Genomic DNA, 455523 nt, shown 5'->3' with positions numbered 1-455523 from the left:
ATCACCAACCATGTAGATCTCGTAGTCGCCTTCGAGCATCGCGCACAGTGCGAAGGTGGTGTTGCAAACCTCCGTCCACAGGCCGGCGACGACGACCTTCTTGCGGCCGTTGGCGGCCAGCGCGTCGCGCACCTTCTGGTCGTCCCACGAGTTCATCGAGGTGCGCTCCAGCGTCTTCTGGTCCGGGAACACGTCGAGCAGTTCGGGATAGGTGAAGCCCGAGAACGACTCGCTCTCGACGGTGGTGATCGTCGTCGGGATATTGAAGATCTTTGCCGCCTTGGCCAGGCCAACGACGTTGTTTTTCATCGCCTGGCGGTCCATCGACTGCACGCCGAAGGCCATTTGCGGCTGATGATCGATGAAGATCAGCTGGCTGTTCTGCGGGGTCAGCACTTCGAGCTTGGGATTGGTCATGATTCTCTCCTGAAGTTGGATTGGCAGGATCGTGCAGGCATGGCCCAGCACAGGCGACAGACGGCCGATCCCCGGTCGGGTGCTGCGTTATCGGTCACGCCGGCGGCGTGGCCGTGATGCGCGGGAGTGTGGCCGATCTCTGCGTAAGTCCCCGAACGAAGGTTAAAGCCGCATGGAGCTCATCGCCATTGTCTATTCGTATTAGTCAGCTGTTGCCGGGGCGTATGGACATGGCGGACATGATGGACATGGGGGGCTTCTGCCGGCCAAGCTCCGTTCTGCGCCGCGTCTGCGGCCAGGAATACCTGCTGCCGGGGCCAGCGCAAGGCTAGGCGCAGGGGCAGGGGGCGTCTATTGTCCTTTGGTATGAGGCGATCATACCGGCGAGTCCGCGCAGAATTTTGGGCAATGCAATGCCACCTCGATGCGGAGGTGATAGTGGGAGAGGGCGAAGATCAGCCGCGTTGCGGCGGTGCATCCGCGAGTGCCTGTGAGGTTTGCTTCCAGCCCGACACCGTCATGCCAAAGTGTTTTCGGAACCAGAAAGCGAAAGCGCTGGGGCTTGAGAAGCCGAGCAGATCGGCGAGTTCGGCGAGAGAGCGATCGCTGTCGAGGATCTGGCGGGAGGCAAGTTCAGCTCGCACCGCCTGGAGCAGTGACAAGAAGCTCGTGCCTTCTGCAACGAGCCGGCGATGCAAAGTTCGGCGATCCACGCCAAGGTGCTTTGCCACCTGGTCCGACGTACACCTGCCCCCGGGCAACATGGCAACCACGACCTGCCGAACGGTGTGCGTCGCACTCTCATCGGATCCAGACAAGGCCTGGTCGAGAAAGCGACGGACATATGGCGTCATACGGTAGTCATTGGCCGGCATGGGCGCCGCGAGGTCCTTTGCGGCGCAGACGATGCCATTGAAACTCGCATTGAACTCAACCACCGAGCCGAACAGCGCTTTGTGACACGTGGCACCGCGCGGTTGACGATGCTCGAAACAGACGCTTCGGGGCCGCCAGGTTGGCCCCAATAGTTCCTGGATGGTGCGGTATAGCACGCCCACGGCCATTTCAATGGACTGACGCACCGGGTACTTGCCGGTGGCCAGGATCTCTTCGCGAATCAATACAGCGTCGCCAAAGTCTTCGATATTAGTCAGCAGCGCCGCATTGATCAGGCGCATATAGCGGCAGAGGTTGTCCAGCGCCTGCCGGGCATTTGGCGCTTCGCGCATCACAAAGCTGATCGGGCCCAGGTTGGCCAGCCGCCGGTCCATGGCCAGCTGCAAGCCGAAGTCTTCCACGCCTGCCATCGATGCGCTGTCCTCAAGCAACTGGCGCACCGCCATGGAAGTGACCGGCATGTCGGGATCGAGAAGGCTCCGGGGATTCAACCCCACCTTGCGCAGCATCGCGTCAGGGTTGAGTCCGTGGTGGCGCGCCAGCTCCGTGTAGCCGGTAAGACTGGCGCTTCGGATCAAGGGCGTGTAGCCGCGCATGGGTGTGTCCCAATTTAGACATCGAATGTCCCAAATAATACATCACATTTGGTCTTGCAGAGATAGTCTTCTGATGTGGATCGGATTTGGATCGGATGTGGATTTGATCCCCCGATGTCCGGCGGCGCGAGACCAATGGCGCACAGCGTGGCGTCGGTCTTCACGTCGGACTTCATGCGCAGACGCCGGCTGTTGGCAGACCCGAGTTCCAGCACAACCTGAAATCGAATTCCATCATGACAACCTCCACTGTGCTCATCGTCCCCGGCCTGCGTGACCAGGTTGCCGACCATTGGCAGACATTGCTGGCCGAGCGGCTGCCCAGTGCCCGCACGGTGCCGCCAATGGGGCGCGAAAACCTGGACTGCTATCGCCGCGTCGCGGCAATCGAGCAGGCGGTGGCAGGCATTGGCGGCCCTGTACTGCTGGTTGCCCACAGCGGGGGCTGCATCATGCTTGCCCACTGGGCCCTGACAACCGCACACGCGGCACGCATCAAGGGCGCATTGCTGGCGTGCCCGCCTGACTTTGAACGCCCCATGCCGGAAGGCTACCCGACACTGTCCGCGATCTACTCCAGCGGCTGGCTCCCGGTACCACGCCAGCGGCTTCCGTTTCCCAGCCTGGTCGCTACCAGCCAGAACGATCCGCTGGGCGAGCTGCCAAGGGTGATCGAACTCGCGCGGGCCTGGGGCAGTGACACGGTGGACCTGGGCAAGGTCGGTCATCTGAACCCGGCATCTGGCTATGGGCCCTGGCCGATGGCCTCGCAGTTGATCGAACGGCTTGACGCGGGGCGGCTCTCGAGCAGCGCCGAGCCCACGTTGCACCACTGACTGGGCAAGCATTGGCGGCAGCTCTCAACGCAAGAGCTGCCCCACCAGCGCTACGCGCCATGCTCACCGCGACCGCGAGTCCCGCAAGACCACGGGCCCGTACGTGGCGGTGATATGAAAAAAAACGAAGGAGACAAACCATGCAGATTGAACCGTTGACGTGCGCCATAGGTGCCGAGCTCGTGAACGTGAACCTGGCAGACGCCGTGCACGACGACGGGCTGTTCGCCGAGATCAGGGCCGCGCTGCTCAAGCACAAGGTGCTGTTCCTGCGCGACCAGGACATCACGCGCGCTGAGCATGTGGGCTTCGCGCGCCGCTTCGGCGAGCTCGAGGACCACCCCGTGGTCGGCAGCGACCCGGACCACCCCGGCCTGGTGCGCATCTACAAGTCGCCGGAGGTCCCCAACGACCGTTACGAGAACGGCTGGCACTGCGACGCTACCTGGCGCGAGACGCCGCCAATGGGCTGCGTGCTGCGCTGCGTGGAATGCCCGCCGGTGGGCGGCGACACCATGTGGGCCAACATGGCACTGGCCTACGAGAAGCTGCCCGACCAGGTCAAGATCCAGATCGCTGGCCTGCGTGCGCGACACAGCATCGAAGCCACGTTCGGCGCGGCCATGCCGACCGAGAAACGCCTGGCACTCAAGGCCCAGTACCCGGATGCCGAACATCCCGTGGTGCGCACCCATCCCGAGACCGGCGAGAAGGTGCTGTTCGTCAACGGCTTCGCCACCCATTTCACGAATTTCCACAGGCCGGCCAACGTGCGCTACGGCCAGGATTTCACCCAAGGCGGCTCGGCGCTGCTGCAGTACCTGATCAGCCAGGCCTTGATCCCCGAGTACCAGGTGCGCTGGCGCTGGAAGCCGAACAGCATCGCCATCTGGGACAACCGCTCGACGCAGCACTACGCCGTGATGGACTACGCACCCTGCCATCGCAAGATGGAGCGCGCCGGCATTATCGGCGACAAGGTGTTCTGACTTGGTGTTCTGACCCTCACTCCCGCCAACCCTATCCCCTTAATTCTTACCCCCAGGAGACACGCCATGAACTTCCTCGACGGACACCTGTTCCCCGAAAACCAGCAGCCGCTCGTCATCACGGCCGCGCCCTATGCGCCGTCCTATGTCCCCTCCGACTTTCCCGAGGACATCCCGGTGACGATGGAGGCGCAGATCCAGAAGGCGGTGGACTGCTACAACGCGGGTGCCACGGTGCTGCACCTGCACGTACGCGAACTCGATGGGCGCGGCTCCAAGCGTTTGTCCAAATTCAACGAACTGGTCGCCGGCGTGCGCAAGGCCGTGCCCGAGATGATCATCCAGGTAGGTGGTTCGATCTCTTTCGCGCCAGAGACCGATGGCGCTGCCGCCAAGTGGCTCTCCGATGACACGCGCCACATGCTGGCCGATCTCGACCCCAAGCCCGACCAGGTCACAGTGACCGTGAACACCTCGCAGATGAATGTGCTGGAGCACTTCGACTACGAAGACCTGCGCGGCACGTCGATGGAAGATCCGGCTACCTTTCAGGCATACAAGGAAATGACGGTGCCCTCGCAGCCCGGCTGGGTCGAGGAGCACATCCGCCGCCTGTCGGCTGCTGGCATCCAAAGCGCATTCCAGTGCTACAACATCAACAGCTTCGAGTCGGTCGAGCGCTTGATGCGCAGGGGCATCTACAAAGGCCCGCTGGTCATGAACTGGGTGGCCATCAGCGGCGGCATGGACGCGCCCAACATCTACAACATGGCCAACATCGTGCGCGCCGTGCCCGATGGCGCAGTGCTGACGGTGGAAAGCTCCGTGCTCAACGTGCTGCCGATCAACATGATGGGTATCGCCATGGGCTTGCATGTGCGCTGCGGCATCGAGGACAACCTCTGGAACCAGCAGCGCTCCAAGAAGTTCAGCACGGTCCAGCAGATCGAGCAACTGGTGCGCATTTCACGCGAGTTCGGCCGCCCGATCGCCACCGCGCGGCAGGCGCGCGAGATTTCCAAGATCGGCGTGTTCTACGACACGGTGGAGGAGTCCCTGGCGGCCAACGGCTTCGCGCCCAACCGCGTCGGCCGCCAGCAGGGCCATCTGCGCAAGGTCGCCTGAGCGCCGCCACGCCCTGGTTCAAAACGGCAAGGAGACCCATGATGAAGCAAGCCTCCAAGTCCGGCCAGTGTGCGGCGCTTCTCGGGGTCGCCTTCGCCCTGTGCATGTCGGCGCCGCTGGCCCGCCCACGAACCCCGTCGCCGGGCTGTCAGTGACCAACTGAGTCGGCGGCGCGGGACCCCACAGAACAGACAAAGGAAGATAAGCATGTCAAAAGCCATTCGCTTCTACGAAACCGGCGGCCCTGAAGTGCTGAAGTTCGAGGACGTCGAGGTCGGCGAGCCCGGCCCCGGCGAGGCTCGCGTGCGCCACAGCTACATCGCGCTGAATTTCATCGATATCTATTTCCGCACCGGCCGCTACCCGCTGGCGCTGCCCAACGGGCTGGGCTCCGACGCGGTCGGGGTCGTCGAGGCCGTGGGTTCCGGCGTGACGGACATCCGCGTGGGTGACCGCGTCGGCTACCTGATCGGGCCGCAGGGCGCTTATTCCCAGGTGCGCGTGATGCCGGCCGCGGTGCTGATCCCGCTGCCCGATGGCATCTCCGAGCGCACCGCCGCCACGCTCATGATGAAGGGCATGACGGCGCAATACCTGTTCCGTCAGGTCTACCCGCTGCAGGGTGGCGAGACCATCCTCTACCACGCGGCTGCGGGTGGCGTGGGGCTGATCGCCTGCCAGTGGGCGCGGGCGATGGGCGTCACCATGATCGGAACCGTGAGTACCGACGAGAAGGCCGCGATCGCCAAGGCCAACGGCTGTGCGCACACCATCGTGACCTCGCGCGAGAACATCGTGCAGCGCGTCAAGGAGATCACCGACGGCAAGGGTGTTCCGGTGGTCTATGACTCGGTGGGCAAGGACACGCTGGAAGCCTCGCTGGACTGCCTGCAGCCGCGCGGTTCGCTGATCAGCAACGGCACCTCGTCGGGCGCGGTGATCGTCGACTCCCAGATGCTGGCCGTGAAGGGATCGATCTGGTTCACGCGGCCGGCCATGATGCACTATATCCAGCCGCGCGCGCACATGCTGGAGATGGCCAAGGAATTGTTCGAGCACGTGTTGGCCGGCCGCATCGCTAGCGAACCCCAGCAGACCTTTGCCCTGGCCGATGCCGCCGACGCGCATCTGGCGCTCGAGTCGCGCAAGACAGTAGGTTCCACCGTCCTGGTGCCCTGACAGGGCATTGTCACGTTGCCCAAGCACACGCGGCACGCATCAAGGGCGCATTGCTGGCGTGTCCGCCTGACTGTGAACGCACCATGCCGGAAGGCAGCCGGCACTGCAAGCATCAGAGGTGGCTCTCAATGCAAGAGCCAACCCATTCTGGAGACACGCATGAACCCGCACACCCCGCATTCCGGACCCGATGATCGCGACGACTATCTGGTCAGCCGCCCCCGAGCCTGGTTTGCCTTTGGCATGACCTTTGCGCTGATGCTGTTCGACTACATTGACCGGCAGGTCATTGTCTCGTTGTTTCCCCACTTGAAGGAAGCGTGGAGCTTGTCGGACAAGCAGCTTGGCGCACTGGTGTCGATCATCTCGATCGTTGTCGCACTGGGCGGCCTGCCCGTGGCCCTTCTGGCCGATCGGATGAGCCGAGTCAAGAGTGTCGCCGTGATGGCAACGGTATGGAGCGTAGCGACCATCTCATGCATGTTCACTCGCAACTACAGTCAGCTATTTGCCGCGCGCGCCATGGTAGGTGTTGGCGAAAGCGGCTATGGTTCCGTCGGTGCGGCGCTGATTGCCAGCTTGTTCCCCAAGCGCATGCGCTCCATGTTGCTGGGGGCGTTCTTTGCCGCCGGCTCCATTGGAGCTGTCCTCGGCGTCATGCTGGGCGGCGTGATCGCCCAGCGCTGGGGCTGGCAGGCCGCGTTCGGCGTGGTGGGCTTCCCGGGGCTGGCAATCGCGCTGCTGTACCTGTTCGTGCCTGACTACAAGACCGTGGGGCTGACGTCCCGGCTGAACAAGGCAAAGGAGTCACCATGGAACTTCATCAGGCACGTCGCAAGCGCGTTGTCTGACTCGCGTACGGTCTGGTGGACCTGCATCGGCGCAGCGTTTCAGCTCATCGTGGTGTCTACCGTCTGGGCCTGGCTCCCCAGCTATTTCAACCGGTTCCACGGTGCAGCCCCGGATGTTGCCGCCAAAGAAGCGGCGCTGATCGTCTTGTGCGGCGCGCTGGGGGCCTTCGTGTGGGGTCTCGTGGTGGACAGGGCGGCTGTACGCCGGCCACGCAACAAGCCTCTCGCCGTGGCCTTCCTGTGCGTGGCGACCCTGCTGGTTTTTGTTGCGGCCTTTACCGTTACGATGCCAGCCAGCCAACAGTTCCTGCTAATCGCGTGCGGCGGCTTCCTGATGACGTGCACGGTAGGGCCGGCGGCGGGTATTGTGCTCGACGTCGTTCACCCGGGCGTGCGTTCCACCGGCGCCGCACTACTGTCGCTCTTTCAGAACATGTTTGGCCTTGCGGTTGGGCCTTTCGTCGGGGGGGCGATTTCAGACGCCCTTGGCCTGCAGACGGCCCTTGCGGTGATGCCGGCATTCGGCTTGGTCGCCGCCGCATGCTTCCTTTTGGCGGCGCGCCAGTATGAATCGGATCTGCATCGGGCCGACATTCGCCTGCGGACTTACGACGAAGTACCGCTCGCATCGGCATCAGCCTGATTCGCGCCTCCTGTTCGGCCCCGCCCGGAGCACCTGTCGATTCGGGTGGCTCAACGCGTCGAGCCGATCGCCCCGGTCGCGAGCGCCAGCGTGGCGGCGGCGGCCAGCGCGCCGCTATACGCATCGGTCGACGCGTTCCATGCCAGCAGCAACTGGGTCTGCGCCAGGTTGGCATCGGTTACCGATCCCACGCCCTTGCTATATGCAGCAAAGGCCGCGTTGTAGGTGACCTGGGCGGCGTCGGCCAGCGCCTTGGCCGCGTCATACGCCGCCAGGCTCGATTCGAGCGCGCTCTGGCTGACCACCACTTGCCGCACCGATTCCTCCTTGGCGCGCGTCAGCCGGGCCGATGCGCTGTCGACGTCATTGCGCGACTGCGCGACCACCGCCGAGCGCACCCCGCCGTCGTAAATGGGCACGGTAACGCCAAGGAATACGCTGGCGCCGTAGCGATAGCCGTTGAGGTTCAGCGTCGGCGGCTGCTGGCCGATTGGCGGAATCGCCGAGATGGACGATCCACCCGACGCATATGACGTGTAAGCGGACAGGAACACCTTGGGCAGGAACGCCGCCTCGGCCGCCTTGACCTTGGCCTGGCTGGCACGCTCGGCCGCGTAGGCGCTCAGCACGTCGGGCCGCTGCGCAATCGCGCTTTCGACGATCTGCTCGATCGAGCCGCGCAAGGCCGGCGACAAGGGGCGCACGGGCATTTCGGCGATGCGTGGTTTCGACAACGGTGAAATACCAATGGCCGTGAGCAGGGCCAGATACGCGTCGGTCTCGGCTCCCTGCGCTTGCACCATCGCAAGGTTGGTCTGCGCACGGTTCTGGGTGGCCTGCGCCACCTCCACGACCGTGCCGATGCCGCGCTGGTAGCGGGCCTTGGCGGCCGCGAGCACGGCTTCGGCGTTGGTCATGGCCTGCTGCACCGTGCCGCCGCGCGACCGGGCAGCCTGATAGCGGTAGAACGCCACGCTGACATCGTGCACGATGCGCTGGTGAACGGCCGTGAACGCAATATTGACGGCAATCGAAGTCTGCTCCGCGGCATCGACAATCCCCGCGCGTTCACCGAAATCGAACAGCAGCCATTGCAGCGACAGCACCGACACCGCGCCGTGGACGGACGTGTTCGTGCCGGCCGATCCCAGGGGCGTGCTGGTGGAAAGATGCCCGTTCTGGTAGCCGCCCATGGCCGCGGCCGAGATGTGCGGCAGGTAGCTGGCCTTGGCGATGCCCGCGGCCAGCGCCGCATTGCGTGCGTCGTTCCACGCGATGCGCGTCAGCGGGTTGGCGGACTCGGCCATGTCGATCAGTTCCGGCAGCGAGTACGCGTGCGCCGGATCGAGCGCGGGCGGCGGTGCGATCGATGCCAGCGCCGAATTGGCGGGCAGCGTGTAGTCGGAAGGCCTTGGCGCGGAGGCGGCCCTGGCCGCGGCGCCGGGCACGATCTCTCCGGATGCCGTGGTGGCGGGCTGCCACGGCCGATCAGCTTGCGCAGGCGCGAGATTCAGCGACGACGTGGCACAACCGGCCAGCGTGGCGGCCATCAGCGATAGCGGAATCACCAGCGAATCACGTTTGCGCATGGATTGGGGAAGGGTGGGCCGTCTGCGCGGCGTCGGCTACGGAGGCGGTCAGGCGTTTGTCGATGAGAGCCAGCAAGGCGTTGCGGGCCGGGCCGTTGTGACCGGCGGCGTCAGTGGCCTCAGTGGCCTCAGTGGCCTGGGTGGCGTGAGTGGCGGTGGTGGTGTCAGTGGGCTGCACTGGCTGCGGCGCCGTATCGTGGGCCCGCAGCGTGCGAAGCCGCTGCGCGAGGTCGGGGTCGCCCGGGAACCGCTCGGCGAACAGGAACGCCGGACCGGCAATTGCGTCGAGCGAGCGCAGGCGCCGCTGGCGGTCGTCGACCCACTCGGGCGCCGGGCCTACGGACGCAGGCTCGTAGTGCGCGAGGATCAGGTCCTGCGCAATATCGCCCTGCAAGGCCAGCGCGATTGCGGCATGCCCGCGCCGGTCGTCGGGCCGCCTGGCATGCGCCAGTTGCTGCCACTGCTCGGCCAGCCGGCCCAGCGCCGCTTCGATGCGCGCGGTAATGCTGACCGGCCAGACGCGCGTGAACACCAGGTAGACCATCAGGTTGCCGAGCATGATGCCGATGACCCGGTCACGCGCGATGGTCAGGTCAAAGCCTGGGCCGGCGCCCTGGATGACACACAGGTAGAACGCGAACGCGACCTGGAAGCCTGCGTAGGCGATGCGCGCTGAGCCTTGCGCAACCCAGGCCGATATCCACGTGCCCGCGAAGACGAGCAACATGAGTCCGCCCACCGACGACAGCGAAGGCACGACATACACGAGGGCGGCCGTGCCGATGGCAGCGCCAGCCAGGCAGCCGGCCAGCCGCAGCGAGAGCTTCTCCACCGTCTCCGCGGCGGTCCCGAGCGACACGAGGTAACACGTGATGAAGCAGGTATGAATGCCCGGCCAGTTGAGCTGCTGATAGAGCAGGTAGCAGAACATGGCCGCGCCGGTGGTCTTGAGCGCGTAGTGGATGTGGCCGCGATTGCTAAAGGCATCTGCGTCGAGGAAGCCGCCGCGGCTGGTTGCGGGCGTCGGGGCTGTCGCGGTGTCCGCCGTCGTGTCCGTGTCCGTGTCCGACGCTGGGGGCTCGGCAAAGCCGTTGATGGCCGTGTGCAGCTCCCTGGCAACCGCCGCCTGCGCCGGCGCAAGCTGGCTGGCGTCCGGTGGGCTCAGCCCGATTTCCACCGGATAGCCACCCGCATCGAGCATGCGCGCCATCGCGCCAAGCGTGTCGGCGATCGGATCGGCAACCGGGGCGGGCAGGGGAGCGCCCGGCTGCCGGCGGGCGACATCGACCGCCAGCAGGATCGCCATGGTTGACGCCGCGGCATGGCGCAGCGCGGCTACGTCGCTGGCATTGGCCGAGCCTTCGATCTTTGCCAGCTTGAGCCAGCCCGCCACCGGCTGAACGCCAGTGTGCAGCGCTGCCTGCAGCGCGGCGCCGTCCGGTGCTGGATCGCGCAGGCAGGCTGCCGCCACGCGCAGGCAATGGGCCAGTTGGTCGCAGGCCAGCCGGCGCGGCGACGCCCCCAGCACCAGGTTGACCGCCACGTTCACGCCGATCGGAATCGCCACCATCAGCCAGGCATAGAGCAGGGCGCGCGTGGCGATCTCACCGCCGGGCACCAGGCCGAGCTCGTCGAGCCCGAACCCGATGATCATGGCGATGATGGCGCCCACCGGGCGCAGCTTGCTGGCCGAGGTCAGGAAGAGCAGGGCGGCCGACAGCACGGCCATGCAAGCCACCCGGCTCATTGGATCATCGACACTGAAATCGGCCAGCAGCATCACGAGTCCGATGATGATGCTGACCAGCACCAGCGCCGCCACGCTCATCACGATACTGGTAACGCGATCCGCCCGGTTGATGAAAAAGACGACATAGGCGGAGATGGCCGCCTCCGGCGTGCCATAGATGCTGGTGACGAGCACCGTCAACATGCAAGCCACGGCAATGCGCGTGGTGGCCGTTGCGCGGCCCGGAAACGGTGCCAGCAGGGCGCCGAGACCGGCCAGCCCGAGACGCCACTTGTCAGCGGCAGGCAGCGCCATGCCGGATCTCGACGGTTGCACTCGCGCCCACCCGGGCCAGCGTTTCCGGCGGTTCTTCCAGCTTGATCCGCACCGGGAATCGCTTGGCCACACGCACCCAGTTCACCGACGGCTGGACATAGGGCAGGGAGCGCGGCAGGTTCAGGCGCTCGGTATCGGTGATGCCAATGCCAATGCCCTGGACCTTGCCGCGCATGGCATGGCTGCGGTCGATCATCGAATAGACCGTGGCGCAATCGCCAAGACGGATATCAGCCAGCTGGGTTTCCCGGAAATTGGCGACGGCGAACCATTCGCCGGTATGCACTAGCAGGAAAAGGGACTGATTGGGAATCACGACTTCGCCGGACAGCACGGTCAGGCCGCTCACGCGGCCGTCATGCGGGGCGCGAACCACGGTGTCGTCCAGTGCCCGCTGGGCGATGGCCAAAGCCGCCTCGCGCGCTCGCACGGTCGCCGTGGCATCGTCCTCGGTGCCCACCGCCTTTGCCGTCGCGGCACGCTGCACACTGGCCTGTTTCAGCGATACGGCCGCGTCGCGCTGCGCCACCTCGGCCTGGTCGAGCTGCTGCTTCGGCACGTAGCCATCCGCGGCCAGCGGACGCAGACGCTCCACGGTGCGCGCTGTCAGCGCGTAGTTCTGCTCGGTGCGGGCGGTCTGCTCCGAGGCAATTGCCGCGTTGGCGTGTTCAGTGGCAATCGTGCGTCTGCGCGTGCCCAGCGCAGCCTGCGCCAGTTCCAGATCGGCAGTCGCCTGGGCCACGGCTAGCCGGTATGGCACAGGATCGATCTCGAACAGCACAGCGCCCTTGGCCACGTGCTGGTTCTCGCTGACCAGGATCCTCGCGATCTTGCCGCCCACGGGCGAGGCCACATGCACCATATCGGCATCGAGCCCGGCATCGTCGGACGACGGAAACCGCTCGGTGCGATGCCAGGCATAGATGGAGAGCAGGATGGCCAGAACAACGATCGCCAGGGCGATCAATTTCCCGCGCAGCGGGCTTTTGCGGACGCCGGCCATTTTCATAGGATGTGTCCCGTACCCGATAACCAGACGATTTCAGCGATCATCAGGCCGATTGCCGTGTTCACCAGCAGCGGGAAGCCGACGATATCCGCCCAGCCGGCCAGGATAAACAGCCGCCAGGAAATGACGGCGCCCACGATGCCGATCAGGGCGCTCAAGAGCCAAAGCGGAAAATAGGCGCCAAACAGACCGAAGGATGGGGCACCGGCGCAACCATAGAGCGAAGCGGCTAACACGACGAGCACAAGCGAGCGTGCCATGGGATCTGGGGCAGGATTGGTTCACGCAATATAGCAGCGAGTATTCGCGATTGTCCAAGATTGTCCAAGGGACAAGGAAAACTTGGCGTTGGAGCTTGAACACAATCCTTCTTGGTCAACTCCGGGCTGACGATGCGCGGCGCCGCTGGGGGGCCAAGGATGCAGTGCTTCGGCGCGAAAATATGTCAGAAATGAGCCCATGGAAATGCCGTGCGAACGCCATTGGCCACGATTCCACATAGGATTGCGCTGGTGCTCTGTAATGCACATATCGGCCAGCGTCTGTTCCTGTGCCTCCGCATCGCTGGCGGACCGAGATGCCGGCAGGAAGGGCAATTGGTCCCCCTGCCGGCACCCTGCGCGTCAGAATGCAAAGTTCTGGGTCACATCCGATAGGGTCACATTGACCGGCTGCGTGCTGACCGCGCCAGCTGTACTGGTCGCCTGGATACTATATTTTCCTGCGGCGCTGGCGTCCGCCGTCAGCGGAATCGGCAGCGTGGTCTGGTAGGTCCCTACTACCGGTGCGGCTGCCGGCAGGGCAGGCTGGTTCGGGAACAGGCTGTAGGCGCCGGTGTTAGAGGCTGCTGCCGTCGCCGCGATCTCGAAAGTGCCGCCTCCTGTCAGTTGCAGGGCGCGGATCGTCGCTTGCGCACTGGCAGGGCTGACCACGCCGGAAACGGTGCGGAACACGGAGATCGGCAGGCTGATGGGTGCCGCCGCGGTCGCCACGGCGGTGCTGCTGCCCGCCACCACCGGCACGCTGCGTACGATGCCGGTGCCCCGGCCATTCGTTGAGGTTGGCACGATCACCACGTCAACATTGCCGGCGGTGCTGCTCTGCTCAATCGGCGAGAGGGTGAAGTTGCCGTTGGCGTCAGCCAGCGTCGCCTTAACCACTACACCATTGCGCTCGGCAAAGACCTGAGCGCCGGGCGCGCTGCTCAGCATCCCCGTGACCGCGCCGCTCACCACGGTCGGCAGGGCGGTTACCACGGGCTTCAGGCCAAACGTGCCATTGCCGCGCGCGACAATCGACTTGCAGGCATCGAAGTCAAGTATCAGGTCGGTCAGGGTATTGGACGTCACCGTGAAGGGCCGGATGATCTTGATTCCGGTCTGGATTGCGCTGGGCGTATCGAGGGCTTGCTCACTACCACCGGTGGGAACCACGGAATTGGCCAGGGCGCCGGCCCCGTTGGGGACCAACACCAGGCGGATCTGCTGGTATGTGCCGGCTGGCAACGGGGTCTGGCCGAGCACCGTGAGCACACCATTGGTGAGCGACAGCAGATCGATCCGCCGCGCCGGGATGACAGTCACGTCGGCCCAGCCAGAGCCGCTCACATCGGCGTTGGGATCGGTATGGACCCGCACCTTGTCAACAGTGACAAATACATGGTCAAAGCCGCAGGAAGGCGCGTCGGTCATGGACACGCTCAAAGTGCCTGAACCGCTGCTGAACGATCCGCCGCCGCCACCGCCGCAGCTGGCAAGAGCGACCGCGCCACCAAGCGCGAGAAGCCACAGGGGTAACGGGAAACAGTGCTTGGGACTCATGGTGTGTTGTCTCCGGATTCCGGGATAAAGCTCGATTTAGCGGCTATTCGACCTTGAGCACACCCTTCATGTTCGGATGCAGCGTGCAGGCATAGGGGATTTCGCCTGCCTTGTGTGCGATATATCGCCACGACCCGCCAGCAACGATGCTGTGGGAGTCGAACACCCCGGGCGCCGTGACGGTGTGGGGATACGGATCTTTGTTGACCCACACAATCGTATCCCCTCGCTTGACGCTAATGGCCTCGGGCTCAAACTTCGCGCCCTCGATCACCACCGTGTGTCTTTCCGTTTTTTCGGCCGCGATTGCACTGGGACCGACGTAGGGCATGCCCCACGCAAAGATCAGTGCAACCGCGAGCAGGTGTCTTCGCCGCCGCCCATCGGGTCGTGTCGGTAGTTGGTGCATGGACGTCTTGCTGGTGCAGAGACTCACTTGCCTAGCGAGGATTGGATCTGCTTCGCATGCTCCAGGTGCCCGACAAACGCCGGGCGCACAGCAACCAGCAGCGCCTTTAGCTCGTCGTTCTGCGCATTGGGAATGAGCGTCTTGTCGAGTGCATCAATCACTTGTTCGTGATACGCCACTTCGTGGTCGATATACGCCTTGTCGAAACTTGCGCCCTTGAGTCCCTTCAGCGTCTTTACGTTCTCGTCGCCGCCAGACTTCAGGCTTTCACTCGTTGGATTCTTCTCCGGCGTGACTTTCAGCTTCTTGACCAGCGTCACGGCCTGTTTATTCACACCGGTATGGTCAGTGACCATCTGTTTTCCGAAAGCCTTTACGTCCTGGGAGTGACCGCTCCTCTCCGCAATTTTTCCCGCGTCAATGTCGACTTGGTTTGCGGTGACGACGATCGCCGCGATCTGCGCGTCGTTGGGTGTTTGGGCCACGGCGGCGACTCCGGCGAGGGCAAGGATGACCCCGAGAGTTACCGAGATGTTCTTCATTTTTTTGCTCCTCAGCGATGAATTGGCCACGCATTCCTAGCCCGCATGGCAGTGGGTCTTGGTGCCGCGCGGCCCCCTGGATTCAGGGCACCCGCAATGGCGCCGGCTATCCCCACAGGCGACCACGGCAACACATTGAATATAGGCTAGGCGAAGACAATTTTCGTCTATACGGGCCGTCCGGATGCGATGTGCCAAGAAGATAAAAAAAGCAACGGCGCGTGCCTCGCTCCGGCAATTGCGTACCCTTGGGAAGACGCACCGGCACTGATTGGAATTGTCGCGAAATGAAATACATCCGAGCCCGCGAGGCGATTCGTTAATGCCATCAACGATCGAGTTCGCTTGTCGCTGCGTCAGTCATCGTCGTCGTCGTGCCAGCGATGCCACTCGCGGTGTCGCTCGCGCCATTCGTGTTCTCTCCAGCGCCTTTCACGCCATTGCTGTTCGCGCCAGGCACGGGCTTGCCAATCGTCGTAGTAGCCGGGTGCAACAACGACCGGCCGAGGTGCGACATAAACGGGTGCCGGCTCATAGTAAGCAGGAGGGGGAGGCGCAACCACGGCCGGCCAGGGCAGGCCAATACCAATTCCTACGTCAACGCGTGCCTCGGCGGAGCCGGAGGTAAGAACGGCGATGCCAGCCAGCAGGCCAAATGCCAAGACCTTGTGCATGATGATGCTCCTGATGCTTCTGGAAATACGCGCTGCGGCCATCAGTCGGCCGCCTATTTGCAGAATTAAAGATGGGCTACCGTCTGTAACGGTGCGCGCGCGACGAGGTTGACGCCTCGGCCATCGGCGTGGCGACCAACGTGTAAGCGGTTGTATCAGGAGCCTATGGGGTACACCAATTGTCCAACTGCAGCGTCGCCGTCGCTGCGTGTGATTGCGAGTTTAATGGTGATTGTCATTAAGAATAAACATGCAAGATAAGTTAGCCTGTTCCACTTTGTTTCCAATCCTGGCAATTCGCTCGTCAAGCACAGCCAGCGGTGACTATGGCGCGATCCTAAGGACAAGAGGACAAGAGGACAAGAAGCGAATTCTAGAACGTCGTGCACTGGAAGAAACCGCGATGCCCGAAGCAAGTCGTCGAAGTCGGGTAACGGCTGTAGCGCTCTGTGCTTTCCTTCGCATCCAGGCTCAAAACGCAGTCCCTCCATGGGTCGGAGTTGCCCTTATATCCGAGCTTCTCGCACGCCGGGCCATACACGCTGATCATTTGGTCGACCTCACGTTCCGCCTGGGCGGTGCGTTCGGCTTGGGTCGTGCAACCGACGAGCAAGGCGGCCAAAACAAGGTGCATCAATATGCGCATGACAACCCCCATCTCACTCTATGTATTTGAGGTGGAAACTGCCTCCCAAGTTTCCGTTCAATCGACTGGCTCGATGTGTCGAAATGCACGGAGGAGCGCGAGGTCATAGGCGATCTTGAGCAGGCCGCAGGCAACCAGCGGGACGCCAACCCAGCCCGTTGCCAAGAGGCCGCCCGCGAGGGCCGGGCCAAGTGCGGATGCCAGGCTCCTCGGCACCGCAGTCAGACTTGCGGCCGCCGGACGTTCGGGCGGCGTCACCACGGCCATCACATAGGCGGTCCGGGTCGGTACGTCCATCTGCGACAACGCGCTGCGCACGAGCAACAGGGCCAGGGTTGCTGCCAGGGAGGGGGAGAAAGCGGCCGCGATCAGGCAGAGGCTGGAGGGAATGTGGCTGAACACCATCGTGTTCAGCAAGCCGAACTTGCGAGCCAGCGGCACGGCAACGAGCTGGGAGCCTGCGGTGAGCAGCCCCGCCCAGAAAAAGAACTGGCCAGCGGCGCCTGGGGAAAGACCGAAGCGCTGCATCAACCACAGCGCCAGCAGAGAGTTCACCACCAGGCCGCCGGCAAAGGCGTCGACGCTAAAGAGCAGTGCAAGGTGGGTAACGATGCGGCGCGAGGGGCCAAGCGGTATTCTCACTGACGGCACGTGGGGGTGTGGCACGGGCATGCGGGCATAGAGGGCGTAGAGTGCGACACCGGTCAAGGCGTAGATCATGAACATCGCGCGCATGGCGCTGAGGAAAGATATCCCTATTTGCGCGGCGAGCCAGTCCGGCAGCGCTGCTGCCAGCGCGCCAATGGCGGCGGAGAGGGCCCCGGTCAGGCTGTAACGGGCGAATAGCGCCGTGCGGCCATCGGAGGCCGACGAATCCGCAAGAGCGGCCTGCTCGAGTGGCAGGAACACGCTGACGTCTCCGGAGCTTGGGTTGAGCGTGCCAATGAATGCGACGAGCAACAGCGGCCAAAGGGAAGACAGTCCGGCGAAACCTATGCCGGTCGCGGCCATCAATGCCGCCGCCGACAACAGCAGGCGGCGCTGCGGGTAGCGATGGCCGATGACGCCCACCAGTATCGTCGCCAGTGCCGAGCCGATCAGGGTGGCACTGCTGATCAAGCCCACTGCCAGTTGCGCGAAACCGAGTGCAAGCAGGTACGCTGGCAGTAGGACGGCAATAAACCCATCGCAGAAGCCGCGTAGCGCGCGGCCGATGAGAAACGGCAACGCGCTGGGATGGACGCCTGCAGGCAGTACCAGGCGCGCAAGCCAGACTTGGTCGGTGGGCACAGCCGGGTCCTTAAGAATGCATGGATTTTGTTTTCTTCGTACCTAGTTCGGGCCGGCATTTCCGAACGAGAAGGTGTCGAACAAGGTCACGCTATCCGCCTTGGTCCATAGGCCAACTGCGCCGGCGCCGCCAATGTGATCGTCCGTCGCATCGATGTAGCGTTTGCCGTCCAGCGCAACCTGGATATGGTTGCCGATGAACTCGACGCGCAGCGTATGCCAGACCCGGGCAAGGACAGGGGCCTCCTGATATTGGATTGTGTGCCTGCGGCCGCCCGTTGTGTAGTACAGGGAGACATTGTTCTCCAGTGCATTCGCGCGCGCGACATAGTAGTTATCGCCGTTCTTCCAGCGCCAGACGACGCCGCCGGCCTGGTCTTCGCGACCGGCAATGGGCTTGAACCTTGCTTCTACGAAGCCATCGGAGATGGAGACGGCTGACTTCACACACCAGGGGAAGTCTCCGGAGCCCGATTGCTTGAGCACGTTGGCGCTATTCCCCGCGGTCGGGTCAGCCTCGACAGTCCATCTCGGTGTGCCGCGGCCGGTAACACCGGCCACCCATCCCGCAGGCAAGGCACCTTGTTTGTTCTGGTTGAACATGATCGTTTCTCCAGTTGCCGGCATGGCTGTCAGCAGCATCCATACAAGGAGCAGGATCGCTTTCACGGGGTACCTCCCGGGCGACATCGCAAAGAAGTTCACGCAGGCATCTTCGGTGGCCACCGATGCGTCTCCGCCTGGCAATGCAGGCACCAGGCATACAGGGCGTCGTACATCACCATGCCATGCCGGAGCATCTCGTGATCGTCGGTGAACACCTGGGACAGACCCAGCGAGATAGCGTAGAGGCCTCCGGATTGCGGGGTGAGATCCAGCTTTGACGTGTCCGCGCCCCGCACAATGCCGGCTAGTTGCTGCAAGGCTGGATCATTCAGATGGTACTTATCCAGGAACGCGTCAAAGCTGCACAGTTCGCCGACATGCGAAAGCTCGACGCCAGGGATGTCGTAGGGAACGGCACCCGTCTCGCCAGCGACTTTCACGACGTCGCCGGTTGGCACGTACAAAAATTCTGGTTCCTTGTCGATAAAGCGGGCGATCAGCCAAGGGCAGGCAATCCGGTCAATCTTCGGACGTTCGCGGGTAATCCATTTCATGGCTGGCTCCTTACGGTTTGCCGATCGACGGGTGATTGCCGGTGGCCCATTCCTCGATGCCGCCGGTGAGATACGCTGCTCGGAAGCCTGTGTCTTCTAGCCGGGCGGCATTGTCCTGGCTGGCATGATCTGGTATCCGGAATTATTTTTGGGCCACGGCGAAGCGCTCGGCTGCCTGAGCCCAATGGATGTTCTGCATGAAGGCATCCACATACGCCGCAGCTTTTGCGCCGAAGTCCATGTGGTAAGAATGCTCATACATGTCGAGCGCCAGGATCGGGGTAGCGCCGGCGAGGGTATGTGCGTGATCGGGCGCCCACTGGTTCACGAGCCGCTTGTCTCGCGGCGAGTAAGTCAGCAACACCCATCCCGAGCCGCCGCCTAGTGCCTTGCCCATTGCGATGAACTCGGCCTGCCAGCGCGCCACGCTGCCGAAGTCACGGATGAGCGCCAACTCCAGCTCGCCGCCCAAGCTGCCGCCTTCACCGAGCCCGTCAAAGTACACCTCGTGCAGGATCATTGAATTGGTAGCGATCAGTTCTTCCCGCTTCAGGCCATTGAGCACAAAGACGGTTGCGGTCGCAGGATCCAGCGAGGCAAGTTCCGCGGCGATGGCATTCAATCGCTTCACAGCGCCGCCATAGTTGTTCTCGTAGTGGCTGACGATCAGTTTCTCCGAGAGGCCAGTGAGCTTGCCTGGATCGACGCCCAACGGCTTCATTGCATAGGTCATGATGGATTCCTTGTTCGTGCGGCTCATGCGTGGAGGAGCGGGTAGGCGACCAGGCCGATTAGTGCGGCGCCGACGACGATGACTGGCTCAGGCAGCTTCTTGAATTTCCAAAGCAGCGCGACCGTAACAAGCGCAAGCAAGACAGTGGGCAGATCGATAATTGAGCGTTTGGCCAGGACGATCACGGCGCCCGTGATGGCCCCAACAGCCGCCGCCGTCACGCCATCGACGAAGGCAATGATGCCGGGACGCTTCCCGTACTTCTTGAAGTAGGGCGCCGGGATCACGGTGAACAGGTAGCAAGGCAGGAAGGTGCCCAGCGCGGCCACGGACGCCCCTGGCAGGCCGGCAACCAGGTAGCCGATGAACCCGACCGTAATCACCACCGGGCCCGGCGTGATCATGGCCACTGCCACCGCGTCGACAAACTGCTTGTCGTTCAACCAATGGTGCTCGGTCACGACGCCGCCGTACAGGAACGGCACGATGGCAAGCCCGGAGCCGAATACGAAGGCGCCGGCCTTGGCGAAGAACACGCCGATCTGCGTCAGCAGCGGCCAATCCACAGTGCTGACGATCCCGCCCACCGTAGGCAATTGCGTCGCCGCAATGGCATTGAGGCCACCTTGTCGCAGCCACTTCGGTGGCGCGCGCCAGAACCACACTACGAAGCCGGCCGCCAGGAACAGCCAGGCGATCTCCGATTCAGTCACCACGGTCACCGTTGCCAACACCAGGTAGATCACCCACAGCAGCTTGTCCTTGCCCACGCTCTTGTTGGTGAGCTTGTAGGCGCTGATCGCAATGATCCCGATGACCACGGCGCCAACCCCGTAGAACACAGACTGCATCCAGGTCAGCCCGCCAAACCGGACGTAGGCCCAACCCAGTGCCACCACCATCAGGAACGACGGAATGACGAATGCAATGCCGACCAAGGTCGCGCCGACGACGCGATAGTGCACATAGCCGAGATAGATGGCGAGCTGCGCGGCAAGCGGACCGGGAGCCAACTGCGCCAGCGCCAGGCCTTCCTTGTAATCGGCGTCGGTAATCCACTTACGCGCATCCACCAAGTCCCGGTGCATGTAGCCAGCGAGGGCAACGGGGCCGCCGAAGCCCAGCGTACCCAGGCGCAACATGTAGAACACAAGTTGCCAGAGCGAATAGCTCGGCCGTTCGGCCGCCGGCGCTTGCGGAATGTCGGCTTGCTGCGGGTTGTTCATTGATCTTCCTTGAGATGGGGGCGGTGACGGCTAGCGTTTCCGGTGATTCAAAAAGTGGGCATGCAGGGAATCCAGCACCAGGCCGATTTCGGCCAACAGCGCATCGTCGTCGGCTAGCCGCTCGCGGGCGCCGGCCAGGATCGCCTCGAACCCGCTCGCTTCGGGGACGGTCGGGCCGCCGACATCCAGCGCGTGGACCATCCCCGCCAGACGCTGCAATCCTGGATTCGCGTCCAGGCCAAAGCTTGCAAGCAGCACCTCGAAGGAAACCTTGTCGCCAACATGGGTGAACGTCGCGTCGTCGAAATCGAAGCCCAACGCATCGGTGGGGCAGTCACTGGGGGATTCGAGCCACAGAAAACGGGCGTGGGGATCGATGAAGCGCTGGATCAGCCAGGCGCACGCCACCCGGTCGACCCAAAGATGGCGGCGGGTCGCCCATAGCCGTCCCTGGTATTGCATAGGGTCGCGCCGCGCGATTGCCCCTGCCGCGGGATGCGGCTCGCCCGGCGACAGGATCGTTTCAATCGCGCCGGTGAAGTCTCGCCACTGCGCCTCGGCACGCAGGGACGCCTCGTTGGGGAAGAAATCAACCTTGCGAATCGCTTCGTAAATGCGTCCGAGCCGCCGCAGCAAGCGATTGAGCTCGGCTTCACTTAGTCCGGAAAGCGTCTGGCGGGCTTCCGAGACGGAAGCAAGGAACGCGGCATAGTCACCCGATCGGTCGAACAGTGCGCGGTAGGCAGCAGCGTCGTCGTCCTCTTGGGGATGCACGGTCAACAGCCAGGCTTGGCCATCCTGCTGCTGGGTTTCGTCGGCCAGTTCGCGGAATTGCGCCACTTGCTCGGCCCTGGCCGGCAGCAGATACGCCCCGTCGCGCAAGGCGGCTCCACCTAATGTCTTGAGCGTGCGCCAGATCCGCATGCGGGCGGTCGCGCCCGATGTGGGAAGGCTGACAATCAGCAGGATCCAGGAATCTTGGGATGTGGTCATGGAAGGCAGCATAGGAGGGCTTAGCACGGGTTGCAATGATGTAGAGATCATTACAAAAACCGGGGCAGCATTGTGGATTGCCGTCTTTAGATGGATCGTGGATGGTTTGGCGCCGCCTCGCAGACCAGCCTGGAAGCTTGGCAGACGTGGATGGAACGCCACACTCGATGTCGCTTGGGACCGCTCAAGTTGGGCAAAGCGTTTCGACGGGAAGCCAGTTCAGCGAATTGAACCGCACCCATTGGCCTCCGCTGTGGCTGCACCGTGCGGCCCATGAAGCACGCCGCCGTACCCGCAGAACCCTCGATGGCTGTTGCTATCGACCCCGACCGGAGGGCAAGGGCGGTCAATTCCTTAGGGGTTTCCTCATTTTCCCGGAGAGAAATGTGCCGATGCACTGATGGGGAGGATAGGCGTTCAGTCAGTCAGCGCCTCAGACTTTGATTTAACATAACAATGATTATCGGAGAATTTGCTGTGTAAAGGCCAAATCAGAATGTCCGCTTCTGGCTAAGCTCAAATGTCCGAGTTTGGCCAGCGTAAGCTTGACGGCTTCCAGCGCCACGAGCGGCGCGGAGCCACTGCACCAACTGGTTGCGCTCAACGGCAACCCCGAAATGGCCTGCATGCACGCAGGCATCACCGACAAGATCCGCATTATCTGGCGTCTGGACTTCACATAGCGGCCACGGATAGTGGCCACCTACGAAGAGCATGCAGGCGTTCTGCAGGCGATCGTCGCGCGCGACTGCCCTGGTGCGCGCGGGTTGCTGCGCACTCATATCGGGTGCAGTCGGGACGTGGCACGCAACCTCACGCTGCACCGGCTGGTGGAAGCGGCATAGCCCCCAGCCCTGCTTGCCGGCATGTCGACCCTGTGGCATGGCGTCGCGGCGCCGGAAAATTCCACACAAGTGATGAAGAAGACCCTTATAATGCAACCCAGTTGCAATAAGGCGCCAATCACGTTGGCCCACCCGTTGGGACTGGCCGCCTCGCGCCGCGCCACCGCCGAACCCCCAACGCGCTACCCAGCGCCAGCGCTTCCCTCTGATCTGAACATGCCGATACTTTCTGTCACTCCAGCCGGCCGACGACGGCGTAGTCCCCTCGCCGCACTGGCCGCCGCCACGGCGATCACCGCGCCGCTCGCCGATGCCGAGGAGGCGCCCGCGACGACGCTTCCCGAAGTCTCGGTGGTCAGCACCGCCGACAATACCTACGCGCCTTCCGCCTCCACCGGCGCGACGCGCACCGAGGCCCCGCTGCGCGAGGTGCCGCAATCCGTGCGTGTGTTGCCGCGCGAGCTGATCGACGATATCGGCGCCACGCGGCTGGACCAGACCTTCGACTACGCCAGCGGCGTGTCGCGCCAGAACAGCTTCGGGGGCCTGTGGGACAACTACGCGATACGCGGCTTCACGGGCAACGAGAACACCGGCGCTGGCTACCTCGTCAACGGCTTTGCCGCCAACCGCGGCTTCACCGCGCCGCGCGACGCGGCCACCATCGAACGCGTGGAGGTGCTCAAGGGCCCGACCTCCTCGCTGTACGGTAACAGCGAACCCGGCGGCAGCATCAACGTCATCACCAAGCAGCCACAGTTCAAGCCCGGCCAGGCCTATGACATGGAGGTCAGCAGCCGTGATGGCTACCGCGTGTCGGCCGACGTCACCGGCGCCATCAGCGACAACGTGGCCGGGCGGCTGATCGCCGTGGGCGACCACGCAGGTAGCACGCGCGACTTCGTCAACAGCAAGCGCTACCTGGTGGCGCCGTCGTTTACCTGGACCCTGGGCGCTGACACCATCGTGCAGTACGCGGCCGAGTTCCAGCGCTTCACCACCCCGCTGGACCGCGGCGTGGTGGCCATCAACGGGCAGTTGGGCGCCGTACCGCGCTCGCGCTTCCTCGGCGAGCCGAACGATGGCGACATCCGCCTCGACAGCCAGTCGCACCAGTTGAGCGTCGAACACCAGTTCTCGCCGAACTGGAAAGGCCGCCTGGCCGCAGCGTACCGCGGCGGCAGCCTGGTGGGCTACTCTACCGAGGCCGGCGCGCTGTCCGCAGACCAACGTACCCTGAGACGCCAGCGTCGCTATCGCGACTACCAGTCCGACGACATCTCGCTGCAGGCCGACATGACCGGCAAGTTCGACACCGGCGCGATCGGCCATGAGCTGATCGTCGGCGTGGACGCCTACCGCTTCGGCAACACCCAGGTGCAGTTGCGCAAGAACCCCAGCGCCGGCGCGCCCTATGCCATCGACATCTACAACCCGGTCTATGGCCAGACCCCGCCCACACTGGCAGCCAACACCGACACCTACGAGCGCCAGACCAGTCTCGGCCTCTATGCCCAGGACCAACTGCGGCTGGGCGAACGCTGGCGCCTGCTGGCCGGCGCGCGTTTCGATGCCTATAACCAGTCGCTGGACAACCGCCTGCTCGGCACGCGTGCCAGCCAGCATCAGAGCGCGGTCTCGCCGCGCATCGGCCTCACCTACCTGGCCAGCAACAACGTCTCCCTGTTCGCCAACGCCAGCCGCTCGTTCCGCCCTAATGCCGGCACCGATTCCGCCGGCAACCCGTTCTCTGCGGAGCACGGGCGGGCCGTGGAGGCCGGCGTGAAGCTCGACAGCGACGACCGCCGTCTCGGCGCCACGCTGTCGGTCTTCGAGATCCGCAAGCGCAATGTGCTGACCGCCGACCCGCTGGATCCCTCCTACTCGGTGGCCGCCGGCGAGGCGCGCAGCCGAGGGGTGGAACTCGACGCATCCGGTCAGCTCGGCACGCATTGGCGCGTGACCGGCAACTTCGCCTATATCGACGCCGAAATCACCCAGGACAGCACGCTCGCCGCCGGCACGCCGCTGGCCAACATCCCGCGCACCAGCGGCAGCGTGATGGCGGTGTACGAGGATGCGGCCCCCGTCGGCCAGCGCTATGGCGTAGGCGGCGGCATCCGCTATGTCGGCAAGCGCTCCGGCGACTCGCGGAACAGCTTCTCGCTGCCCGCCTACGCGCTGGCCGACGTGCTGGGCTATTGGCAATACAGCAAGGCGGTACGCGTGACGCTTAATGTCGACAACTTGTTCGACAAGACCTACTACGCCAGCTCCTATAGCAGCGTGTGGGTAATGCCCGGTGCCGGCCGTACCGTGCGCCTGGGCCTGCGGCTGAGCTACTGAGGCCATGGTGTTTGGATCTCCCAGCCGTCAACCATGATGAACCTGTACAAAATAGGAAGTTTACCTTTGTAGTTTTCCTTCGCATCGACTACATTGGGGACATGCATGCCAACCACAAACAGGATGATCCGCAGGATGCCCGCGCATCCGCGCTGGCAACCGATCTTCGTATCGTGATCGGCCAGCTGAGGCGCCGCCTGCGTGAAGAGGTGCACCCGGGCGATCTCACCTGGGCCCAGATGTCGGTTCTTGGCCGCCTGGAGCGCGATGGTCCGGCCACTGTGACAACGCTGGCGCGGGCCGAGGGGGTGCGGTCGCAGTCCATGGGCGCCACGGTTGCCGTCCTGGAAGCGGCCCGGCTTGTGAGTGGCGCGCCGGATCCGGTCGACGGGCGGCAGACCATCTTGTCGCTCACGGCTGACGCCAGGGAGATGATCCTGGCGACCCGGGCGGCGCGGGAAGACTGGCTGCTGCGTGCCATCCGGACAAAACTCGCGGCGGCGGAGCAAGAGGAGCTTGCGGCTGGCATCGCCCTGCTCAAACGGCTGGCCGACTCGTGAGCCTTGCGATGGGGCTCTTTCAAAGTCCCGGCCCGCGCCCTGCTCCGGACTTGCCGCAGTCCCTGTCGACCGGAGAAAACCGAGAGAAAAACCGAGAGAAACCACCATGCCAGTCACCGTTCTTGATCCGAAAACCGCTCTGGTTGTCATCGATCTGCAGCAGGGAATCGTCTCGCTTCCCGTCGCGCACCCGGTCGACGAAATCGTGAAGCAGTCCGCGACCCTTGCCGCCGCGTTCCGCGGTCACGGCCTGCCAGTTGTGCTGGTCAACGTTGCCGGCGGCGCCCCCGGCCGTACCGAACAGGGCCGCAGGCTTGGCGATCTTCCTGCCGGATGGGCCGACCTGGTGCCCGAGTTGAACCGGCAGCCGGCCGACCTCACGGTGACAAAGCGGACCTGGGGGGCATTCACCAATACCGACCTTGAGGCGCAACTGAGAAAGCTGGGTGTGACGCAGGTGGTGCTTGCCGGCGTTGCGACCAGCATCGGCGTGGAGTCGACCGCGCGCCAGGCGCATGAGCTTGGGTTCAACGTCGCCCTGGCCGTCGATGCCATGACCGACATGAGCCTGGATGCGCACGCCAACAGCATTGCGCGGATTTTCCCAAGGCTGGGTGAGACAGGCACAACCCGCGAGATCATCGATCTGCTCGAAAAGGGCAGTAGCCGGTGAGAGGCACCTTCCGCTCGCTTGACAACTTCAACTACCGACTGTGGGCCGGCGGGGCCATCGTATCCAATGTGGGAACCTGGATGCAGCGCACCGCGCAGGACTGGCTAGTGCTCACGCATCTGACGCACAAGAACGCAACGTCGGTGGGCGTGGTCATGGCACTGCAGTTCGGGCCCCAGATGCTCTTGTTACCCTTGACCGGCTTTGCGGCGGATCATTTCGACAGGCGCAAGCTCCTGCTTGCCACGCAGGCCGCCATGGGCACGCTGGCGCTCGGGCTGGGGCTGCTGACCTTGTCCGGGCACGTCCAGTTGTGGCACGTGTACCTGTTTGCGTTCTTGCTCGGCTGCGTCACGGCATTCGATTCACCCGCGCGCCAGACCTTTGTCGCCGAGCTGGTCGGGGACTCGGACCTGTCCAATGCCGTGGCGCTGAATTCCACCTCGTTCAACGCAGCGCGGATGATTGGGCCTGCCGTGGCCGGCGTGCTGATCAGCGTGGTGGGCACCGGATGGGTATTCCTGATCAATGCGGCGTCCTTTGTCGCGGTGCTTGGGGCGTTGAGCCGCCTGCGCCTTGGTGAACTGCATCGGAAGGCCCGGGCGGTCCGCACGCGAGGCAGCTTTGCCGAGGGCTTTCGCTATGTCTGGCGGCGCCCCGACCTGAAGGCTGCCTTGCTCATGCTGTTCCTGATCGGCACGTTTGGGCTGAATTTCCCGATTTTCATCTCGACGATGTCGGTTACCGTCTTTCATGCCGGGGCGGATCAGTTCGGTTTCCTGACGTCGATCATGGCGATCGGGTCGGTGACAGGCGCCTTGCTGGCGGCAAGGCGGGCCAAGCCGCGCTTCTCGCTTTTGCTCGCTGGCGCAACGGTGTTCGGGGTGGGCTGCGCGCTAGCCGCGATCATGCCCAGCTACGCCCTGTTTGGTCTTGCACTGATCATGGTTGGCGTGGCGGCACAGACCGTGACCACGTCGACAAACAGCCTGGTGCAGCTATCGACCGAACCCGCCATGCGCGGCCGGGTGGTGGCCATCCTCTTCGCCTTGGCCCTGGGTGGCACCCCGCTTGGCGCGCCGATCGTCGGCTGGGTCGCCGATACGTTCGGGCCACGTTGGGCGCTTGGCATTGGCGCTGGCGCGGGCTTTGCCGCTGCGATCGTCGGCGTGCGCTATCTCGCGAAATATCATCGCCTGCGCTTGCGCATCGACGCCGGGCGCCTGCGCCTGAGCTTCGACGAACACATGCTGAGGCCGGAGGCCTGAGCCGCCTGTTACACGGCCTCGTTGCCCACCGCGCTGCGGATCTGCGCGGCCAGTTTCATCAGGTGTGGCTTGAGAATGCGCGCGGCGCTGGCCGGCGTTGCCTGCGTGGTGGTGCTGACGTTCAGCACGTGGATGGCGTAGCTCTTGAACACCAGTGGCGTGGAGAGCGCGACCACTTCCGGCTGCCAGCTCGCCATGCACCAGCCCTGCTTGCGCACCTGCCCGATGGCTTGCTCGATGTCTTGTGCAAGTGCGGGCCAGTTAGCGCGCAGGCGCTTGCCGAAGCCTTCCAGCAAGGCCTTGGTTTCCTGCTCGGGGGCCGCGGCCAGGTAGGCGCGTCCCAGGGAGGTAAGCGCCATGGGCACACGCTGCCCGGTCACTACGCTGCGCAGTGAAACCTTGCGGCTATAGCGGATGGATTCCAGGTAGACCATCTCGTCGCGGTCGGCCATGGCCAGCCCGACGTTGATGTGCTGGCTTTGCGCGAGCTCGCGCATCAAGGGGGCTGCTGCCTGCAGCACGGCAGAGCCGGCGCGCATGGCGTGCGCCAGGCTCAGGACCGGCGGGCCAAGCCGGTAAGCGCGTAGCGTGGCGTCGTACTGGAGGAAGCCGGCCTCCACCAGGCTTTGCGTGAGCCGGCTGACAGTCGAACGCGGCAGGCCGGTACGTTCGGCCAGGTCGCCGTTGCCCAGCACTTCCGAGCCCGCACGAAACGCCCGGAGTATCTCCATGCCGCGCTCCAGCGAGCGATTGGCCGACGTGCTGCTCGCCCTGCCACGCGCCCGCGACAACGCTAGTTCGGGATCCAAGATCATGCTCCTGGGTGGGGCTGATTTCCGGCAGCCGGAATTAAAGCATCGGGGGGGGAGTTTTGCCTCATTTGGCATGACTATGCCAGATCCCCCTGCCCGGCTCCCCTGCCCTGCTCCCTGCAGTCAGCCCGCCATCACAACCACGCCATCTGCCGCCCGCACGCCTTGCGATGCCGGCAGCACGAAGACCGGGTTGATCTCCGCCTCCACCAACTGCTCGCCCAGCGCGGCCGTCATGCTGGAAAACGCCACAATGGCATCGGCCAGCGCTGCAACATCGGCCTTGGGCCGCCCGCGAAAGCCATCCAGCAGCGGCCAGGTTTTCAGTTCCTGGATCATGCCAAGCGCTTCGGCGTGCGACAGCCCACCGGCCGGCGGCAACATGCGCATGGTGGTGTCCTTGAACAGCTCTGCGGCCACGCCGCCCATGCCCAGCAGGATGGCGGTGCCGAGGGCGTCGCGGTGCATGCCAAGGATCATCTCCACGCCGCCGGTGACCATCTCCTGGACGAGGAAGCGCTGGGGCATCACGCCGGTATGCGTTCGCACGTCGTCGGCCATCGCCGGCAACCGCGCCGATACGTCTTGCGGCGTCAGGTTGACGGCGACGCCGCCTACATCGCTCTTGTGCGTGATCTCGGCGCTGAGGACCTTAAGGACCACGCGGGCACCGAGGTCCTTGGCAGCGTTGCTGGCTTCTTGCCCATTGCGTACGACGCGCTCGCGCACCGACGGGATGCCAAAGCGCGCGAAGAGCTGCTTTGCCGCGGCCTCATCCAGCGCGCCACGCGGCAGTTCCCCGGCGATGCTGGCTGGCGCCTTGGCCGGGACGTCAGGCGCCGCGCGCCATTGCCCGGCGCGCAGCATGGCGCTCAGCGCGGCCGTACAACTCTCGGGCGCGCTGAATGCGGGCACGCCGCGCGCGGTCAGCAGGCTGGCCACCTGCGGCGCATGCGGGCTGACGAAGGCCACCACCGGCTTGTCGCTGGTGGGCAGGCAATCCTGAATCGCGCCTGCCATCAGGTCTGGCATGGCCAGGCCGGACGACCCGACGATGACGGCAACGGCGTCATAGCTCGGGCTATCCAGCAGCGCCCGGATTGCGCCGCGCAGCAGGTCCGGCTGCAGGCCTGCCAGGGTGACGTCGATGGGGTTGCGATCCAGTGCCGCGTGATCGCCCTGCTGCAGCGCGCGCAGTCGTTGCGCGGTGGCTTCGTCCGGCGCGGGTGTCTCGAAGCCGGACAACCCGAGGCTGTCCGAAACCAGCGTGCCGGCGCCGCCGGTCGAGGTCAGGATGGCAACCCGGTTGCCGCGCAACGCCCTCCCGGTGGCGAGCGCGGCGGGCATGTCAAGCAGGTCCGCGAAAGTCTGCGCGCGGATCACGCCGGCTTGCCGGAACAGCGCGTCGTACATCCGGTCCGCGCCGGCCAGCGCGCCCGTGTGCGACACCGCGGCGCGTGCCCCCGCTTCGGAGCGGCCGATCTTGAACGCTACCACCGGCTTGCCTGCCCTGGCCGCTTTCAGCGCGGCGGCGCGGAATCGGTCGGGATGGCGCACGCTCTCCACATACAGCGCAATCACGCGGGTGGCCGCATCATCCGCCAGGTAGTCGATGAAATCGGCCAGGTCGAGGTCCGCTTCATTGCTGGTGGAAACCAGCTTGGAAAGCCCGATGCCGCGCGCGGCGGCGCGGGAGAGCAAAGCGCCAAGAATGCCGCCGCTCTGCGAGACCACGCCGATGTTGCCAACGGGGAAATGATCCATCTCCAGCGCCCCGCTGGCGGAGAGCGGGATATTGTCGGTGAGGTTGACCAGGCCGATGGTGTTGGGGCCGAGCAGGCGCATGGCGCCGGCTGCCTCGATCAGCTCGGCCTGGCGGCGCGCGCCTTCGGCGCCCGTCTCCGAGTAGCCGCTGGCCAGCACGATGGCGGCGCCGGTGCCGAGTGCGGCCAGTTCGCGCACGGCCAGGTGGGCGCGCTGCGCGCCCAGCAGGACGATGCCCACATCCGGCACTTCCGGCAACGCGTCGATATCAGCATAGCAGCGGATGCCGTCAATCTCGCCCACCTTTGGGTTGACCGGGTAGATGGCGCCGGCGAAGCCGTGCTTTCTCAGGTAGGCGACCGGGCGCCCGGCGGTCTTGGCCGCATCGGCGGAAGCGCCGATGATGGCGACGCTGCGCGGCTTGACCAGGCGGGCGATGGCAGAGCGTGCGTTATCTGCGTCCATGGCGTCAGGCCTGTTCCTTTCCAGCCATCTTGGCCAGGAATGCCCGCACGGATTCCCGATGCTCGGCGCTGGTGTAGCAGATGCCCTGTGCCTGGCTGCCCTGCGCGAATACCTGTTCGGCCGGCAACTCGAAGGCCTGGTTCAGGATGGACTTGCCCAGCGCCAGGGCAGTTGCGGAGCCCTGGCTCAGTTCCGCCGCCCAGGCTCTGGCGCTGGGCAACAGCGCCTCCGGCTTGCTCACGCGATCCGCTATGCCCAGCTGGAGGGCCTCTGCGGCATCGACCTTGCGCCCGCTGAAGATCAGCTCCTTGGCCTTGGACAGCCCGGTGCGGCGCGGCAGGAAGTACATGCCGCCGCCGTCCGGGATCAGGCCACGGTGGATATATGACCAGGCGAAACTGGCGCTTTCCGATGCCACTACAAAATCGCAGCTCATGGCCATATCGGCACCCAGCCCGGCGGCGGCGCCATTGACCGCGGCAATGGTGGGCTTGGGCATGTTGTGCAGCAGCGCCACGGTATGGTGCACCCGTTGCTGGCGCGACCAGCCGTTGAACGCCACCTCGCCCGCCGGCGCATCCATGCGCCGCTGCATGCCGGCTATATCGCCGCCTGCGCAGAAGCCTTTGCCGTTGCCGGTGAGCACCAGCGCCCGAATGGTCTTGTCCTGCGTGACGTGCTCCAGGGCGGCGATCAGCTCGGTGCGCATGTCGTCGGTCATGGCGTTGCGCTTTTCAGGGCGGTTCAGCGTCAGGGTGGCGATCCCGGCGTCGATGTCGAGCGTGATCAGTGAAGTGGTGTTCATGGTGGGTCTCTCTATCTGTGTTTTATGTTTTGTGCTTCGTGCTTCGTGCTCTGTATGTTTTGCGTGCGCGATGCGCAATCAAGGGCTGCCGGACTACTCTGCGGTGATCTTGGCTTGCTTGACCACCTGGCTCCAGCGAACCTCCTCGGCGCGCACATAGCGGCCGAATTCCTCGGGCGTTCCCGCGCTGACTTCCAGGCCTTCTGTTTCGGCGCGCTTGCGGAACGCCTCGGTCTGCACCGCTTTCCTGGCGGCGGCGTTCAGGCGGGCAATCACCGGGGCGGGCGTGCCTGCCGGCACGAAGAGCCCGTACCAGCTTTCGGCCACGTAGCCGGGCACGCCGCTTTCCGCGATGGTGGGGACCTTCGCCAGCACCGGGCTTGTCGAGCGCTTGGCCGTGGTCACTGCGATCGCGCGCAGCTTGCCGTTCTCAAGCAATGACCCGACTGCGGAGGCCGTGGCGAACATCACATCCACCTGGCCGCCCAGCAAGTCGGTGATGGCCGGGCCGGCGCCTCGGTAGGGAATGTGATTGAGGTCGACTTTGGCCAGTGACTTGAACAGTTCACCCGCGAGGTGCGCGGAGGTGCCAGGGCCCTGCGATGCAAACGAGATCTTTCCTGGCTTGGCCTTGGCGGCAGCGATCAGGTCCTGCACCGTCTTGTAGGGGCTGTCGGGGCGAACCACCAGCACGTTGGGCGACTGGCCTACCAGCATCACCGGCGCAAATGCCTTGTCGGTGGCGTAGGGCAGCTTGGCGTGGATGCTCGGGTTGACCGCGTGCGCAAACGTGGCCATCACCATGGTGTAGCCATCTGGCGCGCTCTTGGCCACCGTGTCGGAGCCGATGATGGTGCCGCCGCCCGGCTTGTTGTCGATGATCACGGGCTGGCCGAGATCCTGCGACATTGTCACGCCCATGGTCCTGGCGATCAGGTCGGTCCCACCGCCCGGGGCGAAGGGCACGACGAGGCGAATGGGCTTTTCCGGGAAGGCTGCGGCGTTGGCAGCCGGCGCCAGCGCGCCCATGGCGGCAAGCGGAATGGCCAACGTGGCCAGCGCCCGGTTGAAGAGGGGAAATGAGTTAGGCACTTGCGTCTCCGTCTGGGTTTCTTGACGGGACAGGTGCCATGTCTTTGCCCTGCCCGCCGTTTATCGATGAACCCAGATTAAGCGCAAATACGGTCGAATACAGCCCTACATTTCCACACAGTGGAATTGAGATCAGGCCTCGGCGGCCATACTTGGGGCCTGCATTGCCGCCCGCCCGACCGCTACCGGCATCCCGAGACGACTGTCACGACAAGCGGCCGCGGCAACATCCCGGATGCGTCAAGATGCCGTCCCACGTAGTCACGCAGGTCAGCCTCAATGGCGGCGTGGAGCGATGTCGGCACCTCTTCCCACAAGCGCATCGACCGCGCGTGCGCAACCGCGTGGTCGATGGAGAGCGATTCCATCGTTTGGATCCGGTCTTCCCGGACCGCGTGAAAGCCGCCGGCGGCCAGCGTCCCGGCAGGCTGGTATTCGGCTTTGGGCCGCGCCTGGCTCAGTGCCACGTGGCGGCCGACGATGTCAACGATGGCCTCGCGAAAATCGCTCGCGTCGTTCTTGTTGACGACAACGAAGGCCGCGCCTGGCATCAATACGCGGCGGATGTTTCGCACTGACGCATCGTCCGAGAACCAGTGGAACGCGCCGAAGGCGGTCGCCCCGCTGAATGCCGCATCGGCAAAGTCCAGGCGATCGGCGCCCATGACGTGGTACGTGCCCGCTTGCCCCAGCCGGCGCGCCTCGTCGATCATGTCCGGGTCAATGTCGATCCCGACCGGGCGAAAACCGCACGCGGTCAGTTGCCGGGTGGCGATGCCAGTGCCGCATCCGATGTCGAGGATGGCTTGCGTCTGTGCCGCCGCCAGAATATCTGCGACCTTGTCCATCACAGCCGTGCTGTAGGACTGGCGTGCCTGGTTGTAGATGGCAGCGGATTCGCCGAATGACATGAGTGGGGTACTCCTGAGGTGATGGCCGGTCAGGCCAATCCATGGAAGACGTTCAGCCCGGGTACGCAGGCGACGCCACCGGGTTGTGCATCATGAAGCGGTCGCGGCCGTTGCGCTTGGCCCCGTACATGGCGGCGTCGGCTTTTTCGAGCAGGAATTCCAGCGCTGGCGACGCCGGGATTTCGCAAACCGCGCCGACGCTGATGGTGACACACGGGTGCTCTGGCCAGCCGCCATGCGGCAACGCCAGCGAGCGCACGGCATTGAGCAGGCGCAGGCCGACTTCCCGTGTTTTGGCTGGCGTGATCGCTGGCAGCACGATGGCGAACTCTTCGCCGCCAACGCGGGCGCAGAAGTCACCGGGGCCGTTGCGCATGGCTTCGCCGATGGCGGCGGCAACGCGGCGCAGGCATTCGTCGCCATGCACATGGCCGTGGAGATCGTTGTACTGCTTGAAGTAATCGACGTCGATGATCAGCAGGCCGACTGGAATGCCTCGCTCAAATGCGTCGGCAATCGCGACGGCGGCCTCGCGCTGGAAGTAGCGCCGGTTGCGCGCGCCGGTGAGCGCATCGCGATAGAGGTCCGCCTCGATGCGTGAGAGCTTTTCCTCGGTCTCGCCGAGCCGCACCGCCAGGCTGGAGTTTTCCAGCGTCAACGCGTGCTCGCGCGAGCGAAAGCGCGTGACGTCGCGCAGAAACACAATGATCCCGACCGGCTGCCGGTTCAGGTTGCGCACCGAATCCACGGTGAGCTCGTAGTCGACGCGCGCCTCCGAAATCAGGTGCGAGCCGCCGCTGCCGGGCGCGCCGCTGCGGCTGGCGGCAATCGCGTCGCGCCAGGCCGGCGGAAACGTGCTGCCCCGCTCCACTTCCACCAGCAGGCGCCGCGCGGCGGGGTTGAAGTCGACGATGATGTCGTTGGCATTGACGATCACGCAGCCCTCTTGCAAGGCATCGAAGACCCTGAGCCTGGCGTAGTGGCCAACGTCATCCAGATGCCTGCGCAGCGCGCATACCCACACCAGCACCGCCGTCACCGCGAAGGTGGCGGGGGTCAGGTCGCCGCCCAGCGGCCCCGTCCATCCGCGCAAGTACGCGATATTGGCCACCAGCGGCAACGCCAGGCCGCCCGCAAGTACCGCCCTTCCCCCGCGGGTCAGGCTGCTGCTTGGTACCCGGGCCGTCAGCAGGAAGTAAACGCTGATCAGCAACAGCAGGTAGGTGTAGGCGGCCGCCGCGGCGTATCCCGGGCCATGGCCGAAGACGGCGCCCGGCGGCGCGCCCCCCGGCACCAGCTGGATCGATGTCCAGATCAGGTGGTGCCGTTCGTTGGTAAAGACCAGGGCCAGCGTCACGATATTGATGACGATGGGCAGACAGAGCAGCGACCAGGGAATGACGAATCTTGGCCGGCTGAGCTGGATCATGGCGCAGAGCCAGCCGATGGGCACGGCGACAATGCCTACATATTGCACCTTGGCCCACAAGATGCGTGTTGCCAGGTCGGCGGAGTTCAACTCGAGCAGGCGGCCGCCGCTCCATAGCGCGCTCCCCAGGGCCAGCGCCAGGAAGGCCTTGACGATGGGGTCGTCCCGCCGCGTCCAGGTTGCGACGGCAACCGTTAGACTTCCGACGACCGCAAAGGTGAGACAAAGGACTAGGGGATACGAAGGCATTCGGCCGGTTCCAGGACACGCCCGCCGGTAGCGCCAGCGGTGGGTTCTCCGGGCGGATTATAAAGCGGCGCGGCGGGGCTGGTCCGCGTCGCGGCTAGGCGGCGGCGCTTCCCGGGACGAATGGCCTCTTGTGCTGGCCGCTATGCTGTCGCACCTCGTATTGGCCGTCTAAGCCGTTCGGACATCTCCTTGAGTGGCATGGCCAGTATGGCATTGAGCAGCCGGCTTTCGCCGCCATCCGGCGTGGCTTCGGCTTCGACTTGCGTTCGGACCTCATTCGTAGCCTGCGCTACGGCAGCCATCACTGCGTCGAGCTCATAGGCTGCCGCCGTTGGACTCAACCCAAGTTCCTGCCCCGCTTGAATCAGGTCGGTGCGCTGGAGGTCGCCGTAATGCCTGGCGGCCCCGATCGGCATGGACAATTCGGAGTCCGGCCAGTACGGAGCGGTGTCGCGAAAGTTCTTGGTGTCGTACACCACCGTGCTGACGATATCGTAGAACGGGGCAAGGCTGTAGCCGTCGGGATCCGCGAAGAACGACAGGTTCTTCATATGCGCGTCGCCGTTGCCAACCAGCACGTTGAACACAATCCAGCGGTAAATAGCCAGGCGCGAGGCGGCGCGGGTACGTGTCAGCTCGATCAGCGCTCTCAGGGTCTGCGTCGAGGCTTGCGTGTACTTTAGTGTGCGGCTCTTGCCACGCAATTGCATGCCGTCAATGACATGCCGGCGCCGCACCTGGCCCTGCAGCGATTCACGATCGAAACGGGAAATAACGAAAACCGGCGCGGGCACGCGCAGGAACGTAGTGGCTGGCACCGGCAGACCCACGCGCGCAGCCAGCCGTATGCAGAAGAACTCATTGATGGCGGTATGTGGCCATGCGGTAGAGCGCGCTTCCGGCTTCAGGATATGGGTGGAAGGCTCTGCGCCGATGGGTTCCAGCAAGAGCCGCTCTCCTTGCCTGCCCTCCAGGATTGCGGCCAGCTTGTGCTGCGCGCCACCCACCGACATATGCTTGGGCGCCTTCGCGTCAAGCGGGCGCCGCGGCAGATCCGTGATACGGCGGTGAAGTTCTTCGAACGATAGCGGCACCCGGCCTGCGCCGGGTTCCTGCTGGCCCGGCGCCAGAAGCGTGATGGCCCCGGCCGATTCCGCGCCATAGTACGCCAGCATGCCCCATGCGTCTTCGATATCGAGCCTTGCCGTGCTGGCGAGCACGGCGCGTTGGCCCTCTTCCGGCAAGAGGTTGTCGAAGAAGTACTGCACGGGACGATCGGAACTGGTATCGACCTGAAGTGCCGGCCCTAGGGGAAGACTAGGGCTCAGGGCGAAGCGCCCGGGATGATTCAGCCAGTCCGCGTCGTAGGCAAACGTCCAAACCCCGTTGTTGTCCGCCACTTCACCGATTTTTATGCCGTTGGCAAAGGCGATGAGCGTGCGCTCTTCTTCGCTCATTTACGCACTCGCCGGTTGACGAGCGCGTCTTTGTCCGCCATCAGTTGCTGGACGCCGGGAGCCTCGCCGAACAACGTCACGCCAAGCTCCTGGAGCAGGAGCAGCACCTTGCCGATTTGCGCGGTCTCCTTGCCACGTTCAACCGCTGAGATAAAAGCTGGCGAGAGGCCTGTGGCGCGCGCCAGTTCGTCGCGCGTGAGCTTCTGGGTCATGCGCGCAGCGCGGGCGAGCTGGCCAAGGCTTGCGGTTGCGGTAATAAGGTGCTGCATAGCGCCTTTCGTCGTGTTGATAACGTATCAGTACGACGACATTATAGTGGGCTATCAAGCGGAATTCCAGATATGGGATTCGATCTAATACGTTAGCTTGGTGATTGTTGGTTTTGCTTCTTAAAAAGCATGATCGAATACGTTAATCGCTATTCTAGCCACCACCCCGCTGCCCCCCTCAAAATCCCAACTGCCGCGCGGCCAGGTCTTTCATGATTTCCTCCGACCCGCCGCCGATCATCATGACCTTGACCTCGCGGTATACCCGCTCGCTCAGGGTGCCACGCATGAAACCCATACCGCCCAGGATCTGCACGGCCTGGTCGGCGCAGAACTGCATGGCCTGGGTGGCCTGGATCTTGGCCATGCAGGTGCGCGCCACCAGTTGCGCCGGGTCTCCGGCCTGATGCTGCACACGGTAAGCCAGGTCGTAGACGAGGTTGCGGGCGGCTTCGATGCGCAGGGCCATGTCGACCAGCTTGTGGCGGATCACCTGGCGCTCCACCAGCGGGTGGCCGAAGGTGCTGCGCTGGCGCGCCCAGTCGAGTGCTTCCTGCAGGCAGGCTTCGGCATAGCCATAGGCGCTGGCGCTCATCCCCAGCCGCTCGGCGTTGAAGTTGCGCATGATGATCTGGAAGCCGCGGTTCTCTTCGCCAATCAGGTTGGCGGCCGGGATCCGGCAGTTGTCGAAGTGCAGATGGGCGGTGTCGGAGGCGAGCCAGCCCATTTTCTTGAGTTCGGTGCGGGTCAGGCCGGGCGGGTTGCCTTCGATCAGCAGCAGGGAGATGCCGCCCGCGCCCTTGTTGGCGGGATCGGTGCGCACCGCGGTGGTGATGAAGTCGGCGCGCATGCCGGAGGTGATGAAGGTCTTCTCACCGTTGACGATGTAGTGGTCGCCGTCGCGCACGGCCGTGGTCTTCAGGCTGGCCACGTCGGAGCCGCCGCCGGGCTCGGTAATGGCCAGGGCGGCGATCTTGTCGCCAGCGATGACCGCGGGCAGCACGCGTTCCTGCAGCGCCGGGCTGCCGGCCGCCACAATGGGCGGCACGCCGATGGAGTGGGAGTGCAGCGATGCGTTGACGCCGCCGGAGCCGCAGCGGGCAAACTCTTCCGCCTGGATCAGGTGATAGAAGATGTCGCCGGGCGTGCCGCCGAAGTGTTCCGGATAACCGAGCCCGAGCAGGCCGACTTCCGCGGCGCGGCGGTACAGCGAGCGGGGAAAGGTCCCGGCTTCGTCCCAGTCGTTCACATACGGCGTGATCTCGCGGGCGACGAAGTCGCGCAGCGTGCTGCGGAACTGTTCGTGCTCGGCGGTGAAATAGTGCGCAAGGGGCGGCAGGGTCAGGAGGCGCATCGTGGGTCCTGTCAGTGGGCTATCGGGTCGGGGGTGGCGTGCGGCATGCAAGCCGGCATCCCTCGACCATAGGCCGCGCCGTGCACTTCGTCTTGCGCTTAGTGGTTGGCCTGGGCAAACCCAACCCACCGCTTAGCCAGGCTAGCCAGGCGGCATGCGATCAAGCTGCCGGGCGGACGCATCCAGCCCTTGCAGGATGCTGTCCGCCACCTTTTGCGGGAAGCCTTCCGGCAAGGCGGCGCTGACCGTGGCAATGACCGCCGGCGTCTGCGCAATGAGCCGCTGAACGATGCCTTCGGCATCCGGGCCGTGGAAGCACTTGGGCGCCATGGCGTTGAAATGCCTGCGCTGCACGTCCTTGAACAGGTAGTGCCGGTTCTTGCCGGCCACCGCCATGGCCAGCTTGGCCTTGTGCCATGACCACTGGTTTGCCCCATTGCCAACCACCGGCCAGATCGACATCACGTCATAGAGCGGCGTCATCCGGTAGCGCCCGCCCGGCAGCAGGCGGATGCTGAAATTCTTGGCATGCCCGTCGGGCGCCGCCAGCATCCAGAACAGGATCTGCGTGGTGAGGAAGATCTCCAGGTCGTCGTCGGCATGGGTCGATTGCCGCAGGATCTGGGCGATGTCGCGCATGCCCGGGCCGCCATCCGCTTCGTACTTCAGGTGCGGGGCGACGCCGAGCGCCTGGCAGAAATCCTCCTGTGGCAGGCGCAGGATCCAGCCTCCCGAGGAATGCATCTGCCGGTCGAAGCGCTGCACGCTCAGGACCTTCTGGCTGGCGAAGGTCTTGATTTCGCTATGCGCCACCGGCAGGCCATAGGCGGCGAGGATGGTCAGGCAGAGCCACTCGTTCTCGACCGAGGTGGTGAGGTCGGCCCGCTTGTTGCCCACCAGCCCGAGCGGCAGCTTGAGGATGTGGGTGGTGGGCGTGGCGCCATGGGGCTTCATCCACTGGTTGCCGTGCCACAGCAGCGCGGTCTTTTCCTGCGCGCCGGCCAGGGAGATGCGGAAGTCATCGTCATCGTCCTGCGCGCCCATGCCGGTGGGGCTGACCGTCTGCCGCAGCAGCTTTTCAATATCGGTGTCGGATTGCGGCGTACCGTCGATGCGGTCATGGCCCGCTGGCTGTTCGTTCTCGCCGAGCAATTGCACGGCGCCGACGCAATCGCGGCCGATGGCCTCCAGCAGGTCGAAGGCTTCCGTGGTTGCCGCCTTGAAACGCGTGGCCAGGCGCTTGCGGATGGCATCGCTGTCGGGCAGCAGGTTGTCGAAGTAGTTGCGCACCCGGTCGCCCTTGAGCGGGGAGGTATCGACGCCGAAGGGCAACGACAGGGAGAGTGGGCGCCCGGCGGGCGAGGCCAGCCAGCCTGGGTCGTACTGCAACTCCATGTCGCCCCGCGTGGGGATGCGCCACGTCCCTACCCGCTCGCCATTGGCCCATACCGACAACGCCCGCGCATGCGATCTGCGGCCCATGGCTACCACTCCACCGGCGAGGCTTCGGCGCCCGCCGCGCGTTTATCCTGCACGACGAGTTCCAGGCCGAGCACGCTGATCAGGGCCAGCAACTGGTCGGCGCTGATGCTGCCCGGGTTGAGCTCCATGTGGGAGATGCGGCTCTGGCTGACATCCAGCCGCGTGGCAAGGTCGGTCTGGGACAGCTTGGCGGCACGCCGTGCGGATTGCAGCACTTGCCCGAGCTGGCTGGGAGTGGTGAGCAGCTGTTTCATCTTGGTGATCCGGAGTTACCCATGAAATGCGTAATTTCACTTTACAAACAATATGGGTAAATTGCAAATACCAATTTAATGGGTATTCTTCAATTACCCATGTCATGCGTAACGGATGTCCGCCGAGCTGTCGCCATGCGCCGCGACCCAGCCACTTTCCGCAAGCCTTGCCCCACGCTACTTGGCTACGCTTGCCGCTCTGACCTGCCCCGGGTCCTTGCCGCATCCAACTTGACATCCAACGCCAGGAGAGTCCGCATGATTGCCAACCCGCCGCCCGCCACCATTGGTGCCGCCCTCCGCCAGGCCAGCCAGCGGTGGGGCCAGCGCACTGCCTACCTCTGCGGGCAGCAGGCCCACGGCTTTGCCGAGATGGAGGCCAGCTCCGCGCGGCTTGCCTGTGGCCTGCTTGGCCTGGGCATCGCCCGTGGCGAGCGCATCGGCGTGATCGGCCTGAACCAGATCGAGTGGCTGCAGCTGTTCTTTGCCGCGACGCGCATCGGCGTGGCGGTGGTGGGCCTGAGCGTGCGCTACCGCGACAACGAGATCGAGCATATGGTCAACGACAGCGCGGTCAAGGCGGTCTTCACGGTGCCGGAGTGCGAGGGTTTCGATTTTCCAGGCATGCTGGCACGGCTGGCGCCGCGCATGCCGGGCTTGTCGCATGTGGTGCTGATCGACGCGGCGCCATCGGCCGCCACCGGCGCACTGCGGCTTTCCACGCTGCTGGCCACCGCGCCGGACCCGGCCGTGCTGGAGGCCGCCGAGGCCCAGGTCATGCCGGAGGACCTGGCCATGGTGATCTACACTTCGGGCACCACCGGGCGGCCAAAGGGCGCGGGACTGTCCCATCGCAGCATGCTGGCGGCGGCCCTGGCGCAAGCGCGCCATGTGCGCACGACCGAGGCCGACCAGCTACAGCTGGCCCTGCCCTTGAACCACGTGGGCGGCATCACCTGCGGGGTGCTGAACTTCCTGCTGGGCGGCGGCACTTGCGAGCTCGTGCCAGCCTTCAAGGCGGACCTGGTGCTCGCCAGGATGCGCCAGCACCCGCCCACCATCTTCTCGGGCGTGCCGACCATGGCCACGCTGCTGCTGATGCATCCCGACTCGGCCAAGGTGGACTTCTCCTCCGTGCGGCTCGTGATCGTGGGCGGTGCCACCGTGGATGCCGCCCTGCTGGAGCAGCTGCAGGCCCGCATGCCGCAGGCGACGGTGATGAACCTGTACGGCCTCTCGGAATCCTCTGGTGCGATTGTCATGACGCCCTGGGACGCGCAGCGCCAGGACCTGATGCAATCGATCGGCCGTGTGTTCGATACCGCCGAGGTACGGGTGGTCTCGTTTTCCGGCGAAAGCGTGGCCGCTGGCGAAATCGGCGAGCTCTGTTTCCGTGGCGCGGGCGTTTGCCCGGGCTATGTGGGCAGCGCGGCCGGGGCGGACGGATTCGATGCCCAGGGCTGGCTGCATTCGGGCGACCTGGGCTATGTGGACGAACGCGGCTATATCCACCTGAAGGGGCGCAAGAAGGATATGTATATCCAGGGCGGCTTCAACGTCTATCCGGCCGAGATCGAAGGCGTGATCGCGCGGCACCCGGCGGTGATGATGGTCGCCGGCATTGGCGTGCCCGACCCCGTGCTGGGTGAGATTGGCCGCTATTACATCGTGCCCAAGCCCGGCTGCCAGGTCACCGAGCAGGAAATCCGCGCGTATTGCGGGACCCGCCTGGCCGATTACAAGGTGCCGCGCCAGGTGGTGCTGCGCGATGCGCTGCCGCTCACGCCGGCCGGCAAGATCCTCAAAGCGGCCTTGCGCACGGAGGACGCGCCGGATACCCCTGCCCGGCCCGCCTAGCCGGGCATGCCGCTGCCCACCTCCGCACGCTCGCCAATCAGGGCGAGCTTGCGCGAGCCGGCAAAGATATCGCTGGGTTTGAGCCCGAAAGCCTGGCGGATGGAGTGGCTGAAGTGGGTGGAATCCGGATAGCCGGTATCCAGCGCCACATGCGCCAGGTTGGAGTTCTGGGTGACGTAGTGCAGCAAGCTGCGGGCGCGCTTCCAGGTCCGGAAGCTGCGGAACGGCGTGCCGACATCCTCCTTGAACAGATGCAGGAAGCGCGAGAAGGACAGATGGGCCGATGCGGCGCATGACTCGGCCGTGGCCGTGGCCGACGGCGCATTGCGGATGCGCTGCACCGCGGCCTCGATACGCGGGTCCAGCTTGCGCGGCGCCAGCGCGTGCCCGAAGAAAATCTGGTCGAAGCTGTCGGCCTGCAGTTCCAGCTCCCGGCCGCGCTCGCTCAGGTAGGCATGCGCCTGGCGCACATGGCGCACAAAGGCCGGGTCGTCCACCGGCCCTGCCCGCTCGCGTATCACCGGCGGCAGGCGCGCCAGGTCGATGCTCTCCGCTTCCAGCGCGAGGTCGCAGATCATGCGGTCGTCGCAAGCGACCGAGTGCGGCATGTACGCCGGCACCACCGCCAGTTCCGTGGATGCCCAGGGCCCGTCGTCAAACCGGATGCGAATGGGTGCGCGCAAAGCCACATAAATCAGCAGCCCACCCATGGTGCGGACCGAAGGCGAGCCAAGCAGGCCGGCGTAGAACAGCCTGTCGGGGGTGAGCCACATCACCCGGCCGGCTCCGTCCCTGGCGCCAGACGCCACGGTCGTCGCTGGCGGGCACGCAATGCCTTGTGCTTGCATCCGCATGTCCTTGTCTCCTGCTGGCGCGGTCCGCGCACCGATGGGGGCGTCGCCAGGCCTGCCAGTTATTTGCTCTCGGTGCGCCGCCATGATGCGATGCAAAAATGCGACGCAAAAAGCAGCGTAGCCGGGGCTGCCGGCTACGTCTTGCGTCAGGTGGCTATGCCCGCCACAGGCTGGCCCGGTGCTCAGCCCTTGTCATGGCGCTCTTCATGGTGCTCTTTGTGGTGCTCTCTGTGCTGCTCATCGTAATGCTCGCGATACTGCTGGCGCAACGCAAACTTCTGGATCTTCCCGGTGGAAGTGGCCGGCAATGCCGCCAGCAGCAGCACTGCCTTGGGCACCTCGAAGCCGCCCAGGTGGGCCTTGCAGTGCGCGCCGAGCTCGTCCTCCTCCACCCGCGTGCCGGGCTTCAGGGTCACGAAGGCCGTCACCGCCTCACCCCAGCGCGCATGCGGCAGCCCGACCACCGCCACATTGGCCACGGCGGCATGGCGCAGCAGTACTTCTTCGACCTTGATCGAGGGCACGTTTTCGCCTCCGCTCTTGATCATGTCCTTGATGCGGTCGAGGAAAAGCAACTGGCCATCCTCGTCCAGCACGCCAAGATCGCCGGAGTGATGCCAGCCAAAGCGCTGCACGCGGGCGGTAGCCTCAGGGTCCTTGTAATAACCCAGCATCACGTTCGGCCCGCGAAACACGATCTCGCCGGGTTCGCCCGGGCCGAGCAGCCGGCCGTCGTCGCTCATCACCGCCACCTCGTTGACCACCGTGCCCACGCCCCAGAAGGCGCCAAAGCGCTTGCGCTGCTCCTGCGCCTCGAAGATGGTGGCCGCCGGGTACATCTCGGTCTGGCCCGAGCACAGGACAAAGTTGGGGCAGAACGCGTCAAGCAGGCGCAGCAGCAGGTTCTTGGGCAGCGGCGCCATGCCGTAGATGCACAGCCGCACGCTGGAGAGGTCGGTCGCGCCGAACTGCGGGTGCTCCAGCATGGCCCGGTACATCATCGGCAGCGCCACCACCACGGTGACGCGGTGCCGGGCCAGGTCCGCCAGCACCCGGGCCGGATCGAAGCCGCGCCCGATCACCACGGCATGGCCGCCCAGCAGCGCGCTCATGGTATTGCCGTGCTGCGCGCAGTGGAACATGGGCAGCAGGCAGGTAAAGACCTCCCGCGCCGTCCCGCAGCCGGTATCGACCAGGTTGGCCGCCAGCACCGAATGCACCGAGGCGTGGGAATGCATGACGCCCTTTTGCGGGCCGGTGGTGCCGCTGGTGTACATGATCTGCGCCAGTTGGCCGCTGGCGATGTCCACATCTGGCAGCGTGGCCGGCTGGCCGGCCAGCGCGTCGGCATGCCGGGTAACCGCCAGCCCGGCTAGCGGGGCCAACCCGGCCATCTCGCCTGCCACCTCGCCCGCCGGCTCCAGCAACACGACGGGAATGCGCGACGCCGCGACCAGCTCGCCGATGCCGGGCCGCGCCAGCACGGACGCGTCCGCCACCAGGCGCGTCACCTCCGCGTGTTCCAGGATGTACTGGATCGCATCCGGCGCTAGCGCCGTGTTGATCGGCACCCACACCATGCCCGCTTTCTGGATGCCCAGCAGCGCCACGATCATGTCGATCGAGTTGTTGCACAACATGCCGACACGCTCTGCGCTGCGCATGCCCTGGGCCAGCAGGTAGTGGGCAAACTGGTTGGTGGCGGCGTCCAGCGCCGTGTAGCTGAGGCTGTGGTCGCCCTCGATCAATGCCGTCCGGGCGCCGAAGCGCCGGGCGCAACGGTGGATCACATCGCCCAGGGCGATGCGCCCGATGCGCTCGCGCGCCTGTTCCGTTGCAGTGCTCATGGTTGTCTCCTGTTGTTCATGGATGCCGCGCCCGCTCAGTTCATCTTGGGCGGCGGCAGCAGGTCGCTGGCCGGGATCCACTTGTCGCCAGCCACCTTCATGATGCGGATGCGGTCGTTGCTCAGGCGGTTGGTGGCGGAGACATTGAAGCCCGGGTTGCCCAGCGCGTCCTGCGGCAGCTTGGTCGACTCCATGGCGGCGTTGAAGGACTCCGCGCTCAGGTTGCGCCCGGCCTTGTCGGCGATGGTGGCGAAGGTGGTGTAGGCGTAGTAGCTGAACATCGAGTACACGCCCGGGTCTTCATTGAAGCGCTTCTTGTAGGCGGCCGCCCATTGCCGTACCGCCGGGTTTGCATCGTCCGCATAGGGCAGCATGATGAAGGCCGCCGCGTGCAGGCCTTCCATCGCCTTGCCGCCCAGCAATGGCACCTGGTGCGCGTAGTTGGCCGAGGTGCCGGCGAAGACCGGGTTGAAGCCGATCTTGCGCGCCTCCTGGACGGAGGCGATGTACTCGCGCATCGTGGAGGCGTTGAACACCAGGTCGCAGTTGGCCGCCTTGAGCCGCGCCATCTGCGAGGAAAAATCGGTGGCGCCGCGCTTGTATGACACCTTCTCCACCAGGGTCATGTTCCTGGTCTTGAGGTAGGCCTGCACGCCCTCCACCGACTCCCGCCCGTAGTCGTCGTCCTGGTACAGCGCGCCCACCCGCTGGTAGGGCTTCTGTTTGAAGAAGTAATCCATGATGGTGGTGGACATCAGGAAGTTGGACGGCCCCAGCGCGATCTTGTACGGGCTGGCCGGCTCATACATGTCGCGCGCGGCGCTCTGCGGCATGAAGTTGAAGACCTTGCTTTGCACCAGGAACGGCAGCGTGGCCATATTGGGCGCGGTGCCCAGGTGGCCGATGATGGCAAACACGCCATCCTGCGTGACCAGCTTCTGCGCGGCCAGCACGGCGCGCTTGGGCTCGTAGCCGTTGTCTTCCACCACCACCCGCAGCTTGCGCCCCTGCACGCCGCCGCGCGCGTTGATCTCCTCCACGGCCATGGTCATGCCGTTGCGCGACTCCTTGCCGTAGTTGACGATCGGCCCGGACATATCGGTGATCAGGCCGAGCACGATTTCCTTGTCGGTGACGCCGCGCGTCTGCGCACTCGCACCGGCGCTGAGCGCGAGCGCAATGGCGGCGATGGTGGTCTTCAAGATCATGGTTGTCTCCTTGTCTTATCGGTTTGTTGCTTAATGGGTGGATTGCTTGGCGTGGATTGCTTGACGCGTGGATTGCCTTGGCTTCAATGCACGCTCTGTGGCGGCTTGGGTCCCGACTGGATGCTGCCTCGCGCGGACCGCGAGTCCGGCGGTAATGAGATAGGCGCATGGCCCTGTGCCAGGCCGCCCGGCGCCGCGGCATCGGCCGCGGGCGGCGGCGCGGACCAGTCGGACAAGCGCTGCCCGCTGCGCGCCAGCGCCGCCAGCAAGGGGGAGATGTCCCAGTAGTCGTAAGGATTGCCGCGCAGGCGGGCGTAGCGCTCCAGCCCGGCTTTGATGCGGGGCAGGCCAATGCTGTCCGCCTGCCACACAGGGCCTCCGAGATAGTCGGGAAAGCCATAGCCGGCGGTCCACACCATGTCGATGTCGCCGGGCCGGCTGGCTATGCCCTCCTCCAGCAGCTTGGCGGCCTCGTTGATCAGCGGAAAAATCAGGCGCTCGACGATCTCGGCGTCGGCAATGTCGGCGCGGCGGGCGATGCCGTGCGCGCGGCCCAGCGCGGCGCAGATGCGCTCGGCCTCCGGGTCCGCCACCGGCTCGCCGTCCGGGTAGCGGTAGTAGCCCGCGCCGCTCTTGCAGCCGAGCCGTCCCAGCTTGAACAAAGTGCGCACCACCGCGCGATAGGTGGGATCCGGCGGCAGCCCCCCGGCCTTGCCGTACTCCAGCACGATCTTGGCGCCCGTGTCGATCCCGGCCAGGTCCAGCATGCGGCACGGCCCCATCGCCATGCCGTAAGCCTGCATCACGGCATCCAGCCGCGCCGGGCTCACGCCTTCCATGAGCAGGAACTCGCTCTCGCGCAGGTAGGCCTCGGCCATGCGGTTGCCGATAAAGCCAAAGCACACGCCCGTCACCACCGCCACCTTGCCGAGCCGCCGGGCCAGGTGCATGGCAGTCATCAGCACATCGGGCGCGGTGGCGCTGCCGCGCACCACTTCGATCAGCCGCCCGCCATTGGCCGGATTGCGGAAATGCAGCCCGGCGAAATCGTCCGGCCGGCCGCAGGCCTCGGCCAGCACCTCCACGTCCAGCGTGGAGGTATTGGTGGCGATGATCGCCCCGGGCTTGCAGATCTGGCCAAGACGGGCGCACACCTGCTGCTTGAGCGCCATGTCCTCCATCACCGCTTCGATCACCAGCTCGCAGCCGGCCAGTGCGTCGTAGTCCAGCGTGCCGGCAATCAGGCCCATGCGCCTGTCCACCTGATCTGGCGGCAGCCGCCCGGCCGCGGCAGCGGCCTCGTACTGGGCGCGCACGGACGCCAGGCCCTTGGCCAGCGCCACGTCGCTGGCCTCAACCAGCGTTACCGGCAAGCCGGCGTCCGCCAGGCTCATGGCGATGCGCCTGCCCATGGTGCCGGCGCCCACCACCCCGGCCGTATGCAGCGTGCGCGACGTCATGCCCGAAGGCACCCCGGACACGCGGCCCGCCTGGCGCTCGGCAAAGAACAGGTGGCGCAGCGCCCGCGATTCCGGCGATGCCACGCAGGCGGCAAGCAAGGCGGCCTCCACCGCTTCGCCCTCGGCGAACGGCAGGGTTGCCGCCGCCTCCACCGCTCGCACGATAGCCGCGGCAGCGGGGTAGCACGCGCGCTCCTGCGTGGCGTGCCGCAAGGCCTGCGCGAAGAAATCCGGCGGCAGCCCGGCGACAGGCACGGACAGCGTCGACAGCCGGCGCGGCGGCGCCCGCCGCGCCAGCAGGTCTTCCAGAAAGTTAAGGCCAGCGGCCAACGGCTCGCCCGGCACCAGCGCGTCGACGATGCCGGCGGCCAGCGCCGCCTCGGCGTCGAGCATGCGCCCGCTCAGCATCAGGTCCAGCGCCAGGGCCGCCCCGCAGGCGCGCGGCAGCCGCTGCGAACCCAGCGAGCCGGGCAGCAGCCCCAGCTTGACCTCGGGCAGCCCGACCCGCGTGCCGGGCACGGCTACGCGGTAATGGCAGGCTAGCGCCAGTTCCAGCCCGCCGCCCAGCGCGGTGCCGTGCAGCACCGTCACCACCAGCCGTTCGCTGGCTTCGATCCGGGCGAGGATGCGGTTGTAAGGCGCAGCCGTGAAATCCGGCGCATCGAACTGGGCGATGTCGCCGCCCGCCACGAAGGTCCGGCCCGCGCACCAGATCAGCAAGCCATCGAGGGAGGAATCGGCCTCGAAGGCGGCCACCTTGGCATCCAGCCCCGCCACCGTCGCCACCGAGAGCGCGTTTACCGGTGGATGGTCGATGCACAGCAGGCCGATGCGGCCGTGCCGAACCAGGCTGACGGGAACCGCTTTGTCTGCATCGCTCATGGCGCCTCCGGTTGGGGCCGCTTGCGTTCAGGCCACCTTGGCCAGGTACATCGACTCGATCAGCGCGCTGTACTTGTCGTTGACCAGCTTGCGCTTGAGCTTCATGGTGGGCGTCAGTTCCTCGTCTTCGGCGCCAAGACGGGTCTCGATCAGCCGGAATGCCTTGATCTGCTCGACCCGCGCGAACTGCTTGTTGACACGGTCGATCTCCTGGCCCACCAGCGCGATCACCTCCTTGCTGCGGCACAGCGAGCCGTAGTCGGAGAAATGCACGTCGTGTTCCTGGGCCCACTGCTCCACGTTGTCCTGGTCGATCATCACCAGGCAGCTCAGGTAGGGCCGGCGGTCTCCGATCACCACGGCGTCGGTCACATAGGGGCTGAACTTGAGCTGGTTCTCCCACTCGGACGGCGTGACGTTTTTGCCACCCGCGGTGATGATCAGGTCCTTCATGCGGTCGGTGATATAGAAGTAGCCCTGCTCGTCCACCCGGCCCACGTCGCCGGTGCGCAGCCAGCCGTCGGCCATGGTCTCGGCGGTCTTGGCGGGCAGGTTCAGGTAGCCCATGAAGACCTGCGGGCCCCGCACCAGCAGTTCGCCTTCCTGCGAGACCCTCACCTCGGTATGCGGCAAGGCAATGCCGATGCTGCCCGGGCGCGTGCGGCCCGGCGGGTTGCAGGTGGCCGCGCCGGTGATCTCGGTCATGCCCCATAGCTCGTGCAGCACGATGCCCAGCGCCATATACCAGCGGATCAGGTCGGGCGAGATCGGCGCCGCGCCGGTCACCGCCAGCTGCACGCGGTTCAGGCCCATCATGCGGCGCACATTGCCCAGCACCAGCGTATCGGCCAGCCAGAGCTTCAGGCGGGCGGCCAGAGGCAACGCCGTGGCCTGCCCGTCCTCGCGCACGCGGGCCTGCCCGGCGGCCAGCGCCCAGTCATAGGCCCAGCGCTGCAGGCGGGTCGCTTCCCGCACAGCAATGGTCACGCTGGAATACAGCTTCTCCCACACGCGTGGAACCGCCAGGAAGGCGTCGGGCTGGATCTCGCGAATGTTGTCGAAGATGGTGTCGGGGTTCTCGACAAAGTTGACGACGGCACCGGACAGGATCGAGTAGTACTCGCCAAAGATGCGCTCCGAGACGTGGCACAGCGGCAGGAAGGCCATGCGCTCGCCGATGGTGGTGGCTGGGAGGAACTCGCGCAGCGTCAGGCAGCTGCGCAGCACATTGCGGTGCGACAGCATCGCGCCCTTGGGCCGTCCCGTGGTGCCGGATGTATAGACCAGCACCGCCAGCGCGTCGGCGCTGCCGGCGGCCAGCCGCGCGGCCACCAGCCCCGGTTGCCGCGCCCGCGCTTGCCTGCCGAGCGCCAGCAGCGCGTCGAAGCTGAGCACGCCGGGGTCATCGAAACCTGACAGCCCTTCCATGTCGTACACGATCGCCTTGCGCAGCCGTGGCAGGCGCTCGCGCACCTCCAGGTACTTGTCCAGCTGCTCCTCGTTCTCGACGAAGAGCATGACGCTGCCCGAGTCGTGGCAAAGGTACTCCACCTGCGCGGGCGAATCGGTCGGATAGATGCCGCTGACTACCGCACCGGCGGTGAGCGCGCCCAGGTCGCTCCACACCCATTCCCGGTTGGTATTGGACAGCACCGACACCACCTCGCCCTCGCGCAGGCCCAGCCCGGCCAGGCCGGCGGCGACATCGGCCACGATCTCGCCCACTTCGCGCCAGCGGTAGCTGCGCCAGACGCCGAGGTCCTTTTGCCGCATCATCACGGCGTCGGCGCGCTGGGCCACGGCGTGCCAGAACATCTGCGGCAGGGTCTCGAATGCCGCTTCGGAAAGGGGCTGCATGGTATGCGCCGTTGCCATTGCCATTGCCATTGATTGCTCTCAACTTGGTGATCGACTTGGTGATCGTTTAGCGCCCTACCGCCCTACCGCCAGGTCTTGCGCTTTTTCCAGCGGCGCTCGCCGCGCACGCCGTTGTCCTTCATGCCGAGGTAGAACTCCTTGATATCGTCCTTCTCGCGCAGCACGGCGCAGGTGTCCTCGGCGACGATGCGGCCGTTCTCCAGCACATAGCCATAGTCCGCCGCGTTGAGCGCCATATTGGCGTTCTGCTCCACCAGCAAGATGGTGGTGCCACGCTCGCGGTTGATGCGCACCACGATCTCGAAAATGTCCTTGGTGAGCTTTGGCGACAAGCCCAGGCTGGGCTCGTCGAGCAGGATCAGCTCGGGCGCGGCCATCAGCGCGCGCGAGATCGCCAGCATTTGCTGCTGGCCGCCCGAGAGCAGGCCGGCATCCTGCGCGGCACGCTCGCGCAGCACCGGGAAGTAGCCATAGACCATCTCCATGTCGCGCGCCACGCCGTCGCGGTCGCGCCGCGTATAGGCACCCATCAGCAGGTTGTCGCGCACCGACAGCAGCGGGAACACCTCCCTCCCCTCGGGCACGTGGCTCAGGCCGCGCCGCACGATCTGCGCCGGATCCATCGCAGCGATGCTCTCGCCCTTGAAGGCGATGCTGCCGCGCGTCGGGTCCAGCACGCCGGAAATGGTCTTGAGGATGGTGGTCTTGCCAGCGCCGTTGGCGCCCAGCACGGTGGCGATGCTGCCGCGCTGCACGGCAAGGCTCACGCCCCGGATCGCCTTGACCGGGCCGTAGGCGCTTTCCACGTTGGCCAGCGCCAGCACGGGCGTGTCCTGGATTTCGCGCATCTTGTCAGCGCCTTCCATCAGGTTCATGCCGCCCTCCGCAGTGAGGCTACGTCGTCCACGGTGCCCAGGTAGGCTTCGATCACCCCGGGGTGCGCCTGGACCTCGGCCGGCGTGCCCTGCGCCAGCACCTGGCCCTGGTTCATCGCCAGCACCCGGTCCGAGACGCGCGACACCAGGCTCATGTCGTGCTCCACCATCAGCACGGTGATGCCCAGCTCGCTCTGGATGTCGCGGATCCACCAGGCCATGTCCTCGGTCTCTTCCACATTCAGCCCGGAAGACGGCTCGTCGAGCAGCAACAGCCGCGGGCTGCTGCACAAGGCCCGCGCCAGCTCCACCACCTTGCGCACGCCATAGGGCAGGCCCGCCACCAGCGCGTCGCGGTGCGCCTGCAGGTCGAGCAGCTCGATCATCTCCTCGGCCTTGTGGCGCGCGGCCAGCTCCGCGCGGCGCGCGGCGGGGGTAAACAGCAGGTCTGCCCAGAAGCCGCTGGCGCGATGCGTGTGGTGGCCGATCAGCAGGTTCTGCAGCACCGTGGCGTGCTCGAACAGCTCGATATTCTGGAAGGTGCGCGCGATGCCCTGCGCGGCGATCGCGTGCGGCGGCAACTGCGTCAGGCTGCTGCCCTGCCACAGGATCTCGCCGCTGGTGGGCGGATAGATACGGCTGATCAGGTTGAACACCGTGGTCTTGCCAGCCCCGTTGGGCCCGATCAGCGTAAAGACCTCGCCGCGCCGCACATCGAAGCTCACGCCGCCAAGCGCCAGCACGCCGCCAAAGTGGACCGACAGGTCGCGCACGCTGAGAAGAGTGTCTGTCATGTGCGGGCCTCCTTATTTCAGGCGCTCGGAGCGCTGGAAGGCCTTCTGGCGCCGGAACATGCCCTGGCGATAGAAGGGAAACAGCTCCAGGTACGTGCGGATCTTGCACCAGCGCCCGTACAGCCCCATCGGCTCGAACAGCACGAAAGCCATCAGCACCAGCCCGTACACCAGCGCCTGCAGGCCGCTGGCTTGCCCGATGGCAGGCGGCAGGAGATCCTTCGCCAGCACGATCATCTGCGGCATGACGATCAGGAAGATCGCGCCAAGAAACGCGCCATGCACGGAGCCCAGCCCGCCCACCACCACCAGCAGCAACAAGTCGATCGACTGGGCAATGCCGAACTGCTCGGGCGAGATATAGCGCAGCTTGTGGGCATACAGCGCCCCCGCGATGCCAACCAGCGCGGCGGACAACGCAAATGACAAGGTCTTGTAGCGCGCCAGGTGGATCCCCATGCTCTGCGCCGAGATCTCAGAGTCCCGGATGGCGATGAAGGCCCGCCCCGTGGCGCTGCGCAGCAGGTTGAGCACGGCCAGCGTGGCCAGCAGGCAAACCGCGAGCGACAGGTAGTAGAACGCCACCGGCCCGTCAAGCACGTAGCCCCACAGCTGCGGCGCGGCCACCGGCAGGCCGGCGTTACCGCCGGTCACGCTCTCCCAGCGCGCCAGGACCTCCTCGACGATGAGGCCGAAGGCCAGCGTGGCGATCGCCAGGTAGATGCCCTTGACGCGCAATGCCGGCAGTCCCACCACCACGCCCGTCAGTGCCGACAGCGCAGCCGCGGCCAGCAAGGCCGGCACGAAGGGCACACCGTGGCCGGTCAGCCAGGCCTGCGTATAGGCGCCCACGCCAAGGAAGGCCGCGTGGCCGATCGACAGCAGCCCCGTGTAGCCGGACAGCACCATCAGGCCCAGGCCCGCGATGGCGTAGATCAGCACAAAGCCAAGCTGCGCGATCCAGTAGCTGCTGGCCCAGCCCGGCGCAATCAGCAGGCAAGCCATCAGCAAGCCGTACCAGAACACATGGCCCGGGTGCCTGGCCAGGCGCAGGTCCTGGCGATAGTCGGTCTTGAAGAGGAATCGCATCGCGTGTCTACACCTTTTTGCGCAGGTTTTCGCCGAACAGGCCGTTCGGCTTGACCACCAGCATGATCAGCACCACGACATAGGCCGCGACGTCCTTGAAGCCCTCGGGCAGGTAAAAGCCCGCCAGCGACTCCACCACGCCGATCACCAGCCCGCCCACGATCGCGCCCGGCAGGCTGCCGAAGCCGCCCACCACCGCTGCGGGGAAGGCCTTGAGGCCGAGCATGCCCATGCTGGCGTGGACAAAGGTGATGGGCGCCAGCAGCAGGCCGGCGATCGCGGCCACCGACGCCGACAAGCCCCAGACCAGCCCGTTGAGCCGCCGCACCGGAATGCCCATGTAGCAGGCGGCAAGCTGGTTCTGCGAGCTGGCCTGCATCGCCACGCCGATGCGGCTGTAGCGGAACACCAGGTAAAGCACCACGCAAAGCGCCGCGGTGACGCCGATCACCGCCACCTGCTCCACGCTCAGCACCAGCGCGCCGGTGCGCCACACCATGCCCTGGTAAGGCACCGGCAAGGTATGCGTGCCGGCGCCGATGCCCGGCACCATGGTGATCAGGCCGCGCATGACGTAGCCCATGCCGATGGTCAGCATCACCACGGTGAACTGTGGCTGGCCCAGGATGGGGCGAATCGCCAGGCGTTCGACCAGCATGCCGAAGCCGGCCATGCCCGCCACCGTCAACGGCACGGCAAGGACCAGCGGCAACCCGAGCATGGTCAGCACCACGCCAGCGAAGGCGCCCAGCATCATGAACTCGCCTTGCGCGAAGTTCACCGTCTCGGTCGCCTTGTAGATCAGCACGAAACCCAGGGCGATCAGCGCGTAGATGCAGCCCAGCGCGATCCCCGAGATCGTCAATTGCAGGATCTCCAATCTTGTCTCCTGTGCCGGCCGCCCCTTGCCGCGCGCGGTGCGCGGGCGGCCGGGGTCGATCTCGGAATTGGGTGGGTCAAGCGCGCCCGGTGGCACCGGGCGCGACGCGTGCCGTCTTGCGCTTCGCCGCGTTGCGACTGACGCGACTGCCGCGATTGCTGCGACTGCTGCCACCGTAACAAAACTACCGGTGTGGCTCTTGTGTGGACTGGCTGTATATGGCTTGGGGATTACCCATGGTTGGCGCGCCTGGCGCGGTGCGCCGCCAAGGGATCAGCGGCGCACCAGCACCACCGCAAGCTCGAATGCGCCGCCGGGATGCGCGACAGCGTCAAACGGCGGCTTGGGCCATTGCCATTGCTGGGCGGGGAACAGCGCGCGCATGGCGTTGATGTCGCAGTGATACGGCGGCCCTTCCACCACGCCCTGGCCAGCGCTGTCGCGGCGCATCTGCATGAACAACGCTAGCAGGCGTCCGCCGGGACGCAGCCAGGCATGGAGCTGGGCAGCATAACGGGTCCAGTGGTCGGGATGCAGCGCGCACAGGCAGGTCTGCTCATAGACGGCATCCACTGGTGTGGCTGGCTGCCAATGCAACACGTCCGCCTCCTCCAGTTCCGCCTGCAGTCCGCGCGGCGCCAGCCGGGCAGAGGTGCGGGCCAGCGCCCCGGGCGCGTAGTCGATACCGCTGACCCGCGCGCCATGTGCGGCCAGCGCGGCGACTTCCCAGCCACCGCCGCAGCCGGGCACGACCACGCGCTCCCCGGCCTGGACGACGCCTTGCGCGAGCCAGGCTTGGAGTTGCGGGCTGGCGGCTTCGCGTTCCCAAGGTGTTTGCCCGGATTCGAAGCGGGCTTGCCAGAAGTCGATGGATGGTCCTGCCATTGATGGCTCCTTTTTTTCGAGATTTCCCGGACGAGTTTGGAAGTTTCCGATTTGGCAGGGCGACGCTGTTTCTTTGTACGGTGTTGGTTTTTGGACCCAAGGGCCATACGACATCCCCCTGCGGGGGCTGCCGGTCACTCTTCTTTGCGTCGGCAAAGAAGACTAACGAGAAGAAAGCCGACGGTACGACTCACGCACATAGGTGACACTTGAGTTCAAGCACATAGGTGACAGTTTTCTACCCTGCATGGGCGAGCCTGGAAGGAGACGCCCATGCCCTGGAGCGAGCTGAGACCCATGGACCAACGAATTCTGTTCATCGCCGATCATCTGCGGCAGCTCGAGAGCGTCAGCGCCCTGTGCGAGCGTTATGGCATTAGCCGGAAGACCGGCTATAAGTGGATAGAACGGTACGACAGCGAAGGGCTGGAAGGCCTCGCCGAGCGCGGGCGCAATCGGCATTGCCAGGAGCGGTTGCCGGATGGGATTCGCCAGGCGATTCTGGAGCTGCGCACGCAGGGCGGCCTGGAGCAGGGCCCGAAGAAGATCCAGAAGCTGCTGGAAGGGCGTTTTGGCGCCGAGGCCGTGCCGTCGCGCACGACCATCTACAACGTGCTGAAGCAGGCTGGACGAATTGTCTCGCGGCGCGTGCGCCGCCGGGTGATGCCGCACGGCGGGGTGCTGAGGTCGGCGCACGAGCCCAACGGGCTGTGGAGCGCGGACTTCAAGGGGCAGTTTCTGACCGGGGATGGGCAGTGGTGCTATCCGCTGACGGTGATGGATCATGCGAGCCGTTATCTGCTGAGCTGCCAGGGCCTGCGCGGTACGCAGCTGGTGCCGACGCAGGCGGTGTTCGAGCGGTTGTTTCGCCGCTATGGGTTACCGGACCGGCTGCGCACGGACAACGGCGTGCCCTTTGCGAGCATCGGCTGTGGCGGGCTGTCGCGGCTGTCGATCTGGTGGCTGAAGCTGGGGATCATGCCGGAGCGCATAGCCCGCGGGCATCCGGAGCAGAATGGGCGGCACGAGCGGATGCATGGCACGCTCAAGCGCGCCACGGCCCAACCGCCTGCCACTACGTTGCGGGCACAGCAGCGGCGGATGGACGAGTTCCAACGTTTCTACAACGAGCAAAGGCCGCATGAAGCGCTGAACCAGAGCACACCGCAGAGCCGCTATGTGGAGTCAGGCCGAGCGTATCCAAAGCGGCTGATGCCAATGGAGTATGCGAGCTACGTCGAGCCCCACAAGGTGACGAGTGGTGGTTTGATCTACAAGGCTGGCAAGATCATTTATGTGGGGCATTTGCTCTATGGCGAAACGGTCGGACTGGAAGCAATAGGCGAAGGATTGTGGCGTGTCTACTTCGGCCCAATGGCATTGGGCCAAGTCGATGAACGCCAGGCCAGAAAAGGCTATCTAACCCTCAAAGTGTTACCTATGTGAGTGAACTCGTTTGTTACCCATGTGGTTGACTCGTACACGACCCTGCCGGGCGCAGAGCAATCGCGAGTGCTAGGGGCGCTGGTTTCGGCGTACGGCCACAGTTCTGCTGGCATCTGCCGGTACCGGATTGAAGGGCCACGAATCTGCCAGCCTCCGGGATTCGTGGTGAGGCCCCCGGTAGCAGACATCACTTGCTTCAAGCCGTCTGTCGCTCGCGGATCGGCTGGCCACGAAGTTGCAAGCGCACCGATTCCGTCGTGGGCGCGGTGGCACCGGCTTGATTGGCCCGAGACCTTGACCACCGCGCCCGCCCCACCACGAAACCATTGACGGGCGATGTGTCGTGATGGCGTGCGCCGGTAACGGCAGATGGCCGAACGCTCACCGAGCAAAGCAATCAGGGGTACCACCACGTGACCATTGGGTCATGCCATAGCGATTACCTTCAAGCAGGTATGGCAAAGGCTAGCCAACACTCCGGGCCGTACGACGCAACCAGCGAGGCGCAGATAGCCTTATTGCTCTGCGCCCGGCAGGGTCGGCTTTCTTCTCGTTAGTCTTCTTTGCCGACGCAAAGAAGAGTGACCGGCAGCCCCCGCAGGGGGATGTCGTATGGCACTTGGGTACAAAAACCAACACCGTACAAAGAAACAGCGACACCCCCAGCAGGGCGATGTCGTATGGCCCTTGGGTCCAAAAACCAACATCGCTGAAAGAAACAGCAACCAGCCCCGCCATGGACCACCCACCCAACATCCAATCCCCTATCCCATCTCCCTCAACCGCACCTTCAACACCTTCCCCGTAGGATTCCGCGGCAACGCCGCCACCACCCGCAACGCACGCGGCAGCTTGTAGCGCGCCAGGCGCGGCTGCGCAAAGGCTTGCAGTTCCTCCAGCGTCAGGCTGGCGCCCGGCTTGAGCGCCGCCACGGCTACCACGTGCTCGCCCCAGCGCTCGTCGGGCGCGCCGATCACGGCGACTTCGGCAATGGCCGGGTGCTCGTACAGCACACTTTCGACTTCGGCCGGGTAGACGTTCTCGCCGCCGGTGATCACCATGTCCTTCAGGCGGTCGCAGACGTAGTAGAAGCCGTCTTCGTCGACATAGCCGACGTCGCCGGTGCGGAACCAGCCGCCTTCGTAGAAGGCCGCGGTGGTGGCGTCCGGGCGGTTCCAGTAGCCTTTCATGATGTTGCCGCCGCGCGCGCAGATCTCGCCGCGGGCTTGTGGCTCGGTCAGTGGCTTGCCGTCGAAATCGCGGATGCAGACTTCGGTCATCATGGCTGGCGTGCCACAGGAGCCGAGCTTGTCCTGCGCGCGCTCCGGGGCGAGGAAGGTCGTCGCGGCGGCGGTCTCGGTCAGGCCGTAGCCCTGGTTGACCGGGATGCCGCGCCCGGCGAACAGGCGCAGCAGCGGCTCGGGCATGGGTGCGCCGCCGACCGAAATGCTCCGCAGGCTGGACAGGTCCGCCCGCGCGAAATCCGGGTGCTGGCTGACGAACAGCAGCATGGCGGGCACCGCGAAGCTGACCGTCACGCGGTGCTCGGCCACCGCCTGCATCACGGCTGCGGGGTCGAAGCTGCGCTGCAGCACGAGATGGCCGCCCGCCATCAGGATGGGCAAGCTCACGCAGCACATGCCGCCAACATGGAACAGGGGCGCGAAATTGAGCGCGACATCGGTGCTGGCGAGGTCGCTCAGCATCATCACGTTCAGGTTGTTGGCCCAGAAGTTGCCATGCGTGAGCATGGCGCCCTTGGGGTGTCCGGTGGTGCCCGAGGTGTACATCACCGCGGCCACCTCGTCCGGCCCGGTGGGCGCGGGCGGCAGCGTGGCATCGGCTTGCGCCATCCGCGACAACAGGCCTTCCCAGCCCGGCGCATCGGTGCGGCGCAAGTAGCGCTGGCATTCCAGCGTCGGGCGCGCTTCATCGATCAGGCCGGCGTAGTCTTCATCGGCAAACAGCGTATGCACGCCGGCATCGTTGAGGATAAAGGCCAGCTCCGGCCCGGTGAGCCGGAAATTGAGCGGCACGAAGATGGCGCCCAGCCAGCCGCAGGCGAACTGTGTCACCAGGAACAGCGGGTCGTTCAGGCCCAGGTAGCCTACGCGCTGCCCGCGTCCAACGCCGCCCGCAGCCAGCACGGCGGCCATCTTTTGGGCGTCGGCCACCAGCTCGGCATAGGTCCAGGTCTGCCCGGCGCAGGTCAGCGCGGGGCTGCGGGGGCTGCGCGCGGCGCGGCGGCACAGCCATTGCGCCATGCCGAGCGCCAGGAAGGCGGCGCTGTCGGGCTGGGTGGACGATGCATTGTTCATCGGCTGCTTCCTTGTTCAGTCGTTGCAGACACCGCCAGCGCGCCCTGCCCGGCGCGCGCCGCGCCGGTTGTTTTACCTGCCGGTCCAGACCGGCCTGCGCTTCTCGTTGAAGGCGGCCAGGCCTTCGCGCGCGTCTTCGGTCATCGCCAGCAGCGCGATCTGGCTTTCGGTATAGGCGATGCCTTCGGAAAAGCTCATCGACGCCATCGCTTGCATGGCGTACTTGCCGCGCCGGATCGCGGTGGGCGACTTGTCGGTCACGCGGGCGACCAGCCATTCGGTGCGCGCGTCCAGCTCGCCCGGCGCGGCCAGGTGGTTGACCAGCCCGGCGGCCTTGGCTTCGGCGGCGGAAAACGGCTCGCCGCTGATGCACCACTCGCGCACCAGCCGGGGCGGCGCCAGGGTCTGCAGCAGGCTCAGCACCTGCATCGGGAACACGCCTACCTTGACCTCCGGCAGGCCAAACAAGGCGTTGTCGGCGGCTACCGCCATATCGGTCATGCACAGCAGCCCCATGCCGCCGGCCATGCAGGTGCCGTTGATCCGCGCAATGCTGGGCAGCGTGGCTTGCTGGGATTCGCGCAGCATGTCGGCGTAATCCACATTGGGCTGCGAGAGGTCGAAGGCAAAGCCCTTGCCCGGCTGCAGGTCGCCACCGGCGCAGAAGGCCTTGTCGCCGGCGCCGGTCAGCACGATGGCGCGGATGGCGGGGTCTGCGTGCGCGGCGCGGTAGCCCGCCCGGATGCCGGCCACGACTTCCTTGTTGATGGCGTTGCGCTTGTCGGGCCGGTTGATGGTGATCCAGAACGCGGCGCCGCGTTTTTCATGGAGGACGGCTGGGGTTTCCGATTCGCTCATGGTGCTCCGCAGGTTGGGCTGTGTTTGTGTTTGTGTTTGTGTCTGTGTCTGTGTGTTGGGATGCGGTCCGAGGGGTGACGTGGCAACCGGATCAGGCCGCTCGGGCTGCTGAGGCTGCTCAGGCCGCAGCCTTGACCGGTTCCGCCGGCGGCGCCTCGAACTCGATCTCCGCGATCACGCGCATGGCGGCAGCCTGGTCGCCAACCTGCACGTGCACGGCGCCCACCCGGCCGGCGGCCGGGGCCACGTGGATGTGCTCCATCTTCATGGCTTCCAGCGTGACCATGGGCTGGCCCGCCTCGACCTGGTCGCCGGTGGCCACCATCACGTTGACCACCCGGCCGTTCATCGAGGCGCGCAGCTTGCCGTCTCCGGCAGCCTCGCCAGCCCTGGCGGCGGCGGCCCGCGTGTGGTCCTCGATGCGCAGCGGCGTGCCCTGGTAGTGCAGCAGCAGCGTGCTGGCGTCGCGGTGGAAGATGGCGCTCTCGACCAGGCCATCGCAGTTGAAACGTACCGAATGCCCGGTGAGCGCGAGGGTCTCGAAGGCAAAGCGCGATTCGCCCATGGCAACCTCGAAGCGACCTCCTCCGCCAAATGCCAGGCTGGCCTGATGCTCCGCACCGTTGACCCGGTAGCGCAGGCCGATGGGCAGCGTGGGGGCCAGGCTCGCGGCTGGCGCGCCCGGCCGGCGCTCCGGCGAGGTTTCATACAGGAGCAGCGCTGCCAGCGCGGCGGCACGCTGGCGTAGTGCCGCATCGGGTTGCAGCAGCGCGTCCTGGTGCTGCCCGATGAAGGCGGTGGTGGCCTCTCCCGCGGCAAAGGCGGGATGGGCGAGGCAGCGGGCAAGGAACACCTGGTTGGTGGTCACGCCAAGCGCCACCAGGTCTTCCAGTCCTTGCGACAGTTTGCGCCGCGCTTCGTCGCGTGTCCCGCCGTAGCTGATGAGCTTGGCGATCATGGAGTCGTAGTACGGCGGGATCGCGGCGCCACTGCCCAGCGCATGTTCCACGCGCAAGGCGGACGGGGCCTGCCACAGTGCCATCTCGCCGCTTTGCGGCATAAAGCCTTGATCGGCGTCTTCGGCGCACAGCCGCACTTCGATGGCGTGGCCGGAAAAGCGCACGTCGTCCTGCTTGAGCGGCAGTGGCTCGCCCGCGGCAATCCGCAGTTGCAGCGCCACCAGGTCCAGGCCGGTGATGGCCTCGGTCACGGGATGCTCCACCTGCAGCCGTGTGTTCATCTCCATGAAGTAATAGTTGCCGTCGCGGTCGAGCAGGAATTCCAGCGTGCCGGCGCCTTCGTAGCCGATCGCCCTGACGGCGGCCACGGCGGTGGCGCCCATGCGGGCCCGCAGCTCGGGGCTCACCGCGGGCGATGGTGCCTCCTCGATCAGTTTCTGGTGGCGCCGCTGCACCGAGCAATCGCGCTCGCCCAGGTGGATAGCGTTGCCATAGCGGTCCGCCAGGATCTGGATCTCGATATGGCGCGGTTCCACCACGGCCCGCTCCAGGATCACCTCGGGATCGCCGAAGGCGCCCTGCGCCTCCGAGCGCGCGCTGCGCAGCAGCTCGGGAAAGGCCCGCGCGTGCGGCACCAGCCGCATGCCCCGTCCGCCCCCGCCTGCCGTGGCCTTGATCATGACCGGGAAGCCGATGCGCTCGGCCTCGGCGCTCAGGCGCGCCTCGTCCTGGTCCTCGCCCTGGTAGCCCGGGATGCACGGCACGTCGGCGGCCATCATCAGCCGCTTGGCGCCGGCCTTGTTGCCCATGGCCACGATGGACTCGGCCGACGGGCCGATGAATACCAGCCCCGCCTCGCAGCAGGCGCGGGCAAAAGCGGCATTCTCCGCCAGGAAGCCGTAGCCGGGATGCACGGCATCGGCGCCGCAACGCCGCGCCGCCTCGATGATGGCGTCGATGCGCAGGTAGGACTGCGCCGGCTGGGCCTCGCCGATATACACCGCCTGGCCGGCCTCCTGGACATGGCGCGCGCCGGCATCGGCGCTGGAGTAGACCGCCACCGTGCGGTAGCCCAGCGCGGTGGCGCTGCGCATCACGCGCAAGGCGATTTCGCCCCGGTTGGCGATCAGGATCTTTTGAAATGGCGTGGGCTGCTTCATGGTGGCCTGGTCTGCTCTCTTGTCTTTAGCTTCGAACGCTTACTTCGACTGGGGGAAGGTGCCCATGAACTTGCACAGGATCTGCATCATGACCTCGTCGGCGCCGCCGCCGATGGAGGTGAGCCGCCCGTCGCGGAAAATGCGCGAGATCGGGCTTTCCAGCACGTAGCCCATGCCGCCCCAGAACTGCAGGCAGCGGTCCGCCACCTCGCGCGACAGCCGGCCGGCCTTGAGCTTGGCCATGGTGGCCAGGCGGGTGGCATCCTCGCCGCGCACCATCATCTCCACGGCGCGCCAGCACAGGGCGTGCAGCGCTTCCACCTCGGTCTGCAGCTCGGCCAAGGTGTAGTGCACCCACTGGTTGTCCAGGATGGAGCGGCCAAATGCCTTGCGCTCGCGGGTGTACTCGATGGTGAGGTCGATCGCCTTGGCGCATCGGCTGGCGGAGCTGAGCGCGCCCCACAGGCGCTCCACCTGGAACTGCTCCATCTGGTAGGTAAAGCCCATGCCTTCCTCGCCGATGCGGTAGCGCTGCGGCACCCGCACGTCGTCGAAGTACAGCTGCGCGGTATCGGATGAGTCCATGCCGATCTTGCGGATCTTCTTGGCCACCGAAACGCCGCGGGTCTTCATTGGCACCACGATCAGCGTCTTGTTGCGGTGCGGCGCCCCGTCCGACGTATTGGCCAGCACGCAGCAGAAGTCCGCCTGGGTGCCGTTGGTGGTCCACATCTTGCCGCCGTTGATGATGTAGTCGTCGCCGTCGCGCCTGGCGGTGGTCTTGATCGAGGCCACGTCGGAGCCGCTACCCACCTCCGAGACGCCCAGGCAGGCCACGTACTCGCCGCGGATCGCGGGCGCCAGGAATTCGCGGCGCAGCTCCGCGCTGCCGTGGTGGGCCAGGGCCGGGGTAGCCATGTCGGTCTGCACCCCGATGGCCATGGGCACGCCGCCGCAGTTGATGTCGGACAGCGTTTCCGCCAGCACCGCACTGTACGAGTAATCGAGCCCCATGCCGCCATCCTCTTCCGGCTTGGACAGGCCCAGCAGGCCCAGAGCGCCCATCTTGCGGAAGACGTCATGCGCGGGGAAGATCTCGGCCTCTTCCCAGGCGTCGACGTGCGGATTGATCTGCTCGGCGATAAAGCGCTTGATGGTGGCGCGCAGCGCCTCGTGTTCGGGTGTCAGTAGCATGTCGCTGGTCTCCGTTCGTTCTGTTTGTTCTGTTTGTTCTGTTTGTTCTGTTTGTTCTTTTGCATGTCTGTTCTGGCTGGGCCGGTAGCCCTGCGTCCGTAGCCGTCAGGGCCGCGCAACCCCGAATTGCATGGCTTGCGGCGTCCTGGCATCGCCCTCGCGGCAGATCGCCAGCACGTTGGCCAGCACCGCGCGCGTATTGCGCGGGTCGATCACGCCGTCGTCCAGCACGTGGGCGCTGGTGACAAACACGCTCATCTGGCGGTCGAAGCGCTCCACGATGCCTTTCTGCAGCGCTTCCAGCTGGTCGGCATCGGCTTCCCCGCCTTTGCGCTTCATGGCGGCCTCGGTCACGATGGCCATGGTGCGCGCCGCCTGCTCGCCGCCCATCACGGCGGTCTTGGCATTGGGCCAGGAGAAGCAGAAGCGCGGATGGAAGCCACGCCCGCACATGCCGTAGTTGCCCGCGCCGAACGACGCGCCGCAATAGATCGTGATCTGCGGCACGGTGGCGTTGCTCACCGCCTGGATCATCTTGGAGCCATGCTTGATGATGCCGGCTTCCTCATAGCTGCGCCCCACCATGAAGCCGGTGGTGTTGTTCAGGTAGAGGATGGGCGTGCGCGACTGGCAGCAGGCCTGGATGAAGTGCGTGGCCTTGGTCGCGCCGGCCGGATCGATCGGGCCGTTGTTGGTGATGATGCCCAGCGGCCAGCCTTCGATCTTGATATGGCCGCACACGGTGGCGCCGCCGTAGTTCTCGCCGAACTCCAGGAAGTCGGAGTCGTCGGCAATGCGCGCGATCACCTCCTTCATGTCGACCGGCCGCTTATGGTCCATCGGCATCACGCCGAGCAGCTCCTCGGCATCAAAGCGCGGCGGCTTGTAGCTGCGCGGCGCGGCGGCGGGCTGGTCGCGGTGCCAGTCGATCTTGCCCAGGATCTCGCGGGCGATGCGCAGCGCATCGCGGTCGTCCTCGGCCAGGTAGTCGCCCAGGCCGGAGACCGAGGTATGCATCACGGCACCACCGAGCTCCTCCTCGGTGGCCACTTCGCCCGTCGCTGCCATCAACAGCGGCGGACCAGCCAGGAAGGCGCGCGAGCGGCCGCGCACCATGATGATGTAGTCCGACAAGCCGGTCTGGTAAGCCCCACCCGCCGTGGACGAGCCATGCGTCACCGTCACCACCGGCAGCCCGGCCGCCGACAGGCGCGCCAGGTTGCGGAACAGGTTGCCGCCCTGCACGAAATCCTCAACCTTGTAGGTCATCAGGTTGGCGCCGGCGCTCTCCACCAGTTGCACATAGGGCAGCTTGTTCTCAAGCGCGATCTCCTGCACCCGCAGCTGCTTGTCCAGCCCCTTGGGTTGCAAGGCACCGGCGTTGATGCCCGAGTCCGAGGCGCTGATCATGCAGCGCAGGCCCGACACAAAGCCGATGCCCGCGATCAGGCCGCCGCCGGGCACGCTCTTGTCCAGGTCGGGGTTGTCCAGCCCCAGCCCGGCCAGCGACGACAACTCGATAAACGGTGCGCCCGGATCCAGCAGCAATGCCAGCCGGTCGCGCGGCAACAACTGCCCACGTTTGTCGAAGCGCTCGCGCGAGGCGGCGGATGTATTGACGGCGCGCTGCTCGAAGGCGCGGATACGCGCCAGCAGCGCCAGCATGCCGGCGCGGTTGGCCTGGAATGCTTCACTGCCGGCGGAGAGTCTGGATTCGATATTTGCCATGTGGGTTCACTGTTCGGGGCGGTGCGCCGGTGTGAAGCCATGGTAGGGGTGGGAGCCGGCAGGGTCTTGCGAGAACTGGCTGTGCTGCATTGCGCCTTTATGCCGTTGTGCCTTTGTGCCGTTGTGCGACAGGTGCCGGAAGTACGTCAACCTATCCGCAATCGCACCCTGAACTTCGGCAGCAACGCGCTCGGCGCATAGGAAAGCTTGGTCTGGCGAAAGTTGTCCAGCCCCATGTCCTGTTCGAAATTCAGCCACGCTACCGGGCGTGGATACGCCGTGCAGAAGTGGTGGAACATGTACTGGTAGATGCCCTTGCAGGCCGCCAGGCCTTTGGCGAAGCGCATGGCGAAGACCGTTGGGCGGATCTCCTGCGCCAGCACGAAGCCCACGGGCTGCCCCGCTATTTCGTACAGGAAGCCTTCCAGGCCAAGCCGTTCGGCGTGCTGGAGGGCCTCGCCGCAGGGGGTGTCGTCGGCTTCGCCGTGCGCCTTGCCCTTGGCTTGCATCCAGCCTTCGTGCACGGCCAGGGCTTGGCCGGCCAGCCCCGGGTGGTAGGCGCGCGCGGTGACGGCATGCGTGGCCAGCAACTGCTTCATCAGGTTGCGCTTCTTGGCCAGCATCGTGCCGCGATAGGCCGTGAAGTTGGCGGCGGGATAGAGGTAGTCGGCGTCGGCACGCGACTCCGTCCAGGTGAAGATGGCGGGGTCGAGCCGCGCGACCTGGGCCGTGGACAGCGGATAGAAGCAAGCGTGCTCGCAGAGCAGCGCCCGCAGCACGTCAAGCGGCGTGGTTTCCAGCGTGAACAGCGGCAGCACGTGGCGCGCACCGTCATAGGTCACGCCGCTGATATGCGGATAGCTGCCGCCGACATAGCGATAGGCGTGCGCTTGCCGGAACAGGTACAGGTTGGCGAAGACATGCTCGGAGAGGCAGGTTTCGCCGGGATCGGCGCTCAGCCCGCGCAGCGCCGCGTCGATCCCGGCGGCAAGCGCCGGGACCAGCGGCTCGCCGTGCGCGGCTTGCATGGGCGCTACGGAGCCGTTCACCCTGCCGAAGCCGTGCGCAACACGCGCGTGCCGGCGGCCGGCCCGGTGGCGGGTGGCCCGGCGAAGCACTGGGCTTGCGCCAGCCATTGCCGGGCCGGCCCGGCGCTGTATTGCAGGCGGGTATCGTCCAGATGCCGGCGCTGCGTGACCAGCAGGCAGAAGTCTTCCGCGCTGCCGCGCACGTAGTTGTCCTGCTGCGGTTCGTTCCAGGCCCACTCGCTGCCATCGGGCGCGCTCAACGCGATATAAGGCGCGGGCCCCGGCACCGGCTCACCGCGGTTGACGAAGGTCCAGCCGTAGGTGGTGGCGCCGATATGGGCGATATGCTTGAGGCGGGCCGTGGGCGCGCGGGCCTGGCCTGCGGTATCCCAGACGTCCTGGCCATGGGCCCAGGTCTCCATCAGCCGCGCGGTGGCAAAGCTGCGGGCGCTCATGGGTGGACCATACCAGGGCAGGCGGGCCTTGGGGTCGAGCGCGGCCAGCGTCTGCACCAGCCGCTCGTACAGCGGCTGCCAGTACGCCAGCAAGGCGGGGCCGTCCAGGTGGCCATAGGTATCGCGCGCCACGGCGCTGATATGCCCGCCCCCCGCCATCAGCGCGTTGAGTGCTTGCGCGTCGCGCAGGAAGGCTTGCGGGTCGGTGGCAGCCTGCAGCGCGGTCTGGTCGAAATAGCACAGGTGGGCGATCTCGTCCCACGCGCTCCAGTCATGGAAAGCGCTTGGCTCGCGCCATTGCGCGGGGGTGAGCGCGGCGCAAAGCGCGGCCAGCTCGCGGTATTCGTCCAGCAGGTCCTGGCAGGTTGCTTTCATGGGGTGTATCTGGCTGCCGTTGGTGGCAGGCTTGGAGAGGTTCGATGGCTTCGATTCTGGCGCGCGGCGCGCCGTTGGTCTTGTGCAAAGTGGTCGCCGCCTGGCCAGCTACGCGGGGCGATAGGCCGTCATTGGCGGCAGGCCATGCAGCGCGAGCTTGCGCGAGCCCGCAAAGATGTCGCGCGGCTTGAGCCCGTACACGCGGCGGATGGAGTGGCTGAAATGCGTGGAATCCGGATAGCCGGTATCCAGCGCGACCTCGGCCAGGTTGGCCTCCTGGGTGACGTAATGCAGCAGGCTGCGGGCGCGTTTCCAGGTGCGGAACGTGCGGAACGGCGTGCCGACCTCCTCCTTGAACAGGTGCAGGAAGCGGGAAAACGACAAGTTGGCGTCGCGCGCATGGTCGCTGGCGGCGCTACGCCCGCTCGGGTCGGCCTTGATCTGACGCACCGCCGCATCGATGCGCGGATCGAGCGAGCGCGGCGCCAGCGGCTCGCCCAGCAGCAGCGCATCGAGCAGCCCGGCGCCCAGCTCCGGCCGCCGCATGCCGCGCAACTGGGCGATCAGGTCGCGCGCATGCTGCGCCATGCGCGGGGCCGCCAGCGCGCCGCCCGGACCGCGCAGCAGCAAGGGCAAGCGGGACAGATCGACAGTCTCGGGCTCGATCAGGAAACCGCACAGGCTGCGGCTGTCGGAAGCGATGCGGTGCGCAACGTAGGGTGGCACGAAGGCGATCTCGGCGGTTTCCCACTCGCCATCCGCCACGCTCAGGCGAAACGGCGCATCCAGCGCCACATAAAGCAGGATGGCGCCGATGGAGCGCACCGACGGCGCGCCGAGCAGCCCGACGTAGAGCACGCGGTCGGGGTCGATCCACATGAAGCTTCCGCTCGGGCGCCCGCACGGCAGGCCCGTGGCATCCGGTGTGCATGGCAAAACTGGCTGCATCTGGGTCTCACTGTTCCACTGTTCGCGGCGCCGCGCGTGGCTGATGTGACTGACGGCTGGCGCCTGGTTCGGCAAGAACGCGCGGGCAGCCGCCCTGCGGCCTTGCGCGCCTGCGTCATGATGCCAGCGAAGGCGGCCGAACAGCCGCCGGATGGGGTTTATCCCAATGCCGCCTGCCACATGCTGCATGCCGTCGGCATCGGGGTAGACCGCATCCGGCCTGGCTCAGGCGCCCAGTGCCCGCGCCAGCGCCGGTGGCACCCGCACCGGCATGGCCAGCAGGACCTGGCCCATCCCCTTGCCCAGCGGGTCGTTGCGCAGCGACGCCATGCCGCCGCCGCCCAGCGCCTGCTCGCACAGGAAGTTGAAGGCGCCGATGCCGGGCAGGAAGTAACGCGTCACCCTGCCCTTGACGTTGTGCGCGAGGAACGCGGCCACGGCGGCCTCCGTCAGCTGCGCCTCGATCAGCGGCAGGTAGGCGGCTTCGCGCGCGATGATGCCGATGTTGGAGAAATCGCCCTTGTCACCGCTACGCCCGTACGCCAGCCGGATCAGCGGCACATCGACCCAGTCCGCGGCGGGCTCGGCCGCGGCAGATGGCGTCGATACGCGGGCTGGCCCGGCCGCCGGCACCGTACTGGTTTGCGCATCGCTTGCGCACGCCAAGGTCGCCGGTAGCGGCACCGGCTGCTCGTCAAGCCACACGGCGGGCTGGACCTGCGTTTTTGGCACCAGGAAGGGAAACTGCTTGATGGCCATGCTGACCGATGGCCGCCCGCCCACCCCGGTGGTGCCGGGCGACCATGAGGTGCCTGCCGGCGCGATCTCTCGCGCGAACATCTCCAGCGCGCGCTTGTCCGGGTGCGTCACCGCCAGCCACATCACCGCCTCGAACAAGGCCGGTTGCGGCACATGCGGGCCAAAGGCCGCGGCGGTGCCCAGCACGTCCAGCCGGGTCTCGGTGAAATCCGGCATGCCGGCCCGTGCCAGCATGCCGCGGGTGCGCGCCAGGAAGGCTTCGCCGCTGCGGCGCGCCTTGCGCACGGCATCGACGCCCACGATGGTCAGTTGCGCCGAGCAGCGGTAGCCGTCGGCATAAGTGGCCGAGACCTTGTAGCTGGCGGTAGGCGGGCGGCCCTTGGCGCCCTGTACTTCCACCAGGTCCGGCCCGGCCTGGCGCAGCGTGACGCCGGTGAAATCGCAGATCACGTCAGGCAGCAGGTAGGCGGCGGGATCGCCGATCTCGTACAGCATCTGCTCGCCGACGGTGGCGGGGCTGACCAGCCCGCCAGTGCCGGGCGGCTTGCCGACCAGGACGGTGCCATCCGCCCTGCAGGTCACCACCGGGTAGCCGATATTGGCCCAGTCCGGTACCTGCTCCCAGTCGGTGTGCAGGCCGCCGGTGGCCTGGCAGCCGCACTCGATGATGTGCCCCGCCAGGCTGCCCGCGGACAGCAGGTCGTAGTCGGTGGGGCTCCAGTTGAACTCGTGCATCAGCACGCCCAGCGTCACCGCGCTGTCCACGCAGCGCCCGGTGATCACGATATCCGCGCCCGCATCCAGCGCGGCCCGGATCGGCACGGCGCCCAGGTAGGCGTTGGCCGTCAGGATGCGGGCCGGCATCGCGGCGCCGCTTTGCATGTCGCGCGTGCCTGCCTCGCGCAGCGCGCCGAGCTGCGGCAACAGGTCGTCGCCATCGACCACCGCCACCCGCACCGTCACGCCGAGCTCCTCGGCCAGCTTGCGCACCGCCGCCGCGCAGGCCCGCGGATTCACGCCGCCGGCATTGCTCACGATGCGGATGCCCTTTTCCATGGCTGGCTTGAGCACCGAGCGCAGGGCCCCGGTGACAAAATCCAGCGCATAGCCGGCTTCCGGGTTCTTCAGCCGCGCCGCGGCCAGCAGCGACATGGTGAGTTCGGCCAGGTAGTCGAACACCAGGTAGTCGATGTCGCCCTTGTCCACCAGCTGGACCGGGCCGATTGCGCTGTCGCCCCAGAAACCGGAGGCGCCGCCTATCCGCACGTTTTCCTTGCCCTGCCGACTTTGCTTGTTCATGGACGCGCGCCCCTTTCGTCTCAGTCATCGATTGCTGTTGTCATCGGCGAGTCATGGCTCGCCGGCCTTGCTGGCACGATAGCGAGTTGCGCGCATGGCGTCTTGCGTCAATTGGCTTCGGCACCGCGTGCCCTGGCGGATCCATATATGCAAAGTGCAAATCGTTATTTCCCAAAAAGAGACGCCGGCTTTATATTCGACCGCTTTCATTCGACCGCTTTCGACCGCTTCCGCCGGCATGCCTTGCCCGCCGGCGCCCCCACCCCACCCCCGCTGCTGGAGCATTGCCTTGAGTCACGTCCTTACCCTGGGCGACACCCTTTCCTGGCCCGCGCGCTACCTGCCGCGCAAGACCGCGCTGGTCGCCGGCATGGGGCCGGGCCGCCGCACCTGGAGCTATGCCGAGCTGGATGCTGAGGTGAACCGCCACGCCCACGCGCTGCTGTCGATCGGCGTGGGCCATGGCGACGTAGTTGCGGCCTTCCTCTACAACACGCCAGCCTTTGTGTTCAGCATGCTGGCTGCGGCCCGGGTGGGCGCGATCTTTAATCCGATCAACTACCGGCTGGCCGCCCAGGAACTGGCCTTCATCCTGGAGGACGGCAAGGCCAGCGCGCTGCTGTTCGAGGAGGAAGGCTGCGCCGTGGTGGAAAAAGCCGCCGAGCTGGCCCCGGGCACAACACGCTGGATCTACGCGGACCCTGAGCCGGCACCGGCCTTTGCCACGCACCACCTGGCCACGCTGGCCGCGGGGCAGCCGCATGACGCGCCCGGCATCGCCGTGGACGAAAACGATCCCTGCATCCTGATGTACACCAGCGGCACCACCGGCCGCCCCAAGGGCGTGCTGCACACGCACCGCAGCAAGCTTGCGCACAACGCGATGATGCATCAGGCCATGACGCTGTCGCGCGAGGACGTGGGCTTGTCGATTGCGCCGCTGAACCACACGGCGGAGCTGCACACCAGCTTCCTGCCACGCCTGCAGCTGGGCGCCACGCAGGTGCTGCAGCGGCGCTTCGATGCGGGCGAGGCCTGGCAACTGGTCGAGGCCGAGAAAGTCACGCACTTCTTCGCCGCGCCGACCATGGTCGGCATGATGCTCAACCACCCGGATGCCCACACGCGCGACGTGTCGTCGCTGCGGCTGGTGGAGTATGGCGGCGCATCGATGGCGCCCCACCTGATCCGCGAGTGGGACCGTGTGGTTGGCGCGGGCTTGGTGCAGGTGTATGGCACCACCGAGATGGGGCCCTGCATGTCCGTGCTGTATCCGCATGAGCAGCTCAGCCACGCCGGCTCGGCCGGACTGCCCTCGCTCAATCACGACCTGGTCGTGGCGGTGCTGCGCGAGGACGACGCCCCGACCGATCCTGCCCAGCCTTGCGCACCCGGAGAAGTCGGCGAGATCCTGGTGCGCGGCCCGTGCATGATGGCCGGTTACCTGAACCGCCCGGACGCCAATGCGCGCGCCCTGGCCCACGGCTGGTACCACACCGGCGACCTCGGCAGCCTGGACGACAACGGCTACCTGTGGGTGCGCGATCGCATCGACTACATGATCAACTCGGGCGCCGAGAACGTGTATCCGCGGGAAGTGGAGGATGCACTGATCGAACACGCTGCCGTGCTGGAAGTGGCGGTCATCGGCGAGGCGGACGCAACCTGGGGGCAGGTTGTCAGCGCCTATGTGGTGCTCAAGCCCGGGGCGCAAGCTACCGCGGCATGGCTCGATGGCTTCCTGGTACATGGCGACCGGCTGGCTGCCTACAAGCGGCCGCGCCGGTATCACTTCGTCGATGCGCTGCCGAAGACCACGAGCGGGAAAATCCAGAAGCACTTGCTGCGGGTGAAGTAAAGGAGCGGGCCATGGGAACGCATGAAAATCAAAGGCTTATCAGCATGTGCTGATGTCAGGTGTCAGGCATTCCGGTGTGGAAGCGTCCTCGAAATTGCCAATGAATTCAATTGATTGCGCCCTACTGTCAATGCTAGATCTAGCATCAAGATAAACCGCCCTTACACCTTGAACCTCGGTGGCCGGGCGGGCCGGATCGGCCGAGCCTTTCGTATCGGCGGGCGTGCGGCCCGCGCGGTATCCGCGTCCGGCTCTCCCCGGTTTTCCAATTGCTGCCGGTACTCGGCCAGCATGCCATCCTGTTGCCGGACCCGTTCATCGAGCACAGCCACGGCATTCCCCACCTTTGCCAGTTCCTCGGCCTGCCGCCCCGCGGCTTCGGCCGCGTCCGCCAGCTTTTGCTGGACAGCCTTGCGCTCGTTGTCCAACAGGCGCTGCCCTTCACGCAGCGCCACCCGCGCGCCGTCCAGTTCCAGTGCCATGCGCCGCTCATTGGCGCCAAAGCGATCCGCCATGGTTTCGCGCTCCTTGTCCCAAGCGGCACGCTGGCTAGCGGTATCGCGCAGCAGCGCGTCCTTCTCTGCTTGCGCGCGTCCCAGCGCGGCACGTACTGCGTCGTTCTCCGCCTGCTGCGCCACCAGTTGCGCCTCGGCGCGGGTGGCGCGTTCGCTGGCTTCATCCCGGGCGCGCGCCAGTTCGGCCAGGGCGCTGTCGGCGGCGTCCAGCTTCGCCATCAGGATGGCGCGCTCCTGCGCCAGCGCGGCCTGCTCCGCCTCGACGGCTGCCCTCGCCAGCGCCAGTTCCGATTCCCGCGTGGCATAGCTCGCCGACACGGTGGCCCGGGCCTCGGCTTGTGCCGCATCCCACAAATAGCGCGCGGCCTGGTTCACCGGCTCGGGCAGGCTCGCTGGCGCCGCAAACGCCTGCGGGTCCTGCAAACGCGCGCCCAACCCGGCGAACCAGGCATCCAGGTGCGGGCTGACGGTATTTGGCGAGCCGCGCCCAAGATGCAGCCGGATCCGTTCGATGGTTGGGCGCTGGCCGGCCAGCAGCAAGGCATCGGCGGCTTGCCAGACATCTTGCTGGGTGATGGAACGGGAGCGCGTGGCGGGCAGATTGGCGTTTTGCATGGTCCGGGCAAGTTTTTGGGCGGCGTTGGATCTCGCCTCACAGATAAGGCACGATAATGAATTGTTATCGTGCCTTATCTGGTCTTGTTGTATAATTTAATACAGCATACATCATATTTATTATGATTCCTCAAGAACCACCCTTATTCCTCGGTGACCAGGCCGAAAACCTGCCAAATCGCCCGGATTCCTCCAGCCTGAAGCCCGCTCATGCCGACTTTCCCGCGCCGCTGCGCCCGTCCGAACTCGACCCGCTTGGCCGCCAGGCCGCTGAAGCGCTGTACCGCGAGGGCGAATCCGCCAACACGGTGGCCAGCTATCGTTCCGCCTTACGGTATTGGGCCGGTTGGTTCGCGCTGCGCTACGGCCAGCCGATCGCCCTTCCCTTGCAGCCGGCGGTCATCATCCAGTTCGTCGTAGACCACGCCACGCGGACCACGCCCCAGGGGCAGACGAGCGAATTGCCGCCGGCCATCGATGCGGCACTGGTCGCTAGCGGACTCAAGGCGCGCGCCGGCCCACCGGCGTTGGCCACGCTGATGCACCGGCTGGCCGTGATTGCCAAGGCGCATCGGCTGGAGAACCTGGATAACCCCTGTGCTGACCCGGCCGCGCGTGAGCTGGTGGCGCGTACGCGCCGGGCCTATGCCAAGCGCGGCGAGCGCCCGGCGCGCAAGGCGGCGCTGACGCGTGAGCCGCTATCCCGGCTGCTCGAGACCTGTGACGATTCGCTGATCGGCCTGCGCGACCGTGCGCTGCTGCTGTTCGCCTGGTCCAGCGGTGGCCGGCGGCGCTCCGAGGTGGCGGGCGCCACGCTGGCCAACCTGCGGCGCCTTGCGCCGGGCGAGTTCGTCTATCAACTGAGCTGGTCCAAGACCAACCAGGCCGGGGCCGACCTGCCGGACAACGCCAAGCCGGTGATTGGCGCGGCGGGCGCGGCGCTGGAGGCCTGGCTGGCGGCTGCAGGGATTGGCGATGGCGCGATCTTCCGGCGCGTGCGCCGTGGCGGGCATGTGGGTGAAGCGCTGTCCGACGCCGCCGTGCGCAAGATCGTCAGGCAGCGTTGCGAGGCGGCCGGGCTGGAGGGCGATTTTTCGGCGCACTCGCTACGCTCGGGTTTTGTGACCGAGGCAGCTTCACGCCAGGTGCCGATGGCCGAGGCCATGGCCATGACGGGGCACACCAGCGTGGCGACGCTGGTGCGGTATTTCCGGGCGGCGGATGCGCGGCGCTCGGTGGCGGCTGACCTGATCGGCGCGCTGGACGAGGATGCCGAGCCGTGACAGCCGTGACAGCTGTTGCGGCCTTCCGTAACGTCTTAAATCTGTTTCTGATGCCGAGAATGCAAGGGCGCCAGAATCAAGGGAGAACGGCCGGCGCTGCTGGACAAGCTGCCCTGGGGCGGACAAGAATATGGGCCGGGTTGCGCACACGCCCACCAGCTCGACAATCATGGCGACCGCCACCGGCGGTACCAACGGGAGACTGCCATGCGGCACTGGCTTGTCCTGCTTGCGCTTGCTTGCTGCATGGGCCTGGCCCACGCCGGCAAATGCGTAAGTGGCAACAAAACGCTCTACACCGACTCCCCTTGCCCGGCCGGCTGGCAGGGCGCTGCGCTGGGCGGCAATCTCTCCCGTATCAGCCCCGAGCCGGCTACTGATGCGGTCAACCAGCAGTTCCTGAAAAAGCGCGAGGCGGAGGAGCGCGAATACCAGGCACGCCTGGTACGCGAGCAAAACGACGCCGCCCGCACCGAGGTCAACCAGTGTTACTGGCTGGCCAGCCAGATGCGGCTGCTGGAGTCCGACTACAGCGCGCGCCGCCTGGCTCGCCTGCCGGAGCAGGAGGACTACCGCCGGCGCTACCGTAACCTGCGCGACCAGCAGGCCCGGCTGCGCTGCTGAGGCCAGGGACATCGTTCGAGCGGCTGCATCAATGGCTGCATGAATGGCTGCATGAGTGCCGCGAGCCACCACAATCCGCGCCGGGTATGCCGATATGCAGGCGGTGCGCGTGCCATCGCAGCCCGACAGTGCGATGCCGCACACCATCCCTTGCCAGCAGCCGAACCCCTATGAGGCCGACGCGGCCACGTATGCCAACAAGGCATCCCGCAAGGCAAGCCAGCGCTAACCCTAGGGGTTGCAGCCAAGCCACGCGCCCGCCGCCGGGCGCGCCCTCCTGCCTATACTGACAAGCGGCCCCACTGAGCCGATAAGAAAAGGAGAATGGCTATGCCACACGAGCAATTCCTGGCCAAGCAGGAGGATCGCCGCAGCGGCCTGCGCGCGCTGCGGGCCGCGCTCTTGAAGGTGCACAAGGAAGTGATCGCACTGAATCGCGCGGAGTACGAACGCCTGCATGGCCCGATCCCGGCCGGGCTGTTCGTGCAGGTTGTCACCGAGGAGACTTATTTCCGTTGGCTGGACCCGCTCTCGCGGCTGATCATCGAGATCGACGAAGAGCTGGACGCGCCCGAGCATCACGATGAAACCTGCAGGGCGGTGGCCGCGGCCACCGAGAAATTGTTTGGCCCCGACAGCGACCCGGCGTTTCGTGACCGCTACCAGCAAGCGCTCCAGGACGAGTCAGGCGTGATCGTGGCGCATGGGCAACTGATGAAAGTCGTCGCGCAGTTGCGGCAACTGGTCTAGCAGAGCGGCCCGGTCGCTCTGGCAGGATCCGCGGACTCGGTGTTTCGTCTATTTTTTAGGGAGGGTGACGCGTCCGTGGTCCACCGAAATCGGGTCGCTGGCTGGAAAAGTTTCCCTCAGGGCTTCGTCGAGTTCGTCCTCCACATGATTATCCTTGCTGCCCGGCGATGGCTTGGATTTGGACCGCGCGGGCGTCTCGGGGGGCGTTGGCGTTACAGGCTTGCTCGTATTGGTCATGGTGATGTTCCCGCACGGGTGGGTGTGCCTTGATCTTAGAAGGCTCTTGGGCAGGATGCCAATCCCGCCCCTATCTGGCCTTGGCAGCGCCGGGCAAACGGCTGCTGGCGGGCGCTGCGGCCCTTGCACGTCAGGCGCCAGGCTTGCGCCTACTTGAACATCATGCTGACCATCACCAGGGCCAGCAGGCCGAGATAGACGCGCGCATGCACGCGATCGGGGATGCGCCCGGCCAGCGGGGCGGCAAGGCGGATGCCGGCCAGGGCGCCGATCGATAGCAGGCCGAACGCGGCAAGGTCGATGTACCCCAGGTAACCGCGGCCCAGCGCCACCGGCTGGTACCACGCCATGGCCACATAGGCCAGCGTGCCCGGCACGGCAACCGGAAGGCTCAAGGGGTTCGCCATTGCCGTGGCTTGCGCCATGCTCAGGCCGCGGCGGCGCAGCATGGGCACGGTCATGACGCTGCCCCCCACGCCGAGGAACGTGGCGACTATGCCGATCGCCAGGCCGCCCGCCACCGTCTGTGCCTGCCCGAGCCGCTGCGGTGAGCCCTGCCCGGCGCGCGCGAGAAAGCCGTGGCGTGCCAGGCAATCCAGCAGCGTGACACCCAGGTAGGCCACAAAGGCAAGGCGAACCACGTCGCTGCTCGCCAGCGTGGCGGCGCCGGCGCCCATGACGGCGCCCAACCCGATGAATCCCCCCAACGGCCACACATAGGGCCAAAGGATATTGCCTGCCAGGCGATGCTTGCGCGTGGCGAGCGCGGCGCTCAGGATCATCACCGCCGTTGAGGTCGCGACCGCGATATGCATGGCGGACTGGCCTGGCCCATGCGCATCGGCGGCGCTCAACGCGCGGTAGAGCAAAGGCACCACCACAAACCCGCCGCCGAAGCCGAACAGGACCGTGGTCAAGCCAGTCAGGTAGCCAAACAGGATGAAGAGGAGATAAAGCATCGCAAAGGAGGAGTGGGTTCCAGGTCCGCCCACGATACGTACGGTTGGCATGGCCAACCTTCGAAAATTGGTCAATAATATTTGTGTTTCGGCCATTTCACCCTTCCGCCGCCCTTTCCTTCCATGCGCAACGTCCGCATCGACGACTACGACCACGTGCCCAGGCCCGTGGTTGCGATCGGCACCGACTACCCCAAGGGCTACCTGCTGCCGCGCCACGCCCATCGCCGCGCGCAGCTGCTCTATGGCGCCACGGGTGTGATGCATGTGGCGACGCACGATGGCAACTGGATCGTCCCGCCGCAGCGCGCGGTCTGGATTCCGCCGGGGATGGCGCATGAGGTCACGATGCTGGGCGTCAGCACGCGCAGCCTGTATATCGAGCCCGGCGCCGTGCGCGGGCCGGGCGATACGTGCCAGGTGGTGGCGATATCCGCCTTGATGCGGCAGTTGCTGATCGGCGCGGTGGAGATGCCGGCGCACTACGATCCCGACGGCCGGGACGGCGCGCTGGTCGCCCTGCTGCTGCATGAGATTGCGGGCATGACGGCGCTGCCCTTGCATATTCCGCTGCCGCGCGATGCGCGGCTCGCGCCGCTATGCCACGCCTTTCTCCGGCAGCCCGACACGCATGATTCGCCGCAGCGCTGGGCCCTGGCGCTGCATATGAGCAGCCGGACCTTCAGCCGGTTTTTCCGCGCGCAGACCGGCATGGCGTTTTCGGCATGGCGCCAGCGCGCCTGCGTGGTCCTGGCCTTGTCCCGGCTGGCCGCCGGCGACGCTGTCACGCGCATCGCCCTGGATTTCGGCTACGACAGCCCGGCGGCGTTCTCGACCATGTTCCGCCGCGTGCTGGGCCACGCCCCCACTGAATATTTGCATCAGGGTGTGGCCAGCCCGCGCGCCGCCGGCGAGCCGCTGGCCGCCGCATTGCCGCCAATCAACTTGCCCGCCGAAGCCTTGGCCTACATCTAGGCGTGGCGTCGCCGCACCATTTGTCTGCTACGGAACAAGGCGAATTCCCGGACACGCGTCAGAATAGCTTGTCGGCGCAACATCAGACATGCAGCAGGCTGCCATTCCGCCCCGGAACCTATATTGCAAACAAAGGACGCGGGAAGCACCTGTGTTGCCTCGACCGTTATCGGCCGTTTCGGCCATTTTCTTTAGTCGGAGTACTTCAAAGGGGTTGTAATGAGCAATATGGATTCGGGTTGCCTGCAAGCTAGCCGTACGTCGCACCAGGCCGCCGCCACAGTGGCCGCCTGGCCGGATTTTGTCACTGCACGGGTGGCGAGCCACGAGGTAGAACGCGTCCAGAAGCGCTGGGGTGGCAGCCACCTGCTGCACGGTCGGCAACCTGGGTCCGACGCCGTGCATTTTTCCAGCAACGACTATCTTTGCGTGCTCGGCGAAGACAAGCTGGTGCGCGCGCAGACGGCCGCCATGCGCGGGCCTGAGAGTGAGCTGCTGATGTCGGCGGTGTTCCAGTACGGCGACAATCCCACCAGCCGGCTGGAGCGCAAGCTGGCACAGTTCAGCGGCGCCGAGGACAGCATCCTTTGCCAGTCGGGCTGGGTGGCCAATGTTGGCCTGCTGCAGAGCATCGCCAACGAGCGCACGCCGGTCTACCTGGACATGCTGGCCCATATGTCGCTGTGGGAAGGCGCCCACGCGGCGCGCGCCCGTGCCGTGCCGTTCATGCACAACGACGCGGAGCACGCCGAGCGCCAGATCCGCAAGGATGGCCCCGGCATCATCGTGGTGGATTCCGTCTACAGCACCAATGGCAGTCTGTGCCCGTTGACCGATTTCGTGGAGGTCGCGGAGCGTACCGGCAGTGTGATCGTGGTGGATGAATCGCATTCTCTGGGCACGCATGGCCCCGGCGGCGCTGGCCTGGTGGCCCAACTGGGATTGTCGAAGCGGGTTCACTTCCAGACGGCCAGCCTGGCCAAGGCGTTTGGCGGCCGCGCGGGGCTGGTGACCTGCCCGTCGTCGTTCAAGGGGTATTTCGCCGCGGAATCGCGCCCGGCCATTTTCAGCTCGGGGCTGCTCAGCCATGAACTGGCCTGGTTCGATGCCGCAGCGGATTTCATCGCCGGGGCGAACGATCGCCGCCGGCAGTTGCACGCGGTATCGGCTCAGGTGCGCGAAGCGCTGTCCGGGCTGGGCTACAACGTTTCGGCAGGATCCGAGCAGATCATCGCGCTGGAGTCTGGCACCGAGGAGCAGACGCTGGTGCTGCGCAATGCCTTGCAGTCACGCGGGATCTTTGGCGCCGTATTTTGCGCGCCGGCCACCGCGCGGGACCGCGCGCTGATGCGGCTGACCATGCATGCCCACCTCACGGCCGTGGAAATCGAGCGCCTGATCCAGGTCTGCGCGGAAATCCGCGATGAGGTGAACCTGGCCGGCTGGCGCTCCACGCAGCGCAAGCCGCGCACGCCGGTGGCGCGCCCGCCGATGGCCATGCAGACCACGCTGCAAGCCAGCCTCGAAGCGCTGCACGGTACGGCCTGAAGCGGGCTCAAAGCGGGCTCAGCTTGCTGCGCCGACGCCCTCCGGGCGCGGCTTGGCAAACGGGAATTCGAGGACGAATTCCGTGTATTCATGCTCGACCGAGCTGCAATGGATGCGCCCGTCCCAGGCCTCGAGCGTCTCGCGGCAAAAGGCCAGGCCGATGCCGGTACCCTCGTTGCGCGGGTAGGTGTGGAAGCGCTTGAAGATGGACGGCAGCTCGCGCTCCGGCACGCCGGTGCCAGTATCGCGGAAGATCAGCCGGTTGCGCCGGGTGCCGCGCTCCAGCCGCAGCCGGATATCGCCGTGCCCCGCCCGCGCCAGCGCATGCAGCGCGTTCTTGATCAGGTTGAACAGCACCATGACCATCAGCTTCTGGTCTGCGTGGATCAGGAAATCCTGTTCCAGATCCACGCGAACAAGCTCCCGCTGGCTGGCTTCGAAGGGGTAGCGGGAGATCGCTTCCTCCACGGCCTGGCCGAGCAGGAAAACCTCGCTGGGCCCATGCAGGGCCTTGGCGCGTGCATTGACCAGCAGCACGTCGATGCCGTGGTTCATGCGGTCGACCTCTAGCTGGATCCGCGGCAACGCATCCTTGAGCAGGCCAAAATGCGCCCGCGGCAGGTGCAGCGAGTTCTCCGGCGTCTCGTTTTCCTCATAGAAACGGATCAGGCCCGGCAGGTACCGGCCCATGCCGAGCGCCGTGGAGCCGATGCTGCGGATCGGCGTGCGCAACTCATGGGCTACCGTGCCCAGCGCAATCGCCATGCCGTCCAGCTTTTCCTGGATCAGGATGCGCTGGTCGATCTTCAGCACGGCAATGGTACAGATGGTGAAACCGATGATCGGCAGCTCCATCGGCCAGTTCACCTCCAGCAACGCGGCGGGCGGCGGCGTGACGTAGTTGTAGACCAGCCACGCCAGGGTGGTGCCCACCAGCAGGGAGGTGGCGCCACCCAGCCAGCCGCTGAAGTTGAAGAGGATGATGACGGCGATCACGAGCGACTGGGACCACACCAGGTTGCCGTGATTCATCAAATACATGTAGACGAAGAAAAACGACAGGCTGTATGTCAGGGTCGCCAAAAAATGTGCAGGAAGCCATTTTTTGTCGCGCAGGTCGCGCGAGACGATCAGTGGCAGGCACATGACCATGGCCACCAGCCGCAGGACCAGGCTCTCGTAAGGCTGGGGAAACCAGAATTTCCAGATCAGGTAGAACGCCGGGTAGCCCGTGAAGGCAAGCCATCCCAGCAGGCGGATGCGCTTGACCTGGGCCGGCTGGCGGACATCGAGATGGACTTCCCTGGCAAGCACCCGGCGCAGGCGCATCGCGTTTTCACCGCAACTGCGTTGAATCTGGGCAAGCATGTTGAGAACCGGCTGAGGGCTGATGGTGGCAACGATGCGAAAGTGTAGCCGGATACCGCGGCTCTTTTTTCGATTTTGTGCGCTTTTCGTAGCTTCGGCCGGAATCCGCCGTTGGCTTGCCGCCCGGCTTCAATCCAACAGGTGGCCCATCCGCTCGCGTTTGGTCTCCAGGTATTTTTCGTTCTCGGCGTTGGACGGCACGATATGGCGCATCTGCTCCACTACCTTGATGCCTGCGGCTTCCAGCGCCTGCTTCTTCTTAGGATTGTTGCTCATCAGCCGGATCGACTTGACGCCCCACTGATGCAGCAGGTCGGCGGCAAAGGCGTAGTTGCGGCTATCGATTTCCTGGCCCAGCGCCAGGTTGGCGTCGACCGTGTCGAGCCCGCCGTCCTGCAGCGCATAGGCGCGGATCTTGTGGCCCAGGCCGATCCCGCGCCCTTCCTGGCCCCGCAGGTACAACAGGATGCCGCGGCCTTCCTCGGCGATCTTCTTCATGGCCAGGTCGAGCTGTTCGCCGCAGTCGCAACGGCACGAGCCGAACACGTCGCCGGTCAGGCATTCGGAATGCAGGCGGGTCAGCACAGCCTCGCCGGTGATGTCGCCGACGCTCAGCGCAAGGTGTTCGATGCCCGAAACGGCACCCTTGAAGGCGTGGGCGGTAAATTCGCCAAAACGGGTCGGCAAGCGGGCCGAGCCGATCAGCTGGATCTCTGTGTCGTTCATGTCAGTCGGAGTGTTGCGCCGGCCTTGGCGGCGCGGCATCGGGGCGCTTGATAGCGTCTAGTCCGCTACGGTAGCACGAGCGGGGCCGGATCGCTGGCGGGCAAGTGGCCGGGCGCGCTGCGCGCGGCATGTCTCTGGCCTGAAAGTTCCGCTAAAACCTGCCTCTTGCCGCCTCAGCCAAGCTCGATCGGCTGGCCGTGGGGCGTGCGCCGGGCCGCGGCGTCCCACGCGTCGCGCCGGTCCAGCAGCGCGGCGCCGTCGACCAGGCCTTTGGCCGCGGCGAGGCGCTCCAGCGCGGTCAGCCAGAAGCGGTAGTAATGCTCGCCGTTGTCGGGATCCCCCCCGGCCTGGGCTTCGCGGATGACCTTGGACAGCGTGGCCGCCCATTCCGTCCAGGTAAAGGCACCGCGCGCATGCAGGGCGAGCGCCAGCGCAAAGGCCTGTGCTTCCCACGGCTCACGGAACACCGGACCGGTGCTGTCGCAAGGCAGTGCCGGCAGTGCTGAGCGCATGGCCAGCAGGCTTGCGGGCGAGGGCAACGTTGACGCCGAATCAACCATGGGCCACCTCCGCCGGGTCAAGGTAAGACTCCCAGCAATCCGCGCACACCGAGGCCGCGGTGGTGTCGGGGCCCCACAACTCGGTGGCGGCAAAGCGCACGGTGTAGAGCCACTGCGGCTGGTCGCCTGCCCCGGCGGCACTGGCATCCGGGAACACATGGGCGCCATGCACAGCCGCGATCTCGCCCTGCCGTCCACGGCAATAGCGTGGCAGCCGGGTGTGGCCGGCGGGATGCATCTGGCGGGTGCGTACCCGGTCGCCCACCTGGAAGCGGGCGGCTCCCGGCGCCGGCCGGACGCTGGGCGTGCCGCGCGCCAGGGCCGGGGCAACGTGATCTGCGCTCAGGATGCGCGCGAGGGGCAGCGGCGGCGCGGTGGATGCGCCGCTGGCGATTTCCTCCGCATTGGCCAGGCCGGTCTTGAGCAGCATGGCCTTGAGGCCTTCGAACCAGATCTGGTAGTAGCTGCTGCCAAGATACTGCGCCGGCGGCAGGCTTTCGCGGGCCGCGCGCATGGTGTCGATATTCCACTTGCCGACCGCGCCCATGGCGAGCGTAAGCGCGAGCATGCGGCGCTCCCAGCCGGCGTGGAATACCGGCTCATCGGGTTCCGGGCGAACCGGGCCGAAGCCCTGCATGCCGCCGAGGTCCTGGCCACCGTTCATTGCGGCTCCCCTGCCGTAGCCGGCGTGGTCACGTCTGGCAGCAGGCCCGTGCCGATCATGGCGTCACGGGTCACCAGTTCCGCCAGCGCTTGCTCGCTCCAGCCCTCGGTGCCGGCCGGGCGCATGGGCAGCACCAGGTAGCGCAGCTCGGCGGTGGAGTCCCACACCTGGATCTGCACCGCCTGCGGCAGCGAAAAACCAAAATCGCGCAGCACGCCGCGCGGGTCGATCACCGCCCGCGCGCGGTACGGCGCGGACTTGTACCAGACCGGCGGCAGTCCCAGCACCGGCCAGGGATAACAGGAGCACAGGGTGCAGACCACCATGTTGTGGGTGGCGGGCGTGTTCTCCAGCACGATCATGTGCTCGCCCTGGCGCCCGGTAAAACCGAGCGAGGCGATGGCCGCTGTAGCGTCCTCCAGCAGCCAAGCCTTGTAGGCGGGATCGGCCCAGGCCTTGGCGACCACGCGCGCCCCGTTGCGCGGGCCGATGTGTTGCTCGTAGGTCTCGATCAGGACATCCAGCGCGGCCGGGTCGACATAGCCCTTCTCCACCAGCAGGGATTCCAGCGCGCGCACACGCAGGTCCATCTCGGAGAGCGTGCTGCCGCCGTGATCATGCTCATGGTCATGGTCGTGCGGGGGACTGGCTGGCGAGTCGGGAGAGTCTTGGCGCATGGATGTCTGGGGAGATCGTTCCGGGATCGTTCTGGCACGGACACTGCTGAGCGCTCAGTATGGCCGCGCGCGCAGCGCCTGGCAATCCGGGCCACCAGGCGCCCCGGGCCAGGCCCGCCGGCTCCAGGGCATCGCCCGCAAACCGTGACCGTCGCGCTCACCGCGCTCACTGCGTCCCTAGCGCCTCTTCGTCCAATCGATCCCCTCTAAAGAGGGGCAGCACCACAACCGCGAACTGCGCAGACTTGTATGCAAAGTCTGCCAGGACGTTGACCACCTGGCTGCGTGGCTGGCCACGTTTCATTTCGGCTTTTGCGTTGCTACCAGCGAGGCTGCATGGCGCCTGTACCGATTTCCCTGCCCCTGCCCCCTCCCCTTTACGACCATTGACGGCGATGAAGGAAAAACTAGCATACTGCCCGCTTTGCGGCACCCAGGCCGCAGCCAGCGCCCGTCGAGGCAGTTACGGGCAATGGGTGCGGTACGACTGCGACAACCCTGAGTGCGGCCCGGTCGAGATCAGCACCAAGGCTCGCCGCAGCCTGCGCGAGCCCGCCCGGCAGGCCGAGCTCCGCGCCCTGGCCCGCTCCAGCCGCGAACACGGCAAGGTGCCACGCGTCGGCTTTGACGGGCCACGCGGCGAACTCTACGTCGAGTTCGACTAGGCCCGCCTCGCTGGGCGACACCGCGCGCTTCCATGCCGACGATGCCCGCCGCAAGGATCCCTTCAACGATGTGCGCGGACGCGAGGCGATCCGCCGGATCTTTGCACACAGGTTCGGCGCCACGGACAACCCGCGCTTTGTGATTGGTGAGCAATGCCGGCAGCCGGGCCAGGCGTTTGTGCTGTGGGACTTCCACTTCACCCGGAAGGGCAAGCCCTAGCCGCGCTAGTGCGCATCGGGCTGGCATTGCGCGTGATCCCCCGTTACATTCCAAGCAGTTTGTGACCGTGCGCGTCCATGTTCCGGGGAACATACCGGCGGCAAGGGGGGTCACTATCGCGTGCCGCGTCGCAACCGAGGCGAGCCCGGCCCGACAAGGAATGCCCAATGAATCTCACCGTCCACGATCTCCTGGCCTTGGCCTGCGCCAGCATCCTCACCGTGGCCGTGGTCGCCATCCACTACGAAGCCCTGCGCCTGCTGTCAGGCATGAATCCGCGCCGCTGGACCGGACGCGTCAACGTTGGCGTGCTGATCGTCTGCATCATCCTGGCCCATAGCCTTGAAGCCATGGTGTTCGCCGTCGGCTACTGGGTGGCGGGCTATGTGCTGGGCCTGGGCGGCCTCGCCAGTGCCCATCCCATCACGCCCATCGTCTACCTCTATTTCTCGCTTGAGACCTTCACCACGCAAAGCCTGGGCGACCTCGCGCCGGTCGGCGCCACGCGCCTGCTCGCCAGCATCGAGCCGCTGGTGGGCCTGATCCTGATCGGCTGGTCGACGTCCTTCACCTACATCATCATGCGCCGCGACTGGCCAACCGGCACCTCGATGCAAGCGGCGCAAGCGGATCTGTAGGCACGGAGCGCAGGGCCTCGCGCACGGCTAGAGGATCGGCGCGAAGAGCGTGGCCACGTGCATCGCCACGCGGTGCAGCCTCGGCGCGGCGGTGTATTCGCTGCGCTCGATCTGGCGGGCCTGCGCGAAGTCCGCCTCCAGCATGCGCGTCACGCTGGCGGCAAAATCGCGGTCCGCGGTCATCACCATCAGCTCGAAATTGAGCCGGAATGAGCGGTTATCGAGGTTTGCGCTGCCAACCGCCGCGGCCTCATCGTCGATCAGGATGACCTTCTGGTGCAGGAAGCCCGGCTCGTAGCGATAGAGCTTCACGCCCGCGCAGACCGCCTGGTAGGCATACAGCGTGGAGGCGGCGAACACCACGAGATGGTCGGGGCGCGCCGGCAGCAGGATGCGTACGTCAACCCCGCGCAGCACTGCCAGCCGGAGCACGGCGAACACGGCCTCGTCCGGCACGAAGTACGGGCTGGTGATCCACACCCGCCAGCGCGCCGCCTGGATCGCCTCGACGAAGAACAGCGAGCAGGTCTCCTGCGCGTCGGCGGGGCCGGATGGCACCACCTGGCAGGTCATGCCCCCGGCAGGTGCTGCCGGCGGGGGCAGCAGCATCGGTACCTCCCGCGCGGCCCAGAACCAGTCCTCGGCAAACACCATCTGCAAGTCCAGCACGGCGCTGCCGCGGATCTCGATATGCGTGTCGCGCCAGGGCGCCAGCGGCGGCTTTTGCCCGAGGTACTCGTTGCCAACGTTGTGGCCGCCCGTAAACGCGCACGCCCCATCCACCACCACCAGCTTTCGGTGGTTGCGGAAATTGAGCTGAAAGCGGTTGACAAAGCCGCGCCGCGTGGCAAAGGCGCGCGCCTCCACGCCGGCGGCCAGCAGCGTCTTGACGTATTGGCCGGGCAACGCATGCGAGCCGATGCTGTCGTAGAGGAAATACACCTTCACGCCCGCGGCAGCGCGTTCGCACAGCAGGCTCTGCAGGTGCCGCCCGAGCGCATCGTCGTGGACGATGAAGAACTGCACGATCACCACCTGCCGCGCGGCGGCGATCGCCGCGAAGATGGCCTCGAACGTCGCCTCGCCGTTGACCAGCAGCCGCACTGCGTTATTGGCCAGGCACGGCATGCCGGTCAGCTGGGGCAAGGCGCGCAGGTAAGGCTCGGAGGGCGAGTGCACCACGCTGGCGTCGCGCGCCTCGCGCTCGTGCGGCTCCATCTCGTGCGTGACCTCGCGCAACCGGTCGTTGTTGAAGCGCCGGGCATTCACGTAGCCGGCAAAACTGCTGCTGCCGAGGATCAGGTAGGGGATCAGCGTGAAGTACGGCATCATCACCAGCGAGCCAGCCCACGCAATGGCGCCGGGCGCGGTGCGCACCGTCATGACCGCGTGCAAGGCCGCGACGACGCCAAGCAGATGGAACACCAGCACGATCGCCGCGACGAGGGAGGGGCTGAGCATGATCGTTAGTTTTCGCCTTGGTGGAGCACGGACCACAATGGCTAGCATTCTGGCATAGCCGCGCCGCCGGGGCAGGCAGAATTTCCCCGCAGGCGTTAAGCTTTCACGCTTTCACGCCTTACTGCTTTACTGCCTTACCGCCAGCCACATCAAGGAAGACCGCAATGTCAGAGTTCAAGATGGAGTACAGGCGCCTGGGCGCCAGCAACCTCAAGGTATCGACCCTGTGCCTCGGCACCATGATGTTCGCCGACCAGACCGACGAAGCCGAGGCCGGCCGCATCGTCGACAGTGCCCGCGCGCACGGCGTCAACTTCATCGACACCGCGGACGTGTACAGCAAGGGCGGCTCCGAGCGCATGGTGGGCAAGCTGCTCGCCGCCGACCGCAATGACTGGATCCTGGCCAGCAAGCTCGGCAACCCGATGCAGGCTGCGCCCAACCATTCGCACTACTCGCGCACCTGGATCTTGCGCGAAGTCGAGGAAAGCCTGGGCCGCCTTGGCACCGACTACCTCGACATCCTCTACCTGCACCGCGACTACCCCGGCGAAAACCTGGAGGAACCCGTGCGTGCCATGGGCGACCTGGTCCGTGCCGGCAAGATCCGCTACTGGGCCTTGTCCAATTTCCGCGGCTGGCGCATCGCCGAGGCCGCACGCCTGTGCGACCAGCTCGGCGTGCCGCGCCCGGTGGTTTGCCAGCCTTACTACAACCTGCTCAACCGCATGCCCGAGGTGGAAATCCTGCCGGCCTGCCAGCACTTCGGCCTTGGGGTGGTGCCCTACAGCCCGATCGCGCGCGGCGTGCTCACCGGCAAGTACCTGCCCGGCCAGCAGCCCCCGCAAGACTCACGCGCGGGCCGCGCCGACCGCCGCATGATGGAAACCGAATTCCGCGAGGAATCGCTGGTGATTGCCCAGACGCTGAAGGCGCACGCCGATGCGCGCGGCCTCAAGCTGGGCCAGTTCGCCACCGCCTGGGTGCTGGCCAACCCCATCATCAGCTCGGTGATTGCCGGGCCGCGCACGCTGGCACAGTTCGAGGACTACTTTGGCGCCGTCGGCGTGCCCATCTCCGCCGCCGAGGAGGCCCTGGTCGACCAGCTGGTGCGCCCCGGACATGCCTCCACGCATGGCTACAACGATCCGAACTATCCGCTGACCGGGCGTCCGGTTCCGGCAGCCTGACCGCGTTGCCCCGCCAGGGTGGCCCGCCGGCTCCCCTACCCACAACCGGCCAGCCTGGCAACCCGCACGCGCGGTTGCCGGGCCGCCCGCCCTGGCCGGCGCCTCGCGCTCGAGCCAGTCCACGCTTCGCCGACAGATCGCGGGTCTTGCCTCGCGATTATCATCATGTTGGCTCACAAACCATGATCTTCATCCCGGGCTTCCCGGAATGTTCTTCAATGCGTTGCCTGGAGGGATAGTCATGCCGCAAGCCCCAGCGCTGATCGATACGCCCGCTAAAGCCCGTTCCGGCCTCGCCGTCATGGGGCTGTCCGCACTGGGCGTGGTATTTGGCGACATCGGCACCAGCCCGCTTTACACCTTGAAAACCGTGCTCGCGCTCTCGGGTGGCAAACCGTCGGCACCGGTTGTCCTGGGCCTCCTGAGCCTGCTGATCTGGACCTTGATCATCATCACGACGGTAAAGTATGTGTCCTTTGCCATGCGCATCGATAACAACGGCGAGGGCGGCATTCTCGCTCTGATGTCGCTGTTGGGGATCAAGAAGAAAAAACGCCCGCTGGTGGTGGCCGCCGGGCTGTTCGGGGCGGCATTGATCTATGGCGACGGCGCGATCACACCGGCCATCTCCGTGCTCTCCGCGCTGGAGGGGCTGGAGATTGTCTTTCCCGAGGCCAAATCCATTATCCTGCCGGCCACGGTGGCCATACTGGTGGCGCTCTTTGCCATTCAGCCAATGGGAACGTCCCGCATCGGCAGGACCTTCGGGCCGATCATGGCGTTATGGTTTCTGTGCATTGCCGTGCTTGGCATTCGCGGCATCCTGTTGCACCCATCGATCCTGATTGCACTCAATCCGGTCTATGGCCTGGAATTCCTGTTCTCCAATGGCTATACCAGTTTCCTGGTGCTGGGCGGCATTTTCCTCTGCGTGACCGGCGCCGAGGCGCTGTATGCCGACATGGGCCATTTCGGGCCGCGCCCGATCCGCCTCGCCTGGTCCGTCATCGTGTTTCCCAGCCTGCTGCTCAACTATGCCGGACAGGCCGCGCTGGTATTGTCCGGGGCCGATTCAACGCACAACATCTTCTACCTGCTCTGCCCGCCGCCGCTGCTGGTGCCCTTGGTTATCCTGGCCGCCGTGGCGACGGTGATCGCCAGCCAGTCCATCATTACCGGCGCCTTTTCCATGACGCGCCAGGCGATCCAGCTAGGATGGCTGCCGCATCTGCGGATCAGGCAGACCTCCGAGGAGGGCTATGGGCAGATCTATGTCGGCACGGTCAACTGGCTGCTGATGGTGGTGACGGTCGGCCTGGCGCTGTTCTTCAAGTCATCGGATCAACTGGCTTCCGCCTATGGCATCGCCGTTTCGCTCACCATGCTGATGACGTCCGTGCTGCTGTTTATCGCCATGCGCGATGTCTGGGGCTGGAGCCCGTGGGCCAGCGCGGCCGTGTCCGGCGTCTTCCTGACCATCGACGGCGGGTTCTTCGTGGCCAATCTCGCCAAGGTACTGGATGGCGGGTATATCCCGTTGATGCTGGCGGCGGTTGTCTACGGCGTCATGTTGACCTGGCATCGGGGCACGGCCGCGATTTCGGCGGCCATCAATGAAGACATCATGCCGATCGAAGCGTTCCTGGCCGAGGTGCGGGCAAAGAGCGTTCCGCGCGTGCCCGGGACCGGGGTGTTCCTGACGCGAACGCTGGATGGCACGCCGCCGGTGATGCTGTGGCATGTCAAGCGCAACCACGCCTTGCAGCAGAAGATCCTTGCCGTGAGCATCGTGACGGAAACCGTGCCGTGGATCAAGGATGCCGAGCGCCTGACGCTAACGGAACTGATGCCGGGCTTCTGGCGCGTCAACGCCCGCTACGGCTTTATGGAGCGGCCCGATGTTCCAAAGCTGCTGCTACAGCCCCAGTTGCTGCCCTGCGGGCTGGACCTGGCCACCATCACTTACTACATGGGCCTGGAGACCATCGTGCTGCGCGAGGGCGACAGCCGGATGCCGCACTGGCAAGGCAATCTGTTCGCCTTGATGGTCAGGAACGGCATGCACGTTACCGATCTTTTCCGGCTGCCCAGCGATCAGGTGGTAGAGATTGGCCGCCGCGTCTCGATCTGACAATCGGGCAATCGGACAATCTGACTATCAAGCTCCCCTGCCGGCCAACGCATTGCAATACGCACCTTGCGTCGTGCCCAACCTCTCTGCCTCGCAAGGATCGCGGTCTCGAGGGATTGCCCGTACCTTTAGTCCTTCCAGATCATCCCAATTGCTGCCCCAGCGCACGTGCTGCACGAGCGAGCGCGGCCTCGTCGTAGCCCGCGTATCCGAACAGCCAACCGCGGCGCTTTGCCGCGATGCAATAGCTCGAGATCGGCGCGAGATGCACGCCTGCGTCTTGCGCTCGCCGGCTCAAATCAGTGTCTCGGATTTGTCCGCCTACTTCGAAGGCGAGATGCATGCCTTGTAAGCTGGGTTCAAGCGCAATCGCACCGTTGGTGGCTCGCGTGAGATGGTGAATCATCGCGGCCTGACGCTCTCGGTATAACTCTCGCATGCGACGCAGGTGACGTAGCAGATGACCCTCGGCGATGAATCGCGCGAGTACATCCTGCACTGCGCCGGGCGATTGGCGATCACTCAACGCCCGCGCTCGCGTGAACGCATCGACCAGTTCATCAGGCAGTACGATGAACCCCAATCGAAGCCCCGCACCCAGTGACTTCGAAAACGTGCCTACATGCAGTACGCGCGCGTCGTGCGCCATGCTGCAGAGCGCGGGAATCCGCTGGGCGCCGTACTGGAATTCGCCGTCATAGTCATCCTCGACAATCCATGCGCGATTTGCTCGGGCCCACTCGATCAGGGTGCTGCGGCGAGCCAGGCTCATGGGTACGCCGAGCGGGAACTGATGCGTTGGCGTCACAACGGCGAGCTTTGCTTTCGGATAAAGCGGTGCGCCTTGCGCGATGCACAGTCCTTGCGCATCGACTGGAACTGGCCGCACCAGTGCCCCATGCGCGATTAAGTTGGCACGGATACCTGGATAGCCCGGGTCTTCGACCAGCACTTCGTCGCCAACGTCGAGCAGCAGCCGCGCAACCAGGTCCAATGCCTGTTGCGAGCCGGCGGTGATCAGCACTTGCCCCGCATCGCAGCGGATGCCGCGGGATACCAGTAGCCATTGCGCGATCGCAGCGCGCAGCGGTGGATGGCCGGCAGCCTCGGTATAACCGGCGCCAACGACGCGAGTGGCGATCGGTGTCTTTCGTTCCAATCGATCCCATATGGCGAACGGAAACGCTTCCAGCGCCGGGCGACCAAGGCGAAAGGGTAATGCCTCGCCCGTGGCGGGGTTCCAGCGCGAACCGGTCTCGGCAATCAAGCGACCACGCTGCGACAACAGCTGGTGCGCGACAATCTTCGGCCCGTGTGCAGTGCCACGAACCGGAGGGCTACGCTCTGCCACATAGGTGCCATCGCCAACCCGAGCGACCAGGTAGCCCTCGGACTGCAGGCGCTCTACGGCCCAGAGCACTGTGTTGCGTGACACGCCCAGTACACGTGCATGCTCGCGCGAGGGCGGCAGGCGGGCGCCAGCCGCGAAGACCCCAGTCTCGATGCCCTCGCGCAGGCGCAGATAGACCTGCTGGCGCAATTGACCCTGAACGGCTCCTCGCATTGCCAAGAAATGGCTCCTTATTGTGAATAACACGATTTTAGAATAAGGAACCATTTTACAAAAGGGTGTCCCATGTACATACCTGCTCATTTCGAAGAAACGCGCCCCGAGTTGTTGCACGATCTGATCAGCACCCATCCCCTGGGTCTGCTGGTCACTCAGGACCCGGCTGGCGAGATGGTCGCAAATACCATCCCGTTTTTGCTCGAAGCAGACCCGGAGGGCGGCCCGGGCATCCTCCGCGCGCATGTGGCGCGCTCAAATCCCTTGTGGAGGGAATCGCGCACCGATGTGGACTCGCTCGTTGTGTTCCAAGGCCCGCAAACTTATATCTCGCCATCGATGTACCCGAGCAAGGCAGCCACCGGCAAAGTCGTACCAACCTGGAACTACATCATGGTGCAGGGGCGCGGCAGGCTACACGCCGTTGAGGATGCGGACTGGTTGCGCGCATTCGTCACCCGCCTGAGCGAGCGCCATGAGGCTGCGCGCCCAGTACCGTGGGCGGTGAGCGATGCGCCTGAAGATTTCATTGACGCGACCTTGCGCGCGATCGTCGGCATCGAGATCAAGCTGAGTTCACTACGCGGAAAGTGGAAGGTGAGTCAAAATCGCACGCAGGCCGATCGAGACGGTGTTGTGTACGGACTGCGGAGTCTGGGCGGCACTGAGGCTGAGGCAATGGCCAAGGCAATCGCTGAGCGCAATGAGCCGGCGCGCTGAAGGCCTCCTTCCATGGCTTAGCGAGGCTACTTGGGGTCGTTCAGGAGAACACGCTATCCATCCTGGAAGGCGTCGTGCCACGACACCCCTACGTCAGCGGATGTTGCGAATCCCGGCCGCCCCTCTTGCTGCCGCGCACCCTGCCGCACTGAATTTGTCTGCGTCCAGCTTCGCCGGCAAGGCATCACCCGCCTTCCTGTTCAAAATTTAGGCAGTCCGATACATAACCGCCACCATTGGCCAAGCGCGGCACGTCAAGCACGGTTATCCACACAAGCTGTGGATAACACGATCCGGCAATCGTGGACAAATTGTGTACGTGCGCCGCAACAATCGACTGTGGCCTGGTGCGATACCAGTCGCCTTGTGGATTGACTCCCCACCTGCTTTGGGAATCTTCTGCCTGTCCTTGCAGATTGTTCCGAGTGATATCCCTCGCTCCGCGGACTATCCTGCCTGGATCGCCTCGCGCGCAGGCCGGTGGCCGCCCGGCCCAGGCACATTGACAGCCTGAGTGGCCCGGCAGCCAATGCGCGCGCCGGCCCGCGAACCGCACTAATGCCAGTTGGACAATTCCTATGAAGATCGCACTGCTAGCGGATTTGTCGCTTCAGGCCAAAGCCATTGCAGACGCCCTCGCTCGCGCTGGCGTGCATTGCCACACCTACCCCGCAAGCGGGGCGCTCTTCCGTGGCATTGACCAAGCCGGCTACGACGTCCTGCTGATCGACCACGAGCTTGCCGACATGCCTGCCGTGGAAGCCGTGCGCGCGGTGCGCGGCGCCTGGCGCAGCGAGGTACCGGTGCTGGTGGTTTCCCACCAGCGCGACGAAGACTCGGTCGTCAATACCCTGCAGGCGGGCGCCGACGACTACATGATCCGCCCGCTGCGCGCGCGCGAGCTGGTAGCCCGGCTGCACGCGCTGCAGCGCCGCGCCGCCTCGCGCCGGCAAATGCCAAGCCCGGACCTGACGGCCGGGTGCTATTCGCTGGACTGCCTGGCGCATGAGGCCGTGTTCCAGGGGCGCCGGCTCGCGCTGCCCCCCAAGGAGTTCGAGCTCGCCGCGTTGCTGTTCGGCAGCGTCGGCCGCGTCTTGTCGCATGCCCAGATCGAGCGCGCGATCTGGGGCTGTTCGCTGCCACCGTTGTCCCGCGCCCTGGCGAGCCTGGTATCGCGCCTGCGCAGGGCGCTGGATCTCCACCCCCGCAATGGGCTGGTCATCACGGTGGTGTATGGCAAGGGATATCGCCTGGATGAGACCGGCGCGCGGCCGCCTCGGCCAGGCCCGCTCAGCGCGGGATGAGCACGGGGTGCGGCGCTGGCCTGCCGAGGTAGTAGCCCTGCCCGTAGGGCACGCCGAGCTCGCGCAGCACCGCCAGCTCATCGGCGTCCTCGATGCCTTCGGCGATCACCTCGCCGTCCAGCGCCTTGACCAGGGCCAGCACCGTGCGCACGACTTCAAGCCGGCGCGAGCACGTGCCGATGCCACGCACCAGCGACTTGTCCAGCTTGGTGTAGTGCGGCGCGAGGTGGACCAGCCGGTCGAGATTGGCGTGGCCGGTGCCGAAATCGTCCAGCGCATACTGCATGCCCAGTTCGCTGAGCACGGCCATGGCCTGCCCGAAGCGCTCCGCGTCCTCAATGGGGGTCTGCTCGGTCACCTCGATCACGACCCGATCCGGCGCGATGCTGTTCGCCACCAGGGCCCGCATGGCACTCCCGCCGTCGGCCAGCAGGTAGCGCAGCGCCATCGCGCTGAAATTGAGGAACAGCTTGCCGCGCAAGCCATGCGCCAGGCAAGCGGACAGCCCGGTGCGCGCCGCCTGCAGCTCCAGCGAGATGGTCTCGGCCTCGTCACGGGCCAGGCGGAACAAGGCGTCCGGCATGGCCAGCGGTGACCTGGCAGGTCCCCGGACCAGCGCCTCGTAGCCCAGCACCTGGCCGGTCCCGAACACCACAATAGGCTGGAAGACGGCGTGCAGCGGCGGCAAGCGCAGCCGCGGCACGGGCGCGCCGGCCAGGGGGGAGGCAATCTGCATGGGCGGAGTGAACGTGACTTGGGGAGGCGCGGCGCCAGGCGCAAGAAGCTGGTGAGCCAATGTGACTCGCCCTCTATTTCATGTCAGCCATGTGTCACCCGGATGACAAAGCCGATTACCCCTGCGCAATGGCGGGATGTCATTGATGCGTCACAGGTTACGGTGAGCATGCAAGCCATAACAAAGTCATGCCGTCACCCGTGGCAAGCTGGCGCTGCAAGCCGGCGCGCGAGATGGCGGCACCCCAGGGTCAGCATATGGGCCGCGTGGCCCATCGGAGTCTCAACCGTGTTGCAAGCCATCAACCTTCGCCTTCCACGCCGCGCCGGCCGGCGCATGCCCGCCTGGCTGGGCCGGCTTCCCCTCAGCGCGCGCATGTGCGTGGCATTTGCGCTGGTCTATGTGTTCGGCGCCGTAGTGGGGCTGACGGGCATTTTCAGCCTCGTCTCGGTCAAGCAGATGACAGATACGCTCTATCAACGCGATATGCAGGGCGCCATCGCTGCGGAGCGCGCGCAATCGGCGCTGGCCCGGCTGGGCCGCGCCCAGCTTTCCCTGACCATGGCGACCAGCAGCACCGAGCGCGAGGGCGCAACCGCCGACATCGATAGCGCCCTCGCCCGCCTCGACCAGGCACTTGGCACCGTGCGCACCGCCGCACCCGCGCAGGCCACCGCGCTGCAAGCGGAACGCGATAGCACCGCAGCCATGCTGCGTGACTATGTCACGTTGCTGCACAAGCAGCCGCTCGACACTCTGCAGTTTGACAGCGCCGTTTCGGTCGACGGCCATTTTCTTGGCGAGCAATTACAGAAGCTGGCCGATCTGGTCGAGGTCACGCGCAAGCAGCAGGAGCGGCAAGCCGCCGATACGGTAGCCACCGTGACGGCCAGCCAGTTGCGCGCCCAGGCCGTCATGGTTGGCATGCTGGTGGCGAGCCTTGCGGCGGCGGCCGCGCTGGCGTGGTTTGCCTCGCGCCTGCTGCACTCGGAACTCGGCGGCGAGCCGGCGGACGCGGCCAAGGTGGCCAGCCGTATCGCCTCGGGCGACCTGCAGCAACCCGTGCGCGTGCGCCCCGGCGACGACCACAGCTTGATGAGCCTGCTGGCGCGCATGCGCGACCAGCTCGCCGGCGTGCTGGAAGGGATCCAGCTCTCCGCGGCCGAGATCGCCGCGGCCAGCGAAGGCATCGCCAGCGGCAACCACGATTTGTCGCGCCGCACCGCGCTGCAGGCGGCAGCGCTGGCCGCCGCCGCCGACAGCGTCGCCCGCCTCACCGCGCTGGTCGGCCAGGCCCACGCCCAGGCGACCGAATCCAGCGCCATGGCGCGCCAGGCACGCGAAGCCACCGACGCCGGCATGGCGGTGGTGAACGAGATGAGCGGCGCCATGGACACGGTAAACCAGCACTCGCGCAATATCGCGGAAATGGTCGAAGTGATCGAGAGCATTGCCTTCCAGACCAACATCCTTGCGCTCAATGCCGCCGTGGAAGCGGCCCGCGCGGGCGAGGCCGGGCGCGGCTTCGCCGTGGTGGCGCAGGAGGTGCGCGGGCTGGCGCAGCGCAGCGCCAACTCCGCGCGCGAGATCCGCACCACCATTGGGCAGGCCAGCGCGGAGATCGCCCGTGGGGCACGGCTTAGCGGGCAAGTGGTCAGCGCCATGAGCGGCATCGAGCAGGCGGTAGGCCAGAGCCACCAGTTGGCCGAGCGGCTGTGCGGGGTGGCCGATGAACAGGCACGCGGCATCCGCTCGGTGGGCGAGGCGGTGGCCCAGCTCGACCAGACCAGCCGGCAGAACGCCGAGCTGGTCGAAGCCGTTACGGCCCAGGCGGCCAGCCTGGATGAGCAAGCGGCAGGCCTGTCGGCTGGGGTCGCGCGCTTCCGGTTCTGATCTGAACAATCCATGTTCTGCAATGCGGAACATGGATTCCACGGTGCAGTTGACGTGTAAGGCGATCGGTGGGAGTATTCCGCCATCGAAAAATCCGGCGGCCCACGCCGGACGCCTTATCTGGAGACTGTGATGAGTAGCACCCCCACGCCCGCCGCGCACGCGCCGGCTGCCGCCCCGTCCGCTTCGCCTGCCACTGCATTTTCCCGCCTGCACCAGACCATCGGCCCCTGGGTCCAGAGCCACCCCGAGCGCGTGGCCCTGATGGACGCCGAGCGGTCCCTGCGCTACGGCGAGCTGGACGGTGCCATTGCCGAAACCGCCCGCGCACTGGCAGGCGTCGGCGTGGGCGGCGGCGATCGGGTGGTGCTGGTGACCGAGAACAGCGTGGGCTGTGCGGTGCTGATCCTGGCGCTTAGCGCGCTGGACGCATGGGCCGTGCCGGTCAATGCCCGCCTGTCCGCCCGCGAGATCGATAACATCATCGAACACTCGGGCGCGCGCATCGCGCTCTACCTCGACAACGCCCATCCCGAAGCGCGCGAGCACGGCCTGGCGCGCGGCGCGCAGCCGGCCGAATGGCCGCATGCGGGCAAGCTGCTGCTGGGCGCGCTCAATGCAGCCGCCGTGGCTGAGCCGGTGGACGCAGCGGCGCGCGACCAGGTTGCCGCGCTGATCTACACCACTGGCACCACCGGCGCCGCCAAGGCCGTGATGCTGACGCACGCCAACCTGATGTTCATCGGCCGCTCCAACCGCATGCAGGCGCGCGTGCAGCCGGGCGACCGGGTCTACGGCGTGCTGCCGATCTCGCATGTCTACGGCCTGTCGGTGCTCCTGGTGGGCCCGCTCTCGAATGGCGCCACGGTATTCTACGAACCGCGTTTCCGCCCCGAGAAGCTGGCGCACGCGCTGGTCGCGGAGCGGCTCACCGTGCTGCATGGCGTGCCCGCCATGTACGCCAAGCTGATCGAATGGAGCCGCGCCCAGGCAACGCCGCTGCAAGCGAGCGCGCTGCGCATGGCGCAATCGGGCGGCGCGCCGCTCACCGCCACGCTCAAGGCGGCGTTTGAAGCGAGCTTCGGCATCATCCTGCACAACGGCTATGGCATGACCGAGACCTCGCCCACGGTCTGCCAGACCCGGGTGGAATCGCCGCGCACGGATTGCTCGGTAGGCCCGGTGGTGCCTGACGTGGAGATCCGCCTGGGCGAGCCCCTGCCCGATGGCAGCGGCGAGCTGCTGGTGCGCGGCCCCAACGTGATGAAGGGCTACTACCGCCGAGCCGACCTGACCGCGCAGGTGATCGACGCCGATGGCTGGCTGCACACCGGCGACCTGGCGCGCATCGATGCCGATGGCGCCGTCTCCATCGTGGGGCGCTCCAAGGAAATCATCATCCACTCCGGCTTCAACGTGTACCCGGAGGAAGTCGAGCAATCGATCAACGCCTACCCGGCCGTGCTGCAGTCGGCGGTGGTGGGACGCGCGGTGGATGGCAACGAGGAAGTGATCGCCTTTGTGGAAGTGCGCGAGGGCATGACGCTGGACCAGGCCGCGCTGCGCGCCTTCCTGCGTGAGCAGCTGTCACCCTACAAGATGCCGGCAGAGGTCAGGATCGTGGCCCACCTGCCGGCTGCACCGTCCGGCAAGATCCTCAAGGCCAAATTGCGTGAGCTGCTGGCCAGCGCAGGCTGAGGCCGCAGGTAAGCCCCCCCAAGCCAGCCGAGGCCACCCATGTCCGACCCGAAGACCGACGATCCGCCGCACGAAATGCACGCGCAGCAGCAAGCGCAGCAGCACATGCAACAGCACAAGGAAGACCGGCATTTCGTGACCGCGCTGGCGCGGGGCCTCGATGTGCTGGCGAGTTTCCGCAGCTTTGAGACACGGCTGGGCAACGCCGAGCTGGCGCAGCGCTGCGGCTTGCCCAAATCCACCGTATCGCGCCTCACGCATACGCTGACGGAGCTGGGCTACCTGCGCCTGGACCCGGAGCTGGCCAAGTACCAGCTCGGCAGCTCGGCGCTGGCCCTCGCGCCCGCGGCGCAGCATGGCGTGGATGTGCTGGCGGTGGTGCGCCCGTTCATGCAGGAGCTGGCCGACCTGTCCCAGGGCGTGACATCGCTGATCGTGCGCGATCGGGCGCAGATGCTGATCTTTGAGAACTGCCAGTCGGAGTCGTACCTGACGTTAAGGGTGGCGGTCGGCACGCGCATTTCCGGGCTGACCTCGGCCGCGGGGCGTGCCTACCTGCAAGCGTTGCCCGCCGTGGAACAACGGCAAGCATTGGCTGCCTTCCGGCAACAGGAAGGGATGGATGCCCCCAGTGCGCAGGCCATTGTGGAGCGCAGCCGCGCGGAGGTGGCGCGCCAGGGCTGCACCACGTCGTTTGGCGAATGGCTGCCGGACATCAACTCGATCGCCGCCGCGTTCCGGCCCGGCCCGGCGCTGCCGCCGATGACATTGTCGTGCAGCGGCCCCACCGCCATCGTGCCGGCCGCGCTATTGCTTGAGACGGTGCGCCCGCGCCTGGTTGAGAGCATTCGCGGCATCGAAGCGGCGCTGCGCGCGCAGGATCGCTAGGCACCAGCGCCTTAGCCCCAAACGGCGGCGGCCGCGGCCAGGCCCTGCGGCTCGCATGTCATGATTCGCACCAGACCACCACGCCATCACGTCGCTGCACCCTTCACGAAATCCACCGGGACCAGACCATGACCACGTTGATTGCCGCCGATGCCACCGCTGCGTCTGCCACGGCGCTGAGCCAACAGGACCTGCGCCTGCTACGCGAAGCCATCCGCCTGTCGGAGGCGTCCCGCGCCCGCGGGCGGCACCCCTTTGCGGCGCTGGTGGCGGACGCCGACGGCAATATCATCGCCAGCGCCGGCAACAACTCGATGCCGCCCGAGGGCGACCCCACCCAGCATGCCGAACTGGCCGCCGCAGCCGAAGCCGCCCGCAAGCTGTCGCCGCAGGCGCTCGCCAGCGCCACGCTCTACACCAGCGCGGAGCCCTGCTGCATGTGCGCCGGCGCGATCTACTGGTGCAACATCGGGCGGGTGGTGTACGCGCTGTCCGAGCACCGGCTGCTGACGCTGACCGGCGCGCACCCCGAGAACCCCACCTTCTCGCTGCCCTGCCGCGAGGTGTTCGCGCGCGGGCAGCACAGCGTTGCCGTGCTGGGCCCCGCGCTGGAGGACGAGGCGGCGCAGGCGCACGCGGGCTTCTGGCAGGACTGATCGCGCCTCGGTGCCGGGCTGCGCCTCAGGGCAGCGGCGCAGGCGCCGCCATGCCGAACTTGTCCAGCCAGGGCTTGATCTGCGGCAGGATGGCGGGGTTCAGCGCCACGCCATCGCGCAGCTGGCGCGCCTTGCGTTCCAGCGCGCCCTGCCCCGGCAGGCGCACGCGATCCACGCCCGGGCGCGGCGGATTGTCCGTGCAGGCCCGCGCGATCCAGCCCATTTGCCCGGCAAAGGCTTCTTCGCCGGCAAAGGCAGACGGGTCCAGTATCTGCAGGAACACGGTATTGCCCCAGCGCTTGCCCGGATCGTCGCGGCCATGGCCGGACAGGCCGGCGGTCAGCGCTTCCACCATCAGCGATAGCGCATAGCCCTTATGGCCGGCCTCGAGCCCGCCCAGCGGCAGGATCGAGCCTGCATGCGGGGGGAACATAACGGCGGGGTCGTCGCTGGCGTTGCCGTTCTCGTCGATCAGCCACTGGTGCGGCAGGCGCTTGCCTTCCTTGTACAGCCGCGTGGTCAGGCCAACCGTGGTGACCGAGGTGGAGACATCGATCAGCACCGGGCCGTCCGGCGTGGGAAAACCCGCCGCCACAGGGCTGGGCGAAAACACGGGGCGGGTGCCGCCGAACGGCGCCACGGTCATGGCGGCCGGCGCCGAGGAGTACAGCAGCATGACGAAGCCTTCCCGCGTGGCACGCTCCAGGTAGGCGGCCAGGCACGCAATATGGTGCGCGCGGCGGATGGTGACAGTGCCGGTGCCGTAGTCGCGCGCCCGCGCCATCGCGCTTTGCATGGCGCGCAGCGTCAGCCAGGGGCCCGGCAGGCGCTTGCCGTCCCAGGTGGCCACGGCGGCGCGGTTGGCCAGCACCTCGTAGTCCTCCTTGACGGCCATGCTGCCGCTTTCGATCTCGGCCAGGTAGGTGGGCAGCAATTGCAGGCCGTGCGTATCGTGGCCCATCAGGTCGCCTTCGACCAGGATGTCCGCCACGTCGGCGGCCCGGTCGGCGGGCATGCCCGCGCGCTCGAACATGGCCTGCGCCATGCTGCGCAGCGCGGCGGCATCGTGGCGCACGGTGGCTGGGGGTTGGCTTTGCATAGGGGCTCCGTCAGGTCGGGCGCGGCCGGCGCGCCCGGGGTTTTACTCGTTGACCGATACGCCGGCCGCCTTGACCACTTTTTCCCAGCGCGCCTTCTCGGCCAGCGCGAAGGCCTGGAATTCTGCGGCGGGCTTGGGGTCCGGCTCGGCGCCGGCATGGACCAGCTGCTCGCGGAACTCCGGCCTGCGCATGGCCGCCATCACCGTATCGCTCACCTTCGACACGATCTCGCGCGGCGTGCCGGCGGGGGCAAACAGGCCGAACCACGAGCCGGTCACAAAGCCCGGCAGGCCGGCTTCTTCCATCGTCGGCACATCAGGCAGCGCGCTCATGCGCTGGGTGCCGGTCACGGCAAGCGCCTTGAGCTTGCCGGACTTGACGAAGGGCAGCGAGGTCGGCGCGTTGTCGAACATGATCTGCACCTGCCCGCCCATCAGGTCGGTCACCGCCAGCGCGCTGCCCTTGTACGGCACATGCACCATCTGGGTTCCGGTCATGACCTTGTACAGCTCGCCCGACAGGTGGATCGAGCTGCCCGCGCCCGACGAGGCAAAGGTGGCCTTGCCGCTTTCGCTCTTCACGAACTGCGTGAGTTCCTTGACGTTCTTTGCCGGCACGGCGGGATTGACCACCAGGATATTCGGCACCGAGGCGACCATGGCCACGGCGGTGAAATCCTTGCTCGTATCGTAGGGCATCTTGCGGTAGAAGCTGGCATTGATCGCATTGGTGCCAACCGTGCCCATCAGGAAGGTGTAGCCGTCCGGCGCAGACTTGGCAACGATATCCGCGCCGATATTGCCCGACGCGCCGGGGCGGTTTTCTACCACCACCGGCTGGCCCAGCGCCTTTTGCAGGTCGCGCCCGATCAGCCGGGCCACGATATCCGTATTGCCGCCGGCGGCAAACGGCACCACCACGCGGATCGGCCTGGACGGATAGGTATCCGCCTGCACGGGCAACGCCACGCACGCGGCGGTGGCGGCCAGGACGGCCAGCAGCGTGCGGCGCGACGGCTTGTCGCTTTGATGCATGGGTGTCTCCTCTGTGGTTCTTGTTGTGGCGCGTGGTGCTTGGTGCTCGGCGCGTGGTGTTCGGCGCGCTCAGTGCGATGCGCCCGGCAGCAGCCGGCCCGGGTTCATCAGTCCGTGCGGGTCCAGCGCGTGCTTGATCTTTTGCATCAGCGCCATTTCCACGGCGGATTTGTAGTGCGCGTTCTTGTCGACCTTCAACTGGCCAATGCCGTGCTCGGCCGAGATCGAGCCGCGCACGCGGTGCACGGCCTCGTACACCAGCGCGCTGATGGCCGCACCGCTGGCCGCCACGAACGCCGGCTGCGGCACGCCGTACGGCGCACTGACGTTGTAATGCAGGTTGCCGTCGCCCAGATGGCCAAAGGCCAGTACGCGAGCGCCGGGATTGGCGGCCACGATGGCGGCGCTGGTGTGCGCAATGAACTCGCCAATCGCAGAGATCGGCACCGAGATGTCGTGCTTGATGTTGTCGCCCTCCAGCGACTGGGCCTCCGGCAGGTGATGGCGGATCCGCCACAGCCCGTCGGACTGCGCCAGCGAGGCCGCGATGGCAGCGTCCGCCACGATGCCAGCCTCGAAGGCCTCCTCCATCAGCTCCCCGAAGGCCTGCGTGGCGCGCGCCTCGCTGTGCGGGTCGCTGCTCTCCAGCAGCACATACCAGGGATGCGCCTGCTCGAAGGGCCCGCGGCAGTCCGGGAAATGCCGCGCCACCAGTGCCACGCACACGCCGCTCATCAGCTCGAACGCCGTCAGCGTGGCGGCTAGCCGGCGCTGGGCCAGTTCCAGCAGGCGCAGTGCCGCATGCGGATCGCTCACCGCGGCCAGCGCCGTCATGCGCGCAGCCGGACGCGGAATCAGCTTGAGGGTGGCGGCGGTGATCACGCCCAACGTGCCCTCCGCGCCGATAAAGAGCTGCTTGAGGTCGTAGCCGGTGTTGTCCTTGCGCAGGCCGCGCAGGCCGTCCCAGATCTCGCCGTCGGGCGTCACCACTTCCAGCCCCAGGCACAGCTCGCGTGTATTGCCGTAGCGCAGCACCTGCACCCCGCCCGCGTTGCTGGCGAGATTGCCGCCGATGGTGCAACTGCCCTCCGCGCCGAGCGACAGCGGGTACAAGCGCCCTGCCTCCTGCGCCGCCTGCTGCACGGCGGCCAGGATGCAGCCCGCCTCTGCGGTGAGCGTGTTGTTGATCGGATCGATCTCGCGGATGCGGTTCAGCCGCGCCGTGGACAGCACCAGCGCGCGGCCGCCGTCGTCCGGGATGGCGCCACCCACCATGCCCGTATTGCCACCCTGCGGCACCACCGGCACCTGGCGCGCCGCGCACCAGCGCACGATGGCCGCCACGTCGGCAGTGCTATCGGGCTGCGCCACCGCCAGGGCGCGGCCGGTCCAGCTGCGGCGCCAGTCGGTGAGAAACGGCGCAGTGTCATCGGCGGCGGTTAGCAAGCGGCCGGCAAACTGGCTGCGCAAGCCGGCCAGCGTGGCATCGGTCATGGGCTGTCTCCTGTCTTGTATCTTGTTTTTGTTTTTTGTTTTTTGTTTTTTTCTTTCAGTCCGCGATCCGCATCGCCGGGGTGATCTGGCGCGGGTCCGTGACCAGTTCCAGCACGGCGGGCTTGCCCGCGGCCTGCGCGCGCGCAAAGGCCGCGGCGAAATCTTCCGTCTGCGTCACGCGCTCCGCCCAGGCACCGCACGACTGCGCCATCGCCACAAAATCCGGGCTCGGGATGTCCGTGCCGCTGACGCGCCCGGGATAGCGCTTTTCCTGGTGCATGCGGATGGTGCCGTACATGCCGTTGTTGACCACCACCACGATCAGGTTGGCGCCGTACTGCGCGGCCGTGGCCACTTCCTGCGGGTACATCAGGAAGCAGCCGTCGCCGGCGAAACACACCACGGTGCGCTGCGGGTCGCGCAGCTTGGCGGCGACCGCCGCGGGCAGGCCGTAGCCCATGGCGCCGCAGGTGGGGGCCAGCTCGGTGCGCGGCTGGCGATAGGCGTAATAGCGATGCAGCCAGACCGTGTAGTTGCCGGCGCCGTTGGTCAGCACGGCATCGTCGGGCAGGACGCGGTCCAGGTGCGCGATCACCGCGCCCATGTCCACGCCGGTGAGCTGCGGGTGCGGCTTGGCCGGGGCCACGAAGGCGCCATGCGCGGCGCGCGCGGCGCTGGTCCAATCGCCCCAGCGCACCGCCGCCGGCGGCGTGAGCGCGGCCAGCATGGCGGCGCCGGGCTCGATGCCCGCATGGATGGCCAGTTCGGGCTGGTAGACGCGGCCCAGTTCGGCACTGTCGGCGTGCAGGTGGAACAGGCGCTGGCGTGGCTGCGGGGCCTCCAGCAAGGTGTAGCCGTCGGTCGCGATATCGCCCAGCCGCGTGCCGAAGGCCAGGATCACATCGGCCGTGCGCACGCGCTCGGCCAGCGCCGGGCTCACGCCCAGGCTGAGGTGCCCGATGTAGTGCGGATCGCGGTTGTCGAATACGTCCTGGCGGCGGAAGACACAGGCCACCGGCAGGTTCCAGCGCTGCACGAAGGCCGCAAAATCGGCCGCCGCCTGCGCGCTCCAGTTGGCGCCGCCGGCAATCACCAGCGGGCGCTCGGCCCCGGCCAGCGCGGCGGCGAGCGCATCGGCATCGGCCGCGCGCGGCGCCGCCGCCACCGGGCGATAGCGGCCGGTATCGGCCACCTCGCACAGGCCGTCCAGCACATCTTCGGGCAGGGAAATCACCACCGGGCCCGGCCGGCCCGACGTCGCGCACTGGAACGCGCGCGCCACCAGCTCGGGGATACGAGCCGGATCCTCGATCTCGACCACCCACTTGGCGATGGCGCCGAACATGGCGCCGTAGTCGACCTCCTGGAAGGCCTCCCGGCCCTTGTGGCCGCGGGCGATCTGCCCAACGAAGAGCAGCATCGGCGTGGAATCCTGCGCGGCGATATGCACGCCGATGCTGGCGTGCGTGGCGCCCGGGCCGCGCGTGACAAAGCAGATGCCCGGCCGGCCCGTGAGCTTGCCGTCGGCCTCGGCCATGTTGGCCGCGGCGCCTTCATGCTTGCAGACGATCAGGTCGATGGCGGGCTGGTCGTGCAGCGCGTCCAGGACATCCAGGAAGCTCTCACCCGGCACGCAGAAGATACGCTCGGCGCCGTGGATGCGCAGCGCGTCCACCAGGACCCGGCCGCCGGAGCGTGCCGCCGGATTGGCGGAGGAGGAAGTGGAAGGCACGGTAGCTGCAACGGGTTGGCTGGTCATGGCAGAAAGGAAATGGTGCAGTGCAATCGGGCCGGAGCCGGAATGGGAGCGATCCGGAACCTCCGGGAATGTAGCGATTGTTACGTCGCGAACGCTTTGTGCGCCTGGCTTCAGGCGCATTTCTGTTATGCGTAAAACGCAAGGCTACTACCACGGCACCCGTGTAGCCTGTTGCCAGGCGATCCCACCCTGCCACACGCGCCGCTTGCCAGAGCATAGCGGCCGCGTCACGCAGCGCAAAGGACGATGGCCCAGCCAAAAATACAATGGAGACCAAGACATGCTTCTGCACCTTCTGCAGTTTCTGCACCTTCGGCCCTTGCGGGCCAGCCAGCCGGCCCTTCAGTCCCGTCCCGCTTCCCAGCCCGCTTTCCAGCCCGCTTCCCAGCCCGCCTTCCGCGCCGTTCCCCAACCTCGCCTCGCCTTTGGCCTGCTCGCCTGCGCCCTGGCCGCCGTGGGCGCACTGCCGGCCCAGGCGCAGGACGTCTGGCCGACCAAGCCGGTCAACTACGTGGTGCCCTTTGCCGCGGGCGGCACCACGGACGTGCTCGGCCGCCTGATCGGCCAGCGCCTGTCGCAGATGATCGGCCAGCCGGTGGTGGTGGAGAACCGCGCCGGCGCGGGCGGCAATATCGGCTCCGACTATGTGGCCAAGGCCGCGCCGGACGGCTACACCCTGGTCGGCGGCACCATCAGCTCGCACTCGATCAATGTGAGCCTGTACCCGAAGATGCCCTACGACCCGATCAAGAACTTCCAGCCCGTGGCCCTGATCGGCACCCTGCCCAACCTGCTGGTGGTCAACGCCAACAGCCCGTGGAAGACCGTGCAGGACGTGATCGCCGCCGCCAAGGCCAAGCCCGGCGCGGTCTCCTTTGGCTCGGCCGGCAACGGCACCTCGCAGCACCTGGCCGGCGAGCTGTTCTCCAGCATGGCGGGCGTCAAGCTGCTTCACGTGCCGTTCAAGGGCAGCAGCCCGGCTGTGCAAGCCTTGCTGGGCAACCAGGTTGATGTCTTGTTCGAGAACAGCGTGGCCGCCATGCCGATGATCCAGTCCGGCAAGTTCCGCGCGCTGGCCACCACGGCCGCCAAGCGCGCCCGCGAACTGCCGGAGGTGCCGACCGTGGCCGAGGCCGGCGGCCCGAAACTGCAAGGCTACGAGATCGTTTCCTGGCAAGCCGTGTTCGCCCCTGCCGGCACGCCTGCACCCATCGTCAACCGCCTTGCCGCGGACATCGGCAAGATCATCCAGGAGCCCGACATGCGTGCCCGGCTGGCCTCGCTGGGGATCGAGCCGTCCGGCGCCGGCCCGGCCGAGCTGGGCGCGTTCCAGAAGAGCGAAGTGGCCAGGTGGGCGCAACTGATCAAGAGCGCCAACATCCGGCCGGAATGACGCCAGTGCATGGCTCGCATGGCTTGCCGGGTACCCAAGCCGGGCCCGGCGGCTTATCATGGGGGCCGCCATGTTCGACCGATTTCACCTCCGATCTCCCCTCATCTTTCGAACCCCAAGCTCATGAGTGAACACCGCATCCCGACTCCCGCCCTCCATCAATGGGTGGTCGATCTCTGGCTCGCCGCCGGCTCCGATGCCCGCGAGGCCCGCCTGACCGCCGACCACCTGGTCGGCGCCAACCTGTCAGGCCACGACTCGCACGGGGTCGGCATGATCCCGAAGTACGTGATGTCCTGGCAAGGCGAGCAGCTTCAACTGAACCAGCGCGTGAGCGTGGTGCACGAAGCTGGCGGCATCCTCAGCCTGGACGGCAATCGCGGCATGGGCCAGGCGGTGACCGAGGAAGCCATGGGCCTGGCCATCGCGCGCGCGCGGGAGCACGGCGTATGCGTGCTGGGGCTACGCAGCTCGCACCATCTTGGCCGGGTAGGCCACTGGGCCGAGCAAGCCACCGCTGCCGGCATGATTTCCATCCACTTCGTCAATGTGCTATCCAAGCCGATCGTGGCCCCGCATGGCGGCTATGAGGCGCGCTATGGCACCAACCCGTTCACCATCGGTGTGCCGGTGGCCGGCGGCGAGCCGCTGGTGATGGACTTCGCCACCAGCGCGATCGCGCTGGGCAAGGTGCGCGTGGCCAACAACAAAGGCGTGGCGGTGCCCCCGGGCTGCCTGCTCGACACCGAAGGCCATCCCACCGACGACCCGGCCGTGATGTTCCCGCCCGCCGGCGAAGCACAGGGCGCGCTGCGCCCCTTTGGCGAGCACAAGGGCTACGTGCTGGCGGTGATGTGCGAGCTGCTAGGCGCGGCAGTCACCGGTGGCCACACCATCCGCCCGGAGACCCTGACCCACGAGCACGCGGTCTGGAACAATATGCTGGCCATCGTGTTCGACCCCGAGCGCCTGGGCAGCAGCACCACCTTTGGCCATGAAGTGCAGGCCTTCGTCGACTGGCTGCGCTCGTCGCACCTGCAGCCCGGCACCGAGGCCATCCTGCTGCCCGGCGAGCCGGAACGCGCCTGGCGCCGCGCCCGCGCCGAATTCATGCCGGTGGACAGCGGCACGCTGGCCCAGCTTGACGACGCCGCGGCGCGCGTGCAGGCAGCGCGCGGCAAGTCGCCCGGCCCGCTGTCGCGGCTGGCGGTGGACTGATCCCCCGCCCCCGGCAACCCACCGAAACCTCCAGGCCTAGCCACCATGCCCCACCTCATCATTGAAATTACCGAGAACACCCGCCTCACCTGCTCGCAGGAAGAACTGCTGGACGAGGCCAATGCCGCGCTGCTGGCTTCCGGCGAGTTCGCCGAGCCGGACATCAAGTCGCGCTGCATCACGCTGACCTCCTTCCGCCAGGGCACCGAAGCGCGCGAGCGCGCCTTCGTCCATGCGCGCCTGCACATCCTGGACGGCCGCGACCTGACCGTACGCCAGGCACTGAGTCAAGCGATCTGCGAAGTCATTGCCGACGCCGTGCGTCCGGCCAACGCGGAAGACAGCGTGCAGGTCAGCGTGGAGGTCGTGGAGATGGAACGCGCCAGCTTCACCAAGCAGATCGTCAGCGGCTCGCACTGACCCGCCAGACAAGCAAGCCATCTGGCATCAGCGATGGCCCCGCAGCCAGTCAGAGGCTGAGTGCGGGGGCACACCGCCCCGGCAGATCGGGGGCACCGGCTGAGCCATTCGCCTCCCAGACTGAAAACAGGAACACCGTCGTCATGTCCTCCCTCCCGAATTCAACCTTGCCCTCGCCCCTGCCCAACCGCTTTCGTGCCGACGTGCTGGCGCACAAGCGCGTGATCGGGTGCTGGTGCTCGCTGGGCAACGCCACCACCACCGAGATCCTCGGTCTGGCCGGCTTCGACTGGCTGCTGCTCGATGGCGAGCATTCGCCCAACGACGTGCTGACCTTCATCCCGCAGCTGATGGCGCTGCAAGGCAGCGTGAGCGCGCCGGTAGTGCGTCCGCCCGCCAACGATCCGGTGCTGATAAAGCGCCTGCTGGACATCGGCTTCTATAATTTCCTGATTCCCTTCGTGGAGAGCGCGGAGCAGGCCGGGCGCGCGGTGAGCGCCACCCGTTACCCGCCAGCGGGCGTGCGCGGCGTGTCGTCGGTCCAGCGCAGCAACCGCTACGGCACGGTGCCGGAGTACTTCAGCCAGATCAATGACAATATCTGCGTGCTGGTGCAGATCGAAAGCCAGAAAGGCGTGGACGCGGCCGACGCGATCTGCGCGGTCGACGGGGTCGACGGCATCTTTATCGGCCCGAACGACCTCGCGGCCGCCTACGGCCACCTCGGCAACCCCAACCATCCCGAAGTGCAGGCGCAGGTGGCGCGCATCTTCGAGGCCGCCAGGCGCGCCGGCAAGGCCGTGGGCACGCTGACACCGGTGGAAGCCGACGCGCGCCGCTACCTGGACATGGGCGCGAGCTTCGTGGCGGTGGGCCTGGACCAGAGTCTCTTTCGTACCGCGACGCAGGCGCTGCGCGATCGTTTCGCCAGCTAAGCGTTGCGATGAACTCCGAGGATCTGGCCTGCTTCGTCTGCGTCGCCAACACGCAGAGCATCTCGCGCGCCGCGCTCGAAATGGGCGCGGACCAGTCCACCGTAAGCCGGCAGATCGCCCGGCTGGAGGCCGCGCTGGACACCCGCCTGTTCCACCGCAGCGGGCGCGGCGTGGTGCTGACCGAAGCCGGCCAGACGTTGATCGTCTATGCGCGGCAGGTAGCGGCCACGCTGGCCGAAGCCCGCGAAGCCATCCGGGCTTCGTCGGCGCAAGGCCCGGCGCAACTGGTGATCGCGGCGCAGCCCACCATCGCCAACACCGCATTCGCCAGCATTGGCACCGCGCTCAAGCAACGCTTTCCGGCGACCAAGGTGCGCTTTGTCGAAGGGCTGGCCAGCCCCGTGCTTGCCTGGCTGGCGGCTGGCGAGATTGACGTAGCCCTGCTTTACCTGCCCGAGCAGCAAGGGGCGCTGAAGGTCGACATCCTGCTGGAAGAAGACCTGACCCTGGTCACGCCGACATCCTGGAGCCACCTCGGCCCGACCTTTCCCGTACGCCGCCTTGGCGAAGTGCCGCTGATCCTGCCCAGCACGGGACACGGCCTGCGCGTGCTGGCCGAATCGCTCGCCGCTCGCGCGGGCACCAGCCTGCAACTGGCACTGGAATGCGACGCGTCCAATACCGTCTCGATGCGCCTGGTGGAAGACGGCTGCGGCGCCACCCTGCTGCCGTTTGCCGCGGTCGCGGATCGGGTCGCGCAAGGCCGGCTGCATTCAGCCCGCCTGGTGGAGCCGGTAGTGACGCGGCAGGTGGCGCTTGCCACCGCGCGTAACCGCACACCGGTGCCGGAATTGTGGGACATCATGCAAACGGTGAGGCAGTCTGTGCGCAATATTGTGATGTCGGGGGCGTGGCCGGGGGCGCGGTTGATTTGACACCTCGGATTCCGTCAGATTCCGTCAGATTCCGGCTACCTGTTGCCGCCTTGAAGGTTTTGCAACCGCCGTCTAGGCTCGATGCCTGAAGCCAACGCTTGGGAGAACGCCTATGCACGCCGACCAGCTCCGCACCCTCCAAACCCCGCTCAAGGAAAAGTACCGAGAACACCCCGAGGCTGCCTTGATCACCCTGCGTGCATCGAGCCGCCTGGGCGAGGGGGTTACGTGCAACGTCGAAACCGGCAAGGCGATGGTCGAAGCCGGCCTGCACCCTGCCACCGGCGGCACCGGCCTGAGCGCCTGCTCCGGCGACATGCTGCTGGAAGCCTTGGCCGCCTGCGCTGGCGTCACGCTGAATGCGGTGGCTACCGCGCTGGGCATCGCGCTGCGCGATGCGCGCGTGCTGGTGGAAGGCGACCTCGATTTTCGCGGCACGCTTGGCGTGAGCAAGGACGCCGCCGTGGGCTTCCAGGCGATCCGCATGCGGTTTGAACTGGATACCGACGCGCGGGCCGACGAGCTCGAATCGCTGCTGCGGCTGACCGAGCGCTATTGCGTGGTGTACCAGACGCTCCGCGGCGGCACGAAGATCGACGTGACATCGACGTGACGCATGCCGCCGGCACGCAGCCGGCGGCATAGCCAGCCGGGAAGCGCTCAGGGCTTGATGTTCTGGTTGTGGCGGAACAGGTTGTTGGGATCGTACCGCCGCTTGACCTCGACCAGCCGGGCATGGTTCGGCCCATACGCGGCGCCGATGCGATCGCCCTCCTCCTGCGTCAGGAAATTGACGTATACCGAGCCAAGCGCGTATGGCGCCGCGGCTTGGAACACCTCGCGCGACCAGGCGATGCAAGCGGCGTCGTCAGCCGGCTCGGTCCAGCGTCCGTGCACGTTCATCACGTAGTTGGCATCGCGATTGGGGTAAGCCATGGCGTCTGCCGCAACCCGGTTGGTCTGGCCGCCCATGGCGCCGATGAAGATCTCGGTGTGCGGCGACGGCAGCTTGTTGACGTAATCCATCAACAACGTGAGCAGGCCATCGTCCAGCTTGGCGAAGTTGTGCGATTTCCAGTAATTGCGCGCCCCCGGCGTGAGCAGAGGATCGAACGCCTGCTGCCAGGCAGCAAATGGCATGAGTCCGACATGCTCGCCGTAGGGCGTGCCGAGATGGCGCAATGGCTCGACCAGTTGCGGCCCGTTGGCTGGCGGCCCGATGTAGCAGATGGCCAGCGCCACGATGGGCTTGCCATGTGTCTGCGGCGGCAGGAACGGCAGCGGCGGCGCGAGCCGCATCACGGCCCACACGGTCAGCTCATCGGGCATGCCGTCGAAGCGGTCGCGCAGGGCTTGCAACACGGCCACGCCCTGCTCCAGCGGATAGACGATCAGGCCGCCATAGATTTCCGGGCCAACTGGCCGCAGGGCGAACTCGAACATGGTGACCACACCGAAGTTGCCGCCGCCGCCGCGAATGGCCCAGAACAGGTCGGGATGCTCAGTGGCGCTGGCGTGCACCAGCTTGCCATCGGCTGTCACCACCTGGGCGCTGACCAGGTTATCCACGGTGGTGCCGTACTTGCGGCTGATCCAGCCAAAGCCGCCGCCCAGGGTGAGTCCGGCCACACCGGTGGTGGAGTTGATGCCAAGTGGCGTGGCAAGGCCGAAGGCCTGCGCCTCGTGGTCGAAATCGCCCAGCGTAGCCCCGGGCTCCACATAGGCGCGCATCGCGGTGGGGTCGATCCGCACCGATTTCATGCCCGACAGGTCCAGCGTGATGCCGCCATCGCAAAGGGCCAGGCCGCCGATGTTGTGGCCGCCGGCGCGTACCGACAGCGGCACGCCGTTGTCCCGCGCGAACCCGACAGTATCGATGACATCGGCCGCGCCGGCGCTTTTGACGATCAGCGCGGGACGGCGGTCGATCATGGCGTTCCAGATTTGCCGCGCCTGCTCATAACCCGGCTCGCCAGGTTGCAGCACCTGGCCTCTCAGTTTCGACTTCAACCCATTGACCAGCTCACTCGACAAATCAGCCATGATGCACCTCGCGACGGAATCCCTGATAGAGGTTCGGCCGCGGCACTGGCCACGCGTCACGAAGCTAGGCTTGATCCGTGCTTGACCCGTCTCCGGCGTCATGTCGGGGAGAGGATGGCATGGCGAACTGAAGGGGGGAAGGCAGCAGGCGTGGTAGCCAGGAGAAGGGCCGAATCCTTCCTCATTTAAGGTTGGCCCCCGGCGAATGTAAAGCGGCAGGGACACGGGTCCCTGCCGCTTATCGCCGCATCGTTTCTTTCCTTCTGACACCTTCTCGGCCGCGCTGGCCGGGCTATTGGGTCAGGTCACCGGCGCCGGGTTGAACAGCACCAGCGAATTATGCAGCTTATGGTGCTCGGCCCAAGTCTTCTTGCGCCCGCTCGCCACATCCAGCATCAACCGGAACAACTCCCAGCCCACATCCTCGATGGTGGCCTCGCCGGTGGCGATGCGGCCCGCATTCACGTCCATCAGGTCGTGCCAGCGGCGAGCCAGATCGCTGCGCGTTGCCACCTTGATCACCGGCACTTCGGCCAGGCCGTACGGCGTGCCGCGGCCGGTGGTGAACACGTGCAGGTTCATGCCGGCGGCCAGCTGCAGGGTGCCGCAGATAAAGTCGCTGGCAGGCGTGGCCGCGTAGATCAGGCCCTTTTGCTTGAGCTTCTCGCCGGGGGAGAGCACGCCGGTGATGGCCGTGCTGCCCGACTTGACGATCGAGCCCATGGCCTTTTCGACGATATTGGACAAGCCGCCCTTCTTGTTGCCGGGCGTGGTGTTGGCGCTGCGGTCGACGCGGCCCTTTTCCAGGTAGCGGTCGTACCAGTCCATCTCGCGGATCATGGCCTGCGCCACTTCCGGCGTGGCGGCGCGCGCAGTGAGCTGGTCGATGCCATCGCGCACTTCAGTGACTTCCGAGAACATCACGGTGGCGCCCGCGCGCACCAGCAGGTCGGTGGCAAAGCCCACGGCGGGATTGGCGGTCACACCCGAAAATGCATCGCTGCCGCCGCACTGCACGCCCACCACCAGCTCCGAAGCCGGGCAGGTTTCGCGGCGGCGCTGGTCCAGCTTGGCCAGGTGGGTACGCGCCATTGCCATGATGGCATCGATCATGCTCTCGAAGCCGACGTGCTCGTCGTCCTGCAGGCACACCACGCCAACATCCAGGCCGCCGGGCAGGCTGCCGGCCGGCAGCAGGCGCTCCGGCTGCAGCTTCTCGCAACCCAGGCTCACCATCATCGCGGTGCCGCCGAAATTCGGGTTCAGCGCGATATTGCGCAGCGTGCGGATCGGCACGATGGCGTCCGGCGCATCGATGGCCACGCCGCAGCCGTAGGTGTGCTCCAGCCCCACCACGTCGTCGACATTGGGATACTGCGGCAGCAGCTCGGCCTTGATGCGCCGCACCGCGTGCTCCACCACGCCCGACACGCACTGCACGGTGGTGGTGATGGCGAGGATGTTGCGGGTGCCGACCGAGCCGTCTGGGTTACGAAAGCCCTCGAAGCTATAGCCTTCCAGCGGCGGCAGCGGTTCCGCCACGCGCGTGCCGACCGGCAGGTTGTCCAGCCCGGGCGCGACCGGCATCTCGATCACGCGCTCGTTGATCCAGCTGCCCTTGGGCAGGTCGCGCAGCGCGTAGCCGATCACCACGTTGTAGCGCACCACGGCATCGCCAGCCGCCAGGTCTACCAGCGCCACCTTGTGGCCCTGGGGCACCCGCTCGCGCAGCGTCAGGCCGCAGGGAAATACCGTGCCCTCGGGCAGGCCGCCATCGTTGGCGACGATCGCCACGTTATCCAGCTCGTGGATGCGGATGTACAGCGCAGTGCCCTGCACCTGCGCAGCCGGGTGCGAGCCGCCTGGCTGCTCTACTTTGATATCGATCACCGACATGTCTTATTTTCCTTGCGAAACACTTGGCCGCTGCGCCGGGGCGGCACCTGCGCCGCAGGCGCCACGGAATTCAGGGATTTCAGGGATGCTTGAGCTCGACGCGCTTGATTTCCTTGACGATCACCAGGTAGCTGATCACCGTCACCAGCGCGTTGGCGCCGACAAAGACCAGCGCGCCATTGAAGGAACCGGTGGTGCCAAGGATATATCCGATCACGATCGGCGTGACGATGCCCGCGATATTTCCGAACATGTTAAAGATGCTGCCGGCCAGCCCAATCACTTCCTTCGGTGCGGTATCCGCCACCACGGCCCAGCCCAGCGCGCCGATGCCCTTGCCGAAGAAGGCCAGTGCCATGAAGCCCACCACCAGCCATTCGCTATCCACGTAGTTGCACGCAATCATGCTGACCGACAGCAGCATGCCAGCGACGATCGGCACCTTGCGGGCCACCGTCAGCGAGTAGCCGCGGCGCAGGAACCCATCGGAAATCACGCCGCCCAGCACACCGCCCAGGAACCCGCAGATCGCCGGCAGCGATGCGACAAATCCCGCCTTCAGGATCGACATGCCGCGAGCCTGTACCAGGTAGACGGGAAACCACGTCAGGAAGAAGTAGGTCAGCACGTTGATGCAGTACTGGCCCAGGTACACGCCGAGCAGCATCCGGTTGGAGAGCAGCTGGCGCACATAGAACCAGCGCGTGCCGGGGGCTTCCTTGTCCTTCTTGCCAGCGTCCCCGCTCATCTCGATCAGGCCGCCGCCCTGCTTGATGTAGTCAAGCTCGGCGCGATTCACGCCCGGATGGGTCGTCGGGCTACGCACCACCTTGAGCCAGAGGCCGGCCAGCACCATGCCCAGCGCGCCCATCCATAGATAGACGTGGTGCCAGCCCAGCGCGTGGGTCAGCCAGGCCATCAGGGGCGTAAACAGCACCGCGGCAAAATACTGCGCGGAATTGAAGATGGCCGAGGCCGTGCCGCGCTCGGCCGTGGGAAACCAGCTGGCCACGACCTTGGCATTGGCCGGGAACGCCGGCGACTCGGCCAGGCCCACGACAAAACGCAGCACGAACAGCGTGGTCACGGCCGCGCCGACCGTGGCGAATACGCCGATAAAGCCCTGCAGCAGGGTAAAGAGCGACCACAGGAAAATGCTGCAGGCATAGATGCGGCGCGCGCCAAAGCGGTCCAGCAGCCAGCCGCCCGGGATCTGCGCCATCACATAGGCCCAGCTGAAGGCCGAGAAGATAAAGCCCATCTGCACGGCATCGAAGCCGAACTCCGAGCGCATCGCCGGACCGGTGATGGAAAGCGTGGCGCGGTCGGCATAGTTCACCGTTGTCACCACGAAGATCATCAGCAGGATCCAGTAACGGACATGGCTGCGACGGGTGGCCTCGCCGGCCACGCTGATGGTATTGCTGAGATTCATGCTGTCTCCTGCACGAGCCAGATTGGAGATGGAGGCCGCCTTACGTCGTACGGCTTGCAGCCATCTCGCATGCTTGGCCGGCTACGTGATATGTCATCGTATAACTTGGATTATAAGCATCCGGTTTCGTCGACAACATTGCGTGTTTACCCTAGCTCCAGCGCAACGGCTTTGGCGAGGTGCGTTAGCCGTTGCAACGGCGCTGTTGGTCCAGGCGCACCGACTGGAAGAAGCCTCGCCCAAAGCTTTCGGACAGCTTTCAAGGCGGATTCACGAGATTCTGCCATACGCGTTCCATTCCGTGACCGGGCAGCTTCAACGCTTTAACCCGCCTGCCCTGTCTCTTCATATTGACGGATGCTGGCAAAGCCAAAGCTCGAAGCCCTTTCCCGAAACAAAAGTACTTGCGGATTCAAATCTCTAGTTGTACGATGACGTATCTCGAAATTGCGCAGACGAAAGTCATGCACAAGAGCCACTGAACCAACACCGCCCTTGCGGGTATCAGGACCAGCCATCATGACCACACCACAAGAACTCAAGCAGATCGTCTCGGAAGGCCTGCTCTCCTTCCCCGTGACCGACTTCGACGCGCAAGGCAACTTCCGCCCCGAGACCTATGTAGAGCGCCTGGAATGGCTGGCCCCCTACGGCGCTACCGCCCTGTTCGCCGCCGGTGGCACCGGTGAGTTCTTCTCGCTCACGCCGGACGACTACGCCAACGTGATCCGCACCGCCGTGGAAACCTGCGCGGGCAAGGTGCCTATCCTGGCCGGCGCCGGCGGCCCGACCCGCATGGCCATCGCCTACGCCAAGGAAGCCCAGCGCCTGGGCGCCAAGGGCATCCTGCTGCTGCCGCACTACCTGACCGAAGCCTGCCAGGACGGCATTGCCAACCATATCGAAGAAGTCTGCAAGTCGGTGCACATCGGCGTGATCGTGTACAACCGCGGCAATTCCCGCATCAACGCGGACATGCTCGAGCGCCTGGCCGACCGCTGCCCCAACCTGATCGGCTTCAAGGACGGCGTGGGCGAGATCGAGGGCATGGTCCGCATCCGCCGCAAGCTGGGCGACCGCCTGTCCTACCTGGGCGGCCTGCCCACCGCGGAAGTCTATGCCGCCGCCTACAAGGCGCTGGGCGTGCCCGTGTACTCGTCGGCTGTGTTCAACTTCATCCCCAAGACGGCGATGGACTTCTACCGCGCGATTGCCGCCGACGACCACGCCACCACCAACCGCCTGATCGACGAGTTCTTCCTGCCGTACCTGGACATCCGCAACCGCCGCGCAGGCTACGCGGTGAGCATCGTCAAGGCCGGCGCCAAGCTGGTCGGGCATGACGCCGGTCCGGTCCGCGCGCCGCTGACGGATCTGGACGAGCAGGAACTGGCGATGCTGGATGCACTGATCAAGAAGCTGGGACCGCAGTAAGGGGAACGGATAGTCGATCGTCAATCGTCGATCCGACGCGCACAAGCGCGGGCGCGGGCAGCCCCGAAAACGCAACACCTTGCACAACTTCGGGGTTGAAATGGAATTCGGCACCTTTCCACAGCCGCACGCCGAGATCCAGCGTTGCCGTCCACGAGTAGCTCTTGTCCCGCCCGGCGCCGAGGCTGTTGTCGCCCGGCTAGGGCGCGTTGAATGCCGGCTTGCGCTGCCAGACGTAGGTACTCTGGCCGTGGATCGCGAAGCGCACTGCTCTGCGTCGATACGCTGTGGAAATTGCTAAGCCGATCAATGCTGAACATCCCGACACCGACCACCAGCAAGAGAAACAACACGGACACCTGCGACAGGCGAGTGCGGATGGGTCGCAGCGCTGGCACCGGATTGGACAGCCGCGCGAGTCGTCGCAACCCCGCACGCCGGCTTCGTGCCAGACGTCTTCGGCGGCAACCGGCGCGCGGTGGAATTGCTCCAGGTACAAACGGACGCCCAGCGGTTCCAGCTCGAGGCAGCCTATATCACGCTTGCATCCAACGTGGTCGCCGCCGCGATCCAGGAGGCGTCAGTGCGGGACCAGATCGCCGCCGTCAAACGCATCATCAGCGCCAATACCCGCTCCCTCGAAATCATGCGGGGGCAGTTCAAGTACGGTTCTGCCGCAGGTATCGAGGTGCCAGCAAGACTTCGCTCGAGCTCACACGCAAACAGCAGGAACTGGACTACGTCAACCATCTGGCCCTGCTGACCGCGGAACAGGCATATCAGCAGACGGCGATTGCCCTGGTACAAGCGCAGGCCACGCGTTTTGGCGATACGGCTGGTTTGTGCCAGGCGCTGGGAGGCGGATGGTGGAACAGGCCGGCCGACGCGGCCGTAGCCGAAGCCGGAACGAAGCCCTCCAATTAACGGCGTGTACTGAACACCGTGGAGACACAACGCCAGGACGCTCCGCCGCCGAGCAAGCGGCAGCGATGGCGTGCGAGTAGCAGCCATGCTGCAAAGCCAATGCAAGCTGCATACGGCAAGCCATCGCCCGCCACGCTGCCCTCGCTGCCATGCGCGAGGTGCGACGTATGACGGTCTGGATCACAGTGGGCTGCCACAGTTTCATCCGCCCCAGTTCCCCGCCTGGCTCTCCAGCCGCGCCCGGATGAAATCCATCAGCGTGCGGGTGGCCAGCGTGGGAAACCGGTTCGGCGCGGTCAGCATGTAAATGCTGTCGCCCACGCCTTCGGGCTCGTACTCGGGCAGCACCTCCACCACTTCGCCGCGCCCGATCTGTTGCCACACGGCATAGCGCGGCAGCAAGGCAACGCCGAGTCCCACCATCATCGACTCGAACAGAAAGGGATAGTCGCCGGACTGGATGCGCGGGGCGACCCGCAGGATCAGCGGCGTGCCGCCCAGCTTCAGCCTGAGATCGAAGCGCCGGCCCAGCGACGCCGGCGCGATCAGGTCGCAGTGGGCAAGATCCTCCGCGCGGCTGACCGGCCCGTGCGCCGCCAGGAACGCGGGCGATGCGCACAGGCACCAGCCTACCGCGCAGATCTTGCGCGCCACGTGATCCTCCGGCGGCAGTGAGGTGATTTTCAATGCCACATCCACCTCGGCGGAGATCAGGTCGCCGATATAGTCATTGATCAGCACGCGCAGGGAGATGGCCGGGTATTGCCGCGCGAACTCGAGCAATACCTGCGCCAGGTAGAGATGCCCGAGCCCTGTGGGCAGGCGGATCCGCACATCGCCGCGCACGGTCTGGCCCAGGCTGTCGATGGAGGTGCCCGCCGCCTGCAGCTCGTCCAGCATGCGCACGCCGTGCGCATACAGCAGTCGCCCGGCCTCGGTCAGTTCCACATGGCGGGTGGTGCGCCGCATCAGTTGCGCGCCCATATGCTGCTCCAGCGCCTTGAGCCGGCGAGACACATTGGAGCGGGTCATGCCGCCGCGCGCGGCGGCCGCCGTTAGCGTCTTGGATTCCACCAGCAAGACAAAGAGGCGGATCAGATTCAGGTCGAAGCCAGGGTTATTGTCAATCATCAGTCAACACGGATGGCACAGATCAGCGGATTGTCACGGCCAGGGGCACGCCCTAGCATAAGCCATTCGACGCCACCTTACGACTCTCCGATCCCGCCGATGGCTCTGACCGACCCGCAATCCACGCCCGCTCCGTATCCCACCCACACCCCCACCCCCGCATCCGAGCCCGACGCAGGCCTGCCCTTCGCTGGCCTGCGCATCCTGGATATCAGCCAGGGCATTGCGGGCCCCTACTGCGCGCATATCCTCTGGCAGCAAGGCGCCGACGTCATCAAGGTCGATCCGCCCGCCGGCGACTGGGGCCGGCATGTTGGCGTGGTGCGTGGCGAGCACAGTGCCCTGTCGATCGCATACAACGCGGGCAAACGCGGCGTCTGCATCGATGCCGCCACCGACGCCGGCAAGGCGTTGTTGTTCGACCTCGCGCTGCGGGCGGATATCGTGGTGCAGAACTTCCGGCCGCAGGTTGCCGAGCGTCTTGGCGTTGGCTACGCCGCGCTGTCCGCGCGCAACCCGGCGCTGGTCTACGTGTCCATCAGCGGCTACGGTGCGGACGGCCCCTATGCCGACCACCCAGCCTCGGACTCCGTGATGCAGGCTGACAGCGGCCTCATGCACACCAACCGCATGGCGGACGGCACGCCGCGGCGCATCGGCATGCTGCTGGCGGACGCGGCCACCGGCCTGTACGCGGCGCAGGCCGCTGCCGCCGCCTTGTGCAGGCGCTTTCGCAGCGGCGCCGGCGCGCATGTCGAACTCAGCCTGTTCGACGCCTGCGTGGCGCTGCAGGCCAACAACATCCTTGAGTACGCCATCCAGGGCGCTGTGGCCGCCGGACCGGTGAGCGCGCCAAACGGTGTCTTTGCCACCAGCGATGGCAGCCTCACCTTGCTGGCGCTCAACAACGCGCAATTCGGCAGGCTCTGCCGCGCGCTGGATCGCCCTGGCTGGGCGCAAGATGCGCGCTTCACGGACAACGCCAGCCGCATGGCGCACGCGGCCTGGCTGCAGGACGCCGTGGCGGCGGTGCTTGCCAGCAAAAGCACGGCGCACTGGCTCAGCATCCTGCAAGCGCACGACATCCTTCATGCGCCGGTGCGCAACTACCAGCAAGTGCTCGACCACCCGCTAGCGGCGCTGCAGGAAACCTTCCAGACGGTCGAGCAGGCTGGGCTGGGTGCCCTGCCGTTTGCCGGCATTCCCGCCAAGGGCATGCGGCGGGCAGCCACCGCCGCGCCGCGTGTCGGAGAACACACGGAAGCCGTGCTGCGTGAGTACGGTGTCACCCCGGACAAGCTCGCGCACTTGCTGGAGACCGGCGTGATCAGACAGGCCAGCCCCCTGGCGGGCAACGCCACCACGGGAGCCACGGCATGATGCGGGCCCTGCTCTGCGAGCATTTCGGCAAGGCGCAAGACGTCCGCCTTGCAAGCATCCCGCGCCCGGCACTGGCGGATCCGCATGCCGTCACGCTGGCCGTGGAGTACGCAAGCGTAAGCCACGCTACAGGCCTGATGGTGGCGGGTCGCTATCAGACCAAGCCGCCGTTGCCGTTCGTGCCCGGCACCGAGGCGGTCGGCCGGGTGGTGGCTTGCGGCGCAGCCGTAACCCGCCTGCGCCCTGGCGACCGCGTGGCTGCCATAGCCGACTGGGGCTGCTTTGCCGAAGAAGTCACGCTGCCGGAATACACCGTCTACCCCATTCCCGATACGCTCGACGCGCTGCAGGCCCTGCCGATCCCGCTCTCCTACGGCACCGCTTACTGCGGCCTGGTGTGGCGCTGCGCCGTGCAGCCCGGCGACACCGTGCTGGTGCTTGGCGCCGGCGCCGGCGTGGGCCTGGCCGCCGTGGAAATCGCCCACCAGCTGGGCGCGCAGGTGATTGCCTGCGCCAGTACCGAATCGAAACGCGCGCAGGCACTGCAGCGCGGTGCCCGACATGCGCTCGCACCGGAAGACCTGGCCGCCGCCGTCAAGCGCGTGAGCGGGGGGCGTGGTGCCGATGTGGTGGTGGACCCGGTTGGCGGCGACCTGTTCGACCAGGCGCTGCGCGCGGCGGCCGCCAACGCGCGGATTCTCAGCGTCGGCTTTGCCAGCGGCCGTATCCCGCAAGCGCCGCTGAACCTGCTGCTGGTCAAGAACCTGACGCTGCATGGATTCTTCGTAGGCCGCTACATCGGCTGGACGCCCGCCAACGAGCGGGCACAGCATGCCCACGCATTGCAGGCCGTCATGAAGACATTGTGCGGGTGGGCCAGCGAAGGAAAGATCCGACCGACCGTGTCGAAGGTGTACCCGATGACCGGGCTGGCCGAGGCGCTGGACGCGCTGGAAGCCAGGCAGGTCATCGGCAAAGTCGCGATAAAAATCAAGGAGACCAACTCATCATGCCAAGCCGATTCCGGGTCCTGAACACGCAACACAGTACACAGCACACCAAGTATCGCCGATCCGCATTGCGCCTTGCCCTGCTGGCAACGTTGGCAACCGCCGCCCTCGCCGCCCTAGGCACGGCGCCCGCCCGTGCCGCCGATGAATTTCCGCAGCGCCCGATCCGCATGGTGCTGCCTTACCCGCCGGGCGGCCCCACGGACCTGCTGGCGCGCGTGGTGGCCGTCAAGATGGGCGACACGCTTGGCCAGACGGTGGTGATCGACAACAAGCCTGGCGCGAGCGGCATGATCGGCGCGGAAATGGTCGCCAAGGCCGCGCCCGATGGCTACACCATCCTGGCCAATGCCTCGCTGCATGTGATCAACCCGAGCATCTATCCCAAGATGCGCTACGACGCCTTCCGCGATTTTGTGCCCGTCACGCAACTGGCCGATGTGCCGCTGGTGCTGGTGGTCAACAACGATTCGCCGGTCAAGACCGTGCAGGACCTGATCGCGTATGCCAAGGCCAAGGGCGGCAGCATCAACTTCGGCTCGGCCGGCAATGCGTCGGCCCAGCAACTGGCGGGCGAATCGTTCAAGTTCGCCGCCAATGTCTCGATGCAGCACGTGCCATACAAGGGCAGCTCGCCCGCGCTGACCGACCTGATGGGCGGCCAGATCCAGTTGATGTTCGATTCCATGCCATCGGCCATGCCATTCATCAAGGCTGGCAAGCTGCGCGCCGTGGCCGTCACCACGCTCAGGCGCGCGCGCGCCCTGCCGGACGTGCCCACGGTGGCGGAGTCCGGCTTGCCCGGTTTCAATATCAGCACCTGGTACGGCTTGTGGGCGCCGCGCGGCACGCCGGCCCCGATCGTGGAGAAGCTGGCGGCCCACGCCGCGCAAGCACTGCGCCAGCCCGATGTACAACGCCAGTACGCCGACATGGGCGCCGAACCGGTGGGTTCTTCCCCCGCGGAGTTCGCGCGCTACACCGCTGCAGAGGGCAAAAAGTGGGCCGAGATCGTGCGCAAGTCGGGCGCCAAGGCGGATCAATAGCCGTCTATAGCCGTCAATAGCCTCCGGCGGCCATCGGTGGCCGTCGGTGCGCTGCCGTGGCAAGCGGCGGCACCGATGGACAGATCCGCCCCCCTGGCGGGACAATTGCCACCCAGGTGTCCGCCCCCGCCCCATGAAAACCGTCCCGACCTACTCCCTCTATGGGGTCAACTCCAATGAGCCCCTGCTGGAACAGCTGCATTTCGAGTCGATCCCGGAGCGCAGCGGCATCAACGACTGGGAAATCAAGCCGCATCGCCACGAGCGTTTTTTCCAGATCCTCTACGTGCACCAGGGCGGCGGCCGCGCGCTGCTCGACGACCGCGAGTACCCCTTAGGCTCGCGCACCGTGGTGACGGTGCCGCCGCGTTGCGTGCACGGCTTTCGGTTTACGCCGGACGTGGATGGCATCGTCATTACCATGACCGACCACTACCTGCGCACGTTGCTGGCTGGCGTGCCGGATGCGCTACCGCTGTTCGAGCGGCCCTACCATGACCCGTTTGGCGGCCCGGCCGGCGGCGAGCGCGATGACGCCACCGTGCTTGCCGGGGCGCTGGAACTGTTCCGTGCGGAGATGAACGCGGTATCGCTGTGGCGCGGTGCTGCCTTGTCGGCGCTGCTGTCCTTGTTGCTGGTGGGCATTGCGCGGCGCGCTTGCGGCGCGGGTGCAACCGGGGCGCAGCCGGCGGGCAGGACCGCGCGCCACTTCCAGCAGTTCCAGCAACTGGTGGAGGCGCGTTTTCGGAATCACCAGGATCTGGCCGGCTACGCCGACACGCTTGGTATCTCGCCCACCCAGCTCAACCGGATCTGCCAGCAGCTTGCCGGCAGGAGCGCGCTGCAGCTGATCCATTCGCGCCTGATCGTGGAAGCGCAGCGCGACCTGCTTTATAGCGACCTCGACATCAAGCAGATCGCCTCGACGCTGGGCTTTGCGGATGCCGCGTATTTCGCGCGCTTCTTTGCGAAGCATGTCGGGCAGACGCCCAGCGCATTCCGGCAGCACGGGCGCGCCCGCCTGCCGGCGCCGCACGCCGCGCGCTAGCGCAGCGCTTTACAACGAGAAACTGTCGGAACGCGCCAGCGGCCAGTATTTCTCGTACAACTGGTAGCGGAAATTCCCATTGATCAGGTCCCCCGGCGTGAGGAACTTGAGCAGCTCGGACATCAGCCGCACTTCGTTGGGCGAGATGCGCCGCACGATATGGTGCGGTTTGAGATCGCCAGGATGATTCAGGCCGGCTGCCTGCAGGATTTCCAGCAGCGCGTGCAGCGTCTGGCGGTGGAAGCTGGCTACGCGATCCGCCTTGTCAGGCACCACGATGGCGCGCTGGCGCACCGGATCCTGCGTGGCCACGCCCACGGGGCAGCGGTCGGTATGGCACTTCTGCGCCTGCACGCACCCGAGCGCGAACATGAAGCCGCGCGCCGAGTTGCACCAGTCGGCGCCGGTGGCCAGCGTACGCGCCACGTCAAAGGCGGTGATGATCTTGCCACTCGCGCCAACGCGGATCTTGTCGCGCAGGTTCACGCCCACCAGCGTGTTGTGCACCAGCAGCAGCCCTTCCTGCAGCGGTACGCCGATATGGTCGACGAACTCCAGCGGCGCTGCGCCGGTGCCGCCTTCGGCGCCATCCACCACGATGAAGTCCGGCAGGATGCCGGATTCCAGCATGGCCTTGACGATGCCGAAGAACTCCCAGGGGTGCCCGATGCATAGCTTGAAGCCAGTGGGCTTGCCGCCCGACAGCGTGCGCAGCCGGTCGACAAACTGCAGCAGGCCCAGCGGCGTGGAGAACTCGCTGTGCGTGGCCGGCGAGATGCAATCCTCGCCCATGCCGATGCCGCGCGTGGCGGCAATCTCCGGCGTCACCTTGGCCGCCGGCAGCACGCCGCCGTGGCCAGGCTTGGCGCCTTGCGAGAGCTTGACCTCGATCATCTTGACCTGCGGCGAGCGCGCCTGCTCGGCGAACTTGTCGGGATCGAAGCCGCCATCCGGGCGGCGGCAGCCGAAGTAGCCGGAGGCTACCTCCCAGATCAGGTCGCCGCCTTCCGCACGGTGATACGGCGAGATGGACCCCTCGCCAGTATCGTGAATAAAGCCGCCGAGCTTGGCGCCGCGGTTGAGCGAGCGGATCGCATTGCCGGACAACGCGCCAAAGCTCATGGCCGAGACGTTGAAGATCGACAGCGAGTAAGGCTGGGCACGGCCCTCGCCGACGGTAATGCGAAAGTCAGCGGAGGGGATGCGGGTTGGCGCAAGCGAATGGCTGATCCACTCGTGGCCCGCCAGGCGCACATCGATCTCGGTGCCGAAGGGCCGGCTGTCGACCTCGTTCTTGGCACGCTGGTAGACCAGGCTGCGCTGCTGGCGCGAGAACGGCATCTCGTTGGTGTCGTCCTCGATGAAATACTGGCGGATCTCCGGGCGGATGAACTCGAAGAAGAAGCGCAGGTGGCCCCAGATCGGATAGTTGCGCAGGATGGAGTGGCGCGACTGGCCGATGTCATGCAAGCCAACCAGCAGCAGCGCAACGGGCACAGCCAGCCATGCCGGGGAAAGCCGGTGACCGGCGGCAAGTGCCGCAAGGACCAGCAAGGCGAGCGCGGTCAGCCAGACCGCGCCGTAACGACGAGAAAGCATGGGGACTCCCTAACTACTTTAGGCCGGCACCCGGCCGGCAACCCCACGATTATCGCCGTTCCTTGTTACATCGGCTGATACCCGGTTGCAGCGCCCTGCCCAGCGCGCACCTCCGGTGGCCGCTGCGGGGCTTCATCGGCCTCCACCGCGGCGACGATCTGCGCGAAGGCCGCATTGGATTCCGGCATTGGCAACAGCATCCACACGTGGAACATGCCCTCATATTCGTAATAGCGCAGCGGCAAGCCCTGCTCCTGCGCAAGCGCGCGATAAGCGCGGCAGTCCGGCAGCAGGACGTCGTGGGTGCCGATGAAGAGCGTCACCGGAGGCAAGCCGCGCAGGCTGCCGTGGATGGGGCTGACCTGCGCAAGCGTGACGGGATCGCCGCCGGCATAGACGCGCCCGCACTCGATGCCGCCGAGCTTCGACAACATCGGGTCAAGCGGTTCAAGCGCATCGATGCCCGGGTTGCTGCCGGTGGCATCCAGGAACGGCGACAGCAAGACCAGGCGGCCAGGCAGCGCGCGCCCGGTATCCCGGGCCACTTGCGCCAGCGCAAGCGCGATGCCGCCGCCGGCGGAGTCGCCCATGACGGTCAGGCTGGCGGGCGGATTGCCGCGGACCAACTGGTCGTAGAGTGGCAGCAGTCCTGCAAAGACTTCACGATGGGTATGCTCGGGCGCCAGCGGATAGATCGGCACGGTCACCGTCGCGCCAAGCGCGTCCACCAGCTTGCCGATGAAGTCCCAGTGCTGGCTGACGATATCGAAGACGTAGCCGCCGCCATGGAGATAGAGGATTTGCCGGCCGCTGTCGTTGCCCCGCGGGCGCACGGTGTAGACCTCGACGCCGGCCACAGGTTCCATGCTCACCGCATGACGCGCCAGCAAGCGCGCCGTGGGATTCGCGCGGCCGATCTTGCGGCGGCGGCGAATTTCCTCATGCAGCGCCTGCGCGCTGGAAAAACGCTGTTTGCGCCGGACCAGGCGCAAGGCAAGCCGCCACAGGCGGCACTGGATGCTAGGCATGACGATCTCCCGGAATAGTGCGCCGGCTTCATTGGCGGCCGGCTGAGGAACTGCGGAAACTACCAAAACAGCGGGAATGCGGGAAAGCTGGAACGACGGCGGGAACTACGCGCGAAATACGTACACGTTCGCCGGATACAAAAAAGGAGCCGGCTAGCGGCTCCTTTTCAAGCTGGAAACAGGGCCCCTATCAGGCGGCAGCTGCGTCCTTCAGCTTCTTCAGCGGGCGTACCTTGACCTTGACGCTGGCCGGCTTGGCCGGGAACCAACGCTCTTCACCGGAGAACGGGTCCTTGCCGAAGCGCTTCTTCTTGGCCGGTACTTGCTGAGCCGTGACCTTCATCAGGCCGGGCAGCGTGAATTCGCCGGCGCCCTTCTTGTGCAGCGCGCTGACGATGGTGTTTTCCAGATGGGCCAGCACCGTCTTCACGGCCTTGGCGTCCAGCTGGGTCTGTGCTACCAGGTGAGCGACCAGGCTCGACTTGTTGAAGGTGTCCTTCAGCGGGCGCGGGGTCACCGCGGCAGCCGGAGCAGCCTTCTTGGCCGGCGCGGCCTTCTTGGCAGCAGCCTTTACGGGAGCGGCTTTGGTTGCCGGTGCCTTCTTGGCAGCGGTCTTGGTTGCAGTCTTCGCGGTCGGATTCGCTTTGGTCGCCATATCGATAAATATGAGTTGAACAGAATGATGTCGCACGGGATGTGGCATCCGATGTCGCTCGACGCTTCGTCGATCGACTATCGGCGTGCGGCATCGACTGAATCATAGCGGAAACAACGGGACGTCAAGGGGTTTTCGTGTGTGCGAGTGTAAAAACCGGGGTTTTCCCCGGGGTTTTTTGAGGTTTTGTCTCGCGCGGGCTGCCGTTGTGTCGCGCGGACGCAGCAGTGGATGCGTCCGCGGACTCTATATACAAGGGGTAAACGCGTGATTTCGTCTTTTTTGCCACGCCGGATGCCGCGCGCGCGCCGAGGATTCCAGCCGCCTTCCTGCGCGCGCGGCACCCTCAGCCACGCAGCTCGCGCCGCAAGATCTTGCCCGTGACCGTCTTCGGCAACTCGTCGATGATCTCCACCACGCGCGGGTATTTATAAGCCGCCATGCGCTCCTTGCACCAGGCCAGCAGCGCTTCCGGCGTGACGCTGGCTTGCGGTTTCAGGCTGACCACGGCCTTCACTGTCTCGCCGCGATAAGCGTCGGGGATGCCCACCACGGCCGCCTCGCGCACCGCGGGATGCGTATACAAGACGTCTTCCACCTCGCGCGGCCAGACCTTGTAGCCAGCGGCGACGATCATGTCCTTCTTGCGGTCGACGAGGTAGAACCAGCCTTGCGCGTCCATGAAACCAACATCGCCGGTGTGGAAATAGCCGCCCGCCATGGCTTTTGCCGTCTCTTCCGGCTTGTTCCAGTAGCCCGGCACGATCATCGGTCCGCGCGAAATGATCTCGCCGACCTCGCCCACCGGCACTGGCGCGCCCGCATCGTCGCCGATGAAGGCGTCGACATTGAAGGCTGGCACGCCGATCGCCAGCGTGCCGGAGGCCGGATCCACCGGCGCCTCCCGGCCCAGCGGCACCACGTGGGTGGGCGAATTGGTCTCGGTCAGGCCGTAGCCGTTGTGGATATAGTGCCCAAACTTGGCGCGGAACTGCTCCACCACGCTTGGCGGGATCGGTGCGCCGCCCGAGTAGATCTTGCCCAGCGTGGCGAAATGCGCGCGCGTCGCCTCGGGATGGTTCATCAGCGCGATGAAGACTGTGATCGAGCCGATGGTGAACTCAACCCGGCGGTCGCGGATGGCCTCCAGGATCACGCCCGGCTCGAAACGGCAGGCCAGCACCAGCGGCGCGGCGCAGATGAACGCCGCAGCCACGTGGCCCACCAGTCCGGTGATATGGAACAGCGGCGCCACGCCCAGGATCGGGCCGCCCTCCGCCAAGCCGATCCAGTCGCGGTACACCTGCGCATTGAAAGCAACATTGCCGTGGGTGTTCATCGCGCCCTTGGGCACGCCGGTGGTGCCGGAGGTGTACACCAGCATCGCGATATCGTCCGCCGCGAGCTGGACCGGCGCTGGCCTCTGGCCCAGGTACTCTTGCACCAGCGTCAGCAGATCAGGCACACCCTCGGCGGGCTGGCGCCTGGTCGCGGCAAACAGGCGCGGATCGGCACGCGTCTGGAAATCCAGCTCGGACGTGGTGATCACCGCAGGCAGCGCCAGAGGCGCGGCGGCGTCGCCCTGGCCGCTCCGCTCGGCGTCGTACAGCCCGCTCACCACATCGGCATAGAGCGATTCGTGGCAGATCAGTACCTTCGCGCCGGAGTCGGCCAGCACCAGGCGCAGTTCGCGTGCGCGGTTCATCGGGTTGACCGGCACCGCGATGGCGCCGAGCTTCCACGCGGCAACCAGCCCGATGACGAACTGCGGCACGTTCTGCAGGTACAGCGCAATCCGCTCGCCGCGCATGCAGCCGCGCGATGATAGCGCTACCGCCAGCGCATCGGAGAGCGCATCCACCTCGGCATAGCTGAGCGTGGCGTCGAAGTAGTGGATTGCCGGACTGGCCGGCGCGCGGTCCGCGGCGGCCCGGAAGATGGACAGTGCGTCGGTAAATTGCGGGGTGATGGTGTGCGGCTGGCCGGCGTTGTAGCTGGAGAGCCAGGGCTTCTCTTCATAGGGCGTCATGAGGCACCTCGATAGGCACGGCGGGTAGTGTCAAGCATAGCGCTTGGTCGAAACGAAGCTGGCGCCGCACAGCGCAAGAAGCCATGGAGGCTTCTCCACCGGACGGCGCCGAGGGCAGGCTTTTTGCCTGGCTTACTTGATGACCACCGGGTTGACCGGCGCGCCACTGCCGTTCACTACCTTGAGCGGCGCCGCCGTATAGAGGAAGGTCCACTGCTGATCGTCCGCGCAGTCCGCGGCGAGCGGGTCCAGTTGGGCGATCTCGGTCAGGGTGATGCCCAGGTTGCGCATCAGCGCATTGTGCAGCGGCAAGGCCACGCCCGAGACCGGGTCCACCGTCACCTCGTTGGCAATCGTGTCGGTGACGAGATTGGGGATCTCCATGCGATGGAACCACTCGACCAGTTCCGGGCTATAGGTCAGGCCCGGCTCGACGAACTCACGATAAAACTCAGCCTGGTCGCGCTTGTAGAAGGAGCCGATCCAGCCGGTGCGGATCACCAGGATGTCGTGCTTCTCGATGCGCACGCCCTGCATCTCGGCGGCGGCGAGCAAGTCGAGATGGGTGAAGGTCTCGCCCGGGGCGAGCACGTCCTTGCCGCGGTGGCGCGCCATGTCGATCAGCACGCCGCGCCCGACCACGCCACGCTCCGCGATCGGCAGGATGCTGGCTTTTTCCAGGCCGCCGATGGTGGATTTGGCATCGTAGCCATTCCATAGCTGATCGCCGTACCAGACATGGCCCAGGGCGTCGTACTGGGTCGAGCCCTGCAGGTACATGATCATCATGTCGTCGGCGTACTCAGCCTCGCCGGGGAACTTCGGGCCCTTGCCGCAAAGGTAGTGGCCCTTGTCCATCACGTTGAGGCGGCGCGCCTGCGAACGCCCGGGCCAGACCGGATCGCCGGCGGGGTTTCCCATCTGGATCTGCAGGGTGAAGGTCTTGCCGGAGCGCACGGAAGCCACGCCGCGCAGCGCCTCCGCCTGGGTGAGATAGTTCAGCGACCCGACCTCGTCATCCGGCCCCCATTTGCCCCAGTTCTTCGGTGCATCGCGCAACAACTCGGCTACCAGCGGGACGTTCTTCGATTCCATGCCATGTCTCCTTTTTGGATTGACCCTGAGGGATCGCACTGTGCCGGTCATGTCCGTGACGCATGGTCGGCCATGCGCGGACAGCATAAATAAGAACGGTCGTGCGTTTATTGTGAGTCGAGTGTAGGACCAGGCGCAGGAGCATGTCCATACATGGAAAACCCGCCGAGGGTTGCAGGCGCCAGCTTCAGTCGTCCAGCCCGAAGGCCAGCAGCGGCCCGAGCATCAGTGCCCCGAGCACGATCATGGACAGGCTGCTGTCCATGTGCTTCCATTCGTGCAGCACGGCCCGCGCGTCGACCTGCGCCCAGAACAGGGACACAACACCCAGCAGGACGACGATCACCGCCGCGGCCAGCGCAAACCCGTCGCGCGTGGCGCGGCGGTGGATTTCGGAAGGGCTATCATTCGGGATGCGCACGCCTTGCATGGCCAGACTCCTGGAAAACTGTGACGATGACGATCAATGCAATGGCGCCCATTGTTGTGATCCCTGCCTGAACCCATGCTGAGCGCGCCATTCAGCTTGCGTTCAGGCAAGGCACGGCAGACTGCTTGGTTCCATCAAGGCTTGCTCTCAACCGTATTGCCCCGCTCGCTCACGCCATTGCCTTCGTTGCGCACCGCCACCTCATCCCTGTCCCGCGCCCTGCTGCCGCTGCTGCTGCTTCTGCTGCTTCTGGCAGCCCCGGCGCCCGCCCATGCCGACAAGGACGCCGACCGTGCCCGCGCCGCCGTCCAGTCGGGCGAAATCCTGCCGCTCACGCGCATCCTGGAGGCCGTGTCGGCGCAGTACACGGGTGATGTGATCGGCGTCAAGCTCGACCGTGACGATGGCGTCTGGCAGTACGAAGTCAAGCTGCTGCTGGCAAGCGGCTCGGTGGCCAAGCTCGAATACGACGCCAAGACCGCCACCCTGCTCAAAGCCAAGGGGCGCGATCTTGAGCAGGCCCGCAAGAAACCCTGATCCCCCATGCGCATCCTCCTGGTAGAAGACGAGGCCGTGCTGGCCGCCCAGATCCACGCCAGCCTGGTCAGCGCGGGGTATGCGGTCGATACCGCCGCGCACGGCATCGATGCCTGGCACCTGGGCGCCGAAGAGCCCTACGATGCCGTGGTGCTCGACCTTGGCCTGCCCGGGCTCGACGGGCTCTCCGTGCTGCGCCGCTGGCGCGCGGCGCAGGTGAACCTGCCGGTGCTGATCCTGACCGCGCGCGACAGCTGGACCGACAAGGTGGAAGGCATCGATGCCGGGGCCGACGACTACCTCGCCAAGCCCTTTCGCATGGAGGAGTTGCTGGCCCGCATCCGCGCGCTGATCCGCCGCGCCCATGGCATGTCCGCCCCCGAGCTGGCCTGCGGCCCGGTGCGCCTGAACGCGCGCACGGGCGTGGCGACCGTCGACGGCGCCGCGGTGGTGCTGACCGCCCATGAGTTCAAGGTGCTGGATTACCTGATGCACCACCCGGGCGCGATCATCAGCAAGGCCGTGCTGACCGAGCACATCTATGCGCAGGATTTCGACCGCGACAGCAACACCATCGAAGTCTTCATCGGACGGCTGCGGCGCAAACTCGGCGTGGACGTCATCGAAACCGTGCGCGGACAGGGCTACCGCCTGCGCCCGCCGGCGTCTCCCGAAGCCCATGCAACCTCCACAAACGCCGCCAACTGACCCATGCGCCAGTCATTAGCCATCCGCCTGCTCGCGGTCGCGGCCATCTGGCTGGCCGCCGCGCTCGGCGGCACCGGCTGGCTGCTCTCCACGCTGTTCGCGCGCCACGTCAACGATACCTATGTGCGCCAGCTTGACAATCAGCTCACCAGCCTAGCCGCCGCCCTGGACTGGAGCCCTGACGGCAAGCTCGCCCTGACCCGAACCCCGGCCGACCCGCGCTTTGAACTACCCTACTCTGGCGCCTACTGGCAGGCGCAGGCACCGGGCGCCACGCTGCGCTCGCGCTCGCTCTGGGACGCCGAGATGCCCGCCACGGTGGGCAACAAGGTAGCGGGCAGCCATGCCGAGATCCGGCCCGGGCCCAACGGGCAATCGCTGCTGGTGGTGTCGCGCCCCATCGTGCTGGCGTCGGCCGATACGCCGGTGATGCTGTCGGTGGCGCTGGATCGCACCGAGCTGCGCGCGGCGCGCCAGGCCTTCAACCGGCTGCTGGGCTGGTCGCTCACGGCGCTGGGCGCGGGCCTGCTGCTGGCGGTGGCGGCCCAGGTGAAGTTTGGCCTCGCGCCGCTGGCGCGGCTGCGCCAGGCACTCGCTACCCTGCAGGCACGCCGCGAGAGCCGCCTGGGAGGCGCGTGGCCGTCCGAGGTGGTGCCGCTGGTTACCGAGATCAATACCTTGCTGGCGCGTAACGCCAATGCGCTGGAGCGCTCGCGGCGCCAGGCCGCCGACCTCGCGCACGCCGTCAAGACGCCCCTGGCCATCCTCGCCAACGAAGCCGGGCGCCTGCCCGGCGAGGCGGCCCGCGCCGCCGCCAGCCAGGTCGAGGCCATGCGCCGGCAGGTGGACCGCCACCTGGCGCGCGCACGGGCGGCAGGGGCGGCGAGCACGCGCGGGGCGCGCATCGACGCCGGCCCCGCGGCAGGCGAGCTGGCCCGCGCGCTGACCCGCCTGCACAGCGGGCGCGAGATCGATATCCAGGTGGAAGGCAACGGGCACTTCGCCGGCGACCGCCAGGACCTGATCGAGATCCTCGGCAACCTGCTCGACAACGCCTGCCAATGGGCGCGCTCGCGCGTTCGTGTCAAGCTCGCGGAGCGCGGCGGCATGCTTGAGGTCACGGTCGAAGACGACGGGCCGGGCATGCAGGCTGAAGCCCGCGAGCTGGCCACGGCACGCTATGGGCGGCTGGATGAGTCCGCTGCCGGCAGCGGACTGGGCCTGGCCATCGTCAGCGAGATGGCGGCCCTTTATGAGGGTGGCCTGGAGTTGGGCCACAGCGAACTGGGCGGATTGCAGGCCTGCCTGCGCCTGCCGGCCGGCCAGCCGTAAACCAAAAAAAGGGCCGGACGAGCCGACCCTTCTCCTGCTACCGCGCTGCTACCGCATTGCCCGCGTTAGCAGGCCGCCGTCATCTTGAAGATGCCCTGTGCATTGCCGGCATCGAACGACAGATCCAACGTGCCGCCAGCCGCCTCCGTCGCGGGCACGAAATCGCGCGTGATGAATTCGTAGAACGAGCCTGGCACGCTGCGCTTGACCACCACGCCGTCGGCGCCGACAAACCCGCGCTCCACCGGATCGGCCTTGAATGCCGTTTGCAGGACCCGCCCGGAGCGCGACACTTCCACCGAATCCTTGATCGGGCGGCCCAGGGTGCGCTGCGCGTCCGCCACGGCGCGCACATCCGCCACGCGGTCGGTGGCGTGGTTGAAGGCGTTGCCCTCGGTGGAAATCCAGGCCATCTCGGCCGATTCCTTCAGCAGCAACTCATAGTCGGCCAGCGCCGGCTCGGCATGTTGGCGGGCGAAGCAGGCTGCCAGTTGCGGCACCAGGCGCGCCGCCTCGGCCATCGGCAGGCTCGCATCGCGCTCCAGCAGAGCCAGTTGCGCGACGGCTTCGTCGCCGAGCGGATCGACGGACTTCGACACCACGCGCGACACGGCGGACTGGAAATCGGCACTGAAACGCTCGGGATGCAACTCGCTCAGGAAATACTGGGCGATATCGTCAGGCAGGTCGGCATGCGCGTAGGAGCGGCCGGTCATGCCGATGCGCTCGAGCGGGTAGGTGCCGTTGAGGCGGTAGCCCAGCGGGCCCAGGATACGGGTGAAAGCGATCTCGCCCGAGGGCAGGCTGCCGCAATCCCACTTCACCGTGCGCAGCGCGCCGTGGTCGAACACCACTTGCCCACCCGCCTGGATCACGTCGCGGGTATAGGCCATGCCGGTCGGCACGCGCTCGAGAATGCCGGCGAACAGCACCATATTGAGCGCCTGCGCCACTTCGGCGCGGCTCGCCTGTTCGCTGGTGGAAGACAGCAATTGCGGGGAAACATTCATCAATTGCAGCAACTCGGCTGCTTGGGTTTCGCCGCAAACGGTCTCGAGGAGGCGTTGCAGATTCGGCTTCGTCATGGTCAATGCGCTGAAATGTGTTTGTTTTCGGGGGATGGCGGGGGCCGACGGCCTCCGGATGGGGCTTATTGTGCGACTGCGGCAGAGTTCGTACAATTGATAACTTCGCACCAACTTCCTTCCAAAAACGCACTATGCGCAAGGGCATACCCAGCCTCACGGCACTCCAGATGTTCGAGGCCGCGGCGCGCCTGGGCAGCTTTACCCGCGCCGCCGACGAGCTGGCGGTGACGGAGAGCGCGGTTTGCAGGCAGATCGCAGGGCTGGAAGCGCGGCTTGGCGTGCCGCTGTTCCACCGCATCCGCAAGCGCATCGTGCTGACGCCGGCTGGCGGGACCTATGCCGAAGAAGTGCGGGAACGACTCGACCAGATCGAGCAGGTGACGCTGGATGTGATGGCCCAGCGCCCGCGCGGGCGCGCCATCGAGTTGGCCATCGGGCCCACCTTTGCCAGCCAGTGGCTGATCCCGCGCCTGCCGCTGCTGGCGCGCGCCCTGCCCGATCTCACGCTGCATCTCTCGGCGCGCACCGAGGCATTCGAGCTCAGTGATACCGCGTTCGACGCGGCCATCTATTACGGCGAAGGGCTGTGGCCGGGCACGCAGGGCGAGCGGATCCTGCAAGAAGGCCCGTCGGTGCCGGTGTGCAGCCCCGCCCTGCTGGGGCGCCACAAGCGCCTGGACCTGGATCAGTTGCTGGAATTGCCGCTGCTGCACCTCAACACGCGCTTGCGCGCCTGGAGCGACTGGCTCGCCGCCGCGGGCGCGGCGCTGCCGGCACAGGCCTTGCGCGGCCCGCGCTACGACCTCTACACCATGCTGGCGCAGGCGGCAGCCGCCGGCATCGGCGTGGCGCTGATTCCACGCATCCTGATCACCGAGGAACTGGCGCAAGGCCGGCTGGTGGTGCCGCTAGCCACGCTGCCGGCGCAGATCGACAATCGCAAGGCCTATTACTTCGTCCACCGGCGCGGCCTGCCTCCCGACGACAAGGTCTTGCAACTGCGCGACTGGCTGCTGGCACAAGGCGCGGAACACGGCGCCTAGTGTCCTGAGTCGGAGATTCGTTGCAGAAATAAGTCTGTCGAGAAGGCGTGGAAGCCTAGGAACGAAGCGCAGCAAGGCTGGAGCCTTGCGAGCATTCGTGACGACGGATTACACGCTTTATCGGCAGACTTATGCAACGAATTTTGGATTCAGGACACTAGCTGCCGGGCGCGCCGAAGGTCAATGCGCGTGGGCGCTGACGGCCTCGCGGGTGTCCCGCGCCAGGCCCATTGCGAAAGCCACTTCGGCCACCAGGAAGAGCGGCCCGACCAGAAGCCCGGCCAGGTCATCCACAAACGCAGGCTTGCGGCCTTCGTAGTAGTGCCCGACGAACTGGATCAGCCAGCCCGCCACGAACAGGCCGATGCCCCAAGCCAGCCATGCGCCGGTGGACAGCGCGGCAATGGCGCCGCCGGCGTAGACGAAGCCAGCCAGGATCACCGTCATCGCCAGCCCGAACCCCGCCGACAGGCGCAGGTAGAACAGGCAAGACAGGCCATAAACGACCATTGCTGGCGTCAGGTACGCCGGACCGGCGTCAAGCGGCATGGCCGGGCGGGCCAGCAGTGTGGTCACAGCCAGCACAATCATGGGAATGCCGATGAAATGGCTGAACACATTGCGCGCGTCGCGGTGATAGGCTGCATAGTTAGCCAGGTGATCGATCAGTGTCTTCACAGGGTCTCCTGCCGGGGCGTCGTTATCGTCGCGTATTTCTGTCCGCGTATTTGTGGCCGCGTACTGCGGCCGCGTACTGTGGCTACACGTTGTGGCCGTATATTAATAGGCAGCAAAAAGCCCGTCTGTCCGGTTTTTGACAGTCGGCAAGAGCATCGATCAAGGAGACCATCATGCGCCTGGCAACCCGTGGCCAGCAGGAGCCGGCCCTGGATCCGCTGCACGCCTTGCGCGGCGGGAGCTGGTTTGGCGCCTTGCCGTCGGCCATGCAAGACACCCTGCTGCGGGACGCGGCCACGCGCAAGCTGGCCGCCGGCCAGATGCTGTTTACCCGCGGCAACGCCTTTGACGGCATCTACGGCGTGACTGCCGGCACGGTGCAGATCGACACCCACAGCGAGTCCGGCAAGGCCGCCTTGATCGGCCTGCTGGGGCCGGGCAGCTGGTTTGGCGAGATTTGCCTGTTCGACGGCCTGGCGCGCACGCACGACGCCCATGCCACCAGCGCGGCCACGGTGCTGCACCTGCAGCGCGACAAGCTCTACGCGATGCTGTCGAAGCACCCCGAATGGTGGCGCGAGTTCGGCAAGCTGCTTGCCGCCAAGACGCGCGAGGCCTTTCATTACGTGGAAGAGGCGCAATTGCTGCCGCCGCTGGCGCGCACCGGGCGCCGGCTGGTGGCCATTGCCCAGGCCTACGGCGACCTGCCCGGGCTGGAGCGCCGCTCCGTGCATATCCCGCAGGAACAACTCGGGCAGATGCTCGGGCTGTCGCGCCAGACCGTCAACCAAGCCCTGCGCGAACTCGAAGCGCGCGGGCTGTTGCGGCTGCACTATGCCGACATCGAGTTGCTCGACCTGCCGGCATTGCTGGCGCTGACCTGACAGCGCCGCCCTTCCCGATCCCTTGAGCCTGCGCTGGCAGCGCAAACCAGACAGCCATCGCCATGACCTATCTAGACGACACCCGCCTGCAAGCCTATCTCAGCCGCATCGGCCACCCGCCGCCGAGCCAGCCGGACCTCGCCACGCTCGACAGCCTGATCGCGGCGCAACTGGCGCGGATTCCCTTTGAAAACGTCGACGTGTTGCTGCAGCGCCCGATCAAGATCAGCCTGGACGCGGTGTTCGACAAGCTGGTCGCCAACGCGCGCGGCGGCTACTGCTTCGAGCAAAACACCTTGCTTGCCGCCGCGCTGCGTGCGCTCGGCTACGTGGTCACGCCGCTGGCTGCACGGGTGCGCTGGAACGTGCCGGAAGACGTGCCCACCATGCAATCGCACATGCTGCTGCGCGTGGAGGCCGCGCATCACAGCTATATCGTGGACGTGGGCTTTGGCGGCCCTACGCCGTATCGGGCCATGCCGCTGCCGCAGGCGGAGCAAGCCGATCCGTCGTTCCCGTACCGCCTGTCCTGCGTGGAGACGACAGGTGCGGCCTTTCACGTGTACGACCTGGAGGTCAAGGCCGCAAGCGCGTGGTTCAAGCTCTACCAGTTCGATCTTTCGCCGCAGCAGGCCATCGATTTCGAGCCGCGCAACTGGTACACCTCCACCCATCCCGACAGCCTGTTCCGCAACGCCCTGACCCTGGCGCGCTCGCAAGGCGACACCCGTCTGACGCTGATCAACGGGGACTTTGCCGTGCGCGCGGCCGATGGCAGCGTGCAGCGCCAGCAACTGGAAACGCCGGCTGACATTGTCCAGGCGCTGCGAGATCGCTTCGGGCTGGCGCTGGATCCTGCCAGCAAGGCGCAACTGGCCCAGCTTTTGCCCGCGCTGATTGAGGCGCGCAGCAACAGATAGGCGTTCGCTTCACCAGGGTTCGGGCAGCGGTTCGAGCCCGGCGGCCGCAAGCAGTGCCGGCAGCCCCGCATCGCCCACCATGTGCAGGGCACCGGCCACGATCAGGGTTGGTACGCGATCCGCGACCAGCGCCTGGATTTTCGGCATCCACTGCCGGTTGCGTGCATCGACCAGGACCGCCAGCGTGTCCGGCCATTGTGCGCGGCGCTGCGCTAGCAGCGCGCCAAACGGCCCGGCCTGCCCTTGCCGCCACCAGCGCACCATATCCGCCGGCTCCGCTGCGGCCAGTTCCGGCTGCTCGGCAAAGAATGCCAGCATCGATACCTGCTCGGCCAGCGGCACGCACTGCAACATCCGCAGCGCTTCGGTGCCATCCTCCAGCGCATCCGTTGCCAGCCCATCGACAGCGGCGCGCGCCCACAAGAACCGATCGACACCATGCTGCGCCAGGATGCCGTGCCTGGCGGCCACCGCGAACTGCAGATGCATCGCGGCGAACACGGGGCGCAGGCGCTCCAGTTCCGGGCCGGGCAGGCCGAAATCCAGCCAAAGCGCCCGCACCTGCGCAAGCGTGGCCGGCTGCAGATGGCGGCTAAGGCCATCGCCTTGCGGGAAGTACGCCGGCGCGAAGTCCGGTGCCTGGTCCAGTGCCACCTCGAAGACCACCCGCGCCGAAGCGCCGTAGGCGCGCTCCGCGGCCGGCACCAGTGCCGGCAACGGCGCATCCAGCACGTGGATGGCCCCCAGCAGGTAGACCTCGGTATCCTTGATTTGCCAAAGCATGAAACGCTTACCTCGTCCTTTGTGGCCTGTTGCAGCCTGTTATGGCCTGTTCGCCGTTTGTGGGTACGGACATCATGCCGCTTGTCTTGCTGACGTCATGCACCGAATGCATTGCCAACAGAAAATTCTCTGATAAGCCGGGCCGGCTGCCGATTTGCTTGTGGACTGAGCCATGCCTCCCAACCATAATGTACCGGCCGGTAGCACTACGATGCTCGCAAGCTTCTGCGTGAACCGCTGTGCAGAACAAGCACCGGGCAGTGCTGCCAAGATGCAGATTCACCAGCGCCTTTTAAAGATCATCTGGTCCCGCCCCGCGAGGACCAGGACACCAGGAGACACGCATGTCATTGTTCGACCTGACCGGCAAGGTTGCCGTCGTCACCGGCTCTTCACGCGGCATCGGCCGCGCCATCGCTGAGCAGATGGCGGTGCAGGGAGCCAAAGTGGTGATTTCCTCGCGCAAGGCCGAGGCCTGCCAGGAAGTCGTCGACGCCATCAATGCCAAGCATGGCGCCGGCACCGCGATTGCCGTGCCCGCAAATATCTCCTCCAAGGAAGACCTGCAGCGCCTGGTCGACCAGACCAACAGCACGTTCGGCAAGATCGACGTACTGGTTTGCAACGCGGCGTCCAACCCCTATTACGGCCCGATGAGCGGCGTGACCGACGAACAGTTCCGCAAGGTGCTGGACAACAACGTCATCTCCAACCACTGGCTGATCCAGATGGTGGCCCCGCAGATGCTTGAGCGCAAGGACGGTTCGATCATCATCGTGTCGTCCATCGGCGGCCTGCGCGGCTCGCCCACCATCGGCGTGTACAACGTGTCGAAGGCAGCCGACTTCCAGCTGGCACGCAACCTTGCGGTGGAGTTCGGCCCGAGCAACGTGCGCGTGAACTGCATCGCCCCTGGCCTGATCCGCACCGATTTCGCCAAGGCGCTCTGGGAGGATCCGGAGCGCTACAAGCTGTCGACGCAAGGCGCGCCCCTGCGCCGCATCGGCGAGCCGGTGGAGATTGCCGGCGCCGCGGTGTTCCTGGCCTCCTCGGCCAGTACCTTCATGACCGGCCAGGCCATGGTGGTGGACGGCGGCGTCACGATCTGATCCGCTAAGCACCTGCTGTTCCCGTTCCGGGCTCGCTCCAGGGCCAGGGCGCAAAGCCCGATGCCCGAGGCCTGAGCTGGGGCACTTCGTGCCCGCGTGCATTGCCGAGCGCATTTCCGGGCTGGCGCGGCACGCGGGCAAGCTTGCGCGCCGGCATGCCAGAGCGTTGCCCATCCTGCCATGCAGTCAGGGAGGCACCGATGTCGAACCACCCGCAATCCGCTACGACCTGGCCGGCAATCAGCCTGGCCGAGGCCCACGCCCGCCTTACCGCGCCCGGCGCCCCTTTCGAAACCGAAACGCGCGTGATCCGGGGCATTACCACCGTCGTCTGGAAGAACGCGCCACCCACGCTGCGCGACCTGTTCCTGCAAGCTCGCACGTTGGGCGACAAAACCTTCGTCGTCTACGAAGACGAACGTGTCTCGTACGATGCGTTCGCCCGCGCCGCGCTCACCATCGCGCATGCGCTGATCCAGGATGGCGTGAAAAAGGGAGACCGCGTGGCGCTGGCCATGCGCAACCTGCCGGAATGGCCGGCCGTTTTCTACGGCGCCTTGCTGACAGGCGCCATCGTCACGCCGCTCAACGCCTGGTGGACCGGGGCGGAACTGGAGTACGGCCTGGCCGACTCCGGCAACAAGATCGCCATCGTTGACGATGAACGCCTGGGCCGCATCATCGAGCACCTGCCAGGCTGCCCCGCGCTGGAAAAGATCTACGTCAGCCGCGCCGATGCGCCGGCTAGCGACGCGCGCATCAGCCGGCTGGAGAGCCTGATCGGCACGCCGGATCAATGGGCATCGCTGCCCGAACTGCCGGTGCCCACTGTGGCCATCGACGCCGACGACGACGCCACCATCTTCTATACGTCAGGCACCACCGGCAAGCCCAAGGGCGCGCTCGGCACCCACCGCAACGCCACCAACGTGGCCGTGGCCGCCGCATTCAGCCCGATGCGCAATTGCCTGCGCCGCGGCGAGGCGATCCCCGCGCCCGATCCGGCCGCGCCGCAAAAGGGCATGCTGCTGTCGGTGCCGTTCTTTCACGTTACCGGTTGCATGGCGGTGCTCAACGGTGCGCTGGCCAGCGGCACCAAGATCGTGTTGATGCGCCGCTGGGATGCCGTGCGTGCCATGGGCCTGATCGAGCGCGAACGTTGCACGGCTGCCGGCGGCGTGCCCACCATCGCCTGGCAGATCATCGAGCACCCGGAGCGCGAGCGCTTTGACCTGTCGTCGCTGGAAAACGTCAACTACGGTGGCGCCCCCGCTTCGGCCGAGCTGGTACGCCGCATCAAGGAAGTGTTTCCGCATTCGGCCCCCGGCATTGGCTGGGGCATGACCGAGACATCGGCCACCTTCACCAGCCACAGTGCAGAGGAGTATATCGAGCGCCCCGAAAGCGGCGGCCCGGCCTTGCCTATCGGCGAGATGAAGGTGGTGGACGGGCGCGGACACAGCTTGCCCACCGGCGAGACCGGCGAGCTCATGGTGCGCGGCGCCAACGTGGTGCGCGGCTACTGGAACAAGCCGGAAGCCACCGCGCAAACGTTCATCGACGGCTGGCTCAAGACCGGCGACATCGCGTGGCTGGATGAGGAAGGTTTTGTCTATATTGTCGACCGCATGAAGGACATGTTGATCCGCGGCGGCGAGAACATCTACAGCATCGAGGTGGAAAGCGCGCTCTACGATCACCCCGCGATCATGGACGCCGCGCTGGTCGGCATCCCCCACCGCACGCTGGGCGAAGAGCCCGCGGCCGTGGTCAGCCTGAAGCCGGGCGCGCAAGCCACCGAGGCGGAACTGCAGGCGTTCGTGGGCGAGCGGCTGGCGGCCTTCAAGGTGCCGGTGCGGATCGTGTTCTGCCCCGACATGCTGCCGCGCAATGCCAACGGCAAGATCCTGAAGTCGACACTGCGCAAGATGTTCGAAGCCTGAGCCCGCGCGCTGGACAAGGACAGGATCACCCAGGCGGCCGTGAACGGGAGCACGGCCGCTTGCCTACCGGTACCACGCCGGTCCGACTGCGGCTACGAAAACAACCAACAGATACAAACGCAGATGCAAGCACACTCATTCACCAGACATTTCCTGCCCTCCGGCAACCGGCTCGCGGGCTTGTCCGTGGTGGGCACAGCCTTGCTCCTCGCAGGCTGTGCCAGCCAGGGCCAGAGCAGCGCCGCGGCGCCGGCGCCGGTGCCGGAGATACGGCCCGGCATTCTCGCCGGCTACCTGCCGGCGGACGCACGGCCCGATAGCCTCGCCCTGGTGCCACCGCCGCCCGCGCCCGGCTCCGCGGCGCAAGCCCTGGACGACGAGATCGCGCGCGGCAACCAGGCCCTGCGAAGCACGGCACGCTACCGCCAGGCGGCAGTCGACGCCAACCTGAAATTCCCGCAGGCCGCGGGGATTTTCTCGTGCGCGCTGGATGTGCCGATATCGCAGGAGCAAACGCCCCGGCTCTACCTGCTGCTGCGCCGGACCCTGGCCGACGCGGGATTATCGACGTACGGCGTGAAGGACAAATACACGCGCGCCCGGCCGTTCATGGTCAACCAGCAGCCGAGTTGCACGCCCGCCGAGGAAGCCATGCTTTCCAAGGACGGCTCCTACCCTTCGGGGCATAACGCCATCGGCTGGGCGTGGGCGTTGATCCTGGCGGAAATCGCGCCGCAACAGTCCAATATGATCCTGGCGCGCGGGCTCGCCTATGGGCAAAGCCGGCTGGTCTGCAACGTGCACTGGCAAAGCGATGCAACGCAGGGCCGCATCATGGGCGCAGCTACCGTGGCGCGGCTGCACTCAGACCCCACCTTCCTCGCAGATCTTGCGGCAGCCAAAGCAGAGGTGGCAGAAACCCGTGCCAAGGGACTGCGGCCGACCGGCGACTGCCGCGCCGAAAGCGAGGCACTGGCGATCAAATAGCGGGAGACGCCTGGCCGGCGCGATGCCGGCCAGGCGCTTGCGCCGTGCTCAGCCGCGCCCGACGAAGGGCATCTTGGTGGCCATCACGGTCATGAACTGCACATTGGCATCCAGCGGCAGGTTGGCCATGTGCACCACCGAGCTGGCTACATGCGCCACGTCCATCAGCGGCTCCGGCGCGATCTCGCCGTTGGCTTGCGGCACGCCGCGCGCCATGCGCGAGGCCATGTCGGTGGCGGCGTTGCCGATATCGATCTGCCCGCAGGCGATGTCAAAGGCGCGGCCATCCAGCGAGAGGCTCTTGGTCAGCCCGGTAATGGCGTGCTTGGTGGCCGTGTACGGCACCGTGTTGGGACGCGGCGCGTGCGCCGAGATCGAGCCGTTGTTGATGATGCGGCCGCCACGCGGGCTCTGCGACTTCATCAACGCGAAGGCCGCGCGCGAGCACAGGAACACGCCCGTCAGGTTGGTGTCCAGCACGGCCTTCCATTGCGCAACAGAGAGTTCATCGATCGACACCGCTGGCGCATTGATGCCGGCGTTGTTGAACAGCACATCGAGCCGGCCGAAATGGTCGCGAACCTGGGCAAAGAGCCGCTCCACCGAATCCGGATCGCTGACGTCGCATTGCACCGCCAGCGCCGTATGGCCCTCGGCCTTGGCTTGCGCGGCCAGCGCCTCCAGCGGCGCGGCGGTACGCCCGGCAAACACCACCCGATAGCCTGCCACGAGCAGCGCCTGCGCCACCGCCTTGCCGATGCCGCGGGCCGCGCCCGTTACCAGCGCAACCTTGCCTTGCTCACTCATGCTGTCTTCTCCGGACTGGATTGTTGAATGGATCGTGGATCGGGAAACGAATGCCTGGATGCCTTGGATGCCTACTTGACCGGAATCGGCGTGGCAGCCGCCACCGGCACGGCGGTCACGCTATTCTGCGGGCTGCCGGACACGATGCGGTCCGAGTAGGTCAGGTAGACCAGGGTGTTGCGCTTGCGGTCGACCGTGCGCACCACGTGCAGGGTCTTGAACAGGATCGACATGCGCTCGGAAAACACATTGTCCTGCTGGCGCAGCGGCCCCTTGAACGTGATCGGGCCGACCTGGCGGCAGGCAATGGAGCTTTCCGGCGGGTCTTCGGCCATGCCCAGCGAACCCTTGATGCCTCCGGTGCGGGCACGCGACACGTAGCAGGTCACGCCCTCGACCTGCGGATCGTCATAGGCTTCGATCACAACCTTGTCGGAGCCGGTCATGCGGAAATTGGTGCTCACGCTGCCGATTTCCTCGGCATGCACGGCCGGCGCCAGCAGCGCCAACGCCGCCAGAAGGCCGGTCAGGGGCCAAAACGGCCCACGGGAAACGCAATGGGAACGCCCGGATTGCATGGCCGTGCTCCCCACCTCAGGACACCGTGCCGGTGATTTCATCGTGCCGTTTTTCCATTTCCTGACGCAGCTGGCGGCGCAACTGGGCCGCGGCAAAGCGCTGGCGCTCGACTTCATCGCGGGGCACCAGCGGCGGCACTTCGGCAGGCGCGCCGCTGTCGTCCACCGCGACCATGGTGAAGTAGCAGCTGTTGGTATGGCGAACCAGCTTGCTGCGGATATTCTCCGTGATCACCTTGATGCCGATTTCCATGGAGCTGCGGCCGGTGAAGTTGACTGCCGCCAGGAACGTCACCAGCTCACCCACGTGGATAGGCTGGCGAAACACGACCTGGTCGACCGACAGCGTGACCACATAGCGCCCGGCATAGCGGCTGGCACAGGCATAGGCCACCATGTCGAGGTACTTGAGGATGGTGCCGCCGTGCACATTGCCGGAGAAATTGGCCATGTCCGGCGTCATCAGCACGGTCATGGAAAGCTGGTGGGACAGGTCATTCATGATGAAAATCCGGAATCTGGAAGCGGCCGGGCCGACCCGCGGCGCAGGTCGAAAGGCTGGCGCCGACGATCGGCAGTTTAACCCGGAACGATCGTCCTGCCTTGCCCCCGAGAACGTCAAAAAGCACCCGCGCACCAATAAAAAAGCGGCCCAACGGGCCGCCTTCTCATCAGCGCCTGGGGCGCGGACTACTTATTTCTTCTTGTTCACAGCGTCCTTGAACCCTTGGCCGGCAGAGAACTTGACCGTCTTGGCGGCCGGAATCTTGATGGTCTCGCCAGTACGCGGATTGCGTCCGGTACGTGCGGCGCGCTTGCCGGAGCTGAAGCTGCCGAAGCCCACCAGCGTTACCGAATCACCCTTGGCAACCGCCTTCTTAATGTTGTCCAGAGCGGCATTCAGCGCGCGCTCTGCTGCAGCATTGCTCAGTTCCGCGTCAGCGGCGATGGCAGATACCAGTTCACCTTTATTCATGGCTGATTTCCCTTGTTGGTCGTCTTGATCGGAGTGTCTGCCACGCGGCAAATTACCGATCGGCGCAGTCTAATCCGCGCTTTACGCATTGGGCAATCCCCAGTGGCACCAATGCAACGAAAAAAGCCGCAAATCCTTGAGTCAAGCGCCTTTGCGGGGAATTTACCCCTCCTTTTCCGTGCTTTCAAATGCGGCCGGCGAGAGTAATGGTCATTCGAACGCGGGTACGTGATGACAGGCATCGCTTGACAAGGTCAGGCCATCGCTGCGTGCGCCTTGCTGCCTCCGAACCCACCCAGGCAGCTTGGTTGGCAGCATCCCAATGGCTTTGGACGGACGCGCCAAAAAGAACCCATCATGGTGCATATAACCGGTGGACGCGCGCCCCAAATCGGGGCATTGCCTCATTTTGGCGCAGACTCCACATGCCAGGCATCCCCGGCGCATGACATTCGGTTTCCGGTGATGGCTTCGCAATCCGCGCGGCACCCACGTCGAGCGCGACAAATCGGTGCAAATTCCACCAACACGGTGCAGATCCCCGTCTCCGATGCCCCAGACTGGTACGCTTTTTGCATCCGTGTGCTCCCATTTTGCGCATTGAGGATTGTATGGACAAATGGAAGAGTGGCACCGATGCCCTGTTCATCTTGCTAGGGGCGATCATGGTGCTCGCCATGCACGCGGGCTTTGCGTTCCTGGAACTGGGCACGGTGCGCAAGAAGAACCAGGTCAACGCACTGGTCAAGATATTGGTGGATTTTGCGGTTTCCACGATCGCCTATTTCTTTATTGGCTACACCGTGGCCTATGGGGTCGAGTTCTTCACCAGCGCCCATGCACTGGCGGAAAGAAGCGGCTATGAGCTGGTGAAGTTCTTCTTCCTGGCAACGTTTGCCGCCGCCATACCGGCGATTATTTCTGGCGGCATTGCCGAGCGCTCGCGCTTCAATCCGCAACTGGTGGCCACCTTCGTGCTGGTGGGCCTGGTCTATCCCTTCTTCGAGGGCATCGTCTGGAACAACCGCTTTGGCGTGCAGGACTGGATCGCCTCGGTCGCGGGCGTGCCGTTCCACGACTTCGCCGGCTCCGTCGTGGTCCACGCCATGGGCGGCTGGATCGCGCTTCCCGCCATCTTGCTGCTGGGCGCGCGCCGCGGCCGCTACCAGAAAGACGGCCGCATCAGCGCGCACCCGCCCTCGAACATCCCGTTCCTGGCGCTGGGCGCATGGGTGCTGGCGGTAGGCTGGTTCGGTTTCAATGTCATGAGCGCGCAAACCGTCGACAAGATCAGCGGGCTGGTGGCCATCAACTCCCTGATGGCCATGGCCGGCGGCACGCTGGCCGCCTGGGCGGCCGGCCGCAACGACCCCGGCTTTGCCTACAACGGCCCGCTGGCCGGGCTGGTGGCGGTCTGCGCCGGATCCGACCTGATGCACCCGTTGGGCGCGCTGGTCACGGGCGCCATCGCCGGTGCGCTGTTCGTCTACCTGTTCACGCTGGCCCAGAACAAGTGGCATATCGATGATGTGCTGGGCGTCTGGCCGCTGCACGGGCTGTGCGGCGCGTGGGGCGGCATTGCCGCCGGCATCTTTGGCAGCCAGGCGCTCGGTGGCATTGGCGGCGTTTCGCTCGGCGCGCAGTGCCTCGGCACCCTCCTTGGCATCGTGATCGCCCTGGTGGGTGGCACCGTGGTTTACGGCACGCTCAAGAAAGTCGTGGGCATCCGGCTCGACGCTGAATCGGAATACAACGGCGCGGACCTGTCGCTGCATCGCATCTCCGCCACGCCGGAGCGCGAAACCAACTGGTAAGGCACGGCGCAAAGGGAATTGCGCCCTTGCGCTCTTGCGCGCCGCCACCCCTTCTCCTGCGCCCCATGGCCGCGAGTGGCGCCCTGCGCCCTTTGCGGCCATTTTGTGCTTGAACTTCCGCTCGCCGCGTAGCAATAATGCGTTGCCCACCTTCGCGCCCCGCCGCCGATGCGCCCGGGCATCCGCTGCATGATGTTCGTTGCCTGTGTACCTGCCGAGCCAGCAAGGGAGAAACGCGATGGATGCTACAACGCTGCAGAAGTATCAGGATGTGGTGGTCGCCTATGCGACGGAAGTCGGGTTCAAGGTTCTCGCCGCCCTCGTCTTCTGGGTGATTGGCCGGTGGCTGATCCATGTCGTGGTGCGCATGGTGCAGGGGTCCCTGACCAAGCAAAAGGTCGACCCGACCCTGCTGCGCTATGTCGGCTCCATCGTCACGGTGACCCTGAATGTCGTGCTGATCATCGGGATCCTGGGTTACTTCGGCATCCAGACCACCAGCTTTGCCGCGCTGATCGCGGCGGCCGGCATCGCCATCGGCATGGCGTGGTCGGGGCTGATGTCCAATTTCGCGGCAGGCGCCTTCCTGGTGGTGCTGCGGCCCTTCAAGGTCGGGGATTTCGTCACGGCAGGCGGGATCACCGGCACCGTCAGGGAGATCGGCCTGTTTGCCACCACGCTGGACACGCCCGACAATGTCCTCACCGTGGTCGGCAACAACAAGATCTTTGCGGACACCATCCAGAACTTCAGCGCCAACCCGTACCGCCGGGTCGAGCTCAAGGCCCAGTTGGCCGGCAGCACGGACGTGGCGGCGGCCGCCACCCTGCTCAAGGAGCGGCTGGCCGCGCTGCCCAACGTTCTGGCCGAGCCGCCGCCGGACGTGGAGATTCTCGAGTTCACCCTGGTGGGTCCGGTGCTGGCGGTACGTCCGCACTGCCATACCGACCATTACTGGCAGGTGTATTTCGATAGCAATCGCGTGATCCGCGAGAGCTTTGGCGAGGCCGGCTTCGCCGCGCCAATGCCAGCCCAACTGGTGGTGCTGCAAAACGCCGCGGCCGCTTAACCGTGTATCGATGGGATGGCGCGGCCACACTGAGCCAGGCCGCCCCGCTACCGCTGCAGCGTCGGCGCCCGGATCATCCGGCGCCGCGCACCGTCGCGCCTGAACGGCCGAAGGCCCGCATCAGCACGGCGCCGGTACCGCAAACGCCCATGACCACCGCCAGCGGCAGCGCGCTGCCGTCCCGCCAGAAGCTGACGGCGGCGCCGGCCAGGGTGCCCAGGGAGAATTGCAGCGTTCCCATCAATGCGGAGGCCGTGCCGGCACGATGGCCCTGCTGGTCCATGGCCAGTGCCGAGGCGTTCGGCAGGATACAGCCAAGGCTGGCGATAAACACGAAGAAACCCGTCAGCAGCACCGGCAGCGGCGCCAGGCCGGCGAGCACAGCCGCGGCCAGGACCAGGCCGGCCAGGCACGGCGCCAGCAGCGCGCCGCGCAGGACATGGTCCAGCGTGCGGTTGCGCACCAGGCGCGCATTGAGCTGGGACATGCCGATCAGGCCCAATGCGTTGGCGCCGAACACGAAGCCGTAATGGGAGGGATCGATGCCATGCAACTCGATCAGCACGAACGGCGAGCCCGCAATATATGCAAACATGCCCGCCTGCGCGCAGCCGGCCGACAGCGAATAGCCGACGAAACCCCGATCTCGCAGCAACTCGCCGTAATTCGAGAGCACGCGGCCCAGCCGCAACGGCATGGCGCTGGCGTGGTCGAGCGATTCCTCCATGTAGCGGTGGACCACCCACAGGATCAGCAGGCTCGCCCCGCACAACAACCAGAAGATGGCACGCCAGCCGAATGCCGCCAGCACGGCGCCCCCGATGATGGGCGCCAGGATCGGCGCCAGGCCCATCACCAGCATCAGCGAGGAGAAGGCGCGCGCGGATTCATGGGCCTCCAGCCGGTCGCGAATGACGGCGCGCGCCATCACCATGCCCGCGCAGCCGCCCAGCGCCTGCAGGAAACGCCACAGCATCAGCGCATCGACGTCACGCGCGAGCGCGCACCCGGCTGCGGCCAGCGCATAGGCCAGCAGGCCGACATACAGCGGCGGCTTGCGGCCAAAGCGGTCGCTGATCGGGCCATAGAATGCCTGCCCCACCGCCAACCCGACCAGGAACGTCCCCAACGTGAGCTGCACGCGGCCGATATCGACCCCGAGATCCCCGGCCAGCGCCGGGAAACTCGGCAGGTACATGTCAATGGAAAGCGGCGCCAGTGCGGTAAGCGAAGCGCATACCAGGAGCCAAAGCGGAAAGCGCCCGGATTGCGGGGCGCGGGTGGAGCGGGTCATCGAAACATCCTGAGGAACAACCAGGCCGCCGGTACGGCCAGCGGCGCCCGATGCGTCAACGGGCTAACGGCGTAGCGGCACGGGAGCGGCTAAAGACGTAATTGTTGCATAGCGTAACAAGCCGCGCACTCGGCACGCCGCGCGGCGATGATGCAGGCGCACGTCCGACCGGACGCGTGCAACTGTGATGACGGGCCTGACGATACCGCGGCATTGCGGCGATTCCGGGCCTCGCTTCGCCGCGGAGTGGAGGAGTGCGTGGCTTTCAACGGCAGCGACGCCAAGGGTACAATGCCAGCCTGTCGGCCGCCTGGGGCGGACGATCGCGCAGCCCGACGCACCGCGGGAACCCACCCGATGGTGCGGTTCCCGGCAACGTTTTCCTGCATGAGAACAAGATACAAACTGCTTTCTGTCTTTTTTGCCCTGGCCGCCGGCGCGGCCAGTTTGCCGTGGGCGCAGCGCGCGCATGCGGCACCGGCTCCAGCCAGGGCTGCCGCCTCCGCCCCTGCCCCCGTGGTGGTGGACGAGGCCGATGCCCTGGCGCAAATGCTCAAGGGCGCTGCCACGGGCCAGAATACCGGCGCGGCGGGCGTGCCTGAATTGCTGCGCAATACCGCCCGTCCCGACAACATATTGTCGCGCGCTTGCCGCCAGCTCAATGACGCCCTGCCTATCGAGATCGATGGCGAGACGCGCTTGCGCCGCTGCCAGTCGGTCCCTGGCAAACATATCCTGTTCCAGCTGGAGCTGACCAAGTACCGAGGCCCCATGCTGGACCTCGCCAGCTTCGAGCTCAGCTACGCCGCACCGCTGCAGCGCAATATCTGCGCGAACCGGGACGTTGAAATCCTGACCAAGCTGGGCATCAGCATGATGTTCCGCTACATGACGCGCAACGAGCGCGGCGAGCGTCGCGTTGGCGACGTCTACATCAACGCGCCCATCTGCTCCTCGGCACTGCGCTAGACCCTGCCAACCCCATTTGGCATGCCTGCCGGGATGCCGGGCCTTGCCTCCGGGAGCTGGTGCGCCAGCTCCGGGGCATGGCTCAGGCGAGCCTTGGACGCAAGGGCACCACGTTGGCAGCGCGCCGGGGCAGCACACGGGTTTCTTTCCAACGCGCATGCGCCAGCGGTGAGCCCCAAACCAGTCCATGCAACTGGGCGAGCGCAAAGGGATCGCCCAGCAACAGGTGTTTCTCGGCAGCCGACAGCGCGTCCGGGCCGGCGGTGAGCGCCTTTTGCACCAGCGCGGCGTGCTCCGCTCGCGTAGCCTGTGGCTGCACCATGCGCGACGAGGCGGTCGCGCACATCAGCGCATTGGTCACCGGGTCGACCACGGCATCGATAAATGCCGGCGGCTCTCCCGCTGCCTCCACGTGCTTCTGCATGGCCACCATCTCGCGCGGGGGCGTGGCCTCCTCCGGCGTCACGAACAACCTGGCTCCGCGCAGCGCGCGGCCCAGCGAGACCCGCGACAGCCAGACCGACAGCGGAATCGAGCATACCAGCGAGCCCACGATCGGCAGCAGCCACCAGACGAAATTCGGGTCCAGCCACAGCACCAGCCCGCCCCAGGCCAGGCCCAGCAAGGTGTGCATGCCGTGGCGGCGGAACGCTTCGCCCCAGGTGGTCTGCGCATCTTCACGCGGCGGCGACTTCCACGTAATGCCCCAGCCGCTATAGGCCGCCACCACGAACTTGGTGTGAAACAGCATGCGGACCGGGGCCAGCAAGGCCGACATCACGACTTCGATCAACATCGACAGCACCAGGCGCACTGGCCCGCCATAGTTGCGCGAGTCCTTCATCAGCAGCACCACGCTGGCGATCTTGGGCAGGAACAACAGCGTGGCGGTCGCCGAGAACAGCGCCAGCGCCTTCTCGGGATGCCATTCCGGCCAGGTCGGGAACAACTGGTAGGGCTGCGTGAAGTACTCCGGCGGCACCAGCGCGTGCTTGGCCAGCATGAGGGTGGACAACACCAGGAACAGGAACCACAGCGGCGCCGACAGATAAGCCATCACACCGGTGAGGAACACCGCACGGTGCACAGCGTGAAAGCCCTGCTTCATCCACAGGCGGAAGTTCATCAGGTTGCCCTGGCACCAGCGGCGATCGCGCTTGACCTCATCGAGCAGGTTCGGCGGGAGCTCCTCATAGGAGCCCTCCAGGTCATAGGCAATCCACACGCCCCACCCGGCCCTGCGCATCAAGGCGGCCTCGACGAAATCGTGCGAGAGGATTTCTCCTGCCAGCGGGCCCTTGCCGGGCAACGGCGCCAGCGCGCAATGCTCCATGAACGGCTGGATGCGGATGATGGCGTTGTGGCCCCAGTAGTGCGATTCGCCGAGCTGCCAATAATGCAGGCCAGCGGTAAACAGCGGCCCGTACACGCGCGTGGAAAACTGCTGCACGCGCGCATACATGGTCTCGCGGCCCACGGCCAGCGGCGCGGTCTGGATGATGCCGGCCCCCGGATTGCCTTCCATCAGCTTGACCAGCGTGGTCAGGCATTCGCCGCTCATCACGCTATCTGCGTCCAGCACCACCATGTAGTGATAGGCGCTGCCCCAGCGGCGGCAGAAGTCCGCCACGTTGCCGGTCTTGCGCTTCACGCGGTGTCGGCGCCAGCGGTAGAAGATTCGGCCGAAGCCGTTGACTGCGCGGCAGGTTTCCATCCACGCATCGGTCTCGGCGGTACGCAGGTCCGGGTTGCCGCTGTCGGACAGCACGAAGAAATCGAAGCGCGCCAGCTCGCCGGTGCGCTCCATCGACTCATAGGTCGCGCGCAGCCCGGCAAATACCCGGGTCACGTCCTCGTTGCAGATCGGCATGATGACCGCCGTGCGTGCCTCCTCCGCAATCGGCCCATCCACTGCGGCCGAGCGCGAGATCAGATGACGGTCGCCGCCTTTGGCCAGCACCAGGAAACCCATCATGGCGGTCCAGAACCCGGCCGACACCCACGAAAACAGGATGGCGAAGAGCGCCAGCACGGCGATCTCGAGCGGATCGGTGCCGTGATAAGGCAGCACCTTGGTCATGAAGTACGTAGCCAGCGCAGTCTGCCCGGCTACCAGGCCAAGCAGCACCCATCGGCGGTGCTTGCCCGCCGGGTGCCATTTGCCCTCGGCATCGGGACCGTCATGCAGCGTGTCCCAGGTTTCCGGCACCGGCGGGCGGCCCAGCATGCGCCTGCCCAGGTTGCGCAGGAACCCGGTGACGATGTGCGGAGGCCATGCCCGCGGCACCATGGAAGCGCGTTTGGGTTCGGGGCCGGTGTCGATGTGCACGGTGCCGTCCGCACGACGCTGCACCAGCGGCTCGCCCGACGCCAGCGGTGCGCCATAGGCAAGATTGAGGCGGCGCCCCACCGAGCCGTAGGACGGGCCCGCCGGGGATGGCTCGCCGTCTTTGGCCGCGAGTGCGCGCTGCAGAAGATGGATGGCCGACTCAGTGTCGGCGGCGTCGCTGCCGGCGGCGTTGTTAAGCAGATCGCGACGCTGGTCGGGCGAGACAGGAACGCGATCGAGATAGCGCTCGCATGCCGCCGCCGGAGCGGCGCGCCGCTTCAGCCTGGGGGTAAGATGTAGCTCCACGTCTCGGATAGGGTTGTATTGCCGTTGCGAAGATAGCCGCGCAATTCGACCGGTTTGTTCTCGTCCTTGCGGCGCACGACCATGGTCATGCGCCAGCCGCCGGTGGCCGCATTGCGTTGCGTCGAAGTGTTCAGCAGCTCCCCGTTGCTGTCGGCCGAGATCACCGGATCGATCCGGGTATCGGCGGCCAGTTTCTTGAAGGCCGGGCCTTCAAAATCCACCACCAGCGAAAAACTGGTGTCGTCCTGCTTGCGGCTGAGGCCCTGGCCACGCCGCGTTTGTGTCACCCACGACAGTGGCGGCAGTTTGTCGCCGTCCTTCTGCCACAGCAGCCGATACTCGAAATCGAAAGGTTGCTTGGGCTTGGGCGGGGTGTCAGGCACCCAGTACGCCACGATGTTGTCGTTGGTCTCGTCCGGGGTCGGAATCTGCACCAGCTCGACCCGGCCCGAGCCCCAGTTTCCCTTTGGCTCCACCCAGGCGCTCGGCCGACGCTCATACCACGCGCCAATTTCCTGGTAGCTGCTGAAATTACGATCCCGCTGCATCAGGCCAAATCCTTGCGGATTGGTCGCGGCAAACGAGGTCACCAGCAGGCGCTTGGGATTGCTCAGCGGCCGCCACAGCCACTCACCCGTGCCGAGCTGTACCGAGAGGCCATCGGAGTCATGCACTTCGGGCCGATAGTCCGGCACCGAAGAAGGTTGGTTCTCGCCAAACAGATACATGCTGGTCAGCGGTGCCAGGCCAAGCTTGGTGACGTTCTCCCGCATGAACAGGCGCGACTTCACCTCCATGACCGTCTCCGTGCCCGGCCGGATCACGATCCGGTACGCCCCGCTCACGCGGCGCGAGTCCATCAGCGCATAGATGGTCAGTTGCTTGTCCGCCGGCGATGGCCGCTCGATCCAGTATTCCACGAAGCGCGGGAATTCTTCGCCGGAATTGAGTCCGGTATCCACGGCCAGGCCTCGCGCCGACAAGCCATACCACTGGTCCTTGCCCAACGCGCGGAAATAGCTGCCGCCCAGGAAAGAAACGACTTCGTCCTTGCCCTTGGTGCTGTTGAGCGGATAGAGCACGCGGAAGCCGGCGAAGCCAAGCGTCTTGAGCTTGCTGGTATCGACCTTGTGCGGCCCATAGTTGAACGCGGACGGATCGAAGCGGATCTCGCGGGCGCTCCCGCTCACCACTTCATTGATGCGCACCGGCTGGTCAAACACCATGCCTTCATGAAAGAAGGAGAGCTCGAACGGCAGCTTGGCATTGCGCCACTGATATCGCTCAGGCTTGTATTCGATCTCGCGGTAGCGCTCGTACGGCAGCTCGCGCAGCTCACGTGGCAGATTCTGCGCGGGTGCTTTGTAAGGACTTGCGGCAAGCTGGCGCGCACGCGCCGCTACGGTGTCGAAGTCGAACGCGTGCGCCGCCACGGCGCACAGTGCCAGCATGCCGCCGCACAACCACCTGCCCAGGCGCAGTGTGCGTGTGTTCGCAGGTGCCACTGCACGGCGCTGGATGAATTCGACGGTCGGCACGGTAACGGTTTCGGACATGAATGCCAGTGACGGGCGTAGTTGGACGGTTGGGATCGATCTAGCACCGCTGCAAAAGGCGGGCCACCATGCGAGCGGGATGACTGAAACAACGGCGGGAAGCCTGCCAGTGCGTACCCGGGGGAAACTGTAGGGGGATCTCGCTGCGCATCGCTTTTGACTGGGTGCTGAACTTGTGTCTGGATGTATCAGGGCATATCCGACTTGCTGCGATGCGCAATAAGACCTTAACAACTCGAGACTAAGAAGTCACGTTTCGATCACGCAACGTTTGCAACAATTTGAAACCCCTGCCATCCGAACGCCGCTTTGCGCGCGCCGCTCGAGCCCAGGCATCGCATTAGGCATACCGTCGAATCATCGCTTGGTGCCTCGCAGGGCACGTCCGGAGCCTGGTCATTGCTTCAATGACTTGCGCCGCGGCGGCGCCACGCAGCGGGGCGCAAGGCGAACATCGCCCCCCGCCCTCAGAGCGCTGCACCGTGTTTCCTGCATAGGGCAGCTTCCTGAATCTGCAACGCTAGGATACGGATCGCACGCCGTCAACGTGCGTGGCGAGCACGTGCGCAGCACTAGAACGGCGCATACCGCACCTACGGAAATCGTGCACTGCACTGGAATCATGCGGATGGGGTCTGCCGCGGCCCCAAAAAAAAAGAGAGGCCGTAGCCTCTCGATCGGGTTCCGCCTCGATGCCAGCCCCCCGGATGGCGCATGGCGCCGCTGGACATCGGTACCTGGGAGCGCGGCAGCGCGCGCTTCACGCGCAACGCGGCGCTCGCAGGCGGCGTGGCGAACTAGCTCGGCAGCCAGCGCGCGCACCGGCGCGCCGCTGCCCGTCGCCTTTCACTAGCGGCGCTCAGGCGCCTTTATTCATCATCTTCTCGGTATCAGGAGGTGCGTGGTTTTTCTTTTTCTTGGCCGGCTTCTTCGTCATCTTGCCGGAGCTTGACGCCGCTGGCTTGTCGCCGGCCGCGGGCGCGGCAGGCGCCGACGCCTGGGCATAAGCGCCAGCGCCAAACATGGCCAGCGTCAACATCACGATCCACTTCTTCATTTCAGCCTCCTGGTCAGCCGTAAAGAGAAGCCTGCCTGCGGCCCTTGGTGGCGCTAGGCACCTGCGCTTCGTGACTACCAAAACGAAGTCGGGAACGAATGGGTTGACGTGTCGGCCCGCCTATCGACACTGCAGCGCAGCATCCAGCCTGGCCGCACGTGCCGGCGCTGGCATCAAGGACACAAGCGGCTGAGCAGCTCGCCGGGAACAGTGCCTGCGCTGGCAGGCTGCGGCATGCCAGCGTGAGGGGCGCTGATGGTGTAAAGGGACTCGCCGCGCGCATAACGCTTGGCGTAGAGCGTCTGCTCCACCACCGCATACATGGACGTAGCGCAATTGAACACCATGCGCTTGAGCGAGGAGCGGATCGGCTCGCCGCTGGTGGTGCGGATCACCCCGGCCGGCGCGTTGCGCATGACTGCCACCCCCACCTCGGGACCACGGCGGCGTACCGACGTCTTGTCGAAGTAAGAGATCACCCCGTTGGCGCCCGTCAGGGGCAGCCAGCGCTGCGGGTCTGGCGCCGGAGAATCGGGCGCGGCCTGCACGGCGCAGCCTTCGCGCGGCGTGGAACGGAAGCCAGCCCCCCCGCTGGGAGCCTGGCAATCTAATAAACCCGCCGTGGCAGCGGGGCGAACCGTAGCAGCAGGCTCGGCATACGCGGCAAGACAGACACTGCTGCCAACCAGCACGGCAGCAGCGAGGAAAAAGGCGCGCAAGGACATGGACGGACCCTCGTGTAGACCAAAAAACAACGCGCATTGTCGCACACCACGCTGCGCCATCTGTTCAGCGCGCGCCGGGCTGCCAGCCGATGTTGAAAAGTGGAAGGCGGATCGCGGCGTTCGGGCCAGATGAATCCGGACCCGCGATCAAGCCCGCGGCCGGGTCAGGGCCGCTGGCTACCGCGACAGCGCCTCGAGTGCATGGCGCGAAGCCTCATCGGCCGGGAAGAAACACTCGATGCGCATCTCCTGCAGGGTAACGTCCTGCGGAATGCCCAGCGTGGTCAGCGTCGAGAACAGCGTGGCGCGAAAACCATTGGCGGCCAGCGCCACAGGCAGCATTGGAGGCGGCGTACGCTCTGCGGCGTCGTCGTCGAACAGCGGGACGCCGGCCGGCCCGACCATATCGGGATGCCAGTCCGCAATGCGGTGGAAGATCTCCCGCGCGGTCTGGTCCTGCGCCTGCGTCTGCAACTCCTGCCACACGCGCCGCAGCAGGTAGCGCCCAATCTGGCGCGCGTTGTCGATAACCGGCCACAGGCCGTCCGGATTGAAGACGGTCAGCATCAGGTTGATACGCCCGCCGCCCTCCTCCAGCGTGGACGGTGCGCGCCCACCCAGCAGCACGCCAATCATGTTGCGGTATGCCTGGTTGGCGTCGAGCATATTCCAGAATCGGTCCAGCACCACCGCGGGATAAGGCTCTTGCTTGGACAGGATGAGCGCCACGGCCTGCTGCACCATCTGCAGCGCGGGCGCGGCCAGGCCGTGCTCGGTGTAGGCCGGCGCGAAGCCACCAGCCAGGAGCAGGCGGTTGCGCTGGCGCAGCGGCACGCCAAGGCGGTCCGCCAGCGACAGCACCATTTCGCGGCTGGGCCGGGCGCGGCCGGACTCAAGGAAACTGATATGCCGCTGCGATACCCCGGCGGCCAGCGACAGCGCAAGCTGGCTATAGCCGCGCCTGCCGCGCCAGTAACGCAGCAAGCCGGGGAAATCGAGAGCGGTTTCGGAGCTGGGGGTCAGGGTATCCATGACGGCATTACAGCATGGCGAAGGCCGTCTGGCGATTACCTCCGGGGTAATCGCCAGGCCCGCACCCATGCTGCAATGCGACACCAAGCTTGGCTGAAATGCCGTCGTGGACGCCGCGCACGCTGCCCCTATGCCACCCGCCCGCGTGTTTCGCTCAGCGCGGCACCCAACCCGTATTTCCGGATCTTCTGGTACAGGGTGCTCTTCGCAATGCCGAGCCGCGAAGCGGTCCTGGTCAGGTTGCCGCCGCTGTACGCCAGGGCCTTGCGGATGGATTCCGATTCGGCCATCTCCAGTGAGCAAACCGTCTCGGGCAAATTGCCGGCAATGTCCTTTGGCCGGCTGGCGCCGCGCGGGGTCCCCACCGAGCTGATTTCGAGCGGCAGCTTGTCCATGGCGATCACGCCGCCCTCGGCCATCAGCAAGGCGCCCTCGAGCGCGTTTCGCAGCTCGCGGACATTGCCCGGCCACTCGTAGGCAAGCAGGCATCGGTAAGCATCGTCGTCGAACGAGGCCACCGGCAGCCCATAGCGCTCGCATAGCCGGCCCAGCCAGTGCGTGACCAGGGCCGGAATGTCGTCCTTGCGCTCACGCAAGGCGGGTATCGCGATATTGGTCACGGCGATGCGGTAGAACAGGTCCATGCGGAATTTCCCCGCGGCCACGTCGTCACGCAAGTTCCGGTGGGTGGCGGCGACCAGGCGAAAGCTGACCTTGCGCGGCGTGTTCTCGCCCAGCCGGTAGATCTCTCCCTCTTCCAGCACACGCAGCAGGTGCGGCTGTATGTCGAGCGGCATTTCGCCAATCTCGTCGAGAAATAGCGTCCCCCGGTTGGCGGCTTCGATCTTGCCGGCCGCGCCCGATCGGCGCGCGCCGGTGAACGCCCCCTCGGCATAGCCAAAGAGCTCGCTCGCGAGCAGGTCCCGTGACAGCCCCCCGCAATTGAGCGCAACGAACGGGCCATCTGCGCAGGCGCTGGCCTGGTGAATCCCCTGCGCGAACAATTCCTTGCCAACGCCGGTTTCGCCCAGCAGCAGCACCGGCACCCTGGACGGCGCCAGGTGCTGCGCCTTCTCCACCGCCGAGCGCAAGGCGGCTCCGTTGCCCACGATGCTGGAAAACCCCGGCGCCGCGCCCAGCCGCGCGGCAGGCGCGCCGGCAGTACCTGATGCAGGGTGATGCGGCGCGGCAGGAATCACCACCACGAAACCCAGCATGTCGCCGCGATCGCGGATCGCTTCGAAGCGGGTCAGGCGAAGCCATTCGGGGAGCGGCCCGGATCCGGCGCGCGCCCCGCGGGCGTCCAGGCCAGGAATGGAAAACGCGTTGTTCAAAATGGTGCTCACGCCCAGCCGCGCCAGCGCTGAAGGCGCCTGCGGATTGGCCTTGACCAGGCGCCCGCCTTCGTCAAGGACGAGCACCCCGTCGCTGCCCACCGACGCAAAATGGCTCATGCACCGGTCCAGCAGCCGCAGGCGGCGCTCCATCGCCAGCTTGGCCAGCCGGCTCTCGATCCGGCCCGCCAGCGACACGGTCAGCGCCAGGCTGTGCCTGCTATAGGTCTGTGCCAGGCCTGACACGTCGATCACGCCAAGCACGCCGCCGTCCAGCGGATCACGGATGACGGTGGCCGAGCAGGTCCAGCGCTTGATGCCGGCACAAAAATGCTCGGCACCATGGATTTGCACAGGTTGCTGCAAGGCCAGCGCGGTGCCGATGGCATTGGTACCGCAGTTGAGCTCCGTCCAGTCGCAGCCCGGAATCAGGCCGACTTCCCCGGCGGGCTCGACAATATGCATATCGCCCTCCTGCTGGAGGATCATCCCGTCAGGATCGGCCAGCAGCATGATGGTGCCCGTCTGCGAGAGAAACTCGCGGGTCTGCTGCATCAGTGGCAGGCTGGCGCTGACCAGGCGATCATTCTTCTCTCGCCGGACTCGCAGGCCGGCTTCGTCCAGCGGCGGCGGCGCGGCCCCGGCGCCAGGATCAACCTGGCCCACCAGGCACCGGCGCCAGGAATCATCGACCACGCAGCGCAGTTCGCCAGCGCTCGCCTCACCGCCATCGATCAGGTGCTCCCAGGCGGACATGATGCTGTCGTCATGATCGGGATGGGAAAACCAGTCCATCGGTGTACCGGCTTCTTGCATTCCGTGTCTCCTTGCGGGGGCCCGCCCGATGCGGGCTCGGATGGCCGGTTATCCGGCTCGATCTCTTGGGCTTGATCTCTTGTCTTGCGGCGTGCTTCGCGGGACTGGCGCCCGCTCTTTGCATCCTACTCCCGACGGTACCGCCAAAGCCAGCCGGGACTTGCCTACCCGCAAGTTCCAGGCCACGCGCCATGTGCCCGCCACGCGGGCCGCCCGGCCACACGGGCGCCTGAGCAGCCCTCTCACCGACCGGCCGAAAATGAAACGGCCGTCCGAAAATCGAACGGCCGAAAAGCCACTGCAAAGAGGAACCAAGAGGGATGCGCGATCCATCCCTGGCCCGCAAGTGCAGAAGCAATTACCTCGACGCCGAGATCGGCATCAGTCCGCGCGTTCCGGCAGAGGCAGCTTCACCCAGTCCGTATAGAACGCCTCGATATCCGGCTCGAAGTCGTGGATCACCGGATACCACGGCGTGGGGGCTTCCACGTCGTGCATGGTTGCGCACTTGGGGCAATAGTATTCGCGGTACACCTGCCATTGCGTGTCCGGCGCCATCAGGTGCGGATAGACCTCGGCCATGGCTTCATCCGAGTCGCGCACGTAGACGTTGGCATGCAGCTTCCAGTTCTCCCGGTAGTCGCAGAAGACATGGCCGCAATCGCATTGCGTGACCCACTTTTTGCTCTTGGCTTGCTGCACGATAAACATGTGCGGGCTCAGCGGCAGCACGATGCGATCATCCCAATCGAGCTTTTTCTGCAGCGCTTGCACGTATAGCTGAAAGCGCGCGGCATCCTTGGGCATCGATAGCATGCGCAGGGTGGTGTCCCAGTCGAGCTTGCCGTCGACCAGGTTCTTGACCTGTTCACTGGTGTAAGTGGACATCTTGAATCCTCTCTGGCGTATTGACTAATGTGTGCGTTCGTTGGCGCCGGCCGGGCCTCACTCTTCGACCAGCACCACCGTGTTGACGTCGGGCATCTTGGACAGGTCCATGCGGTACTTCGAGCCATAGGTCGGCACGTCCAGCTCGTCCTCGGTCAAGGTCCACGAGTCCGGCAGGCCCCAGAACGTGCGAAACTGCTGCTCGAACTTGTTCGACAGGCCAAAGCTGGTGGCAAACATGTGCCGCACCTGGATCGAGGCATGCTTGACCAGAATCCGCTCGCGCTCGCCCTTCATCCATTCCTGGACAGGCTGCGAGCGAGCCAGGCGCTGGTTGCGGATCTCGATGCGCAGCAACGCGGTCGCCTTGGCATCCACCTTCCATACCCCATTGCCGTCCTTGGTTGCGACTGCGCCATATACCTTTTGCGCATATTCCGGCAGCAGCAAGGCGTTGTTCAGGTCCCGCTCGATGGCCTCGGCCTCGCGGTCGAGCGGGTCGCCAAAGCCGGGGCCGCCACGCAGGTAGTTCAGGTACAGATCGTAGTTGTCGTAGCAATCCTCGGTCGTCATGCACTGCTGGTCGCGCTTGACGACGGCGCCGGCGTTGAGGTGGTTCTCGTAGTCCGGCAGGTCCGGATTGGCATCGCCACCCAGCGGCAGGCTATCGCCTCCGGCGATGCGCTCCTTCAGGCCGGTCTTGTGGGCTTCGAAGCGGTAGCCGGTGGCGGCGGGATAGCCGCCCATCAGGCCCCAGTCGCTGTTCATGTAGCCGTTGCCCATGAAGAACATGGTCCAGTCTTGCGCTTTCCACACCATGCGCAGCGTCTCGAAGCCGCAGCCGCCCCGGTATTTTCCATAGCCGCCGGAATTGGCCTTGGCGTTGCGCCCCAGGTAAAGCAGGGGCTCGGCCATTTCCCATATCTCGATATCGCCCATATCGCCTTCCGGGTTCCAGATCGCCGCTGCATGGTTGAGACCGTCCTTGATGGCGCTGGCGCCGGTGCCGCACGACGAAGCCTCGAAGCTGTTGACCGCGTGGATCTCGCCGTCCTGGTTGATGCCGCCGCCCTGCAGCCAGTTGGAGGTGTTGGCGTTGCCGGCATTGACCTCTTCCAGGTAGCCTCGGCTGAAGTAGGCCTGCGACAATCCGCGCCACATCGCGCTCCAGCCCGAGACCAGGAAGTGCCAGGCGTAGGCATGGCCGGTGCGGCGATCGTCCGGATTCATCCAGGTGCCCTTGGGCAGATGGAATTCCGTGCCGAAGTAGGCACCATCGTTAATGCGCTGCGTGGGCACCAGCGTCTGCGTCATCATCACCCAGATGCCGCTGGTAAAGGCCACGTGGTGCGCATTGTAGGAATGCCAGCCCCAGCGGCTCGCACCTTCGAAATCCAGGCGCCACGAACCATCCTTGCGGATTTCCATTTCCACCGGCGAATGCATGATCGAATCGAGCTTGGCGAAGGCCGACGAGGTCTGCACATCCGGGTGGTTGTACGGCACGTCGACAAACGCCACCTTGCGGTACTTGCCCGGCAGCGTCATCGCCTTGATGCGCGTCTGCAGGCCGCGGCGCCCTTCCTCGATCACCTCGTAGGAGAACTCTTCGTAGGCTTCCAGCCCTTCGTCCTCGATCACTTCCTCGATGAGGTCGCGGATCATGTGGCAGCCGGCGATGCGGGTTCGCTCGTCGAGAATCCAGTACTTCGGCGTGCGTACCGAACGCTGGCTTTCATGCAGCCAGTCGCGCAGCGGGGTGTCGTTCACCCCGGTCTTGCGGCAGGTGATCATGTAGCCGTCGCCGAAGCGCTGCACCTGCCCGGTGGACATCGATCCGGGCGTCACCGCGCCGGTGTCGATCACGTGGGTCACGCCGCCCACCCAGCCCACCAGCTTGCCATGCGCGAAGATCGGCACGATGGTGGCGATATCGCAGGGATGGACATTACCGATCGCGCAATCATTGTTGGTGAACATGTCCCCGGGATGGATGCCGGGATTGGTCTCCCAGTCGTTCTCGATCATGTACTTGATCGCGGCCCCCATCGTGCCGACGTGGATGATGATCCCGGTCGAGGTCAGCACGCAATCGCCGGCGGCGTTGTAGAGCGTGAAGCACAGTTCGCCCTCCTGCTCGACGATCGGGCTGGCGGCGATCTTCTTGGCGGTTTCGCGCGCATGGACCAGGCCGCCGCGCAGCTTGGAGAAGAGCTTTTCGTAGCGGATCGGGTCACGCTCGCGAAATGCGAGGCGCGTGAGCCCGTTGTAATGGCCGGTCTCGGCAGTGCGTTCGAGGATGGCGTCGCGGAACTGCTTGAGCGTCTCGCCAGTCTTGAGCAGGTCGGCGAGCCCGACTTCCTTGCTGGACATCATGTTCATGGCGTGTCTCCTTACTTCACTTCTTTAAGGTGGAAGAGGTGATGCTTGTCGAGCGTGGTGGCAAAGCCCTCGGGAACGACGAAGGTGGTGGCGTCCGACTCGATGATGGCCGGCCCGGTGATGGTGTTGCCGGGCAGCAACGCTTCCATCTTCCACAGCACTGCGTCGTGCCACTGCTTCTGGCGATACAGCGGACGCGTTCCCAGCCGTGCTTGCGCGGGCGGCTTCGGCCCGCCTTCCGGGTCTTCCGGCAGCACCGGCTTCTGGGTAATCACCATGCCGCGCATGATGGCGCCAGTAACGGAGAAACCCAGCTCGGGCGAGCGCGCCGAACTGGCGTACACGCGGCCGTAGGTTTCCTCGAAGGCATCGACGATCTGGTCCCAATCGCCCGCTGTGGCGGCATTGACGATCGGGGAGCTGATTTCCAGGTCGTTAAGCTGGCCCATGTATTGCATGCGGTAGCCGGGCCGCAGGATGACGTCTTCCGCCTTGAAGCCGTTGATCTTGAACTCCTCGATCACCTTGGCGGCCAGGTCCGACCACGCCTTCTGGATGGTCTGGGCCGCCCGGGCCTTGTCCTCCTGCGCAGCATCCTGTGGCAGCGCCAGGTCAACGCTCTTGTCATAGCGGTACTCGAAGTCCGCGCAAGCACAGCCGAACGCCGAGAAGCCCGCCGCCCAAGCCGGCACGATCACATCCTTGAAGCCCAGCCCTTCGGTGTAGCCATAGGTATGGACAGGCCCGGCCCCGCCGTAGGAGAAGCAGACGAACTCGGTCGGGTTATAGCCCTTGGCGCTTACGTTAGAACGCAGGTACTCGCGCAATTGCAGGTCGAGCAGCTCGATCACGCCGGCCGCGGCGTCTTCTACCGACAAACCCAGCGGATCGGCGATCTGCGCCTTGATATGCTGGCGCGCCCGATCGACATCCAGCTTGATGGCGCCGCCAAGGAAATTGTCGGGATTGAGGTAGCCCAGCACCACATGGCAATCCGAGACCGACACCGTGTCCAGCCCGCTTTCCGGCCAGCAGGTGCCGACCCGATAACCCGCGCTATCCGGGCCGAGCTTGATGGCGCCGCTATAGGGGTCGAGCCGCACGAAGCTGCCGGCGCCTGCGCCCACCGAGTCCATCGTCACCAGCGGCAAGGACAGCACCAGCCGCGCCATGTCGGGATCGGCGGCGATGGCGAAGTTGCCCTTGGTGATGAGCGCCATGTCGAACGAGGTGCCGCCGATGTCGGAACAGGCAATGTTGTCGTAGCCCAGGGTTTCGCCCAGCAACTTGGAGCCGATCACGCCGCCGATCGGTCCGGAGACGATGGTGCGCGCCAGTTCCTTGGCCTTCCAACTGATGGTGCCGCCGTGGGTGGCCATCACCCGCAGGTCGAACTTGGCACCGTGCTTCCTGAAACGGTCGCTGACCTTTTTCAGCGTCTGCCGCGAGGGCTCGGCCGCGTATGCCTCCAGCACCGTGGTGTTCATCCGGTGGCTTTCCTTGCGCTGCGGGTAATAGTCCACCGAGGCGAATACCGGGATATCGGCGCCGAGCTTTTTGAGCTCGTCACGCGTGATATCTCGCGCCTGCTGCTCGCTGGTGCCGTTCTTGTGCGATTGCAGGAAGCAGATCACGACGGCCTTGGACCCCGCCGCCACCAATTCACGTGTCGCCTGGCGCACTTCATTTTCGCGCAGCGGGATCACGATCTCTCCCTGCACGTCGGTGCGTTCGGTTACGCCGCGGGTACGCGACAGGGGCACCAGCGGTTCGTCGTAGCGGTGCGTGTTGAGATGGATGCGCTCCTCCAGCGCGTAGCCCAAGTAGCTCTGGATGGCCCGCCCCATCGAATGGACATGCTCGAAGCCTTTGTTGACCATCAGGCCCACGTCCAGCCCCTTGCGCTGCACGACGCGGTTGAGCATCGCGGTGCCCGAGTACACGCAGGTCAGCAGTTCGGGGTACACGTCGTCGACCCCGCGCTGCCAGTGCGCAAGCGCGTCCTCCGAGGAGTTGAAAATGGCCAGGGATTCGTCTTCCGGGTTGCTTTGCGCCTTGCCGACGACGAACCGCCCGTCGCCGCGCACAAAGAAGGTGTCGGTCATCGTGCCGCCGGCGTCGATGCCCATCACCTGGACTTGTGATTGCACTTCCATACTTGTCTCCTTGCTTTGTCAGCGTTCACGGCGGCTGCCAGGCAGCGCCGTTGCCAAACTCACCGCATGGGACGGTGGTTCGGAGGCAGTAACGCAACGGCTGTGCCAACTACTGGAGAAAAGTATTTTTTGTTTTATATCAATGGGATAGCGGATACTCCCAGGGGAATGGCCGGCGCGGGAAGCGACTTGCACCGTCTCGAACGTCGTGTTTTCGAACGGGGGCACCGTTCGGTTTTCACGCTGCGCCCCGGTGACGGCTCGGTCAGCGCAAAGTGCCGCAAGGGGGATGGGCACGGCCATCCCGGGAAGCCCGCAGCGGCCCTGACACACAGCAATGTTATGCTTTGGCCCTCGATAACTCCTGCGCGCACAGGGCGCGCACCCTGATGGAAATTGCCATATTACTGGCGCTGATCCTGATCAACGGCCTGTTCGCGATGTCCGAAATCGCCTTGATGACAGCCCGCAAGGCCCGCTTGCAGCGGCGCATCGAAGAAGGCGACCGCGGCGCGATCGAAGCGATCAAGCTGGGCGAGGATCCCACCCGATTTCTGTCTACCGTCCAGATCGGCATCACCTCCATTGGCGTGCTTAACGGCGTCGTTGGCGAATCCACCCTGGCGCAGCCGTTCGGCGCCTGGATCCAGGGCTTTGGCATTCAGGCCTCGACCGCCGGCTGGGTGGCAACCACCATTGTGGTGGCCGGCCTGACCTATTTCTCCATTGTGCTGGGCGAACTGGTGCCCAAGCGCCTTGGCCAGATGGCCCCCGAAACCATCGCGCGCCTGGTCTCGCGCCCGATTTCCTTCCTCGCGCTGGCCTCCACCCCGTTCGTCAAGCTGCTATCCAGCTCAACCCGGCTGGTGCTGCGCATGCTTGGCGTGAAAAGCGGCCGCGGCCCGGCGGTGACCGAAGAAGAGATCCATGCCCTCCTGGTGGAAGGCTCGGAAGCCGGTGTCATCGAGCAGCACGAGCACACCATGGTGCGTAATGTGTTCCGCCTGGATGACCGCCAGCTCACCTCGCTGATGGTGCCGCGCGGTGATGTGGTCTGCCTGGACGTGGAAGTCCCGCTGGAAGAAAACCTGCGCCGCATCGAGGAGTCCGATCACTCGCGCTTCCCGGTGGTGCGCGGCGGCATGCACGACATGCTGGGTGTGGTCAGCGCCCGCCAGTTGCTGGCGCGCCGCCTGCGCGGCGAGCCTACCGACCTCGCCGCCGTGGCCCAGGCTCCGGTGTTCGTGCCGGAAAGCGTGACCGGCATGGAACTGCTGGAGAATTTCCGCGTTTCCGGCGGCCAGATCGCCTTTGTCATCGACGAGTACGGCGAGGTGCTAGGCCTGGTAACGCTGCAGGACCTGATCGAGGCCATCACCGGCGAATTCAAGCAGGATGGCGTCGGCGAGGAATGGGCTGTACAGCGCGAGGACGGTTCCTGGCTGCTCGATGGCCTCATTCCCATCCCCGAACTGAAAGACCGCATTGGCCTGCGCCAGGTGCCGGAAGAGGACAAGGAGCGTTACCACACGCTGTCCGGCATGTTGCTGCTGCTGTTGGGCCGCCTTCCGCAGACCACCGACACCGTGCGCTGGGGCGACTGGAAGTTCGAGATCGTGGACATGGACGGCAAGCGCATCGACAAGGTACTGGCGTCGCGCGTGCTGCCCGACGACGGCGCCGACGCCGAGACCACCGGCTGACCGCCATACCCGCCTGCCGCCGGAACTTGATCTCCGTCAAGCCCCGGCGAATCCGCACTATCCCTGTGTCCACCACGCTTCGGGCGGCGCCTGCTCTACCGTATGATCGTCACTGTGCCGTGCCATCCCTGACACTGGCTTGAGGGCCAGATCCCCGAGCCGGCGCGCCGATGGCGCGGCGGTTGCCGCGGCCAAGGTTTTGCGGGCCGCGCTCATGCCACCGTGCGGCGAAATCATGCTGCCCACAGGGACCCCCAATGCATCCAGACGCAGACGATGCCGTCCGCTCGCCGGAGGTGGACCCTCATGAAAAATGCGACTTCGTGGCTGCCTTGATGGCGCGGCGGCAGATGCCGCCGGCCACGCAGCGGCGCTTCGCGGTGCTGGTGATCCACCTCGATCGTTTTACCTACGCTAGCGAAACGCTTGGCACGGCGCTATCGGCGCGGCTACGCGCGCAGGTGGTGGCGCGCATAGCCGCGCTGGCCCAGACGGCCGAAGTGACCTGGCTAGGCCAGGCGGACATCGGTGCGCTTGTTGCGCTGGCCCCGCAGCGACAGCTGGCGGCCGACCCCATGGAAGCAGTGATGCGCCTGGCGCGCGCCGTGGCCGCTGGCCTGGCGCGGCCATTCGTGCAGAACGGGTTCGAGCTGTTCCTGTCCAGCAGCATTGGCGTGGCGCTGGACGAACTCGACAAGCCGGCGGAGCGCAGCCTCCATGAGGCCTATGACGCGATGCTGCGCGTTCGCAAACGCGGCGGCGACGGCGTTGCCGGCGGCGCCATTACCACCCCTGCATCACTTTCCACACCGCTCCTGGCCGCCCTGCCTTTTGCCTTGGCGCGCGGGCAGATCGCGCTGAACCTGCAGGCAAGGGCATCGCTGGCCACCGGTTGCGTGACTGGCTATACGGCCCGTCTGCGCTGGCAGAGCCCTGAGCTGGGGCGTGTCGCGCCGCAAGACTTCCTGCCCGCGCTGGAATCTCTTGGCATGATGGGCGAGGTGGCACGCTGGCTGATGGAAAACGCCCTGCCCCTGCTGGATTGCCCTGCCGTCGCCGACCCGGTGGAGCTGTCGTTGCTGGTTTCCAGCGCCCAGTTGCACGGCACCCCGCTGATCGACACCTTGCTGCGCATGCTGGCTGCACGCAAGCTCGACCCGGCAAGGATCTGCCTCGAGATTCCCGGCGAGGCATTGTTGGCCGGCGACCACGTTGCCGCGGCCAAGCTCGCCACGTTGCGCGGCGCGGGCCTGCGGTTTGCCCTGAGCGACTTTGCCGACGCGCCCGGCGGCACGTCAACGCTGGAGCGCCTGCAACCCGATCTACTGACGTTCAACGCGCGCTGCATAGGCAGCAGCGAGCAACCAGGGCAGCCGGGCCAGGCCGGCGCCGCCGAGCGGCTGCAAGCCGCCTGCGAGCAGGCATGGCGCCTTGGCCTGCCCGTCTGTGCCAAAGGCGTCGAAACAAGGCACCAACTGACCGAAGTGCAACGTTGGGGCTGCTGTGCCATACAGGGATACCTGCTGGCGCAGCCCTTCCCGGCTCACTGGCTGGCACAGACACATGCTGCAATCTGCGCACGCGCGCGCGAATTGCTGACCTAGGGCGCAGCGCTTGCCCACGCCGCGCCACAGTCTTGGCACGATCGGTTACAAAATGGCACGCATCGTGCTTCAATAGAGCACCGCGACAACGGTAAAATTGCGGCGAATTCAATGATCGAAAGGAGTCTGGCGTGAAAAAAGGATGGATCTTCTGCGTTCTGTTTGCCACCCTGCTGGCTGGCTGCAACACCATGGCCGGCCTGGGCCAGGATATACAGAAGGGTGGCCAAAAGCTGGAAGGCGCAGCCGATCGCAGCAAGTAAGATGCGCTGACGGCACCGGAGCGCCATGCCTGGCGCTCCGTGGCGTCACAACAACTCCTCAGGCGTGAACGGCGCTAGCACGTCGATCCACAAGCGCCTCTGCCAGCTTGTATCCGGCTCGGTATCGAACACCACCGCCTTATCCCCTTTGCCATCCACCCACTGCACCGCGCCCTGATCGGACAAGCGCAGCAGGTAGCTGTTGTCGTCGATCGCCCCCGCGAACAAATGCGCGACTTGCTGCGCGAGCTTGGCGCTATGGATGATCAGGCCCGTCTCCGTGTTCTGGCTGGCCGAGCGCGGATCGAAGTTCATCGATCCCACGAACAGGTTGGTCCGGTCGGCGACGGCCGCCTTCACATGCAGGCTAGCCTGCGAAGACGTGTAATCCCCGATGATTTGCCGCGGCCGGCCGGGGCGCGACTTGAGCTCATGCAGCTCCACCCCCGCGCGCAGCAGGTCGGGCCGATAGCGCCGGTAGCCCACATGGACGATGGGCGCATCGGTGGCGGCCAGTGAGTTGGTCAATACCCGCACCTTGACGCCCCGCTTGACCAGATCCGCCATCCACGCGACGCCGCGGTCGCCCGGGATGAAATAGGGGGAGATCAGGATGACCTCCTGGCTTGCCCCGCTCAGCATGCGGCCCAGCTCCTCGCTCATGGTCTCGCCGCCGGCTGGCGCCTGGTCCGGCGCGGCTTTGCTCGGCGCATCGACCATCACGCTTGCCGATGCCCATTCGAGAGCCAGCTTGCCGCCAGCCGTGAACTGGCGGCCCAGGAAGCTCTCCCGTGCATCGATCTTGCCGGCAGGCGTCATGCCCACTGCGTCGATAGGCTTGCTATCCGTGTGCGTGTCGACGGCAGCCGGCCCGGGCCGCGCCGCGCTAGCGCCGGAGGCGGAGGCCGCATCCGCCGCCTCCGCCGGGGTTGCCAGGGCTTCTACCGGCACGGCCAGCGGGTTGTTCCAGTATCGGTCGAATGCGGCAGACAGCCGCCGTACCGCGGGGCCCGCAGCGATCACGTCAAGGTCGACGAAATTTGTGTCGGGAGCGCGCAGGAAATAGGCGTTGCCGATATTGCGGCCCCCCGTCATGGCCAGCGCGTTGTCGGCGATGAAAGCCTTGTTGTGCATGCGGCGGTTGAGCCGGCGGACATCGGTGGCAGACGAGAGCATGCGCGTCAGATTGGAGAATCGCCCCGCAGGAAACGGGTTGAACATGCGCACTTCGATGTTGCGATGGCCAGCGAAGCGCAGGAAGGCGCGATCCTTGCCGTCGCTATGCAGGTCGTCCACCAGCATGCGCACGCGTACGCCCCGCTCGGCCGCCGCCCGCACGCGCCGCAGGATCTCCCGGGATGATTCGTCGGCTTCGATGACGAAATACTGGAGATCCAGGGTGCGCGTGGCATGGTCGGCCAGCGAAATCAGCGTACCGTAAGCCTCTTCGCCGGAGGCGATCACATGAAAGCCGGACAGCGCCTGATCGGGCGAGCTCTCTGCAACCAGCCGCCCGAGGGCGGTGGTCGCCGGATCGGCCAGCGCTGCGCTCTGCTCGCGCGGCGCTTCCTTGGGCAGGCTGGCGCAGCCCTCGGCAAACAGGATGCAAGCGCAAATCAACACGCGGCCAAGCCGCTGCGCGAGCATCGCGCAGCGGCGCAGGGAAGCTGCCATGCCACCCGGGGCCAGACCCGCCAGTTGCACAGCCATGCTGCCTCCAGCGATCGGGATATGCCAAGCTTATGACCTGGCGCCGTGGCCCGCTATCCTCCTTTGTCCGACGCCCTGGGGGCTTCAGGCGGACTTGCGCAGCGCAGCAGCCTCCTGCGCCAGTGTGCGCACCCGCGCCCAGTCGCCCTTGGCCACCGCATCCTTGGGCACCACCCAGGACCCGCCAACGCAAACCACATTGGGCAGCGCGAGATACGTTGGCGCGCGGGCAAGGTCAATGCCGCCCGTCGGGCAGAAACGCAGTTGCGCGAACGGCCCGTAAAGCGACTTGAGCATCGGCACGCCGCCCGACGCTTCCGCCGGAAAGAACTTCAGGAACTTGAAACCGGCCTCCATTGCGGCCATCGCCTCGCTGGCGGTGGCTACGCCGGGCAACAGCGCCACGCCCGCACCCTGCGCGGCCACGGCCAGCGCCGGCGTGAGCCCGGGCGAAACCGCGAACTGCGCGCCGGCGTCGCTCACCGCCTTCAGGTCGGCCGCCGTCAACACCGTGCCCGCACCTACGCAGGCTTGCGGGAAAGCTGCCGCCACCGCCTTGATGGCGTCCAGCGCCACCGGCGTGCGCAGCGTGATCTCCAGCACCGGCAGGCCGCCGCCGATCAAGGCTTCGGACACATGCAGGGCTTCGTCCACGGAAGAGAACTCGAGCACCGGGATCACCGGCACGTTTACGAGGCGTTCGATCAGCGAGGGAGATTGGATTTGCATGGCAGTGGATCTTCGGTCAGGTCAGGTCGGACGATTGAGCTTAGAGCTGAGGGCTTCAGGACTTGGGAATCAGGCGATCACGGAAACCGACTGCGCCATACGCGCCAGTACGGTTTCGGTGGATGGGATTGGCGCCACGGCACCATAGCCGGTGGTGGACAGCGCGGCCGCCACGTTGGCGTAGCGCGCGGCGTCGAACGGATCGTCGCCGGCGGCAAGGCGCGCGACAAAGCTGCCGCCGAAGCAATCGCCGGCCCCGGTAGCATCCACCGGGCGCACCGCGTACGGCGGCACCAGCGTGCGTGCCTCGGGCGTGGCCACGTACGCGCCCTCCTCGCCCAGCTTCAGCGCGACCAGCCCGATGCCGCAGCCCAGCAGGTAGTCGACGATGGCGTCGCGGTCATTTAGACCCGTCAGCACGGTGATGTCGTCCCAGCTCGGCAGGCACACGTCGGTCAGCGCGAAGGCCTCGCGCATGATGCCGCGCGCGCGCGCCAGGGTCCACAGGCGCAGGCGCAGGTTGGTGTCGAGCGTGACCTGGCAACCGGCCTTGCGCGCATGCTCCATTGCCGCCAGTCCGGCATCGCAGGCACTGGTGCTGATGGCCAGGCTGATGCCCGACACGTGCAGGTAGCGCGCTTCGGCAATGGCGTGATGCGGCAGATTCTCGTGGCTGTAGTGGCTGGCCGCCGAGCCGCTGCGCAGGTAGTCGAAACGGTGCCCGTGCGCGTCGTGGGTGACGAAGTACACGCCGGTGGGCGAGCCCGCGTCGATGCGCACGTGGCGGGTATCCACCCGCTCCTGCGTCCACAGCGCCAGCAGCCGCTCGCCGAAGGTGTCCTCGCCCACCGCGCTGATATAGCCGGCGCGGGCGCCCTGGCGCGCCGCGGCGATGCAGAAATTGGAAGTGTCGCCGCCAAAGCCCTGCAGGTAGCGAGCGGGATCGTCGGGCTGCTGGTTGAACTCCACCAGCGCTTCGCCGAAGGCGAGAATGTCGATGCTCATGGTGCAAGCGTCCCCTGTGGTAGCTGTCGTTGCTGTTATCGCTGTCTTTACTGCTGCGTGCGGCTGATCAGAAGAACGTCTGCACGAGATCGATCACGCGCAGGTCGCCGTCGAGCACCGGAATGTGGCGCCACTTGTCGAAGGTAAGACAGGGATGGGAAATATCAAAAGCCACCATGTCTCCAACCTGGACATCGTCGCCGGGGCGGATCGCCAGATAAGCGTGCTGGTCCATCATGCCCGTCACCTCCCAGTGCGCGGGCACCGCCACCGGCGCGCTCGCACCGGGCCGGTAGACCTGCGCCGGGATCGGCATGCCCGCATCGAAGGCGGCGTCGCGCTTGCCCATGCCGATGATGGCGCGCTCCGGCTCGGGAATCGACTGCACATAGGCCCACAACTGCAAGGCCGGCAGCAGGCCCTCGCGCATCTTCTGCGCGACCGGGTTGCTGGCCAGAATCCGTTTTTGCGCGGCGCGGTAGATGCCCACGTCGTGCGTGAGGTAGCAGCCCGGGCGCAGCACGATGTCGATCGGCGCGCCGATATCGGTGCGGGCGAACTCCTCCGCCACCACGTCGTACCAGGCCGAGCCCGCGCCGGACATCACCACCGGGCTGCGGCCGAAGCGGCCGGCCGCGAACAGCTCGCGCGTCACCGCCACGGTGCGCCGCAGGAAGTCGCGGATATCGGCCTCTTCCTGGAGCACGCCCTCGTAGATTTCCACGCCGGCCAGCGACAGCACGCCGGGCCAGCGCGCCAGCGCCGCCAGCACCGCTTCTTGCTGCTGCGCACCGCGCACGCCGGTGCGCCCGCCTGGCACGCCCAGTTCCAGCAGGACCTGCAGCTTCTGGCCGCGTGCGCTGAAGTACGTGCCCAGCTGGTCCACCAGCGCCGCCGAATCCACCAGCGTAAAGAACTCGAAGTCCGGATCACGCAGCAGGTCGGCCACGATTTCCATATTGCGCCGGCCCACCAGCTGGTTGGCCATCAGCACGCGCCGCACGCCGTGCGCGTACGCGGCGGCAGTCTGGTGCGCGGTGGCCAGCGTGATGCCCCATGCGCCGGCGGCCAGCTGGCGCGCGAACAGCTTGGGCGCCATGGTGGTCTTGCCATGCGGTGCCAACTGCACTCCGTACTCGCCCATGAAGCGGCGCATCCAATCCAGGTTATGCGCCAGGCGTTCTTCATACAGCACAGCGGCTGGCAGGCTGAGGTCTTCTGCCAGCAATTGCCAGCCCACCTGGCCGGCTGCGTCGGGTGCCAGCGGGGCGTCGAGCTTGCCCAGCGCCTTGTTGAGCGGATCGATCGTGCCGGTTTGGTACTTTATTTCACGCATGCTGTCATCATCCTGCAAAATTCCGATTGACGTAATGATAGCCTTGAAATTACGATATTTCACCCTTGTTATAAAGTAACATTCAAAGCTGGCTCCAGGGCGACATTGCGCTCCGGGACGGCTCGCCCCCACCATTGACCCGCCAACCATGTCCGCGCCCTTCGACATCCTGACCCGCATCGCCGAACGTGGCCCGACGCTGCGCCTGGCCGAGCAGAAGGTCGCCCAGGTGATCCTGCAGGACCTGGCGGGCGCCGCCGCCACCAGCATCAACGAGCTGGCGCGGCAGGCCGGGGTAAGCGAAGCCAGCGTGACCCGCTTTGCCAAGGCCATCGGCTGCCGCGACGTGCGCGACCTCAAGCTGCGCCTGGCGCAAGCCACGGCTGTGGGCCAGCGCTTCCTGCAGGCGGAGGTCGCCCGCGCGGCGGAGCCGTCCCCCGCCACGCTGGCCGACAGCATTCATGCGGATATCCTGGACTCTCTTGAGGTCAATCGCAAGCTGATCGATCCCGACCATATGGAGCGTGCGGCGCGCCTGTTGCTGGAGGCGCGCATGGTCTACGCTTTTGGCATGGGTGGCGGCTCGTCCTTCATGGCCGACGAAGCGCGTTACCGGCTGGCCCGCCTGGGCCGCCCCGTGGCCAGCTACCAGGACGCGCTGCTGCAGAAGATGGTGGCAGCCACCTTGCACAAGGACGATGTCGTGCTTGCGTTCTCCGCCACGGGCAACGTGCCCGAGATGCTGGCCAGTTGCGATATCGCCCGCGAATATGGCGCGAAGCTGGTGGCCGTGACCGCGCTGGGTTCGCCGCTGGCGGCGCGCGCGGACGTGCTGCTGCCGGTGCGCACGCTGGAAACGGATTTTATTTTCAAGCCCTCGGCCTCGCGCTACGCGATGCTGCTGGTCATGGACGTGCTGGCGACCCAGCTCGCCCTGCTGCAGCAGGACCAGAGCCAGGACAACCTGCGCCGGCTCAAGTACGTGCTCGACGCGCACCGCGGCACTGGCGCCACCGATAGCCGCCAGCCGCTCGGAGACTGACCATGCCTGAACTGTTCGATACCCTCATCCGCGGCGTAACCCTGCTCGACGGCTCCGGCGCCGAGGCGCGCCTGGCCGACGTGGCGCTGCGCGCAGGGCGCATCGCGCGCATTGCCATGCTGGAAGACGGCGGCGATGCCATCGACCCCGGCAGCGCCGCGCATGTGGTGCAAGGCGCGGGCCTGGTGCTGGCACCGGGCTTTATCGACGTGCACACGCACGACGACACCAACGTGGTTCGCCAGCCCGAGATGACCCCCAAGCTATCGCAAGGCGTCACCACGGTCATCGTTGGCAACTGCGGCATCAGCGCGGCGCCCGTCACGCTGCGCGGCGAGCCGCCCGACCCGATGAACCTGCTGGGCACCGCCGACGCCTTTTGCTACCCGGACTTCGCCGCCTATGCCGCGGCCGTGCAGGCTGCCCGGCCCGCCGTGAACGTGGCCGCGCTGGTCGGCCATACGGCACTGCGCAGCAACCACATGGACCGGCTGGACCGCACCGCCACCCCGGCCGAGATCGCGGCGATGCGCGCACAGCTGCAAGAAGCGCTCGACCATGGCGCCATTGGCCTGTCCACCGGCCTGGCTTATGCCAACGCCTTTGCCGCCACCACGGACGAAGTGCTGGCGCTGGCCGAGCCGCTGGCGCACGCGGGCGCGCTCTATGCCACCCACCTGCGCAGCGAGTTCGCCGACATCCTGGAGGCGATGGATGAAGCCTTCCGCATCGGGCGCCATGCGCGCGTGCCGGTGGTGATCTCGCATATGAAGTGCGCTGGCCTGGACAACTGGGGGCGCAGCGGGGAAGTGCTGGATGCGCTGGAGCGCGCGCAACGCTGGCAACCGGTGGGCTGCGATTGCTATCCCTACACCGCCAGCTCCTCCACGCTCGACCTGAAGCAGGTCACCAGCGATTTCGACATCATGGTGACCTGGTCCGAGCCGCACCCCGAGATGGGCGGGCGCCTGCTGGCCGATATTGCGGCCGAGTGGGAGCTAGGGCTCGAAGACGCCGCGCGCCGCCTGCAACCCGCCGGCGCGGTCTATCACTGCATGGAAGACGCGGACGTGGACCGCATCCTGAGCCATCCCGCCACGGTGGTGGGATCCGATGGCCTGCCCAACGATCCGCTGCCGCATCCGCGCCTGTGGGGCGCCTTTCCGCGCGTGCTGGGCCACTACGCCCGTGACCGCGAACTGTTCCCGCTGACGGTCGCGATCAACAAGATGACGGGCCTGTCGGCCGAGCGCTTCGGCCTGGCCGAGCGCGGCTTGGTGCGCGAAGGCTACTGGGCCGACCTGGTCCTGTTCGACGCCGCCACCATCCGCGACGCGGCCAGCTTCACCGATCCCATGCAGCCCGCCGAGGGCATCGCTTGCGTGTGGGTCAACGGCGAGCTGTCGTGGCAGCGGCGCAAGCCCACCGGCGCGCGGGCCGGCCGCTTCCTCGCGCGCACAAAGCCTGCCGGGGCCAGCGCGGCACCGGCACAGTAACCATCCCGTTCCCAATTCCCAATTTGCAATCTGCTTCAGGAGTCCCCATGGATATCAAACGATTTGGCGTCGAGGGCGGCGCCGGCACCGGCGGCCAGCACATGCCGTTTTCCCGTGCCGTGCAAGCCGACGGCTGGCTCTACGTGTCCGGCCAGGTGCCGATGGTGGCCGGCGAAGTGATCGACGGCGGCATCGTTGCGCAGACCCACCAGGCCATCAAGAACGTGCTGGCCATCCTGGCCGAAGCCGGCTACGGCACCGAGCACATCGTGCGCTGTGGCGTGTGGCTGGACGATGCGCGCGACTTCGCGTCGTTCAACAAGATCTTCAAGGAATACTTCGGCGCCAACCCGCCCGCGCGCGCCTGCGTGCAGTCAAGCATGGTAGTGGACTGCAAGGTCGAAGTGGATTGCATCGCCTACAAGAAGCCGGCTGCCTGATCCCGGGCCAGCCAGCCACGAAGACCTGAACCGGCCGCCGCCAGCGCGGCCCTTTTCATAGCGGAAGCGAGGGAGCCCCGCCGGAGTCCCGGCGGACCTCGCACAAAGGAGACAACATGGGCGCCGTAACCGGAACCACCCTATTGCTTTACGCGTTGATCGCGGTGATCGCACTGGTCGTGCTGATCGCGAAATTCAAGCTCAATCCCTTTATCACCCTGGTGGTCGTCTCGGTACTGCTCGGCTTTGCCGTGGGCATGCCGATGGGCGACATCGTCAAATCGTTCGAGGCCGGCGTTGGCGGCACGCTCGGCCACATCGCACTGGTGGTGGGCCTGGGCACCATGCTCGGCAAGATGATGGCGGAGTCCGGCGGCGCCGAGCGCATCGCGCGCACGCTGATCGACGCCTTCGGCGAGAAGAACGTGCACTGGGCCATGGTGACCATCGCCTTTATCGTCGGCCTGCCCGTGTTCTTCGAAGTGGGCTTCGTGCTGCTGGTGCCGATCGCCTTCAACGTGGCCAAGCGTACCGGCACCTCCATGGTGCTGGTGGGCATCCCGATGGTGGCCGGCCTTTCGGTGGTGCACGGCCTGATCCCCCCGCACCCCGCCGCGCTGCTGGCGGTGACCGCCTACAAGGCGGATATCGGCAAGACCATCCTGTACGCGCTGATCGTGGGCATTCCCACGGCGGCTATCGCTGGCCCGCTGTTCGCCAAGCTGATGACGCGCTACGTGACGCTGCCGGATGTGAATCCGCTGGCCGCGCAATTCACCGAGGAGGACGAACGCGTCCAAGCCTCGCATGAGCTGCCGGGCTTCGGCATCACGTTGTTCACCATCCTGCTGCCCGTGATCCTGATGCTGATCGGCAGCTGGGCCGACCTCATCACCACGCCCAAGAGCTTTGCCAACGACTTCCTCAAGCTGATCGGCAACTCGGTGATCGCGCTGCTGATCGCCGCGCTGGTGAGCTTCTACACCTTCGGCAAGCGCCGCGGCTTCACCCGGGAGAACATCCTCAAGTTCACCAACGAGTGCGTGGCGCCTACCGCCATCATCACGCTGGTGGTCGGCGCGGGCGGCGGCTTTGGCCGCGTGCTGCGCGACTCGGGCATCTCCAACGCCATCGTCGACGTGGCCACCGGCGCGCATGTGTCGGTGCTGCTGCTGGGCTGGCTGGTCGCCGTGCTGATCCGGATCGCCACCGGCTCCGCTACCGTGGCCATGACCACGGCCGCCGGCATCGTCGCGCCGATCGCCGCCAGCGTGCCTGGTACCCGGCCCGAGCTGCTGGTGCTGACCACCGGCGCCGGCTCGCTGATCCTGTCGCACGTCAACGACGGCGGCTTCTGGCTGGTCAAGGAGTACTTCAACATGACCGTGGCCCAGACCTTCAAGACCTGGTCAGTGTGCGAAACGCTCATCTCGGTGATCGCCCTGCTTCTGACCCTGGCACTTGCCACGGTGGTCTGACCGTCCAGGCAGGCTCAGGCCGGGTGTCCGCAAGGCGCCCGCCAAAAGGGAGGAGACACATGCGGTGTCCCTCCTTTTTTTACGCCGCCCGCAATGTGCTATTGTGTGCACCGCAGCAAATCATCGGCGCCCCGCGTTTTTCCCCTGCCGCTGCCATAGCCCGGTCATCACCCGTCGCGCCGACAAGGTGTCACAAATCTTTCATACTGCGAAGCAGGCCCGGGTTTCCCCCTAGCGCTAGAATCGAGCCCCAACCGGAGGAAAAGAACCATGCCCAAGAAACTCAGGAAAACCGAGGACGCTGTCCCGGCCACCACGACCGCGCCGGGCCTGATCGCTCTGCTCGACCACATCGCCAATGCCACGGCGCAAGGCCAGCTCGATCCCGAGTTCGCCCGCAAGCTGGGCAAGCGTGTGCGCAAGGAAGCCGACGCGCTGATTGAAGACCAGGCGTACTCGAACGCCCACGGCACGCAGATCAGGGCCGCGCTTGCCACGCTGGAAGAAGCGGTATCGGATAGCGAAGGCGGGCTGCTGGGCAAAGCCGTCAAGCGCCTGCGCGATGCCGACAAGCGCGCCGCGGAATCCACCGCCGCCAAGTAGAACCGCCTCAGAAGCGCATCGTTGCCGAAAGCAGCAGCGTGCGCGGCTCGGCTTGCGCCAGTCCGCCGTAGGCATCGACCGCCGCCCAGTCATGCTTGTCAAAGACATTGCGGACATGGAGGCGGAAGGTGGTCTGCCTGCGCGCCACGGTAGTCTGGTAGCGCGCACCGATGTCGACGCGGGTCCAGTGCGGGATGCTTTGCGTATTGGCCTGGTCGACATATTGCCGTCCCGTGTAGGCCAGCCCACCGGCCAGCGTCAGGCCCGGCGCGAAGCCGGCATCCCATTCAGCGCCCAGGTTGGCTTGCAGCGTCGGCGCGCCGACTGCCGCCTTGCCGGCCGACTCGGGGCTGCTGCTGCGAACAATCCTGGCATCGAGCACGGTAGCGCTGGCCAGCAGCCGCACCCCGGCCGCCAACTCCCCATACAGCCCGAACTCCAGCCCGCGATTGCGCTGCTCGCCGTTTGCGGCGAACAGCGTCCCGGACATCTGGCCGCTCGCCTTGGCGATCTGGAATGCGCTGACGGTCGCCATCATCCCGCCCTGCTCCACCTTCACGCCGAACTCAAGCTGCCTTGACTTGTAGGGCGCGAATACCTCACCGGCATTGCTGGCGCCGCCGGGGGCGGTATCGCCCTTGCTCAACCCTTCCGCGCGGTTGGCATACAGCGTGACGTGTCGCGAGGGCTTCACCACCAGGCCTAGCATCGGCGTCCAGGCGCTCTGGTCGTAGTGCGAAGCGATGGCGCCGCCGGCGCTGAAATTGTCCGACGCAACCTGCTGATGGCGCAGCCCCAGCGTCAGCTGCACGCGCTTGTCCAGCATCGACAGCGTATCGGCCAGGGCCGCGCCGTACAGCCGCGTCCGGGAAATCTTCGGCACGCTGGCGGGCGCCGCGATGTACTGCACTGGCAGCGACACAGGCTGATAGAGGTTGGTCAGCGACGCGGCCGTGGCATTGTTGAAGCTGCGCTCCAGCTGGTCCCGATAGTCGCTCACGAGCAAGCTCAGGTGATGGCTCACCGCCCCGGTGTCGAAGCGGGCGCGCAGGCCCGTGTCCACGGTGGTGCGGGCTACGTTGAACTGGTAGTTCGAGTCCAGCACGGCAATATCGCCGGCCTCGTTGAGGATGGTGGGCGTGATGGCGAAGAGCCTGGCCACCCGGGTACGGCCGCCGCCGCCGGCGACGAACCAGGTGAGCTTGTCGCCGATGTCGTACTCCGCCCGCACCAGCAGGGACTGGTCGCGGATGCTGGAGTGTTCCCAGGGTTGCGAGATGTTGCGCCGTCCGTTGGGCGCATCGGGTACGTCGATGCCGGACACAATATGCAAGAGGCGCGATGGCGCGGCGATCCGCTCCCGCTGGCCGATGACATCCAGCGTCGCGCGCAGGCGCTCGCCCTGGTAGTCCAGTGCCAGCGCGCCAGCACCGGCGTGGCGCGACTGGTTGTCCAGGTTGGTGTCGCCCGCCCGATAGTTGCCATTGAAGCGAATGCCGAACTGCCGCTGCGCGCCAAACCGCCGGCTTACGTCAAGGTTGCCGCCCAGCTGCGATGACGCGGCATAGTCGGCCGTGACCTGGGTCAGGTCGGGACCGGTCGCCCGCTTGGGCACGATATTGATGCCACCGCCGACACTGCCGCTGGGCGCCATGCCGATCAGCATGGCGGTCGGGCCCTTGATCAGCTCGATGCGTTCGATGTAGCCGGTCGATACCCGGTAGTTGGAGGCCACGCCGTACATGCCGTCGAAGGCAATCTCGCCGAAGTTGCCATTGCCAACGGGAAAGCCGCGGATCGTGAAGGCGTCCAGGATGCCGCCAGGCTGGCTGACATAGCGCACGGACGAATCGACGGCCACCATATCGCCCACCGTGCGCGCCTGCTGGTCCTCGATGGCCTTGGCGGTGTAGCTGGTGACACTGAACGGCGCGTCCATGATGTCGATGTTGCCCAGCAGCCCAAGCCTGGCGCCGCGCGCAACCTGCTCGCCGGCCAGAGCCGGGGGCAGCTCGCTCGCAGCCGCTGCCGCCCCGAAGATCGTGACCGTGGGCAGCAACGGCGCGGCCTGGGTGCCGGAGACCGCCTGCGCCTTGCGCAATGCGTACCCGCCTCCCGGCATTTCCACCGCTTCCAGGCCGCTGCCTGCCAACAGCGCCCGCAGCCCGTCCGGCACGGTATAGAGGCCATTCAGTCCCGGGCTTTGGGCGCTGCCGAGCAGTGCGGCATCATAGGAAAGATCGATGCCGCCGACACTGGCAAAGCGATTGAGGACCGCGTAAAGCGGGCCAGGCGCGATGGCGAACATCCGCGCCTGGGCCGGGCTCGCCTGCGCGAGCACCGCATCCGGCGCCACGCCCAAGCCCAGGGCAAGACAAGCGAAGGCGCTGCAAAGCGCGAGGCGTTGTGCGGCCAATGCTTAGAAGTCCACGCTCATGGAAGCCATGAAGGTCCGCGGCGCGCCGAGCGAGATCGTGCCGTACGATGCCACCCCGGACCAGTACTTCCGGTTGAACGCATTGAACAGCCCCGCCCGGAACGTCGTGGACTTGCCGTACATCGACGTCTTGTAGCGCGCGCCGAGATCGACGGTTGTCCACGACGGCACCTGCTGCGTGTTCGCCTGGTTGACGTACTCGCTGCCCGTGTAGTTGACCGCGCTGGTCAGCGTCAGGCCCGGAACCCACGGCAGGTCCCACTCGGCGCCAAGGTTGGCCATGACGGTAGGCACGCCCACGGGGCGCTTGCCAAGGGTGGCTGCGCTGTTGGTCTTGGTCAGCTCGCCGTCAAGCAGGGTCAGCCCGCCGAGCAGGCGCACGCCCTTGTAGGCCTGCCCCGACACGGTCAGCTCCAGCCCCTGGTTGCGTTGCTCGCTGTCGATGGCATAGACCGTCCCGTACAACTGGCCGCTGGGCTTGGTCATGCGGAACGCGGCCAGGGTCGCCATCACCTTGCCCGAGTCGAGCTTGACCCCCACTTCCTGCTGCTTGGTCTTGTATGGCGCAAAGACCTGCCCCGCATTCGACGCGGTCGCCGGCGCGATGTCTCCCTTGCTCAGGCCTTCGACATAGTTGGCATAGAGCGAGACGTTGTGCCAGGGCTTGAAGACGATGCCGGCCAACGGCGTGACGGCGCTTTCGTCGTACGAAGCGGTCTTCGCCCCGGTGGCAGCGTAGTTGCTCGACTTGACCTGCTGGTAGCGCAGGCCAAGGGTGAACTGCAAGCGGTCGTCCAGCACGCTCAAGGTATCGGCCAGCGACAGGCCAGACAGCGTGGAGTCGGACACTTTCGGCACGCTTTGCGGCGCGGCAATGTTCTGCGCCGGGCGGTCTGCCGGAGCGTAGATATTGGATGTGACCGGCGTGCCGGACACGTTGGCGCTGGCGAAACGGTCCATATACAGGTTCGCCTGCAGCGCCAGCGCGTGCTTGACCGGGCCGGTCTCGAACTTGCTCCTGACGCCGGTATCGAAGCTCGAGCGGTTGACCTGGAACTTCCAGTTCTGCACGGCCGACGAGGTCGCACCGGCCGAATTCAGGATGGTTGGCGTCTGGTCGGACAAGCGCGCCACGTCGGAGCGGGTACCGCCGGCATCGGCAAACACCGTCACGTTGTCGGTGAGATCGTATTCCGCGTGCAGCAGCGTCGACACATCGTTGGATTTCCACCAGCCCCAGCGCTGGCTGACATTGCGCCTGCCGTCCGGCGCCGACGGGACCTGCACGCCGGCTGTGACCAGGAAGGGACGCGTGGGAGCATCGACCCACTGGTACTGCTCGATCAGGTCGAGCGAGGCCCGCAGGCGCTCGCCGCGATAGTCGAGCGACAGCGCGGCCACCTCGGCGCGCGACTTCTGGTTGTCGAGCGCCGTCGGCCCCTGCCGGTGCAGGCCGTTGAAGCGGATGCCCCACTCGCGGTCTTCGCCGAAACGGCGGCTCAGGTCCACCGCGCCGCCCACCTGCGCGTCGGACGCATAGTCGAGCGTGAAACGCGTCAGGTCCGTCGCCAGCGCGCGCTTGGGCACGACATTGACCACGCCGCCGACACCGCTGTTCGGCGACATGCCATACAGCAAGGCGGCCGGCCCCTTCAGCACTTCGACCCGCTCCAGGTACTCGGTGAACAGATGGTAATTCGGCGACACGCCGTACACGCCATCGAACGCGATCTCGGACAGGTTGCCCTCGTTGATCGGGAAGCCGCGGATATAGAACGAGTCGGTCACGCCGCCAACCTGGCCCGTGAAGCGCGTGGACGGATCGCTGTTCAGCACTTCGGCCAGCGTGGTGGCCTGCTGATCTTCCAGGCGCTGCGCGGTGTAGTTGCTGACGGCGAACGGTGTGTCCATGACGCCCTTGTCGCCCAGCAGCCCCAAGCGGCCGCCGCGCGCTACCTGGCCGCCCGCGTAGGGTTGCGGCAGTTCGCCCGGCGTCTCGGCGCCGGCGGTGACGGTCACCGCCGGCAGGGTCGGCGCGGCGTTGGCAGGGGCCGCCTGCGATTGTGCGCTCACGGCAAGCGGCGCCACGGTTGCGCCCATGGCAAGGCAGACCATGGCGTGGTGCACGGCGAGCGCAAACGGCTTGGGTCGGGGTGGGCGTCCAGCGGCGATGACAGTGGCATAACGAGTTGCAGACATGATTCCTTTCTCCGGCAGCGTTTAATTTGGGTTCCTACGCTGTAGGCCGGTCGAGAATCGAAATCCCCTCAATTTTCCTGAAATATTTTGTCGGACACGCCTGGCATGGGATCAAAGCCCTCCCGCCGGGCCAACCGAAACCCAGAAGCGCGTGCGATAGACCACGGTGATCGGCTGCGCCTGCATCAGGAAGCGCAGCACCCGATCGGTGTCGCGCACGTGATAGGCGCCCGAGATACGCAGATCCGCCACGCGCGGATCGCAGGCAATGTGGCCGGTGCGGTAGCGCGACAGCTCGGCCAGCACGTCCGCCAGCCGCATGTCCTTGCCTGCGATGACGCCATCGGCCCAGCCATCCGCCTCAAACGGCTGCGGCGGCGCCGGCATGCTGCCGGCCTTGGCGAGCCACCAGGTCGTCCCCGCGCGCGCTACGTCGGTCGCCCCGCCCGCAGCCGGGTGCAGCTCCACGGCGCCCTCCTGCACGGTAACGCGGGCGCGTTCGTCCTCGATCCGCACCACAAAGCGCGTGCCCAACGCACGCAGGCCGCCGAACGGCGTCTGTACCCAGAACGGCCGCACCGCTGCGCTGCGGGCCGCGAAGCCATCGTCATGTCCCGTCGTCACCAGGATCTCCCCGCGCCGCAGCGTGACCAAACGGCGCTCAGTGTCCAGCGCGGTACGGATGACGGTATCGGTGTTGAGCACGATGGTGCTGCCATCGGCCAGGCGCATGGTGCGCTGCTCGCCGGTGGCCGTGCTCGCGTCGGCGAACAGGCGCTGCCATGGCGCCAGTTCGCGCACGCTTGCCGCCGTGACCGCCGAGATGCCGGCCAGTGCTAACACCTTGAGCGCCTGCCTGCGCTTTAGCCCGCCCACGCCACGCCGGGCGTCGGCGGCTTGCAGGGTACGCAGCGCCAGTGCCGGCGGCATGCCGGAGAAATCAGTGCGCAGTGCCTGCACGCGTTGCCAGGCAACGGCGTGCAGCGGATTGGCGTCGCGCCATTGGGCGAATGCCTTGCGCGTGCTGGCGCTGGCCTCGCTGAAGTCGAGCTTGACCATCCAGTGGATGGCCTGGTCGACGATGCGCGCGGGGATCGGAGTCGGGATCGGGGTTTCCGGCCCGGGGGTAGCCGTTGGGTCGCCTGGCCTGGCGGAATCACTCACGGGCATCAACCACCGAAACGCAAGCTGTAGCAATGGCGCAGCGCCGCCGCGACATAGCGCTCGGCGGTAGCCAGCGACACGCCGAGGCGCTCCGCGATCTGCCGGCAGGTCAGCCCTTCGAGCTGGGCCCACAGGAACGCCTTGCGCACCTGTGGCTTGAGTGCATCGAGGATGCGGTCGATGGCGATCAGGGTTTCCAGGAAAAGCAGCCGGCTCTCGGACGACGGCGCCTGCGGCGCGGGCAGTTGCGCCAGCGTCTCCAGCCAGGCCAGCTCCAGCTCCCGGCGGCGCCAGTGCTCGATGACAAGGCCGCGCGCGATGGTGCTCAGGTAGGTGCGCGGTTCCCTGATATCGCACGGCTCGCGATGGAGCAAGCGGAGAAACACATCCTGCGCCAGGTCGGCGGCGTCAAACGCGTTGCCAAGCTGGCGCCGCAGCCATCCCTGCAGCCAGCGATGGTGATCGCTGTAAAGGGCATGCACATGCTGCTGTAACGCGGATTCGGCGGCGGCCATCGCTTCCCTTGCAATCGTGAAGTGTCTGGCACGGCCAAACTTAAATGAGAATGGTTCGCATTATATGGCACGGAAAATGATTAATGCAACCAGCAGCATGGCCAGGCGCACATATTGCAACGCAGCATCTGACGTAGAATCGGCGCGATGGCCCGGCCAAGCCATCTAGTCCAGACATACCAGCGATTTCTTGATGCTTACCGTATTTTTATCTGCCCACGCCAGCCTGCAGGTGCAGCTACCCGACGCCACTTGACCTGCCCATGGACCTGCTTTCTTCCTTAGATCCGTTGCGCCGGCTGCTCACCGCTTCGCTGCTGGTGGCCGCCTCGGTGTCCACCCCGCAGACACAGGCCGCCCCCGCAGCCTTCCCACACCGGACCGTGCACCTGGTGGTTCCTTTCACGGCGGGCGGCACCACCGACATCATTGCCCGTGTCATTGCCGATAAGCTGCGCACCCGACTGGGCCAGCCCGTGGTAGTCGACAACCGGCCGGGTGCCGCCACGATGATCGCCGCGGAGCAGGTCGCCAAGGCACCCGCCGACGGATACACGCTGCTGCTCGCCAGCTCCACCACGTTCAGCATGCTGCCCGCGCTGCACACCGGCCTGCCCATCCCGGCGGAAGGCGCCTGGGCGCCGATCGGCATCATCGCGCAGGCGCCGGTGATACTCACCACCCGTGCGGACTCCGGCATCAAGTCATTCGCGGACATGCTGGCGCGTGCAAGCGCCCAACCGGGCGCCATCACCTACGGCACCACCGGCCCGGGCACCGCGCAGAACATTGTGGGCACCATGATCGAGGCCGACCTGCACGCGGACATCACCCCCGTGCCATATCGCGGCAGCACGCAAATCCTCGCCGACGTCATTGGCGGGCAGATCGACCTGAGCCTCGACCCCATCGCCGTTGCCAAGCCTTACCTCGCATCCGGCAAGTTGCGCCCGCTGGCGATCAGTACCGGGACGCGCTCGCCGGAGTATCCGGGCGTGCCAACCTTTGCCGAACTCGGCATCGCCATGCCCGGCAATGCATTCTGGTTCGGTATTGCCGCGCCGCGCGCTACGCCGCAAGCGGTGGTGGACAGGCTGGAAAAGGAATTGCAGGGGGTGCTTCTGGACCCTTCCGTGGAGGCGGTCTTCCAGCGGCAGGCGATCTGGGTCATGCGCGGCAACGCGGAGGATTTCCGCCGGCGCGTGCAGGGCGAGATAACGCAATATCGCCGGCTCGCAAAGGACGGCAGGGTGAAGCTGGAATAGCTGGAATAGCAGAAACCCCGGGCACCTGTTGCCAGGTACCCGGGGTTCCCATGGCGGCTCGCCTTTCCCAAGGCGTGGCTGCCGCCGGCGGCCGCCCTGCGTGACAGGGCGGCCAGGCTTGCACCCGCTTAAGCCTTGACGGCTGCCAGCGCGGCGTTCAGCGTCTTGCTGGGGCGCATCACGATGTCCAGCTTGGCGAAGTCGGGCTTGTAGTAGCCGCCGATATCGGCTTCCTTGCCTTGCACGGCCGACAGCTCGCCAACGATGACCTGCTCGTTGTCGGTCAGTTGCTTGGCCAGCGGCGCGAACTGCGCTGCCAGGGCGGCATCGTCGGTCTGTGCCGCCAGTTCCTGGGCCCAGTACATGGCCAGGTAGAACTGGCTGCCGCGGTTGTCCAGCTGGCCGGTCTTGGGCGACGGGTTCTTGTTGTTGTCCAGCAGCTTGCCAGTCGCGGCGTCCAGCGTCTTGGCCAGGATCTTGGCCTTCTCGTTGCTGGTCTTGATGCCGAGCTCTTCCAGCGACACCGCCAGGGCCAGGAATTCACCCAGCGAATCCCAGCGCAGGTGGTTTTCTTCCACCAGCTGCTTGACGTGCTTCGGCGCCGAGCCGCCAGCGCCAGTTTCGTACATGCCGCCGCCGGCCATCAGCGGGACGATGGAAAGCATCTTGGCGCTGGTGCCCAGCTCCATGATCGGGAACAGGTCGGTCAGGTAGTCGCGCAGGATGTTGCCGGTCACCGAGATGGTGTCCAGGCCACGGATGACGCGTTCCAGCGTGTAGCGCATGGCGCGCACTTGCGACATGATCTGGATGTCCAGGCCGGTGGTGTCGTGATCCTTCAGGTAGGTCTCGACCTTCTTGATCATCTCGGCTTCGTGCGGGCGGTACGGGTCCAGCCAGAAAATGGCGGGCATGCCGGAGTTGCGCGCGCGCGTGACGGCCAGCTTGACCCAGTCGCGGATCGGTGCGTCCTTGACCTGGCACATGCGCCAGATATCGCCCTCTTCCACGTTCTGCACCAGCAGCACTTCGCCGGTGGCGATGTCAACGATGCGGGCTTCGCCGGCTTCGTGCACTTCAAAGGTCTTGTCGTGCGAGCCGTATTCCTCGGCTTGCTGCGCCATCAGGCCGACGTTGGGCACGGTGCCCATGGTGACCGGGTCGAAGTTGCCGTTGGTCTTGCAGAAGTTGATGATTTCCTGGTAGATGCGGGCAAACGTGCTCTCCGGGATCACGGCCTTGGTGTCCTTAGGACGGCCGTCGGCGCCCCACATCTTGCCGCCGATGCGGATCATGGCCGGCATCGAGGCGTCAACGATCACGTCGTTGGGTGCATGCAGGTTGGAGATGCCCTTGGCCGAATCCACCATCGCCAGCTCGGGACGGTGTTCGTGGCAAGCGTGCATGTCGCGGATGATCTCTTCGCGCTTGGAGCTCGGCAGGCTTTCCAGCTTGTCGTACAGGTTGACCAGGCCGTTGTTGACGTTCACGCCCAGTTCATCGAACAGCTTGCTGTGCTTCTCGAAGGCTTCCTTGTAGAAAATCTTCACGGCGTGGCCGAACACGATGGGGTGCGAGACCTTCATCATGGTGGCCTTCACGTGCAGCGACAGCATCACGCCGGTCTTGCGCGCGTCTTCCATCTGCTCTTCGTAGAAGTCGCACAGCGCCTTCTTGCTCATGAACATGCTGTCGATGATCTCGCCGTCCAGCAGCGACACCTTCGGCTTGAGCACGATGGTCTTGCCGCTCTTGGTGACCAGCTCCATCTTGACGTCGCGGGCGCGGTCCAGGGTCATGGACTTTTCGCCGTGATAGAAGTCGCCGTGCTTCATGTGCGCCACGTGCGTGCGCGAAGCCATGCTCCACTCACCCATGCTGTGCGGGTTCTTGCGTGCGTAGTTCTTGACGGCTGCCGGCGCGCGGCGGTCCGAGTTGCCTTCGCGCAGGACCGGGTTCACGGCGCTGCCCAGGCACTTCGAATAGCGTTGGCGGATGGCCTTCTCGGCATCGGTCTTCGGGTCTTCCGGGAAATCCGGGACCTTGTAGCCCTTGGCCTGCAGTTCCTTGATCGCGCTGACCAGCTGGTGCACGGAGGCGCTGATATTGGGCAGCTTGATGATGTTGGTGTCAGGCAGCAGGGTCAGCCGGCCCAGCTCGGCCAGGTTGTCGGGCACGCGTTGTGCCTCGGTCAGGAATTCGGGGAATTCGCCCAGGATACGGCCCGCCACCGAGATGTCGCTGGTCGTCACGTTGATGCCGGCCGGGGCGGTGAAGGTGCGGATGATGGGCAAAAAGGCACTGGTCGCCAGCAGCGGAGCTTCGTCGGTCAGCGTGTAGATGATGGTGGGTTGCTGGGTACTCATTGCTTATCTCAGGATCAAGAAATAGGTTGGAGAACGCCACCGGCTGGGTCACAGCCCGGCAGGAATGCCCGAATTTTGCCTGAATTTTCTCCAGGGGGGTCTGAACCACACGGGGTTTTTGCTTCGCGATCGCAAAATGCAAGTTTTGCGTGGGGGCAAGGCTAGCGGTGCGTGGCGCGTGCGGGGGCGGACGGCGCGCCGGCATCTGCCCCCCTCGCTGCGCCCATCTGGCGGGCCAACGGGCCTAACAGCGTTTAAAGCCAGCTAACAATCACAAAACCGCTGCACTAGTCCCAAAAACTGCGGAACGCGGCGGCAGCGATCACGGGGACCGTCAGCACCAGCGGAATGGCAAAGTACGGAACTTCGAGATCTACGCGCCACTTGTAGATGAGCCAGGCGATGCCAGCCCCGAGTGTAACCAGGCCAACAAGCGCCGCGAGAACATTCAGTACCCTGTCGGACGGGCGCCTGCGCGTCCGTTCTTTGGTGGAAAGCGCTTTCATCCCAGCTCCAATGCAGATTGTGACGGGCCTATGTTCTATTAAAGGCTACTCCGGCGCCCTGCGTAAAGGGTAAGGGTAAGGGGGTAAGGGCGAGTCATGGCGGGCCTCATGGGGAGAGAGCGTATTGGGAAGCGTCTTGGCGCTTTGTGGGCCGCATTGGCCGGATCATGGGCGGCTTAGGGCAAAATACCGCCTTGAGCGGCCCGGCCGGGCCCGAAGAACAAGATGCTGACGGGCGAGCCCGCACCTGCGCACACCTCGCCGTTGCCTGCCGGCAAGCGCCAGCGCTGCGGCAGGGCGGGCCCAGTACAGCATCGCCAGGGGACAGCTCGTCCTTCAACAGAGCACATCTGGAGCCATTGATGACCGACTCGAACATGTCTTTCCTAGGCAGGATTTCTCTTGCCGTGGGCACGTTTTTCAACATCCTGGGCGACCGCGAGCTTGCCGCGGGCGTGCGGCGCCTGCGTGACGGCACGGGGCCCGGCGCAAGCACAGCGCCCGCCGCACCGGTCCCTGCCCCCGTGGCCGCACCAGCGCCAAGGGCAGCGCCGGCCCCTGGCGCGCTGAAAGAGGCAAGCCCGGAGGCCGCGCTCCAGCTGCTGGGGCTTCTCCAGCGCGACGCGCGCTTCATCGATTTTGTCGAGGAAGACATCGCCGGCTATTCCGACACCGAAATCGGTGCCGCTGCCCGGCTGGTGCATGACGGTTGCCGCACCGTGCTGCGCGAGCATTTCACCATCCGGCCAGTGCGCGAGGAAGCCGAGGGCAGCCGTGTAACGGTGCCCGACGGGTTCGACGCCACCGCCATCCGGCTGACCGGCAACGTGGTCGGCAGCGCGCCGTTCAACGGCAACATCAGCCACCGTGGCTGGCGCGTGGCGGAAGTCCGCCTGCCCCGGCTGGCCGAGCGCCATGACGCCACCGTGATCGCCCCGGCCGAGGTCGAGCTATGAGCGACCCGCGCTACTCGATCGGCATCGACCTGGGCACGACGCATTGCGCCCTCTCCTACGTCGACCTCACCGCCAGTGACGGCGAGAAGAGCACCCAGGGCGTCCTGGCCGTCGCACAGCTCACCGCACCGGGCGCTATCGAAGATTGCGACCTGCTGCCCTCGTTTTTGTACCTGCCGCATCCGAGCGAGCTGGCTCCGGGCGACCTGGCCTTGCCGTGGAACGCCGCGCGGGATTTCGCCGTGGGCGAGCTGGCGCGCAGCCGTGGCGCGGCCACGCCGATCCGGCTGGTATCGAGCGCGAAGAGCTGGCTGTGCCACCCCGGGGTAGACCGCCGCGCGGCGATCCTGCCGAACGATGCGCCGGCGGAAGTGCCGCGCGTGTCGCCGCTCGAAACTTCCGTGCGCTATCTCTCGCACCTGCGCGAAGCGTGGGATCACGCGCATCCCGACGCCCCGTTCGGTGAGCAGGACATCACCGTCACCATTCCCGCGTCGTTCGATCCGGCCGCGCGGGAACTGACGGCTGAAGCCGCCGAATCCGCGGGCTATGCCCGCATGACCCTGCTCGAGGAGCCTCAGGCGGCGCTCTATAGCTGGATCCAGAAGAGCGGTGGCCAGTGGCGCAAAGAGGTCAAGGTGGGCGACATCATCCTGGTCGTCGACGTGGGTGGCGGCACCACCGATCTTTCACTCATCGCCGTGATCGAGCGCGAGGGCAACCTGGAGCTGCACCGTGTTGCCGTCGGCGAGCACATCCTGCTGGGCGGCGACAACATGGACCTGGCGCTGGCCCACGTGGTGGCGCGCAAGCTCGCGGCCCAGGGCACGCAGGCCGATCCGTGGCAACTGCGCGCGCTCACCTATGCCTGCCGCAGCGCCAAGGAAACCCTGCTCAGCGACCCGGCCACGGACGCAGTGCCGCTGGTCGTGCCGAGCCGCGGCTCCAAGCTCATCGGCGGCTCGATCCGCACCGAGCTGACCCGTGCCGAGCTCACCCAGATCATCCTGGAGGGCTTTTTCCCGCAGGTGGATGGCTCTGCCCGCCCGGTCAGCCGGGCACGCGCCGGCCTGACGCAGCTGGGCCTGCCGTACGCGCAGGATCCGGCCATCACACGACATCTGGCGGCGTTCCTGGGCCGCCAGGTGGCGGCGCTGGCCGAGATTGAAGGCCTGGCAGCCGGCACGCCGGCGCAGGGCGCGACCTTCCTGCACCCCACTGCCGTGCTGTTCAATGGCGGCGTGTTCAAGTCCACCCTGCTGGTCGAGCGCATCCTGCAGACGCTCAACGGCTGGCTCGCCGCGGAAGACGCGGCCCCCGCGCGCCTGCTGGGGGGCGCCGACCTGGACCTGGCCGTGGCGCGTGGCGCCGCCTACTACGGCTACGTGCGCCGTGGCAAGGGCGTGCGCATTCGCGGCGGCACCGCGCGGGCCTACTACATTGCGGTGGAATCGGCGATGCCCGCCATCCCGGGCTTCGAGCCGCCCATCCAGGCGCTGTGCGTGGCGCCCTTCGGCATGGAGGAAGGCACCGAGGCGCCGTTGCCGGAGCAGGAATTCGGGCTCGTGGTCGGCGAACCCGTGCATTTCCGCTTCTTTGGCTCGTCGGTGCGCCGCCAGGACCAGGTAGGCACCCTGCTCGATTTCTGGGGGCCCGAGGACCTGCAAGAGCTCGATGAAATCCAGGCCACGCTGCCGCCCGAAGGCCGCACGCCCGGCGAAGTCGTGCCGGTGAAGCTGCATGCCCGCATCACGGAGGCCGGCACGCTGGAGCTGGAAGCCGTGCCCCGTGGCACGGGCGAGCGCTGGAAGGTCGAGTTCGACGTGCGCGGCAACGCGAATGCCTGAGTGCCATGCATGAAGCGGTATAGCGTCGGCATTGACCTGGGCACGAGCAACACGGTCGTCGCCTATGGCGAGGCAGGGTCGGAGGACATCCGCGTCTTCGACATCGATCAACTGGTGAGCCTGGGCGAGGTGGCCACGCGGCCGCTCTTGCCGTCCGTGCGCTACCACGCGGCGCCGGGGGAGCTCAACGCCAGCGACCTGCAGTTGCCGTGGCAGGTTGCCGATGGGGCGGACGGTGGCGACGGTGCCGCATCGGGCCAGGTCGTCGTGGGCCGCCTGGCGCGCACGCTCGGCGCGCAAGTGCCCGGCAGGCTGGTCGCCAGCGCCAAAAGCTGGCTGTCGCATGCGTCGGTCGACCGCGTGGCGCCGATCCTGCCGTGGGGTGCCGCCGACGAAGTCGGCAAGGTGTCGCCGGTGGCGGCCAGCGCCAGCTACCTGGCGCACGTGCGCGCAGCATGGAACCACCGTTTTCCCGATGCCCGGCTCGAGGACCAGGACGTGGTGCTCACCGTGCCCGCCTCGTTCGATGAAGGCGCGCGCGCCCTCACGCTGGAAGCCGCGCGCATGGCCGGACTGCCCGCGCTGCGCATGCTGGAGGAGCCCCAGGCGGCGTTCTACGACTGGGTGTTCCATCACCGCGAGACGCTAGCTGCCGACCTGGCGCAAACGCGGCTGGTGCTGATCTGCGATGTGGGCGGCGGCACCACCGACCTGACCCTGATCAAGGTGGAGGTCCAGGACGGCCGGCCGCAATTGACCCGGATCGGGGTTGGCAACCACCTGATGCTCGGCGGCGACAACATGGACCTCGCCCTCGCGCATCTGGTCGAGTCGCGCATCGCCACGGCGCACTCGCGCTTGTCGGCGGGCAGCCTGTCCCAGTTGGTCGAGCGGTGCCGTGCCGCCAAAGAGCAACTGCTCAGCGCGCAGGCGCCGGACGCGGTCACGATCACGCTGCTCGGTTCGGGCTCCCGGCTGATCGGCGGCGCGCGCTCCGTCGAAGTCACCCGGCAGGAGATCGAGCAGATCATTGTCGAGGGGTTTTTCCCAGCCGTTTCGGCCGGTGAAAGACCGGGGCGCTCACGGGGCGGCATCGTCGAATTTGGCCTGCCTTATGCGTCCGACCCAGCGATCACCCGGCACGTTGCGGCCTTCCTCGGCCAGCACGCAGCCCAGTCGCGCATGGCCAACGCACAGGATGCAACAGAGGCGCCAGAAGCACCAGGCGACGCGCCGCCGATGCCCGACACCTTGCTGCTCAACGGCGGCGTGTTCCGCGCCGAGGCGCTGACGGGGCGCTTGTCGGGCACGCTTGGCACCTGGCGCCGAGCGCCCTTGCATGTGCTGCACAACGACAACCCCGACGTGGCGGTCGCCCGTGGCGCGGTAGCGTTCGCGCTCGCCCGCGCCGGGCATGCGCCGCGCATCGGCGGGGGCTCGCCGCGCAGCTACTTCCTCGTGCTGGACAACGGCGATGCCGCGCAGGCTGAGCGCGGCATTTGCCTGTTGCCGCGCGGCACCGAAGACGGCCAGGAGATCCATCTCAAGGACCGCACCTTTTCCCTGCGCCTCGGGCATCCGGTGCGCTTCCACCTGGTCTCCTCCGTCGCCGACACGCCCTATCAGCCGGGTGAACTGGCCGACCTCGCCAGCGGCGATTTCGTCCGCCTGCCGCCGATCGCCACCGTGGTGCAAGCGCGCGGCGCCAGCGACGCGCGGGAGACGCTGGTGCAGCTCACCACATCGCTCACCGAAGTCGGCACGCTGGAAGTGCACTGCAGCGAGATCGCCAATCCTTCGCAGCGCTGGCTGCTCGAGTTCCAGCTGCGCGGCGATGCCCCAGCGGCAGACACGGCGGCCCACGCGCCCCATCCTTGCCTGGCCCAGGCCGTCGAATGCATCGACCGCACCTTTGGCGCCCGCTCGCAAGACGTTGGCCCCAAGGAAGTCAAGCGGCTGCGCGCGCAACTGGAGCAACTGCTGGGCGCGCGCGACCAATGGGACAGTACGCTGCTGCGCGCCCTGTTCGGCACGTTGTGGGAACGCGCACGCCGGCGCCGCCGCACGGCAGACCATGAACGCCTCTGGCTCAACCTTGCCGGCTATTGCATGCGGCCGGGGTTCGGCTACCCGCTGGACGAGTGGCGCGCCGGGCAGCTCTGGTCGTTGTTCGAGCAGGGCATCCAGTACGTCAACGAGAGCCAGATCTGGTCGGAATGGTGGACGCTGTGGCGCCGCACCGCCGGCGGTCTGGACGAAAGCGCGCAGCTGCGTTTGCTGGACGACATCGCCTTCTACCTGCAGCCCCCGGGCACGGCGCGCTACAAGCGCCCCGCCGGCGCCGCCAAGGCAGGCTACGCCGACATGGTGCGGCTCGCGGGATCGCTGGAACGCGTGCCCGTCGAGCGCAAGATCGAAGTCGCCGAGTGGCTGCTCGCCCGGCTCAAGAAGCCCTCGGAGAACCTTCAAGGCTGGTGGGCCGTGGGCCGCATCGGCGCGCGCCGGCCGTTCTACGGCAGCGCGCACAACGTCGTGCCGCCAGAGGTTGGCTCGCAATGGCTGGAGGCGATTCTCGCGCTCGACTGGAAGAAGGTCGAGCCGGGCGCGTTCGCCGCCGTGCAGATCGCCCGCATGACGGGGGACCGGTCACGGGACCTGCCGCTGGAGATCCGCATGCGCGTGGTCAGCCGGCTCGAGGCCGCCAACGCGCCACGTAGCTGGATCGACATGGTGCGCGCAACGGTGGAACTCGATGAGGCCGATGAGGGACGGGTCTTTGGCGAGTCGCTGCCGGCGGGATTGACGCTGATCGTGGCGTGAGCCCAAACGCGGCGGGCCGGCAAATGGCCTAGCCGACCTCCGCGAATCTTCGCAGCGATGCGAGATCCAGGATCTCGATGGACCCGCGCGTGCGCTGCACCAGCCCCTGCGCCTCGAAATCCCGGAGAATCTGGTTCACCGTTTGCCGGGAAACCGACAGCATCAAGCCGAGTTGCTCTTGCTGCACGTTGATCACCCGCTTGCTCAGGCCATGGCGCTCGCCATAGCCGCCGGCAATGGCCAGCAAGCGGCGCGCCAGCCTGACCGGCACGGGCATCAGCACCGACGATTCGATCGCTTCGAATGCCAGCCTGAGCTTTGGGGCCATCAGCAGGCCCATTGCTTTCCAGTGCACCGGATGTTCGTCGAGAAACTGCACCGCATCCTGCTGGCTGATATGCAGCAGCACCACGTCGGTCTCGATCCAGGCATCGTGGGCGCGCGGCAAGGCGTCAAACAAGGCGACCTCACCGAACCATTGCGGCGTTTCCGCAAACGCCAGCAATGCCTCCTTGCCATCGGCGGAGGAAGTGGTCATGCGGATGGCGCCCGCCACCACAAAGTACAGGCCGTCCGCCGGATCTCCGTGCGCGAACAGGCGCTGGCCCGCAGCCAGCGACCTGACCTTGGCGTGCGCCACGATCCACCGTTGAAAATCAGCGGCGAGACCGGCGAACCAGGCGCTGGATCGCAGGGCAGCGAGGTGGTCTTCGGGGGTGGATGACTTTGACACAGCGCCAATCGTAGTCTTATGTCAGGAAGGCGACATTGTAGTCGGCCGTTCCCTGCAAAGATCGCTCATTGCAATCAGGGACCTAGATGAAAACCCTGAAAGCCCTGAAGACCCGAAGCATCGGCGACTTCGCCATCCCGGCAACAACCCCAGCAACAAACCCGACAAGAGGAACGAGGCAATGGACATAGCGACCTCCCCCGCTCTCTACAAGCGTGACTTTCCAGCCGCATTCCGTGCGATCCGCAAGCTGCTGGCAAATGGAGACGACACCACGCAGGTGTTTCTCATCATGCGCGCCCTCAACGGGCCGTCCGCGCCGAAAAACTACGCGCGGCTCTTGACGACCACGAGCGGGCGGCGGCTGGCTTATCTTCGCGTCGAACTGACGGAGCGCTTCTCCGACCCGGCGTTCATCGCCAGCTTCGCCCCCGGCACGCTCGGCGCCGCCTACTGCGCATTCCTGGAGCAAACGGGCTACAGCGCCGCCGGCCTTGCCGCGATTTCAAACCTCAACAGCGAGCCGCTGGTCGAGGATCCCTACGCCTGGTTTGGCAGGCGGACCCGTGACATCCACGACATCTGGCATGTGCTGACCGGCTACAAAGCCAACGAGAACATGGGCGAAGCGGCGCTGGTGGCGTTCAGCTACGCACAGACCGGCGCCCTCGGCTGGGCATTCATCGCCGTTGCTACGGCCTTGCAGAGCCTGCGCAAGACCGGCAACACCGCGTACTTGCGCGCCGTCGTCGAGGGGTATCGGCATGGACGCAAGGCGAAGTGGCTGCTGGCCGAGGACTACGAGGCGCTGCTGCATGAACCGCTCGAGGCAGCGCGCGCGCGGCTGGGCATTCTCGAACCCGTGATGTACCAGGCGGCCAGCCAGGCCGCGCAATGCCAGCCACAGGGCGCGGCTTCGCAATCGCTGTCATCCGACTAGGCTCCGGGCGCTGCCTATGGGCCTTTGGGCCCCAGCCACGGCAGCGGCGCAACCCGCTCCGGGGCCTGGCCCAGGCGGGCCTGCCAGGCATCGGCCTCGGCGCCAAGGCGTGTCAGCAGGCTGCGCCGTGACCGGTACCAGACAACCCCCAGCACGGCCACGCACAGCGCACAGCCAAGCACCACCCAGGGATCGTAGCCAAAGCCGTTGCCGCGTTGCGCTGCGGCATATGACACGTAGCCCCAGGTCGCCTGCGGGCGCAGCACATTGACGCCGTCCAGCAATGACGGATGAAACAACGCGAGCGCGGCTAGCATGCCGGTTTGCAGTGCAATCACGCCAAATCCGAACTGATATCGCGCCCATTGCCGCAAGGTCTGCGGATCGCGCATAGCCATCGGGTTTCCGCGAGCCGAGTATGCAAGCGACAGCTTGAGCCAGCCGGGCGTCTTGTTGACATGCATCTGCGCGCCCCGCCCGTCGGCGGGTTCGAGCACACGATGCTGGTACGCGAACAGCAGCGCGCCGCAGCGATACCAGCCCAGCTCCTGCGCGGTCCCTGGCGGCACCCGGACATTAAGGCGCTCCAGCGGCGCGTCGATGGCGATTAACCGCCTGGCGCGCGTGGCGGGCCACATCTGACGGTGCAGGTCCAGCAAAAACAGTCCGAGTGCGAGCGCGGCCGGCAGCAGGGCTAGCGCGCCTGGCTGGAACCGCGCGCAGAGCATCATGCCGACCAAGGCGCACAGCAGCCCGGCAGTGGCCAGGAGATAGCCGTGGCCGCTTTGTGCGCGCTGGCTGCAAACGGGATTGACCAGCCACTCCTCAGCGGCGTCCGGGCGGCGCGCGTCGGGCGCCTGGCTCAGTTGCTCCCACTCAGCCAGCAGGTCGTGCCTAAGCGCTGGCTCGCCAAGCGCGTGCATGCCAATCAGCCACGCCTCGCCGCCCTCGACCAGGCAGTCCAGCCGGTAGCCGCGCCGCGCCTGGATCAGCGCGCATAGCCGCGCTGGTACATGCAGCTTCAACGTGGCCGGCTTGCCCGTGCCGGGAGACGGCGGCAGGCTCACGTGTGCCGCGCGCCAACGCTGCAGGCAGGCCGGCAGGGCAAGATCGGCACGATGCGGCTGCATCTGCACGGGCGCGCTGAACACCTGGCGTGACGCCCGCTGCCAGCGACGCATGGGCTTGCGGCCGTAGTTGGCTTGCATGGCTTCCAGCAGGGATCGGCATGGCGGCGCTGTGTTCATCGGATTGGGTATAGGGTATAGGGCCGGCATCATGGCTGCTCGACGGGTCGTTCCGGGGCGAAGGTCACGGGAATCATGACGGTTTCGCCGATCAGCTCGCCCTGCCTCACCGCAGGCTGGTAGCGCCATTGCCGGGCGGCCTCGATGGCGGCCCGCCCCAACTCACCGGGTCCGGCCAGCCGGACCACCGCGATCTGGCTTGGATCGCCGCTGGCATCCACCATGACCTGCAGGTCAACCCTGCCGCCGGCCCTTGACGCCAGCGTGCTCGGGTAGCTGGCCGGATGGCGCTGCTGCGAGGCCGGATCCACACTGGCTTGCCGATCGGCCAGGGGCGGCAGTTCGGCCAGGCGGGCGGCCAGCGCCTTGCCGGCCTGGCTGAACGTCTCCCAGCGCTTTGCGTCCGAGACCATGCGAAGACGAAGGGTGGCAAGGATGGCGCTCAGCTCGCCGGATTTGTCGGCGACCTCCGCCTGCAGCCGCTCGGCAATGGCGAAACTGGCAACCGCGTCCTTGTCGCGCTGCTCGCGCAGCGCGACCGCACCCAGCCCGTACCACGCATTGGGATCGTCGGCACGGGCCCAGATCGCCTGCTCGAACAGCAGGCGCGCGGTCACCGGCTCCTTGAGCCGCAGGTGATATTCCCCCAGTTCGTTGGCGGAGAAAAAGGCGCCGGAGTCGCGCGCCAGCAACTCGCGGTGCTGCTCATAATGGGCTTCGAGTTCCGCCTCGGCGGCGCGCGCCCCGCCCTCCGGCTTGGCCGCCGCCGTGCGCGCCTGGCGCAGCGTATCGCCGTAGGCGCGCTGGATGCGGTTGAACTCCCGCGTGCTGTTGTAGCTGCTAGGGAGCGCCATCCGCTTTAGCCGCAGCAGGTTGTAGCGGTAGGTGTCGAACTGCCCCGCGGCGACGGCAGCGATGGTGGCCCGGATCTCGGCGCGTGTGCTCGCCAGCGTCAGGGACGCCGCGGGAGCCCCACCGCGCTTCCATTCGAGCGCTTGGCCTTGCCCACCGGCCGTGCCGTTTGCCGCGGCTGGCGTCGCGGCTTCGCGATCGCTGTCGCCGCCGCCGGACGACATGAAGGCCGTCACCAGCACCACCAGCGTAAGCGCGACGGCAACGGCAATCGCGAAGGTCCCGCTCATGGCGCCGCTCGCCGGCATGGTGTTGGAGATCGATGCACTGACGGCAGCGGCCTGAGCCAGCGGTTGCTGCAATGGCTGCTGCAAGGGCGGCCGCGCGGCTGCCTGGCGCGCACGCTTGCCCCGGCCGGACTTGCGCTTGCCGCCGGCCTGCGTGGCAGCGGCTGCCTGCGTGGCGGCGCCAGCGATCATCGCACTGCGCGCGCAGGCCGCGCAAGCCAGTCCGGCAAAGTGCTGGTGTGAGGGATCGGCGGTGCAGACCGCCAGCCGCTGGCTGCTGCGCAGCGCATATTCGCGCAGCACACGCGCCCACTCGGCAGGCGCGGGCCGGCCGTCCGGCGGGCCGGCGAAGGCGCTGTCAAACATATCGCGCAACTCCGGCGGCATCTGCGCGTGGCCGCTCACCGGGTTGGGCGAGATCGCCTTGTGCGCCCGCAGCCCGTAGGCGTAGTAGCGGCCACGGATGCGCCCGGGCAGGTCGGTGGGAAGCTGCGCATTGGCAGGCCTCCCGCTAAAGGGATGGATGCCAAAATTCAGCAACTGGAAGATCACCACCGCCAGCGCGAAGCGGTCCTGCGCCGGCTCGCCCGCGGCGGTCAGCCCGCCGCCTTGCAGCTCCGGCGCCAGGTAATCGGCGGTGAACTGCTGCGCGGCAAAGCGTTCCGACTCGCCCTGGATGCTGAAGCCATCGCAATCGAGCATCGCGATATAGAGCGAATCACGGTAGAAGCGCAGGTTGACCGGCTTCAGGTCCACCACATAGTGATGCTGCTGGTGCAGGGCCGCGATGACGCCGCTCAGATTGGCGGCTAGCGTGATCTTGGCGCCCAGCCCGGTGGGCAGGCCGGCGGCGCGCGCCTGGCGCTCCTGCAAGATCTCCTCCAGCTCGGCCGTTTGCTGGATATCCAGCGCCGGCATGGCAAAGCCGATAAAGCGGCCACGGGCATCCAGCAACGGCGACTGCGGCCACGCGATCTGCACATAGCGCTTGCCGTTCTCCACCTGGTCCGGCAGCTCGGGCGACAGCCGTAGCATCGCATCGATCTTGCGCTGGTAGCTGGCCAGGTCCATGTGGCCGTGGTAGAGCTTGGCCACCTGGGCCGGCGCCTCTGCCAGCAGGAACACGCTGCCGGCGCCGCCGCTCTTGATCAGGCGCGCCAGCGTCAGGCCGCGCTGGCGATCCAGCCAGACTCTGCCCCCGCTGCGAGCACTCATGCGCGCAACGCGATCAGCAAGGTCTTGTCATCGCCGGTGATGTGGTGCGTGCGCGGATCGTCCAGCGTGGCCGCCAGCGCGCGGTTGCCCTCATCGATGTCGGCTACCCCGCGCAGATACCGCTCGACCGGCTCCATGAAGGGCGCGTAGAGTCCGGCGTTGCCCTTGCTCATGGCAAACGGCATGGCGCCATCCGACATCAGCGCCACGCCTCGCAGCGGCTGGCGGATCGGCAGCACCCTGAGCTGCTCGCGCCAGTGCGGCCCGGTGATGAAGTAGGTCTCGTTGGCGTACTCGCCATTGGCCGGCAGCGAGATATCCGGCTTGGCCGCGCCGTCGCGCGGCTGGGCCACGCCAACGCCGTCGCCGATATGAAAGAAGCTGCCGCGCTCCGGCGTGGCCACCACGCCAACCAGCGTGCTAGCGTAGTCGGCCAGCCCGGCACCCGCCGCGCGCGCCACCTCCTGCAGCGCGTTGCGCGCCAGGCCGAGCACGCCGCCCACGGCCTGCGCAAACAGATCGCCGGACAATTCCGGCAATTCCTCGCCCTGCCCCACGCGCGTAGCCAGCGCGTGCGCCACCGAGTTCGCGATGAATTCCGCCCCGGCCCGGCTGTAGCGTGCCGAGCCCGCGCCGTCGCACACCACGGCGATCAGCACCTCGCCCACTACCGCATGCGCAAAGGCATCCTGGCACGGCACGCCGCGCTCGGCGTGCGATTTGCCCGTCGCCGAAGCGGCAAAGATCTTCCAGGCCATCGCTCAGACCGTGACCGCGGACCAGCTGTCGGTGGGCGGCAGTTGCGCCTGCCCGCCCGGCGTGGACTGCGACACGACCTGCATGCTGGCGCTAAGCCACAGGAACAGCTCACGGAACTGCAGGCCCTTGAGCTGCTTCACGCCGCCCGCGCCACGGTTGCTGAACTGCTGGAGCACATCGATGCTCGCGCCCTCGCCCACCGCGATCGGGAACACGGCCACCTTGTTGGCCTTCTCGGCCTGGCGGGACTGCGCCGCGCCTTGCTCCCACTGGTCGGTGGGCGCGCCATCCGACATCAGGAACAGCCACGGGCGCGTGTAGGCCACGCCCGCCTGGCGAAAGCGCAGCTTTTCCTGCTCGATCTCCGCCAGCGCCAACTCCACGGCCTGGCCCGTCGGCGTGGTGCCGTCGGCCCGCAGTTGCGGCGCATTGAAATCCATCGCATCGCACCAGTCGCCGGCCACCTCGGCCTGGTCGTAACCGCCGTACTGCACCACCAGGAGCCGGACCCGCTTGCTCGCGATCACGTCCGCCTTGAGCTCCTGCTCCAGCAGGGCCAGCCCTTCATTGAGCTGCCGGATGGGTTCGCCGTCCATGCTGCCGGAGCAATCCAGCACCAGTACAAGGGGCGTGCGCTGCTCGGTGTTGTCGATTAAGGCGACATCCGGGATGATCGATTTAGACATGGCACTCCTGCTGCGATTTTGGCGAATTTCGCATTTTATCAGCCACATCCGGCATTTCTCAAAAAAATGCATCTGGCGTCCATCAATAACTTCCGCAGCCCGGACACCGCGCGTTGTCGATCGTGATGGCAGGCGTTTGGCACGCGCCACCGGGAATGCTATGCTCCCCATGCGCTTGCTGCCGTCGGCAGCAAGCGTCATTCAACGAACACAAGACTCCATAATCCATGGCTACCAAAGCAAATGCTGTCGTAAAGACCACCGCCAAGCCTGCCGCCAAGAAGGCGGCGCCGGCAAAGAAGGTCGCAGCGGCCGCGCCGGCGGTGAAACCCCTGAAGGACACGTTCAACAAGTCCAGCCTGGTGGCCCACCTGGTGGCCCAGACTGAACTGGATGCCAAGACGGTCAAGACCGTGCTGGTCCATCTGGAAAACACCATCCTGAGCGCGGTGCACAAGAAGGGCGCCGGCGAATTCACCCTGCCGGGCCTGTTCAAGGTCGTGGCGACCCAGGTTGCCGCCACCAAGAAGCGCTTCGGCAAGAACCCGTTCACCGGCGAAGACCAATGGTTCGCGGCCAAGCCGGCGACCGTCAAGGTCAAGGTTCGCCCGATGAAGAAGCTGAAGGACGCTGCGCTGTAAGCTGAACGGGCAAACAGAACGCAGCTGGAACAAAAGGGAGCCCGCGTGGCTCCCTTTTGCATTGCAGGTCAACACCCGATATCGAGCACACGCCATGAAGATCAGGTCCGAGTGGATATTTGAGTGCGAGCCACGGCATGTCTGGCCGCACTTCCTTCATGCCCGCATGGATGCGTCGCGCCCGCTGCTGTTCTGGCTGGGGATTCCAAAGCCAATGAGCTGCCGCGTACTGGAGGGCGTCGCGGCGGTCGGCAATACGCGGCAATGCACCACGGACCGGGGCACTATCAACCAGCGCATCCTGCAACTGGAGCCGGACCGGCTGCTGCAGTACCAGATGCAGGAAAGCACAGTCTGGTGCCGTGCCTGGGTCGGCAAGCTGATCGACACCTTCAGCCTTGAGCCGCTGGGCGATGGCAGGACACGGGTGCGGCGCACGACCGAGTTCGAAGCCACGGGACTGCTCAAGGCCATCAGGCTCGTCGGTCTCTGGGCAGCGCTGCGCCAGGCGCATGCTTATGCCGCGCGAAACTGGAAGCGGCTGGCACAACAGAGCCAGCGCGAATCCACCTGAGCACGCCATCCTCGCCAGGCCGCGCTCGCGGCCTGCCGGCCGGGCAACCAGCCCCGCCACTCAAGTCCCCACCTCAATTGCCGATATTCACCATAGTCCGCAGATGCGTTCGCGATAGACGGCGCGGCTGACAATAGAGCGAATCCGGGTCCCATGGGCCAGCATTTCGCCGCCTTATTATTTCCATTCAGGTAGAAGAAAATGAAGAATCTTGGAATTGGGGTACGCCTCGGCATTGGCTTTGGCGTGGTGCTGCTGCTGTCAACGCTCATGACCGTGTTCAGTATCCTGGGGCTGCAGGACGTGGCCAGCCACACGCACGACATGATGCAGCAGCCGCTGGCCAAGGAACGCGTCGTCAGCGACTGGTATCGCCTGATGCATACGAGCGTGCGCCGCACCACCGCGGTGGCGCGCAGTGCCGACCCGAGCCTGGGCGCGTTCTTCGCCGCCGAGACGAAGGGGTCGGTCGACGCCATCGCGGCGTTGCGCGACAAGATCGAGCCGATGCTGTCCTCCGACGCGGAAAAGGCGGCATTCAAGACGATCCAGACCGTGCGCAAGCCGTACAACGAGTCGCGCGACAAGATCACCAAGCTCAAGGAAGCCGGCCAGACCGACGAAGCCAACCAGGTGCTCGAGAGCGAGTTCGTGCCTGCCGGCAACGCCTATCTTGCCGAGATCCAGAAGCTGCTGGATATCCAGCGCGCCAGCATTGACCAGACCGCACTGGATATCAACGAGATCTATCTCGCCGCGCGCAATCGCCTGATCGCGCTTGGCGTGCTGGTGCTGGCGATTGGCGTTGCGTTCTCGGTATGGCTGACCGCCGGCATCACCGCGCCGCTGCATCGCGCCGTGGGCTTCGCGCGCAAGGTGGCGTCGGGCGACCTGACCAGCCACATCCGCTCGGATAGCAAGGACGAGACCGGCCAGCTGCTGCACGCCCTGGGCGAAATGAATGGCAACATCCTGCGCATCGTGACCGAGGTGCGTACCGGCACCGAATCCATTGCGTCCGGCACGAGCCAGATCGCCGCGGGCAACACGGACCTGTCCCAGCGCACGGAAGAACAAGCGTCGTCACTGCAGGAAACGGCCTCCAGCATGGAGGAGCTGACCAGCATCGTCCGCCAGAACGCGGACAACGCCAAGCAGGCCAGCTCGCTCGCCGTCAACGCCTCCGAGATCGCCATCAAGGGCGGCGCGGTGGTTGGCCAGGTGGTCGACACCATGCAGGAGATCAACGGCGCATCGCGCAAGGTGGTCGACATCATCGCCGTGATCGAGGGCATCGCCTTCCAGACCAACATCCTTGCGCTCAACGCCGCGGTGGAAGCCGCCCGCGCGGGCGAGCAAGGCCGGGGCTTTGCGGTGGTGGCCGGCGAGGTGCGCAGCCTGGCGCAGCGCAGCGCGACCGCCGCCAAGGAGATCAAGTCGCTGATCGGCGACTCGGTCGAGCGCGTGGAAAAGGGCTCGCAGCTGGTCACCAAGGCCGGCCAGACCATGGATGAGATCGTGGGCGCGGTAAAGCGCGTGACCGACATCATGGGCGAGATCAGCGCTGCCTCGGCCGAGCAAAGCGCCGGCATCGAGCAGGTCAATCAGGCCGTCACCCAGATGGACACGGTGACGCAGCAGAACGCCGCACTGGTGGAGCAAGCCGCCGCCGCCGCGGGATCGCTGGAAGAGCAGGCCCAGCGCCTGAAGGAAGCGGTATCCACGTTCCGCCTCGTGGCTGCCTGAACCGCCTGAACCGGCTTAGCCGCCTTAGCCGCCTGGCCCCGCTATGGCGCGCCGCCGGCCGCTTGCCGGTCACGCAAGCGGAAATGTGGCATTGACCGTCGTCTTGTGAAGGACGACGGCATCGTACAGCGCCACCAGCGCTTCTTGTATGGCAGCCGCAATACCCGGCGTCGAGACCATGCCATCCTCATCCAGCCTGGCGCCCAGCAATGGCACGGTGATCGATGCCGACTCGACAATGACGGCGGCCATCGTCTTCAAGGTCTCGCGCAGTGCCGCATCGGCATGGTGCGCGCGCGGCGATGCATTGAGCACGGCGACCGGCTTGAAGGCGAAGGGCTCGTACCCCACCAGCCAGTCCAGTGCATTCTTGATCGTGCCGGTAACGCCATGCGCGTACTCGGGGCTAGCGATCAGCAGCGCGTCCGCTTGCGCCACCTCGGCAAACAAGCGTGTGACGCTGGCATGCGGACAAGCCTCGTCGTCCGGGTTGAACAGCGGCAACGCCCCAAGGCCACTGAACACGGCAACCGACACATTCGCTGGCGCCAGCCGCGCGGCCGCGCGCAGCAGCGCGGAATTGATGGACGCAGCCCGCAGGCTGCCGGATAGCGCAAGGACTTTCATCATTCCCGATTTGCACCGCATGGGTGGTGTCTGAGCCAGCGCGCATTCTATAGCGAATGCGCGTGGCTGCCCGCCGCCCTTTGCGCAAGCCCCGATTGCACCAAACCGCCCCGCCCCCTAAACTCCTCTGCCAGTGCCCCGCGCCAGCACCCGCCCGACCCCTTCCCCGGGACCAGAGCGCACTCGACCAGGAGACCATCGATGACCTTTGCCCCCTTGCTGCGTGCCCTCGCGGCCTGCAGCGTGCTTGCCGTGGCGCCCTCGCTCGCCCACGCCGCGGATCCCGTCAAGATCGGGCTGATCGCGCCTTTCTCGGGCAGCTTTGCCGACTATGGCAAGCAGATGGAAGGCGGCATCAAGGCGTTCCAGAAGCTCAATGGCGATACCGTGGCGGGGCGCAAGGTGCAGATCATCAGCAAAGACACCACGGGCCCGGCCCCGGATGTGGCCAAGCGGCTGGCGCAGGAGCTGGTGGTGCGCGACAAGGTCGACGTGCTGGCCGGCTTCGGCCTCACGCCCGAGGCCCTGGCGGTGGCGCCAATTGCCGAGCAGGCCAGGAAGCCGATGGTGATCTTCAACGCGGCGTCATCCTCGATCACCACCAAATCCGCGTATATCGCGCGGGTGTCGATGACCTTGCCGCAGATCTCGGCGCCGATGGCCACCTGGGCCATCAAGAACAAGGTGCGCAAGGTAGTGACGCTGGTGGCGGACTACGCGCCGGGGATCGACGCGGAGAGCGCGTTCAAGACCAACTTCATCGGCGGCGGCGGACAGGTGGTCGAATCGATCCGGGTGCCGCTGCGCAACCCGGAGTTCGCGCCATTCATCCAGCGCATCAAGGATGCCAAGCCGGAGGCGGTGTTCCTGTTCCTGCCCGCCGGCGAGCAAGGCGTGGCATTCATGAAGGGCTTTCGCGAGCGCGGCCTGGCCGAGGCCGGCATCCGCGTGATCGCCACCGGCGACCTGACCGACGACCACGTGCTGCCGGCCATGGGCGACGCCACGCTGGGCGTGATCACGTCGTTCCATTACTCGATGGCGCACGATTCGCCCGAAAACAAGGCCTTCCTGAAAGCCTTTGCCGAAGCCAACCCCGGCGCCGGGCGGCCTAACTTCATGGCCGTGGCTGCCTATGACGGCATGCGCGCGATCTACGACGCGCTGAAGAAGACCGGCGGCGCCACCGACGGCGACAAGTTCGTCGCGGCGCTCAAGGGCATGAAGATCGCCAGCCCGCGCGGGTCGATCATGATCGACCCGGACACCCGCGACGTGGTCCAGACCGTCTACATCCGGCGTGTGGAAAAGGTTGGCGGCGAACTCTACAACGTGGAATTCGACAAGTTCGACAACGTCAAGGATCCGGGGAAGTAGGCCAGGCGGCGTGATGCGGCGAGTCTGCGTGCATCGCGCCTTCACGCTGCCGGAGCCGCGATGGTGCTGGTGATGGTGCTGGTGATGGCGCTGGTGATGGCGCTGGTGATGGCACAACACGGGCGGGCTGCCTGTGGGCCTCGCGGGACACGCCAGCCTCGGCATCGGGCTGCGCCGCCGCGCCCTGCGCATCCCAGCCACGCTGCTCGTAGCATATCCACATCGCGCGCTGCGGCACTTCGTTGAAGTTGCTGTCGCTGGCGGCCAGCACCCGCGCCCAGACCTCGGGTGTGGAACTGCGCCAGACGCCGCACAGCAGGCGGCGGAAGCGCGGGGCGCGCGCGGCCTCCTGCTCGATGCGGCCGATGAAGGCCGGGCCGTGGTACTCGATCAGGTCTTCGAGCTCGCCGGCGGCGAGCGCGCCAAGGACGCGGGGACTGTCGGTGCGGGCCAGGACTTCCAGCACCAGCCACCATAACCCTTCCGGGTCGTTGACGCCGAGCCAGTCGCAAGCCTGCCAGACCCAGAACGAGCGGACCTCGTGCCGGCCAATGGCCGGGTCGTAGCGACTGTAACGCTGGATATAGGCGTTGACGAGCCGATTCTGCTCATGGGTTTCCATAGTTCCCCGTGACTACCCGCCTGCGAAAAATGAGCACTGCCCGCTGGCCGTACGCGGTGTTGCCGCCAACGGCCGCCAACGTTCGCTGTCTATCGCCTGCTGTCGGTTGACTATACCGGGGATGGGCTCAGGCGACCGTCAGCAACCTGTCCAGACTGCCCTTGTCCGCCAGCAGTTCCGCGCTGGTCGACTCAAACACTACCCTGCCGCGATCGAGCACCATCGCGCGCCGCGTCATGCCAAGCGCCAGGCGAGCGTGCTGCTCCACCACGATCACAGCCATGCCGCCTTCCTCGATCAAGCGGCGGATCACATGCTGCAATTCCTGAACAATGATAGGCGCCAATCCCTCCATCGGCTCGTCGAGTAATAGCAGGGACGGGTTTACCATGAGCGCCCGGCCAATGGCCAGCATCTGCTGTTCGCCCCCTGACAACTGGTTGCCCAAGTTTGCGCGCCGTTCCTGCAGACGGGGAAAGACTTCATAGACCCGAGCGGCATTCCAGTGGCCGGGGCGCGCCACCGCCGTCAGGTGTTCCTCCACGGTCAGGGACGGGAACATGCAGCGCTCCTGCGGCACCCATCCCAGCCCGGCGGCGGCGCGCTGGTGCGCCGCCAGCCGCGCCAGGTCGCGCCCTCGCCAGGACAGGCTGCCGCGCCGCTGCCGGGTCAGGCCCATCAACGTCATCAGCAGCGTGCTCTTGCCCACCCCGTTGCGGCCCAGCAAGGCCAGGCTCTCGCCGGCGTCCAGCGCCAGGTCGATGCCGTCGAGCACGACGGCATCGCCATAGCCCGCGCTCAGCCCCTGCACCCGCAGCAGCTCAGTCATGGGCGGCCTCCCCGAGGTATACCTCCCTGACACGGGGATCGGCGCCGATCTCCGTTGGCGTGCCTTCGGTCAGCACGCGGCCACCCACCAGCACCGTGATGCGCTCGGCAAAGCGGAATACCAGGTCCATGTCGTGCTCGATAAACAGGATGGTGATATCGCGCGGCAGGCCCGCGATCACGCCGAACAGCTCGGCACTCTCCCCGGACGGGATGCCCGCCGCGGGCTCGTCCAGCAGCAGGATGGCGGGCCGCGTGGCCAGCGCCAGCGCAATTTCCAGCAGCCGCTGCTTGCCGTATGGCAGGCTGCGCGTCTCGGTATCGGCCTCGGTGTCCAGGCGCAGGCTGGCCAGCACCGTCATGGCCTCGTCGGCCAGTGCCCGCTGCGAAGCCACGGTGCGATGCCAGATCCGGGTGGCGCCGCTGCGCTCTGCCACCGCCAGCACCACCGATTCGAGCACCGTCAGGCCGGGGAACAGGGTGTTGATCTGGAAGGTCCGGGTCATGCCGCGCCGCACCCGTGCGTGCTGGGGCAATTGCGTGATGTCTTCATCGCCCAGCCAGATGCTGCCGCTACTGGCCGGCAAGGCGCCGGTGAGCAGGTTGATGAAGGTGGTCTTGCCGGCGCCGTTAGGCCCGATCAGCGCATGGCGGGCGCCCGGCGGAAACTGCAGGGAGATGTCGCTGTTGGCGGCAAACCCGCCCCAGGACTTGGACAGTCCCTCGGTACGCAGCAACCTGGTCATGGCCGCTCTCCTCCCGGCTTGCGGCGCATGGCGCGGCGCTGCGCATCCAGCGCGCCCATCAGCCCGCCGCGCGCAAACAGCACGATCACCACCAGCAGCAGGCCAATCCAGAACTGCCAGTACACCGGGTTGATGCCTGCCAGCACATCCTGCGCGATCATGAACACGGCCGCCCCGAGCAGTGCGCCGTACAAGCGGCCCGCGCCACCCAGCACCAGCATCACAAGCAACTCCGCCGAACGCGGGAAGCCCAGCACATCCATGCCGACGAACTGCGTCGTCTGCGCCAGCAGCCCACCGGCCACGCCGGCCAGCGCCGCCGCCACGGCGAACACCGCGCCCAGGCGGCGCGGCACGTCGACACCCAGCGCCGGCATGCGGCGCGCGCCCTCGCGCATGCCGCGCAGCGACAGCCCGAAGGGCGAAGCCACCAGCCTGCGCACCAGCACGAACAACAGGAACGTCACCACCAGGCTGTAGAGGTAGGCAGTCTTGCCAAACAGGTCGAACTCGAACAGCCCGAGCAACGGTGCCATGGTGACGCCCGACAGGCCATCCACGCCGCCGGTCAGGAAGGCTGCCTTGTTAGCCGCCTCGAACAGCATCAGCCCGATGCCCAGCGTGACCATGAGCCGGGTCAGGTCGCCGCCGCGCACCACCAGGAAACTCGCCAGCCAACCCGCCAGGCCGGCCACCGCGCCGGCCGCGAGCAGGCCCGAGACCGGCTCGCCCCAGCCATGCGCGGCCAGCAGCCCGGCAGTGTAGGCGCCGAGGCCGAAGAAGGCCGCATGCCCCAGCGAGACGATCCCGGCGTAGCCCAGCAGCAAGTCCAGCGACAGCGCGAAGAGCCCGGTGATCAGCACCTGGCTGCCAAGGATCAGGTAGCCGGGCAGCAGGAAGAACACCGCCACCGGCACCAGCCAGAACACGATCTCGCCAACGTGCCAGCGCCCGTCGGGCAGATGGAAGCGCCGCTCGCTCGCGCGGTTCGGCACCTCGTCGACAGCGCTCATGCCCGCCTCCCGTAAAGGCCGGCCGGGAACAGCACCAGCAGCAGCACCATCAGCGCATAGATGACAAAGGCGCCTACCGCCGGCACGTAATACTTGCCGGCCACATCGGCCACGCCCAGCAGCAGCGCCGCCACCAGCGGGCCGCGGATGGTGCCCGCGCCGCCCACCGCCACCACCAGCAGGAAATACACCATGTACTTGAGCGGGAACGACGGATCGAGCCCCAGCACGTCGATGCCCAGCCCGCCGCCCAGCCCGGCCAGCCCGGACCCAAGCGCGAAGGTCAGGCTGAATACCCGCTCCACGTTGATGCCCAGGCCGCGCGCCGCTTGCTGGTTGTCCACCGCCGCGCGCACTTGCGCGCCAAAGCGCGTGCGTGCCACCAGCCAGCCCAGCGCCGCGGTGATGACCACCACCACGCCGATCAGGAACAGGCGATAGGCCCCAAGGTCCAGGCCCGCCACGCGCACCTGGCCCAGCAGGAAAGCGGGTAGCGCCACCGGCTGCTGGCCCGGCCCGAACACGTAGGTGGCCCCCGCGATCGCCATGAAGGTGAGCCCGATCGAAAACAGCACCTGGTCGAGATGGCTGGCGCCGTAGAGCCGCCGGTACAGGGTGCGCTCGAGCAGCCAGCCCACTGCCGCAGCCCCCACGAAGGCTAGTGGCAGCGTCACCAGGAAAGGCACGCCGGCCCGGGTCATCAGCACCACCGCCACGTAGCCGCCGAACATGGCAAATGCGCCGTGGGCGAGGTTGACGAAATTCATCAGGCCCATGGTCACCGACAGCCCCACGCTGATCAGGAACAGCAGGCAGCCATAGGCCAGCCCGTCGAACAGCACGCCGAGGAAGCTGGCGATCATCGCCTGCCCTCCCCCGGCCACGGTGGCGGGCAACCAAACTTTGTCATGACATCTCCTGTGTGGCGATCGGGATGGGCACTCAATGGCCCTCGAAGGTGGCGAACGGCAGCCCGACATAGTTCTCCGCGAGCGTTGCGGCGGCGGCGGGCGAAGCGGTAACGTATTCCAGCTCGGCTTGCTGCAGCCGCGCCATGAATGGGGTCTGGCCTGGAAAGCGATGCAGCAACGCGGTCATCCACCAGGAGAAATGCTCGGCGCGCCAGACCCGCCGCAGGCAAGTGGCGGAGTATGACGCCATCAGGTCGTCGCGGCGTTCGCCATAGTGCGCGGCCAATGCCCGCGCCAGCGTGCGCACGTCGGCCACCGCCAGGTTCATGCCCTTGGCGCCGGTAGGCGGCACGATATGCGCGGCATCGCCGGCCAGGAACAGCCGGCCATATTGCATGGGCTCCACCACGTGGCTGCGCATCGGCGTTACGCCCTTTTGCAGCACGGGGCCCTCGTTGAGCCGCCAGCCGTCGCCGGTCTCCAGGCGGGCGTGCAGTTCCTGCCAGATCCGTGCGTCGGGCCACTGGGCGAGATCCTCGTCGGGTCGGCATTGCAGGTAGAGCCGCGTGATCTGCGGCGAGCGCATCGAAAACAGCGCGAAGCCGCGCGCATGCCTGGCGTAGATCAGTTCCTGCGCGGCGGGCGCGGCCTCGGCCAGGATGCCCAGCCACGCAAACGGATAGCTCCGCTCGAACACCTGCAGCGCAGCCGGCGGAATTGCCGCGCGCGAGACCCCATGAAAACCATCGCAGCCGGCGATGAAATCGCAATGCAGCGTGTGGCGCTTGCCGCCGTGGGTGAACGTGACGCTGGGCTTGCTGCTGTCGACGCCATGCAGGGCCACGCCGCTGGCCTCGAACAAGATGGGCGCGCCATCCGCCAGGCGCGCGGCGATCAGGTCCTTGACCACCTCGTGCTGGCCATACACGGTAATGGCGCGGCCGCCGGTTGGCCCGGACAGGTCGATGTGGTGCCGGACCCCGTCGAACAGCAGGTCGATGCCATGGTGGCGCAGGCCCTGGCGCTGCAGGCGCTCGCCCACGCCGGATGCCACCAGCAGGTCGACCGTCCCCTGCTCCAGCACGCCCGCCCGGATGCGTCCTTCCAGGTGCTGGCGGCTGCGGTCCTCGATGACCACGGCATCGACACCGGCGCGGCGCAGCAGATGACCCAGCAGCAGGCCTGCCGGCCCGGCGCCGATGATCGCGACCTGGGTGCGCATCGTGGTCTCCCGCCTCCCGTTTTTTCGTTGCCTGCCTGGCCCGCCGGATGGGCCGTGGCGGCAGCGCCCGGCCTCTGGTGCAGGGCATTGTCAGACGCGCCACTTCATTTTGCAATCGGGGGTTCTTGCGATACGGCGCAGGCGGCTGCCAGGAATGCGGCGACGCTCAGGGCGGGAGGATCGCCACGTACGCCAGGCCAGCGGACAGCGTCAGGCACAGGGGGGAATAGACCCACGTATCCAGCCAGGCAAACGAAGAGCCGGTGATGCGCTTGAAGAAGCCAACCAGCCGAAAATCGCCCACCGCCCTGGCCAGCATGGCCAGCGCGACCAGGCCGATGGCCCATTGCAGGACCGGCCCGGTGCAAGGCGCCGTGGCCAGCCCGGCGCGCGCGCCCACCATCAAGGCCACCGCCGCCAGGCCAGCGGCCACCAGCAGCGTGCCCGTGCGCGAGGGCGTAAAGGCGGGCACCATCGCGCTCGCCGTTGCCGGTGGCGCGATGTCGCCGGCGGCTACCTTGCGCGGCACACGGGGAACCGCGGCATCCTTTGCCAGGCCCCCGCCAAGCGCCCAGTAAACATGCACGCCGGCAAGCAAGAGGTAGATGCAGGCAACCAGCAGAGCGACCATGGCGGCAAGATTCCTATCTGTGAGAATATGATACGGATCGGGGCAACAGCTTAAGCTAGCCGGGCCACTGCGCGGTGCGCAGTGACTAAATGCCGCAGCCCCGGCCGCCAGAATCCGGGCCCGCCAGCAAGGAGATCGTCATGTCATCCGATAGACGCCGTTTTCTTGGCCACGGCGCGCGCCTTGCCGCCGCACTTAGCCTGTGCCGTGGCGCCTGGCCCGCCAGCACGCTCGCGGCGCCGCCCGCTGCTGGGCCATTGCGCCGGGCACTGCCCGGCGGCCACGAAACCCTGCCGGTGATCGGCATGGGCACGGCCAATACCTTCGACGTGGGAACCGAACGCGCCGAACGCGCCCCGCTGGCCGAGGTCCTGGCCTTGCTGCTGCAAACGTCCGGCCCGGTGATCGACACCGCGCCCAGCTATGGCAGCGCGCAAGGCGTCACCGGCGACCTGCTGCGGGACGCCAATGCCCGCGGCAAGGTCTTCCTGGCCACCAAGATATCCAGCCTGGCCGGCGGCGCGGCGCAGGCGCAATGGACCCAGTCGCTGCGCGACCTGCATAGCGATACCGTGGATCTGCTACAGGTCCACAACCTGATCGACTGGCGCGACAACCTGCGCTTCGCGCGCCAACTGAAGGATCAGGGCAAGACGCGCTATGTCGGCATCACCCACTACCGCGAGGACGCGCATGAGGCGCTGGCGCAGATCGTGCGCAGCGAGCGCCTGGATTTTGTGCAGCTGAACTATTCCCTGGCCGAGCGCAATGCCGAGCGCGCGCTGCTGCCGTTGTGCCAGGAGCGCGGCGTGGCCGTGCTGGTCAATCGCCCGTTCCAGGACGGGCGCCTGTTCCACGCCGTCAAGGACAAGCCGCTGCCGCCCTGGGCCGGCGAGATCGACTGCGCGTCCTGGGGCCAGATCTTCCTGAAATTCATTGTCAGCCACCCCGCGGTGACGGCGGCGATCCCCGCCACCGCCAAGCCCCGCAATATGCAGGACAACCTTGGCGCGGGCCTTGGCCGCATGCCCGATGCGCGCCAGCGCGAGCGCATTGCCGCGCTGCTGGCCGCCTGAACCCATCATGGCAAACCCCACAAACTCCGCGCACGCCAGGCAGCCCACCCGGCACGGGCTTGGCATCCAGCCCGGTGAAGGCAGCGCCGTCGCGGCTGGCTTCCTGTTCTTCTTCTGCCTGTTCGCCAGCTACTTCATGCTGCGCCCGGTGCGAGAGACCATGGGCATCGCCGGCGGCGTGCAAAACCTGCAATGGCTGTTCACCGCCACCTTCGTGGTCATGCTGGTGGCCATCCCCTGCTATGGCTTGTGCAGCGCGCGGCTGCCCCGCCGGCGTTTCGTGCCCTGGGTCTATGCGTTCTTTATTGCCAACCTGCTGGGTTTTGCCGTGGCCACGCGCGGCGCGCCGGACAACATCTGGCTGGCGCGCGTGTTCTACGTCTGGCTATCGGTGTTCAACCTGTTCGTGGTCTCGGTGGCGTGGAGCCTGATGGCGGACGTGTTCCGCCCCGGCCAGGCGCGCCGGCTGTTCGGCCTGCTGGCCGCCGGCGCCAGCGCGGGCGGCCTGGCTGGCCCGCTGATGGGCGGCTGGCTGGTGACGCGCATCGGCCTGACCGGGCTGATGGTGCTGTCGGCCGCGCTGCTCGCGGCCGCGCTGCCCGGCGTGGGCTACCTGTTCGGCTGGCGCAAGCGCACCGGCGCGGGCGTGCCGGTGGCGGACGATCCGGTGCCGGCACAAGACCCGGCCCGGCCCATCGGGGGCGGGCTCTGGGCGGGGCTGACGCTGGTGGCGCGGTCCCGTTACCTGCTTGGCATCAGCCTGTTCGTGATCCTGCTGGCCACGGCCAGCACGTTCCTCTACTTCGAGCAGGCCAGGCTGATGGCGCAGACCTTTCCCAACCGCACGCAGCAGACCCAGGTGTTCAGCGCCATCGATGCGATCGTGCAGGCGCTGACCATCCTGGTGCAGGTGTTCCTGTCGGGGCGCATCGCCAGGCGCTATGGCGTGACATCCCTGCTCACGGCGGTGCCGCTGGCGGTGGCGGCTGGCTTTCTGGTGCTGGCGCTGTGGCCCACCTTCGGCGTGCTGGCCGGCGTGATGATCCTGCGCCGCGTGGGGGAATACGCCTTGCTGCGCCCGGGGCGGGAGATGCTGTTTACCGTGGTCGATGCCGAGACCAAGTACAAGGCGAAGAATGTGATCGACACCGCCGTCTATCGCGCCGGCGATGCCGTCAGTGCGTGGTTCAAGACCGCCATCGATGGGCTTTCCGGCCACCCAGCCGTGGTGGCGTTCACCGGCGCTGCGCTGGCGCTGGGATGGGCGTGGCTGGGATGGTGGCTTGGCCGGCAGCATGAAGGCCGGGCCGGGAACGCGCCGGCGGCGTCCCGCGCCGGCATGACGCCGGTGCCGCACGATGGCGGCGGCGCTTAAGTAGCGCTATCTGATGCAGGGCGCCACAAAGACGATACGCGAATCAGGCTTTGTCCTATACCGCATCCACCGTCACGGTGCGGATAATTGTGACTGTTGTGACGGATTATTATTTGAGGAGCATCGATGAAACCCGGAATTCCAAGCCTCAAGGCAGCCGCGCTGGCCGCCGCCCTTGCCCTGGGCGGCATCGCCCACGCCCAGCTTGCACCGCCCCAGCCGCAGCAGCCACAGGGCGAGCGGGCCACGGCAACGCCCATGCCGGCCCAGCCTGCGCGCCACAAGAAGCATAAGCACAAGCACCATCACAAGAAGGCGCCGGCGCAGGCCGCCCCGGGCGCCGACACTGCGCCGCCGCCTCCTCCTCCAGCCCCGCAATCGCCCCCGCCGCCGCCGCGCCCCGCCCCCTGATCGGCGCGCTCACGGTGATATCGGCGTTACATCTGCTAACCGCGCCAAACTATTCCGCAGACGCCTGACCCCTAAGATGACGTCATGGCCAGCCGCCCTCGCTGGCCGTCTCAAGGAGTCAGCCATGCGCAACACCCATCGTGCCACCCGCGTCATCGGCGCGGGCCTCATCGCCGCCGCGCTGCTGGCCGCAGGACCTGCCTCGGCACGCGACCGCTACCACGATGGCGGCTACCATGGCGGTGGCGGTTCCGCCGGCGCGGTAGCGCTGGCCATCGGCGCCTTGGTCGGGCTGGCAGTCGTCGGTACCGCCGTGGCCAGCCAGCCGGTCGTTGTCGCCGCGCCGCCCCAGCCGGCATATGGCCCGCCGCCGGGATACTGCTACCGGGATTACGATCGCGCGTACGTGCCATGCGCGCCGCAGCCGGCGCCCTATTACTATCAGCAGGCGCCGCAGCCGCAATACCAGGGGTACCAGGGATATCAAGGGTACTGAGCGCGGCTACCGCCAAGCACCGCCCTAGTCCCCCATCGTTACCATCTGCCGGATCGCCTGCCCGGTGCGTTGCCGGCCGAAGCCATCATTGATGTCTTCGCGCCCGAGCGTGCCGGTCAGCAAACGGCCCGCAGGCAGCTTGCCGCGATCTACGCGCGAGACGCCCGCCGCCAGTGCGGCCGGCGCCATCGGCAGCTCGCGCGGCACCACCGGGACCACAGGGCCCCTTGCCGATCCAACCAAGACGATTCGCTATGAAGCATGTTCCCCGCTTGCGTCGCTCGGATGCGCCAACACTGGGCCACACACGCATGCCACCGCTGGCAGCGGCAAAATGTGCCGCATGATGACTGAGATTTTTCTGGAAATCCTTGCATTTCTATAAATATTGCAATATTTGACACTTCTAACGCACTTTTAGTGGATATCATCGCCTTCGCTCCGCAGAAGCTGCTTTACGCGTATCACGGGTGCCCTGCGGCAATCCTCATCTCAGGAGGCCACCCGCATGGGTATGCCCCGCTTTTGAAGCGTGACTGATATTTACGGGTGACCCTCCGGGGTAGCCTGACGGGTCCCCGCGAACTGCATGTCGTCATTGTGCGCGCAGGTTTCGCGGCCAACTCATCGTTGCCACGGAGTACCTGCATGCCTGCGCGTGACCTGCTGTCTGGCTATTTTTCTCATCGCACAGTCCGGCTGATCAGCGCCTCGCTTCCCAGTCTGCCAGCCGGTGAACCGCTCCTATCCTTCGTCGCGATCGCCGGCACGGAAACCCTTGGGGCTGACTACGCCTATGACATTACCGCGCGAAGCCCAGACGATCCCCAGGCCCGCCTCATGGCGCAGAACCTGGATTTGCAGGCCATCGTTGGTACGGAGATGGGTGTATGCATCGAGCTGGATGGCATCGGCACAGGCATGGCTGGCGGTATTGGGGCCGGCCAGCGATACCTAAGCGGTGTCGTCACGCGGGCCCGTCTGCTGGACACCGACGACCGTCGCGTGAGCTTCCAGTTTCGCATCGAGCCCTGGCTGGTCCTCGCCAAACGCACCAGCGACCACCGCCGCTTTCACGGCAAGACCGCGCCACAGATCATCAAGGAAGTCTTGTCCGACTACCTGTTTCCGCTGGATGACCGGCTATCCGAGAACTACCCCATTCGTGACTACCAGAGCCAAGCCGGGGCCACCGACTATGACCTTGTCGTTCGCCTCATGCAGGAATGGGGAATCACGCACTTCTGGGAGCACGGCGATGACCGGCACCGCATGGTGATCGTTGATGGCATGGGTGCATATAAACAGAACGCCAGTGAAGCCTATCGGACGCTACGCCTATTCCCGCCCGGCGTGCGCGTCGATGAGGAACATCTGACCCGCTTCGCTGCCAGTGAGTCCTTGCGCCCTGGCGAATGGGTCACGAAGGATTACGATTTCACGCGCCCAAAGGCCGACCTGACCACCGGATACGCCGCACCGGGCGATACGGCGCACGCCAATTTCCAGCTCTATGAATGGCCGGGCGATTACCTCAACACGAGCGAGGATGATGGTGGCATGCGTGCCCGCGTCCGCATGCAGGCCGAGCGCTGCCTCGGGGGGCGACGGTTCGGGCAGGGCTTCCTGCGCGGCGTGACGACCGGCACCACCTTCAACCTTGCCAACCATCCCCGCGCCGCGCTGAATGCCGAATATCTCGTCATCCGGACCAAGACCGAGATTCGGGAAGTGGGAGAGGAATCGGGCGCGCGGCAGGCGTGGCATTGCTCGGTCGAGTTCGAGGCGCAACCCTCCACCGAGATGTTCCGGCCCCAGCGAACTATCGAAAAGCCGCGCGCCAAAGGGCCGGTGTCTGCCGTTGTAGTGGGGCCGAAATCCGCAGCAGAAATCTGGACGGACCAGTTCGGGCGCGTCAAGGTGCAATTTGCGTGGGACCGGGTCGGCAGGTTCGACGCGGATAGCTCACCTTGGATGCGGGTCAACTATGCTCACGCCGGCAACGGCTTTGGCTTCATCAGCGTGCCGCGCATCGGTGAAGAAGTGATGGTCATGTTCTATAACGACGATCCGGATTGTCCGGTGATCGTCGGGCGTGGCTATAACGCCCTGAACATGACGCCCTGGAATCTGCCCGACCAGTCGGCGCTGACCGGCATGCGGTCCAAGGAAATTCTCGGGGCAAACCAGGGACACTTGCTGTTCGACAACACCTCCAAGGAAATCCAGACGCAACTCTCATCGGACTTCCTGCTGTCACAGATTAACCTCGGGCACGTCAGGGGTGTGCCAGACCAAAGCGGACGCAAAGCCAAGCGCGGCGAAGGGCTCGAAGCCCGCACGGACGGACATGCAGCGGTGCGTGCCGCGCTGGGCCTGCTGCTGACGACCTTTTCCCGTGCGCAGGCCGAAGGCGACATGATGAACGTGCGCGACGTGATCCAGCAGATGCAACAGGCCCTGGACGTGGCGAACACGATGGCCGACAGTGCAGATGCTGCACAGGCTCAGTCGGGCGAGCAAAAGCAAGTGAACTCCACCCTCAAGCAGCAGCTTTCGGAAATCGCGGGCGGCGGCGAGCTGAAGGAGTTCACCGAGCCGCATATGGTTGTGGCCAGCCCCGCGGGCGTGCTGTCCACGGCAGGCGCTTCCACCCATATTCACAGCGCCATCCATACGGCATTGACCACGGGAGAGCACCTCTCCATCGCCACCGGAAAAAGCTGGTTTGCGAGCGTAGCCGACACCCTGCGGATGATGGTTCACAAGGGCGGTATACGGCTGTTTGCGCGGCGCGGCAAGGTGGAAATCCAGGCGCAGGACGACGCCATCGAACTGGTTGCCAAAAAGATTGTGCAAATCATGTCTACCGATGACAGCGTGGAAGTGATTGCACGTAAGGCCATCCGTTTGCACGTGGAGGGAACAGAAATCCGCATCACCCCAGACGGGATCCAGAATACCACCACGGGCAAGTGGATCGTATTTGCCGCCGATAGCGAATGGGAAGGCCCGCAGCGTGCAGATGGCAAGCTGCCGACGCTACCCGTGACGGGCAAGCACCTGGAGTACATGGTGCTACGTGACGCGGCCAATGGCAAACCGTTGGCGGGACATCCCTACCAGATCACGACCCCAGACGGCGCCACCGTGGCCGGCCAGAGTGATGCCGCAGGGAAGACCAGCATCATGCGCACCGACGATCCGCAACCCGTCCAGGCCCTGCCACTGGCGGACCCCAAGCGGCTGCAAATCATCCCCGGCGCTTATTGGGATGAGTCTTCGACCAACCGACTCGATTTCGTGAAGTCCAACGCCACCCACTGAACCTTATGGCTCAACCACCCAAACGGACAACTGGCCGCGCTCAACCTGGCATGCGCACGACGACGAAACCAGAGGCGACCGGCGTGGTCATGCCGGTGACTGACCCTGTCGACCTCTGGTACTTGTGTGAGAAGTGCAACTATGCAACCAAGAACCCGCTGTACGACAAGAACGGCAAGCCGATGTATCAGCGGCAGACGACGCGCTTGGTACGCAAGGACGCGAAGAATTTCGGTTTCGAATTCCCTTATCAGGGAGAGGTCGGTTTCGACATGACGCAGAGCCCGCCAGCGGCCATCATGAGTAAGGGTGAGACCTTTCGGCCATCGATGTTTCCGCTGTCCAAGTACAGCGAGATTCGCCGGTCCTATCTGGCGTATTCGGGCATTGAGGCACCCACGGAATTTCGGGTTGAGGACGCCTTGGTCAGCAAGGATGAGCTGGAAGACACGCTAGACCCGAGAGTCCGCAATGGCAAACCGGTGGCGACGGGAAAGAAGGTCAATGGACTGTTACGTATCCCGGACGTGTTGCGCGTGCAGGATTTCAGCAAATATGGTGCGGCCAAGTATCGGCAGGACAACCTGGAATTCGTTATCGAGATCAAGTTTCCCAATGATCGATTCTCGGATGAGCAAGTGGACGACTATCGAAAAATTGCTGGCAACGCACATATGACCAGATTGCGCCTGCTGGAAACGCGCGTGTGTTCGATGCGGCGACGCAAGGAGCGTGACTGGATTCGCGCCAGCAAGAAAGAGCCGGTCTATAAGCCGGCATCCAAAGCCATCGAGCAAGCCCAGCAGCGAAACAACAACATGCTGTTCTTCTCCGAATACCAGCTTCTGATCGGGGAAATCGACAGCGAACACGATCAGGTGCGGCGGGTCATGCAGCCTGCGCCGATCCCGCCCAACACTCCGGTCATGAAGCCGATATCGCAGCAAAGCATCGCCGAGCAAATGTATCGGGAGAAGCAACTCAGGGCGATGATGGAAGGGGCGCTCGCGGCACCGTTCTTTGTGGCGGCAATCTTCGTGGCTGGGGCCGGCACCTTCGGGGTGGCCGCTACGGGTGAGGTCATCGGGCTTGTCACGAGCGGGGAGACCGCAGCCGCTGCGGCGGGAGGCGCAGAAGCCCTCCAGACCGCCAGGATCATCCCCTTTGCCCGTGCCATTCGCCCGCTTGTACCGGGCAGTGCCGCTGCGGCGATGACCGAAAAGCTGGCGGCCCAGGTGGCCAGCCAGCGGTTCGCCCCTCGTGAGACGGAGTTGGACAAAAAGGTGTTGTACCTGTACTGGCCGGATTGATATCAGGAACCTGACATGGATTTTTTTGAGAAGTTCGAAGCGGCGCGCTGGACGTTCACCATCGGCGATGAGGACGAGCCGGATCAGAACGTGCTACAGGTGGGCCTGGTAGGGGTCTTCTTTATCGAAATGGGTAACTCGCTCTGGAATAAGCGGGATGGCATGCGCCGCATCATTGAACGTTATTGCGAGCTGTATGGCGATGGACTACGCTGGGGCATCATCGCCGACAGCAAGACCGATACGCCTTACGACTACAACGGCAGGAAAAAGGCTGCTGACTACCTGAAGCGTGCGGTCGCCGACCTCGACAACTCCCTGAATTTGAAGTGGATGTCCGGGCCGGGAAGCGCCTACGCCGATGACTATCTGATAAGCGCCTATTCCAGGGCGGCGTGGTATCAGAACGTTCACAAGGCCATGTCGTCCCTGTGCTTTTTTCTACCCGTCGAGCGATTGCAGAAAGGTAGCCGCGCGACGTTCGAGCAGTTCCTGACGGAAATTTGCGATGCGGTGCAGCCCCTGCATGGCTATGCCGGGCTGGGCGTACAGGCCTGCTACGAACAGGAAAATTATCAGCACATGGAATTCGAGTTGGCCCAGGAGTTCCTTGGACTGGATGCCGGGGCGCGCATGAGCTTCCTTCTCGCGGACGAATATCTGATGGCTGGGATCAAGACTATCAATTGGTACACGTTTCTTAACGACAAGTGGGTCATAGAAAAGCTGGGCGGGCCAGATGCGTTGCGGGCGCAGTTGGAAGATCCGCGCATTGTTTTCCTGCCCAACAAGCACGGGGTAGGCATTCGCGCGGGTGAGTGGCCCGAGCTGGGCTGGGTCAAGGATGATCCGTACCCCGAGCTGTATGTGAAGGTCAACGCGGCGCTTAGACCTGTGCGGGCGCCAGAAATCGGCGGCTTTGCCTTCGGGTCCATTGCGGGCGAGGTACGCTTTAGCCACGAGACCAGCAATCTGTGGATGCGCCGCTTTGATGCGCCCGGCATCTGGCCGCCCGCCTGGATGCAGCCGGGCAGCGACGCTCCCCTAGATTCACCCGTTCTCGGCTTGGCGCCATCGGCGCCCGGCACCCCAGAATCCGTCGAAGACGTCGCTCCCGAGCGCGTGCTGCCGGCCTACGTGGGCAAGCCCTGTCCGCGCTCGGGCTGGTGGATGGCCCGTGCCCTGTCCGGACGCAAGCAATACATCAACGCCGGCGAGCCCATGCCAGGGCCAGAGCGCAGCCCAGCGGGCAACCAGGTGATCTGGTACTGGGTGGGCGCGACCGAAAACAGCGGCGGGCCAGGTCAAGGCGTCGTGCTGAATGCATCGCAAGCGCCGATGCGCCTCTCGGCACGCTCGCGTGGCATCTGCCCCAAGACCGGCATTTGGTCGGCGGCGGAAAATTTGCCGGCAAGCATCCCCGCCGATGCGCCCGTGCGCAAGTCTGTCGCCGCAGTGCAAGTGAAGGCTGGCGACCGGATGCCATCCGTTGGCTTCGGTGATCTCGATATGGAAGCGGCGGTCGTGTGGACCTGGATCAGGGAATCTTGAGATGAGCGATAAGAAGGAATGGGTCACGGTCGGGGATGACACCGACCACGGAGGCAAAGTCTTGACCGGCTCATCACAGCACAAGATAAAGGGCCGGCCAATTGCCCGACTTGGCGACCAGTTGTCTTGCCCACTACTCTACCCAGATGGGCGGCCTCACGGCATCAATCGAATTGCGACTGCTTCCGGGCCAAAGATGGGCGGCATTCCCAGTGCACTCTCGGGCGACAAGGGCGAATGTGGTTGCAGCCTGATTGGTAGCGCTTCGGCGCGGTTCGGTAGATAACAATCTGTTGCATGAGCTCCCTGTAGCTGGTGACGATGGCAATGTGCTCGAAGTTCTAGATATCGATCGCGGTCGCGTCCTATTCTCGGTGGCACCAGAAAGCGGGGGGGCAGACCAGTACACGTTCGAAGTCGATGCCGAAGGCTACCTCCGGGGCGTCGATGTCGAGCATCGCAAGCTTGGTCGTTTTCGGTACTCTGCGGCCGGCGAGTTCCGAGACGCCTACGCACTTCAGGCGGCTCGCCTCGAAAAAGGGGACTACCCCACAAAGCTGATGGCTGCTCGCGATCTGCTGTCGACGCATGCAACAGTAGACAACGCCGAAAAGGCCCTAAGCACCGCCGACAGTGCCTTGGATGAAGGTGCGCACGAGCGGACGGATTGGGCTGCCGTTGCGCATCGCGTGCGAGGAGAAGCCTATGAAATTCTGGGGCAATTGCCAGAAGCGGTCTCCGCCTACGAGAAAGCCTTGTCTCTGAACGTGGTCAGACCCCTGGCCGCGCGCACCCTCACCCGCGCGGAAGCCGCCAAGGTCGGCCGCGAGATCGACAGCATGGCCGTGTGCGGCCTGGCCTCCACCGGCAAGCGCGTGCCGCACCAGGAGCGCACGCGCGAGATCATCGGCGTGTGGTCGGCCCTGGTGCCGCGCGCGCAGGTCAGTTCCAAGATCCATTTCCTTTGATCCGTTTGCATTGATCCGTTTCCTTTGATCCGCTGTGAGGCACATCCCATGAAAGTTCTGCTAAGGCGCGTGGCACATACGCGGTCCGGCGACAAGGGCGATATCTCGAACACCTCGGTGATCGCCTACGACGCCGCGTTCTACCCGTATCTCAAGGCGCAGCTCACCGCCCAAGCCTTCAAGAGCCTGTATGGCGGCGTGGTCGCCGGCAAGGTCGAGCGCTTCGAAGCCGATGGCTTGCAAGTGCTCAACTTCGTCGCGCATGGCGCACTGGGCGGCGGCGTGTCGCGCAGCCTGGCACTGGACAACTATGGCAAGGCGCTGGCCAGCGCGGTGCTGCGGTTCGAGGTGGAGGTGCCGCAGGCCCTGGCCCCGCTGTTGCGCGGACCGGCGTAGGCGGGCCTCTCCAGCTGGGTTCCTTGAAAAACTTGCGATCCGCAACTATTATGGTTGCGATGCGCAACCAATGGAGCCGCCATGGATATCGTCGAGCCCCTGCCCGAGCCGCGTGATGCCACGATCGCCGCGCTCAGGGTGTTTTCCAGAAAGCTGGTCCGCGAGCTCGGCTTCATGCGGACCACGCTGGCAGATAGCCAGCTTGCGCCCTCCGCGGTGCACGCCATCATCGAGATCGGGCTGGCGCCGGGGCTGCAGGCGCGCGATCTGGCCAGTATCCTGCGGCTCGACAAGTCCAATACAAGCCGGCAGCTCGCCAAGCTCGAATCGTTGGGTCTTGTCGTACGCACGGCCGCGACCGATGATGCGCGCTCGTCCCATCTGAACCTGACCGACGCCGGCAGGCACTTGCACCACCAGATCGATGGCTTTGCCACGGAACAGGTCTCCAGCGCATTGCGGCGGCTCACCCCGGCCGATCAGCAAGCGCTGGTCCGGTCCCTGTCGATCTATGCGGATGCGCTTGCTGCGGACAACGCCCAAAAGACCACCGGGGACGATGCCGGCGTGGGCAGCGGGATCCAGGAAGGTTACCGGCCGGGCTGCATCGGCGACATCGCCAGCCTGCATGCCCGCTTCTATTCGCAACTGGTGGGCTTCGGCAGCTTCTTCGAAAACAAGGTGGCCACCGAGCTGGCTGGCTTCGCGGCCAGCCTGCCATCGCCGGACAGGCAACTGTGGCTGTGGCTGGAAGGCGGCCGGTCGCTGGCCAGCATCGCCATCGATGGCGAGCCGGGCGGGCTTGCCCACCTGCGCTGGTTTATCGTCGACAACGCCTTGCGCGGCACTGGCGTCGGACGCCAGTTGCTGGAACGCGCGCTGGATTTCGCGGATGCACGCTACAGGCAAACCTACCTGTGGACGTTCAAGGGCCTCGACGCGGCGCGCCATCTCTATGAGTCCCACGGGTTTCAACTTGCGCAGGAGGCGCCAGGCGAGCAATGGGGGGCTGCCGTGACAGAGCAACGCTTTGTGCGCAATGCCGCCAAGGGATGAGTTGATGTTCAACCATGGCCGCAGCGAGGCTGAGCAGCCTGCTTGCCGGCTTACCTGCTTACTCGCGGCCGGCCAGCTCCAGCGCAAACACAACGCGCTGCAGCCACTTCGCGGCCTGGACATCCATCTGGCCAAAGCGGCAGCCAAAATGATGGTGCGCCTCGTCGCCGCGCCAAGCCTTTCGATGCCGCACCACCTGCAATGCCAGGCCCAACCCGCCCAGCTCGCCAAGGTCCAGATGGCATTCAGCGATCCAGGTCCCGACCGGCAAGCGCTGCGGGCCGACACTGCGGGAGCGCAAACCCACGCCGGACACCGACACGTCGGCCACTTCCATCTCCACGAGCTGGCCGTCGCTTAACAGGATCTGGCAACGGCACGGTTTCTCCGCCTGCGGGCGGACGCGGAAATGCCTGCGGCGCGGGACTTGATAGATCCCGGTCGGATAGGGGGCGAGAAACGCCGGTCCGCCGTCGAAACGGGTGACGGCGGCGGAGGCGATGCGGAACTGGAACGTGATGTCGCCCATCGATGCCGAAGCCGCCATGTCGCTGGCGTTCAGGATTGCCTCCAGCTCCACGCCATTGCGGCACCACGCAAGCACGCAGGTGCCTTTGGATGGGTCGATAAACAGAAAGCTCGAAGCCACCCGGCACTGCTGCGCAGGATGGAGATGGAGCCGGATGCGCTTGCGAACCAGATCCTGCAGGATCTCAAGTACCTGGTCCGGATCGCTGATCCGCTCGATATCGCCGTTTGCCGCCAATGGAAACGGCAAGGACGTGCCTATGGCTGCCGAGGCCATGGTGGTGGTGCCGGGTGACCCGGGAACATTGCGGCGCGCGCGCTACGATTCATCGCAACTCACTCATTCAAGGCATTAGATATTGCATACTGCATATTGGATCGGACAACGCTGCGCGCCTCCAGCTTCGAGGCTGCACTTCTGCTGCGCTTCCCCGCTTTGCATCATTCGTTTATTCGTTCATTCGTTTGCATGCCGACGCCTCTAACGGCATTGCGAGCACGTTCTTTAGGCATCCCCCCACGCTCTCGCCCAGACTAAAGATCTGCGGTTTCCTGCCGTTAGGCAACGTTTGGCAGCCATGCTTGCGGCCGCCTTTGCCTGTCAGCCACACCAATCCATGAACAGACTTGATCCCGCTTCGATAAACCCGCCGTCACCGGATGGATTCCAGCACGCGCTTGAGGATGAGATCCACGACATGCTGGATGTCCTGGCGACGCAAGAGCGCTACCTCGACTTGCGCTTGCTGGATGGGCGCACCCTGCGCTCGCGGGTATTGTTCGTGGATGTCGCAGCGCGCCAGTTCACGCTTGAGGGATGCGAGAGCGAATCCGACAACCAGGCGGTACTGGCCAGCGCGCAGAGCGAGCTTTCGACCGTGCTCGACGATGTATCGGTCACGCTTGCCCTGGGCGCGGCGAAGCGATGCGTGTTCGCCGGCGCTACTGCATTCGTCCTGCCACTCCCGGAGAAGCTGTCCCAGGTGCAGCGGCGGCGCGACTACCGGGCAGAGACGCTGGACTACAACTACACGTTCGAGGCCGGGTTGCCCGACGGCACCACGCTCATCCTGGACATTGCCGACTTATCGGCTTCCGGCGTGGGACTGCGCTCGCGCACGCCGGGGACCACCATGCTGGCCGCCGGGACGGTGCTCCCCAGAGGCATCCTCAGCTTCGGCACGCTGGCCAGGCTCGAGGTCAGCGTGCGCGTAGTGCGTTACCAACTGGTGAACACAGCCGATGATGTGGTACACCACTACGGCTGCGAATTCGTCGCGTTCGATCAGGCTGCCTTGCTAGCCTGAGCCCCCCTTTCTCGGAGCCATCCATGTCCCACCCGCATCGCGTCTTCGGCGCCCTGCTGCTTTCGATGTTCTCGCTGACGGCAACGGCACGCGACTCGCTGTGCACGAAGGACGAACAAGTTGCGTTCTCCTGTACCGTCAAGGGCAACAAGCTTGTGTCGCTCTGCGCCTCGCCGGACCTGTCCAAGACCAAGGGGTATGTGCAGTACCGCTTTGGCAAGAAGGGCGCCGTCGAACTGGCGTACCCGAAACTCACGGATGATCCGCGCAAGCACTTCCGCTGGGGTGTCACGGCATACTCCGGCGGCGGCACCGATTACTTCAGGTTCTCCAACGGCGGCTACGACTATGTGGTCTATGCCGGCAGCGGCAAGGGCTGGGAGAAGGAAGGGCTGGTCGTGGAGAAAGACCAGAAGCGCATCGCCAGCCTGCCTTGTCGTGATGGCGGGCTCGGCCCCGACAACTGGGCGGTGATGTATTCCGCAGGCTTGCCGGAACTGGACCAGGGCAAGCCGGCGGAACAGTTCGACATGCCTTGAGGCGCGGCTGGCTCAGAGACGCACCTCAGCGACGCACTATTGCACTATTCCCCTAGCGCGCGGCGCGCCCACGCACCCGTGATGCGCCGCGCCTCCTCCTTTAGCCGGCGCGCCATCTTCGCCTCGCGAGACAGGATCCGCTCGCTCAGTGCCGCCACGCTCAACGCGCCCAGCGGGCGGCCTTCGTAGTCAAGCAGCGGCACGGCGATGCCGCCCATCTTGTCGACCACCCAATCCAGGAACAAGGCATGGCCGCGCGCACGGGCGGCCTCGATCTGCTCGCCGATCACCTCGGCCGTGAGGCGCGGGTAACGCGCGCACTGCGCCTTGCCTAGCCGGGTCCGCGCGGTGCGCTCGGCTTCCGGCATCCAGGCGAGCACCGCCAGGCTGCCTGCGCCCACCCCGAGCGGGCGGCGTGTGCCGATCTCGACATAGTTGGCGCGGATCGGGAATGTGCCCAGCTCGATATCCGCCACCACCGATTCGCCCCGGCTGGCCAGGGTCAGCACGGCGGTATCCTCGAACTCCTCCACCAGCCGCTCCAGGCTCGGCCGCGCCAGCGCGCGCAGGTCGACCCGGCGCTGGGCCACGTCGGCCAGCTGAAAAATCTCCGGGCCGATGCCAAAGCGCCTGCTGGCATCGCGGGTGACAAAGCCTTCGGCCACCAGCAACTCCAGCAGGCGCGACGCGGTGGCCGGGTCCAGCCCGGTGGCACGCGCCACGTCGGACAAGCGGCGCACTTGCGGGTCGGACAGGGCACGCAGGATCCAGAGGGCGCGCTGCACCGGCGAGGCGCGGGAGGTGCGCTCGGCTTCGTGACTCATGTCCGGTCCTTGCGGGTGGCGGGCGAGGCGGACAGGCAATATGGCAAGGACATGGAACCTGGGCGGCGGCACGTGGGTGGAACCGGCATTTAAGCCGCAGCCGCCGGCCCGGTCAACCAAGCCGGCCAGCCAACCCACGTTTTTGGCCAAACAGGGGGCGCCCAGGGCCAAATCGGCCGCTTCGGGCGTCCGTGGCCAGCCGGATCGACGTATAGTCTCTGCTGACAAGAGACGCCGCGCCCGGGCTTGTACCGCGCGGCGCCGACTTACGTCCCCAGATATCGGGCGGGCGCCCTGGCTGCCAGCCACTACCAAGGAAAACCATCATGAAGACCAAAGCCGCCATCGCCTGGAAAGCCGGCGCCCCGCTGACCGTGGAAGAAGTGGACCTGGACGGCCCGCGCGCCGGCGAAGTGCTGGTGGAGATCAAGGCCACGGGTATTTGCCATACCGACTACTACACACTGTCCGGCGCCGACCCGGAGGGCATCTTCCCGGCCATCCTGGGCCACGAAGGCGCCGGCATCGTCACCGACGTGGGCCCGGGCGTGACCTCGCTCAAGCCGGGCGACCACGTGATCCCCCTCTACACGCCGGAATGCCGCCAGTGCAAGTTCTGCCTGTCGCGCAAGACCAACCTTTGCCAGGCCATTCGCTCGACCCAGGGCAAGGGCCTGATGCCCGACGGCACCTCGCGCTTTTCCATCGATGGCAAGCCGATCTTCCATTACATGGGCACCTCCACCTTTGCCAACCACATCGTGGTGCCGGAGATCGCGCTGGCCAAGATCCGCCCGGATGCGCCGTTCGACAAGGTTTGCTACATCGGCTGCGGCGTGACCACCGGCGTGGGCGCGGTGCTGTTTACCGCCAAGGTGGAAGCCGGCGCGAACGTGGTGGTGTTCGGCCTCGGCGGCATCGGCCTGAACGTGATCCAGGCGGCCAAGATGGTGGGCGCGGACAAGATCATCGGCGTGGACCTGAACCCGGGCCGCGAAGCCATGGCGCGCAAGTTCGGCATGACGCATTTCATCAACCCGAACGAAGTCGAGAATGTGGTGGACCATATCGTGCAGCTGACCGATGGCGGCGCCGACTACTCGTTCGAATGCATCGGCAACACCAGGGTCATGCGCCAGGCGCTGGAGTGCTGCCACAAGGGCTGGGGCAAGTCCATCATCATCGGCGTGGCCGAGGCCGGTGCGGAAATCTCCACCCGCCCGTTCCAGCTGGTGACCGGGCGCGAATGGAAGGGCTCGGCCTTCGGCGGCGCGCGCGGGCGCACCGATGTGCCCAAGATCGTCGACTGGTACATGGAGGGCAAGCTCAACATCGACGACCTGATCACCCACACCTTGCCGCTGGAGCGCATCAACGAAGGCTTCGACCTGATGAAGCGCGGCGAGTCGATCCGCTCGGTAGTGCTGTACTGAGGCCGGCCATGCTCGAGCTTCTCTCCGAGCACGGCTGCTTCGGCGGCGTGCAGCGCTTCTATCGCCACGCATCGGCCACCATCGGCCTGCCGATGCGGTTCTCGGTGTTCCTGCCCGCGCAGGCGCTGGTCCAGCCCGAACAGCGCCTGCCCGCGCTGTTCTACCTGGCCGGCCTGACCTGCACCGACGAAACCTTCATGATCAAGGCCGGCGCCCAGCGCTATGCCGCCGAGCACGGCCTGATCCTGGTGGCGCCGGATACCAGCCCGCGCGACACCGGCATTGCCGGCGAGGCCGAGTCGTGGGATTTCGGCGCGGGGGCGGGCTTTTACCTGGACGCCACGCAGGCGCCGTGGAGCCAGTACTGGCGCATGGAGAGCTACGTGACGCAGGAACTGTTCGACCTCGTCACCACGGTGCTGCCGGCCGATGCGCAGCGCGTTGGCATCTTCGGCCACTCGATGGGCGGGCACGGCGCGCTGGTGCTGGCGCAGCGTCACCCCGGGCGCTTCCGCTCGGTGTCGGCGTTTGCGCCAATCGCCGCGCCCACGCGTTGCCCCTGGGGCGAGAAAGCGTTCAGCCGCTACCTGGGCGAGGATCGCGCCAGCTGGGCGCAGTACGATGCCTCGGCGCTGATGGCGCGCCAGGCAAAGGCGCCCTTCCCCCGCGGCATCCTGGTCGACCAGGGCCTGGCCGACAAATTCCTCGCCGAGCAGTTGTATCCGGAGGTCTTCGAAGCCGCGTGCGCCGCCATTGGGCAGCCGCTGCTGCTGCGCCGGCACGAGGGCTACGACCACGGCTACTACTTCATCGCCACCTTGATGGAAAACCATATCCGGCATCACGCGGCGCAGCTCTGAACCGCGCCGCCGGCGTGGGGCATTGCCCTGCGTTCCGACTAACAGCCAGCCTCAGGCCAACCTCGGCCGCTCGCCTAGGCCTGGCCCCGAGGCACCGATACCATGAGCAACCTGTCCGCCATCGAACTCAAGGCCTTCGTGCCCGCCCGCGATTTCGCGCTCTCCAAGCAGTTCTACCAGGACCTGGGTTTCGTCATGCCGTGGAGCGACGACAGCCTGGCCTACCTGCATCACGGATCTTGCAGCTTCATGCTGCAGAATTTCTACGTGCGGGACCTGGCCGAGAACCTGATGATGCACCTGCTGGTGGAGGACGTCGGGGCCTGGTGGGACAAGGTCAACGCGCAGGACCTCGCCGGGCGCTACGGCGTGAGGCTGGTGCCGCCGCAGGATCAGCCGTGGAAGATGCGGGATTTCGTGCTGCTGGACCCATCCGGGGTGCTGTGGCGTATCGGGCAGAACCTGGAGTAGAACCGCTTTGCCTTGGGCAGGCGGCGCCGCTTGGTAATACGTTGAAACAAGCCGGTGGCCGCTGAAACGGAATCCGCCGGGCGCGGCGTTGCCCGCCGGCACGCCATGCTGCTAGCATCCCCCGGGAACGCGACCACCCCGAAGGACATCACGATGCTCCGCAGCGCCCGCACTTTCCGCCTGATTCCCGTGGCAGCCTCGTTACTGCTCTCCTGCGCCGCCTTTGCGCAAGGCTCGCCCGCCGGCGGCGACGAAGCCATGAACGCGATCCAGAGCAACTTCGCGCGCATGACGCCTTCGCCGCGCACGGTGGACAGCATCAACCAGGAGTTGCGGCAGAACCACGCCGCGCCGGCCGGGACCAGCGGGCGTGGCGGCGGCCGCGGCCGGGGTCGCCAGCGCTCGCAAGACAGCACGCAGAACGGCACCGGTGGCACGGGCGCCGATACGCCGGCGAGCCAGGATCCGGGCCTTCACGCCAACGCGCCCTCCGCGGCCACATCGCCGGCCACAATGCCCGCCACAATGCCCACCACATCGCCCGCCACAGGCAACCCGTAAGCGCCGCGCTATGGCTGCATGGCCCCAAACCGCTCGCGGTACTCGCGCGGCGTGATACCTAGCTGACGCAGGAACGCGCGCCGCAGCCCTTCATCCGACCCAAAGCCGGTGCGCGCCGCAATGGCCTTGAGCGGCAGCTCGCCCTGCTCCAGCAGCCGCCGCGCCCCTTCGATGCGCGCCGACTCGATGAACGCCATCGGGCTGGCACCCGCCTCCCGCGCAAACACGCGCCGGAAATTGCGCTCGCTCATCGCCACCCGCCCCGCCATTTCCTCCAGCGTGAAATCGTGCGCCAGGTTGGACAGGATCCAGTCCTGCACCCCGCGAATGCCGGCATGACTGGTCGCCTGGCTGGCCAAGTGAAGGCTGTACTGCGATTGCCCGCCCGGGCGCTTGAGGTAGACCACCAGCTCGCGCGCCAGGTATAGGGCCAGGTCCCGGCCGAGATCCTCTTCCACCACAGCCAGCGCCAGGTCGATGCCGGCGGTCACCCCGGCGGACGTCCACAGGTTGCCCTGGCGGATGAAGATGGCATCCGCATCCACCTCCACGGCCGGAAAGCGCTGGCGCAGCAGCGTGGCCACGCTCCAGTGCGTGGTGGCGCGGCGCCCGTCCAGCACGCCCGCCGCCGCCAGGAAGAAGGTGCCCGAACACAGCGCAATCAATCGTCCGATGCGTGGCGCCACCGCGCGTGCCCACGGCACGATGCCTTCGGCATCGCCCATGGCCCGCTCGATGTCGCGCGCGCCGACGATCACCGCGATATCCGGCAGCAGCACGGGATCGAGCCGCGCCGTGGCCTCCAGCGTCATCAGCGTGTCCGAGCGCACCGGGCCGGCCTCCAGCGCCACCACCCGCGTGGCATAGGCCGGTGGCTGCCCGAGCTGGGCCAGCCGCACATTGGCGTAGTCGAACACCGTCATCGGGCCGATCGCCTCCATGGCCTTGAAGCCGGGATACACCACGATATCCACCCGCCTTGGGGCGGTGACTGCCTGCGCTTGCATCGATCTGACCGGAGCGGAAAGCGGCGATCTTAACCCAGCGGACTGCCGGCCACCGCCTGCGTACAAGCATATGCGGCAGCCGCATTAGTCGCTGGGCGTGCAAGCTTGTGCCAACAAATTCGTTCTATTGCAGTGAACCTGTTCTTAGCATGGTGCATATCGTCCACATCCCACCACATCGGGCATACCGCTGCCTAACGAGGAGTGTCATGCATCAAGAGCCAGAGCAACCGTTGGCCAACCACCGTCCCGCGTCCGCGGACAACCCGCGCGGCACCGCCACCCTGAGCCGCCGCGGCTGGCTACAGGCAGCCGGCACGCTGGCCGTGGCCAGCGGCATCGCGCCCTTTGTCTGGACGTCCCGGGCCAGCGCCGCCGGGCAGCTCAAGCCGATCAAGCTGGCCTGGAACGCCAGCGGCGTGTGCCTGGCGCCGGTCGCCGCGGCGGTGAAGGAAGGCATCTTCCGCAACCATGGGCTGGAGGTGGAGCTGATCAACTTCGGCGGCTCCACCGACCAGTTGCTGGAAGCCATCGCCACCAAGAAGGCCGACGCGGGCGTGGGCATGGCGCTGCGCTGGCTCAAGCCGCTGGAGCAGGGTTTTGACGTGAAGCTGACCGCCGCCACCCACGGCGGCTGCATGCGGCTGCTCACCCTGCGCAATTCCGGCGTGACCGACCTGAAGAGCCTCAAGGGCAAGACGGTGGCGGTCAGCGACATGGCCAGCCCGGCCAAGAATTTCTTCTCCATCCTGCTGGCCAAGCGCGGCATTGACCCGGTGCGCGACGTGCAGTGGCGCCAGTACCCGGCGGACCTGCTCGGCATCGCGCTGGAAAAAGGCGAGGCCCAGGCCGCCGCCGACGGGGACCCGCGCACCTACCTGCTGCGCAAGGAACGCAGCCTGGTCGAGGTGGCCACCAACCTGTCGGATGAATACGCCAACCGCTCCTGCTGCGTGCTGGGGATCCGCGGCAGCCTGCTGCGCGAGGACAAGCCGGCCGCCGCCGCGCTCACGCACGCCGTGCTGCAGGCGCAGGACTGGACGGTAGCCCACCCGGAAGAAACCGCCCGGCATTTCGCCGAGTTCGCCAAGGTGCCGCAGGCCGATGTGGTGGCCATGCTCAAGAGCCACACCCACGGCCACCATCCGGTCGGCGCGGACCTGAAGAAGGAACTGGCGCAGTACACGGACGAGCTCAAGCTGGTGTCGGTCATCCGGCCGGGCACCGATTCCAACAAATTCGCGGAGCGCATCTATGCCAACGTTCTCGGCTGAAGGGCAACACGGCGCGCATGGCTTGCAGGATGCGCACGATGATTTCCTGGCCGTGCCCGCGCCCGCCGTGCCGCGCGTCTGGCTGGGTGGCGCGCTGGCCGCGGCGGCCTGGCTGAGCGTGGCGGCCATCGTCAAGTTCTGGCCCGAGCCGGAGGACTGGCCGCTGACCCATGAGACCGCCTCGCTGTTCGCGGGCATTGCCGCGGTGCTGCTGGTGCTGGCCTTCGTGCAGCACCGGCTGGGCGGCATTGGCGCCTCGTTGCGCCGCGCCGGGCCATGGCTGCTGGTGCTGGCGGTGCTGACCTTCATATGGGAAGTGGTGACCGCCAAGCTCGGGCTGTTGCCGCGCCCGTTCTTCGCGCCACCGCAGGCGCTTGTCGAAGTCTTTGTCGAGGACTATGCACGGCTGGCAGAGGCGGTGGCGCATTCGTTGCGCCTGCTGGCCACCGGCTACCTGCTGGGCGCGCTGGCGGGCTTCCTGACCGGCGTGTCCATCGGCTGGTCGACCCGCGCGGGCTACTGGGTCCATCCGGTGCTGCGCCTGCTGGGCCCGCTGCCGGCCACGGCCTGGCTGCCGATCGTGTTCTTCGCCTTTCCCAGCAGCGCCAGCGCCGCCACCTTCCTGGTGGCGCTGGCCACGTGGTTCCCGGTCACGGTGCTGACCTGGTCCGGCGTGGCGGCGGTCGACCCGGCGTACTACGACGTGGCGCGCACGCTCGGCGCCAAGGAGCGTTTCCTGGTGCTCAAGGTGGCGGTGCCCGCGGCGCTGCCCAGCGTGTTCGTTGGCTTGTTCATGGGCCTTGGCGCGTCGTTCTCGGTGCTGGTGGTGGCCGAGATGCTGGGCGTCAAGTCCGGGCTGGGCTGGTATCTGCAATGGGCCCAGGGCTGGGCCGCCTACGCCAGCATGTACGGCGCGCTGCTGGTCATGGCGATCATCTTCTCGGGGCTCATCACGCTGCTGTTCCGCTCGCGGGATCGCCTGCTGGCCTGGCAAAAAGGAGTGGTCAAATGGTAAGCGCCGTGCTCGACAAACCCGCCCAGGCCCAACCTGCGCAAGCCGCTACCGGCAGGGACAGCGCCAGCAACGGCGTGCGCCTGGCGATCGACCAGGTGAGTCACCATTTCACGCTGCGCGACCAGGTGTTGCCGGTGCTCAGCCGCGTCAGCCTGACGGCCGAGCCGGGCGAATTCGTGGCCCTGCTCGGACCCAGCGGCTGCGGCAAGTCCACCCTGCTGCGGCTCGTTGCCGGGCTGGAGCCGCCGCGGCGCGGCACGCTGGCAGTGGATGGCGTGCCAATCAGCGGGCCGGACCCCAGCCGGGTGGTGGTGTTCCAGGACCCGACGCTGTATCCGTGGCGCACCGTATGGGACAACGCCGCGCTGGGCCTGGAGGCGCGCGGCTTGCTCGGCAGCCAGCGCGAGCGCGTGGACGATGCGCTGGCGCGCGTCGGCCTGACCGAGTTCGCGCGAGCCTATCCGCGCCAGTTGTCCGGCGGCATGGCGCAGCGCGCCGCGCTGGCGCGCGCGCTGGTCAACGAGCCGCGCTTGCTGATCCTCGATGAACCGCTGGGCAAGCTCGATTCCCTCACACGCCTGAGCATGCAAGGTGAACTGGTTTCGCTGTGGCAGCGCTCGCGCTTTACCGCGCTGCTGGTCACTCACGACGTGGAAGAAGCGCTGCTGCTGGCAACCCGCGTGATCGTGTTCAGCGAACGCCCCGCCCGCATCACGGCGGAAATCAAGATCGATCGCGATTACCCGCGCCACCGCGACGATCCCGAGCTGATCCGGCTGCGCCGCGAGATCCTGGGCCTGCTGGGGCTGGGCCAGGGATGGTAAGCCATGCCCGATGAGCTCTGGCATCTGAACGGCACAGGGTGGCTGGGCCCGCATGCGGTGCAAGCGCGCGATCCAGCGCGCGCCCTGCCCCGCATACCGCCGGGAGCGCTGCGTGCTGCGCGGCGCGCGGCAGGCGCCATGGCGCTGGCCGCCAGCGCCATGGCCGTGCCGCTTTGGCTGTTCACGGGTGCACCCTGGCAAGCCCAACCGGCCGAGCCCGGCCCGCTGCTCCTGCAGGCCCGGGCGCGCGGCGAGCTGGTGGTGGGCGTGCACGCCTATCCGCGCCCCACGCCACCGGGCCGGCCCCTGGTCGCGGAGCCCGACCCGGGCGAGGCCGCGCTGGCCGCCGAGCTCGGCCGCGCGCTGGGCGTGCCGGTGAGGCTGCGTCATCTGCCTGTTGCGGGCTTCGGCAACAGCGCCAACGCGGACATCGACCTCGCCTTCGGCGCGCCGCAGGACGGCGGACAGCCGCGCGCGGCTGCCGTGCCGGCGCCGGCCACGCCGCGCGGCACCCTGCTGACGCTGCGCTACACGCCGGTCAGCCGGCTCGATGCCCTCAACGGCAAGACGGCCTGCGTGAGCGCGGGCAGCCCTTTTCAACCCGCGCTGGCGCGCGCCGGCGCCGCGCTGCGCAGCTATCCCTCGCCACTGCAGGCGTTGCTGGCGTTCCGCCGCGGCGAGTGCGCGGCGGTGGCGGAAGACGCCACGCTGGTCGCCCGGGTGATGCGCTTGCCCGAATGGCGTTTCTTTACCGCGGCGCCGCTGGTGCTCGACGGCGAGGGCGCGGCGCTGGCGCTGCGCCAGCCAGACGCGCAATCCGCGCGCTACCTGGCGCAATGGCTGGCGCGCTGGCAGCGCGACGGGCGCCTTGCGCGGCTGCGCGACGCGGCCGCCGGCGACGCCGCTTTCAACATGATGCTGGTGGAAAGCGGACTGATTTGCCACTAATCACCCACCACGCATAACCAAAGACAAAACAGCACAAGCACACGACAGGAGCAACCATGAGCTTGCAGTCCACCGGCACCACCAGCCGGCAGCGGATTTCCCAGTGGCATCGCGAGAGCGGCTTTGCCTCGGCCGAGCCTGCCGAGCCGGCCCCGCCGCCGCCCGGCGCGGCCCGCGCAACGCCCACGCTTCCCTCCGACGAAGCACTGCATGCGTTGTCCGAACGCTTTGCCGCGCGCGCCGCCGCCCATGACCGCGATGGCAGCTTCGCCTTCGAGAACATCGCCGAGCTCCACCAGCTTGGCCTGCTCGCCCTGACCGTGCCGCGCGTGCTTGGCGGTGCCGGGGCGGGACTTGCCGACGCCCGCCGCATCGTCCATCACGTTGCCGCCGGAGATCCGTCTACCGCGCTGGTGCTGGTGATGCAGATCCTTGGACACCGCAACCTGGCGCAAGACACGCAATGGCCGGCGCCCGTGCGGGAGCAGGTGCAGCGCAGCGCGGTGGAACAAGGTGCGCTGATCAACTCGCTGCGCGTGGAGCCCGAACTGGGGTCTCCCGCGCGCGGCGGCCTGCCGGCCACGGTGGCGCGCCGGCATGGCGAGGGCTGGCTGTTGTCCGGCCACAAGATCTACTCCACCGGCATCCCGGCCCTGAGCTGGCTGGCCGTGTGGGGGCGCACCGACGAGCCGGTCCCGCGCACCGGCGTGTTCCTGGTGCCGCGCGACGCGCCCGGCATCACCGTGGTGCCCACCTGGGATCACCTCGGCATGCGCGCCACCGGCAGCCACGACGTGGTCTTCGACAACACGCCGCTGCCCGCCGCCTACGCGGTCGACCTGCGCCTGCCCGCCGCCTGGGGCGAGCGCTACGACCCGGCCTGGGCCGTGTGGACGTCGACCCTGCTCGGCACGCTCTACGACGCCGTGGCGCGCAGCGCCCGCGACTGGTTCGTGGCATGGCTCAACCTGCGTGCCCCCGGCAGCCTGGGCGCGCCGCTGGCCACCTTGCCGCGCTTCCAGGAAGCGGTGGGCCGCATCGACGGCTGGCTGCTGGCCAACCGCGTCCTGCTGGAGCGCTTCAGCGCGGATGCCGATGCCGGCGCACCGGCCAGCGCGAGCGACAGCAACCTGCTCAAGCTCAACGTGACCGATAACGCCATCGCCGCCGTGGAGCTCGCGCTCAGGCACGCCGGCAACCCCGCCCTGTCGCGCGGCAACCCGCTTGAGCGCCACTACCGCAACGTGCTCTGCAGCCGCATCCACACACCGCAGAACGACGCGATCCTGGCCGGCGCCGGCGCGCAGGCCCTGCGCGCGGCGGCCGACATCGCAACCCATGCCGCGGCAGCCACGCCGTCCGGCAGCCAAGCCTGAGGCCATCATGACCCGACCCGACTCCCAGCCGCGCCGCATCGCCATCGTCGGCGGCGGCATGGCCGGCACCCTGACCGCCATCCGCCTGCTGCGGGACAGCAACGCCCCGCTTGCCATCCACCTGTTCGAGCCACGCGCCGAGCCGGGGCGCGGCCTGGCCTACAGCACGCAGGACCCGGCCCACTACCTGAACGGGCCCGCGCTGAACTTCAGCCTTTATCCCGAAGCGCTGGAGGACTTCTCGCAATGGCTGGTGCGCCACGGGCATGCCAGCGCCGCCGACGCCGACAATGCCTTCGCTGCGCGCAGCGTCTATGGCGACTACCTGCGAGACACCCTGGCGCGCGCCCTGGCCGGCGCCGCCGGACGCGCCACGCTGGAGCACGTGCGCACGGAAATCACCGACGTGACCATCGGCGTGCCGCACCGCGTGCGCGGCGCCGACGGCCGCGCATGGGACGCCGACCACATCGTGCTGGCCACCGGCGTGCAGCAGGCACGGCCAGCGCTGGCACAAGACGACACGCTGGAGGCCGTCGGCCGCTACCTCCCGGATCCCTGGCAACCCGATGCACTCGCCCGGCTCGCCAGCGCGCGCGACATCGCCTTGATCGGCACCAGCCTGACCATGCTCGACGTGGTTGCCACGCTGGAACGGCACGGCTTCACCGGCACCTACCACGCGTTCTCGCGGCGCGCGCTGGTGCCCTGGCTACGCCACAACGCCGGCCCCTGCGACGACTTCCTCGCCGCCGCCGGGCCCGAAGCGCTGGCCGCGCCCACCGCCCGCGGCGTGGTCCGCTGGGTGCGCCAGCAGCGCGACAAGCTGGGCGCCCGGGGCCTCGACTGGCAGAGCGTGCCGCCCGCGCTGCGCACCTACATCGGCCCGCTGTGGGCAGCCGCCAGCGTGCCGGAGCGCCAGCGCTTCCTGCGTCATGTGCGCCCCTTCTGGGACAACCTGCTGCATCGCGCGGCACCGCCCACGCACGCGGTCTTCGAGGCGGTGCGTGCGCAGGGCCGCCTGCATGTGCACGCCGCCCGCGTCACCGCCCTCGAAGCCGTGGCCAACAAGCATGACGTGAACGACGCCACCGGTTGGCAACGCGGCCCCACGGGCAAAGCGGAGAAACACGTCCGCGTAGCGCTGCACCTCTCCCGCGAACTGCAAGCCCCGGCCACGGTGGACGCCGCCATCAACTGCACCGGCGCGGAATACGGCTGGCACGCCGGCAACACCCGGCCGCTGGTGCGCAGCCTGCTGGCGCGCGGCCTGGTCCGGCCAGCGGCAGCCGGATCCGGCCTGGACGGCGATGCGCACGGCCGCGTATTCGATCGCGGCGGCCGCCTCGTGCCGGGCCTCAGCGCACTGGGCGCGCCGCTGCGCGGGGCGCTGTGGGAGTCCGGCACCATCATCGACGTGCGCAACCAGGCCGCAGCGCTGGCGGCACGGCTGGTGGAGGAACTCGGACTAACGGCCGAAATCGAGGCGCAGGCAGCTTAGCTGCCTGGCATCCGGCCAAAGGGAACGCGCAGCCTGAAACCGGCAACGCTTGCCAAGCGCACGCGCCGTTGGCATATAATCTGGTCCGGGCGCCGGCAGGGCGCCCGCTCCCGCAAAAGCCAGCGCACCTGCCCGCCCGTACCGTACGGCGCCGAGCGATCCAGCCCGGCACCGCCAGTTCGTTGCAAGAACCACACCGTTGACCTTTTTTGCCGCCGCGGGAAACGGCATTGCAAAGGACATGACATGTGGCTCAACACGCTCAACACACCCGCTCGCCTTCCCAATAGCGACTTCCTGCGCCGCCATGCACGCAGGCTGCTGCGCCAGCTCCACGCCGAACAAGCCATGCAGGCGCTACCGGTAATCCGGCGCATCCACCGCGCGCAGGTACGCACGCCGGTATGCACGAATAGCGTCGCGGAACTCTACCGGCTGCGCCACACCCTGCAGCTCAAGCACTGCCTGCAACTGCTGGCGGCCGAACTGGGCTACACCAGCTGGTCCGCATGCAAACGCGACATCGACGGCCGGCCCGCCAGGGTACTGGACCGCTACCGCCTCGACCTTGGACAGTTCGGCGACTACCAGCAACTCTGGTTCGCCGACTGGCAAGGCGCCCAGGCATGGCAAGCGTCCAACGGCGGTTACGTGGTGGCGTATGGCGAGCAAGCGGCGGTACTGTTGACGGGCAACGCCATGCCGGCGATGCGTGACTGACCGGGGAAGAACTACGGCTCGGGCCGAAGACCTTGAGCAATAGAAGCCGCAGAGGATACTTGCCGGCCCGGAGGCGGGCCGGCGCTATTCTCATCTTCCATGCATCACCTAATCCGCACGTGGTCCCAGCAGGCCGCGTATCTTCTGGCCGCACAGGATCTACCGCCTTCGGATAAGCCTGCTTGCGATACCACTTCCAGGCATTCTTTCCATTGATGTCCGCGCCCCGATCCGGGCAGAGGCCGTCATGGACCACATCGAGATAGAGACGGTATACAACGGGCATCCACTTTAGCTGCCATCGGCTGTAGAGCGTCGATGCCGCGAATTCCGTGGTCATCGCGAGCGTCACGAGGCCAGGGACGACGCTGTCGAATGGCAGGGCGAACCAGGCGGCGCCATTCAGCAACGACAGATTGATGATCTGAAGCCAATCCAAGACCCGCAGGCCCATTCATTGTTTGTTTAGCATCATGTTTCGGGATCCGGTCAATAGGCCGCCATTATTTAAACGCGAACTGATTTCCCACCCGAAGCCGACTACGATCTAGCACTTATTGCCGAGGCCGCTCACAAATATTGATGCGATCGATCATGTCCTTCAGACCTGACTGGCTAACGCCATTCTTGCGAGTCAGGCCGTCAAAAACTGGATCATCGCTGGAAAACTGTTGCATCTGCCACCTCATTTTCGGGATAGAAATTACTAAATGTCATATGCGACCAACATCCGTCTATGAAACCAATACGCAATCCATTTACAGGGTTTTTTCCTGTGACATGAGCTGAATGTCGGCCCGGGCCATGTCGATCCCATGCCTCCCTCGGTAGGGGGTGTATCCACGCGATAATTCGCGGATCCACGTACAGGTCGAGATACCCTTCCACGGCGCGGCTGTCGATGCAGTCCCGCTCGGGGCTGATATCGATCTCGACCTCAACGCTCCGCCCAGGTTGCTTGTCACGTTGAGTCCGACGGCTGTATGAGTACAAACCAGTCCATGCGGGATTGGCAAAGATCCCTTGTGGCAGCAGGTCTTCGCGAAACCACAGGTCTTTGGTCCCATCGGGCATATTCGCGTAGTAAACCACCCGTTTGCCACCCGCCACATGCAAGGCGTCATAGATCGCTTGACGGCCCACATATTGATCCGGCCTGTCCATGATCTTCAAAATCCCCGCGAGCAGTTCCCGGACTTCCGGCCTCAGGCGCCTAGCGCTTTCCTCCTTGGAGTAGCCGAGTTTCGCACCAGGGAAAATCTCGGGTGGAACGCCGGCGACGTCCAACATCCAGCTTCGTCGATTGCGATCCTCTTGCTTGGCGGCCTGTGTGTTTTCCGTGCCCGCATCGGTGCCGCTCTTGGCTTGATAGGTGGCCGTGCATCCGCCGGCGAAGAGCACCGCCAATAAAGGCACGACCACAATGCTGCCAGCGCACCAGCCTTCGAAGCGGCTCGCGCACCTGAGCCACATGGCGTTCATTTTCATAGCCATTCCTGTTGGGTTGCCCCGCTATTCCTTAGGGTGCCTGTATCCCGATATCCAGGCCGAGCCACTCTCACGGCCCGCCTTTGCGCGTCAGCGCTCACGCAGACCGCGATCCCATCGCTAGCCCCCCTTCCCGGCACCCGCCTTGTCCGCCACGCCAGCACTTCGCAACGTGGGTACCAGATCGTCCGGCGTTTCGACGTTGACGGCAATGGGTGGCATCCAGCGCAAGGTGCGCTTCGCGCTATCACGCGGGCCGCTCAGGTAGGTGTGCCAGTGTGCCCGCCGGATGTGCGGGCGCGGGCCAGCGTGAGTCCCGGCACCATCGCCAGCGCCGGCGGCATCGCCAGCGGCATCAGGGCCAGCACGGCGCAGCGCGGCGCCCAGGCGCGTGGCGACGTCCCAGCGCACCGGTCGCTGCGCGGCGAACATGCGCACCCCTTTCTTGGTGCGCTTGGGCACCGGCCGCGATGGCCTGGATGCACCATCCCCGATTTCGGCGGCTTCGCTGCACAGGTACAGGAGCAGCGAGAGAATACGCGGCAGCAGCGTCAGCATATTTCGCTCAAAATCCGGTTCGACCACCATGCCGGCGTTACGCATGCTTTGAAACTGGCCGCGAATAGCCTCGCCCAATGTGCGGCGAGTCAGATCGATCGGCGAAGTGATCACGCCATCAGTGTAATTGAGCTGCAGCATCAGCACCTCGCGGCCGTCGCCGTTGTCCCACAGGTTGGCAAAGACGCCATAAACGGGAAGATGGTCCCAGTGCATGCCGGGGGTCTCTAGATAGACACACCATTCAGGCAAGTGCCGCAACAACGCCGCGGGCAATTCCCCTGTCACAGGCGTCGCGCACAAGGCATCGTAGACCGTCGGGTCGATGCGGTATATCCCCTGCGTCACGCGCCAGGCCGCCATTGACGCCGCAAGGTTAAACTCATCGAGCAGCTCCGCCGGTATCGTGTCGCCTGAGCGAAAGCCAAGCCCGCGCATCACCATGTTCCGCAGAGGCCTGTATGGAATGTAGTAGTGGTCAGGCCATACCCGCACCGCAGGATCGCGCAAGGCGCGCAACTTGTCCGTTGCCGCAAACAGGCCGGGAAAGCGCCTGCCGACGTGCGTGAGCCAGTAACCGGGATGCATCTTCGCGGCGTCGCCCGATGCCGACGGCAATGCGGCAGGCACCTGCGGCTGCGGTGCGTGCGCTGCGTTGATTGAATTCGTCATCGTCTTTCGCCTCATCAGTGAAGCGGCACCGGTATCATCCCGCGTGCCGTGACATCGGCAAGCGAGCAGCCGCTTGCACCGTGGCTGGTCTGCCCATGCCGCCGCCATCCACGGCGCCAGGACCATCAAAGCCGGCTCCCGCCAGCTCCAGCGTGCTGCCGCGCACCTCGATCCTCACCGGATCGGTCTTCTTCCACTGCTTCTTGGGCACCACCAGCTTCCAGACCGTCTCCTTGTCAGGGCTGCGGAAGAGCGCGATGACCCCGACATACTCCGCCTCGGCATGCATCGGCTCGCTCAGGCTCACGCTCGCATCGGGGCGCAGGATGACGTCCTTGGCCGCCAGCAGATCGGGCTTGAGGGAAACGAGATCATTCGTCTGCAACTGCGCATAGCTCAATTGCTCGAAGGCCTGCGGCGATTTCAACTGGTAGATCCGCACCACCGTCGACAACGATTGCCCGGCGCCGTTTGTATTTAACGACGACCGGCTGGTCAGATCGAGGCGCAGGGTCTTGACCTGCGTCGTGAAGGCCCATTTTGCCGCCTCCACCGTGCTGTCCTTTACGGCCTGGCCCACGCCGCAACCGGCTATATGCGTGGCAACCAGCAGTAGGCCGCCGTTTCGAAGCTGTCGCCTCATCGTGTTGATCCTCTTTGTGTAGCTGTAGCGTTTTGCCGCGTTTCATTGACAGTGCGGGTTCAGCGTTGCGTTGGCAGCGCCGAGCTGTGCCCGCGCCAGTTGCCGAGCTGCACACGGGTGACGCCGTCGCTGGCGCCCGTGGCTTCGGCTTCGTCGGGCTGCCTGAGCTGCGTGGTGTAGCCCAGGCTCACCTGGTCCGAATTCAAGGCCGGTGCCGGCATCAGCGCGGGCCTGACATGCATCTCCAGATGCGCGTGCGCTTCATAGCCCAGGTAGAAGCGCAACAGCGCCGTCACCTCCCGGTGCATGGCCCGGCCCGGCATCAGCCCCAGCACCGAGTCGCGGGCCTGCGGCGCGATCACCACGCGTACGGTGTTTGCGCGGTCATAAAAGCCGCGCCCGAGCACACAGTTTTCTCCCAGCGGCATCCGCTCGGTGGCATCGAGGCGTACCCACCCGGGGTAGAACTCCGCCACCGTGATGCGCGCGTCCGGCACGGCATGCTGCAGCACGCCGGCAAGGCCTTCGGCGGTGCGTGTGCGCTGGCTGGCCAGCCCTAGCATCGACAACAGCTTCCGTGTGGGGACGGTCTCTTCGGCACCCGGCTTGCCCAGGCCCAGCCCGAGCAGGCTCAGCAGGTAACACGACACGTCGTCTTGCCCGCCGTCTTGTCCGCCCTGCCGGAAGCCCACCGGATAGCGGTACTTGCGCGCGACGCGGTAGAACTGCGTGACGATCCGGTGGTGAAACAGGTCCAGGAAGGCCGCCAGCGGCTCTGCCCCGTCGCGGCGCTGGGCAATCTCGTCCACGAAGTAGGAGGGCATGCGCGCATCCACGCCGTAAAGGCCCAGGAAGGTGGTCCGTACCACCGGCGGCCGCTCGGGGTGGTCGCCATCGTGCTCCACCGCGTCAATCTCCCGCCCCGGGAAGCCCAGCCGCCCATGCGAGCGGAAACGCACCGGTTCATTGGCCGGGGAATCGGTCGTGCCCAGCGCCGGACACTGCGGCGCAGACAACTCGATCAGCTCGCAGAGCCGGAAGAAGTTCATCTGCGGCGCTTGGGCAAGCAGCGCCGGCAGCAAGGCGCTGCGCTGTGCCCCGGTTGCAGGCAGACTCGGCAGGCTCAAAACGGTGCCCCCTCTGCCTTGCTGTCGGGCCATGCCAACCGCTTGCCGCTTGGCTGCGACACGATCACCAGCCGGGTATACAGATTCAGCGTGGCGTAGAGCGACAGGAACCGGTTGAGCATCTCGCCGAAGAGCTCGACGTCGCCCTCGCCGGCGAAGCGGGTGCTGTCCAGCACCACCTCGATCTCCACGCCACGCAGCAGGCCGCCCTTGACGAGCTTTTGCAGGGGCCGGTGCCGCACGTCGGTGATGGCGTCGATGCGCCGGCGGTTCATCTCGCCTTCCGTCCAGTCGTAGAGGGCAAGACTGCCGCGCAGGACTTCGGCATCGAGCAGCGACAGGTAGTTTGGCGCCAGGTGCGACAGCACGCGCCAGTGGAAGCGGTCGGCGGTGGGCGGGTACACCGGCAGGGTCGGCGCCGTCAGGTTGCGCACGGTGCCGATGTTGGCGAACGCGTCGCGCATATGCGTGATGCCGGCCTCGCGCAGGCCCTTGCGGGGCAGCATGCCATTGGTGCCCGTGACCGACAGCGACAGCGTCTCCTCGGGCAGGGTCTGTTGCTGCTCCCAGGCATGGCCGCCCAGCACCACCCAGGTGTCGAACTTGCCCGAGGGCCCGCGGCGCATGCGGGTGTGGAAGTAGCGCTCCGGCATCTCGTGGCGCAGCATGCCACCGCGGTGGCGAAAGGCGGCGAACGGCGCGTACTCGAAGCGCGCGCCGCTCGCTGCCTCGAAGCCCCGCACGGTGTCGACCGAGTACGCTTCGACATGCTGCCCGTGTTGCTCCATGGCCCGCACCCGGTACTCGGTCTCGACGTGCGTGACCTTGATCGGATCCGCTTCCAGTCCGAACAGGTTGATGATGGGCGTGCAGAAGAGCCGCACATTCTCCGCCGAGAAGCGCAGGTCGTCGGGGAAGGGCTTGGCCAGCACCACCTCCACGTCAACATGCGCCGTATCTGGCGGGATGGCGCCCATGTCCAGCCCGACCAGGTCCACGAACATGAACTTCTCGGGAAAGGTGAAGTACTCCAGCAGCAGCTGGTAGCCACCAAAGGCATTGTCCGGCTTGGGCCACAGGCGTGCCTGCGCGTCGAAGCCGGCTGCTTCCAGCGCCAGCCCGGGCATGGCCTGGGGCGCGCCCGGGCGTTCCGCGGGGTAGCCGGGGAAGCGCACCTGCATTGCCTGCGGCTGAGCGGTGAGTGCGGCGTACAACGCCAGCGCCAATGGCCGGTCGGCATGCAGGTAGAGCCGCAGGCGCGGCACCGCCAGTTGCTCGCGCAGTGCCTGCGCCTGTGGTTCGAGCCTTAGCCGGATCACCGAGCGGCCATCCTCGCGCGCGTAGGCGTTGGCCTCGGTCAGGCGCAGCGGATACAAGTCGACCGCTTGCGTGGTCCGGTAGATGCATTCCACCGCATCGTTGCCACCGCCTGCCTGGGTGCCAAGCGGCACAGGGTCGGACAGCACCTCCAGTCCGGCCGGCAGGGTTTCGTGGCGCTGCAACGTGTCGGTGTTCGGAGACAACTCGAGGATCGACAGCGACGGGATCATGCGCAGGTAGTGCGGCCACAGCATGCTGACCAGCCCTTCGGTCAGCTCGGGCAGCTCATCGTCCAGCTTATGGCGCAGCCGCCCCATCAGGAAGGCGAAGCCCTCGAACAGCCGCTCGACATGCGGATCGCGCTCGCCGACGCGGTCGATATTGAGCATCCGTGCACGGTCGGGAAACGCCTGGGCGAACTCCTTGCCGGCTTCGCGCAGGTAGCGCATTTCCGCTTCGTAGTAACGCAGGATGTCGTTGTCTTGGGTGGGATCGGTCATGAGGCTGTCAGTTAACTCGCCGGTCAGGCGATGGCCACGGCACGGGCCGGGTCGATGGCGGTCAGCTCGCCGAGCAGGGCTTCCATGCGCTGGGCAAGCGCGCCCTTGTCCGCGTCCTTGCGCGTCATGCGGGCCTTGAGCAGCCGCAGCAGCTGTTGCTTGGCCTCGAACGCGAGCGAAGGCTCCCAGGTGGCCAGCCCAAAGCGTTGCGCGCTCATCTCGAGGGCGCCCAGCAAGTGCAACGCCGTGTCCGCGCGGCCCACACGCTCGGCCACGCGCGCCATCACCAGTTGCCGCACGAAGCGGTCGCGCTCGCCGTCCGGTGCCGGCAGGCCCTGCAGCCAGGCGAACGCGGCGTCGAGGCTCTGTTGGGCGGCGAGGTCCGCCGCCTGGGCTTCCGTCTCCGCCCAGTCGGTGCTGGCGGATGCGACCGCTACCGGCGCCATGGGCTCGCCGCGCTCGACATCGCGCACGGTGGCATGGCGCGCGATCCACGCCAATGTGGTGTCATCCGCAAACGGCGTGCCGTCCGTGAAGGCCAGTTGATCGAGGCCGGGCAGGCGTTCGAGCATGAGTGCGCAGTCGGTGGCAAGCCAGTCGCGCGCGCGGGCGTACGCGCCGCCTGCCTGATCCTGGGCCGTGAACGCGTAGTACTGCAGGTCCAGCCAGAAATGATTGGCGCCTTCGGCGAAGGCGTGCTCGACGCGGTCGAGCAGTTCCGGCCACTGCTTTTGCAGCATCAGGCGCTTGAGCTGGGCCCGCAGTTCGGCGCGCGGCGCCACCAGGCGCGTCTTGCCGCTGTGCTCGTGCGGCGGGATCTCGGTCAACGTATCCCACCGCACGCAGCGCATCAGGCGGTAGGCCGCGAGGTAGCCCTGCGGTTGCTGGCGCAGGTACTGCGCCATCTGGCGCGCCCGATCCAGCAGATCCCGGGTCGAGGCCACCTCGCCCAAGGCGGGCAGGACCGAGGCGGCCGCGGGCCCGGCTGGCGCGTCCCCACCCGGGTTGCCGGTGGCCGCCGGTGATTCGACCCGGCCCTCGAAGCGACGGATGAGCCCATCCAGCGCCGGGCGAGCCGGTTCCGGCCACTGCGCCGTGCGCTCCAGAATCAGCGCCAGTGCCGACAGGGTGCGTTCCAGCTGCGCGCCCGCCAGGCCTGGCACCCGGTCGAGCCGGTCGGTGAAGGTCGTGCCGGCCAGCCATTCGAGCGCCGCCTTGCGGCTCTCGGCCCGGGCAGGCAGCAGCCGGGCGCCAAAGCGGTCGACCAGTGCCGACAGCAGCTCGAAGCCGGCGGCGACCCCTTCCGCGCCATAGCGCCGCATGCGCCCGTAGACGTAATACACGGCCAGGCGCAAGTCCTTGGCGGTCAGCTTGAGCAGCCGCTCGGCGGACTCGACGATCAGCGTGTCGTTCACGCCGGACAGCTTGGCCACCTCATCCTTGATGGCGAGAAAGTCGTCGTCGTAGCCCGGATCGTCGCCGGCCGGGGCGTCGGGACGGATGGGTTGCAGCCATGGGTCCCAGCGCGCCTGTGTGGAGCGAGCGAGATCCGCAGGGGCACGCGCGCCGAAGAGCGCGTTGAGGAGCTTGTTGAACATGGTTTGTCGTTTGTCCCTGTTTGTCTGCGTTTTTCCCTGTTTGTCCCTGTCTATCTCTACTTGCGCAGGGCCGGTGTGGCGCGGGCCGCGGCCTGCGGCTCCCGGCCCACGAAGATCCGCGTTGGCAGCACGAAGCCCCGCAGCGCCAGCAACTCCAGCGGCCCCTGCCCGACCTCGGTGCGCATCAGGTAGCGCACCGGATAGATCACGTCCGCCGCAACGGGCGCCTGGGCGCTGCGCGCGGTCAGGCTGTCGGGATCCTCGGCGAAGGTCCGGCTGTGCGCATCGGCCTGGCGCTTGGCAGCGGCCTTCGGCGCGCCTGGCTCTGCTAACGCATCCTGCGCGTCCAGCGCTTCCGGCCTCGCCTGCCACGTCAACTGGTAGTTCGCGCTATCCACCGGTTCGATGTGCGCCCGCTCCAGCATCCGCACCAGGCCCCAGCGGCCGCCGAACTCGTAGCTCTTGTTGGTGCCGGCGCGCTCGGTTTGCCACTGCAGCCGGGTGCCCGGGTCCTGCAGGTTCTTGCCCGGCCACGTCATCGCCTGCCACGTCTCGCGCTGGTTGTAGTAGTGCAGCGTCTGTCCATCGAGGGTCAGCAGCGTGTCGGTCAGCCCCGGGGTCGGGATCGGCTTGAACTCGAAGCGGTACTGCGGCTCGCCCTGCGCCAGCAGGTGCGCCGCCAGGCGCTGCAAGGTGTTGATCGCATTGAGGAAGGCCGGATCGAAGGACTGCGCCTGCCCGCCGGTGGCTGCCGGCAGCCACTGATCGCCCTGCAGCTCGAGCACGCCCGCCAGCTGCGTGCCGAGGAAGGACCCGATCAGGCCGCTGTGCGGGCGCAGGAAGCGCGCCAGCTCGGTCAGCGAGGCATCGTTGGCGGTGTCTGCAAACGGATAGCGCCCGGCGAACGAGCGGCCCCATGTCATCGCGATGCTTTGCCGCCACGCGTCATTGAGGCTCGCCTGCGCCGGTTGCAGCACCGTCTGCGTCGCCTGCACGATGGGGCGCACGAACAGCGTCTCGCCCATGCCCGCCCACTGGCTGCCGAGGCTGGCCGCCATCAGCTGGGCATAGGCCTGGGTGTCGGCCAGTTCCGAGCCCTTGCCCTGGAACAGCGCCTGCGCCATCTGGCGGGCCTGCGCATCGGCATCGGCGCTGTTGCTGACCTGCTGCAGGCGCAAGCGCAGTGCCGTCGCGCGGTCGAGGAACCGCTGCAGGCTCAGGTCACCGCTGGTGCCCGCATGGCTGCCCCCGTTGCTGCCCGCATTGGCGCTGCCGGGCTGGCCCTGCGCCACCAGCCGCAGCACCGGGCCAAAGGCCGCACCCAGCGGCCCCGCCGCATCCGGCTTCGCCACCTCCGGCCCCGCCGGCTTCTTGCCCAACAGGTCCTGCGTCTTGGCCACCAACGTGTCGGACAGCGAGTCCTGGCGGGCGCCGGCGCCGCCCTGGTATGCGAGCGACTTCATCAGCGCGATCACCGGCGACTGGCGCGCGTCGGCCATCAGCTTGAGCTGCGCGATCGCGGCCGGCAGGGTCGGCGCCGGCTCCCATTGCAGGCTGTTCATGAAGCCCTGCCAATGCTCGGCGTAATCGGCGAAGTACTGCTCGGTCAGCGCCGCCTGCAGCGCTTCGGCCGAGCGGCTCTCAGTCTGCTGCTGCGGCGATTGCGGTTGGCCGTCGGTCAGCACCCAGTCATTGGCGATCTCCGTGCGCCTGGCGGCCTGCTCGATCGCGCTCGCCACATAGCCCTCATAGGCCTGGCGGGTGAAGACCCCGGGCACGATGGCGGTGGCTCGCACCAGCCCCCGGGGATCGGTGCCGGCGGTCAGCGCCGTCAGGGTCTGGTCCGGATACTTGCTGCCAGCGTGCTCACCAAAGGCCTGGATCACGCCCCGATAGACGGTGTCCTCGGCGTTGCGCTCCCCGATCACGGCCAGCAGCGTCTGGCGCGCGCCGGCGACCAGCTCGGGCCGCGGCTCGATGCGCCCGGCCGGGTTGGACTTCAAATGCGCCGCATAGAACTTGAGCAGGCGCTCGGCGAGGTCCTGCCGCTCGCCCGGCGTGATCCGGGCCTCGGTGGACCAATGCTGCACCAGTTGCGGGGCCAGGAAGGCTGGTTCGGCCCGTGCGGGGTTAGCCAGCATCAGATAGGTCTTGAGCGCCTGGTGGCCGCTCAGAGCCACCCGGTTGGTTGCCGCATCCAGCACCGTGGTGCGCAGTTGCGCGAGATCCACCAGGGTCCCCTCCAGATCCCGCTGCACCGGTGTGACAAGCAGCTCGCGGCTGGCCCGCGCGTAAGGCTTCCACAACGCGGCGAGGATCGCCGGGTCGCGATTCAGGCCAAAGCGGGTCGCGAGCGGCGCGTGATGCCGGGTGCGGTACGCGTAGCGCTCGATCTGCTGCTGCAAGGCAAGGAGTGCGCGCAGGCGCGCGGCCGGGTTGGGGGCCGACTGGACATCCCGAATCACTTGTTGCGCAGCGCTGACGTCTTGCGCGTTGCGCACGCCGGACACCAGCATGCCGGCGCTCCACAGGCCGATGGCCGTCAGGCCCACGACGGCAGACACCGTCACCGGGTGCCAGCCGACGCGCTGTCCCGGCTGGCGGCGGGCGGCTTCGCCCAGGTAATGCCAGAGCGGCAGGTCGGCGCAGCTCTGCACGTCCGCCTCGCCGGCGACAGGCCGCGGATACGGCGCAAAGACGATGCCGTCCACGGGGATGCGCCGGCGCTGCCGGCCCCCCAATCCGGCGATCCAGTCGGCGAGCGCCTTGCCGCGCGTGTCGAGCCGCTGGGAAAGCTCTCCCATATAGCGGTCGCGGTTGCCCGCCATCAGCTGCGCGACGACGCGCTGCGCCAGCTGGTCGCGCAGCGTGCGCAGCGCGCCCTCGATGGCGTCCGCGTCGGCCTGGCGCGGCAGTTCGCAACCGATGACCGGCATGAGGCCGTGGGCCACCGTTCTCGCCTCCGCCACATCGAGCAGGTAGACCGGGGCGGACCAGCGCAGCAATTCCGCGATGCGCGCCAGGCGCATGCCATCGGGATGGGTGCCGCGGCGCTGCGCCTGCAGATCCGCTGCACTGTCCGTTGCGAGAATCACCGCGTCCACCGGGCGGCGGCGGCGCAGCCGGTAGAGCTGCTCGAGCCAGTCGGCGTCCGGCCAGCCCTCCTTGTTGGTCTTGCTCCATAGCAACACCGCGTCGGGGGTGATCAGCCAGCCTTGTTCTGCCAGTTCGGGCAGGAGCCGGGCGATGGCGGCGTCGTCGCCGGTGAGGAGCAGCCAGGGCTGGCGGTAGCGCCAGCGCCGACCGTGATGCACGTGAAGCGCGTCACGTATTGTGGCCAGTTGCCCGGGACGCGCTGCCGGCTCGCCGCCCCCCGCCGTCGTCACCTCGCCCCGCTTGCTGGCATCGTAGTTGACCATCCACAGCTTGGCGCGCAGCAGCTGAACCTTTAGCGCCAACCATTCGTAGTACCTGGCCAGTAGCAGCGACACAATGCACCCGATCGCCAAGGAGATCTCGAAGAGCTTGACTTGCTGCCGCGACAGCCCCTGCCCCGGCCCCTCGAACCAAACCGCGAGGCCGACTGCGACAAAGAGGATCAATATCGCGATACAGAGATAGCGAGCTACTGGCTGTGGCTTGTATTCATTCATGATGGCTTGCGGCACACGAGGGCGATGCACCGATCGCCCTCCTGGATGAGGACGAGTTGCGATTGGGCGGACAGGGCGGCATTCTCGGCAGCGAGGACCGTCGCGAGCCATGCGCCCGCACTGCCAGAATTGCCGATGGTCTTCGCGAGATCCACCCATGTGACGGCATCGCCCAGGAGCGACGATGACTTGAGATGCGTGACCACCTCATCGGAAAGCGCTTGGTCCCAAACCGCACCGATGCCTTCGGCGCTGGTTCGCCCCCAACGCATTGCCAGTGCCACGGCATCCGGGGCGGACTGCGCGCTGTCCTTGGCAGGACGGTGCAAGTGCAGCACGGAACCATGCCGCGACGCGCCGGGGCGGCCCACCAGCAAAGCGACGCCCGCCTCGGCCACGCCGGCATCCAAGCGCTCACTGATGGCTCGCCTCAACTGGAGTGCGACGAGTAGCTGCACCTCGTCTGCGGGCATGCGGTCTGCCCAGGCGTCGACATCAAACAGCGACAGATGATCCGTATCGTCTGTCGTGGCGACGGGCAACTGCGGGAGGCATGCCAGTATCTTGGCTTCAAGTCGCGCGCTGACCTCATCTGCTTCCACGGATGACGCGGAGACGAGCCGTACACGTAGCCGGGTGTGCACCGGCAAGGACTCCAGACTCGCAATAACGGGGCGGAGCAAGCGGTCAAGCAGCCAGTCAGTGACGACTTTATGCCTAGCGTGTTCCGAGAGTTCATTGCCCGGGTAGAACGGCTTCTCGGGTATCGCGATCCAGCGGGCGATCACATCCGTTTCAGGGTATGCCGCACTTGGCCGGGCAGCCATCTGCATGCGCCCGCTCGCGACGCCCTCAACGCCGTTCTCTGCGTCGTCGGCAGAAAAACACCAGGCGTGGGCCAGAATCGCAAGTGGCTTGCTAGCGCGCACATGGCAGTCCTGTTCCTCGGCATCGCTCGCCCGGTTGACCGCCATGGCATCACTGCGCCGCGCATACGCGCCGGCCATGGCGACGCTCCACAGAAAAGCCCAAGCGGCCAAGGGATAGCCGATGACGCAGAGCCAGAACCAGAAGGTGTTTGTCGGCTTTGTCGCGGGCCAGAGGTAGATGACGAACGCGGCGCCCCCACCCACAATGGCGACGAAGAGGAACGTCCACCAAGCGACCGACGGGCGCGGCAGGTCCGGCACCGTGGCTCTGGGTGGTACCCGCTGAAAATCGATGGGCATTTACCGAACCGTTGCGCCGCGCCAGCGAGCAATGAGGATACTGCCGCACTAGGTCCGGTCCCCGTCGCGCGCAAGCGGCACGCCCGCATCGGTCATGCTGGCGCCGCCCTCCACGATCTTGTTGCTGCCGTGAATCGGACACGACACGATATCGCCGATCCGCGCGGCACGTCTGCCCCGGACCTGAATGCGGTCCGATCCCGACAGGATCTTGCCGCCGTGACTCGTATCGTCGTCTTCGTAAGCTAATTCTTTCATAAGTTTAAAAATCTCCTAAAACATGAATTAATTTACTCTTATTAAGAATCCCCGAATCCAACCTAGCCCGCTCTAAATTTACGCACTACAAATCACTTACCTCATCCGCCTGATGAAATTCTTGACATCGAGAGCCGTCTTCAGTCGAAAAGTGGAAACTTGGTGCTCAACATAGCCCTCCACACCCGTCATCTCGCTATTCTCAACAATACTTTTATTCTCTGATAAAGAACCGCTTGAATCACTTTCGTATGAATATACCTGATAAAGGTCTCCATATGTTCCCATCCCACTGTGTCTCAACTCCCAGCGGACAATAACAAATAGATTCACTCTCCCTTTTATTCTCCCAAAAAAAAGAGAGTCAACCTGAGGTGCCGCCCCCTCGATTGAATATTTTGCAACCAGCTCTTCCCGGCAGAGACCGTTTTCAGATTTATATAACACCAAATTTACAGGGTACTCATCATCCCCTGCCTCAACTGCAACTAGCGCACCCTTTTTGATCTGCGCGGCAGAGAACACTCCCTGAGCAGGAGACACCACCGGACACGGAACATGTCTGCCCTCTGCATTCGCAAGAGATAAAAACAAGGAAATTTTAAAAATCAATAGATATTTAAAAATCATTTTCGATCATATAAATATTATCCGCCGCTATTACGATCAACTCAGCCATCTATGCAATCTATCGGCGCGAATTTCTTGATACCCCTCAGTGCTCGGTGACTGATCGGCTGATAATCTCCTGGATCGCAGGAGGAGAATAGAAAAACAGCCGCACCCAGTTAAATTGAAAGCGATATATAATTCCTACTTCATTCGATCAATAACCCTTTCCGGCACCATTCCTTTCATATTCCCAGATATCATAGCGCGATAATATTGGCCATATAAAATAGACGCTCGATCGCCAACACCAATATTCCAATAAGCATCTGCCAAATTCAATTTAGCAACTATTCGCCTTGGAAATTTCTGGACTATCGAATTCAGCAGTGGAATGGCATCATCTGATCTTCCGCTCTCAACAAAAAAGTATGCAATGTCATTTAGGATGACAACATTTTCGACGCTAACGTGCTCAGAAAATTCAGATGCGTCGTAGGACGTGATTGAAAGAATATATTGACTCAGCTTTTCCTTATTTCGACTTGCCAGTCGAAATTCCATGAGGCTTCTCTCGATTGCCCTCACAACATCTGCACTGGATTCATAGTCATAAGGCCCCGTTGATCCGATGGTTGAGCAGCCAGTTATTCGAGATACTCTCTCTGACGGCGCAAATTTTCCTGATGTAACATCCGCTCGCTCTCCGGTGATCTCTCTAATTACGCACCAATTTGAGTAGTCACTCTTCCATTCATACACATATCGGTACACCTGCCCTCCTTGACTTAGGCAGCTTCCATCAATTGCTATTTGTCGAGTACGCGGGATCCTATAGATCGCCATTGAACTGCACTCGTCAAATTTATCCACAGAATATAAAATCGTTTTCCCGAGTGATGGCGAATAATATTCCACCGAAATACCTTTTGAGATATCTCGAAAAGAAAATCTTCCCGTTATATCATCGCCCTCGAACTCGCCTGATAAATCCAATTTTTCCGCAACGGCCATAGCTGGCGCAAAAAATCCGAGTGCTGCAATGAAGAGCACAGAAACAACGGTTTCAATATAATTAAGACCCCGCCTCAACTCAACACCCATGAATCGCATAATATTTTCAACACACTCTCCATGAAGAACTTAACTACCCCAACATATTGAGCAAGAAGGCAGACCCTAAATTTACATCAGACAATCGCCCACATAAATACTCGGATTTACTCAACGCAACCAAAGATCCGGATAATCACTCTACAGACGAGTCCTTAATCCATTTACGGATCGCTACCTTATTCTTGCCTTTGTACTCGACATACACCCACCCCGGCGAACCTGGACTTATTATCTTTATCTCATCCCCCTTGATCAGGTACATTCGTGTTCTAGCTTGATCTTCTGGACCATCATATAGCCATGATTTCTCCGCTGTAACTCTATCAACACCATAATTCTGGCTGGCACCGATAGTCGATTTTTTCCGGAGGAACTTAGCGTCAAGACCTCTTCCCTCAATCTCGAGTTGCCGAGCGACTAAAAGATACGCCTCCCTGTTTTTGGCCGATGGTGGATCACAAGCCAATATATTGCTTAAACCAAAACTTCGGACGACCACATCATTTATTTTTGGTTCGAAGTTCCATTCTATTGACTTTGCGAAATTTTCCGATTTTACGAAAGATCTCCATATATCTTCGGCATTAAAAGATGTCCACTTAAACATAGTATCCGTACGATCATCTACCCCATATCGCCAAAGATCTTTCTTTCCCTCCCAGTGGCCGCCGCAGACCTCTCCTGTATTATTGCTCAAAATACAACCTGATTCAGTGAAAATAACCGGGCAATATGCTCTGCTGTGGATGTTTTTCCCCACCTCCGCAGGGCCGTCGCCCACCACCCCTGTGTTGATAGTCGAGAGAAAGACATACTTCCGGCTAGGCGACACGCTGGAATAAAATGCGCCAGAAAAAATTGTGCCTCCTCTGGAGGTCAACCTCTCAGAGGGCAGCAGTTCCACAATCTCTCCACTCGGCTTGATCAATCTGGCGCGCTTCCATCCCGCTCCATAGGTATCCTTATCCCAACCCTGAAGGGGATCGGAAAATTCGATTCGAGATTGCCTATTTATCTGCAAGACGTCGTCACCCGCCATTGCATGCGATGCAAATAGGGCTGTGAGGGATGTTATCGCCACCAGATTTTTTATGCGCGCAGTCATATCAGCCGATCCTGTTTCTCAAAGCCACATAGCGTGGTGAAGCAACGCCGGTCGCCATCTCGCGATGATGACCATAATGTTCAACAATCTTCATCTCATGCGCCGATCTTTGCGCACCCCATTCGGCTGGATTTCTTGAGACATTTGGATGATTTGCAAAAAATCGATCCAGTGATCTTCCGATATCTCGCTCAACATAGTAAGGGCGATTCACGTGGTGATCGAGTGCCGTAGCCCGCCCAAGATCCGATTGAAAGTAGCTAGCAATGCTATATTGATAGCCGTTCGGCCGAAATGGCAAAATTCTGTCTCGGAGGCGGACCAGAAAATCCATAACCTGCCTGCGTTCGAACCGGGGATCCGAGATGGCATGTACGATCGACGCCAATGGAATATTATCAATTTTCTTGCCAAAGTTTTGTGCCGAACACCCTTTTCGAATAATATCCATCAAATCGCCGCTAGTTTTCGGCTGACCTTCTGTCAAAGAATGGTGCGTATAATACATGCGAGCAGAATTTCCGCTTCTCTCAACACTCCACCCGCACTTCTCGAACAATTCCCGATAAGCGGCGTTATCATCTTCACGAAACTTTAAAACCTGAATCGGAAACTCTCCTTCGCCAGTGGGATTGATGGTCTTTTGCATGGCACCTGCCGTAAGTACTTCACTGTCATAGGATTGTACGGCGTCCAGATTTCCCTCATTGGGTGACATTGCAACCAATATTCTCCGCTCACTAGCCGTTATTTCACCGCTGTCTGCCAGCTCCACCAGCACGGATGATTTTTCCAACGGTTTATTTCCCCAATATACCGGTCCGTAACTAGAACTCCATTTTGTTACGGAAAATCTGTTCACATAGCAACAACCACATTTACAATCCTCCGCACTCATAAAATTCCCAATCATCCCAATCGGATGAATATGAAACACCTGCGGAGCCGGAAGAGCAGGGAAATCTTCCTTCACAGCCTCCCACCAGGCCAGCGCCTGGATGCGCTTGCGTTCGGCCTCATGAGCCTCATCCGGCCCGACCTTTTTCTCGATCTCGGTAATGAGCTGCTTCCACTTATCCGGATTCGCCCATTCGCTCTCATGCTTGACAATGAGCCGTGAAGCCCGCATTGCCGCCCATGCGTCCTGGGAGGCAACGCAAAGGTCGTTCGCCGCCTGGCTGCCATCGCCTGTCGCATATAGCTGCCGACAAACGGCTTGCATCAGCGGGTTGAGTTTGTCGATGGTGCCGGCGTTCGGGACGTCTGCGCCAATCGAGTAGTCGACGTACGCCTGCGTCGAGGCAAAGATGGTGTGGGTGGAATCGTGCGGGTCATGCAGGATCTCGAAGTCCACCCACTTCTGCGCGAACTCGCGCGAGATCCGCCCTCCCGCGAAGTTTTGCTCGCGTACCCAGCCGGTGATGTCCTGGCGGCGTACGTCCGCGCTGTCAACCTTCCACCAGCGCATCTTCTCGCCGTCACTGCCCGCGCTGGTCTCGGTGTGTGGCTTCTCGGTACGCTGGCCGAGTTCCGCCAGCGTATACGCCCGCACAACATCGGTCAGAGGCGCATCCTGGCCTTGCTGGTTCGGGTTCTTGTAGAGCGTCGTCCGCCGGTCGATCCGTAGGATCGTGGGGTCAGCTGGCAGCCCCAATTGCTCCCACGCTTTCGGCTTTGCGCCATGTTCAGTCACCCATGCGCGGCTCGTCTCGATAAACGACTGGATGCTGTCGTCGCAGAACATCTCGAGATGGACCATGTTGGCGAGGACCTGTTCGCTGAGCGAATCGAACCGTCCGATGTGGCCGATGAGATCGCCCGCGTTGATTGGAACTGGTTCGGGTGGTACGACCACGCGATCCAGCGAGGTATCAGGCATGACGGTCTCGACGACGTAAGCCCCGTTCTCTTTGCCGAGATAGATCCACCGCTTTTCCGCAGCGTCCGGCGCGACATACCCGCCTACTTTCGGCGGGACCATGGCCGACACATGCACGGAATCGATCTGGCCCCAGTTCCCGTCCCGCTTCAGAAGACTGAACTGCGCCCCACGAGGCAGAATGCCAAGGATCGTTCCTCCTGGCTTGGAGGTGCGGACGCGCAATCCGGTTTGCTCGGCGGGAGCGCCCACCCCGCTCGCACTGGCATCGGGCTTGTCGCTGGCGGCATCCGTGACCCGGAGCCACGTTGTCCAGTACGAAGGACGCGGCGATGCCTTGTCCGCTTCGTAACTGGCGAAATCCTGCAGATGCATGTACAGGCTGAAGAAAGTCAGCGTGTTGTCCTTCGGAAACTCCATCACGTGGCGCACCAGCGCGAAACCCGTGCTGGATTGGGCGCTGAATGCTGCCTTGCCAGCCCGCTCCGGGATTTCGCTGGGCAGGTAGGTCTGGTTGACGCGCCAGGCAACCACCTCTCCGTCGGCCATGCAGCGCACGCCATGCTTGAGGTCGAGTGACGCACCGGCGCCTGCGTCGGTGATGTGGATGCCTCCATGCCACATCCCCTTCCGGCTGACGGCGTAGGCGCCACCTGGCTCTTTGCGCAGCAGCCGGTGAAATTCGTGCTGGTCGGTAAAGTCGGCCGAAGGCTTGCCGGGGGTTTCGGGGCCCTTGCGGAACGGGTATGCAAAGCTCAGTTTCTTCACCGGCGTCTTGGCCGGCTGCTGCGGTGTCGTCGTTGCCATGGCCTGTTTATTCGGAGAACCCGAACTTCATGTTGCGCTTCACGTCTTGCAGCGGGGCGGCCTCCCAGGCGGGGAAGGCAAAGCTGCCGCCGGCGGGGTCATCGGTACGCAAGTTGCCCTTGACGTTGATCTCCCCGCTGGGGCTGGCAAGTTCGATCTTCCCGTTGGCAATCCGGATGTATGCGCCCGCACCATCGCCGAGGGTGATGCCCTTCGAGGCGGTAATCATGACCTCGCCAGTCGAGGAACTGACGACAACATTCTTGAGTGCCATCAACTCCAGCGCATCGCCTTGGGCTTGTATTTGCACCTTGCCCTTTGCAGCGAAGATCCGGATACCCAGCTTCGCCGCGAACAGGGAGATGGCCTCGCCGGCCGCGGCGGTGATGCGCTTCATTACCCCGATGTCCAGGCCACCGCCAGCTGTCATGAAGATTTGCTTGCTCGCTGCGAGCTGCATGTCCCGCCCACTGGCAATGCCTATACCTTTCGGAGCGCTGGCGAGGATCGCAGGCGCCTTGAGTTGCGTCAGCGTCTGCTCGATCAAGGCGCGCTGCTGGTCGATCTCCGCAAGCCACGCTTTGGCGGCGTTTGCGGAATCGTTGAGGCTGCGCATCATGTCCATGGCTTGCCGCAGCGTATCTGCGGCATCTGACATGGCGAGTTGCTCTCCACCCGCTTTCGGCTGGCCATCCGCCGAAATGAACAGCCCCTTGCCACCCCGGATCGCACCCCAGGCGTCGGTGCGCAGTTCGAAGCCTTCACCGCGCTTCTGGCGTTTGGCAGTGGGCATATGCCCCAGGGTCAGCTGGCTTTTGCCCGAATGCTCGGTGGAGATCTGTACGTGTTCCTCGTCCTTCCAGTCTTCAAGGTCGACCAGGTTGCCGCTCTGCGTCTGGATGAGATTGCGCGACAGCAAGCGGTCCCGCGTGGTGATCAGGTCCTCTTGCCGGCTGTTGTGCAGCGCGTGCGCGATATAGGGCTTGTTCGGGTTGCCGTCGCGAAAGGCAATGGCGACTTCGGTGCCCTCGATGAGCGGGAAGTGCATCCCGGTTTGCAGGCCGCCGGCATACTGTCTTGCCAGGCGTATGGCCGCGCTTTCCATGCCCTTCGGCCATGGCTCGAAATCGAAATCGAAGCGGACGACGTAGTGGCCCGCTTTTGTCAGGTACGCGTATTTGTATTGGCCGGGCGAGGTGATGCGCGCGCTCAGCGTGCCCTGGATTTTCGGCCAGTTCTCCTCGTCCAACGGCAGGCGAAAGCGCCGGTCCGACGGGATGGCCTTGTAGGTGTTGCGGTAAGCGGCATCACGCCCGCCGGTATGGATGACTTCGGTGATGACCTGGCCGTTGGGGGCTTCGGCCAATGGCTCGTCCAGGCGCAGGATGCGCCCGGAGTGCAGTTTGATCACGTTGCTCTCGCCCGCATAGACAAGCTGGCCGGCCAGCAGGGCCTCGTGGCGCAGCTGCGCCTCCCACTTCGCCTCGGCCTTGTCCAGATGATGCGTGCCGTAGATATACTGCTGGCCGTACGTTGTCTTGTCCTTGCGCGCGACGTTGGCCTCGCCCTTGATGGGTTCCCACGCCTGATCCGGGTTGTAGTCGGCGACCAGGACCGATTCGGGCACGGTCTTCGCATGCACCTGGATGTCGGATACCGCCTCGATGCCGGCTTCCAGGCCGGCGGTCTCGCGATATGGCACGCGCAGTTCGGGCTGGTAGACGTAGTGGTCGATGTCGTCGCCGAAGACGATCATCTCGCCGAACTTGCCCGGGATGAAGTAGCAATACAGCCCTTCCTGGCGCATCAGCAACTGGACATACTCCCAGTCCGATAGCTGGTACTGGAAGCGGAATTTGTGCTGGGTGTACTCGCGGCGCAGCTTGAGGGCAAACTGGTGGCCCTGGAGACCGTGCCGGCGCAGGATGGCCTCGATGATCTGGGGGGCCGTCTTGTTCTGGTAGATGCACGTGGTCCGCACAAGTTCGAGCCGCGCGGCCAGTGGCCTGAGCACGATTTCGTAGGCAAAGAAATCGCGCGTGCGTTTCGTGCGCGAGAACGCCGATATCCACCCCGCGAACCGGCGCGGTTCGCTGCCGTCGCCGGGGTCGATCACGAAGGTCGCGTCACAATTGAGGTATTCGGCCCGGTCGAGTTCCAGCGGGTGGGTTAGCCGGATCGTGACGGTGTAGAGGTCTCCCAATCGCTCGACCGCCTCGAACGACACCACCGACAGCTCCGCCGCGCTGGCCGCGCGAGGCACGTCCAGATGGTAGGCCTGGTGCCTGGGCATCCCTGCGCCGTATGTCTCGAATTCATCGATCACGCCCATGTCTTCTCCGTTGTCACGCCTGCCGCTTCGCGGCACGTTTCGTGGCGGATTGGTTGCGCACGCCGGGAACGACAGGTGACTCGATGCTTGGCATCGCAGCGCACTACGCAACCACGTCTATTCGAAGTGCGGGCTGCAAAACGCTGTGCGCTTGGCGCTCCGGCCCGATTCGGTAGACATGCTACTGGGGGAGTGCGGAAATGATCAATCGGACGTGTCCTATTTTTTTAAGAAATTTAAAGAAAATTTCCTGTTATGGATCACGGTTTAGTCGCAATGCCAACGATGGAAGGTGGGGCTGCAGGCCGGCGTTCTCGGCATGACGTCGCCTTCGCAAGACGATTTTCTGGTAGCGTGCGCGCGGCCGGAGAGTCCGAAGAGGTGGAATCTGGTGGGCTACGGCAGTATGGCGGCAGCCCGCGAAGCGATGATGGAATAGCGGTGGCTATTTGAGAATCGGAATGCAAAAAATTCTGGGAAATTTCGCAATGAATATTCGGAAATTTCCTAATATTTGATGAGCCTCGCCCGCGGCGGACCGCCCTATTGATCGTGGATCAAGCGATGGTGGCAGCCGCAGTGCCTGTTCCATTTTCGTCGTTGCTGCCCACCAGCGGGCGCATCGGTTCGACGATGCGCGAGGCCCGGGAGACCTCACCTCAAGCTCCTGCGCGCGGCGGCTCAACGTCGTCTAGCTGGGCATTGGAGACTGGGGACTGGCAAGTCGGGAAATACGAGCACGCGCCTCGCCGGTTGTGACCGTATGGAGCGCCCCCTGCGGGCGGGCCAAACCAGCCCGCGATGCGAAGCGGGCCGCGCGGCGTACCTGAGCGTACCGGCCGCCTCGACGCCTACTTCGCCTGCGGGCGCCTTGCCAGCTGACGGTAGCGCGTCAGCGCCCATAGCGGGAAGTAGGCGGTGTAGCCGTGGTACTTCAGGTAGTAGATGCGGGGGAAGCCCGGCGCATTGTGCGACGGATGCTGCCAGAGGCCGCTGCCAGCCTGGCAGTCCAGCAGGTAGGCGATGCCCCTGCGCACCGCGGGCGTATCCACCTCGCCCACGGCGAAGAGGGCCAGCAGCGCCCAGGCGGTGCAGTTGGGCGTGCTCTCGCCTTCATTGGTGCCGGCCAGCGAGTCATCGAAGTAGCTATCGTTGGTCTCGCCCCATCCGCCGTCAGCGTGCTGGCAGCGTAGGAGCCAGTCGACTGCCTTGCGGATATAGGGCTGGCGCACGTCCTCGCCCACCAGCGCCAGGCCCGCCAGCACACTCCAGGTGCCATAGATATAGTTGCTGCCCCAGCGTCCCCACCAGGCGCCGTCGGCGCGCTGCGCGCGGCGCAGGTAGGCCACGCAGCGCTCGACGGCGGCGGCGTGGGCCTCGCGGTTTCCGCTCAGGCCGATGCATAGCAGCACACGCCCGGAAACGTCCTCGGTAGGCGGATCCAGCAGGGCGCCATGGTCGGCGAAGGGAATGCGGTTCAGGTACTCGCGATCGCAATTGGCATCGAAGGCGCCAAAGCCGCCGTTGCGCGATTGCAGGCCCACCATCCATTTCACGGCGCTCGCGACCGCGTCCTGGTAGCGCTCGGGCTGGCCGATTCGGCGCGCTTGCACGGCCAGCATGGCCGCTACCACGGCACTGTCGTCGATGTCCGGGTAATAGGCATTGGCGTACTGGAACGCCCAACCGCCGGGCTGCACCGACGCCGGCACGTGCTTGCCCCAATCGCCGCGCAAGTCTCGCACCTGCCGCGCTTCCAGCCAGTCGTAGGCGCGCTGCACCGCCTGCTGTGTGCGCGCGTCGGTGCCGGCGTGCTGCAAGGCCATGATGCTCCAGGCGGTATCCCACACCGGTGACAGACAGGGCTGGCAATAGGCCGAGCCATCGGCGCGGCGCACCACGAGCTTGCGGATCGCGGCCAGGCAGGTAGCGCGCGCCGGATCGGTCTTCGGCACGCCAAGCAGCGTCATCATCTCGTACCAGTACACCATCGGCGGAAAGATACCGCCCAGGCCATCTTCGCCGTTCATCCGCTCCACGCACCAGGCTTGCGCCCGGGCGATGGCGCGCCGGCGCACCACGGCGGGAATCAGCGGCTCGATCGCGCGTGCCAGCTTGTCTGCCACCAGGAAGGCCTTGCGCATCAGGCCCTCGCGGGAGAAATAGTGCCGCTCGCGCTCGGGCGGCGTGACGAACAGCTCGCTGACCCCGACACCGTGCGGATTGGCGGCCTTGGCCCGCAACGAGCACAGCACCGTCAGCGGCACCAGCGTGGAGCGCGCCCAGTAGGCCATCTTGTCCAGATGCACCGGCGCCCAGCGTGGGAACAGGATGAGCTCGACCGGCACGAAGGGCGTGGCGCGCCAAGGCACCTGCCCGAACGTGGCCAGGAGGATACGAGTGAAAACATTGGCCTTGGCGGCCCCGCCCTGCGCCAGGATGGCGCGGCGGGCCTGGGCCATGTGCGGGGCATCAGGATCGTCGCCTGCCGCCTTCAGCGCGAAGTAGGCCTTGACGCTGCATGACACATCGAGCGCGCCGCCGTGGTACTGGTCCCAGCCACCATGTCGGTCTTGCCTCTGGAGGCTTCGCAGGTAGACCGCCATCTCCGCCTGCAAGTCGGCATCGATTTCGTCCACGAAGTGCATCATCAGGATGTACTCCGCGGTAATGGTGGCATCCGATTCCAGCTCGAAGCACCAGTGGCCGTCGCGCTGCTGGTGGCTCAGCAGAGCCTCGCGGGCAGTGTCGATGGCCCGGTGCAGATCTGCGTCGGCGCCCGCTGTGGCGGGTGTGTCGTGCACGGGCGCGCCGGCGTCCTGCCCGGGGCTAAGTCGAGCGCTTGGCCGGGTATTCAGTTGGGTATTCAGGGAGGTACTCAATTGAGCGTTAGATCGTGCGTTCATGACGGCTGGCACCGCGTCATCTGGTCCAGCTGGCGCAGGACCTCGGCCCTCAGCCCGGGTTCCATCGACTGGCTGCCCAGCAGGTCGGCGAGCCACAGCCCGTCAGCAGCCAGGCGGCAAATCATCAGCCTCGCCGCTTCTGCCGCGGGCAGCGGATCGGGCCTTGCGATCTCGGCGATGCGTGGTGCCCAGCGATCGCGCGTATCGGCATCGGTCAGCATCAGCGCCAGCAGCAGATGCAGATAGCTGGCGGCGTCCTCTTTCCGCTCTTCCTGCAACGTCGCCCGCATATAGGCCCGCGCCGCACGGCCCTCCGCCTGCGTGTCGCCGGCGATCGACGCAGCCACATCGGCATTGAATGTCTCGACCGCATCGTCGAAGAGCGCGTCCAGCAACGCCTGCTTGTTGCGGAAATGATGCTGCAAGCCACCCTTGCTGACGCCGGCACGCGCCGCCACCGCATCCAGCGTCACGGCGCGCAGGCCGGATTCGAGGGCGAGCTGGGCCGCGGCGTGCAATAGCTGCGGGCGCAGCACGTCGGGCTGCTTCTTTCGGCGGTGTGCTTCGGTCATGGACGCGGATCATACCATCCAGACGGATTGTTTTGAATCCGGATGCATGACCCGCCAAGAACCCGTTTCAGAATGAAGTCACCTCGCGCAGGCGCGGACCTGCGCGAGCCGCTTCGCCGCTGCTCCCAATTGCCGGGGCAAGCGCCAGGGCGAACGCGCAACCAGCGCCCGCCCCGCCTCTCACACTCACCGCCCCCGCGTATCCCCCACAACCGGATCCATCCCGCTGCGCTCGATCTCACCCCGCGCCGCGGGCGATGCCAGATAGCGAATCAGCGCGCGCCCGGCCTCCGGATGCTCCGCCCCCACCGGCACGCCGGCGGCAAATGTCGTGATCTTCTGCAAAGGCTCGGGAATCTTGCCAACAAAGCTGGCGCCCTTGACCGGCAGCAGCTCGCTGACCTGCTGCAGCCCGATCTGGTAATCGCCCTGCGCCACCACGCTGCCAACCGGCGTCTTCTCGATCTTGTGGGCTCGGCCCTTGACCTGCGCCTCGATGCCCAGCTTCTTGAACATCTCCGTCTCGACATACACGCCGCTGGCGCTGTCCGAGTAGGCGATGGACTTGGCATCCAGCAGGGTCTTGCGGAATGCATCGACGGTGCTGATATCCGGCATGGGCGCGCCCTCGCGCACTGACAGGCCGATGCGCGAATCGGCCAGGTCGACCCGGCTGTCCGGCAGCACCTTGCCTTGCTTGATCAGGTCATCCAGCGCATAGGCCACCATGATCACCACGTCGGCATGCTCGCCGCGCGCGAGCCGGTTGGGAATGGACTCGGGCGACTTGCCCATCGAGGGGCCCCATGCGGTGGACAGCGTATTGCCAGTGGCCTTCTCGAAGCCCGGGCCAAGCGCCTTGTAGGCCGCGGTGAAGCCGCCTGAATTCATGACCTTGACCTCGTCGGCCAGCGCATTGCCGGCGGCCAGCGCCATGCAGGCCACGCCGGCCAGCAGAAGTGCCAGCCATGGCTGCTTGTGTAGCCGAGGGAAACGGGAAGGGGGAACAAGCTTGCGGGCTGCCTTGACGGGGTACGGCACGGCAATGGTCGGCATGGTCATATGCGCTCTCTGTGGGCATTGAAATGGGAATCGGCCTGCCCGCTTCAGTCTCCGCGGCACAGGCCGACCATTCTATGCAAGCACCGCGCACGGCGATAATGCAATATTTCTTGGCTTTGATCGGTTTTACGCATCAATACCGGTGCCAGTGCCCCCGCCTTGCGCCGATGTGGCCGCGCGCCGGCCGCGCCGTGCCACCGCCTGCCCGACCATGTCGTACAGCGCTTGCGCATGCGCCGGCAGCGTACGCCCACGGCGGCGCAGGATGCCCAGCGTGCGGGACACGGCGGGATCGCGCAGGGGAACCGCGACCAGCGTGGCACGCTCGCCACCGGGCAGCGCCAGGCGCGGCACGGCCGCTACCCCCAGCCCGGCCTCCACCAGCGCCAGCACGCTGCTGACATGGCGCACCTCATAGAAGGCGGCCGGCCGCAGCGGCAGCTCGGCCAGGGCAAGATCCAGCATCAGCCGGTTGCCGCTCGACTTGGCTAACGCTACCAGCGTGTGGGCGCCAAGTTCAGCCCATTTCACCGAGCGGCGCCGGGCCAGCGGATGATCGTGGCGGCAAGCCAGCACGAAAGGATCGCGCAGCAAGGGCTCGAACAGCAGGTCGGCCTCCTGCGTGCCGATGAAGTTCAGGCCAAAGTCCGCCTCGCCGCTGGCCACGCTGTGCAGGACGACGTTGGCGCCTTCGTCCACCATCTTGACGCGGACGTTGGGGAATTGCGCATGAAAACGCGCGATCACCGCCGGCAGGAAGTAATGCGCCGCCGACGGCACGCAGGCAACCGTCACTTCGCCCGAGCGCGTCGCGGCCGCGTCGCCGATGCCCAGCAGGGAAGATTCCACCTCCGCCAGCAGCGCGCGCGCCTTGCCGACAAACTCCCGGCCCACCACGGTCAGGGTGACGCGGCGCGTGGTGCGCTCGAACAGCCGCACGTTGAGCGCCTGCTCCAGTTTGTCGATACGGCGCGACAGGGCCGGCTGCGACAGGCTGAGTGCCTCGGCGGCGGCGCGAAAGCCGCCTTGCTCCACCACGGCCACCATCGCCTGCAGGTCGCCGAGGTCGAATCTGATCGGTTGCATTGTGTTCCAGGCTAGGGCAATGATGAAGGGATCAGGCAGGCATTGATGCGCCCCGCCGATCAAAGCGCTCCGCCCAGCATTCTAGCCGTCCGGCCCCGGCGCGTCCTCTCGCGCCGGCCTCCGGCAGGCGGATGTCCGACACCCCACGTGCGTAGGTGAATGGGGGTAGCGCCGCTGAGGTATTCTCCCGAGCTTTGCCGGCAGGCCCGGCGAGACCACCCGCCTCATCAAGTCTCGTCGCGCCTCATCGCGCCCACCCACTGCACCGGAGGATATTTGCAGATGTCGGACCCGTTCGCCCTGCTCGCCGTTACGACGCTTCTTAGCGTCATGATGCTGGCGATCGTCTGGTCGCTGCGGCGCTGCGGCCAGCCCGGCGTGACGCTGTGGTGGCAGGCCAACCTGACGGCCATGGTCGCGCTGCTGCTGATTACGCTGCGCGACAGGATCCCGGATGTGCTCTCGATCGTGGTGGCCAACGGCGCGCTGGCTTGGGGGCTGGCATTGTTTCATGCAGGCATCGCCCGCTTCTGCGGGCGGCAGCCACCCTGGCGGGCGATGATCGCCGGCACCCTCGCCGTGGTGTCCGGCATCGTGACGTGGCGCTATGTATTCAATGATTTCAATACCCGCGTGGTCATTGTCTCGGCATTCCACGCCACGCTCTGTGCCTGCGCAGGGTACGTGCTGGTGCGCTACCGCCCGCGCGCGCGCCCGGCCAGCCATTACCTGACCACCGCCGGGTTCGCCTTCTTCCTGTCCGCGGCGCATGCCTTGCGGGGCGTGCTGTCCGCGCTCTCGATCATGGACCATCCCGCCACGACGAGCACGCCCGGATTGAATGCCGCCTTCCTGGTGCTCGGCGCGCTGGCCATGCCGGGCCTCACCATGGGCGCCGTGCTGATGATCCACGACGCCATGGTGCGCCAGCTCGAGGCCGTGGCCAACACCGATTTCCTGACCGGCGTGATGTCGCGCAAGGCGTTCGAGAACGAGGCTGCGCGCGAGCTGGCGCGCGCCGGGCGCGGCGGCCCTCCGCCGGTGCTGCTCATCATCGACATCGACCACTTCAAGGCGGTCAACGACACCTTCGGCCATGCCGCCGGCGACGCCGTGCTGGTGGAGTTCGCGCGCCTGGCCGCCGCCAGCCTGCGCGCGCCTGACGGCATCGGCCGCATGGGCGGCGAGGAATTCGTCGTGCTGCTGCCCGCCAGTTCGCTGGAAGAGGCCCGCCCTGCCGCCGAGCGCATCCGCCTGCTGGCCGAAGGTAGCCGAGTCAGCGGCCCCTTTGGCACCGTGCGCTACACGGTGAGCGGCGGCTATGCGCGGTGGCACCCCGGCGAGAGCCTGGCGCAGCTCACCGCGCGCGCCGATACGGCGCTCTACATGGCCAAGCTATCGGGACGCAACCGCATGCTGGCGCATGTGCCCGACCCGGCAGCGGCCAGCGCGCCCGCCGAACTAGCCGCTGTGGCCACTGGCAAGCTTTGACCGAGCCGGAAAGGCGGCCCTAAGCCTGCAACGGCGTGCCCCGGTACGCCCCAGGCCGCAGTCCGGTCCAGCGCCGGAACGCCCGGTGGAACGCACCCGGCTCGGCAAAGCCAAGCTCGGCCGCGATTTCCGCCAGCGGACGGCTGGAATGGCTCAGCGCTTCGATGGCCAGGTCGCGCCGCATCTCATCCTTCAGTTGCTGGTAGGTCCCGCCCTCCTCCATCAGCCGGCGCCGCAGCGACGAGGACGACATATGCACGTCGTGCGCGAGGCGGTCGAAGGTGGGCCACTGCTCCGGCGGCTGCGAGCGCAACTGGCGCCGCACACGCGCCATGATGCTGGTGCGGTCGGTGTATTTCACCACCACGTTGTGCGGTGCGTCGCGCAGGAAGGCCTTGAGGCTGCGCTCGTCCTGGTGCACCGGCTGGTCCAGCCACGCCGCGTCGAACACCAGCGCCGTGGCCGGCTGGCCGAACGCCAGGTGGCGCGAGTACATCAGGCGGTACTCGGCGCTATAGGCCGGCTCCGGATAGCTGAACGCCGCCAGCAGCACGGGCACCCGCCGGCGCAGCAGCCAGCTCATCAGCCCGTGCAGCATGATCAGCATGGTCTCCTGTGCGAACACGCCCGGCGGCTGGCTTGAGGTGGCCGTCAGCACCAGGGCGGCCCGTCCGCGCTTGCCGGCGCCCGGCTCAGCGCCCACGCCTTCGCGCTCCAGCCGCACGCCGATATCGTCCAGCAACAAGCCGAAATAACGCACCACCCTCTCCAGCCCCTGCGCCAGCGTCTTGCTGCTGACAATGGCGTGGCACAGCATGGCAAAGCTGCCGCACTTCATGCGGCGCGAGTCCTGGCCAAAGAATTCATCGTCCAGCGCGGCGGCCACCTCCAGCCACAACGCGCTGTAGCTTGCCGCCGACACGCGCGCCTGCGGCACCGCCAGCAGGGCGGGCACGATGCCCGCCGCCTGCAGCACCGGCTCCGGCGCGATGCCGCGCGCGCGCAAGCCCGCGATGGCGTGATGCACGAAGCAGATGGCGACGCTGTGTTTTTCCATGGAAAGGCAAGGATCTGGAACGGATGGCTTGCTGGTCCGGGCTTGCCGGCAGTGGCAAACGAGTTCAGCAAGGTTGGCGGATTCTGGCATAGGAGCGCCCCGCCTGTCTTCCTACACTTGCTTCCAACACTCCCGCCCAGTGCGGGCCACAAGACCGCCAGCCTCACCAGGATTGCGTGCCCCCGCGCTAATCCCGGCCCAACCCGAGCCGCCATGCACCACGAATTCAGCGAACAGCAAGCCATGATCCGCGACACCGCTCGCACCTTCGCCAGCGAGCGGCTGGCGCCCTGCGCCGCCGAGTGGGACCGTGCCGGCCAGTTGCCGCCCGAGGTGGTGGCGGAGATGGGCGCGCTCGGGCTGCTCGGCATGATCGTGCCCGAGGAATGGGGCGGCACGTATACCGACTACATCGCCTACGCGCTGGCCATCGAGGAAGTCGCCGCCGGCTGCGCTGCCTGCGCCACCCTGATGAGCGTGCACAACTCGGTAGGCTGTGGCCCGATCCTGCACTACGGCACGCAGGCGCAAAAAGAGCGCTACCTGCCGCGCCTGGCCAGCGGCGAGATCATCGGCGCGTTCTGCCTGACCGAGCCGCAGGCCGGCTCGGAAGCGCACAACCTGCGCACCCGGGCGCGCGCCACGGACAATGGCTGGGTGCTGTCCGGCAGCAAGCAGTTCGTCACCAACGGCCAGCGCGCGGGCGTGGCCATCGTGTTTGCCGCCACCGAGCCGGCACAAGGCAAGCGCGGCCTGTCGGCCTTCGTGGTGCCCACCGATACGCCCGGCTTCTCGGTGCACACGCCCGAGCGCAAGATGGGCATCCGCGCCTCCGACACCTGCGCCATCACGCTGGACGACTGCCACGTGCCGCACGATGCGCTGCTCGGCGAACCCGGCGAGGGACTGCGCATTGCCCTGTCGAACCTGGAGGGCGGGCGCATCGGCATTGCCGCGCAGGCACTCGGCATCGCCCGCTCGGCCTTTGAAGCCGCCTGCCGCTACGCCGCCGAGCGCGTGCAGTTTGGCCGCCCGCTGCGCGAGCATGCGCCCATTGCCAACATGCTGGCCGACATGGCCACCGAGCTCAACGCGGCACGCCTGCTGGTGCACCGCGCCGCGCATATGCGCACGGCCGGCCAGCCCTGCCTGTCGGAAGCCTCGCAGGCCAAGCTCTATGCCTCCGAGCTGGCCGAGCGCGTGTGCTCCAAGGCGCTGCAGATCCATGGCGGCTACGGCTACCTGGAAGACTATCCGGTCGAGCGCCATTACCGCGACGCCCGCATCACGCAGATCTACGAAGGCACCAGCGAGATCCAGCGCATGCTGATCGCCCGCACCCTCTGAGCCGGCTGCCCGACGATTTGCCCGACGACTTGCCCGACCACTTTCCTGCCTTGCAGCACCCACACTTAGAACCGACGGAGACTACCCCATGAGTGCCCAGAACCCCAACGCCGCCGTGCCCACCGTCAAGCTGTTGATCAACGGCGAGTGGGTGGAGTCCGCCGCCACCGAATTCCGCCCCGTGGTCAATCCGGCCACCCAGCAGGTGCTGGCGCAAGTGCCGCTGGCCACCGCGGCCGAGGTCAATGCCGCCGTGGGCGCCGCGCACCGCGCCTTTGCCACGTGGCGCCACACGCCGCTGGGCGCGCGCCTGCGCATCATGCTCAAGTACCAGGCGCTGATCCGCGAGCACAGCAAGCGCATCGCCGCCATCCTCACCGCCGAGCAAGGCAAGACCCTGGCCGACGCCGAAGGCGACATCTTCCGCGGGCTTGAGGTGGTGGAGCACGCCTGCTCGATCGGCACGCTGCAGCAAGGCGGCTTTGCCGAGAACGTGGCCGCCACCGTCGACACCTACACCCTGCAGCAGCCGATTGGCGTGTGCGCCGGCATCACGCCGTTCAACTTCCCGGCCATGATCCCGCTGTGGATGTTCCCCATGGCAATCGTGTGCGGCAACACCTTCGTGCTCAAGCCATCGGAGCAAGACCCGCTGTCCACCATGGAACTGGTCAAGCTGGCCATCGAGGCCGGCGTGCCCGCCGGCGTGCTCAACGTGGTCCATGGCGCGCGCGAGGTGGTGGACGCGCTGTGCACGCACCCGGACATCAAGGCCGTTTCCTTCGTCGGCTCCACTGCCGTGGGCACCCACGTCTACAACCTCGCCGGCGCGCACGGCAAGCGCGTGCAATCGATGATGGGCGCCAAGAACCACGCCGTGGTGCTGCCCGACGCGCACCGCGAGCACACGCTCAACGCGCTGGCCGGCGCGGCCTTCGGCGCCGCCGGCCAGCGCTGCATGGCGACGTCGGTAGCCGTGCTGGTCGGCGCCGCGCGCGAATGGCTGCCCGAACTGGTAAGCAAGGCCGCCACGCTCAAGGTCGGCGCCGGCATTGAGCCCGGTACCGACGTATGCCCGGTGGTATCCGTCGCCGCCAGGCAGCGCGTGCTCGGCCTGATCGAAGCCGGCGAACGCGAAGGCGCCACGCTGGCGCTCGATGGCCGCAACGTGCAGGTAGCCGGCTACCCCGAAGGCAACTTCATCGGCCCGACCGTGTTTGCCGATGTCACCACCGAGATGTCCATCTACACGCAGGAAATCTTCGGCCCGGTGCTGGTAGTGATCGGCGTCGACACGCTGGACGAAGCCATTGCCCTGGTCAACCGCAACCCCTTCGGCAACGGCACCGGCATATTCACGCAAAGTGGCGCGGCCGCCCGCAAGTTCCAGAGCGAGATCGACGTCGGCCAGGTCGGCATCAACATCCCCATCCCGGTACCCGTGCCCTACTTCAGCTTCACCGGCTCACGTGGCTCCAAGCTCGGCGACCTCGGCCCCTATGGCAAGCAAGTGGTGCAGTTCTATACGCAGACGAAGACCGTCACGGCAAGGTGGTTTGACGACGCAACGGTGAATGATGGGGTGAATACGACGATCAGCCTGCGCTGATTGGCAAGCATCAGCGTCGGCCAGCGCCCGCCCTCTCCCCCGGCCCCTCTCCCACAAGTGGGAGAGGGGAGAAAAACCGGCGGGAGAGTCAGAGCCTCGATTCGGTGTAGCCGTGATTCCCGCCCCAAGGCGGGAATCACCCCAGCGCGATGCGAAGCGAGCCGTGAAGGTGTGCCAAGGCCGTATGGGGCGCCTCGGGATTCGGCGAAAAGAGCGGAAAAGAGGGACCCATGTCTGAGTATCGCCTTAAGGCGATGCGAGTTTGGGTCCTGGCCGCTCTTTTCGTCGAAGCCCGAGGGGTAGTCGCCCCATCCGGCGCGCCTTCTTTGCCTACTTTCTTGGCAAGACAAGAAAGTAGGTCGCCGCCCCGCAGGGGTGGTGAAACTGCAGTTGAAGTTGAATTTAAGCAGTTGCAGTTGCAGTCGCCACAACCACCAAACACCAAGAGTAAGGAGCCAACATGCACATAGCCTTCATCGGCCTAGGCAACATGGGCGCCCCCATGGCCCGCAACCTGCTCAAGGCAGGCCACACCCTGACCGTATTCGACCTCAACCCCACCGCCCTGTCAGCCCTGCAAGCCGACGGCGCGGCCGTAGCCCCCTCCGCCCGCAAGGCCGCCGCCGAAGCCGACTTCGTCATCACCATGCTGCCGGCCGCCGCGCACGTCCGCGCCACCTACCTCGGCCCGGAAGGCATCCTTGCCGGCGTACGGCCCGGCGTACCGCTAGTGGACTCCAGCACCATCGACCCGGCCACCATCCGCGCACTGGCCGTCGAGGCCAACCAGCAAGGCAACCCGATCGCCGACGCCCCTGTCTCCGGCGGCACCGGCGGCGCGCAGGCCGGTACGCTGACGTTCATGGTCGGCGCCGAACAAGCCCTGTTCGAACAACTGAAACCCGTGCTGTCCGGCATGGGCCGCAACATCGTTCATTGCGGCGGCACCGGCACCGGACAGGTCGCCAAGATCTGCAACAACCTGATCCTTGGCATCTCCATGATCGGCGTGTCGGAAGCCATGGCGCTCGGCGTCAAGCTGGGCATCGACGCCGGCGTGCTGGCCGGGATCGTCAACACCTCCACCGGCCGCTGCTGGGCCGCCGACACCTGCAACCCCTACCCGGGCGTGATCGAGACCGCGCCGGCCTCGCGCGGCTACAGCGGCGGCTTTGGCGCCGATCTGATGCTCAAGGACCTGGGCCTGGCCACGGATGCCGCCCGCAGCGTGCGGCAACCGCTGTTCCTCGGAGCGCTGGCCCAGCAGATCTACCAGGCGGTGAGCCAGGCCGGCGACGGACAGCTCGACTTCTCGGGCGTGATCCGCCAGTACCTGGCCCAAGAGGAGCGGCAAGCATGATCGAGCACGTCATCGACGGGCACATCGCCCGCCTCACCCTCAAGCGCCCGCCCGCCAATGCGTTCAACGCCGAGGGGCTGGCACAGTTGCAGCAACTGGTGGCCACGCTGAATGCGGACACACGCGTGCGCGCCATCGTGATCACCGGCGACGGCAGCCGCTTCTTCAGTGCCGGCGCCGACCTCAACGGTTTTGCCGATGGCGATCGCGCCCATGCGCGGCTGATGGCGCAACGCTTCGGTGCCGCCTTTGAGGCGCTGCAAAACGCACGCCCCCTGGTGATCGCGGCGATCAACGGCTATGCAATGGGCGGCGGGCTGGAATGCGCGCTGGCCTGCGACGTGCGCATTGCCGAGGAACAGGCCCAGATGGCCCTGCCGGAAGCCGGCGTCGGCCTGTTGCCGTGTGGCTGCGGCACGCAAACCCTGCCCTGGCTGGTGGGCGAGGGCTGGGCCAAGCGCATGATCCTGGCCAACGAACGCATCGATGCCGCCACCGCGCTGCGCATCGGGCTGGTGGAAGAAGTCGTGCCCACGGGCCAGGCGCTGGACGCGGCGCTGCGGCTGGCCGAGCGCGCCAGCAATGTGAGCCCGCAGGCGGCCGCCTACAGCAAGCAGCTGGTGCACCTGGCGCGCCAGGGCGTGCCGCGCGGCCCGGCGCTGGCGCTGGAGCGCGAGCGCTTTGTCGACCTGTTCGACGGCGAGGACCAGCGCGAAGGCGTCAACGCCTTCCTGCAAAAACGCGCGCCGCAATGGCGCAATGCCTAGGAGCGACGCCATGCGCCTGAACCCGAACGATGCCGCGCAGGGGCATCCGGCAGCCACCCCGAGCGCCGAAGACGAGGTGCGCTTCGTTGAGATCAACGGTATCGGCCTGGTCACGCTCAACCGGCCGCGCCAGTTGAACGCCTTGTCCTACCCGATGATCGGCCTGCTCGATGCGCAGCTTGCCGCCTGGGCCGCACGCGACGACATCGCCGCGGTGGTGCTGCGCGGCGCGGGCCCCAAGGCGTTCTGCGCCGGCGGCGACATCCGTGCGCTGTACGACAGCTTCCACGCGGGTACGGCGCTGCATCGCCAGTTCTTTGTCGACGAATACCAGCTCGACTACCGCCTGCATGGCTACCCCAAGCCGGTTGTGGCGCTGATGGACGGCATCGTCATGGGCGGCGGCATGGGCCTGGCGCAGGCCGCGCACCTGCGCGTGGTCACCGAGCGCTCGCGCGTGGCCATGCCGGAGACCGGCATCGGCCTGGTGCCCGATGTGGGCGCGAGCCATTTCTTGTCGAAGCTGCCGCCGGCCCTGGCGCTCTATGTCGGGCTGACGGGCGTGACGCTTGGCGCTGCCGATACGCTGCTGTGCAAGCTGGCCGACATTGCCGTGCCTGCCGCAAGCCTGGAGCACCTCGAGCAGACGCTGGCAGCCATCCACCGGACAGGCGACGTGCTGGCCGACCTGCGCGCCGCGCTACAGGCAACGCCTGCCGACAGCACGCCGGCGGCGCCGCTGCAGGCGGTGCTGCCTGCCGTGCTGCGGCATTTCCGGGCGGACGCCAGCGTGGCTGGCTTGCTCGACAGCCTGGCCGCGGAATCCGATCCGGCCTATGCCGACTGGGCCGCGCGCACGCTCGATATCCTGCGCGGGCGATCGCCGCTGATGATGGCGGTCACGCAGGAATTGCTGCTGCGCGGCCGCGACCTGGATCTTGCCGATTGCTTCCGCATGGAGCTCGGCGTGGTGTCGCACGCGTTCACGCAGGGCGATTTCATCGAAGGGGTGCGCGCGCTGATCGTCGACAAGGACAATGCGCCGCGCTGGCGCGTGAAGAAGGCGGGCGAGGTCAGCGAGGCCGTGGTGCAATCGTTCTTCGACAGCGCATGGCCGCGTGAGTCCCACCCGCTGGCCATGCTTGGCCGATCAGGGAATGCCTGATAGTTGCACGCCGGCCTGGCGCCGGCGTGTGGTCACGTGCGTGTGGATACGGATAACACCACGCACTCAGTCCTTGGGCTTCGGCGCATGGCCGTGCGGCTGGTGCTCGTCCACCGGCACCTTCACCAGCCCGTCCGCGCGGAACATCGCCTTGATGCCGCGCACCGCCTGGCGGATACGCGCTTCGTTCTCGATCAGCGCAAAGCGCACGTACTCGTCGCCATAGTCGCCAAAGCCGATGCCGGGCGAGACGCAGACTTTGGCCTTGGCCAGCAGTTGCTTGGAGAACTCCAGCGAGCCCAGCGCCCGATACGGCTCGGGGATGCGCGCCCAGATATACATCGACGCCTTGGGAATCTCCACCGGCCAGCCGGATTCGATCAGCCCGCGCGCCAGCACGTCGCGGCGCGTCTGGTAGTGCGCGGCGATCTCCTTGACGCATTGCTGGTCGCCTTCCAGCGCGGCAATGGCGGCCACCTGCAGCGGGGTGAACGTGCCGTAGTCGTGATAGCTCTTCATGCGCGTGAGCGCGGCCACCAGATCCGGGTTGCCCACCATGAAGCCGATGCGCCAGCCCGCCATGTTGTAGCTCTTGGACAGCGTGAAGAACTCCACGGCGATGTCTTTCGCCCCTTCCACCTGCATGATCGACGGCGCCTTCCAGCCATCGAACACGATGTCGGCATAGGCCAGGTCGTGCACCACGAAGATATCGTGCTTGCGCGCCAGCGCGATCACGCGCTCGAAGAAGTCCAGCTCCACGCATTGCGCGGTGGGATTCGACGGAAAACCCAGCACGATCATCTTCGGCTTGGGATAGCTGCCGCGAATGGCGCGCTCCATCTCGGCGAAGAAGTCCACGCCCGGCACCAGCGGCACGGAGCGGATATCGGCCCCGGCAATCACCGCGCCATAGATATGGATGGGATAGCTCGGGTCGGGCACCAGCACGGTGTCGCCGCGATCGAGCGTAGCCAGCATCAGGTGGGCCAGCCCTTCCTTGGAGCCGATGGTGACAATGGCCTCGGTGTCCGGATCGATCTCGACGTCGTAGCGCTCGCGATACCAGTGCGAGATAGCGCGGCGCAGTCGCGGAATGCCCTTCGAGGCGGAGTAACCGTGGGTATCGGGGCGCTGCGCGGCTTCGGTAAGCTTGGCAACGATGTGCGGCGGCGTGGCGCCGTCCGGGTTGCCCATGCTCATGTCGATGATGTCTTCGCCACGGCGGCGCGCCGCCATTTTCAGCTCGGCGGTGATATTGAAGACGTACGGGGGAAGACGATCGATACGCGCGAAGCGGCGCTTGCCTGCGGAGGCTGACATGGATTTTCCTTGAACGTAAGCGCCCGGAACCGTCCGAGCGACGCTGCCAGCCGTTGGTGCGGCTGACCGGAAAGATCTTAGCGGCGAATACCGGCCGCGTCTACGGCTTTTGCAAGCTGGGCGGCGGCACCACTACGCACCGGGCACGCCGGCCGTGCGGATCAGGGCATCGATCTCGCTTTCATTCCAGACGCGCACGCCGGCCTCGGCCAGCAACGCCGCGGCCACGCCCTGGCCCGGGCGCAGCGCGCCGCCAAATGAGCCATCGTAGTGTTCATGATTGCCGCACGACGGGCTCAAGGCTTTGAGCAGCGCGTGCCGGCATTGACGCTGCCGGGCGATGGCCAGCGCGTCGCGGGCGCCCGCCACGAACGGCGCGGTCACGTCGGCACCGGTGGCATCGCGCACCATGGCCGCGCCGGCCAGCACCTGCGGGCCGCTGCCGCCGACGATCTCGGCCGGCGGGCGCGGCGTCGGCAAGCCCCCCATGGATTCCGGGCAGACCGGGATCAGTTCGAAATGCCGCGCCAGCGTGGCCAGCGTGGCGTCGGGCTGGGCCTTGGCCTGGCCGTCATAGCGCACGGGCTGGCCTAGCAGGCAGGCGCTGACAAGAAGGGGCGGCCGGGTGAGAGGTGCTTGCGGCATGGCGATGACCGGGAAACGGTATTGGACCGTGTTGGACAGTATTGAAGGTCGGGATAGTCGATGGATCCGGCGCCGGCCTGCCTACAACGCGTCCTCGCCGACCTTCCTCACCACCGCATCGTCCGGCCCGAGCAGCCGGCCATCCTCGGCACGCACCTCGAGCGGGCGCACCGGCTTGCCAGCCTTGCTGTCCACCAACACGGAATGCGGCTCGCCAGGGACATAGAAGAACGCTTCGCCCCACTGCCGCAAGCCCACCACCACCGGAAACAGCGCGCGCCCTTTCGGCGTCAGCACGTATTCCTGGTAGGCGCTGCCGTCGGAGGCCGGCACCTGTTCCAGGATGCCGTGGGCCAGCAGCGTGCGCAGCCGGCCGGCGAGGATGTTCTTCGCAAGGCCAAGGCTGCGCTGGAACTCGCCAAAGCGCCGCAAGCCATCGAAGGCATCGCGCACGATCAGCAGCGACCACCAGTCGCCGATCACATCGAGCGAGCGGGCCACGGGACATGCTGCGCCTTCCAGGCTGGTTCGCCGGACCATAGTGCAACTCCGTTTCACTCGCCAGATGCGGCGCGCCGCGGAATGCGGCGCCAATGGCGAGGCGGTTGCATTGTAAAACCAGTTGATCCAGCCTTCAAGGCTTGCACTGCTGCCGGCATGCGCCGCTCAGTCGTCGATGTTCTCGTGGACGGCGGCGGCCCCGGCCTTCCAGTAGCTGGCCGCGCGGATGCGGCCCTTCTCGATGCCGCGCTCGCCCACCAGGTACTGACGCACGGCGCGAATCGACGCGGCCTCGCCAGCCGCCCACACATAGCCTTCGCCGAGCGGCAGCGTGACCTCGCGCAAGGCTTGTTCCAGCAGCCAGGTGGCGCTATCTGCCGGTGCGCTGTCACGGTGCAGCCAGCGGATCTCCACGTCGGCGCGGCTGGGCAGCGGGATTTCGGCGGCGGCGTTGTCCACCGTCAGCACCACCAGCGCGCGCACGCCGGACGGCAACTCGTCGAGCCGGCGGCCGATGGCAGGCAGCGCGGTTTCGTCGCCCACCAGCAGGTGCCAGTCGAAGCCCTCGGGAATCACGAACGACCCACGCGGGCCGCCCACGCCGAGATACTGGCCGGGCGCAGCCTGCGCGGCCCAGGTAGACGCAGGTCCATCGCCATGCAGCACGAACTCGATATCAAGCTCGCCCGCGGCGGCATCGTAACGGCGCGGCGTGTAGTCGCGCGCGGCGGGCCTCGGCTGGCCTTCGGGAAACACAGGGCCGTTGGGGCCAAGCTCCGGCAGCGCGGGCTTGCTTTGCCCCGGCGCCGGGAAGAACACCTTGATGTGGTCGTCGAAAGACGCGGAGACAAAGCCCTTCAGGTCGTCGCCGGCCAGCGTCACGCGCAGCAATTGCGGCGACACCGCCTGGGTACGCACCACTTGCAGCAAGCGCATCTTGAGTTCATGGCGAACGCGTTGCACGGTGAGGTCGCGAGTAGTCATGGGTTTCCTGGTTGGCGGGAATGAGGGGGATGAGGAATACGGAATATGGAATATGGCGTGTCGGGATGCGGGTCAGCACTAGGCACCCTGGCCGGTGTTGATCTCGGCGGTCGCCCGCGCCAGGATGGCGGCGATGCGGCGCTGCTCGTCCGGCGTGGCATCGGTGCGCAGCAGCAGCGCCCGCTTGAGCGCCACGCGCGCCTCGACGAACTCCGGCAGCCAGCTGCCCGCGGCTTCGCGCTCGTCGGCGGCTGCACCCGCCGCACCCGGCTCCGCAGCTTCGCCCGACAGCGCGCGCCGCACCCACTCCATCTTGCGTGCCACGTGCTTGAGCTTGTTGAGCATCAGGGCCAGCCGCTCGCGGTTGGCGTCGAGATGGGCCAGGCCCGGCCCCGCCAGCTGGTAGCGCTTTTTGTTGCCCTCGGTGTCCACCGTGGCGTAGCCAAGTTCTTCGAGGAAGGTCAGGGCCGGATAGACCATGCCCGGGCTGGGCTTGTAGAAGCCGTTGGTGCGGGCCTCCAGCGCCTTGATCAACTCGTAGCCATGGCTGGGCTTTTCTTCCAGCAAGGACAGCAGCATGAGTTGAAGATCGTCCGAGCTGAACTTGCGGCCGCGCCGCCAGCTATCGCCGTCGCCGTCGAAGCCATCGCCGCCGCCGCCAAAGAAGCCGCCCGGGCCGCCGCCGTGGTGGTGACGGCCAATGGCATGGCGGCCATGATGCTCGCCGTGGCGCGAGGATTGGAACGAAAAATGGGAAGACAGATGGGCAAGCATGTGATGGCTAAGCCTGCCCAGAATGGGGTGGTGACGCATCGTCGCAGCTCCTACGTATCTAAAAACATATCTTAAGATATATATCGTACGTAAGGATGTCAAGGCGATCTTTGCGGGCATGGCCCGCTGGAGCCGGCGCATGAGGCGCCGGCTCCTCAGCTTACCTGGCGGCCTTCACCGTGCTATAGCTCGCCATCAGGTTGCGATAGTCGGGAATGTGATTGCCGAACAGCGTGCCCAGCCCTTCGATATCGTTGCGCCAGTCGCGGTGCAGTTCGCAGGCCACGCCGAACCAGCTCAGCATCTGCGCCCCGGCTTGCTCCATGCGGGCCCATGCGGCATTGCGGGTGATCTCGTCGAAGGTGCCGGATGCATCCGTGACCACGAACACGTCGTAGCCCTCGGCCATCGCCGACAATGCCGGGAAAGCCACGCAGACTTCGGTCACCACACCCGCGATGATCAACTGCTTGCGCCCGGTGGCCTTGACCGCCTTGGTGAAATCCTCGTTGTCCCAGGCATTGATCTGGCCGGGGCGAGCAATGTAGGGCGCATCGGGAAAAGTCTGCTTGAGCTCCTGCACCAGCGGCCCGTTCGGGCCATCTTCGAAGCTGGTGGTGAGGATGGTGGGCAGGTTGAAGTACTTGGCCAGGTCCGCCAGCGCGAGCACGTTGTTCTTGAATTTATCGGGCTCGATATCGCGGACCAGCGATAGCAGGCCGGCCTGGTGATCGACCATGAGGACGGCGGCCTGGCTCTTGTCCAGGCGCTTGTAGGTGGTTGCCATGAGCATCTCCTTTCATTGATGCACGATTTGCAATTACGCCGAACGGGTTAGCGTCCGGCGCTGACTACGCCGCTTCGATCTGCCCGAAGCGGCCGCTGCGAAAATCCTGCAGCGCTTGCTTGATCTCTTCCTCGGTGTTCATCACGAACGGCCCGTAGGTCGCCACCGGCTCGTCGATGGCGTCGCCATGCAGCACCAGCACCAGCGCGTCGCTTGTGGCCGCCAGCGCAAATCCGGCACCAGCGCGATCGAGCAGCACCATCTGCCCCGCTTGTGCGGCCTCGCTGCCGTTGACCAGCACGTTGCCGCGCAGCACCACCAGCGCCGCGGTGCGCCCCTCGGGCGCAGGCAGGTCCACGTCCGCGCCATGGCGCAGTTGCACGTCCCATACGTCCATCGGCGTGAAGGTGTGCGCCGGCCCGCGTGCGCTCTGGTACTCACCCGCAATCACGCGCACCTGGCCGGCGCCGCCGGGCAACGGCACCGACGGGATCTGCGCCGACACAATGGTCTGGTAGCCGGGTGCCGCCATCTTGTCGCTGGCGCGCAGGTTCACCCACAACTGCACCATTTCCAGCGTGCCGCCGGTGCGGGTGAAGGCCTCCGAATGGAACTCCTCATGCAGGATGCCGGACGCCGCCGTCATCCATTGCACGTCGCCGGGGCCGATGCGCCCGCCCTGCCCCGTGGAATCGCGATGCTCCAGCTCGCCCTGGTAGACGATGGTCACCGTCTCGAAGCCGCGGTGCGGATGCTCGCCCACGCCGCGCCGCCGGGCGGCAGGCGGGAAGTCTGCCGGGCCCGCATGGTCGAGCATCAGGAAGGGGCTCAGGTGGCTGCCAAGGCTCTGCTGCGAGAACAGCGTGCGCACGGGAAAGCCGTCGCCCACCCAATGGGCATGCGGGGCGCGGTAGGTGCCGATAATCTTCTTCATGGGAACTCCTGAACGGTGGCGGGCTGGCTTTGCCCCTGATGGAAACCAGCTTAGGCCAGCGGCATTAGCACCGGTAGCCGCCGTGCGCTATCCTCAGTGTCCTATCGATAGGACGATGCCCCCATGCACCCCGACCTCAACGACCTCTTCTACTTCGCCCAGGTGGTGGACCATCAGGGCTTTGCGCCGGCAAGCCGTGCATTGGGCATCCCCAAGTCCAAGCTGAGCCGCCGCGTGGGCGAACTCGAAGAACGCCTGGGCACGCGCCTTATCCAGCGCTCGACGCGGCATTTCTCGGTGACCGAGATCGGGCAGAGCTACTACACGCACTGCAAGGCCATGCTGGTCGAGGCCGATGCCGCGCAGCAGGCCATCGACCTGACGCGCTCGGAGCCCCAGGGCATCGTGCGGGTGACCTGCCCGGTGGCGCTGCTGCACGCGCGGATCGGCGCCATGATCGCCGAGTTCATGGCGGCCTGCCCAAAGGTCATCGTGCATCTCGAGGCCACCAACCGCCGCGTGGATGTGATTGCCGAGCGCATCGACGTGGCCATTCGGGTGCGGGTGCCACCATTGAGCGACAGCGACCTGGTGATGCGCACGCTGGCCACCCGCGCGTGGTGCCTGCTGGCCAGCCCCGCGCTGCTGGCGGGCCGCCCCATGCCCGCCGTGCCGGCCGACGTGGCCGAGCTGCCCACGCTGGACTGGGGCCCGCCGCAGCCCACGCATAGCTGGCGGCTGCAGGGGCCGGAGGGCGCCAGCGTGGAAATCCGCCACACCCCGCGCCTGGTCACCGACGACATGCTGGCCCTGCGCCTGGCCGCGCTGGCCGGGGTGGGCGCGGTGGCACTGCCGAGCATGGTGGTGGAGGATGAGCTGAAACAAGGCCGGCTGGTCATGCTGGTGCCAGACTGGCGGCCAAAGGCCGGCGTCATCCATGCCGTGTACCCCTCGCGCCGGGGCCTGCTGCCTGCCGTGCGTGCGCTGATCGACTTTCTCGCCCTGCGCTTCGAGGCGCTTGTGGAGGCGTAGGCAAAGCGCTGGCGGGCAAGCCGGCATATCGCAAGCCACACCGCCCAGCTCCGGCGCATGGGCAGCTTTACCGCTAACTTGGCGCCACAAGAAAAATCCCGCGGCCACGCAGCGCCGCGGGATCACTGTCGATGCCAGCGCGCCTTACGACTTCGGCGGCGACGTCACCACGATCGAGATGACCTCGCGATAGACGAGCTTGGCCAGGCGCCCCGTCTTGAGCTTGCCCAGGTCGATGCTGGGGTCCTGGACTTTCACCGTGCGCAGCGTCTCGCGTGGACCACGGAAGGTCACGCTACGGTTCCTCGCATTGATCTTGGTGATCTCCGCTGTCACCGTGGTTGTGATCTCGCGCGCAAAGCCAGGCTTGTCCCCCTCGCCCGCGCGCGCGGTGCGCTCCACCGATTCCGCCAGCGGCGTGTCCTTGCTATCGACCGGCTCCAGCAGGGTGACCACGGCCGCCGCGCGGGTCAGCGTGACCATGTCGCCCTTCTTGATCTGCTTGAAATTCTTGACTTCGTCGCCGCCGATCAGTTCGGCGACATTGCCGCGCGGGCCTTGCACCAGCACCGCCTTCGATTCCGGATCGATCGAAACGATGCGCCCGGAGACCACGGTTTCCTCCGCCACGCCGACTGCGCCCGGCGGCGCGGCGTGGACGAGCGGTGCGAAAAGCATGGCCGCGCCAAGACTCAGCGCGTGCAGGGAACGGGAAATCAACCGACGATTTGGCATGGCTGTCCTGACAAGTGAAAAAGCGTGGATACGAAATAACTCGGAGGCCACCGGGGCACGCGGCACGCAGCGGTACTTCGGAGTTGAACATAGCGTGCAATGGCGCCACGCGGCATACCTGTTGAAATATTTCATATCGGACTGTGTAGAAAGTGAAATCTGCTCAAAGTGTCGCGTGACACACCCATCTCAGTTGTCGCGTTCGCCAGAAGACTTAATTCACACGGCGAGAAGTTTCACTTCAGTTCGTACCTGTGCTTCGCCAAGGTCGGGCGATGCGTCCAGCCTCCATGCCAACCCGTTCATCGATGGACGCCTCACCATGCGGCTCCCTCGGGCTCTCCTCAGGTTCTCAATTCAACCAGAATCTGTTCAGCGAGATAATCACAGGGCGGTCGCGCGGACCGGGAACTGCGCGCAAGGACGATTTCGAGTTCAGCCAGTGGTGGCAAACCGTCGCTCTGGGATAGCTGAACAAGATGCCCCGGTACGCTGCATCTTGCCAGGGGGGCGACCGCAAGCCCCGCTTCGACCATGCTGACAAGGCCCAGCAAGCTCGGGCTTTCGTAGGACATGCGATATTTGATGTTTTCCCGCTGCAGCGCGCTGATGGCATTGGCACGTGCCGTGCTGCCATGCGCGAAAACCGCGATGGGCAGCGGGCGCTCGTTCCACACTTTCCGCACAGCCGACCCGACCCAGACCATCGGCTCGAACCGGATGAATTCACCGGCTATGCCCTTGGCTTTGGTCAGGCAGGCCAGGTCGAGCGTGTTGTCCTTGAGCAATGGCACAAGCGCACTGCTGGGCATGCCGATCACCCGGATTTCCACACGCGGATGCGCCACCGCGAACTGCCTGAGGACCGACGGCAGCAACGATGAGGCGTAGTCGTCAGGCACGCCGATGGTGACACGCCCCTTCATCTCCGGGCGCACGACCGACGCCCACGCCTCCTCCCGCATCGCGAGCATGCGACGGCCGTAGTCCAGCAGCGTCTTTCCCTCGGCGGTAATCGTCACATGTCGCGTGGTCCGCACGAACAGCGGCTTCCCAAGCGACTCCTCAAGCGCCTTGATCTGCATGCTCACCGCCGACGCGGACCGGTGTACGGCCTCCGCCCCCCGGGCAAACGAGCCGGTGTCGGCGACCGCCACCACCATCTCAATGACGTCCAGATCGAGCTTTTTCATATTAATCAGAAAATCTGAACAAAAACTTCAGTTTAACCCGTTTTACACGGCCATTCACCAAGTGGATACTGCAGTCGATGTCCACAGGGGAACCCCGAAAATGCACGGTATGGAATCGATCTACGGATTTTTAGCGGTGGGGGGCATGCTAGCCGTGACGCCGGGCCCAAACATGGTCTACGTGATGTCGCGCTCCATTGCGCAAGGACGCAAGGCCGGGCTCGTGTCCCTGGCTGGCGTCATGCTCGGATACCTTTTCTATATGTTTGGCGCGGCGTTTGGCATCACGGCATTTTTCCTGAGCGTGCCCTACGCCAGCAGCATCCTGGGCACGGTGGGCGCCGCCTATCTGTTCTATCTGGCGTGGCAGGCCGTGAAGCCTGGTGGCCGCTCCCCGCTCGAAGTCCGCGACCTGCCGCACGAACGCCCCCGCCGGCTGTTCGCGATGGGCGCGACCACAAGCCTGTTGAATCCCAAGCTGGCGATGACCTTCCTGTCAGTCTTGCCGCAATTCATCAACTATCGGAACGGCAACGTCCTCGAGCAATCGCTCGTGCTCGGGTCCACATTGATTATCGCGTTCGCCACCGTCAATGGCGCCGTTGCAATCTGCTCCGGCAGCATGGCAACGCTCCTGTCCCGCCGGCCGGGACTCCTGCTGGCCCAGCGCTGGGCCATGGGCGCGGTTCTGCTTGTACTGGGCGTAAACATGATGATCGACGCCCGAAGGCTGGCGGGAATTGGCTGACTTTGGCGGTTGGCGGTTGGCGGTTGCCAGCCACTGCCAGCGCACCCGCCCCGCTGAAGACCGTCTGATAAGCCAGGTTCCGAATGAGCAGTTTTGCCCACCGCCCCTGGCAGACCTCCGCGTCAGGTGTGCGCGAGCACGTTGATCAGTTTGCCAAATGGGTCGCGAACATAGAAGCGCCGCACGCCCCATGGCTCGTCGACCGGGCCGTACTCGATGGGAATCCCTGCCGACTTCACGCGCTCAAGTGCAGCGGCAATGTCGTCCACTTCGATCGAAAGATCCGGCGTTGGCGTGTCCGATCCTCCTTGTGAAGCGATACTAATCTGCGCTTTCATCGTTTCCGACGAGCCGTACGTGGCAATCCAGCCATGATCCATCACCAGGTTGAGACCGAATACGCCCTCGTAGAAGTCCTTCGCATCGCCTACGGCTTGCGTGTTGATATTGGCAACGATTCGTTTGACTTTCATTGCGACCTCGATAAGCGTTTGGAGGGAAATATAGCGGGACACTACCATACGGCTTCGGCCGCTCCCTCGCCAGGCAGCAGGTGCGCATGCTGGCAATCTTGGGCAGCTGTTCCTGGCTGGCAGGCGACCTCCGCCTCCGATCCGCTACAGTATCGAGACAGCCGCATGACACTGGTACCGATGAACCACCGCCCTCAACCGCATCGAGCACAAGACCTCCTCACGTCCTATTTCTGGAGTGGCGACGCCATCCGCAGCCGATACGTCAGTGACATCGTGCTATCCGGCACGGTCGACGTGCCTGTGCCCCCTGCGCGTCTGCTTGCGGATTGGGCAAGGGAGATATCGTCCCGCCTGGTCCTGGAACCCGGGGATGTCGAGGCAATGCCCTTGGCGCGAGCGCGGGCGCGCTGGCCGGACTACGCACGCTGCGTACAGGCGGTGGCCGATTGGACGTGCGCGCTTGGACTGCCCGGGGTGCTTGCCGCCAGCGACGTGGCCCTCATGGCCTGCCGCGGGGCGCGGTACCACCATGACGGTGCGCAGTATGGCGGCGCGGCCTTTTGCAATCTCTTCCTGAGCGAGGACAGGGGTCAAGACTTGCATTTTCCCTCGCTGGGCCATCGAATCCCCCTGTCGCGGGGTAGGGCTGTGATATTCGATACTTGCCAGCCCCATGGCGTGATTCAACGCCAGAGCAGCGGTTTTCACGCGACCGATTTCCCGCCCGACCAGGATTGCATCCAGCTATTCCTGACCTGGGAGCTTCCCATTGAAGATACCCATGTTGGGCACGCACTTCAGGTTGCCTTCGACACCGCCCCTTCAACGGCATTGCAACTGAATGAAGAGCAAGTCTGGCTGAACGGTGCAAGGGCCGCTGTGTGCCCGGATTCTGGCCGGTGGTGCCGGGCCGACTAATCATCAGGGTCATCGGCGGTTTTACCCTGACTGGGCGAACGGGTGCTGCCACCAGCCGGAAGTCGTTCCAGTGGCAAGGCGTACAGCCCGCATGGCACCTGGGCCCCTCCTACTGCCTGCCAGACACAAGCCGCGCATTGCGCTCAGTCAGCGACTGGATCAGCCCCTCCACTCCGCCTTGCTGAATCCTGTCGTTGAACTGCTGCCGGTAGGTTTGCACCAGCCAGGCGCCCAGCACGTTCAGGTCATACACGCGCCAGCCTTCCGGCGTCTTGTGCAGTCGGTAGTCGATCTGCACAGGCTGGCCGCTTTTCATATTGGTGGCGACCGTGCGCACCACCACGTCCGTCTCGGTCGGCTCGATGCGCGATGGCGGATACTCGATCTGCTGGTCCGGGCGGAGTTGCGCGATGGCGCCGGCATAGGTGTGGATCAGCAGCAGCTTGAACTGCTCCACCACTTGTTGCTGCTGCGCCGGCGTTGCGGTGCGCCAGTAACGGCCCATGGCGAGCTGCGTGGTGCGGTTCAGGTCGGTGTACGGAAGGATGTCCTTGTTCACGATTGCCGTGATGCGCTGGATATCTCCTGGCGCGACCGCGCGGGCGCGCACCTCACGCAGCAACTGCTGCGTCACGGTCTGGATCAGCGCCTGCGGCTTCGACTGGTCATCGACCTGGGCGCAGGCCGCGCTGCCAAAGGCAAGCAATGCCGAAACAAGGGGAATCAGGAATACGTTCCTCATCGGCGGGGGTCCTGTCTGAATGTGTAGCCCGCATGTTAAAACAAAGCGCGCTGCGCTACACCCGCCAGTCACCGGCAGCACCGCCTGCACGCTCCAGCATCGTCCGTGCCCCCTTCAAGATCTCCCTGGCCACATCCTGGTTGGCCACCGTGCGCGCCAGCATCAGCGCCCCGACGCACTGGGACATGACGCCCCAGGCCGCCTCCCCGCTCCCCAGCCTTGCCGCCAGCTCCAGCTGCATGGCTACCATGCCGTCCTCGCAGGCTTGGCGCGTGTCCGCATCGGCGCGGGCGATCTCCGCGCCCAGGCTGGGCAACGGGCAGCCTGTCTCCGGATGCCGCACATGGCCCATGGTGAGGTAGCAATCCAGCATCCTTGCCAGCCAGGCGCCATCGCCTGCCTCCCCGTCAGGCAGCAGCAGCTCCCGGCTGCGCTGCAGCTCGCGCTCGATCACTTCGCGCAGCAATGCCTGCTTGGAATCGAAATGGCTGTAGAACGCCCCGCCGGTCAGGCCGGCGGCGCCCATCAGCTGGTCAACGCCGGTCGACGCAAAGCCCTCGCGCTTGACCAGCGCGCCGCTGGCCTCCAGCACCCGCTCGCGGGTGGCAGCTTTGTGAGTTGCGGAATAACGCATTGCAGTTCCTGAGATTGTCCTGGGGCAGATGCCGCTTGACGCGACCCGCATTCATACCATAACGTTCGTTTACTAAACGATCGTTTATCTTATGCCGGATCCGCTTTCGATGGAAGCGGCCAGCGTGGGCACGAACGCAGAGAGCCCGCCCGGCCATTGCCGGCGGATAATTCCAAGACTGGAGACAAGTCATGTCCAACAAGAAAGCCATCCTTGTAGTGGGTGCCGGCGACGCCACTGGCGGCGCCATTGCGCGCCGCTTTGCCCGTGAGGGCTATATCGCCTGCGTGACGCGCCGCAGTGCGGACAAGCTCACGCCGCTGGTCGAGCAGATCCGCGCCGAGGGCGGCGAAGCCTACGGCTTTGCCTGCGATGCCCGCAAGGAGGACGAGACGGTGGCGCTGATTGAGCGCATCGAGCGCGAGATCGCGCCGCTGGAGGTGGCGATCTTCAATATCGGCGCCAATGTGCGGTTTTCCGTACTGGAAACCACATCCCGCGTGTACTTCAAGGTCTGGGAGATGGCCTGCTTCGGCGGCTTCCTGATGGGGCGCGAGGCTGCCCGCGTGATGCTGCCGCGCGGGCATGGCTCGATTTTCTTCACTGGTGCAACCGCCAGCCTGCGCGGGCGCGATGGCATGAGCGCCTTTGCGGGCGCCAAGCATGCCCTGCGCGCGCTAGCCCAGAGCATGGCGCGAGAGCTGGGGCCGAAGAACATCCATGTGGCGCACCTGGTGGTGGACGCTGCCATCGACACCGACTTCATCCGCTCGAACTTCCCCGACCGCTACGCCACCAAGCAGGACGATGGCATCGTCAATCCGGAGCATATCGCCGACACCTACTGGATGCTGCACCAGCAGCCGCGCGACGCGTGGACGCACGAGCTGGATATCCGTCCGTGGATCGAGCCGTGGTAAGCCCTGCCGGCCAAAGCCTCAAAGCCATGAAAGGCATGAAAGGCATGAAAACCAACAAAGACAAAACACCACAACAAGCGGAGACAACGACATGAGCAAGCAAGTGGAATTTTATTTCGACTTCGGCAGCCCGTATTCCTACCTGGCCTACAAGGAATTGCCGCGCGTGGCACAGCGCACCGGCGCGCAGATCGTATGGCGGCCCATCCTGCTGGGCGGCGTGTTCAAGGCCACCGGCAACCACAGCCCCGCGGAGATCCCCGCCAAGGGCCGCTGGTCGAAAACCGACACCGCGCGCTGGTCGCGCCGGTACGGTGCCAACCTGCAGCAGAATCCGCATTTCCCGGTCAACACGCTGGCGCTGATGCGCGCCGCGGTCGGCTTCCAGTTGCAGGACGAGGCCGCCTTCCACCGTTATGTGGAGACGATCTTCGCCGCCATGTGGGAGCAGCAACGTAACCTGAACGACCCCGCCGAGATCGGCGCCGCGCTCACAGCCGCCGGGTTCGACGCGCGCCAGGTGCTGGGGATGATCGATGACCCGGTGGTGAAGGAGGCGCTGAAGCAGGCCACCGAGGCCGCGGTAGCACGCGGCGTGTTCGGTGCCCCAAGCTTCTTCGTCGGCGACGAATTGTTCTGGGGCAATGATCGCCTGCTGTTTGTCGAGGAAGCGCTGGCCGCGTAGCCGGCGCTACCCTCGAGCGAGCGCGCGCGCTGTCAGAACGCCGGCAGGATCGCGCCCTTGAACTGCGTGGCCAGGAAGTCGCGCACTTCCTGCGACTGGTAGGCCGCCACCAGCGGCTTGACCCACGGCTTGTCCTTGTCCTGCGTGCGCACCGCGATCAGGTTGGCGTACGGGCCGCGCAGGTCTTCGGTGGCAATCGCATCCTTGGTTGGGCTGAGGCCGGCCTTGACCGCGTAGTCGGTATTGATGGAAGCCACGGCCAGGTCATCGAGCGAGCGCGGCAGGATGGCCGAGTCCAGCTCCACGATCTTCAGCTTGCGGGGATTGGCCTTGATATCGAGCGGCGTGGCGTTCTTGCCGTTCGTGCCGGCGCCATCGCGCAGCGTGACCAGCCCCTCTTTCTGCAACAGCAGCAGCGCGCGGTTGCCATTGGAGGGATCGTTCTGGATGCCCACCTTGGCGCCGTCCGGCAGTGCCTTCAGCGACTTGAGCTTCTTCGAATAAAAGCCCATCGGCGCCACGTATGTCAGCCCGACATTGGCGATCTTGTAGTGCCGCGCCGCGATCTGGCTGTCGAGAAAGGGCTGGTGCTGGAAGCTGTTGGCGTCCAGGTCCCCGGCATCCAGCGCGGCATTGGGCTGCGCGTAGTCGTTGAACTCGATGATCTTCACGTCCAAGCCACTGCGCTTGGCCACGGTCCGCACGACCTCCCAGATCTGCGCGTCGGGGCCGCTCATGGTGCCAAGGCGCACCACCTGGTCGGCGGCGTGCGCGGCCGGCAGCACGATCATGGCGGCGGCCAGGGCGATGGATTTGAATAGACTACGGCGTTGCATGCAGGCTCCACACTCAGGGTTGCGGCTCTTCGCGCGCCACGCCGAGGCGCGGCGGCGCGCAAGCTGGCCGCTGTTATCAAGGCGCGACCGGCACTTGTGATGCCGGCTCGCTGGAGCGATGTTAGCGCCGCGGCCATGGGCATGGAATGAAGGTGTTCGCCTATCGATATGCGCGGCGTGCGGGGCGCAGGCGCGCTCGGCTGCGGGTAGAATCGCGCTCCAGTTTCCAGCCGATATCCAGCCAGCCATGACGCAAACCCAGCCAGCATTGCCCACCTGCGAGATTCTCTTTGCCTTCACCGCAGGCGCGGGCACGGTGCTGGAAATCAAGCGCCTCGGCTTGCCCGCCGATGCGCCGCGCTCGCGCAAATACCAGTGGCTGTGGATAGCCGCGGGCAATGGCCCGCGGCAGGCGCTGCCCTTGCAGTTTGTGTCGATGCGCCAGGGAGATTGCCAGGAGCGCGTGTTTGCCGAAGGCACGTTGCGTTTTGGCGAGCGGGATGCGGCAATGACGCTGCGCGACGGACAGACGCTGCATCTGCGGGCGTGCGCGGCGGACGCGGTCCCGCCCGATGTGGCGGCGCTGGTGGCGCGCTATTTGGCTGCGGATTGAGCCAACCTCACTCGCCCAGGAACTCCGCCACCACTTCCAGCCCCTCCACATGATCCGCCACCACCTTGGCGATCACGGCGATGGGAATCGCCAGCAGCACGCCCCAGGTGCCCCATAGCCAGGTGAAGAGCAGCAGCACGACGAACACCGCGACGGCGTTCATCTTGGCCATGCGCCCCGTCATCCAGGTGGTCACCAGCGCGCCGATCAGCGTGGCGACCAGCAGCGAGCCGCCTGCCGCCATTGCCGTCAGTGCGAAGTCGCCCGACTGCATGAAGGCGGCAAGCCCGATGCAAACCGCAATGAGCACCGCACCGAAGTAAGGCACCAGGTGCAACGCCGCGGCGGCCAGCGCCCACGTGCCGGCGTTTTCCACCTGCAGCCATTTCAGCAGGAACCAGGTCAGCACGCCCACCATGGCGTTGGTGACCAGCAGCATCACCATATAGCGCTGGATCTGCCGGTTGATCTCGTCGAGCATGTGCACGCTGATCTTCTTCTGCGACAGCGTGGTACCCGCCATCTTGATGAACTTGCGCTTGAACATGTCGCCGGACACCAGCATGAAGAAGGCGAGGAACAACACCACCGCGGCCTGCCCGGCGACAGCGAAGACGCCGACCGAACCTGCCAGCAGGATATTGTTGAGCGATTCCCCGGCGCGCTCCACCACGATCGGGGAGCCACGCACGGGCGGCCCTTGCCCGGTGCCGCCCAGCACCGTGGCCGCCCGCCGGATCTTTTGCAACATCGAGTCGTGTCCGCTGAGCAAGGCGCCGACAGAGCGCGACAGCTTGGTGGCCACTTCCGGCAAACGGTCGATCAGGCTGGCAACCTGATCCTGCAACAGGTAGGCGCAGCAGACCACGCCGGCCACCAGCGCCAGCAGCACCAGCGAGGCGCCGAGCACGCGCGGGATGCGCCGCCCGCACAGCACGGTGACCAGCGGATCCAGCATGTAGGCGAGGACCACCGCCAGCACCACGGGAATCACGAACGCACTAGCCAGGTGCAGCGTGTAGAGCGACGCGAGCACCGCGAGGATGGTCAATGCCAGTTCGCCGCGCCTGGCCGGGGCGGGAAAGGTGGCGGCCACGGCAGGCTGGGCCGCCGATGCGCCCGCAGCTGCGGCGTCAGGCGGCGCCGGCGGCTGGCTGGCTGCAGGGGCCCGCTGGCCTTCGCCGGCGCCGCTACTGGCAGCCGCGGAGGCAGACGACTGGCTAGCCGCAGCAGGGCCGGCGTTCAGATCAGCCATGGGATTGCGGTTCCTGTCGTGATGGTCGTGTGCGTCTCGCGAGAAGTGTCGCGAGAAGTGTCGCGGGAATGCCGGCGAGGCAATTGGCATGTGCGCGCAGCGCGCGCCATGCTTCATCCAAGCATAGTCTCGCCTGCTGGCGTTTCTGTCGGAGAATGCCGCAAACCCGTGTAGGACAACCACGGCTTGCCGTGCGGCGCGCGATGCACCACATTGAGAGAACACGGATGCGCCGCGAAAGAGACCTCCCTGCCAGACATACCAACCCGCAATGCGCCGTGGCCTGCGCTTTTTTTTGCTGTCCCTGCTGTCCCTGTCATGACGAACTGACACATCCTCTGCCATGCAGATACTCGACGCGCGCGCCCGGCTGGTGCTGAAGCACCCGTGGCGCTTCGTACTGCGCACGCTCCGGCAATTCCGGGCCAACCAGGGCTTGCTGCTTGCGGGCGCGGTGGCGTACTACGCCCTGCTGTCGATCGTGCCCTTGCTGATCCTGATGGTGATCGCGCTGTCCCATGTGATCGAGCCGGAATCGCTGCTGGCCACCTTGTCGCGCTACCTGGAATGGTTGCTGCCGGGGCAATCCCGCGCGCTGGTGGGCGAGCTGGCCAACTTCCTGGCGAACCGCGGGGTGATCGGCTGGGTGCTGCTGGTGAGCATGATCTTTTTCAGCTCGCTGGCGTTCACGGTGCTGGAGAACGCCATGTCGGTGATCTTTGTGCACCGGGTGGCGATCCGCCGCCGCCACTTCCTGGTGTCGGCGGTGCTGCCTTACTGCTACATCGTCGTGCTTAGCATCGGCCTGTTGCTGGTGACGGTGGTCTCGGGCAGCCTGCAGGCGTTCGGCGAGCGGCATGTGGAAGTGCTGGGCCACGACCTGTCGCTGGACCGGGTCTCCGGCACCTTGCTCTACCTGCTCGGGCTGGCGGGGGAGATCCTGCTGCTGGCCTCCATCTACCTGGTGATGCCGGTGGGCCGCCTGTCGGTGCGCCATGCGCTGATCGGCGCGGTGAGCGCCGCGCTGCTGTGGGAGATCTCGCGCCACGTGCTGGTCTGGTACTTCGCCACGCTGTCGCAGGTGAGCGTGGTGTATGGCTCGCTCACCACGGCGATTGTGGTGCTGCTGAGCCTGGAGATCGCTGCCACCTTGCTGCTGCTCGGAGCACAGGTAATCGCGGAGTTCGAGCGCGGCGGCCTCGATGCGCCAGTGCAGGCGGAGGCGGAAACCGAGACCGAAACCTTTCACACCTGAGCCGCTGCCCACGCGGGCCCAGGGCTCACGCCAATCAGTGCAGCGTCCCCAGCAGCTTCGGCAGCGAGGCCGACAGCAGCGCCACGCCCGATGCGGTCAGCAGGCTCAGCACGATCCTGCGAAAGGCGATCTCGCTGATGCCGATGTACAGCCGCGCGCCAAGGATGCTGGGCACCAGCATGGCCGGGCCCACCACCAGGAACATGGGCAGCATGTCGCGCGTGACGATGCCGGTGCCGACATAGGTCGCCATGGTCACCGCCAGCGTGGCCAGGTTGAAGTTCTGGATGATGGCGCGCTGCTCGTCCTTGGCCAGCCCGCGCAGGGTGCACCACAGCGTGGGAATGACGCCGGTAAAGCCGCCGATGCCGCCCATGATGCCACCGGCCGCGCCGATCACGCCATCGGCCACGCGTCCGCCGGCCCGGATGTGGGGCAGTTGCCTGGACATCAGCATGAGCGGGCACCAGATGACCAGCAGCCCGCCCAGGCAAGCCTTGAATACGCTGGGATTGAGCGCCGGCAGGATCGCCACGCCGATGGGAATGCCCAGGATGCCGCCGGCCACGAAGGGCAGCAACTGCCGAGGCGAGAAGCTGCGCCGCACCGTCACCGCCGCCACCACCTGCCCGGTCAGCGAGCCGAACACCGCCATCGTCGCGGCCAGGCGCGGCTCCACGGTCCAGACCCAGAAGGACATGGCCACCATGCCGAAGGCAAACCCGGACAAGCCTTGCACGAAGCCGGCCACGATGGCGCCCAGCGCCAGGATCAGGACAGGAAATTCCATCGGTAACTCGAATACCCGAAAGCCGGGAAGCCGAAGAGCCGCGCCATGCGGCACGAAAGCCGCAAACTATGCCGGGGATTGAACGCTTTGTCACCCACCGGTGGCCTTCGCGCCGCGTGCCTGCACGTCGAGCACCTTGGCCCGGGCCGCATCGAAGCGCGCGCCCTCGGCAGCCAGCCAATCCTCCACCATGGCGATAGGCGGCGTCTGCCCGTGCGCGCAGACGAAGAAGTAAGACGCCTGCGAGCGCGCATGGATGCCGAACAGGTCGACCAGGCGGCCGGCCTCGATGTCTTCCAGCACCAGCGCCGAGCGCCCCATCGCGACGCCCTGCCCGGCCAGCGCCGCACCCACGGCCAGCTGCGACAGGTTGAAGCGCTGGCCCGCGTCCAGTTCGCCCACCTCCGCCTCCACCCCTGCCACCTGCAGCCAGTGGCGCCACTCCTCGAATGCTTGCGCGCCGTCCCACGGGCTCACGTCGTGCAGCAGCCAGGCGCCCCTCAGGTCCTGCGGCCTGCGCAGCTCGGGATGCGCGGCCAGGAAGGCGGGGCTTGCCACCGGCAGCAGCCATTCGTCGAGAAACAGCCGGGCCTTGAGGTCGTCGTAGCCACCCAGGTCGAAGCGCACGGCGGCATCGATGCCATCGCGCACCATCCGGGTGCGGTCCAGTGCGTGGAACTCGCCGTAGACGCGCAGGCCCACCTCGGGGTGATCACGGAAAAAATCGCCCAGCCGCGGGGTCAGCCAGCGCATGGCGAACGACGGTGCGCAGCTCAGCGCAATAGGGCCGGCCTCGCGCGGCTTGCGTAGCTGGGTGAGCGTGCCTTCGATGGCCTGGAAGGACTCGCGCAGCACAAAGCGCAACCGCTCGCCTTCGGGCGTCAGCACCAGCGCGCGCGGCGTGCGCAGGAACAAGGGCCGGTCCAGCCACTGCTCCAGCTGCTTCACCTGCTGGCTGACCGCGCCCTGCGTCACGCACAGTTCCGTAGCGGCGTGGGTGAAGTTGCAATGGCGCGCCGACGCCTCGAAGCAGCGCAGCCAGCTCAGCAACGAGGACGATAACAAGGTGCTCATAAGCGGCCGCCGATACGCATGTCCGCCCTCAGACTTCCATTAGTCAAACTAATGCCTCGCTAAATATAAATGGATTGCCAGCGGATCCGCGCAGGCCAACAATGAAGTCATCCAGGAACCCGCAGCAGCCTATCCCTTGCCGATGAACCAGCCTTTAGCCACGAACCCATCAATCGCAACCGGCCCGGACAATGCCACAGCGCTGCGCGCCAGCCTGGCCGCCGCCACGCCGTTGCTCTGGTGCAATCCGGCGCGCGCCGAGACGCCGCCGCCCGTCCAGGCCGCCGGCGAACACAGCATTAGTCTAGCTGATGTCGAGGCCGCACAGGCACGCTTTGCCCGCTTTGCCCCGCTGCTGCCGGCGCTGTTTCCCGAGCTGGCCGAGACCCATGGCGTCATCGAGTCGCCCCTGGTGGCCGTGCCGTCGATGCAGGCGGCCCTTGGGCTGCCGCCCAGCCAGGGCCGGCTCTGGGTCAAGGCGGATCACAGCCTGCCGGTGGCAGGCTCCATCAAGGCGCGCGGCGGCATCCACGAGGTGCTGGAATTCGCCGAGAACCTGGCGCTGCGCCATGGCCTGCTTGGCCCTGGCCGCAACGGGCCGGAACATTACCTGGCCCTGAGGGAGCCCGCGGCGCGCGCCTTGTTCGGGCGCTACCAGGTGGCGGTGGGTTCCACCGGCAACCTTGGCCTGAGCATTGGCGTGATGGCCTCGGCGCTGGGTTTTCGCGCGGCCGTGCATATGTCGTCAGATGCAAAGGCATGGAAGAAGACGCGGCTGCGCGACCGTGGCGTGGAAGTCGTGGAGCACGCTGGCGACTACGAGGACGCCGTCGCCGCCGGCCGCCGCCAGGCGCAGCAGGACGAGTTCACCTACTTCGTGGACGACGAGCGCTCGCTGTCGCTGCTGCTCGGCTACAGCGCCGCGGCGCTGCACCTGCGCCAGCAACTCGCCGCGCATGCGATCCGCGTCGATGCCGGGCACCCGCTCTTCGTCTACCTGCCTTGCGGCGTGGGCGGCGCGCCGGCCGGCATCACCTTCGGCATGCGGCAGCTGTTTGGGCCGCACGTGCACTGCGTGTTTGCCGAGCCGACCCAGTCGCCCTGCTTCCTGGTGCAGATGATGGCAGGCGCAGGCAATCCGTCCGTCTATGACTTTGGCCTGAGCAACCGCACGCAGGCCGACGGGCTAGCCGTGCCGCGCGCGTCCGAGCTGGCCGCTGCCGTCATGCGCCCGCTGCTGTCCGGCGTGTACACGGTGGCGGACGATACCCTGTTCGAACACCTGGCCCTGGCATGGCGCACGCAAGGGCTGCGCATCGAGCCCTCGGCGGCGGCCGGCTTCAGCGGGCCGCGCATGCTGTGCGAGAGCGCGGCGGGGCGCGACTACCTGGCCCGGCACCAGCTCGAAGCCACGATGCCGCAAGCCACGCATCTGGTGTGGACCACCGGCGGGCTGTTCGTGCCGCAAGCGGAGTACCAAGGCTTCCTGGACCAGGCGGCCGCGCTCGCGGCCTGAGCCGCCCGCCGCCATCATCCATCCCCCCATCGTCGCACGCAGGAGAGTCAGCATGAAACCCGTCCATACCTTCCAGCTTGCATGCCTGGCCGCCTGTTGCCTGGCGGCGCCCGCCGGCAGCGCGCTGGCCCAGGCCTACCCCACGCACCCGATCCAGATGGTGATCCCCTACCCGCCCGGCGGCGCCACCGATGTGATCGGCCGGCTGCTGGCCAAGAAGCTCGGCGACCACCTGGGCCAGACCGTGGTGATCGACAACCGGCCGGGCGCCGGCACCATCGTTGGCGCCGGCCTGGTGGCCAAGGCCGCGCCGGATGGCTACACGCTGCTGGCCAGCTCGGGCACCACATTCACGGTCAATCCGGCCATCCATCCCAAGCTGCCCTACGACCCGCTCAAGAGCTTCGAGCCGATCGGGCTGACCGCGCGCACCGGCCTGATCCTGCTGGCCAACCGCGATGTGCCGGTCAGCAACCTCAAGCAGCTCGCGGCGGCGGTGAAGGCGGCGCCCGGAAAATTCTCCTACGGCTCGTTTGGCACGGGCACCACCGCGCAGTTCGCCGGCGAAATGCTGCTGAACGATCTTGGCATCAAGATGCTGCACGTGCCCTACCGTGGCAGCTCGCCGGCCATGACCGACCTGATCGGCGGCCAGATCCCATTCTCGGTGGATACCGTCTCGGCCGCCGTGCCGCAGATCCGCGCCGGCAAGGTCAAGGCCATCGCGGTCACCACCGCCAAGCGCTCATCCCTGCTGCCCGACGTGCCTACCGTGGCGGAAAGCGGATACCCGGGTACCGATATGGATACCTGGCTGGCCGTGGTGGCGCCACGCGGCCTGCCGCCCGAGGTGAAGGCAAAACTGGAAAAGGCGCTGGCCGAGACCATGGCCGACCCGGACACGCGCAAGAAGCTGCTGGACAATGGTTTCGAGCCGTCCTACGGCACGGGCGCGGAGGTGACCGCGCTGATCACCAAGGAACTGCCGCGCATGCGCGCCATTGCGCAGCGTGCCAATATCACGGCGGACTGAGCGCACGCAAATGGCCCATGGCGGGCTTGGTTTGACAGCACCCGCCTCCAGCCCACATCATCGCAAGCACCGCCGCCCCCGAGGCGGCGCCATGCCCTCCGGAAGGATCCGAGGCAGCCCATCCCAGCCCGACCTATGACGCTCCCAGATTCCAGTTCAGCCACCCTGCAGCTCGGCGCCTGCGCCGCCCCCGGCCAGCCCGCCGCCGCCATTGACACACCGGCGCTGATGCTCGACCTCGATGCCTTCGAGCGCAACCTGGCGCAGATGCAGCAAGCCGCCGACCGCGCAGGCGTGCAGCTGCGCCCGCATGCCAAGGCGCACAAATGCCCGGAGATAGCGCTGGCGCAGATCGCGCGCGGCGCGGTTGGCATCTGCTGCCAGAAGGTCAGCGAGGCGCTGCCGTTCGTGCAGGCCGGGGTCAGGGACATCCATATCAGCAACGAGATCGCCGGGGCGGCCAAGGCCGCGCTGCTAGCCCGCCTGGCGCTGCATGCACGGATGAGCGTATGCGTGGATGATGCGCGCCAGGTCGCCGCGCTGGCGCAGGCCGCCGCGCAGGCCGGCAGCCGCATCGGGGTATTCGTCGAGATCGACGTGGGCCAGGGACGCTGCGGCGTGGCCGACGCGCCTGCCGCGCTGCGCCTCGTTCAAGCCATCGGTGCGCACCCGCAACTAGCGTTCCGCGGCTTGCAGGCGTATCACGGCGGCATCCAGCATGTGCGCGACTTTGCTGCGCGCCGGCAGGCCGCGGCCGATGCCGCGGCGCGTACCGCCGCCATCGTCGCCGAGCTGGCCGAGGCCGGCGTGGCTTGCGCCACGGTGACGGGCGGCGGCAGCGGCAGCGTGGAGTTCGACCTGCACAGTGGCGTCTATACCGAAATCCAGCCCGGCTCCTATGTCTTCATGGACGCCGATTACGGCCGCAACGACTACAGCGGCGCACTGCGTTTCGAGCACAGCCTGTTTATCGCCACCACCGTGATGAGCGTGGCGGCGGCAACGCGGCCCTCGCCGCGCGTTGTGCTGGACGCGGGCCTGAAATCGATGGCGGTGGATTCGGGCCTGCCATTGGTGTGGGGCGCCAATGGCCAGGACCACGCGCTGGCCTATGTGGCGGCCAACGACGAACACGGCATTGTCGAGCCCGTGCCCGGCACCAACGCGGCGGGCCTGCCGGGCCTCGGCAGCCAGGTGCTGCTGGTGCCTGGCCATTGCGACCCCACCCTCAATCTGTATGACGAGATCGTTGGCGTGCGCGGGCAGGCCGTGGCCTGCTTGTGGCCTGTGTCGGCGCGCGGGCTGAGCCGCTAGCGCGATCCGGATGCCATGGCGCCGCGCCTGCCATGTCGGCGCGGCGCTTCACCCTACCTGCCAGAGAGTTCACCATGACCCAGAACGATAACCTGCTTGCCCAATCCGCCGTAGCGCTGCGCCGCCTGATCGGCAACAAGGAGATCTCTCCCGTTGAACTGCTTGAGGCGTGCATCGCCCGCATCGAGGCGGTCAATCCCTTTATCAACGCCGTCACCGCCACCTGCTACGAGCGCGCCCGCGAAGAAGCCCGCGTGGCCGAGCGCGCCGTGCTCGACGGCGCGCCGCTGGGCTTGCTGCATGGCCTGCCGCTGGGCGTGAAGGACCTGGAGGCCACGGCCGGCCTGCTCACCACCTATGGCTCGCCGCTGTACCGCGACAATGTGCCCAGCGCCGACAACGTGCTGGTAGCCCGGCTGCGCGCGGCCGGCGCCATCGTCACCGGCAAGACCAACATCCCGGAGATGGGCGCGGGCGCCAATTCGCGCAACGCGGTGTGGGGCGCCACCGGCAACCCCTTTAACCCCAACCTGAATGCAGGGGGATCCTCGGGCGGCTCCGCTGCCGCGCTGGCGACCGACATGCTGCCGGTCTGCACCGGCTCGGACACCGGCGGTTCACTGCGCATCCCCGCCGCCAAATGCGGCGTGGTGGGCTTCCGCCCGTCGCCTGGCGTGGTGCCGAGCTCGCGCAAGCTGCTGGGCTGGACGCCCATCTCCGTAGTCGGCCCGATGGGCCGCACCGTGGCCGATGCCTGCCTGCAGCTGGCGGCCTCGGCCGGCGTCTCGGCCAGCGACCCGCTCACCTATGCGCTCGACCCGATGTCGTTCCTGCTGCCCGCCAATGTCGACCTGGGCTCGCTGCGGGTGGGCTGGACCGAGGATTTCGGTGTGTGCGCTGTCGACAACCAGATCCGGCAGGTCTTTCGCGGCAAGATCGCCGCCATGCGGCACCTGTTCCGCAGTTGCGACGAGATCCAGTTCGACCTGGGCGAAGCGCACCGCTGCTTCGACGTGCTGCGCGCCGAGAGCTTTGTCGCCGGCATGCACGAGGCCTATCAGCGCGATCCGCAGAGCCTGGGCCCGAACACGCGCGCCAACTATGAGATGGGCGCGGCCATGTCGCTGGTCGACAGCGCCTGGGCGCAAGCCGAGCAGACCCGCATCCTGGGCCGCTTCCAGGCCGCCTTTGAAGACTACGACGTGATCCTGTCGCCAACCACGCCGGTGTCGCCGTTCCCGTGGACCAACCTCTACGCCGAGACCATCAACGGCGAAAAGCAGGAGAACTATTACCGCTGGCTGGCCCCTACCTACGTGGTCACGCTCACCACCCACCCCGCCATCAGCCTGCCCTGCGGCCTGGACCATGCCGGCATGCCGTTCGGGCTGCAGGTGGTGGGCCGCTTCCGCGCCGATCACCATACGCTGGGCGTGGCGCATGCCATGGAGCAAGCCTTCGCAGGGTCGGAGGCACTGCGCCGACCGCTGCCGCGGCTGGACCAGTTGCGCGCGGCGCAGCCCGGGCTCAAGTCGATCGTCACCGCGCCGCCGGTGCTGGATGGCTCGTCGGGCGGCGCCGCTTCGGTCTCGGCCGTCTAGCAGGCTGTTGAATTTGGCCCCCGAGTAAACGGGGGATTTGGCGCGCTTTAGTGTGGAGCGATGGATGCCCCAGGTCTCGTAGACCTGCGAAAGAGAACTGCCGCTTGCATAAGCCTGAATCGCGTCGCGGCACTCTCCAAGGGTGGTCCGCGCTCCGCTCGTAAGGACACGCTCGTCCAGTTGGGGCTGCGTTCCCGCTCCTTCACTGCATGCCTGGATCGAGATGCGCATTGGGGGCTCTCCGAAGTGTCAGTAGACAATACCCCCCCTTTTCTGACGGATTTGGCCACTCCCCCGGCGATCGCCAGCCCGATTCAGGCGATTTCGCCAGCGCTGCCCGCCTTCTCGCGCAGTACCTCCATGAATGCCTGCGCGGCGGGGGTCGGCGCCTCGCCCAGGCGCGTGATCAGACCGTAGTCGGGCATGCGGTCCGGCAGCTCGATGGGGATCCGGGCCAGCAGGCCCCTGTTCACGTACTTGTCCACCAGGGCGGCTGGTTGCAGCGACAGCATGTCCGTGCTCTGCATCAGTTCCAGGGCGAACAGGAAAGAGGGAGTCTCGACCACGCCGGACGTGAGTGCGAGCCCGGTGCGGCCGAAGATATCGTCAGACACTTTGCGCACGGCCGTGGAGCGCGGGTAGAGAATCCAGGGCCAGTGGGCCAGCTTGGTCAGATCGAGATCGTGCGCCCCGCGCAAAGGGTGATCGAGCCCGGCCACCACCTGCAGCGGTTCGCTGGACAGGCGCTCGTATTGGAACTGGGCCCTGTGCGCCTCGTCTGTGAAGCGCCCGATCATCAGGTCGATCTTGCGCTCGGTCAGCCAGATCACCAGCTGGTCGCTGCTTTGCTCCAGGATCCTGAGCACCAGCAGTGGACGCCGGCGCTGGATCTCAGCCACCGTGGCCATCAGCAGGTGCGCGGCCGAGCCCGTGATCGCGCCGATGGACAGGTGGCCATGCCCCCCTTGCTTGAGTGCGTTGAATTCATCCACGAACTTGCGATGCCCGGCCAGCACGGCGTCGGCATAGCGCAGCATGAACAGGCCCAGCTCGTTGGGCAGCATGCCGCGTGACAGGCGCTCGAACAGGCGTGCCTCCAGGATTTCCTCGATATCCATCAGGATCTTGGTGGCCGCCGGTTGCGTGATGTGCATCTGCTCGGCGGTAAGCCTCAGGTTGAGGGTGTGACCGAGGATGTCGAGGAACTGGAGATGTCGGAATCGCAGCCGCCCGCAGGCCTGCGCCATGGACAGGGGTTTACCCGAGAAAATTTCTGAGCTCATAAGCATTTGGAATGGATCCTAGCAAAAAATTCAGTGGACCGGTACAGGTGCCAGACCTAACCTCTCGCCTGCGTCGAGACGGCCCTGAAGAGGTCTAGCGTGGCGCCGATGACGCAGAACCGTCGCGACAAAATCAATCCATTGGAGACATTGATGAAGTTGAAATCCCTCGCCATGGCCGCCACGGCGCTGGCCATGCTTGCCGGCCCGGTGTCTGCGCAAATCAAGGAACGCGTGTTCAAGGTCGGTGTCGGCCTGAGCGAAGACCATCCTCAGGCCATGGCCGTCAAGCATTTCTCCGAACAACTCGCGGCCCGCAGCGGCGGCAAGCTGGTCGCCAAGCTGTATGCCAGCGGCTCGCTGGGCAATGACGTGAGCATGACCTCGGCGCTGCGCGGCGGCACCCTGGAGATGACGGTCCCCGACACCTCCACGTTGATGTCGCTGATCAAGCCCTTTGGCGTACTCAACCTGCCGCTGACCTTCAATAACGAGCAGGAAGCCGATGCCGTGCTGGATGGCCCCTTTGGCCAGAAGCTGCTCGCCAAGCTGCCCGAGAAGGGCCTCATCGGCCTGGGCTACTGGGAGAACGGCTTTCGCCACGTCACCAACTCGCGTCGCCCTATCAACCGGGCCGACGACCTCGGCGGGCTCAAGCTGCGCGTGATCCAGAGCCCGCTGTTCCTGGATACCTTCAATGCGCTGGGTACCAACGCCACACCCATGCCCTTCACCGAGCTCTATTCGGCGATGGAGCAGGCAGCCGTGGATGGCCAGGAGAACCCGACCGCCACCATCCTGGCCAGCAAGTTCTACGAGGTGCAAAAGTACCTGGTGCTGTCGCGCCACATGTACAGCGCCTGGGTGCTGCTGATGTCCAAGAAGACCTGGGACGGCTTGTCGCCGCAGGAGCAGAAGATTGTGCAAGAGGCCGCGCGCGAGGCCACGTTGTATGAGCGCAAGACCATCCGCGCCTTCGGCGACAAGGCGCTGGGGGAGCTAAAGAAGGCCGGCATGCAGGTCACCGAATTGCCTCCGGCCGAGCAGGCCAAGCTGCGCGCCAAGCTGCAGCCGGTGCTGACCAAGTACAGCAAGGAGTTCGGTGAGGAAACGACGAACGAGCTGATGAGCGAGCTGGCCAAGGTCCGCAAGACCAGCTCCGTCGCGGTGAAGTAATCCTCGCAGGCGCGGAGCAGCAGCGACGCGCCGTTCTTCCACTCCCTGACTTCTCCGCTACAGGTTTCGACATGGACAAGAAAGCCAGCCGTGCCTTCCGCTCCCGCGATTGGTTCGCCGATCCCGAGCGCTCGGACATGACCGCGCTCTACCTCGAACGCTTCATGAACTATGGGCTCACGCCCGACGAGTTGCGCTCGGGCCGGCCCATCGTCGGCATCGCCCAAACTGGCAGCGACCTCTCGCCCTGCAACCGCATCCATCTGGATCTGGCCCGGCGCGTGCGCGATGGTATCCGCGATGCTGGCGGCATTCCGATGGAGTTTCCCGTGCACCCCATCTTCGAGAACTGCCGCCGTCCCACTGCGGCGCTCGACCGCAACCTGGCCTATCTGGGCCTGGTGGAAATCCTGTACGGCTACCCCATCGACGCCGTGGTGCTGACGACGGGCTGTGACAAGACCACGCCTGCTGGCATCATGGCCGCCTCCACCGTCGACATCCCTGCCATCGTGCTCTCCGGCGGACCCATGCTCGACGGCTGGCACAACGGCGAACTGGTGGGCTCGGGCACCGTGATCTGGCGCAGCCGCCGCCAGCTAGCCGCAGGCGAGATCGACGAGGAGGAGTTCCTGCAGCGCGCCTGCAGCAGCGCGCCCTCGGCGGGCCACTGCAACACCATGGGCACGGCCTCCACCATGAACGCCGTGGCCGAGGCCCTGGGCCTGTCGCTGCCCGGCTGCGCGGCCATTCCAGCCCCCTACCGCGAGCGGGGCCAGATCGCCTACGAGACCGGCCGGCGCATCGTCGAGATGGCCTACGAGGACTTGCGCCCCTCGCGCATCCTCAGCCGCGAGAGCTTCCTCAACGCCTTGTCGGTGGTCAGTTGCGCAGGCGGATCCAGCAACGCGCAGGTGCACATCATGGCCATGGCCCGCCACGCTGGCGTCGAGCTGCGGCCGCAAGACTGGACCGAGCACGCCTACGACCTGCCCCTGCTGCTCAACATGCAGCCAGCGGGCCGCTTCCTGGGCGAGCGCTTCTTCCGCGCCGGCGGTGTGCCGGCCCTGATGTGCGAGCTGCAGCAGGCTGGCCGCCTGCATGGCGACTGCCTCAGCGTCACCGGCCGTACCGTGGCGGAGAACCTGCAGGGCCGCGAGACCCGCGATCGCGAGGTGATCTTCCCTTTCCATGCGCCGCTGATGGAGAAGGCCGGCTTCCTGGTGCTAAGCGGCAATCTGTTCGACTTCGGCATCCTGAAGACGTCGGTGATCTCCGAGCGTTTCCGCGAGCGCTACCTGAACCGCCCAGGCGAAGAGGGCGTCTTCGAGGCGCGTGCCGTGGTATTCGAGGGCGCCGACGACTACCATGCGCGCATCAACGACCCGGCACTGGACATCGACGAGAGCTGCATCCTGATCATGCGTGGCGCCGGTCCGATCGGCTGGCCCGGTTCGGCCGAGGTGGTCAACATGCAGCCGCCCGACGCCCTGATCCAGCGCGGCGTCATGACCCTGCCGACCCTGGGCGACGGCCGCCAGTCCGGCACGGCGGACAGCCCCTCCATCCTCAACGTCTCGCCCGAGAGCGCGGTGGGCGGCGGGTTGAGCTGGCTGCAGAGCGGCGACCTCATCCGCATCGACCTCAACGCCGGCCGCTGCGATGCGCTGGTGCCTCCCGAAGAGATCGAGCGCCGCCGCCGCGAACTCCCCGCGCCCCCGATCCCCCAGAGCCAATCCCCCTGGGAAGCGCTGTACCGGGAGAAGACTGGTCAGCTCGTCGACGGTGCCACGCTGGATTTTGCGTTGAACTACCGGCGCATCGCGGAGAAGACGCCGCGCCACAACCATTGAGCCTCGCTGCCTTGCAAGCGCTGCGCTGCGCCGCGGGCGGGGCGCACCGCTTGGGCCGCGGCTTGTAACCTGAAAGGAAATCGTATGAGCGAAGTGACAGCGGCCACGCTGGCCGGTACGGTGAAGCACGTCCAGGTGTTGCCGGATGACGGCCTTGCGGGCACCCTGGTGGGCCGTATCTGGGTCGGCGGCGCCTTGCCAGGGCCGGCCGTCGCCGCCCTGCGGCCGGAGGGCGTGTTCGACCTGAGCGAACACTACCCGACCATGAGCACGCTGCTCGATACCGAGCATCCCGCCAAGGCGGCGCGCCGGGCACCCGGCCGGCGCCTGTGCAGTGTCGACGAGTTGCTGGCCAACAGCTTGCCGGGCACCCGCAACGAGACGTTGCCCTGGCTTCTGGCCCCCTGTGACCTGCAGGTCGTCAAGGCCGCGGGCGTGACCTTCGCCGCCAGCCTGATAGAGCGTGTGATCGAGGAACAGGCGCGGGGCGACGCCAGCCGGGCCCAGGGTCTGCGCAACCAGGTGATCGAGCTGATCGGCGAAAGCCTGGCCGACATCCGTCCCGGCTCGTCGCAGGCAATGGCGCTCAAGGCACTGCTGCAGCAAAAAGGCCTGTGGTCGCAATACCTGGAGGTGGGCATCGGCCCGGACGCCGAGGTCTTCACCAAGGCCCCGGTGCTGGCCTCGGTGGGCTGCGGCGAGGACATCGGCATCCGTGCCGACTCGGACTGGAACAACCCCGAACCGGAAGTCGTGCTGGCGGTAAACAGCCGCGGCGGCATCGTCGGCGCCACCCTGGGCAACGACGTCAACCTGCGCGACATCGAAGGCCGCAGCGCGCTGCTGCTGGGCAAGGCCAAGGACAACAACGCCTCTTGCGCGATCGGTCCCTTCATCCGGCTGTTCGACGCGGGCTTCGGTCTGGATGAGGTGCGCCGCGAGACCGTGCACCTGCGCGTCGCGGGTGCGGACGGCTTCGAGCTGCGCGGCATCAATACCATGAGCAGCATCAGCCGCGACCCGGCCGACCTGGTGGCGCAGACTCTTGCCGCGCACCAGTACCCCGACGGCTTCATGCTCTTCCTGGGCACGCTGTTTGCGCCCATTGAAGACCGCGACCAGCCCGGCGGCGGCTTCACCCACAAGCTCGGCGATGTGGTCACCATCCGCAGCGCCTGGCTGGGGGGGTTGCACAACCGGGTGACACACAGCGAGACCGCCGCCCCCTGGCGCTTTGGCTTGCGCGCCTTCATCGGCAACCTGGCCGAGCGCGGCCTGCTGCAGGGCCGCGCGCTCTGAGTCGGCGTTGGCGGCCTGCCCACCAGCCAGGTTGCCGGCGTCGCCCCCCTTCTCCGTTCCAAGATAAGCATTGATGGCGCAGACCATCAGGGAGACAACCTATGCTCAATACCCTCATCGACCGGTATTGCCGGTTCATTAACCTTCTCATCGCCCTGGCCCTGGCCGTCATGGTGGTGCTGGTTTTCGGTAACGTCGTGCTGCGTTATGCCTTCAATTCTGGCATCGCGATCAGCGAGGAGCTGTCGCGCTGGCTGTTCGTCTGGGTTACCTTCCTGGGCGCCGTGGCCGCCATCAAGGAAAACGCGCACCTGGGCACCGACATGCTCGTGTCGCGCCTGCCGGTAATGGGGAAAAAGGTCTGCCTGGTACTGGGTCACCTGCTCATGCTCTACATCACCTGGCTGTTCTTCGACGGTAGCTGGCAACAGGCCAAGATCAATTGGGACGTGCAAGCGCCGGTCACCGGGGCCTCGGTGGCCATCTTTTACAGCTCGGGGGTAGCGTTCTCGGTCTGCGCCGGCTTCCTGCTGGTGCTGCAATTGCTGCGCGCGCTGACCGGCCAGCTCAGCGATGAAGAGCTGGTGATGGTCAAGGAGTCCGAGGAACAGGCCGAGCTCGAGGCCCTCCAGGCCGAGCTAGCGCGCGAGAGCGCTGCCGGCGGCTCGCAAAGCCACTCCCCCCTGGGCGACACGCCGCTGCCTCACTCACGCAGATAAGAAACAAGAAAAAGAACCGGAGACCTCAACATGACCGTACTGATCTTTCTCGGCGGCCTCACCGGCGCCATGGCGCTCGGCATTCCGATCGCCTACGCGCTGCTGGCCAGCGGCGTGGCCCTGATGTGGCATCTCGACCTGTTCGACGCGCAGATCCTGGCGCAGAACTTCATCAATGGCGCCGACAGTTTCCCGTTGCTGGCCGTGCCTTTCTTTATGCTGGCGGGCGAAATCATGAACGTCGGCGGCCTCTCGCAGCGCATCGTGAACTTCGCGCTGGCGATCGTCGGCCATGTCAAGGGTGGCCTGGGCTATGTGGTGATTCTGGCCGCCTGCCTGCTGTCGGCCCTGTCGGGCTCCGCCGTGGCGGACGCCGCAGCGCTGACCGCGCTGCTGCTGCCGATGATGATCAAGGCAGGCCACAAGAAGGAAGTTTCGGGTGGCCTGATCGCGGCCTCCGGCGTGATCGGCCCGATCATCCCCCCCAGCATCGGCTTCGTGATCTTCGGCGTCACCGCCAACGTCTCGATCAGCAAGCTGTTCATCGCCGGCATCTTCCCTGGCGTCATGATCGGCGTCGGCCTGGCTGCGGCCTGGTGGTGGCTCGGCCGCAAGGAAGACCTGGTCCTGCCCGAGAAAAAGACCAAGGCTGAAATCTGGCAATGTGCACGCGAATCCCTCTGGGCGCTGATGCTGCCGGTGTTCATCCTGGTGGGCCTGCGCATGGGCGTCTTCACCCCGACCGAGGCCGCGGTGGTGGCCGCCGTGTACTCGCTGTTCGTGGCCAGTGTGGTGTACCGTGAGCTGCCGCTGAGCGCACTGCTCCCGATCTTCACCACGGCGGCCAAGACCACCGCTGTGGTCATGTTCCTGGTGGCCGCCGCGATGGTGTCATCGTGGCTCATCACCGTGGCCAACCTGCCGGCCCAGATGGTGGAACTGCTCAAGCCCTTCATGGACAACCAGACCCTGCTGCTGATCGCGATCATGGTGCTGGTGATGCTGGTCGGCACTGCGATGGACATGACGCCGACCATCCTGATCATGACCCCAGTGCTGATGCCGGTAATCAAGGCTGCCGGCATCGACCCGATTTATTTCGGCGTGCTGTTCATCATCAACAACTCGATCGGCCTGATCACGCCGCCGGTGGGCACCATCCTCAACGTGGTAGCCGGCGTGGGCCGCATGAAGATGGACGAAGTCACCAAGGGCGTGCTGCCCTTCATGCTGGCCGAGTTCGCCGTACTGTTCATCATGGTGGCCTTCCCGCAGACCGTGATGGCACCGCTGCGCTGGTTCGTGGGGTGAGGCACGCGGTCGATCGGGCCCCGGGTTGGCTCAATGACCGCGCCGCCCCCCAGTTTGCAGATTGCTCATATTCACTCCGATTCCTGCCATGAACCAGACCCCTCAATTCTCTTCGGTCATCGATGCCCTGCTTGCCGAGCTGGGCCCGCTGGCCGTGCTCGCCGGCAACGACGTGCCGGTGCGCAACCACAACGACTACAGCGGCCTGCCGGCCAGCCGCCCCCTGGCCGTGGTTCGCCCCGCCGACACGGCCGGGGTGGCCGCCGCGGTGCGCATCTGCCATGAACACGGCGTGGGCGTGGTGCCCCAAGGCGGGCTGACCGGCCTGTGCGGTGGCGCGCGCGCCTCGGCGGGTCAGGTGGCCCTGTCGCTGGAACGCATGGCGGGCATCGAGGAGGTCGATTCGGCCTCGGCCACCATGACCGCGCTGGCTGGCACCCCCCTGGAGACCATCCAGCAGGCTGCCACCGCCGCCGGCTTCTTCTGCCCGCTGGACCTGGGCGCACGCGGCTCGTGCGCGATTGGCGGCAACCTGTCGACCAATGCCGGCGGTAACCGCGTGATCCGCTACGGCATGGCGCGCGAGATGGTGCTGGGCATCGAGGTGGTGCTGCCGAATGGCACCGTGGTCACCAGCCTCAACAAGATGATCAAGAACAACGCGGGCTTCGACCTCAAGCACCTGTTCATCGGCAGCGAGGGCACGCTGGGCATCATCACACGGGTGGTACTCAGGATGTTCCCCAAGCCGGCCTCGGCCATGGTGGCGATCTGCGCCGCCAAGGACTACGACAACGTGCTGACGCTGCTGAACTCGGCGCGCCAGAATCTGGGGCCGCTACTCTCGGCCTTCGAGGTCATGTGGCCCGACTACTGGCAGTTCGCCACCACCCAGGCCCCAGGGGTGCGGGACCCCCTTGAGGGCGACGACACGGCCCACGGCGCCTACGTGCTGGTCGAGGCGCTGGGAACCGACCCAGTGCACGACGCGCAGCGCTTCGAGGCTTGGTTGGGCGGTCTGCTGGAGTCGGGCGTGGTTCCCAATGCGGCACTCGCGCAGTCGCTGGCCGACGGCCGCGCGTTCTGGAGCATCCGCGATGCCAGCGGCGAACTGCACCCGCTGTGGCCAGGCCACCTGGCCTTTGACATCGGCCTGCCGGTGGCTCGCATGGACGACTACGCGCGCCGCTGCCGCGAGGTACTCCATGCCCGCATCCCCAGCGTCCGGGCCCTGTTCTACGGCCACATCGGCGACGGCAATCTGCATATCATCGTCTACCAGCCTGGCGCGGCAGAGCAGCCCAAGGCACTGGTCGACGGCATTGTGTACGGCCTGGTGCGTGAGTACGGCGGCACGGTCTCGGCCGAGCACGGCATCGGCACCCTCAAGCGCCAATGGCTTGGCCATGCGCGCTCGCCCGAGGAGATCGAGCTGATGCGAGTCATCAAGAAGGCGCTCGATCCGCAGGCGCTGCTGAACCCGGGCAAGGTGATCTGACCGGACCGTTTACCCATCGACGCGACATCGTGCCCGGAAGCAAGCTGCTCGTTCCGCGCTGAACAGCACGGCGTTTCAGTGCCCAAAGCAACCCCTGAACTCACTCGAAGCATCGTCATGACACTCCGACTGGCTGGAAAAACCACCTTCGTCACCGCGGCCGGACAAGGCATCGGCAGAGCGACCGCGATCGCTTTCGCCGCGCAGGGCGCGCGCGTGATCGCGACGGATATCAACCAGGAGGCACTAGCTTCCTTGCGCCAGGAAATTGCTTGCGGCACCCATGTCCTGGATGTCACCGATGCCCAGGCCATTCGCGACGTAGCAGAGGCTGCAGGCCCGGTTGACGTGCTCTTCAATGCGGCAGGCTTCGTCCACGCAGGCAACCTGCTCGAGTGCACGGAAGACGAGTGGACGTTTGCATTCGACCTCAACGTGCGCGCCCAATTTCGCACAATCAGGGCCTTCCTGCCAGGCATGCTGGAGCGAGGCGACGGGTCCATCATCAATGTGGCATCCGTCGCGGGAAGCATCAAAGGCGCCCCCAACCGATTCGTGTACGGCACCACCAAGGCCGCCGTCATCGGCCTGACCAAAGCCGTCGCTGCCGACTTTGTCGGCAAAGGGATCCGATGCAATGCCATTTGTCCCGGCACGGTGATGTCACCGTCGCTGCTGGAGCGCATCACGGCCCAGGCACAAGCCACCGGCCAGACGCTGGCCCAGGTCGAGGCGGGCTTCGTGGAGCGCCAGCCCATGGCCCGCCTGGGGCGAGCCGAAGAAATTGCGGCCTTGGCCGTCTACCTGGCCAGCGACGAATCCTCTTTCACAACAGGTACCGCCCAGATCATTGACGGCGGTTGGTCCAACTAAGCTCCCATTTCAACCATGAAACTGCTTCGCCACGGCCCCAAGGGCCAAGAAAAGCCCGCACTGCTGCATACGGACGGCACGGCTCGCGACCTCAGCCCGGTGCTGCCCGACATCGTCCCCAGCACCTTGTCCCAGCCCGGCATGGCGGCCCTGCGCAGCCTCGATGCCAGCACCTTGCCCATCGTCCCACAGGGCCGTCTGGCCGTGCCATGGACCGGCATGCGCAAGTTCATTGCCATCGGTCTGAACTACGCGGACCACGCCGCCGAAGCGAACATGCCGATCCCCAAGGAACCGATTGTCTTCACCAAGACGGTCGACTCGGCCGTGGGCTGCAATCATCCGGTCGTGTTGCCGCAGGGCTCGGTCAAGAGCGACTGGGAGGTGGAACTAGGCGTGGTGATCGGCACCCGCGCCCGCTATGTCAGCGAGGCCGATGCCCTGAACCACGTGGCGGGCTACTGCACAATCAACGATGTGTCGGAACGCGAGTACCAGCTCGAGCGTGGCGGCACCTGGGACAAGGGCAAGGGATGCGACACCTTCGGCCCCATCGGCCCGTGGCTTGTGAGCGCCGACGAGGTCGGCGACCCGCAAGACCTCTCGATGTGGCTCGACGTGAACGGTGAACGCCAGCAGACCGGCAACACCCGCACCATGATCTTCACGGTGGCCCAGCTGGTCAGTTACCTGAGCCGTTTCATGACGCTGGAGCCGGGCGACCTGATCACCACCGGCACGCCACCCGGCGTGGGCATGGGCAAGAAGCCGCAGCCCCAGTTCCTGAAGCCGGGCGACGTCATCACCCTGGGCATCGAGCGGCTTGGCGAGCAGAAACAGACCGTGTTTGCCTGGGATCCGAAGTTGATCGACGGATAAAAGCGTACCGCTTCCCGAGCCGATCGACCCGCGGCGGCGCCGCGCGCCGCCGCGCAGGAACACCGGCAGCGCGCGGGACACTGATCAAGCCGACTTTTGGACATGCCCCTCAAGCGGCGCACGCGATTTGGTGAGCCGATAGCCGATGCCGAGCAGCGCGAACCACACAGGTGCCACGTAGAGCGCCACCCGGATACCCGGATCGAGCGTCAGCAGCGCCGCAACCGCGATCATGAAGGCGACCACCAGCCAGTTGGCATATGGCGCGCCAGGCATGCGAAAGTCCACCGCCTTGAATGCGAGTAGCCATGCTCGATAATCAGATGGGGACCTCGTCAGAGAATTCCGTATGGGCCATCTCGCTGTACGGCCTGCACAAACGGGCCGGACATAAGCGCGCTGCCGTCACCTGTCGACCACATGCCATCTGCTTGTAATCCGGAAGGCGTCCACATAGGTCTCTCCCTACCAGCGCAGCCCCTGCCGCCCGCACGCGCGGCAATGCCTGACGTGATCCGAACGCCCCCAGCAAGGACTCCGCTGATGCAAGTCCCCGGGGGCTTTGCTTTGCTTCGAGTGCTCAGGCGGCAGCCCGCCCGGCGACGGCTCGCCCGCTGAGCCGTTCTCCAAAACAAGACACCACCCTCAAATCTGATCCGGTCTTTTTCTGAGCCGTTGCTTCTGTTATCTACCGCAAGCTACCGGTAGCATGTTGTCCATGGCATGCCGCCAATCTCCCAGCCTCACTGCTGCCCCATCCATGGACATTCCTGCATCAAACCCGGCCGCCTCGGCGGGTTTCATTTTGCGAGCAACATCTCCGGGCCATTCGCCACGCCAGCCGGCCCACGAAAAAGAGCACCTCTATGCGCTCGGCCTGTGGTCTACTCTATGTACGCGTGCGCCTGCAACGCAACGTGAATGGACCGCCCCCGAACTGGCCGGCCAAGCCCGTTCCCAATGCCCCACGGAGATCACGACATGTTTGGCTTGAGCGCGCTCGACCTGGCACGGATCCAGTTCGGCTTCACGATTTCCTTCCATATCATCTTCCCGGCCATCACCATCGGCATGGCGAGCTACCTCGCCGTGCTGGAAGGCTGCTGGCTGCGCACGCAAAACACGGTCTACCGCGACCTCTATCATTTCTGGTCCAAGATCTTTGCCGTCAACTTCGGCATGGGCGTGGTGTCGGGGCTGGTGATGGCGTACCAGTTCGGCACCAACTGGAGTTTCTTCTCGGACTTCGCCGGCAGCGTGACCGGCCCCTTGCTGGCCTACGAGGTGCTGACCGCGTTCTTCCTGGAGGCCGGCTTCCTGGGCGTGATGCTGTTCGGCTGGAGCCGGGTCGGCCCCGGCCTGCATTTCTTCGCCACGCTGATGGTGGCGCTCGGCACCCTGATCTCGGCGACATGGATCCTGGCCTCCAATAGCTGGATGCAAACCCCGCAGGGCTACGAGATCGTCGATGGCCGCGTGGTGCCGGTGGACTGGCTGGCGGTGATCTTCAACCCGTCGTTCCCTTACCGCCTCTTGCATATGAGCGTGGCGGCCTTCCTCGCCACCGCGCTGTTCGTGGGCGCCTCCGCCGCCTGGCACCTGCTGCGCCGGCGCGATAATCCGGCCATCCGCAAGATGCTGTCGATGGCCATGTGGATGCTGCTGATCGTCGCGCCGATCCAGGCCGTCATCGGCGACATGCACGGCATCAACACGCTCAAGCACCAGCCGGCCAAGATCGCCGCGCTCGAAGGCCACTGGGCAAACCGCGGCGACGAGCCGCTGCCGCTGATCGTATTCGGCTGGCCCGACATGGCGCGCGAGGAAACCCGCTTCGCGGTGGAAATCCCGCGCCTGGGCAGCCTCATCCTCACCCATAGCCTGGACGGCCAGATCCAGGGCCTGAAGGAGTTCGCGCCAGAGGACCGGCCCAACTCCACCATCATCTTCTGGAGTTTCCGCTTGATGGTGGGGCTGGGCATGCTGATGATCCTGCTCGGCCTCTGGAGCCTGCTGCTGCGCCGGGGCGGCAAGCTGTTCCACGCGCGCGCGTTCCTGCGCATGGCGCTATGGATGGGCCCGGCCGGGTTGATCGCGATCCTGGCCGGCTGGTTCACCACCGAGATCGGGCGCCAGCCGTGGGTCGTCTACGGCGTGATGCGCACCGCCGACGCGGTTTCGCCGCACGGCGTGCCGGAGCTGGCGTTTTCGCTCGCGCTGTTCGTGGTGGCCTATTTCTTCGTCTTCGGCGTGGGCATCGCCTACATGATGCGGCTGGTGCGCAAAGGCCCGGTCGAGCATGAGGGCGATCCGGAACCCGATGGCGGACACGCTGTGGAAGGCACGCCGGCGCGACCGCTCTCCGCGGTGGACGATCCAGGCGATGTACCTGGCGCGGTCGCTTCCACCAACCGCCTGGCCGATAGCAGGAGCTGATCATCATGGGCATCGACCTCTCTCTGATCTGGGCCGTCATCATCTTCTTTGGCGTGATGATGTATGTGGTGATGGACGGTTTCGACCTGGGCATCGGCATGCTGTATCCCTTCGTGCCGGACCGCCATGACCGCGACGTCATGATGAACACGGTGGCACCCGTGTGGGACGGCAACGAGACCTGGCTGGTGCTGGGCGGCGCGGGCCTGCTGGCCGCGTTTCCGCTGGCCTACTCGGTGGTGCTCAGCGCGCTCTACCTGCCGCTGATCTTCATGCTGCTGGGGCTGATCTTTCGCGGCGTGGCGTTCGAGTTCCGCTTCAAGGCCAATGACCGCGAGCGCCACGTCTGGGACAAGGCGTTTATCTGCGGCTCGCTGGTGGCGGCGTTCTTCCAGGGCGTTTCGCTGGGCGCGTATATCGACGGCATCAAGGTGACCGGGCGCACCTTCTCGGGCGGTCCGCTGGACTGGCTGCAGCCCTTCCCGCTGTTCTGCGGCGTTGGCGTGGTGGTGGCGTACACCGTGCTGGGCAGCACCTGGCTGATCATGAAAACCGAAGGCAAGCTGCATGAGCGCATGCTGGAACTCACCGGCAAGCTGGCCTGGGTGTTGCTGGCTGTCATCGCGGTAATCAGCATCTGGACGCCGCTGTCGCAGCCGCGCATTGCCGAGCGCTGGTTCAGCCTGCCCAACCTGTTCTGGTTCTCGCCGGTGCCGCTGCTGGTGGCGTTTGCCATGTACCGGCTGATCCGCTCGTTGCAGCTGCACGCGCACTTGGCGCCGTTCATGTACACGCTGGCGCTGGTCTTCCTGGGCTATAGCGGGCTGGCGATCAGCGTATGGCCGAATATCGTGCCCCCGGATATCTCGATCTGGGCCGCCTCGTCGCCACCGCAAAGCCAGGGCTTTGCGCTGGTAGGCGCGCTGTTCATCATTCCCTTCATCCTGATGTACACGGTGTGGGCCTACTACGTGTTCCGAGGCAAGGTAAAACACGGCGAGGGGTATCACTGATGCCAGCGACGCAACACCGCGGACAATCGCCGGATGGCCCGCCCAGGCCGTGGCTCAAGCGGATCGGCTGGATGGTGCTGATCTGGGTGGCCAGCGTGGCCGCGCTGGGCGTGGCGGCTTTGCTGCTGCGCCTGTTGATGCGGCTGGCGGGCATGCATAGCTGAGGGGCGTGCGCGCCCCGGCACCTGCGGGGCGCGATCCTCTAACCGTTGAGCTTTTTGCCTTTTTGCCCTTTTTGCCTTTTTACCGTTGACCCTCAACGGCTCACGCCGAAAGCCCGCCATCCACGCCGATGCTCTGGCCATGGATAAAGCGCCCGGCTGGCGACGCCAGCAACACCGCCAGCCCCGCCACATCCTTCGCCTCGCCAATCCGCCGCATCGGAATCGCGGCGGCCAGGCGCGCCTCCTGCTCCGGGTTACCCCATAGCGCCTCGCGCGAGAACTCCGTGCGCACCGGTCCGGGGTTGATCGCATTCACGTTGATCCCCTTCGGCCCGAGCTCCAGCGCCAGGCTGCGCACCGCACCGTCCGTCGCGGCCTTGGTGATGCTGTACATGCCAAGCATGGCCGAGCCGCGCTTGGCAGCGATGCTCGACATGAAGATGACGGCGCCGTCGCCACGCTCGATCATCTGCGGCGCCAACGCATTGACCAGCACCAGGTTGCCTCGCACATTGCCGGCCATGGCTTGCTCGAAGACTTCCGGGCCCTGGCTCAGCAGCGCGCCAGCCGTGCCGCTGCCCGCCGCGTTCAGCACCAGCGCATCCACGCGGCCGTAGGCGTCCAGCGCTTGCCTGGCAAACGCCATGACGCTCTCCACGTTGCCGATATCGCAAGCGATGCCCTTGGCCTTGAAGCCCTCGCCGTCCAGGGTGGCCGCTACCGCCTCGGAAGTGGCCTGGTCACGGCCGGATACCACGAGCGCGGCGCCGGAGGCACCCAGCGCGCGCGCCATTTCCAGGCCCATGCCCTTGGTGGAGCCGGTGATGACGGCAACGCGGCCGGTGAGATCGAACAAGTTCTGCATGACGGATTCTCCTGAGACAGAGGAAAAAAAGAAAGAGAGGAAAAGAAAAGCGACGCTGCCCGCATCCGGGATGCCGCACGGCGACGCCGGTTTAAATGATGACCAACATTTATTGAATAAATTATGGTCGTCATATAAAATCCGGTCAAGCAAAGTTTCAGCAGGAGAGCCGGATATGGCGCGCGCATCACGAGAGCAGGCAGACAAGCACAGGGAAGCCATCGAGCAGGCCTCCTCCAAGCTATTCCGCGAGCGCGGCCTGAACGGCGTGAGCGTGGCCGAACTGATGGCCAGCGCCGGCCTCACGCACGGTGGTTTCTATGGGCACTTCTCGTCCAAGGACGCGCTGGCCGCGCTGGCGAGCAAGCGCGCCTTCGAAGAATCCGCGCGGCGCTGGTCGCGCCGCATCGAACGCGCCCAAGGCGACAAGCAAGCGATGCGCGCCAGCCTGGTGGAGCCCTACCTCACCACGGCGCATTGCACCAACCCCGGCGATGGCTGCGCGGCGGTGGCACTCGCCGGCGACATTGCCCGCGAGCCGGCGGACAAGCCGGTGCGCCAGGTCTACATCGACGGCTTCAAGACCATGGTCGAGGACTGGATGAAGACGGTCGAGCACGCCGACCCGGCCGAGCGCCGCAAGCTGGCGCTGGGAGAGCTGGCCACGCTGGTGGGCGCCATGACGCTGGCACGTGCCACCGAGGGCGATGCCCTTTCCGAAGACATCCTGGCCGCGGCGCGCGACATGCTGCTGGGCCCGAATCCGCAGTAACAGCAAGGGCCAACGCCCCACGACAAACCGAACGCCCCCGGAACCCGACCCATGTTCGCTCAAGCGCTTTCCAGCCGGCTCGACCGGCGCGGCATCCACTACGCGTGGCTGATCGCGGCTATCACCTTCTGCGTGATGCTGACCACCTCGGCCGCGCTCGGCCTGCCCGGCGCCTTCCTCAAGCCGCTGACGCGCGAGATGGGCTGGGACACGGATCAGATCTCGTCCATCCTCGCGTTTCGCTTTGCGCTGTTCGGCCTGATGGCCCCGTTCTCGGCGATCCTGATGGAGCGTTTCGGCGTGCGCAATGTGGTGTGGGCCGCGCTGGCGCTGATTGCCGGCGGCATGGCGCTGGCCACTGTGGCCACCGAGCTGTGGCAGTTGTTCATTGCCTGGGGCCTGATGCTCGGCGTTGGCTCTGGCCTGACCGCGCTGGTGCTCGCGGCCGTGGTCGCCAGCCGCTGGTTCAGCGCGCGCCGCGGACTGGTGATCGGCATCCTGACCGCCAGCTCGGCCACCGGCCAGCTGGCATTCCTGCCCGTGGCCGCCTGGCTGATCGAGCATATGGGCTGGCGCATCGCGGTGGTGCCGGTGCTGGGCGCCTGCGCGGTGCTGGCCGTGCTGGTGTTCTGCTTCATGCGCAACCGTCCCGCCGATGTGGGCCTGGCTGCATTCGGTGAGGTGCCGGTGCACGTGCAAGCCGCGCCGGCACCACCCAGCGCGCCCACGCCGCTGACCTTGCGCGGGCCCTTCGTGGTGCTGCGCGACGCCGCCCGCAACCAGACCTTCTGGATCCTGGCCGGCACCTTCTTCATCTGCGGACTGAGCACCAACGGCCTGATCCAGACGCACTTCATTTCGCTGTGCGCGGACTTCGGCATGGCCGCCGTGCCGGCAGCCGGCGCGCTGGCGATGATGGGCGCATTCGACTTTGTCGGCACCATTCTCTCGGGCTGGCTGTCGGACCGCTATGATTGCCGCAAGCTGCTCTTCTGGTACTACGGACTGCGCGGCCTGTCGCTGTTCTGGCTGCCCCACTCCACATTCACGCTGTACGGCTTGTCCATCTTTGCCATGTTCTATGGCCTGGACTGGATCGCCACGGTGCCGCCCACGGTCAGGCTGGCGGGCTCGGTGTTCGGCAAGGAGCGCGCGCCGATGGTGTTCGGCTGGATCTTTGCCGCCCACCAGGTCGGCGCCGCCACGGCTGCGTTTGGCGCGGGCCTTACCCGTACCTTGCTGCTGACCTACACACCGGCGCTGTACGCCGCGGGCGCGGCGTGCGTGGTAGCTGCACTGCTGGCGTTGATGGTCCGCCGCCCGAGCACGCAGGCTAGCGGCGCAGCCCCGCAAACGGCCAAGGCCTGACGTCCGCGGCGCTCGCCGCCGCTGCGTTGCCCAAGTCGCCATGACAAGGGCAACGCAGCACGCTTGATCCTCGCGATATTCCTCGCAATACGCGTCGCCATGTGCGTCGCATTAGGCGTCGCCCGACGCCTCGCCTCCCCTCCCGTCGTCGTCCTCTGCGGTCATTTCTGCCGCCGCGATTTCCTCGCTTGCCACGTCCTCCAGCCCGCCATCCAGGCAGGGCCTGCGCCTCTGCGTGCCTGTCCCATCAAGAATACAAATGGGCGCATCAGCATTCTTTGCCTCCCTGTCACCCGCATGACAACCCCTTTTCTTACTCTGCCAACGCGTCACGGGGAGCGTGATCGGACGCGCCGCCGGAGCGGCGCACCGCGTTGGACAACAGAAAAGAGGAACCGGATATGGCATGGAAACAGCAGGCACGCATGGCATGCGGCCTGGCCCTGGCGGGCACGGTAGCGGCATGCGGCGGTGGCGGCAGCGACACGGCGGCAGTGGTGGCCCCCGATCAGAACAACACGGGCAGCAGCGGTGTTGCCAGCAAGAAAGTGCTGCTGGTCGGCGTGGATGGCGCCACCTATAGCCAGCTGCAAAACGGCATCGCCCAACGCACGTTGCCCAACCTGGCCACGCTGTCGGTCACGCCGGCGTCGACCGGTGGCCGCCTCGGCACCACCACCGAGCAAGTGCCGCTTGCCGGCCCGAGCTGGGCCACGGTCCTCGCCGGCAACTGGGCCAACCGCCACGGCATCAGCGACGACGTCGCCGCGGCAGGCGGCCTGCGCACGCCGAGCTTGTTCCAGTACTTGCGCGCCAGCGGCGGCTCGAGCGCGCTGCGCCGTGGCGCCGCCACCAGCGCACCGGTGTTGCCGGCGTTGCTCAAGGCCGACGTGGCCGCGGGCAATCTCGACTCGGTGCGCGACTGCACCGCAGACGACAACTGCGTGACGCAAGAGGGTGTGAAGCTGGTGCAGTCTGGCTACGACGTGGTCTTCACCCAGTTCAGTGCGCCCGACCTGGCCGCAGCCACCCAAGGCTTCCAGAATGGCGGCTACGCCAACGCGCTGTCCGGCTTCGACCAGGCGCTGGGCAAGCTGCTGGCAGCCGTGCAGGCGCGCCGCCAGGCCAATGCCAACGAAGACTGGCTGGTCGCCGTGACCACCAGCCACGGCCTGGACGCGACGGGTTCCACCACCACGCTGCCAACGGTGCAGAACCGCACCACCTTCATCGCGCTCAACAAGCCCTTCAACACGGCGGTGGCCAGCAACCTGCCGGCCGCGCCCGCCAATGCGGACGCGCTGGCGGCGCTGCCGACCGAGGCCGACCTGCTGCCGACCGTGCTCGCGCATGTTGGCGTGGCCCTGCCCGCCGCCTCGTACCAGATCGACGGCTCGGCCCTGGCCGGCACTGCGGGCGTGCGCGCCTTGCAGTCCGTGGTAGGCAGCACCAACACCTCGGTGGTGCTGTCATGGCAAAACCCCACCACCGCCACCGGCAACATGACCCTGCTGCGCGACGGCGTGCAGATCGCCACGCTGCCCGCCGGCACGTCCACCTATGAGGACAAAACCATCGCCGTGCCGGCCAGCGGTCTGTATCGCTTCAACTACACGCTGGTGCGCAACGGGGTGCCCACCGCGTTGCTGGCGCAGATCAACTACGTCAAGCCGATCGTGCTGGCCGACACGCTGCGCAACAACCTGGCCGCTTACTACAGTTTCGAGACGCTGCCGGCAACCGACAGCAAGGGCACGACCACCATCGGCCCCTGGGTCCCCGGCACCGATGGCGGCTCGCTGAGCAGCGACAACTTCGGCGGCAAGGCGCTGAAGGTCGATTCGAGAATCGATGCCTACCAGCTCACCCAGAGCGGCGCCGATATCGCGCTCAGCCCGCAGTTCACCATCGGCTTCTGGTTCAAGTCCGACTGCACCCAGGGCAATGGCACCGGCGAGCCGATCCTGTCGAACAAGAACTACGTCTCGGGCTCCAACGCCGGCATTGCGCTTGGCCTGTTCGGCAGCTGCGAGATCCGCTTCAACATCGGCAGCGGCGGCAAGCGCGATGACATCCAGGGCATGAAGGTCAGTGCCAACCAGTGGGCCTATGTGGCCTTGTCGGTCAACGCCACGGCCAAGACCTTCAGCGCCTACATCATCGACCCGGCGCTCGGGCTGCAGAAAACCGAGAACAAGGCCATCGCCAACACCGACGTGACCAAGCTCAACGGCCTGGCCACCAAGGTCTGGGGCATCAACGACGATGCCACGCATGCCTATGTGCCGAACAACGCCGGCGCGCTCAAGGGCGTGATGGAGTTCAACGACCTGGCCATGTGGACGCGCCAGCTCAGCCTGGCCGAGCTGCAGACCATCACCGGCTCGCGCCAGCCGCTGTCCACGCTCAACCCCTGATACCCATTTACCCCGAGAGCAAACGTCATCATGAAGCCTTCGATCTCCTTCTTCGCCCGGCCGGGCTGGCTGGTGGCACTGGCGCTGTGCGCCACGCTGGCAGCCTGCGGCGGCGACGCCAACGACAGCAAGCCCGCCGATCCGGCGCAGCCCGGGCAGCCGCCCGCGGCCACGCCGCAGTTGCGCTGCGCGCCTTAACGAATAGCCGCGAACAGCCGCGACCCGACGCCAACAACAGCGCACCGCAGGGCACCGGCCCTGCGCCTCGCGCCAACCGAACAGTCCAGCATAAAACAAAGATGAGCCTTCACAGCAGACGCAAATTCCTCAAGATGGCCGGCGGCAGCGCCGCGGCCACCGCGGCGCTGGCCGCCTTCCCGCCCTCGATCCGCCGCGCGCTGGCCATTCCCGCCAACAACGCCACCGGCACCATCCGCGACGTGGAGCACGTGGTGATCCTGATGCAGGAGAACCGCTCCTTCGACAATTACTTCGGCACCCTGCAGGGCGTACGCGGCTTTAGCGACCGCTTCCCGATCCCGCTGGCCGGCGGCCTCAATGTCTGGCAGCAGGCCTACACCAACCGCATCGTGCAGCCGTACCACCTCGACAGCACGGCCGGCAATGCGCAGCGCGTCAGCGGCACGCCGCACAGCTACCCCGATGCGCAGAACGCGTGGGACCTGGGCCGCATGAACAAGTGGCCCACCTACAAGAACACCCAGTCGATGGGCTACTACACCCAGACCGAGCTGGACTTCCAGTTCGCACTCGCCAACGCCTTCACGCTGTGCGACGCCTACCACTGCGGCTTCCATGGCGGCACCAACACCAACCGCCTGTTCCACTGGACCGGCACCAACGACCCCACCGGCGCCAATGGCGGCCCGGTGATCGACAACAGCGGCGACTCCATGGGCGCCTCCACCGGTGGCTACCGCTGGACCACGTATCCGGAACGCCTGCAGGCGGCGGGCGTGAGCTGGAAGCTGTACCAGAACATGCCGGACAACTTCACGGACAATCCGCTGGCTGGCTTCGTGCAGTACCGCAAGGCCAACGAGGCGCGGGGCAATACGTCCAATGGCAGCCCCTACCCGGCCTATACCATCGCCGACGACGTCATCAACCCGCTTATCAAGGGCATCGGCAACACCATGCCGGACGGCGGCTTCCTGCAGGCACTGAAGGACGATATCGCGGCGGGCAGCCTGCCGCAGGTATCGTGGATCGTCGCGCCGGCAACCTACTCCGAGCACCCGGGGCCTTCCAGCCCGGTGCAGGGTGCCTGGTACACGCAGGAAGTGCTCAATGCGCTGACGGCGAACCCGGCCGTCTGGAGCAAGACCGTCCTGCTGATCAACTTCGACGAGAACGACGGCTTCTTTGACCATGTGCCGCCACCCTGCGCGCCCGCCTACGATGCCAACGGCGTGCTCGCCGGCCAATCCACCGTCGCCACCGACGGCGAGTACCACACCGACAAGCATCCCTATGGCCCCGGCCCCCGCGTGCCAATGTACGTGGTCTCGCCGTGGAGCCGTGGCGGCTGGGTCAACTCGCAGGTCTTCGACCACACCTCGGTGCTGCGCTTCCTGGAGGCGCGCTTCGGCGTCGCCGAAACCAATATCAGCCCGTACCGCCGCGCCATCTGCGGCGACATGCTGTCGGCGTTCAACTTCGTCAGCCCGAACAGCGCGGCGCTGCCTGTGATCCCCAACCGCGCCAAGACCGATGCCGACAAATTGCGCACGGATCAGGACGGCTTGGCACAGGTTGCGCTGCCCACCGTGGCATTCCAGGCCGCCAACCCGGCCACCCAGCCGGTGGGCACGCGGCCCTCGCGCGCGCTGCCGTACGAGCTGCATGTCAGCGGCCGCGAGGATCCGGGCGCCAAGGCCATGTGGCTGCTGCTGAGCAACACCGGCACCGCCGCCGCCGTCTTCCATGTCTACGACCGCCTGCACCTGGACCGCGTGCCGCGCCGCTATGCGGTCGAGCCGGGCAAGCAGCTCAATGGCAGCTGGGACGTCTTCACCACCGACAACGGCAAATACGACCTGTGGGTGCTGGGCCCGAACGGCTTCCATCGTGCCTTCCAGGGCGACGTCAGCACCGTGGCGGCAGCTGGCGGCACCGCGCCGGAAATCCGGGTGTGCTACGACATCGCCAATGCCGCCGTCTACCTGACCATGATCAATACCGGCACCAAGGCCTGCACCTTCACCGTCACGCCCGCCGCCTATCGTGATGACGGCCCCTGGACCTTCGATATCCCGCCCGGCAAGCAGCTCGACCAGCACTGGCCGGTGGGGCTGCAGGGCAACTGGTACGACTTCGTCGTGACCACCACCCAGGGCAGCTTCCGGCGCCGCTTTGCCGGCCGCCTGGAAACGGGCGCCGACGCCGTCTCCGACCCGGCTCAGGGCAAGCCCGCACGGGCCGTGCCCTGAACGCAGCCCGGGCCGCGCGCGCCGGCCCGGGCTTGCCTGCTACCCCTGCCTGTTCACCGCGCCGCCACGCCCGTGGCCGCGCGGCGAAGAACTGTCATAAATCGCCGCTAGACTGGCGCGCTTACGCAATCCCCACGGAAATCCCCCATGCTCGGCGACCTGCTGACGACGTTCTATGAAGTGGCACGGCAGGGCAGCATCACCACCGCCGCCAAGCAGCTGCGCGTAAGCCAGCCCACGGTCACCGGCCGCATCCGCCAGCTGGAAGAGAACTACGGCGTGGAGCTGTTCTACCGGCGCGCTGGCCGGGTCGACCTGAGCGACGTCGGCGTGGCCCTGATGCCGGTGGTGGAGCAGTTGATGCAGCACGAAGGCAGCGCGGATTTCCTGCTGCGCAATGCCGGCAACCTGCATCTTGGCCATCTGCGCATCGGCGCGACCGGGCCCTATTACATCCTCAAGAGCGTGGCCGCGTTTCGCGAACGCTATCCCGCCATCGAGATCAGCATCGATATCGGCAACTCACAGCAGATGCTGGATGCGCTGATCGAGTACCGCATCGACGTCGCCGTCTCCTCGCACGCCGTCGTCGACGATCGGCTGGCCCGCATCACGCTGGCCACCGACCCCATGGTGCTGGTGGTCAACCCCGCCCACCCGCTGGCGCGCGCGCCCAGCGTCAGCCTGGCGCAGCTGGCCACCTGCCACCTGCTGATCCGCGAGCACGGCTCGATGACGCGCAAGGCCACCGAGACCGCGCTGGACGACGCCGGCTTGCCGCTGCCGGCCAGCACCGTCATCGGCAGCCGCGAAGCCATCTATGAAGCCATTCGCCAGGGCCTTGGCGCGAGCGTGGTGCCACTTGGGGAAGTGCCGCGTGACCCGGCGCTGTGCGTTGTGCCGTTTGCCAGCCAGCCGCCCGTGCTGCACGAATACCTCTATTGCCTGCAGGGCCGCACGCATACGCGCCTGATCGGCGCCTTCCTCGAATGCCTGGCGCCGCGCAAGGCGGCGTAGGCGATATCGGCACCCTCGGCAATTTCGCCAAAGGCGGCAAAAATCCCTGATAGCCGTATCGGGATTCTTGCGCCGCGCTTCATCCGTGGGTCATTGCCGTTGGGCATCCTTGCCGCTTTTCCGACCGGAGACGGCGCATGTCCTGCCTTGCCTTGTTTGACCTCGACCACACCTTGCTACCGCTGGATAGCGAATATGAATGGGCACGCTACCTGGTGGAGGCCGGCGCGGCGGATGCCGGCGAAGTCGAGGCCAACAACGCGCTGTGGCTGACCGAGTACACCGCCGGACGCCTGGACTTCCACCGCCACGCCGCCTTCGCCCTGGGCCTGCTGGCGCGTCATCCGCACGCACGGCTGGAAAGCTTGCGCAGCGGCTTCATGCGCGACGTGATCACGCCGGCCATCCGCCCCGAGGCGCGCGCGCTGCTGGCCACGCACCAGGACGCCGGCGATCTTTGCTGCATCGTCACCGCCACCTGCCGCTTCGTCACCGAGCCGATCGCCGAGGCGCTGGGCGTGGCGCACCTGCTGGCGGTAGAGGCCGGGCGCGACGCGTCGGGCAATTTCACGGGCGCGGTAGACGGCGTGCCGAGCTTCGGGGTAGGCAAGATCACACGCGTGGCGCAATGGCTGGAATCGCTCGGCATGGCGTGGACGCAGTTCGAGCACACCGTGTTCTACAGTGACTCGCGCAACGATATTCCGCTGCTCGAAGCCGTGAGCCACCCGGTAGCCACCAACCCGGACGCCGCGCTGCGCGCGCTGGCGGACACGCGCGGCTGGCCCCTGCTGATGCTGTTTGCATCGGCCGAGCCCGCGCCGGCGCTGGCCACGGCCTGAAGTCCGGCGCCAGTCACGGGGCTTTCACAAAACCGGGGGATGATGGCGGGCACGCTTTTGCAACCCGACCGGCTGCCAGCGCCTATATTGACGTTGACGTCCTGACAATCGACCATCGCATCGCCCTCCAAGGAGCCGCCTTCGCCCATGGCGCAGCCACCCAACGCAGGCAGTTTCGCTGAAATGCAGCAACTGGAGGACATCCTGGAAGCCGGCGCCAGCCGCCTGGATGCCTGCCGCGTCGGCGAAGTGCAGGCAGGCAGCCAGCGTTTTCCCTTGTACACCGCCAGCATCGGGTCGAACGATCCGCGCGCGCCCGCCATCGGCTTTTTTGCCGGCATCCATGGCCTGGAGCGCATCGGCACGCATCTGCTGCTCGACTACATGCGCATGCTGCTGTGGCGCCTGGAGTGGGACGAACTGCTGGAGCGCCAGTTGCAATCCGTGCGGCTGCTGTTCATGCCGATCGTCAACCCGGGCGGCATGTGGGCGGGCGCGCGCGCCAACCCCAATGGCGTGGACCTGATGCGCAACGCGCCGCAAGACGCGGTTGGCCGGGTGCCGCTGCTGGCCGGCGGCCAGCGCGTGGGCGCGTGGCTGCCGTGGTACCGCGGCAAGCTCGGCGCGCCCATGGAGGTGGAAAGCGCGGCCATGCTGCAAGTCGTGGAGCAGCAGTTGCAGGGCCGGCCCTTGAGCTTCGCGCTGGATTGCCACTCGGGCTACGGCTGGGGCGACAGCATCTGGTTTCCCTACGCGCGCACCGCCGCGCCGATGCCGCACCTGCCCGAGATGTTTGCCCTCAAGACCATGTTCGAGCAGGCACATCCCCACCATGGCTATGCCTTCGAGCCGCAGAGCCGCCAATACCTGCTGCACGGCGACCTGTGGGACTGGGCCTACGACCATACGCCGCCCGGCAATATCTTCCTGCCGATGACGCTGGAGCTGGGTTCCTGGCTGTGGATCAAGAAAAATCCCCGCCAGTTGTTCTCGCGCCAGGGCTTCTTCAACCCGGTCAAGGCGCACCGCACCGCGCGCGTGCTGCGGCGGCACGCCAACCTGCTGGATTTCCTGGCCCGCGTGGCCTACGCGCCCGAGCGCTGGCTGCCACGCGGGCAACGCCGCCAGGAATTGCTCGACCATGCCAACGCGCTGTGGCCCTGGGGGCCGCCCGGATGAGCGACTGGATACTGCTGCGCGGCCTGACGCGCGAAACCCGCCACTGGGGCGTCTTGCCGGGTGTGCTGCAAACCAATGCCGACATCGGGCCCATCACCATGCTGGACCTGCCTGGCAATGGTGTCGAGGCGGCCGGGCGCGCGCCAGCCGACGTGGCTGCCATGGTGGGGGTCCTGCGTGAGCGTGCCGCCAGGCAGGGGCTGGCGCGGCCATACCGGCTGCTGGCGATGTCGCTGGGCGCCATGGTGGCGGCGGAGTGGGCGCGGCGGCACCCGGAGGAGATCGGCGCGCTGGTACTGGTCAACACCAGCATGCGGCCCTTTTGCAGCGTGGCCGAGCGGCTGCCGCTGCGCAACTGGCCGGCACTGCTGGGCATGGCGCTGCGCTGGCACAACGCCCGATACTGCGAGCGCATCATCTACCGGCTGACCTGCAACGCCAGCGCGGCCTTTGCGACGGATGTGGCGCAATGGTGCGCGATTCGCAGCAGCGCGCCGGTAAGCCGGGCCAATGCCCTGCGCCAGCTATGGGCCGCGGCACGCTATCACGCGCCGGGTGCGCCGCCGGCCTGCCCGACGCTGGTGCTGTCGTCGGCGGCGGATCATCTGGTCGACCCGGTGTGCTCTGCGCGCCTGGCCGAAGCCTGGGGGGCGCAGCACCGCCGCCATCCCTGGGCGGGGCACGATTTGCCGCACGACGATCCGGCCTGGCTGGCTGCCACGGTGGCGCGGTGGCTGGCGGCAACCAGCGCCAGCCATCGCTGAAGCCACGCCTTCATGCCATCACGGATTCACGGATTCACGCCTTCACGGATTCACGGACTTCTCACACCCGCGCGGCAGCGGCACGCCGCATGCGTGGGATGCTCCTGCAGCAGCCTGCGCACCACGCCGTTGGTCCAGCCAAAGCCGTCCTGCAGCGGATACTCGCCGCCCCCGCCACCTACCGCGCCGTCTTCTCCGGGCTGCAGGGCGTACTTCTCCACCAGCTTGTACTCACGCTGGTAGAGGCTCGCCACGGTCAACAGCCAGCGATGGGCGATCTCGTGCGCAAGCGCCGCATGCCCGCACCGCGCGAACCCGCCGATCGCCAGCCATTGCAGCGGCGCCCAGCCGTTGGGCAGGTCCCACTGCTGGCCGCTGACGCGCTCCGTGGTGGCAATGCCGCCGGGCTGCAACAGCCTCGCGGCCACGGTTCGCGCCACCCGCGCCGCCTGCGCGGGGGTGGCCGCGCCGACGTAGAGCGGCACCACGGTTGCCGCCGTCAGGTTGGCGCGGGCGTGGTGGCGTTGCCAGTCGAAATCGAAGTAGGCGCCTTCGGCCTCGTGCCACATGAGCCGCTCGATGGCCTCCCGGCGGGCCTGCGCGCGCTGGGCCAGGACCGGTGCGTCGGCATCGCCGGCGGCCCGGGCCAGTTCGGCGAGCTTGTGCTCCAGCTTGAACAACAGGCAATTGAGATCCACCGGCAGGATCGCCGTGGTGCGAACGCTCTCCAGCCCGCCGCCGGGTTCCTGCCAGCGCGAGCTGAAGTCCCAGCCCGATTCGGCCGCGGCGCGCAGGTCGCGGAATACCTCGGCGGCCGGCCGCGCCGCCAATGCGGCCGTGCCCACGTCTTCGATATAGGCTTCCTCGCGCGGGGTGTCGCGCTCGTCCCAGTAGCGGTTCAGCAGGCTGCCGTCGGCCAGCCTGACCACCCGCCGGCACAATTGCCCCGGCGCGAGGCAGTCGGCGCCACGCATCCAGAAGGCGTACTCCTTGCGCAACTGTGGCAAGAAGTCCAGCTCGGGCTGCACGCCGTGGTCCTCGAACAGCTCCACCATCAGCGCGAACACCGGTGGCTGCGAGCGGCTCAGGTAGTAGCTGCGGGTGCCGTTGGGGATCACGCCATAGGTGTCGAGCAGGTAGGAGAAATTGTCCGCCATGCCGCGCAGCAAGCCGCCCTGCCCGCTGGCGGCCAGGCCCAGCATGGTGAAGTACGAATCCCAGTAGTAAAGCTCGGAGAAACGCCCGCCCGGCACCACGTAGGGATGCGGCAGCGGCAATAGCGAGCACTGCGGCGGGTGCTGCGCGGGATGCCGCGTCAGCACCGCCCACAGCCCGTCGATATGGTCGGCCAGTGGCTGCTCGGGGTCGGACTCGTAGCAGCTGCGCGGCACCTCGGGCACCACGAAATGTTCGTGCACGAAGGCGGCAAGGTCGAAGCCGGCGGCGCCGGCGCGAGCGCGGTAGGCGGCCAGGATGGTGGCCGGGTCCTGCCGGGGCATGGCGTCGGTGAAGGTCTTGCTGTCGGGAAAAATGCGCCCCATCTGCACCGCCACGAACAACTCCTGGTAGCGATCGGCGGGCGTGAGCGGATCGGCATGCGCACAGCCTGCCAAGCGGTGCGGGGCGAGTGTCTGGCCGCCGGTGGGGTCGCCCACCTCGCGCACATGAGGCTGGCCGGCCGGGTGGCCGCCTTCGATGGTGATGCGTGGTGCCACGGCCCCTCCCGTTTTTCACCCGCGCGGCAGCGCGGGTGGCTGCCGACAAGCAATGAGAGTGGCTGGCGGGCGCGCGAGTTCCAGCGCCACGCAAGCGTGCTGCGCGCGGCCGGGACTGCGCTGAAGGCAGAGATCACGACACGCGCGCACAGGATGCATCGCAAGCGCCAGACGTGCCGGATGCGCCGGATGCGCCGCCTAGCGTTCCGGTGTCTGCGTCGTCACCAGCCGCGGCCCGACCACGGCGTGGGTGCGGCGGAAATGCTCGAGCGGCTGCGGGCGACCGAGCAGGAATCCCTGTGCTTCGTCGCAGCCCTCGGCCTGCAGCAGGCTGAGCTGCTCGTCGGTCTCCACACCTTCGGCCAGCACCGGGATCGCCAGGCTCTGGCCCAGCGCCAGAATGGCGCGGATGATGGCCTTGGCCTGCTGGCTGTCGGAAATTTCCGCGATAAAGGTGCGGTCCAGCTTGATCTTGTCGAACGGGAAGGAGCGCAAGGTGTCGAGCGAGGAGTAGCCCGTGCCGAAGTCGTCGATGGCAATGGTCACGCCCAGCGCCTTGATGCGGCGCAATATGTCCAACGCCCGCTCCTTGTCGCCGATGATGGTCGACTCGGTAATTTCCAGCTCCAGCCGTCCGGCCGCCAGCCCGGTCTCCTCCAGCACTTGCGCCACCAGCGTGACCAGGTTGCCGTGGGTGATCTGCACCGGCGACAGGTTGACCGAGATCTTGCGCGGGAACGTCCACTGCGCGGCTTCCTGGCAGGCGGTGCGCAGCACCCACTCGCCGATCGGCAGGATGGCGCCGCATTCTTCGGCCAGGGGGATGAAGCTGTCAGGCGCGATCAGCCCGCGCTCGGGGTGGCGCCAGCGCAACAGCACCTCGCAGCCGATGGCCTCGCCGCTGGCAATGGCGGTCTGCACCTGGTAGTCCAGCACGAACTGGTTGGCGGCAATGGCGGTCCACAGCTCGCCGGCCAGCGCGCGCCGCTCGCGCTCGGCCTCGTCCATCCGGCTTTCGTAGAAGCAGATCGATTCGGACAAGCTGCCCTTGGCGCGGTACATCGCCAGGTCGGTATTGCTGACCAGCTGGTCGCGATGGGTGCCATCGCCGGGATAGATCGCAATCCCGATGCTCGCGCCCGTGGTCAGGTCGAAGCCATCGAGCCGCACCGGCTCGCTCAGGCATGTCACCAGGCGCGCGCTGAAGTCGCTCAGCTCCGCCTGCCGCTCGAAGCGCTTTACGGCAATGAACTCGTCGCCGCCGATGCGGGCAATGAACTCACCTGGCTCCAGCTGGCTGGCGATGCGCTGGGACACCGCCCGCAGCACGGTGTCGCCGGCCGCATGCCCGTGGAGGTCGTTGATTTCCTTGAAACGATCCAGGTCGATGCCGAGCGTTGCCACGCGGCTGCCCTGCTTTTGCGCGCGCTGCAGCTCTTCGTCCAGGTAGTCGTTGAAATAGCTGCGGTTGGGCAGGCCGGTGAGCCCGTCGTGGCGCGCCATATACTGGATCTTAGCTTCGATGCGGCGCTGCTCGGTCACGTCCTCGCAGGTGGTCACCCACGAGCCGTCAGCCATGACGCTGTGCGACAGCGCAATGGCGCGCCCGTCGGGCAGCGCTTCCACGCTGCGCCATTGCTGGTGACGGCGCAGGATCTCGCGGTGCCGCTCGCAAAGCGCCTGCGCGTATTGCTCCGCGCGGTCGTCACGCTGGCCGGCCTCGGCCTGCATATCGCCGCCAAGGCGGCTGGCGAGCACGCTCGGCGCCGCGATTTCGCTCTCGCGCACGCCGGCCATGGTGCGGCACAGGGCGAGAAAATCCGCGCCTGGCACCAGCGCCGCGCCCGCGCCGCGGAAGATCTCTTCCATGCGGCGATTGGTCAGGATGATCGTGCCATGCGGATCGAACAGGCACAGCCCCTGCGACATGTTCTCCAGCGCCAGGTCCAGCGTGCGTGTCACCTCCGCAATGCGCTCGGCGTCGGCCTTTTGCTGCGTCATGTCGCGCGTGACCTTGGCATAGCCAAGCTGCTTGCCCTTGCGATCGAAGATCGGCGTGATCAGCACGTGGGCCCAGAAGCGGGAACCATCCTTGCGCAAGCGCCAGCAGCCTTCCGCCGCGAAGCGGCCTGCCTCGCGCGCTTGCCGCAACGCCTGCTCGGGCAGCCCCGCGGCGCGATCCTCCGGCGTGTAAAAGCACGAGAAATGCGCGCCCAGGATTTCATCCCGGGTGTATCCCTTGGCCCGCTGCGCGCCGGGGTTCCAACTGCTCACGGTGCCAGCGGGATCCAGCGCGTAGATCGCGTAATCGGTCACGCCAAGTACCAGCGTGCGAAATAGTTCGGTCTCTCCGGGAGGGCCTTGGATGTGCGGCATGTAGGGTGCGGGTGTAGGGTCGATGCCGTCTCGCGCAGCGCTAGTCCCGACGAAAGGACAAGCCGCGCGCAAGCAACAATCGACGGAACCGGCGCAACCTGTGTGCCGGGACGTCGATTGGTATAACGGCAATGCGGGCGCGAAGTTTACCCTTGCGCCGGCAAAGCGCAACCCTGCGCATCGCAAGCCGGGCCGCCCGCGCCATCCTGGCTGCCCGCCTCCACGCGCCCGCCCTGCTGCGCAACCGCCCGCGCCAGGCTCTCCTGCCACGCCCCCACGTCGCCAAGGAACGGGCCCACGTCCAGCACGGCAAATTGATCGGTGCCGTTTTGCAGCGCAAACGTGGGGAAGCCGTGCCCGCCCAGGCGGTTCAGCAGCGTACGGCTGGCGGCCATATGCGCCTGCGTCTGGTCACCCCCAATGTCCAGACAAAGGCCGGCAAAGCGCTGCGGATCCAGTCCGGCCTGCCCGGCAAGATCGGCCAGCACCTGCGCATCGGCAATGCGCAGCCCGTCCACATAGTGCGCATGCTGCAGGCGCGCCAGCAGATCGGCGGCGGCCTCGACGCCGCCCAGCGCCTGCGCGGCCAGGATCGCGGTGGTGGGCTGCGCGGAGTCCATCACCGCGCTCTCGTCGCGCAGCAAGCCTTCGAAATAGCGTTCGCCGAACGGCTGGCCGGTGAGCGCGGCGATGCGGCGGTCGTGCGGCATCACGTAGTCGCGCCATTGCGCCGTGATGCGGCGGCGGTTGGCGCCCGTGAGCATGCCACCGCCGTGCAGCGCGAGCGTCAGGCCAGGCACGGCGCGCGCGGCACGCACAAGAGGCGCGGCGCCGTAGCACCAGCCACACAGCGGGTCGTAGATGTAATGCAGGGTGAAACCGGACATGATCGATGCTTCCTGAGATTTGGTGCTGGCGCTGGTGCTGGTGCTATGCGCAGCGCGAAACGCGGCCTGGCGCACAGCCGTTATTTTGCAGGCCACTGCATTTCGCCCTTGATGACCTTGGCGCCCAGTTCGAGCGAGTCCAGGCCGCCCAGCTGCGGGTAGTGTTTTTGCATCGCCGCGCTCAGCGCCTTGGCATCCGGCGCGCGCGCCGCTTCTTGCTCGAACGTGCGCAGGTAATCCCGCGTAAATCGCACCGACGCCAGCGTCTGCGGCGCATCGTCCAGATAGTGCCCGGGCACGACCCGCGCCGGCTTCTTCGCCGCGATGCGATCGAGCATGGCGATCCAGTGCTGGCGCGAGGCCGGTGTCTGCGTATCGGCCACCCAGACGTGGCTCTTGCCAAAGACCACCACGCCGCCGGCCACGGTCTTGAGCGACGGAATCCACACCACCGTGCGCTCCGGGGCCGGGCCGTCCAGGCCCAGCACTTGCAGCTTGTTGCCCTCGAGCTCGATGGCATCGCCGGCCAGCGGCTCGGGCAGCACCAGCGCCTTGGGCGCATTGTCCTTCAGGATCGGGGCCCAGTAAGCCTGCTTGCCCGCCATGGATGCCTGGATGGCCGCCACCGTTTGCGGCGTGGCGACGATCCTGGCCGCCGGGAACGCGGCCTTGAGCACGTCCAGCCCGAAGTAGAAATCCGGATCGCTGTGGCTGATGTAGATGGTGGTGAGGTTCTTGCCGCTGGCGCGGATGCGCGCAACCAGCGCCTCGGCGTCGTTGCGCTGGAACTGCGCGTCGATCAGCACCGCGTCGTGCGCGCCGGTGACGAGTTCGGACGAGACCGGGAAAATGCTCTTGGTGCCGGGGTTGTAGACCTCCAGCTTGAGCGCGGCTGCGGCCACTGCGGGCGTGCTGGCGACGATGCCCAGGCACAAGGCGGTGGCAAGGCCGCGCAGGAATCGTTTCAGGGTCGGGCTGGAGCGCATCGGAAGTCTCACATGGCTAGGGATCAAGGAAGCCGCCAGCATAATTTGCACAGACCGGTACAAAAACCTCATAAAATGAACATCTTTGTTGCATCAATCGATCAAATAGGGCGACTTGCTGCGCAAGCAGCACCCGCCAACCCATGCCATGGACCGCATCACCGCCGCCGAAGTCTTCATAGCCATTGCCGAACGCGGCAGCATGACGGCCGCCGCCGAGGCGCTGGACATGTCGCGCGCCATGGTCACCCGTTATCTCGCGCAGATGGAAACCTGGGCCGAGCAACGCCTGCTGCACCGCTCCACGCGCAGCCTGAGCCTGACGCCCGCCGGGGAGCAAGCGCTATCGCGCTGCCGCCAGATGCTGGAGATCGCCGCTCAGATGGCGCGGCCCGAGCATGAGCGCGCGGGCATGCCGCGCGGCATGCTGCGCATCAGTTGCGCGCAATCGCTGGCCGAGTCCGTGCTAGCCGCGGCCGTGACGGCCTACCTGAAGCGCTATCCGGAAACCGCCGTCGACCTGCATATCGGCAGCCAGGCGGTCAACCTGGTGGAAGCACGCATCGACCTGGCGATCCGCATCACCAACGACCTCGACCCCAACCTGATCGCGCGCCCGCTGGCAAGCTGCGCCTCGGTGATCTGCGCCGCGCCTGCCTACATCGCCGCCCACGGCATGCCACGCCAAGCGCAGGACCTCGCCATGCACAACTGCCTCACCTACTCGTACTTCGGCAAGAGCCTGTGGCAGCTGGAACGCGCGGGGGAAACGCTGGCGGTGCCAGTGCAGGGCAACCTCAGCGCCAATGAATCGACCGTGCTGCTGGCCGCCGCGGTGGCGGGCGCCGGCATTGCCATGCAGCCGCTCTACTCTGCCGCGCCGCTGCTGCACAGCGGGCAACTGGTGGCCCTGCTGCCCGGCTGGCAACCGCAGGCGCTTGGCATCCACGGCGTCTACGCATCGCGCCGGCAAATGCCGGCAATCCTGCGCACCATGCTGGACTTCCTTGCGGAGCGCTTCGCCGCGGACCCCGGATGGCAAGGCGCAGGGACCGCAGCAAGGCTTCCGGGCTAGGCGGGGCAAAGCGCCCCGCCCGCCGCATCACCGCCTCTTCAAAAGCCCCTTCCCTCAGGGCAACACGGGATTCGCCTGCGCGCTCGCCACGCGCCGGTCGGCATCCGCCTGCAGCAGGAAGCGCCTGGCCACCAGCCCGGCGGCCACGCTCTGCACCTTGGCCACATAGCCGGCCTGGTCGGTGTAGAGCGACTCCAGCGAGGGCCGCGTATCGCCCGCCGCAATGCGCGCGGCCTCGGTCTTGTGGAAGGGAATGTAGCTGCCGCTCAGGTTGACCAGATCCACAATGCCCGGCGTGGCCACGTAGTTGAACTCCAGGCTGGTGCCCACTGGCGCGTCCACGTCGACGCCGTGGATGCCGGCCTTGGTCAGCCCGGTCAGCGCATCCACCTGCGGCACCAGGATGGCGTAGTCCCGTCCCATGTACGACGGCGGCAGCAAGGTCGGGATGCCGGACTCATCCTGCGGGCGATAGGTCGGGCCGTAGTCGAGCAGCGGGAAGCCGTTGTAACGCGCCAGGTACTGCAGCGCGGGAATCGCGGCATTGCTGCCCGCGCCGGCCCAGGTAATGCCCTTGGTCACGGGGAAGGTCAGCTGGTCGGGCCGCACCAGCGTGCCATCGGCGATGGCCGGCACCTGGCTGGCCGGCGGCGCGACATCGCGAGCCACCCAGTCTTCCAGCGCGACGAACAGCGCCCGGAAGGTATCGGCAAAATCGACCATGGAACCCGCCGGGTACACCGTGGACGCCGGCGCGTAGCTGATCAGCGGCGACTTGCCGCCGTGCTGCGTGCTGGCGTAGTAGTAGATGCGCGCATTGTCAGGCTGCTTCAGGTCGGCAAAGCCGTAGGGATCGGTCAGCACCGGCGAGCCTTGCAACTGCCAGAACTCCGTGCCCGACAGGCCGAGAAAGAACTTCGGGCAAGTCTGCGTAGCGGTGCAGCGCTGCATGACGCCGCCACTGCGCCCGGCCAGCGTGTCCTGGTAGTCGGCAGCCAGCCCGCGCGGCGCGGTCTGTCCGAAGGCGCGATGGTCGGTGCGCAGGCCACCGCCGCCTCCCGGCACGGCAAAGCGCGTGTTGATATTGGTCTGGCGCGCGGCCACATGCGCGTAGATGCCGTCGAACACCTTGCTGCCATCCAGCGCCTGGTTAAAGCCAAGATGCAGGAAGGTCTTCATCGCGTTGCCAGATTGCGAGGTGCCCTGCCCGATGGCAAAGCGCACCGCGCCCGCCACCGGGTTCGGCGTGCCCGCCGAATCCGCGGCCTGGTGCCGGAAAAACGTGATGGTGTCGCGCAGCGCCGCCAGGCCCACGCCCATCACCTTCGGGTCTTTCGCCACATAGGTGATCTCGTAGAGGTAGCCCGGCACGAAGCCGCCCTTGAGGCAGATGTTGGCGGCGTCGGACTTGCCCGGGAAGGGGTTGCCTGCGTTATCGCAGGTGGCGAACTTCCAGTCCGTTGCGGGAATCGCCACGCGCGGGTCGGTCTCGTTCACGCGCCGCGTCAGCGTGTAGCCCGGCAAGGTGTTGTCGAGGCTGGCCGGCGCATAGGGAATCATCGTGCTGTTGAACACGCCGCCCGGCAGGCTCATCGACGGGCTGGCGGCGCTCGGGATCAGTTCCGCCGCATACGGGCCGGTAATGCTGCTGCCGTCCTTGTTCTTTGCCACCGGCACCGTCAGCGTGAGCCGCGCCGCCGAGCTCTTCGGCACATCGCCCTGCCAGGCCGAGTACAGCAGCACGTAACCGCGCTCGAAGTAGAGCGAATCCCCGGGCACCGTGGTGGGATTCGGCATGGTCAGGATATTGCCGCGATTGGGCGCATCGTAACGCAGCACGCCACCCGCCTTGCTCATGTCCTTGGGCTTGAGCATGACGAATTCGGTGGTGTACTCCACAAGGCCGCGGCCGTTCACCGGGGCCAGCGCCAGGTCCTGGATGATGGCGTTGTGCGCATCGGCGGGATCGATCTCACCCTTGAGCGTGCCGGTGAGTTTTTCGTAGGCGCCTACGTTGCCGTAGGTGCCAGGCATGTCTTGCCGCGCGGTGATGGTCAGCGTCATGCCCGGGGTGGCCGCCGCGGTGGACGTGGCAGGGGTGCCCGTATTCGCGCTGTCATCGTTGCCGCCGCAGGCGAGCAACGGCAAAGCTAGCGCCAGCGCCGCCATGCGGCGCGCCAAGGTGGTCTCCATACTTGCTCCTCTCTTGTCATACGCCCTGCTAAAGGGGGCGTTGGCGCAAAGTGTAGGGAGCGCGGCAATATAAGGTAAATGGATAGTTTCGATGGATTATGCGGATAAACCGCTGAATCGCTGCTTTAGGGCGCATAGGCATGGCGGGAAGAACGCGCGTGGCGCCGCTACCAAAAGCTCCGCCATGGCAACGTGTCCAGCCAGCTTGCCACCCGGCCCGCGCCGTAAAGCCCCAGGCCGAATATCCCGTGCGTGACGAGGCTATGGAAGCGCGCGGCGACTGGACGCGGCGTGCGGCTGGCGGCGACGCCGGCGCCCATGGCTGGCTGCATCAAAAAGAAGGGAGCCGCCACGCTGCCAATGCCAACGATCAGCGCAGGGCCGAGCGTCGGCTGATGGACCCAGCCGAGGCCCCAGAATGCGAGCAGCAGGGCCGCAAATGCGATGCCGATCAGATAATGGGCAACCCAGCCAATCAGGCGCTCGCCCCGTACCGGCGGCGAAGCGGCAATGGGATCGTGGCAAAAGCGCCCTCGCGTCAGATGGGCGAGCCAGCGGCCTACCAGCGCATAGTTCAGAGGAGGAATGCCGAGCAGCCACTGTCGAGCCCCGGCCCAGATGTCCATCACCACGGTCGCACCCGCCCCGATCAGGAATGCGTGCATCAGGTAGCCCACTGCGTCAGACATGGGTGGCCCCCTTCAGCGCGCCTGGCGCAGACGGCGCTCGGGCGCAGACCATCCAGCAGGCCGCGGTGAAGCGAACTTCAGCGCCATGCACATAGGGATCGAAGGCGGTGCGGACCGTTTCGATGACCTGCGTGCGCGTGCGCTCGTCCACCTCTTGAAGCATCAGGCCGACGGGACCGAGGCAGGAGAGGTAGCCGAGCAGATCCTTCTCGCGCATGGTGCAGTCCACCTCGATCGGCCGGATGTCGATTTCAGCCCAGCCGCTGCCTTCCAGCAAGGCAGCGATCCGATGCCGGTCCGCGAAAGCAAACTGCCCCGGCGCATCTGGCCGGCGGGCGGGCATGTTCGGCAGCAGCGCTGCCGCGGCGCGCTCGGCCGTCGTCATGAACGGATTTTCCGCGGCACTGCGCCACGCGATAAAACGCAGATCCGCGCCGTCCCGCGCGGCGCGGCGCAGGTTCTCGAAGGCCAGGGCCGGGTTGTCGAAGAACATGACGCCGAAACGCGAAATGATCAAATCGAAGCTTGCGGGCTCGAAGGCGTGGCTCTGCACGTCGGCGCGGATGAAGCATGCGGAGGTGTCTTCGCGTTCGGCGCGCGCCCGCGCGGCGGTGATCATCGGATCCGAGATGTCGGCGCCAATGCAGTGGCCCTTCGCACCGAGCCGCCGCGCAACGGCGAGCGTGGTGCTGCCCGTGCCGCAGCCCACATCCAGCACCCGGTGCGCGGCGCCGGCGCAGGCCGCTTTGACGAGCAGGTCTTCGAAGGGCTTGAACATCTGGTCGAGCGGCGCCTGAGCCTCGACCCAGGCGCGCCCGGAGCGGCCTCTCCAGAGCGCCGCCTGCTCGCTTTCGGCCCGTTGCGTGACGTCCATGATCGTTTTCCTTTGCTGCTCCAGGGAGCGGAAGCTACACTGTGCCAGTTCAAGTCGACTTGAGGTCAAGAGGGTGAAAAGCCTAGACATAGCCGAAGTGGCGCAGCAGTCCGGCGTTCCCGCATCGACGCTGCGGTTCTATGAGGAAAAGGGGCTGGTTGCCTCTACCGGCAGGCGCGGGCTGCGCCGGCTGTTCGATGCCGGCGTGCTGGAACGGCTGGCGCTGATCGCGCTGGGGCGCGCCGCCGGCTTTTCGCTCGACGACATTGCCCTCATGTTTTCCCCGCAGGGGCAGCCGCGCATCGACCGGCAGATGCTCTCGGCCAAGGCGGATGAGCTGGACAGGACGATCAAGAAGCTGAGCGCCATGCGCGACGGCCTGCGCCACGCCGCCGCCTGCCCCGCGCCCAGCCACATGGAATGCCCCACCTTCCGACGCATCGTGCAGGCCGCCGCGTCCGGCGCCCTTGGCGCGCGGCCGAAGAAGGCACCGCAGTCACCGCGAAAGTAGCACCATCGGTGGTCATGCTCACGCTGTAGTAGGCTCGCGTGCCGAGCATATCGCCTCAAAGCCGGATTCCGGCCCACGTCCCATTTCTCCTCCGATTCGACCGAATGCGCCAGGAGATGCACCGCGAGCATCTAGCGCTTGACCGTGCCGGCCCTCACCAAAGCTGGCGCAGCGCCTTCAGCCCCGCCGCGATGCCCGCCTCGTCGATCGCGCCGAAGCCGAACAGCAAGCCCGCGCGGCCCTGCGGGCCGAGGTAGTACTCCTGCGTGGTCCAGACCCCGATGCCCTGCTCCCTCGCGCGCGCCGCCAGCGGCTCGGGATCGGCATGGCCGACGCACAGCGCGGCCAGGTGCAGGCCGGCGGCGCAGGGCACCGGATCGAGCCGGCCGCGGAAATCCGCACGCAGCGTATCCAGCAGCAGCTGGCGGCGCACGCCATAGAGCCGGCGCATCTTGCGCACGTGGCGCGCCAGGTGCCCTTCGGCGATGAAGGCGGCGAGCGTGTCCTGCGCGGTGGCAGCGCAATGCCAGTCGCTGCATTGCTTGGCCAGCGTGAGCGCCTGCCGCGCCCACCGCGGGGCCACCACGAAGCCCAGCCGCAGCGTGGGAAACAGGCTCTTGGAGAAGGTCCCGACGTAGCACACGGATTCGGCGCGGTCGAGGGTCTGCAGGGCGTCGAGCGGGCGCTCCGCGTGGCGAAACTCGCCGTCGTAATCGTCTTCGACGATGACCGCGCCGTGCGTCTGCGCGAACGCAAGCAAGGCCGCGCGCCGCGCCGCCGACATGGCATGGCCGAGGGGGAACTGGTGCGATGGCGTGACGTAGATCACCCGCGCATCGGCGGGCAGCCGTTCCACCACCAGTCCTTGCGCGTCCACCGGCACCGGCACGATCCTGGCGCCGGCGGCAGCAAAGGCAGCGCGGGCCGGCGGGTAGCCCGGGTCCTCCATCGCCACCACGGTGCGCCCGGGCGTCACCAGCACGCGGGCCAGCAGGTCGAAGGCCTGCTGCGCGCCCGCCGTAACCACCACGTCGCCAGCCTGGCAGGCGACCGCGCGCGCAAACGAGACGTGGCTGGCAATGGCCTCGCGCAACGCGGGCTGCCCTTGCGGGTCGGCATAGGCCACCGGCGCATGCGTCATCGCCCGCATTGTGCGCGCCGTCAGGCGCCCCCACAGGTCTGCCCGGAATGCCGACAGGCTGGGCACGCCAACGCGAAAATCAAAGCGCGGCACCAGCGGCGAAGCTTCCCGAGGCGGCAAGGGCGGCGCGCGCCAGAACGCGGCCAGCCGGCGCTCAGCCTCGGGCGCGACAGGCTGCGGGGCTGGCTCGCGCGCGGGCGCCAGCAGCCCCGCCACATAGGTGCCGCCACGATCGCGCGCGACCACGTAGCCCTCGCTCAGCAGCAGGTCGTAGGCGGCCACCACGGTGTTGCGCGACACCCCCCAGGCCTGGGCCAGCGCGCGCGTAGCAGGCAGGCGCAAGCCAGGGCGCAGGCGCCCGTCAAGGATCGCCCCCTTGAGCTGGCCGTGCAGGCTGCGCAGCAAATGGCGCGAGCCGGGTGCTGGCAAGCGGATCGGGAAAGCGAACTCTGGATCCATAAACTTCCTAATTTCTGGCTCTTTTCCGGTACCAGTTTGCCGTCTTATCCTGGCCCTGTCATCCCCCCTGTCATCCCCAATGAGGTGCCTGGAAATGAAACGCTCCGATCTTTCGATGTTGCTGTCGCTGGCCGCCCTGTGGGGCGCCTCCTACCTGTTTATCCGTCTGGGTGCGGGTGAGTTCGGCGCGGTGCCGCTGGCGGGCGCGCGCGCCGGCGGCGCGGCCCTGCTGCTGCTCCCGCTGCTGGCCTGGCGCGGCGGGCTGGCCGGCCTGCGCCGCCGCTGGTGGGCGATCGCCGTGGTAGGGATCACCAATTCAGCGCTGCCCTTCGTGCTGTTCAGCTTTGCCGCGCTGACGATTCCGGCCGGGCTTTCCGCCATGTTCACCGCGGCCACGCCGCTGTTTACCGCGCTCATCGGCTGGCTGTGGTTGCGTGAAAGCCTGGGGGCGCCGCGCGTGGCCGGGCTGGCCCTGGGTTTCGCCGGGGTACTGTGGCTGGTGTGGGACAAGGCCGGGCTGCACCACGGCGCCGCGGGCAAGGCGGCCGGCCTGGCCGCGCTGGCCTGCCTGGCCGCTACCCTGCTCTATGGCTTCTCCGCCAACTTCACCCGCAAATACCTGGCGGACGTACCGCCGCTCACGGTGGCAACGGGCAGCCAGTTCGCATCGGCTCTGCTGCTGTGCGCGCCGGCAGCCTGGCTGTGGCCGGCCACGCAGCCAAGCGCGCATGCGTGGCTGGCGCTGGGCGCGTTGACCGCAGCCTGCACCGCGCTGGCTTATGTGATCTTCTTTCGCCTGATCGCCAAGGCGGGGCCCGCGCGGGCAATGACCGCGCTATTCCTGATCCCGGCCTTCGGTGTCTTGTGGGGTGCGCTGTTCCTGGGCGAGCGCATCACCCCTTCGATGCTGCTGGGCTGCGCCGTGATCCTGGCCGGCACCGCCCTGACAACGGGCATTGTGCGCGGATGGAGCAAGCGCCTGGCAAGCTAGCGAGGCGCAGGGATGCGGACTGAATTGACGGGGCTTGGAAAAAGCTTCGGCGCGCCACAGTGGGCGCGCCGATTCGCATGCAGCGTGGGGGCGCTGCGCTATGCCTTCTTGACCACGGATGCCGTGGATCCCGGGGAACCCTCAGGCCGGAAGTGCCTGAGCCACTACGGTGGCCATGGAGCCGCTGGCAACGCAAATCAGCGCCCAGCCTGCCAATATCCGGAAACTCTGCCAACGGTTCATGATGTGCTCCTGGTATCCGCGCGTCGTTACGGTGACGCCGCGGGGTGATACATGCAATCCGGCACCTCGGTCATCGAGACCCGAGAGGTACCGGTTTTCACTCAGGCCCTTGCGCCGTCGGTGTACACGTCCCGTGCGCCGCTGCGGGCACCGTCGAAGTACGGGTTGCGCTTGTCGTTGCGGGCGCCGTCGGTGTACGGGTCGAACTTGCGGCTGGGTTCAGACGACACGCCGCTGCGATCCAGGCCCGCGACGGTGCGGAAACCATCCGTGTACGGGTCGGTCTTGCCAACGCGGGCACCGTCGGTGAACGGATCGAACTTGCCGGCGCGTGCGCCTTCGGTGAAGGGATCGAACTTGCCGCTGCGGGCGCCATCGCTGTAGACGTCGCGGGTGCGGTATTCATAGCCGTACTTGTCGGCGGTAACGGTTGCGGCGGCCTGGGCGTGGCCAGCAGCGAACGCTGCGGCGAGGGTGGCGGCGGTGAGCAGGGACTTGGCAAAAAGCTTGGTGTTCATGATGTTCTCCAATCGAAGCATGGGTCCGGGGGTCTGCTTTGGCCGCGGGGACCGGGTTTTAGCTGGTTCGTCGTCTTTTTCGCTTTCTTACCTATCACTAGGTAGAGAAGCGAGGCAAAAAAAATGACTTTCGTCTTTGTTACTGATTTGCTGCATTGGAAACCGGCTGGCTGGGCCTTGTCTGCTTGGCGTTACCTTGCTGCGGCATCCATGGAACACATCTTATCTACCTGTAAGTAGATAGTCAAGGGTTTTTACCAGGTTGTACTTACGATATCCATCAATGGCATAAGCAGCACCAACCACAAAGATGAGTATGGATCACTATTTGTGCGCTATCGCCCTTTGATGCCACGCGTGTACTACGCTTTTGGGGGGCGCGGGCAACGAGGGATTGCCGCATCGCGGCATCGCGAGCAAACTCTCCGGGCCATGCCCGGGCATCCCCGCGCACGCATCAGCAGCACTCGACTCATCCGCACCAGCGCCAGCGCGGTGCCACCGGGAGGCCTTACAGCCATGAGCGCAGACAACGCTATCGGAAGCCTGGAACCCCCTGGCCCGCAAGCCATCGATGCGGCGGGCCTGGCCATCGATCAGGAGGCGGCCACCGCGGCGTTCTCCCCGATGGAGTCACGCCGCCACCAGATGTGGCCCCTGCTTACCGCCGCCGAGATCGTGCGGCTCCAGCATTTCGGCACACTGCGGCAGTGGCGCGCCAATGAATACCTGTTTCGCACCGGCGACCCTGCCCACGGCATGGTGGTGGTATTGCGGGGCCGCGTGCGCGTCTTGCAGCGCGACGCGCGAGACCGTGCGTCGGTGGTCGGCGAGCACGGGCCGGGCAGCTTTCTTGCCGAGGTGGGGCAGCTATCGGGCAAGCCCGCGCTAGTCGACGGCCTGGCGCTGGAGGACATCGAGGCCATCTCGATTCCACCCGATCGGCTGCGCGCGCTGATGGTCGCGGAAGCCGATCTGGGCGAGCGGATCATGCGTGCGCTGATCCTGCGCCGCGTTGGCCTGATCGAGCGCGGCAATGGCCCGACGCTGCTAGGCCGCGGCAGCGACGCGCGCCTGCTGCATCTGCAGGCGTTCCTGCGGCGCAACGGCTATCCCCACACCGTGGTCGATGCGGATACCGATCCCGATGCGTGCGCCCTGCTCGATTTCACCGCCGCCGCGCCCGGCGATTTTCCGCTGGTGATCTGCCCCGGCGGCGCGGTGCTGCGATGCCCGGACGCAGGTCAGCTTGCCACCTGCCTGGGCCTGCTGCCCGAATTCGACCCGGACTATATCTACGATGTGATCGTGGTGGGTGCCGGTCCGGCGGGTCTCGCCACCGCGGTGTATGCCGCGTCCGAGGGCCTGTGTGTTGCGGTGTTCGACAGCCTTGCGCCAGGCGGCCAGGCCGGCGCCAGCTCGCGCATCGAGAACTATCTGGGCTTCCCCACGGGTATTTCCGGGCAAGCTTTGGCCGGCCGGGCCTTTGTGCAAGCCCAGAAGTTCGGCGCGCACCTTGCCATCCCCTTGCAAGTGAGCGCGCTGCATTGTGGCGAGCATCCGCAGCGCGTCGAACTGAGCGATGGCCGCAAGATTGCGGCCCGGACCGTGGTCATTGCCAGCGGCGCGGCTTATCGCCACCCCGCCATCGCGGCACTCGATCGCTATGAAGGACGCGGCGTCTACTACTGGGCCTCCCCGGTGGAAGCCCGCCTGTGCAGCGGCGAAGAAGTCGTGCTGGTGGGCGGCGGCAATTCCGCCGGGCAGGCCGCTGTGTTCCTGGCCGCGCACGCCAAGCGCGTGCACATTCTCATCCGGGCATCGGGGCTGGAGGCCAGCATGTCGCGCTACCTGATCGAGCGCATCGCGGCCCAGCCCAATATCGAACTGCATACCGGCACGGAGATCGTCGCCCTGGGCGGGGAAGAACGTCTGGCCACCATCGGCTATCGCTCGCGCGACAGCGATCGCGTGACCGAAGTGCCGGTCCGGCATCTGTTCCTGTTTACTGGTGCCGATCCCAATACGGGATGGCTCGCCAGCTGCAATGTGCGCGTGGACGCGAAGGGATTCGTGCTGACCGGCACAGACACGGCGCATGAAGGCACCATGCCGGCATCCACGCTGGAGACCAGTGTGCCAGGCATCTTTGCAATCGGGGACGTGCGCTCGGGTTCCACCAAACGGGTTGCGGCGGCCGTGGGCGAAGGCGCGGCGGTGGTCGCGCAAATCCACGGCTACCTGGAAAAAATGAAACAGCCGGAGCCGGGAACGCTTGCCATGTAAGCATTGCCGGGCGCCTTGCAAACACCGGACGATCAATTTACTCTTGCCGCTGCACGCCGGCAATCGACCGTGTGGACGGCGCGCGACAGGGCCTGAAATGCGCTTTTATTTACTATATTAGTTGCATGGCAGGAGCTTCAATTCGAAGCCGTCGATAGCGGGAGGTTTCCATGCGTTCGCTTGCAGACATGTTTAGTCCGCCCACCCCGGAGAAAATCGCAGCAAGGGAATTGCAGCAAATGCGGCTTACCTTATTCCAAGCCGAGCGTCGCCTGCTGGAGGCACAGATGCAGGTCGACTACTACCGCGACCTGGTCGCCTTCCTGGAGGAGGTGACCGCCTCCGGCGTCGAGAGCGTCGTGGACAAGCGGCGCGCCCCCGTCGCCGCGGAGCATGCGCAAGCGCCCCGCTCAGCGCCCGGCCTTATCACGGTGCCTACCGTACCTTCAGCAGCCTGACGGTTTGCCGTCATGCCGTGCCGCGCGGCTTGAAGCCGCCGCGGCCATCCGCTCGCATGACACACAGCGCTTGCTGAAGCGTTCCCGATTGCCCAGCCACCGGCACCGCGCCGGCGCTGTGCGATACTTGCCGCCTCACGCGGCCATCCCCATGCCATGCGCCCAGCCACATTGCCCCGCACCGGGCGGTTGTGCCCGGCGCGCTCGCCGTGCCGGCAAGGGGGGCCCGATCAGGATCCGGGAACAAGGAACATCGAAATGAGCGCACTGCTGCCAGCCATTGAAATCGAAACCACGCCGTCACCCACATGGTCGGTTATCTGGATGCACGGGCTCGGCGCCGACGGCAGCGATTTCGTGCCCGTGGTGCCGGAGCTGGGCCTGGCGTCCGCGCCCGGCGTGCGTTTCGTGTTTCCCAACGCGCCGGCCATCCCGGTTACCTGCAACGGCGGCTACGTCATGCCGGCGTGGTACGACATCGAGTCGCTCGATGACGCGCGCCGCCATGCGGACGAGGCCGGAATCCGGGTCTCCCGCGATGCCATCCGCGCCCTGATCGCGCGGGAAAACCAGCGCGGCGTGCCCAGCCACCGTGTGGTGCTGGCGGGGTTCTCGCAAGGCGGGGCCGTGGCCTATACCACAGCCCTGACGCATCCCGAAGCGCTGGGCGGCATCATCGCCCTTTCCACCTATATCCCCGCGCCGGCAATGCTTGCCGCCGAGTTCAGCGAAGCCAGCCGCGCCACGCCGATCTTTGCCGGACACGGCACCGAGGACGACGTGGTGGCCGTGCAGCTCGGCCTGCTGGCGCGCGACACCGTGGAAAAACTGGGCTGCAAGGTGGAATGGCACACCTACCGCATGTCGCACTCGGTCTGCATGGAAGAGATCAAGGCGATCGGCGCCTGGCTGAATGCGCGCTTCGCGGCGGCCGAGAAATCCTGACCCGCACGGACGCCGCCCCGACATCCGATAGCGTGGTAGGCTCGCGCCCCACCGCACGATTTGCAAGTCATGATGAAAACCTCTCCCCCCGACGCTTCCGCCCCCACGCCAGCGCCCGCGCTCAAGCTCGACTTCGATACCCGCAAGGCCTTGCTGTTTGCACTTGCCGCCGAGCGCTTGTCGGCATTCTACGAACACCGTCAATGGATGACCGATGCCCAGGGGGCCACCCTGGCGAGCCTGTGGCTGTCGCGCTCCAAGCTGCAGCTGGCGCTGGCCGAGCGGCGCTTGCTGTCGCAACTGAGCGATCAGTTCGCGCGCCAGCTCGCCGGCACGCTCTCACGCGAGGCCGGGCTGTACACCGCCCACGAAATGATGGAAGCGCTGGACCCCAACTACCAATCGGCCTTTGCGCACGACCTGCTCGACGAGTGCGAGCGGCTCCTGCATGAGAACGGCGTGACTGAGTAATGAGCGGGCAAGCCGGTGCGCGGCGCATCGCGTCCCGCCATGGCGTATCAGCGGCTGGCCACCCTGGCCGGGCTGCGGCTCTTGTCGAATTGCGCGGCATCGAGCCGCCGAAACACCAGCGCCGATAGCAGTGTGATCATGCCCACGGTAAAGAACGCCAGCCGGTAAGCTGTGCCAGCCACGCCCAGTTGGGCTGTGAACATGCTGACCAGGCCGCCGCCGATGGTGACCCCGAGGCCGATTGCCAGCATCTGCACCATCGAGAACAAGCTGTTGCCGCTGCCCGCGTCCTCCACGCTCAAACCCTTGAGCGTCACGCTGTTCATGGCAGCGAATTGCATGGAGTTGGTGGCCCCGAACAAAGCGAGCTGCGCAATGGCAAGGCCCACGGGCCAGCCCGGCGCAATCGCCGCGAACGAGGCGATCGAGCCACCTACCAATACCGTGTTGACCAGCAGGAAGTTGTCATAGCCAAAGCGCTTGACCAGCGGCACGATCCAGCGCTTGGCGAGCACGCCGGCCAGCGCGGCCGGCAGCAGCATCAGCCCCGAATGCAGCGGCGAATATCCCATCTGCAACTGCAGCAGCAACGGCATCAGGAACGGCACCGCGCCCGAGCCGATGCGGCACACCAGGTTGCCGGCCAGGCCCACGCTGAAATTGGGCTCGCGGAACAGCGCCAGCCGGAACAGCGGATTTTGACGCCGCCGCGCATGCGGGATGTAGAGCAGCGCGGACAGCAGGCTCAGCGCGAACAGGCTGCCGCTCCATGCCGCGTGGCTTGCCTCGTGCGGGGTGTCCAGCGCCAGCGAGAACGCCACCATGCAAAGCGACAGCAGGCCGCAGCCAACAAAGTCGAACGGTGGCGCACGGCCAACGGTGTGGTCGGGCAGGTAGCGCAAGACCGCCAGCATCCCGATGGCGCCCACGGGCACATTGATCAGGAAGATCCAGTGCCACGCCACCGACTGCACGATCCAGCCGCCCAGCACCGGGCCAAAGATCGGCCCGACCTGCCCCGCCACCGAGACAAAGGCCAGCGCCGCGATGTATTGCTCGCCGGAGACGCTGCGCAGCACCGCCAGCCGGCCGATCGGCAGCAGCATGGAGCCACCCACGCCCTGGATCACGCGGGCAATCACGAGCTGGTCCAGGCTCTGCGCACCCGCGCAGAACAGCGAGCCCAGCACGAAGATCAGGATCGCGGCGAAGTACACGCGACGGGTGCCGAAGCGGTCGGCCAGCCAACCCGAGGCCGGCGTGAGCATGGCCATGGTCAGCGTGTAGGCCACCACCACGGGCTTCATGTCGAGGGGGGTTTCGTTGAGGCTGCGCGCCATCGCGGGCAACGCGGTATTGACAATGGTGGTGTCGAGCGTTTGCATGAAAAAGCCCGCTGCGACGATCCACAACATGGCCTTTTGCGAGGTTTGGCTGGTCATCTGGTACGTCTCGAGGCAAATGCAAGTGCCGGCAATCAGGGGCAATGACCGGCGTGGCATCTGGAATGGACCGTGGAAGAAGCGATCGGGCCAAAACCAGTGCCAGGAATGCAGCCGATGTTAATACCGGCCATGCCAATCGGGAACCCTGCTAGGTATATTGACTGTCATCGGAAAATCCGATGACAATGCGGCATGCTCAACCCCGTCTGGATCAAGACCTTCGCCACCGTAGCCGCCGCGCACAGCTTTACCGACGCGGGGCGCCAGCTCGGCCTCTCCCAATCCAGCGTCAGCGACCACGTCCGGCGCCTGGAACAGCACGTCGGGCGCCGGCTCTTTGTGCGCGATACCCACACCCTGGCCATGACCGCCGACGGCGAGGCGCTGCTGGCCCACGCGCGGCTGATCCTGGATGCCATTGCGCGCGCGGAATCCCAGTTCAATGCGCCGCGCCTGCAGGGCCGCGTGCGCCTGGGCACTTCCGATGACCTCGCGCTGGGCCCCCTGCCCAATGTGCTGGCGGCGTTTCGCAACTCGCATCCGGATGTGGAACTGGAGATCACCATCGGCATGACCGGCAAGCTCTACGAGCTGATGGATGCCGGCGCGCTGGACCTGATGATCGGCAAGCGCCGCGAAGGCGATCGGCGCGGGTCTCCGTTGTTCAGGGGCAAGCTCGAGTGGCTAGCCCGGCCCGGCACGGTGGCGGACCTGCGCCAGCCGCTGCCGCTGATCCTGGTGCCCGAGCCCAGTGTCACGCGCGCCATCGTGCTCGATACGCTGGCCAAGGCCGGGATGCGCTGGCAGATCGTCTGCACCAGCAGCAGTCACTCAGGCTGCATCGCCGCCGCGCGCGGCGGGCTGGGCATTACCGTGCGCGCGCAATACCTGTCCGGGCGCGGGCTGTCGCCGCTGGTCAACGGCGACAGCCTGCCGGCGCTGCCGGAGGTGGAGTTCATCTCGCTGCGCGCGGGCCGCCTGAGCCGGCCCGCCGAAACGTTGCTGCAACTGCTGCAAAAGAGCGATCTGCGCGGGTCCTGGCTGGACGAGTAGCCAGCCCCTGCGCATTGGGCCGCGCACGGCTCAGGCAATCGCGCCGTCCTGGTACACGTTGAAGCTACGGGCCGGCGGCGCTGAAACGCCGCGGGTATCCATGCCAGCCACCTTCTGCGCGCCATCGACGAACGGGTCGATGCTGCGCGCCGGATCGGAGGACACACCAGTGCGATCCAGGCCAGCGATGCGGGCGCCGTCGGTAAACGTATCGAGCTTGCGCGCACCATCGGTGAACGGGTCGATGCTGCGTGCCGGGTCGGCGGAGGGGCCGGTGCGGTCCAGGCCGGCGATGCGCGCGCCATCGGTAAAGGGATCCACCATGCGGGCGTGAGCACCGTCGGTGAAGGTATCGAACCGCCCGCCCCGTGCGCCATCGGTGAAGGCGTTCACGGGCGCGGTGCGCGCCCCGTCGCTGTAGATATCACGCACGCTGGCGGCTTGGGCGCTGCCCAGGGCAAGCACGGCGCCGGCGATGGCGGCGGCAAACAGTGACTTGGTGAACGACGTGGTGAGCGACTTGGTGAGGTTCGGGTACATGGCAATCTCCAACTGGGTGAATGTGCCCATTCGTCGCCGCCACCCACAGGAACTTACAGGTTTTTTTCAGATTGTTTGCGCCGATCCGTCCGCCGCATCCCCGCGCGGCGCCCCGGCCACCTGAACCCTCCCCCCGTCAAAAGTATGAACCCGGGGCTGAATCCAGCCGAAAGCATATCCCCCCAATACCGTGGCGATCTCCAACCTCCGGCCAGTGTCGGCAAGCGCACGCATGACGCTTAATACGTTAACGGGTCAAGCCCGGCTGCGCGGCATACCGAACAGAGAAAAAACCAAACGGCTGGCACAGCCGCCGCGACCTTTCGACTTGGGGAGACAAGGGGATGATCGATACCGAACTGGATCTGGCCGGCAATCACTTGCTGGGCGCCCTGCCGCCGCACGAGCGCCGCTTGCTGCTGCCGCGCCTGGATAGCGTCAGCCTGCGCACCGGGCAGCTGTTGAGCGATTCCGGTCAGCGCATCCGGCATCTCTATTTCCCGAACACGGCGGTGATCTCGATGATGTCGCTGCAGGAAAGCGGCGCCACCGTGGAGCTGGCCTCCGTGGGCCGCGAGGGGCTGGTGGGGCTGCCCGCGCTGACCGGCGCCGAGACCATGCCCAACCGGATCGAAGTACGCAGGAGCGGCACCGGCTTTCGCGTTGCCGCGAGCGACCTGCGCGCGATCTACCCCGAGCTGCCCACGCTGCAGCGCATGGCCCTGCTCTATATGCAGGCGCTGCTCACGCAGGTGTCGCAGACGGCCGTCTGCATCCGCCACCACTCGCTGACCACGCAGTTGTGCCGCTGGCTGCTGCTGGCGCTGGACCGCTCGCCCTGCAATGAGCTCGACGTGACCCAGCAAACCATTGCGGACATGCTTGGCGTGCGCCGCGAAGGCGTGACCGAGGCGGTGGGCAAGCTGGCGGAGCTGCAGATGATCCGCCACAGCCGCGGCCATATCACCGTGATCGACCGGGCCGGGCTGGAGGGCTTTTCCGGCGAGTCCTACCGCATCGTGCGCAACGAGTTCGACCGTTTGCTCAGCCGCGCGGCCGGCTGATGCGGTGGTGGATCCGCCAGGCCGTCAATCCTGCGGCAGTGCCTGGTACGCGGTGGCAAGGTGATATGGCGTGGTCGAAGGCATCTCCGCCCGCTCCACCTTGCCGGCAGGCGACAGGCACTCATGCCAGCCGCCCGCGTGCAGGAATCGCGCCGGGTAGGCTCTCAGCCAGGCCTGCAGGTGCGCCAGCGCCGCGCTGTCGCCGCGCACCGCCAGCGCCCGCGCGAGTTCGGTCTGCGCCCAGATGCGCTGGATCGGGTCACGCGGCGAGCCGTCCAGGTGCAACGCTGCCGCCACGCCCATGGTGCTGGTGTCGACGCCGTGCCGCAGGGCGAAGCCGAAGGCGCGTGCCAACGCTTGCGCGAGCCCGGAGCCCTCGAACAACGCGGGCGCGCTGGCAAGCAGCGAGAACCACTCGAACTGATGGCCGGGCTCGACCCGGTTGCCAGCGCGATCGGTGCACATCGGCAGCTCGGCAATGCAACCGGTCGCCGGATCGACAAAGGTAGCCAGCACGGCGGCGGCAATGCCGGCCAGCCGGTCCGCATAGCGGCGCTCCCCGGTGACCTCGAACGCCGCCAGGTAGGCCTCGGTCAGGTGCATGATCGGGTTTTGCTGGGGCGGCCCGCCTAGCGGGCGAAGGTCTTGCGCTAGCGCGGCATGGTACAGGCCATCCGCGGTGGCGAAACGCTCCTCGATCAGCCGTGTGGTGCCATCCAGCAAGGCACGCGCCTGCGTGCTGCCCGAGCGCTTGAAATACGCCGCGCAGGCAAAGACGACGAAGGCGTGGGTGTACAGGTCCTTGGTGGTATCCAGCGGCCGTCCCTGCGCGTCGATGCTGTAGATGAAGCCACCCTGCCCGCCATCGGCAAAGCGGCCCCCGAGCGAGGCGAACAGGCGCGCGGCATGGGCGGCCCCATCCGTGCCGTCGCACTGCGAAAACACATAGAGCTGGCGCGCGCAGGCCATGGCGCGGTAACGCGCCACCGGCAAAGGCTGCTGGCCGGTGCCGGACAGCGCCTCATAGGGCAGCTGCATCGTGGCGTTCCAGCCCGGCCCGGTCCAGAGCGGCAGGACGGCGGCATCGTAATGCGCGCGCAATGCGGCGAAGGAAGCGGCCTTGGGATCAGCACCAGCGGTGACAAGGGGTGGCGTAACGTTCATGCGGAAAGGGAAATCGGTAGGAGGCGCGTATCTGCCACCCGTGGAATATACCTCAGCCCGCCAGCCGGTCTTCCCGAGCGGCGGTGGCGGCGCAGGGTACCGCCCTCGTCCCATTAGCGCTTTGACGCCGACGGCAAGCTTGATCCCGCCAATAAATCGCCTAACCTTACGGCGTGGCCCTTTGAATCGATCGCCGCAGTAAGCGGCTTTTGCGCCGTATTCCGCGCTTGCCGCGGCGTCCCGGCCACATTCCTGGTTTGTGCAGGTGACATGGACGGAAGGCCCCCCCCGCCTCCCGTCCAGCCGGTTCACCAAGCACTTCCGGCCCGTCCGGAGCCCGCCGGAGGCCGCGCCCATGCTCCATGGGAGAGCAACATGGAAAAGCCGGTTGTAAGTCCCTTGCGTTTTGTCGAACTACTCAACGCCAGGCTGCCCGCCCATCCCCTGTATCAGGAAGGGATGCGCGTGTACGCCATTCCCAATCATTCGGAACACCCTCACAGCCTGGTCTGCGTCGGCCCGCGAGGCGTCAAGGGCGTCTGCGCGACGGTGGAGCTGATCGTGCGCGGCGAGTGCGAGATCTTCCCCGACATACCGGGCGACTGGCACGGCTCCCAGCACGGAACCGTTCGCGCGTCGCATCGCTAGGGCTGCGCCACCCCACCCGTACCTTCATCCACGCGTCCTGCTCAAACCCGATCCAGCCTCCGGTGAGGCTCGGGCGGCAGCGTCACGCGGATCGCGTCGTGCGCGCGCACCAGTCCGCCGGCCAGGACAATGCCCATGACGCCGGCCTTGCGCACCAGCTTGCCTTCATCGTCCCGACCCAGCACCCGCGCAAGCAGGCCCGGCTGGAAGCGTTCGATCTGCGCGCAGGGATTGCGCAGCCCCGTGATCTCGACCAGCGCGGTGTCGCCCAGGTGCAGCCGCGCGCCGGTTGGCAGCGCCAGCAGGTCGATGCCCCGCGTGGTGATGTTCTCGCCCAGCGCGCCAGGCGCCACCGCATGGCCGGCGGCCTGCAGCATCGCCTGCAGTTCCACCGATAGCAGATGAACCTGCCGCAGGTTCGGCTGGCTAGGGTCCACCGCCACGCGGGAACGGTGCTTGACGGTTTCCCCCAGATGCGCGTCACCCTCGACGCCCAGCCCGGCCAGCAGGCGGATGACCGGCGCCACCGCCTTGCTGAAGGTGTGCGTGGCGCTAAGGCTTACCGCGGCCACACTGCCCGCCTGCGGCGACTCGGCCCACCCGTTGCTAATATCCGCCGCGATGGTCATGCCGCCGCGCGCCCTGGCTCGCCCGGTTCGTCCGATGCGTCCGGCAGCGGCATCTGGACCAGGCCTGCGCTGTCAAGCGCCAGGGCGCCCGCCGGATAGCGCGCGGCAAACACCAGGCGGCCCGATGACCACGTATGCGTCACCAGCGGCTGTCCGGCCACCATGGCAACCGCTACCAGGTCGGCGCGCAGCCCGGCCCCGATGCGCCCGCGATCGGACAACCCACAAGCCGCGGCCGGGTTGGCGCTGACCAGCGCGGCGGCTTGCGGCAGGCTCAGGCCAGCAAGGCGTTCCGCGGCAAAGGCGGCGGCAATCAGCGTGGACGGCTGGTAGTCCGAGCATAGGCAATCCGCCACCCCGGCGCTGATGGCGTCGATGGCGCGCATGGAGCCGCTCTGGCTTTGGCCGCGCAGCACATTGGGCGCGCCAAGGATGGTCGGCAGCCCCTTTGCCTTGGCGGCCTGCGCCGTCTCCAGGTTGATCGGGAACTCGCTCATGCGCACGCCCAGCGCATGCATGGTGGCAATACGCTGTGCCGAGTCGTCGTCATGGCTCGCGGCCGGCACCCCTACGCGGGCGGCCAGCGCCAGCAAGCGTTCAACCCGGTCCAGTGCGCCGTGCTTCTCCACCAGTTTCCTGTCGGCGGCGGCATGGGCCTCTTCACGGCTCATGGCGTGGTTGCCCATCATGTAAGCCAGGTAGGACTCCAGCGTCTTGAACTGGCCCTGCCCGGGCGAATGGTCCATCACCGAGACCAGGTCCACCAGGCCGGCTTCCACCAGTTGCTCCAGCACTGGCAACGCGCTGGCGTCGGTGACTTCATAGCGGCAATGGATGCGGTTATCCACCAGGCTGTGGCCGCGGAAGGCGGCGACGGCGCGCACGAGCTCGCCGGCCGTGTCGAAGTTACGCACGCCGAACGAGTTACCGGCGAACGATACCGCGTGGTAAGGCGTGGTGATGCCCGCGGCGGCGTTGCGGCGATCGATCTGCGCCACGGCAAAATCCAACGGGAACATCACCCGCGAGCGCGGCTCGGCTTCTTTCTCGATCGCGTCGCAATGCAGGTCGACCAGGCCGGGCAGCAGCGTCTGGCCACGCAGGTCGATCACCTGGGCGGCACGCGGCACGGCGGCGGCATCGGGCTCGATGGCCGCGATGTGGCCATTGTCGATCAGCAAGGCGCTGTCGGCCAGCACGCCGTCGGGCAGGACGATCCGTGCATGAGTCAGGTAAGCAGGAAGCATGGTCGGTTCCGGGAACGAGTGGGAACGATGGGGAACGAGTGGGAGCGCTTGGGAACGAATGTATGCGATCAGGATGAATGGCTCAGCCCGCGACAGCCGCAAGCTTGCCGGCCGGCGCGGCCTGCGTGACAGCCGGCGGGTGCAATGGCAGCAGCCTGGTGGCCACCGCCTCGCGCACGGCTTCATCGTGGAAGATGCCGACCAGGCACCGGCCCTCGGCCAGCGCTTCGCGGATCAGCGCCACCACCACCGCGCGGTTATCCGCGTCGAGCGAGGCGGTCGGTTCGTCGAGCAACAGCACCGGATGGCCGCCGATCAGCCCGCGCGCGATGTTCACGCGCTGCTGCTCGCCGCCCGAGAAGGTCGCGGGCGGCAGGCTCCACAGCCGGCCCGGCACCTGCAGCCGCGCCAGCAGCACCGCGGCACGCTCGCGCGCTTCGCCGGCACTGGCGCCGCGCTGCTGCAGCGGCTCGGCCACCACATCGAGCGTGCTCACGCGCGGGATCACATGAAGGAACTGGCTGACATAGCCGATCACCTCGCGCCGCAATTGCAGGATGCGTTGCTCTGGCGCGCGGGTCAGCTCCACCCACGCGTCGTTGTCACGGATGCGGATGCTGCCTTCGGTGGCCAGGTAGTTGCCGTACAAACACCGCAGCAGCGTGCTCTTGCCCGCGCCGGAACTGCCGGCCAGCACCAGGCATTCGCCGGCGGCGGCATCGAAATCGATGGCCTGCAGCACGGGCAGGCGCGTGCCGCCCTGGTTGTGCAGGATGAAGGTCTTGCCGAGGCCGCGCACCTGGATGCGCTGGGCGTCGGCGGCCATGCTTGGATCGTGGTAGGCGTCGTGCGTCATGATCAGCCCTGCAGAATGGAAGACACCAGCAACTGGGTGTACGGGTGGTGCGGATCGTCGAGGATCTGGTCGGTCAGGCCGCTTTCCACCACGCGCCCGCCTTGCATCACCAGCGTGCGGTGCGCCAGCAGGCGCGCCACGGCGAGGTCGTGGGTGACGATGATGGCGGCAAGGCCAAGGTCCGCCACCAGCCGGCGCAGCAGGTCGAGCAGGCGGGCCTGCACGGAGACGTCGAGCGAGGCGGTGGGCTCGTCCATGAACACCAGGCGCGGATGCGTCACCAGGTTGCGGGCGATCTGCAAGCGCTGCTGCATGCCGCCGGAGAAGCTGGTCGGCGCATCGTCCAGGCGGCCCAGGTCGAGCTCCATCTTTTCCATCCACGTGCCGGCCACTTCGCGCAGCTCGCCATAGTGGCGCCCGCCTACCGCCATCAAGCGCTCGGCGATATTGGCGCCTGCGCTCACCCGCATGCGCAGGCCATCGCGCGCGTTCTGGCGCACGAAACCCCAGTCGGTGCGCGCCAGCAGGCGCAGCCGGGCGTCCGACAGCGTGGCAAGGTCAACCAGCCCTTGCTCGCGGGTGTCGTAGCAAACGCTGCCGGATTCCGGCGCGGCCTGCCAGGACACCGCCTGCAGCAAGGTGCTCTTGCCCGAGCCGGACTCGCCCACCACGCACAGCACTTCGCCGGGAAACAGATCGAAGCTGACATCGTGGCAGCCATGCACGCCGTCCCAGGTGCGGGTCAGGCCGCGCACCGACAACAGCGGCGGGTGCGGATCGGTGCGGCTCATGCTGCCTCCTTGCGTGCGTTGGCGGCCGTGCCGTTCGGCCCGGTCTCACCCTGCTCCTGGCGCGTGGCGCAGTACTCGGTATCGGAGCAGACGAACATGCGCCCGCCCGCGTCGTCGATGATGATTTCATCGAGATAGCTGTCGGTGGAGCCACATAGCTCGCAGCAGCCATCCCACGTCTCCACCGCGAACGGATGGTCGTCGAAGTCCAGGCTCTTCACGCTGGTGAAGGGCGGCACCGCATAGACCCGCTTCTCACGCCCCGCGCCGAACAGCATCAGCGCCGGGCTGTAGTCCAGCTTCGGGTTGTCGAACTTGGGGATGGGCGACGGCCGCATCATGTAGCGCTGGTTGACCATCACCGGGTAGTCGTAGGTGGTGGCAATGCGCCCATGGCGGGCGATGTCCTCGTACAGCTTGACATGCATCGCGCCGTATTCCGCCAGCGCGTGCATGGTGCGGGTCTCGGTCTCGCTCGGTTCCAGCCAGCGCAGCGGCTCCGGGATGGGCACCTGGAACACCATGATCTGCCCCTGGGCCAGCGGCGTTTCCGGAATCCGGTGGCGGGTCTGCACGATCGTGGCTTGTGCGGTGCGCTCGGTGGTCTGCACGCCGGTCACGCGGCCGAAGAAGCGGCGGATATTGATGGCGTTGGTGGTGTCGTCCGAGCCCTGGTCGATCACCTTGAGCACGTCGTCGCTGCCGATGATGGAGGCGGTGACCTGGATGCCGCCGGTGCCCCAGCCGTAGGGCAGCGGCATCTCGCGGCTGCCGAAGGGCACCTGGTAGCCGGGGATCGCCACCGCCTTGAGCAGCGCACGGCGCAGCATGCGCTTGGTGGATTCGTCCAGGTAGCCGAAGTTGTAGTGTTCGTCGCGCACGGCGGCGTTGGCATTGGTGTCGGTCATGATGCGATGGCCTCCTGCGCCAGCACTTGGGAGATGCCGGCAGCGTCCTGCCCGGGCGGCGTGGGCGCCGGAGACGGCACGCCCTGCCCGCGCTCGGCGCGCAGGCGGCGCAGCAGTTCGAGATTGGTCTGGAAATCCACGTAGTGCGGCAGCTTCAAGTGCTGCACAAAGCCAGAGGCCTCCACGTTGTCGCTGTGGTAGAGCATGAACTCCACGTCGTTGGCGGGCGCGTCGGCGGCTTCGCCCAGTTCGGCGGCGCGCATGGCGCGGTCGGCCAGCGCCATCGACATGGCCTTGCGCTCGCCATAGCCGAACACCAGCCCGTAGCCGCGCGTAAAGCTCGGCCCTTCCTGCGCGTTGCCGGCGAACTGGCTCACCATCTGGCATTCGGTGACCTCGATCTCGCCGATGGTCACGGCAAAGCCCAGTTCCTCCACGAACAGTTCCACTTCCACCTCGCCGTAGCGGATCTCTGCCGCGAACGGGTGCGAGTTGCCGTAGCCGCGCTGGGTCGAGTAGCCCATCGACAGCAGGAAGCCCTCATCGGCGCGGGCCAGGTTCTGCAAGCGCGCCGGACGGGCCGCGGGCAGCTCCAGCGGCTCGCGCGTGAGGTCGGGCGGCGCGGGATCGTGCTCGGGCACGGTCTCCGGCTCGATCAGCGATTCCTGGCGCAGCAGGTCCGTCACGCGTGGCATGCGCGCATCCAGCGTGGTTGCCGCAGCCGGCAGCGGCGCATTGTCGCGCTCGGCTTCCAGCGTGAAGTCGAGCAGGCGCTGGGTGTAATCGTAGGTCGGCCCCAGCACCTGCCCACCCGGCACGTCCTTGAAGGTGGACGAGATCCGGCGCTGCAGGCGCATGGCGCCGGTATCGAGCGCCACCGAATAGCCAAAGCGCGGCAATGTGGTGCGATAGGCGCGCAGCAGGAACACGGCTTCGATCAGGTCGCCCGCGGCCTGCTTGATGGCCAGCGCGGCCAGGTGCGGGTCGTACAGCGAGCCTTCGGCCATCACGCGCGACACGGCCAGCGGCATCTGCTCGCGCACCTGCGCCAGTGTCAGCTCCGGCACGCGGCGGTCGCCACGGCGGTAGTCGTCCAGCATGCGGTACGAGTTGAGGATGGCGCGCTCGCCCCCTTTGACGGCAACGTACATGTCAAGCCTCCGCTTGGGTGGTGCGCGGCAGCGCGCACAGGGCGCTGCTACTGGTCAGCAGCACGTCCACGCCGAGCGGGAAGCGCGCATGGTTTGCCTGCCACTGGGTCCAGAAATCGGCCGGCAAGCCTTGCACGGCCAGCGTGGCGTGGGTCTCGATGCCAGGGCCGCGCAGTGTGACCTCGGGGCCGCCGTTCAGCGAAGCCACCTCGATCAGCAACGTGGCGGAGCGGTCCGGGTACGCCGGATCGCCCAGGGCGCATGCGGCCAGATCGGGCGCGGCGTAACCGGCCGGCACCGCCACGAAGGCCGCCTGCTCTGGTTCGGCCACCAGCGGGCAGCCGCAATGGAAGCGCAGGAAGGCGCGCACGCCTTCGGGCGTCCCGGGCGGCAGCCACACCGGCGTATCGCTGTCGACCAGCGCGAGCAGCAGCGCGCTCAAGGCCGGGGACAGGCCCTGTGGCACGCCGCACGGCTCGGCCAGCTCGCCGATGCTGCCCGGGTGGGACATGGCGTCCAGCGCGGCTCGGAAGGTCCGCTGCGCCGATTGCACCGCATCGTCGAAGCCAGGCAGCACCATCGGCGCAAGCGCGCCGTGTCGCCCCGGGGGCACGTTGTCGTATCCCGCCGTCTGGGCGGCAATCGTTTGGCCTGGCATCTCAGTCCTCTCCACGCACCATGGTAAAAAACTCCACCTTTGTCTGCGCCGCCACGGCGGCCTTGTGTTCGCCTTGCGCCGTACGCGCCTGGGCCAGCGGCGCGACCACTTCGGCCTGCACGCGCGCATGCCAATCGGGCAACTGCAGCAACGCATCCAGCACGGCGATCTGCTCCGCCTGGGCGTGTGTACGGCCTTGCACGTAACCCACCCCGACCACGCCCGGCTCCAGCGTCACCGCACAGCGCGTCACGCTGACCTCGCCGAGGTTGAACTGGGCCCCCGTGCCACCGGCGCGCCCCCGCACCATGGCCATGCCGCTCTCCGGCTTGCGCAGCAAGCGGTAGGCCGGCAGCGCGCCGAGGCGGCCCACGGCCTGCGCCAGGGCATCCGGAGCGGCCAGAGCCAGCACGCGCAGCCAGGCCGCTCGGGCCGCTTGCTGCTGGGCCGCCGCCCCTGGCTGCGCGCCCGCGTCGGTATCGCTTCGATCCATTTCACATCCCCTATACGTCTATACGTTTAGATGTAGAATACCATCCATGGCCGAACTACAACACATCCAGATGAAGCTTTCATGACGCCCGGCAAGGCGCTTCGGCCCGCTTCGGCCTACTTCGGGCCCCGTGCACGGCATGGCCAGGTTGAGGCACAATCGCATCCTATTGAAGCACGCAAATGATTAACGCAGGATGACGAAAAGGCAGGACACGATGGTGGAACAGGAAGTCGAGCGGGGCTCGGGAGTTGCGGTATGGCGCCAGATCGGCGAGGCCCTTGCGCTCGACATCCGCAACAAGCTCTATGTCCCGGGCGAGCGCCTGCCGCCAGAGCCAGAGCTGGCCACGCGCTTTGCCGTCAACCGCCACACCATCCGCCGCGCCATGGGCGAGCTGGAGCAAAACGGGCTGGTGCGCATCGAGCAAGGCCGGGGCACCTTCGTGCAGGAACACGCGATCGACTACGCCATCGGGCGGCGCACGCGTTTTTCGCAAAACCTGGCCAGCCAGGGCATGCGTGGGCACAACGAGGTGCTGGAGTCGCAAACGCTGCGCGCCCCCGAGATCGCCAAGCACCTGGGCCTAGCGCGCAGCGCGCCCATCCTGCGCGTGCAGATGCTGGGCAAGGCTGAAGCCCGCACCATCGACGTGGCCGAGCATTATTTCGATGCCGCGCGCTTCCCCGGCATGGATGCCGAGCTGCGTGCGCGCCTGTCGATCTCCAAGGCGTTCGCCCATTACGGCATTACCGATTACACGCGCAAGTGGTCGCGCATCACCGCCGCCATGCCGACAGCGCCGGTGGCCCGCCAGCTCAACCAGCCCAAGACGCGGCCGATCCTGCAGGTGGAGGCGCTCAACGTCGACCTGAACGGCGCGCCGCTGCAATACAGCGTGACGCGCTTTGCCGGCGACTGGGTCCAGCTGACCGTAGCCGACCCGGACTAAAATGCGCAATCGCCCGCCGTTTGGAACGCACGCCCTACCGATCAAATTGGTCTAGACATCTGTTTGTCATTTGCCCGCGCTAAGGTCGCCAGCATGGATACCAATCACGCACCTCACCCCACCCTTGCCGGCCTGAGCGGCCGCCGCGTTCTCACCGCCAACGGCATTGCGCCCGCGGCCTTCGCGTTCCGCGACGGTTGCCTGGCCGGGCCGGCCAGCACGGCGGGGCCTGCCCTCGATGCGGGTGATCTGCTGGTGCTGCCCGGCATCGTGGACATTCACGGCGACGCCTTCGAGCGCGCCGTGATGCCGCGCCCCGGCGTGAGCTTTCCGTACACCAGCGCGCTGTTCGACGTGGACCGCCAGTTGCTCGCGCATGGCATCACCACCGAGCTGCACGGCGTGACGCTGTCGTGGGAAGGCGGCCTGCGCGGCGAGGCTTACGCCCAGCGCATGTTCGATGGCCTGGAGCGCATGCGCGGCACCCTTGGCGCGCAACACCATGTGCACCTGCGCTTCGAGGCACATCACCTGGCCGGGCTGGAAACCGCGCTGGCCTGGATCGATAGCGGCAAGGTGCGCTTCCTGGCCATCAACGACCACCTGCCGTTGATGGCCACCCGCCTCCACGACGCGCGCAAGCTGGCGCAGTACGCGGACCGCGCGGAGTGCGACCCGGTCATCTTCCGCCAGCGCCTGGAGCAAGCGGCCGCGCAGGCAAGCGAGGTGCCCGAAGGCGTGGCCCGGCTGATTGCCGCCGCCCGCGCCGCCGGCCTGCAAGTCGCCTCGCACGACGACGGCGACGCCGCCACCCGCCAGCGCTACCACCAGCAAGGCTGCACCGTGGCGGAATTCCCGCTCACCGTGGATGTGGCCCGCGCCGCCCACGCGCTGCGCAACCACGCCGTATTCGGCGCGCCCAACGTGATCCGCGGCGGCAGCCACACCGGTGCCCCGGATGCCACGGAGATGATCGCCGCCGGGCTGTGCAACGTGCTGGCCTCCGACTACTACTACCCGGCGCCCCTGCAAGCCGCGTTCCGCATAGCGCAGCTCGGCGTGCTGCCGTTGCCGGCCGCCTGGGACCTGGTCTCGCGCAACCCGGCGCGTGCCGCCGGCATGAACGACCGCGGCGCGCTCAGCCCCGGCCTGCGTGCCGACGCCATCATCGTCGACGACCGCGATCCCGCCCTGCCCCTCGTCTGCGCCGCCATTGTCGGCGGTGTGCTGCACCACGCCACGCGCGCCTTCCCGCTGGTGCAGGCGAGCGGCGAGCGGCGCGCGGCCTGACCCGCACGTCCAGGATGCCCAGGATGCCGAACCCGATGTCGAACAATCCATTGCCGCAGGCCTACCGGTACGCCATCTACCTCAATCCCGCCTTGCCCTTTCGGATGGTGGGCGAGCAATGGCTGGGCCGCAGCGCCGAGACAGGCGAGGCAATCGCGCGTCCCGCTGCGCACGATGCCCACCGCCTTGCCCAGATTGCCCGCTGGACTGAAGCACCGGCCTACTATGGCCTGCATGCCACGCTCAAGGCCCCGTTCCGGCTGGCGGACGGCCAGACGCCTGCCGGGCTGGACGCCGCCATGCGCGCCTTCGCGCTGGACCGCCAGCCCTTCGCGGTACCGCTAGCACTGCAAAACCTGCGGGGCTTCCTGGCTTGGTGCCTCGGTGGCGACGCCAGCGCCAATGCGCGCATGCACGCGCTGGCGGACGCAGCGGTGCGCGAGTTCGACAGCTTCCGCGCGCCGCCCACCCCTGCCGAACTGGCACGCCGCAAGCCGGGGCAACTGAGCGAGCCAGCCCGGCGCATGCTGGATGCCTGGGGCTACCCCTACGCGTTCGAGACGTTTATTTTCCATATCACGCTCACGGGGCTGCTCGACGAATCCGAACAGGACAGCGCTATCGCCATGCTGCAAGCCGCGAGCGGCCCGCTGCTGCAGCAGCCGATGACGGTAAGCGACGTCAGCCTGTTCGTGCAAAGCACGCCGGATGCGCCCTTCCTGGCCGCCCGCCACTATGGCTTTGACGGCAGCACCACCGATGCCGCCGGGGCGGCACTGCTGGAAGCCACGGCATGAGCGCCAAGGCCATGCACACCGCGGCACGGGCCGACATCGCCGCGCCCGGCGCCGAAGCCCCGGACGGCAGCGGCCTGGTTTACCTGATGGGCCCCTCCGGCAGCGGCAAGGACTCCCTGCTGCGCGTGATGCGCGACAAGTTGCAGGACGATGCCGGCGTACGCGTGGCGCAACGCTGCATCACCCGCGCCAGCAGTGCCGATGAAGACAGCGTGGCGATCACCCCCGCGGCGTTTGAGCACCGCGTGGCGCAAGGCGGCTTTGCGCTGCACTGGCGCAGCCACGGCTTGTGCTACGGCATCGGGACCGAGCTCGACGACTGGCTGGCACAAGGCCTGTGCGTGGTCGTGAACGGATCACGCGAGCACCTGGCCGCCGCCCACGCGCGCTATCCGGCCCTGCACGCCGTGCAGGTCAGCGTGCGCCTGCACGTGCTGGGGGAGCGCCTGCGGCTGCGCGGCCGCGAGGACGAGCAAGCCATCGTGCGGCGCCTGCAGCGCGCGGGCGAGCCGTTCGCCGTGCCGGCAGGGTGCCGGCTGACGGTGATCGACAACAGCGGCGCGCTGGAGGATGCGGCAAGCGCACTGATGCGGCTCACGCACGAGCGCACGCGCCAGCACCAGCACCAGAACCAACACCAGCCGTAGGGTCCCGTTCCGGGCCCGCCACCACGCCGGCATCATGCAGCCGGCCTACGGCGGCGCCATCCAGCCCCAGGACTTCATGCAGCACCTGGTCGGTATGCTGCCCGGCAGCGCGGCCGGCAAAAGTTGCCTCGCGCTCCGGGTGGCGTATCACGCGCTGGCCGAAACCGCCGTCACGCAACGCTTTCGCGAAGGTCTCGAGGCACCGGCGGAGAAGGCGCCCGTGGCCGGGCGGGAGGCGGTCAGGCGGAGTGGGGGCAAGCAGACGGGATAGCGCTCCAATCAGAGGTGCACAGCCACCACCGGCAGCCCGATGCTGAAACTGGTCCCATGCTCCGTAAACCCAAGCCGCCGGTAAAACTGATGCGCCTGCAGCCGGCGCGCGCTGGACGATAGCGCGAGCTTGGAGGCACCTGCCTCTTCGGCCAGCCGCATGGCGGCGTGCATCATGGCCGTGCCGACACCGGTGCCGCGCGCGGCGTGGGTCACCACCACGCTTTCCACGATGGCCTCGCTGCGGCCGTCGTGCGCCAGCACCGGGAACACCAGCAGGCAAAACGTGCCGAGCGCTTCGCCGGCGGCGCTGCGCATGAGGTAGCAGCGATAGTGCGGCATCGCCTTGAGCTGGGCGAACAGTGCACGCATGCGCTGCAATGGCAGCGGCGTCTCGTTGTCCATTTCGGAGAGCAAGGCGGCTACCTGCAGCAGTTCGGCATCGGTGCCGGTCACTTCGTGCAGGGTCGGGCCGCCGCCGGTGCGGCGTGCATCTGGCAGGTCCATGCGGATATCGGTTTCGAGTGAGATTGCGGAGGTGCGATGCGGGTCAGGGAGCACGCCGCAGGCAGCGCGCTACCATCGGCAGGTAGTACTCCAGCGGCGGCGTGGCAAGGCCGACGACCTTGGCGAGGTCGTCGTAGCGGCGCAGGCGCACGGCTGCCGGCCCATGGGGATGGGCGACGAAAGCCTCCGCCTGGGCCGCGTCAAAGGGGCCGCCCTGCAGTGCCAGGCTGTGTTGCGAGGCTGGCGACAGGATCGCCTGGTAGCCCGGCACGGTGGCGCACAGGTAGCGCTTGGCGGCCACATGCATGCGCACCGGCTCGGTCACCTCCAGCCCGAATCCGACCGCCAGCAGGTCGGCGCCGACTTCCTGGTGGCGCATATCGGTGGTGCTGTCCTCGGACATCACGAGGTGGCCGAGGTCGTGCAGCAGGCTGGCGACGATCAGCGGCTCGGGGTCGCCGGCCTGCTCGGCCAGTTGCGCGCACTGCAGCGCATGCTCGGTCTGGGTGATGGCCTCGCCGCCGTAGAAGGCGGTGCCGTGGCCGGAGAAGAGGATTTCGATGCGCCTGAGGATGGTCATGATGATTTGTGTGTGCGGGATGGTGTCGTGAGGCGGATTGAGGCGGCTTGGAGCCGCTGTCAAACCAGCGCCTTGCGGATCCGGGCGGACAACAAATCGATGAGCGTGACAAAGCCGACGATGATGATGATCACCGCGCAGGTCTCGGCATACTGGAAGCTGCGGATGATCTCCCACAGCACGGTGCCGATGCCGCCCGCGCCGACGATGCCAAGCACCGTGGCCGAGCGCACATTGGATTCGAAGCGGTACAGCGCATAGGAAATCCACAGCGGCAGCACCTGCGGGATCACGCCATAGACCACCTCTTCGAGTGCGTTGGCGCCGGTGGCGCGCACGCCTTCCACGGGGCGCGGGTCGATGGCCTCCACGGCTTCCGAGAACAGCTTGGCGAGCACGCCGGTGGTGTGCACCCACAGTGCGAGCACGCCGGCGAAGGGGCCCAGCCCCACCGCCACGATAAACAGCATGGCGAACACCATCTCATTGATGGCGCGGCAGGCATCCATCACGCGGCGCATCGGCTGGTAGACCCAGGCCGGCACGATGTTGGCGGAACACGCCAGGCCCAGCGGCACGGCAAACACGATGGACAGGAAGGTGCCCCAGATCGCGATCTGCACGGTCACCAGCATCTCGTCCAGGTAGATGCGCCAGTCACGGAAACTGGGCGGAAAGAAGTCGGCAGCGAATTTCGCCATGTTGCCCGAGTCCCTCCACAGGTCGAGCGGACGCATGTCGGCGCCCTGCCACGACATGACCAGCAAGGCGAGCACCACCGCCCAGACGAACATGACAGGCAGGCTGGCACGCGGCGGACGGACGGCACGAGGCGGAGTGGCTGGGATCATGGTGGGGTTGGCGGGAGGATGCATGAATACCTGGACGAAAGCGAAGGTGAGGCGGCGGTGTGCGGCCCGCCCCGGCTTCGGGGCGGGCCGCGCATCGTGCTTGACGATGGGCGATGGGCGCGTTACTGCGCGCTGGCGGCGATCTTGTCGAGCTCAGCCAGCTTGCTGCTCAGGTCGGCAAGGCGCTTTTCCTTGTCCGGCGCGGCCATCGTGGTGTCGGACTCGATCTTGGTCTTCTCGCGGGCCAGCTCGATCTGGCGGATCGGCACCAGCTGCTTGTCGTTGGACGCGCGGAAACCCTGGTAGGTCAGCTTGGCAAGGTTCTCTTTCTCGCGCGCGGCGTCGGCACCCTTGCCATAGTTCACGAAGAAGGTCTGTACCTTGGCCTTGACATCGGCCGGCAGGTCCTTGCGGTAGACCAGCGGATCCGCCGGGATCAGCGGCGACTTCCACAGCACGCGCACCTGGTCATAGGCGTTCTTGCCGGTGTTGATGCGGTAGCGCTCCATGTTCTCGGTGTTGTTGACCGCCACGTCGACCTGCTTGTTCAGCACCGACAGCAGGTTGGTTTCGTGGTTGCTCACGCGCACCGTCTTGAAGAAGGTCTTCGGCTCGATCTTGTGGGCGCCCCACAGGTAGTGGCCCGGCACGGCGGTGCCCGAGGTGGAGTTCGGATCGCCCGCGCCGTAGCTCAGCGACTTGCCTTGCTTGAGCACATCGTCCAGCGTCTTGAGGTTGCTGTCCTTGTTGACGATCAGGAGCGACCAGTAGCCGGGGTTGCCGTCCTTGTCGATCACCGAGGCGAACACCTCGCCGTTGGCGCGGTCCACCGCTTCGATGGCGGACTTGTTGCCGAACCAGGCAATCTGCACCTTGTTGAAGCGCATGGCTTCGATGATGCCGGCGTAGTCGGAGGCGAAGAACGGCTTGACCTGCACGCCCAGCTGCTTGCCCAGGTCATCGATCACCGGCTGCCAGGCGGACTTCAGGTTGGATGAGGTTTCCGTCGAGATGAAGCCCATATTGAGGACCTTGCCTTCCTGGGCAAAGGCGGGCAACGAGAGCGCGCCAGCGGCGCTCGTGACGATCAGGGCAAAAAGGGTTCTGCGCAGCATGAGGGAACTCCGAGGAAAAACCTTGTTGGGGGTGCTTGCGGGAAACATTGCGAAGAAATCCAGGGTCAGTCAGGCCGCCGCCAGTCCGCCGTGCAGCATGGCGGGCGCGGCAACCTCCAGCCCCGCGCCGTCGGGCAGCAGCTCGGCGGCTTCCGTGCCATACAGCTCGCGCAGCATGGCCGGGGTCAGCGCCGCAGACGGGCCGTCGTAGACCACCTTGCCGTGGCGCAGCGCGACCACGCGCGGGCAATAGCGCATCGCCACATCCACCTGGTGCAGCGACACCACCACCGCCACGCGGCGCGCTCGGTTGATCTGCGCCAGCAACTCCATCACACGCCGCGCGGATTCGGGATCCAGCGAAGCGATCGGCTCGTCGGCCAGGATCACCCGCGCGTTCTGCACCAGCGTGCGGGCAATGGCCGCACGCTGCTGCTGGCCGCCCGACAAGGTGGAGGCCCGCCGAAAGGCATAGTCGTCTATACCAACCTGGGCAAGTGCTTCGAGCCCTGCGTCGATCTCACCGACATGGAAGAAGCGGGTCAGGCTGCGCCACAGCGGCACGCGCGGCAGCATGCCGGTCAGCACGTTCGTGATCACCGGCAGGCGGCCCACCAGGTTGAACTGCTGGAATACAAAACCAATTTCTGCCCTTGCAGCGCGCACATCGCGCGCCAGCCGGCCGCCTTGCTGGATGGCCCGGCCATTGACCAGCACCTCGCCGGCGCTATCCGCATCGGCAGCGATAAACCCCGCCACATGGCGCAGCAACGTGGACTTGCCCGAGCCCGAGGCACCCAGCAGCGCCACCATTTCACCAGGGGCTACGGCAAGGCTCACGTTATCCAGCGCCTTGCGTCCCGCCTGGAACGACTTGGACAGGCCGCGCACTTCAATCGCATGCGTCATCCCACACTCCTTGCATCAACAGTGAGCGCATTCTGGGTGGCGCGGATGACAAAACGATGAAGGTTGGAGAGCAATCTCGAATTGAGAGGCGTGCATGGCCAGCCGCCTGCACCAAGTGGCCTTGAGCCTACCCCGCTGCCGGGCCGCCGGGCCGCAAAGGCTGCTGGGTATCCGCCTGGTGGTGCAGGTGTTGTTGCTGGTGTGCTTCTTGTGGAGCACCAGCCGGCAGGATGATGCAGTTGCTACGCGAGACGGGGACGGCGAACCATAGGCCGGGGCAAAACAAGGTGACCGCTATCGCCTCACACCAGCCCGGCGATAAGCCTCACTCCTGTCCCGTCGTCCAACAGCGAGCACCAGCACGGTGACGGTACGATCGTTCACCTCGTACACCAGTCGGTACCCGGCATCGCGCAGCTTGATCTTGTACACGTCCTTCATGTCCTTGCCGCTGAGCTTGGCAGACTGCACCCGGGGTTCGGCCAGACGTTTCTCGAACTGCTCTCGAAACTGATCCTTGATCGACGCATCGAGCTTCTTCCATTCCTTCAAGGCGTCTTCGTGAAAGGCAAGCTCATAACTCATCCAGCGGCACCTTTACGGCCTTCCCGCCGCGACGCTGCCGAACGATTTCTGCAAGCTCGATGTCCTCGAGCCTGTCCATGAGTGCTTCGAAAGCCTGGGCGGGAACCAGGTATGCGGCCGGGCGATTGTGATTGAGGACTGCTACGGGCTCGTTCCCGGCCTCCTCAATGATGGCACCGGGGTTACGGCGGAGGTCCGTGATGCTTACGGTCGCGGTAGCGTAGATGGCGCGTGTGACAGTCATATCTTTGGCTTGGCTGGTGTAGCGGGTTGCAATCGGACTGCATGGACAGGCTTGCAGCCCGTTTATTAGCCGGAATAAAGCACACAATTTAGCACAAAATATGGGTACTTTTTCTGTTATCGATCCGTCACTGGAAGCCGGGCGGCCCGAGACGTTCAATGTCCATGCTTGCGCGCCGTCGCAACCGCAAGCGACTCACCCCCGCGCCCCCTGCCTCCCCCTCACCGCCCGCCACGCACTCGCCACCGCCAGCGACCCCAGCCCGAGCGCAAGCCCAAGCAGGACGATGGCGCTCATGTGGTCGCGCACCAGCGGCACATTGCCGAAGAGAAAACCGCCGACCAGCAGCGACACCACCCACACCGTGGCGCCACCACTCGCGGCCAGCGTGAAGCGCGTCGCGGACATGGCGGACACGCCCGCGACGAAGGGGGCAAAGGTGCGCACCACGGCGACGAAGGGGGACAGCAGCAAAGTCAGGCTGCCGTGGCGCTGGTAGAAGTCATGCGTCCTGCGCAGCGCATCGCGGTTGATCCAGCGGTAGCCGCCGGTGAGCACACGGGACCCAATGGCTTTGCCGATGGCGTAGTTCAGCAGGCTGCCGGCCACCGCGGCGGCCAGCAGCACCGGCAGCAGGATCCATAGCTTGAGCGCGCCCGACGCGCAGAACGCGCCGCAGAGGAACAGCAGCGGGTCGCCAGGCAGGAAGAACAGCGGCAACAGTCCGATCTCGCAGAACACGATGGCAAACAAGATGCCGTAGACCAAGGTGCCGTATTGCGCGATGGCAGGGCCGAGATGCTGGTCGAAATGCAGCAGCAACGGCAAGACTTGCGATGCTTCCATGCGTGCCCCCGATCTTGAAGCGATGGCTACAGTGTAGGCGCGCCACGGCCGCCGGGCACCTCGGGTGGGTACGGTGCCCTGGCCGCTATGCCGATGACAAGCGGGAAATATGCCGAGAGGAGCCTTTCCCTCCGGCGCGCGCCCGCATAATATTGAGCACAACCCGCATAACCCGCACAATCCGCACAATCCATACAACCATCTGCACCAACAACCCCAGGAAATGCCATGTCAAATTCCCAAGCCACCGCCCGGATCGGCTCGGCCGATGCCAACTACCTGGTGCACCTGCAGGCCGGCAGCCACGCACTGGTCGGTGACGAGTCCGCCGGGCTGGGCGGCACGGACCAGGGCCCGCCGCCCTTTGCCTTCGTGCTGTCCGGTCTGGTGTCCTGCACCGCCATCACGCTGAAGATGTATATGCAGAGAAAACAGTGGCCCGTGGCCGATGTGGAAGTCACGGCAGTCTTCCAGGGCAAGGACGAGGCACGCTTCATCCGGCGCGAAGTCCGGCTTAGCGGCGTGGAACTGGGCGAGGCCGAGCGCGAGCGGCTCACGCAGATCTGCGAGCGCACGCCGGTGACGCTGTTCCTCAAGGGTGCATCGCGGATCGAGACAACCTTTCTCTGAGGAGGCCCAGGCAAAACCGGAAGGGACAGCCCGCAGGCCGCAGGCCACCGCTTCCGGTTCGTGCCGGCGCCTACGTGGCGGCAGTCTCCGCCAGATGGGTCCGCACCACCACCTCCGAATGCAGGGTCCGGTGGACCGGGCACTTGTCCGCGATCTCTAGCAGCGCCGTGCGCTGCGCCTCATCCAGCGGGCCGCGCATGGTGATCTCCCGCTCGATCCAGTCGATCTTGCCTTCGGTGGTGGAGCACTCCGCACAATCGGTCGCGTGGATCTTCTCGTGGCGCAGCGTCACCGCCACGTGTTCCAGTGGCCAGCCCTTGCGGTCCGCATACATGCGCATGGTCATGGCGGTGCAGGCGCCCAGTCCCGCCAGCAGCAGGTCGTAAGGCGCGGGCCCGCCGTTGAGCCCGCCGAACGAAACCGGCTCGTCGGCCAGCAGGTGGTGCGGCCCGGCGGTGATGCGCTGCTGGTACCTGCCGGCATGGCTTTCCTCCACCCGCACCAGCCCTTCCTCGGCCACCGCGGCCGGCACATCCAGGGCATCGATGTCGAGGTAGCGCTGGCTCCATGCCGCGATGGTGTTGGCCACGTAAACGGCATCGGCCTTGCGCGTGAGCAGGTGATCGGCGCGGTCGAGCGAGACGAAGCTCTTGGGATGCTTGGCGGCAATGAAGATCTGCGTGGCGTTATCGATGCCGACGGTGTCGTCCTGCGGCGCATGCATGACCAGCAGCGCCTTGCGCAGCTTGGCTACGCTATCGAGCAGCTTCTGCTCGGCCACGTCTTCGATGAACTGCCGCTTGATCTTGAACGGACGGCCGGCGAGCCGGACCTCGGCCTCTCCATCGGCCTCGATGCGCGCGGCCTGGTCGCCGAACAGGCCGACCACATGGCTCGGATCGCTAGGCGCGGCGATGGTGACGACCGCCTTGGCTTCAGGGATGCCGTGCGCGGCGCTGAGCACCGCCGCGCCGCCCAGGCTGTGGCCAATCAGCAAGGCCGGCGCCCGGTGATGCTGGCGCAGATAGTCCGCCGCGGCCAGCAGGTCGGCCACGTTGGACGAGAAATTGGTATTGGCGAAATCGCCGCCGCTGCCGCCAAGGCCGGTGAAATCAAAGCGCAGCACGGCGATGCCGTGTGCCGTCAGCGCCTGCGCGATACGCGTCGCCGCCAGCACGTCCTTGCCGCAAGTGAAGCAATGGGCGAACAAGGCAAAGGTGCGAACCGGGCCAACTGGCAAATCCAGCCGCGCGGAGAGTTGCTGACCATCACTTCCCGGGAACTGCAGGCGCTGGGCTTCCATGGGTATCCTCATGCTTGACGCGAACTGTATGAGGTTCCCACTCTAGCCAAGTTTGCCGCCGAGTGCTACTGGCGTCGCATGGCTGGCCGCGCACAACACGCAGGGGCGACGGCAAGCTTGCCGGCGCCCCGCTTTCCGCTGTACGCAAAAGCGCACCCGTGGCGAGCTTGCGCTGCTGGCGGATCAGGCTGCCTTTGGCGCAGCCGCCTTTTCCGGGCGCTGCGAGAAGGTCCGCTCGAACACCGCTTCGGCGATGCGGTTCTTGAGTATTTCAATGGAGCCGCCGGCGATCATCCAGCCCCGGCAGCGGCGCAGGCAATACTCCACCAGCGCCTCCTGGCTGTAGCCCATGCCGCCCATCACCTGCAGGGACTCGTTGGCCACGTCGAAGCCCGCCTGGTTGCAGAAGGCCTTGGCAATCGCGGTTTCTTCCGCCGAGGGAAAGCCGCTGTCCGCATTGGCAGCCGCCCTGTACAGCAGCAGCTGGCCGGCATCGAGCTTGATCTTCATCTCGGCGAACTTCCATTGCAGGCCCTGGAACTCGCACAGCAGGCGTCCGAACTGCTTGCGCTGCATGGCCCAGTCACGCGCCACCTGGTAGGCATAGCGCCCAAGCGCCAGCGAGCGCGCGGTGTTGCCCATGCGCTCGACATTGAAGCCGGCAATCTGTTTCTTGAAGCCCCCCTCGCCCAGCAGCACGTCGGAAGCCGGGATGCGCACGTCCTCGAAGTAGATCTGCGCCCATTCTTCGCCGGACATGAACCTGGAGCGCTGCCCGATGCGCACGCCCGGCAGCTTGGTATCGATCAGCGCGGAGCCGATGCCGCCCACGCCCGGGCCAAAGCGCACATAGGCCAGGATCACGTCGGCGTGCGGGCCGTGGGTGGTGAAGACCTTGGTGCCGTTGATCAGGAAATCGCCGCCGTCGGGCGTGGCCGTGGTGCGTAGCTCGGTCACGGCGGAGCCGGCCTCGGGCTCGGTCATGCCGACGGAGATCAGCGCCTCGCCGGCCAGCAGGCGGCGCAGCCATTTGTCCTTCTGCGCCGGCGAGCCGTACTCCGCCAGCACGCGGATGGCGCCAAAGTTGCCAGCCTGGATGACGTCGGCACTGCGCGGGCAGACCGAGGCAACAGCCTGGATGGCGATGATGGCGTCCATCAGGCTGCCACCCTGGCCACCGTCGGCCTCGGCAATGGTGATGCCCAGCAGGCCCTGCTCGCTCATCTTGCGGGCCACATCCCACGGGTAGTCGTCGGTATGGGCACGGGCGACGGAGCCGGCGCGCAGCTCGTGCTCGGCAAAGCGCGTCACGGCGCGTTCGAATTCGGCCTGCTCCTGGGTCAGCTTGAAATCCATGATGGTTGTCTCCTGTGCTATGTTCAGTTCGGTTCAGTTCGGTTTTGTTCAGCTTTGCTCAGGTTTTGCTCAGCCAGCCGGACCACGCAGTCCACGCCGACCACGCCATCGGCGCGCACGAACAGCGGATTGATCTCCGCCTCCAGCACGCGCACGCCCTCAAAGGCCGACAGCCGGGAAAAGCGCACGATGGCATCGGCGAGTGCCCCGACGTCCCCGCGCGGCAGCCCGCGGAAGCCGCGGATCAGCGCGGTGCTGCGCACTTCGCCGATCATCTCCATGGCATCGTCGCGCGTCACCGGCGCCGGGCGCAGGCTGACGTCCGGACGTAGCTCGGCCGCGATGCCGCCCGCACTCAGGACGACGATGGGCCCCACCAGCGGATCGTCCCGGTAGCCAAGCATCAGCTCCAGCAACTTGTCCTCCATGCGCTGCACCAGGATGCCGTCGAGCCGGGCCTGCGGCGCAGCGCGGCCGACATCCGCCAGGATCCCCGCCATGGCGCGCTGCAATTCCTGCGTGTCGCGCACGCCGACGCGTACGCCGCCCACGTCCGTCTTGTGCAGGATGTCACGCGAGCAGATCTTGGCCACCACCGGATAGGGAATCTTGTGCCTGCACTCGCCCACCGGCATCAGCGCCAGGGGCGCGACCGGCACGCCCAGCGCCGCGAATGCGCCGGCCGCCTCGTACTCCGAAAGGTTGCCCGCCACGGGCAAGCCCGCCGGCCAGCTGAGCGGCGCGATGGCCTCGTCAGCCTCGGGGTGCGCCCGCGCGGCCTTGAACAACTGCGCCAGCGCGTCCGCGCAGGCCTCCGGCGTGCGAAAGGCCGGGATGCCCGCTGCCTGCAGCACCTGCAGCGACGCACCCGCCTCCGGCGCGAGGAACGCGATCAGCGGCTTGTGCCCGGCCCCGGCGGCTTCCACCATGGGCCGTACGGCAAGCTCCGGGTGAAACTGTGCGGATGAGCCCGCCACGCACAGCACGGCGTCGCACCAGTCGCTCAGCAGCAGTTGCTCGACCAGGTCCTTGTACTGTGCGCTGGTCGCCGCCAGCGTCAGGTCGATGATGGGCGTCTGGCGGATACGCACGCCGCGCCCGGCCATGTGCGCCACGAAGGCATCCGGCGGCGCCACGGCGTCGATCTGAGACAGGCCCAGGCGATCCACCACGGTGGCCGCGCCGCCCCCCGTGGTGGTCACCACCGCCACGCGGGGATTGCGCTGGAGCGCGGGCACCCACTGGCCATAACGCAGGGCCAGCGGCGCCGCTTCGAACAGCGTCTCGAGCATCTCCACGCGCATCACGCCGTACTTGCGCAGGAAGGCATCCACGGCGGCGTCGTTGCCGGCCAGTGCGCCGGTGTGGGACTGGGCCAGCGCCTCGCCCTGCGCAGAGCGGCCGAGCTTGTAAGCGATGACCGGCTTGCCGGCCTGCCGCGCGCGCCGCAGCGCCGGCCCGAGCACGGCGGCGTCCCGGATCGTCTCCAGGAACAGCAGGATGACCTTGGTGGCGTCATCGTCCACCAGCAGGTCGACCAGCTCGCCCACGCCGATGTCGCTCTCGTTGCCGACCGACACCAGCTTGGCAAAGCCCAGCCCGCGCGCGGCGCCTCGCGACAGCAGCGCGCCCAGCATCGATCCGCTTTGCGAGATCACGCTGATGCTGCCGGCGTGCAGCTCGTCCATCTCCAGCACGGCATTGACGGACAGCACCGCGCCGGACGCCACATTGACCACGCCGATGCTGTTCGGCCCGATCAGGCGCACGCCCAGCGCCCGGGCCTTGCGCACCAGCGCCTGCTGCGCGGCCATGCCGGCCTCGCCCACTTCGGCGAAGCCGTCCGAGAAGACCGTCGCCACCTGCACGCCCTTGGCCGCGCATTGCTCCAGCGCGGCTTCCACGTGCTTGCCCGGCACCATGACAAAGGCATGCTCCACCGGCCCCGGCAAGGCCGCCAGGCTGGGATAGGCCTTCTCGCCCAGCACTTCGGCGCGCGTGGCGTTGATCGGGTAGATGGTGCCCCGGTAGCCGTGCTTGCGCATGAAGCGCATGGGCCGGGCGGTGTTCTTGGTGATATCGCTGGACGCGCCCACCAACGCCACCGTGTCCGGCGAGAACAGCGCCTTGGCCAGGCTGGCGGACTTTGCCGGGGCGCTTTGTGGGTCCATTTCAGCCATGGTTGTCTCTGTTGTCTCTGTTGTCTCTGCAGTCATCGCGTTCATGCTTCACGCCGCGCCGAGGCCGGCGAGCCGCAGCCCGCGTACGCTGCCGGTGTCCAGTTGCCACAGGGCAGCCAGCAAGCCCTTGGCGGTGCCGCTGCCGATCACCGGCGCGGCCAGCTCCATGAACTTGTCGTTTAGCGTGGCATCGTCCAGCGGGGATTCGGGATCGCCCTTGCGGTAAGGGGCAAACAGCGCATGGCGCGCGCCGCTCTTGCACAGGATCTCAACGCGCGCCGCGCGCTGGCGCGGGAATGCCGCTGTCAGTTCCGGGTCCGCATGCAGGGTGACGCGCTTCATCAGTTGCCGGATCTGCGGGTCGCGCAGGCGCTCGTCGGAGAAGGCATCGAGCCGCACTGCCCCGCGCAGGATGCCATGCGAAACCACATAGGGCAGGCTGAAGCGCGCTTCGAACGCGGTAACGGGATTGGCGTTGCCGGTCACGTCGATGGTGGCCTGGTATGCCCACACGGTGACCGCCTCGATATCGGCGCCATCGATGCCGTGCTCGCGCACCAGTTCGATCGCCGCGTCGATGGCGGCGAAGGTATGGCCGCAGCAGCCGTGGTTCTTCTGCGTGATGCTCAGGATGTTGTAGGTGGTGCCCAGCCCCTGCCCCACGCTCGACCAGTCGGGGCTGCCACACAGCGCCGCGCCGAAGCCGGCTGCGCCTTCCAGGATGTCGTGCACGCCATTGACGCCCACGGCAGCGCCCTGCGCCGCCTGCACGCCCACCATGGCGGCGTGCCCGGCGTGCAGCGCCTTGGTCATCGCATCCGAGCGGAAGGCCTGCTGCAAACCCGAGGCAAAGGTGGCGGAAGTCGCCAGCGCATCCGCGGCCACGCGTGCGTCTCCCGGCGCCAGCAGCAAGGCGCTGGCCGCCGCGCTGCCGAAGCAGCCCACGGTGCCGGTGGTATGGAAATAGCGATAGTGCGCGGGCTGGATTGCTGCGCCGATGCGGGTGGAGACCTCGTAGCCTGCCACCACCGCCCGCAGGAAGGCCTCGCCTGTGGCATCCCGGGCTTCGGCCAGCGCCAGCGCGGCGGAGATGGTCGGGCAGCCGGGATGGTAGACCGCGTCCCGGAAGATATCGTCGAACTCGGCGGCATGCGATGCGCTGCCGTTGATCCACGCGGCCGTGGCCGGGAACGCCGTCGTGCCATGGCCGATCACGGTGGCCGCGCCCACGCCCAGCTCGTCGCGATGCGCCTCGACGAGGTTGGTCCCCGGCGACATGCGCGTGCCGGGAAACAGCGCGGAAAACCAGTCGATCACGGCGCGCTTGCCATCATGGAGAACCTCGGGCGACAGTGCGCGCCGCCCTTGCGCGCCGACGTATTCGGCCAGTTCATCGATCACCATGCAGTGCTCCTCGTCATTGTTTGTCTCAAAGGCGGCTTGATGGCGCATTGCCTGCCGCCTTGACCCCGATGTTAAGGATCGCCTGCCGGGGAGCTTTGAAATTTGGTGAAGGCTCCCGAGCACGGTGGCGAAATGGCATGCGCCGGGGCCCCGCAAGCCTGGCTGCCGGCGCATTTGGCGAGCGACCTGCCGCGCCCGGGAAAATCCGGTTTGACGTTGGCGGCGAGCCTGCATAGCATGGCAGGCCATCCCTGGCACCTTCGTACGCCACGCCCGCCGCTACACAGACGCACGCAGACGCACATAGACTCACCTAGCCGCAGACACCCGCATGGATATCGCCTCCCTGGAAGTTCTCATCGCCGCCGTCGAGGAAAAAAGCCTTTCCCGCGCAGCCGAACGCCAACACCTCGTCACCTCGGCAGCCAGCAAACGCATCTCCGAGCTGGAGCGCCAGGTCGGCACCGCGCTGCTGGTGCGCCACGGCCGCGGCGTGGAGCCCACGCCGGCCGGCGCCATGCTCTACCAGCATGCCAGGGCCATCGTGCGCAGCATCAAGCTGGCCGAAGAGGCGCTCATCACCTATTCGATGGACGGCATCGCCAAGATCCGCCTGGCGGCAAACCGGTCCACCATCCTCCAGTTCCTGCCCACCGACATCAGCGGCTTCCTGCACAGCGCGCCGGACAGCCGCATCGACCTGATCGAATCGTTCAGCTTCGACATTCCGCGCATGGTCTCCAACGGCGACGCCGACATCGGCATCTATCACGCCGAAGCGCCCAGCCCCGGCGTGTTCTCCCTGCCCTACCGCTCGGACCGGGTGGGACTGGTGGTGCCGCGCGGCCACCCGCTGGAAGCCAAGGGCTCGCTGCAACTGGAAGAAGCGCTGGATTACGACTTCCTCGGCTATTTCCCGCGCCATACCTTCGATGCCTTCCTGCAACTGGCGAACAGCACCATCTCGCGGCCGCTGACGGTGAAGACGCAGGTGTCGAACTTCGAGGCGCGCTGCCGCATGGTGCGCGAGGGGCTGGGCATTGCCGTGGTGCCGGAGGGCATCGCCAAGAACTACCTGTCGATGATGGGGCTGAGCCTGCTGACGCTGACCGATGCGTGGGCCACGCGCAACTTCTATGTTTGCGTGCGCGACCGGCAATCGCTGCCGGCCGGGACGGCCAAGCTGCTGGACTACCTGGGCCAGTGCGCGACCATGGAGCGGCATTTCCAGCGCTCGCGCTAAGCCAGGTGGCGGCGCGCTAAAGGCCCGCGCCATCATCATGAAAGAAAGCAGCGTTTCTATTTGATCAACGCTGGACGAGACCAGCTTCGTACCATGTCCCTGGTGGCCCGCGCCAAAGTAGCGCGGGCCGAAACCACCTCTATTCTCGTGGAGAGAGACATGACCCTGCCACAGCGGCTAGCCGCCGCCGCGCTGCTTTCGCTTGCCATCGCCGGTGCCGGCACCGGCGCCAATGCCGAAACCTATCCCGGCAAACCTATCCGTATCGTGGTGTCGTTCTCCGCGGGTGGCACCACCGATATCCTCGCCCGCGAAGTCGGCAACCAGCTCGGCCAGAGCCTGGGGCAGACGGTGATCGTCGAGAACCGGCCGGGGGCGGGCGGCAACATCGGCACGGAGTTCGTCGCCAAGAGCGCGCCGGACGGCTATACGCTGCTGGCCACGTCGGTGGGCCCGGTCGCCATCAATCCCACGCTGTACCCCAACCTCAAGGTCAACCCGCAAACCGCGCTGGCCGCAGTCGCCCCGATCGCCGACGTGCCTAACGTGCTGGTGGTGCATCCCAGCGTGCCCGCCAGCGACGTCGCCCAGTTGGTGGCCTATGCCAAGGCAAATCCCGGCAAGCTGAACTTTGCTTCCACGGGTGTTGGCACCGCGGCGCATCTGTCCGGCGCGCTGCTCAACGAGCGCACCGGCGCCAACGCCGTGCATGTGCCCTACAAGGGCGCCGATGCCCTGAACGACCTGCTGGCCGGGCGCGTGCAGTTCATGTTCGCCACCATCCCGTCGGTGATGAGCCATATCCGCGCGGGGCAACTGCGCCCGCTGGCAGTCACCAGCGCCAAGCGCGCCGAAGCGCTGCCCGAGACGCCGACCATGGCCGAGGCCGGCGTGAAAAACCTGGTAACCGGCGCGTGGTTTGGCCTGTTTGCCCCCAAGGGCACGCCGCCCGATGTGATCGCCAAGCTGAACAAGGCCGTGGCCAACGCCGTGAATAGCCCCGATATCCGCAAGAAGTTCACCATGCAAGGCGCGGAACCGATGCAATACACACCGGATGCATTCGGCAAGTTCGTGGCGGCCGAGTACCAGGCCTGGCAGCCGATCGTCAAGGCGAGCGGCGCGCGGATCGACTAGCTGCAGGCCTCAGGGACCAGCGTTATCGCCACAGGTTCGTCCTGGCCAGGTCCACCACCTCTGCGCCGCGCCCGTCGATGATCGCCCGCAGCAGGTAAAGGCTGAAGCCCTTGGCCTCCTTGGTGGTGATGGTGGGCGGCATTGCCAGCTCCAGCCGGTTGGTCTTCACGTCGACGACCACCGGCCCGGGCCGGGAGAAGGCTTCCTGCAACGCCGGCCCGACCAGCCCCGGATCCTCCACGCGAATCCCCGCAATGCCGGCGGCCATCGCGATCGCGGCAAAGTCGGTATCCACCATATCGGTATAGGTATCGAGGAACCCCGATGCCTTCATTTCCATGGCGACAAAGCCAAGGTTGCCGTTGTTGAAGATCACCACCTTGACCGGCAGCTTGTGCTGACGCAGCGTGAGCAGGTCGCCAAGCAGCATCGAGAAGCCGCCGTCGCCGCACATGGCCACCACCTGCCGCTGTGGAAACAACGACTGCGCGCCGATGGCCTGCGGCAAGGCGTTGGCCATGGAGCCATGGTTAAGCGAGCCGATCAGCCGCCGCTTGCCGTTCATGGCCAGATAGCGTGCCGCCCAGACCGTGGGCGTGCCCACGTCGAACGTGAAGATCGCATCCTGCGCCGCGCTTTCGCTGATGCCGCGTGCCAGGTACTGCGGATGGATCAGCCCGCTGCCCGGCTCGCCGGTGGCGAGGTCGTCCAGCGCCATGCGCGCCTTGCGGTAGTGATCGCGCGCGCGGTCCAGGTAGGCGCGATCGCTCTTTTGCTGCAGCAGCGGCAGTAGCCCCCTGATGGTTTCCTTGACCGATCCGACCACGCCATGGGTCAACGCGCAACGCCGGCCGAGGTTCTCCGCCCGTATGTCCACCTGGATGATCTTCGCCTTGGTGGGATAGAACTGCCGGTATGGAAAATCCGTGCCCAGCATCAGCAGCGTGTCGCACTCCAGCATGGCGTAGTAGCCCGAGGAAAAGCCGATCAGCCCGGTCATGCCCACGTCATACGGATTGCCGTACTCGACGAACTCCTTGCCGCCCAGCGCATGCACCACCGGCGCGTTCAACTGCTGGGCGAGCGCGACGATTTCCGCATGCGCACCCTCGCAGCCGCGGCCGCACAGCAGCGTCACGCGGGCTGCCGCATCCAGAAGCCGCGCCGTCACTGCCAGTTCCTCCGCTGGCGGCACTGCGGCCGGGGCCTCCGGCAAGGCAATCTCTTGCGGCGCCACGGCGCTGATCTCCATCAGCGCGATATCGCCCGGCACCACGATCACCGCCACCCCGCGCTGCCCCAGGGCGGCCCGCATGGCCGACTGCATGATGCGCGGCAGGTCGTCCGGGTTGCTCACCATTTCGCAATAGTGGCTGCAACCCCGGAACAGCTCCTGCGGCCGGGTCTCCTGGAAGTACCCTGACCCGATCTCCGTGCTGGGAATATGTGCGGCGATGGCCAGCACCGGCACGCGGCTGCGATGCGCATCGAACAAGCCATTGATCAGGTGCAGGTTGCCCGGGCCGCAACTGCCGGCGCAAACCGCCAGCTTGCCGCTCAGGTGCGCCTCGGCGCCCGCGGCGAACGCCGCGACTTCCTCGTGCCGCACGTGGATCCAGTCGATGGTGTTCCTGCGGCGCAGCGAGTCCGTCAGGCCGTTGAGCGAATCGCCGACAAGCCCGTAGATGCGCTGCACGCCGGCCACCGTCAGGATGTCGGCCATCATGTCTGCCACTGTCATTCCAGCCATCGGTTTTCTCCTGGCGGGATTGGGGCGGGATTGGGGCGTCATGCCGGCGCCGTGCAAGAACTATGGAATATGGAAGATAGAGGCCGCGTGGGGAGCTGGACGGCTAACTGGACGCGCACAATGTGTCAATCAAGGGGCACGAGCCGGTGCCGCCATTGGCGTGGCATTGCCCGATCAGCCTGTGCAGGTCGGTGCGCAGCGCCTGCAACTCCCGCAGGCGCGCTTCCACCGCCTGGAGCTTGCGCTCGGCCAGCGCGCGCGCGGTCCCGCACGTGCTACCGTCATTGCGTTGCAGCAAGGCACGGATTTCATCCAGCGTGAATCCAAGCGCCTGTGCTCTGCGGATGAAGATCAGCCTTTGCAGGCTTTCACGTGGATATTGCCGGATGGCGCCAGGCGCTCGCTCGGGTACCGGCAAGAGGCCGCACCTGTGGTAGTAACGCACCGTTTCCACGCCCACGCTGGCCGCCTTGGCCACCTGCCCGATCGTCAGTGCCGATTCCATCGCTTGACTCCGTACCTGAGTACGCACCTAGACTACGTGCAAGCCGGCCTTAAGGGAAGGGGATGGGCAAAGTCCTGCTGCACTCGATCATCACCTGTCCACATTGCGGACACCGGAGCGCCGAGAACATGCCCACCGACGCGTGCCTGTGGTCCTACACATGCGGGCACTGCAACGCCGTGCTGAAACCCAAGGCCGGGGACTGCTGCGTATTCTGCTCCTATGGCGATACCCGCTGCCCGCCGCGCCAGCAAGAACCTGGCGAGCGCAAGCGATGCGCCGCGCCTGCTCCCTGACACCTCATCGTCCCCTCGCGCCATGCTATGTCCAAGCTGCAGGAAATCTGACTTGTCAGCGACAACGCTGCAGATAGACGGGCCCGAGGTGGGCGCGTCCATCCTCCTGACCGTGCTCAGGTGCCCCGCGTGCACCGAAGGGGTCATTGGGGAAAACGAGCTTCAACGGATATTGCGCAAAGCCCGCGATCCGACCGGGAGCAGCCAGCCCGGTTCTGCCTTGCGGCCGCGGGGGTCCGGCGCCGGCCACTGACCCTGGCACGGGCCCGCAGCTCACATCCGCGCGCTCTGCCTGCCCTTGAGCGCACTGCGCAGGTAGTCTGCCAGCGCCACCACGGTGCCCGGGGTGGCGGGCTCGCGCTTCCATACCAGCCCCACGTCCATCGACGGCACCTTGTCGGCAATCCCGCGCCGCACGATGCGCTGCCCCTCCAGCGACCATGGCCGGTAAACCAGGTCGGACAGGATGGCAACGCCGCGCCCGGCCGCCACCAGGCTGCGGACCGCCTCGATCGAGCAGCTCTGGTAGCGGACCTGGGGTGCCAGCCCATATTGCCCCCAGTACTTGCCGACCGTGGCAATGTGCTCGTCCATGTCGAGCAGGATGTAGTCATGCCGCGCCACGTCCGCCAGGCCGATGCGGTCCGCCATCATCAGCGGATGCTCGGGATGGCCCCATAGCTGCCTTGGCGAGCGCAGCAGCGTTTCGCAAGTGACATGGTCAAGCCCGGGCAGGTTCGAAACCAGCAGCAAGGCAATATCGATCTCGCCCCGCAGGATGCCCCGCTCGATGTCATGCCGTTCCCGCTCCAGCAACTCAAGCCGGAGCCTGGGAAACTTTCTCTCGATGGACGCCAGCAAACCGGGCAGCACATAGGCCGTGATGGTTTCGGTCACGCCCAGGCGCACCGTGCCCGCGATGTCTACCGGCGCCACGCTGACGGCTTCCACCGCGTCCAGCACGGCGTCCTCGATCTGCTGGGCATGCCGCAGGAAACGCGTACCGGCTTCGGTAAGGCGCACGCCGCTGGCGTGCCGGGTGAACAACTGCGTGCCCACCGCTTCCTCCAGGCTCTTCAGGGAGGCCGTCATGGACGACTGCGATACGTGGCAACGAAGCGCCGCACGCGACACCTGCCCCGTTTCGGCGATGGCCGCGAAATGCTGCAGTTGCTTTAGCGTTGGAAGCATCGATTTTTCCGATATTGCTATGTCGAAATTATGAATTAGAAATACTTCCTCATGCTAGCTAGCATCCGGTCAGGAGACAAGATGCGGTGACAACGATGATTCAGGAAGACAAGCGCGGCTACTGCACGTTGTGCCGCTCCCGATGCGGCACGGTGAACGTGGTGGCGAACGATGCGCTGATCGCAGTGCGCCCCGACACCGCGCACCCCACGGGCAAGGCGATGTGCATGAAGGGAAAGTCCGCGCCGGAACTGGTCCATAGCGCCGACCGCGTGCTGTATCCGATGCGGCGGACCACGCCCAAGGCCGATGCGGATCCCGGCTGGCAGCGCATTAGCTGGGAGGAGGCCCTGGCCGAGGTTGCGCAGCGCCTGCTCCAGGCCAGGCGCGAAGGCGGCGCCGAATCGGTCGCCTTTGCCGTCACCACGCCCAGCGGCACGCCGCTGTCCGACAGCATCGACTGGATCGAGCGGCTTATCCGGCTCTTTGGCAGCCCCAACACCTCCTATGCCACGGAAATCTGCAACTGGCACAAGGACTATGCGCACGCCTTCACCTTCGGCTGCGGCATGCCGACCGCGGATTACCGCAACGCCGAACTGATCGTGTTGTGGGGCCACAACCCGACCAACACCTGGCTGGCGCAGGCCGAAGCGATTGGCGCCGGCAGGGCCGCCGGCGCGAAGCTGCTGGTGGTGGACCCCAGGCAGACCGCGCTGGCTGGCCAGGCGGAGCAATGGCTGCGCGTGCGGCCGGGCACGGACGCCGTGCTCGCCATGGCGATCGCCAACCTGCTGATCGAAGCCAATGCGTTCGACCTGGCCTTCGTCCGGCAATGGACCAATGGCCCCTTGCTGGTGCGCAGCGACAACGGGCGCTTCCTGCGGGGCCGCGACCTGGGGCTGGCCGATGGCGATGCCTACCTGGTCTGGGACGCCCATGCCGGACAAGCCCGGCCGTCGTCGGCGCTGGCCGGGCGGGATTTCGAGTATGTTGCGCTAAGAGGCACATTCGAAGTGGGCCAGGCCACGGCCACGCTCGCTTGCCGACCCGCCTTCGACCTGTATGCCGGCGAATGCGCCCGCTACCCCGCGGACGTAGCCGCGCGGCTCACCTGGGTGGCGCAGGCGGATATCCGCCATGCGGCAAGCCTGTTCGGCTCGGCCAGGCGCGTGGCCTATCACGCCTGGTCCGGCGTTGGCCAGCATGACAACGCAACCCAGACGGACCGGGCAATCGCCTGCCTCTATGCCTTGACCGGCAGTTTCGACAAGCAGGGCGGCAACCGGATCTTTCAAAAGCCACCGTACAACCCGGTCAGCAGCTTCGACCTGCTGCCGCCAGAACAAAAGAGCAAGGCGCTGGGCTACGACGCGAGACCGCTCGGGCCGCCCGCGCAGGGATGGGTCACCGCGCGCGACCTTTACCGGGCGATCCTGCATGCGCAGCCCTACGCCGTGCGCACCCTGGTGGCATTCGGCACCAATCCCCTGCTCTCGCAAGCCGATGTGGAAGACGGCGAGCGCGCCCTGCGTAGCCTGGACTTCTATGTCCATTGCGATTTGTTCGAAACCCCCAGTTCCCGTTACGCCGATATCCTGCTGCCGGTCAACACGCCGTGGGAGCGCGAGGGACTGCGCATCGGCTTCGAGATCTCCGCCGAGGCCGAGCAACTGGTGCAGTTGCGCCAGCGCATGGTGTCGCCGCGCGGGGAATCGCGCTCGGACAACGACATCGTGTTCGACCTCGCCGTCAGGCTGGGCATGGAGCAGGCGTTCTTTGGCGGCAGCCTGGAGGCGGGATGGAACCACATGCTCGCCCCTTCGGGGTTGACGGTGGACAAGCTGCGCGAGCAACCCGAGGGCATCCGCGTGCCCGTTGCCGACGTGGAGCGCAAGTATGCGGGCCGGCCGCGTGAGCGCGCCTTTCCTACGCAAACGGGGCTGGTGGAGTTGTACTCGGAACAGCTGCTGCGTCACGGCTATCCGCCACTGCCACGCGCCGGCCAGTGCCCCGAAGAAGCGGACGACGCTGCCGGCGGCGCCTATCCTTTTGTCCTGACCTCGGCCAAAAGCGGCTACTACTGTCACAGCCAGCATCGCGGGCTGCCTTCGCTGCGGCGCCGCGCGCTGCAACCCGAAGCGGAAATCCCTGCCGCGCTGGCAGCCGCGCGCGGGATCGCCAGCGGCGATGCGATCCGGGTGACCACGTCCATCGGCAGCGCAAGGTTTATCGCCAAGGTCCGGGAAGGCCTGCATCCCCGCGTGGTGGTCGGCGAGTTTGGCTGGTGGCAGCGCTGCGATGCGCTTGCGCAGACCGCGCTGGGCGTCACGGGCGAGAACAACAGCAACTACAACGGCTTGATCGCCGCGGACAGCATCGATCCGGTCAGTGGCTCCGTGCCGCTGCGGGCCTATCGCTGCAACGTCGAGCCCGATCCTGCTTTCGACGTGACGCGCCGCCGGTGGGACGGCTATCGCGCCTTTCGCGTCGCGAGCCTGGCGAAGGAGGCGCGCGAGGTCACGTCGGTATGCCTGGAGCCCCTGGATGGCGGCGGCTTGCCGGACTTCCTGCCCGGCCAGCATGTGACGATCAAGCTCACTGTGCCGCCCGCCGGCGAAGAGATCGTGCGCTCGTATTCGCTGACCGGTCCCGCCGTGTTGCCGGCGCGGCGCGGCTACTCGATCTCCGTGCGCCGCGCCGCGGGCCTGAGCGATACCGGCGAGGCCGTGTTCGGGCGCGCTTCGTCGCATATCAACCTGTGCCTTGCGGTTGGCGACGTCGTCGCGCTGCGCTCGCCGTCCGGCACCTTTGTCATGCCGGTGCGCACCCGGCGCCCGCTGGTGCTGCTGGCCGGCGGGATCGGCATCACGCCGTTCATCAGCCTGTTCGAATCGCTGGCCGGGTTCGCCGATCCGCCAAAGATGCTGCTGTTGTACGCGAACCAGAACGGCCCGGCCCATGCGTTCCGGTCACGCATCCGCGCGTTGCGGCACACCCTGCCGACACTGGAAGTCGTCAACTTCTACGACCGTCCCGCGCAAGGCGACGTGCCCGGCGTCGACTACGACGTGGCCGGACGCGTCAGCGCCGAGCACGTCCCGGCCGGACTGCTCGGCCAGCGCCCGCTCGTCTATATGTGCGGACCCGCGCCAATGATGACCGCCTTCGCCAATGCGCTCGCCGACCGTGGCGTGCCGCGCGCCGACATCTTGCGCGAAGTGTTCCGCTCGCCCGAGCGCGTGGCGGCCGGGCCCGGCCAGCAGTTCAAGGTGGTGTTCGCCAGGTCCGGCACCACCGGCACCTGGCGCTCGGCGGACGGCCCCCTGCTGGGCTTCGCCGAAAGACTCGGCCTGGCACTGCCCAGCGGCTGCCGGGTCGGGCAGTGCGAGAGCTGCGCGGTTTCCGTCATGTCGGGCCGCATCCGGCACCTGCATGGCGAGGAACCCGAGGATGCCGGGATGTGCCTGGCGTGCCAGGCCGTGCCTGCCAGCGACATCGTGCTGAACGCGTGATCGCGCCCGCCGCCGCCCTTCTTCCAACCCCACCCAAGCCAACATGCTGATACTCGACTCCGACACCACCCGCGCGCTGCTGCCGTTCGCCGAACTCGTGCCCGCCCTGCGCGACGCGTTTATCCGCGGCTGCGAGGTCCCGCAGCGCCACAGCCATGTCATCGATCCGCACGGCGCAGCGCCGGGAACGATGCTGCTGATGCCCTCCTGGCAGGCCGGCGCCTATCTCGGCGTGAAGACCGTGACCATCTACCCGGGCAATACGCTGTCCGGGCTGCCGGGCTTGTACTCGACCTACCTGCTGCACGACGCGTGCACCGGCAAGCCGCTGGCCATGATCGATGGCAACGAGATCACCTCCAGGCGCACCGCCGCCGCGTCGGCGCTGGCGGCCTCTTACCTGAGCCGCAATGATGCTTCGTCGATGCTGGTGCTCGGCGCGGGCCGCGTTGCCAGCCTGCTGCCCCATGCCTATCGCGCCGTCAGGCCGATCCAGCGCGTTGCCGTCTGGGATATCAACGCGAGCCAAGGCGAAGCGCTGGTGGCAAGACTGCGGGCCGACGGCTTCGAGGCGCGCTTTGTCCCGACGATCGCCGCCGCCTGCGAAGACGCTGACATCGTGACCTCGGCCACGCTCTCCACCTCGCCGCTCGTGCATCGCGCGTGGCTCAGGCCCGGCACCCACCTGGACCTGATCGGCGGCTTCACGCCGGCCATGCGCGAGGCCGACGACGGCTGCTTCGCGTCAACCTCCGTCTTCGTCGATACCAGCGAAGCCGTGCGCAAGGCCGGCGACCTGCTCCACCCGATCGACGCTGGCGTGCTCAAGGCCGCCGACATCCGGGCCACGCTCGCGGACCTGTGCCAGCAGCGCCATCCCGGCCGCACGGATGACACGGAGATCACCGTCTTCAAGGCCGTCGGCACCGCGCTGGAAGACCTCGCGGCCGCCGTCATGGCTTATGAAGGATTCGAAGGCTCGCCGCGCGCAACACCGCGCGGGGAAAGCCATGGCAATGCAAGGAGACAAGCATGAAAAGCACGCCCCTATCCCTGGACACAACGGACCGCCCGGACCATCCGGACCACCCCGGCCGCGGCGGACTGGAGCGCCTGGCCGTCAAGGTCACCGACTGGTCCGAGCGCTGGTTTCCCGACTCGTATATCTTCGCCGCCATCGCGGTGATCGTCGTCGCGCTTAGCGCGATGGCCATCGGCGCGCCCGCGCAAGGCGTGGCCCGCGCATTTGGCGACGGCTTCTGGAGCCTGATACCGTTCACCATGCAGATGGCGGTGGTGGCCATCTCGGGCTATGTCGTGGCGGCCTCGCCCCCGGCTTCCCTGCTGATCGAGCGGCTAGCCGCCCTGCCGCGCACGGCGCGCGGCGCCATCGCCTTTGTCGCGCTGGTCAGCCTGCTGACCTCCCTGCTCAACTGGGCCATCAGCCTGATCTTCAGCGGGCTGCTGGTGCGGGCCATTGCACGCCGCACCGGGCTGCGCGTGGACTATCGCGCGGCCAGCGCCGCCGCCTACCTGGGGATGGGTGCCACCTGGGCACTGGGCTTAAGTTCGTCCGCGGCGCAGTTGCAGGCCAATCCCGCCAGCCTGCCCAAGTCGCTGCTGGATATCACCGGCGTGATTCCGTTTTCGCAGACCATCTTCCTGTGGCAATCCATGGCGATGACGGCCGTGCTGATCGCCGCTTCCTTGCTGGTAGCGTATTTTTCAGCGCCGGCGGGCGAGCGCGCGCGCACCGCGCAGGACATGGGCGTGGATATCGACGATGCCGGCGATGGCATTGGCCGCCCCACGCGTCCCGGAGAATGGCTGGAGTACAGCCCGTTGCTGACCCTGCTGATCGTGGCCCTCGGCGCCGGTTGGCTGGTACATGAGTTCACCACCAAGGACCCGATCCTCGCGATCTCCAACCTCAACACCTACAACTTCCTGTTCCTGATGCTGGGAATGCTGCTGAACTGGCGTCCCAAGCGCTTCCTGCGCGCCGTGGCCAGGTCCGTGCCATCCACCGCCGGGGTGCTGATCCAGTTTCCGCTGTATGGCGGCATCGCATTCATCCTCACCAAGGCGGCCGGCATGGATGGCACGACCTTGTCGCACCACCTGGCATCGGCGTTCGTCTCGGTCGCCACCAAGGAATCGTTCTCCGCGGTGATGGGCGTCTATTCGGCCGTGCTGGGCTTCTTCGTGCCATCGGGCGGCGGCAAATGGGTCATCGAGGCGCCTTACGTGATGCAGGCTGCCAATGAACTGCAAGTCCACCTGGGCTGGGCGGTGCAGGTGTACAACGCCGCGGAGGCGCTGCCGAACCTGATCAACCCGTTCTGGATGCTGCCGCTGCTGGGGGTGCTGGGGATCCGGGCCAAGGACGTGGTCGGGTTTACTTTCACCCAGTTGCTGGTCCACGCGCCGCTTGTGCTGTTCATGCTATGGGCCTTTGCTTCCACGCTGCCTTACCATCCGCCTGTCATGCCTTGATGACTTGATGCCTTGATGTCGCGGTGCCTTGCCGTTGAGTGGCTTGGCAGGCCTGGCGGCCACGCCGGTAGCGGTGGACAAACCCGGAGGGATCTCATTCCCGGTTTAAGATGCTGGTTTTCAGGCCGGCGCGACCGGCCAACCTTCCCCCTCCACTCTGCCAGCTGACATATGAAGAAGATTGCACTGCTACTTGCCGCCCTGGGCATGGCGTCCATCGCCCACGCTGCCGCCCCGGCCGCGGAAACCCTGCCGTCCGGCATGACCATCCAGACCATCGTCAAGGGCACCGGCGCCACGCCGAAGGCCTCCGATGTGGTCAAGGTGCACTACCGCGGCACGCTCACCGACGGCACCGAGTTCGACAGCTCCTACAAGCGTGGCCAGCCGATCTCGTTCCCGCTGAACCGCGTCATTCCCTGCTGGACGGAAGGCGTGCAGAAGATGCAGGTCGGCGGCAAGGCCAAGCTGGTGTGTCCGGGCCCGACCGCCTACGGCGCGCGCGGCGTGCCCGGCACGATCCCGCCGAACGCCACCCTGAACTTTGAAGTCGAGCTGCTCGGCATCGGCAACTGACGCGAGGCGGCCTCACCGCTTTTCGCAAGGCCCCGGCCTCCCGGCCGGGGCGCGATTGACCGGATTCAATGAAAACGGCACGCAACAGTTCCGGCAATGAGCGGGTCAGGCGGAACGTAGAAAGCCGCCCCACCCAAGGGCGGCCGGCATTACTCGTCTGAGCCGCCAGGCACCATGGCGCGGCGCTTGCGCGTTACCACCAGGGGTGCCTGGGCGTTGCCTTCTGAGGTCACGCGCGGCGGACGGGGGCCCGAGCCGGGCGTCCGCGGGCCTGCGCCGGGCGGACGTGCGCCGCCACCGCCGCCGGGAGGACGCGTGCCGGTATCCAGCTGGATCGTCGAGATGGCGCGCTTGTAGATGGTCTGCATGCCGCCGGGCGTGCTCAGCATGACCACAAACGCGTCGAAGGACTCGATGGAGCCGACGAGCCGGATGCCGCTGACCAGGTACACCTGCACACGCTTGCGCTCTTTGCGCGTGGTGTTCAGGAAGGAGTTTTGCGGGTTGGTGTCGTCAAGCTGCATGGGATATTGAGAGTAAGGCAGACGAAGCGCTGCGAGAAAAAGATGGCTACTGCGGCGCAGCTTCGTCGGCGGTGCACCGATGCACAATATCGGTGCTCACGCGCTAACGCAAGATGAATCACGCACGCCGGGATGGCAGCGCATCATGATTGCTTACAGTGGCTAGGCTTGCCATTCTAGCGCAAGCCGGATGCAGTTCCCCGCGCAAGGAGCATGCCAATGGTTCCGGCGCCCGGCTGAAAGCCACCTCAAGGCCACCTCGCACGCGGATCACGGCACCGGGCGCCCATCCTTTCGCGCCACCCGCTTTGCCATTAACATGTCCGCCCACGATCCAGCAGGCCTCCACATGAAGCTCAACCAGCTGCGCGCCCTGGCCGCCGTTGCCGAAACCGGCAGCATCCAGGAAGCCTCGCGCATCCTTCACCTGACGCAGCCCGCGCTGAGCAAGGCGATCAAGGAGCTGGAGAGCAGCGTCGGCGCCACCTTGTTTGTGCGCTCCAGCAAGGGCGTGCAGCTCACGCCCTACGGGCAGCGGCTGGTCTCGCATGCGCGGCTGATCAGCGAGAATGTGCGGCGCGCGCGCGAAGACTTGGAAGACATGAAAGGCACGGTGCAAAGCGAGATCACCGTGGGGGTGACGCCCGTGACGGCGCTGATGCGGCCGATGGCGGCCTGCCTGAGCACCTTCCGCCGCGAGTTCCCGAACGCCCGGCTGCGGGTGCTGGAGATGCGCCCGGCGCAGTTGCTGGAGCACCTGCGCGAAGGCACCATGGATTTCGCGGTGACCTCGCAATTGCTGCCGCTGGATCGCGGGCTGGACTGCACCCAGGTGTGCCGGCTGCCGACCATGATCGGTGCGCGGCGCGGGCATCCGCTGCGCGCGGCGCGCTCGGTGCGCCTGCTGCAGCAGGCGGACTGGCTGGCGCTGGACCCGCTGTCCGATGCCGGTTCGCCTTTTCATCAGTTATTCGCGGGTAACGGCCTGGCGGTGCCGACCCGGGTGGTCGAATGCACATCGATGGGCTTGGCGCTGGACCTGTGCTGGCAGGTTGACACCCTGATCCTGCTTTCCAGCGAGTCGCTTGGCAGCAAGTACATCACCGAGCGGATGGATTTCATCGAGGTCGCCGAGCCCGTGCCCGACCGCATCATCTCGCTGGTCACGCGCGACCGGCATGTGCTGACGTGGGCGGCAGCGCGCTTGCACGACGCCGTGCTGCAAGCGCTGGCGGGCCACTACCCGCCACCGGGCAGCGCCACCGCCCCATGACGAAATGGCATGCGCCGGCAATGTGCATGCAGGCCACGCAATGCCCCGGCACTGCTGCAGGCGCAGCATGAGGCCATCCGCCCTCCGCGCAAAAACCAATAACAATCAATAAGTTACGGGCCATAACCAAATCCAGGGGCAATAAAAGCAAGCGAATTGCCCCACGCCGCGCGCCGCCGCGAAGATGGCACACCACACCGCTTCTGCCTTGGCAGGCCGGGAGAGCGAGGCGATGGGATTGGAGGCAAGCGGCAATCGCAAGAGCACCCGCGGTAAGGCCGGGGCGTGCGGGTCGGGTACTTCAGCAGCACCTGGTTGCTTGCCGCGCCCTATGTGCCGATATGGAGCGACCCGGTCGTCGTGGCCGGCAGCGCCGCGCCCTGCGGCCGGGCTCTGATTCCCAATGCGCATACCCATGAAAAAAAGCGAAGTGCTTATCCCGCTCGCGGCCCCTAACATGCCCCCACACCGAGAGCAACGGGGCCACGCCGCATCCATTGCCCGTCTACCCCACCCGAGGAGGACCGCATGACCGCTGCCCACACCGCGCCAGGCCATCCGGCCGGCGCCGCGCCAGCCACTGGCGCCACTGGCGCAACTGCCGCCCGCCCGCACTCGCGCCGCGCCATCGTTGCCGCCGCCATCGGCAACGGGCTGGAAATGTACGACTTCACGGTCTACAGCTTCTTTGCCGCCACCATCGGCAAGTTGTTCTTTCCGTCCAGCAGCCCGCTGGCATCGTTGCTGCTGTCCTTCGCCACCTTTGGTGTCGGCTTCGTGATGCGCCCCCTGGGCGCGGTGCTGATCGGCAACCTGGCCGACCAGCGCGGCCGCAAGGCGGCGCTCACGCTCACCATCGCGCTGATGACGGCGGGCACCGCGCTGATCGCCTTCACGCCCACCCATGCCAGCATCGGCGTGGCCGCCACCGTGCTGGTGGTCATCGGCCGGCTGCTGCAAGGCTTGTCGGCTGGCGGGGAAATCGGGGCCGCATCCGCCCTGCTGCTGGAGACCGCCAGCAAGCGCAACCGTTGTTTCCTGGTCAGCTGGCAAGCCGCCACGCAAGGCGGTGCCGCGCTGCTGGGCGCGCTGACCGGTGCTGCGGTATCGGCCTTGCTCAGCCCCGACGCCATGCTTGAGTGGGGCTGGCGCCTGCCATTCATGCTTGGCCTGCTGATTGCGCCAGTTGGCATGTATATCCGCCGGCACCTGCAAGAAACCCACGAAGGCGGCAGCACGCATGGCGGCGTGGGCAAGGTGTTTCGCGAGCATGGCCGCACGCTGCTGCTGGGCACATTGCTGATGACCGGCAGCACCTCATCCATGTACATCATGGTGTTCTACATGCCCACCTACCTGGTGACCTCGCTGCATTTGCCGCCCGTCACCGCCTTCCTGGCGGCATGCACGGCCGGCGCTGCCATGCTGGTGATGGCGCCCTTGTTCGGCCTGCTGGCCGACCGGCTGCCGCGCCGCAAGCCGCTGTTGTTTGCCGGCGGGCTGACTTCGCTGGCGCTGGTCTACCCCAACTTCACGCTGCTGTCCGCGGGCCCCAGCCTGCCGCTCACCATGGCACTGATCGGCGCCGCCGTGACCCTGAGCTCAGTCGGCAGCGGCGCGGGTGCCGCCCTGCTGATGGAGGCGCTGCCGCGCCACCAGCGCGCCACCGGCATGTCGATGATGTACAGCTTTGGCGTGACCGTGTTCGGCGGCTTCGCACCGCTGATCGTGACCTGGCTGATCAGCGCCACGGGCAGCAACATGGCGCCTGCCGGGTACCTGATCACCGCCTCCTGCATCAGCCTGACCGCGCTGGCGCTGTTCCCCAGCCACCCTGGCCGCGACTGAACCGCGGCGCAAGACCCATCCCATCCGAACGCATCACACACCCTGCAGCCATGACCAAGCACCCAGGAAATATCCCGCTGGCACTGACCGAATCCGCCGAGCGCTTCGCCGCACTGCGCCACCGCATCCACGCCCACCCAGAGCTGGGCGCCGACGTGCCACGCACCGCCGAGATGGCTGCCGCGCTGCTGCGCGAATGGGGCTACAGCGTGCACGCCGTGGGCGGCCATGGGCTGGTGGCGCAACTGAAGGTGGGCAACGGCGCGCGCACCATCGGCATCCGCGCCGACATGGACGCGCTGCCGCTGCAGGAGCGCACCGGCCTGCCCTATGCCAGCCAGGTAGCGGGACGCATGCACGCCTGCGGCCATGACGGCCACACCGCCACGCTGCTGGCCGCAGCCGAGTACCTGGCCGCCACGCGCAACTTCGACGGCACCCTCAACCTGATCTTCCAGCCCGACGAGGAAGGCATGACCGGCGCGCTGGCCATGATGAACGACGGCCTGTTCGCGCGTTTCCCGTGCGACGCGATCTACGCCTTTCACAATGCCCCCGGCCTGCCGGTGGGCATGGCGGTCGTGCAAAGCGGCCCGATGGGCGGCTCCTCGGACCGCGCCACGATCACGTTCCGCGGCAAAGGCGGCCATGGCGCCATGCCCCACCGCGCCACCGATCCCACGCTGGCCCTCGCCTCGACCGTGGTGGCGCTGCAAGGCATCGTGGCGCGCAACGTCGCGCCGGTCGACGCCGCGGTGATCAGCGTGGGCGAGATGCGGGCCGGCAGCACCTACAACATCATCCCGGAGACCGCAACGCTGAAGCTAACCGTGCGCGCCACCGTGGCAGAGGTGCGAGACCTGCTGGAGACCCGCATCCGCGAGGTGGTGACGCATCAGGCTGCCTCGTGCGGCGTGACGGCAGACATCGCCTATGAGCGCCTGGCGCCCGCGATCTGCAATACCGTGGAAGAAACCGCCGTCGCACGGCAGGCCGTGGCCAGCGTGCTGGGCAGCGACAAGGTCATCCAGGTGCCGCCGTCGATGCAGATGGGCAGCGAGGATTTCGCGTGGATGCTGGAAAGGATGCCGGGCTGCTATTTTGCGCTGGGCAATGGCACCGGCGAATGGGTGGGCTGCTCGGTGCACAACGATGGATATGATTTCAACGACCAGCTGATTCCGCTTGGTGCCGCGTGCTGGGTGGCGCTGGCGGAGGGTTATCTGCGCGCTTGAGACCGCAACATGGTCGGTTTGCCCCCTTCTTTCACTAAGGCCTTGTCTGAGGTCATTTACAGTACATCAGGGAAATCTGCCTGCAGGTGGGTACGCGGCACTAGCGAAATCGTGAGCGAGAACGACATCATTGCGCCGCGGCTTACGGGCATGCAAGACGACCCCGTACCAGGGAGCACGCCACAGTACGCACGGAAGACAACTCACCGACTCGCTTTGTCGCAACATGCGTGCGGGCATCGCGGATTTACAGCTATCGTAACGGTGTTCAGGAACGTGGCGGCATCCCCTGGTGAGACGTGGCGATTGTCGATATCGCGAATCTCTGGCTGGTGAATGTCGGCGACGTTGGCATCCATGTGCTCAAGCAGATCAGCAAGCCAACGTGCGCGCGCTTCGGCAAGCTTCCTGGAGATTCCGGCGCTCTCGTTCTGCCACAGCGACATGAATACCTCAAAGCCCGCAGGAAACGCTTGCCGTGTATCACTGCGCCACGCGGCCAGCCGAGCAATTTCGGGGGCAGTGAGCTTCGCGGCCCCACGCTCGAAGATGGGCTCGTGTGTCAAGAATGCGGGGCGGCAGGCATATGCAGGCAACACACAAAGCAATACGAATGCAGCGAGCAGCTTTTTCATCACGGTTTCCATGCTGGCGGCCTGTAGCTCCAATTTGGGATGTTCGTCACGTAGTAGGCGATGTTGTCTGCATTGACGATGCAAAACTGATTGCGCGCTTTGGCCCGAAGCCTTGACCCACTTATTTTCGGAGTTCATCGCGTCCGGAAAGTATGAAACCTCGCGCAGCCTTTGTCGCGTATTGTCGGCCGTGTGACCGAACCAGTGGATCACCTTGTCCTGGTCTGCTTGATTCCACCGCGACAACTCGGCAAGCCGATCATTCAGCGCTGTATTTCGGACTTGTCCGATTGACTTCAGCGGTTGTACCTGGTGATATGAATGTTGGCAATTCGCCACTTTCAACCAGGAGTGAATGATGAGCTACACAAAGATCAAGGCTGTCTATATGGCAGCGTTCGCTGGCGCCAAGACTGCCAAGGGCGGCGAGGTTCTTATAGGGTCGGGAATCCACAGCTGTGATGGTCTCACTCTCCTTCGCGTGGGAGACGTAGCAACCTATCCAGACGGCAGTACCGCGGTGATTGTCGCAGGCGCTGGCAACGCTATGAAGGTGGAAGACATGCCGGTTGCGATTGTCGGGAGCCCTCTGAGCAATGGCGACACCATTGTGTCCAGCCCTATCACGCCATTGGAATTTCATGAACTCGACGGCGACCCCATTTTCGGCCTGCTTGATCCGTCATATCAAAGCGCAGGGGCTTAACCGTGGAACGCAGAGTTGCTTGTGTAGGTGACGCTCTCTCGACCGGCGGCAGGATTCTCCCGTATGCCGGACGAGTCTGCACCTTCGGGAGCGGCCATCAGGTCGCGCTCATTGGCGGGGATGCCTATTGTGAGGCTTGTAAGAGCATCGGCAGAATCGCAAAAACAGGCGGCCCCCGTCGAATCAATTTCATGGGCGAGACAGCCGCGGATGGAGATATGGTGCTGTGCAAGTGCGCAAAGCCTCCGCGAATCGTGGCGACCCTTTCCGGCAATAGCTGGTGCGATGACATGGCTGGCAGCGAGTATGCCGGCGATACACTTAGCGCCTTTGGTTATGACAATTCAGTCTCCAGTCCTTTTGCTTACGACCAGCACTTTCTGATCGAGGACGAGGAAACGGGCGAGCCACTTGTCAATCGACGTTATCGCCTCACGTATTCAGGTGGGGTGATCGATGGCCGCACGGACTCCCATGGGTATACGCAGCGAATCGGAAGCGGTAGCGCAGAAACCGTAAGACTGGAAATTTTCTAGGGAAAAAATGGGAAACGAAGCAATTTCAGTAAAAAATGGAAAAATGACGCCAGCGCAAGATCGCAACCCCATCAAGGCTCCCGTCAGGCCACCGCTTTTATATTTTTCAATATATTGCCATGACAAATACCACTCCTTCAAAAAGGCAGCCGAAACCAAAGAGCGAGAAATATTAAAATCCACCAAATGGGATCAATCAAAGGATATCTACATTGCAATAGAAGTGCTAACGGAAGCCGATTTTCTTGCCGCCTGGGATCGCATAGCCAGCGTCGCCAATCAGGACGGACGTGTTATCGCCGAAGGGCACTTATTCACCCATGCAAGCAAACCGGGCGGCGAGAGTAGCGGCCTTGAATTCGCCGCCATACCTGGCACAGGCGATGGCACCATCGACAAAGCCGAGTTGATGCGACTGCCAGTATTGCCGTGGCGAAAAACGGGTGAACTAGTCCTCTATGGTTGCAATACATCGCGGACTGGCGAGCGCAGAGAATGGACGCCAGCGCAGATTTTTGCTGATAGGCAGAGGGTCAAGACAACCGGACAACCAGCATTCTCCGATTTTTCAAACAGACCGGACAAATACTCCAGAATATCCCCCGACTCCGAGAATATTTACCTTTTTCCATTTCATAGAGGGCAGAACGGAAGATTCGGGAATGGCTCCCGCTATCCATCCCAATCATTCGAGCCAACCCCATGAAAAATATACTTATTGCTATCTCCGCGTCGCCGATCATCATATCGTTATTGTTTCTGGCACATCGCGTTTTTCAGGTTCCCGTCAATCATATCAGCCTAACACCTCATTATTTGGATATCCTTTCAATCTGCTCAATATTGCTTGCCTTGATATTTCGCGTGAGTCGTCCAGCGCTGTGGGGGATTGCACTGCTCGCGGCCATTAATACTCTTCTGGTTGTATGGGTCATTGATACACACAACTTCCTAGAATACGAGGACTGGATTAAGCGAGGCATGCCGGAAAAAACGGTGGGGCCGGGCTCCTAATGATTCAGAAATCGGGAGCGACCCTACCCGCACCTTGAGCCGTCTTGATTTGAGATCGCTCTCTTGGATACGCGCCAAACTCCCATAGCGAACGAAGACGCGCCATGCTGAAAAGAACCATTGGCTTCGCTTCCCGTGGCTCCCAGATACCCCCCTTCCCTCCGCGCGGAGAGAAAGTAACAGCCGCCATCATTGCAGACGGCTCTGGCGCATCTGGCGGCTTCGGACAAAGCCCTTACACGTCGATCGCCGCATCCGACTTGACCTTCTTGCGCAACTCGAACTTCTGGATCTTGCCCGTCGATGTCTTGGGCAATGGCCCGAAGTACACCGCCTTGGGCACCTTGAAGCCCGCCAGCAGGGTGCGGCAATGGGCGATCAGCTCCTCGGCAGTGGCGCTGGCGCCATCCTTCAGCTCCACGAACGCGCAGGGCGTCTCGCCCCATTTCACATCCGGCTGGGCCACCACCGCCACGGCCAGCACGGCGGGATGGCGATAGATCGCGTCTTCCACTTCCACGCTGGAGATATTCTCGCCACCGGAGATGATGATGTCCTTGCTGCGGTCCTTGATCTTGACGTAGCCGTCGGGCGTGCACACGCCCAGGTCGCCGGTATGGAACCAGCCGCCGGCAAACGCCTCGCGCGTGGCCTTCTCGTTCTTGAGGTAGCCCTTCATGCAGATGTTGCCGCGGAACATGATCTCGCCGATTTCCTCGCCGTCCGAGGCCACCGGTTGCATGGTGTCCGGGTCCAGCACCGCTACCTCCGTCTGCAGGTGGTAGCGCACGCCTTGCCTTGCCTTCTTGGTGGCGCGGTCCTCTTGCGACAGGCCGGCCCAGTCGTCCTGCTCGGCACATACCGCGGCAGGGCCGTAGGTTTCGGTCAGGCCATAGACGTGGGTCAATTCAAAGCCCATGGCCTCCATCTGCGCCAGCACCGCGGCAGGCGGCGGCGCACCCGCCACCATGCCGCGCACCGGGCCACGCAAGCCCTCGCGCCAGGCCGGCGGGGCGTTGACCAGCGCGGTATGCACGATCGGCGCGGCGCAATAGTGCGTCACGCCCTCGTCGCGCATCAGGTCGAACACCAGCTTGGGCTCGAACTTGCGCAGGCAGACGTTGACGCCGGCGCGTGCCGCGATGGTCCACGGGAAGCACCAGCCGTTGCAGTGGAACATCGGCAGCGTCCACAGGTATACCGCGTGCTTGGGCAGGTCCCACTCCAGGATGTTGGAGATGGCGTTGATGGCCGCGCCGCGATGGTGGTAGACCACGCCCTTGGGGTCGCCGGTGGTGCCCGAGGTGTAGTTGAGCGCGATCGCATCCCACTCGTCAGCGGGCATCTGCCAGGCGAACTCGGGGTCGCCCGAGGCCAGCAGGCCCTCATAGTCGGTCTCGCCGAAGGCCGGAGCGTCCTGCGGGCCGAGCGCGTCCAGCACCGCCACCACCTTCAGCCCGGGAATCTCGTTGGCGATCTGCCGCGCCAGGTCGGCAAACTCGGTATCGGCCAGCAGCACCCGCGCTTCGCCATGGCGCAGCATGAAGATCAGGTTGGAGGCATCGAGCCGGATATTCAGCGCATTGAGCACCGCGCCCGCCATCGGCACCCCAAAGTGCGCCTCCACCATGGCCGGCGTATTGGGCAGCAAGGCCGCAACGGTATCGCCCTTGCCCACGCCCAGGCGCGCCAGCCCGCTGGCCAGGCGCCGTGCCCGCGCGTAGGTGTCGCGCCAGTTCTGGCGCACCGGGCCGTGCACGATGGCCAGCCGGTCGCCATACACGCTGGCTGCGCGCGCCAGGAAATCGATGGGTGTGAGGGGAACGTGATTGGCCGGGTTCTTGCCCAGGCCGGTGTCGAAATCGCTTGGCATTGCCGTAGTCTCCGCGTGCGCCGGCTGCGCGGGTATTGGCCCTCAGGCTGAGCCGCGCGCCGCCGGTCGCTGTTACTTTTCACTGTGCAAGGCTATCATCCCACAGGACCAAGCTCTGTCGTCCGGATGACAATGCCCGTGCCGGGCCAAGCCGAAATCATGCCCAGCCTGCCCGCAGCCACACCCAGATCGCCTCCCCCTCCCCCCGCAGATATCACGATGCCACCGCCCCGCGCCGGGCATGCCGCCCTGCTCTCCCAGCATGAATGGTTCGCCGCGCTCGCGCCTGGCCACCAGGCGTTGGCAGCGCGGCAGGTGGTGGTGCAGGATTTTGCCGCCGGCGCCTTCGTCGCGCATCGTGGCGAGCCGTCGCGCTACTGGATCGGGGTGGAGACCGGCCTGATCAAGCTCGCGGTCTACACGCCGGACGGGCGCGGTTGCACCTTTTCGGGGGTGCCAGCGGGCGGCTGGTGCGGAGAAGGCAGTGTCATCAAGCGCGAAGCGCGGAGATACGATGTGATCGCCATCCGTGACTCCCGCCTGGCGCTGGTGCCCGACACGGTGTTCCATACCTTGCTCGACGAAAGCCTGCCGTTTGCCAGCTTTGTGGTGCGCCAGTTGAACGAGCGCATGGGCCAGTTCATCGCCACCGTGCAGAACGAGCGGCTGCTGAGCGTCGATGCCCGCGTGGCGCAGGCGGTTGCCCAGCTCTTCCACCCGGCGCTTTACCCCCGTACCAGCGCGGTGCTGGAGCTGTCGCAGGAGGAGATCGGCCTGCTGACGGGGCTCTCGCGCCAGCGGGTCAACCAGGCGCTGCGGCGCCTGGCGGCGGAGGGCATGGTCGATTTGTCGTACCAGAGCATCCGGGTGACCGACCTTGAGCGTTTGCGTCACTTTGGCCTGTCCGAGCTGTAGGCTGCCACGGTAGCGCCGCGGTCGCGCCCGCGGCCATGGCCAGCGTTGAAACCCGCCTTCGCCATCGTGAAACTCACCGGCCGCGCGAAGCCGTACAATGCGATTTTTCCCCCTGGCGCCGCGCCCGATGCGCGCCAGCCTGCGTCACCTGAGCTTCGCATGGCCCTCGTCAGCAGCACCGATCTGCGCCTGTCTCACCTGCGCTTTCCCTTTGCCGTGCGCGTCGATGCGCTGCACGGCACTGCGCGCCTGCGCGACGCAAACGCGCGGCGGGAGGTAACGCCTGGCAACCCGTTCGTGGTGCCGGCATTTGCGTACTTCGATTGCGACCTGCTGCCGGCGCCGGGCCAAAGCACCGCCATCACGCTGCAGGAGGTGCCGGACGACGCATGCCCGCGCATGACCCTGGCCACCCTGCCGGGCTGCCCGTGCCATTCGGAGAAACACTGGTCACGCGCGCTTGCCGGCGAGATATTCGGCCTGCCTCGGCTGCCGTGGAATGCGGCACTGGTGGCGCAACGATGGGAAGTCACCCCGCGGCTGGTACGCGCGCGGCTGTTCGCCGAGGGCGAGGCGCTCGGCGTGCTGCTGCGCGAGCAGCGCGTCGCGCGCACGGTGTACCTGCTTGCGGGCGGCAGCGGCGTGCGCACCGATTGGCTGGCCGCGCAAGTAGGCCTGGGCAGCGTTGCTGCGTTGGCCTCCGCTTGCGCGAACACGCTGGGCCCCGCCGCGCTGAGCCTGCTCGAGGCCAGCGACAGCCGCGGAACCCCGCCGGGTCCAGCGCCGCGCTTGCACCTGGCGGCATAAGAGGGCACAAGAGGCCGGCCCCTGGCGGTGACCGTGCTGTCGCTGATCTTCCGCTTTGTGCTGTCGGTGGCGCTGCCGGTCGGCTTGAAAAAAACGCGGCATTTGTAAAAAGGGCGGGCAAGACCCTCGCTAGCGCGCCCTCGCAAGTGCGGGGCGGGCCACCTGGGCTAGGGTCAATCCAGCACGATCTTGTGCGCGCGGATCAAGGCGCCCCATTTGGCGCGCTCATTGTCCACGAACGCGGCAAAGCCCGCCCGGCTGTCGCCCATGGGCTCTAGCCCAAGCTCCTGCATTTGCTTGACCACCGCCGGGTCCTTCAGCGCCGCGGCAATGGCCGCGTTGAGCTTGTCGACCGAGGCCGGCGGCGTGCCGGCCGGGACCACCACGCCCTGCCAGGCAAACGCCGTAAAGCCAGGCAGCCCGGCCTCGGCAAAGGTCGGCACGTCCGGCAGCACCGCGGAGCGCTGCTCGGCCGGCAGCGCGATAGCACGAAGCCGCCCGGCGCGGATCAACGGCACCGCTGCCGAGAGATCGGCCATCATGAAATCGACCTGCCCGCCCGCCACATCCTGCAACGCGGGGGGCGTGCCTTTGTACGGCGCGTGGACGGCGCTAGCCTGCACGCGGTCGAGCAGCAGCTCAGCGCTCAGGTGGTGCGGGCTGCCGGTGCCGACAGAGGCGTAGGTAGCCTTGCCCTGCCCCGCTTTCAGCCACGTGATGAACTCGGGCAAGGTCTTTACCGGCAAGGCCGGGTTGGCGACCAGTATCACGGGCAGCTTCACCAGCGAGGTCACCAGCGTGAAATCCTTGGCGGTGTCATAGGGCAGCTTGCGATACAGCGCTGGGTTAAGTACCAGCGTACCCTGCCCGGCAGTCAGCAGCGTTGCGCCGTCGGCACGCGCCTTGGCCACATCCTGCGCGGCGAGGATGGTGGCGCCGCCCGGCTTGTTGTCGACCACGAAGTTCTGGTGCATGACAGGCGCGATCTTCTGCGCGACGATGCGCGTGGCGAGGTCGCTGCCGCCGCCGGCGGTATAGGGCACCACCCAGCGTGCGGCGGGGTCGGCGGCGTGGGTGGCACCGGTGCCGCCCAGCGCTAGCGCCAGCCCTGTGACAACTCGCGAGGCATGCTGCGCCATGGAATGGAAGCGCGTGCGCCGGGCGCAGGCGTTTGCTTGCATGATTGAGTCTCCTCCGATTTCTCTGTTCTTTGTGCAAACCGCGCTAAAGCGCTACGGGATGCTAATACGTCGCTAATACGTTGCTAGTACGTTTTATCCCGGCTTGTCCCCGCGCCGCCCTGGCCCTTGAATTGCGCGGCAAGGCTCTCTGCCGCCCGGGCCAGCATCGTGGCGTCCACCCCAACCGCAGTGAACGTGGTCCCGAGCGCCATGTACTGCCGCGACTGCGCCACGTCGGCGCTGAGGATGCCCGCTCCCTTGCCGGCGCGGCGGATGCGCGCGATGGCGTCGGCGATGGCGCTCTGCACGTCCGGGTGGCCGGGATTGCCAAGATGGCCCATGTCGGCGGCAAGATCCGCCGGGCCGATAAACACGCCATCCACGCCTTCGGTGGCGGCGATCGCGTCGAGGTGCGCAAGCCCCGCGCGTGTCTCCACCTGCACCAGCACGCACATCTCGCCGTTGGCCTGGGCCAGGTAGCCGCCGACACGGTTCCAGCGCGAGGCACGCGCCATTGCGCTGCCCACGCCGCGCACGCCTTCCGGCGGGTAACGGGTGGCGGCCACCGCGGCGGCGGCCTCGGTGGCGTCCTGCACCATCGGCACGAGCAGGGTCTGCACGCCCAGGTCAAGCAGCTGCTTGATCTGCACGGTGTCGTTCCACGACGCACGCACCACCGGCCGCACCGGATAGGCGGCCAGCGCCTGCAGTTGCGCCAGGATGGACGGCACGGTGTTGGGCGCGTGCTCGCCGTCGATCAGCAGCCAGTCGAAACCGGCGTCGGCCAGCACTTCGGCCGTGTAGGGACTGGTCAGGCCGAGCCACAGGCCGATCTGCTGCTCGTTGGCGGCAAGCGCGCGCTTGAAGGTATTGAGGGGGATTTCCATGATGGCGTCGGGGTCGGGCGTTCAGCCGAAGTGGCAGGCCACGGCGCCCAGCGCGCCGTAGTCCACGTGAAATGTATCACCTGGGCTGGCCGCCACCGGCCGCGTGAAGGAGCCGCCGAGGATCACCTCGCCCGCTTCCAGGCCCACGCCATGCGGATGCAGCTTGTTGGCCAGCCATGCCACGCCGTTGGCGGGATGGTTGAGCACGCCGGCGGCCACGCCGGTTTCCTCGATCACGCCGTTGCGCGACATGATGGCCGAGACCCAGCGCAGGTCCACATCGAACGGCCGCACCGGGCGCCCGCCCATCACCACGCCGGCATTGGCCGCGTTGTCGGCAATGGTGTCGAACACCTTGCGCGGGCGCTTGGTGTCGGGGTCGACCCCATGGCTGCGCGCATCGATGATCTCCAGCGCGGGGATCACGTAGGCCGTGGCGTCATACACGTCGAACAGCGTGCAGTTCGGCCCCTTGAGCGGCTTGTCCAGCACGAAGGCCAGCTCCACTTCCACGCGCGGCACGATGAAGCGCCCCGGGGGGATCGTCGCGCCGTCCTGGAAGAACATGTCGTCCAGCAAGGTGCCATAGTCAGGCTCGTCGATCTGCGAGGAAAGCTGCATGGCGCGCGAGGTCAGGCCGATCTTGTGGCCTTTGATGGTGCGGCCTTCGGACAGCTTGTGGGCCAGCCATTCGCGCTGGATGGCGTAGGCGTCTTCAATCGTGATGTCAGGGTGGTCCAGCGAAATTTGCCGGATTTGCTGGCGCGATTGCTCGGCGCCGTGCAGGCGATGGGCGATCTGGTGGATCAGCTCTGGGCTGAGCATGAGGTCTCCGTGGGAAGCATTGAACGTTGAGCGTTGTGCGTTGGGGGCCTGTTGGTTGAGGCTGGAACCGGTCAGGCCTTCTTGAAGCGGGCGTGCACGTTGTTGTGCTTGTAGCTGCCGCCCTCGTTGAACTCGACCAGCTCCATTGACAGCGCCAGGTAGCGCCGCGCATACAGCTCGGCAAAGTGCGCCTTGACAGCCTCGAAGAGCGCATCGCAGGCCGCCTTCCTGACCGCCTCGGGACGCCCGGCGCCGATCTTCAGCGTGATGTGGACGAAGGCGTAGTCCTCCTCGCCGTCGGCCATGCGGTAGTCGGTCAGCGCCAGCGCGCGCGAGCGGATGCCGCCGATGGGAAACACGCCATCCTGCGCGATCAGCACGTCGTTGATGGTCTTGAGCAGGGCGGGCACGCGCGCGTCAGCGCGGATGTTGTCCGTGTACTCGACGATGATGTGGGGCATTGGCAGGCCTCTCCGAAGAAGCGTGAATCGTGAACCGTGATTGGTGACCGGTGATCCCTCAGCGCACCGGGAAGATCGCATTGATCTGGCCGGTGCCCGAGCTGGTGAAGTAGTCGGTGACGATCTCCACCGGGCGGTCGTACTTGTCCCAGCCCAGCAGGCCCAGCAGCATGGCGGTGTCATGCATGCCCCCCTCGCCGATGCAATGCTCGTTGTACTCCGGCAACATGCCGCAGAAGGTGGCCCAGTCGCCCTGCTTCCAGAGCTCCACCACGCGCAGGTCCACCTGCTTGAAGAACTCGCGGCTGATCTGGTGGATGCTTTCCTCGGGGCTGTTGTTGTCGTTGAAGCGGTGCGACAGCGAGCCGCTGGCGAGAAACGCCACATTGGCATCGCTGGCTTCGATGGACGCACGCAGCGCCTCGCCAAAGCGGCGGCTTTCATCGAGCTGGTGCCAGGCGCACCAGGCCGCGATGGAGACCACCTTGAAATGGCGGTCGGCGTTCATGTAGCGCATCGGCACCAGCGTGCCATATTCCAGCTCCAGGCTGGCGATCTCGTGGGCACGGGTCATCACGCCCTGCTCGCACGCGGTGCTGGCGATCAGCCGGCCCAGTTCGGGATTGCCGTCATAGGCGTAGGCCATGTCCTTGATGAAATGCGGCAGCTCGTTGCTGGTGTAGATGCCCTCGAAGTGCGCGTTGCAGTTGACGTGGTAGCCGGCGTTGACCAGCCAGTGCACATCGGCCACCACGATGGTGTCGACGCCCAGCTCCCGGCAGCGCCGGCCGATCTCGCGGTGCCCGGCAATCGCCGCCTCACGGCAGCCGTGGTGCTTGCCCGGCAGCTCGGACAGATACATCGACGGCACGTGCGTGACCTTGGCGGCGAGGGATAGCTTGCCCATGGCGGTGTCTCCTGTTTTGTTCTGGTGCGGGCTGCGCTCAAACGCCCCAGCGCGGAATATGATGCCCGCCCATCGAGATGCAAACGTTCTTCACCTCCGCAAACACCTCGAAGCTGAACTCGCCGCCCTCGCGCCCGGTGCCGGATGCCTTGGTGCCGCCAAACGGCTGGCGCAGGTCGCGCACGTTCTGGCTGTTGACGAACACCATGCCGGCCTCGATGCCGCGCGCCAGCCGGTGCACCTTGCCCACGTCCTGCGTCCAGATGTACGAGGCCAGGCCGTAGGCGGTGTCGTTGGCCATGGCCAGGCCATCGTCTTCGCCCTTGAACGGGATCAGGCAGGCCACCGGGCCAAAGATCTCTTCCTGCGCCACGCGCATGTGGTTTTCCACATTGGCCAGCACCGTGGGCTGCACGAAGTTGCCGTTGCGCAGATGGGCCGGCAGGTCGGACGGGCGCTCGGCGCCGCCGGCCAGGATGGTGGCGCCCTCCTGCTCGCCCAGGCGGATATAGCCCGTGACCTTCTCCCAGTGCTGCTGGGTGATCATGGCGCCCACGTGCGTCTGCTCGCTGGTCGGGTCGCCCACGCGCAAGCGCCTGGCGCGTTCGGCGAACTTGCCGACGAAGTCGTCGTAGACCGTGTCCTGCACGAAGATGCGCGAACCCGCGGTGCAGCGCTCGCCGTTGATCGAGAAAATGGTGAACAGCGCGGCGTCCAGCGCGCGCTCCAGGTCAGCGTCGTCGAACACCAGCACCGGCGACTTGCCGCCCAGTTCCATCGAGAATTTCTTCAGGCCCGCGCGCTCGATGATGCGCTTGCCGGTGGCTGTGCCGCCCGTAAACGATACGGCCCGCACGTCCGGATGGCGCACCAGCGCGTCCCCCGCGCTGGCGCCGTAGCCCTGTACCACGTTGAGCACGCCAGCCGGCACCCCGGCTTCCAGCGCCAGCATGCCGAGCTGGTCGGCCGTGAGCGGCGACAGCTCCGACATCTTCAGCACCGCGGTATTGCCCAGCGCCAGGCATGGCGCGACCTTCCAGGTGGCGGTCATGAAGGGCACGTTCCACGGCGAAATCAGCGCGCACACGCCGACCGGCTGGTAGAGCGTGTAGTTGAGCATCTGGTCATCGACGGGATAGGTGCGGCCGTTCATCTGCACGCACACCTCGGCGAAGAAATTGAAGTTCTCGGCAGCGCGCGGGATCAGTTGCTTGCCGGTCTGCGCGATCGGCAGGCCGGTGTCCTGCGTCTCCAGCGCGGCAAGGTGCGGCACGTGCTCGGTGATCAGGTCGGCCAGGCGACGCATGATGCGGGCGCGCTCCTTGGCCGGGGTATTGGCCCACTTGGGGAACGCTGCCTTGGCAGCCGCCACCGCGGCGTTGACCTCGGCCTCGCCGCCCGCCGCCACCGTGGCGATCTCTTCGCCGGTGGCCGGGTTCCAGGTGGTGAACGTATCCTTGCTGTCGACCTGCTTGCCGTTGATCCAATGCTTGATCATGGTTGTCTCCTGTTGGCGTTTGGCGCGCCTGGGTTCGCTTCAGCGTCCGCCGCCGTATTCGATAGCCGAGGCAATGGTGTTCACCAGCCGCCCCACCCCTTCGATCTCCGTCACGATCTCATCGCCCGGCTGCGTGTCGGCCAGCCCTTCCGGCGTGCCGGTCAGGATCACATCGCCCGCCTCCAGCGTCATGAAGCTGCTGAGGTACTCGATCAGCCACGGGACGGCGAAGATCATGTCGCGGGTACTGCCCTGCTGCGTCAGCTTGCCGTTGACGGTCGTGGTAAGCGCGAGGTTCATCGGATCCGGCACGTCGTCGCGGTCCACCAGCCACGGCCCCAGCGGCGTGCAGGTGTCGCGGTTCTTCACCCGCAGGTTGGGGCGATAGTAGTTTTCCAGGTAGTCGCGGATGGCGTAGTCGTTGGCAACCGTATAGCCGCGCACGTAGTCATAGGCTTGCGCCGCCTTGACGCCGCGCGCCGTGCTGCCGATCACCACCGCCAGCTCGCACTCGTAGTGCATGTACTTCACGCCCTCTGGCCGGATGGTATGTGCCCGGTGGCCGATGAACGCGCCCGGCCCCTTGAGGAACACGAGTGGTTCTTCCGGCGCCTTGAAAGCCAGTTCGCGCGCGTGATCGGCGTAGTTCAGGCCGAGCGCGAAGGTGGTGCGCGGCACCACGGGCGGCAGCCACGTCACGGCGTCCTCGCTGATCACGCGCCCGTCGTCCAGGCGCAATGCGCCTTGGCCAGCCGGCTGCGCGGTGTGGACCAGGCCATCGAAGGCTACGCGTGCGGTTCTCATGCTGCCTCCCCGGGCGCTGCCTTGATGCCGTGCCGCAGGCGCCCTACTTGTTCGATCTCGATCTCCACCACGTCGCCGGCACGCGCCAGCGGCGCGCCTTCGGGCACGCCCGCCAGCAGCACGTCACCGGCTTCGAGCGACATGAAGGCGGTGACATCGGCCAGCAACTGCGCCACAGGGCGCAGCAGGTTGCCGGTGTGGTTGCGCTGGCGTTCCTCGCCATTGATGCGCACCACCATGCTGAGCGCATCGGCGTTGCCGACCTGCTCGCGGGCCGTCACCCACGGGCCAATCGGGCAATAGCCGTCGCGGCACTTGTGGCGCACCGCCGGGCGGTAATAGCTGGCATGCGGCACGCTGACATCCGACACCACGGTGTAGCCGGCGATATAGTCCGCGGCCTGCGCCGGGTCGATGCGGGTTGCGCGACGGCCAATCACGATGCCGAGCGCCGCGCCGATTTCCAGGGTTTCCTGGCCCGGTGGCAGCTCGGCAAGGCTGCCATGGGCGGCCAGGGTATTGGCCGGCTTGATGTAGAGGATCGGGCCCGCGGGCGGCGCCTGGTAAGGAGCCGCATTGACGCTGTCGCCAAGGGCCGCGAGCGCGCCCTTGAAGTTCAGCAGCGTGCCGTACACCGTGCCGGTGATGGCGGGCTGCCACATGAATTCATCCTCGCGCAGGGCGCGTCCGCCGTCCAGCGGCAGCAAGGTGGCACCGTCCACCGGCACTGCCCGCACTGGCCGGCCGCCGGCGGCGATTCTGGCTTGTCGCATCGTGCTCCTCTCTGGTTGCGCCCGCGCGTGGCCGGGCGCTTGCGCTGCCGGGCCGGCGGATCGTCGACGGCGGATCGCCCGTTGGCGCCGCCTGTACTTAACATGTTAATGAGATTGCAGGATAGTTTCAACCCCATTGTGATCCGCGGCGCCGCGATCTTGCCGCCCAGCCCTTCGTGCCCTCGTCCGCGCCTGTCATCGTGTTGTCATGCAGCATCCCCAGAATTCGCGCTGTACCGGGTTTCGCCTAGCCGCAGCGCGATTGCGCTAATGCACCGCAGCAGTAAAAAGGCTTGCTACCCGATTTTTTTGCGGCTTGAATGAAAACGTTTTCATTTTTGCCGGCGTTGCGTGCCTGGTTCACCATGCGCGCGATGTGATCCCGAAACCAAGACCGGAAGCTCTGACGTGAAGCGCACCCAGGACCGTTCCAGCAGCACCGCCCCGGACGCCGCCGGCACCGCCACGCTGGTGGACGTTGCGCAAGCCGCTGGCGTATCGCTAGCCACCGCATCGCGCGCGTTCAACAGCCCGGCGCTGGTGCGCGAAGGCACCGCGCAGCGCGTGCTGGAAGCCGCGCGGCGGCTGAGCTTCCGCCCGAACCTGCTCGGCAGCAAGCTGCGCGCGCAGCAAAGCCGGATGATCGGCGTGATGCTGCCCACCCTGGAAAACGCCGTGTTCGCCGAATGCTGGCGCGGCATCGAGGACGCCGCGCTGGCCGCCGGCTATTCGCTGATGCTGGTGACAAGCGCCTACGATCCCGCGCGCGAACGCGAGCGCATCGAATACCTGCTGCGCCACCGCGTCGACGGCATGGTGCTCACGGTGGCCGACGCCGCCCGCAGCGCCGTGCTCGACCAGCTCGATGCCGAAGGCGTGCCCTATGTGCTGGCCTACAACCAGGCCGCCGCGCGCGGCCAGCGCCATTCTGTCTCGGTGGACAACCGCGGCAGCGCCCGCGAAGGCGTGCAAGCGCTGATTGCCGCCGGGCACCGCCGCATCCGCGTGGTCTCCGGGGCCTTCATCGCCTCCGACCGCGCGCGCCAGCGCTTCGAGGGCTACCGCGACGCCATGCGCGCGCACGGCCTGGAGGCAGCGCCCGCACTTTGCCTGCCCACCCACACCGCCAGCAACGCTGACCAGATCGGTGCACTAGCTGCCGGGCCGGATGCGCCCACCGCCTTTTTCTGTACCAACGACCTGCTGGCGATCGGCGTGATCTCCGACCTGAAACGGCTCGGCCTGCGCGTGCCGCGCGACATCTCCGTGCTGGGCTACGACGGCATCGCGCTGGGCGCGCTGGTGGAGCCGCCACTGGCATCGGTGGTGCAGCCCAACACCGAAATCGGCGAGCGCGCCGTTGCGCAGTTGCTCAAGCGCTTCGGCCTCGCAGCAGCCGGCGTATCCGATGTAACCGATGTAACCGATGTATCCGATGTATCTGTCGCCCGACCCGGGCGCATCACCTTGCTGCCCCACGGCCTGCGCCTGGGTGGCACGGTAGCCGCACCGGCATGACCCTTCACCCACCGCATTCCCCCAGCCCCAGCCCTCGTATGCAACCCAAGGAGTTCACCATGCAAGCAACCCGTTCCTGGCACAAACCGCTGCGCCGGATCGCCAGCGCGCTCGGCGCCGCCGCCGTCTGCGCATTCAGCCAGGGCGCGGCAGCGCAAACCGCGATCTGCTACAACTGCCCGCCGGAATGGGCCGACTGGGCCGCGCAGATTCGCGCCATCAAGGAAAAGACCGGCGTCACGGTGCCGCATGACAACAAGAACTCCGGCCAGTCGCTCGCGCAGCTGGTCGCCGAAAAAGGCAGCCCGGTAGCGGACGTGGTGTACTACGGCGTGACCTTCGGCATCCAGGCCAAGAAGGACGGCGTCACCGCCCCCTACAAGCCCGCCCACTGGAACGACATCCCCGACGGCCTCAAGGACGCGCAAGGCAACTGGTTCGCCATCCACTCCGGCACGCTCGGCTTCATGGTCAACGTCGACGCGCTGCGCGGCAAGCCCGTGCCGCAATCCTGGGCCGACCTGCTCAAGCCCGAGTACAAGGGCCTCATCGGCTACCTGGACCCGGCCAGCGCCTTTGTCGGCTATGTCGGCGCGGTTGCCGTCAACCAGGCGATGGGCGGCTCGATGGACAACTTCGGCCCGGCCTTCAAGTACTTCCGCGACCTGCAGAAGAACCAGCCCATCGTCCCCAAGCAAACCGCCTACGCCCGCGTGCTCTCCGGCGAGATCCCGATCCTGCTGGACTACGACTTCAACGCCTACCGCGCCCGCTACAAGGACAAATCCAACGTGGCCTTCGTGATTCCCAAGGAAGGCACGGTGGTGGTGCCGTACGTGATGAGCCTGGTGAACAAGGCGCCGCACGACGCGCAAGGCAAGAAGGTGCTGGACTTTGTGCTGTCCGACGAAGGGCAAGCCCTGTGGGCCAATGCCTACCTGCGCCCCGTGCGCAGCGCCGCCGTGCCCAAGGAAGTGCAGGCGCGGTTCCTGCCGGCAGCGGATTACGCGCGGGCCAAGCCGGTGGATTTTGGAAAGATGGCGGATGCGCAGAAGGGTTTCAGCGAGCAGTATTTGAAGGAAGTGCGTTGAATGGCTAGCGCGAGTGGATGAGTGCGGCATTTCGCGCTTGGCGAACGCCCGCCCTCTCCCCCGGCCCCTCTCCCGCAAGCGGGAGAGGGGAGAAAACCAGCGGCAAGATCAACCCGTTGTGGTAGCCGTGTGAAGCGCCCGAAGGGCGGGCCACACCCCAGCGCGATGCGAAGCGAGCCGTCAAGGTTCACCTAGGCCGTATGGGGCGCCTTGAGGTAGTCGCCCCATCCGGCGCGCCTTTTTTGCCTACTTTTTTGGCAAGACAAAAAAGTAGGTCGCCGCCCCGCAGGGGTGGTGAAACTGCAGTTGAAGTTGCCCTTGAAGTTGAAGTTGAAGTTAAGCAGTCGCCCTTGAACCCAAGCAATCAACGTTGAAGCTGATCCTCACCCCCCTGGGAAAATAACAACCCCATCATGCCTAAACGAAGCCCCCCACTCCTCCTCTTCGCCCTCCCGGCCCTGATCGTTTTCTTCGCCTTCTTCTGCCTGCCCATGGCAAAGCTGCTGGCGATCAGCGTCACGGGTGAAAAAGGCGCGAGCGTCTACTGGACCGTCATTTCAAGCGAGCGCTATCTGCACAGCCTGATGGTCACCGTGCTGCTATCAGCAACGGTAACACTGGCCACCCTGATCATCGCCGGCATCACCGGCACTTTCCTGGAGCGCAACGCGGTGCCCGGAAAGGCGCTGCTGGTCGCCATGCTGACGTTCCCGCTCGCCTTCCCCGGTGTCGTCATCGGCTTCATGGTCATCATGCTGGGCGGGCGCAACGGCCTGCTCGCCATCGTGAGCGACTGGCTGGTGGGAGACCGCTGGACCTTTGCCTACGGTCTCGCCGGCCTGTTCGTCGGCTACCTGTACTTCTCCATCCCGCGCGTGATCCTGACGGTGATGGCAGCCGTTGCCAAGCTCGACGCGTCGCTGGAAGAAGCCGCCCGCTCGCTTGGCGCGGGCCGCTGGCGCGTGGTGCGCGACGTGATGCTGCCCGCGCTGATGCCGGCCATGATTTCCAGCGGCGCAATCTGCTTCGCCACCAGCATGGGCGCCTTCGGCACCGCCTTCACGCTGGCCACGCAGCTCGATGTCTTGCCGCTGACCATCTACAACGAGTTCACCAACTACGCCAATTTCGGCATGGCCGCCGCACTGTCCCTGCTGCTCGGCACAGTCACCTGGGCCATGCTGGCGGTGGCGCGCTGGTTCTCGGGCGACGCCGTCGCCGCTACTGCCTGAGGCTACCCATGATGACATCTTCCCGCCGCGGCAATGCCTACTGGCTGCAGCTCGCGCTCACCCTGCTGGTATGCCTGTTCATGGTGGTGCCGGTGGTGCTGTCCGTGCTCGCCGGCCTCACCAACAACATCTTTACCGGCGTGTCCAGCGGCCTCACCACGCGCTGGCTGGTAGAGGTGTGGGCGCTCTACCGCAACACCATCTTCCTGTCGCTGGGCATTGCCCTGGCGTGCCTGGCTTGCACCCTGGTGCTGGGCGTGCCCGCGGCCTACTACATGGCGCTGCGGCGCGGGCGCGTGACGCGCCTGATCGAGGAGCTGCTGATGCTGCCGGTGGCGGTGCCGGGGCTGGCCACCGCGCTTGGCCTGATCCTGCTCTATGGCGGCTGGCAGGCGTTCCGCACGAGCTGGGTGTTTATCCTCGTGGGCCACGTACTGTTCACGCTGCCGTTCATGGTGCGCTCGGTGCTGGCCATCATGTCGGCCATCGATATCCGCACACTGGAGGACGCCGCCGCCAGCCTGGGCGCAAACCGCCTGCAGCGCTTCTTTACCGTGGTGCTGCCGAACTGCCGCCAGGGCATCCTGGCCGGGGCGCTGATGGTGGTGACGTTGTCCGTCGGGGAGTTCAACCTGACCTGGATGCTGCATACCCCCACCACGCAGACGCTGCCGGTGGGGCTGGCCGACAGCTACGCCTCGATGCGCCTGGAGATCGGCTCGGCCTACACCATCGTGTTTTTCTTCATGATCATCCCGCTGCTGGTGCTGATGCAGGGCTTGTCCGCGCTGGGCGCGCGCGCCCGCAAGCACCAGCCGCTTGCCGACGGCGCCGACGCCAGAACGATCCCCGGCACCGATCCGCTCTCCACTTCCGAGGCCCGCCATGCATGAACCGACCACCATCACGCTGCGCCACTGCGGCAAGACCTTCGCCGACGGCACGCTGGCGCTGCAACCGCTTGACCTCGACATCGGCGCAGGCGAGACCGTGGTACTGCTGGGCCCCTCGGGCTGCGGCAAGACCACCACACTGCGCATCATCGCCGGGCTGGAGTTCCCCGACGCCGGCGGCGTGGTGATGTTTGGCGACAACGATGTGACGCCGCTGCCGATCGAGCAGCGCGGCGTGGGCATGGTGTTCCAGAGCTACGCGCTGTTTCCCAACATGACCGTGGCGGAGAACATCGCCTATGGCCTGCGCGTGCGCCGCATCGACGCCGCTGCGCGCCGCCGCCGGGTGGACGAGATGCTCGCCATGATGCATCTGGGGCCTTTTGCCGAGCGGCGCATCGACCAGTTGTCGGGCGGCCAGCGCCAGCGCGTGGCGCTGGCCCGCGCCATTGCCGTGCAGCCGCGCGTGCTGCTGCTCGATGAGCCGCTGACCGCGCTGGACGCCAAGCTGCGCGACGCCTTGCGGGCCGACATCAACCAGCTGCTGCGCAGCCTGCATATCACCGCCGTCTACGTCACCCACGACCAGGCCGAGGCCATGGCGCTGGGCGACCGCATCATCGTGATGGATCGTGGCCGCATCGCGCAGACTGGCACGCCGCAGCAGATCTACCGCGCGCCGGCCAATGCCTTCGTGGCGGATTTCATCGGCACCATGAACCGCCTGCCGGCCGTGCTGGAGGCCGATGCCTGGCGCGTGCCGGGCGGCCTGGTGCCGCGCCATGGCTCCGCCGCAAGCCTCGCCGCCGCGCCCTCGCCGCGCGCCGAACTGCTGTTCCGCCCCGAGGACGTCGCGCTGGCCCAGGCCGAGGATGCCCACCTGGGCGGCTCGGTCGTCACCGCGCTGTTCCTGGGCAACTACACGCGCTTGCTGGTCGACGTGGGCGCGCCGGCGCCGCTTGTCGTCGACACCACCCGGCGCGATGGCTGGCTCGCGGGCGACCGCGTGGGCCTGCGCCTCGATACCGGCCACCTGATCACGCTCCCCGAAGCGCTCACCGCATGAACACCACCAACGCCAACCCGGCCGGCACCTACCTGCTGGCCCACATCACCGACCTGCACATCAAGGCCGGCGGCAAGCTGTCCTACCGCATGGTAGACACCGCAGGCGCGCTGCGGCGCTGCATCGCGTCGCTGCTGGCGGCGCCGCAGCAGCCCGACTCCGTCGTCATCACCGGCGACCTGGTGGACTTCGGCACCGAGGAGGAATACCGCTTCCTGCGCGGCATCCTGGCAACGCTGCCGATGCCGGTGCGGCTCTTGCCCGGCAACCATGATCACCGCGCCACGTTGCGCCGCGTGTTTGCCGATCACGATTACCTGTTCGCCAACGGCGACGGCGACGCGCCGGTTCACTACAGCGTGGAGGCCGGCCCGCTACGCCTGGTGGCCTTCGACTGCACGGTGCCGGGAAAGCCTGGCGGCCAGGTCGATCCCGCCGCGCTGCCCTGGCTGGAGGCCACGCTCGCGGCCGAGCCCGGCAGGCCCACGCTGCTGATGCTCCACCACCCGCCCTTTCATACCGGCATCGGCCATATGGACCAGCAGGGCCTGGCGGATGCGGCGCTGCTGGAGGCGGTGGTGCGCAGGCACCCGACGGTTGAGCGCGTGCTGTGCGGCCACCTGCACCGGCACATCACGCACCGCTTTGGCGGCACGATCGCCATGACGGCACCGGGCCCCGCGCATCAGGTCACGCTCGATCTCGACCCACGGGCGGCCTCGCGGTTTCGCATGGAGCCGCCCGGCTACTTGCTGCATCAGTGGGATCCCGCGCAGGGGCTGGTCAGCCACGCGGCGGTGATCGGTGACTTTGGCGCAGACCATCCTTTCTTCGATGCCGCGGGCAAGTTGATCGACTGACTGGCTGACTGGCCGATCGGTTGATCAGCCAGCCGGTCGATCAGGAAGGCATCGGCACATCGGCCTGCAACAGGTTGCACCCCGTGGCGGCCAGCCCTTACGGCGGCGCCAAACCGCGAGCCAAAAAAAACCCACTGCCGGGTGGTAGTGGGTAACAAAAGTGGTATGGGCGAGTCGCGGAAATCACCCATGCGTGCATGGTGACACCGGACGTCAGCGAACAACATAATCCTTCTGGACTAGTACCCATCCCTGCGCCAGGCCGTCGGCGCCGGCATGCGGCAGATCATTTCCCGCTAGCGCTGGCGCACAGGCGATCTGCGGGGCGGCACCGTGCCAGACGCCGCTGCGCCCTAACCATCCTTTCCCCTCTTTAGTGGGGAAATAGACAAGCCCACCATAATCGAGTCCAATTCGCCCTGGCGCTCGCTTCGACCTGGGCGCAGCGCGTCACATTTTGCTCCACTTGTTCCAGCGGCCGCAGCCTGCGCGCCGTGCGCCGGCCAACCCCAACCCATGCTCAACGCCCACCTGCTGCTGATCGACGACCACACCCTGTTCCGCACCGGCCTGCGCCTGGTGCTGGCAGACAGCCCAAGCGTGGCGAGCATCATCGAGGCGGGCTCCGTCATGGGCGCGGTGGAGGAACACCGCGCCGCCAGCGTGGATATCATCCTGCTGGATATCCAGATGCCCGGCCTCAACGGCATCGAGGGCATCAAGGTGTTGCGCCGCCACTTCGGCGCAGCGCGCATCCTGATCGTGTCCGGCACCTCCGGGCTGGAAACCATTCCCGCCGCCGCGCGCAAGGAGATTGCCGGCTTCCTGCCGAAATCCGCGAGCAGCGTCGAGATCGAAGACGCCATCGCCGCTTGCCTGCGGGGTGGCACGTACTTCAAAGCCGACCCCGCCGGCGCCGACTGCGGCAACCCGGATGGCCATGCCAGCGCCGACGCGTACCAGGGCTACCAGGCCAGCTCGCTCACGCCGCGCCAGCTCGAGGTGCTGGACCAGCTCAGCCAGGGCCGCTCCAACAAGATCATTGCCCATCATCTGGGACTCTCGGAGAACACCGTGCGCGTCCACGTGGCGGCCATCCTCGATTACCTGGGCGTGGTCAGCCGCGTCGAGGCGGTGCTGGAGGCCCAGCGCCGCGGCCTGGTGCAGATGGGCAGGTAAGCCATGGCGTCTCTCTTCCCTCGCTTCGATGAACCGCGGCTGCTGGCCGCGCAAATGGAACTGATCGACCAGAGCTTCGGGATTGCCATGCTGGGCTGCGCGCTGGCGGCGTTCATCCTGGCCCTCGGGCTGGTCCTCGGCGGTGGGCATCCGGGTGCGTTGCCTTGGGCGCTGACGATGGGGCTGGCCTGCGCCGCCGGGCATTTCGGGCGGCGCCTGATGCCCGAGCGCACGGCCGAAGCCCATGCCGGGCGCTACGCGCGCAGCATGACGCTGCTGCTGACGCTGATCGGCGCGCTCTGGGGGCTGGCGGCATGGCTTTACATGGATGTGAAGACGCCCGCGGCGGTGATCTGCATCCTGTCGCTGATCGCGGGCATGAGCGCGGCCGCGCTGGCGGTGTTCTCTGCCTGCCTGCCGGTTGCCGTGGGGTTCTTCATCCCGGCCATCGTGCCGGTCTGGGCGGTCTTTATCGCCACCGGCGACGTCGCCTACCTGCCCATGTTCCTCGGCGCGCCGCTTTATCTCATGGTGCTGATGATCTTTGCGCGCAACTATGCGCGCGTGGCACGGCACGGCATTGCACTGCGCTTTGCCAATGTGGAACTGATCTCGCAGTTGCGCGAGCAGACAGCCCGCGCGGAATATGCCCAACGCGAGGCCGAGGAAGCCAACCGCGCCAAATCCGTGTTCCTCGCCTCGGCCAGCCACGACCTGCGCCAGCCCCTGCATGCGCTCGGCTTGTTCGTGGTCACGCTGGGCCGCTCCGACCTCACCGACAAGCAGCGCCAGTTGCTCACGCACATCGAGGCTGCCTCCGGAGCCGCGCGCGAAATGCTCAACACGCTGCTGGACTTCTCCAAGGTGGACGCCGGCGTGATCACCGCCCGGCCGCGCGCCTTCCGCCTGCAGCCCTTGCTCTACAAGCTGGAGAACGAGTTTGCGCCGCAGGCCGACGGCCGCGGCCTGTTCTACCGGACCCGGGATACCACCGCCACGGTGTTCGCCGACCCGACGCTGGTCGAACTGATCCTGCGCAACCTGATCGCCAATGCCATCCGCTATACCGCCCAGGGCGGCGTGCTGGTGGCGTGCCGCCGCCGGGGCGAGCGCACGATGATCGAGGTCTGGGATACCGGGGTCGGCATTCCCATGACCCAGCATCGCGCGATCTTCAAGGAGTTCCACCAGTTGGGCAATCCGGAGCGGGACCAGCGCAAGGGCCTCGGGCTGGGCCTGGCCATCGTGGAAGGGCTGGCGCGCACCATCTCCACCCGGATCCTGCTGAACTCTCGGCCTGGCCGCGGATCGGTCTTCCGCTTCGCCCTGCCCCTGACCGAGGACCGCGCCGAAACCCCGCCCGCCGGGTTGCATCACAAGCCGAGCCTGAAGGGATTGCGCGTGCTGGTGATCGACGACGACCAGGAAATCCGGGTCGCCATGGCAGCGCTGCTGGAGAGCTGGCAATCGGTGTGCCTGGCCGTGGAGTCCGAGGAAGACGCGCTGGCCGCGCTTGGCGCCTTCCGGCCCGACCTGTTGCTGGCCGACTATCGCCTGCGCAGCGAGCGCACCGGCCAGCAAGCCATGATGGCGATCCGCGAGCGGCTAGGACACGCCATTCCCACCGTCATCATCACCGGCGATACCGCCCCGGACCGCCTGCGCAGCGTCCATGCCGGGGGTGCCGCGCTGCTGCACAAGCCAGTTGTGGCGCATCAGTTGCATACAGCCATGACCGCGCTGTTGCGCAATGCCGGCTGGCGACAGGACATCCCCCGGGGCGCCACCGACCGGGCAACACGCCCCGAAGGCTGACGGGCGCGTCTGCCCCCGCTTTCATCCCGTCTTGATTCATGCTTTTTTCGTATTAATCAATCCGTCCTATTAATTGGACTTAGTACCAACGCCCACCCACACTGCATCGTGACAGCAGGCACGGGCGTCACCGGCAAGCCGTATTGCTTCCACTAACGTGCCGCGAGGTTCATCGACCCCAAGTCACCGACCCCAAGCGAGGAGCAATCATGAGCACGCAGCCCCAACTGCCAAGACACGACCTGCTGATCGACGGCAAGCGCCTGCCACCCGGCACCGGGGAGTATTCCACCGATATCAATCCGGCCACCGAGCTCCCGATCGCCCTGGTCGCGCAGGGCAGCGCGGCCGACGTCGACCTGGCCGTGACCGCCGCGCGCGCCGCGCTCAAGGTCTGGTGCGGCCTGCGCGCGGCCGAGCGTGGCCGCATCCTGTACCGCTTTGCCGACCTGCTGGAAGCGAACCAGGAAGAGCTGATCGCGCTGGAAAGCCTGGATGCCGGCAAGCCGCTGGCCGCCGTACGGCGCCAGGACATGCCGGCGGTGATCGACACCGTGCGCTATTACGCAGGCTGGGCCGACAAGATCAACGGCCAAGTGGTGCCCACCCGCCCCGGCGCGCTGACCTACACCGTGCGCGAGCCGGTGGGCGTGGTCGCCGCCATCGTGCCGTGGAATTTCCCGCTGATGATCGGCATGTGGAAGATCGCCCCTGCGCTGGCCTGCGGCTGCACCCTCATCGTCAAACCCGCCGAGATCACGCCGCTGACCGCGCTGCGCGTGGGCGAGCTGGCACTGCAGGCCGGGTTGCCGCCCGGCGTGCTCAATATTGTCACCGGCAAGGGCAGCGTCGTGGGCAACGCGCTGGTAGCCCATCCCGGCATCGACAAGGTGACGTTCACCGGCTCGCCCGGCGTGGGGCGCGGCATCATGCAAGGCGCCGCCGCCAATTTCAAGCGCGTCACGCTGGAGCTCGGCGGCAAGTCCGCCAACCTGATCTTCGCCGACGCCAACGTGGATGCCGCGGTGCGCGCCGCCGCCTCCGGCATCTTCTTCAATGCGGGGCAGGTCTGCTCGGCCGGCTCGCGCATCCTGGCGCAGCGCGAGGTCTATGACGAAGTGGTGGAAAAACTGGCGGCGCGCGCCGCCTCGATCCGCGTGGGAGATCCCGCCGCGCCGGACACCACCATGGGGCCGCTGGTGTCGTCCGCGCAGATGAAGACCGTGCTGGACTATGTGGATATCGGCAAGCGCGAAGGCGCCATCGCCGTGACCGGTGGCGAGCGCGTGGGCGGCAAGGGCTACTACGTGCAGCCCACCGTATTCGCCAACGTCGAGCACGAGATGCGGGTCTCGCAGGAGGAAATCTTCGGACCGGTTGCCAGCGTGATCCGCTTCGAGGATGAAGCCGACGCCGTGCGCATCGCCAACGGCACCGCGTTCAGCCTGGCGGCGGGCGTGTGGAGCGCCGACATCGGCCGCGTGCACCAGGTGGCGGCCGAGCTCAAGGCCGGCACGGTGTGGATCAACACCTACGGCCACACCGACGTGCGCCTGCCCTGGGGCGGGGCCGGCGACTCGGGGCTGGGCCGGGAGCATGGCGACGCTGCCATCGACAACTTCACCGAGCCCAAGGCGATCTGGCTGTCGCTGCGGCAATAGCGGCCAGCCTGCGGCGCGGGCGCGGAGCCGGGAGAGGTAGCCGCCCCGCCCGGCTATGCGCGGGGCTACATCTTCGGGATGCGCAAGGTCTTGCTGATCATCAGCGAGCCGGAGAGCACGAACAGCAGTGCGAGCGGATGCAGGTCCGCAGGGCCGATCGACCACACGCCGCCGTAGAGCGCATCGCCCACCCGGCCCTGCCACGCGCAAAGGGCCAGCACGGCAGTCAGCAGCACGCTGGTGGGGATCGGCGTGCCCTCGAAATACGCCACCTTGTCGCTCCCCTCGGACAAGGTCTCGGCGGTGACATTGAAGCGTGCCAGCCGGCTCACGCCGCAGCAGACGAAGTAGATCAGCGCCGCCATGTCCCAGCCGCCGCGCATGCCCGCGGCAAACGCCAGCGTGGCCGGGCCAACCCCGAAGGAAATGATGTCGGCGAGCGAGTCCAGCTCGCGGCCCAGCGCGGAATGCTGGTGGCGCCAGCGCGCGATGCGCCCGTCCAGCACGTCGAAAATGAAGGCCGCGGGCGCCAGCGCCGCCGCCGCCATGAAATGCGCTGGCGAGCCCGAAGCGATGTAGAACATGGCGAAAAACACCGATGCCATGCCGCAGGCGGCGTTGCCCAGTGTGAACAGATCGGCAAGATGCAACTCGCGGATCATGGAGAAATGCTTGGGACGTTCTGGTGTGGATGCCATGACGGCGGGCTCCTGAATCCTCTGGCTAATCTGGCTAGTCTGGCTAGAAATGCAATCCCGCTGCGCGCAGTGCGCCTGCGGTCTGCGCGGCGCTGACGTGATGCACGGCCTGCCAGCCCAGCGCCGTTGCCGCAGCCACATTGGCCGCGTTGTCATCGATGAACAGCAGCTCACCTGGTGCGATGCCCGGCAGGCTGGCATCGATGCGCGCCTGCATGAGCCGGTAGATGGCCGGGTCTGGCTTGGCCACGCCAACCTCGCCGGACACCAGGATATCGCGGAACCATGACAGGAAATCGCCGATGCGCACGGCATGGGGATAGGTTTCGCTGGACCAGTTGGTCAGGCCGAACAGCGGCACCTGCGCGTCGTGCAGGCGCTGCAGCAGCGCCACGCCCTCGGCCAGCGTACCACGCAGCATCTGCGGCCAGCGCCCATAGAACGCGCGGATCAGGCCGGCCTGTGCGGGATGCTGGGCCACCAGGGACTCGGTAGCCTCGAGCAGCGGCCTGCCGGCATCCTGGCGGATATTCCACGCTGGCGAGCACACCTCCGACAAGAACCGGGCGCGCTCCTGTGGATCCGGAATCAATTCGCGATACAGGTATTCCGGGTTCCAGTCGAACAGCACACCACCAAAATCGAACACTACGGCACGGACAGTCACGGTATCTCGTCAGCTGCGTTGAGGACAAGGCTGCATTCTCGCAGAGTCTGCGCCGCGGCCAATATGAGAATTGGCTCAATCCGCGAGCCGGCCCTGGGTTTTACGCTTGGCATCAGCAGTCCATCCGGACCCACGTTGCGCCGAGACCTTGGAGACCCATCCATGCGCCTGTTCTTGCCAAAGCCTTTCCTGCACGGCTGCCTGCCGCACATCCTGCCGCGCTGGCTGCCACCCTGCCTGGCCTGGCTCTGCTTTGCCTTGCCCGCCCATGCCGACGCGGGCTACCGCGATCAGGCGCGGGCGCTGCTGGCCCCTCCCAGCGTGCAATGCGGCGCGCCGGCCACGCTGATCGCGAACCTGCGGGACGAAAGCGAGGGCACGCCGTCCATCGGGCGAAGGATCGCGCTGGAGGCGGTGGTCACGGCCGACTACTCGGGTGCCGACGGCCTCAGCGGCTTCTTCGTGCAGCAGGCCGACGCCCAGCGCCAGCGTCGTCCAGGCGTGTCGGAGGGCATGTTCGTCCATGCGCCGCGCGCGGCTGCGCGGGCGGGCGATCTGGTGCGCGTGCTCGGCACGGTGGAGGAGCGCGCGGGCCAGATGCGGCTAAGGCTGTCCGGCCCCGCCACGGTGTGCGCGGCGGGCCAGGCGGTCACCCCGGAAACCGTCACGCTGCCCACGCCGCACACGGGCTCGCTGGCGGCCTATGAGGGCATGCTGGTGCGGCTGCCGCAGACGCTCACCGTCAGCGAAACCTTCGAACTCGGCCGCTACGGCAGCGTGGTGCTCAGCCTCGGCCGCCCGCCGCTGCCCACCAACGTGGCCTTGCCCGGGGAAGCCGCCGCCGCACAGGCTGCCGCCAATGCACTCAATCGCCTGGTGCTGGACGACGGCTACAGCCGGCAGAACCCACCGCGCGTCATCCATCCCGCACCGGGCCTGAGCGCATCGAACACACTGCGCGGCGGGGACTCCGTCGCCAATGTGCGGGGCGTGCTGGAATGGCGCGCAAACGCCTGGCGCATCCAGCCGCTCCCCGGCGCGCCGCTGCCGGCGTTCCAGCCCACCAATCCGCGCACCGGCGCGCCGGCGCGCGCCGCCCACACCGATCTGCGCGTGGCGGCGTTCAATGTCGAGAACTACTTCAACGGCGACGGCCGCGGCGCGGGCTTCGATGACCCCGGCAATCGCGGCGCAAAGACGCCTGCCGAGTTCGCCCGCCAGGAAGCCAAGATCCTGAGCGCGTTGCAAGGCCTGAACGCCGACGTGATTGGCCTGATGGAAATCGAAAACAATGGCCATGGCGAGCTGAGCGCCATCCACCGGCTCGCGGACAAGCTCGGTCCGGACTGGCGCTTCATCCATCCTGGCCGGGAGCAACTGGGCGGCGACGTCATCAAGGTCGCCTTGGTCTACAACGCCCGCAAGGTCGAACCCGTTGGCACGCCGGCCACCCTGGCGCTAGGCGTGAGAACCCGCCAGCCGCTGGCCGCCACCTTCCGCCTGCCGGGCCATCCCGCCAAGCTTACGGTGGTGGTGAACCATTTCAAGTCCAAGCGCTGCAACGACGCTCGCGGCGTCAATGCGGACCAGCGCGATGGCCAGAGCTGCTGGAATCCCACGCGCGTGGCGGCGGCCAGCCGCATTGCCGACTGGCTGGCCACCTCGCCCACCGGCGTGCCGGACGATGGCAAGCTGGTGATTGGCGACCTCAACAGCTACGCACAGGAAGACCCGATCCGCCTGCTGGCGGAGCGCGGCTATGCGGACATGATCGCGCGCTTCGCCGAAGCCGGCACCCCATCCTACAGCTATGTCTTTGGCGGCGAGGCCGGCTACATCGACCACGCGCTTGCCGATGCGGGGGCGGCGAGCCGCACCCTCGCGGCGCGCCATTGGCACATCAACGCCGACGAGCCGATTTCCCTGGCCTATGCGCTGGCCCACAAGAGCGAGGCGCAGCAGCAATCCTTCTATGCACCCGACGCCTATCGCTCTTCCGACCACGACCCGCTGGTGGTCGACCTTGCCATGCGCGGCGATGGCGCGGCCACGGACGGCACAGCGGGCACAGCAGGCACAGCAGGCACAGCAGGCACATCAGGCACATCAGGCACATCAGGCGCAGACGGTAGCGCGGGAAGTACCAGCACCGACACTGGCACCAGCGGTGGCACCGGCAGTGGCACCGGCGCGAATGCCAGCAAGGAATCCAACGAGAAAGCGCAAGCCGGCGCTGGCGCCACGGATCCCTGGCTGCTCTGGGCGTTGGCGGGCGCCACGGCGCTCACCGCATGGCACTGGTTTGTGCGCCGCGTCCTGCCGCGCTGGCGGGCGTGAGCCACGTGCTTTTCCGGGGCGGCGGAGGGCGGCGGGCAAATGTATGCCAGCCATTCATGCCCCTGTCACCTGCGCTCAATAGCATCACGGACTTTGCAAAACCCAATCCATCGAGCCGCCCCACATGCGCCTGTCCGTCCTTAGTACCGCCCTGCTTGCCATCGCCCTGCCCGCTCATGCCGACCTGATCATCAGCGAGGTCGTGGAAGGAACCTCCAACAACAAGGCCGTCGAACTGTACAACCCGGATGCTACCGCGATCGACCTGTCGCAATACAAGCTCCAGCAATACAACAACGGCGCCACGGCGCCCACCAGCACCTTCACGCTCAGCGGCATGCTGGCCCCCGGCGCGGTCTACGTGATGGCGCATACCAGCATGGCGGCCACACTCGGCAGCCGCCTGAACCAGGTCATCGCATTCACCTTCAACGGCGACGACGCGCTGGTACTGACGCGCGCGGGCACCGTGATCGACCGCTTCGGGCAGGTCGGCGTGCAGCCTGCCGGCGGCGCCTGGGGCACCGGCACCTCCGTCACCAAGGACAACACCTTGCGCCGCAAGGCCGGGCTGGTCACCGGCGACACCGACAGCACCGGGGCCTTCGATCCGGCGCTGCAGTGGGACGGCTTCGGCACCGACGCCTTCGCCGACCTTGGCTACTACAACAACGCACCGGCGCCATTGCCGCCGGTCACCGCGCAGTGCGGCGCCGCGGCCACGCTGATCGCCGATATCCAGGGCGCCGGCGCCACCTCGCCGCTGGCCGGGCAGACGGTCGACGTGGAGGCGGTGGTGACGGCCGACTATCCCGGCACGGATGGCTTTGGCGGCTTTTTCGTCCAGCAGGCGGATGCCCAGCGCCAGAGCCGTCCTGGCGTGTCCGAGGGACTGTTCGTGTATGCCCCCTCGACCAGTGCCCGTGCCGGCGACCTGGTCCACCTGGTTGGCAAGGTCGAGGAGAAGTTCGGCCAGACGCAGCTGGCGCTTGCCAGCACCGTGGCGGTTTGTGGCAACGGCCAGACCGTCACCCCGGCGGTGGTCAGGCTACCCGCGCAGACCGCGCAATCGCTGGCTGCCTTCGAGGGCATGCTGGTGCGGCTGCCGCAATCCCTCACTGTGAGCGAGACGTATGAACTGGGCCGCTACGGCAGCGTGCTGCTGAGCAACGGCCGCCTGCCGCTGCCCACCAATGTGGCGCTGCCCAAGGCCGGCGCGGCCGCGCAGGCCGCGGCCAACGCACTGAACCGCCTGGTGCTCGACGACGGCTCGAACAAGCAGAACCCGGCGGTCGTGCCTTTCCCCGCGCCGGGCCTGAGCGCGGCCAACACGCTGCGCGGCGGGTACACCGTCAGCAATGTGCAGGGCGTGCTGGAAATGCGCTTTGGCAGCTGGCGCCTGCAGACCGTGCCCGGCGCGCCCGCCCCGGCCTTCCAGGCCACGGCGAACCCGCGCACCAGCGCGCCGGCACGCGCGGCCCAGTCCGATATCCGGGTGGCATCGTTCAACGTGCTGAACTATTTCAACGGCGACGGCAAGGGCGCGGGCTTCGACGACCCGAACAATCGCGGCGCCAAGACGCTGGCGGAGTTCGAGCGCCAGGAAGCCAAGATCGTGGCCGCCCTCAAAGCGCTGAATGCCGATGTCGTTGGCCTGATGGAAATCGAGAACGACGGCTATGGCGAATTCAGCGCCATCCGGCGGCTGGTCGGCAAGCTCGGGTCGGACTGGCGTTTTGTCGACCCGGGCGTGGACAAGCTCGGCGGCGACGCCATCAAGGTCGCCCTGATCTACAACAGCCGCACCGTGGAGCCCGTAGGCGTGCCTGCCACGCTGGCCATCGACGACAAGAACCGCCAGCCGCTGGCCCGCACCTTCCGCCTGCCCGGCCAGACCCGCAAGCTCACGGTGGTGGTCAACCACCTCAAATCCAAGGGCTGCACTGGGTCCACGGGCGCCGACGCCGACCAGGGCGATGGCCAGAGCTGCTGGAATCCGACCCGCCTCGCCGCCGCCGGCAAGATTGCCGACTGGCTTGCCACCTCGCCCACCGGCGTCGCGGATGACGGCAAGCTGCTGATCGGCGACCTCAACAGCTACGCCAAGGAAGACCCGATCCGCCTCTTTGCCGACAAGGGCTACGCCGACATGGTGGCGCGCTTCGTCGGCGCCGACGCCTATAGCTATGTCTTTGGGGGCGAGGCCGGCTACATCGACCACGCGCTGGCCAATGACGCCGCGGCGAGCCGCATCCGCGCGGTCAGCGAGTGGCATATCAATGCGGATGAGCCCATTGCCCTGGAGTACTCGGTGGCCTTCAAGAGCGCGGATCAGCAAACGTCGTTCTACGCACCGGATGCTTACCGTTCGTCCGATCACGACCCGGTGCTGGTAGACGTGGCACTGCGCGACGACAGCCTTGCGCCGGAGGGTGAGCAAGCGGGCACGGGCAACGGCAATGCCGGTGGCGCCACCGCCAGCCAGGGCGGCGACACCGGGACCGGCGCAGCAGACACGTGGATGCTGCTGGTTCTGGCCGGCGCCCTGGCCGCAGCGGCATGGCGCCGCTTTGCCGGCGGCTTTACAGGCGGCGTTGCCCGTCGCTGACATGCACGCTGACATGCTCGCTGACAGGCGGCGCGCCGCCGGCGGGTGGCTGCTGCTGGCGCTGGCGCTGGTCGCGCTCCAGGCTGCGGGGCCTGCGCTGATGCAGGCCCTGCGCTTCGATCGCGAGGCCATGCTCGCGGGTGAAGCATGGCGCCTGCTGAGCTGTCATTTCGTGCATCTCGGCTGGACGCATTGCCTGCTCAACGTGGCGGGGCTGCTGATGCTGGCTGCGCTCCTGCCGGCGCGCATGCGCGCCTGGCACGTGGTGCCGCCATTGGCGGCCATGACAGGATTGCTGCTGCTAGCCGGCGAGCCGGAGCTGCTCCGCTATGCGGGCTTCTCCGGCATCAACTACGGGCTTGCCATGGTCGCCCTGCTGCCCCGGGCCCGCCGCGATGGCCTCGCGGCGATGCTGCTGCTCGCGCTGGCGGCACGCGCGGGCTGGCAGATCCTGGCAGGGCCCGCCGAGGACGCAGGCGCGTGGCTGGGCGGCCCGGTCGTGGCCAGCGCCCATCTGTACGGCCTGGCCGCTGGCGCATTGCTGGCCTGGCCACGCCGGGAGGCGCCTGCGATGGCTAGGCGCCGGCCGGATTGTGCCTGATGCTGTTGGCCAGGTAGACCACGATCAGTACATTGGCGATGGCCAGCCCGACGTGAATCGCGCTGGGATGCACCACCGCCTCGTACAGTTCCACCGGAATGTAGACCGCGCCCGACCATACGCCCAGCCATTTCGCCCACACGCGCTGACGCCACAGGCCGTAGGCCTCCGTGAGGCGCATGGCTGCGTACATCGCGGCGGATCCGCCAATGGCCCACAGGCGCGCGTCGCTCGGATGGGCCATCAGCGACAGGAAGATGGTCGGGTAGCGGCTCCCCGGGTTCAGGTGCAGGCGGGCGACAATGGCCTCGGCCAGCGCCTGCGCGTCCCGGTGCAGCAGCGCAACCAGGCCCAGCCCCGCCAGGATCACCAGCACACCCTTGGCGGCCTCGAACAGGGCGATGCCTTTCAGGCCAGCGCCTGTGCCTTGCTTTGCCATCTTGCTTGTCCTCGTCAGCGATAAGGTCAGGATCGTACCCCGGCGCGGCAGGTGGCGGCAAACCGGGCGCGGCACGCTGGTAACATCCCCCTGCCGGCGCCATCCGAGGCCCGCCTGAGGTTGCTCCATGAATCCCGAACACCTGCCACTCCTGCTCACCCGCACCATGCCCTATGGCAAGTACAAGGGCCGCGCCATCGCCAGCCTGCCGGGCACCTACCTGAACTGGTTCGCGCGCGAAGGCTTTCCGCCGGGCGAGATCGGCCAGCTGCTGGCCCTGATGCACGAACTCGACCACAATGGCCTGACCAGCCTGCTGGATCCGCTGCGCGGGCGCTATCGGCCCCAGGCGTAGCTCCCCGGAGCGCTGCGGGCCTCAGCCCGCGACGATCCGATGAATCGACCGCCCTGTGGCATCCACTGCCACCGTGGCAGGCATGTCCTCCACTTCGAACTCATAGATGGCCTCCATCCCCAGCTCCGCGAAGGCCAGCACGCGTGCCTTGCGGATCGCCCGGGAGATCAGGTAGGCCGCGCCACCCACCGCGATCAGGTAGGCCGCGCCGTGGCGGCGGATGGCCTCGATGGCCACTGGCCCGCGCTCGGCCTTGCCGATCATCACCAGCAAGCCCGTCTGCTCCAGCAACTGCGGCACGAACTTGTCCATGCGCGTGGCCGTGGTAGGCCCTGCCGGGCCTACCGCTTCGTCGCCCACGGCGTCGACCGGCCCCACATAGTAGATCGCGCGATTGCGCAGCGGCACCGGCAGGGGCTCGCCCGCATCCAGCATGGCGACCAGCCGTTTGTGCGCGGCATCGCGCGCCGTCAGCAGGCGGCCGCGCAGCCGCAAGGTCTCGCCAACCTGCCATTGCGCCACCTCGGCGGCATCCAGATTGTCCAGGTCGACCACGCGGCCGGGCTTGGCGGTCAACGCGCCGGGAATGCCATCCCAGGTGCCGGCAGGCGGTGGCTCCAGCCGCGCGGGGCCGGAGCCATCCAGCTCCACCGTGACAAAACGCGTGGCCGCGCAATTGGGAATCAGCGCCACCGGCAGCGTCGCAGCGTGACACGGCAGCGCGGCTACCTTGACATCCAGCACGGTGGCCAGCCCGCCCAGCCCCTGCGCACCGATGCCGAGCGCGTTGATGCGCTCGAACAGTTCCAGCCGCAGCCGCTCGGTGTCGTTCGCGGGCCCCTTGTCGCGCAGCGCATGGATGTCGATGGGGCTGAACAACGCGCGCTTGGCCGCGAGCATGGCCTGCTCCGGCGTGCCGCCCACCCCAACGCCAAGCACACCGGGCGGGCACCAGCCGGCGCCCATCTGCGGGATGGCGGCGAGGATCCAGTCGACCAGCGAATCGCTTGGGTTGAGCGTGGCGAACTTCGCCTTCACGTCGCCGCCGCCGCCCTTGGCCACCACCGTCATCTTGATGGTGTTGCCGGGCACCAGTTCCAGTTGCAGGAAGCCCGGGGTGTTGTCGCCGGTGTTGCGCCGCTCCCCCAGGGCCGAGCCAACCATGGTGGCGCGCAGCGGATTGGCGCTGTGCGTGTAGCCCCGGCGCACGGCGGCGTCCACCATCTGCTGCACGGACAGCTTTGCTGCGCCATCGCGCGCCGCAAAGCGCACGTCCATGCCCACGGTCATGAAAACCTGCGCCACGCCGGTGTCCTGGCAGATCGGCCGGTGCGCCTCGGCGCTCATGCGGCTGTTCACCAGCAACTGCTCGATGGCATCGCGCGCCGCGCCAGCGGGTTCGGCGGCAAAGGCGCGCTTGAGCGCCTGCACGAAATCGGCGGGATGGTAGTAGCTGACGTACTGCAGCGCGTCGGCAATGGTGTCGACGACGTCTTCCTGGAAGATCACGGTCATGGCGGGGTGGGCGCAGCAGGCGGACCAGCGGCTGCGCGAATCAATTATGTCTATACATAATGACACGCCCCGCCACCGGAAAGCAATCCCTTGACTCCCCGTCGCCAGACGAGTTGCGGACCGGCGAAGGCTCAGCCCTGACGCTGCAGTACCGTCGAATACGTGAAGCGATCGGCCGGATGCAAGCTCACCACCACTTCGAACAACCGGTCCGACTGGTCGAAATACTGCCGCACGAATTCCAACGCATGGGCATCGGGCGCGGTGCCCAGCACGTCCGCGAGCGCGGCGGGCACGCCCACCGCGCGCACGGTCTGGCGCACTTCCTTGACCAGGCGCCCGGTGGTCTTGCCGACCATCTCGCTGATCAGGCTGGGATCCGTCTTGAGCAGCTTGCGGATCTTGCTGCCGTCGGCCGCCATCACGTAGATATCGGACCACGATAACGGGTGGGCTGGCGCCTCGGGGTTGGTGCGGGAGGTTTCGATGTGCAGCCAGCGCGAGCCCGGCGGGCAGCCCAGCCGGGTGGCCAGCTCGATGTCCAGCACGATCTCGCGCGCGCCGTGGATCACGCGCTGCGTGGCGGCGCCGTACTGCACCAGTTCATCGATGGTGGAGAGCTTGGGCGTGTACTCGCTGCTGCGCGGCGCGGCGGCTTCCACCCGGGTGCCGGCGCGCTTTTTACGCGAGACCAGGCCTAGCTCCTGGATGCGCATCAGCGCCACCCGCACGGTGCCCCGGCTGACGCCGTGCTGCTCGGCCAGCTCCAGTTCGCCCGGCAGGCTTGACCCGACCGGATAGACCCCGCTCGTGATGTCGTGAATCAGTGCCTTGGTCAACTCGGCGTGGCGTGGCTCCATGGGTTCCCTGAATGATCAATCGATGTGCCTGAGGCGTAGCAGATGCTAGCGCCTGGCGGCCCGCAAGCCAAGCGTAAAGGGTAAACGAGATGCGGATCCGGCTTGACGGTCGAGGGCCACATTCCTAGAATATGTTTGAACATATTTCTTAAATGTACATATACGCAGTACCGATCATCTCAGAACAACCGATACCACCTCGATGATGGAGACAACAATGACCAAGCAACTGGCCGCCGCCCTGGCGCTGCTAGCCCTGTCCACCAGCGCGCTGGCGCAAAGCTACCCCGCCCGCCCGGTCACGTGGATCGTGCCCTTCGCGGCCGGCGGCCCCACCGACGCGCTTGCCCGCAATATCGCGGACCGCGTGGGGCGCGATCTGGGCCAGCCGGTGCTGATCGAGAACCAGGCCGGCGCCGGCGGCACCATCGGCGCGGGCAAGGCGGCAAAGGCCGCGCCTGATGGCTACACCTTCCTGGTCGGGCATATGGGCTATATGGCGGCGGCGCCGTCGCTGTACAAGAAGCTGACCTATGACCCGGTCAAGGACTTCGAGGGCGTGTTCCGCTTCCCCGATACGCCGCTGGTGCTGCTGGTCGGCGCGAACTCCAAGTTCAAGACCGTGCAGGACCTGGTCGCCTTTGCCAGCGCCAATCCGGGCAAGCTCAACTTCGGCAACGCGGGCGTGGGTTCCACCTCGCATCTGGTCGCCGCCATGTTCGCCCAGCAGGCCAGGATCAAGGTGACCCCGGTGTCGTACAAAGGCGCCGGCCCGGCCCTGACCGATGTCATGGGCGGGCAGGTGGATGGCATGTTCGACCAGACCAACACCGCCCTGCCGCAAGTCAAGGGCGGCAAGGTCGTCGCCATCGCGCAGACGGCGAAGCAGCGTGTGCCGCAGTTCCCCAACGTGCCCACCGTGGCGGAAACCGTGGTGCCGACCTTCGAGGCATCCACCTGGTACGGCCTGTATGCGCCGAAGGGCACGCCCAAGGACGTCATCGCCCGCAACTACGCCGCGTTCGCCAAGGCCATCGCCGACCCGGAGTTTGCGAAGAAGCTGGCCGACCAGGGCATCCAGCTGCTGCCGGACGCCGCCTACAAACCCGCCGCGCTGAACCACCACACCGCAGCCGAAGTGGCCAAGTGGAAGGCCGTGATCAGCACGGCGGACATCAAGCTGGATTAGGCATGCGGCATTGGCCCGGCACCTCGGGCCGCGCCTGCTTTTGGTAGTACGATATCGCCCTTGCACGCGTTGCCGTGTTGTCGGGAGAGAGTTTTGCCATCAGTGGATCGCCGTAGCGCCGGCACATCGCGCGCCCGGGCCAGGACCGAAGAACCATCGCAGAATGAGCTGGCCTACAACGGCCTGCGGGAGCGGCTGACCACACTGGTCTACCGCCCCGGCGAGCACCTCAACATCTCCACCCTGGTCGACGATCTTGACCTCGGCCGCACGCCCATCAACCAGGCGCTGCACCGGCTGGCCAACGAAGGGCTGGTCCAGATCCTGCCACGCAAGGGCGTGGTGGTCTCGCCACTGTCCATCGACGATGCGCTGCACCTGATCGACGTGCGCCTGGCCAACGAAACGCTGTGCGCCAGGCTGGCTGCCGAGCGCATCACCGCCGCCGGCCTGCGCAAGCTCGAAAGCCTGCTGAGCCAGGTGGAAGACGCCGTGGCGCAGCGCAACCTGCCCGAGGTGACCAACCTGGACCGCCTGTTCCACGAGGAAATCGCGCAGGTCTCGGGCAACCCGATCCTCATCGAGATCCTCAAGGTGCTGCACGCGCGCTCACAGCGCTTCTGGGCCATTTCGCTGTCGTCCGAAGGGCACCTGGCCGAGGTCGGCGCCGAGCACCGGGCCATCCTGAAGGCGCTGCGCGACGGCGACGGCGCGGCAGCGGCCAGCGCGGTCACGGCCCATGTGCTTTCCTTTCGCCAGGCGCTGCTGCAAGGCCGCCGCGAAACGGTCTTCGCGACGGCGCTCGAGGGCTAGCCGGATCAGCTTTCGAGCGGCTTCTTCGCGGTTTCCCGCGCCACCAGCAGCGCCGCCAGCGTCAGCGCCACGGCGGCGCTGACATACAGCGAGATCGCCAGCGTCGAGCCATACGACTTGTAAAGGCTGGCGATGATCAGCGGCGCAAAGCCGCCGCCCACGATGCCCGCCAGCGTATAGGCCAGCGAGGACCCGGCGTAGCGCACCCGCGTGGGGAACTGCTCGGTCACGAAGGCCGCCTGCGGGCCGTACATCATGGCGTGGATGATCAGCCCGACCACCACCGCGGCGCAGATCTGCAGCGGCTGCGCGCTGTCCATCAGGCGGAAGAACACAAAGGCCCACACCACGGCCAGCAAGGCCCCGGCTATGTACACCGGGCGGCGGCCGAGCTTGTCCGACAGGCTACCGAACAAGGGCACCGCGATGGCGTTGCACGCCGCGCCGATCATGGTCGCGGTCAGCGCCAGCGGCCGGGACAGGTGCAGCACGCTGGTCACGTAGGTCAGCGTGAAGACCACCACCAGCGCATAGAGCACGTCGGAGCCGATGCGCACGCCGCCGGCCACCAGCAGGCGCCGCCAGTGATCCACGAACACTTCCTTGATCGGCGTCTTGGCCGTGCTCTTGCGCGCTTCCATCTCCTTGAACAGCGGGGTTTCCTCAACGCCCTTGCGCAGCCACAGCCCGAACAGCACCAGCAGCACGCTCGACAGGAACGGAATACGCCAGCCCCACGCTTGGAAATCCTCCGGGCTCAGCCACAGCGATACCACGGCGATAAAGCCGGTGCCCAGCAGCGTGCCGCACGACGGCCCCACCTGCGTGAACGACGCATTGCGCCCGCGCTGGTGCTGCGCGCCGTGCTCCATCGACAGCAAGACCGCGCCAGCCCATTCGCCGCCGATCGCCGCCCCTTGCAGGAAGCGCAGCGCCACCAGCAGGATCGGGCTCCAGATGCCCCACGACATGTAAGTGGGCAGCAAGCCCATCAGCCCCGTGGCCACCCCCATCAGGATCAGCGTGGCGACCAGCACGAAGCGCCGGCCGAGCTTGTCGCCCAGATGCCCGAACAGCACGCCGCCAAGCGGGCGCGAGACATAGCCCACCGCATAGGTGGAAAACGCCAGGATCGTGCCCGTGAGCGGATCGAACGAGGGGAAGAAAACCGCGTTGAACACCAGCGCGGCCATCAGGTTGTAGACGGTGAAGTCGTACCACTCCAACGTGGTGCCGATGGTGCTGGCCGCAGCCAGCCGGCCCATCCTGGGCTTGGCGGCTTGAGTGGCTTGAGGGGCGTGAGTGGCTGCATCGAGCGTGCCCGCGGCGCTCTGCGCGGTGGAAATCGTGCTGGCGTTGGGCATCACGCCACCTCCCCGGAGAAGAGCTTCCATTTCAATGCGTAGCGTGCGGCCTGCTGCATCGATGCGCCCAGGCGCTTTGCCGCTTCCTGCAGTGCCTGCTCGCTCGCGGCTTCGGCGCTGCTCTCGATCACCAGGATGGGCAGCAGTTGCCGGTCGGTCAGGCTCTCCTTGGGCAACGGCTGGCTTAGCGCGGCGTCGGGCATCAGCAGGTAGGACTGGACAAAGCCGGGCTGCGCGGACAGTTGCCCGCCGACCTCGCCCGCCAGGTCGACCAGTGCCAGCGGATCCTCCGGTTGCGCCAGCGGCAGCACGGCGATCCAGCTGCCGCTGCCCTGCCCGACCGTGGCGGTGACTTCGCTCACGCGGCGCATGGGCTGGCGCATGCGATCCAGGTTGGCCACCGACCACGGCGTCTGGCGGCGAAAGGCCGCCTTGTAGGCCGCGGAGGTGAAAGCACCGAGTGACTCGGTGCGATACAGGCCAAGATACTTGGGGCCGCCCTGCACGGCTTCATAGCGCGCGGCGGAGATGAAGCCTTCGATGCGGGCGCGCTCTTCCACGTGCTCGCGGTCGTACCATTGATTGAAATCGGCTTCGTCGGCCGCATCCACATTCGACGCGACAAACAGCATGCCCTGCGGGGCCATGCCTGCCAGGCTCTGTGCCGCCGAATTTTCGGTCGCAAACATCTCACTCATCAAACTCTCCGGTTGCCACGCCAATACAAAGCGGTGAGATGATGATCGGCGCGATCGCCGCGCGCGACAAACGGGTTTTTCTTGGTGTTTCCGATCAGTTTTTCTGTTCGATCCGGCTGCGTTCGCGCACCAGCTTAGCGCGCGGCCGTGCCTCACTCCGGCGCAAACGGTGCAGGCAGCGAACGCACAAAACGATCCGATTCGCGGCAGGCCAGATCCGCCACCAGGCGGATCGCCTCCGACGCCGCATGGTCGAGATGGCTCACCACCAGCCGTTGGTGCGGCAGCGGCACATCGCAGCAGATCACGCGCAGCTCGCCGCGCTCCACCTCTTCACGCACCGGCGCCAGCGGCATCAGCGCATTGCCAAAGCCCGCCTTCACCAGCCGCACGATGGCCGCGATGGAGCTCACGCAGTGCACCTTGCCAACGGGCAGCCCGGCCTTGCGGTACAGCTCCTTGAGCGCAACGTGCGGCTGCGACCCCGGGCTCATGGTGATGGTCGGGTGCTGCAGCAGCGTGGCCAGTTTCCCTTCATCGGGCTGCGCCGCGCCGGGCGGCCCGACCCACCCGATCGCCATCGGCAGGCACGGCGTGCTGGTGATGCCCTCGCCCACCGCGGGGTCCGTCTGCAAGGCGATATCGATGCCGCCGGCGCGCAAGGTCTTGTGCAGCCCTTCCGTGGTCTCCGAGGTGATCTGCACCTCGATGCCCGGATAGGATGATTGCAGGTGCCGCAGGAAGTCGACCAGCCAGGTATGCACCACGCTCTCGATGGCGCCGATGCGCACCAGCCCCAGCAACTCATGGCCGGAGCGCCCCAGCACCATGATCTCCCGCTGCAGCTCCAGCAGCCGCTCGCCGTAGCCAAGCAGGCGCAAGCCCACCGGCGTGAGCCGCAGGTCCCGCGCCTCGCGCTCGAACACGCGCGCGCCAATCTCCTGCTCCAGCGAGGCAATGCGATTGGACATGGCGGCCTGGGTGATGTGCAGCTTCTCGGCCGCCGCGCGAAAGCTGCCGAGCCTCGCCACCCACATGAAGGCTTCGACAAAGCGCGTGTTCATGGCGCCGGGCCTCCGCACCCACGGCACCCGCAGCACCGACAGCACCACACCCGCGCCCCGCCGCAGTGCACCCGGCTCGTCAAATCGGCTCCCGGCCAGGGCTGGCCAGCCTCGCTACTTGCATTTTTTGTCCGCCTTGTGAAATTTCACAGTATTAACAGCGGATTTTTATGCAATATCCGCGCCAGTGCTGTAGTGGGATTCCCTAGCTTGCTTTCATGCCTTGCGGCTGCGGCAAGCGCCCCACTGACGAAGTGGTGGCGTTTGCTGAAGCCGAGCGGGCACAAGCCAGTGCCGGAGGGTGGCCGGATTCCCCTTCAACGTGCGCTTTATTGATCACCTCGAAGCGATACAATGCCGCGTCCGCGCTGCCCGCGACAGCAACAACGGCAGCAATAACGGCAGCAATGGCGGCAGCAAGAGCGACAGCAAAATGAACGAGGTCAAATCAAAGCAACGTCCCATCCCGCAACCGCCGCCCGCGGAAGCCGCCAACGGCGCTCGCTGGGTCAAGCCCTTTGCCCTGCTTGCCGCCACGCTGGCGGTGCTGCAATTCGGCCTGCTGGTGGGACGCTACAACAGCGGCAACGCCGCACTGCCGGCGCACAGCCGCAGCACGTCCCCCCAGATCGACAGCAGCAGCAGCGATGGCGGCAGCAACCTGCACGCACAGTTTCACCCGGAAGCCACCGAGGCCCAGATCCGGGCCTGGCTGCTGCGCGAAGGCCTGCAGATCGTCGACGGACCGGACGCCGCAAACCGCTACACCCTGCATGCCGGCGATGCGCAGCGCACGCTGCCGGTGGCCGGCCCCGGCAATCCGCTGGCTCGGCGCGGTCCCTGAGCGCGCCTAGTGGGCGGGGGCGTGCGCAGGCAAGTCCAGCCGCCCGGCCAGGTCCGTCAGCGCCGCCGCGCACGAGGCATCCACCTTCAGCGCCAGCAGCGCATCGGCACGGGTCTGGCCAAGATTGATGGCCGCCACCGGCTTGCCCAGCTTTTCCGCCGCCAGGCAGAAACGGTAGCCGGAAAACACTGTGAGCGACGAGCCGATCACCAGCAAGGCATCCGACGCATCCAGCGCCTGCAGCGACGCATCCACGCGCTCGCGCGGCACTGACTCGCCGAAGAACACCACATCGGGTTTCAGCACGCCGCCACAGTGCCCGCACGCAGGAATCCGGACGGCCTCGAAACTGGCCAGTTCCAGGTGCGCATCGCCATCGGAAGCGGGCGACGCGCGGCGCTGGGAAAGCTCGGGGTTGTCCGCTTCAAGCTGGGCCTGCAGCGAAGCGCGCGGGCGGCGCGTGCCGCATTGCAGGCAGATCACGCTGCCTACATGGCCATGGAGCTCGATCACGCCGATGCTGCCAGCGCGCTGGTGCAGGCCGTCCACGTTCTGGGTGACAAGCTGGCGCACATAGCCCGCCGTTTGCAGCTGAGCCAGCGCGAAGTGCGCGGCGTTGGGCTGCGCGTTGGCAAGCACCGGCCAGCCCAGCATGCTGCGCGCCCAGTAACGCTGGCGCACCGCATGCGAGCGAAAAAAATCCTGCGCCTGCACGGGCGGTGTGCGCTGCCAGTTGCCCTGCGCGTCACGGTAGCCGGGAATGCCGGAATCGGTGCTGATGCCAGCCCCGGTCAGCACCAGCAGGCGCGGATGGTCCCGCACGAACGCGTGGAGATCGGCCAGCATATTCCGGTCGGCGACGGTCAAGGCAGGCTCCTTGTGAGGTACGTGTTTGGTACGCGTTTTGTACGTATTTGGTACGTGTGGCGTGCCCGCCAGTTCAGAAACTGGGACCGCCCGCGCCGGCATCGGCCGTCTGGCCGGCAAGCGCAAGCCAAGCCTTGAGCTCGGCGCGGTACTGCTCCATCGCCGCGGCGTGCAGGTCGAAGATGCAAGGATCGCAGCCATTGCCGCAGCAATCATTGATATCCGGCGTGGGCGGCGCCACAGGCTTGGGCGGCAATGCTTGCGCTGCCGGCTCCGGCGTAGCCGCCGTTTCTGGGGTGCGTCCTGCAGGGGACGCGAGGTTTTCTACCGACACCATCGACTCCGATTGAATTGCACGATCAGTATACGGCCGGCGCGCACGCACCGCTGCCGATGCCGCTGGCCAGCCACGCCTCGAACGCCTCGCTGCCAGGCTCCCCCGCTACCGCCGCATAGACCACCAGCCGCAGGTGACGCTCCTCGTCCGCAGTGAGCGTGGCATGCTCGCAGCGCACCGTCCCGACTGCATCCAGCCACAAGGCGCGGATGCCGGTGCAAACGCCCTGCACTTCGTGCTGGCGCCACCACTGCCTGAAATCCGGCGCCGCGCGCTCCAGTTCATCCACCAGCTCAAGCAGGGTCGGATCGTCCGGCGCGCGGGCCAGGTCGCGGCGAAAGCTCGCCAGCATCTGTGGCGCCTGCGCCTCCCAGCCGGCAAAGCGCTCGCGCATGGCCGGGTCCAGAAAGATCATGCGCAGCATATTGCGATGGCCAGGCGCGCAAGCGCCAAAGCCGAACACGCGCTCGGCCGCCGCGTTCCACGCCAGCACATCCCAGCGCAGGTTGAGCACGTAGGCAGGCCGCAGCGGCAGGTCGTCCATCAACCGGCGCACCAGCGGCGGCACCGTGCACCAGGTGCGCCCGCTTTCGGCCGGCGGGCGCTGGTGTGCCAGCAGAAACAGGTGGCGCCGCTCGGCGGCGTCCAGCCGGAGCACGCGCGCCAGGTTCTCCAGGAACGCCGCCGAAACGCCGATCTCGCGCCCCTGCTCCAGCCAGGTGTACCAGGTCAGGCCCACGCCGGCCAACGCCGCCACCTCCTCGCGGCGCAGCCCCGGGGTGCGGCGCCGGCCGGCGCTGGGCAGGCCCGCCTGCACGGGCGAGATGCGTTCGCGCCGCTGGCGCAGGAAGTCCGCCAGCGCGGCGCGGGTGCGGTCTAGGGTGCGTGGCGGCATGGAATTAGCGGCATGGCGTTAGCCTGTTGCCTGATGTAATAGCATAAGTAGTTAAATTGTAATACTTTAACGAGCGGCTGAGAATGCGAGCCTGAATGTTCAACAGGATCCCCCATGCCCTCTCCAAGCGGCTTGCCCGTGCTGCTCGTGCTGTTGCTAGGTGGCTTTGTCACCGTCTTCGACCTGTTCGTGGTCAATGTGGCGATTCCCGCCATCCAGGCCGACCTGGGCGCCAGCTTCGGCGAGATCGGCGCGGTTGTGGCGGCCTACGAACTGGCCTACGGCGTCCTGCTGATCACTGGCAGCCGCCTGGGCGATCTCCACGGCCGGCGGCGGCTGTTCGCGCTCGGCATGGCGGGCTTCACGCTGGCCTCGGCGCTGTGCGGCGTGGCCCCTACCGCGGCGCTGCTGATCGCGGCGCGCGTGTTGCAAGGTGGCGCCGCCGCGCTGCTGTTCCCCCAGATCTACGCCGTGATCCGCGTCAGCTTTGACGAGGCCGCGCGCCGCCGCGCCTTCGGCCTGCTCGGCATGACGCTTGGCCTGGCCGCCATCGCCGGCCAGGTGCTGGGCGGCCTGCTGGTGCAGAGCGATCTGTTTGGCCTCGGCTGGCGCCTGATCTTCCTGATCAATATCCCGGTGGGCGCGGCTGCCATGCTGGCCGCGCGGCGCATCCCCGAATCGCGGGCCATGGCAGCGCCCGGCGCGCCCGCAAGCGGGCTGGACTGGCCCGGCGTGCTGCTGGCCAGCGCCGGGCTGACGCTGCTGCTGGTGCCGCTGCTGGAGGGCCCCGCGCGCGGCTGGCCGGGCTGGGCCTTTGCCTCGCTGGCGCTGGCCGCCGCCCTGCTGGCCGGCTTTGTGCGCGTGGAACGGTGCCGGTCCGCTCCGCTGGTGGACCTGGCCCTGTTCGCCCAGCGCCGCTTTGCCCTGGGTACGCTGGTGGTGCTGCTGGTGTACTCCACGGCCAGCGCGTTCTTCCTGTGCTTTGCCCTGCTGTTGCAGGCCGGGCTGGGCGTCGGCCCGCTGCTGGCCGGCAGCGTGTTCGCGCCGGCCAGCGTGGGATTCGTTGCCGCGTCGATATGGGCGCCCCGGCTGGTGGGGCGCTTCGGCAACGCCGTGCTCGCCGTGGCGGCCTTGCTTTACGCCGCGGCGCACACCGCCCTGACGCTCCAGGTGGTGACGGCAGGCGCCATGCTGGTGCCCTGGCATCTGGTGCCCGCGCTGATCCTGTTTGGCCTGGCCCAGGGCATGCTGATGACGCCGCTGCTCAATCTCGTGCTCGGCCTTGCACGGGAGGCGCAGGCCGGCATGGCGTCCGGGCTGGTGTCCACCATGCAACAAGTGGGCGGCGCATTCGGCATCGCCATCGCGGGGATGTTCTTCCAGCGGGCGTTGCAAACCGAAGGCGGTATCGGTATCGGCATGGGCAGCGCGCAACGCTATGCCCACGCGTTTGCCGGCGCAATGGGCTACAACCTGGCGGCGGCGTTGCTCTGTGCGCTGCTGCTGCTCGCGCTGGCTCGGCCGGTAGCCGGCCCGGACGCGGCGGCCCAGGCGGCGCACTGATCAGCCGCCCGTGCCGGGCGAGGGCTTGCGGGCCTCCAGCACCGCCCGCAGCCGCGTCACCGCCTCGGCCGACTCGGCCTCAATGCGCTTTCGCAGCACCAGCCAATTAGTCAGCGTAAAGAGCAGATTCGGCGCGGCGTAGCTGAATTCGCGCCGGAAGTGCGTGCCCTCCGGCGTCCGTGCGAGCGTGTAGCGGACCGCGCCCGCCTCGCGCCCGTCGATGGTGCCCTGGATCGCCCAGGCCGAGGATGGGCTGCGCTCCACCGCGGTCCACACCACCTGGCCACGCCGCCCGGCTACCAGGAAGGTCTCGGTGACCTGCTCGCCGGGCAGGAGCGAATGACCGGCCGAGGCGCCAGTCACGGCGAGCGAGGATGGATGCCAGTTGGGCCAGTTGGCGGGCGTGGAAACGTAGTCGAACACCACGGCATCGGGTTGCGCGATCGTCACCTCGTTGACGATATGCGTAACGGTGCGCCACGGCCGCGGCAACGGGAGCAACAGCACGGCCGCCGCGCCCGCCAGAACCAGGAACCCGACGAACAGGGTCCGCCGTTTGTGGGTCCGCCTACTGTGGGTTCGCGTACTGTGGGTTCGCCGCCTGCTCATGGTGGGGGCCTGGACAAACAATGCGCCGGCGGGCTGCGGTAAGGCCTGCGGCCCTTTCCGGCTGGGGTGGCCGAGGTGCTTTTAGTGTAGTCAGATTTGTTGGCCACGTTGACGCGGCAATGACAAAACGCGGCAACCGCGCGAGGGCGGTTGCCGCGTTTTGAAGGCCTGGCGCCAGGACTCAGTGGTTCGATGCCAGCGGGCCGGATCCCGCCTGCGCCACGCTGGGTGCGGCATCCGGCAACGGCCCCCAGCCGCCGCCCAGCCGGCGCACCAGCGCCACCGTGGCGGAGGCACGCAGCCCGGCCACCTGGTTGGCATCGCGCTGCGACTGCAGCACCGTACGATCCGCGTCGATCACCGTCAGGTAATCCACCGCGCCCGCCTCGTAGCGGCTGCGCGAGATCTTGGCCGCGCGGCGGGCGCCGCCCAGTGCGCCGTCCAATGCGCCGGCCTGCTGGCTCAGCCAGCGTACGTCTGCCAGGCTGTCTTCCACCTCGCGCATCGCCGTCAACACGCTCTGGCGGTAGCTCGCCACCGCTTCCTCGTGCTGCGCGCGCGCCGCCGCCAGGTTGGCCTTGTTGCGGCCCCCGTCGAGGATCGGTGCGGCGATCGTGCTGCCCACCAGCGGGCCCAGCATCCACGCGCGTGACGACCACTTGAACAGGTTCGACAGGTCGTTCGATTCAAAGCCGAACAAGCCGGTGAGCGTGATGCGCGGATAGAACGCGGCCTTCGCCACGCCGATGCGCGCGTTGGCCGCCGCCATCAGGCGCTCTGCCTGGGCGATGTCGGGGCGGCGCTCCAGCAGGTCGGAGGGCAGGCCCGCCGGCACAGAGATCAGCGCCGCGTCCAGCGGGCGCGCGGCCAGCGTGAAGGCGGCCGGCGGCGCCCCCGTCAGTACCGCCAGCGCGTGCTCCTGGTTGGCGCGGCGGCGTTCGATGCTGGCGAGATCCGCGCGGGCCGTACCCAGCTCGGCTTCGGCGCGGGCGGGGTCGAGGTCCGTGGTCTCGCCTTCGTCGAACCGGCGCTTGAGCAGCTTGAGCGCGTCCTCGCGCAAGGTGATGGTGGCGTTGAGCAGGTCGCGCTCGCTGTCCAGCGTGCGCAGCGCGAAGTAGGCTTGCGCAACGTCCGCCTGCAGCGCTAGCAGCACCGAGCGATACAGGTCTTCGGCAGCGTCGCCTTCCGCCCGCGCCGCCTTGACGTTGTCCGCCACGCGGCCGAACAGGTCCAGCTCGTAGCTGGCGATGGCGCGTGCCTTGAGCACTGTCTGCGGTGCCACCCGCGTGCCGTCCGGCAACCCCTGCGAGGCGGCCGAGGACTGGGTGCGGGTCGGGTCCAGGCCCACGCTCAACTGCGGGTACTGGTCGGCCTCGGCCACGCCGGTGAAGGCGCGGGCCTGCTTGAGGCGCGCCGCGGCGATCGCCAGGTCCTGGTTGGACTCGGTGGCCGTGGCAATCAGGCGGTCGAGATCGGCGTCGCCGAAGATCTTCCACCATTCGCCGCGCTGCGCGCCTTCGGCCGGCGTGGCCACCTTCCATTGCGTGCCTTCGGCTTGGGCAGCCATCGCTTCCTTGTAGGCCGGCGTGGCGGCGGTCGCGCTTTCCGGCACCTTGTAGGTCGGCGCCAGCGAGCAGCCCGCCAGGATCAGGGCCACGGCCAGCGTGGCCAGGCGCGGCAGCGCCGCGGGGAGTCGCGATGTCATCTTGGATGTCAATGTTGCATTCATGTCGATCACCGTTATTCAGCGGAGGCGATAGCCTTGTGGCTAGCCGACGGCGCGTCCGACACCGTGCGGCGCATGCCACGGGTCGCCAGCAGGCGCAGCGCCACGTAGAACACCGGCGTCAGGAACAGCCCGAAGAAGGTCACGCCCAGCATGCCGGCGAACACCGCCACGCCCATCGCATGGCGCATCTCGGCACCGGCGCCGGTGGACACCACCAGCGGCACCACACCCATGATGAACGCGAACGACGTCATCAAGATCGGGCGCAGGCGCAGGCGGCTGGCTTCGATCGCGGCGGCCACGATGGAACGGCCTTCATGCTCCAGCTCCCGCGCAAACTCCACGATCAGGATCGCGTTCTTCGCTGACAACCCCACCAGCACGATGAAACCAATCTGCGTGAAGATGTTGTTGTCGCCCTTGGTCAGCCACACGCCAGTCATGGCAGCCAGCAGGCTCAGGGGCACGATCAGGATCACGGCCAGCGGCAAGGTCAGGCTTTCGTACTGCGCGGCCAGCACCAGGAACACCAGCAGCACGCACAGCGGGAAGATCCATACCCCCGCGTTGCCGGCCAGGATGTCCTGGTAGGTCAGGTCGGTCCACTCGAACTTGATGCCCTTGGGCAGCGTCTCCGCCGCAATGCGCTCGGCTGCGGCTTGCGCCTGGCCCGAGGAGAAACCCGGGGCCGGGCCGCCGTTCATGTCGGCCGCGGTGAAGCCGTTGTAGCGGATCACGCTGTCCGGGCCAAAGCCCTGGTTGACGGTGAGCAGCGACGACAGCGGCACCATGTCGCCCGCGCTGTTGCGCGTCTTCAGTTGCAGGATGTCCTCGGCGTGAGCGCGGAACTGCGCATCCGCCTGGACCTTGACCTGGTAGGTCCGGCCAAACTTGTTGAAGTCGTTGACATAGGCCGAGCCGAGGTAAGTCTGCAGCGTGTCGAACACATCCGTCACCGGCACGCCCAGCTGCTTGGCTTTCACCCGATCCAGCTTCACATCCAGCTGCGGCACGTTGACCTGGTAGTTGGTGAAGATCCCGGCCAGCTCAGGCGTGGCGCGCGCCTTGGTGGTAAAGGCGTTGGTTGCGTCGAACAAGGCGTCGTAACCCAGCGCGGCACGGTCCTCGATCATCATCTTGAAGCCGCCGATGGTGCCCAGGCCCTGAACCGGCGGCGGCGGGAACACGGCGATGAAGGCGTCCTGGATCGCGGCGTACTTGCCGTTGAGCTGCGCTGCGATGGCGTTGCCCGACAGTTCCTTGGTCTTGCGTTCTTCAAACGGCTTGAGCGAGACAAAGACGATGCCGGCGCTCGGGCTGTTGGTGAAGCCATTGATCGACAGGCCCGGGAAGGCAATCGCCGATTCCACGCCCGGCTGCTTGAGCGCGATGTCGGACATCTGGCGGATCACGTCTTCGGTGCGGTCCAGCGTGGCGCCGTCGGGCAGCTTGGCAAAGCTCACCAGGTACTGCTTGTCCTGCGCCGGCACAAAGCCCTTGGGCACCAGCTGGAACACACCCCAGGTCAGTGCCAGCATCACGGCGTAGACGCCGAACACCGCCGTCTTGCGCGAGATCACGCCCCTCACACCCTTGCCGTAACGATCGGCGCTGGCGCCAAAGAAGCGGTTGAAGCGGCCAAAGAAGCCACCCAGCACGCGATCCATGCCGCGCGAGAGCCAGTCCTTCGGCGCATCGTGGCCGCGCAGCAGCAGCGCGGACAAGGCCGGCGACAGCGTCAGCGAATTGAAGGCCGAGATGATGGTCGAGATGGCGATGGTCAGCGCGAACTGCTTGTAGAACTGACCGGTCAGGCCCGTCATGAAGGCCAGCGGCACGAACACGGCGATCAGCGTCAGCGCGATGGCGATGATCGGGCCGCTCACCTCGCGCATGGCCTTGTAGGTGGCCTCTTTGGGAGATAGCCCCTCGGCGATATTGCGCTCGACGTTCTCCACCACCACGATCGCATCGTCCACCACGATCCCGATGGCGAGCACCAGCCCGAACAGTGACAACGCATTGATCGAGAAGCCGAAGGCGTGCATCAGCCCGAACGTCCCCACGATCGACACCGGCACGGCCAGCAGCGGAATCACCGAGGCGCGCCACGTCTGCAGGAACAGGATCACCACCAGCACCACCAGGGCGATGGCTTCGAACAACGTGTGGGTCACGGCCTCGATGCTATGACGCACGAACTGCGTCGGGTCATAGACGATGCTGTAGTCCACGCCATCGGGGAAGTTCTGCTTGAGCTCCTCCATGGTCTTGCGCACGTCGTCCGAGATCTGGATGGCGTTGGAGCCCGGGGCCTGGAAGATCGGAATGGCCACCGCGGACTTGTTGTCCAGCAGCGAGCGCAGCGCGTACTCCGACGCGCCCAGCTCGATGCGGGACACGTCCTTCAGGTAGGTCACACCGCCATCGGGCGAGGTCGCCACGATGATGTCGCCGAAGGCCTCCACGGTTTCCAGGCGGCCCTGCGCGTTTACCGAGAGCTGCAGGTCAGCGCCCGGCAGCGCGGGCGAGGCGCCGATCACGCCAGCGGCCACCTGCACGTTCTGCTCGCGGATGGCCTTGACCACGTCGCCGGCCACCAGCTTGCGCTCGGCCATCTTCTCCGGGTTCAGCCACACGCGCATGGAATAGTCGCCCGAGCCGAACAGCTGCACCTGGCCCACGCCCTGGATCCGCGCCAGGCGGTCCTTGACGTTGATCACCGCGTAGTTGCGCAGGTAGGTCATGTCGTAGCGGTCGTTCGGCGAGACCAGGTGGACCACCATGGTCAGGTCGGGCGAGCTTTTCACGGTGGTGATGCCCAGGCGGCGCACGTCCTCCGGCAGGCGCGGCTCGGCCTGCGCCACGCGGTTCTGCACGAGCTGCTGGGCCTTGTCCGGATCCGTGCCGAGCTTGAACGTGACGGTCAGCGTCAGCAGGCCATCGCTATTGGCTTGCGACGACATGTAGAGCATGTCTTCGACGCCGTTGATCTGCTCCTCCAGCGGAGACGCCACGGTAGCGGCAATCACCTTGGGGTTGGCGCCCGGATACTGCGCGCGCACCACCACGGACGGCGGCACCACCTCGGGATACTCCGAGATGGGCAGCTTGAACATCGAGATGGCGCCGATCAGGAAGATCAGCACCGATAGCACGCCGGCAAAGATAGGCCGGTCGATAAAGAATTTCGAGAGATTCATCTCAGTCTCGGCAGTCTTGGCGAAAGGGCTCCCCCTGGCGGCCTGAATGGCAGGCGCCATGTGGAGCGGGGAAGCTAAAAAATGGCTTGGCCTCGGGGGAGTGGTACTGTCAAAGCCGGCGCACTGTGGATGCGCCCGCCCTCTCCCCCTGCCCCTCTCCCGCCATGCGGGAGAGGGGAGCAAACCCTTGGCGGATTCAGCTCATGCGGTTCATGCCGGATCGGCTCAGGTCACCGGCTTTCCATCGGCCGCCTTATCCGTGGTTTTCTCCGTGGCCGCTTGCTTGCGGTCAGCCGATTCGCCGCGTTGATCCAGTTCGCGCTTGAATGCCATATCGACCGGCTTGGGCGCGACCGTGATGCCGGGGCGCACGCGCTGCAGGCCATTGACCACGATCTTCTCGTCGGCCTTCAAACCCTGGCGGATCACACGCAGCCCTTCGTACGAGGGCCCAAGCGTGACTTCGCGATAGGCCAGCTTGTTGGCGCCATCCAGCACCAGCACAAACTTCTTGCCCTGGTCGGTGCCGATGGCGCGGTCGTTGATCAGCACCACCGGGTGCGGCGAGCCGCCGCCGAGCTTGATGCGCGCATACAGCCCCGGCAGCAGGCGGCCGTCCGGGTTGTCAAACACGGCGCGCACGCGGATGGTGCCGCTCTTGGTGTCGAGCCGGTTATCCAGCGACTGGATACGGCCCTCGCGCGGATAGTCCTCGTCGTTGGCCAGGCCCAGGAACACCGGGAGCTTTGACTGGCCACCTTCGCCACCGGACGCTTTGTCCGCCGTATAGCGCAGGTAGGTCTGCTCATCGAGCTCGAAGCTGGCATACACCGGCGAGACCGACACCACCGTGGTCAGCACCGGCGTGCCGGCACCGGCCGCCACCAGATTGCCCACCGTGATCTCGGCGCGCGATACGCGCCCGCTGACCGGCGCGGTGATGCGCGTATAGGTCAGGTTAAGGCGAGCCGCATCCAGCGAGGCCTGTGCGGCACGCACATTGGCGATGGCTTCGCGCGAACCGTTGTCGCGCTCATCGAACTCGCGGCGCGATACCGCGTTGTCCTGCACCAGGCGCTGCGCGCGGGCCAGTTCGGTCTGCGCGTGGCCGGCACGCACTTGCGCGGCGGCCAGCGCAGCTTCCGCACGCGCTACCTCCGCGGCATAAGGACGCGGGTCGATGGTAAACAGCGGATCGCCCTTCTTCACCAGCGCGCCTTCACGGAAGTGCACGGCATCGATGGTGCCGCCAACGCGGGCGCGAATCTCAACCCGGTCCACCGCTTCCAGGCGGCCGGAGAACTCATCCCATTCGGTGATGGTCTTGCCGAGGGCCGCTGCCACGTCCACGGTGGTGGGTGCTGCCGGGCCAGGCACAGCCTGCGCCTCGCCGGCGTGCCAGGGCTTGAAGATCGAGGTGGCCAGGCCAGCGCCGAGCACTGCGACGATGGCCAGGGCAATCATGGTGCGTCGAGTTTGCTGATTCATGTTCTTGACTCCGTATTCCGTCTGCGGGTTTTCTTCAACTGGAAAGCAAAAATAGGACGAACGCCCCCGCCGGAGCGCGCAAAAGGAGCGCGCCCGGTACGCCTGCTTGTCGCAGGCCGGCTTGGCTTATTGGTAACGCCGGATCAGCCGGGCGGGCTGGCTCCTGTCTGGCGTTCGGCCTTGGGTGAGGCGTCGTCGCCGCCGGCAAGATAGCCTTGCAGGTAACGCGCGCCTTCGTTTATCCACACCTGACATCGGTCGTGGGACACTTCCACGCCGGCGCCACAGGCGCCGGGCATGATCTGGACCTGCGCCGGCACACTGGCCGTCTGCAGGCGGCTGACGAAGGCTTCGCCTTCGGCGCGCAATGCATCTTCTTCTGCCACCTGCACAAAGGTGGGCGGCAGGCCTGCCAGCCGCGAGGACAGCGCCGGGGCCGCGTAGGGATGCACGCTGGCGGCCGGGGTCGGCAGGTAATCGCGGTAGTAGCCCGCCAGACGCTGGAGCATTTCCAGCGGCACGCTGCGCCCGCCCTGCCCGACCGAGCACGAGGCGTGCTGCAGGCACGGGTCGGTGACCGGGCGGATCAGCCACTGCGCGCGCGGCTCGGGCAAGCCGCGGTCGCGCAGCATCTGCGACAGCGCGATCGCCAGGTTGCCGCCCGCCTCTTCGCCCACCAGGGCAAAGCGCAGCTTGTCCACCTTCAGGCGGCGCGCATGGCGCAGCACCCATTCGGCGGTATGAAACACGTCCTCCGGCGCCGCCGGGAACGGAAAATCGGGGGCCAGCGAATACGCCGGGGTGACCACCACCGCAGGCATGGTCGTGGCCAACGAGCGCGCCAGGCGCTGGGATTTCTCCGGGCTGCCCTCCACAAAGCCGCCCGCATGGAGGTAGATCAGCCACGGCAGCAACGGTGCGGCCTTGCCCTCCGGATAGCCCGGCGGGTAGTTCAGGTGCACCGTGATAGTGCGCCCGCAGCTCTCCACCGTGTGCTCGGTCACGCGCCCCTCGGCCAGTTCGGCGGTTAAGGCTGCTGCTGCGGCTTTCGATTGCGTGGGCGACATGTCGGTGACGTGCGGCGCGAGGGCGACGCATCCATTGCATATTGCGATGCACCGAATTATGGTGGTTGATGAAGGTGGGATAAAGCGAGGCTTTACCAATGCACTGTTTCCCCGGTGAAATAATCGGGCATGTAGCGCCCGGGAAACCCTTCGCTGTGCAAGGTCATCCATTTTGTGATCCACTCCCGCACTTCCGCAGCCGCGCAAGCCGTCATGGGCCACGCCGGGCCGCACCCCACCCGGGTGCCTGTCCCGCCAGCCAGGCCTGCTTGTTTCCTTACCCAAGGGAGTGAACATGGATCGTCTCGTATCAATGCAGGCCTTCACCCGCGTGGTGGATGTCGGCAGCTTTGCGCGCGCGGCCGAGGCCATGGACCTGCCCAAGGCCACCCTCACCCGGCTGATCCAGAACCTGGAAACCCATCTTGGCGTGAAGCTGCTGCACCGGACCACCCGGCGCATCAGCGTGACCACCGACGGCGCCGCCTATTACGAGCGCTGCGTGCGGATCCTGGCGGATGTGGAAGAGGCCGAGCAATCCCTCACCCACCAGAACAACACGCCGCGCGGCACGCTGTGCGTGGACACCACCGCCGGGCTGGCGCGGCTGGTGCTGATCCCCAAGCTGCACGAGTTTTTTGCCGCCTACCCCGAGCTCAAGATGGAACTCACCATCAACGGCAAGCCCATCGATCTGCTCAAGGAAGGCGTGGACGTGGTGTTGCGCGTGGGCGACCCGGTGGACGACACCATGGTGGCGCGCCGCATCGGCGAGCTGCGCCTGGGGCTCTACGCCTCGCCGGTTTATCTCAAGCGCAACGGCACACCTACCCAGCCCAGCGAGCTGGCGCAGCACCGGGCCGTGAACTACCTGTCCAACCGCACCGGCCGCGAAATACCGTGGCCGCTCGGGCAAGGCGAGCAGCGCACGGAAATGCTGCTGCCCTCGTCCATTTCCACCAACGATGGCGACGTCTACCTGAGCTGCGCGCTGGAAAGCCACGGCATCGCCCGCATCTCGCGCGCCATGGCCCTGCCCTATGTGGAAAGCGGCCGGTTGGTTGAAGTACTGCCCGACTGGCCCACGGACTCGCTGCCGATCGCCGCGATGTACCCGCAGAACCGCCACCTGTCGGCCAAGGTGCGCGTGTTCGTCAGCTGGGTGGCCGAGCTGTTCGCGCGCCATCCGCAGTTTGGCGAGACCCAGGCCGGACAGCCTCAGCCGTCCCGCCAACCCAAGCTGGCGGCCTGAGCCCAACACCGGCGTACCGCGCACCGGCACCGGCTACACCGCGGCGGAGGACGCGAAGGACGTGGTGCCCTCCGCCACGGCCAGCGCCTCCACCTCAAACAACATCCCGTCCAGCGCCAGCCGCGGCACCGGAATCAAGGTGCACGCCGGCTTGGGCGCATCGCCCCAGGCCCGCTCCACCGCCGCCGCCAGCACGCCCAGGCGTGCCTCGTCGTGATCCACCACCAGCACGGTCAGCTTGGCCACATGGCGCAGTTGCGCGCCCGCGGCGGCCAGCGCCACGCCCAGGTTGTCGAAGGCCTGGCGCACCTGCGCCTCGAAACTGTCAGGCAGGCTGCCGTCAGCGCGCTCCCCACCCTGCCCGGCCACGCAAACCAGGCCCGCACCGGGCGCGACCATCGCCACATGGGAGTAACCGTTGGCGCTGGGATCATAGAGACCAAGCGGATTGAGCATGGTGAGCTGGCGCGATGCGTGTTGGGTACGAGCGGCTTGCATGGGACGATTTCCTTGATATTCAGCGTTGAGACAGCGTTGATCGGCTTGGCCAGATGCAGGACAGGCTCGACTTTGCCGCCCGCCTGCCCTAATATCCAAGACAGTTTTTGGATATTAGGACGCGCCCATGAATTATGCAAACAATAACTTGGATAACCCTACAGGGTCTCCGGGTGATCGCATCCTGTTCCTGCTGAAGACCAAGGGCGCGGCATCGACCACGCAGATCGCCCAGGCGCTGGGCGGCACTGCCGAGGCGGCGCGCCAGCAGGTGCAGAAGCTGCTCGCCGCCGGGCTGATCGAGGGCCGCCAGCAAAACGCCAGCGGCGCAGGCCGGCCGCGCCAGGACTGGACCCTCACCGCCAGCGGGCACGGCCGCTTTCCCGATACCCACGCGCAACTCACCATCCAGCTGATCGGATCGGTGCGGCAGTTGTTCGGCGAAGAAGGCATGGACAAGCTGATCGGCCAGCGCGAGTCGGAAACCCGCGCGCAATATCTCGCGGCGGTCGCCGGCCAGGGCGAGTTGCAGCAGCGGCTGGCCACGCTCGCCGCGCTGCGCCAGGCCGAAGGCTACATGGCGCGCCTTGAGCAAGACGGCAAGGACTGGCTGCTGATCGAAGACCATTGCCCGATCTGCGCCGCTGCCCAGACCTGCCAGGGGTTCTGCCGGGCCGAGCTGCGGATCTTCCAGGAGGTCGTTGGCGCGCAGGCGACTGTCACCCGCGAAGAGCATTTGCTGAGCAACGCGCGGCGCTGCGTGTATCGGGTCAGCGCCGTGGCATCGGTGGGATCGGAGGCATCGGTGGCATAGGTGGCAAAGCCGGGGTTAGCGTGGATTGGTGATCCTCGCCGCCGGTGCTATCTTGCTGCGCAGCCACGGGCGCCGCGCCCGCCCGCCAGATCGAACCCCGGAGAGACAACCCATGCCTTGCCGCCAAGCAAACACGCTGCCGCGATGGCTGCGCCAGGCCACGCTCTGCCTCACGCTACTGCTCGGCACCCTGGCCGCGCGTGCACAGACCGCGCCACAGGTGGTTGACATCCCGACCCGCCCGGGCGTGACGCAGCGCTTCCTGTATCTGGCACCCGCACAGCCCACGGCTGCGGTGATCCTCTACGCAGGCGCGCATGGTGGCCTGAGTATCTACCCCAACGGCAGCCTTGCCTGGGGCGCCGGCAATTTCCTGGTGCGCTCCCGCCAGATCTTCGTCGACAACGGCTTCGCGGTTGCCGTCATCGATGCGCCGAGCGACCGGCTGTCCTGGCCCTACCTGAGCGGCTTTCGCCTGTCCGCCGAGCATGCCGAAGACACCAAGGCCGTGATCGCCTGGATGCGCAGCCACACCCACCTGCCCGTCTGGCTGGTCGGCACCAGCCGCGGCACCCAGTCGGTGGCGTCCACCGCGATCCGGCTGGCGGACGATGGCGGCCCCGATGGCATCGTGCTGACCGCCACCATCCTGCGCGACGATCGCGGCCAACAGGTGCCGGCGATGGCCCTCGACAAACTCAAGATACCCGTGCTCGTAGTCCATCATGAACAGGATGGCTGCAAGCAGTGCCCGTACAACGAAGTGCAAGGACTGATGGACAGGCTGGCCAAGACCCCCAAGGCCGGACTGATCCACTTTGCCGGCGGCAACAGCGTGGGAGACCCGTGCGAGGCCATGTCCTATCACGGGTTCAACGGAATCGAGCCGCAAGTGGTGAACGCCGTGGCGGGGTGGATGGCGGAACAGTAAGAGGCTGTTTCAACATGAAGCGAAGCGGTTCTGGCCAGGCCGCGCAACGACGCCAGCATCTTTTTGATATGGCCTATAAGGAATCGGCAAGCCATCATGACAGCCCGGCGACAACATCATGACAGCGCGATGACGCACCGTTGCGCCCCTCCGTCGCGCTTGCAAAACGCCTTGCCGGTAACGACGCAGCGAGTGCTAGGATAAGCATGTGACCTCCCCGGCGGATCATGCCGTCGGTGCGTTACATGCAGTCCGTGCAGTAGATGCAATACGTGCGCCGTTCACTGACATGCCCGGGAGGTTGCAAAATGACTCCGACCCTCATTTGGCAAAACGTGAAGCGCAGCGCCACGCGCACCTGCCTGCTTACCTGCCTGCTCGCCGGCAGTGCGCTGTCCGCGCACGCGGGCGATATCACCGGCGCCGGCTCCACCTTCGTCTATCCCCTGCTGGTGAAATGGGCGGCCACCTACTACACCAAGACCGGCCTGGAAGTGAACTACCAGCCCACCGGCTCGGGCAACGGCATCCGGCAGATCAAGGCCGCCAATGTCACGTTCGGTGCCTCGGACATGCCGCTCAAGCCAGATGAATTGCGCGCCGCGGGGCTGGTCCAGTTTCCGCTGGTTGTCGGTGGCGTGGTGCCGATTGTCAACCTGGATGGCGTGGCCGCGGGCCAGATCCGCCTTACCGGCCAACTGCTGGCGGATATCTACCTGGGCAAGATCGCCAACTGGGATGACCCGGGCATCAGCGCGATCAACCCCGGCATCCACTTCCCCAATCAAAAGATCCTGGTCGTTCACCGCAGCGACAGCTCCGGCACAACCTTCAACTGGGCCGACTACCTGTCCAAGGTCAGCGACGAATGGAAAGGCAGCGTGGGCTCGGGCACCACCGTCAAATGGCCGGCAGGCGTCGGCGCCAGCGGCAACGAGGGCGTGGCCACCTACATCAAGAATGTCAAAGGGGCGATCGGCTATGTCGAGCTGACTTACGCGCTGCAACGCAAGCTGCCCTACACCGCCGTGCGAAACCGGGAGGGCTCGTTTGTCGAGCCCGCGCGGGAGAGCTTCAGCGCCGCGGTGGCGTCCGCGGACTGGAGCCAGCACCCCGACTTCTATCAGGTCATCACGGACGCGCCAGGCACGCAGGCGTGGCCAATTACCGGCGCCGTGTTCGTGATCATGCCAAAGGCCCCGAAGGATCCCGCCAGCGCCAAAGCCGCGCTCGCGTTCTTCCGTTGGGCATTGAATGACGGGCAGGCCGATGCCGCGGCGGAACACTACGTGGCGCTGCCGCCTGTGCTGGTCAAGCAGATCGAAGCCTACTGGGGAGAGAACCTGAAGTGAGTGCGGGCAGTGAGTGCGGGTAGCGCTGGCAATGCTGGCAATGCGTTCGGGAAGCCCTGCGCTGCAGCGGTTTCCCGGTTTCCCGGTTTCGGCTCAGTGCTCCGTATCGCCGGCGTGGGCACTCCAGTCAATATGCTCCGAGAGATAGTGCCTGTAGGCGTACTCGACATCGGCGTCGGCGTCCTCATGGGCCTGGAGCGGATTGTCCCTGCACATTGGGCAAGTGTGCCGTGATGAGGCTTGCTTCTGCGTGCCCTCCATCATGGTCACAAACCCTCTGTAACGCCCCCAGGGCAATTCCTCAACAGAAGTGACGAGGAACAAATCGCCGCGCTGATACGTTGCCATGGCTGCACTCCTGCATGCTGAACGGGGACATTCATTCTAGCAACGGCTTGCGCGAGCGCAACCCCGGATTGGCAGCCGCGAAGCCGAGGTTACTCGAGCGCCGCTGGCGCGTCCTTCTGCGCGCCCTCCTGCGCCAGTTTGCACTGGCGATCCAGGAAATCGCTGGCGTGTCCATTGCTGCCAGCCTCACGATCGACTGGCTGGTCCACGATGACAAAGCCGCTCGTGCCCGCGTCATCCGCCACATAGGTGACAAACACACCCCGGTCCGGCACGACCGATGCCGCCTCGCCAAGACGATGCTTGATAAGCAGGAATGGATTGACGGACAGCGCCGCTCCCGGCGAAGGCACGAACACAGCCAGTACCGGCTTGCCCATGAACCGCAGGGCCGTCCAGGTGGTCCCGATACGCGCACTCGCGCCGGCGACAAAGTCCCTGGCATCCCGGCTGATGCAGTCCAGATGGATATGCATCTGCTCCTGGCTGCGCGCCGCCTTGGCATTGATCGCCAGCCCCAGGATGCCATCGGGCAACGGCCGCCCGCGTGCCTGCCCGACAAACCGCCTGACGTCCCAGCCGAATGCCCACGGGTTCTGCCCGCCGTCCTCCCACACGCCACGCTCCTCGACGCCAGTCACGCGATGATCGGGAATGACGAGAAAATGCGAGCGGCCGATGGCATCCTTGTAGAGCACCAAGCCTTTTTCACGATCCACCACCACGCAATCGGGGTGAAGCGGCGCGCCGGGTGCCAGGCAACGAGCCTGCACGTTACGCCACAGCCCGTCCTTGGCAAACATCGCAAGAAACCCGACGTCCGCATCGGCCCAGGCACTCGTCGCCATGCATAGCACCAGCAGCATGGCCAATCGCCGCGCCGTGGCACCAAAAACAAAAAGAGCCATCAACCTGATGGCTCCGCACCCCGCGAACAAACTAGCAAAGCGCACCCCATCCCCAGCATCCCCGGCATTCTTGGATGCACGGCGAGACCACAAAGCAAGGGAGAGGCCAACCGACTCGCTACGACGATCCAGGCCTGCGGCAGTCGTGGGTGTTGGCATTCAGAACTTATCCACCTGAGTCGGCATAGCCCGCATTGTGCAGGACAAATATGGCAAGCCGATGGCGGGTTTAGCGACGCGGCATTCCTATACTAAAAAAACGTCCCACCGACTGTCAGGCGAGTGACTAATCAAGCCCTTCCGCCCGCACGCGACAGGCGACAGGCGACAGGCGACAGCACAGCGCCGCATCATGCACCGCCTCTTTCCGCCGGGCGACAGGCAATATGAGAACCGAATCACAGTCCTCGATGATCGCCAGGATATCCGAAGCCTTGAAAGTCCCGGTGGAGGAAGTGGAGCGCGCGTATCTCGCCGCCTGGCACGAGCTTCAGGACGGCGCCAAGGTTCACGACTACCTGCCACTGTTTGCCGCCAGGCGCGTGATGGAGGCGCTTCGGAAACAACAGCAATCGTAAGCGCCGCCACCCACCCCAAGGCGGCAGCGCCCCCCCTAAACGGAACTTTCAATACGACGCTCTCGGTTTCGCGTTGTCGCGATAGCCTCTGGCCTCCTTGATCTCAGCCCTGGTGGCATCGGCGTTGGCCGTCAGCAAGACCAGCCTTTCGAAGTAGTTGGCCGCCTTCGCATCGTTGTGCATCATCTGCGCTGACTTTGCCGCGCCATACAGTCCTCGCAGCCGGTTCGGGGTGGACTTCAGGGAAGCCTCATATTCCTGCAAGGCAGCGCCAGGCTGGTTCAGTCCCAGCAGCATATCGCCCAGGAGCTCGCGCATCGGATACAGGCGGTTTTCCATGGCCACATCCTTATCGCTCGCGTCTTCGAGCTTGGCCGCCTGCCGCATATGGCTCACGGCTTCCTCATTCCTGCCCATATCCAACTCGACCCAAGCGCTTGCAGCGAGGATTTGCGCATCGCCCTGCTCGACCCAGTAGGCTTGCTGTGACTTCTCGAGGTTCGCGCGGAGTTCGCGCAGCTTCTCGATGTCGGTCTGCGCGGCTTGCGGATCGCCGCTGCGTGCGGCGCCAAGTGCCCGCGTGAAATACGTAATCGCCTCGGCCTGCGCATAGCTGCTGCCTCGCGGTTGCAGTGCCGCGGCTTCCTTCCATGCACCGCGCTCCAGCGCGTAGCGCGCAGGGATCGCGGCAAGCGCCGTGTATAGAGCGGGCCGCTCAAAGGGGAACTTCCGTGCTGTTTCTGCCTGCTCCCGCACGCCGGAAGCGAGCCGATCCATTCCCATTTGCAGGTACGCGTACTCCATGAAGTCCCACGAGTGCGGGGCGTTTGGATGCGTCGCCCCGGGCCAGGCTTTGGCGGCATCCCTGACCATGACAACCAGGGCGGCCTCGTTCGATTTCACGGACTCTGGCCACATCCCCAGCATCGAATAGGTATGCGAAGGCATGTGGAGCGCATGGGGTGCGTCGGGTGCAATCGACGCATACTTCTCGGCGAAGGGTAGGCCACGCTGCGCAAGCGCTGAACAGTCGTAGCTGTGAATCAGATAGTGGGCAACACCTGGATGGTCTGGTTGCGCGCGATAGATCCTCTCCAGAATGGCGCCTGCCTTAAGCTGCTTGGCGTAAGTCTTGTCACTGTGCGATGCGCTCTCGTTGAGGGCGAGTGCATAGAAAATGGCGGCCTCGGTATCTCGTGGATATTTTGCGGAAAGCTTCGCCATCGCTTGCTCGTACGCCAGCGTGCGCTGCTGCTGGTTGACCGTGTGGTAGTCCTTGTAGAACAGATCAATCGCGCGCAGCCAGTCGGCTTCCCGTTCTGTCTTCGGACCAAGCGCCAGGCCCCTTTGCGACGCTTCCAGCCCATTTTTCAGACTGGTCTCGTCGAAGGGGGTTAGCAATGGATTGGGACGTTGGCTCATCGCAATGCCCCAATAAGCAATGGCACATTGTGGATCGTCCTCAAGTACAGATTTGAATGCCGCAACGGTATTGGGATAGTAGAAGGAGTGCAGCATTGCCAGCGCGTGCTCGAACTGCCGCTGGGCCACCGGGTTACACGAGGTCGGAAACTGAACAGTGCCGAATTTCTCGTTGCCCAGGGTAGTTTGGGCTGTCTGAGCATATGCAAAGGCCGGCAGAGCCAGCACGGCCATCAGCGCGCCGAGGCGAGAAAATTGTCTCATTGCCTTCATCATCGGAGTCTCCTTGGGCTGGGCCAGGCCGTGCTGACCGTCATTTGCCGCCATCCGTGGTGGATGGCTCGCCGCCGCCGGCATGGCGGACCAGCGGCGCAGTTGCCTAACGTTAAGCATAGAGGCAGGGGATGCCAGGGGGGGATCAGCAGATCCCGGCAGTCGAAGACTTGCGTGCAGGCGACTTGTCGGGCCCGCTCGGCAAAACGCCCTTCAAGGCTCAGCTCGAAGGGCGTCATGTGCTTTGCGCTGCGCTTAGCGTTTCGAAATAGCAGCCTGGTCGAGCGACCTGTTCCGGCAAGCAATCGCGCTCGATCCCGGCTATCCGGCCCCCTATGCCGCGCTAGGCATGGCACTCGCCCATGCCTATCACAACCACTGGACCGACAACCCGGAACGCTCGCTCGCCGAAGCCGAAGTGCTGGTCGACAAAGCGATCGAGGGCGATCCGGGCGACCCGTTCGCGCACGGTGTGGCCGCATTGGTCGCGATGTACCGGAAGGATTTCAGGCGCTGGACTCGCGAAGTCGACGAAGCGCTCTCGCTCAATCCGAACTTCGCCCCTGCCCTGTCTCTTCGGGCAACGCTGAACATCTATTCGGGCCACCCTCGGGCGGCGATCCACGATCTGGAGCGGGCCATGCGGCTCGATCCCCATTTCACCCAGGGTTATCTGCACCATCTCGGCGTGGCCCATCTCGTCGCCGGAGACTACGAAACGGCCGTAGCGATCCTGCGCGAGCGCATCCTCCTCGTCCCTCAGACGGACATGAGCCGGGCCTACCTCGCTTCGGCACTCGGGAACCTTGGTTATCTCGACGAAGCGCGTGGCGTCTGGGGCGAGCTCATTGCCATCAACCCGGCCTACTCGTTCGCTGGCCGCATCGCCCATATGCCCTTCAGGAATCCGGAGGATCTGGCCCGCATCGCGAAAGGCCTGGACAGAGCTGGATTGCTGACATCCTCCAACACGCTTTCCTGAGTACGGGCTGCGCGCCGACCTCACCGTTGGCGAGTCATCAATCTCCAGGCTCAGTGACCAAGACCGCTCTTGGCGATCTGCTGCTCCACGAACTGGGCGAACAGGGCATGCAGACGTGTCGCCGGATGAAGGTCGTCGGCGAACATGTAGGTCTGATCGGCATTGGCCGTCACGTAGGTAGCCGGCGAGCACAGCAAGGCCGTGTCGTGAGGCGTTTTTGCCGGGTCGCAGGCGGCGCCGGTGTTTGACACGACGAAGCCATTGGCCTGAAAGTTCGCGATGATCTGGTTCTCCCATGTATAAGAATCGATCTGGATGACCTTGCCTTGCAAGCCATCGGCCTGCAAGGCAGCGTTCAAGCTGTTGTTGAAGATCTGCGATAGCTGGGTCAGGTTTGCCCCGCCGTCGGACGCGGCGATGCCTTTGGGCGCTAGTCCGACATTCGGGACATTGATCACGACGACATGCGTGGCGCCGTTCTCGATGATCTGTCCGACAATTTGAGCCAGGGTGGTTGCCGCCGTCTGCACGGTCTGCGCCGCGGCCGGCAGCGCCCCGGCGCGAAGCACGTCATTCGAGCCGCCCCAGACCAGCACCAGCTGATTGGCGTTGAAGCTCCCGTGTGCGGACAAATAGCTCGAAACCTGCTGGTTGACGGGCATTTCGATGTTGCCGATCACGTCGGTAAGAAAATTGTTCAGGTTTGCCGGCGTTGCCACGGTGGCGCCGCCCTCCGCATAGCCTAGGCCGTTTTGTGCACTCAACTGATGCGTGATGTCGATCGTAAACGCGGCGCTTAGCGTATCGCCGTAATATTGCGCAACATCCTGAGTCCACACTTGTCCGGGATTCGTTGTGAATCGCCCCCCGCCGACCGCACTAGCGATCGGCGCATAGGTCCCGACGTCCGACAGGCTGTCGCCGAACGAGACAACTTGCAGATCAATGCCGCCCGGCGGGGTAGCCGCGCCACTGCCATTGCTCGAGCCGCCTCCGCCTCCATCCCCGCCGCATGCGGCAATCAGTGAAATCATCACGGCAAGCATTGCGGTACGCACCTTATCAAGGCCTGCTTGCATGGTTTGTCCCCCGTAGGTTGGCCGGGAAACCGCCCTCACGTGGCGGGCTGATCGCCAGCCTGCATCCCATCAGTAGCCGGGCAAGCGAAGGTCTCTGCGCGAGGCAGCATGACCCATTGATTATAGTGACAGGGACTGGCCGTGCAGCCGGTACAGTGCCAGACATGGTGGGCATCCGTTGAAGGACGCTTCACGCGAAGCGCTCAGCTTTCGTTAGCCAGAGTACGCCGCACGGACTGCCGACGACGACGAGGCGCCGCGGCCCTGAAATCTGTTCCCCGGCCTATATACTGACGCGCGATTGCATTGAAAGCGATATCTATGAAGCTCCCGTTCCATCGCCCTTCGCCTAGTCCCGAGGGTTTCTGGTATGACTCCCCTGATAGCAGCCCAGCCCTGCGAAGAGATGGCAACGAGGTGAAGCTTGCTGTCGCTGCCCCTCCCTGGATAATCGTGGAGCAATCACTTTCCACGGTAATCGTCGGTAGCCATTGGCCCGGCCGGCTCTGGCGTGTACGCGTCAAAGCACTGGGGGATATGTCGGGTTTAGTTGCACAACCAGGATACTGGCGTGCAACGGCCCTGGAGCTGGTCGAAGAGATACCGGGCGCGGCATTGTTTGGGCCACACGGGGACAGCGTGGTCGATTTGCTCGCGCAGATCCGTACGCTGTCACCAGAACAAGCCGAAGCACTGGCATCGAGCTCCGACCCGAGCGCATGGAACGCATACTCGCGTGCCTGGATCCGCTGGTCTGAGACACGCGAGTTCCCGCGCCCCGCGGCGTCTGATGAAGACTGGGAGGGTGTTCTTGCCGCGCCAAGCAAGCAGGGTGCGGAACAATCGCCCATCCATTCAGGCTTCAAGGTGATCAGCACCCTCGTCAGGCAGCGCGCTCGATCTCTCGAAGGAAACAACGCCTTTAGGCTCGTGTTTGACAACGACAGCACGGAGGAAGTGCTGACATCAACATGGCAAGGCGCCCATGACGCATTCCTGCAAGCAGCGATGGCCCTCGGAGCCCCAGCCTATGTCTGCGCGGACGATGTCACCATGCTCACGAGGGCATGGCGGCGAGTTTTTCAATCTGAGGCCGGGAACAGAATCATCCCTCGCTGAGCGCGAAGAGGCGCAGTCAATTCACTGCTCACCAACGATCGGCAAAACAAAACCGAATGGCTGTTCCCGCTAGCGGCCATCGATCACAACTGTTGGTGCGCCGGTCCGAGCATGCGCCTTGAGCTGGGGATTCATCTGGTCGCGCCAGATGCCAGATTCTTCCAGATCAACGTTGAGGGGCGGCTTTGCCAGGGGCTGCGGCAGCATCCAGCGCCAGCATCGCGGGCCCGATCATCGCCTGCAAGCGGGCGCGGCTGACGCCGTCCCGGGCCTGCACGGAGATGCCGTGCAGCAGCGCGCCGTAGAGATCGCCAAGCGCGGCGATGTCGGTATCCTGCCGCAGTTCACCGCTTTGCACCGCCGCGTGCAGCCGGTCAATGATGGATTGCGTGCGCTGGCGGCGATGTTCCGCCAGCCAGTCGGCCACCGGTTCGTTCTCGAGCGCGCAGCTGCTGGCCGCGGACACCACCAGGCAGCCATGCGGACGGCCGCGTTTGGTGTAGGTCCGCGCAGCGTCGCCGAGCAAGCGTTCGATGGCCTGCCTGGCCGACTCTTCTTCCTGCATGGCGCGGTCCGCGAAGCCGCCTTCGCCAGCTTCGTATAGCGCCACCGCTTCCCGGAACAACGCTTCCTTGCTGCCGAACGCCGCGTAGATGCGCGCCGAGGCCAAGCCCAACGCCTCGACCAGCGTCGACATCGACGCGCCTTCATAACCGCGCTCCCAGAACACGTTCATGGCCGTATTCAGGGCTTGGTCTCGATCAAATTCTCTGGGGCGTCCGGCCATGTTCTGCTCGTGAGTGAATGCTGTTGCGGCTTGCATTTTACCGTCGCGGCGCCAAACACGGTTGACTTCCTCGTCCTGGCGATCTATTATTTGTCGCTCGACAAACAATAGGCGGTTCAATCCATGCAAACCATCAAAGGCCCAAGCCTCCACCTCGCCCAGTTCAGCGACACACAAGCGCCGTTCGACACGCTGCCCGCCATCGCCAAATGGGCTGCCGATACAGGCTTCAAGGCATTGCAGATTCCGGCGTGGGATGAGCGCCTGTTCGACGTAAAGACCGCAGCGGAAAGCCAGACATACTGCGACGAAGTCAAAGGCACGCTGGCCGAGCACGGCCTGGTCATCAGCGAACTGACCACGCATATCTTCGGGCAGCTGGTGGCGGTGCATCCCGCCTACGATTCCATGTGCGACAACTTCGCGCCGCCCGCGCTGCGCGGCAATCCGCAGGCGCGCACCGCGTGGGCGCTGGAGCGCCTCCAGCTTGCCGCCAAGGCGTCGCGCCGCCTCGGCCTGACTGAGATGGGCACCTTCTCCGGCTCGTTCGCGTGGCCTTACTTGTTCCCTTTCCCGCAGCGCCCCGAAGGCTTGATCGAAGCCGCGTTCGAAGAACTCGCCAAACGCTGGTTGCCGGTGCTCAATGCCTGCGATGCGCAAGGCGTCAACCTTTGCTACGAGATCCACCCCAGCGAAGACCTGCACGACGGCGCCACCTTCGAGCGCTTCCTCGGCCTGGTTGGCGACCATCCGCGCTGCCACATCCTGTTCGATCCCAGCCACTTCGTGCTGCAACAGCTGAACTACCTGGACTACATCGACTTGTACCGCGACCGCATCCGCATGTTCCACGTCAAGGATGCCGAGTTCAATCCAAGCGGGCGGCAAGGCATCTATGGCGGTTATACGTCGTGGACCGAGCGCGCCGGACGCTTCCGTTCGCTGGGCGATGGCCAGGTCGATTTCAAGTCGATTTTCTCCAAGCTTGCGCAATACGACTACCAGGGCTGGGCCACGCTTGAGTGGGAGTGCTGCCTGAAGAACCAGGAAGACGGTGCGCGCGAAGGCGTGGATTTCATCAACCGCCATATCATCCGCGTGACCTCGCGGATCTTCGACGACTTTGCTGGCGCCACGGTCAACAAG

At 66.2% G+C, this 455523-nt stretch carries 407 protein-coding genes and 4 pseudogenes (2 of these 411 cut by a window edge); 188 read left to right on the top strand and 223 right to left on the bottom strand.

The window, feature by feature from the left end; translation table 11 throughout:
• Together ACX12D_RS25350 and ACX12D_RS25345 are read right to left on the bottom strand one after the other, a co-directional pair.
• Positions 1–417, bottom strand: the 5' portion of a protein-coding gene (locus ACX12D_RS25350; RefSeq protein ID WP_459376209.1) for a hydrolase. Its footprint begins 270 nt before the window's first position; the window shows 417 of its 687 coding nt (coding positions 1–417); it begins with the start codon at positions 415–417; its stop codon lies off the left edge, out of view.
• 455 nt (positions 418–872) lie between these two features.
• A complete protein-coding gene (locus ACX12D_RS25345) occupies positions 873–1910 on the bottom strand; it encodes an AraC family transcriptional regulator (protein WP_459376208.1) in 1038 nt (345 codons plus the stop codon).
• Positions 1911–2146: 236 nt separating this feature from the next.
• Between ACX12D_RS25345 and ACX12D_RS25340 the strand changes: the two genes are divergently transcribed.
• From ACX12D_RS25340 to ACX12D_RS25320, 5 genes are all read left to right on the top strand, one after another.
• Positions 2147–2746 carry an RBBP9/YdeN family alpha/beta hydrolase gene (locus tag ACX12D_RS25340; RefSeq protein WP_459376207.1) on the top strand — a complete coding sequence of 200 codons (600 nt, stop codon included), beginning with the start codon at positions 2147–2149 and terminating at the stop codon, positions 2744–2746.
• A gap of 140 nt (positions 2747–2886) precedes the next feature.
• Complete coding sequence (locus ACX12D_RS25335; protein WP_459376206.1) at positions 2887–3735, top strand: TauD/TfdA dioxygenase family protein; 849 nt, start codon at positions 2887–2889, stop codon at positions 3733–3735.
• A 66-nt stretch (positions 3736–3801) separates the two neighbouring features.
• Positions 3802–4860, top strand: a complete 1059-nt coding sequence (locus ACX12D_RS25330; protein ID WP_459376205.1) for a beta-keto acid cleavage family enzyme — start codon at positions 3802–3804, stop codon at positions 4858–4860.
• A gap of 207 nt (positions 4861–5067) precedes the next feature.
• On the top strand, positions 5068–6039 hold the full coding sequence (locus tag ACX12D_RS25325; protein ID WP_459376204.1) for a quinone oxidoreductase family protein: 972 nt from the start codon (positions 5068–5070) through the stop codon (positions 6037–6039).
• Positions 6040–6198: 159 nt separating this feature from the next.
• Positions 6199–7533 carry a spinster family MFS transporter gene (locus tag ACX12D_RS25320; RefSeq protein ID WP_459376203.1) on the top strand — a complete coding sequence of 445 codons (1335 nt, stop codon included), beginning with the start codon at positions 6199–6201 and terminating at the stop codon, positions 7531–7533.
• A gap of 50 nt (positions 7534–7583) precedes the next feature.
• Here the strand turns inward: ACX12D_RS25320 and ACX12D_RS25315 are convergent, their stop codons facing one another.
• From ACX12D_RS25315 to ACX12D_RS25250, 14 genes are all read right to left on the bottom strand, one after another.
• Positions 7584–9122 carry a TolC family protein gene (locus tag ACX12D_RS25315; protein WP_459376202.1) on the bottom strand — a complete coding sequence of 513 codons (1539 nt, stop codon included), beginning with the start codon at positions 9120–9122 and terminating at the stop codon, positions 7584–7586.
• Positions 9109–11166 carry an FUSC family protein gene (locus ACX12D_RS25310; protein ID WP_459376201.1) on the bottom strand — a complete coding sequence of 686 codons (2058 nt, stop codon included), beginning with the start codon at positions 11164–11166 and terminating at the stop codon, positions 9109–9111. Before ACX12D_RS25310 ends, ACX12D_RS25315 begins: the two co-directional genes overlap by 14 nt.
• A complete protein-coding gene (gene mdtN / locus ACX12D_RS25305; protein WP_459376200.1) occupies positions 11147–12196 on the bottom strand; it encodes a multidrug transporter subunit MdtN in 1050 nt (349 codons plus the stop codon). The genes ACX12D_RS25310 and mdtN overlap by 20 nt, the downstream gene beginning before the upstream one ends.
• A complete protein-coding gene (locus tag ACX12D_RS25300; protein WP_441631711.1) occupies positions 12193–12456 on the bottom strand; it encodes a hypothetical protein in 264 nt (87 codons plus the stop codon). The genes mdtN and ACX12D_RS25300 overlap by 4 nt, the downstream gene beginning before the upstream one ends.
• Positions 12457–12819: 363 nt before the next feature.
• On the bottom strand, positions 12820–14016 hold the full coding sequence (locus tag ACX12D_RS25295) for a DUF4382 domain-containing protein (RefSeq protein ID WP_459376199.1): 1197 nt from the start codon (positions 14014–14016) through the stop codon (positions 12820–12822).
• 43 nt (positions 14017–14059) lie between these two features.
• Complete coding sequence (locus ACX12D_RS25290; RefSeq protein ID WP_459376197.1) at positions 14060–14425, bottom strand: cupredoxin domain-containing protein; 366 nt, start codon at positions 14423–14425, stop codon at positions 14060–14062.
• A gap of 23 nt (positions 14426–14448) precedes the next feature.
• Entirely contained in the window at positions 14449–14967 is a 519-nt protein-coding gene (locus ACX12D_RS25285) for a DUF4142 domain-containing protein (protein ID WP_459376196.1), read from the bottom strand.
• Between the two features lie 356 nt (positions 14968–15323).
• Positions 15324–15641 carry a hypothetical protein gene (locus ACX12D_RS25280; RefSeq protein WP_459376195.1) on the bottom strand — a complete coding sequence of 106 codons (318 nt, stop codon included), beginning with the start codon at positions 15639–15641 and terminating at the stop codon, positions 15324–15326.
• A gap of 703 nt (positions 15642–16344) precedes the next feature.
• On the bottom strand, positions 16345–17577 hold the full coding sequence (locus tag ACX12D_RS25275) for an MFS transporter (RefSeq protein ID WP_459376194.1): 1233 nt from the start codon (positions 17575–17577) through the stop codon (positions 16345–16347).
• 42 nt (positions 17578–17619) lie between these two features.
• On the bottom strand, positions 17620–18246 hold the full coding sequence (locus tag ACX12D_RS25270) for a hypothetical protein (protein WP_459376515.1): 627 nt from the start codon (positions 18244–18246) through the stop codon (positions 17620–17622).
• A gap of 32 nt (positions 18247–18278) precedes the next feature.
• Positions 18279–18737 carry a chromate resistance protein ChrB domain-containing protein gene (locus ACX12D_RS25265; protein ID WP_459376193.1) on the bottom strand — a complete coding sequence of 153 codons (459 nt, stop codon included), beginning with the start codon at positions 18735–18737 and terminating at the stop codon, positions 18279–18281.
• Positions 18738–18879: 142 nt separating this feature from the next.
• Positions 18880–19470: a superoxide dismutase gene (locus tag ACX12D_RS25260; RefSeq protein WP_459376192.1), complete on the bottom strand. Its 591-nt coding sequence runs from the start codon at positions 19468–19470 to the stop codon at positions 18880–18882.
• A gap of 23 nt (positions 19471–19493) precedes the next feature.
• A complete protein-coding gene (locus ACX12D_RS25255; protein ID WP_459376191.1) occupies positions 19494–20696 on the bottom strand; it encodes a chromate transporter in 1203 nt (400 codons plus the stop codon).
• Positions 20697–20726: 30 nt separating this feature from the next.
• On the bottom strand, positions 20727–21689 hold the full coding sequence (locus ACX12D_RS25250) for a chromate resistance protein ChrB domain-containing protein (RefSeq protein WP_459376190.1): 963 nt from the start codon (positions 21687–21689) through the stop codon (positions 20727–20729).
• 1061 nt (positions 21690–22750) lie between these two features.
• Between ACX12D_RS25250 and ACX12D_RS25245 the strand changes: the two genes are divergently transcribed.
• The 4 genes from ACX12D_RS25245 (at position 22751) to ACX12D_RS25230 (ending at position 27381) form a co-directional block, all read left to right on the top strand.
• Positions 22751–24880, top strand: a complete 2130-nt coding sequence (locus ACX12D_RS25245) for a TonB-dependent siderophore receptor (protein WP_459376189.1) — start codon at positions 22751–22753, stop codon at positions 24878–24880.
• Positions 24881–24981: 101 nt separating this feature from the next.
• Positions 24982–25440, top strand: coding sequence for a MarR family winged helix-turn-helix transcriptional regulator (locus ACX12D_RS25240; RefSeq protein ID WP_459376514.1), 459 nt, complete (start codon positions 24982–24984; stop codon positions 25438–25440).
• A 106-nt stretch (positions 25441–25546) separates the two neighbouring features.
• Complete coding sequence (locus tag ACX12D_RS25235) at positions 25547–26113, top strand: isochorismatase family protein (RefSeq protein ID WP_459376188.1); 567 nt, start codon at positions 25547–25549, stop codon at positions 26111–26113.
• Complete coding sequence (locus ACX12D_RS25230; protein WP_459376187.1) at positions 26110–27381, top strand: MFS transporter; 1272 nt, start codon at positions 26110–26112, stop codon at positions 27379–27381. The genes ACX12D_RS25235 and ACX12D_RS25230 overlap by 4 nt, the downstream gene beginning before the upstream one ends.
• 8 nt (positions 27382–27389) lie before the next feature.
• On the opposite strand, the gene ACX12D_RS25225 is transcribed toward ACX12D_RS25230, so the two are convergent.
• The 11 genes from ACX12D_RS25225 to ACX12D_RS25175 all read right to left on the bottom strand — a co-directional run bounded on the left by ACX12D_RS25225 (position 27390) and on the right by ACX12D_RS25175 (position 39724).
• On the bottom strand, positions 27390–28190 hold the full coding sequence (locus ACX12D_RS25225) for an IclR family transcriptional regulator (protein ID WP_459376185.1): 801 nt from the start codon (positions 28188–28190) through the stop codon (positions 27390–27392).
• 126 nt (positions 28191–28316) lie between these two features.
• Positions 28317–30422, bottom strand: a complete 2106-nt coding sequence (locus tag ACX12D_RS25220; protein ID WP_459376184.1) for an acetate--CoA ligase family protein — start codon at positions 30420–30422, stop codon at positions 28317–28319.
• Positions 30423–30426: 4 nt separating this feature from the next.
• Complete coding sequence (locus tag ACX12D_RS25215; RefSeq protein WP_459376183.1) at positions 30427–31227, bottom strand: enoyl-CoA hydratase/isomerase family protein; 801 nt, start codon at positions 31225–31227, stop codon at positions 30427–30429.
• Positions 31228–31320: 93 nt separating this feature from the next.
• On the bottom strand, positions 31321–32256 hold the full coding sequence (locus ACX12D_RS25210) for a tripartite tricarboxylate transporter substrate binding protein (protein ID WP_459376513.1): 936 nt from the start codon (positions 32254–32256) through the stop codon (positions 31321–31323).
• A 245-nt stretch (positions 32257–32501) separates the two neighbouring features.
• The gene (locus tag ACX12D_RS25205) at positions 32502–33230 is read right to left on the bottom strand and encodes a class I SAM-dependent methyltransferase (protein ID WP_459376181.1); all 729 of its coding nucleotides are present in this window, start codon (positions 33228–33230) and stop codon (positions 32502–32504) included.
• Positions 33231–33282: 52 nt separating this feature from the next.
• Complete coding sequence (locus ACX12D_RS25200; protein WP_459376180.1) at positions 33283–34908, bottom strand: histidine kinase N-terminal 7TM domain-containing protein; 1626 nt, start codon at positions 34906–34908, stop codon at positions 33283–33285.
• 140 nt (positions 34909–35048) lie between these two features.
• A complete protein-coding gene (locus ACX12D_RS25195) occupies positions 35049–36365 on the bottom strand; it encodes a HipA domain-containing protein (protein ID WP_459376179.1) in 1317 nt (438 codons plus the stop codon).
• Complete coding sequence (locus ACX12D_RS25190) at positions 36362–36634, bottom strand: helix-turn-helix domain-containing protein (protein ID WP_459376178.1); 273 nt, start codon at positions 36632–36634, stop codon at positions 36362–36364. Before ACX12D_RS25190 ends, ACX12D_RS25195 begins: the two co-directional genes overlap by 4 nt.
• Positions 36635–36812: 178 nt before the next feature.
• Positions 36813–37988, bottom strand: coding sequence for an acyl-CoA dehydrogenase family protein (locus tag ACX12D_RS25185; RefSeq protein WP_459376177.1), 1176 nt, complete (start codon positions 37986–37988; stop codon positions 36813–36815).
• A gap of 141 nt (positions 37989–38129) precedes the next feature.
• On the bottom strand, positions 38130–39470 hold the full coding sequence (locus tag ACX12D_RS25180; protein ID WP_459376176.1) for a type II toxin-antitoxin system HipA family toxin: 1341 nt from the start codon (positions 39468–39470) through the stop codon (positions 38130–38132).
• A 2-nt stretch (positions 39471–39472) separates the two neighbouring features.
• Positions 39473–39724, bottom strand: a complete 252-nt coding sequence (locus tag ACX12D_RS25175; protein WP_459376175.1) for a helix-turn-helix domain-containing protein — start codon at positions 39722–39724, stop codon at positions 39473–39475.
• A 258-nt stretch (positions 39725–39982) separates the two neighbouring features.
• On the opposite strand from ACX12D_RS25175, the gene ACX12D_RS25170 reads away from it, so the two are divergent.
• A complete protein-coding gene (locus ACX12D_RS25170; RefSeq protein WP_459376174.1) occupies positions 39983–41581 on the top strand; it encodes an AMP-binding protein in 1599 nt (532 codons plus the stop codon).
• Here the strand turns inward: ACX12D_RS25170 and ACX12D_RS25165 are convergent.
• The 10 genes from ACX12D_RS25165 to ACX12D_RS25120 all read right to left on the bottom strand — a co-directional run bounded on the left by ACX12D_RS25165 (position 41578) and on the right by ACX12D_RS25120 (position 54233).
• Complete coding sequence (locus ACX12D_RS25165; RefSeq protein WP_441631756.1) at positions 41578–42435, bottom strand: helix-turn-helix domain-containing protein; 858 nt, start codon at positions 42433–42435, stop codon at positions 41578–41580. The genes ACX12D_RS25170 and ACX12D_RS25165 overlap by 4 nt on opposite strands.
• A 182-nt stretch (positions 42436–42617) precedes the next feature.
• Positions 42618–44282 carry a class I adenylate-forming enzyme family protein gene (locus ACX12D_RS25160; protein ID WP_459376172.1) on the bottom strand — a complete coding sequence of 555 codons (1665 nt, stop codon included), beginning with the start codon at positions 44280–44282 and terminating at the stop codon, positions 42618–42620.
• A 35-nt stretch (positions 44283–44317) separates the two neighbouring features.
• Entirely contained in the window at positions 44318–45490 is a 1173-nt protein-coding gene (locus ACX12D_RS25155) for an ABC transporter substrate-binding protein (RefSeq protein WP_441631760.1), read from the bottom strand.
• An 83-nt stretch (positions 45491–45573) separates the two neighbouring features.
• Complete coding sequence (locus tag ACX12D_RS25150; RefSeq protein ID WP_459376170.1) at positions 45574–47832, bottom strand: 3-hydroxyacyl-CoA dehydrogenase NAD-binding domain-containing protein; 2259 nt, start codon at positions 47830–47832, stop codon at positions 45574–45576.
• A 27-nt stretch (positions 47833–47859) separates the two neighbouring features.
• Positions 47860–49689, bottom strand: a complete 1830-nt coding sequence (locus ACX12D_RS25145) for an AMP-dependent synthetase/ligase (protein ID WP_459376169.1) — start codon at positions 49687–49689, stop codon at positions 47860–47862.
• A gap of 83 nt (positions 49690–49772) precedes the next feature.
• Positions 49773–50585, bottom strand: coding sequence for an ABC transporter ATP-binding protein (locus ACX12D_RS25140; protein ID WP_459376168.1), 813 nt, complete (start codon positions 50583–50585; stop codon positions 49773–49775).
• A complete protein-coding gene (locus tag ACX12D_RS25135; RefSeq protein ID WP_459376167.1) occupies positions 50582–51379 on the bottom strand; it encodes an ABC transporter ATP-binding protein in 798 nt (265 codons plus the stop codon). The genes ACX12D_RS25140 and ACX12D_RS25135 overlap by 4 nt, the downstream gene beginning before the upstream one ends.
• Before the next feature lie 12 nt (positions 51380–51391).
• On the bottom strand, positions 51392–52468 hold the full coding sequence (locus tag ACX12D_RS25130; RefSeq protein WP_441631770.1) for a branched-chain amino acid ABC transporter permease: 1077 nt from the start codon (positions 52466–52468) through the stop codon (positions 51392–51394).
• Between the two features lie 7 nt (positions 52469–52475).
• Complete coding sequence (locus ACX12D_RS25125; RefSeq protein WP_459376166.1) at positions 52476–53348, bottom strand: branched-chain amino acid ABC transporter permease; 873 nt, start codon at positions 53346–53348, stop codon at positions 52476–52478.
• 273 nt (positions 53349–53621) lie between these two features.
• Positions 53622–54233: a methyltransferase domain-containing protein gene (locus ACX12D_RS25120; protein ID WP_459376165.1), complete on the bottom strand. Its 612-nt coding sequence runs from the start codon at positions 54231–54233 to the stop codon at positions 53622–53624.
• 273 nt (positions 54234–54506) lie between these two features.
• Here ACX12D_RS25120 and ACX12D_RS25115 point away from each other — a divergent pair, with 273 nt between their 5' ends.
• On the top strand, positions 54507–55679 hold the full coding sequence (locus tag ACX12D_RS25115) for an integrase core domain-containing protein (RefSeq protein WP_459372795.1): 1173 nt from the start codon (positions 54507–54509) through the stop codon (positions 55677–55679).
• Positions 55680–56443: 764 nt separating this feature from the next.
• Here the strand turns inward: ACX12D_RS25115 and ACX12D_RS25110 are convergent.
• The 9 genes from ACX12D_RS25110 to ACX12D_RS25070 all read right to left on the bottom strand — a co-directional run bounded on the left by ACX12D_RS25110 (position 56444) and on the right by ACX12D_RS25070 (position 68760).
• Entirely contained in the window at positions 56444–57997 is a 1554-nt protein-coding gene (locus tag ACX12D_RS25110; RefSeq protein WP_459376163.1) for an acyl-CoA synthetase, read from the bottom strand.
• A 72-nt stretch (positions 57998–58069) separates the two neighbouring features.
• Complete coding sequence (locus ACX12D_RS25105; protein WP_459376162.1) at positions 58070–58855, bottom strand: enoyl-CoA hydratase/isomerase family protein; 786 nt, start codon at positions 58853–58855, stop codon at positions 58070–58072.
• 118 nt (positions 58856–58973) lie between these two features.
• Complete coding sequence (locus ACX12D_RS25100; RefSeq protein ID WP_459376161.1) at positions 58974–60974, bottom strand: acetyl-CoA carboxylase biotin carboxylase subunit; 2001 nt, start codon at positions 60972–60974, stop codon at positions 58974–58976.
• 39 nt (positions 60975–61013) lie between these two features.
• The gene (locus ACX12D_RS25095; RefSeq protein WP_459376159.1) at positions 61014–62168 is read right to left on the bottom strand and encodes an acyl-CoA dehydrogenase family protein; all 1155 of its coding nucleotides are present in this window, start codon (positions 62166–62168) and stop codon (positions 61014–61016) included.
• Positions 62169–62273: 105 nt separating this feature from the next.
• Positions 62274–63896, bottom strand: a complete 1623-nt coding sequence (locus tag ACX12D_RS25090; protein ID WP_459376158.1) for an acyl-CoA carboxylase subunit beta — start codon at positions 63894–63896, stop codon at positions 62274–62276.
• Between the two features lie 146 nt (positions 63897–64042).
• On the bottom strand, positions 64043–64924 hold the full coding sequence (locus ACX12D_RS25085; protein ID WP_459376157.1) for a phosphatidylglycerol lysyltransferase domain-containing protein: 882 nt from the start codon (positions 64922–64924) through the stop codon (positions 64043–64045).
• A 17-nt stretch (positions 64925–64941) separates the two neighbouring features.
• Positions 64942–65754 (bottom strand): TIGR03084 family metal-binding protein, encoded by an 813-nt coding sequence (locus ACX12D_RS25080; RefSeq protein WP_459376156.1) that lies wholly within the window; start codon positions 65752–65754, stop codon positions 64942–64944.
• Between the two features lie 108 nt (positions 65755–65862).
• Entirely contained in the window at positions 65863–66633 is a 771-nt protein-coding gene (locus ACX12D_RS25075) for an AraC family transcriptional regulator (RefSeq protein WP_459376155.1), read from the bottom strand.
• 294 nt (positions 66634–66927) lie between these two features.
• Positions 66928–68760 carry an acyclic terpene utilization AtuA family protein gene (locus ACX12D_RS25070; RefSeq protein ID WP_459376154.1) on the bottom strand — a complete coding sequence of 611 codons (1833 nt, stop codon included), beginning with the start codon at positions 68758–68760 and terminating at the stop codon, positions 66928–66930.
• A 289-nt stretch (positions 68761–69049) separates the two neighbouring features.
• Between ACX12D_RS25070 and ACX12D_RS25065 the strand changes: the two genes are divergently transcribed.
• A complete protein-coding gene (locus ACX12D_RS25065; RefSeq protein ID WP_459376153.1) occupies positions 69050–70618 on the top strand; it encodes a fatty acid--CoA ligase in 1569 nt (522 codons plus the stop codon).
• Positions 70619–70779: 161 nt separating this feature from the next.
• Here the strand turns inward: ACX12D_RS25065 and ACX12D_RS25060 are convergent, their stop codons facing one another.
• Positions 70780–71748, bottom strand: a complete 969-nt coding sequence (locus tag ACX12D_RS25060; RefSeq protein ID WP_459376152.1) for a DNA-binding protein — start codon at positions 71746–71748, stop codon at positions 70780–70782.
• A gap of 122 nt (positions 71749–71870) precedes the next feature.
• On the opposite strand from ACX12D_RS25060, the gene ACX12D_RS25055 reads away from it, so the two are divergent.
• The 3 genes from ACX12D_RS25055 to ACX12D_RS25045 all read left to right on the top strand — a co-directional run bounded on the left by ACX12D_RS25055 (position 71871) and on the right by ACX12D_RS25045 (position 74405).
• Complete coding sequence (locus ACX12D_RS25055) at positions 71871–73031, top strand: tyrosine-type recombinase/integrase (RefSeq protein WP_459376151.1); 1161 nt, start codon at positions 71871–71873, stop codon at positions 73029–73031.
• A 207-nt stretch (positions 73032–73238) separates the two neighbouring features.
• The gene (locus tag ACX12D_RS25050; RefSeq protein ID WP_459376150.1) at positions 73239–73655 is read left to right on the top strand and encodes a hypothetical protein; all 417 of its coding nucleotides are present in this window, start codon (positions 73239–73241) and stop codon (positions 73653–73655) included.
• 324 nt (positions 73656–73979) lie between these two features.
• Positions 73980–74405: a hypothetical protein gene (locus ACX12D_RS25045; protein ID WP_441631801.1), complete on the top strand. Its 426-nt coding sequence runs from the start codon at positions 73980–73982 to the stop codon at positions 74403–74405.
• Positions 74406–74453: 48 nt separating this feature from the next.
• Here the strand turns inward: ACX12D_RS25045 and ACX12D_RS25040 are convergent, their stop codons facing one another.
• Both ACX12D_RS25040 and ACX12D_RS25035 read right to left on the bottom strand, forming a co-directional pair.
• Positions 74454–74642, bottom strand: a complete 189-nt coding sequence (locus ACX12D_RS25040; RefSeq protein ID WP_459376149.1) for a hypothetical protein — start codon at positions 74640–74642, stop codon at positions 74454–74456.
• A gap of 149 nt (positions 74643–74791) precedes the next feature.
• The gene (locus ACX12D_RS25035) at positions 74792–75601 is read right to left on the bottom strand and encodes a sulfite exporter TauE/SafE family protein (protein WP_459376512.1); all 810 of its coding nucleotides are present in this window, start codon (positions 75599–75601) and stop codon (positions 74792–74794) included.
• 123 nt (positions 75602–75724) lie between these two features.
• Between ACX12D_RS25035 and ACX12D_RS25030 the strand changes: the two genes are divergently transcribed.
• Together ACX12D_RS25030 and cqsA are read left to right on the top strand one after the other, a co-directional pair.
• Positions 75725–76576 carry an AraC family transcriptional regulator gene (locus ACX12D_RS25030; RefSeq protein WP_459376148.1) on the top strand — a complete coding sequence of 284 codons (852 nt, stop codon included), beginning with the start codon at positions 75725–75727 and terminating at the stop codon, positions 76574–76576.
• 219 nt (positions 76577–76795) lie between these two features.
• On the top strand, positions 76796–78124 hold the full coding sequence (gene cqsA, locus ACX12D_RS25025) for an alpha-hydroxyketone-type quorum-sensing autoinducer synthase (protein ID WP_459376147.1): 1329 nt from the start codon (positions 76796–76798) through the stop codon (positions 78122–78124).
• A gap of 18 nt (positions 78125–78142) precedes the next feature.
• On the opposite strand, the gene ACX12D_RS25020 is transcribed toward cqsA, so the two are convergent.
• The 5 genes from ACX12D_RS25020 to nthA all read right to left on the bottom strand — a co-directional run bounded on the left by ACX12D_RS25020 (position 78143) and on the right by nthA (position 82119).
• Positions 78143–79492, bottom strand: a complete 1350-nt coding sequence (locus tag ACX12D_RS25020; protein WP_459376146.1) for a sensor histidine kinase — start codon at positions 79490–79492, stop codon at positions 78143–78145.
• Between the two features lie 129 nt (positions 79493–79621).
• Entirely contained in the window at positions 79622–80218 is a 597-nt protein-coding gene (ribA, locus tag ACX12D_RS25015) for a GTP cyclohydrolase II (protein WP_043355124.1), read from the bottom strand.
• Between the two features lie 173 nt (positions 80219–80391).
• Positions 80392–80778: a nitrile hydratase accessory protein gene (locus ACX12D_RS25010; protein WP_459376145.1), complete on the bottom strand. Its 387-nt coding sequence runs from the start codon at positions 80776–80778 to the stop codon at positions 80392–80394.
• Positions 80771–81442: a nitrile hydratase subunit beta gene (nthB, locus tag ACX12D_RS25005; RefSeq protein WP_459376144.1), complete on the bottom strand. Its 672-nt coding sequence runs from the start codon at positions 81440–81442 to the stop codon at positions 80771–80773. Before nthB ends, ACX12D_RS25010 begins: the two co-directional genes overlap by 8 nt.
• Positions 81439–82119 (bottom strand): nitrile hydratase subunit alpha, encoded by a 681-nt coding sequence (gene nthA, locus ACX12D_RS25000; protein ID WP_459376143.1) that lies wholly within the window; start codon positions 82117–82119, stop codon positions 81439–81441. Before nthA ends, nthB begins: the two co-directional genes overlap by 4 nt.
• Before the next feature lie 395 nt (positions 82120–82514).
• Here nthA and ACX12D_RS24995 point away from each other — a divergent pair, with 395 nt between their 5' ends.
• From ACX12D_RS24995 to ACX12D_RS24985, 3 genes are all read left to right on the top strand, one after another.
• A complete protein-coding gene (locus ACX12D_RS24995; RefSeq protein ID WP_459376142.1) occupies positions 82515–82784 on the top strand; it encodes a hypothetical protein in 270 nt (89 codons plus the stop codon).
• Positions 82744–83004, top strand: a complete 261-nt coding sequence (locus ACX12D_RS24990) for a nuclear transport factor 2 family protein (protein ID WP_459376141.1) — start codon at positions 82744–82746, stop codon at positions 83002–83004. Before ACX12D_RS24995 ends, ACX12D_RS24990 begins: the two co-directional genes overlap by 41 nt.
• A gap of 167 nt (positions 83005–83171) precedes the next feature.
• The gene (locus ACX12D_RS24985; RefSeq protein ID WP_459376140.1) at positions 83172–83642 is read left to right on the top strand and encodes an ion channel; all 471 of its coding nucleotides are present in this window, start codon (positions 83172–83174) and stop codon (positions 83640–83642) included.
• 27 nt (positions 83643–83669) lie between these two features.
• Here the strand turns inward: ACX12D_RS24985 and cls are convergent, their stop codons facing one another.
• Positions 83670–85103 carry a cardiolipin synthase gene (cls, locus tag ACX12D_RS24980; RefSeq protein WP_459376139.1) on the bottom strand — a complete coding sequence of 478 codons (1434 nt, stop codon included), beginning with the start codon at positions 85101–85103 and terminating at the stop codon, positions 83670–83672.
• Positions 85104–85267: 164 nt separating this feature from the next.
• Here cls and ACX12D_RS24975 point away from each other — a divergent pair, with 164 nt between their 5' ends.
• Positions 85268–86293 (top strand): aldo/keto reductase, encoded by a 1026-nt coding sequence (locus ACX12D_RS24975; RefSeq protein WP_459376138.1) that lies wholly within the window; start codon positions 85268–85270, stop codon positions 86291–86293.
• 241 nt (positions 86294–86534) lie between these two features.
• Positions 86535–88424, top strand: coding sequence for a potassium transporter Kup (locus ACX12D_RS24970; RefSeq protein WP_459376137.1), 1890 nt, complete (start codon positions 86535–86537; stop codon positions 88422–88424).
• 142 nt (positions 88425–88566) lie between these two features.
• On the opposite strand, the gene pdxR (ACX12D_RS24965) is transcribed toward ACX12D_RS24970, so the two are convergent.
• Positions 88567–89988, bottom strand: a complete 1422-nt coding sequence (pdxR, locus tag ACX12D_RS24965) for a MocR-like pyridoxine biosynthesis transcription factor PdxR (RefSeq protein WP_459376511.1) — start codon at positions 89986–89988, stop codon at positions 88567–88569.
• Positions 89989–90060: 72 nt separating this feature from the next.
• On the opposite strand from pdxR (ACX12D_RS24965), the gene ACX12D_RS24960 reads away from it, so the two are divergent.
• A complete protein-coding gene (locus ACX12D_RS24960; protein ID WP_459376136.1) occupies positions 90061–90711 on the top strand; it encodes an FMN-binding negative transcriptional regulator in 651 nt (216 codons plus the stop codon).
• Positions 90712–91289: 578 nt separating this feature from the next.
• Complete coding sequence (locus ACX12D_RS24955; RefSeq protein WP_459376135.1) at positions 91290–92015, top strand: response regulator transcription factor; 726 nt, start codon at positions 91290–91292, stop codon at positions 92013–92015.
• Here ACX12D_RS24955 and ACX12D_RS24950 read toward each other — a convergent pair.
• Entirely contained in the window at positions 92002–92751 is a 750-nt protein-coding gene (locus ACX12D_RS24950) for an EAL domain-containing protein (protein ID WP_459376134.1), read from the bottom strand. The two genes, ACX12D_RS24955 and ACX12D_RS24950, sit on opposite strands and share 14 nt — an antisense overlap.
• 288 nt (positions 92752–93039) lie before the next feature.
• Between ACX12D_RS24950 and ACX12D_RS24945 the strand changes: the two genes are divergently transcribed.
• The 4 genes from ACX12D_RS24945 to ACX12D_RS24930 all read left to right on the top strand — a co-directional run bounded on the left by ACX12D_RS24945 (position 93040) and on the right by ACX12D_RS24930 (position 97886).
• Complete coding sequence (locus tag ACX12D_RS24945; RefSeq protein WP_459376133.1) at positions 93040–94644, top strand: methyl-accepting chemotaxis protein; 1605 nt, start codon at positions 93040–93042, stop codon at positions 94642–94644.
• A gap of 132 nt (positions 94645–94776) precedes the next feature.
• The gene (locus tag ACX12D_RS24940; protein ID WP_459376132.1) at positions 94777–96342 is read left to right on the top strand and encodes a class I adenylate-forming enzyme family protein; all 1566 of its coding nucleotides are present in this window, start codon (positions 94777–94779) and stop codon (positions 96340–96342) included.
• 39 nt (positions 96343–96381) lie between these two features.
• Positions 96382–97230 (top strand): IclR family transcriptional regulator, encoded by an 849-nt coding sequence (locus ACX12D_RS24935; protein WP_459376131.1) that lies wholly within the window; start codon positions 96382–96384, stop codon positions 97228–97230.
• Between the two features lie 128 nt (positions 97231–97358).
• Positions 97359–97886 carry a nucleoside deaminase gene (locus tag ACX12D_RS24930; RefSeq protein ID WP_459376130.1) on the top strand — a complete coding sequence of 176 codons (528 nt, stop codon included), beginning with the start codon at positions 97359–97361 and terminating at the stop codon, positions 97884–97886.
• A gap of 25 nt (positions 97887–97911) precedes the next feature.
• Here ACX12D_RS24930 and ACX12D_RS24925 read toward each other — a convergent pair whose 3' ends face one another.
• The 4 genes from ACX12D_RS24925 to ACX12D_RS24910 form a co-directional block, all read right to left on the bottom strand.
• Positions 97912–98985 (bottom strand): Ldh family oxidoreductase, encoded by a 1074-nt coding sequence (locus ACX12D_RS24925; protein WP_459376129.1) that lies wholly within the window; start codon positions 98983–98985, stop codon positions 97912–97914.
• Positions 98986–99027: 42 nt separating this feature from the next.
• On the bottom strand, positions 99028–100020 hold the full coding sequence (locus ACX12D_RS24920; protein WP_459376128.1) for a Bug family tripartite tricarboxylate transporter substrate binding protein: 993 nt from the start codon (positions 100018–100020) through the stop codon (positions 99028–99030).
• 69 nt (positions 100021–100089) lie between these two features.
• Positions 100090–101514: an FAD-binding oxidoreductase gene (locus ACX12D_RS24915; RefSeq protein WP_459376127.1), complete on the bottom strand. Its 1425-nt coding sequence runs from the start codon at positions 101512–101514 to the stop codon at positions 100090–100092.
• A 55-nt stretch (positions 101515–101569) separates the two neighbouring features.
• Entirely contained in the window at positions 101570–103273 is a 1704-nt protein-coding gene (locus ACX12D_RS24910) for a thiamine pyrophosphate-binding protein (protein WP_459376126.1), read from the bottom strand.
• 280 nt (positions 103274–103553) lie between these two features.
• Here ACX12D_RS24910 and ACX12D_RS24905 point away from each other — a divergent pair, with 280 nt between their 5' ends.
• The 6 genes from ACX12D_RS24905 (at position 103554) to ACX12D_RS24880 (ending at position 108787) form a co-directional block, all read left to right on the top strand.
• Positions 103554–104666, top strand: coding sequence for a Bug family tripartite tricarboxylate transporter substrate binding protein (locus ACX12D_RS24905; RefSeq protein WP_459376125.1), 1113 nt, complete (start codon positions 103554–103556; stop codon positions 104664–104666).
• A 123-nt stretch (positions 104667–104789) separates the two neighbouring features.
• Entirely contained in the window at positions 104790–105884 is a 1095-nt protein-coding gene (locus ACX12D_RS24900) for a malate/lactate/ureidoglycolate dehydrogenase (protein ID WP_459376124.1), read from the top strand.
• 45 nt (positions 105885–105929) lie between these two features.
• Entirely contained in the window at positions 105930–106304 is a 375-nt protein-coding gene (locus ACX12D_RS24895; RefSeq protein WP_441638960.1) for a 5-carboxymethyl-2-hydroxymuconate Delta-isomerase, read from the top strand.
• Positions 106305–106447: 143 nt separating this feature from the next.
• Positions 106448–107239: a 2-dehydro-3-deoxyglucarate aldolase gene (gene garL / locus ACX12D_RS24890; protein WP_459376123.1), complete on the top strand. Its 792-nt coding sequence runs from the start codon at positions 106448–106450 to the stop codon at positions 107237–107239.
• A gap of 8 nt (positions 107240–107247) precedes the next feature.
• A complete protein-coding gene (locus tag ACX12D_RS24885; RefSeq protein ID WP_043355092.1) occupies positions 107248–108174 on the top strand; it encodes a LysR family transcriptional regulator in 927 nt (308 codons plus the stop codon).
• A 112-nt stretch (positions 108175–108286) separates the two neighbouring features.
• Entirely contained in the window at positions 108287–108787 is a 501-nt protein-coding gene (locus ACX12D_RS24880; RefSeq protein WP_459376122.1) for an OsmC family protein, read from the top strand.
• A gap of 47 nt (positions 108788–108834) precedes the next feature.
• Here the strand turns inward: ACX12D_RS24880 and ACX12D_RS24875 are convergent, their stop codons facing one another.
• From ACX12D_RS24875 to ACX12D_RS24860, 4 genes are all read right to left on the bottom strand, one after another.
• Positions 108835–110217: an FAD-binding oxidoreductase gene (locus ACX12D_RS24875; RefSeq protein WP_459376121.1), complete on the bottom strand. Its 1383-nt coding sequence runs from the start codon at positions 110215–110217 to the stop codon at positions 108835–108837.
• 300 nt (positions 110218–110517) lie between these two features.
• Positions 110518–112113, bottom strand: coding sequence for a galactarate dehydratase (gene garD / locus ACX12D_RS24870; RefSeq protein ID WP_459376120.1), 1596 nt, complete (start codon positions 112111–112113; stop codon positions 110518–110520).
• Between the two features lie 79 nt (positions 112114–112192).
• Positions 112193–113548 carry an MFS transporter gene (locus ACX12D_RS24865; protein ID WP_441638949.1) on the bottom strand — a complete coding sequence of 452 codons (1356 nt, stop codon included), beginning with the start codon at positions 113546–113548 and terminating at the stop codon, positions 112193–112195.
• 323 nt (positions 113549–113871) lie between these two features.
• A complete protein-coding gene (locus ACX12D_RS24860; protein WP_459376119.1) occupies positions 113872–114069 on the bottom strand; it encodes a hypothetical protein in 198 nt (65 codons plus the stop codon).
• Between ACX12D_RS24860 and kdgD the strand changes: the two genes are divergently transcribed.
• A complete protein-coding gene (kdgD, locus tag ACX12D_RS24855; protein ID WP_006160033.1) occupies positions 114068–114982 on the top strand; it encodes a 5-dehydro-4-deoxyglucarate dehydratase in 915 nt (304 codons plus the stop codon). The two genes, ACX12D_RS24860 and kdgD, sit on opposite strands and share 2 nt — an antisense overlap.
• A gap of 58 nt (positions 114983–115040) precedes the next feature.
• On the opposite strand, the pseudogene ACX12D_RS24850 reads toward kdgD, so the two are convergent.
• Positions 115041–115292, bottom strand: a pseudogene (locus ACX12D_RS24850) (hypothetical protein); the annotation flags it as partial.
• 135 nt (positions 115293–115427) lie between these two features.
• On the opposite strand from ACX12D_RS24850, the gene ACX12D_RS24845 reads away from it, so the two are divergent.
• Complete coding sequence (locus ACX12D_RS24845) at positions 115428–115745, top strand: hypothetical protein (RefSeq protein WP_459376118.1); 318 nt, start codon at positions 115428–115430, stop codon at positions 115743–115745.
• 362 nt (positions 115746–116107) lie between these two features.
• Here the strand turns inward: ACX12D_RS24845 and ACX12D_RS24840 are convergent, their stop codons facing one another.
• Positions 116108–117037, bottom strand: coding sequence for a LysR family transcriptional regulator (locus tag ACX12D_RS24840; RefSeq protein ID WP_459376117.1), 930 nt, complete (start codon positions 117035–117037; stop codon positions 116108–116110).
• A 99-nt stretch (positions 117038–117136) separates the two neighbouring features.
• Here ACX12D_RS24840 and ACX12D_RS24835 point away from each other — a divergent pair, with 99 nt between their 5' ends.
• The 4 genes from ACX12D_RS24835 (at position 117137) to ACX12D_RS24820 (ending at position 121521) form a co-directional block, all read left to right on the top strand.
• Positions 117137–118417, top strand: a complete 1281-nt coding sequence (locus ACX12D_RS24835) for a CaiB/BaiF CoA transferase family protein (RefSeq protein WP_459376116.1) — start codon at positions 117137–117139, stop codon at positions 118415–118417.
• Positions 118417–119451, top strand: coding sequence for an NADPH:quinone oxidoreductase family protein (locus ACX12D_RS24830; RefSeq protein WP_459376510.1), 1035 nt, complete (start codon positions 118417–118419; stop codon positions 119449–119451). Before ACX12D_RS24835 ends, ACX12D_RS24830 begins: the two co-directional genes overlap by 1 nt.
• Positions 119427–120473, top strand: coding sequence for a tripartite tricarboxylate transporter substrate binding protein (locus ACX12D_RS24825; protein ID WP_459376115.1), 1047 nt, complete (start codon positions 119427–119429; stop codon positions 120471–120473). The genes ACX12D_RS24830 and ACX12D_RS24825 overlap by 25 nt, the downstream gene beginning before the upstream one ends.
• Positions 120474–120606: 133 nt before the next feature.
• Positions 120607–121521: a helix-turn-helix domain-containing protein gene (locus ACX12D_RS24820; RefSeq protein WP_441638940.1), complete on the top strand. Its 915-nt coding sequence runs from the start codon at positions 120607–120609 to the stop codon at positions 121519–121521.
• Positions 121522–121530: 9 nt separating this feature from the next.
• Here the strand turns inward: ACX12D_RS24820 and ACX12D_RS24815 are convergent, their stop codons facing one another.
• From ACX12D_RS24815 to ACX12D_RS24790, 6 genes and pseudogenes are all read right to left on the bottom strand, one after another.
• Complete coding sequence (locus ACX12D_RS24815) at positions 121531–123120, bottom strand: FMN-binding glutamate synthase family protein (RefSeq protein WP_459376113.1); 1590 nt, start codon at positions 123118–123120, stop codon at positions 121531–121533.
• A 257-nt stretch (positions 123121–123377) separates the two neighbouring features.
• Positions 123378–123986, bottom strand: a pseudogene (locus ACX12D_RS24810) (alpha/beta hydrolase fold domain-containing protein); the annotation flags it as partial.
• Between the two features lie 352 nt (positions 123987–124338).
• Entirely contained in the window at positions 124339–124803 is a 465-nt protein-coding gene (locus tag ACX12D_RS24805) for an HU family DNA-binding protein (protein ID WP_150984488.1), read from the bottom strand.
• A gap of 346 nt (positions 124804–125149) precedes the next feature.
• Positions 125150–126832, bottom strand: coding sequence for a class I adenylate-forming enzyme family protein (locus ACX12D_RS24800; RefSeq protein WP_459376112.1), 1683 nt, complete (start codon positions 126830–126832; stop codon positions 125150–125152).
• Between the two features lie 132 nt (positions 126833–126964).
• Positions 126965–127927 carry a cyclase family protein gene (locus ACX12D_RS24795; protein WP_459376111.1) on the bottom strand — a complete coding sequence of 321 codons (963 nt, stop codon included), beginning with the start codon at positions 127925–127927 and terminating at the stop codon, positions 126965–126967.
• Positions 127928–128114: 187 nt separating this feature from the next.
• Positions 128115–128357, bottom strand: coding sequence for a hypothetical protein (locus ACX12D_RS24790; RefSeq protein WP_459376110.1), 243 nt, complete (start codon positions 128355–128357; stop codon positions 128115–128117).
• A gap of 141 nt (positions 128358–128498) precedes the next feature.
• Between ACX12D_RS24790 and ACX12D_RS24785 the strand changes: the two genes are divergently transcribed.
• Genes ACX12D_RS24785 through ACX12D_RS24775 form a run of 3 tightly spaced genes read left to right on the top strand, consistent with a single transcriptional unit; the run spans position 128499 to position 130934 of the window.
• A complete protein-coding gene (locus tag ACX12D_RS24785; protein WP_459376109.1) occupies positions 128499–128894 on the top strand; it encodes a PepSY domain-containing protein in 396 nt (131 codons plus the stop codon).
• A gap of 6 nt (positions 128895–128900) precedes the next feature.
• Positions 128901–129602: a response regulator gene (locus ACX12D_RS24780; protein ID WP_459376108.1), complete on the top strand. Its 702-nt coding sequence runs from the start codon at positions 128901–128903 to the stop codon at positions 129600–129602.
• A gap of 3 nt (positions 129603–129605) precedes the next feature.
• Positions 129606–130934 carry a sensor histidine kinase gene (locus tag ACX12D_RS24775; protein ID WP_459376107.1) on the top strand — a complete coding sequence of 443 codons (1329 nt, stop codon included), beginning with the start codon at positions 129606–129608 and terminating at the stop codon, positions 130932–130934.
• Positions 130935–130999: 65 nt separating this feature from the next.
• Here ACX12D_RS24775 and ACX12D_RS24770 read toward each other — a convergent pair whose 3' ends face one another.
• Complete coding sequence (locus ACX12D_RS24770; RefSeq protein WP_459376105.1) at positions 131000–132019, bottom strand: 2-oxoadipate dioxygenase/decarboxylase family protein; 1020 nt, start codon at positions 132017–132019, stop codon at positions 131000–131002.
• Between the two features lie 134 nt (positions 132020–132153).
• On the opposite strand from ACX12D_RS24770, the gene ACX12D_RS24765 reads away from it, so the two are divergent.
• Complete coding sequence (locus ACX12D_RS24765; protein ID WP_459376103.1) at positions 132154–133065, top strand: LysR substrate-binding domain-containing protein; 912 nt, start codon at positions 132154–132156, stop codon at positions 133063–133065.
• 180 nt (positions 133066–133245) lie between these two features.
• Here ACX12D_RS24765 and ACX12D_RS24760 read toward each other — a convergent pair whose 3' ends face one another.
• Complete coding sequence (locus ACX12D_RS24760; RefSeq protein ID WP_174427143.1) at positions 133246–133743, bottom strand: Mpo1 family 2-hydroxy fatty acid dioxygenase; 498 nt, start codon at positions 133741–133743, stop codon at positions 133246–133248.
• A gap of 173 nt (positions 133744–133916) precedes the next feature.
• Between ACX12D_RS24760 and ACX12D_RS24755 the strand changes: the two genes are divergently transcribed.
• Together ACX12D_RS24755 and ACX12D_RS24750 are read left to right on the top strand one after the other, a co-directional pair.
• A complete protein-coding gene (locus ACX12D_RS24755) occupies positions 133917–134627 on the top strand; it encodes a Crp/Fnr family transcriptional regulator (protein WP_459376102.1) in 711 nt (236 codons plus the stop codon).
• A gap of 62 nt (positions 134628–134689) precedes the next feature.
• The gene (locus ACX12D_RS24750; RefSeq protein ID WP_459376101.1) at positions 134690–135547 is read left to right on the top strand and encodes an arylamine N-acetyltransferase family protein; all 858 of its coding nucleotides are present in this window, start codon (positions 134690–134692) and stop codon (positions 135545–135547) included.
• A 9-nt stretch (positions 135548–135556) separates the two neighbouring features.
• Here ACX12D_RS24750 and ACX12D_RS24745 read toward each other — a convergent pair whose 3' ends face one another.
• Positions 135557–136330 carry a TraB/GumN family protein gene (locus tag ACX12D_RS24745; protein WP_459376099.1) on the bottom strand — a complete coding sequence of 258 codons (774 nt, stop codon included), beginning with the start codon at positions 136328–136330 and terminating at the stop codon, positions 135557–135559.
• 344 nt (positions 136331–136674) lie between these two features.
• Between ACX12D_RS24745 and ACX12D_RS24740 the strand changes: the two genes are divergently transcribed.
• The 3 genes from ACX12D_RS24740 (at position 136675) to ACX12D_RS24730 (ending at position 140369) form a co-directional block, all read left to right on the top strand.
• Complete coding sequence (locus ACX12D_RS24740; protein ID WP_006160016.1) at positions 136675–137439, top strand: SDR family oxidoreductase; 765 nt, start codon at positions 136675–136677, stop codon at positions 137437–137439.
• Between the two features lie 200 nt (positions 137440–137639).
• Positions 137640–139382, top strand: a complete 1743-nt coding sequence (locus ACX12D_RS24735) for a class I adenylate-forming enzyme family protein (protein WP_459376098.1) — start codon at positions 137640–137642, stop codon at positions 139380–139382.
• A gap of 123 nt (positions 139383–139505) precedes the next feature.
• Positions 139506–140369 (top strand): acid phosphatase, encoded by an 864-nt coding sequence (locus ACX12D_RS24730; RefSeq protein WP_459376097.1) that lies wholly within the window; start codon positions 139506–139508, stop codon positions 140367–140369.
• Positions 140370–140417: 48 nt separating this feature from the next.
• Here the strand turns inward: ACX12D_RS24730 and ACX12D_RS24725 are convergent, their stop codons facing one another.
• The 4 genes from ACX12D_RS24725 to ACX12D_RS24710 all read right to left on the bottom strand — a co-directional run bounded on the left by ACX12D_RS24725 (position 140418) and on the right by ACX12D_RS24710 (position 142730).
• Positions 140418–141176: an SDR family oxidoreductase gene (locus tag ACX12D_RS24725; RefSeq protein WP_459376095.1), complete on the bottom strand. Its 759-nt coding sequence runs from the start codon at positions 141174–141176 to the stop codon at positions 140418–140420.
• Between the two features lie 71 nt (positions 141177–141247).
• Positions 141248–141754: a CreA family protein gene (locus ACX12D_RS24720; RefSeq protein WP_459376094.1), complete on the bottom strand. Its 507-nt coding sequence runs from the start codon at positions 141752–141754 to the stop codon at positions 141248–141250.
• Positions 141755–141770: 16 nt separating this feature from the next.
• On the bottom strand, positions 141771–142256 hold the full coding sequence (locus ACX12D_RS24715; RefSeq protein WP_174427135.1) for an acyl-CoA thioesterase: 486 nt from the start codon (positions 142254–142256) through the stop codon (positions 141771–141773).
• A 192-nt stretch (positions 142257–142448) separates the two neighbouring features.
• Entirely contained in the window at positions 142449–142730 is a 282-nt protein-coding gene (locus tag ACX12D_RS24710; RefSeq protein ID WP_017226623.1) for an HU family DNA-binding protein, read from the bottom strand.
• A 611-nt stretch (positions 142731–143341) separates the two neighbouring features.
• Here ACX12D_RS24710 and ACX12D_RS24705 point away from each other — a divergent pair.
• A complete protein-coding gene (locus tag ACX12D_RS24705) occupies positions 143342–144544 on the top strand; it encodes an ammonium transporter (RefSeq protein WP_459376092.1) in 1203 nt (400 codons plus the stop codon).
• Positions 144545–144782: 238 nt separating this feature from the next.
• Positions 144783–145613: a mechanosensitive ion channel family protein gene (locus ACX12D_RS24700; protein ID WP_459376090.1), complete on the top strand. Its 831-nt coding sequence runs from the start codon at positions 144783–144785 to the stop codon at positions 145611–145613.
• Positions 145614–145686: 73 nt separating this feature from the next.
• Here the strand turns inward: ACX12D_RS24700 and ACX12D_RS24695 are convergent, their stop codons facing one another.
• Complete coding sequence (locus tag ACX12D_RS24695; RefSeq protein WP_459376089.1) at positions 145687–146907, bottom strand: Bcr/CflA family multidrug efflux MFS transporter; 1221 nt, start codon at positions 146905–146907, stop codon at positions 145687–145689.
• Positions 146908–147294: 387 nt separating this feature from the next.
• On the opposite strand from ACX12D_RS24695, the gene ACX12D_RS24690 reads away from it, so the two are divergent.
• Entirely contained in the window at positions 147295–147876 is a 582-nt protein-coding gene (locus ACX12D_RS24690; RefSeq protein ID WP_441638896.1) for a hypothetical protein, read from the top strand.
• 82 nt (positions 147877–147958) lie between these two features.
• Here ACX12D_RS24690 and mdoH read toward each other — a convergent pair whose 3' ends face one another.
• From mdoH to ACX12D_RS24645, 9 genes are all read right to left on the bottom strand, one after another.
• Positions 147959–150511 carry a glucans biosynthesis glucosyltransferase MdoH gene (gene mdoH, locus ACX12D_RS24685; RefSeq protein ID WP_459376088.1) on the bottom strand — a complete coding sequence of 851 codons (2553 nt, stop codon included), beginning with the start codon at positions 150509–150511 and terminating at the stop codon, positions 147959–147961.
• Complete coding sequence (locus ACX12D_RS24680; protein ID WP_459376086.1) at positions 150484–152067, bottom strand: glucan biosynthesis protein G; 1584 nt, start codon at positions 152065–152067, stop codon at positions 150484–150486. The genes mdoH and ACX12D_RS24680 overlap by 28 nt, the downstream gene beginning before the upstream one ends.
• 859 nt (positions 152068–152926) lie before the next feature.
• On the bottom strand, positions 152927–153124 hold the full coding sequence (locus tag ACX12D_RS24675) for a hypothetical protein (protein WP_459376085.1): 198 nt from the start codon (positions 153122–153124) through the stop codon (positions 152927–152929).
• Positions 153125–153297: 173 nt separating this feature from the next.
• Positions 153298–153849, bottom strand: a complete 552-nt coding sequence (locus ACX12D_RS24670; RefSeq protein ID WP_459376084.1) for a surface-adhesin E family protein — start codon at positions 153847–153849, stop codon at positions 153298–153300.
• A gap of 177 nt (positions 153850–154026) precedes the next feature.
• A complete protein-coding gene (locus ACX12D_RS24665; protein WP_459376082.1) occupies positions 154027–154881 on the bottom strand; it encodes a helix-turn-helix domain-containing protein in 855 nt (284 codons plus the stop codon).
• Positions 154882–155009: 128 nt separating this feature from the next.
• Positions 155010–157031 (bottom strand): sigma-54-dependent Fis family transcriptional regulator, encoded by a 2022-nt coding sequence (locus tag ACX12D_RS24660; protein WP_459376081.1) that lies wholly within the window; start codon positions 157029–157031, stop codon positions 155010–155012.
• A 381-nt stretch (positions 157032–157412) separates the two neighbouring features.
• Complete coding sequence (locus tag ACX12D_RS24655) at positions 157413–157919, bottom strand: acetone carboxylase subunit gamma (protein ID WP_459376080.1); 507 nt, start codon at positions 157917–157919, stop codon at positions 157413–157415.
• A 57-nt stretch (positions 157920–157976) separates the two neighbouring features.
• Positions 157977–160301: a hydantoinase B/oxoprolinase family protein gene (locus ACX12D_RS24650; RefSeq protein WP_441638880.1), complete on the bottom strand. Its 2325-nt coding sequence runs from the start codon at positions 160299–160301 to the stop codon at positions 157977–157979.
• 11 nt (positions 160302–160312) lie between these two features.
• The gene (locus tag ACX12D_RS24645; RefSeq protein WP_459376078.1) at positions 160313–162457 is read right to left on the bottom strand and encodes a hydantoinase/oxoprolinase family protein; all 2145 of its coding nucleotides are present in this window, start codon (positions 162455–162457) and stop codon (positions 160313–160315) included.
• Between the two features lie 389 nt (positions 162458–162846).
• Between ACX12D_RS24645 and ACX12D_RS24640 the strand changes: the two genes are divergently transcribed.
• The 3 genes from ACX12D_RS24640 to ACX12D_RS24630 all read left to right on the top strand — a co-directional run bounded on the left by ACX12D_RS24640 (position 162847) and on the right by ACX12D_RS24630 (position 166027).
• Positions 162847–164160, top strand: a complete 1314-nt coding sequence (locus ACX12D_RS24640; RefSeq protein WP_459376077.1) for a hemolysin family protein — start codon at positions 162847–162849, stop codon at positions 164158–164160.
• Positions 164161–164417: 257 nt separating this feature from the next.
• Entirely contained in the window at positions 164418–165764 is a 1347-nt protein-coding gene (locus ACX12D_RS24635; protein WP_459376075.1) for a GGDEF domain-containing phosphodiesterase, read from the top strand.
• A 131-nt stretch (positions 165765–165895) separates the two neighbouring features.
• Positions 165896–166027, top strand: a complete 132-nt coding sequence (locus ACX12D_RS24630) for an entericidin A/B family lipoprotein (protein ID WP_006163387.1) — start codon at positions 165896–165898, stop codon at positions 166025–166027.
• A gap of 45 nt (positions 166028–166072) precedes the next feature.
• Here the strand turns inward: ACX12D_RS24630 and ACX12D_RS24625 are convergent, their stop codons facing one another.
• The 4 genes from ACX12D_RS24625 to ACX12D_RS24610 form a co-directional block, all read right to left on the bottom strand.
• Complete coding sequence (locus ACX12D_RS24625) at positions 166073–167737, bottom strand: phospholipase D-like domain-containing protein (RefSeq protein ID WP_459376074.1); 1665 nt, start codon at positions 167735–167737, stop codon at positions 166073–166075.
• 84 nt (positions 167738–167821) lie between these two features.
• Positions 167822–168466, bottom strand: a complete 645-nt coding sequence (gene eda / locus ACX12D_RS24620; protein ID WP_459376073.1) for a bifunctional 4-hydroxy-2-oxoglutarate aldolase/2-dehydro-3-deoxy-phosphogluconate aldolase — start codon at positions 168464–168466, stop codon at positions 167822–167824.
• A 69-nt stretch (positions 168467–168535) separates the two neighbouring features.
• Positions 168536–169471, bottom strand: coding sequence for a sugar kinase (locus tag ACX12D_RS24615; RefSeq protein ID WP_459376072.1), 936 nt, complete (start codon positions 169469–169471; stop codon positions 168536–168538).
• Between the two features lie 67 nt (positions 169472–169538).
• Positions 169539–170807 (bottom strand): amino acid deaminase, encoded by a 1269-nt coding sequence (locus ACX12D_RS24610; RefSeq protein ID WP_459376071.1) that lies wholly within the window; start codon positions 170805–170807, stop codon positions 169539–169541.
• A gap of 148 nt (positions 170808–170955) precedes the next feature.
• Here ACX12D_RS24610 and ACX12D_RS24605 point away from each other — a divergent pair, with 148 nt between their 5' ends.
• The 5 genes from ACX12D_RS24605 to ACX12D_RS24585 all read left to right on the top strand — a co-directional run bounded on the left by ACX12D_RS24605 (position 170956) and on the right by ACX12D_RS24585 (position 175866).
• The gene (locus tag ACX12D_RS24605) at positions 170956–171849 is read left to right on the top strand and encodes a MurR/RpiR family transcriptional regulator (protein ID WP_150985497.1); all 894 of its coding nucleotides are present in this window, start codon (positions 170956–170958) and stop codon (positions 171847–171849) included.
• A 2-nt stretch (positions 171850–171851) separates the two neighbouring features.
• A complete protein-coding gene (locus ACX12D_RS24600) occupies positions 171852–173345 on the top strand; it encodes an N-acyl-D-amino-acid deacylase family protein (protein ID WP_459376070.1) in 1494 nt (497 codons plus the stop codon).
• 47 nt (positions 173346–173392) lie between these two features.
• Positions 173393–173785, top strand: coding sequence for a RidA family protein (locus ACX12D_RS24595; RefSeq protein ID WP_006163400.1), 393 nt, complete (start codon positions 173393–173395; stop codon positions 173783–173785).
• Positions 173786–173901: 116 nt separating this feature from the next.
• On the top strand, positions 173902–175263 hold the full coding sequence (locus ACX12D_RS24590; protein ID WP_174423583.1) for a GntP family permease: 1362 nt from the start codon (positions 173902–173904) through the stop codon (positions 175261–175263).
• 270 nt (positions 175264–175533) lie between these two features.
• Positions 175534–175866 carry a hypothetical protein gene (locus ACX12D_RS24585; RefSeq protein ID WP_459376069.1) on the top strand — a complete coding sequence of 111 codons (333 nt, stop codon included), beginning with the start codon at positions 175534–175536 and terminating at the stop codon, positions 175864–175866.
• A gap of 7 nt (positions 175867–175873) precedes the next feature.
• Here the strand turns inward: ACX12D_RS24585 and ACX12D_RS24580 are convergent, their stop codons facing one another.
• The 4 genes from ACX12D_RS24580 to ACX12D_RS24565 form a co-directional block, all read right to left on the bottom strand.
• The gene (locus ACX12D_RS24580; RefSeq protein ID WP_459376068.1) at positions 175874–178282 is read right to left on the bottom strand and encodes a TonB-dependent siderophore receptor; all 2409 of its coding nucleotides are present in this window, start codon (positions 178280–178282) and stop codon (positions 175874–175876) included.
• Between the two features lie 3 nt (positions 178283–178285).
• The gene (locus tag ACX12D_RS24575; RefSeq protein ID WP_459376067.1) at positions 178286–180502 is read right to left on the bottom strand and encodes a TonB-dependent receptor; all 2217 of its coding nucleotides are present in this window, start codon (positions 180500–180502) and stop codon (positions 178286–178288) included.
• Between the two features lie 111 nt (positions 180503–180613).
• Positions 180614–181672, bottom strand: a complete 1059-nt coding sequence (locus ACX12D_RS24570) for a FecR domain-containing protein (RefSeq protein ID WP_459376066.1) — start codon at positions 181670–181672, stop codon at positions 180614–180616.
• Positions 181672–182181 (bottom strand): sigma-70 family RNA polymerase sigma factor, encoded by a 510-nt coding sequence (locus ACX12D_RS24565; RefSeq protein ID WP_459376065.1) that lies wholly within the window; start codon positions 182179–182181, stop codon positions 181672–181674. The genes ACX12D_RS24570 and ACX12D_RS24565 overlap by 1 nt, the downstream gene beginning before the upstream one ends.
• 263 nt (positions 182182–182444) lie before the next feature.
• On the opposite strand from ACX12D_RS24565, the gene ACX12D_RS24560 reads away from it, so the two are divergent.
• On the top strand, positions 182445–183446 hold the full coding sequence (locus ACX12D_RS24560; protein ID WP_459376064.1) for a Bug family tripartite tricarboxylate transporter substrate binding protein: 1002 nt from the start codon (positions 182445–182447) through the stop codon (positions 183444–183446).
• A 128-nt stretch (positions 183447–183574) separates the two neighbouring features.
• Here ACX12D_RS24560 and ACX12D_RS24555 read toward each other — a convergent pair whose 3' ends face one another.
• Positions 183575–185812: an NADP-dependent isocitrate dehydrogenase gene (locus ACX12D_RS24555; RefSeq protein WP_459376063.1), complete on the bottom strand. Its 2238-nt coding sequence runs from the start codon at positions 185810–185812 to the stop codon at positions 183575–183577.
• 287 nt (positions 185813–186099) lie between these two features.
• A complete protein-coding gene (locus tag ACX12D_RS24550) occupies positions 186100–186318 on the bottom strand; it encodes a hypothetical protein (protein WP_459376062.1) in 219 nt (72 codons plus the stop codon).
• Between the two features lie 362 nt (positions 186319–186680).
• Here ACX12D_RS24550 and ACX12D_RS24545 point away from each other — a divergent pair, with 362 nt between their 5' ends.
• From ACX12D_RS24545 to ACX12D_RS24535, 3 genes are read left to right on the top strand one after another with little or no spacing between them, the layout of a single operon-like run.
• Complete coding sequence (locus ACX12D_RS24545) at positions 186681–187274, top strand: DUF2760 domain-containing protein (RefSeq protein WP_459376061.1); 594 nt, start codon at positions 186681–186683, stop codon at positions 187272–187274.
• Positions 187271–189121: an Hsp70 family protein gene (locus ACX12D_RS24540; RefSeq protein WP_459376060.1), complete on the top strand. Its 1851-nt coding sequence runs from the start codon at positions 187271–187273 to the stop codon at positions 189119–189121. The genes ACX12D_RS24545 and ACX12D_RS24540 overlap by 4 nt, the downstream gene beginning before the upstream one ends.
• A gap of 9 nt (positions 189122–189130) precedes the next feature.
• Complete coding sequence (locus ACX12D_RS24535; RefSeq protein ID WP_459376059.1) at positions 189131–191941, top strand: Hsp70 family protein; 2811 nt, start codon at positions 189131–189133, stop codon at positions 191939–191941.
• A gap of 28 nt (positions 191942–191969) precedes the next feature.
• On the opposite strand, the gene ACX12D_RS24530 is transcribed toward ACX12D_RS24535, so the two are convergent.
• Positions 191970–192674, bottom strand: coding sequence for a Crp/Fnr family transcriptional regulator (locus ACX12D_RS24530; RefSeq protein ID WP_459376058.1), 705 nt, complete (start codon positions 192672–192674; stop codon positions 191970–191972).
• A gap of 181 nt (positions 192675–192855) precedes the next feature.
• On the opposite strand from ACX12D_RS24530, the gene ACX12D_RS24525 reads away from it, so the two are divergent.
• Positions 192856–193614 (top strand): Coq4 family protein, encoded by a 759-nt coding sequence (locus ACX12D_RS24525; RefSeq protein WP_459376057.1) that lies wholly within the window; start codon positions 192856–192858, stop codon positions 193612–193614.
• Positions 193615–193628: 14 nt separating this feature from the next.
• Here ACX12D_RS24525 and ACX12D_RS24520 read toward each other — a convergent pair whose 3' ends face one another.
• The 4 genes from ACX12D_RS24520 to ACX12D_RS24505 form a co-directional block, all read right to left on the bottom strand.
• Positions 193629–194822: a hypothetical protein gene (locus ACX12D_RS24520; RefSeq protein ID WP_459376056.1), complete on the bottom strand. Its 1194-nt coding sequence runs from the start codon at positions 194820–194822 to the stop codon at positions 193629–193631.
• A 68-nt stretch (positions 194823–194890) separates the two neighbouring features.
• Entirely contained in the window at positions 194891–197215 is a 2325-nt protein-coding gene (locus tag ACX12D_RS24515; RefSeq protein WP_459376055.1) for a TonB family protein, read from the bottom strand.
• Positions 197212–197973, bottom strand: a complete 762-nt coding sequence (locus tag ACX12D_RS24510; RefSeq protein WP_459376054.1) for a PP2C family serine/threonine-protein phosphatase — start codon at positions 197971–197973, stop codon at positions 197212–197214. Before ACX12D_RS24510 ends, ACX12D_RS24515 begins: the two co-directional genes overlap by 4 nt.
• A 3-nt stretch (positions 197974–197976) precedes the next feature.
• A complete protein-coding gene (locus ACX12D_RS24505; protein WP_459376053.1) occupies positions 197977–198660 on the bottom strand; it encodes a vWA domain-containing protein in 684 nt (227 codons plus the stop codon).
• Positions 198661–198887: 227 nt separating this feature from the next.
• Between ACX12D_RS24505 and ACX12D_RS24500 the strand changes: the two genes are divergently transcribed.
• From ACX12D_RS24500 to ACX12D_RS24490, 3 genes are all read left to right on the top strand, one after another.
• Entirely contained in the window at positions 198888–199301 is a 414-nt protein-coding gene (locus ACX12D_RS24500) for an HU family DNA-binding protein (protein ID WP_459376052.1), read from the top strand.
• Positions 199302–199395: 94 nt separating this feature from the next.
• The gene (locus ACX12D_RS24495) at positions 199396–199875 is read left to right on the top strand and encodes an SRPBCC family protein (protein ID WP_459376051.1); all 480 of its coding nucleotides are present in this window, start codon (positions 199396–199398) and stop codon (positions 199873–199875) included.
• Positions 199876–200076: 201 nt separating this feature from the next.
• The gene (locus tag ACX12D_RS24490) at positions 200077–201621 is read left to right on the top strand and encodes a methyl-accepting chemotaxis protein (RefSeq protein ID WP_459376049.1); all 1545 of its coding nucleotides are present in this window, start codon (positions 200077–200079) and stop codon (positions 201619–201621) included.
• 69 nt (positions 201622–201690) lie between these two features.
• Here the strand turns inward: ACX12D_RS24490 and ACX12D_RS24485 are convergent, their stop codons facing one another.
• Positions 201691–202251: an NADPH-dependent FMN reductase gene (locus tag ACX12D_RS24485; RefSeq protein WP_459376048.1), complete on the bottom strand. Its 561-nt coding sequence runs from the start codon at positions 202249–202251 to the stop codon at positions 201691–201693.
• A 198-nt stretch (positions 202252–202449) separates the two neighbouring features.
• Here ACX12D_RS24485 and ACX12D_RS24480 point away from each other — a divergent pair, with 198 nt between their 5' ends.
• Positions 202450–203625 carry an ABC transporter substrate-binding protein gene (locus ACX12D_RS24480; protein ID WP_459376047.1) on the top strand — a complete coding sequence of 392 codons (1176 nt, stop codon included), beginning with the start codon at positions 202450–202452 and terminating at the stop codon, positions 203623–203625.
• On the opposite strand, the gene ACX12D_RS24475 is transcribed toward ACX12D_RS24480, so the two are convergent.
• From ACX12D_RS24475 to ACX12D_RS24445, 7 genes are all read right to left on the bottom strand, one after another.
• A complete protein-coding gene (locus ACX12D_RS24475) occupies positions 203606–204247 on the bottom strand; it encodes a DUF6869 domain-containing protein (RefSeq protein WP_459376046.1) in 642 nt (213 codons plus the stop codon). The genes ACX12D_RS24480 and ACX12D_RS24475 overlap by 20 nt on opposite strands.
• Before the next feature lie 127 nt (positions 204248–204374).
• Complete coding sequence (locus ACX12D_RS24470) at positions 204375–205076, bottom strand: ABC transporter ATP-binding protein (protein WP_459376045.1); 702 nt, start codon at positions 205074–205076, stop codon at positions 204375–204377.
• A complete protein-coding gene (locus ACX12D_RS24465; RefSeq protein ID WP_459376044.1) occupies positions 205069–205821 on the bottom strand; it encodes an ABC transporter ATP-binding protein in 753 nt (250 codons plus the stop codon). Before ACX12D_RS24465 ends, ACX12D_RS24470 begins: the two co-directional genes overlap by 8 nt.
• Positions 205818–206834 carry a branched-chain amino acid ABC transporter permease gene (locus tag ACX12D_RS24460; protein ID WP_459376043.1) on the bottom strand — a complete coding sequence of 339 codons (1017 nt, stop codon included), beginning with the start codon at positions 206832–206834 and terminating at the stop codon, positions 205818–205820. The genes ACX12D_RS24465 and ACX12D_RS24460 overlap by 4 nt, the downstream gene beginning before the upstream one ends.
• Positions 206831–207697, bottom strand: a complete 867-nt coding sequence (locus ACX12D_RS24455) for a branched-chain amino acid ABC transporter permease (RefSeq protein ID WP_459376042.1) — start codon at positions 207695–207697, stop codon at positions 206831–206833. Before ACX12D_RS24455 ends, ACX12D_RS24460 begins: the two co-directional genes overlap by 4 nt.
• A 79-nt stretch (positions 207698–207776) precedes the next feature.
• A complete protein-coding gene (gene pobA, locus ACX12D_RS24450) occupies positions 207777–208967 on the bottom strand; it encodes a 4-hydroxybenzoate 3-monooxygenase (protein ID WP_459376041.1) in 1191 nt (396 codons plus the stop codon).
• A gap of 166 nt (positions 208968–209133) precedes the next feature.
• The gene (locus ACX12D_RS24445) at positions 209134–209598 is read right to left on the bottom strand and encodes a DUF3995 domain-containing protein (protein ID WP_459376040.1); all 465 of its coding nucleotides are present in this window, start codon (positions 209596–209598) and stop codon (positions 209134–209136) included.
• Between the two features lie 140 nt (positions 209599–209738).
• On the opposite strand from ACX12D_RS24445, the gene ACX12D_RS24440 reads away from it, so the two are divergent.
• From ACX12D_RS24440 to ACX12D_RS24425, 4 genes are all read left to right on the top strand, one after another.
• Positions 209739–210674 (top strand): aldo/keto reductase, encoded by a 936-nt coding sequence (locus ACX12D_RS24440; RefSeq protein WP_459376039.1) that lies wholly within the window; start codon positions 209739–209741, stop codon positions 210672–210674.
• Between the two features lie 7 nt (positions 210675–210681).
• Positions 210682–212049: an NTP/NDP exchange transporter gene (locus tag ACX12D_RS24435; RefSeq protein WP_459376038.1), complete on the top strand. Its 1368-nt coding sequence runs from the start codon at positions 210682–210684 to the stop codon at positions 212047–212049.
• Positions 212050–212175: 126 nt separating this feature from the next.
• Positions 212176–212460 carry a hypothetical protein gene (locus ACX12D_RS24430; RefSeq protein ID WP_459376037.1) on the top strand — a complete coding sequence of 95 codons (285 nt, stop codon included), beginning with the start codon at positions 212176–212178 and terminating at the stop codon, positions 212458–212460.
• Positions 212461–212584: 124 nt separating this feature from the next.
• Positions 212585–212956, top strand: a complete 372-nt coding sequence (locus tag ACX12D_RS24425; protein ID WP_318234859.1) for a mechanosensitive ion channel protein MscS — start codon at positions 212585–212587, stop codon at positions 212954–212956.
• A 24-nt stretch (positions 212957–212980) separates the two neighbouring features.
• On the opposite strand, the gene ACX12D_RS24420 is transcribed toward ACX12D_RS24425, so the two are convergent.
• Positions 212981–213175, bottom strand: a complete 195-nt coding sequence (locus tag ACX12D_RS24420; RefSeq protein WP_459376036.1) for a hypothetical protein — start codon at positions 213173–213175, stop codon at positions 212981–212983.
• A gap of 429 nt (positions 213176–213604) precedes the next feature.
• On the opposite strand from ACX12D_RS24420, the gene ACX12D_RS24415 reads away from it, so the two are divergent.
• The 7 genes and pseudogenes from ACX12D_RS24415 (at position 213605) to ACX12D_RS24385 (ending at position 221564) form a co-directional block, all read left to right on the top strand.
• Positions 213605–216283 carry a type VI secretion system Vgr family protein gene (locus ACX12D_RS24415; RefSeq protein WP_459376035.1) on the top strand — a complete coding sequence of 893 codons (2679 nt, stop codon included), beginning with the start codon at positions 213605–213607 and terminating at the stop codon, positions 216281–216283.
• A 50-nt stretch (positions 216284–216333) separates the two neighbouring features.
• Positions 216334–217593, top strand: coding sequence for a VRR-NUC domain-containing protein (locus ACX12D_RS24410; protein WP_459376034.1), 1260 nt, complete (start codon positions 216334–216336; stop codon positions 217591–217593).
• Between the two features lie 15 nt (positions 217594–217608).
• Positions 217609–219144 carry a type VI immunity family protein gene (locus ACX12D_RS24405; RefSeq protein WP_459376033.1) on the top strand — a complete coding sequence of 512 codons (1536 nt, stop codon included), beginning with the start codon at positions 217609–217611 and terminating at the stop codon, positions 219142–219144.
• Position 219145: 1 nt separating this feature from the next.
• A complete protein-coding gene (locus ACX12D_RS24400) occupies positions 219146–219430 on the top strand; it encodes a PAAR domain-containing protein (protein ID WP_459376032.1) in 285 nt (94 codons plus the stop codon).
• Between the two features lie 493 nt (positions 219431–219923).
• Positions 219924–220112 (top strand): annotated as a pseudogene (locus ACX12D_RS24395) (acyclic terpene utilization AtuA family protein); the annotation flags it as partial.
• Positions 220113–220160: 48 nt separating this feature from the next.
• Positions 220161–220508, top strand: coding sequence for an AtuA-related protein (locus ACX12D_RS24390; protein ID WP_459376031.1), 348 nt, complete (start codon positions 220161–220163; stop codon positions 220506–220508).
• 81 nt (positions 220509–220589) lie between these two features.
• Entirely contained in the window at positions 220590–221564 is a 975-nt protein-coding gene (locus tag ACX12D_RS24385; RefSeq protein WP_459376030.1) for a bifunctional helix-turn-helix transcriptional regulator/GNAT family N-acetyltransferase, read from the top strand.
• Positions 221565–221622: 58 nt separating this feature from the next.
• On the opposite strand, the gene ACX12D_RS24380 is transcribed toward ACX12D_RS24385, so the two are convergent.
• On the bottom strand, positions 221623–222342 hold the full coding sequence (locus ACX12D_RS24380; RefSeq protein WP_459376029.1) for a flagellar brake protein: 720 nt from the start codon (positions 222340–222342) through the stop codon (positions 221623–221625).
• 448 nt (positions 222343–222790) lie between these two features.
• Between ACX12D_RS24380 and ACX12D_RS24375 the strand changes: the two genes are divergently transcribed.
• Positions 222791–223399, top strand: coding sequence for a flagellar brake protein (locus ACX12D_RS24375; RefSeq protein WP_459376028.1), 609 nt, complete (start codon positions 222791–222793; stop codon positions 223397–223399).
• A 23-nt stretch (positions 223400–223422) separates the two neighbouring features.
• A complete protein-coding gene (locus ACX12D_RS24370) occupies positions 223423–223938 on the top strand; it encodes a hypothetical protein (RefSeq protein ID WP_174423614.1) in 516 nt (171 codons plus the stop codon).
• A 44-nt stretch (positions 223939–223982) separates the two neighbouring features.
• Here the strand turns inward: ACX12D_RS24370 and ACX12D_RS24365 are convergent, their stop codons facing one another.
• Positions 223983–224762, bottom strand: a complete 780-nt coding sequence (locus tag ACX12D_RS24365; protein ID WP_441638782.1) for an IclR family transcriptional regulator — start codon at positions 224760–224762, stop codon at positions 223983–223985.
• Between the two features lie 326 nt (positions 224763–225088).
• On the opposite strand from ACX12D_RS24365, the gene ACX12D_RS24360 reads away from it, so the two are divergent.
• The 4 genes from ACX12D_RS24360 (at position 225089) to ACX12D_RS24345 (ending at position 228087) form a co-directional block, all read left to right on the top strand.
• A complete protein-coding gene (locus ACX12D_RS24360; RefSeq protein WP_459376027.1) occupies positions 225089–226195 on the top strand; it encodes an S-(hydroxymethyl)glutathione dehydrogenase/class III alcohol dehydrogenase in 1107 nt (368 codons plus the stop codon).
• An 8-nt stretch (positions 226196–226203) separates the two neighbouring features.
• Positions 226204–227055, top strand: coding sequence for an S-formylglutathione hydrolase (gene fghA / locus ACX12D_RS24355; RefSeq protein WP_459376026.1), 852 nt, complete (start codon positions 226204–226206; stop codon positions 227053–227055).
• Between the two features lie 102 nt (positions 227056–227157).
• Entirely contained in the window at positions 227158–227526 is a 369-nt protein-coding gene (locus tag ACX12D_RS24350) for a VOC family protein (protein ID WP_459376025.1), read from the top strand.
• 153 nt (positions 227527–227679) lie between these two features.
• Positions 227680–228087, top strand: a complete 408-nt coding sequence (locus tag ACX12D_RS24345; protein WP_459376024.1) for a hypothetical protein — start codon at positions 227680–227682, stop codon at positions 228085–228087.
• 8 nt (positions 228088–228095) lie between these two features.
• Here the strand turns inward: ACX12D_RS24345 and ACX12D_RS24340 are convergent, their stop codons facing one another.
• Positions 228096–229094 carry a GlxA family transcriptional regulator gene (locus tag ACX12D_RS24340; RefSeq protein ID WP_459376023.1) on the bottom strand — a complete coding sequence of 333 codons (999 nt, stop codon included), beginning with the start codon at positions 229092–229094 and terminating at the stop codon, positions 228096–228098.
• Positions 229095–229303: 209 nt separating this feature from the next.
• On the opposite strand from ACX12D_RS24340, the gene ACX12D_RS24335 reads away from it, so the two are divergent.
• The 7 genes from ACX12D_RS24335 (at position 229304) to ACX12D_RS24305 (ending at position 236752) form a co-directional block, all read left to right on the top strand.
• On the top strand, positions 229304–230368 hold the full coding sequence (locus ACX12D_RS24335; protein WP_459376022.1) for an ABC transporter substrate-binding protein: 1065 nt from the start codon (positions 229304–229306) through the stop codon (positions 230366–230368).
• On the top strand, positions 230349–231383 hold the full coding sequence (locus ACX12D_RS24330) for an ABC transporter permease (RefSeq protein ID WP_441638769.1): 1035 nt from the start codon (positions 230349–230351) through the stop codon (positions 231381–231383). Before ACX12D_RS24335 ends, ACX12D_RS24330 begins: the two co-directional genes overlap by 20 nt.
• The gene (locus tag ACX12D_RS24325) at positions 231377–232207 is read left to right on the top strand and encodes an ABC transporter ATP-binding protein (protein WP_459376021.1); all 831 of its coding nucleotides are present in this window, start codon (positions 231377–231379) and stop codon (positions 232205–232207) included. Before ACX12D_RS24330 ends, ACX12D_RS24325 begins: the two co-directional genes overlap by 7 nt.
• A gap of 3 nt (positions 232208–232210) precedes the next feature.
• Positions 232211–233155: a substrate-binding periplasmic protein gene (locus ACX12D_RS24320; RefSeq protein ID WP_459376020.1), complete on the top strand. Its 945-nt coding sequence runs from the start codon at positions 232211–232213 to the stop codon at positions 233153–233155.
• 56 nt (positions 233156–233211) lie between these two features.
• Positions 233212–234531: an acyl-CoA dehydrogenase family protein gene (locus ACX12D_RS24315; protein ID WP_459376019.1), complete on the top strand. Its 1320-nt coding sequence runs from the start codon at positions 233212–233214 to the stop codon at positions 234529–234531.
• Between the two features lie 7 nt (positions 234532–234538).
• Complete coding sequence (locus ACX12D_RS24310) at positions 234539–236032, top strand: FAD/NAD(P)-binding protein (protein ID WP_459376018.1); 1494 nt, start codon at positions 234539–234541, stop codon at positions 236030–236032.
• 246 nt (positions 236033–236278) lie between these two features.
• Complete coding sequence (locus ACX12D_RS24305) at positions 236279–236752, top strand: hypothetical protein (protein WP_459376017.1); 474 nt, start codon at positions 236279–236281, stop codon at positions 236750–236752.
• 654 nt (positions 236753–237406) lie between these two features.
• On the opposite strand, the gene ACX12D_RS24300 is transcribed toward ACX12D_RS24305, so the two are convergent.
• From ACX12D_RS24300 to ACX12D_RS24215, 18 genes are all read right to left on the bottom strand, one after another.
• Complete coding sequence (locus ACX12D_RS24300; protein WP_459376016.1) at positions 237407–238240, bottom strand: hypothetical protein; 834 nt, start codon at positions 238238–238240, stop codon at positions 237407–237409.
• A gap of 120 nt (positions 238241–238360) precedes the next feature.
• On the bottom strand, positions 238361–239428 hold the full coding sequence (locus tag ACX12D_RS24295) for an AcrVA2 family anti-CRISPR protein (RefSeq protein WP_459376015.1): 1068 nt from the start codon (positions 239426–239428) through the stop codon (positions 238361–238363).
• Positions 239429–239504: 76 nt separating this feature from the next.
• Complete coding sequence (gene tssJ / locus ACX12D_RS24290; RefSeq protein ID WP_459376014.1) at positions 239505–240113, bottom strand: type VI secretion system lipoprotein TssJ; 609 nt, start codon at positions 240111–240113, stop codon at positions 239505–239507.
• Between the two features lie 59 nt (positions 240114–240172).
• The gene (gene tssG, locus ACX12D_RS24285) at positions 240173–241162 is read right to left on the bottom strand and encodes a type VI secretion system baseplate subunit TssG (RefSeq protein ID WP_459376509.1); all 990 of its coding nucleotides are present in this window, start codon (positions 241160–241162) and stop codon (positions 240173–240175) included.
• A 74-nt stretch (positions 241163–241236) separates the two neighbouring features.
• Positions 241237–243060, bottom strand: coding sequence for a type VI secretion system baseplate subunit TssF (gene tssF, locus ACX12D_RS24280; RefSeq protein WP_459376013.1), 1824 nt, complete (start codon positions 243058–243060; stop codon positions 241237–241239).
• Between the two features lie 23 nt (positions 243061–243083).
• On the bottom strand, positions 243084–244658 hold the full coding sequence (gene tssA, locus ACX12D_RS24275; RefSeq protein ID WP_459376012.1) for a type VI secretion system protein TssA: 1575 nt from the start codon (positions 244656–244658) through the stop codon (positions 243084–243086).
• A 56-nt stretch (positions 244659–244714) separates the two neighbouring features.
• The gene (locus ACX12D_RS24270; RefSeq protein WP_459376011.1) at positions 244715–248311 is read right to left on the bottom strand and encodes an ImcF-related family protein; all 3597 of its coding nucleotides are present in this window, start codon (positions 248309–248311) and stop codon (positions 244715–244717) included.
• Complete coding sequence (locus ACX12D_RS24265; RefSeq protein WP_459376010.1) at positions 248308–249540, bottom strand: hypothetical protein; 1233 nt, start codon at positions 249538–249540, stop codon at positions 248308–248310. Before ACX12D_RS24265 ends, ACX12D_RS24270 begins: the two co-directional genes overlap by 4 nt.
• 48 nt (positions 249541–249588) lie before the next feature.
• The gene (locus ACX12D_RS24260; protein WP_459376009.1) at positions 249589–249798 is read right to left on the bottom strand and encodes a PAAR domain-containing protein; all 210 of its coding nucleotides are present in this window, start codon (positions 249796–249798) and stop codon (positions 249589–249591) included.
• A gap of 96 nt (positions 249799–249894) precedes the next feature.
• A complete protein-coding gene (locus ACX12D_RS24255) occupies positions 249895–250428 on the bottom strand; it encodes a peptidase associated/transthyretin-like domain-containing protein (RefSeq protein ID WP_459376008.1) in 534 nt (177 codons plus the stop codon).
• Between the two features lie 183 nt (positions 250429–250611).
• Positions 250612–251511: a tetratricopeptide repeat protein gene (locus ACX12D_RS24250; RefSeq protein WP_459376007.1), complete on the bottom strand. Its 900-nt coding sequence runs from the start codon at positions 251509–251511 to the stop codon at positions 250612–250614.
• A 145-nt stretch (positions 251512–251656) separates the two neighbouring features.
• Complete coding sequence (locus ACX12D_RS24245; protein WP_459376006.1) at positions 251657–252628, bottom strand: hypothetical protein; 972 nt, start codon at positions 252626–252628, stop codon at positions 251657–251659.
• Position 252629: 1 nt separating this feature from the next.
• A complete protein-coding gene (locus tag ACX12D_RS24240; RefSeq protein WP_459376005.1) occupies positions 252630–255314 on the bottom strand; it encodes a glycoside hydrolase family 19 protein in 2685 nt (894 codons plus the stop codon).
• Positions 255315–255321: 7 nt separating this feature from the next.
• Positions 255322–257646 carry a type VI secretion system Vgr family protein gene (locus ACX12D_RS24235; RefSeq protein ID WP_459376003.1) on the bottom strand — a complete coding sequence of 775 codons (2325 nt, stop codon included), beginning with the start codon at positions 257644–257646 and terminating at the stop codon, positions 255322–255324.
• Positions 257647–258497: 851 nt separating this feature from the next.
• Positions 258498–260552: a squalene--hopene cyclase gene (shc, locus tag ACX12D_RS24230; protein ID WP_459376002.1), complete on the bottom strand. Its 2055-nt coding sequence runs from the start codon at positions 260550–260552 to the stop codon at positions 258498–258500.
• Positions 260549–261124 carry a TetR/AcrR family transcriptional regulator gene (locus tag ACX12D_RS24225; RefSeq protein WP_459376001.1) on the bottom strand — a complete coding sequence of 192 codons (576 nt, stop codon included), beginning with the start codon at positions 261122–261124 and terminating at the stop codon, positions 260549–260551. Before ACX12D_RS24225 ends, shc begins: the two co-directional genes overlap by 4 nt.
• Before the next feature lie 186 nt (positions 261125–261310).
• Positions 261311–262060: a substrate-binding domain-containing protein gene (locus ACX12D_RS24220; RefSeq protein WP_459376508.1), complete on the bottom strand. Its 750-nt coding sequence runs from the start codon at positions 262058–262060 to the stop codon at positions 261311–261313.
• Positions 262061–262312: 252 nt separating this feature from the next.
• Positions 262313–263272, bottom strand: coding sequence for a LysR substrate-binding domain-containing protein (locus tag ACX12D_RS24215; RefSeq protein ID WP_459376000.1), 960 nt, complete (start codon positions 263270–263272; stop codon positions 262313–262315).
• Positions 263273–263554: 282 nt separating this feature from the next.
• Here ACX12D_RS24215 and ACX12D_RS24210 point away from each other — a divergent pair, with 282 nt between their 5' ends.
• The gene (locus ACX12D_RS24210; protein ID WP_459375999.1) at positions 263555–264763 is read left to right on the top strand and encodes a GGDEF domain-containing protein; all 1209 of its coding nucleotides are present in this window, start codon (positions 263555–263557) and stop codon (positions 264761–264763) included.
• 19 nt (positions 264764–264782) lie between these two features.
• Here the strand turns inward: ACX12D_RS24210 and ACX12D_RS24205 are convergent, their stop codons facing one another.
• Positions 264783–265820 carry an AraC family transcriptional regulator gene (locus ACX12D_RS24205; protein ID WP_459375998.1) on the bottom strand — a complete coding sequence of 346 codons (1038 nt, stop codon included), beginning with the start codon at positions 265818–265820 and terminating at the stop codon, positions 264783–264785.
• A 213-nt stretch (positions 265821–266033) separates the two neighbouring features.
• Between ACX12D_RS24205 and ACX12D_RS24200 the strand changes: the two genes are divergently transcribed.
• The 5 genes from ACX12D_RS24200 to ACX12D_RS24180 all read left to right on the top strand — a co-directional run bounded on the left by ACX12D_RS24200 (position 266034) and on the right by ACX12D_RS24180 (position 272068).
• Positions 266034–267167, top strand: a complete 1134-nt coding sequence (locus ACX12D_RS24200) for an acyl-CoA dehydrogenase family protein (RefSeq protein WP_459375997.1) — start codon at positions 266034–266036, stop codon at positions 267165–267167.
• A gap of 88 nt (positions 267168–267255) precedes the next feature.
• Entirely contained in the window at positions 267256–268776 is a 1521-nt protein-coding gene (locus ACX12D_RS24195) for a CoA-acylating methylmalonate-semialdehyde dehydrogenase (protein WP_459375996.1), read from the top strand.
• A gap of 460 nt (positions 268777–269236) precedes the next feature.
• A complete protein-coding gene (gene mmsB / locus ACX12D_RS24190; protein WP_459375995.1) occupies positions 269237–270136 on the top strand; it encodes a 3-hydroxyisobutyrate dehydrogenase in 900 nt (299 codons plus the stop codon).
• On the top strand, positions 270133–270903 hold the full coding sequence (locus ACX12D_RS24185) for an enoyl-CoA hydratase (protein ID WP_459375994.1): 771 nt from the start codon (positions 270133–270135) through the stop codon (positions 270901–270903). The genes mmsB and ACX12D_RS24185 overlap by 4 nt, the downstream gene beginning before the upstream one ends.
• Positions 270904–270913: 10 nt before the next feature.
• Positions 270914–272068 carry an enoyl-CoA hydratase/isomerase family protein gene (locus tag ACX12D_RS24180; protein WP_459375993.1) on the top strand — a complete coding sequence of 385 codons (1155 nt, stop codon included), beginning with the start codon at positions 270914–270916 and terminating at the stop codon, positions 272066–272068.
• Between the two features lie 66 nt (positions 272069–272134).
• Here ACX12D_RS24180 and alaC read toward each other — a convergent pair whose 3' ends face one another.
• The 7 genes from alaC to ACX12D_RS24145 form a co-directional block, all read right to left on the bottom strand.
• Positions 272135–273391, bottom strand: coding sequence for an alanine transaminase (gene alaC, locus ACX12D_RS24175; RefSeq protein ID WP_150985560.1), 1257 nt, complete (start codon positions 273389–273391; stop codon positions 272135–272137).
• A 132-nt stretch (positions 273392–273523) separates the two neighbouring features.
• The gene (locus ACX12D_RS24170; protein WP_459375992.1) at positions 273524–274036 is read right to left on the bottom strand and encodes a 2-thiouracil desulfurase family protein; all 513 of its coding nucleotides are present in this window, start codon (positions 274034–274036) and stop codon (positions 273524–273526) included.
• A gap of 81 nt (positions 274037–274117) precedes the next feature.
• Positions 274118–274576: a winged helix-turn-helix transcriptional regulator gene (locus ACX12D_RS24165; RefSeq protein ID WP_441635250.1), complete on the bottom strand. Its 459-nt coding sequence runs from the start codon at positions 274574–274576 to the stop codon at positions 274118–274120.
• Between the two features lie 126 nt (positions 274577–274702).
• The gene (locus ACX12D_RS24160) at positions 274703–275521 is read right to left on the bottom strand and encodes a siderophore-interacting protein (RefSeq protein WP_459375991.1); all 819 of its coding nucleotides are present in this window, start codon (positions 275519–275521) and stop codon (positions 274703–274705) included.
• A gap of 78 nt (positions 275522–275599) precedes the next feature.
• Positions 275600–276334, bottom strand: coding sequence for a PadR family transcriptional regulator (locus ACX12D_RS24155; protein WP_459375990.1), 735 nt, complete (start codon positions 276332–276334; stop codon positions 275600–275602).
• Between the two features lie 121 nt (positions 276335–276455).
• Entirely contained in the window at positions 276456–277082 is a 627-nt protein-coding gene (gene ycaC / locus ACX12D_RS24150; RefSeq protein ID WP_459375989.1) for an isochorismate family cysteine hydrolase YcaC, read from the bottom strand.
• A gap of 64 nt (positions 277083–277146) precedes the next feature.
• On the bottom strand, positions 277147–278016 hold the full coding sequence (locus ACX12D_RS24145) for a pirin family protein (protein ID WP_459375988.1): 870 nt from the start codon (positions 278014–278016) through the stop codon (positions 277147–277149).
• 123 nt (positions 278017–278139) lie between these two features.
• On the opposite strand from ACX12D_RS24145, the gene ACX12D_RS24140 reads away from it, so the two are divergent.
• Positions 278140–279048 (top strand): LysR family transcriptional regulator, encoded by a 909-nt coding sequence (locus ACX12D_RS24140; protein WP_459375987.1) that lies wholly within the window; start codon positions 278140–278142, stop codon positions 279046–279048.
• Positions 279049–279192: 144 nt separating this feature from the next.
• Here the strand turns inward: ACX12D_RS24140 and ACX12D_RS24135 are convergent, their stop codons facing one another.
• Together ACX12D_RS24135 and ACX12D_RS24130 are read right to left on the bottom strand one after the other, a co-directional pair.
• Entirely contained in the window at positions 279193–279726 is a 534-nt protein-coding gene (locus tag ACX12D_RS24135; RefSeq protein WP_459375986.1) for a hypothetical protein, read from the bottom strand.
• A gap of 401 nt (positions 279727–280127) precedes the next feature.
• Complete coding sequence (locus tag ACX12D_RS24130) at positions 280128–280976, bottom strand: LysR substrate-binding domain-containing protein (RefSeq protein ID WP_459375985.1); 849 nt, start codon at positions 280974–280976, stop codon at positions 280128–280130.
• Between the two features lie 100 nt (positions 280977–281076).
• On the opposite strand from ACX12D_RS24130, the gene ACX12D_RS24125 reads away from it, so the two are divergent.
• On the top strand, positions 281077–281724 hold the full coding sequence (locus tag ACX12D_RS24125) for a LysE family translocator (protein WP_459375984.1): 648 nt from the start codon (positions 281077–281079) through the stop codon (positions 281722–281724).
• 122 nt (positions 281725–281846) lie between these two features.
• Here the strand turns inward: ACX12D_RS24125 and ACX12D_RS24120 are convergent, their stop codons facing one another.
• Positions 281847–282197 (bottom strand): VOC family protein, encoded by a 351-nt coding sequence (locus tag ACX12D_RS24120; protein ID WP_459375983.1) that lies wholly within the window; start codon positions 282195–282197, stop codon positions 281847–281849.
• Between the two features lie 165 nt (positions 282198–282362).
• Here ACX12D_RS24120 and ACX12D_RS24115 point away from each other — a divergent pair, with 165 nt between their 5' ends.
• Entirely contained in the window at positions 282363–283118 is a 756-nt protein-coding gene (locus ACX12D_RS24115; RefSeq protein ID WP_459375982.1) for a hypothetical protein, read from the top strand.
• A gap of 109 nt (positions 283119–283227) precedes the next feature.
• Here the strand turns inward: ACX12D_RS24115 and ACX12D_RS24110 are convergent, their stop codons facing one another.
• Both ACX12D_RS24110 and ACX12D_RS24105 read right to left on the bottom strand, forming a co-directional pair.
• Entirely contained in the window at positions 283228–283860 is a 633-nt protein-coding gene (locus ACX12D_RS24110; protein WP_441635272.1) for an MlaC/ttg2D family ABC transporter substrate-binding protein, read from the bottom strand.
• Between the two features lie 55 nt (positions 283861–283915).
• Positions 283916–284494: a TetR/AcrR family transcriptional regulator gene (locus tag ACX12D_RS24105; protein ID WP_459375981.1), complete on the bottom strand. Its 579-nt coding sequence runs from the start codon at positions 284492–284494 to the stop codon at positions 283916–283918.
• Positions 284495–284685: 191 nt separating this feature from the next.
• Between ACX12D_RS24105 and ACX12D_RS24100 the strand changes: the two genes are divergently transcribed.
• Positions 284686–285414 (top strand): SDR family oxidoreductase, encoded by a 729-nt coding sequence (locus tag ACX12D_RS24100; protein ID WP_150985585.1) that lies wholly within the window; start codon positions 284686–284688, stop codon positions 285412–285414.
• 91 nt (positions 285415–285505) lie between these two features.
• On the top strand, positions 285506–286099 hold the full coding sequence (locus tag ACX12D_RS24095) for a 2-hydroxychromene-2-carboxylate isomerase (protein WP_441635276.1): 594 nt from the start codon (positions 285506–285508) through the stop codon (positions 286097–286099).
• A 32-nt stretch (positions 286100–286131) separates the two neighbouring features.
• On the opposite strand, the gene ACX12D_RS24090 is transcribed toward ACX12D_RS24095, so the two are convergent.
• Positions 286132–286935 carry a MetQ/NlpA family ABC transporter substrate-binding protein gene (locus tag ACX12D_RS24090; protein WP_459375980.1) on the bottom strand — a complete coding sequence of 268 codons (804 nt, stop codon included), beginning with the start codon at positions 286933–286935 and terminating at the stop codon, positions 286132–286134.
• Positions 286936–287182: 247 nt separating this feature from the next.
• On the opposite strand from ACX12D_RS24090, the gene ACX12D_RS24085 reads away from it, so the two are divergent.
• A complete protein-coding gene (locus tag ACX12D_RS24085; protein ID WP_459375978.1) occupies positions 287183–287548 on the top strand; it encodes a hypothetical protein in 366 nt (121 codons plus the stop codon).
• A 7-nt stretch (positions 287549–287555) separates the two neighbouring features.
• On the opposite strand, the gene ACX12D_RS24080 is transcribed toward ACX12D_RS24085, so the two are convergent.
• On the bottom strand, positions 287556–288803 hold the full coding sequence (locus tag ACX12D_RS24080; protein WP_459375977.1) for an AI-2E family transporter: 1248 nt from the start codon (positions 288801–288803) through the stop codon (positions 287556–287558).
• Positions 288804–289146: 343 nt separating this feature from the next.
• On the opposite strand from ACX12D_RS24080, the gene ACX12D_RS24075 reads away from it, so the two are divergent.
• On the top strand, positions 289147–290058 hold the full coding sequence (locus ACX12D_RS24075) for a YihY/virulence factor BrkB family protein (protein ID WP_459375975.1): 912 nt from the start codon (positions 289147–289149) through the stop codon (positions 290056–290058).
• A 34-nt stretch (positions 290059–290092) separates the two neighbouring features.
• On the opposite strand, the gene ACX12D_RS24070 is transcribed toward ACX12D_RS24075, so the two are convergent.
• Entirely contained in the window at positions 290093–290848 is a 756-nt protein-coding gene (locus ACX12D_RS24070) for a sulfite exporter TauE/SafE family protein (protein WP_459375974.1), read from the bottom strand.
• Positions 290849–290938: 90 nt separating this feature from the next.
• Positions 290939–291922, bottom strand: a complete 984-nt coding sequence (locus ACX12D_RS24065; protein WP_459375973.1) for a LysR substrate-binding domain-containing protein — start codon at positions 291920–291922, stop codon at positions 290939–290941.
• Between the two features lie 142 nt (positions 291923–292064).
• On the opposite strand from ACX12D_RS24065, the gene ACX12D_RS24060 reads away from it, so the two are divergent.
• From ACX12D_RS24060 to ACX12D_RS24045, 4 genes are all read left to right on the top strand, one after another.
• A complete protein-coding gene (locus ACX12D_RS24060) occupies positions 292065–293438 on the top strand; it encodes a D-serine ammonia-lyase (RefSeq protein ID WP_459375972.1) in 1374 nt (457 codons plus the stop codon).
• Between the two features lie 52 nt (positions 293439–293490).
• The gene (locus tag ACX12D_RS24055) at positions 293491–294471 is read left to right on the top strand and encodes a Bug family tripartite tricarboxylate transporter substrate binding protein (protein WP_459375971.1); all 981 of its coding nucleotides are present in this window, start codon (positions 293491–293493) and stop codon (positions 294469–294471) included.
• A 135-nt stretch (positions 294472–294606) separates the two neighbouring features.
• Positions 294607–295785 (top strand): DSD1 family PLP-dependent enzyme, encoded by a 1179-nt coding sequence (locus tag ACX12D_RS24050; protein WP_459375970.1) that lies wholly within the window; start codon positions 294607–294609, stop codon positions 295783–295785.
• 74 nt (positions 295786–295859) lie between these two features.
• Positions 295860–297386, top strand: coding sequence for an amidase (locus ACX12D_RS24045; protein ID WP_459375969.1), 1527 nt, complete (start codon positions 295860–295862; stop codon positions 297384–297386).
• 314 nt (positions 297387–297700) lie between these two features.
• Here ACX12D_RS24045 and ACX12D_RS24040 read toward each other — a convergent pair whose 3' ends face one another.
• The gene (locus tag ACX12D_RS24040; protein WP_459375968.1) at positions 297701–298669 is read right to left on the bottom strand and encodes a LysR family transcriptional regulator; all 969 of its coding nucleotides are present in this window, start codon (positions 298667–298669) and stop codon (positions 297701–297703) included.
• A 153-nt stretch (positions 298670–298822) separates the two neighbouring features.
• Between ACX12D_RS24040 and ACX12D_RS24035 the strand changes: the two genes are divergently transcribed.
• The 8 genes from ACX12D_RS24035 (at position 298823) to ACX12D_RS24000 (ending at position 308277) form a co-directional block, all read left to right on the top strand.
• Positions 298823–299845, top strand: coding sequence for a TRAP transporter substrate-binding protein (locus ACX12D_RS24035; RefSeq protein WP_441635300.1), 1023 nt, complete (start codon positions 298823–298825; stop codon positions 299843–299845).
• Positions 299846–299916: 71 nt separating this feature from the next.
• The gene (locus tag ACX12D_RS24030; protein ID WP_459375966.1) at positions 299917–301698 is read left to right on the top strand and encodes an IlvD/Edd family dehydratase; all 1782 of its coding nucleotides are present in this window, start codon (positions 299917–299919) and stop codon (positions 301696–301698) included.
• A gap of 84 nt (positions 301699–301782) precedes the next feature.
• Positions 301783–302997, top strand: coding sequence for a fumarylacetoacetate hydrolase family protein (locus tag ACX12D_RS24025; RefSeq protein ID WP_459375965.1), 1215 nt, complete (start codon positions 301783–301785; stop codon positions 302995–302997).
• Positions 302998–303098: 101 nt separating this feature from the next.
• Complete coding sequence (locus ACX12D_RS24020) at positions 303099–303716, top strand: TRAP transporter small permease (RefSeq protein WP_017224235.1); 618 nt, start codon at positions 303099–303101, stop codon at positions 303714–303716.
• A 30-nt stretch (positions 303717–303746) separates the two neighbouring features.
• Complete coding sequence (locus tag ACX12D_RS24015; protein WP_441635307.1) at positions 303747–305027, top strand: TRAP transporter large permease; 1281 nt, start codon at positions 303747–303749, stop codon at positions 305025–305027.
• A gap of 88 nt (positions 305028–305115) precedes the next feature.
• Complete coding sequence (locus ACX12D_RS24010) at positions 305116–306525, top strand: FAD-binding oxidoreductase (RefSeq protein WP_459375964.1); 1410 nt, start codon at positions 305116–305118, stop codon at positions 306523–306525.
• 117 nt (positions 306526–306642) lie between these two features.
• Positions 306643–307398: an SDR family oxidoreductase gene (locus ACX12D_RS24005; protein WP_441635311.1), complete on the top strand. Its 756-nt coding sequence runs from the start codon at positions 306643–306645 to the stop codon at positions 307396–307398.
• Between the two features lie 15 nt (positions 307399–307413).
• Positions 307414–308277 (top strand): fumarylacetoacetate hydrolase family protein, encoded by an 864-nt coding sequence (locus ACX12D_RS24000; RefSeq protein ID WP_459375963.1) that lies wholly within the window; start codon positions 307414–307416, stop codon positions 308275–308277.
• Between the two features lie 84 nt (positions 308278–308361).
• On the opposite strand, the gene ACX12D_RS23995 is transcribed toward ACX12D_RS24000, so the two are convergent.
• Complete coding sequence (locus tag ACX12D_RS23995; protein ID WP_459375962.1) at positions 308362–308553, bottom strand: hypothetical protein; 192 nt, start codon at positions 308551–308553, stop codon at positions 308362–308364.
• A 705-nt stretch (positions 308554–309258) separates the two neighbouring features.
• On the opposite strand from ACX12D_RS23995, the gene ACX12D_RS23990 reads away from it, so the two are divergent.
• Genes ACX12D_RS23990 through ACX12D_RS23980 form a run of 3 tightly spaced genes read left to right on the top strand, consistent with a single transcriptional unit; the run spans position 309259 to position 311890 of the window.
• Positions 309259–310713, top strand: a complete 1455-nt coding sequence (locus ACX12D_RS23990) for a cytochrome ubiquinol oxidase subunit I (protein ID WP_459375961.1) — start codon at positions 309259–309261, stop codon at positions 310711–310713.
• Positions 310714–310718: 5 nt separating this feature from the next.
• Entirely contained in the window at positions 310719–311726 is a 1008-nt protein-coding gene (gene cydB, locus ACX12D_RS23985) for a cytochrome d ubiquinol oxidase subunit II (RefSeq protein ID WP_459375960.1), read from the top strand.
• A complete protein-coding gene (locus ACX12D_RS23980; RefSeq protein ID WP_459375959.1) occupies positions 311726–311890 on the top strand; it encodes a DUF2474 domain-containing protein in 165 nt (54 codons plus the stop codon). The genes cydB and ACX12D_RS23980 overlap by 1 nt, the downstream gene beginning before the upstream one ends.
• A 100-nt stretch (positions 311891–311990) precedes the next feature.
• Here the strand turns inward: ACX12D_RS23980 and ACX12D_RS23975 are convergent, their stop codons facing one another.
• Positions 311991–312755 (bottom strand): SDR family NAD(P)-dependent oxidoreductase, encoded by a 765-nt coding sequence (locus ACX12D_RS23975; RefSeq protein ID WP_459375958.1) that lies wholly within the window; start codon positions 312753–312755, stop codon positions 311991–311993.
• 175 nt (positions 312756–312930) lie between these two features.
• On the opposite strand from ACX12D_RS23975, the gene ACX12D_RS23970 reads away from it, so the two are divergent.
• The 9 genes from ACX12D_RS23970 (at position 312931) to ACX12D_RS23930 (ending at position 323567) form a co-directional block, all read left to right on the top strand.
• A complete protein-coding gene (locus ACX12D_RS23970) occupies positions 312931–313527 on the top strand; it encodes a TetR/AcrR family transcriptional regulator (RefSeq protein ID WP_459375957.1) in 597 nt (198 codons plus the stop codon).
• Between the two features lie 51 nt (positions 313528–313578).
• Positions 313579–314895, top strand: a complete 1317-nt coding sequence (locus ACX12D_RS23965) for an MFS transporter (protein ID WP_309404313.1) — start codon at positions 313579–313581, stop codon at positions 314893–314895.
• A gap of 401 nt (positions 314896–315296) precedes the next feature.
• On the top strand, positions 315297–317312 hold the full coding sequence (locus tag ACX12D_RS23960; protein WP_459375956.1) for a LamG-like jellyroll fold domain-containing protein: 2016 nt from the start codon (positions 315297–315299) through the stop codon (positions 317310–317312).
• 30 nt (positions 317313–317342) lie between these two features.
• Entirely contained in the window at positions 317343–317510 is a 168-nt protein-coding gene (locus ACX12D_RS23955) for a hypothetical protein (protein ID WP_459375955.1), read from the top strand.
• A gap of 101 nt (positions 317511–317611) precedes the next feature.
• Positions 317612–319765 (top strand): phosphocholine-specific phospholipase C, encoded by a 2154-nt coding sequence (locus ACX12D_RS23950; protein WP_459375954.1) that lies wholly within the window; start codon positions 317612–317614, stop codon positions 319763–319765.
• 147 nt (positions 319766–319912) lie between these two features.
• Positions 319913–320782, top strand: coding sequence for a LysR substrate-binding domain-containing protein (locus ACX12D_RS23945; RefSeq protein ID WP_441635333.1), 870 nt, complete (start codon positions 319913–319915; stop codon positions 320780–320782).
• A gap of 137 nt (positions 320783–320919) precedes the next feature.
• The gene (locus ACX12D_RS23940) at positions 320920–321624 is read left to right on the top strand and encodes an HAD family hydrolase (protein WP_459375953.1); all 705 of its coding nucleotides are present in this window, start codon (positions 320920–320922) and stop codon (positions 321622–321624) included.
• A gap of 147 nt (positions 321625–321771) precedes the next feature.
• The gene (locus ACX12D_RS23935) at positions 321772–322803 is read left to right on the top strand and encodes a M14 family zinc carboxypeptidase (RefSeq protein WP_459375952.1); all 1032 of its coding nucleotides are present in this window, start codon (positions 321772–321774) and stop codon (positions 322801–322803) included.
• Complete coding sequence (locus tag ACX12D_RS23930) at positions 322800–323567, top strand: alpha/beta fold hydrolase (protein WP_459375950.1); 768 nt, start codon at positions 322800–322802, stop codon at positions 323565–323567. The genes ACX12D_RS23935 and ACX12D_RS23930 overlap by 4 nt, the downstream gene beginning before the upstream one ends.
• Before the next feature lie 50 nt (positions 323568–323617).
• Here ACX12D_RS23930 and treF read toward each other — a convergent pair whose 3' ends face one another.
• The 4 genes from treF to ACX12D_RS23910 all read right to left on the bottom strand — a co-directional run bounded on the left by treF (position 323618) and on the right by ACX12D_RS23910 (position 329531).
• On the bottom strand, positions 323618–325282 hold the full coding sequence (gene treF / locus ACX12D_RS23925; protein WP_459375949.1) for an alpha,alpha-trehalase TreF: 1665 nt from the start codon (positions 325280–325282) through the stop codon (positions 323618–323620).
• A 198-nt stretch (positions 325283–325480) separates the two neighbouring features.
• Entirely contained in the window at positions 325481–327658 is a 2178-nt protein-coding gene (locus ACX12D_RS23920; RefSeq protein WP_459375948.1) for a sensor domain-containing protein, read from the bottom strand.
• A gap of 146 nt (positions 327659–327804) precedes the next feature.
• A complete protein-coding gene (locus ACX12D_RS23915) occupies positions 327805–328545 on the bottom strand; it encodes a DsbA family protein (RefSeq protein ID WP_459375947.1) in 741 nt (246 codons plus the stop codon).
• 80 nt (positions 328546–328625) lie between these two features.
• Positions 328626–329531: an MBL fold metallo-hydrolase gene (locus ACX12D_RS23910; RefSeq protein WP_459375946.1), complete on the bottom strand. Its 906-nt coding sequence runs from the start codon at positions 329529–329531 to the stop codon at positions 328626–328628.
• A 148-nt stretch (positions 329532–329679) separates the two neighbouring features.
• Between ACX12D_RS23910 and ACX12D_RS23905 the strand changes: the two genes are divergently transcribed.
• Positions 329680–330606, top strand: a complete 927-nt coding sequence (locus tag ACX12D_RS23905; RefSeq protein WP_459375945.1) for a LysR family transcriptional regulator — start codon at positions 329680–329682, stop codon at positions 330604–330606.
• 54 nt (positions 330607–330660) lie between these two features.
• Here ACX12D_RS23905 and ACX12D_RS23900 read toward each other — a convergent pair whose 3' ends face one another.
• From ACX12D_RS23900 to ACX12D_RS23890, 3 genes are all read right to left on the bottom strand, one after another.
• Complete coding sequence (locus tag ACX12D_RS23900; RefSeq protein ID WP_459375944.1) at positions 330661–332799, bottom strand: alpha/beta hydrolase domain-containing protein; 2139 nt, start codon at positions 332797–332799, stop codon at positions 330661–330663.
• A 167-nt stretch (positions 332800–332966) separates the two neighbouring features.
• The gene (locus ACX12D_RS23895; protein WP_459375943.1) at positions 332967–333488 is read right to left on the bottom strand and encodes a DUF2938 domain-containing protein; all 522 of its coding nucleotides are present in this window, start codon (positions 333486–333488) and stop codon (positions 332967–332969) included.
• Positions 333481–334362: a class I SAM-dependent methyltransferase gene (locus ACX12D_RS23890; protein ID WP_459375942.1), complete on the bottom strand. Its 882-nt coding sequence runs from the start codon at positions 334360–334362 to the stop codon at positions 333481–333483. Before ACX12D_RS23890 ends, ACX12D_RS23895 begins: the two co-directional genes overlap by 8 nt.
• A 73-nt stretch (positions 334363–334435) precedes the next feature.
• On the opposite strand from ACX12D_RS23890, the gene ACX12D_RS23885 reads away from it, so the two are divergent.
• Entirely contained in the window at positions 334436–334873 is a 438-nt protein-coding gene (locus ACX12D_RS23885; protein WP_459375941.1) for a helix-turn-helix domain-containing protein, read from the top strand.
• Between the two features lie 154 nt (positions 334874–335027).
• Here the strand turns inward: ACX12D_RS23885 and pdxR (ACX12D_RS23880) are convergent, their stop codons facing one another.
• Complete coding sequence (gene pdxR / locus ACX12D_RS23880) at positions 335028–336473, bottom strand: MocR-like pyridoxine biosynthesis transcription factor PdxR (protein WP_459375940.1); 1446 nt, start codon at positions 336471–336473, stop codon at positions 335028–335030.
• 94 nt (positions 336474–336567) lie between these two features.
• On the opposite strand from pdxR (ACX12D_RS23880), the gene ACX12D_RS23875 reads away from it, so the two are divergent.
• On the top strand, positions 336568–337464 hold the full coding sequence (locus ACX12D_RS23875; protein WP_459375939.1) for a DMT family transporter: 897 nt from the start codon (positions 336568–336570) through the stop codon (positions 337462–337464).
• 344 nt (positions 337465–337808) lie between these two features.
• On the opposite strand, the gene ACX12D_RS23870 is transcribed toward ACX12D_RS23875, so the two are convergent.
• Positions 337809–338225: a hypothetical protein gene (locus ACX12D_RS23870; protein ID WP_459375938.1), complete on the bottom strand. Its 417-nt coding sequence runs from the start codon at positions 338223–338225 to the stop codon at positions 337809–337811.
• A 519-nt stretch (positions 338226–338744) separates the two neighbouring features.
• Here ACX12D_RS23870 and ACX12D_RS23865 point away from each other — a divergent pair.
• From ACX12D_RS23865 to ACX12D_RS23850, 4 genes are all read left to right on the top strand, one after another.
• Positions 338745–340511: an FAD-dependent oxidoreductase gene (locus ACX12D_RS23865; protein ID WP_459375937.1), complete on the top strand. Its 1767-nt coding sequence runs from the start codon at positions 338745–338747 to the stop codon at positions 340509–340511.
• A 170-nt stretch (positions 340512–340681) separates the two neighbouring features.
• Positions 340682–340969, top strand: coding sequence for a hypothetical protein (locus ACX12D_RS23860; RefSeq protein ID WP_253929278.1), 288 nt, complete (start codon positions 340682–340684; stop codon positions 340967–340969).
• A 258-nt stretch (positions 340970–341227) separates the two neighbouring features.
• The gene (locus ACX12D_RS23855) at positions 341228–341914 is read left to right on the top strand and encodes an alpha/beta hydrolase (protein ID WP_459375935.1); all 687 of its coding nucleotides are present in this window, start codon (positions 341228–341230) and stop codon (positions 341912–341914) included.
• A 72-nt stretch (positions 341915–341986) separates the two neighbouring features.
• Entirely contained in the window at positions 341987–342385 is a 399-nt protein-coding gene (locus ACX12D_RS23850) for a hypothetical protein (protein WP_441635477.1), read from the top strand.
• 47 nt (positions 342386–342432) lie between these two features.
• On the opposite strand, the gene mdtD is transcribed toward ACX12D_RS23850, so the two are convergent.
• Positions 342433–343827, bottom strand: coding sequence for a multidrug transporter subunit MdtD (mdtD, locus tag ACX12D_RS23845; RefSeq protein ID WP_459375934.1), 1395 nt, complete (start codon positions 343825–343827; stop codon positions 342433–342435).
• A 195-nt stretch (positions 343828–344022) separates the two neighbouring features.
• Between mdtD and ACX12D_RS23840 the strand changes: the two genes are divergently transcribed.
• A complete protein-coding gene (locus ACX12D_RS23840; protein ID WP_459375933.1) occupies positions 344023–344883 on the top strand; it encodes a LysR family transcriptional regulator in 861 nt (286 codons plus the stop codon).
• A 30-nt stretch (positions 344884–344913) separates the two neighbouring features.
• Here the strand turns inward: ACX12D_RS23840 and ACX12D_RS23835 are convergent, their stop codons facing one another.
• On the bottom strand, positions 344914–345423 hold the full coding sequence (locus ACX12D_RS23835; protein WP_459375932.1) for a copper resistance protein CopQ: 510 nt from the start codon (positions 345421–345423) through the stop codon (positions 344914–344916).
• Positions 345424–345767: 344 nt separating this feature from the next.
• On the opposite strand from ACX12D_RS23835, the gene ACX12D_RS23830 reads away from it, so the two are divergent.
• Positions 345768–346487 carry a Crp/Fnr family transcriptional regulator gene (locus tag ACX12D_RS23830; RefSeq protein WP_459375931.1) on the top strand — a complete coding sequence of 240 codons (720 nt, stop codon included), beginning with the start codon at positions 345768–345770 and terminating at the stop codon, positions 346485–346487.
• 24 nt (positions 346488–346511) lie between these two features.
• Here ACX12D_RS23830 and ACX12D_RS23825 read toward each other — a convergent pair whose 3' ends face one another.
• Positions 346512–347651 (bottom strand): AGE family epimerase/isomerase, encoded by a 1140-nt coding sequence (locus ACX12D_RS23825; protein WP_459375930.1) that lies wholly within the window; start codon positions 347649–347651, stop codon positions 346512–346514.
• 375 nt (positions 347652–348026) lie between these two features.
• Between ACX12D_RS23825 and ACX12D_RS23820 the strand changes: the two genes are divergently transcribed.
• Positions 348027–348299 carry a hypothetical protein gene (locus ACX12D_RS23820; protein ID WP_459375929.1) on the top strand — a complete coding sequence of 91 codons (273 nt, stop codon included), beginning with the start codon at positions 348027–348029 and terminating at the stop codon, positions 348297–348299.
• Between the two features lie 41 nt (positions 348300–348340).
• Here the strand turns inward: ACX12D_RS23820 and ACX12D_RS23815 are convergent, their stop codons facing one another.
• The 8 genes from ACX12D_RS23815 to phnG all read right to left on the bottom strand — a co-directional run bounded on the left by ACX12D_RS23815 (position 348341) and on the right by phnG (position 355032).
• The gene (locus ACX12D_RS23815) at positions 348341–348928 is read right to left on the bottom strand and encodes an MOSC domain-containing protein (protein ID WP_459375928.1); all 588 of its coding nucleotides are present in this window, start codon (positions 348926–348928) and stop codon (positions 348341–348343) included.
• Positions 348925–350175, bottom strand: coding sequence for an alpha-D-ribose 1-methylphosphonate 5-triphosphate diphosphatase (locus tag ACX12D_RS23810; RefSeq protein ID WP_459375927.1), 1251 nt, complete (start codon positions 350173–350175; stop codon positions 348925–348927). Before ACX12D_RS23810 ends, ACX12D_RS23815 begins: the two co-directional genes overlap by 4 nt.
• A gap of 82 nt (positions 350176–350257) precedes the next feature.
• Positions 350258–351031: a phosphonate C-P lyase system protein PhnL gene (phnL, locus tag ACX12D_RS23805; RefSeq protein WP_459375926.1), complete on the bottom strand. Its 774-nt coding sequence runs from the start codon at positions 351029–351031 to the stop codon at positions 350258–350260.
• Between the two features lie 2 nt (positions 351032–351033).
• Positions 351034–351822, bottom strand: a complete 789-nt coding sequence (gene phnK / locus ACX12D_RS23800) for a phosphonate C-P lyase system protein PhnK (protein WP_459375925.1) — start codon at positions 351820–351822, stop codon at positions 351034–351036.
• A complete protein-coding gene (locus ACX12D_RS23795) occupies positions 351819–352730 on the bottom strand; it encodes an alpha-D-ribose 1-methylphosphonate 5-phosphate C-P-lyase PhnJ (RefSeq protein ID WP_459375924.1) in 912 nt (303 codons plus the stop codon). The genes phnK and ACX12D_RS23795 overlap by 4 nt, the downstream gene beginning before the upstream one ends.
• Complete coding sequence (locus tag ACX12D_RS23790) at positions 352727–353881, bottom strand: carbon-phosphorus lyase complex subunit (RefSeq protein ID WP_459375923.1); 1155 nt, start codon at positions 353879–353881, stop codon at positions 352727–352729. Before ACX12D_RS23790 ends, ACX12D_RS23795 begins: the two co-directional genes overlap by 4 nt.
• Before the next feature lies 1 nt (position 353882).
• Complete coding sequence (gene phnH / locus ACX12D_RS23785) at positions 353883–354461, bottom strand: phosphonate C-P lyase system protein PhnH (RefSeq protein ID WP_459376507.1); 579 nt, start codon at positions 354459–354461, stop codon at positions 353883–353885.
• A 79-nt stretch (positions 354462–354540) separates the two neighbouring features.
• Complete coding sequence (gene phnG, locus ACX12D_RS23780) at positions 354541–355032, bottom strand: phosphonate C-P lyase system protein PhnG (RefSeq protein WP_459375922.1); 492 nt, start codon at positions 355030–355032, stop codon at positions 354541–354543.
• 217 nt (positions 355033–355249) lie between these two features.
• Here phnG and phnF point away from each other — a divergent pair, with 217 nt between their 5' ends.
• From phnF to ACX12D_RS23755, 5 genes are all read left to right on the top strand, one after another.
• Positions 355250–355984 carry a phosphonate metabolism transcriptional regulator PhnF gene (gene phnF, locus ACX12D_RS23775; protein WP_459376506.1) on the top strand — a complete coding sequence of 245 codons (735 nt, stop codon included), beginning with the start codon at positions 355250–355252 and terminating at the stop codon, positions 355982–355984.
• Between the two features lie 93 nt (positions 355985–356077).
• The gene (locus ACX12D_RS23770; RefSeq protein WP_459375921.1) at positions 356078–357274 is read left to right on the top strand and encodes an alpha-D-ribose 1-methylphosphonate 5-triphosphate diphosphatase; all 1197 of its coding nucleotides are present in this window, start codon (positions 356078–356080) and stop codon (positions 357272–357274) included.
• A gap of 35 nt (positions 357275–357309) precedes the next feature.
• The gene (locus ACX12D_RS23765; protein WP_459375920.1) at positions 357310–358071 is read left to right on the top strand and encodes a DUF1045 domain-containing protein; all 762 of its coding nucleotides are present in this window, start codon (positions 357310–357312) and stop codon (positions 358069–358071) included.
• An 11-nt stretch (positions 358072–358082) separates the two neighbouring features.
• A complete protein-coding gene (gene phnN / locus ACX12D_RS23760; protein WP_459376505.1) occupies positions 358083–358718 on the top strand; it encodes a phosphonate metabolism protein/1,5-bisphosphokinase (PRPP-forming) PhnN in 636 nt (211 codons plus the stop codon).
• Between the two features lie 34 nt (positions 358719–358752).
• Positions 358753–358989 carry a hypothetical protein gene (locus ACX12D_RS23755; protein ID WP_459375919.1) on the top strand — a complete coding sequence of 79 codons (237 nt, stop codon included), beginning with the start codon at positions 358753–358755 and terminating at the stop codon, positions 358987–358989.
• An 8-nt stretch (positions 358990–358997) separates the two neighbouring features.
• Here ACX12D_RS23755 and ACX12D_RS23750 read toward each other — a convergent pair whose 3' ends face one another.
• The 8 genes from ACX12D_RS23750 to ACX12D_RS23715 all read right to left on the bottom strand — a co-directional run bounded on the left by ACX12D_RS23750 (position 358998) and on the right by ACX12D_RS23715 (position 364625).
• Complete coding sequence (locus tag ACX12D_RS23750) at positions 358998–359495, bottom strand: GNAT family N-acetyltransferase (protein ID WP_459375917.1); 498 nt, start codon at positions 359493–359495, stop codon at positions 358998–359000.
• Between the two features lie 43 nt (positions 359496–359538).
• Positions 359539–360075, bottom strand: coding sequence for a phosphonate degradation HD-domain oxygenase (locus ACX12D_RS23745; protein ID WP_459375916.1), 537 nt, complete (start codon positions 360073–360075; stop codon positions 359539–359541).
• 59 nt (positions 360076–360134) lie between these two features.
• Complete coding sequence (gene phnE / locus ACX12D_RS23740) at positions 360135–360926, bottom strand: phosphonate ABC transporter, permease protein PhnE (RefSeq protein ID WP_441635403.1); 792 nt, start codon at positions 360924–360926, stop codon at positions 360135–360137.
• A 122-nt stretch (positions 360927–361048) separates the two neighbouring features.
• Positions 361049–362041 carry a phosphonate ABC transporter substrate-binding protein gene (gene phnD, locus ACX12D_RS23735; protein ID WP_441635405.1) on the bottom strand — a complete coding sequence of 331 codons (993 nt, stop codon included), beginning with the start codon at positions 362039–362041 and terminating at the stop codon, positions 361049–361051.
• A gap of 69 nt (positions 362042–362110) precedes the next feature.
• Positions 362111–362950: a phosphonate ABC transporter ATP-binding protein gene (gene phnC / locus ACX12D_RS23730; protein ID WP_459375915.1), complete on the bottom strand. Its 840-nt coding sequence runs from the start codon at positions 362948–362950 to the stop codon at positions 362111–362113.
• Positions 362951–363244: 294 nt separating this feature from the next.
• Positions 363245–363535 (bottom strand): type II toxin-antitoxin system RelE family toxin, encoded by a 291-nt coding sequence (locus ACX12D_RS23725; RefSeq protein WP_459375914.1) that lies wholly within the window; start codon positions 363533–363535, stop codon positions 363245–363247.
• Positions 363525–363779: a type II toxin-antitoxin system Phd/YefM family antitoxin gene (locus ACX12D_RS23720; protein ID WP_459375913.1), complete on the bottom strand. Its 255-nt coding sequence runs from the start codon at positions 363777–363779 to the stop codon at positions 363525–363527. The genes ACX12D_RS23725 and ACX12D_RS23720 overlap by 11 nt, the downstream gene beginning before the upstream one ends.
• A gap of 195 nt (positions 363780–363974) precedes the next feature.
• Positions 363975–364625: a VTT domain-containing protein gene (locus tag ACX12D_RS23715; protein ID WP_459375912.1), complete on the bottom strand. Its 651-nt coding sequence runs from the start codon at positions 364623–364625 to the stop codon at positions 363975–363977.
• 228 nt (positions 364626–364853) lie between these two features.
• Here ACX12D_RS23715 and ACX12D_RS23710 point away from each other — a divergent pair, with 228 nt between their 5' ends.
• Positions 364854–365255: an OsmC family protein gene (locus tag ACX12D_RS23710; protein WP_459375911.1), complete on the top strand. Its 402-nt coding sequence runs from the start codon at positions 364854–364856 to the stop codon at positions 365253–365255.
• Positions 365256–365325: 70 nt separating this feature from the next.
• Here the strand turns inward: ACX12D_RS23710 and ACX12D_RS23705 are convergent, their stop codons facing one another.
• The 4 genes from ACX12D_RS23705 to ACX12D_RS23690 form a co-directional block, all read right to left on the bottom strand.
• Entirely contained in the window at positions 365326–366558 is a 1233-nt protein-coding gene (locus tag ACX12D_RS23705) for a bifunctional alpha/beta hydrolase/OsmC family protein (RefSeq protein ID WP_459375910.1), read from the bottom strand.
• A gap of 183 nt (positions 366559–366741) precedes the next feature.
• Positions 366742–367914 carry an acyl-CoA dehydrogenase family protein gene (locus ACX12D_RS23700; RefSeq protein ID WP_459375909.1) on the bottom strand — a complete coding sequence of 391 codons (1173 nt, stop codon included), beginning with the start codon at positions 367912–367914 and terminating at the stop codon, positions 366742–366744.
• Positions 367915–367937: 23 nt separating this feature from the next.
• Complete coding sequence (locus ACX12D_RS23695; RefSeq protein WP_459375908.1) at positions 367938–370094, bottom strand: acetate--CoA ligase family protein; 2157 nt, start codon at positions 370092–370094, stop codon at positions 367938–367940.
• Positions 370095–370142: 48 nt separating this feature from the next.
• Complete coding sequence (locus ACX12D_RS23690; RefSeq protein WP_441635425.1) at positions 370143–371498, bottom strand: MmgE/PrpD family protein; 1356 nt, start codon at positions 371496–371498, stop codon at positions 370143–370145.
• A 331-nt stretch (positions 371499–371829) separates the two neighbouring features.
• On the opposite strand from ACX12D_RS23690, the gene ACX12D_RS23685 reads away from it, so the two are divergent.
• Positions 371830–372741 carry a LysR family transcriptional regulator gene (locus ACX12D_RS23685; RefSeq protein ID WP_441635427.1) on the top strand — a complete coding sequence of 304 codons (912 nt, stop codon included), beginning with the start codon at positions 371830–371832 and terminating at the stop codon, positions 372739–372741.
• Between the two features lie 159 nt (positions 372742–372900).
• Positions 372901–373878, top strand: coding sequence for a Bug family tripartite tricarboxylate transporter substrate binding protein (locus ACX12D_RS23680; RefSeq protein ID WP_459375907.1), 978 nt, complete (start codon positions 372901–372903; stop codon positions 373876–373878).
• Positions 373879–373900: 22 nt separating this feature from the next.
• Here the strand turns inward: ACX12D_RS23680 and poxB are convergent, their stop codons facing one another.
• Together poxB and ACX12D_RS23670 are read right to left on the bottom strand one after the other, a co-directional pair.
• On the bottom strand, positions 373901–375628 hold the full coding sequence (gene poxB / locus ACX12D_RS23675; protein ID WP_459375906.1) for a ubiquinone-dependent pyruvate dehydrogenase: 1728 nt from the start codon (positions 375626–375628) through the stop codon (positions 373901–373903).
• 103 nt (positions 375629–375731) lie between these two features.
• A complete protein-coding gene (locus ACX12D_RS23670; RefSeq protein WP_459375905.1) occupies positions 375732–376133 on the bottom strand; it encodes a MerR family transcriptional regulator in 402 nt (133 codons plus the stop codon).
• A gap of 62 nt (positions 376134–376195) precedes the next feature.
• Between ACX12D_RS23670 and ACX12D_RS23665 the strand changes: the two genes are divergently transcribed.
• Entirely contained in the window at positions 376196–376429 is a 234-nt protein-coding gene (locus ACX12D_RS23665; protein ID WP_459375904.1) for a GDCCVxC domain-containing (seleno)protein, read from the top strand.
• Positions 376430–376702: 273 nt separating this feature from the next.
• Here the strand turns inward: ACX12D_RS23665 and ACX12D_RS23660 are convergent, their stop codons facing one another.
• Positions 376703–377620, bottom strand: a complete 918-nt coding sequence (locus ACX12D_RS23660) for a LysR family transcriptional regulator (protein ID WP_459375903.1) — start codon at positions 377618–377620, stop codon at positions 376703–376705.
• Between the two features lie 95 nt (positions 377621–377715).
• Between ACX12D_RS23660 and ACX12D_RS23655 the strand changes: the two genes are divergently transcribed.
• The 4 genes from ACX12D_RS23655 (at position 377716) to ACX12D_RS23640 (ending at position 384207) form a co-directional block, all read left to right on the top strand.
• Positions 377716–381135 carry a molybdopterin-dependent oxidoreductase gene (locus tag ACX12D_RS23655; RefSeq protein ID WP_459376504.1) on the top strand — a complete coding sequence of 1140 codons (3420 nt, stop codon included), beginning with the start codon at positions 377716–377718 and terminating at the stop codon, positions 381133–381135.
• A 43-nt stretch (positions 381136–381178) separates the two neighbouring features.
• Entirely contained in the window at positions 381179–382171 is a 993-nt protein-coding gene (gene lhpI, locus ACX12D_RS23650) for a bifunctional Delta(1)-pyrroline-2-carboxylate/Delta(1)-piperideine-2-carboxylate reductase (protein WP_459375902.1), read from the top strand.
• Positions 382168–383631, top strand: a complete 1464-nt coding sequence (locus ACX12D_RS23645; RefSeq protein ID WP_459375901.1) for a short-chain fatty acid transporter — start codon at positions 382168–382170, stop codon at positions 383629–383631. Before lhpI ends, ACX12D_RS23645 begins: the two co-directional genes overlap by 4 nt.
• Before the next feature lie 171 nt (positions 383632–383802).
• Positions 383803–384207 carry an FKBP-type peptidyl-prolyl cis-trans isomerase gene (locus ACX12D_RS23640; protein WP_459375900.1) on the top strand — a complete coding sequence of 135 codons (405 nt, stop codon included), beginning with the start codon at positions 383803–383805 and terminating at the stop codon, positions 384205–384207.
• Positions 384208–384356: 149 nt separating this feature from the next.
• Here the strand turns inward: ACX12D_RS23640 and hfq are convergent, their stop codons facing one another.
• Positions 384357–384731, bottom strand: coding sequence for an RNA chaperone Hfq (gene hfq / locus ACX12D_RS23635; RefSeq protein WP_441635441.1), 375 nt, complete (start codon positions 384729–384731; stop codon positions 384357–384359).
• A gap of 349 nt (positions 384732–385080) precedes the next feature.
• On the opposite strand from hfq, the gene ACX12D_RS23630 reads away from it, so the two are divergent.
• The 3 genes from ACX12D_RS23630 to ACX12D_RS23620 all read left to right on the top strand — a co-directional run bounded on the left by ACX12D_RS23630 (position 385081) and on the right by ACX12D_RS23620 (position 389087).
• A complete protein-coding gene (locus ACX12D_RS23630) occupies positions 385081–386004 on the top strand; it encodes a LysR substrate-binding domain-containing protein (protein WP_459375899.1) in 924 nt (307 codons plus the stop codon).
• A 528-nt stretch (positions 386005–386532) separates the two neighbouring features.
• Complete coding sequence (locus ACX12D_RS23625) at positions 386533–387852, top strand: MFS transporter (RefSeq protein WP_459375898.1); 1320 nt, start codon at positions 386533–386535, stop codon at positions 387850–387852.
• A 50-nt stretch (positions 387853–387902) separates the two neighbouring features.
• Positions 387903–389087, top strand: coding sequence for a M20 aminoacylase family protein (locus tag ACX12D_RS23620; RefSeq protein WP_459375897.1), 1185 nt, complete (start codon positions 387903–387905; stop codon positions 389085–389087).
• Between the two features lie 203 nt (positions 389088–389290).
• On the opposite strand, the gene ACX12D_RS23615 is transcribed toward ACX12D_RS23620, so the two are convergent.
• Entirely contained in the window at positions 389291–389935 is a 645-nt protein-coding gene (locus ACX12D_RS23615; protein ID WP_459375896.1) for a hypothetical protein, read from the bottom strand.
• A gap of 142 nt (positions 389936–390077) precedes the next feature.
• Between ACX12D_RS23615 and ACX12D_RS23610 the strand changes: the two genes are divergently transcribed.
• The 5 genes and pseudogenes from ACX12D_RS23610 to ACX12D_RS23590 all read left to right on the top strand — a co-directional run bounded on the left by ACX12D_RS23610 (position 390078) and on the right by ACX12D_RS23590 (position 391978).
• Positions 390078–390428 carry a PAAR domain-containing protein gene (locus tag ACX12D_RS23610; RefSeq protein WP_459375895.1) on the top strand — a complete coding sequence of 117 codons (351 nt, stop codon included), beginning with the start codon at positions 390078–390080 and terminating at the stop codon, positions 390426–390428.
• Positions 390429–390430: 2 nt separating this feature from the next.
• Positions 390431–390604, top strand: a pseudogene (locus ACX12D_RS23605) (PAAR domain-containing protein); the annotation flags it as partial.
• Between the two features lie 15 nt (positions 390605–390619).
• A complete protein-coding gene (locus ACX12D_RS23600; protein ID WP_459376623.1) occupies positions 390620–390964 on the top strand; it encodes a hypothetical protein in 345 nt (114 codons plus the stop codon).
• Positions 390965–390971: 7 nt separating this feature from the next.
• Positions 390972–391670 carry an EF-hand domain-containing protein gene (locus ACX12D_RS23595; protein WP_459375893.1) on the top strand — a complete coding sequence of 233 codons (699 nt, stop codon included), beginning with the start codon at positions 390972–390974 and terminating at the stop codon, positions 391668–391670.
• Positions 391667–391978, top strand: a complete 312-nt coding sequence (locus ACX12D_RS23590) for a hypothetical protein (RefSeq protein ID WP_459375892.1) — start codon at positions 391667–391669, stop codon at positions 391976–391978. Before ACX12D_RS23595 ends, ACX12D_RS23590 begins: the two co-directional genes overlap by 4 nt.
• A 235-nt stretch (positions 391979–392213) precedes the next feature.
• Here ACX12D_RS23590 and ACX12D_RS23585 read toward each other — a convergent pair whose 3' ends face one another.
• Positions 392214–393851, bottom strand: a complete 1638-nt coding sequence (locus ACX12D_RS23585) for an acyl-CoA synthetase (protein ID WP_459375891.1) — start codon at positions 393849–393851, stop codon at positions 392214–392216.
• A 219-nt stretch (positions 393852–394070) separates the two neighbouring features.
• Here ACX12D_RS23585 and ACX12D_RS23580 point away from each other — a divergent pair, with 219 nt between their 5' ends.
• Together ACX12D_RS23580 and ACX12D_RS23575 are read left to right on the top strand one after the other, a co-directional pair.
• On the top strand, positions 394071–394766 hold the full coding sequence (locus tag ACX12D_RS23580) for a Crp/Fnr family transcriptional regulator (RefSeq protein WP_459375890.1): 696 nt from the start codon (positions 394071–394073) through the stop codon (positions 394764–394766).
• Positions 394767–394925: 159 nt separating this feature from the next.
• The gene (locus ACX12D_RS23575) at positions 394926–395573 is read left to right on the top strand and encodes an AraC family transcriptional regulator (RefSeq protein ID WP_459375889.1); all 648 of its coding nucleotides are present in this window, start codon (positions 394926–394928) and stop codon (positions 395571–395573) included.
• A gap of 173 nt (positions 395574–395746) precedes the next feature.
• Here ACX12D_RS23575 and ACX12D_RS23570 read toward each other — a convergent pair whose 3' ends face one another.
• The 8 genes from ACX12D_RS23570 to ACX12D_RS23535 form a co-directional block, all read right to left on the bottom strand.
• Entirely contained in the window at positions 395747–396754 is a 1008-nt protein-coding gene (locus tag ACX12D_RS23570) for a Bug family tripartite tricarboxylate transporter substrate binding protein (RefSeq protein WP_459375888.1), read from the bottom strand.
• An 83-nt stretch (positions 396755–396837) separates the two neighbouring features.
• The gene (gene hpaI, locus ACX12D_RS23565) at positions 396838–397641 is read right to left on the bottom strand and encodes a 4-hydroxy-2-oxoheptanedioate aldolase (RefSeq protein WP_459375887.1); all 804 of its coding nucleotides are present in this window, start codon (positions 397639–397641) and stop codon (positions 396838–396840) included.
• 21 nt (positions 397642–397662) lie between these two features.
• Positions 397663–398466, bottom strand: coding sequence for a 2-oxo-hept-4-ene-1,7-dioate hydratase (gene hpaH / locus ACX12D_RS23560; RefSeq protein ID WP_459375886.1), 804 nt, complete (start codon positions 398464–398466; stop codon positions 397663–397665).
• A gap of 71 nt (positions 398467–398537) precedes the next feature.
• Complete coding sequence (locus ACX12D_RS23555) at positions 398538–398927, bottom strand: 5-carboxymethyl-2-hydroxymuconate Delta-isomerase (RefSeq protein ID WP_459375884.1); 390 nt, start codon at positions 398925–398927, stop codon at positions 398538–398540.
• 58 nt (positions 398928–398985) lie between these two features.
• Entirely contained in the window at positions 398986–399834 is an 849-nt protein-coding gene (hpaD, locus tag ACX12D_RS23550; protein WP_459375883.1) for a 3,4-dihydroxyphenylacetate 2,3-dioxygenase, read from the bottom strand.
• A 37-nt stretch (positions 399835–399871) separates the two neighbouring features.
• Positions 399872–401332: a 5-carboxymethyl-2-hydroxymuconate semialdehyde dehydrogenase gene (hpaE, locus tag ACX12D_RS23545; protein WP_174428113.1), complete on the bottom strand. Its 1461-nt coding sequence runs from the start codon at positions 401330–401332 to the stop codon at positions 399872–399874.
• A 39-nt stretch (positions 401333–401371) separates the two neighbouring features.
• Positions 401372–402136, bottom strand: a complete 765-nt coding sequence (locus ACX12D_RS23540; protein ID WP_459375882.1) for a fumarylacetoacetate hydrolase family protein — start codon at positions 402134–402136, stop codon at positions 401372–401374.
• Entirely contained in the window at positions 402133–402798 is a 666-nt protein-coding gene (locus ACX12D_RS23535) for a fumarylacetoacetate hydrolase family protein (protein WP_459376503.1), read from the bottom strand. The genes ACX12D_RS23540 and ACX12D_RS23535 overlap by 4 nt, the downstream gene beginning before the upstream one ends.
• A 519-nt stretch (positions 402799–403317) precedes the next feature.
• On the opposite strand from ACX12D_RS23535, the gene ACX12D_RS23530 reads away from it, so the two are divergent.
• The 9 genes from ACX12D_RS23530 (at position 403318) to ACX12D_RS23490 (ending at position 414224) form a co-directional block, all read left to right on the top strand.
• On the top strand, positions 403318–404427 hold the full coding sequence (locus ACX12D_RS23530; protein WP_459375881.1) for a substrate-binding domain-containing protein: 1110 nt from the start codon (positions 403318–403320) through the stop codon (positions 404425–404427).
• Positions 404428–404486: 59 nt separating this feature from the next.
• Positions 404487–405518 carry an ABC transporter substrate-binding protein gene (locus ACX12D_RS23525; RefSeq protein WP_441635473.1) on the top strand — a complete coding sequence of 344 codons (1032 nt, stop codon included), beginning with the start codon at positions 404487–404489 and terminating at the stop codon, positions 405516–405518.
• A gap of 413 nt (positions 405519–405931) precedes the next feature.
• Complete coding sequence (locus ACX12D_RS23520; protein ID WP_459375880.1) at positions 405932–406750, top strand: ABC transporter permease; 819 nt, start codon at positions 405932–405934, stop codon at positions 406748–406750.
• Positions 406751–406761: 11 nt separating this feature from the next.
• Positions 406762–407643 (top strand): ABC transporter permease, encoded by an 882-nt coding sequence (locus ACX12D_RS23515; RefSeq protein WP_459376502.1) that lies wholly within the window; start codon positions 406762–406764, stop codon positions 407641–407643.
• Positions 407636–408709: an ABC transporter ATP-binding protein gene (locus ACX12D_RS23510; protein ID WP_459375879.1), complete on the top strand. Its 1074-nt coding sequence runs from the start codon at positions 407636–407638 to the stop codon at positions 408707–408709. Before ACX12D_RS23515 ends, ACX12D_RS23510 begins: the two co-directional genes overlap by 8 nt.
• Positions 408706–409569 (top strand): phosphodiesterase, encoded by an 864-nt coding sequence (locus ACX12D_RS23505; RefSeq protein WP_459375877.1) that lies wholly within the window; start codon positions 408706–408708, stop codon positions 409567–409569. Before ACX12D_RS23510 ends, ACX12D_RS23505 begins: the two co-directional genes overlap by 4 nt.
• Before the next feature lie 516 nt (positions 409570–410085).
• Positions 410086–410748: a response regulator gene (locus tag ACX12D_RS23500; RefSeq protein ID WP_459375876.1), complete on the top strand. Its 663-nt coding sequence runs from the start codon at positions 410086–410088 to the stop codon at positions 410746–410748.
• A gap of 3 nt (positions 410749–410751) precedes the next feature.
• Positions 410752–412563, top strand: coding sequence for an ATP-binding response regulator (locus ACX12D_RS23495; RefSeq protein ID WP_459375875.1), 1812 nt, complete (start codon positions 410752–410754; stop codon positions 412561–412563).
• Between the two features lie 209 nt (positions 412564–412772).
• Positions 412773–414224 carry an aldehyde dehydrogenase family protein gene (locus tag ACX12D_RS23490; protein ID WP_459375874.1) on the top strand — a complete coding sequence of 484 codons (1452 nt, stop codon included), beginning with the start codon at positions 412773–412775 and terminating at the stop codon, positions 414222–414224.
• A 65-nt stretch (positions 414225–414289) separates the two neighbouring features.
• Here the strand turns inward: ACX12D_RS23490 and ACX12D_RS23485 are convergent, their stop codons facing one another.
• Both ACX12D_RS23485 and ACX12D_RS23480 read right to left on the bottom strand, forming a co-directional pair.
• Positions 414290–414922, bottom strand: a complete 633-nt coding sequence (locus tag ACX12D_RS23485) for a CDP-alcohol phosphatidyltransferase family protein (protein ID WP_459375873.1) — start codon at positions 414920–414922, stop codon at positions 414290–414292.
• A gap of 43 nt (positions 414923–414965) precedes the next feature.
• The gene (locus tag ACX12D_RS23480; RefSeq protein WP_459375872.1) at positions 414966–415589 is read right to left on the bottom strand and encodes an HAD family hydrolase; all 624 of its coding nucleotides are present in this window, start codon (positions 415587–415589) and stop codon (positions 414966–414968) included.
• Positions 415590–415751: 162 nt separating this feature from the next.
• On the opposite strand from ACX12D_RS23480, the gene ACX12D_RS23475 reads away from it, so the two are divergent.
• From ACX12D_RS23475 to rrtA, 3 genes are all read left to right on the top strand, one after another.
• The gene (locus ACX12D_RS23475; RefSeq protein ID WP_459375871.1) at positions 415752–417926 is read left to right on the top strand and encodes an ExeM/NucH family extracellular endonuclease; all 2175 of its coding nucleotides are present in this window, start codon (positions 415752–415754) and stop codon (positions 417924–417926) included.
• Positions 417927–418050: 124 nt separating this feature from the next.
• Positions 418051–420534 (top strand): ExeM/NucH family extracellular endonuclease, encoded by a 2484-nt coding sequence (locus ACX12D_RS23470; protein ID WP_459375870.1) that lies wholly within the window; start codon positions 418051–418053, stop codon positions 420532–420534.
• Positions 420535–420547: 13 nt separating this feature from the next.
• Positions 420548–421135: a rhombosortase gene (rrtA, locus tag ACX12D_RS23465; RefSeq protein WP_459375868.1), complete on the top strand. Its 588-nt coding sequence runs from the start codon at positions 420548–420550 to the stop codon at positions 421133–421135.
• On the opposite strand, the gene ACX12D_RS23460 is transcribed toward rrtA, so the two are convergent.
• Positions 421110–421574: a DUF2127 domain-containing protein gene (locus ACX12D_RS23460; protein WP_459375867.1), complete on the bottom strand. Its 465-nt coding sequence runs from the start codon at positions 421572–421574 to the stop codon at positions 421110–421112. The genes rrtA and ACX12D_RS23460 overlap by 26 nt on opposite strands.
• Positions 421575–421701: 127 nt before the next feature.
• On the opposite strand from ACX12D_RS23460, the gene ACX12D_RS23455 reads away from it, so the two are divergent.
• Positions 421702–421929, top strand: coding sequence for a DUF3820 family protein (locus tag ACX12D_RS23455; RefSeq protein ID WP_441635900.1), 228 nt, complete (start codon positions 421702–421704; stop codon positions 421927–421929).
• Positions 421930–421950: 21 nt separating this feature from the next.
• On the opposite strand, the gene ACX12D_RS23450 is transcribed toward ACX12D_RS23455, so the two are convergent.
• Entirely contained in the window at positions 421951–423444 is a 1494-nt protein-coding gene (locus ACX12D_RS23450; protein WP_459375866.1) for a fumarate hydratase, read from the bottom strand.
• 131 nt (positions 423445–423575) lie between these two features.
• Positions 423576–424304 (bottom strand): GntR family transcriptional regulator, encoded by a 729-nt coding sequence (locus tag ACX12D_RS23445; RefSeq protein WP_459375864.1) that lies wholly within the window; start codon positions 424302–424304, stop codon positions 423576–423578.
• 217 nt (positions 424305–424521) lie between these two features.
• On the opposite strand from ACX12D_RS23445, the gene ACX12D_RS23440 reads away from it, so the two are divergent.
• Positions 424522–425493 (top strand): tripartite tricarboxylate transporter substrate-binding protein, encoded by a 972-nt coding sequence (locus ACX12D_RS23440; RefSeq protein WP_459375863.1) that lies wholly within the window; start codon positions 424522–424524, stop codon positions 425491–425493.
• Positions 425494–425595: 102 nt separating this feature from the next.
• Positions 425596–426306 carry a GntR family transcriptional regulator gene (locus ACX12D_RS23435; RefSeq protein ID WP_459375862.1) on the top strand — a complete coding sequence of 237 codons (711 nt, stop codon included), beginning with the start codon at positions 425596–425598 and terminating at the stop codon, positions 426304–426306.
• A gap of 5 nt (positions 426307–426311) precedes the next feature.
• Here ACX12D_RS23435 and ACX12D_RS23430 read toward each other — a convergent pair whose 3' ends face one another.
• The 3 genes from ACX12D_RS23430 to ACX12D_RS23420 all read right to left on the bottom strand — a co-directional run bounded on the left by ACX12D_RS23430 (position 426312) and on the right by ACX12D_RS23420 (position 429432).
• Complete coding sequence (locus ACX12D_RS23430) at positions 426312–427571, bottom strand: MFS transporter (RefSeq protein ID WP_441636054.1); 1260 nt, start codon at positions 427569–427571, stop codon at positions 426312–426314.
• 98 nt (positions 427572–427669) lie between these two features.
• Entirely contained in the window at positions 427670–428368 is a 699-nt protein-coding gene (locus ACX12D_RS23425; protein WP_459375860.1) for a hypothetical protein, read from the bottom strand.
• A gap of 152 nt (positions 428369–428520) precedes the next feature.
• Positions 428521–429432 (bottom strand): LysR family transcriptional regulator, encoded by a 912-nt coding sequence (locus ACX12D_RS23420; protein WP_183032223.1) that lies wholly within the window; start codon positions 429430–429432, stop codon positions 428521–428523.
• 322 nt (positions 429433–429754) lie between these two features.
• On the opposite strand from ACX12D_RS23420, the gene ACX12D_RS23415 reads away from it, so the two are divergent.
• Positions 429755–430276 (top strand): hypothetical protein, encoded by a 522-nt coding sequence (locus ACX12D_RS23415; RefSeq protein WP_459375858.1) that lies wholly within the window; start codon positions 429755–429757, stop codon positions 430274–430276.
• A 6-nt stretch (positions 430277–430282) separates the two neighbouring features.
• Here the strand turns inward: ACX12D_RS23415 and ACX12D_RS23410 are convergent, their stop codons facing one another.
• The 3 genes from ACX12D_RS23410 to ACX12D_RS23400 all read right to left on the bottom strand — a co-directional run bounded on the left by ACX12D_RS23410 (position 430283) and on the right by ACX12D_RS23400 (position 432375).
• Positions 430283–431122 carry an NAD-dependent protein deacetylase gene (locus ACX12D_RS23410; protein WP_459376501.1) on the bottom strand — a complete coding sequence of 280 codons (840 nt, stop codon included), beginning with the start codon at positions 431120–431122 and terminating at the stop codon, positions 430283–430285.
• A gap of 94 nt (positions 431123–431216) precedes the next feature.
• A complete protein-coding gene (locus ACX12D_RS23405) occupies positions 431217–431399 on the bottom strand; it encodes an oxidoreductase-like domain-containing protein (RefSeq protein ID WP_174427713.1) in 183 nt (60 codons plus the stop codon).
• 103 nt (positions 431400–431502) lie between these two features.
• Complete coding sequence (locus tag ACX12D_RS23400; RefSeq protein ID WP_459375857.1) at positions 431503–432375, bottom strand: helix-turn-helix transcriptional regulator; 873 nt, start codon at positions 432373–432375, stop codon at positions 431503–431505.
• 114 nt (positions 432376–432489) lie between these two features.
• Between ACX12D_RS23400 and ACX12D_RS23395 the strand changes: the two genes are divergently transcribed.
• Positions 432490–433938 carry an MFS transporter gene (locus ACX12D_RS23395; RefSeq protein ID WP_459375856.1) on the top strand — a complete coding sequence of 483 codons (1449 nt, stop codon included), beginning with the start codon at positions 432490–432492 and terminating at the stop codon, positions 433936–433938.
• Here the strand turns inward: ACX12D_RS23395 and ACX12D_RS23390 are convergent, their stop codons facing one another.
• From ACX12D_RS23390 to ACX12D_RS23370, 5 genes are all read right to left on the bottom strand, one after another.
• Positions 433939–434463, bottom strand: a complete 525-nt coding sequence (locus ACX12D_RS23390; RefSeq protein ID WP_459376500.1) for an SRPBCC family protein — start codon at positions 434461–434463, stop codon at positions 433939–433941.
• A gap of 265 nt (positions 434464–434728) precedes the next feature.
• Positions 434729–436252: an efflux transporter outer membrane subunit gene (locus tag ACX12D_RS23385; RefSeq protein ID WP_459375855.1), complete on the bottom strand. Its 1524-nt coding sequence runs from the start codon at positions 436250–436252 to the stop codon at positions 434729–434731.
• 35 nt (positions 436253–436287) lie between these two features.
• Positions 436288–439479 carry an efflux RND transporter permease subunit gene (locus ACX12D_RS23380; RefSeq protein WP_459375854.1) on the bottom strand — a complete coding sequence of 1064 codons (3192 nt, stop codon included), beginning with the start codon at positions 439477–439479 and terminating at the stop codon, positions 436288–436290.
• Between the two features lie 225 nt (positions 439480–439704).
• The gene (locus tag ACX12D_RS23375; protein ID WP_459375853.1) at positions 439705–440967 is read right to left on the bottom strand and encodes an efflux RND transporter periplasmic adaptor subunit; all 1263 of its coding nucleotides are present in this window, start codon (positions 440965–440967) and stop codon (positions 439705–439707) included.
• A gap of 143 nt (positions 440968–441110) precedes the next feature.
• The gene (locus tag ACX12D_RS23370; RefSeq protein WP_459375851.1) at positions 441111–442034 is read right to left on the bottom strand and encodes an alpha/beta hydrolase; all 924 of its coding nucleotides are present in this window, start codon (positions 442032–442034) and stop codon (positions 441111–441113) included.
• Positions 442035–442329: 295 nt separating this feature from the next.
• Here ACX12D_RS23370 and ACX12D_RS23365 point away from each other — a divergent pair, with 295 nt between their 5' ends.
• Positions 442330–443286 carry a LysR family transcriptional regulator gene (locus ACX12D_RS23365; RefSeq protein ID WP_459375850.1) on the top strand — a complete coding sequence of 319 codons (957 nt, stop codon included), beginning with the start codon at positions 442330–442332 and terminating at the stop codon, positions 443284–443286.
• Positions 443287–443319: 33 nt separating this feature from the next.
• Here the strand turns inward: ACX12D_RS23365 and ACX12D_RS23360 are convergent, their stop codons facing one another.
• A complete protein-coding gene (locus ACX12D_RS23360; protein ID WP_459375849.1) occupies positions 443320–443784 on the bottom strand; it encodes a RidA family protein in 465 nt (154 codons plus the stop codon).
• A gap of 127 nt (positions 443785–443911) precedes the next feature.
• Here ACX12D_RS23360 and ACX12D_RS23355 point away from each other — a divergent pair, with 127 nt between their 5' ends.
• The 3 genes from ACX12D_RS23355 to pstS all read left to right on the top strand — a co-directional run bounded on the left by ACX12D_RS23355 (position 443912) and on the right by pstS (position 446881).
• Positions 443912–444598 (top strand): helix-turn-helix transcriptional regulator, encoded by a 687-nt coding sequence (locus ACX12D_RS23355; RefSeq protein ID WP_459375848.1) that lies wholly within the window; start codon positions 443912–443914, stop codon positions 444596–444598.
• 112 nt (positions 444599–444710) lie between these two features.
• The gene (locus ACX12D_RS23350; protein WP_459375846.1) at positions 444711–445529 is read left to right on the top strand and encodes an alpha/beta hydrolase; all 819 of its coding nucleotides are present in this window, start codon (positions 444711–444713) and stop codon (positions 445527–445529) included.
• Between the two features lie 308 nt (positions 445530–445837).
• A complete protein-coding gene (pstS, locus tag ACX12D_RS23345) occupies positions 445838–446881 on the top strand; it encodes a phosphate ABC transporter substrate-binding protein PstS (RefSeq protein ID WP_459375845.1) in 1044 nt (347 codons plus the stop codon).
• Positions 446882–446974: 93 nt separating this feature from the next.
• On the opposite strand, the gene ACX12D_RS23340 is transcribed toward pstS, so the two are convergent.
• Both ACX12D_RS23340 and ACX12D_RS23335 read right to left on the bottom strand, forming a co-directional pair.
• A complete protein-coding gene (locus ACX12D_RS23340; protein WP_459375844.1) occupies positions 446975–447229 on the bottom strand; it encodes a hypothetical protein in 255 nt (84 codons plus the stop codon).
• Positions 447230–447318: 89 nt separating this feature from the next.
• Positions 447319–448137 carry a CDP-diacylglycerol diphosphatase gene (locus ACX12D_RS23335; RefSeq protein WP_459375843.1) on the bottom strand — a complete coding sequence of 273 codons (819 nt, stop codon included), beginning with the start codon at positions 448135–448137 and terminating at the stop codon, positions 447319–447321.
• 386 nt (positions 448138–448523) lie between these two features.
• Here ACX12D_RS23335 and ACX12D_RS23330 point away from each other — a divergent pair, with 386 nt between their 5' ends.
• Positions 448524–448715 carry a DUF3562 domain-containing protein gene (locus ACX12D_RS23330; protein ID WP_441635943.1) on the top strand — a complete coding sequence of 64 codons (192 nt, stop codon included), beginning with the start codon at positions 448524–448526 and terminating at the stop codon, positions 448713–448715.
• Between the two features lie 48 nt (positions 448716–448763).
• Here ACX12D_RS23330 and ACX12D_RS23325 read toward each other — a convergent pair whose 3' ends face one another.
• Positions 448764–450413: a hypothetical protein gene (locus ACX12D_RS23325; RefSeq protein WP_459375842.1), complete on the bottom strand. Its 1650-nt coding sequence runs from the start codon at positions 450411–450413 to the stop codon at positions 448764–448766.
• A 346-nt stretch (positions 450414–450759) separates the two neighbouring features.
• Here ACX12D_RS23325 and ACX12D_RS23320 point away from each other — a divergent pair, with 346 nt between their 5' ends.
• A complete protein-coding gene (locus ACX12D_RS23320) occupies positions 450760–451392 on the top strand; it encodes a tetratricopeptide repeat protein (RefSeq protein WP_459375841.1) in 633 nt (210 codons plus the stop codon).
• A 50-nt stretch (positions 451393–451442) separates the two neighbouring features.
• Here ACX12D_RS23320 and ACX12D_RS23315 read toward each other — a convergent pair whose 3' ends face one another.
• Entirely contained in the window at positions 451443–452471 is a 1029-nt protein-coding gene (locus ACX12D_RS23315; RefSeq protein ID WP_459375840.1) for an SGNH/GDSL hydrolase family protein, read from the bottom strand.
• A 453-nt stretch (positions 452472–452924) separates the two neighbouring features.
• Here ACX12D_RS23315 and ACX12D_RS23310 point away from each other — a divergent pair, with 453 nt between their 5' ends.
• Positions 452925–453590 carry a hypothetical protein gene (locus ACX12D_RS23310; protein WP_459375838.1) on the top strand — a complete coding sequence of 222 codons (666 nt, stop codon included), beginning with the start codon at positions 452925–452927 and terminating at the stop codon, positions 453588–453590.
• 166 nt (positions 453591–453756) lie between these two features.
• Here the strand turns inward: ACX12D_RS23310 and ACX12D_RS23305 are convergent, their stop codons facing one another.
• Positions 453757–454377 carry a TetR/AcrR family transcriptional regulator gene (locus tag ACX12D_RS23305; protein WP_459376499.1) on the bottom strand — a complete coding sequence of 207 codons (621 nt, stop codon included), beginning with the start codon at positions 454375–454377 and terminating at the stop codon, positions 453757–453759.
• 123 nt (positions 454378–454500) lie between these two features.
• On the opposite strand from ACX12D_RS23305, the gene ACX12D_RS23300 reads away from it, so the two are divergent.
• Positions 454501–455523, top strand: the 5' portion of a protein-coding gene (locus ACX12D_RS23300; RefSeq protein ID WP_459375837.1) for a sugar phosphate isomerase/epimerase family protein. Its footprint extends 33 nt past the window's final position; the window shows 1023 of its 1056 coding nt (coding positions 1–1023); it begins with the start codon at positions 454501–454503; its stop codon lies beyond the right edge, outside the window.

Source organism: Cupriavidus sp. PET2-C1, from assembly GCF_054515855.1.
This window is presented reverse-complemented; position numbering and strand designations above follow the sequence as displayed.

Excerpts from the sequence above, each read along its gene's own strand:
- ACX12D_RS24340 (WP_459376023.1), bottom strand. The coding sequence starts at position 229,094 with ATGCAAGCGCAGGCAGTCACCGCCCCAAGGCGGGTGGATATCGTGGTG.
- ACX12D_RS25080 (WP_459376156.1), bottom strand. The coding sequence starts at position 65,754 with ATGAAAGCAACCTGCCAGGACCTGCTGGACGAATACCGCGAGCTGGCC.
- hpaI (WP_459375887.1), bottom strand. The coding sequence starts at position 397,641 with ATGGAAATCCCCCTCAATACCTTCAAGCGCGCGCTTGCCGCCAACGAG.
- ACX12D_RS25205 (WP_459376181.1), bottom strand. The coding sequence starts at position 33,230 with ATGTCATTCGGCGAATCCGCTGCCATCTACAACCAGGCACGCCAGTCC.
- ACX12D_RS24310 (WP_459376018.1), top strand. The coding sequence starts at position 234,539 with ATGACCCGACCCGACTCCCAGCCGCGCCGCATCGCCATCGTCGGCGGC.
- ACX12D_RS23820 (WP_459375929.1), top strand. The coding sequence starts at position 348,027 with ATGGAAAAGCCGGTTGTAAGTCCCTTGCGTTTTGTCGAACTACTCAAC.
- ACX12D_RS25040 (WP_459376149.1), bottom strand. The coding sequence starts at position 74,642 with ATGACCAATACGAGCAAGCCTGTAACGCCAACGCCCCCCGAGACGCCC.
- eda (WP_459376073.1), bottom strand. The coding sequence starts at position 168,466 with ATGCAAATCCAATCTCCCTCGCTGATCGAACGCCTCGTAAACGTGCCG.
- ACX12D_RS24205 (WP_459375998.1), bottom strand. The coding sequence starts at position 265,820 with ATGGAAAAACACAGCGTCGCCATCTGCTTCGTGCATCACGCCATCGCG.
- ACX12D_RS24950 (WP_459376134.1), bottom strand. The coding sequence starts at position 92,751 with ATGCAGATTGCCTCCCCCCTGGCCGGCGCGCCCGTGCCGCGGCTGCGC.
- ACX12D_RS23460 (WP_459375867.1), bottom strand. The coding sequence starts at position 421,574 with ATGGCAAAGCAAGGCACAGGCGCTGGCCTGAAAGGCATCGCCCTGTTC.
- ACX12D_RS24655 (WP_459376080.1), bottom strand. The coding sequence starts at position 157,919 with ATGTCCACTTACACCAGTGAACAGGTCAAGAACCTGGTCGACGGCAAG.
- ACX12D_RS24835 (WP_459376116.1), top strand. The coding sequence starts at position 117,137 with ATGGCTCTGACCGACCCGCAATCCACGCCCGCTCCGTATCCCACCCAC.
- cqsA (WP_459376147.1), top strand. The coding sequence starts at position 76,796 with ATGAGCAATATGGATTCGGGTTGCCTGCAAGCTAGCCGTACGTCGCAC.
- ACX12D_RS24695 (WP_459376089.1), bottom strand. The coding sequence starts at position 146,907 with ATGACCCGCTCCACCCGCGCCCCGCAATCCGGGCGCTTTCCGCTTTGG.
- ACX12D_RS25325 (WP_459376204.1), top strand. The coding sequence starts at position 5,068 with ATGTCAAAAGCCATTCGCTTCTACGAAACCGGCGGCCCTGAAGTGCTG.
- ACX12D_RS24130 (WP_459375985.1), bottom strand. The coding sequence starts at position 280,976 with ATGAAAAAGCTCGATCTGGACGTCATTGAGATGGTGGTGGCGGTCGCC.
- ACX12D_RS24700 (WP_459376090.1), top strand. The coding sequence starts at position 144,783 with ATGGATGCTACAACGCTGCAGAAGTATCAGGATGTGGTGGTCGCCTAT.
- ACX12D_RS24165 (WP_441635250.1), bottom strand. The coding sequence starts at position 274,576 with ATGGTCCGGCGAACCAGCCTGGAAGGCGCAGCATGTCCCGTGGCCCGC.
- ACX12D_RS23955 (WP_459375955.1), top strand. The coding sequence starts at position 317,343 with ATGAAGCCTTCGATCTCCTTCTTCGCCCGGCCGGGCTGGCTGGTGGCA.
- ACX12D_RS23505 (WP_459375877.1), top strand. The coding sequence starts at position 408,706 with ATGAACACCACCAACGCCAACCCGGCCGGCACCTACCTGCTGGCCCAC.
- ACX12D_RS24640 (WP_459376077.1), top strand. The coding sequence starts at position 162,847 with ATGGAAATTGCCATATTACTGGCGCTGATCCTGATCAACGGCCTGTTC.
- ycaC (WP_459375989.1), bottom strand. The coding sequence starts at position 277,082 with ATGGCAACCACCTACAAGCGCCTGGACAAGAGCCAGGCCGCCGTCCTC.
- ACX12D_RS25070 (WP_459376154.1), bottom strand. The coding sequence starts at position 68,760 with ATGAACAAGCAAAGTCGGCAGGGCAAGGAAAACGTGCGGATAGGCGGC.
- ACX12D_RS24660 (WP_459376081.1), bottom strand. The coding sequence starts at position 157,031 with ATGCAAGAAGCCGGTACACCGATGGACTGGTTTTCCCATCCCGATCAT.
- lhpI (WP_459375902.1), top strand. The coding sequence starts at position 381,179 with ATGCTGATACTCGACTCCGACACCACCCGCGCGCTGCTGCCGTTCGCC.
- ACX12D_RS24345 (WP_459376024.1), top strand. The coding sequence starts at position 227,680 with ATGCTCCGCAGCGCCCGCACTTTCCGCCTGATTCCCGTGGCAGCCTCG.
- ACX12D_RS25280 (WP_459376195.1), bottom strand. The coding sequence starts at position 15,641 with ATGCACAAGGTCTTGGCATTTGGCCTGCTGGCTGGCATCGCCGTTCTT.
- ACX12D_RS23400 (WP_459375857.1), bottom strand. The coding sequence starts at position 432,375 with ATGCCGCCACGCACCCTAGACCGCACCCGCGCCGCGCTGGCGGACTTC.
- ACX12D_RS24200 (WP_459375997.1), top strand. The coding sequence starts at position 266,034 with ATGCACCACGAATTCAGCGAACAGCAAGCCATGATCCGCGACACCGCT.
- ACX12D_RS24585 (WP_459376069.1), top strand. The coding sequence starts at position 175,534 with ATGCCCAAGAAACTCAGGAAAACCGAGGACGCTGTCCCGGCCACCACG.
- hpaH (WP_459375886.1), bottom strand. The coding sequence starts at position 398,466 with ATGCTCAGCCCAGAGCTGATCCACCAGATCGCCCATCGCCTGCACGGC.
- ACX12D_RS23815 (WP_459375928.1), bottom strand. The coding sequence starts at position 348,928 with ATGACCATCGCGGCGGATATTAGCAACGGGTGGGCCGAGTCGCCGCAG.
- ACX12D_RS23960 (WP_459375956.1), top strand. The coding sequence starts at position 315,297 with ATGGCATGGAAACAGCAGGCACGCATGGCATGCGGCCTGGCCCTGGCG.
- phnE (WP_441635403.1), bottom strand. The coding sequence starts at position 360,926 with ATGATCCCAGCCACTCCGCCTCGTGCCGTCCGTCCGCCGCGTGCCAGC.
- ACX12D_RS24465 (WP_459376044.1), bottom strand. The coding sequence starts at position 205,821 with ATGACCAGGTTGCTGCGTACCGAGGGACTGTCCAAGTCCTGGGGCGGG.
- ACX12D_RS24385 (WP_459376030.1), top strand. The coding sequence starts at position 220,590 with ATGGATATCGTCGAGCCCCTGCCCGAGCCGCGTGATGCCACGATCGCC.
- ACX12D_RS24905 (WP_459376125.1), top strand. The coding sequence starts at position 103,554 with ATGCTTCTGCACCTTCTGCAGTTTCTGCACCTTCGGCCCTTGCGGGCC.
- phnC (WP_459375915.1), bottom strand. The coding sequence starts at position 362,950 with ATGACGCATGCGATTGAAGTGCGCGGCCTGTCCAAGTCGTTCCAGGCG.
- ACX12D_RS23520 (WP_459375880.1), top strand. The coding sequence starts at position 405,932 with ATGCCTAAACGAAGCCCCCCACTCCTCCTCTTCGCCCTCCCGGCCCTG.
- cls (WP_459376139.1), bottom strand. The coding sequence starts at position 85,103 with ATGCTCAGCCCCTCCCTCGTCGCGGCGATCGTGCTGGTGTTCCATCTG.
- ACX12D_RS23940 (WP_459375953.1), top strand. The coding sequence starts at position 320,920 with ATGTCCTGCCTTGCCTTGTTTGACCTCGACCACACCTTGCTACCGCTG.
- ACX12D_RS23330 (WP_441635943.1), top strand. The coding sequence starts at position 448,524 with ATGAGAACCGAATCACAGTCCTCGATGATCGCCAGGATATCCGAAGCC.
- ACX12D_RS24305 (WP_459376017.1), top strand. The coding sequence starts at position 236,279 with ATGTGGCTCAACACGCTCAACACACCCGCTCGCCTTCCCAATAGCGAC.
- hpaE (WP_174428113.1), bottom strand. The coding sequence starts at position 401,332 with ATGATCAAGCATTGGATCAACGGCAAGCAGGTCGACAGCAAGGATACG.
- ACX12D_RS24780 (WP_459376108.1), top strand. The coding sequence starts at position 128,901 with ATGCGCATCCTCCTGGTAGAAGACGAGGCCGTGCTGGCCGCCCAGATC.
- ACX12D_RS25315 (WP_459376202.1), bottom strand. The coding sequence starts at position 9,122 with ATGCGCAAACGTGATTCGCTGGTGATTCCGCTATCGCTGATGGCCGCC.
- ACX12D_RS25265 (WP_459376193.1), bottom strand. The coding sequence starts at position 18,737 with ATGAAATGGATTACCCGCGAACGTCCGAAGATTGACCGGATTGCCTGC.
- ACX12D_RS24820 (WP_441638940.1), top strand. The coding sequence starts at position 120,607 with ATGAAAACCGTCCCGACCTACTCCCTCTATGGGGTCAACTCCAATGAG.
- nthA (WP_459376143.1), bottom strand. The coding sequence starts at position 82,119 with ATGCGCCAAGACTCTCCCGACTCGCCAGCCAGTCCCCCGCACGACCAT.
- ACX12D_RS25165 (WP_441631756.1), bottom strand. The coding sequence starts at position 42,435 with ATGCGGATGCAAGCACAAGGCATTGCGTGCCCGCCAGCGACGACCGTG.
- ACX12D_RS25245 (WP_459376189.1), top strand. The coding sequence starts at position 22,751 with ATGCCGATACTTTCTGTCACTCCAGCCGGCCGACGACGGCGTAGTCCC.
- ACX12D_RS23320 (WP_459375841.1), top strand. The coding sequence starts at position 450,760 with ATGGCACTCGCCCATGCCTATCACAACCACTGGACCGACAACCCGGAA.
- ACX12D_RS23765 (WP_459375920.1), top strand. The coding sequence starts at position 357,310 with ATGTCGAACAATCCATTGCCGCAGGCCTACCGGTACGCCATCTACCTC.
- ACX12D_RS23950 (WP_459375954.1), top strand. The coding sequence starts at position 317,612 with ATGAGCCTTCACAGCAGACGCAAATTCCTCAAGATGGCCGGCGGCAGC.
- ACX12D_RS24705 (WP_459376092.1), top strand. The coding sequence starts at position 143,342 with ATGGACAAATGGAAGAGTGGCACCGATGCCCTGTTCATCTTGCTAGGG.
- ACX12D_RS23910 (WP_459375946.1), bottom strand. The coding sequence starts at position 329,531 with ATGCGCTCCAGCCCGACCCTGAAACGATTCCTGCGCGGCCTTGCCACC.
- ACX12D_RS25020 (WP_459376146.1), bottom strand. The coding sequence starts at position 79,492 with ATGCTTGCCCAGATTCAACGCAGTTGCGGTGAAAACGCGATGCGCCTG.
- ACX12D_RS24270 (WP_459376011.1), bottom strand. The coding sequence starts at position 248,311 with ATGAATGAATACAAGCCACAGCCAGTAGCTCGCTATCTCTGTATCGCG.
- ACX12D_RS23750 (WP_459375917.1), bottom strand. The coding sequence starts at position 359,495 with ATGGACCTGCCAGATGCACGCCGCACCGGCGGCGGCCCGACCCTGCAC.
- ACX12D_RS25095 (WP_459376159.1), bottom strand. The coding sequence starts at position 62,168 with ATGCTACTGACACCCGAACACGAGGCGCTGCGCGCCACCATCAAGCGC.
- ACX12D_RS23495 (WP_459375875.1), top strand. The coding sequence starts at position 410,752 with ATGGCGTCTCTCTTCCCTCGCTTCGATGAACCGCGGCTGCTGGCCGCG.
- ACX12D_RS24155 (WP_459375990.1), bottom strand. The coding sequence starts at position 276,334 with ATGCGTCACCACCCCATTCTGGGCAGGCTTAGCCATCACATGCTTGCC.
- phnD (WP_441635405.1), bottom strand. The coding sequence starts at position 362,041 with ATGCTGCGCAGAACCCTTTTTGCCCTGATCGTCACGAGCGCCGCTGGC.
- ACX12D_RS24560 (WP_459376064.1), top strand. The coding sequence starts at position 182,445 with ATGGACCTGCTTTCTTCCTTAGATCCGTTGCGCCGGCTGCTCACCGCT.
- ACX12D_RS23715 (WP_459375912.1), bottom strand. The coding sequence starts at position 364,625 with ATGGAAGCATCGCAAGTCTTGCCGTTGCTGCTGCATTTCGACCAGCAT.
- ACX12D_RS23890 (WP_459375942.1), bottom strand. The coding sequence starts at position 334,362 with ATGGACGTCACGCAACGGGCCGAAAGCGAGCAGGCGGCGCTCTGGAGA.
- mmsB (WP_459375995.1), top strand. The coding sequence starts at position 269,237 with ATGCACATAGCCTTCATCGGCCTAGGCAACATGGGCGCCCCCATGGCC.
- ACX12D_RS24865 (WP_441638949.1), bottom strand. The coding sequence starts at position 113,548 with ATGAATCTCAGCAATACCATCAGCGTGGCCGGCGAGGCCACCCGTCGC.
- ACX12D_RS24235 (WP_459376003.1), bottom strand. The coding sequence starts at position 257,646 with ATGGGCGTGATCGATGAATTCGAGACATACGGCGCAGGGATGCCCAGG.
- ACX12D_RS25030 (WP_459376148.1), top strand. The coding sequence starts at position 75,725 with ATGCGCAACGTCCGCATCGACGACTACGACCACGTGCCCAGGCCCGTG.
- ACX12D_RS24730 (WP_459376097.1), top strand. The coding sequence starts at position 139,506 with ATGCAAGCACACTCATTCACCAGACATTTCCTGCCCTCCGGCAACCGG.
- ACX12D_RS23510 (WP_459375879.1), top strand. The coding sequence starts at position 407,636 with ATGCATGAACCGACCACCATCACGCTGCGCCACTGCGGCAAGACCTTC.
- ACX12D_RS23935 (WP_459375952.1), top strand. The coding sequence starts at position 321,772 with ATGGCGCAGCCACCCAACGCAGGCAGTTTCGCTGAAATGCAGCAACTG.
- ACX12D_RS23585 (WP_459375891.1), bottom strand. The coding sequence starts at position 393,851 with ATGCCAAGCGATTTCGACACCGGCCTGGGCAAGAACCCGGCCAATCAC.
- ACX12D_RS24510 (WP_459376054.1), bottom strand. The coding sequence starts at position 197,973 with ATGGCCTGGAAGATCTTTGCCGCTTCGGCGACGGGCAAATCGCACGCC.
- ACX12D_RS24215 (WP_459376000.1), bottom strand. The coding sequence starts at position 263,272 with ATGCAACCGATCAGATTCGACCTCGGCGACCTGCAGGCGATGGTGGCC.
- ACX12D_RS24975 (WP_459376138.1), top strand. The coding sequence starts at position 85,268 with ATGTCAGAGTTCAAGATGGAGTACAGGCGCCTGGGCGCCAGCAACCTC.
- ACX12D_RS23810 (WP_459375927.1), bottom strand. The coding sequence starts at position 350,175 with ATGCTTCCTGCTTACCTGACTCATGCACGGATCGTCCTGCCCGACGGC.
- ACX12D_RS25145 (WP_459376169.1), bottom strand. The coding sequence starts at position 49,689 with ATGCAGCCCCTTTCCGAAGCGGCATTCGAGACCCTGCCGCAGATGTTC.
- ACX12D_RS25010 (WP_459376145.1), bottom strand. The coding sequence starts at position 80,778 with ATGGTTGATTCGGCGTCAACGTTGCCCTCGCCCGCAAGCCTGCTGGCC.
- ACX12D_RS23490 (WP_459375874.1), top strand. The coding sequence starts at position 412,773 with ATGAGCACGCAGCCCCAACTGCCAAGACACGACCTGCTGATCGACGGC.
- ACX12D_RS23420 (WP_183032223.1), bottom strand. The coding sequence starts at position 429,432 with ATGAACACGCGCTTTGTCGAAGCCTTCATGTGGGTGGCGAGGCTCGGC.
- ACX12D_RS23610 (WP_459375895.1), top strand. The coding sequence starts at position 390,078 with ATGATGAGCTACACAAAGATCAAGGCTGTCTATATGGCAGCGTTCGCT.
- ACX12D_RS24460 (WP_459376043.1), bottom strand. The coding sequence starts at position 206,834 with ATGAGCGCTGTCGACGAGGTGCCGAACCGCGCGAGCGAGCGGCGCTTC.
- ACX12D_RS23690 (WP_441635425.1), bottom strand. The coding sequence starts at position 371,498 with ATGGTGATCGATGAACTGGCCGAATACGTCGGCGCGCAAGGGCGGCGC.
- ACX12D_RS23835 (WP_459375932.1), bottom strand. The coding sequence starts at position 345,423 with ATGTACCCGAACCTCACCAAGTCGCTCACCACGTCGTTCACCAAGTCA.
- hfq (WP_441635441.1), bottom strand. The coding sequence starts at position 384,731 with ATGCAGCTTGACGACACCAACCCGCAAAACTCCTTCCTGAACACCACG.
- ACX12D_RS25055 (WP_459376151.1), top strand. The coding sequence starts at position 71,871 with ATGATTCCTCAAGAACCACCCTTATTCCTCGGTGACCAGGCCGAAAAC.
- ACX12D_RS23365 (WP_459375850.1), top strand. The coding sequence starts at position 442,330 with ATGGATCGTCTCGTATCAATGCAGGCCTTCACCCGCGTGGTGGATGTC.
- cydB (WP_459375960.1), top strand. The coding sequence starts at position 310,719 with ATGGGCATCGACCTCTCTCTGATCTGGGCCGTCATCATCTTCTTTGGC.
- ACX12D_RS24770 (WP_459376105.1), bottom strand. The coding sequence starts at position 132,019 with ATGACGAAGCCGAATCTGCAACGCCTCCTCGAGACCGTTTGCGGCGAA.
- tssG (WP_459376509.1), bottom strand. The coding sequence starts at position 241,162 with ATGAACTTCTTCCGGCTCTGCGAGCTGATCGAGTTGTCTGCGCCGCAG.
- ACX12D_RS24070 (WP_459375974.1), bottom strand. The coding sequence starts at position 290,848 with ATGGAATTTCCTGTCCTGATCCTGGCGCTGGGCGCCATCGTGGCCGGC.
- ACX12D_RS23485 (WP_459375873.1), bottom strand. The coding sequence starts at position 414,922 with ATGGCATCCACACCAGAACGTCCCAAGCATTTCTCCATGATCCGCGAG.
- ACX12D_RS25060 (WP_459376152.1), bottom strand. The coding sequence starts at position 71,748 with ATGCAAAACGCCAATCTGCCCGCCACGCGCTCCCGTTCCATCACCCAG.
- ACX12D_RS24010 (WP_459375964.1), top strand. The coding sequence starts at position 305,116 with ATGAACCAGACCCCTCAATTCTCTTCGGTCATCGATGCCCTGCTTGCC.
- ACX12D_RS25175 (WP_459376175.1), bottom strand. The coding sequence starts at position 39,724 with ATGAAACAGCTGCTCACCACTCCCAGCCAGCTCGGGCAAGTGCTGCAA.
- ACX12D_RS24885 (WP_043355092.1), top strand. The coding sequence starts at position 107,248 with ATGAACTCCGAGGATCTGGCCTGCTTCGTCTGCGTCGCCAACACGCAG.
- ACX12D_RS24475 (WP_459376046.1), bottom strand. The coding sequence starts at position 204,247 with ATGGAAACCCATGAGCAGAATCGGCTCGTCAACGCCTATATCCAGCGT.
- ACX12D_RS24225 (WP_459376001.1), bottom strand. The coding sequence starts at position 261,124 with ATGACCGAAGCACACCGCCGAAAGAAGCAGCCCGACGTGCTGCGCCCG.
- hpaD (WP_459375883.1), bottom strand. The coding sequence starts at position 399,834 with ATGGGCAAGCTATCCCTCGCCGCCAAGGTCACGCACGTGCCGTCGATG.
- ACX12D_RS23620 (WP_459375897.1), top strand. The coding sequence starts at position 387,903 with ATGACCAAGCACCCAGGAAATATCCCGCTGGCACTGACCGAATCCGCC.
- ACX12D_RS24985 (WP_459376140.1), top strand. The coding sequence starts at position 83,172 with ATGAATCTCACCGTCCACGATCTCCTGGCCTTGGCCTGCGCCAGCATC.
- ACX12D_RS23920 (WP_459375948.1), bottom strand. The coding sequence starts at position 327,658 with ATGCCGCACATCCAAGGCCCTCCCGGAGAGACCGAACTATTTCGCACG.
- ACX12D_RS24910 (WP_459376126.1), bottom strand. The coding sequence starts at position 103,273 with ATGACCAGCCAACCCGTTGCAGCTACCGTGCCTTCCACTTCCTCCTCC.
- ACX12D_RS24895 (WP_441638960.1), top strand. The coding sequence starts at position 105,930 with ATGCCCCACCTCATCATTGAAATTACCGAGAACACCCGCCTCACCTGC.
- ACX12D_RS24615 (WP_459376072.1), bottom strand. The coding sequence starts at position 169,471 with ATGAGCATCGACATTCTCGCCTTCGGCGAAGCGCTGGTGGAGTTCAAC.
- phnG (WP_459375922.1), bottom strand. The coding sequence starts at position 355,032 with ATGGATCGAAGCGATACCGACGCGGGCGCGCAGCCAGGGGCGGCGGCC.
- ACX12D_RS24935 (WP_459376131.1), top strand. The coding sequence starts at position 96,382 with ATGTCCGACCCGAAGACCGACGATCCGCCGCACGAAATGCACGCGCAG.
- ACX12D_RS25150 (WP_459376170.1), bottom strand. The coding sequence starts at position 47,832 with ATGAGCGATGCAGACAAAGCGGTTCCCGTCAGCCTGGTTCGGCACGGC.
- ACX12D_RS25340 (WP_459376207.1), top strand. The coding sequence starts at position 2,147 with ATGACAACCTCCACTGTGCTCATCGTCCCCGGCCTGCGTGACCAGGTT.
- poxB (WP_459375906.1), bottom strand. The coding sequence starts at position 375,628 with ATGGCTGGAATGACAGTGGCAGACATGATGGCCGACATCCTGACGGTG.
- ACX12D_RS23895 (WP_459375943.1), bottom strand. The coding sequence starts at position 333,488 with ATGTCTGACGCAGTGGGCTACCTGATGCACGCATTCCTGATCGGGGCG.
- ACX12D_RS24095 (WP_441635276.1), top strand. The coding sequence starts at position 285,506 with ATGAGCAAGCAAGTGGAATTTTATTTCGACTTCGGCAGCCCGTATTCC.
- ACX12D_RS25345 (WP_459376208.1), bottom strand. The coding sequence starts at position 1,910 with ATGCGCGGCTACACGCCCTTGATCCGAAGCGCCAGTCTTACCGGCTAC.
- ACX12D_RS24550 (WP_459376062.1), bottom strand. The coding sequence starts at position 186,318 with ATGAAAGCGCTTTCCACCAAAGAACGGACGCGCAGGCGCCCGTCCGAC.
- ACX12D_RS25050 (WP_459376150.1), top strand. The coding sequence starts at position 73,239 with ATGCGGCACTGGCTTGTCCTGCTTGCGCTTGCTTGCTGCATGGGCCTG.
- ACX12D_RS23425 (WP_459375860.1), bottom strand. The coding sequence starts at position 428,368 with ATGAGTGAGATGTTTGCGACCGAAAATTCGGCGGCACAGAGCCTGGCA.
- ACX12D_RS23440 (WP_459375863.1), top strand. The coding sequence starts at position 424,522 with ATGACCAAGCAACTGGCCGCCGCCCTGGCGCTGCTAGCCCTGTCCACC.
- ACX12D_RS24645 (WP_459376078.1), bottom strand. The coding sequence starts at position 162,457 with ATGGAAGTGCAATCACAAGTCCAGGTGATGGGCATCGACGCCGGCGGC.
- ACX12D_RS23660 (WP_459375903.1), bottom strand. The coding sequence starts at position 377,620 with ATGCTTCCAACGCTAAAGCAACTGCAGCATTTCGCGGCCATCGCCGAA.
- ACX12D_RS25320 (WP_459376203.1), top strand. The coding sequence starts at position 6,199 with ATGAACCCGCACACCCCGCATTCCGGACCCGATGATCGCGACGACTAT.
- ACX12D_RS25170 (WP_459376174.1), top strand. The coding sequence starts at position 39,983 with ATGATTGCCAACCCGCCGCCCGCCACCATTGGTGCCGCCCTCCGCCAG.
- ACX12D_RS24565 (WP_459376065.1), bottom strand. The coding sequence starts at position 182,181 with ATGGCCGCCGCCGAATCCGCGTTACAGCAGCATGTGCATGCCCTTTAC.
- ACX12D_RS25160 (WP_459376172.1), bottom strand. The coding sequence starts at position 44,282 with ATGAGCACTGCAACGGAACAGGCGCGCGAGCGCATCGGGCGCATCGCC.
- mdtD (WP_459375934.1), bottom strand. The coding sequence starts at position 343,827 with ATGACCAGCCAAACCTCGCAAAAGGCCATGTTGTGGATCGTCGCAGCG.
- ACX12D_RS24255 (WP_459376008.1), bottom strand. The coding sequence starts at position 250,428 with ATGATTTTTAAATATCTATTGATTTTTAAAATTTCCTTGTTTTTATCT.
- ACX12D_RS24325 (WP_459376021.1), top strand. The coding sequence starts at position 231,377 with ATGGTAAGCGCCGTGCTCGACAAACCCGCCCAGGCCCAACCTGCGCAA.
- ACX12D_RS24250 (WP_459376007.1), bottom strand. The coding sequence starts at position 251,511 with ATGGGTGTTGAGTTGAGGCGGGGTCTTAATTATATTGAAACCGTTGTT.
- ACX12D_RS24210 (WP_459375999.1), top strand. The coding sequence starts at position 263,555 with ATGTCGGACCCGTTCGCCCTGCTCGCCGTTACGACGCTTCTTAGCGTC.
- ACX12D_RS23590 (WP_459375892.1), top strand. The coding sequence starts at position 391,667 with ATGAAAAATATACTTATTGCTATCTCCGCGTCGCCGATCATCATATCG.
- ACX12D_RS24690 (WP_441638896.1), top strand. The coding sequence starts at position 147,295 with ATGAGAACAAGATACAAACTGCTTTCTGTCTTTTTTGCCCTGGCCGCC.
- ACX12D_RS24365 (WP_441638782.1), bottom strand. The coding sequence starts at position 224,762 with ATGAGTCACGAAGCCGAGCGCACCTCCCGCGCCTCGCCGGTGCAGCGC.
- ACX12D_RS24440 (WP_459376039.1), top strand. The coding sequence starts at position 209,739 with ATGTCATCCGATAGACGCCGTTTTCTTGGCCACGGCGCGCGCCTTGCC.
- ACX12D_RS24005 (WP_441635311.1), top strand. The coding sequence starts at position 306,643 with ATGACACTCCGACTGGCTGGAAAAACCACCTTCGTCACCGCGGCCGGA.
- ACX12D_RS24740 (WP_006160016.1), top strand. The coding sequence starts at position 136,675 with ATGTCATTGTTCGACCTGACCGGCAAGGTTGCCGTCGTCACCGGCTCT.
- ACX12D_RS23325 (WP_459375842.1), bottom strand. The coding sequence starts at position 450,413 with ATGATGAAGGCAATGAGACAATTTTCTCGCCTCGGCGCGCTGATGGCC.
- ACX12D_RS24940 (WP_459376132.1), top strand. The coding sequence starts at position 94,777 with ATGAGTAGCACCCCCACGCCCGCCGCGCACGCGCCGGCTGCCGCCCCG.
- ACX12D_RS24360 (WP_459376027.1), top strand. The coding sequence starts at position 225,089 with ATGAAGACCAAAGCCGCCATCGCCTGGAAAGCCGGCGCCCCGCTGACC.
- ACX12D_RS23475 (WP_459375871.1), top strand. The coding sequence starts at position 415,752 with ATGCGCCTGTTCTTGCCAAAGCCTTTCCTGCACGGCTGCCTGCCGCAC.
- ACX12D_RS24795 (WP_459376111.1), bottom strand. The coding sequence starts at position 127,927 with ATGGAATCGAAGAACGTCCCGCTGGTAGCCGAGTTGTTGCGCGATGCA.
- phnF (WP_459376506.1), top strand. The coding sequence starts at position 355,250 with ATGGTGGAACAGGAAGTCGAGCGGGGCTCGGGAGTTGCGGTATGGCGC.
- ACX12D_RS24320 (WP_459376020.1), top strand. The coding sequence starts at position 232,211 with ATGCCCGATGAGCTCTGGCATCTGAACGGCACAGGGTGGCTGGGCCCG.
- ACX12D_RS24105 (WP_459375981.1), bottom strand. The coding sequence starts at position 284,494 with ATGCGTTATTCCGCAACTCACAAAGCTGCCACCCGCGAGCGGGTGCTG.
- ACX12D_RS25100 (WP_459376161.1), bottom strand. The coding sequence starts at position 60,974 with ATGAAGCAGCCCACGCCATTTCAAAAGATCCTGATCGCCAACCGGGGC.
- pdxR (WP_459376511.1), bottom strand. The coding sequence starts at position 89,988 with ATGCGAGGAGCCGTTCAGGGTCAATTGCGCCAGCAGGTCTATCTGCGC.
- ACX12D_RS23795 (WP_459375924.1), bottom strand. The coding sequence starts at position 352,730 with ATGACCGACACCAATGCCAACGCCGCCGTGCGCGACGAACACTACAAC.
- ACX12D_RS25210 (WP_459376513.1), bottom strand. The coding sequence starts at position 32,256 with ATGGGCGCGCTGGCGCCGGCTGCCAACGCCGCAGCCTTCCCGGAAAAG.
- pstS (WP_459375845.1), top strand. The coding sequence starts at position 445,838 with ATGACTCCGACCCTCATTTGGCAAAACGTGAAGCGCAGCGCCACGCGC.
- ACX12D_RS24445 (WP_459376040.1), bottom strand. The coding sequence starts at position 209,598 with ATGGTCGCTCTGCTGGTTGCCTGCATCTACCTCTTGCTTGCCGGCGTG.
- ACX12D_RS23855 (WP_459375935.1), top strand. The coding sequence starts at position 341,228 with ATGAGCGCACTGCTGCCAGCCATTGAAATCGAAACCACGCCGTCACCC.
- ACX12D_RS24025 (WP_459375965.1), top strand. The coding sequence starts at position 301,783 with ATGAGCGAAGTGACAGCGGCCACGCTGGCCGGTACGGTGAAGCACGTC.
- ACX12D_RS24245 (WP_459376006.1), bottom strand. The coding sequence starts at position 252,628 with ATGACTGCGCGCATAAAAAATCTGGTGGCGATAACATCCCTCACAGCC.
- ACX12D_RS23865 (WP_459375937.1), top strand. The coding sequence starts at position 338,745 with ATGAGCGCAGACAACGCTATCGGAAGCCTGGAACCCCCTGGCCCGCAA.
- ACX12D_RS24140 (WP_459375987.1), top strand. The coding sequence starts at position 278,140 with ATGCACCCCGACCTCAACGACCTCTTCTACTTCGCCCAGGTGGTGGAC.
- ACX12D_RS24415 (WP_459376035.1), top strand. The coding sequence starts at position 213,605 with ATGCCTGCGCGTGACCTGCTGTCTGGCTATTTTTCTCATCGCACAGTC.
- ACX12D_RS24065 (WP_459375973.1), bottom strand. The coding sequence starts at position 291,922 with ATGAGCACCTTGTTATCGTCCTCGTTGCTGAGCTGGCTGCGCTGCTTC.
- ACX12D_RS23790 (WP_459375923.1), bottom strand. The coding sequence starts at position 353,881 with ATGTACGTTGCCGTCAAAGGGGGCGAGCGCGCCATCCTCAACTCGTAC.
- ACX12D_RS24115 (WP_459375982.1), top strand. The coding sequence starts at position 282,363 with ATGACACTGGTACCGATGAACCACCGCCCTCAACCGCATCGAGCACAA.
- ACX12D_RS24470 (WP_459376045.1), bottom strand. The coding sequence starts at position 205,076 with ATGACTGAGCTGCTGCGGGTGCAGGGGCTGAGCGCGGGCTATGGCGAT.
- garD (WP_459376120.1), bottom strand. The coding sequence starts at position 112,113 with ATGTCGGTGATCGATATCAAAGTAGAGCAGCCAGGCGGCTCGCACCCG.
- ACX12D_RS24085 (WP_459375978.1), top strand. The coding sequence starts at position 287,183 with ATGACGCAAACCCAGCCAGCATTGCCCACCTGCGAGATTCTCTTTGCC.
- ACX12D_RS24045 (WP_459375969.1), top strand. The coding sequence starts at position 295,860 with ATGACCCAGAACGATAACCTGCTTGCCCAATCCGCCGTAGCGCTGCGC.
- ACX12D_RS23900 (WP_459375944.1), bottom strand. The coding sequence starts at position 332,799 with ATGGAGACCACCTTGGCGCGCCGCATGGCGGCGCTGGCGCTAGCTTTG.
- ACX12D_RS23860 (WP_253929278.1), top strand. The coding sequence starts at position 340,682 with ATGCGTTCGCTTGCAGACATGTTTAGTCCGCCCACCCCGGAGAAAATC.
- ACX12D_RS23455 (WP_441635900.1), top strand. The coding sequence starts at position 421,702 with ATGAATCCCGAACACCTGCCACTCCTGCTCACCCGCACCATGCCCTAT.
- ACX12D_RS24520 (WP_459376056.1), bottom strand. The coding sequence starts at position 194,822 with ATGCAAGCCAACTACGGCCGCAAGCCCATGCGTCGCTGGCAGCGGGCG.
- ACX12D_RS24900 (WP_459376124.1), top strand. The coding sequence starts at position 104,790 with ATGAGTGAACACCGCATCCCGACTCCCGCCCTCCATCAATGGGTGGTC.
- ACX12D_RS23930 (WP_459375950.1), top strand. The coding sequence starts at position 322,800 with ATGAGCGACTGGATACTGCTGCGCGGCCTGACGCGCGAAACCCGCCAC.
- ACX12D_RS23445 (WP_459375864.1), bottom strand. The coding sequence starts at position 424,304 with ATGGAGCCACGCCACGCCGAGTTGACCAAGGCACTGATTCACGACATC.
- ACX12D_RS23710 (WP_459375911.1), top strand. The coding sequence starts at position 364,854 with ATGTCAAATTCCCAAGCCACCGCCCGGATCGGCTCGGCCGATGCCAAC.
- ACX12D_RS23430 (WP_441636054.1), bottom strand. The coding sequence starts at position 427,571 with ATGGGCCGGCTGGCTGCGGCCAGCACCATCGGCACCACGTTGGAGTGG.
- ACX12D_RS23745 (WP_459375916.1), bottom strand. The coding sequence starts at position 360,075 with ATGACCATCCTCAGGCGCATCGAAATCCTCTTCTCCGGCCACGGCACC.
- ACX12D_RS24535 (WP_459376059.1), top strand. The coding sequence starts at position 189,131 with ATGAAGCGGTATAGCGTCGGCATTGACCTGGGCACGAGCAACACGGTC.
- ACX12D_RS24075 (WP_459375975.1), top strand. The coding sequence starts at position 289,147 with ATGCAGATACTCGACGCGCGCGCCCGGCTGGTGCTGAAGCACCCGTGG.
- ACX12D_RS24100 (WP_150985585.1), top strand. The coding sequence starts at position 284,686 with ATGTCCAACAAGAAAGCCATCCTTGTAGTGGGTGCCGGCGACGCCACT.
- ACX12D_RS24050 (WP_459375970.1), top strand. The coding sequence starts at position 294,607 with ATGACGCTCCCAGATTCCAGTTCAGCCACCCTGCAGCTCGGCGCCTGC.
- ACX12D_RS23970 (WP_459375957.1), top strand. The coding sequence starts at position 312,931 with ATGGCGCGCGCATCACGAGAGCAGGCAGACAAGCACAGGGAAGCCATC.
- ACX12D_RS24485 (WP_459376048.1), bottom strand. The coding sequence starts at position 202,251 with ATGATGAAAGTCCTTGCGCTATCCGGCAGCCTGCGGGCTGCGTCCATC.
- ACX12D_RS24710 (WP_017226623.1), bottom strand. The coding sequence starts at position 142,730 with ATGAATAAAGGTGAACTGGTATCTGCCATCGCCGCTGACGCGGAACTG.
- ACX12D_RS23540 (WP_459375882.1), bottom strand. The coding sequence starts at position 402,136 with ATGAGAACCGCACGCGTAGCCTTCGATGGCCTGGTCCACACCGCGCAG.
- ACX12D_RS23340 (WP_459375844.1), bottom strand. The coding sequence starts at position 447,229 with ATGGCAACGTATCAGCGCGGCGATTTGTTCCTCGTCACTTCTGTTGAG.
- ACX12D_RS24715 (WP_174427135.1), bottom strand. The coding sequence starts at position 142,256 with ATGAATGACCTGTCCCACCAGCTTTCCATGACCGTGCTGATGACGCCG.
- ACX12D_RS24260 (WP_459376009.1), bottom strand. The coding sequence starts at position 249,798 with ATGAAAGAATTAGCTTACGAAGACGACGATACGAGTCACGGCGGCAAG.
- ACX12D_RS24495 (WP_459376051.1), top strand. The coding sequence starts at position 199,396 with ATGAAGATCAGGTCCGAGTGGATATTTGAGTGCGAGCCACGGCATGTC.
- ACX12D_RS24110 (WP_441635272.1), bottom strand. The coding sequence starts at position 283,860 with ATGAGGAACGTATTCCTGATTCCCCTTGTTTCGGCATTGCTTGCCTTT.
- ACX12D_RS23915 (WP_459375947.1), bottom strand. The coding sequence starts at position 328,545 with ATGTCCGGTTTCACCCTGCATTACATCTACGACCCGCTGTGTGGCTGG.
- ACX12D_RS24960 (WP_459376136.1), top strand. The coding sequence starts at position 90,061 with ATGTACATACCTGCTCATTTCGAAGAAACGCGCCCCGAGTTGTTGCAC.
- ACX12D_RS24915 (WP_459376127.1), bottom strand. The coding sequence starts at position 101,514 with ATGACCGATGCCACGCTGGCCGGCTTGCGCAGCCAGTTTGCCGGCCGC.
- ACX12D_RS24545 (WP_459376061.1), top strand. The coding sequence starts at position 186,681 with ATGACCGACTCGAACATGTCTTTCCTAGGCAGGATTTCTCTTGCCGTG.
- ACX12D_RS23825 (WP_459375930.1), bottom strand. The coding sequence starts at position 347,651 with ATGAACGTTACGCCACCCCTTGTCACCGCTGGTGCTGATCCCAAGGCC.
- ACX12D_RS23335 (WP_459375843.1), bottom strand. The coding sequence starts at position 448,137 with ATGGCTCTTTTTGTTTTTGGTGCCACGGCGCGGCGATTGGCCATGCTG.
- ACX12D_RS23965 (WP_309404313.1), top strand. The coding sequence starts at position 313,579 with ATGTTCGCTCAAGCGCTTTCCAGCCGGCTCGACCGGCGCGGCATCCAC.
- ACX12D_RS24265 (WP_459376010.1), bottom strand. The coding sequence starts at position 249,540 with ATGCCCATCGATTTTCAGCGGGTACCACCCAGAGCCACGGTGCCGGAC.
- ACX12D_RS23630 (WP_459375899.1), top strand. The coding sequence starts at position 385,081 with ATGAAGCTCAACCAGCTGCGCGCCCTGGCCGCCGTTGCCGAAACCGGC.
- ACX12D_RS24540 (WP_459376060.1), top strand. The coding sequence starts at position 187,271 with ATGAGCGACCCGCGCTACTCGATCGGCATCGACCTGGGCACGACGCAT.
- ACX12D_RS24220 (WP_459376508.1), bottom strand. The coding sequence starts at position 262,060 with ATGGCGCTGGCCGCCGGCAATGCGCTGGCCGACGAGGTCAAGGTCATG.
- ACX12D_RS24670 (WP_459376084.1), bottom strand. The coding sequence starts at position 153,849 with ATGTCCTTGCGCGCCTTTTTCCTCGCTGCTGCCGTGCTGGTTGGCAGC.
- ACX12D_RS23980 (WP_459375959.1), top strand. The coding sequence starts at position 311,726 with ATGCCAGCGACGCAACACCGCGGACAATCGCCGGATGGCCCGCCCAGG.
- ACX12D_RS24775 (WP_459376107.1), top strand. The coding sequence starts at position 129,606 with ATGCGCCAGTCATTAGCCATCCGCCTGCTCGCGGTCGCGGCCATCTGG.
- ACX12D_RS24040 (WP_459375968.1), bottom strand. The coding sequence starts at position 298,669 with ATGAGCTCAGAAATTTTCTCGGGTAAACCCCTGTCCATGGCGCAGGCC.
- ACX12D_RS25215 (WP_459376183.1), bottom strand. The coding sequence starts at position 31,227 with ATGAACACCACTTCACTGATCACGCTCGACATCGACGCCGGGATCGCC.
- ACX12D_RS24745 (WP_459376099.1), bottom strand. The coding sequence starts at position 136,330 with ATGCTTTGGCAAATCAAGGATACCGAGGTCTACCTGCTGGGGGCCATC.
- ACX12D_RS25105 (WP_459376162.1), bottom strand. The coding sequence starts at position 58,855 with ATGAGCGAATCGGAAACCCCAGCCGTCCTCCATGAAAAACGCGGCGCC.
- ACX12D_RS23450 (WP_459375866.1), bottom strand. The coding sequence starts at position 423,444 with ATGACCGTGATCTTCCAGGAAGACGTCGTCGACACCATTGCCGACGCG.
- ACX12D_RS24970 (WP_459376137.1), top strand. The coding sequence starts at position 86,535 with ATGCCGCAAGCCCCAGCGCTGATCGATACGCCCGCTAAAGCCCGTTCC.
- ACX12D_RS24335 (WP_459376022.1), top strand. The coding sequence starts at position 229,304 with ATGCATCAAGAGCCAGAGCAACCGTTGGCCAACCACCGTCCCGCGTCC.
- ACX12D_RS24390 (WP_459376031.1), top strand. The coding sequence starts at position 220,161 with ATGAAAGTTCTGCTAAGGCGCGTGGCACATACGCGGTCCGGCGACAAG.
- ACX12D_RS24555 (WP_459376063.1), bottom strand. The coding sequence starts at position 185,812 with ATGAGTACCCAGCAACCCACCATCATCTACACGCTGACCGACGAAGCT.
- ACX12D_RS24120 (WP_459375983.1), bottom strand. The coding sequence starts at position 282,197 with ATGAAAGTCAAACGAATCGTTGCCAATATCAACACGCAAGCCGTAGGC.
- ACX12D_RS23755 (WP_459375919.1), top strand. The coding sequence starts at position 358,753 with ATGCAGCCGGCCTACGGCGGCGCCATCCAGCCCCAGGACTTCATGCAG.
- ACX12D_RS23670 (WP_459375905.1), bottom strand. The coding sequence starts at position 376,133 with ATGGAATCGGCACTGACGATCGGGCAGGTGGCCAAGGCGGCCAGCGTG.
- phnH (WP_459376507.1), bottom strand. The coding sequence starts at position 354,461 with ATGGTGCTGCCTGGCTTCGACGATGCGGTGCAATCGGCGCAGCGGACC.
- ACX12D_RS24410 (WP_459376034.1), top strand. The coding sequence starts at position 216,334 with ATGCGCACGACGACGAAACCAGAGGCGACCGGCGTGGTCATGCCGGTG.
- ACX12D_RS24860 (WP_459376119.1), bottom strand. The coding sequence starts at position 114,069 with ATGATGGCTGGTCCTGATACCCGCAAGGGCGGTGTTGGTTCAGTGGCT.
- ACX12D_RS25045 (WP_441631801.1), top strand. The coding sequence starts at position 73,980 with ATGGCTATGCCACACGAGCAATTCCTGGCCAAGCAGGAGGATCGCCGC.
- ACX12D_RS25200 (WP_459376180.1), bottom strand. The coding sequence starts at position 34,908 with ATGCCTTCGTATCCCCTAGTCCTTTGTCTCACCTTTGCGGTCGTCGGA.
- ACX12D_RS24370 (WP_174423614.1), top strand. The coding sequence starts at position 223,423 with ATGTCCCACCCGCATCGCGTCTTCGGCGCCCTGCTGCTTTCGATGTTC.
- ACX12D_RS23990 (WP_459375961.1), top strand. The coding sequence starts at position 309,259 with ATGTTTGGCTTGAGCGCGCTCGACCTGGCACGGATCCAGTTCGGCTTC.
- ACX12D_RS23975 (WP_459375958.1), bottom strand. The coding sequence starts at position 312,755 with ATGCAGAACTTGTTCGATCTCACCGGCCGCGTTGCCGTCATCACCGGC.
- ACX12D_RS23680 (WP_459375907.1), top strand. The coding sequence starts at position 372,901 with ATGACCCTGCCACAGCGGCTAGCCGCCGCCGCGCTGCTTTCGCTTGCC.
- tssF (WP_459376013.1), bottom strand. The coding sequence starts at position 243,060 with ATGACCGATCCCACCCAAGACAACGACATCCTGCGTTACTACGAAGCG.
- ACX12D_RS24315 (WP_459376019.1), top strand. The coding sequence starts at position 233,212 with ATGAGCTTGCAGTCCACCGGCACCACCAGCCGGCAGCGGATTTCCCAG.
- ACX12D_RS24515 (WP_459376055.1), bottom strand. The coding sequence starts at position 197,215 with ATGAGTGCTCGCAGCGGGGGCAGAGTCTGGCTGGATCGCCAGCGCGGC.
- ACX12D_RS23575 (WP_459375889.1), top strand. The coding sequence starts at position 394,926 with ATGGCCCTCGTCAGCAGCACCGATCTGCGCCTGTCTCACCTGCGCTTT.
- ACX12D_RS25110 (WP_459376163.1), bottom strand. The coding sequence starts at position 57,997 with ATGAACAATGCATCGTCCACCCAGCCCGACAGCGCCGCCTTCCTGGCG.
- ACX12D_RS24080 (WP_459375977.1), bottom strand. The coding sequence starts at position 288,803 with ATGGCTGATCTGAACGCCGGCCCTGCTGCGGCTAGCCAGTCGTCTGCC.
- ACX12D_RS25300 (WP_441631711.1), bottom strand. The coding sequence starts at position 12,456 with ATGGCACGCTCGCTTGTGCTCGTCGTGTTAGCCGCTTCGCTCTATGGT.
- ACX12D_RS25330 (WP_459376205.1), top strand. The coding sequence starts at position 3,802 with ATGAACTTCCTCGACGGACACCTGTTCCCCGAAAACCAGCAGCCGCTC.
- ACX12D_RS24625 (WP_459376074.1), bottom strand. The coding sequence starts at position 167,737 with ATGGCTGTGCAACTGGCGGGTCTGGCCCCGGGTGGCATGGCAGCTTCC.
- ACX12D_RS24815 (WP_459376113.1), bottom strand. The coding sequence starts at position 123,120 with ATGCTTTCTCGTCGTTACGGCGCGGTCTGGCTGACCGCGCTCGCCTTG.
- ACX12D_RS24400 (WP_459376032.1), top strand. The coding sequence starts at position 219,146 with ATGAGCGATAAGAAGGAATGGGTCACGGTCGGGGATGACACCGACCAC.
- ACX12D_RS23350 (WP_459375846.1), top strand. The coding sequence starts at position 444,711 with ATGCCTTGCCGCCAAGCAAACACGCTGCCGCGATGGCTGCGCCAGGCC.
- nthB (WP_459376144.1), bottom strand. The coding sequence starts at position 81,442 with ATGAACGGTGGCCAGGACCTCGGCGGCATGCAGGGCTTCGGCCCGGTT.
- ACX12D_RS24525 (WP_459376057.1), top strand. The coding sequence starts at position 192,856 with ATGGACATAGCGACCTCCCCCGCTCTCTACAAGCGTGACTTTCCAGCC.
- ACX12D_RS25180 (WP_459376176.1), bottom strand. The coding sequence starts at position 39,470 with ATGGGCCGCAGATCGCATGCGCGGGCGTTGTCGGTATGGGCCAATGGC.
- ACX12D_RS25140 (WP_459376168.1), bottom strand. The coding sequence starts at position 50,585 with ATGAACCTGATGGAAGGCGCTGACAAGATGCGCGAAATCCAGGACACG.
- ACX12D_RS24000 (WP_459375963.1), top strand. The coding sequence starts at position 307,414 with ATGAAACTGCTTCGCCACGGCCCCAAGGGCCAAGAAAAGCCCGCACTG.
- ACX12D_RS23655 (WP_459376504.1), top strand. The coding sequence starts at position 377,716 with ATGATTCAGGAAGACAAGCGCGGCTACTGCACGTTGTGCCGCTCCCGA.
- ACX12D_RS24455 (WP_459376042.1), bottom strand. The coding sequence starts at position 207,697 with ATGATCGCCAGCTTCCTCGGCGTGCTGTTCGACGGGCTGGCCTATGGC.
- phnL (WP_459375926.1), bottom strand. The coding sequence starts at position 351,031 with ATGACGCACGACGCCTACCACGATCCAAGCATGGCCGCCGACGCCCAG.
- ACX12D_RS24920 (WP_459376128.1), bottom strand. The coding sequence starts at position 100,020 with ATGCATCAAAGCGACAAGCCGTCGCGCCGCACGCTGCTGGCCGTCCTG.
- pobA (WP_459376041.1), bottom strand. The coding sequence starts at position 208,967 with ATGCGCACCCAGGTCGCGATCATCGGCGCCGGGCCGGCAGGCCTGCTG.
- ACX12D_RS23625 (WP_459375898.1), top strand. The coding sequence starts at position 386,533 with ATGACCGCTGCCCACACCGCGCCAGGCCATCCGGCCGGCGCCGCGCCA.
- ACX12D_RS24590 (WP_174423583.1), top strand. The coding sequence starts at position 173,902 with ATGGGCGCCGTAACCGGAACCACCCTATTGCTTTACGCGTTGATCGCG.
- ACX12D_RS23595 (WP_459375893.1), top strand. The coding sequence starts at position 390,972 with ATGGGAAACGAAGCAATTTCAGTAAAAAATGGAAAAATGACGCCAGCG.
- ACX12D_RS24600 (WP_459376070.1), top strand. The coding sequence starts at position 171,852 with ATGCCTGAACTGTTCGATACCCTCATCCGCGGCGTAACCCTGCTCGAC.
- ACX12D_RS25290 (WP_459376197.1), bottom strand. The coding sequence starts at position 14,425 with ATGCACCAACTACCGACACGACCCGATGGGCGGCGGCGAAGACACCTG.
- ACX12D_RS25035 (WP_459376512.1), bottom strand. The coding sequence starts at position 75,601 with ATGCTTTATCTCCTCTTCATCCTGTTTGGCTACCTGACTGGCTTGACC.
- ACX12D_RS24805 (WP_150984488.1), bottom strand. The coding sequence starts at position 124,803 with ATGGCGACCAAAGCGAATCCGACCGCGAAGACTGCAACCAAGACCGCT.
- ACX12D_RS23685 (WP_441635427.1), top strand. The coding sequence starts at position 371,830 with ATGGATATCGCCTCCCTGGAAGTTCTCATCGCCGCCGTCGAGGAAAAA.
- ACX12D_RS25185 (WP_459376177.1), bottom strand. The coding sequence starts at position 37,988 with ATGCGCCTCCTGACCCTGCCGCCCCTTGCGCACTATTTCACCGCCGAG.
- ACX12D_RS24300 (WP_459376016.1), bottom strand. The coding sequence starts at position 238,240 with ATGAAAATGAACGCCATGTGGCTCAGGTGCGCGAGCCGCTTCGAAGGC.
- ACX12D_RS24800 (WP_459376112.1), bottom strand. The coding sequence starts at position 126,832 with ATGACGCCCTATGAAGAGAAGCCCTGGCTCTCCAGCTACAACGCCGGC.
- ACX12D_RS24840 (WP_459376117.1), bottom strand. The coding sequence starts at position 117,037 with ATGATTGACAATAACCCTGGCTTCGACCTGAATCTGATCCGCCTCTTT.
- ACX12D_RS24500 (WP_459376052.1), top strand. The coding sequence starts at position 198,888 with ATGGCTACCAAAGCAAATGCTGTCGTAAAGACCACCGCCAAGCCTGCC.
- ACX12D_RS24720 (WP_459376094.1), bottom strand. The coding sequence starts at position 141,754 with ATGCAATCCGGGCGTTCCCATTGCGTTTCCCGTGGGCCGTTTTGGCCC.
- ACX12D_RS23870 (WP_459375938.1), bottom strand. The coding sequence starts at position 338,225 with ATGAACACCAAGCTTTTTGCCAAGTCCCTGCTCACCGCCGCCACCCTC.
- ACX12D_RS25235 (WP_459376188.1), top strand. The coding sequence starts at position 25,547 with ATGCCAGTCACCGTTCTTGATCCGAAAACCGCTCTGGTTGTCATCGAT.
- ACX12D_RS24880 (WP_459376122.1), top strand. The coding sequence starts at position 108,287 with ATGCACGCCGACCAGCTCCGCACCCTCCAAACCCCGCTCAAGGAAAAG.
- ACX12D_RS23375 (WP_459375853.1), bottom strand. The coding sequence starts at position 440,967 with ATGAATCAGCAAACTCGACGCACCATGATTGCCCTGGCCATCGTCGCA.
- ACX12D_RS25295 (WP_459376199.1), bottom strand. The coding sequence starts at position 14,016 with ATGAGTCCCAAGCACTGTTTCCCGTTACCCCTGTGGCTTCTCGCGCTT.
- ACX12D_RS24330 (WP_441638769.1), top strand. The coding sequence starts at position 230,349 with ATGCCAACGTTCTCGGCTGAAGGGCAACACGGCGCGCATGGCTTGCAG.
- ACX12D_RS24595 (WP_006163400.1), top strand. The coding sequence starts at position 173,393 with ATGGATATCAAACGATTTGGCGTCGAGGGCGGCGCCGGCACCGGCGGC.
- ACX12D_RS24680 (WP_459376086.1), bottom strand. The coding sequence starts at position 152,067 with ATGTCCGAAACCGTTACCGTGCCGACCGTCGAATTCATCCAGCGCCGT.
- shc (WP_459376002.1), bottom strand. The coding sequence starts at position 260,552 with ATGAACGCACGATCTAACGCTCAATTGAGTACCTCCCTGAATACCCAA.
- alaC (WP_150985560.1), bottom strand. The coding sequence starts at position 273,391 with ATGTCAGCCTCCGCAGGCAAGCGCCGCTTCGCGCGTATCGATCGTCTT.
- ACX12D_RS24925 (WP_459376129.1), bottom strand. The coding sequence starts at position 98,985 with ATGCAAAGCCAACCCCCAGCCACCGTGCGCCACGATGCCGCCGCGCTG.
- ACX12D_RS24435 (WP_459376038.1), top strand. The coding sequence starts at position 210,682 with ATGGCAAACCCCACAAACTCCGCGCACGCCAGGCAGCCCACCCGGCAC.
- ACX12D_RS24035 (WP_441635300.1), top strand. The coding sequence starts at position 298,823 with ATGAAGTTGAAATCCCTCGCCATGGCCGCCACGGCGCTGGCCATGCTT.
- mdtN (WP_459376200.1), bottom strand. The coding sequence starts at position 12,196 with ATGAAAATGGCCGGCGTCCGCAAAAGCCCGCTGCGCGGGAAATTGATC.
- ACX12D_RS24575 (WP_459376067.1), bottom strand. The coding sequence starts at position 180,502 with ATGTCTGCAACTCGTTATGCCACTGTCATCGCCGCTGGACGCCCACCC.
- ACX12D_RS24675 (WP_459376085.1), bottom strand. The coding sequence starts at position 153,124 with ATGAAGAAGTGGATCGTGATGTTGACGCTGGCCATGTTTGGCGCTGGC.
- ACX12D_RS24135 (WP_459375986.1), bottom strand. The coding sequence starts at position 279,726 with ATGCTTTTCGCACCGCTCGTCCACGCCGCGCCGCCGGGCGCAGTCGGC.
- ACX12D_RS23360 (WP_459375849.1), bottom strand. The coding sequence starts at position 443,784 with ATGCAAGCCGCTCGTACCCAACACGCATCGCGCCAGCTCACCATGCTC.
- ACX12D_RS23570 (WP_459375888.1), bottom strand. The coding sequence starts at position 396,754 with ATGCAAGCAAACGCCTGCGCCCGGCGCACGCGCTTCCATTCCATGGCG.
- ACX12D_RS24430 (WP_459376037.1), top strand. The coding sequence starts at position 212,176 with ATGAAACCCGGAATTCCAAGCCTCAAGGCAGCCGCGCTGGCCGCCGCC.
- ACX12D_RS23945 (WP_441635333.1), top strand. The coding sequence starts at position 319,913 with ATGCTCGGCGACCTGCTGACGACGTTCTATGAAGTGGCACGGCAGGGC.
- ACX12D_RS23995 (WP_459375962.1), bottom strand. The coding sequence starts at position 308,553 with ATGCCTGGCGCGCCATATGCCAACTGGCTGGTGGTCGCCTTCATGATC.
- ACX12D_RS24020 (WP_017224235.1), top strand. The coding sequence starts at position 303,099 with ATGCTCAATACCCTCATCGACCGGTATTGCCGGTTCATTAACCTTCTC.
- ACX12D_RS25310 (WP_459376201.1), bottom strand. The coding sequence starts at position 11,166 with ATGGCGCTGCCTGCCGCTGACAAGTGGCGTCTCGGGCTGGCCGGTCTC.
- ACX12D_RS24635 (WP_459376075.1), top strand. The coding sequence starts at position 164,418 with ATGCATCCAGACGCAGACGATGCCGTCCGCTCGCCGGAGGTGGACCCT.
- ACX12D_RS24125 (WP_459375984.1), top strand. The coding sequence starts at position 281,077 with ATGCACGGTATGGAATCGATCTACGGATTTTTAGCGGTGGGGGGCATG.
- ACX12D_RS24650 (WP_441638880.1), bottom strand. The coding sequence starts at position 160,301 with ATGAACATGATGTCCAGCAAGGAAGTCGGGCTCGCCGACCTGCTCAAG.
- ACX12D_RS23470 (WP_459375870.1), top strand. The coding sequence starts at position 418,051 with ATGCGCCTGTCCGTCCTTAGTACCGCCCTGCTTGCCATCGCCCTGCCC.
- ACX12D_RS23600 (WP_459376623.1), top strand. The coding sequence starts at position 390,620 with ATGGGCGAGACAGCCGCGGATGGAGATATGGTGCTGTGCAAGTGCGCA.
- ACX12D_RS25135 (WP_459376167.1), bottom strand. The coding sequence starts at position 51,379 with ATGACAGACACTCTTCTCAGCGTGCGCGACCTGTCGGTCCACTTTGGC.
- ACX12D_RS24490 (WP_459376049.1), top strand. The coding sequence starts at position 200,077 with ATGAAGAATCTTGGAATTGGGGTACGCCTCGGCATTGGCTTTGGCGTG.
- ACX12D_RS24790 (WP_459376110.1), bottom strand. The coding sequence starts at position 128,357 with ATGCAAGGCGTGCGCATCCCGAATGATAGCCCTTCCGAAATCCACCGC.
- ACX12D_RS24830 (WP_459376510.1), top strand. The coding sequence starts at position 118,417 with ATGCGGGCCCTGCTCTGCGAGCATTTCGGCAAGGCGCAAGACGTCCGC.
- ACX12D_RS24090 (WP_459375980.1), bottom strand. The coding sequence starts at position 286,935 with ATGCAACGCCGTAGTCTATTCAAATCCATCGCCCTGGCCGCCGCCATG.
- ACX12D_RS23500 (WP_459375876.1), top strand. The coding sequence starts at position 410,086 with ATGCTCAACGCCCACCTGCTGCTGATCGACGACCACACCCTGTTCCGC.
- ACX12D_RS23410 (WP_459376501.1), bottom strand. The coding sequence starts at position 431,122 with ATGCTGGCCGATCTCCACGCGTTCGTGCGGGACCATCCGCGCCTGCTG.
- ACX12D_RS24765 (WP_459376103.1), top strand. The coding sequence starts at position 132,154 with ATGCGCAAGGGCATACCCAGCCTCACGGCACTCCAGATGTTCGAGGCC.
- phnN (WP_459376505.1), top strand. The coding sequence starts at position 358,083 with ATGCACACCGCGGCACGGGCCGACATCGCCGCGCCCGGCGCCGAAGCC.
- pdxR (WP_459375940.1), bottom strand. The coding sequence starts at position 336,473 with ATGGATCCAGAGTTCGCTTTCCCGATCCGCTTGCCAGCACCCGGCTCG.
- ACX12D_RS24240 (WP_459376005.1), bottom strand. The coding sequence starts at position 255,314 with ATGGCAACGACGACACCGCAGCAGCCGGCCAAGACGCCGGTGAAGAAA.
- ACX12D_RS23305 (WP_459376499.1), bottom strand. The coding sequence starts at position 454,377 with ATGGCCGGACGCCCCAGAGAATTTGATCGAGACCAAGCCCTGAATACG.
- ACX12D_RS25260 (WP_459376192.1), bottom strand. The coding sequence starts at position 19,470 with ATGACCTATGCAATGAAGCCGTTGGGCGTCGATCCAGGCAAGCTCACT.
- rrtA (WP_459375868.1), top strand. The coding sequence starts at position 420,548 with ATGCTCGCTGACAGGCGGCGCGCCGCCGGCGGGTGGCTGCTGCTGGCG.
- ACX12D_RS23875 (WP_459375939.1), top strand. The coding sequence starts at position 336,568 with ATGAAACGCTCCGATCTTTCGATGTTGCTGTCGCTGGCCGCCCTGTGG.
- ACX12D_RS24170 (WP_459375992.1), bottom strand. The coding sequence starts at position 274,036 with ATGCCGCAAGCACCTCTCACCCGGCCGCCCCTTCTTGTCAGCGCCTGC.
- ACX12D_RS23380 (WP_459375854.1), bottom strand. The coding sequence starts at position 439,479 with ATGAATCTCTCGAAATTCTTTATCGACCGGCCTATCTTTGCCGGCGTG.
- ACX12D_RS25130 (WP_441631770.1), bottom strand. The coding sequence starts at position 52,468 with ATGCGATTCCTCTTCAAGACCGACTATCGCCAGGACCTGCGCCTGGCC.
- ACX12D_RS24405 (WP_459376033.1), top strand. The coding sequence starts at position 217,609 with ATGGATTTTTTTGAGAAGTTCGAAGCGGCGCGCTGGACGTTCACCATC.
- ACX12D_RS24605 (WP_150985497.1), top strand. The coding sequence starts at position 170,956 with ATGTCCGCGCCCTTCGACATCCTGACCCGCATCGCCGAACGTGGCCCG.
- ACX12D_RS23725 (WP_459375914.1), bottom strand. The coding sequence starts at position 363,535 with ATGAGTTATGAGCTTGCCTTTCACGAAGACGCCTTGAAGGAATGGAAG.
- ACX12D_RS23720 (WP_459375913.1), bottom strand. The coding sequence starts at position 363,779 with ATGACTGTCACACGCGCCATCTACGCTACCGCGACCGTAAGCATCACG.
- garL (WP_459376123.1), top strand. The coding sequence starts at position 106,448 with ATGTCCTCCCTCCCGAATTCAACCTTGCCCTCGCCCCTGCCCAACCGC.
- ACX12D_RS24825 (WP_459376115.1), top strand. The coding sequence starts at position 119,427 with ATGCCAAGCCGATTCCGGGTCCTGAACACGCAACACAGTACACAGCAC.
- ACX12D_RS23555 (WP_459375884.1), bottom strand. The coding sequence starts at position 398,927 with ATGCCCCACATCATCGTCGAGTACACGGACAACATCCGCGCTGACGCG.
- ACX12D_RS23770 (WP_459375921.1), top strand. The coding sequence starts at position 356,078 with ATGGATACCAATCACGCACCTCACCCCACCCTTGCCGGCCTGAGCGGC.
- ACX12D_RS24755 (WP_459376102.1), top strand. The coding sequence starts at position 133,917 with ATGCGCCTGGCAACCCGTGGCCAGCAGGAGCCGGCCCTGGATCCGCTG.
- ACX12D_RS25190 (WP_459376178.1), bottom strand. The coding sequence starts at position 36,634 with ATGCAGCACCTTATTACCGCAACCGCAAGCCTTGGCCAGCTCGCCCGC.
- ACX12D_RS24955 (WP_459376135.1), top strand. The coding sequence starts at position 91,290 with ATGAAGATCGCACTGCTAGCGGATTTGTCGCTTCAGGCCAAAGCCATT.
- ACX12D_RS25115 (WP_459372795.1), top strand. The coding sequence starts at position 54,507 with ATGCCCTGGAGCGAGCTGAGACCCATGGACCAACGAATTCTGTTCATC.
- ACX12D_RS23695 (WP_459375908.1), bottom strand. The coding sequence starts at position 370,094 with ATGGCTGAAATGGACCCACAAAGCGCCCCGGCAAAGTCCGCCAGCCTG.
- ACX12D_RS23640 (WP_459375900.1), top strand. The coding sequence starts at position 383,803 with ATGAAGAAGATTGCACTGCTACTTGCCGCCCTGGGCATGGCGTCCATC.
- ACX12D_RS23645 (WP_459375901.1), top strand. The coding sequence starts at position 382,168 with ATGAAAAGCACGCCCCTATCCCTGGACACAACGGACCGCCCGGACCAT.
- ACX12D_RS24145 (WP_459375988.1), bottom strand. The coding sequence starts at position 278,016 with ATGAAGAAGATTATCGGCACCTACCGCGCCCCGCATGCCCATTGGGTG.
- ACX12D_RS25085 (WP_459376157.1), bottom strand. The coding sequence starts at position 64,924 with ATGCAAGCCGCGCACGGCGAGCCGCTGGTCCCGGCGCTTGCCGCCGGG.
- ACX12D_RS25155 (WP_441631760.1), bottom strand. The coding sequence starts at position 45,490 with ATGATCTTGAAGACCACCATCGCCGCCATTGCGCTCGCGCTCAGCGCC.
- ACX12D_RS23315 (WP_459375840.1), bottom strand. The coding sequence starts at position 452,471 with ATGCAAGCAGGCCTTGATAAGGTGCGTACCGCAATGCTTGCCGTGATG.
- kdgD (WP_006160033.1), top strand. The coding sequence starts at position 114,068 with ATGACCACACCACAAGAACTCAAGCAGATCGTCTCGGAAGGCCTGCTC.
- ACX12D_RS24995 (WP_459376142.1), top strand. The coding sequence starts at position 82,515 with ATGAAGGAAAAACTAGCATACTGCCCGCTTTGCGGCACCCAGGCCGCA.
- ACX12D_RS23705 (WP_459375910.1), bottom strand. The coding sequence starts at position 366,558 with ATGGAAGCCCAGCGCCTGCAGTTCCCGGGAAGTGATGGTCAGCAACTC.
- ACX12D_RS23355 (WP_459375848.1), top strand. The coding sequence starts at position 443,912 with ATGAATTATGCAAACAATAACTTGGATAACCCTACAGGGTCTCCGGGT.
- tssA (WP_459376012.1), bottom strand. The coding sequence starts at position 244,658 with ATGTTCAACAAGCTCCTCAACGCGCTCTTCGGCGCGCGTGCCCCTGCG.
- ACX12D_RS23535 (WP_459376503.1), bottom strand. The coding sequence starts at position 402,798 with ATGTGGCAGCCCGCCATCACCGGCACGGTGTACGGCACGCTGCTGAAC.
- ACX12D_RS24015 (WP_441635307.1), top strand. The coding sequence starts at position 303,747 with ATGACCGTACTGATCTTTCTCGGCGGCCTCACCGGCGCCATGGCGCTC.
- ACX12D_RS25335 (WP_459376206.1), top strand. The coding sequence starts at position 2,887 with ATGCAGATTGAACCGTTGACGTGCGCCATAGGTGCCGAGCTCGTGAAC.
- ACX12D_RS24180 (WP_459375993.1), top strand. The coding sequence starts at position 270,914 with ATGCGCCTGAACCCGAACGATGCCGCGCAGGGGCATCCGGCAGCCACC.
- ribA (WP_043355124.1), bottom strand. The coding sequence starts at position 80,218 with ATGAACGACACAGAGATCCAGCTGATCGGCTCGGCCCGCTTGCCGACC.
- tssJ (WP_459376014.1), bottom strand. The coding sequence starts at position 240,113 with ATGAGGCGACAGCTTCGAAACGGCGGCCTACTGCTGGTTGCCACGCAT.
- ACX12D_RS24195 (WP_459375996.1), top strand. The coding sequence starts at position 267,256 with ATGAGTGCCCAGAACCCCAACGCCGCCGTGCCCACCGTCAAGCTGTTG.
- ACX12D_RS25255 (WP_459376191.1), bottom strand. The coding sequence starts at position 20,696 with ATGAACAACCCGCAGCAAGCCGACATTCCGCAAGCGCCGGCGGCCGAA.
- ACX12D_RS24060 (WP_459375972.1), top strand. The coding sequence starts at position 292,065 with ATGAACCAGCCTTTAGCCACGAACCCATCAATCGCAACCGGCCCGGAC.
- ACX12D_RS23700 (WP_459375909.1), bottom strand. The coding sequence starts at position 367,914 with ATGGATTTCAAGCTGACCCAGGAGCAGGCCGAATTCGAACGCGCCGTG.
- ACX12D_RS25240 (WP_459376514.1), top strand. The coding sequence starts at position 24,982 with ATGCATGCCAACCACAAACAGGATGATCCGCAGGATGCCCGCGCATCC.
- ACX12D_RS23840 (WP_459375933.1), top strand. The coding sequence starts at position 344,023 with ATGCTCAACCCCGTCTGGATCAAGACCTTCGCCACCGTAGCCGCCGCG.
- ACX12D_RS24375 (WP_459376028.1), top strand. The coding sequence starts at position 222,791 with ATGCTGGATGTCCTGGCGACGCAAGAGCGCTACCTCGACTTGCGCTTG.
- ACX12D_RS25120 (WP_459376165.1), bottom strand. The coding sequence starts at position 54,233 with ATGGCAGGACCATCCATCGACTTCTGGCAAGCCCGCTTCGAATCCGGG.
- phnK (WP_459375925.1), bottom strand. The coding sequence starts at position 351,822 with ATGAGCCGCACCGATCCGCACCCGCCGCTGTTGTCGGTGCGCGGCCTG.
- ACX12D_RS25285 (WP_459376196.1), bottom strand. The coding sequence starts at position 14,967 with ATGAAGAACATCTCGGTAACTCTCGGGGTCATCCTTGCCCTCGCCGGA.
- ACX12D_RS24505 (WP_459376053.1), bottom strand. The coding sequence starts at position 198,660 with ATGTCTAAATCGATCATCCCGGATGTCGCCTTAATCGACAACACCGAG.
- ACX12D_RS23515 (WP_459376502.1), top strand. The coding sequence starts at position 406,762 with ATGACATCTTCCCGCCGCGGCAATGCCTACTGGCTGCAGCTCGCGCTC.
- ACX12D_RS24185 (WP_459375994.1), top strand. The coding sequence starts at position 270,133 with ATGATCGAGCACGTCATCGACGGGCACATCGCCCGCCTCACCCTCAAG.
- ACX12D_RS25250 (WP_459376190.1), bottom strand. The coding sequence starts at position 21,689 with ATGACCACATCCCAAGATTCCTGGATCCTGCTGATTGTCAGCCTTCCC.
- ACX12D_RS23395 (WP_459375856.1), top strand. The coding sequence starts at position 432,490 with ATGCCCTCTCCAAGCGGCTTGCCCGTGCTGCTCGTGCTGTTGCTAGGT.
- ACX12D_RS25075 (WP_459376155.1), bottom strand. The coding sequence starts at position 66,633 with ATGTGGATCGACCCCGACCGCGTGCTCTACGTCGGGCTGCTCGGCGCG.
- ACX12D_RS24160 (WP_459375991.1), bottom strand. The coding sequence starts at position 275,521 with ATGACTACTCGCGACCTCACCGTGCAACGCGTTCGCCATGAACTCAAG.
- ACX12D_RS23580 (WP_459375890.1), top strand. The coding sequence starts at position 394,071 with ATGCCACCGCCCCGCGCCGGGCATGCCGCCCTGCTCTCCCAGCATGAA.
- ACX12D_RS24480 (WP_459376047.1), top strand. The coding sequence starts at position 202,450 with ATGACCTTTGCCCCCTTGCTGCGTGCCCTCGCGGCCTGCAGCGTGCTT.
- ACX12D_RS24570 (WP_459376066.1), bottom strand. The coding sequence starts at position 181,672 with ATGCCCGTGAGTGATTCCGCCAGGCCAGGCGACCCAACGGCTACCCCC.
- ACX12D_RS23385 (WP_459375855.1), bottom strand. The coding sequence starts at position 436,252 with ATGACATCGCGACTCCCCGCGGCGCTGCCGCGCCTGGCCACGCTGGCC.
- ACX12D_RS23830 (WP_459375931.1), top strand. The coding sequence starts at position 345,768 with ATGATCGATACCGAACTGGATCTGGCCGGCAATCACTTGCTGGGCGCC.
- ACX12D_RS24750 (WP_459376101.1), top strand. The coding sequence starts at position 134,690 with ATGACCTATCTAGACGACACCCGCCTGCAAGCCTATCTCAGCCGCATC.
- ACX12D_RS23525 (WP_441635473.1), top strand. The coding sequence starts at position 404,487 with ATGCAAGCAACCCGTTCCTGGCACAAACCGCTGCGCCGGATCGCCAGC.
- ACX12D_RS24350 (WP_459376025.1), top strand. The coding sequence starts at position 227,158 with ATGAGCAACCTGTCCGCCATCGAACTCAAGGCCTTCGTGCCCGCCCGC.
- ACX12D_RS24930 (WP_459376130.1), top strand. The coding sequence starts at position 97,359 with ATGACCACGTTGATTGCCGCCGATGCCACCGCTGCGTCTGCCACGGCG.
- ACX12D_RS24030 (WP_459375966.1), top strand. The coding sequence starts at position 299,917 with ATGGACAAGAAAGCCAGCCGTGCCTTCCGCTCCCGCGATTGGTTCGCC.
- ACX12D_RS24665 (WP_459376082.1), bottom strand. The coding sequence starts at position 154,881 with ATGGATACCCTGACCCCCAGCTCCGAAACCGCTCTCGATTTCCCCGGC.
- fghA (WP_459376026.1), top strand. The coding sequence starts at position 226,204 with ATGCTCGAGCTTCTCTCCGAGCACGGCTGCTTCGGCGGCGTGCAGCGC.
- ACX12D_RS25220 (WP_459376184.1), bottom strand. The coding sequence starts at position 30,422 with ATGGACGCAGATAACGCACGCTCTGCCATCGCCCGCCTGGTCAAGCCG.
- ACX12D_RS23905 (WP_459375945.1), top strand. The coding sequence starts at position 329,680 with ATGGACCGCATCACCGCCGCCGAAGTCTTCATAGCCATTGCCGAACGC.
- ACX12D_RS23370 (WP_459375851.1), bottom strand. The coding sequence starts at position 442,034 with ATGTCGCCCACGCAATCGAAAGCCGCAGCAGCAGCCTTAACCGCCGAA.
- ACX12D_RS25195 (WP_459376179.1), bottom strand. The coding sequence starts at position 36,365 with ATGAGCGAAGAAGAGCGCACGCTCATCGCCTTTGCCAACGGCATAAAA.
- ACX12D_RS24055 (WP_459375971.1), top strand. The coding sequence starts at position 293,491 with ATGAAACCCGTCCATACCTTCCAGCTTGCATGCCTGGCCGCCTGTTGC.
- ACX12D_RS23665 (WP_459375904.1), top strand. The coding sequence starts at position 376,196 with ATGGGCAAAGTCCTGCTGCACTCGATCATCACCTGTCCACATTGCGGA.
- ACX12D_RS24725 (WP_459376095.1), bottom strand. The coding sequence starts at position 141,176 with ATGAGTGAGCAAGGCAAGGTTGCGCTGGTAACGGGCGCGGCCCGCGGC.
- ACX12D_RS24610 (WP_459376071.1), bottom strand. The coding sequence starts at position 170,807 with ATGCGTGAAATAAAGTACCAAACCGGCACGATCGATCCGCTCAACAAG.
- ACX12D_RS23850 (WP_441635477.1), top strand. The coding sequence starts at position 341,987 with ATGAAAACCTCTCCCCCCGACGCTTCCGCCCCCACGCCAGCGCCCGCG.
- ACX12D_RS24875 (WP_459376121.1), bottom strand. The coding sequence starts at position 110,217 with ATGGCTGATTTGTCGAGTGAGCTGGTCAATGGGTTGAAGTCGAAACTG.
- ACX12D_RS25090 (WP_459376158.1), bottom strand. The coding sequence starts at position 63,896 with ATGGCAAATATCGAATCCAGACTCTCCGCCGGCAGTGAAGCATTCCAG.
- ACX12D_RS24735 (WP_459376098.1), top strand. The coding sequence starts at position 137,640 with ATGTCGAACCACCCGCAATCCGCTACGACCTGGCCGGCAATCAGCCTG.
- ACX12D_RS24425 (WP_318234859.1), top strand. The coding sequence starts at position 212,585 with ATGCGCAACACCCATCGTGCCACCCGCGTCATCGGCGCGGGCCTCATC.